Below are 450,271 nucleotides of genomic sequence, written 5' to 3' on the forward strand. Positions count from 1 at the left end.
GGCCCCCGTCGGGATCGAGATGATCATCGTCGTGATGCCGAAGAAGCTGTTGACGCTGGCGCCCGAGCCCATGGTGAAGAAGTGGTGCAGCCACACGAGGTAGGAGAGCACCATGATGCAGCAGGTCGCGTAGACCATCGAGGTGTAGCCGAACAGGCGCTTGCCCGAGAAGGTCGAGGTGACTTCCGAGAAGACGCCGAACAGCGGCAGGATGAGGATATAGACTTCCGGGTGACCCCAGATCCAGATCAGGTTCACGTACATCATCGGGTTGCCGCCGAAGTCGTTCGTGAAGAAGTTGGTGCCGATATAGCGGTCGAGCGAGAGCAGGACCAGGGTGGCGGTCAGGATCGGGAAGGAGGCGACGATCAGGATGTTCGCGCAGAGCGAGGTCCAGGTGAACACCGGCATCTTCATGAGGGACATGCCCGGCGCGCGCATCTTGACGATGGTCGCGATCAGGTTGATGCCGGACAAGGTCGTGCCGACACCGGCCACCTGCAGTGCCCAGATATAATAGTCGACACCCGTGGCCGGGCTATAGTCGATCCCCGAGAGCGGCGGATAGGCGAGCCAGCCGGTCTGGGCGAATTCGCCCAGGAACAGCGAGGCCATCACCAGCACCGCGCCGCCCGTGGTCATCCAGAACGAGAAATTGTTCAGGAAGGGGAAGCTGACGTCGCGGGCGCCGATCTGCAGCGGGACGATATAGTTCATCAGACCGGTGATGAACGGCATCGCCACGAAGAAGATCATGATCACGCCATGGGCGGTGAACACCTGGTCATAATGGTGGGCGTTGAGGTAACCCTCGGACCCGTTGAAGGCGAGCGCCTGCTGGAGGCGCATCATGACCGCGTCGGCAAAGCCGCGCAGGAACATGATGAGGCCCAGCACCATGTACATGATGCCGATCTTCTTGTGATCGACGCTGGTGAACCATTCCTTCCAGAGATAGCCCCAGAGCTTGAAATAGGTGAGCGCCGCCACGACGGCGGCGCCGCCGAGCACCACCGCGCAGAAGGTCGCGACGACGATGGGTTCATGCCATGGGAAGCTGTCCCATGTCAGACGACCAAAGATCATCTGTGCTGTTGTCATTGTGCCAGTCATGGGCCTTACCGATGCTGCGCGTGCGCGTCAGCGCCGCTGTGAGAGGAGTGATCGGCTGCAGGCGCAGCCGCACCAGCGCCCGGCGCGTCGGGGGCGGTTTCCTGCCCCTTGTTGCGGTCTTCCTGGTCGATCACATGGCTGTTGGGGAAGTCGTACTGGAGACCTTCGGTTTCCTTGGCCGATTCCTTGCCGGCGCCGCCCATCATGTTGACGTGCATGAGATCGCTCATGCAGCGCTGGCCGGGCTTGGGGCAGAGATTGACGACGGCGTCGAACAGCTTGGGATCGGCGGCCGAATAATAGGCGACCGGCGCCTTTTCGCTGGGCTTGGCAAGGGTCAGATAGACATTGCGGTCGAGGGCGGCATTGCCGGCCTTCACCTTGGCGACCCAGGCGTCGAAGCCGGCCTGGTCCAGCGCCTTGTAGCCAAAGCGCATATGGGTGAAGCCCGCTCCCGAATAGTTGGCGGAGAAGCCGGTGCCGGTGACGGCCTTGTTGGCGACGGCGTGGAGCTGGGTCTTCATGCCGGGCATGGCGTAGATCTGGCCGGCCAGTTCAGGAACGTAGAAGCTGTTCATCACGGTCGAGGCGGTGATGTCGAAGCGGACCGGGACATTGGTCGGCAGCGCCAGTTCATTGACGGTGGCGATGCCCAGATCGGGGTAGATGAAGAGCCATTTCCAGTCGAGCGCCACGACCTGGACGGTCAGCGGCTTGACCTTGGGGTCGATCGCGGTGGTGGCGTCGATCCGGTCGAGCGGACGATAGGGGTCCAGCTTGTGCGTGCTCACCCAGGTCAGCGCGCCGAGGCAGATGATGATCAGGAGCGGGGCCGACCAGATCAGCAGCTCCAGCTTGGTGGAATGATCCCAGTCGGGGTCATATTCCTTCTCGGCGGCCTGGTTCGCGGCGCGGTAACGCCAGGCGAAATAGACGACCAGTGCCATGACGGGGATGACAATGAGGAGCATCAGCGCGGTCGAGATCAGGATCAGATCGCGCTGCTGCACCGCAATGTCGCCCGACGGGTTCATCACGACCCAGTTGCAGCCCGCCAGCGGCGCCGCAAGGATCGCGGAGGACCAGCGCAAAAGCCGGCTCCAATTGGGTGAGTGAGGGTGTGACATGGCGCGCGCCTAACCCTTCCGCAAGGAGTCGGATAGTGGGCAATTTGTCCAATTGTGTGCGAACGCAAAAAAATCTTCATATGTGGGATACTGCTTAGACTCTGCGGGTTTTCTGTTATGTTGCCATTCTCTGGCCGTCGGGAGACCCACAACAGGCACCTTCGGCCCAGCAAGGGAGCGGATGCCTATGAGTTCACAGGCCATTGCCTTCACCTCGACCCAGCTTGAGGATGATGCGCGCCTTATCAATGCGCGAGACCATTCGATCGCGCCGGGTGATATTTCCATCGGTGTGATCATTGGACGCACCTCCGAATTCTTCGATTTCTTCGTTTACGCCATTGCCTCGGTCATCGTGTTTCCGAGCCTGGTCTTTCCCTATGTCGATGCCCTGACGGGGACGCTCTATTCCTTCGCGATCTTCGCGGTGGCCTTCATCACGCGGCCGATCGGCTCGCTGATCTTCATGGCGATCGATCGCCATTATGGCCGCGGTACCAAATTGACGGCCGCCCTGTTCCTGCTGGGCGGGTCGACCGCGGCGATCGCCTTTATGCCCGGTTATGCGACGATTGGCCACTATGCCGCCGTCGTGCTGGTCATTTTGCGCGCGGCGCAGGGCATTGCGCTGGGCGGCACCTGGGACGGGCTGGCTTCGCTGCTGTCGCTCAACGCCCCCAAGCATCAGCGTGGCTGGTATGCGATGGTGCCGCAACTGGGCGCGCCGCTGGCGTTGCTGGTGGCGAGCGGCCTGTTCGCCTTCTTCCTGACGACCCTGTCGCGGGCGGATTTCCTGGACTGGGGCTGGCGCTATCCCTTCTTCGTCGCCTTTGCGATCAACGTCGTGGCGCTGTTCGCCCGGCTGCGCATCGTCGTGACGCACGAGTTCGAGCGTCTGTTCGAGCAGCGCGACCTGCAGCCGTCCGAAGTGCTGCCAACGGTCCAGAAGGAAGGGCGCAACATCATCATCGGTGCCTTCGCGCCGCTGGCGAGCTTTGCCCTGTTCCACATGGTCACGGTGTTTCCGCTGAGCTGGGTGGCGCTGTTCACCGAACAGCCGCTGGAGCGATTCCTGATCATCGAGATGATCGGTGCGTCGGTCGGCCTGCTGGCGATCGTCGTGTCGGGCTTCATCGCCGACCAGATCGGCCGGCGCTCGCTGCTGGGCTGGTCGGCGCTGGGCATCGCGATCTTTGCGGTGATGGCGCCGCTGCTGCTGAATGGCGGGGATCTGGGCGAGGTCGCCTTCATGATCCTGGGCTTCATGCTGCTGGGCCTGGCGTTCGGCCAGTCGTCGGGCGTGGTGGCGTCCAACTTCGCGACGGAATCGCGCTATACCGCATCGGCCCTGACGTCGGATCTGGCCTGGCTGGTCGGCGCGGGCTTTGCCCCGCTGCTGGCGCTGCTGCTGTCGGTGAAGTTCGGCCTGGCCGCGTCGGGCATCTACCTGTTGTCGGGTGCGGTCGCGACGATCGTTGCGCTCTACGTCAACAAGGAACTGGCGGGCCGGGATCGCTGATCCGGCCTGACAGAGAGGCTGCAAGAGAAAGCGTGATCGGCCCGGCCGGTCACGCTTTTTTCATGGGCGCCGACGTTTTCAGGGCGCCGACCCGGGCGCGCATCCGGGCGAGGCCCTTGCGGTCGAACCAGCCGATCGGCCCGGGGCGCGGGCGCCAGCGCGGCAGCCAGTCGGGATAGAGGCTGACCAGTTCGCGCGGCAGGCCGGTCGGCCCTTCGCGCGCCATGATGTCGGACACGATGCGGTTCTGATAATAGCGGACCGAATAGTTGATCAGCCGCTTATAGTGCATCCGCCAGGTGAGCGGCCGGGCCAGGCCGACCGGTTCGCAGGCGAAGCCCGCGCCTTCACAGGCGAGCACCCGCTCCAGTTCCCAGCCGGCGTCGCTCGCCAGATTGGTATGCGCCCAGGATGCGACCAGGCCGTCGTCGCCGACCAGGTCGTCGGGCAGGCGCAAATCGCGCGCCCGGATGGCGGCGACGAAGCGACCCGACAAGGCGTAGAGATCGCCGAAGATGCCGCGTTCGGCGCGCAGGTTGCGGCGATAGGTCTCGACCTCTCGCCCGTTGACGGGCATGCCGGCGGCGGCATTGGCTTGCGGATGGGCGGCGAGGTCCGCGACCAGCGCATCGATCGATCCGGGTGCGATTTCCGCGTCGCCATCGAGGAAGATGACGGCATCGACCGGCAGGACCAGCAGGTCATGGACGAAATGGTTCCAGGTGCGCGACTTGCCGCCCGCCGCAATGTCGTGGACGATGACGTTGGCACGGCCGCCCGCCGCCGCCGTGGCGCGGGCGACGGTGGCATCGGTGGTGCCGTTCACCAGCACATGGAAAAGGGTGTCGGCCCGATCCAGCGGGAGCGAGCCGAGGCAGCCGGCGATCCGGCGCTGTTCCTGATGGGCGAAGATGGCGACGGCAACGGCCATGGCGGGATCAGCGAAAATCCCAGCTCTGCTGGCCATGCTGCACGGCATCAAGGCCGTCGGCCTCCTCCTGCGGGGAGAGGCGCAGCGGCAGCACGACGCTGACGATCAGCGCGGCGATGGCGGTGCCGACCAGGCCCCAGAGGGCGACGAGGCAGGCGCCGATCGCCTGGGCGACCAGGGCGCCGGCCAGGCCGGTGCCTTCAAAGCCGACGCCGCCGAGCAGCGGCAGCACGCACAGCGGGAGCAGCAGGGCGCCGGTCAGGCCGCCCAGGCCATGAATGGCGAAGAGAGCGGCGGGATCATCGATCCAGCTGCTGGCGATACCGGCGCCGATGCGACAGACGATCGCCGCGCCAAGGCCGATCAGGATCGCGCCGCCGGTGCCGACCAGTCCGGCCGAGGCGGAAATGGCGGCCAGCCCGGCGATGGCGCCCGACAAAAGGCCGGTGGCGCTGGCATGGGCGCCGAGCAGCCGGTCGATCAGCGACCAGCAGAGGCTGGCGGTACAGGCGGCGAAGAAGAGGTTGAGGATGGCGATCGCGGCATTGTCGGTGGCGCCCAGCGCCCAGCCGCCGACCGCGCCCGACAGGCCGATCCAGAACAGCGCGCCGCCGGCAAGGACCAGCAGCGGGGCATGGCCGGTCGCTGATGGATCGCGCCGCCGTCCGGCGATCAGCAACAGGGCCAGCGCGGAGAAGCCGGCCAGGCCGTGGACCGCAAGGCCGCCGGCGAAATCCATGACGCCCAGGTCCGCGAGCCAGCCGCCGCCCCAGATCCAGTGGACCAGAGGGGCATAGACCAGCAGCAGCCAGAGCGGGGCAAAGGCGGCGATCCAGCCGATCGAGGTACGCCCGGCGACTGCGCCGACCACCAGCCCGCCGGCGAGGACGGCGAAGGCCATCTGGAACAGCACGAAGGCGGATTCCGGGACGGTCAGCCCGTCGCGCAGGTCGGCCATGTTGGCGAGCAGCAAATGAGTGCCATTGCCAAGCCAGGCGCCACCCGGCGCATAGGCGAGGCTGTAGCCGGCCACGCCCCAGGCCAGCATGATCGTCGCGGTGGCGGTGACGCTATGGGCCATGGTGGCGAGGGCGTGGCGGACATTGGCGAGGCCAGCATGGCGCAGCATCAGCCCGGGCAGCGCGGCGAGCAGCAACAACAGGGCACACAGGATCATCCAGCCGGTGTCGCCGCTGTCGGCCACCGCCCCCTGGGCCGCAGCCGGCTGGGCTGCCAGCAGGGCAGCGAGGAAGGGCAGGGCAAGGGCAGGGCGCATGGGGAAGATCCGGTTCGGGTCAGGTCGGCTTAACTAGCGTAGTCAGGGTAAACACTTCCATAAGCAATCCGCATCGCGTTTCCGCAGCGTTTCCGTCGACTAGATGGACGCCTGGCGCCGCGCATGGCCCAGCCCGATGGCGGGTCGTGTCGATCACCGACAATGCGGGCTATGCCACCAGCCAGCCCCAGGTGGCGAGGGCGGTCGATGTCGGGTCGGGCGCGCAGATCGCCCCCGGCCCGGCCAATGTTGCGGAGCTGATCTGCGAGGGGCAGGGCCGCGTGGACAAAATCGGACGGTCTGGAAGCGACCATTTTTTGCCGTTGGATGGGTTGAGCGCCATTCCCGATTGCGGACATGGCCCGGCGCTGCAATACCTTCTGCTATGGCGACCGTGGCAATCGTATTGATGATATTCTTTGCGGCGTTCGGAAGCGCCATTTTCCTAACTCGCCGCTGGAATGCTGCCGTTGGCATCCTTTGCGGCCTAGGGGTTGGGGTGGCTTGTTGGGCCATCGCCTCAGTTGGCATATTCGTATGGTTCGCTAACAGCTAATCCTTTGCCGCCCGCGAATTTCGACCATCTCCCGTCATTGCGAGCGTAGCGAAGCAATCCATCCCGCGCCGATGGATTGCTTCGCTACGCTCGCAATGACGATGTCCGGCTTTGACGGCTAACGACCAAAGTCGGTCACTCGAACATCGCCATCCGCGTTCTTGAAACCTACCGCTCATTCAGATGACAAGTAGAACGTCGAATAGCCAAATTTGGTGTAAAGCCGTCATTGCGGGTTCGCCTGTGTCAGAGCATGATCGAGTGATGAAGTCGGCAACTGCCAAGCTACCAAAGGGTCAAAGCTACCCACTCAAGCCGTCAAGACTGGAAGAGGCGCTAACCTCTGCGAGTTTGTCGGTCGACGTTTATCTGACCCGAGCGCCCGGGAGATTTTTCAATGCTCATTTTTGGCCGCCAAGCCCTGACATCCCTTATGAGCGCATATACATCCAAGCTGGTTCTGTGCCGAGCAAAGAGGCATCGGAAGCCCGCGATGAAGTAGAACGCAAGGCGCTTCCGGCGCTTATAACATGGATCAGCGATATACTGGCGCTCGACGAGAAATCGCCCGCCCGCCGAGAACGACAGGAACTGAAATTCTATTGATCGAATGGCCGCTATCGGGCGATCGTCGCCAAACGATTTTTCTTCGCGAAGCGTCAGCTATGGTCGACTATCTCCTCCAAACAGGACGGTCGCCTAGCCACCCATCCCGGCTATCTGGCGAGCGGGAATTTGGCCCTGCGATCTAATAGCTTTCGGCGCCGCACTGGATGCGGCCGGTGCCTTCATTTTCGACGGTGCAGACCGGCTTGCCGGTGACGCTGACGTCGCCCGAGCCGGTGGACCGGACGCTGACCGGGCCGTTGGCGGCGAGCGCGACGGTGCCCGGGCCGTCGTTGAGGATCGCCGCCTGGCGCGCGACCAGCCGGTCGGCGGCGATGGCGCCCGGGCCGCTGATGCGCAGATTGGCGACGCCGGCGGTCCCCGTCAGCGTGGTGCGGCCGCCGCCGGCGAGCGTGACCTGGAGATTGTCGAGCTGGACCGACGCGACGCTGACGTCGCCATTGCCGCCCTGGACGATTTCGCCATTCAGGCCCTTCATCGCGCTGACCGTGACGGCGCCGCCACCGGTCAGGACGACCCGGTTCACGTCGCCGGTGGAGAGGCGCAGCGTGGCCGGGCCGGGGCTTTTCGCGCCGGGCTGGCCCTTGTCCATCGAGATGATGGCGAGCCGGCCGGAAACATCGACATGCAGCCGGTCGAGCGCGTCCTGCGCGCCGTCGGCCCGGGCCGAGACGCCGGTGCCGGTGGTGATGACCACCGTGACCGGCGCGTCGACGCGGATCTGGTCGAAGCTGGTGATGGTGAAGCCGCGGGTGGCGGCGCCGGCCGGTCTGGCCCCGGCAAGCAGCGCCGCCGCCATCAGCATCAGGGGCCGCAATGCGCCTCGCCCGGTCCCATCGCGTTCGTCGTGCATTGCGCCTTGCCCTTCACATTCACGTCACCGGTGCCCATGATCTTGATAGCGACCGGGCCGTCGGAGGCAAAGTCGATGTCGCCGGTGCCCAGAATGTCGGCCGAGGCGCGGCCGAGCCGCAGGCCGGCGGCGTCGATGTCGCCGGTGCCGGTGACGCTGAGATCGCCCTGGTCGGCGGTGCCGGCGAGGGTGATGCTGCCCGTTCCGGTGATTTCCGCCTTGAGCGTGCCAAGCTTCACCTGGCCGATGTCGAGATCACCCGAGCCGGTGAGCGAGAGGGCGAGTTCGGCCCCTTCCGCCCGGTCGAGGATGAAGTCGCCCGAGCCGGTGACGTCGATCGCCGCGATGGCGGGCAGGGTGACATGGATGGTCGCGCCCCGGCCGCCATCGACCTTGTTCCACATGCCTTCGGACCTGCGGCCGATCAGCAGACGATCGCCCTTCACCTTGATGTCGAGCAGGGCGATCGACTTGGCATCGCCATCGGCCGTGACCGAGAATTTGGGGCCGATGGTGACGACGACATTGTCAGGTCCGGTCACGTCGATGCGGCGGAAATCCTTGAGCGCGGCCCAGTCCTGCGGGGTGCTGGCAGCGGCCGGGGAATCGCTGCTGCCGCCGGACTGGCGATCATTGCTGCGCGAGCAGGCGCTGGTGGCAAGGCCGGCCGCCAGCAGGACGGCGAGCGGCAGGGTGTGGATCGAAAGCAGGCGGGACATCCTATTCTCCATACTGTGTTGCATCCCTAATACGCTTAAGTCGTAGCGGTTCCAAGCCCCCTTGTTCGTCGGGCAGGATAAGGCATGATAGATATTGAATAACAGAAGGGTAGTCCCGATGCGCACGCTGTTCCCCGTCCTGCCGCTGATCGCGATCCTGGGGGGCGTTGCGGCGCCGGCCCGTGCCGAAGATGACCTGGCGGCGCGGGGCGACCAATGGTGGCGCCATGTCCAGATATTGGCGGCCGACGACATGCAGGGGCGCGGCACCGGTACGCCCGGTTATGACAAGGCGGCCGATTATGTGATCGGCCAGTTCAAGGCGCTGGGGCTGAAGCCCGCGGGCGTGGAGGGCTACAAGCAGCCGATCGCCTTTGTCGAGCAGACGGTGGTGTCGGAGCAGAGCCGGGCGAGTCTGGTCGGGGCGGGCGGCGAGACGGCGCTGTCGGTGCCGGGCGACATCATCTTTTCCGGGAGTGGCGGGCCGGTGCCGGGGGCGGTCGACGCGCCGATGGTGTTCGCGGGCTATGGCCTGCACCTGCCCGAGGTCGGTCATGACGATTTCGCCGGGCTGGACCTGAAGGGCAAGATCGTGGTGGTGGTGTCGGGCGGGCCGACCGATATTTCGGGGGCGCTCAAGTCGCACGCCCGGTCGGAGCGCGGCCATTGGCTGGCGGCGCAGGGCGCGCTGGGGATGATCACGCTGGTGACGCCGGGGCAGGTCGAGATACCCTGGGACCGGCGCAAGGCGCTGGCGGGCGCGCCGGCGGTCTATTACAAGGACGTCGCGCTGCGCGACACCCAGGCGCCCTTCCTCAACGCCCAGTTCGATCCGGCGCGATCGGCCGATCTGTTTGCCGGCAGCGGCCAGGATTTCGCCGCGATCGCCAAGGCGGCCGATGCGTCGGCCAGGATCGCCAGCTTTCCGCTGGCGCTGCGGCTGAAGGCGCAGGTGGCGGCGAAGCGGGAGGAGCTGTCCTCCCCCAATCTGATCGCGCTGATGCCGGGGAGCGACCCGAAGCTGGCGCATGAATATGTCGTGCTGTCGGCGCATCTGGACGGCTATGGGGTTGGCACGCCGATCAAGGGCGACGCCATCTATAATGGCGCGCTGGACAATGCGTCGGGCGTCGCCAGCCTGATCGAGATTGCCAAGGCATTGAAGAATGGCAAGGAAAAGCCGCGCCGCTCGATCCTGTTCACGATCGTTACCGGCGAGGAGAAGGGCTTGCTGGGGGCACGCTATTTCGCGCGGCGACCGACCGTGCCGCAGAAGAGCATCGTCGCCGACCTCAATTTCGACATGGCGCTGCCGATCTTCAAGCTGACCAGCGTGACCCCGGTCGGTTATGACCAGAGCAGCCTGGGCCGCGAGGCGGCGGCGGTGAGCGAGGCCATGGGCCTGCCGATCACGCCCGATCCTTTCCCCGACCGCAATGTCTTCATCCGGTCCGACCAATATGCCTTCATCCGCGAGGGGATACCGGCGCTGTTCTTCAAATATGGCTTCAAGGCGGGGACGCCCGAAGCCACGGTGGAGAAGGCGTGGCGGGCGAACATCTATCATTCGCCGTTCGACGATGCGAACCAGCCGGTGATGCCGGCGGAGACGGCCAAGCTGAACGACTATGTGACCGCCGTGACGCTGCGCGTTGCCAATGCCGATGCGCGGCCGACCTGGAATATCGACAGCTTCTTCAAGCGGTTCGTGAAATAGGGGCGCTGCCTTCGCCGGGATTGCGGACTGGCTGGCGCGCGGATGGGCTGCGATAGGACGTCGTAGCCCGCAATCCGGCCGGGGCACGCGCTTTCGGTTGCCGGGCCGATCGTCGGCCCTTCCCTGGCCCGGATATGTCATGGGCGGCAGTCCTGGACTGCCGCCCATGCGTCATGGATAGGCCGCGCCGACTATCCGCCCGATGCGTTCGCGGTCAGGGCGTCCACGACCTGATCGAGGCTGAAGCTTGCCGACTTCTGGCGCGGCGGGAATTCCTTGAACGTCGCCAGGAATTCGCCGACCAGTTCCTGCGCCGGAACCAGCAGGAAGATGCGCCGGAACATCCAGTCATAGAAGGTGTTGGACGTGATCTGTGCCCGTTCATAGGGATCGATGCGCAGGTTGAAGATATAGGGGCAGCGCAGCGCGACGAACGGTTCCTGCCAGATCTTCAGCGTCCCCGGCACCCGCTGTTCGAGGAACAGCATCTTCCAGTTGTTGTACCGCAATGCCGCCACATCGCCATCATCGGTGAAATAGATGAACCCCTTGCGCGGGCTCTTCTCTTCCTTGCCGGTCAGATAGGGCAGCAGATTATAGCCGTCGAGATGGACCTTGAAGGTCTTTTCGCCCGCCTTGTAGCCCTTTTTGAGCTTGTCCTTGATGTCGGGTTCGCCCGCGATCGCAAGGATGGTCGGGAACCAGTCGAGATGGCTGACGATCTCGTTGGATTCCGCACCTGCTTCGATCTGGCCGGGATAGCGAACCAGCAGCGGGATGCGATAGGCGCCTTCCCAGCTCGAATTCTTCTCGTTGCGGAACGAGGTCGTGCCGGCATCGGGCCAGGTGTTCATGTGCGGGCCGTTGTCGGTGCTATATTGCACGAACGTGTCGTCGGCGATGCCAAGCTCGTCGATGAAGTCGAGCATTTCGCCGATGCACTTGTCATGGTCGATCATGACGTCGTGATATTCGGACTGCCACTGGCCGGCCTGGCCCTTGCTCTCGGGCTTGCAATGGGTGAAGGCGTGCATGTGGGTGGTGTTGAACCACACGAAGAAGGGTTCGCCCGCGTCATGGGCGGCCTTGATGAAGACCTTGGCCGCCGCCAGAAATTCCTCGTCGACCGTTTCCATCCGCTTCTTGGTCAGCGGACCGGTATTCTCGATCTTCTGGCCGCCCTTGCCGTCCGACCAGCAGTGGAGGACGCCGCGCGGGCCATATTTCTTCAGAAATTCCGGATCGCGCGGATAGTCGGGATGCTCCGGCTCTTCCTCCGCGTTCAGATGGTAGAGATTGCCGAAAAATTCGTCGAAGCCATGCACCGTCGGCAGATGCTCGTCGCGGTCGCCCAGATGGTTCTTGCCGAACTGGCCGGTGCGATAGCCCAGCGGCTTGAGCGCTTCGGCGATGGTGATGTCTTCATGCTGCAGGCCCAGTTCCGCCCCCGGCAGGCCGACCTTGGTCAGGCCGGTGCGCAGGCCGCACTGGCCGGTGATGAACGAGGCGCGCCCCGCAGTGCAGCTTTGTTCCGCATAGGAATCGGTGAAGATCATGCCTTCCTTGGCGATGCGGTCGATATTGGGCGTGCGATAGCCCATCACGCCCCGGGTGTAGCAGCTGAGGTTCGACTGACCGATATCGTCGCCCCACATGACCAGGACGTTCGGCTTACCTTTTGGCATGATGGTCTCCATTCGCAGGTTTCGCGAAAAAGAGTAGGCCGCCAAATATTAGGGGGTATCGGTGTGAATCCGGAGAGAGGGGGCGGGAAACTCCCAAGCGTTGTGACATGATCGGCCCTGTGCCGCGCGATCGGCCGAGCGATTGCGCCGGGCAGGCCATTTCCACTGCCCGATAAACAGTTGCACTATGCGACTGGTCTGGCAGGATCGGCGCTCCACCACCAGGAAGCAGGAGTGGGTGCATGATCATCTATGGTGCGCGGCCGTCGCCCTTTGTGCGCAAGGTCATTGTCTTTGCAGCCGAAAAGGGGATCGACATCGAGGTCCGGCCGGCCGGGTTCGGCAAGGGCGGCGAGGCGTTTGAGCGGGCATCGCCCTTCGGCAAGATACCGGCGCTGGTCGATGGCGATTTCGCGATCAGCGATTCGACCGCGATCATAACCTATATGGATGCGCTGTACCCCGAGCCGAACCTGATCCCGACCGCAGCGAAGGCGCGGGCGCGGACGATATGGTATGAGGAATTTGCCGACACCATCGCCCAGCCGGTGGGGGCGGACATCTTCTTCAACCGGGTGGTCGGAAAGCTGCTCGACATGCCGCATGATCCCGCCCGCGCCGATCGGGCCGAGGTGGAGAAGATGCCGGGCATCTATGACCATCTGGAGGGCGTATTGCCCGACAGCGGCTGGCTGGTGGAGGATCGCTTCACTTTGGCCGACATTGCCGTCGCCTGTCCGCTGATCAATGTCTGCTATTGCAGCACCGGGTTGAAGGACGGGCGCTGGCCCCGGATCAAGGCCTGGCTCGATGGCTTGCGGGCGCGGCCGAGCTTTGCCGCCGCGATGGCGCTGGAGGCGCGGATGCTGGGCAAGGCATGATAACCTATATGGAACATATTGCTTGACATCGTCACGCTGATCTGGCAGGGAAGAGGAACGTCGATCATTGCGAGTCGTCGGCAGGACGACGGGTGCGCGATGGGGTGACGGGGCTTCGGGTCGTGGTTACCGGGGCGATGCTTTCAGGTGAGGCGAAAGGGGCTGGTCCGGTCGGGCCGGCCCCTTTTGCGTCGGGTCTGCCCTGTGACGCCGGTCGTGCGGGGCGGCGGGTTTGCGAGGCGGTTTCGGGGAGGGGGCGATGGCGGCGCGAAAGGGGGTGGCGAAGCGGGAACGGCTGGTGCCGCAGCATCAGGCGCGGAAGGGCGGCGCACGGTTGCAGCAGCGGCGGGTGCGCAAGGATGGCTGGGACGAGGCCGATCGCGCCGGTTTTCTGGCGGAACTGGCCGAGACCTGCAATGTCAGCGAGGCGGCGCGGACGGTGCAGAAGAGCCGGCAGACAGCCTATGCGCTCCGGCGGCGCGACGCGGCCTTCGCCCGCGACTGGGACGCGGCGATCGAGCAGGGCTATGCCGAGATCGAGGCGATGCTGATCCGCCTGGCGCTGCATGGCTGCGAGCGCGAGGAGATTGTCGAGGATGGCGACGGCGCGGTGAAGAGCCGCAAGGTGACGCGCGCGCCCAACCCGTCGCTGGGGCTGCAATTGCTCAAGCTCCATGCCGCGCAGGTGGCGGCGCGCCGGGCGGTGCGGGGCGCGGCGGAAGGGCCGGGCAGCGCGGACGCGATCGCCCGCGTCGAGCAGGTGCTGGCCGAGGTAAGGCGACGACGCGCGGCGGCGGGGACGTGAGGGGGGAGAAGGGAAACCAGTTTTATGCCGTCAAACTTGCGCTGGCGGGCGCGCATCTTCCTAATGGGAGGCCCTGGGAGATGGGTTCCCGCGTTGACCTGCGGGTCGCGGGAGGGTGGGTTGCGGACGGCCGGCTTTTTGGCTTTTTAGATAAACTCTCACCACCTGCCACCCGGCGTCTCACCGTTCGATAACTAAAGAGAAAGGCACTAGAGCAGCAGCACACTTGATTCTCGCCATCGCCCCAGCTTCATTATCGATAAGCATTGAATTGCCATGGCCGAAACCTATTGCGTCCCACTTGAATCGCTTTTGGCCGCAGCGCAAAATTGCTTCAGATAGCGCTGATTCTGCCGTGTTATTGCTGGAAAAATTCCGCCAAGTGCCGCTGCCTTTTACGACTTCCGGAGGCTTTTTCATCCAGTCCTCGGCAAAGCTAATTCGGATCATAGGGCTCGCTTCTCTCGCACTGGCGGATAATGGAGCGATACAAAATACGAAAATAAGCGCCAATCTAGCCACTAAAACCTCGCTAGGACAAGCAAATGGATTAGGCGGCCTAACGCCGTAACACATATATTGCAGCGTCAGGTTTTGTCCGCAATTGGCGATCTCGAATTACCAAACGAGTTGCAACAAATGGTCGTTAGCCGTCAAAGCCGGACATCGTCATTGCGAGCGTAGCGAAGCAATCCACCGGCGCGAGATGGATTGCTTCGCTACGCTCGCAATGACGGGAGATGGTCGCTTTGCGTCGGGCAGCTTTCCCGCCCGAGAGCGGGCCGACCTTTATTGGAGCCGTCTTGCGCCGATCGATGCTGTGAGCGGCGTCCGGGGGGGGGATTGCTGCCATTCCCTCTCTCCGCGTTCTTTGCGCCTCCGCGTGATTCATTTTCGCGCGGAGGCGCAAAGAACGCGGAGAAGAAAGAAGGGGAACGAGGTGGCGGAGAGGGGAGGGGCTGCCTGCCCTCTCCCGTTCGCGGAAAAAGGAGTGTCCGCAATGCGTCGCCAGCCGTCGAAGCCAGACATCGTCATTGCCTCGCTACGCTCGCAATGACGGGAGATGGTCGTAACCCGCTGCGGGAGGGGTGGGATTTTGCGGCAGTGCGGTTCTTCTGATAGGATCGGTCCGAGGCTTTGGAGGTGGTCGATGCTGGCTATATTGGTCCTGTTGGCGGCGGCGGGGGCGATGATCGCCCTGTCGGTGCGCGCCAATCGCCGGTTCCGGACGATCGACCGGCTGCCGATGCAATGGACGCTGACGGGCGCGGTCAGCTGGCGCGCGCCGCGGGCCGTGGCGCTGGCCTTCACCCCCGTGCTGGGGACGTTCGTTATCATGCTGACCGGGGCGATGCCTTTGTGGGTGCCACCGCGCGCCGGACAGGAGGGGCTGGTGATCCCGGTACTGATGGCGATGGCGGCGGGTTTCGTGGCGATCCATGCGCTGCATATCTGGATGATCGGGCGCTGGTCGAAGAGGCGTTGAGGATATTTGGGCTGAGGAGGCGATGATGCGGCGAACGATGGGGAGCATGATGGCGCTGATGGCGCTGATGGCGCTGATGCCGTCCGCTGCGATCGCCGGGCCGCCGACCAGTTGCGCGAGGGCAGGCGTGTCGCTGGCCGACTATGCCGATGATGCGGGCGCATGCGCGGCGGCGACGCAGAGCGTGGCGGTGACGATGCGGCCCGAGACGACACGGGCGCTGGATGCGCTGAGTTCGGCCGAGCTGGTCATGATCCTGCGGCAATATGGCGGCGATAGTGAATTCAGCCCGCTGATGGCGGCGGCGAATATCGGCATGCATCATGACGCGGCCAATGTCGCGCGGCGGACGGCGAATTTCGGCGGGAAATATGAAGCGATGACGCGCAGCGACGTGCGGGCGCAATTGCAGGCGGCACTGGACCAGTGCCTGGTCGAGCGCGGCTATGTGCGGATCGCGCTAACCGATGCGCAGGTGCGGGGGCTGGCGAAGCTGAAGCGCGGGACGGCCGAGCGCACCGCCTATCTGCACGCGATCGACAGCGATCCGGCGGTGATCGCGGCACAGCGGTTGGTGGAGGAATAGGGATGCGGATTATCATTGCCCTGGCCAGCATGGGCCTGTGCGCGACGCTGTTCTGGGGCGGTACGGCGCTGGTGGGGCTGCTGATGCACGGGCTGACCGCGCATCCGCTGGTGGCGAAGGCGATGGCGGGCCTGCCGGTGCTGGTGCTGCCCTTTGTCGCGGTGCTGGTTACATGTCAGCAGCGGCGTCAGGGCCAGCCTGGCGCCGGCTGAACGAGAGGGGCGATCGGCTGGTCGTTGGAACCGGGATCGCCGGTGGGTCGACGGACAAGCTGATCCCGGCCCATAATCTGCTTGTCTCATCTTTGGTCGCGCGGCATCCACCCTGTTGAAATCAGGGGCATGAGGATGCGCGTGGCAAGGATCGGACGAAAGCTGGCAACGGGACTGGCGGCGGTGCTGGCGTTGCAGGGATGCCTGGCGTCGTCGCAGGGGGTGCGGCAGGTCGGCATCTATGACCTGGCGTCGGAGCGCCTGTCGGGCGCCGAGAGCGTGCAGGTGGCCGACGCGCCCGGCTTTGCCGAACTGTCGGTGCTGGTGACCGTGGGTGTCGACGGCAAGGTCGTGCAGGCCAAGGCGTTGGACAATCGGGGGAAGCTGGACCCCGCGCCCGGACTGGCGGCAGTACGTGCCTGGACGTTTCGCCCGCAGATGTTCGAGGGGCAGCCGGTCGAGGCGGTCGGCAGCGTCAAGATCCATTACCGGATGCCGGAAATCGAACCGGACAAGAGCGTGCCTTTCCCGCAAGGCGCGCCGGGCGATGTCGAGATCATGCTGGAACGCAGCGCCTGTTACGGTTCCTGTCCCGCCTATCAGGTGGCGATCCGCGGCGACGGGGCGGTCCGCTTTTCGAGCGAGCAGAAGAATTTCGACGGAACCGAGGCGGAAGTGCATCGCGCCTATATGGGCGACGGCCTGTTATGGCCGGGCGTGCATGAGGCGCAGATCGATCCCAAGGCGGTCGCCGACCTGATCGCCCGGTTCCGCGCCGCGCATTTCATGGGGTTGAAGGACGAATATCAGGCGCAGGTGACCGACAATCCCTATTATGCGCTGACGCTGCGCATCGGTGGCGTGACGAAGCGGGTGACCGATTATGTCGGTGATATGGTCGGCATGCCGGCCAGCGTGACCGAGTTGGAAAAGGCGGTGGACGCGGTTGCGGGCACGGCGCGCTGGGTGCGCGGCAATGGCGAGACCGTGGCACTGATGAAGAAGGAGGGGTTGGATTTCCGGTCCGAGGATGCGGCGGCGATGGTGCTGGCGGCGACCCGCCTGAATTACAGGGGGCGCAACGGGGGCGATGTCCGCGCCCTGATAACGGCGGCGATCGGCGAAGGGCTGGACCTGTCCATGCCGGTCAATATGACGCCGGCCGGTACCAGGAAGACGATGCGGCCGATCGGCGCGGCGATTGCCGGCTATGCCGCCGATGTGGGTGACGGCGCGCTGTTCGACGAGATGGCGCGGCGCGGCGCGGTGGCGCGCATGTCGAAGGCGGAACTGGGCAAGGCGCTGGCCGATGGTGCCGGGTGCAACGTGTCGATCGCCAGGGCCTTGGTTGCGGCCGGGGCGGACCCCAAGGCGACGGGCAATGATGGCAATGCGCTGAACGCTATCCGTAAGAGCTGGGGTCCCTGCAACGATGCGGAACGCGGCGTGCGGGCGGAGATGGCGCAAATATTGGTGGCGTCGGGCGTGCCGCTGGAAGCGCGAGACGATTTGGGTTGGACACCGTTGATGGGGTGCGATGACCCGGACATGGCGGCGATATTGCTGAAGGCCGGGGCCAATCCCAATGCGCGCGATGATGAAGGCACGGCGCCGATCCTGTCGGTGGATGACGACCGGGTGGCGCTGCTGCTGTTGCGCGCGGGGGCGGACCCGAAGGCCAAGGATGATAATGGCACAGTGCGCGACCAAGCGGCCAAATATCATTGGCCCGCGACGCTGGCCTGGCTGGATGCGCATGGGATCAAGTGAAGAGGCGCGACGGCGTACTGCGGCTTTACAGTCGCTTGCGGGCGGGTAAGACACGGACCCCATGAAGAAGATCATCCTGCTCGCCGCCGCTTCGGCCCTTGTCACCCCTGCTCTGGCGGCGCCGGCCGCGCCTGCTGCGCCCGATGCGGCGCGGTTGAAGGCGACGGTGGAGAGGCTGGTGAGCTTCGGCACGCGCCATACGCTGTCGAGCGCGACCGACCCCAAGCGGGGGATCGGCGCGGCGCGGGCCTGGGGCAAGGCCGAGTTCGAGAGGATCGGCAAGGGCTGTGGCGGCTGTCTGACCGTCGAGACGGTGGCCGATCGCTTCACCGGGCCGCGCGCGCCCGACGGGGTCGAGGTGGTCGACGTGCTGGCGATCCAGAAGGGCACCGGTGATCCCAACGAGGTGGTGATCGTCGCCGGGCATATCGACAGCCGCGTGACCGACGTGATGAACATCACCAGCGATGCGCCGGGTGCCAATGACAATGCGTCGGGCACGGCACTGGTGATCGAGGCGGCGCGGGTGCTGGCCGGGCAGAAATATAACGGCACGATCGTCTATGCGCTGCTGTCGGGCGAGGAACAGGGATTGTGGGGCGGCAAGCTGCTTGCCAGCACGGCCAAGGCGCGCGGCTGGCATGTGCGGGCGATGCTGAACAATGACATTGTCGGCAACACGGTGGGGCAGAATGGCCAGGTGGTGTCGGATCGGGTGCGGGTCTTCTCCGAGGGCATTCGCGCGGGCGACGACGCCAAGGCGAACCTGACGCGCCGGGCGATCGGCGGCGAGGATGACGGCCCGTCGCGGGCGCTGGCCAAGGCGATCGACGGCATCGCGCAGGCGGACCCGAAGATCGGGCTGGAGGTGCTGGCGGTGCGGCGGTTCGATCGGTTCGGGCGCGGCGGCGATCATTCGCCCTTCCTGGACCTGGGCTTTCCGGCGGTGCGCTTTTCGGTGGGGATCGAGAATTATGACCGGCAGCATCAGGACCTGCGCACCGAAAATGGCCGGGTCTATGGCGACACGGTCGAGGGCATGGACTTTCCCTATCTGGCGAAGGTGACCGCGCTCAATGTCGCGACCCTGCGGCGGCTGGCCGATGCGCCGGCGGCGCCAGCGACGGTGTCGCTGGATGGCGCGCTGTCGATGGACACGCGGGTCTTCTGGGACGCGGTGCCGGGGGCGGTCAGCTACAAGGTGTATTGGCGGCGCGCGGACAAGCAGGACTGGAGCGACAGCCGGGTCGTGACTGGCGCAACTGAGACGGTGCTGAAGGATATCGTGGTCGACGATCATTTCATCGGCGTTGCGGCGGTGGCGAAGGACGGGGCCGAGAGCCTGGTGACCTTTGGCGGGATGGCGCCGCGCAAATAGGATTTTGGTTCGCGCCGAGGCGCGGAGACGCGGAGATTTTTTGGAAGGCCGCCTGCGGGCGGCCTTTTTGTTGCGTGTGGTTTGGGGGAGGGGCGGGGATGCAGATGGCCGATTGCGACTGGGTCGAGCAGGCGGCGGCCTGGCCCGATCTGGCGCGCTGGCTGAGCGTCGAGGCGGCCGAGCGGCTGGGGCAGGACTGGCATTTCCTGGCGCGGCCGGCGCAACTGGCGCCGGCGGGCGAGTGGCGCATCTGGCTGATGATGGCGGGGCGCGGTTTTGGCAAGACGCGGGCCGGGGCGGAATGGGTGCGCGCCATTGCCGAGCGCGATCCCGAGGCGCGGATCGCGCTGGTCGGTGCGACCCTGGGCGAGGCGCGCAGCGTGATGGTGGAGGGGGCGAGCGGGGTGCTGGCGGTGGCGCCCTGGTGGGCGCGGCCGGCCTATGCCCCGGCGCTGCGCACGCTGACCTGGCCCAATGGCGCGCAGGCGCGACTGTTCGGCGCGGCCGAGCCGGAAAGCCTGCGCGGGCCGCAGTTCAGCCATGGCTGGGCCGACGAGATCGGCAAATGGCCGGGCGGGCAGGTGGCCTGGGACAATATGATGATGGCGATGCGGCTGGGGCATGATCCGCGCGTGGTGGCGACGACGACGCCGCGCCCGGTGCCGCTGGTGCGGGCGCTGGTGGCAAGAGATGGCGCCGATGTGGTGCTGACGCGGGGGCGGACGGCGGACAATGCAGCGCATCTGGCGGCCGGCTTCGTTGACGATGTGACGCGCCTTTATGGCGGCACGCGGCTGGGGCGGCAGGAACTGGACGGCGAACTGATCGAGGAGGCGGAAGGCGCGCTATGGACCCGCGCGGCGCTGGAGGCGTGCCGGGTGCGGCATGTGCCGGGCGCGCTGGCGCGGGTGGTGGTGGCGGTCGACCCGCCGGCGACGGCCGGAGGGGATGCGTGCGGCATCGTCGTGGTCGGATTGGGCGGAGATGGGCGCGGCTATGTGATCGCGGACGCGAGCGTGGCGGGCTGCTCGCCCGAAGGCTGGGCGCGGGCAGTGGCGCAGGCGGCGCAGGGCCATGGCGCCGACCGGGTGGTGGCCGAGGCCAATAATGGCGGCGACATGGTGGCGAGCGTGCTGCGTGCGGCGCAGGAGGCGCTGCCGCTGCGGCTGGTCCATGCCAGCCGGGGCAAGGCGGCGCGGGCCGAGCCGGTGGCGGCGCTCTATGAGGCCGGGCGGGTGGCGCATCGCGGGGCTTTCCCGGAGCTGGAGGACCAGATGTGTGGGCTGCTGGCGGGGGGAAGCTATGTCGGGCCGGGGCGCTCGCCCGATCGGGCGGATGCGCTGGTGTGGGGGCTGAGCGAACTGATGCTGGGGACGAAGGGCGAGGCGCGGGTCAGGGGGCTTTGAGGGGAGGGCTGTGCGTGCGCCGCGTGAGGCATTTTCGCGCGGAGACGCGGAGACGCGAAGAAGGGTGGAAAGCGGACGATGCTGTCCTATAACGAGACTATGTTCAAGAGAGCTAAAACAACTGGTAAAGGCACCGTCCCAAATCACCTCAAAGATCGTTTCCGGTATTTGGACGGGCTTACGCCTGCGAGTGCTTTGGGACCGTGGCGTAAATTGGTAACGATTGCTATAGGGGGCCTTCAGCACATCGGTTTTGCGTCGAATTCTGACCTACTCTTAGTTGTTTCGGGCGCGCGCGGACGTGGCGTTGTTGACTGCGCAACCGGCGGCAAAGTTGCAAGAGATGATGAAGAGTATTACCCCGATTTCGGTGCTTTAGAGGCCGAAGGCATAGGCCCGTTGGAGGGGCAGCAGATTCGAGTAGCTGGAGTTTCCGGCGGCGGCTTATCCCACGCCACCGAGGACGGATGGCTTATCGAACTGCATCCGCTTTCATGGCCAGAGGAAGAGTTTTTCTTGTGTCCACCGGGGCAGACAATGCTGTGGAGTCCTCCTGCGGCTGAACCCGAGTTGTTCAAGTTAAGGCCGTTGCCGTCCTCATTGGTAGCTTATGGCTTTTCCCCGACCGGTAGATCTCTGGTTATAGCTACATCTTCGGATTTGGAGATATACAGCCGCGCTTAGCATCCGCTTATGGTTGTTAGCCGTCAAAGCCCGACATCGTCATTGCTTCGCTACGCTAGCAATGACGGGAGATGGCCGATGTCAGGCCATCCTGCCCATGCCGAGGCGGAATAGGCCAAGGATGGGTGGGGCAATATTTGGTTTCAATGTGAGACCTTTATTCCTGGGGCGGTGGGCGCTACATCGAAGCGTCATGGGCCGGGCTTAGGCTGGCACCGTTGCAATATAAGGATTTCTCATGCTGATCGACCGTCTGAACTGGCGCTATGCCACCAAGAAGATGAACCCGGACTTGGCGGTGGCCGAGGACAAGGTGGAGCGCATCCTGGAGGCGGTGCGGCTGGCGCCGACGTCGAGCGGGTTGCAGCAGTTCGAGGTGATTGTCGTCACCAACAAGGCATTGCGCGCCAAGATCCGCGCGATCGCCTGGGACCAGGCGCAGGTGACCGACGCGTCGCATCTGGTCGTCTTTGCCGCCTGGGACAATTATACCGCCGACCGGATCAACGGCATGTTCGACCTGGTCAATGACGAGCGCGGTTTCCGCAACGAGGGCTGGGAAGCCTATCGCCAGATGCTGCTCAACACCTATCCGCAGCGCGACGCCCAGACCAATTTCGAACATGCCGCGCGCCAGGCCTATGTCGGCCTTGGCATCGCGCTGACCGCCGCCGCCTTTGAAGAGGTGGATGCGACGCCGATGGAGGGTTTCGACCCGGCTGCGCTGGACGAGATACTGGACCTGCGGGCGCGCGGGCTGCGCTCGGTGGTGATGATGCCGCTGGGCTATCGTGCGGACGAGGGCGACTGGCTGGTCAATTTGAAGAAGGTGCGGCGTCCGGCGGCGGACTTCATCTCGCGCATCGATTGATTGACCCGGGGCAGGCGGCTGGAAATCCTGACTTGTCCCGAGAAAAATCCGCCTGCTAGGTCAAGGACATGGATTGGTCGGAAGCCGCTGGCCGACGGACGGCATCGGACGGATGCGGGGTGCGCGGGCGGCAGGCGCGTGCACCCTTTCATCCTTCCGTGCGTTGTTTCTGTCTCTATGCGGATCGACCTGAAAGCAGACGGAGAATTGTCATGAAGATGGCCAAGATGGTGGCGGCGGCAATGGCCGTTTCGCTGATCGCGTCGCCGGTGCTGGCGAAGAAGCTGAGCAGCAAGGAAGAGGCGCGCGTGGCGCGGGCCGATCCGCGCGAGCGGGATGATGTGCGCTATTGCCTGGAACAGGGCAAGAAGGGGCGCGACAAGGGCACGGTGATCGGCGCGGCCGGTGGCGCGGGGGCCGGCGTGATCGCCGGCGGCAGCGTCGGCGAGACGGTGCTGGCGGGCGCGGCCGGCGCGGTGGCCGGGCGCCTGATCGGCAAGGGCGCGGGCACCAATTCGACCTGCGACGAGATATTGAAGCGCAATCCCTAAGCGGGTGCGCGACAGGATAAAGGCAGAAGGGCGTGGGTTTCCGCGCCCTTTTTCTTTGAGCGCTTACAGATTGTTTGAGAAATCGCGAAAGAGCGATTTCTGATACGGCACCAGCCCGCTCCCCCACCCGGCCACCCATAGAATACTGCCGTTGGGTGGCCGGGTGGGGGAGCGGGCTGGTGCCGGAATGCGCCGGATGGCGCATTCTCAAACAGACTCTTACAGAGTATCGGCCAGTGCGCGCAGGGCGGCGTGGGGCGAGGCGGCGAGATGGTCGCGCATCATGGTGCGGAAGGCGGGGGTGGCGCTGGTCGCGGCGGTCTGCATCCAGTGGGTGGCGGCGGCGATGTCGCCGGCATCGGCCAGCAGCCGGGCATGGTTGAACTGGCCGCGAAAATCGCCGCCCTCTGCCGCGATGCGGTAGCATTGCGCCGCGCGGGTCCTGTCGCGGGGGAGGAGGCAGCCTTCCTCATGAAAGGCGCCAAGGAAATTGATCGACTTGGCATGGCCGAGGGCGGCGGCCTTCTGGAACCAGCCTAACGCCGCCTGTTCATCCTTCGCGACGCCCGCGCCGAGGCCGAGCGCGCTGCCCCAATTATACATGCCCCAGTCGAGGCCCGCTTGCGCCGCGCGGCGATAGCAGGCGGCGGCCGCGACCGGATCGACCGGTGTGCCCCAGCCCTTTTCATGGCAGCGGCCGACCATGTTGATCGCCATCACATGGCCCGAGGCGGCGGCCAGGCCGAACTGGCGGAAGGCTTCGGCCGGGTCGGCGACGACGCCCTGACCGTCGAGCAGGATCTGGCCATAGAGCGCCTGGGCTTCGGGCAGGCCGGCATCGGCGCCGGCGCGGATCAGTGCGGCGGCGGCCTGCGGCGAGGCGGCGAGCTGGTCGCGCATCTGGTCGGCGGTCTGGGACAAGAGAGGCGAGGGGGCGGTCATCAGGGCAGGTCTCTGGTTTGGATATTGCGACTGATTAGCAGGATGGCGCGGCGCTGGAAACAGGGCGGCAATATTTTGGGCGGATCAACTGCCCCTCTCCAAGTTTCGGTAGGCGGCTGGCGCCGCCAACCTTCCCTATCCTCTCCCCGGCGGGGCGAGGATTTTTTGCATGGGGGATGTTCGGATGAAATGGTTTGGAACGAAGGCGGCGGCTGGAGAAGCCAGGCGCCCGGTGCTGGCGCGGGCCTGGGGATCGGGAGCGGTGGCGCTGGGGGAATGGCCGGCCAGCTATGAGGCGCAGCTGCGCGCCGGGGTGATCGGCAATCCGGTCGCGCAGCGGGCAATGCGGCTGGTGTCCGAAGGAGCGGGGGCATGCGCGCTGAAGGTCGGCGGGGTGGAGACCGGGATGGACGCCGAGGCGGCGGCGCGGGTCGGGGCGCTGGTGGCGCGAGCGTCGGCGGGGCAGGGGCTGATCGAGACGCTGGCGAGCCATGTGCTGCTGCACGGCAATGGCTATGTGCAGGTGATTGCGGGCGCGGACGGCATGCCGGCCGAGCTGTTCGCGCTGCGGCCCGAGCGGGTGAGCGTGGAGGCGGATGCGCGCGGCTGGCCCGCCGCCTATCTCTATCGCGTGGGCGAGAGCGTGACCCGGCTGTCGCCCGAGGATGGCGCGGGGCGGACCAGCCTGCTGCATATCCGGGCGCTCCATCCGCTCGACGATCATTATGGCCTGGGCTGTGTCGGCGCGGCGGCGGGGGCGGTGGCGATCCACAATGCCGCCACGGTGTGGAACAAGGCGCTGCTCGACAATGCGGCGCGGCCGAGCGGGGCGATGGTCTATGCGCCGGGCGACGGATCGGTGCTGAGCCCGGAGCAGTTCGAGCGGGTGCGGCGCGAGATGGAGGCGGCGTTCAGCGGCGCGGCCAATGCCGGGCGGCCGATGCTGCTGGAGGGCGGGCTCGACTGGCGGGCGATGAGCCTGTCGCCGGCCGAGATGGACTTTGTGGGGCTGAAGGCCGCAGCGGCGCGGGAGATATCGCTGGCCTTTGGCGTGCCGCCGATGCTGATGGGGCTGCCGGGCGACAATAGCTACGCCAATTATCGCGAGGCGAACAAGGCGCTGTGGCGGCAGACGATATTGCCGCTGGTCGGCAAGATCGGCGCGGGACTAGCGCAGGGACTGCAGGGCTGGTGGCCGGGGCTGAGCCTGGCGCCGGACCTGGACGCAGTGCCGGCGCTGTCGGACGAGCGCGCGGCGCTGTGGGAGCGGGTGGCGGGGGCGGATTTCCTCTCTGCGGAAGAGAAGAAGGCGATGCTGGGGATTTGAGGTTCGCGCGGAGACGCGGAGGCGCGGAGATTTTTGCGCTGCCGCCTGCGGCGGCCCTTTTTCTCTTCTCCGCGTCTTCGCGGCTCCGCGTGAACCCTGTCTGCTTTCTAGTGGCGGCAATGGCCCTCTATGGTCCAGCGGCCGCCGCTGTCGAGGCAGCGATCCTGGGCGAGCCAGTCGCTTTGCCAGAGGCAGAGGGCGGCGGCGATCAGGACCAGCAGCGCGCCGAGCAGCGCCCGCTTCACACCCGCTTCACAGGGGCCGGGCGAGGCTGTCGAGACGGCAGAAGCCGTTGTCCATGTTCCAGCTGCCGCCCTGCAGCAGGCAGTCGCCGGCGCGGAACAGGCCGAAATGCCAGGCGATGAGGCCGAGCGCGAGGATGACGAGGGCGATCAGCAATTTGCGAGGGGTGCGCTTCATGCGCGCCCAGATAGGGGCGCGCGGCGCCCAAGGGAAGGTGGGGCCATGAAAGAGGAGATGCTGGCGCGGCTGGTGGCGCAGGCCGAGGGCGCACCGTTGGATATCGTCATGATCCGGGCGCTGATCGAGGAGGCGAGCGAACTGGGCGCCGGGCGGGCGCTGGCGCGGCTGGGACTGGAGGACCGGCGGGCCGAGGCCGACATGCGGGAATTGCGCGAGCTGCTGCGCGCCTGGCGCGACGCGAAGAAGGCGGCGCGCGGGGCGGCGATCGGCTGGGCGGTGCGGATCGTCATGGCGCTGGTGCTGCTGGGGATGGCGGTGAAGATGGGGCTCATTGGGCTGGTGAAGGGATGAGCGGGCGGGAGGAAACCGGGCCGCTGCGCTTCGCCGGCTATGCCGCGATCTTCGACCGGGTGGACCGGGGCGGCGACGTGGTGCGGCCGGGCGCGTTCGGCGCGGTGACGGCGGCGCAGGTGCCCTTGCTGTGGCAGCATCGGCCTGGCGCGCCGATCGGCCGGATCGAGATGGCGCGCGAGGACCGGCGCGGCCTGCGGGTGATCGGCCGCGTGTCGCGGGTGAGCGCGGCCGGGCGGGAAGCGGCGGCGATGCTGGCGGCCGGCGCGGTCGATGGGCTGAGCTTCGGCTATCGGGTGAAGGCGGCGCGGGGCGCGGGGCCGCGCGAATTGCTGGCGCTGGAGCTGGTGGAGGTGAGCCTGGTCACGCACCCGATGCAGCCGCTGGCGCGGGTGGTGGCGGTGGAGGGGTGAACAGGTTTGCAATGTGCAAACTTTAGTGACAATCTTTCGCGTCGCAGCTAGGGGGCAGGCGTATGGACCGGGTTGAAGCTGTCGGAAAGTTCGCCATATGAGCGCTGACGGCAGCCTGATCGTTACGAAAATTAAGACTCTTTTTGCGACCATGCAGCGGGGGCACCGGTGGATGGGAATTGACGTGCCGAAAACGATCGAACTGAAAGTGCATATCGCGCAGGATGAGGAAAGCGGGTGCTGGTATATTGCCGCGTCGGACATTCCCGGGCTGCGTGTCGAAGCCGATACGGTTCATGATCTTATTCGCAGGATCGAGGATGTCGCACCGGATTTGATCGAACTCAATTGCGCTGAAATATTGGCGTCTTTCGGCAAATCCAAGAAATTAGCCGCGCATCGTCCGCCCGTCAGTATCCTGCCTGTGTTCGACAGTCCGCTGGCGGTTGCGATCGCCTGAGCCGTGGTTACGGGCTATGGGCGGCAGTTGGAGCGCCTGTTGCTAGATGCAGGCTGCCATCTGATCCGCAAGGGCAAGGGCGATCATGAAATCTGGTTCAGTCCTATCAGCGGTCGCAGCTTCGTATTCGATCGGGGCGTGAAGGTGCGGCATACCGCCAACGGCATTTTGAAGGATGCAGGTCTGAACAAGGCTTTCTAAATCACACCCCCAGCCATTCCAGGCCGTCGGGTAGCCGGTCGGCGCTATAGTCGAGTTGCAGGACGCGGCGGTGGCGCGGGTTGGTGGCGGCGTCGGAGGCGTGGAGGATCGGCGTGGCATAGAGCCAGATGTCGCCGCGCGCCGCGAGGCAGGGCTGGATGCCGCAGCTTGCGACGAGGGCGGCGACATCGGCTTCGGCGACGCGGCCATGATGGTGGGAGCCGGGCGAGATCAGCAGCGGGGCATTGTCGGCATCGACCGGATCGAGATGGAGGCGCAGCGTGACCATCGCGTCAAGCAGCGACTGGGGCGGGGCGACATGCTGGATGCCGGACTTCATCGTCCAGGGGCCGAAGCCCGCTATATCGATGCGCCGGCGCACGGCGATGGTCCGGTCCTGATGCCAGCCCAGCGCCCAGTTGGTGGCGGCGCTCTTGTCGAACAGGATGGCGCGGACCGGGCGGCTGGCCGCGCCCTGTTGCGCGGCGGCGTGGCGGCCGATCGCACCGGTGGGGCCGAGCAATCGGTCAAGCGCGGGCAGGCTGGCGAGGCGCAGGCCTGGCTGGTCGGGCGGCAGATCGGCGAGGGCAGTTTCGATCGTGGCGAGATCGGCAGGGGACAGCGCGGCGGGGAGATGCTGGGCGCCGTGGGTGGCGAGGGTGAGGGGCATGGACGGACCGTAGGCGATGACCGAACTGGGAACAATCATCCCTTCATCTTTGGAAGCTAGCTCATCCGGCGGGAATGGAGGGATTATGGACAGCGAGGAAAAGCGAAGGCTGGTTGGCGAGAGGATGTGGCGCGGTTGCCTGATCCTGATGACCCTGCCGTTTTTCCTTTTGCTCGGATTTTGTGGGTGGGCGAAGTGGGCTGGTCCACGCAGCGCCTTGCCGCCCGAGGTTGAATGGGACGAGATATTGGCGTTCGGCGAGCAAGCTGGGCTACGGGATGGCTGCAGCTTTGGTGCTTATCGTATTTCATCGACCACGATCACTCGATTTTCCAACCGGGCGACCCGGCCGATCGGTTGGTATCAAACGCCGTTGCGATTGACCGATGGCCAATATGCCGTTGTCGGGCCGGACCAGCAGCAGATTACGCTATATGCCGATCAGGGAACGACATGCGAGTCCGCCACATCGAAAAGGTTGAAGCTGGCCGATCGCTATCAGCGCGCTCGAGGCGAAACGGGTAACTGGTATCGGATATTCAATCATGGTGAGGGCTTGATCCTGGTGTCGCCTAGGGAAAGGCTGGCCTGGTATCTCTATTTCGGATGACGGAAGAGGGGGAGGCACTCCCCTCTCCAACTGCGCCTAGGCGGCTTTGCCGCCAAGGCTCCGTATCCTCTCCCCGATGGGGCGAGGATTTTCTTTTTGTGGGCGGTCCCATTGGGGCCGCCTTTTTTCGTTTTGGCAAGCGGGAGATGGTTATGACGGAAGTGGTGAGCGACGGGCTGGAGGGGGCGTTTGACGCTGTGCTTCAGGACGAACGGATCGCGGCGCTGGAGGCGCAGCTGGGGGCGATGCGGGTGCAGATGGGGCGGCCGGCGCTCGATGGGGTGAAGGGGGGCGAGGTCGATCCGGCGCGTGGCGCCTTTGTCGAGCGCTATCTGCGGCAGGGACTGGAAGCGGGGGTGGAGCTGAAGAGCTTTTCCGGCGCCAGCGGGGCGGCGGGCGGCTATGCGGTGCCGCGCGAGATCGACCAGCTGATCGGGTCTACCCTGAAGGCGATCTCGCCGATCCGCGGCATCGCCAATGTCGTGCGCACCGGGACGGCGGGCTATCGCAAGCTGGTGACGGCGGGCGGGATCGTGTCGGGCTGGGCGAGCGAGACCGGCGCGCGGGCCGAGACGGGCACGCCGAGCTTCAACGAGATCGCACCGCCATCGGGCGAGCTTTACGCCAATCCGGCGGCGAGCCAGGCGATGCTGGACGACGCGCAGTTCGATGTCGAGGGCTGGCTGGCGGGCGAGATTGCCCGCGAGTTCGCGGTGGCCGAGGGGGCGGCTTTTGTAAACGGCAATGGCACGAACAAGCCCAAGGGCTTCCTGACCTATACGACGACCAATGAGGCCGACAGCGTGCGCGCCTTCGGGGCGCTGCAATATGTGGCGTCGGGGGCGGCCGGTGCCTTTGTCGGCAGTAACCCGCAGGACAAGCTGATCGACCTGGTCCAGAGCCTGCGCGCGCCCTATCGCCAGGGGGCGAGCTTCGTGATGAACAGCGCCACGTTGGCCGCGATCCGCAAGATGAAGACGAGCGATGGCGCCTTCATCTGGCAACCCGGGCTGAGCGGGGCGCAGCCCGCGACGCTGCTGGGCTATCCGGTGGTCGAGGCCGAGGACATGCCCGACATCGCCGCGAACAGCCTGTCGATCGCCTTCGGCAATTTCCAGGCCGGCTATGTCATCGCCGAGCGCAGCGACACCAGCATCCTGCGCGATCCGTTCAGCAACAAGCCGTTCGTCCATTTCTACGCGGTCAAGCGGATCGGCGGCGCGGTGGCCAATTCGGAGGCGATCAAGTTGATGAAGTTTTCCGCCTCGTAAACGAGCCGGCGGCAAGTTGATGAAGTTTTCCGCCTCGTAAACGAGCCGGCGGCAAGCTGATGAAGTTCGCCGCTTCGTAACGGTGCCGGGTGTGGGGGAACGCCCCCACCCCAACCCCTCCCCTGAAGGAGAGGGGCTTTTTGGATTTGTGGGGGAGAGGGGCGTGGCGATCAGCGAATGGACGATGGCGGACCTGGTGCGCGAGGTCTGTTTCGATGTCGGCGACGGGCCATTGCTGCTCGGCGGGGCGTTGCCGGGCTATCGGCGCTTTGCCGACGCCCTGGGGGCGGGCGCGCGCTTTCCCTATATGATCGTCGGGGTCGATGACCCGGCGGTGTGGGAGGCGGGCAGCGGCACGCTGGATAGCGAGGGGCGGCTGGTGCGCGAACCGCTGGCATCGTCGGCCGGGGGCGATGCGGTGGATTTTGCGCCGGGCGAGAAGCGGATCGGGCTGGTGCTGCACAGCGGCTGGATCGCGGCGGTCGAGGGGCATGGCCATGGGCTGGACGAGATCGCCGGGCTGGCGGCGGCGCTGGCAGACAGGCAGCCGGCCAGCGCAGGCCTCGACCTGCTGGCGGGGCTGACGACCACCGGGTTCGGGCGCGCATTGCTGGAACTGGGCGATGGCGCGGCGATGCGGGCGCATATCGGTGCCGGGACGAGCAATGCCGAGGGTAGCGTGACCCGCGTGGATGCGGCGGGCGGCACGACCGGGCTGGGCTTTGCCGGCGGCCCGGTGACGGGCAGCGGTACGCTGACCCTGGAGGGCACGCTGGCGATCGGCCATGGCGGCACCGGCGCGACCAGTACGGGCGCGGCCCGGACGGCGCTGGGGCTGGGCGACGGGGCGACCCGCAATGTCGGGACCGGAGCAGGCAGCCTGGCGGCGGGCGATGATGCCCGGCTGACCGGCGCGGTGCAGCGCGGCGGCGACGCGATGACCGGGGCGCTGACCCTGAACGGGCCGCCGGCCGCCGATCTGCATGCCGCGACCAAGGCCTATGTCGACGGGCAGATTCAGGCGATCGATGGCAAGGCCAGTGTCCGGCTGGCGACGACGGCGAATATCGCGCTGACCGGCAATCAGGTGATCGACGGGGTGACGACCGCCAGCGGCGACCGCATCCTGGTGAAGGACCAGAGCGTCGCGGCCGACAATGGCCTCTATCTGGCGGCGAGCGGGGCCTGGACCCGGGCGGCGGACATGGACGGCTGGGCCAAGATCCCCAATGCGCATGTCTGGGTGGAGAGCGGCAGCGCCAATGCCGATCGCGCCTGGGTCTGCACCGCCAATGCCGGCGGCACGCTGGGCAGCAGCGCGATCAGCTGGGTCCAGGCGGCCGGGCCGGGCGCCTATCAGGCGGTAAGCGCCAATCTGGGCGCGATCGCGGGCCTGGCCAGTATCGCGGATCGGCTGCCCTATTTCACCGGAAGCGGAACGGCGGGCATGGCGACCTTTACCGGCTTTGGCCGGTCGCTGGTCGACGATGCGGACGCGGCAAGCGGGCGGGCGACATTGGGACTGGGGACGATCGCCACCCAGTCCGCCGCGAGCGTGGCGATCAGCGGCGGAACGGCGGTGCTGAGTGCGCTGGAGGTCAGCCGGGTCGGCGGCGCGGCGACCCTGTCCACCCGGATATCGACCGATGCCGGATACACCAATGGCCTGCAGTTGCAGACTGGCGCGCTGGCGCGCTGGTCGGTCAACAAGAGCGGCAGTGCGGAAAGCGGCAGCAGTGCCGGATCGGATTTCGAGATCCGCCGCTATGACGACAGCGGCACCTATGTCTCGACCCCGTTGCGGATCGGCCGGGCCGACGGCGTGACGGCGATCGATGGCGGGTTGCGGCCGCTGGGCGACAATGGCCAGCCGTTGGGGGCCGGCGCCTATCGCTGGTCGGTGGTCTATGCCGCGAGCGGGGCGATCAACACATCCGACGCGCGGGCCAAATGCGACGTTGGGGCCATATCCGACGCGCTGCTGGACGCCTGGGGCGATGTGGCCTGGCAGCGGTTCCGTTTCGTCGAGGCTTGCGCCGCCAAGGGCGATGCGGCGCGCTGGCATGTCGGGCTGGTCGCGCAGCAACTGGGCGCGGCGATCGATGCGCGGATGGGCGCCGGCAGCGCGGTGCGGCTGGGGCTGCTGTGCCATGACAGTTGGGCGGCGGAACCGGCGCAATGCGATGGCGAGGGGCGGGAGGTGCGTGCGGCGCGGCCAGCCGGCGATCGCTGGGGGGTGCGGTACGAGGAGTGCCTGGCGCTGGAGGCGGCGTGGCAGCGGCGGCGGATCGACCGGATCGAGGCGGCGCTGGCAGCGCTGCAGGGCGGTACTCATGCTGGCGGGTGAGGCGCTGGGCGCCGGCGTGATCGGCGACGTGCGATCCGGGCCGGTGCGCTGGGCCGGGCCATGGGGGGCGGGGGTGCGACCGGAGCAGGCGGCGCGGGTGCGACGCGGGACCGACATCATCCGGCCGGAACGGGACGAGGGGAGCAGAATCCGATGAACCTCAACATCAAGGATCCGCAGGCGCGGATCGACCATGCGATCGACTGGTCGGCCTATCTGGCCGGCCAAAGCATCGTCGCGAGCCAGTGGAGCGTCAGTCCGCAGGAAGCGGGCGGGGTGACCATCGTGCTGGCAACATACGAACCGCAGCGCAGCAGCGCCCGGCTGGAGGGCGGCATGGCAGGACGGCTGTACCGCGTCACCAACCGGGTGACCCTGTCCGACGGGCAGGTGGACGAGCGATCGATCATATTTCGGGTGGAGGAGCGCTGATGCTGGTCGAGGAGGAAAGCGCCGGGCTGGCGGCGTCGATGGCGGAGCTGAAGGCCTATCTGCGGATCGAGAGCGGGGGCGAGGATGCGGTGCTGGCGGGGCTGTTGCGCAGCGCGGCGGCGTTGTGCGAGCAATTTGTCGGCCAATGGCTGATCCGGCGGAGCGCGCGCGAGATGGTGGCGTCCGACGGGCGCTGGCATCGGTTGGCGGCGCGGCCGGTGGTGGCGATCGGCACGGTCGAGGCGGTCGATGGCGATGGCATGCTGACGGCGCTGGCGACCGATCGCTATGCGATCGACATCGATGCGTCGGGCGATGGCTGGGTGCGGGCGATGCAGCCGGACCCGGCGATGCGGCTGGCGGTGGACTATCAGGCGGGGATGGCGCCGGACATGAACGGCCTGCCCGAACCGATCCGCCAGGGGATCGTGCGGCTGGCGGCGGATCATTTTACCGCGCGCGGCAACGAGGGCGGGCCGCCGCCGGCGGTGGTCAGCGCGCTGTGGCGGCCCTGGCGCCGGATGCGGCTGTCATGAGCGCGGCGATCATCGCGCGGCTGGCGGCGGCCGTGCAGAGGCGGGCCGCGCACCGGCGCGGGGCGATCGTCCAGGCGCTGGCGGGGCTGGGCGTGACGGCGGCGATCGAGGGCGAGGCGGTGCGCCTGTCCGGGCACGGCCTGGCGCGGCGCTGGATGCGGGAATTGCCGCTGCGCGAAGCGGGGAGGGGCAGGGAATGAGCGCGGAAATGGTGGTGCGCGGCGCGGTGATTGCCGCACTGAAGGCGGATGCCGGGCTGATGGACCGGGTGAACGGCCTGTATGACGGCATGCCGGTGCGCGCGACCAGCCCCTATGCGGTGGTCGGTGAATGCCTGGGCAGCGACTGGAGCGCGAAGGATATCGAGGGGCGCGAACTGCGCCTGACGATCAGCCTGCGCGATGCGGCCGAGACGACCGGGCGGCTGGCCGACATGCTGGCGCGGATCGAGCCGGCGATCCGAAGCGTGGCCGGGGCGGTCGACGGCTGGCGGATCGTGACCGCCAGCCTGTTGCGGTCGCGCGTGGCAAGGGTCGACGCGCGCGGCGAGACGGGCTGGCAGGCACTGGTCGACTATCGCATCCGGGCGGTCCGCGAGGAGTGAGCCGCCGGACCGCGCCAGGCGCGGCGGGTCAGCCCGGCTTATTATAATCCTCATATTCGGCGACGATCTTGTCGACATATTCCGAGATCTGATCGTCGGCGTCGGACTGGGCATCCTTGTCCGACATGCCGTCCGCCTTGTCCTGCGCGACGATGGCCGTGCGGAAGGCGGTTTCCTTGTCGGCGCAGGCTTTCTTGATCTCACTCTGGAAGTCGCCAAGCGACAGCTTCTTGTCGAGCGCCGGCTTGGTCTGGCTGGCGAGGCAGGTGGAAAAGGCCTTGCGACCATTGCCGACCGCGTCGGCCGCCGGCGCTGCGGCCAGCATCATCATCAGGGGGGCGACGACGAGCAACATTCAGACCTCTCCTTAACCCGCGTTTTGAACGCTTTGTCTGACGGGAGAATGCGCCATGGGCGTCGAAAAAGGAAGTGCGTTTCTGCTGAAGGTGGGGAATGGCAATGTTCCGGCAACATATGCCACGGTGGCTGGCATGCGCACCACTCAGCTGTCGGTGAACGGCGAGGCCGTCAACATCACCAACAAGGATTCGGGCGGCTGGCGCGAGTTGCTGTCGGGCGCGGGGGTGCGATCGGTCAGCGTGTCGGCGGCGGGCATCTTTACCGGATCGGCGGCCGAAGTGCGCATCCGCAACCATGCGCTGTCGGGCGTGATCGAGGAATATGAGCTGAGCTTCGAGAGCGGCGAGCGGATGCGCGGCCGGTTCCTGGTAACGCGGCTCGACTATGCCGGCGACTATAATGGCGAGCGCAACTATGCGCTGAGCCTGGAAAGCTCCGGCGCGGTGGTGAGCGAATGAGCGCGGCCAATGCCGCACGCGGCGAGACCGTGCTGGCGGTCGGCGGCGCGACGCTGGTGCTGCGACCGAGCTTCGAGGCGCTGGTGGCCGCCGAGGCGGAGCTGGGGCCGCTGTTCGCGTTGGTCGAGCGGGCGGCCGACGGCCGGCTGTCGCTGGGCGATATGGCCACGCTGTTCTGGCACTGTGTCGTCGGGCGCGAGGACGGCGTGACGCGCGAGGCGCTGGGCGAGGCGATCGTGGTGGCGGGCCTGGCGCGGGCGACCCCGGTGCTGAAGACGATTTTGCAGCAGATATTGGCGGGTACATGAGGCGCTTTGCCGAGGCGGCGGTGCGGCTGGCGGGGATCGCCGGCTGGTTGCTGGGCTGGCGGCCCGACGAGTTCTGGCGCGCGACCCCGGCGGAACTGGAGGCGGTGCTGGCGGCCATGCGCGGCGACGAGGGGCCGGCCGAGGGGCTGGACATGGGCGAACTGGCACGGTTGCGAACGCTGATGCCGGACTGACGGGGGTGGAGATGGACGAGGACATCGAGACTTTGGTGGTGCGGGTGCGCGCCGACACGCAGGGGTTGGCCCGCGATGTGGAAGCGATGCGGGCGGGACTGGAGGGGCCGCTGGCGGCGGGTGCGGACCGGGCCGGGCGGCGGATCGAACAGGGGCTGTTGCGGGCGGTGCACAGCGGCAAGTTCGGCTTTGAGGATCTGCGGCGGATCGCGCTGTCGGTACTGGACGAAATTGCCGCCAGCGCGTTGCGATCGACCATCGGCGGCGGCAGCAGCAGGGGCGGTGGGCTGGCCAGCCTTGGCGCGTCGCTGTTGAGCGCGGCGATGGGGTTGCCCGGTCGGGCGACGGGCGGGCCGGTGGCGCCCGGGCGCGGCTATCTGGTCGGCGAGCGCGGCCCTGAACTGTTCGTGCCGACGAGCAGCGGCCAGGTGGTGCCGCAGGCGGGCGGCGGCGCGCGCGACATAAGGGTGAGTATCGCGGTGCGGGGCCGGGGCAGTGACAGCGAGCCGCAATTGCTGGCGCGCAGTGCGCGGCAGGTGGCGCGTGCGGTCAAGGGAGCGCTGCAGGCATGAGCGGGATCGATTATTGGCTGGCCGATGCGGGGCCGGCACAGGGGCGTGGACAACAGAGCGGCTACATCAAGCGTTTCGCACCGACCCACTGGACGGTGAATTTCCCCCGCCCGATGATGGCAAGCGTGGTGACGACGGCACCCGATGCGCTGCGGGTCGAGGCGGTCTTCCACGGATCGGGCGACCTGGCCGGGCTGATCTGGGACGCGCAGGATGATTGGAGCCATAAGCTGCTGGCCTATGAAACGGCGCGCGACTTTCGCGCCTGCCAGTTGCATTTTCGCTGGCGCAGCGGCGGGCTGCGACGGCTGGACCAGACCCATGGGCCGACCCTGACGATCGAAGGGCGGGATGCCGACGGCGATCCGCGCGCCTGGTATGTGCGGCTGTGGAACTATGCCAGCGGTGATCCCGAAGATGCGGAAATATCGCTGGATTTCGCGATGCTGGAAGGCGGCTACCTGTTGCCCGACGAGGCCGACACGGTCTGGGCGGGCGATGTCGATCGGATGTTCATCTCGCTGGTGCCGCCCGGCTATGATGCGGGTGATACCGGCTTTTCCGTTGCGGTCGAGGGCTGGGCCGAAATCAGCGCGATACGGTGCGACGGGGCCGGATCGGTGCTGGCGATCGGCGACGTCATGCTGCCGGAACATGGGCTGAGCATGGCGACCGGCTATGACGATTGCTTCAACCAGACGCCCGAGCGGGTGGTGGCGAGCATCCATGCGCTGGGCTATCGCGGAGCGATCAACCATTATGTCGGGATGAGCCATTATTTCCGGCTCGAGCGGCTGGGCGCCGGGCTGTATGTGAGCCTGGCGGGCGGGGTGCTGAATGGGCCTTGTGCCGCCTGGCACGCGGATTTCGCACGGCGGGCCAAGGCGATGGGGCTGGGGATCATCTGGTCGCTATCCTATGAGCTGTTCGACGCCCATTGCTGGAACGACTGGAAACAGCGGGCGGAGAATGGCGACCCGGCACTGACGGGATGGGCGCCGCCGTCGACATTGCTGTCCCCCGCGCATGGCGGTGCGATGGCCTATCTGCACGCCGTGGCAGGTACCTTTGTTTCCATTGGCCTGGATGCCGGCCTTCCGATCCTGTTCCAGGTCGGCGAACCCTGGTGGTGGGTGATGCCGGGCGATGGGCGGATATGCCTGTATGACGACGCGGCGCGAGCGGCGCTGGGCGGCAGTCCGGTGTCGATCCCGGATGTGCGCGGTAGCCTGACCCCGGCGCAATGCGCGTTGCTGGATGCGGCGGGGGCGGTGCTGGCAGCGTCGACGGCCGCGCTGTGCGCTGCAGTGAAGGCGATCGCGCCGGCCGCCGTGACGCATCTGCTGGCCTATCTGCCCACCGTGCTGGACCCGGCGGCACCCGAGGCGAAGCGGGCGAACATGCCGGTGGGATGGGCGGCGCCGGCCTTCGATATATTGCAACTGGAAGATTATGACTGGGTGACCCAGGACCGGCCGAGCCTGACCGCCAGGGGCATTGCCCTGGCGACCGAGCGGCTGGGCTATCCGATCGGTGCGCAGCATTATTTTTCCGGCTTCGTGCTGCGGCCCGAACAGGCGGGGCAATGGCGCGCGATCGCGGCGGCGGCCGACGCGGCGGTGCGGCGGGGGACCGCCGCCACCTTCATCTGGGCGCTGCCGCAGGTCGCGCGCGACGGGTTCACCATCTTCAGTCTGGATGGAGAGGAAGAGATGCAGGCTTTTGACGATATAGTCTTTCCTCTGGCGATTGGGCGGGAGGCAAGCCTGTCGCCCTGCTTTTCGACGCAGATCGTCGAAAGCCCGTCCGGGCATGAGCGGCGCAGCAGCGACTGGGCCGATGCGCGATTGGCTTTCGACGCCGGGCCGGGGGTGCGATCTGAAGCGGACATTGCGACGCTGATTAGCTTTTTTCGCGCCCGGCGCGGGGCGGCACGGGGCTTTCGTTTCACCGATCCCTATGACGATCGCAGCAGCGTAGCGGGATTGCCGCCGGGGCCACTGGACCAGCGGCTGGGCGCTGGCGATGGCATCACGACCGAGTTCGCACTGATGCGCCATTATGGCGAGGGCACGGCGACGCAGGGCCGCCGCATCACGCGGCCGGTGGCAGGATCGATCCGGGTCGCGATCGATGGCGTGGAGCAGGCGGACGGCTGGCAGCATGCGGGAATGGGCATCGTCGCCTTTGACGCGGCCCCGGCGGAGGGCGCTCTGCTGACCGCCGGCTTTCGTTTCGACGTGCCGGTGCGCTTTGCCGAGGACCGGCTGGAGATCAACCGGGCGACCTTCGCCGCCGGAGAGGCGCCGTCGGTGCCGCTGGTGGAGATACGCGAATGAGCGACGATCTGGATGGGGCGTTGTGCACGTTCGCCTTTTGCTGGCGGCTGGAGCGACGGGACGGGGTGACAATCGGCCTGACCAGCCATGATCGCGACCTGGAGATTGGCGGCCTGCGCTATCGCGCCGCGCCGGGCATGGCGCCATCGGCCGTCCGCAGCGGCATCGGGCTGGATGGGGGCGACACCGATGTCGCCGGCGCACTGGTGGCCGATGCGATCAGCGAAGGGGATCTGATGGCCGGCCGCTGGGACGGGGCGGCGCTGGAACTGCGGCTGACCCAGTGGGAGGCGCCGGGGGCATTGTGGCGGTTGCTGGCGCGCGGCGAAATCGGCGCGGTTACGCGCAAGGGCGCGGCATTCAGTGCCGAGCTGGTGGGAGCGGCGAGCCTGATGGCGTCGCCGATCGCGCCATCGACATCGCCCGATTGCCGTGCGTCGCTGGGGGACCGGCAATGTCGGGTCGACATGGCGGGCCGCCGCCGGATCGTGGCGGTGACGGGGGTCGAGGAGAGGAGCGTCGCCGTGGCGGGACTGGTGGCGGGCGATCATGCCTATGGCCGGTTGCGCTGGATGACCGGGGCGAATGCGGGGATGGTCCAGGCGATCCTGGACAATGACGATGCCCGGCTGACTTTGGCCGATCCGCCGGCCTTTGCGGTGGAACCGGGCGCGCTGGCGCTGGTGGTGGCGGGATGCGACCGGCAGCTGGCGACCTGTGCAGGACGGTTCGGCAATGCGGCGAATTTTCGTGGCGAACCCTATCTGCCGGGCACCGACCTGCTGACCCGCTATCCCGGCGGATGAGCGGCGGGACGAAGGCCGCGGCGATCGTGGCGGCCGCCCGCGCATTGCTGGGCGTGCCGTTCAGGCTGCACGGCCGCGACCCCGCGCTGGGGCTGGACTGTGTCGGGCTGGTCGAGCGGGCGCTGGCGGGCGCGGGGCATGTGCGGACCGCGCCGCATGCCTATGGGCTGCGCTGGCGCGACAGCGTGCGGGCCGAGGCATGGCTGAGCGCGGCGGGGCTGGAGCGGATCGAGGCCGGGCAGCCGGGCGACGTGACGCTGGTGCGGCCCGGGCCGCTGCACCTGCACCTGATGATCGGCGTGCCGGGCGGGTTCATCCATGCCCATGCCGGGCTGCGGCGGGTGGTCGAGACACCGGGACCGCCGCCCTGGCCGGTGATCGGTTTTTGGCGGGCATAAGGAGAGAGGCAATGGCGACTGTGGTGCTGACGGCGGTGGGAACGGCGCTGGGCGGTCCCATTGGCGGGGCGATTGGCGGCCTGATCGGCAATGCGCTCGACCATGCCGTGCTGTTCAGGCCCAAGGACCGGCAGGGCGCCCGGCTGAGCGATCTGCAGATCCAGACGTCCAGCTATGGCGCGCAGATCCCCAAGCTGTTCGGAACGCTGCGCGTCGCAGGCACGGTGATATGGGCGACCGACCTGCGCGAGAACCGGTCACGAAGCGGTGGCGGCAAGGGGCAGGCGAGTGTCACCAGCTACAGCTATAGCGCGAGTTTCGCGGTGGCCTTGTCGGCGCGGCCGATCCGGGCGGTGAAGCGGATCTGGGCCGATGGCAATCTGCTGCGCGGGACGGCGGGCGATTTCAAGACCATGCTGGGTGGATTTCGCGTCCATGGCGGCGGCGACGACCAGCCCTGCGATCCGCTGATCGCCTCTGCGCAGGGCGTGGCGCTGACGCCGGCGCACCGGGGGATCGCCTACGCCGTCTTCGAGGATCTGGCGCTGGCCGATTATGGCAACCGCATCCCGTCGCTGACCTTCGAGGTGGAAGCCGATCCGGAAGCGGTCGGCATCGACACCATCGCCATGGCATTGAGCGCGGGGCGGTTGAGGGCGGAGGATGTGGGTGCGGGCGGGGGAAGGATCGATGGCTTTGCCGCGAGCGGCGCCGACCTGGCCGGGGGCATCGGCCCGCTGGTCGAGGCGTTTGGGCTGGCGCTGGAAGGTGGCGAGAATGGCGCAGGGCTGAGCCGCAGGGAAACGGCGATGGCGGTCATCGACGGGGCAATGCTGTGCCGACGGGTCAATGGCCGGGCGATCGACCCGGTCGAGCGATCCGGTGCCGGGGCAGAGACCATCCCGTCCGTTCTGTCGCTGCGGCATCATGACGCGGCGCGGGATTATCAGCTGAGCATGCAGCAGGTCATGCGGCCCGGGCCGGGGCGGACCGAAAGCGGCATCGAATTGCCCGCCGTGCTGTCCAGCGACGCGGCCCGGGCGCTGGTGCTGGATCGACTGGACGCGGCCTGGACCGGTCGTGCGACCATGGCCTTGCGTTGCGGCTGGCAGGCGCTGACGCTGGAGCCGGGCATGACGGTGGCGGTGGCGGATACACCCGGCCTGTGGCGGATCGAGGAGCGGGAATGGGAGGCGATGGCGCTGTCGTTGCGGCTGCGGCGGATACCGGGGGCGGGGGGAACACCGCCCGCCGGCGTGACCGGCGGGACGAGCATACGCCAGGTGGACGCGCCGCACGGGCCGAGCCGGCTGATGCTGGCCGATCTGCCGCGACTGGGCGAGGGGCTGGCCAGCGTACCGCAGCTTGTCGTCGCGGCCAGCGGCGGTGCGGGATGGCGCAGCGCGATGCTGTTCCTGCAGGGCGAGGGCGGGGCGGTGGTGCCGGCCGGGCGCAGCGGCGCCCGGGCGATCATGGGCGCGGCGGAGGCGGCCCTGTCGCCGGGCAGCACGTTGCTGGTGGACGAAGCGAACCGGCTGGTCGTGACGCTGCTGGGCGAGGATATGGAACTGGGGCCGGCGGAGCCGGCCGCGCTGGCGCAGGGGGCCAATTTGTGCCTGGTCGGCCGGGAACTGATCCAGTTCCGCGACGCGGTGCGGATCGGGCCGGCCCGCTATCGGCTGGAGGGGCTGCATCGCGGGCTGCGCGGTAGCGAATGGGCCATGGCCAGCCATGCCGCCGGTGATCCCTTCCTGTTGATCGAGACGGCGGCGCTGCGTGATCCGCTGGCATCGCTGGGGATGGACGGGGAGGTCGGCGGCGTTGTGCGAATGATGGCGATCGGTATCGGCGATACCGAGCCCGCCGAGGCGGACCTGACGCTGAGCGGGGAAGCATTGATACCGCCGTCGCCCGTCCACCTGACCGCACGGCCCGATGGCGGCGGCGGCTGGACGATCGGCTGGACCCGGCGCAGCCGCAACGGCTGGCGCTGGAGCAGCGGCGGCGAGGTACCGCTGGGCGAGGAGGCCGAGCGCTATGATGTGCGCGTGCTGGATGGCGCGGTGCTGATCCGCCGGGACGAGACGGTGGCGACCGCCTGGACCTATGATGCGGCGATGGTGGCGGCCGACAGCGCCTCCGGCCATGCCGCAGGTCGGACGATCGAGCTGCGCCAGATCGGCACGCACGCGCTGGGACGGCCCGCGCGGATCCTGGTCATGACCTGATCGGACGATCGACTTTACCATGGGAGAGGATGATGACGAGCGACGTGACCAGCCGATGGGCGCTGCCGATGCTGTTTGCCGGCCAGGCGCAGAAGGAACTGTTCCACAACGAAGCGCTGGGGCGGATCGACCTGTTGCTGCACGGCCAGGGCGAAAGCGCGGACATTGCCACACCCCCGTCGTCGCCCGCACCGGGCGCGTGCTGGATCGTGCCGGCAGGGGCCGGTGGCGCCTGGCTGGACCAGGAGGGCTGCGTTGCGGGATGGACCGATGGGGGGTGGCGTTTCGTGGCCCCGCGCGCGGGGCTGCGGCTGATGGTCGCGGATCGCGGCCATGCGCTGGAGCATGACGGCACGGCATGGCGGGATAGCGCGGTGCGCATCGATGGAATCTATATCGCGGGCGATCGTGTCGTCGGGCCGCGCCACGCCCCGATAGCGACACCGGGCGGGGGCGGCACCGTGGATGCCGAGGCGCGGACCGCGATTGCGGCGCTTCTCGACGCCATGCGGGCTCATGGACTTATCGGCATGTAATTCTGCAGTAACCGCGCGCTTTTCGTCCGGAGCGCTTGATATTACCTTTCGGTAACCCTCTTGGAGACCCCTACTGCGTTATTTTTGCAACGGTTTCACTAATTGTAGACTTGCCATGAAACCTTCTTACGGATACAGGGTTTCAGCAGTCCTTCGTGACACTTTTGAAAGGGGAATCCAAATGCGGAAGCTTGCCCTCGCGGCTGCGCTTGCGACCAGTGCCCTGGCCACCCCGGCCTTGGCACGCGACAACAGCTGGTACGTTGGCGTCGATGCCGGCGTTCTGCTGGTCGAAGATCAGGACCTGACCTTCTCTTCCATCCCTCCGGGCGGCTCGACGGTTCCGTCGATCGACTACCACAAGGGTTATGATTTCGACGCCAACATCGGCTACGACTTCGGCGGCTTCCGCCTCGAAGCCGAAGCCGCTTACAAGCGCGCTGAAATCGATTTCGACGGCACCGATGGTGGCTTTGGCGGCGCGGCTTCGGCCCTGTCGTTCATGCTGAACGGCTTGCTCGACTTCGGTCCCGATGACGGCCTGCAGGGCTTCGTCGGCGGCGGCGTCGGCGTGTCGCGCGGCAAGCTGGCCAGCGACATCGTGAACGACAGCGACACCGGTTTCGCCTGGCAGGCGATCGCGGGCGTTCGTTACCCGGTCACGAACAACCTGGACGTCTCGCTGAAGTATCGTTTCTTCAACCAGGACGATATCAAGCTGATCCCGGCTTATCAGAGCATCTATGGCCAGGCTGGTTCGGAAGCCGAAACCAAGCTGCGTACCCACAGCATCCTGCTGGGTCTGACCTACAACTTCGGCGCACCGGTCGAAACGCCGCCTCCGCCGCCTCCGCCGCCGCCCCCGCCGCCCCCGCCGCCCCCGCCGCCGCCTCCGCCGGTTGCGGAATGCAGCCCTGGCCCGTACATCGTCTTCTTCGAATGGGACAAGTCGGACGTCACGCCTGACGCCGCCACCATTCTGGATAACGCGGTTTCGGCCTACAGCAGCTGCGGCAGCGCCCAGGTCATGCTGGCCGGTCACGCTGACCGTTCGGGTGCCGCTTCGTACAACGTCGGCCTCTCGCAGCGCCGCGCTGACTCGGTCAAGGCGTATATCGCATCGAAGGGTATCCCCGACGGCGTGATCACGACCCAGGCCTTCGGTGAATCGCAGCCCCGCGTCGAAACCGCGGACGGCGTTCGCGAAGTCCAGAACCGTCGCGTGGAAATCACCTACGGTCCGGGTTCGGGGCAGTAAGAGATTTTCCCATCCTTCGGGACGGGAAACAGAAGAGGGGCCGGTCGCAAGACTGGCCCCTTTTTGCTTGCGCTTTTACTTTCGCCCGCATCTTTGATCTTGAGATTTTCGGGGCTGGCCGACCCAAGGCGTCCGGTGGGCAGCGAAGGACAGGACGCATCGCAACGCCCTGTCCCTTCATCGCACGTCAAATCCTTGCCGACTGTGCCGGATACTACTGGTAGGTCCGGTCCATGGGCAGGCCGGATTGTGCCCGCCGATAGGTCGGCGCCTGAAAGGCCTTTTCGCCCGTCCGGGGGCATTGGTGGGGCGATCTGCGGCAAAGCCGCCGGAGAGGCCGGGGGCTTCCCGAGCGCGGGCGTGCCGGCCGTGTCGCCCGCTCCCATGCCGTCGACACATGGCAATCGACGCCCCGGAATTGGATATCGGCAAGAAAGGTCGATGACAAATCGGATCGGATCGGCAACAAAAGCGCGCCTGCCGCGTTCGCGCAGGAGTTCCGTCATCGGGAGTTTGCCATGAAGACCGCCGTCCTTTTCCTTGCCCTCCCACTGCTGGCGTCCGTGTCGGCCTGCGCCACGGCGAGTGACGGATCGTCCGGCACCGTACCGGCGGCACCGACCGCGCATGCCAAGCTGGCCGCTGGCGATGGCAGCCCGCGCGGCACCGTTACCGTGACCCAGGCCGGCGATGGCCTGCATGTGCTGGTCAAGGCGCAGGGGCTGACCCCGGGCATCCATGCCGTGCATATCCACACCACCGGGGTCTGCACCGGTCCGGACTTTACCAGCGCGGGTGGCCACTGGAACCCGACCGGTCATCAGCATGGCAAGGATAATCCGCAGGGCATGCATATGGGTGACATGCCCAACATGCTGGCCGGCAGCGATGGCGCGGGCGAAATGGAATATGTCGTCCATGGCGGCATGATCAGCGGCGGCGCGACACCGATGCTGGATGCCGACGGTGCGGCGGTCGTGATCCATGCCCAGGCCGACGACAATAAGAGCGATCCGGCCGGCAATGCAGGCGGCCGCGTCGCCTGTGGCGTATTGAGCGCGGGCTGAACCATGCGGTCGATCGGCGATGTCGGACGATCCGGCATCGCTGGTCGTACCGATCCTCAGCCTGGCGGGTCGGCTGGCGGGCGACCATCGCCGCGATAGCGGGCGACCGGCAGGTAGCGGGCGCCGCCATGGCCGATATGGCTTTCGTACAGCGCAAATTCGCTCACCGGGAAGGGCGGGCTGGCCAGGCCGGCATGCAGCGCCAGAAACGATGCGACATCGCCGCCCTGACGACCGAAACGGGCGAGCGTGACATGCGGCAGATAGGCTCGTTCCTCCGCCCCGAGTCCGGCACGGATGCAGGCGCGATCGATCTTGTTATGCAGATGGGCGAGGGGATCGCGTGGCTGGACGCCAGCCCATAGACTGTCGATCACACCGCGCCGGTCGAAATAGCCGGCACCTGCCAGGGCCACCTCGAACGGGGCGAAGCGCACTGCGTCCAGCGCATCGGCGATGTCATTGGCCTGATGGCGATCGACCTCACCGATGAAACGCAATGTCAGGTGTAACTGGGCGTCGTCCTGCCAGCGCGCGCCGGGAATGCCGCCGTTCAGCGACAGGAGCTGGGCGCGGATCGATGCGGGCGGACGAATGGCGACGAACAGGCGAGGCATGGCATCGATATAGGACGGATGGCGCGGGACGGGTAGGGTGGAGGGAAGGCGACATTGGGCCGGCCGCCCATGCCCGGATCATTGCCCGCGCCGATCGGTCGCGCGGTTGGCGGGATTGGACGGCCTGCGCGCGGGAGGAGCAGGACGAACACGGGCATTGCCTGCATGCGCTACGCCGGCAATGCGTGCCCGTCGGTTGCTTCACCCCGTTCGTTCGACGTCCGGGAGCCTGTAGCCCCCGTCGAGGATCGCGGCTGTGGGGACATAGGCTCGCACGATGAGGGCAAATTGATCGTGCGGGGCGGGCAGCCAGTTCGCCTTGCCCGCTTCGTCCTCGGGCGCCTCGCTCGACAGGATCAGGGTGAGCGATCCGTCCTCGTCAAATTGCAGTTCATTTGCGTCCAGGTTGACCGTGCCGATATTGTGGCGCCCATTGGGGCTGGTCGGCATCATATAATAGTCCTTGTCGTACATGGTGAGCGACCAGAAGCCGCCGCATGCCCGGTCGACGGGGGGCAATGCGCCCTTCTCGAAGCGCATGGTGTAGCGATAGCGCCCCTGAAGCAGGGCGCCTGTCGCATCCGTGCCACGAATGAAATATGCCGCTTCCTCAAAATCGTTGACATAGATGTACACGACCGCGGCCTGTGCCCGGCCCAGCCAGTCGGTGCCCCAGCGCCCCCCATTGGTCTGCCGTTGCCAGCCATGGCCGGCATCGCTGCCGACCTGTTCATATCGGGCGCTTTCAAACAGTTCCGTATCTGCGGCAAGCGCGGCCCGATCGAGAAGGGCGCGCCAGGCCGGGGTGGTCCTGCGCAGGCTAATCAACGCGCGCGCCTGATCCGCCATCGGTGTGTCGTCCAGGCTGACCATGGGATTGGCATCCAGCGCTTTTTCAAGATCGTCCCAGAAGCTGTCGCCCTGCACCGACCGTCGGCGCAAGATGTCGGGGTCAGCCGCGAGAATCTGCGCATTCAGGTCGGGCGGGTACACCTTGTTGCGGGCGCTCGCTTCGCAATCGAACGTGCGGCGGCCCGGCTGATCCTCGTGGAGCGGTGTCGCGCCCATCTGGTTGAGCACGGCCCGCGCCGCTGCCTTGCCCTCGCTCGTGTGGGCAGCGAAGCTGCGCGCCATCAGCACGGCGATGTTGGTGGGCGAGCGCATCACATCGACAAAGCCTTGCGGCACATCGCCCTGCCATTGCGGCCCGACCAGCAGGAATTTTCCGGCAGGCGTACCCGATGCCGAACCGAGTTGATGGGTGACCGTCGTGAAGGCGTCGACGATCTGGATCGTCCAATAATGGCCATCGGGTACGTCATCGGGGGTCTGCACCACGACCGGTTCCACACCCAGGTCGGCAAAGCAGGCGCCGTAGATGGTGTCGTTGTTGGGCGTCACCACCTTGCGCTGGGCGGCGGGCAGATAGTCGTCAACATAGCCCATCCGGTTCTTGGGCGATCCAGGGAACAGCCCCATTGCCATGCCTGGCCCCTTGCCCTCCATCAGCGACCAGGTGCTGGTACGGCCAAATGTGTTCACCAAGGGGTGACCCCAGATATAGACTATGCGCGCCAGTGCCTCGACATAATGTTCGCTGGCCATCCGCGCGGGAGCGCCCGCGCCGTTTGCGAGGTCGGCATGGGCGGGAATGAACGCATCGATGAATGGTTCAGAAGAAGCCTGAGTCTTGGATGTCAGATTATCGGCCATGATGGTCTCCACGCAGGGTGTCCGGTCCGGAATGGAGGGGCGGTGCCCCGTCATTGGTCGTGACCAGGCCCGTTTCCTTGTTAAGCGGCAGGCGGTTAGGCGGATCGGGCCAGTCGACCTGCCCGGGAAGGGGCATGGGTGCGGCGGAAAGCGCCGCTTGATCCATCCATGGCATCCCCATCTGACCCATCTGAAAGCCCGTTCCAAGTCGGCGCGACGCCGATCACCGCATGGCCGCCGCCGACGATCTTTCGAGGCACATTCGTTCGGCTGTGCCAGCCTATGACAGGCAGGGAAGGACAGGCATCGGGATAAACCCGCATTCGCCACTGCGCCGTTCCGCTTTCGCCACTGCCCGGCGCTGCTGCCGGCAGGCCCGGCCGATGATTTGGGCACGCTCTGCGGCCGGCCGTGGGTATTAACCATCGCCTTGGCAGCGTGGCGGGCTACTGCGCGCCTTTTGCTTGAACTCAAGGCGCTAAGGGCCGATAATATGCTATCGGCCGCGAGAGGCCGCCCAAGGAGATTTTACCCATGGCCAATTGGTCCGACCCCCGTTCCGACATCGCAGGCTTTGGCGGCGCCACGGCTGCGCGCAGCGAGGCGTTCGATGCCGGGCTGCGCAAATATATGCTGTCGGTCTATAATTATATGGCGAGCGGCGTATTGCTGACCGGCATCGTCGCGCTGCTGTTCGCGTCGAGCGGCATGGCCTATCAGGTGTTCGCCGGCCCGGGCATCCTCAAATATATCGTGATGTTTGCGCCGCTGGCCTTTGTCATGGTGATGAGCTTTGGCATCAACCGGCTGTCGACCTTTGCGATGCAGGCGCTGTTCTGGGCCTATGCGGCGGTGATGGGCGTTTCACTGTCCTACATCTTCCTCGCCTATACCGGCACCTCGATCGCGCAGACCTTCTTCGCGACGGCTGCCGCCTTTGCGGGCCTCAGCCTGTGGGGTTACACCACCAAGAAGGACCTGTCCGGCTTCGGCACCTTCCTGATCATGGGTGTGGTCGGCCTGCTGGTCGCCAGCCTGATCAATATCTTCATGCAGTCGAGCGTGATGAGCCTGGTCATCAGTGGCCTTGGCGTGCTGCTGTTCGCGGGCCTGACCGCCTATGACACGCAGAAGATCAAGAGCATCTATGCCCATGTCGCGGGCACAGAGATGATGGGCAAGTCGGTGGTGATGGGGGCGCTGAACCTCTATCTCGACTTCATCAACATGTTCCTGTTCCTGCTGCGCCTGTTCGGCGATCGTCGCTGATATTCGGCGACCGGAATGAAGAAAGGCCCGGCGGAGATGTCCGCCGGGCCTTTTGCTTTGGGGTAGGAGAAGGCTCAGCCCTGTTGCTGCATTTCGGCGATCAGGGCGGTGTCGATTTCCTTCTGCCGCTTATAGGCCGGGCGCGCGCGCAGGCGGGTGGCATAGGCCTCGAACGCCGGGCGGCTGGGAATGGTGCCGAAGGCGAGGCCCCAGTCGATCTGCGCGCCGACATAGACGTCGGCGGCGGTGAAGTGGTCGCCGCAGATCCAGGTCCGGCCGGTGACTGCCGTTTCCAGCGTGTCGAGCGTCGCGTCGAGCGAGCCATAGCCGGCGCTGCGGTCGCGCCCCTCGGCCAGGACGAAACCCATCGCCGCATTGGTGACGGCGGCCTCGACCGGGCCGGCGGCGAAGAAGAGCCAGCGATAATAAGCTGCGCGATCGTCGGTCGGCGGCGCGAGGCCGGCGGCGGGGAAGGCGTCGGCCAGATAGGCGCAGATGGCGGCGCATTCGGTCACCACCTTGCCGTCATGGACGATCGCCGGCACCTTGCCCATCGGGTTGATCGCGCGATAGTCGGCCGTCTTCATGCCGCCGGCATAGTCGAGGATCACCGCCTCATAGGGGATGCCGACCTCCTCCAGCATCCAACGGGCGATTTGCCCGCGCGACATCGGGTTGGTGTAGAGCGTAATCGGGTCAGCCATGCCAGTCTCCATTGCCGGAACCGTGCGAACGTATCAGGAACGCGATCGCGCTGCCAGTCGCAAGATCGGCGAGGCGGGGCCTGCGCGGCGGCAGGCCCCAGGCGCACTCAGCAGCCCACACCCGCCGCGCCGGCCAGCATGCCGCCCAGGCCGCCCTTGCATTTCTTCTTCTTGGGCGGTGGAGCGTCGCCTGCGGCATCGGCGCTGTCGTCACCGCCCTGACCCGTCATCGATCCCATGTCCGGACCGTTGAGCATCCACATGGTGTTGGAGCGATAGCGCACGCGCGCGATCCATTCCGGTTTCCAGGCGATCTTGGGATCAGCCGGGCGCGGCGGGTAGGCGAAGTTCGCTTCCGGACCATAGGCGTAAAGGCTGCCCATCAGCATCTCGCCGCCCGACTGCACCACCTGTGACGGCACGGTGCAGCTCGTCTGGCTGGGCGGCATCACGATCTTCTGCCCGATCAGCTTTTGCACAGCGGCGGGGGAGAGCCAGTCCCAGACCGGGCCGCCGAACGCCTGGCTGGCCGACGAGGCCCACCAGACCATGTCGCCACCCTGCTTGGCCGCGAACACCCAGGCATAATAGCCGGTGGCATTGGGCACGGCGTTCCAGCTCAATTGGGTGGCGCCGCCGGCCTGGGGCACGGCGCGGCCGGTGATCGGCGGCATGAAATCCTGGGCGAGGGCGAACTTGATTTCCGGCGCATAATTGCCGGCGATGCGATGATCGCCGATCAGCGAGGCATTGCCCGCCACCGTCTTGCGCGTCTGGCCATTGGGCCATTCGCCATAGGTCTTGCTGTTGGAGAAGCGGACCTGCCATTCCTGCGGGATGGCGGCATTGGTCATGTAGAGGCCGGGGGGAAACTGGCCGTTGGCGACCTTGGCGAAATCGATCACCACCGGCTGGTTCGGCCCGGCCGTCGCGCCGCAGCCCCAATAGATGAGCAGGCGGCCCTTGGGCTTTTCGCCGGGGATGGCCTGTTGCTCGCTGGGTGTGACCTTTGGCGTGACGAGCGGGACCGAGGTGCCGAGCCGGGCACCGGCGGGCATATAATGGTCGGCGGCCGGCGCACCGCTGGGGGCCTGGGTGGAGCCGAGGCGCAGCACCAGTTCATGGATCGGCTGATTGCCGCCGCCCATCATCATCGACATGGCGCCGCCCATGCCCCCGCCGCCGCCCGCCATCGCGGCCATGCCGGACATGGTACCGGCGTCCATCGAGTAACGGGCGATCGGGCCGCCGGCCTGCTGGCTGGCGCCGGGGGTAGCGAGGAGGGCGAAGCTGAAAGTGAGGAGCGCGACGCGGGGCGCGGCGGATTTCAGACGAGGCAAAGTGGACATGTATTCCCCTGTCAAAGCGTGGAAGACATGCGACCTTTCTGTTCTGGAGTCGTCTTAGCAGCTTTTGGCGTCGCCGGGGAGAGGGGCTATGCGCGCGCGAACCGGCCGTGACGCAGGAAATGCACGACCTGATCGGCGGTCGGCCGGGTGTAGATCATCGCGGTGTGGGCGACGGGCAGGATGATATGGTCGCTTTCGCCGGGACAATGGGTGGCGGCGACGCTGACCTTGCCGTCATTGGGCGCGCGAAAGAGGCGATTGGGGAGCAGGCCGTTCATCGGCCGGTCGCCCGCGATGATGCCGAGCGGATAGTCGACCTCTCCGAACGCCGCCAGAGTGGCAGCGTCGCGGCGGGTGCGCAGCAGGGCGCCGGCCTGGTTCAGGATCAGCGGGTGGAGGCGCAGGCGGTAGAGAAGGTCGGCAATCTCGCTGCCGCCATTGGGCGTGCCGAGCATGACCACGCGGCCCAGATGGTCGGGACGATGGCGCGCGAGCCAGGCGCGCAGCATCAGCCCGCCCATCGAATGGCCGACGCAATGGATGGTCCGGGCGGCATAGGCCGGGCTGGCGGTGATGCGGGCGTGGAGATGGTCGATCACGCGAGCGAGCGGCCAGCGCCAACTGGGATAGCCGATATTGGCGACGATGAACCCCGCATCGCGCAGGCGGCGGGCGAGGAGGGCGGTCTGCACCTGATGGCCGCCAAAGCCGTGGAGGAGGATGACGGATTCGGCGTGTGTGGACATGATGGCAGGGGTGTCATGCGGCGGGGATGCAGGCAAGGGCATGTGGGTGAAGAGGGAAGGCGCCAACGACCATTTGCAGAAGTTCGGTCACATGATCATAAAGCCGTAATGCAGAAATACAGCCGTTATGTGAACTTGGTGTTGATCGCGCTGCTCATTATCGCTGGGTTGATAATAGCAAGGCTCTATCCACTAGCGAATGCCACTGCCATTCAACCGGGCGATGTGCCTGTGGTGAGCGACGCTATGAAAGGCGCGCAAAAACTATTCCACTCGGAAGTTATCAATAACGCTTCCAGATTACCTGTGGTCATACGGATGTCTGATCGTACATGCGTTGAGTTACGCCCATATTCGAAGGCTCCTGCTGGCACCTACTTGGCTTGCTACGATAATCGCAACGGTCACTTGATCGAGGAAAAGGCAACAGGCGGTTATTGAACGTCCGAAAGCGACGAAAACTCGCGAAAACCCGACCGTCGCCAAACCACCCCAAATTCGCCTTTCCTTTTCTTCTCCGTGCCTCCGCGCCTCCGCGTGATTCATTTTCGCGCGGAGGCGCGGAGACGGTGGGGGACGACTAACCGCCTGTGCGGCAATGACGGAAAAGGGGGAGGAAGTAGCGGGGCCGGGATGCGGCTCTTTGTGGCGCGTGCCCCTCCACCGTGCTGCGCACGGTCCCCCTCCCCGTGCCGGGGAGGAATAAAAAAGGCGGCCCTCTCGAGCCGCCTTTCCCATGTGCCTGTGAAGGCGCTTATTTCGTGCCTTCGGGCGCCTTGGCCTTGCCGCCCTTCTTGCCGCCCTTCTTGGGCGCCGCAGGGGTGATCTGGAAGGCCAGGGCGTCGTCCTTCATATGGACATGGACCTCGCCGCCATGGACCAGCTTGCCGAACAGCAGTTCCTCGGCCAGCGGCTGCTTGATTTTTTCCTGCATCAGGCGGCCCATCGGGCGGGCGCCATAGAGCTTGTCATAGCCCTTCTTGGTGAGCCAGGCCTTGGCATCCTCGTCCAGGGTGATGTGGACGTCGCGGTCGGCCAGTTGCAGTTCGAGTTGCAGCACGAACTTGTCGATGACCCGGGCGACGATTTCCGGCGGCAGATAGCCGAAGGGCACGATCGCATCGAGACGGTTGCGGAATTCGGGGGTGAAGAGCTTCTTCACCGCGTCTTCCTGCACATCCTCGCGGGTCAGTTCGCCAAAGCCGATCGACTCCTTCGCCATGTCCGACGCACCGGCATTGGTGGTCATGATGAGGATGGTGTTGCGGAAATCGACGGTCTTGCCGTGGTGATCTGTCAGGCGGCCATTGTCCATCACCTGCAGCAGGATGTTGAACAGGTCCGGATGCGCCTTCTCGATCTCGTCGAGCAGCAGCACGCTGTGCGGCTGCTGGTCGACGGCGTCGGTCAAGAGGCCACCCTGGTCATAGCCGACATAGCCCGGAGGGGCGCCGATCAGGCGGCTGACCGAATGGCGTTCCATATATTCCGACATGTCGAACCGCTGCAGCGGGATGCCGAGCAGGGTCGCGAGCTGGCGCGCCACCTCCGTCTTGCCGACGCCGGTGGGGCCGGAGAAGAGATAGTTGCCGATCGGCTTGTCGGGGTCGCGCAGGCCCGCACGCGACAGCTTGATCGCGGACGAGAGCACCTCGATCGCCTTGTCCTGGCCGAAGACGACGCGCTTCAGGTCGGTAGTCAGCGATTCCAGCACGCTCTTGTCGTCGGACGACACGGTCTTGGGCGGGATGCGGGCCATGGTCGCGATGACCTGCTCGATCTCCTTGGGGGTGATCGTCTTCTTGCGCTTCGAGGGTACCACCAGCATCTGCATCGCGCCGACCTCGTCGATCACGTCGATCGCCTTGTCCGGCAGCTTGCGGTCGTTGATGTAGCGGGCCGACAACTCCACCGCCGCCTTGATCGCGTCCGACGTATATTTGACGTGATGGTGCTCCTCGAACGCGGTGCGCAGGCCGGTCAGGATCTTGATCGTGTCCTCGATCGTCGGTTCGTTCACGTCGATCTTCTGGAAGCGCCGCAGCAGCGCGCGGTCCTTCTCGAAATGATTGCGGAACTCCTTGTAGGTGGTCGAGCCGATGCAGCGGATCGTCCCGCCCGACAGGGCCGGCTTCAAGAGGTTCGAGGCGTCCATCGCGCCGCCGCTGGTCGCGCCGGCACCGATGACGGTGTGGATCTCGTCGATGAAGAGGACGGCGTGCGGCATCTTCTCCAGTTCGGTGACGACCGCCTTCAGCCGTTCTTCAAAGTCGCCGCGATAGCGGGTGCCGGCCAGCAGCGCGCCCATGTCGAGCGAGTAGATGACCGCTTCCTTGAGGACATCGGGCACTTCGCCCTCGACGATCTTGCGCGCCAGGCCTTCCGCGATCGCGGTCTTGCCGACGCCGGGATCGCCGACATAGAGCGGGTTGTTCTTCGAGCGGCGGCACAGGATCTGGATGGTGCGGTCGACTTCCGACGACCGGCCGATCAGCGGATCGACCTTGCCGCGTTCCGCCTTCTCGTTGAGATTGACGGTGAACTGCTCCAAGGCACTGTCCTTCTTGCCCTTGCCGTCCTGCACCTTCTTCTCCTCCTCCGGCGCGCCCTTGGTCTCCTGACGCTCGGGCGCGGGCGTGCCCTTGCCGACGCCGTGGCTGATATAGCTGACGGCATCGAGGCGGCTCATGTCCTGCTGCTGCAGGAAATAGACGGCATAGGATTCGCGTTCGGAGAAGAGCGCGACGAGGACATTGGCGCCCGTCACCTCATCCTTGCCGGACGATTGCACATGGAGGATGGCGCGCTGGACGACGCGCTGGAAGCCGCTGGTGGGCGAGGGGTCGCTGGCCCCTTCGACCTTGAGGCTGTCCAGTTCGGTGTCGAGATATTGGGTGACGGCATCGGCCAGTTCACCCAGTTCCACGCCGCATGCCTGCATCACCTTCGACGCATGTTCATCGTCGATCAGCGCGAGCAACAGATGCTCCAGCGTCGCATATTCATGCTTGCGCTCCGACGCATGGGTCAGCGCATTGTGCAGGGTGGTTTCAAGGGCGGCTGCGAAAGATGGCATGTCTTTTCTACTCCTGGCCCCGACCCGGGGCTGACTTGAACCATATGTCGGCATTGCTCGACGGCGGTTCAAGGGAGACGCCCCGACCGCCGGAATTGCCAGACTGCCCATGCCCGATGGAGCCCTTGGCGGGGCCGCAGGGGGCGAGGCGCGGGTTCATCGCTTGAATAACGCCTCGGCCGTTGCCTTATGGTTAACGGCGTTTTCAATTTTCGATTGGGTACGGATGATCTCGCCCTGCAACGCCTTCACGCGCTTTTCGAGTTCCGCCACGGATAATGGCCCCAGATCCTGTCGGAGCAGTTGAGCCAGCGGATCATCGGCCTTTTTCGGCAGATCATTGTCCATGTCCATAAACGGTAATGTTGACCGTGCAGGACAGTCTGTCAATAAGGACCCAGGCTCCGCTCGTCGTTTTTGGGTGCGGTGCAATATAGTCAGGCCCGGGGGGGCATCTCATGATCCTCGACGACATCACCATTCCACGCGAGATGACGGCCATTGGCATTGCGGTGCCTGGTGGACCCGAAGCGCTGGTCCCTGAACGGCGTGCCGTGCCGACCCCCGGCGAGGACGAGGTTCTGATCCATGTGGCGGCGGCGGGCATCAATCGCCCCGATGTGCTGCAGCGACAGGGCAAATATCCGCCGCCGCCCGGCGCATCCGACATTCCCGGACTGGAAGTCGCCGGTACGATCGTCGCGGCCGGCCGCTCCGCCGACATGCTGGTCGGCCAGCGCGTCTGCGCGCTGCTGCCGGGCGGCGGCTATGCCGAATATGCGGTGGCGCCCGCTGGCCAGTGCCTGCCCGTCCCGGACGGTTATGACCTGGTCGAGGCGGCGGCGCTGCCCGAAACCCTGTTCACCGTGTGGACCAACCTGTTCGAGCGCGCCTATGTCGTCGGTGGCGACACGGTGCTGGTCCATGGCGGCACCAGTGGCATCGGCACGATGGCGATCTCGCTCTGCCGCCTGTTCGACATCGCGATCATCGTTACCTGCGGCAGCGATGACAAATGCGCCCAGGCGCTGGAATGGGGCGCTGCCCATGCGATCAACTACAAGGCGCAGGATTATGTCGCGGAGGTAAAGCGCATCACCGGCGGGCAGGGGGTGCAGGCGGTGCTCGACATGGTCGGCGGCGACTATGTCCCGCGCAACATCGAATGCCTGGCCGAGGATGGCCGCCATGTCTCGATCGCGGTGCTGGGCGGGGCAAAGACCAGCGTCTTCCTGCCGACGGTGATGTCCAAGCGCCTGACCCTGACCGGATCGACGTTGCGGCCGCGCTCATCGGGCTTCAAGAGCCTGGTCGCCGACGAGATCATGCGCACCGTGTGGCCGTTCGTCGAGCAGGGCAGGCTGCGTCCGGCGATGGACCAGCGCTTCGCCCTGGCCGACGCGGCCAAGGCGCATGCCCGCATGGATGCCGGCGACCATTTCGGGAAGATCGTGCTGGTAGCGTAAAAGAAGCAGCTTTTACAAAAATGTTTCATGATTTTTTATCCGCTGTTCGGAATTTTATTTTATTTCTGAACTAAGGGGATTTATGTTCATGTGGAATTCTGTTCCATTTTTAAGTGCATTGGCATTTTGGTCGCTATTGATAACTGCTGTTTCGGGCGGCGTTGCAGTAGTTTCAGGGCTTATTGGTGGTTTGGCTGCAGGTCGAGCCTCGGACATAGTTACTCGAAATGCGAATGTGGATATCGCTAATGCAAATGCTCGATTAGAACAGGCGAAATTAGAAACGGAAAAATTGAAAAAGGAATTCTCTTGGAGAGAAATTGGGCAAAGTCAAAATGATGAAATAAAAAACATAATTTCTGGAAAGTCTTTCCCGGTCACAATTTCGTGGACGGCGGGTGATTCCGAAGGGTCGCATTTTGCTCGGCAGCTAGGTAATGCGCTAACGGATGCAGGCGTTTCAGTTGTAGCCTTTTCACCCATGGCATTGTTGGGTGAGGAGGCGCATGGATTGAGCGTTGGCAGTTGGAATAAAACGGAAATTGACACGCTTAGTGCTGCGTTTATCGCTGCTGGCTTTGGCAAGCCTAAAGTGAAGATATACGAAAAACCGGCGGTAGGTCAGCCAGGGAGCATAACTCACATCTTTGTGGGGTATCGAAGCGTTCCCGTAGTTGGTAACTAGATTTATCGCGTGAACCCTCATTGGGCGTAGCATTTTCGTCATATTCGCTGCGGAGTTGTAACAGAAGGGCGCTAGGGATTCGGCCTCAAGGACAACAGCCCTTGAGGACGTAGACATGGACGCCATCACGCGCTTGCCCTTCCTGAGCGAACTGGAAGAGGGAGGCGACGACCGCTTCCACATAGCCGAGCGGGACGGGCCGCGTCGCCGCTATCGCACCATCTGGATTTCCGACATCCATCTGGGCACGCGCGGCTGCAACGCCACGATGCTGATCGACTTTCTCGACAGCGTCGACAGCGACACCATCTATCTGGTCGGCGACATCATCGACGGCTGGCGGCTGAAAAAGCGCTTCTACTGGCCTGCCGCGCATAATGACGTGCTGTGGCGGATCATGAAGCGGGCCAAGCGCGGCACCCGCGTCGTCTATATCCCCGGCAATCATGACGAGATGTTCCGCCAGTTCACCGGCATGAATTTCGGCGGCGTCGAGATCCGCCGCAAGGCGATCCACGAGACCGCCGATGGCCGCAAGCTGCTGGTGCTGCATGGCGACGAGTTCGACACGATCATGCTGGCGCATCGCTGGCTCGCCTTCGTCGGCGACGCGGCCTACACCAGCCTGATGCGGCTCAATGTCGTGGTGAACGCGGTGCGGCAGCGCATGGGCCTGCCTTATTGGTCGCTCAGCAAAATGGCCAAGCACAAGGTCAAGAATGCCGTGTCCTTCATCTCCCGCTTCGAGGAAGTGGTGGCGCATGAGGCCGGTTCGCGCGGCGTCGACGGCGTGGTCTGCGGCCATATCCACAATGCCGAGATGCGCGAGATCGAGGGCATCCAATATTATAACGACGGTGACTGGGTGGAGGGCTGCACCGCGCTGGTGGAGCATGCCAGCGGCGCGATGGAGGTGCTGCACTGGGCCGATGAAATCGCCAAGCGGAGCGAGGCTGCGCCGGCGTTGATGGCGGCCTGACGGGGGAGCGGGAGATGCGGATCGCGATCGTCACCGATGCCTGGACGCCGCAGGTCAATGGCGTCGTCCGGACGTTGCAGACCATCCAGCTGGAACTGGAGCGGATGGGGCATGAGGTCAAGGTGATCTCGCCCGATCTCTATGGCTCCATCCCCTGTCCGACCTATCCCGAAATCCGGCTGGCGCTGGTGCGTTCGGGCGTGGTGGGGCAGGCGATTGCGGCGTTTCGCCCCGATGCCGTGCATCTGGCGACGGAAGGGCCGCTCTGCTTTGCCGCGCGGCGCTGGTGCTTGCGTGGTAATGTACCGTTCACCACGGCCTATCACACCCATTTCCCCGAATATGTGGCGCAGCGCACCGGTCTGCCATCTTCCTGGTTCTGGCGCTATATCCGCTGGTTCCACGGTCCCGCGCAGGCGGTGCTGGTGTCGACGCGGTCGGTCCGGCGGCAATTGCGCATCCATGGCGTCGCCAATGTGCGCAAATGGGGGCGGGGGGTCGACCTCAAGGTCTTTGCCGGCGACGTCGCACCATCGGCCCGGCTGGCCGACCTGCCGCGCCCGATCCAGCTCTATGTCGGCCGGGTCGCGGTCGAGAAGAATCTCGAAGCCTTCCTGGCCAGCGACCATCCCGGAACGAAGGTGATCGTCGGTGACGGTCCGGCGCGGGTTGTGCTGGAGCGGGCCTATCCCGATGCCCATTTTCTGGGCGGGCTATTTGGTGCCGATCTGGCGGCGGTCTATGCCGGCGCTGATGTCTTCGTCTTCCCCAGCCGTACCGACACGTTCGGCCTGGTCATGATCGAGGCGCTGGCTGCCGGTACGCCGGTCGCCGCCTATCCGGTCACGGGGCCGATCGACATCGTCACGCCCGAGACCGGTGCCCTGTCCGAACGGCTGGAAGATGCGATCGCTGCAGCGTTGCTGTGCGACCGGGCTGCCTGCGCCGCTTATGGTCGCAGCTTCAGCTGGGAGCGCAGCGCCCAGGAATTCCTGGCCGGGCTGCATCCGATCGACCCGGTGGTGATGGACAGCGCCGCCTGACGCTTTTCCTTGCCGCAGGCCCCGCGATGCTCTATCCCTGACATGTCGTGGCCGCCCTGCTTGGGCGGCCCTTATCGTTTTTAGAGCCGGAGAAGACCCCGTGTCCCAGCCCCTCATGCCCCATGCGACCGCCAGCTGGCTGGTCGATAACAGCGCTCTGAGCTTTGACCAGATCGCGGAATTCTGTGGGCTGCATATCCTGGAAGTCCAGGCCATTGCCGACGACACCGCCGGCACCAAATATACCGGCCGCGATCCGGTGCGCGCCCATGAAATCACCATGGACGAGATCCACAAGGGCGAAAGCAACCCGGACTACAAGCTCAAGATGCTGAAAGGTCCCGAGCCGGTCCGCCGTACCAAGGGGCCGCGCTACACCCCGGTCAGCAAGCGCCAGGACAAGCCCGACGGCATCGCCTGGATCCTGCGCAACCATCCCGAGATTTCGGATGGCGCGATCGGCAAGCTGATCGGCACCACGCGCACCACCATCGCCGCGATCCGCGATCGCAGCCACTGGAACATCTCCAACATCACCCCCAAGGACCCGGTGACGCTCGGCCTGTGTTCGCAGCGCGAACTGGATGCCCTGGTCAGCAAGGCGGCGAAGAAGGCGGGCATCGAGATGCCGACCGATTCGCGTCTGGATGGCGACCGCGAGGCGCTGATCGAGGAGCTGCGTCGCGAGCGCGAGGACAATGCCCGCCGTATCGAAGCGTCGCTCAAGAGCGAGGCGGAGCTGATTTCGGGCGTGGCGACGATCCTCGATCCGTTCAGCAACAACAAGGGCGAGGTCTAAAGCCGTAGCGTCATTGGACGCTGCGCCCAAGCCTTTGCAATGCCGCATTTCCGAAGGCCGCGCCGGGTAACCGGGGCGGCCTTTTTGCTACAATCCGGACACAGGTTGACGCTTGCGTAAAGCAGATGATCCACTTACACTTCTGTCAATGGAGAGCATAGAACAGACCTGGAGAGCGCATTACCAGCACCCGACGCCGTGGGAGCAGAGCTTCCCGCCGCTGTCGATGGGAGAGATGGTAACGCAGAGCGCCACCGCCCACCCGCAGGCCTACATGATTGACTTCATGGGCCGAAAATTCAGCTATGGCAGGATGATGGATGAGATCCGCCGCATCGCCTGCGGACTGCAGGGGATGGGCGTCAAGAAGGGCGACCGGGTCGGCCTGTACCTGCCCAACACGCCCCATTATGTCGCGGCCTATTATGGCGCGCTGCTGGCCGGTGCGATCGTCGTCAATTTCTCCCCCCTCTATACCGCCGCCGAACTGGAGCATCAGGTCGAGGACAGCGGTACCAAGATCCTGTTCACCCTGTCGGCCAAGGCGCTGTTGCCGACCGCGCTCAAGGTGCTGGACAATAGCAGCCTGGAAACGCTGGTTGTCGGATCGATCGCCGAGGTTCTGCCGACGGCCAAGTCCATTCTCTTCCGTCTGTTCAAGCGCAGCGAGACGGTGGCTCTGCCGGATGATCCGCGCATCCTGCGCTATGACCGGCTGATCGCCAACAAGGGCGAGTGCAGCGTGGCCACGATAGACCCCGTCAACGATATAGCCCTGCTGCAATATACCGGTGGCACCACGGGCACGCCCAAGGGGGCGATGCTGACCCACCAGAATCTGACCGCCAATGCGCGCCAGGCGCAGGCGATCGACCCCCATGCCGGTGAAGACGGGGACCGCATCATCGCGGTGCTGCCCTTCTTCCATGTTTTCGCCAATACCTGCACGTTGAACCGCACGGTGCTGAATGGCGGCGAGATGGTGATGCTGCCGCGGTTCGAGGCGGTCCAGGTGCTGGCCGCAGTCCAGCGCACCAAGGCGACATCGCTGCCGGGCGTGCCGACCATGTACCAGGCGCTGCTCGACCATCCTTCGATCCGCAACATCGATTTCTCGTCGCTGCGCGCCTGCATTTCGGGCGGGGCGCCGTTGCCGCTGGAGGTGAAGCAGAAGTTCGAGGCCGCGACCGGCGCAAAGCTGATCGAGGGCTATGGCCTGACCGAGACCAGCCCGATCGTCTGTTCCAACCCCTATGAGGGGCTGAACAAGACCGGCACCGTGGGCCAGCCGGTGCCCGGCACCCGGGTCAAGATCGTCAGCCGCGAAGACCCGACCCAGCCACCGCCCGAGGGCGAACCGGGGGAGTTGCTGTTCGCCGGGCCGCAGATCATGAAGGGCTATTGGAACCGGCCGGATGCCGACGCCCAGGTGTTCGTCGGCGAGTTTCTGCGCACCGGGGATGTCGGCGAGATCGACGAGGACGGCTATGTCCGGATCGTCGATCGCCTGAAGGACATGATCGCCGTCGGTGGCTTCAAGGTCTTCCCGAGCCAGGTGGAATCGATCCTCTATCATCATGAGGCGGTAAAGGAGGCGTTGGTGATCGGCGTGCCCGATCGTTATCGCGGCGAGCAGCCCAAGGCGTTCGTCACCCTGAACGACGGGGCCACGATCGACGGGCCGGGCCTGAAGGAGTGGCTGAACCCGCAACTGGGCAAGCATGAGCGGGTGTGCGAGGTCGAGGTGCGGGCGAGCCTGCCCAAGACGCTGGTCGGCAAGCTGTCGCGCAAGGAATTGGTCGCCGAAGAGCGGGCCAAGGCCGAGAAGATGATGGCAGAGAGTAAGGCGGAGACTGGAACAGCGGCCTGATAGCGCCTATCTAGCGCGCCAAGTCTTGATAAGGATTATCGAACATGGCGCAGGAAATCGCGACGCTGGCTGGGGGCTGCTTCTGGTGTACGGAAGCAGTCTACCAGACGCTCAAGGGCGTGGAATCGGTCCAGAGTGGCTATATCGGCGGTAGCAAGCCGAACCCCACCTATGAAGAAGTGTGCACCGGCAATACGGGGCATGCAGAGGCGATCCGCATTGCCTTCGATCCGACCGTCATTTCCTATGGCGATCTGCTCGACATCTTCTTCGCGACGCATGACCCGACGACGCTGAACCGCCAGGGCAACGATATCGGCACCCAGTATCGCTCGGCCATCTTCCCGCATTCACCGGCCCAGGCGGCCGAAGCGCAGGCCGGGATCGCGCGGGCGCAGGCGGATCAGAGCGCGCCGATCGTGACCGCGATCGAAGCCGACGCCCCCTGGTATCCGGCCGAGGATTATCACCAGAAATATTGGGAACGGGTCGGCGACCAGAATCCCTATTGCATGGCCGTGATCCCGCCCAAGCTGGCCAAGCTGCGCAAGGGCTTTGCGGCGCGCATCGACGCCTGACCGCATCTGAGGGCGGTTTTCCCGTCGGCTCATCCTGTTTCGCTATGTTTTTAGCCTATGGTTAATGTCGGCCATGGCAGAGGCGGTGAAATGGATGAGTCGGGGGACTTGGGAATGAAGAAGTCTATTTTTCTGATCGCGCCATTGGGCGCGTTGATGCTGACGGGCTGCATCGCCAAGACGGCGCTGGATGTGGTGACCCTGCCGGTGAAGGCGGGCGCACAGGCGGCCGACTGGGCGACGACCAGCCAGGATGAAGCGGACCGCAATTACGGGCGCAAGATGCGCGAGCAGGAAGAGCGCGACGGCAAGGCCGCCAAGAAGGCGGAGAAGGAACGGCGACGCCAGTGTCGCGAGGCGGGCTACGACAATTGCGGCTGACGGGAACGCCGCGGTCAGGCTGCGGCGCGGCGTAACCGGTCATTGATGGCCGTGCCGATCCCTTCGTCGGGGATCGGGGCCACGGCGATCTGGCCCTGAGTGCTGGCATCGGCGACATGCAGGGCGGTGAACAAATTGGCTGCCGCCTCGCGCAGATCGGCATCCACGCTGAGATTGAGATGGCAGGGCATCAGGCCGAAGCCGATCAGATATTCCCCGTTCTCGGCCCTGAGCGCATTCAGCCTGACCGGCTTTGACGGTGCATAATGGCTTTCAAGCTGGCCCGGCGCCTCGATCTTGGCGCCGTCCCCGCCGCCATCCCTGCCGACAATCACGGGCAGGCCGCTCGCCTCTTCCAGCATCGCGGCGGTGACGGGGCCGGGGCGCAGCAGGCGGATACGGTCCGGTTCCGGCGCGGCGATGGTCGATTCCAGGCCTTCGCTGGTCGGACCTTCGTCCAGGATCATGCGGATCTTGCCGTTGAGGCTGGCCAGGACATGCTCGGCCCGGCTGGGGCTGATCGCGCCGCTGCGATTGGCCGAGGGGGCCGCTAGCGGGCGCCCGCTTTCCCGGATCAGCGCGCGCATCGCCGGATGGGCAGGCAGGCGCAGCGCGACGGTCGGCAGGCCGGCCATGACCAGCGGCGACAGGCCGCTATCGGCCCGTACCGGCAGGACCAGAGTCAATGCCCCCGGCCAGAAACGGGCGGCGAGCCGTTCCGCTTCCGGCGCGAAGTCCGCCAGGCGGCGGGCCATGTCCATGTCGGCGACATGGACGATCAGCGGATTGAAGCTGGGCCGCCCCTTGGCGCTATAGATGCCCGCGACCGCATGGGAATCGGTCGCGTCGGCAGCCAGGCCGTAGACGGTCTCGGTCGGAACGGCGACAGGCTCACCGGCGCGGATTAGCAGGGCCGCCTCGCGCAGGGATTCTGCGCCATAACGGCAGATTCTGGTGGAAAAGGCAGGATTTGGGATAGTCACGACCCCCGCGATATAGACCCCGGAACGCTGCAGTAAAAGGCCATTGCGTCAATGGAATGACATTGTCGCCAAAGCTTGCGGCAACTGTGCCCGCCCGCTAATCCGGCGCCATGAACGACGCCCTGCTGACCCGTATCGCCGAAGCGCTGGAACGGCTTGCGCCGCCGCCGGCTTCATCCGCCGACCTTGCGGCTGCACCGGCCTATGTGTGGGATGGGGTGGCGATCCGTGCGGTGGATGCGTTTGCACCGGTCGATTTCGACCTGCTGACGGGAATCGATGCCCAGAAAATGGCGTTGTTGGATAATAGTCGCCGCCATGCTGCCGGCCATGCCGCGCATGACGTGTTGCTGTGGGGGGCACGCGGGACCGGAAAATCAGCGACGGTCGCGGCGGCGGTCGGCAAGCTGCAGCGCGAGGGCCAGGATATCGCCCTGCTGCAATGCGCGATCGATGAGCTGGCGAGCCTGCCGACGCTCTTCACGCAACTGCGCGGGACGGACCGCCCGTTCATCCTGTTCCTGGACGATCTGGGTTTTGACGAAGGGGTGGGGGATGCGCGGGCGCTGCGTTCGCTGCTGCAAGGCGGCACGTCCGCCCGACCGGCGAATGTCCGTCTATATGTGACGTCGAACCGTCGTCATATCGTGCCACGGAACCTGTCCGAGCAGGACGACCCGATCAATCCGCGCGATGTGGTCGACGACAAGATGGCGCTGTCCGACCGTTTCGGGTTGAGCCTGGGCTTCCATGCGCTCGACCAGGACGCCTATGTCGCGATCGTCGAGGGTTATGCGAAGGCGCTGGAGCTGGCCGTCGAGCCGCTTGATGCGATCCAGTGGGCGACCCAGCGGGGGAGCCGTTCGGGCCGCGTGGCCTGGCAATATGTGGTCGAGCTGGCCGGACGGAACGGCCTTACGCTCTAAAGGGTGGGCGGAAGCGACCTGCGCATCCGCCCTGTCTTTTCTATTGGGCGCGGGTCACGCGCCACACCACGCCGCCGACATCGTCGCTGACCAGCAGCGCGCCCTTCGCATCGACGGTGACATCGACCGGACGGCCGCGGGCGGCGCCCTGCGCATCAAGGAAGCCGGTCAGCACGTCGATCGGCTTGGCCTTGCCGACCTCGCCATTGTCGGCGAAGGGCACGTAGACGACCTTGTAGCCGGCGGCCGGCTTGCGGTTCCAGCTGCCATGCAGGCCGACAAAGGCACCATTGCCATAGGGCGCGCCAAGCTGGACGCCAGCGGCGAAGCTGAGGCCGAGCGGCGCGACATGGTTGCCCAGCGCATAATCGGGGCGCTTGGTATATTCGCGGATTTCCGGCCGCTGCGGCTGAACCCGGCGATCCTCATAACCGCCCCAATAATTCCAGGGCCAGCCATAGAAGGCGCCGAATTCGACCCGGGTCAGATAGTCGGGGACCAAGTCGCCGCCGAGCATGTCGCGTTCATTGACCACGCCCCACAAGATTCCGCTCTTGGGTTCAAAGGCGAGGCCGACCGGGTTGCGCAGGCCCGAGGCATAGATGCGATAGTCACCCGTCCTGGGATTGACTTCCAGCACGGAGGCGCGGTTCGCTTCGCTTTCCAGGCCATTTTCGCCGATATTGCTGTTCGATCCGACGCCGATGTAGAGCAGGCCATTAGGGCCGGCGGTCAGGCTGCGCGTCCAGTGCATGTTGGGCGCCTGGGCCGGCAGGTTCAGGATCTTGCGGCCCTTGGCGCTGATCCTAGTATCGCCTTCCTTGTAGGGAAAGGCCATCAGCGCATCGGTATTGGCGACGTAAAGCGTGTCGCCCAGCAGCGCCATGCCATAGGGCGAGTGCAGGCCGGTCAGGAAGGCGGTCTTGGTGTCCGCCTTGCCGTCGCCATCGGTGTCGCGCAGCAGAGTGATACGATCGGGCGAGGGGACGCCGGCGCCAGCCTTGTTCATCAGGAAGTTCATGACGCGGCTGACGATGCCACTTTGAGGGCGCGGCGGGCTGTTGGTTTCGGCCGTCAGGATATCGCCATTGGGCAGGCGCAGCAGCGAGCGGGGATGGACCAGCCCATCGGCGAAGCGATCGACGGTGAGGCCCTTGGCGGCGACCGGCTTCTCCCCGGCCTTCCACGGCTTTACCTCGGCGATATTGACGGTCGGGATCATCTCGCTGCGCGGGGCAGTGAACTGCGGCTCCGGCCCGACGTCACTGCCGGCCGGCAGGCGCGCGGTATCGCCCTGTGCGAAATAGAGAAAGGCGCCGCCGGCAAGGACCAGGGCGACAAGGGGGATAGCGATGATGTGCTTCTTCATGCCGCAACATCTATGCGGCGCGGAACGCTCTAGCAAGGCGCTCCGTGCGGTTGCCGGCTAATCGCGGGCGCGTTCCCGCAACCAGAGCAGCAGGGCGATCACGCTGCCGGTGCCCGCGCCGATCAGCAAGCCTGCGCTGGGCTGACCCAGCAGTCCGCCGCCGATCGTGCCTGCCAGGATGAGCAGGGCGATGATGGCGCCGCTTCCGGTGGATTGATGCTTGCTCTTGGCCATGGCGCGAGCCTTGCCATGGTGTGGGACGCAATGCCAGCCGCTTTTGGCGATGGCGTACAGACCGTGACATCGTCCTGATCCGGGACGCTGCTGTGCCTTTCCGGGACTTTTGTCCCGGCTTGGGACATGGCTAATCCGCCATTCACTCTTTCGCCCCGCCCTTTGAGCCAAAGTGCTGAAATGGCATGGGAATTGAACCCTTGTTCAGATCAGGGGCGCAAAAAAGTCGGGGGTCGCATGAACGTGCCGTATCTTACGGATCGCAAGAGCTATGAGGATGCTGCCGAACTGATGGCGGTGTTCGGCGCCAATGCAGGATATGAAGCGGCGGCGCGAGCCGATCGCAGCCGCGACCTTGGCAATCACATCCATTTTTGCCACTGGCGCCAGATCGAGCGGCTGATCGTTCTGCTGGCCCATGACCAGCCATTGGGCACGATCCACTGAACGCCAAAGAAAAGGCCGGCAGCAGACGCTCCGGCCTTTCCAATATCGGGCTCTTGTGACGCTTAGAGCCTGAGCCCGGCCGTTTCCGGCAGTCCTGCCAGAATGTTGAGATTCTGCACCGCCGCACCGGCCGCGCCCTTGCCCAGATTGTCGAGCGTCGCGATCAGCCGAACCTGACCGGCTTCGGCATTGCCGAACACCGACAAGGACAGGCGATCGGTGGCGCCGACCTGCTCGATCTCGACCTGCGCCATGGCGCCGCTGTCGGACAGGGGTGTCACGCTGACAATCGGCGATCCGGCATAAGCGGCCGCCAGGGCGGCGTGGATGTCGGCCGGTGAGGGCGTGCCGGGCATGGCGCGCAGCTGCAACGGCACTTCCACCAGCATGCCGCGATAGGCATTGGCGACGGCGGGCGCGAACAGCGGCGGATGCGCAAGCCCCGAATAGCGGGTCATTTCCGGCACATGCTTGTGTGCCAGATTAAGGCCGTAAGCGCGGAAGGCAGTGGGCGCGCCGTCTATCCCTTCATATTCCGCGATCATCGCCTTGCCGCCGCCCGAATAGCCCGACGCCCCGGAAACGGTCACGGGCCAGTCGGCGGGCAGCAGCCCGGCCAGGGTCAGCGGGCGCACCAGGGCAAGAAAGCCGGTCGGCCAGCAGCCTGGATTGGCCACGAAGCGGCTCGCTGCCAGCTTCTCCCGATGGCCCGGCTCCAACTCGGGAAAGCCGTAGGTCCAGCCGTCGGCCACGCGATGCGCGGTCGAAGCGTCGATGACACGAGTATGGCCATTGTCGATCAGCGCCACGGATTCGCGTGCGGCATCGTCGGGCAGGCAGAGGACCACGATGTCGGCCGCATTGAGCGCATCGCGCCGTGCCGCCATGTTGCGGCGATCCTTCTCGTCGATCGTGATGAGCGACAATTCGGGCCGGCCGGCGAGCCGGTCGGCGATTTCGATGCCGGTCGTGCCATGGCCGCCGTCGATGAAGACCTTAGTGCTCACTTGGCAATTCTCCGCCGGGCGATGATCGGCTGGGCATGATCGGGCGCCAGGCGCGCGACGACATCGGCCAGCGGCTCCACCACGACCGCCATCCAATGGGCATTGGCATGCAGCAAATGGGTCGCGTCGGCCATGATGCCGACATGGCCGGGGAAGAAGACCAGATCGCCACGCTGCAACGGCGTACGGGCATCGATCGGTTCGCCTACGCCCTCGCACTGCAGATCGGTGTCGCGGGGCACGGCAATGCCGCATTGGGCGAGCGCGACCTGGACCAGGCCGGAGCAGTCGATGCCGCGATGGCCGCGACCACCCCATACATAGGGCTGGCCCAGGTAATGTTCGGCGACCGTGACCCAGTCGCTGTCCAACGCATCGAGCGGAACGGCATGGCGGCCATGGATGAAGCCCTCACCCGAAGCAAGGAAGCCATTCTCGCTCTGGCCGGCGAATCGCGCGCCGAGCGGCCAATAATCGGCGATCGGCGCCTTGATATCCGGCGTACTGAACAGCGGGGCGGAATGGGTGCAGATGCGGTGGCTGGCGACTTCCTTCACATCCAGCGCGTCGCGCCGGATATAGCCGACATAACCGTCATGGCCGCAAAAGCCCCAGGCCCAATCCGTCATGACATCGAGCGCATGGAAGCTTTCGCCGCGCAGCAATTCGGTGACGGCCTCAGCGGTCGGCGAGGGCGCCGCGAGAACGGGTGCGCCCGGTGCCACGCAGGTCAGTTCGACCGCGCGGGCATAATGGGCGGAAAAAAGCAGCCCCGCGAGCGAGATATCGGCCAGGTCGCCGCGCGCCGCATGGGTGCGGCTATCGAGGGCAACGGAACGACCGTCCAGCTTGAACCGGGTTCTTTCAGGCGGTGTGTTCCGCGCGGGGATATTCTTGCCTGTCATCGCGCGCGGTTCCTGCGATGAAATGGTGAAAGGCGTCAAGAAATTCCGCGCCTTTGGGGGTGCGGGTGATGAAAATATTCCGTCGATCGGCCGCATCGCGCTCTCTCCGCAGATAACCGAGCGCCGATAGCTTGTTGAGCGCGCGCGTGATGACAGGCTTGGATACGTGGAGCGCTTCGGCCAATCCGCGCACCGTATGGGGGCCGGCGCCGATATAGACGGTGAGCATCAGGGCCATCTGGCGGTTGGTCAGGTCCGGTTTGCCCGATCGGACATAATCGACCAGCGTACGCATCCAGTGGCTGAGTGGCTGGATGCCCGGTCGGTCGAGTTCGGTGGCCTGTTGAGGGGGAGCGAGCGCGTTCATGCCATCCCAAACGCATGATGGCCAATCCGGTTGCGTAACGGATGGAAGGATATTGCGGCTATCCTATCGCATGCTGCCATAGCGTTGCTGCAACAGCCGGAATATCGCGCGCAGGCCGAGCGCCTCGCCACCCTTGGGCCGGCCCGGGCGGGGGGCGGGGCGCCAGGCGAAGGTGTCGAGATGGATCCAGGGCGTATCGTCAGGCACGAAGCGCTGGAGGAACAGCGCGGCCGTGACCGCCCCGGCAAAGCCGCCTTCGCCGGCATTGTTGATATCGGCGATGTCGGATTTCAGCATGTCATTATAGCCATCCCAAAGTGGCAGGCGCCAGGTCGGGTCATCCACCGCAAGGCCCGCTTCGCTGATCTCGCCCGCGAGCGTTTCGTCATTGGTGAACAGGGCCGGCAGGTCGGGGCCGACCGCGACCCGGGCGGCGCCGGTCAGCGTTGCGAAGTCGATGATCAGTTCGGGCCTTTCCTCGCCGGCGCGGGTCAGCGCATCGCCCAGGACGAGCCGGCCTTCCGCATCGGTATTGCCGATCTCGACGGTCAGCCCCTGGCGGCTGGTCAAGATGTCGCCGGGGCGGAAGGCATTGCCGCCGATGGCGTTTTCCGCCGTGGGAACGAGCAGGTGCAGGCGCACCGGCAGGCGCGCGTCGATGATCAGCCGGGCAAGCGCGATCGCGTGCGCCGCACCGCCCATGTCCTTCTTCATCAGGCGCATGCCGGCCGACGGCTTGATATCGAGGCCGCCACTGTCGAAGCAGATGCCCTTGCCGATGACGGCGATGCGGGGTGCCGATGGATCGCCCCAGCGCATCTCGATGAGGCGCGGGGCGAAGCTCTTGTCGGCGGCCCTGCCGACGGCGTGGATCATGGGAAAGCCCTGTTCCAGCGGATCGCCGCGCGTCACCTGGAGCGCGGCGCCCTGGGCCTGGGCCAACTGGTGCACCGCATCCTCAAGATCCTGTGGTCCCATGTCCGCAGCGGGGGTATTGACCAGGTCGCGGACCAGCGCGACCGCCTCGGCCAGTTGCACCGTCGGCTCGATCCGGGCGACATCGGTGGTTAGCAGCACGCGCGGCCCCGTCGCACCTTCTTCCTTGCGATAACGATCGAACCGATATTGCGCGGTGAGCCAGCCCAGAGCGGCGGAGCCGGTGCTGCCTGCGGCCAGACGGTAGCTGCCCTCGGGCAGGCATTCGGCCAGCCGGGCAAGGCACCAGCTGCCCAGCGCATCGCGCTTGGCTACCCCGGCCACGACCGACCAGTCCTGTGCGTCCTCGCCGGGTAGAATCGCATGCTCGTGCGGTTTGGCACGGAATTTCTGTGCGGCGACCAGCGACCGGATGCGTTCAGGCTGTGCGTTGAGCCAGCTGTCCAATTCGCTGGCTTCCACCAGGTGGATCGAACGGGCGGGCTGGTTGCTGTCGGCTTTGAGCAGGGCGGAAAAATCGATCATGCAAAAGGATGTAGGAGAAAGCGGCTGGCATTGGAAAGCGCCATTTTTTCATCCCCCGGGGAAACCCGCTTTGCCTTCAGCGCATTTGCCTATTGTGGCTGGAGCGCCTAGGTTCCAGCCCATAGAAACGGCAAGGAGAGTAGCCATGATCCGTTCCGACAATAACGGCCTGCAGGCACTGCGCGCGCGGGCCTATACGCTGGCCGAAACTGGCCAGTTCGCCAATGCCCATGCGGTCGAGCAGGCGCTGGTGGCCGAAGGCTGGCCCAATATCCATCGTGCGCTGGATGGCGATTATGCGCGCAAGGCGATCAGCGAACGCTGTCTGAGCGCCCAGGCCCATTGATGCAGGCGAAGCGGGGGATCGGAGCGACGGGGCTGCTGCTGGCGGCCCTGTTCCTGTCAGGCTGTTCGCAATCGAACGAGGAGGACGGGTCGGGCGGCAATATGCCGGCCAATGCGGCTGTCCGCGCCTTCGCCGACCGCATGGCCGGCACGCCCCCGCCCGCACGCCCGGCCAAGCCGTTCGACCATTCCGAAAAGACCGACCTGCTTGAGTTCGTCTATACCTATCCGGCGCAGGCTGCGGCTGTTCCGGCGCTGGTCGATCGGTTCAGCAAGGCGATGGCCGAGGCGAAGGCGGATGCGCTGAAGATGGCGGGTGAGGACCGGAAATCGGCGAAGCAGTCGGGCTTTCCTTTCCACCCGCACAGCCGTGAGACGCGCTGGAGCGTCATGGCGGACACCCCGCGTTTCCTGGCGCTCGAATCCTCCAATTACATGTTCACCGGCGGCGCCCATGGCATGACCGGCTATGAAGCGCTGCTGTGGGACAAGGAAAGGCGTCGCGAGACCGATTTCGGTGCGCTGCTGACGTCGGAAGCGGCCTTTGCCGCAGCCATTCATGATCCCTTCTGCAAGGCGTTGGATCGCGAACGGACGAAGAAGCGCGGCGCACCAGTGCCGCCGGGCGACGATGACTTCAGCAAATGTATCGATCCGATGAAGCAGGTGCTGGCGCCGACATCGCGTGACGGCAAGCTGATCGACGGCATCCAGGTGACGATCGGCCCTTATGGCGCCGGCCCCTATGCCGAGGGCAGCTATGACATCAAGCTGCCGGTCGATGCGGCGATCTACAAGGTCATCAAGACCGAATATCAGGATGCTTTCGCCAAGCCCTGAGAATAGCCGTCATTGCGAGGCGCGAAGCGCTGCGGCAATCCATGGATTGCTTCGCGGCGCTCGCAATGACGATCTTGTTCAGGCGGGCACGCCGTACAGGTCGTGCTCGTCCGCATCCTCGATCAGCACGTCGAACATGTCGCCGGCTTTCCGGCCTTCGCCGACGTCGCGCAGGAAGACATTGCCGTCGATTTCCGGCGCGTCGGCTTGGCTGCGCGCGGTCGCGCCGATGCTGCCATCCTCTTCGTCCGGCTCGCCGACCTCATCGATGATGACAGGCAACACCCGGCCGATCTTGGCCTGAAGCTTGGCGGCGCTGATCGCTGCGGTCTTTTCCATGATCCGCTGGTAGCGCTCTTCCTTGACTTCTTCGGGCACCGCGCCGGGCAGATCATTGGCTGGGGCGCCCTCGACCGGCTCGAAGCGGAAGGCGCCGACGCGGTCGAGCTGCGCTTCGTCCAGCCAGTCGAGCAGATATTGGAAATCGGCTTCGGTCTCGCCGGGGAAGCCTACGACGAAGCTGGAACGGATCGCGATGTCGGGGCAGATGTCACGCCACTTGCGGATGCGGTCCAGCACCTTGGCTTCATTGGCCGGGCGCTTCATCGCCTTCAGCACCGACGGCGAGGCATGCTGGAAGGGAATGTCGAGATAGGGCGTCAGCAGTCCTTCAGCCATCAGCGGGATGACATGATCGACATGGGGGTAGGGATAGACATAGTGGAGGCGCACCCAGGGGGCGACGCCGTCCGCCGTGCGCAGCTGGCCCAGTTCGCGCGCCATGTCGGTCATATGGGCGCGGACCTCATGGCCCTTCCACATGCGCGGTTCATGCCGGGTGTCGACGCCATAGGCCGATGTGTCCTGGCTGATGACCAGCAATTCCTTGGTGCCGGCGGCGACCAGCTTCTCCGCCTCGCGCAGCACCGCGTCGATCCGGCGCGACACCAGGTCGCCACGGATCGAGGGGATGATGCAGAAGGAGCAGCGATGGTTGCAGCCCTCTGAAATCTTCAAATAGCTGTAGTGGCGCGGGGTGAGCTTCAGCCCGCCTTCGGGCACCAGGTCGACAAAGGCATTGGGGATCGGCGGCGATGCGTCATGGACGGCATTGACCACCTGCTCATATTGATGCGCGCCGGTGACGGCCAGCACCTGCGGGAATTTCGCGCGGATCACGTCCGCCTCGTCGCCCATGCAGCCGGTGACGATGACGCGGCCATTTTCGGCCATGGCCTCGCCGATCGCCTCCAGCGATTCCTCCTTGGCGGAATCGAGGAAGCCACAGGTGTTGACCAGCACGACGTCGGCGCCGGCATAGTCGGCGGACATCTGATAGCCGTCGGAACGCAGCTTGGTCAGGATACGCTCGGAGTCGACCAGGTTCTTCGGACAGCCGAGCGAAACCATGCCGATCTTCGGCGCGTCTGGGATTTTGGTTGCCATGATCGGCGCGCACATAGGGATTTTTGCGCCAAATGTCACGGGGTAGCCGAAAAGACAAAGGGCGCGCCGGGATGGACGCGCCCTTTGCCATGGTCAAATGGCCGTTTTCTTACATCTTGTAGGTCAGGCGCAGATAACCGAACTGGCCCGGCACATCATAGGTGGTGGGATCGAAATTGGCGCTGTCGCAGGTGAAGCAGGCTGGCGGATCCTGATCGAACAGATTGTTGACGCCGAAGGTCACACGCGTGCGATGGTCCATCCAGGCGGGCGAGAAATAGAGCTGGATGTCGCCATAGAAGGTGCTGCCCATGCTATGTTCGCCATCGCGTTCGTCGACCGAGCTGATGTAGCGGCCGGTGAAGGAGGCGCCATAGCCCTCCGTCGACCAGTCGAGCGTCGCATTGGCCTTGAACTTGGGATAGGCCTGATCCGGGCTGCCGCGTTCGGTGCCGGCATATTTCTGCGTCGGCGCGTTGAGATCGGCTGGCGGCTCGACATTATATTTGAACAGCCAGGCGGCGTTGATGTTCAGGCCGATCGAGCCGTTCGAGATCGGCTGCGAGCGGTAGATGAACGATGCGTCGATGCCGTCGGTCTTGATCGCGTTGAGGTTCTGCAGCACGCCGTTGATGCCGGCGACGCTGCCGCTGCCGGTGCGGGTGATGGCGGCGCAGCTGACCGGATCGGCCTCATAGGCGCAGCGCGACAGGGTCAGCGACGCAGGGACCGAGTCGATCGCGTTCTTGAGGCTGATATTATAATAATTCACCTCCAGGCTGAGATTGCTGGCAAAACCGCCGCGCGCCCAGGACGGGCTGTAGACGCCGCCCAGCGTCCAGGTCTTGGAGGTTTCGGGCTTGAGCGCGGTCGACCCCTGCGAGAAGATGCCGAGCTGGCCGCCGGTCGGTTCGGCATAGCTGCCATTGGCCGGCACGCCATTGGCGATACAATTGGCGCGGACGGTGGCGTTGGTCTGGAAGGCGCCACCCGGCGCGCTGGTGCAGGGATCGTCGATCGTGGCGTCGGTGCGCGACCGGCCGGCATACAATTCGCCGATGCTGGGTGCGCGCAGGCTTTCGGCATAGCCGCCACGGATCAGCAGGTCCTTGATCGGCTTCCACAGGCCCGATGCGGTAAAGGTCGTGTTGCTGCCGAAGCTGCTATAGTTGGAATGGCGCACCGCGCCGTCCAGTTCCAGCTTCTGGAAGAAGGGCACATCGGCCAGGATCGGGATGCGGATTTCGCCATAGACTTCATCGACATTGAAGCCGCCTGCCGCCGGGCTGGTCGGCACGTCGGCGCCCAGGCCCGCCGTGATGATCGGATCGGGCGTGTAGCTGGCCCGCTGGTCGCGATGCTCGTAACCGACCGCGAAGGCCACTGCGCCGCCGGGCAGATCGAACAATTCGCCCGACAGGTTGGCGGTGGCATCCCACAATTCCTGGGTGCTGCGGTCATGTTCGTCGAACGTGACATAATCGAGCATGGCCTGGGTAATCGATCCCGCGCCGCCGAAGATGTTGAACGGTACGCAGGCGCCGGTGCAGCTTCCGACCGGACCAAGCGCCTGGGCCAGCTTGGCCGCGTTCAAATTGCCGGTGAAGGTCTGGTGTGCATTGTTGCTGCCATAGATGCCATTGACGTCCCAATACCATTTGCGATCGCCGACATCGAAAGAGCCATCGAGGGTCGCGGCCATCGTCATGGTGTCGACGGTCTGGCTGAAGGTACGCGGTCCGCCCTCGATGAAGCGGCGGCGGACGGTCGAATAATTGGCGTCCGAACCGTCGGCACCCGACGACAGCGTCACGCCGAACGGGTTATAGGGATTGCTGGCATCGATCGAGATCGTGTCGAGCAGGTTGCCGTTGCCGGCATCCGGGCCGATGAACAGCGGCAGCGGCGCGGCGATCGTCGTCGATGCGCGGTGCTGATAGACCATGCGCGTGCGCAGATTGATGGTGTCGGTCAGTTCCGCCTTCAGATTGACGAAGCCGCCATAGCGTTCCGACGGCGTCAGCAGATAATTATAGGGCTGGAAATTGAAGGAGTCGGTTGCCGAGCTGTAGTTGCGATAATCCGACAGTACCGGCGCGCGGCCGATGACCGGGGCGCTGAGCGTCAGGCTCTGGCCCAGAACGTCGTACCGACCATTGGGAGTGGCGCTGGAACAGCCACCGGCGGCGCAGCTGGTGGCGCCGGGGGTCGGCCATTGCGAGATTGAGCGATCGGATGTGCCGACGCTGCCCTGGTTCACATAATTGGCGCCGAACACGATCGAGACCCGGTCGGTCTGCACCCCATAGCTGGCGTTGAGGTCCCAGGTATCGCCATCGCCCTGTTCATAGGTGCCGAACTGGGCCGACAGGTCGAGCCCCTTTTGCGACTGTTTGGTGATGATGTTGACGACGCCGGCGATCGCATCCGAGCCATAGAGCGGGGAGGCGCCCGACTGCAGCACTTCGACCCGTTCGATCATGTTGGCGGGAATCGAATTGAGGTCGACCGAGGCGGGAATGCCGCCCGCCGCCGAGCCGTTCACATAGCGCATGCCATCGACCAGGATCAGCGTGCGCTTGGCACCCAGATAGCGGAGGTCGACTTCGGCCGAGCCGGAACTGACGCCAGTGCCGTCGGGCGGGCCGCCGATATTGCCGGCATTGTTGACCTTGGTGTTGAGGCCGCCTGCGGCGCTGGGAATGCGCTGCAGCACATCGGCGATCGAGGAGAGGCCGGTGCGGGCGATCGCTTCCTGGTCGACGGTGACGATCGGCTTGTCCTGGTCGAGCGGGTTCTGGCGGATGCGGGAGCCCGTGACGATGATGGCGGCGCCGCTATCATCGACCTGCGGGGCAGTGGACTGGGCGAAAGACGGTGCGTTCCAGGCAAAGGCGGACAGGACGACGCCACATCGCAGGACATTCTTCAGACGCATGATACACCCCTCGAAAATCAGACTAAGAGGAGTGTTGCCATTCTATGACAGCAAGGCAATTGGCCTTATGCTGCGCTGCACCGTCGGTAGCACGAATTTTTCCATATGTTGCCAGATCGCAACAAAACTATTCGGTTCGACCGCATATTATATCTATTGGTCGCCAGCCGCTGCGCCGGGATGCGTTTCTTCCACGATCTCGATGAGGCAATCTCCAGCCTGGAGCAGGCGTGCGCCCTCTTCCCAGAAGCCGATCGGCCGTTCGCCGCGATAGATGCGCACGCCAAGGCCGGTGGTGATCGCCGTCAACGGCTTGCCGATCTCCTCTGGCTGGACGGGCCGTTCGTGCAGCTTCACCCGGCCGCCCGACGCGGCGAGGTCGGCCATATAATCGGCGATATGCTTGCCGCTGGTGCTGCCCGCCAGCAGCAGGCCGGCGAAGCTGACCGGATTGATGACCGTGGTGGCGCCGGCCTGGCGCGCGGGCACCTCATTATCCTCGTTGCGCACGACGATGCTGATCGGCAGGCGAGGAGCCAGGTGGCGGGCGGTCAACGTGATGAGGATCGATGTGTCGTCGCGGCCGGCGGACACGATCATCGTGCGGGCGCGGTGGATGGCGACATCCTTCAGCGTCTTGTCGCGCGTCGAATCCCCGCACAATATATTGCATCCCAGCGCTTCGGCGACGCCGAGCGCCTTTTCGCTGCCATCGATCACCACGATCTCGCGCGGGTCGGTGCCGCGCGCCAGCAATTCGTTCACCGCCTCCTGGCCGCTGGTGCCAAAGCCGGTGACGACGATATGATTGTGCAGATCGGCCTGAATGCGTGCCATGCGCCACCTGTAGAGGATGTTGCGGAAGAAGAGATTATAGGCGGTGCCGAGGAAGATGACCCAGACAAACAGCCGGATCGGCGTGACCAACAAGGCCTCGAACAGTCGCGCTTCCGGGCTGACCGGCACGATATCGCCATAGCCGACGGTGGTGACCGTGACGGTGGTGAAATAGAGGACGTCGACGAAGCTGATCTGGTTGTCGAGATTATCCTTGAGGCCGTCGCGTCCGACCCAGTGGATCAGCAGCACCAGCGTTATCAGGAAGAAGACGAGAAGGACACGCCAGACCAGGTCAGCCCAGACGGGTAGCGAGGACCGCCGCCGCAGGAAGCCGGACGGAGAGGTCCGGGTGGCGGTCGTCGCGATCTTCATGGGTTCGGCAACTGGGTCATGGGATCGATCGGCACCCGGTCCTTGCGCAATTCAAAATGCAGCTTCGGCTTGCTGGCATAGCCTGTGTCGCCGCTCAGGCCAATCACCTGGCCCTTCCTCACCTTCTGGCCGCGCACGACATCGATTCGGCTGGCATGGCCATAGGCGCTGACCCAGCCGCTGCCATGGGTGACGAGAACCAGGCCGCCGAACACGGCGATGCTGTCGCCGGCATAGGCTACCACGCCGTCGGCGGCCGCCTTGATCGGTGTGCCTATGGCGGCGGCGATGTCGATGCCGTTATTTTTCGCGCCGCTCTCGCCCGGGCCGAAGCGCGCCAGAATATTGCCCTTGAGCGGCCAGGCGAACGGACCGGAGAAGGTGCCAGGTTGGGCGATCGGAACGTTGGAGGGCAGGGGACGGGGCTGAGCCTTCGCTACCGTGCCGGGCTTATCTTCGATGGCGGCGGGCTGGCCGCCGGTCAGGACGTCGTCGATGTCGATGCGGAACGCGGCGGCGCGTCGTTCCAGGCTGGTCGAGGGCTGGCGAGGAGATGGTGCCGGCGACGAAAATGGCGTGCCACCGGGCAGCAGCAGTCGCTGGCCGCGCCGCAGCACATAGGGTTCGGAGAGGCCGTTGATCTCGACAATGTCGCTCCAGCGCACGCCGTAAGCAACGGCGATGGCGATGCCGGTCTCGCCCTCCGCCACCGCATGGTAGCGACCACCGGGGATCGACAGGCTTTGTCCCGGACGCAGGGCATAGGGCGGTTGCAGGCCGTTGGCACGGGCGATCGCTTCCGATCCCGCGCCGGTGCGGTTGCCGACGCCGCGCAGCGTGTCGCCGGGCTGGACGCTGTAGCTGCTGGCGGCGACGGTCCGCGCGTTTGCCGTTACCTGCTGCGCGGTCCAGACCGGCTTGCGTTCGATCATCTGCGGTTCCGGCTTGGCGGACTGCTGCGGCATGGAGGGCGAGGGCGGAATGGCCGATGCGGTCTGCGTGGGCGCTGGTGGCGCTGCATAGGGCGCGCTGTCCTGCACCGGTGCGGGGATGCAGCCTGCCAGCAGCAGCGGCAGCGGCGCCATGGGCAGCCAGCGCCGCCCCTTGTCATGTCCAGCCATTTGGTCTCCCCCCGGAGCGTTAGTCAGTCCGAAAATGCCTGCGCCGTCGCCGCCAGCGCGCCATCCTGCGTCAGATCATAGTGCAGCGGCGTCACCGCGATATAGTCTTCTGCGATGGCCGCCAGATCGGTCCCCTCGGGCACGGAATCGCTGCGGCCCAGGCCAAACCAATAATAGCGATAGCCGCGCGGATCGGTGCCCTCGATGATCTTGGTCCGGTCGATATCGTGGAAGCCCTGCCGCACCACGCGCACGCCCTTGACCCTATCCGGGTCGATCGCGGGAAAATTGACGTTGAACAACAGGCGTGGACTGGCCGGCATCGCGATCAGCGGGCGCAGCACCCGCGCGCCCCATGCCTCCGCCGCGGCAAAGGGCACCGCGTCGCCCATCGCCTCGCGGGCATAGACCTGGCTCAGCGCGATCGACTTGATGCCGGATATCGCGCCCTCCATTGCAGCGGCGACGGTGCCCGAATAAGTCACATCCTCGGCCAGATTGGCGCCGCGATTGACGCCCGACAGGACCAGGTCGGGCTTGGCATCCTTCATCAGATGGCCGACCGCCATCATCACCGCGTCGGTCGGCGTGCCGGTGACGCTATAATGTTTGTCGCCATGCTTGCGGATGCGCAGCGGGCGGGTCAGCGTCAGGCTGTGGCCCGCGCCGGACTGCTCCTCGCTCGGCGCGACGATCCAGATATCGTCGGACAGGGTGCGGGCGATCGCCTCCAGCACCTTCAGCCCCGGCGCATGAACGCCATCGTCATTGGTGAGGAGGATGCGCATCGCCCGTTCCCTTAGCTTATGGCCTTTTCTTATCGCGGCTCCAGCTTCGTGATGCCGCCCATATAGGGGGCCAGCACGTCGGGCACGATCACGCTGCCATCGGCCTGCTGGTAATTTTCCAGTACCGCGACCAGCGTGCGGCCCACCGCCAGGCCCGATCCGTTGAGGGTGTGGAGGAAGCGCGTCGCCTTCTCCCCCTCCGGCTTGTAGCGGGCGTTCATCCGCCGCGCCTGGAAATCGCCGCAGTTGGAGACGGAACTGATCTCGCGATAGGTCGCCTGGCTCGGCAGCCAGACTTCCAGATCATAGGTCTTGCGCGCACCAAAGCCCATGTCGCCGCTGCACAGCAGCATCTTGCGATAGGGCAGGTTCAGCGCCTGCAAAATGCCCTCGGCCGCCTGCACCATCCGCTCATGCTCGGCGTCCGAATCCTCGGGCGCGCAGATCGCGACCAGCTCGACCTTCTCGAACTGGTGCTGACGGATGAAGCCGCGCGTGTCGCGTCCGGCCGATCCGGCCTCGGACCGGAAGCAGGGGGTGAGTGCGGTCAGCCGCACCGGCAGGGCGTCGGTCGGCACGATCTGCTGCGCGACCAGATTGGTCAGCGACACTTCGGCGGTCGGGATCAGCCAGCGGCCATCGGTGGTGCGGAACAGGTCTTCGGCAAATTTGGGCAACTGGCCAGTGCCGAACAGGGCTTCGTCCTTCACCAGCAGCGGCGGATTGGTTTCCTCATAGCCGTTGGTGCCGCTCTGGGTGTCGAGCATGAACTGCGCCAGCGCCCGGTGAAGCCGCGCCATCTGGCCGCGCAGCGCGGTGAAGCGCGCGCCCGACAGCGCCGCGCCGCCCTCGAAATCCAGCCCCAGCGCCGGGCCGAAATCGGCATGGTCCTGCGGCGTGAAATCGAAGGTGCGGATATTGCCCCAGCGGCTCAGCTCGACATTGTCGGCTTCATCCTCGCCCTGCGGCACGTCATCGGCGGGCAGGTTGGGGATCGCCGCCAGCATGGCATTGAGCGCCGCACCGACCTCGGCCTCTTCCGCTTCCAGCGCCGGCGTGCCTTCCTTGAGCGCGGCGACTTCTGCCTTCAGCGCCTCGGCCTTGGCCATGTCCTTGGCGGCCATCGCCTGGCCGATCGCCTTGCTCGCCTCGTTGCGGCGGGCCTGCCCCTGCTGCAACTGGGTCTTGAGCGCGCGGCTCTTCTCGTCCAGCGCCAGGATATCGGCGGACAGCGGGGCCAGGCCACGGCGCGCCAGGGCGGCGTCGAAAGCGGCGGGATTTTCGCGGATGAAGCGGATGTCGTGCATCGCTGCCCTATGCCGTTGCCGCCCCGCCCATGCAACCCTGCGCGCCGCCATCCGTTGGTCCACCATCACCCAAACAGCCAAGGAGACGATGATGCAGATCGATCATGACGCGATGGTGCTGGTGGCCGATGGCCGCAAGCTGCTCTTCTTCCGCAACAAGGGCGATCGCGCCTTTCCGCAGCTGGAGGCGGAAGAGGTGAAGGTACAGGACAATCCGGCTCATCTGGCGCAGGCGTCGGACAAGGCCGGCCGGGCGTCGTCGACCGGCACCGTATCGGGCACGATGGGCGAGAATGATTTTCATGAACTGGAAGAGCAGCGTTTCGCGGCGGCGGCGGCAGACCTGTTGAAGCGCCGTGCCTTTGCCCAGGATTATGAGGCGCTGATCATCGTTGCACCGCCAAGTGCGCTGGGCGAGATGCGCAAACATTATCACAAGGAAGTGCAGGACCGGCTGGTCGGCGAGATCGCCAAGGATCTGGCCAATCATCCGGTGAGCGAGATCGAGAGGATCATCGCCCGCAGCTGATCGGGCGGACGCAATGCAAGAGAAAAGGCGGCTTCCGTGTGGAGCCGCCTTTGCCATTTTCGCGATTTCCGGAGGTCAGGCGTTGCCGGTGTGGATGACCGGTATCGGCTTGACGGGGCCGATGCCCTCGGCCGCAAGGTCCGGGCCTTTCCGGGCCAGTCGCTTGCGCGCCAGCAGGGCGGCGGCGCCGGCCCCGAACAACAGGACCATCGGCGGCGCCGGCACGTCGGTCGGCGGCGGCGGCGCGGACGGCGGCGGTTCATCGATGCCGCCGGTGGTGGTGCCCGACGATGTCGAAGTCGACGAAGAGCTGGACGAAGACGAGGAACTGGATGTCGACGAGGAAGTCGAGCCGTTCGACGACGATGTCTCACCGAAGCTGGACGAGGAGGTGGTGGTGCCGCTCGACGTGCTGGTGCTGCTGGTCGAGGTCGCGCCGCCAGACGAAGAGCTGGACGAACTGGAGGACGAGGAACTCGACGAGGACGAACTGGACGATGAGGTCGAGACGTCACCGCCGGTCGAGCTGCTGGTCGAGGAGATCACGACCGTGCCGCCCCCGCTGCTGCCGCCGCCGCCGAAGAAACCACCGATGAAGCCGGGGCTGCCAAAGCCGCCGCTACCGCCCATGACGACGGGCACCGGAGCGCCGCCGCCCGACACGGGCATGGCGGCCGGAACCGGCGGCGGGGGCAGCGGGATCGGTGGCGACTGTGTCGTCACGGTGAAGCGGGTGGGGGCACAGGCCGTCTTGATGACGGGCGGCTTGGGACGTGCGACGTAACGGCGCGGCTTGGCCTTCACGCTCTTGGTGCTGTAGACCACCGCCGGCCGGGCGCTTTCGGCAACATGGACAGCGCCGCCGCCGATGATCGCCCCGCCGCAGGTGCAGGCGCATAATTTTGCCAAAGCCATCCGAACCGACATAGGATCTACTCTTGTCCCATTACCCCTGTTCCGCCATCGGAATATTCCGTAGCTGGAAACGTGCTATTCTCTAATCGACAGCAACGCAAAATAAAGCGTTAACTGCAATGGCGTTAACCCTAAATGACGGGTCCAAGTCTAGGAAAATGGGACTTCGGTCTCAATTGAAATGGTTAACGTCTCACTATGGCACGATGAAGAGGGAGTAGGTGTAAGTCCCTAGTCATTTATGCCGGGAGGCCCTGATCGAGTCGGCTTGCCTGCCCGGGGATGGGGTGAGCGACATGCGGGATGAGCCAGGGCGTATAATGGCCGCTTGTATCGCCTCGTTCCCATGGCTATGAGGCGCCCTCAAACAAAAGTCATGGGCGCCCGGAACTTACAGCGCCGGGGCCTCTCGAGTCGGAGAGCCAGATGGCATCGGTACTGCATTCCGATAAAGACGGTGAAAAGCCGCCAAAATCGACCGTAACACTCCCCCACGACTATCGCCCGTCGCCTGACGAAGAATTCATGAATCCGCTGCAGCTGGAATATTTTCGCCAGCGACTGTGGGACTGGAAGAAGCAGATCCTGTCCGAAGCGGAGGGGACGCTGGCCGTGCTGCAGAATGAGCCGCTGCGCGAGCCCGACCTCAATGACCGCGCATCGAGCGAAACCGACTGGTCGATCGAATTGCGCACCCGCGATCGTCAGCGCAAGCTGATCTCCAAGATCGATTCGGCGCTGCGCCGCATCGACGAGGGCGAATATGGCTATTGCGAAGTCACCGGCGAACCGATTTCGCTGGGTCGGCTGGAAGCGCGGCCGATCGCGACCATGACGGTCGAGGCGCAGGAGCGTCACGAGCGGCAGGAAAAGATCTCGCGCGACGATTAACCCTTTCTCCACATGGCCTGACTATCCTGCCGGCCGTAAAGGTCAATTCGCAGGGCTATTCATGGACAATGAGCGGGAAATATCTGATCGGGGGCCGGCGCGGTCCGCACCGCGCGACAGCCTGTTCCTGTTGACCAGCCTCAGCACACCCGAAGGGGTGCCGCTGGGGCAGGCGCGCATTCGCAACCTGTCCGCAACCGGACTGATGGCGGATTGCGAACGGGCGGTGCCGGTCGGCGCGCGACTCTGTTTTGAGCTGCGCGGTGTCGGACCGGTTGAAGGGGCCGTGGCCTGGTCGCGGGATGACAAGATTGGCGTTGCCTTTGACGCGCCGATCGATCCGCAATTGGCACGCAAGCCGGTCGCGGTCGGCGTTTCACGCCAGGCATTGCCCGACTATCTGCGTACCAGCCCGATCACGCGCCGCTAAAGTCCGCGGCATCATGCAAAAGCCCCGCTGCGTTCTCGCTGCGGGGCTTTGTCATATCAGGGTCATGTTTTCATTCTAATTCATTCTCGGACGAACCCGGCAGGGGGCTCGCGTCGATCATCCGGCCGGCCCTGACGCTGCCCCTTTGCCGGCGGAGGATCGTACTCACGGGGCCGTCCGGCGTTGGACGTCTCCCGGGACGGAGAGGTTAATGGCGGCCCGCCATTTCCTCCTTCACCCGCAATTTCTGCTTCTTGAGCGAGGCGACCAGAATGTCGTCCGGCATGGGGCGACTCGTCTCGGCCTTGATTCGGGCCTCGAGTCCGGCATGCTTTGCTGAAAGAGCTGAAATGTGGGAATTTTCCATGACATTCTCCTTACGAGGGCGATGGATGACAAAGTAGATCATGATTCTGTGGGCATGTCTTGCGGTGTTTCGCGCTTTGCGGCGGGGCGCTGGCAAATTTGCGATGGCCCGCATGGTTCCGTCGGGCTATCACGCATGCAGGTTACGGAAAGCGGGGGCCGGGTGAGCCGAGAAGACATCATGCGGCGGTTGGAACTGTTGCGCGTCGAGCATCGCGATCTCGACACGGCGATTGCCGCGCTGGTCGAAGGCGGGGCCGGCGATCAGATGCAGATCGCCCGGCTCAAGAAGCGCAAGCTGCGGCTGCGCGACGAAATCGCGGCGCTTGAAGACGCGCTCGTTCCCGACATCATCGCCTGATGCGTCGGATAGCCCGAAGATTTGGGTTAATAGGGCGTAAACCGGCCCTGAATGGGACAGGCCGGCTATCCTGCCGTTCAGCGGGCCTGACAAGCGGAGCGCTTTATGTCAGCTAAAGTCATGCGCAACGCTGCCGCTCTGGATCCTGGCCTTCATCGACGTCTGGTCGATGGCCTCTACCTCGAAGCCATGATCATGGCAGATGAGGCGCGATCCTATTTTGATGCTGGCGAGGCGGGGCAATATGGCGCGAACGATCCTTTGCGGCGCGTCGCTTTCGCCTGCGAATCGCTCAAGGTCACGACACGGCTGATGCACATCATCGCCTGGCTGCTCAGCCAGCGGGCGTGGCAGCGGGGTGAAATCGGCGATGCCGATATCGCCGACGAAAAATACCGCCTCGGCCGGGCGACCGCGACCGATCCGGCGCTGGCGGTCGACTTTCCCTTTGCCGCGCGCTCGCTGATCGAGGCCAGCCAGGAGCTTTACGGCCGGGTTGCCCGCCTGCAGGACCGCATGGATGTGATGCAGCAAGGGGCGGCTATGCCCGAGCCTGGCCCTGCGCGGGCGTTGATCGATCGGCTCAATACGGCCTTCTGACTCCAGGTCCGCGCCCCGATGGCGTATCTGATGACTGGTGTTGCCGCCCATATTTGGTCTAGACCCCTCGCCATGACCCAAGGCTTGCGGACCCGGCGCCGCTATTCAGGTGATCCGCACGCTGCACGGCTTTTCCTTGCGCCCTTGCTGTTGCTCGCGCCCTGGGCCGCATCGGCGCAACCGGTTCCGCCGGTGCCCGAAGGGGCCATGCCGGCGCAAGACGATGCCCTGGACGCCATGCCGGACATCGGCGTCGACTGGCCCGACATGGGCCAGCCCGATAGCGTGGCGCCTCTGGCGGACGATCCGGCCGCGGTGGCGGCCGCCGCAGAGCCCGACAATCCGGTGGTCGATGTCGAGGTCGCGGCCGATCGCGATGCCGGCGCGAGCCAGGATGTGACGACCTTTGCCGATGCAGGGGAAGAGCGGCGCTACAGTGTCGCCCTGCGCGGCCTGGACAGCATTGCCAACGGCCAGTTTTCGTTGCGCTTCAACGAATTGTCGGTTCTGCGCCAGGGCGAGAACAAGGCCGCCAACCTGGCGCAGATAAATCGCCGGGTGAAGGAGGATAGCGACCTGCTCGACCGCCTGTTGCGGGCCGAGGGCTATTATGCCGCCCGGGTCCGTGGCGGGGTTTCCGCGCCGCCGCCGGGCAGTGAAAAATTGGCGGTCAGTTTCGACATCACGCCGGGTGAACAATATCTGTTGTCGTCGGTCGACGTGACCGGGCTGGCCGAGACCGGCACGCGCGAACCGGTGTTGCGCGACGCCTTTCCCGTGAAGGTGGGCGATCCGGTCAATGCCGACCATATATTGGAAGGGCGCGACGCGCTGACCATCGCGCTCGGCGAAAACGGCTTTCCCTTTGCCAGGGTGGACGAGCCCGAAGTGCGGATCGACCATGAAACGCGCAAGGGGGATCTCGACATCATCGTGACGCCGGGCGGCTTCCGCAGCTTCGGCAAGATATTGCTTGATGATGAGACCGTCTTCAGCGCCCGCCATGTCCAGCGCATCGCGCGCTTCCAGCCGGGCGACACCTACATGGCGTCCGATGTCGAGGATCTGCGGCGGGCCATCGTCACCACCGGCCTGGTGTCATCGGTAACGCTGACGCCGCGTGACGCGGGCGATGGCACGCATGTCGATCTGGACATCGATCTGCGGCCAGCGCCGATGCGCACGATCGCAGGCGAACTGGGCTATGGCACCGGCGAAGGCTATCGCGCCGAAATCAGCTGGCAGCATCGCAATCTCTTTCCGCCCGAAGGGTCGTTGACCCTGCGCGGCGTGCTCGGCACCCAGGAACAGACCGCATCGGCGACCTATCGTCGCAACAATTTCCGCGAGCGCGACCATGTGCTGACCGGCCTGGTATCCTACAGCAATATCAAGCGCGACGCCTATGATGCCCGCACCATAACCCTGGCCGGCGGACTGGAGCGGCAGACCAACATCCTGTTCCAGAAACATTGGGTGTGGCGCGTCGGCGGCGAATTGATCGCGTCCGACGAGGCTGACGCATTCAGCAATGGCGATCGACGGACCTTCTTCATCGCCGCCGTCCCGCTTAGCCTGACCTATGATGGCAGTGACGATCTGCTCAATCCCAGCAAGGGCTTCCGTCTGGGTGGACGGCTCAGTCCCGAACTCTCGTTCCAGGGCAGTACCTTTGGCTATGCCAAGGCGCAGGTCGATGCCAGCGCCTATCAGCCGTTCGGCGATCGCGTCGTGCTGGCCGAACGCACCCGGCTGGGCACCATCATTGGGTCCAGTGTTGACCAGATCGCGCCATCGCGGCGTTTCTATGCCGGCGGGGGCGCCTCTGTGCGCGGCTATGGCTATCAGGCGATCGGACCGCGCTACGGCCCGGACGATGATCCGGTCGGCGGCAAGAGCCTGATCGAGTTTTCGCTGGAGGCGCGCGTGCGCTTCGGCAATTTCGGTGTCGTGCCCTTTGTCGATGCAGGCAATATCTCGACCGGTTTCCTGCCAAGCTTCAGCGACCTGCGTATCGGCGCGGGTATGGGTGTGCGCTATTATAGCAGTTTCGGTCCGATCCGCGTCGATGTCGGTACGCCGATCAATCCGCAGTCGGGCGATCCCAAGATCGCGGTCTATGTATCGCTGGGACAGGCCTTCTGATGGTGGAGGCAGCAGCAGAGGCGCCGGCGCGGCGGCGGGTCTGGGATGGGCGCTGGCAGCGCTGGGTGGTCGCCCTGCTGGCTGCGGCGCTGCTGATCGTCGTCGGCGCGCTGGCCTGGCTCGACACCGCCGCCGGCCATCGCTTTCTGGTATCCCGTATCGCTGCGGTACAGCCGCCGTCGGGCCTGCGCATCAACGTCGATCGCATCGACGGCAGCATCTATCGCAAGGCGGTGTTGCGCGGCCTCACCCTGTCCGATCCCAGGGGACGCTTCTTTGAGGCGCCGCGTGTGGAGCTGGACTGGTGGCCGTTCGCCTGGCTGTCGAACCGGCTCGATATTGATCGGCTGGTGATCCCGCAGGCGACCCTGCACAAGCTGCCCAAGCTCAATCCGGCGCAGCGGCAGGGGCCGATCCTGCCCGGTTTCGACATCCGCCTGATGCAGTTCTCGGTCGATCGCCTGACGATCGCGCCGGCAGTGACCGGGCGGGTGCAGCAGGCGACGCTGTCGGGGGATGCCGATATCCGTGGCGGTCGTGCGATCATCGATCTGTCCGCCCGGGTGATCGGCGGGGAAGATGCGCTCAATCTGACGCTGGACAGCCGTCCGGACCAGGACAGGTTCGACCTGGCGGTGACGGTCAACGCGCCGACCGGCGGCGTGCTGGCGGCGATGACCGGCCTGCGGCAGGACGGCAATCTGCGGATCAGCGGCAAGGGCAGCTGGACGCGCTGGGACGGACGGCTGGCCGCGACCCTGGCGGGGACGCCGGTCGCTGACCTGAAACTGGGCGCGCGCAGCGGCGCCTATTCGGCGCGCGGCTCGATCGAGGCGGGGGCGATCCCCGGCAAGGGGCTGTTGCCGCGCCTTGCCGCGCCCCGGCTGGCGATCGAAGCCGAAGGCACGATGGTCGATCGGGTGATCGACGGGCGGCTGGCCCTGCGATCGGCCGCCATAGATCTTGCCGGTGACGGGGCGATCGACCTGCGCAACAATGCGTTCGACAATCTGCGGATCGATCTGAAGCTGGCCCGCCCGGAGGCCCTGCTCAAGAATATGCGCGGCCGCGACGTCATGGCCAAGATCCGCCTGGATGGGGCCTTCGCGACCTTTGGCTATGAATATCTGGTGACTGCACGGCAGATCGCCTTTGACAAGGCGCTGATCCAGGACGTGCGGATCGACGGCAAGGGGCGCAAGGCCCGCAACGGCCCGGCGCTGATCCCGATCCGCCTGCGCGCGCGCAGCCTGGATGGCCAGGGGGATCTGGTCGCCGGCATCGTCCGCAATTTCGCGCTCGATGGCGTGCTGCAGGTCAAGGGGCAACAGATCATCAGCAATCCGATGCCATTCCGGTCGGACAAGCTGCGCGGCAAGCTGCTGATGATGGTTGATCTGGCCACCGGCCGCTATGATTTCGGCCTGGATGGCCAGATCAGCGGCCTGTTCATTCGCGGGTTGGGCGTGGTCGACCTGACCTCGAAGCTGCGCGCGATCCCCGCCGCCAACGGCGCCTTCGGCCTGTCGGGCAATGCGCTGGCGCAGGTGCGGCGGCTCGATAATGCGTTTCTGCGCGGCCTGGGGGGCGGGCTGCCGACGGTGCGCAGCGCGCTGGCGCTGCAGCCCAATGGGGAAATCGCCTTCACCAACATGCAGCTTCAGGCGCCGCTGATCAGCCTGTCGGCCCGGGGTATTCGTCATCGCGATGGCACCGTCCATCTGGAAGGGAGTGGCACGCACAAGCAATATGGTCCGGTCGATCTGGTGCTGGATGGCAAGATCGATCGGCCGATCGTCCATGTCCAGTTGGCCCGGCCGATGGATGCACTGGGCCTGCGCGACGTGCGTGGCGAATTTCTGCCGGGCGCCGACGGCAATTACAGCTTCACCGCCAATGGCGGATCGACGCTGGGGCCATTCACAGGCGAAGGCAGCATATTGCTGCCGCCCGGCGGCCAGGCCGTGATCCATGTCGCGCGGGTAGCCGTGTCCGGCGTGACCGCCAGCGGCGACATTCGCCCCGTGACCGGTGGTCTGGACGGGCAATTGGCGGTCAGCGGCCCGGTGACCGGCACGATCGGGTTCAAGCCGGTCGGCGATATCCAGCAGCTGCATCTCGATCTCGATGCGGCCGATGCCAGCTTCGATGGCCCCAGCACGATCGTCGTGCGGCGCGGCACGCTGGATGCGACTATCCTGCTCGATCCGGCGGGAACGTCGGTCAATGCGACTGCCCAGGCGCGTGGCTTGCGTGTCGGGGGCATGCTGCTCGGCCGGCTGGATGCGACGGTCGCGCTGGTCGATGGCCGGGGCAAGGTCAGCGGCAGCCTGTCGGGCCAGCGCGGTCGCCTGTTCGACCTCAAGGGGGAAGCGCAGGTCGACCATGACCGCATCCGCCTGGCGGCCAGCGGTACGATCGACAAGCGACCCATCCGCCTGACCCGGACCGCGCTGCTCAGCCGGACGGACGATGGCTGGCGCCTGTCGCCCGCGACGCTCAGCTATGCCGGCGGTACGCTGCAGCTGGCCGGGGAGCTGGGCGGCGAGACCACACGGATCGAGGCCCGAGCGGAAAAGATGCCGCTGGCGCTGCTGGACATTGCCTATGACAATCTGGGGCTGGGTGGTGCCGCGACCGGATCGCTCAGCTACAGCCGGCCACGCGGGGGACTGCCCAGCGGCAAGGCGGAATTGCGCATCCGCGGCCTGTCGCGGTCGGGCTTGTCGCTCAGTTCGCGCCCGGTGGATGTGGGCGTCAATGCGATATTGACCCCGGACCGTCTTGCGACACGCATGGTCTTCGTGGCGGACGGGCAGACGATCGGGCGGGGGCAGGCCCTGTTGACGCCACTGGTCGCCACCGGCGGACTGGTCGACCGCTTGAACGGCGCGCCACTGATCGCGCAGTTGCGCTTCAACGGGACGGCCGACACGCTGTGGCGCCTGACGGGGGTCGAGATTGTCGATATTGCCGGACCAGTCAGTGTGACCGCCGATGCGCGGGGTACGCTGGGGGATCCGCTCATCACCGGATCGCTGGCGACCGACAATGCGGCGATCAACAGTCCGGTGACGGGCATGCGCCTGCGCAACGTCAAGGCGCGTGCGCGTTTCTCCGGCGCCCAGCTCGTCTTCTCCAGTTTTACCGGCACGGCACAAAATGGCGGCGGGGTCAGCGGCACCGGGCGTTTCAGCTTCAATGGCATCGGCGGTGTCGGCATGGACCTTGCCTTCCAGGCGGATAATGCCGCGCTGCTGGAGCGCGATGACATCGCCGCTACGGTGACCGGCCCCTTGACCATTCGCTCCGACGGCAGTGGCGGCACGATCGGTGGCGATCTGGTGCTCAACAAGAGCCGCTTTACCATGGGCCGCGCCGCCGCCGTCGCACAAATCCCCGAACTCAAGGTGATCGAGATCAACCGGCGTGGCGAGGAAATCGAACGGCCACGCTCCAGTGTGCCATGGACCCTTGCGATCAAGGCGCGGGCGCGCAATCGCCTGACCGTGACCGGCCTGGGCCTCGACAGTGAATGGCGCGCGGACCTCGACATCGGCGGGACCGTCACCAATCCGACGATCGCCGGCCGCGCCGAACTGGTCCGCGGTAATTATGAATTTGCCGGCCGCCGGTTTGAACTGCGCGAGGGCAAGATCCAGTTCGATGGCAAGACCCCGGTCAATCCGACGCTCGACATCGATGCCGAAGCCGATGTCAGCGACCTGACTGCCACCATCCATGTCGGCGGTACCGGGCTGAAACCCGACATCAGCTTTAATTCGGTACCCGCCCTGCCGCAGGACGAACTGCTCTCGCGCATCCTGTTCGGGACCTCGATCACCAGCCTGTCCGCGCCCGAGGCGCTGCAACTCGCCTCGGCCGTCGGGTCGCTGCAGGGCGAGGGCGGGCTCGATCCGATCAATGCCGTGCGCAAGGCCGCCGGGCTGGACCGGCTGCGCATCATCGCCGCCGATCCGACCCAGGGGCAGGGCACCTCGATCGCGGCGGGCAAATATCTGACCCGCAAGACCTATGTCGAACTGATCACCGACGGACAGGGCTATAGCGCGACCCGGATGGAATATCAGGTGACACGCTGGCTTTCGCTGCTAGGCGCGATCTCCACCCTCGGGCGCGAAAGCGCAAACGTGCGAATTTCCAAGGATTATTGACGTGACCAAATCGCGCATCGACAGCGCTGCGGCCATCAGCGTGATGGACCTGTTCACCATCGGCATCGGTCCGTCCAGCTCGCATACGGTGGGGCCGATGCGCGCGGCCCTGATGTTCATGGACACGCTGCCCGCCTGTCCGGTACGGGTGCAGTGCGAGCTTTATGGGTCGCTGGCGCTCACCGGTCGAGGCCACGCCACCGACAGCGCGATCCTGCTCGGCCTGTCTGGCCATCGCCCCGAAAGCGTCGATCCCGATGCCATTTCGACTATCCTTCAGGCGATCCGCGACGAGGGCCGGATTCGCGCCGGCAGCGCTCCTCGCGACTGGGTGCCGTTCGAGGAGGCTCGCGATCTTATCTTCCGCATGGGCGAATTTCTGGAGGCGCATAGCAATGGCATGCGCTTTTCGGCCTGGCTGCCGGGGCGCGACGAGCCGCTGGTGCGCGACTATTATTCGATTGGCGGCGGCGCGGTGCTGCCCGGCGCCATCCCCGCTGACGATGAGGAAATTCCGCTCGGCCATAATGTGGTCCAGCCCTTTCCCTTCTCCTCGGGCGCTGAACTGCTGGCGCAGGGGGAGGCGACCGGGCTCAGCATCGCGACGCTGGTGTTGCGTAACGAGGGCGCCTGGCGCGCGCAGGGTGAGACAGAAGCCTTTCTCGACAGCGTGATCGACGCCATGTCCGCCTCGATCGACCGGGGCATGAAGGAAGAGGGGTTGTTGCCCGGCGGGCTCAAGGTGCGTCGCCGCGCCAAGGCGATCCACAATCGGCTGCGGTTGCAGGGGGCGGGGATCGGCCCGGCCCAGATATTTGAATGGGTCAGCCTGTTCGCATTGGCGGTGAACGAGGAAAATGCCGCCGGCGGCCGAGTGGTCACCGCACCGACCAATGGTGCGGCCGGGGTGATCCCGGCAGTGCTGCATTATTATCGCCGTTTCGTGCCCGGCGCCGACCGGGAAGGCGAACGGCGCTTCCTGTTGACCACTGCGGCCATGGGTTTCCTCTACAAGAAGCGCGCCTCCATCTCCGCCGCCGAAATGGGGTGCCAGGGAGAGGTCGGCGTCGCCTGCTCGATGGCCGCCGCCGGCCTTGCGGCCGTGCTGGGCGGCACCAACAGTCAGGTCGAGAATGCCGCCGAGATCGGCATGGAGCATAATCTGGGGCTTACCTGCGACCCGATTGGTGGCCTCGTCCAGATCCCCTGCATCGAACGCAACACCATGGGCGCGGTCAAGGCGATCAACGCCGCCTATCTCGCGCTCCAGGGCGACGGACGCCACATCGTCAGCCTCGACGCGGTGATCGAGACGATGCGCCAGACCGGTGAGGATATGGCCAGCCGCTACAAGGAGACATCGCTGGGCGGCCTCGCCGTCAACGTCGTGGAATGCTGACCGCGCGCCGCGCATTTCATCGCTCATTGCCAACATAAACGCGCCGAGATGAGCCTTTTCCGTGGCATTAATGCCACATTATCAGCCGTTTATCTGAGGTTCATGAAACAAAGGCGGCTGCTCCGGCTTGAGCGTCTCACCCCCTGAGGGACGAGAATGACAACGGAGTATCTGTTATGCGTAAGTTGATGGTCGCCACTCTCCTGGCCGGCGGCGCGGTTGCCGCGCCCGCCCTGGCACAGGATGCCACCCCGACCTTCACCGGGCCGCGCGTCGAAGCGATCCTGGGCTATGATCACACCGGTGCCGGTAGCTCGATCGACAATGACAACGGCAATGACGATCAGAAGATCGACGGCCTGCTTTACGGTGTCGGCGCGGGCTATGACGTCAATCTGGGCAGCGCGGTCGTCGGCGTCGAGGGCGAATGGACCAATTCCACCTCAAAGAGCAGCCGCAGCGACTTCACCGACCAGTTCGGCTATGGCCGCGTCAAGCAGGGCCGCGACCTCTATATCGGTGCCCGCGCAGGTATCCTCGCCAATCCGGCGACACTGATCTACGTGAAGGGCGGCTATACCAACACCAAGCTGGGCGTCCTGGCCGGCGACACCGACGAAACCACCGACACCTCGTTCAAGCTGGATGGCTGGCGCATTGGTGCGGGCGTGGAGCGTGCGATCAACGCCAACACCTTTGCCAAGGTCGAATATCGCTATTCCAAATATGACAGCGCCCATATCGATTATATGGACGGTGCCACCAGCAGCGAATTTGACGTCGACACCGACCGCCATCAGGTCGTCGCCAGCGTCGGCTATCGCTTCTGATCCTTGGAAAGGGGCCGGTGCAGCGGCCCCTTTTTCCTTTCGGCGGAAAATGTCGGCCGCCGCACGCTTTCCCCTATCTGCGGCGTCGCAGCGATGTTATTTACATCATTGTGAGTAACGCGATTCCCCACCTGTACCCGGTTGGCATCCAGCCTGACGACATCGACTTCATGGGGCATGTCAACAATGCCAGCTATCTGAAGTGGGTGCAGGATGCGGTGCTGGATCATTGGCGGGCGCTGGCCCCGCGCGAGGCGGTGGCCGAGCATCTGTGGGTCGCGCTGAAGCATGAGATCACCTATCGCAAGCCCACCTTCCTGAATGACGAGGTGATTGCCACCGTCCTGCTGGAAAAGGTACAGGGCGCGCGCGCCTTCTACGAAACCGTCATCCGTCGGGGCGAAGAGGTGCTGGCGGAGGTCAAGTCCAGCTGGTGCTGCATCGATGCCGCGACCATGCGTCCGGCGCGGATCGCGCGCGACGTGATGCAGCATTTCTTCGCGCCCGAAGAGGTCGACGGCAAGGAATGAAGGCTGGCGGCGCCGTCTAACCCCGGGCCTGGCTTGAGGGGGGAGGCATAGCCGCTATAATGGCCCGATGGGTCGTGCCGAACAGACTGTCCTCCCGATGCGCATCGTCATCGACCAGCCGGTCGTTGGCGTAGCCTATAGCCTGCAGGGCAAGGATGGGCATCCGCTCGACCCGCAAATATCCCGGGCGGGAGAGGCGCTGGCCTTCGACTTTGCGATCCGGGTCGCACCCGGACCGAAATATTTTGGCGATCAGGTGCGGCGCGAGGGGGCGGAACGGCGCTTCGTCTATATCCGGGTCGGGCAGATGGCCGGAGACCCGGATTCGCCCTGGACCCGGCGCATCAAGATCGACATCCATGATATCGAACCGGCGCTGCTTGATCGGGCGATCGCCGAGGGCGGGATGATCGAAACGCGGATCATCGGCACCGGCCGCGACGGCACACCGGCCTGTGCGACCGTGCGTCCGATCGGTCGCCGGCTGCTCTGATCGCCTAGAGCGTAATCCGTTCATACTGAATCGAATCACGCTCTATTTTTCTTTTGTTTTCCGCATTTTCCGAGTCAGCAGATGATGCCATCTGCTTCGAAAATGCTCTAGATCGCGGGGCGCGGAACCCGCTTGCCCTTGGTCCGGCTGGTCAGATGATAATGGCTGCATCGGTCGCAGCGATAGCAACGCAATGCGAGGGGCGTGCTGCCCGCAGCCGCCAATGCGCTTTCCTGCGAGGAATAACGCCGCTTCCTCGCACAGATGCTCAGCCGCGTCCGCATCCGGCTGGCCCTGCCGCCTAGAGCGTCGCCTCGATCTCGCGCGCGGCGATATCGGGATTTTCCGCCTGGCTGATCGGGCGGCCCACCACCAGCATCGATGCGCCGCGATCCAGCGCCTCGCGCGGGGTGACGGCGCGCTTCTGATCGCCCATGGCGCCACCGGTCGGGCGCACCCCCGGCACGACGAAATAGCCGTCGGGCCAGACCTTCTTGGCCAGCGCGACCTCCTCGCCCGAACAGACGATGCCGTCGAGCCCCGCGTCGCGCGCCAGTTCGGCCAGGCGCGTTACCTGTTCTTCGGCCGTGCCGCCGACGCCGATGTCCTTGAGGTCGCCATTGTCGAGGCTGGTCAGCACGGTGACGGCCACGACCTTGGTGTTGACCCCGGCGGCGGCCTTTGCATCCTCCAGCATGGCGCGGCCGCCGGCGGCATGGACCGTCAGAACGGCCGGTTCCAGCATGTGCAGCGCCTGCACCGCCTTGGCCACGGTATTGGGAATGTCGTGCAGCTTGAGGTCCAGGAAGATCGGCAGGCCGAACTTCATCATCTCATGCACGCCATGATGACCATTGGCACAGAAGAATTCGAGACCCAGTTTCAGTCCGCCGACATGATGGCGCACCTGTCCGGCCAGGGCTTGCGCCTTGGCAAGGTCGGGCGTGTCGATGGCGACGAAGATCGGGCTGCTCATGCTGGTCCTGTGGAAATGAGAGGGGTGGGTTCGGCCACGGCGGGCACGGGTGCCGGCACGGGTGCCGCGGAAACGGTGGTCGATGCTGTCGCGGCAACCAGGGCGCGTTCGGTGCTTTCGAGCCGGCGCTTCATCCGCCAGCGCGTTGCGCGGGCCATGATCCAGAAGGGCATCGCACCCAGCAGGAATGCGCCGATCAGCAGGACCGGCAATTTGGTTTCCATGACCATGTCGCCCCAAAGACGTACGGTCACCGGGACATAATTCGCCATGCAGAAGAAGGCGAGGGCGACGGCGATGACGACCCAGAAGGCAGTCCGCAGGAATTGCATCGGCGATCCTCTTGCTGCTGATTTTCGGCAGCTTAGGCGATTTTGGCGGTGGGCGGAAGCGCCTGTTCAGATTTCCCGGACACCGATCATCATCGACAGGGATTGAGTCGCCCCGGATGCCAGTGTCGCCATGCCACCGGAGCGATTGATCGCGTCGGGCATGTGGCTGACCGGCTCCAGGCAGAAAAAGTCGCCATCGGGCGGGCGGAAGACATGCAGCCAGTCGGCCCCTTGCGCGGTCAGCGTCAGGCGGATGCCGTCGCCGCGATCGACCACCGCCACGCCGTCCCAGCCGCCATGGACATTGTCGATCAGCCTGTCGCCAGTGACGCGCGCGCCCTGCGACCAGTCGCCCAGCGCATCGGCGGGGACTTCCCGTTCGGGCAGCATGTCGGGGGACGAAAGCCAGAGCGTGTCGGCGTGGAAGCGCAGCATGGTATCCGCGTCGAGCGCGAAATAGGGATGGAAGCCCAGGCCGCAGGGCATGGCCGTGTCGCCCAGATTTTGCACCAGCAGCGTGACCTCAAGCGCGTCCTCGTTCAGGCGCACATGCTGCTGCGCGCGCCAGGGCCAGGGCCAGCCGGCATCGCCATCATGCGTCTGCTCCAGCCTGACTTCATGGTCCGACTGTTCCAGCACATGCCAGGGCCGCTGCCAGCCAAAGCCGTGGATGCTGTGGGGATGGTCACCGAAATTGCGCGGCAGCTGATAACTTTGCCCGTCCACCACGAAACGCCCATGGGCGATACGGTTGGCATAGGGCACCAGCGGGAAGCTGGCCATGTCGAGCGGGTCTGTGCTGTCCTGCGGCGCGCGGCGCAGCAGGGCCACGCCGTCGCGATCGAAGGACAGGATCGACCCGCCGACATCCGGGGCGAGCGCGCAACCGAGCGCGCCCGCCTTCAGGGTAAGGATCTCGCTCAGCCGACCATGTCCTCAAGCTCGCGGCCCTTGGTTTCATGGACCATGGCGCGCACGAAGAAGAAGGAAATCGCGGCGAACAGGGCGTAGCCGGTATAGGTGATCGCCAGGCCCGGCGACACGGCGAGCGCCGGGAAGCTGACCGAGATCGCGGCATTGGCGATCCACTGGGCAAAGCCCGCGACGGCCAGGCCCGATCCACGAATCTGGTTCGGGAACATCTCGCCCAGCATCACCCACATGATCGGACCCCAGCTCAGGTTGAAGAAGATCACATAGAGGTTCGCCGCGATCAGCGCCATCAGGCCATTATGGCCCGGCAGCACCACGCCGCCATCCGCGCCGGTAACGGCGGTGGAGAAGGCATAGGCAACGATCGCCAGCGTCACCGCCATGCCCGCAGACCCGATCAGCAGCAGCGGCTTGCGGCCGATCCTGTCGACCAGCATGATCGTGCCCAGGCACGCACCGATCGACAGCACGCCCGACAGGATGTTGATCTGCAGCGCATTATCCTCGGAAAAGCCGACGGCTTCCCACAGGGTGGCGCCATAATAGAAGACGACGTTGATGCCGACCAACTGCTGGAACACGGCCAGGCCAATGCCGGCCCACACGATCGGACGCACCTTGCCGCTGACCTTGTCGATCAGGTCGCTCAGCTTGGGGCGATGATGATCGGCGGCCAGGCTGGCGCGGATCTCGCCGACCTTGCGATCGGCTTCCTCGGCGCCGAACAGGCGGGTCAGGACGGCGCGGGCGCGTTCGTCCTGGCCGCGCGCGACCAGATAACGGGGGCTTTCCGGGATCACCAGCAGCGCCAGGAAATAGATGGCGGCCGGGATCGCCTGCAGCCAGAACATCCAGCGCCAGGCCGGGAAATCCAGCCACAAGGGCGCGGTCGAACCGCCGGCATAGCGGGCCAGCACGAAATTGGCGACGAAGGCGCCGGTGAGGCCCGAAATGATCATCACCTGCTGCACGCTCGACAGCCGGCCACGGATCGCGGCGGGGGTGACTTCGGAGATATAGACGGGCGAGATGACGCTGGCCGCGCCGACGCCCAGGCCGCCGATGATGCGGGCGATGATGAAGATGGCGGAGGAACCGGCGGCACCAGCCAGCAGCGCGCTCGCCAGGAACAGGATTGCCGCCAGCATCATCACGCCGCGACGGCCGATGATGTCGGCCATGCGGCCCGCGCCGAACGCGCCGATCGACGAGCCGACCAGGATTGCGCCGACATTGATGCCGATGCCCAGCTTGCCCAGGGCGAAAGCGGCCTCAAGCCCCTTCTGCGTGCCGTTGATGACGCCCGAATCATAGCCGAACATGAAACCGCCGATGGTGGCCACGGCCACGATCGCTGCGATGAAGGCCATATTGACCTTCCCGGCGCTCCCCTCACTCATCTGATTGTCCTTCCAGCTCTCTATATCTTCTATATCGTTGCGACATGGCCCGGCAGCCCCGCGACGCCGGGATCGAAGGCGAACAGATCGCCCGCCAGGGGTTGCTTTGTCAACGCTGTCATATCCAGCCCCTTCCGCGCCGTCGTGGCATAGGCCGTGGTCAGGTCCGGGCCACCAAAGGCGATCTTGGTGATGTTGGCGACCGGGAAACTGATATGGCGCATCAACTGGCCGGCCGGATCATAGCGCCGCACGGCCCAGCCGCCGAACAGCCCGGTCCACAGACAGCCTTCGGCATCGATGGTGGGGCCATCGGGATAGCCTGCGCCATCCTCGATCCGGGTGAACAGGGTTGGGGCGCCAGCGACGCCATCGGCATCGACCGGGCATTGCCAGATGGCGCGGCCCAGCGTGTCGGTATGATAGAGGATGCGTCCGTCGGGCGAGAGGGCAGGGCCGTTGGTGATCGACACGGCGGCCAGCCCGCTCTCGACCAGGTCGCCGCGATGCAGCCGGTAGAAACGGCCGCTTTCCTCTGCTTCTTCATCGTCCATCGACCCGAACCACAGCGCGCCGTCCGGCGCCACCGTGGCGTCGTTCAGCCGGTTGCCCGGCCGATGCGCTTCGGGCGCATGGAGCAGGGTGAAGGCGCCGCTCTTCGGATCGAAGCGATGCACGCCCGACTGCAGGCCGACGGCGAACAGCCCGTCGTCGGTCGGCAGGATCCAGCCGACCTGTCCGGGCGTGGTCCAGCTATTGGATACGCCCAGCGCCGGGTCGAAGCGGTGGATCGCATGACCCTTGATGTCGACGAACCACAGGGCGGCCTCGCGCGCGACCCAGACCGGCCCTTCGCCCAGCATCGCCCCGACCGATAGGACGCTGCGCGGTGCGGCGTCGCTCATCTCAGCGCCAGCCGGCGTCGATGAAATAGTCATGGCCGGTGCACAGGCGCGCATCGTCCGACGCCAGGAACATCGCCAGCGCGGCGACGTCGACCGGCAGGATGCGGCCGTCCAGGCATTGCGCCGCGACGATTTCGGCTTCGCCCTCGGGCGTGTACCATTTTTCCTGGCGCAGCGTCTTCACATTGCCCGGAATGATCGTGTTGACGCGGATATTGTCCCGGCCCAGGTCACGGGCCAGGCTGCGGGTCATCCCCTCGATCGCTGCCTTGGCGGTCTGGTAGAGGATCAGGTCGGGCAGGGCGAGGTGCCAGCTAATCGACCCGAAGTTCAGGATCACGCCGCCGCCGGCGCGCTTCATCGCCGGAATGGCCGCCTGCGCGGCGAAGAATTTGTGGCGCAGGTTGACCGCCATCCGCTCTTCCCAATAGGCCGGCGTTACCTGCTCGATTTCATGCCGGTCGTCATTGGCGGCATTGTTGATCAGGATGTCGATGCCGCCCAGTTCGGCCTCGGCCTGCGCCATCATCGCTTGCAGGGCGTCCAGGTCGCGCAGGTCGCAGGGGAAGAAGAGCGGCTTGAACGGCGCATCCGCCAGCCGTGCGACCAGTGCCTCGCTCTCGGCAATGGCGATGTCGCAAAAGGCGACATGGGCACCCTGGCCGACAAAGGCTTCGACCAGGCCTTCGCCGATGCCGCTGCCGCCGCCACTGATGATGACCCGCTTGCCCTTCAGGCTGGGGTAGATGGCGTGGTTCATGCGGATTCTTTCTCGTTCAGGCTGATCAGCAGGCCGCGTCGGGCCAGGTTCGCGAACAGGGCGGTGATGCCGAAAGTCCAGGGCGCTGCATCCTTCGATGTCACCACCGGGTTCACCAGCTTGCCCAGGCGCGGGGTCGAAATGGCAACGATGTCACCGACCTTGTGGGTAAAACCGCGACCTTCCTCGTCACGGTCCTGCACCGGCGCGAACAGCGTGCCCAGGAACAGGGCGAAGCCATCGGGATATTGATGTTCCGACAGGGTCTGGCGCACCAGTTCCAGCGGATCGCGGCTGATCTGGTCCATGCGGCTGGTGCCTTCGAGGGTATAGCCTTCCGGCCCCTCAATGGTCAGGCCGACTTCGGCATTGCGCACGTCGTCGATGGTGAAATGTTCGTCGAACAGACGGACCAGCGGGCCGAGCGAGCAGGACGCATTATTATCCTTCGCCTTGCCCAGCAGCAGGGCGGAGCGCCCCTCGAAATCGCGCAGGTTGACGTCATTGCCCAGCGTCGCGCCGACGGCCTGGCCATCGGCATTGACCAGCAGCACGACTTCCGGCTCGGGATTGTTCCAGGTCGAATCCGACCGGATGCCGATTTGCGCCATCGGCCCAACGGTGGCCAGCACCGGCGCCTTGGTGAAGACCTCGGCGTCCGGACCGATCGCGACCTCCAGATATTGCGACCATAGGCCGTCCTCGATCAGCGCGGCCTTCAGCGCGGCGGCTTCTTCGGTGCCGGGCACGACGGCGCGGATCGAACCGCCCACCCGCTCTTCCAGGCGGCCGCGAATCTCCGCCGCGGCGCCGGCGTCGCCGCGCGCCCGTTCCTCGATCACCCGCTCCAGCGCGGACAGGGCAAAGGTCACGCCGCACGCCTTGACGCATTGCAGATCGACCGGGCTGAGCAGCGGCAGCTCGATCGCGTCGAGCGCGCCCAGCGACACGCCAGCGCTGGCATCGATGAAGGGCAGCTTTTCAACCAGTTGTGCCGATGTCGGCGCGATCGCACTCATGTCATAGGCGATGCCGTGCGATACGAGGATCGGGCTGGGGCCGTCGGCGGTCTGTACGCGGCCCAGGAACAGGCCGGTCCGCCAATCATGTGGCAGGTAATCAAGCAAAGCGGTAGCCCCGGGCATCGTCCACTCCTAAAGGCATGGTTGTAATTGATAGCGCTACCAACATGGAAGCGGTGCCCAAGTCAAGACCTCTTCGCCATATTCGCTACGCGAACAGGCGCACGGGTGGGCGGCGTGCCGGGAGCGCCGCTGGCTTGGCCCGGCCGCATCGGGGTGGGCGAAATTGCGGCAAGCCGCTCGCTATGCGCTTTTCTTGGCGGCCGGGCTGCGGCATAGAGGGGCGACCATGAGCAAGACTGACGACAGCGCGCCCAAGGGCGCAGAACCCCAGGCCTCCTCGACTGAAACGGTGCCTGACCTCGCCACCGCAGCGCGCAAGTCTGCGAGCAAGGGTGTGTGGATGGGCACGGCCGTGGGCATCGGCTCGGCGGCGATCGTCGCCGCCCTGCTCTACACCAGCAAGAAGCGGGGCTGACGCCGGGGCGACTTGCCGTCGCTGCAAGGGCACAAAAAGGCGGCATGACCGTTACGCCATGCCGCCCTGGTGCGACCCGTTGCGGGTTCTGTTGTTCCCCTGCCTTCGTGACAGGTGGGGGAATTATGCGCCTGCGCTGCCGCTCAAATAGCTGATCAGTTCAGGCTTGCTGACTGCGGCGCTCTTGTCCGCATCCGCTGTGGTAAAGGCACCGCTGGCCCAGGCCGTCACCTCGGCGGATGGCAAGGACTTGCCCGTCGCCTTCATTTCCTGATCCTTGAGCGCCACCATCCAGCGCGAAAATTCGGCCTGATCGAGCTGGCCGTCCTTGTTGGCGTCATAGGCCGGAAATTCCGACTCGACGATCGCAGCGACCGAATTGGCCGGGTTCGCAGGCTGGGCGGCCTGTGGTTCGGCCGGGCTTGCGGGGGCGGTGGGCTCGGTGGCCTGCGGCATGTCCTGCGTGGACGGGGCCTGTGTGGACGGAACCTGTGCGGACGGGTCGGCCGCCGGGGCCTGCTGCGCCAGTGCCGGCGCGGCGACCAGCATGGCGCTTGTCAGAAGCAAGGTGCGGATCATGGCGACATCCTTTATATCATTGAAACGCGCAGGGCCTGCATTGGGCGCCTGCTTTGGCTTCCTGCCTTAATTGCCATGTTACAATGTATGAGGACTAGGAAAAGTTCCTGAATATCGGTTCATCTACGCATTTGGACTTGCGAAATGCTTCGGTTCGACTGTCTTTGCTTCGATAATTGCGGCCGAATGAGGCGTCGGCGGGACGTGGGGACCTCCCGAATTGCCCCAAGGGGCGCGGGCTGCTAGGCGGCGCGGCAATATTCACCCTCCAGACGCAGGATTCGCCCATGGTCCCCCGCTATTCCCGTCCCGCAATGACCGCCCTCTGGGAGCCGGAAGCCCGCTTCAAGATCTGGTTCGAGATCGAGGCGCACGCGACCGAGAAGCTGGGCGAGCTGGGCGTCGTCCCGCCGTCGGCTGCCAAGGCGCTGTGGGACTGGTGGGCCACCAATCCCGCCATCGACGTGCCGGCGATCGACGCGATCGAAGCGGTCACCAAGCATGACGTCATCGCTTTCCTGACCTGGGTCGCCGAACAGGTGGGCGACGAAGCCCGCTTCATGCACCAGGGCATGACCAGCTCCGATGTGCTCGACACCTGCCTGGCCGTGCAGATGACCCGCGCCGCCGATATCCTGCTCGAAGATCTCGACCAGTTGCTCGCCGTCATCAAGCGCCGCGCCTTCGAGCATAAGCTGACCCCGACCATCGGCCGCAGCCACGGCATCCATGCCGAACCGGTCACCTTCGGCCTCAAAATGGCCGAGGCCTATGCCGAATTTTCGCGTTGCAAGGCGCGCCTGATCGCCGCGCGCGAGGAAGTCGCCACCTGCGCGATTTCGGGCGCGGTCGGCACCTTCGCCAATATCGATCCGCGCGTCGAGGAACATGTGGCCGAAAAGCTTGGCCTCGCGATCGAGCCGGTCTCGACCCAGGTGATCCCGCGCGATCGCCACGCCATGTTCTTCGCGACCCTGGGCGTCATCGCCAGCTCGATCGAGCGCCTCGCCGTCGAGGTCCGCCATCTCCAGCGCACCGAAGTGCTGGAGGCCGAGGAATATTTCTCGCCGGGCCAGAAAGGCTCGTCGGCCATGCCGCACAAGCGCAACCCGGTCCTCACCGAAAATCTCACCGGCCTCGCCCGCGTCGTGCGCGCCGCCGTCGTCCCGGCGCTGGAAAATGTCGCGCTGTGGCATGAGCGCGACATCAGCCATTCGTCGGTGGAGCGTTTCTTCGGTCCCGACGCGACGATCACCCTCGACTTCGCACTCGCGCGCCTGACCGGCGTGATCGACAAGCTGCTCGTCTATCCCGAGCGGATGATGAAGAATCTCGACAAGATGGGTGGCCTCGTCCACTCGCAGCGCGTGCTGCTGGCCCTGACCCAGGCCGGCGTCAGCCGCGAAGACAGCTATCGCTATGTCCAGCGCAACGCGATGAAGGTCTGGGAATCCGACGGCCAGCTCTCGCTGCTCGAACTGCTCAAGGCCGACGAAGACGTCGCCAAGGCGCTGAGCGCGCAGGAAATCGAGGACAAGTTCAACCTCGACTATCATTTCCGCCAGGTCGACACGATCTTCGCGCGCGTCTTCGGCGAAGCCTGATCCCCGCGCGCGGCGACGGCCGCGTGACATTGCAAAAACAGGGCGCCCGACCAGCCGGTCCGGCGCCCTTTTTTGATGTGCCGACATTTCGCTTCTCTCGCGGCCTTGTGCCCAAAGATGGGCACTCTGATTGCGGCGCCGGCGCCAGATCGCCGCCCCTCGCTCCATCCTCACGCTCGCCATCATGGCCGATCGATGGCGGAGCAACGCGCTCCGGCTGATATTCCGCGCATGATTGTTTCCGAATCGTTGCATTTGAAAATCACTATCATTAAGGCGCGATCCAATAACCAGGGCGCCATGTTCAGGGCATGGCGAAATATGGGGGAAGTGCCTTATGTCCTTTGCATCGAAGAAGAATGTTGTCCGTCATGGCGCGGCGTCGATCGCAGCCTGCATGCTGCTGGCCGCAACCAGCGCCCAGGCCCAGCGGCCCGCGGACGCATCCGATGCGGATGCACCCGCCCCGGATTCGATCGTGGTGACGGGGCACACCGAAACCAATGGCCTGACCCTGACGACGCGTGAAACGCCCCAGTCTGTCACCAGCCTCGACAGCCTGCGCATGCAGGAGCAGGGGCTGACCGACATTTCCGAGGTGATGGATCAGATTGTCGGTATCCAGTCCAATCGTTCCAGCGCGCTCGGCACCGACGGCACCAACTATACCGCGCGCGGTTTTGCGGTGAAGAATTACCTGGTCGATGGCATCGCCCGCCCCAGCAACATCTATGGCTTCACCGAAGATACGGCCGACATGATCGCCTATGACCGGATCGAGGTGATCCGCGGGTCTGCCGGCATGATGACCGGCACCGGTGAGCCATCGGCGGCGATCAACATGGTACGCAAGCGCCCGGGCGCGGACCTGAGCGCCACGGTTGCGGCGACGATCGGTTCCTGGGACAAATATCGGGCCGAGGGCGATGTCGGCGGCGCGCTGACCGCCAGCGGCCATGTCCGTGCCCGCGTCGCCGGCGCTTGGCAGGATAATAAGACCTTCATCGATCGCGAACATGCCAAGCGCCAGGCGCTCTATGGCGTGATCGAGGCCGATCTTGGCCCCAGCACCCTGCTGACCGCCGGCGTCGAATATCAGAATTTCCGCAACGAGGGCGCCTCGCGCGGCGGCGTGCCGCTCTTCTTCACCGACGGCAGCAAGACCGATTTCGCCCGCTCGACCAATGGCGGCGCTGACTGGTCCGACTTCCGTCGCAAGAGTGTCAACCTCTTCGCCTCGATCGCCCATGATTTCGATGCCAACTGGCATTTGCAGGTCGATGCCGAGCACAAGTCGGGCTCCTATGACGAGACGATCGGCTATTTCTTCGGCACCGCGATCGACAAGGACACCGGCGATGGCGGCACATTCTACGCCACCCGCTGGGCGTCCGACCTGACGCTCAACGCCGTCTATGCCAATCTGCGCGGCGCGTTCGAGGCGCTGGGCCAGGAGCAGCATGTCGCCCTGACGCTCAGCCATACCCGCTTCGATGATGACCAGACGCCCTATCCGGGCTGGTGGGACGGCAGCGACTATATGTATCCGATCAACGCCTATAGCTATTTCCCCACCGGCGACGTCGCCAAGCCCGATCTGACCGCAACGGGCGGCGCGTCGGGCAACCGGGTCGAGACCAGCTCGGTGGCCGGCGTCGCCCGGTTGAAGCCGATCGGCCCGCTGTCGATCATCGCCGGCGGCCGCCTGACCTGGTGGAAGCAGGACAGCTATGCACAGGACGTCACCGGCCCCAAGGTCTGGAGCCCGGTGGTCGATGAGAAGGCGGTCTTCACTCCCTATGCCGGCCTGGTGCTGGATTTCAGCAAGACCATTTCGGCCTATGTCAGCTATGCCAGCGTGTTCGAGCCGCAGACGGCGCGCACCGTCGACGGCGATGTCATCGCCCCACTTGAAGGCAATACCTATGAAGCGGGCCTCAAGGCCGATTTCCTCGACGGGCGCCTGAGCGCCACCGCCGCCGTGTTCAAGATGAAGCAGGATAATTATGCCCTGGCCGACGGACCCGGCATTTTCGCGCCGGACGGCAGCTCTGCCTATCATGCCGTGTCGGGCATGAAGTCTTCGGGCTTCGAACTGGAGGTGAAGGGCGAGATACTGCCCGGCTGGCGCGTCGCCGGCGGCTTTGCCAATGCCCGGGCGGAGGATCGCGACGGCGTGCGCCAAATGCCGCAGATTGCGAAGAACAGCGTCAAACTGTTCACCGCCTATACGCTGCCCGACCAGTTCGCCGGGCTGACGCTGGGCGGCAATCTGAAATGGCAGGGCAAGACGACGGCCGAAGGGCTGGGGCCGAATGATGAAAGCTACAGTCAGGGTAGTTTGGCGACCGTCGATCTGCTCGCCAATTATCGCTTATCGGACCATCTGTCGGTGCTGGTCCATGTCGATAATCTCTTCGACAAGACCTATTATTCCGGCCTCTATCTGGGCAGCGCCCGCTATGGCGAACCCCGCGCCGTCACCTTCACCCTGCGCGGTACGCTGTAAGGAGATGTGGCATCCATCCCTTCGCCTCGAAGAGGGGATGGATAGGGCCATAGCTATTTTTTGCTTACCCGATCTAAACCATAGGATATTTCTGGAGAATTTATGTAAACTATTGATTTAATTGATATTTATGACAGAATTTCTTGCGGTTCGATAAGTGGCTGATACGTTGCGCGCCTCACCAATAGAGGAGCGATATCCATGGCAATTCGCAGGTTCTTGACTGTCGCAGCGGCGCTCGGTGCTGCGTTCGCCATTCCCGCTATCGGCACGGCGGCGGAATGGGATGAGGAGCAGGAGCAACTCTACCTCTCGTGCGTGGCCAAATATGTCCAATATGGGATGGGCACGCAGAGCCAGGCCGAGCAATATTGCTATGGTCTCTATTATGGGGATGAGACGAGCGGATATCCCGGCAAGGATCCGATCAAGCCGCATCCCGGCAATCCCTGTTACGGCTCGAATCAAGCCGGCTGCGCACCCAACTGACACGCACGGCGTCCCGCTTCATCATGAGGCGGGACGTCCTTGTGCCTATCCGGGCTTTGGCGCTCTGCTAGCGACAAAGACTTGTTCCGATCGCCGGCGCAGCCGCAGTCCGCATGATGATCCCAGCTTGCGTACGCAAATGCTGGGATGGACCGGAAATATGCGAAGTTAAGCGCGGCGGATTCTATTTCCGGCCCTCGTGCTTGGGGCGCAGCCGCGGTGCCGCGTCGGACTGGCGGCGAACCAGTTCATAGTCGAGCAGCATGTGCGGCGGACCGTCCTCGCTCTGGGCACGGCGGCTCTTGATGTGGCGCACCAGCAGGTCGACGGCGGCGCGCGACATGGCGCTGATCGGCTGGCGGATGGTCGTGAGTTCCGGCCAGATCGTGGTGGCGAGCGAGGTGTCGTCAAAGCCGCAGACGGTGAGGTCGCCCGGCACGTCCAGCCCGTTGCGATGGGCGATCGCCACGGTCGCGGCGGCCATGTCGTCATTGCTGGCGAAGATGGCGGTCGGCGGGTTGTCGCGCGCCAGGATATGCTCGGCGGCGTCCAGGCCGGATCGGTAGGTGAAGAAACCCTGTTCGACGAGGTTTTCGTCCAGCGCGATGCTGGCTTCGGCCAGTGCACGGCAATAGCCCTGATAGCGTTCCTCGCTGGCGCTGAGATTGGGGTGGCCCTTGATGAAGCCGATGCGGCTATGGCCCAGGTCAATCAGGTGTCGGGTCATTTCATGGGCGGCGGCCTGATCGTCGATGCTGACCGCGGCCAGGCTGGCCGGCGCATGGCCGGTCGCCACCACGACGGCGGGGATGCCCGCCTCGCGCAGGGCGTCGATCATTGCGCCGTGATCGCACAATGGCGGCGGTAGCACGACGCCGTCGATCCGGCCGCGCACCAGATGGTCGACCACCGCCTTGATCGCGGTCTGCTCGTCCCATTTCTCGACGACCAGGTCGACGCCGGCGCGGCTCGACTGGTCCAGGCTGCCGACCAGGAATTCCGACAGGTAGGATGCTGACGGGTTGGAATAGAGCAGGCCGATCCGCGTCTCGTCCCCGCCCGCCAGGCTGCGCGCGGCGGCGCTGGGGGAATAGTTGAGCGCGGCGATCGCCGCCTCCACCTTCGCCTTGGTCGCTGCCCGCACCACTTGTTCACCGTTGATCACCCGCGACACCGTCATCGGTGACACGCCGGCATGTTTCGCCACATCGTTTATGGTGGGGGCATTGCGCTGGCGGCGGGAATTACGGACTTCCATCAGGACATCAGGGCCTTCGACATGAGACTATGCTCCCCTGCTAGCGGCATCGTTCCGCAAGCTTAAGTAATATTTCATTTCGGGTGTCCCGGGGCATAGGGGAAGCTCTGCGCCTTGTACCAGTCGAGCGGGTGGGCGGGCGCCGCGCTGCCGGCGGGCAGGGGGCGGCCGGACACCGACTGGAAATAGGCGATGCAGGCGTCGCGCCACCATAGCGCCTCGCGATGCTGGATCGCCAGGAAGGCCTCGACCTGGGCAAAGCGCTCGGCATCGACCTGGGGCTTGAGCGCGGCCCAGTCCCGTTGCATCGCCGCGACCGCTTCCACGCCCCGGTCGTAATGATGGATGAGGCCATCCCACAGCGTCTCGCCCGACGCCAGGCGATAGTCCCAGGGCAGATGGTGGAACCACAGCAGGTCGCGCTCCGGCGTGGTCTTCGGATTGTCGAGCAGCTTCGCCAGCGCCGGCGCATATTGGCCGGTGGCATTGCTGCCCGTCTTTGTCCGGTCAAAGCCGATGCCCTGCCTGTCGGCCTTGTGATAATAGACCGGGTTCCATTCCGGACGTGCCAGTTCGGACACCCAGGGGGCGGGGCCATAATGATGGCCGGTGCCCATGATATGGGCCAGGCCCAGCGGCGTCATATAGTCGACCGCCGCCTCGCGCGATCCCATCATCATCGCGACGATCGGCGCAACCACCTTGGGATCGGGCGAGAAGGTCTGTGCCGCCCATTCGCGTGCCACCGCTTCGGCAGTCAGGTCAGGGTCCCAGGCCATGCGGCCGAACGCATACCAGTCCGCCTGGTTGAAGATCGACCCGCTCCAATCGCGGTCGACGCCGATATTGGCGACCCCGGCGATGCCGGTCAGCCTATGGCCTTCCAGCGATCCGTCGATCACCTTGGCGACGGTCGATCCCTTGCCTCTGGCCAGCGTGTCGCTCTTCAGCACCTCCTCGAACAGCGGGCCGAGATAGGTAAGGTGGGTCGACTGGCCCAGATATTCCTTGGTGATCTGATATTCCATCATCAGCGGCGTTTTGGGCATCGCGCCGAACAGCGGGTGGAAGGGTTCGCGCGGCTGGAAGTCGATCGCGCCATTCTTCACCTGGACGATGACATTGTCGGCGAACTGGCCGTCGAGCGGCTTGAAGTCGCTATAGGCCTGCTTGGCGCGATCGTCGGGATTGTCATGGGCGTAGACGAAGGCGCGCCACATCACGATGCCGCCATGCGGCTTGACTGCGGCCGCCAGCATGTTGGCGCCATCGGCATGGGTGCGCTTGTAATCCTGCGGGCCGGGCTGGCCCTCGCTGTTGGCCTTGACCAGAAAGCCGCCGAAATCGGGGATCGCCTTGTAGATCTCGTCGGCCTTGGTCTTCCACCAGGCGGCAACCGCCGGGTCGAGCGGATCGGCGCTTTTGAGGCCATCCAGTTCCATCGGTGCGGTCCATTTGACCGACAGATAGACCTTGATCCCATAGGGGCGGAACAGGTCGGCCAGCGCGGCCGCCTTGGCGATATAGGCGGCGGTCAGGCTGTCCGCCTTGGCGTTCACATTGTTGAGCACCGTGCCGTTGATACCCAGCGACGCATTGGCGCGGGCATAGTCGGTATAGCGCGGCCCCTTATAATCGGGCAGGCGCCACCAGTCCCAGATCGACTGGCCAGCATAGCCGCGCTCCACCGTGCCATCCAGATTGTCCCAATGGTTGAGCAGGCGCAGGCCGATGCGCGGCGTGCTGCGGACGTCCAGTCGGTCGAGCGCTGCGCCGGTCTCGGCCAGCCGCAGCCAGGCATAGGCACCGTGCAGCACGCCGATGTCGGTGGCGCCCGCGATCACCGTGACCGGCTTGCCCTCGACGTTCATGCTGCGAATCGCATAGCCGTCCGGTCCCAGACCTTCGGTCGAGACGGCCATGGCGCGGGTGGATGTCGCTGATTGCAGCAGCAGCGATCCTTGCTGGATCATGTCCGACAGGGCGGGAAGGGCGCCGGTCGTGCCGCCGATGCCGCGCTGCAATTCCTGCCGGGCGATCGCCAGGCTGGGGCTGTTCAGGCTGACGATGGTGCGGGCATGGGCGGCAATCTGCTGGCCTGCGGCACCTTCGATCCGCGCATCGCGCAGCCACAGATCATAGCCATCCTCGGCCATGACGGGCGGCGTTGCGACCAGCATCGTGCTGGCAATCATCCAGCAAAACAAGCGCGGAACCATTTCGAGCCTCTCCCCCTCTATTTCTTTCCACCGGGCGATTGCCGGCATTGACAAGTCTGTTCTGGGTTGTGATGGTAACGCTATCAGTTGGCGGGCGGCAAGCAAAAAGGTCGCCGCCCGGAAAAATGGAGAGGGGCTTCGTGATCAGAACCGTGAAAATCCTGTGCGCCGCGTCGGCGCTTGCTCTGGTCATGGCCGCGCCGATCGCGCCGCTTTCTGCTGCCCCCGACAGCGTCCAGTCGCAGCGTCCGCTCTACAAGGATGCTTCCGCCCCGATCGAAGCGCGGGTCGATGATCTGCTCGCCCGCATGACTTTGGATGAAAAGATCGCCCAGATCACCACCGTCTGGGAAGGCAAGGTCGGCATTTTCGACGCCAATCTTCAGCTTGATCCGGCCAAGCTGCGCCAAAAATATCCCAATGGCCTGGGCCATTTCACCCGTCCATCCGATGCCAAGGGCGCGGTCAGCCCGCGCGTCGCCAAGGGGCGCGATCCGCGCCAGACGGTCGCGCTGGTCAATGCGCTGCAGAAATGGGCGATGACCGAAACGCGGCTCGGCATCCCGATCCTGTTCCATGAGGAGGGGCTGCACGGTTATGCCGCCGTCGGCGCCACCAGCTTCCCCCAGTCGATCGCCATGGCGTCGAGCTGGGACCCGACGATGCTGCGCCAGGTCAACCAGGTGATCGGCCGCGAAATCCGCGCACGTGGCGTGCCGATGGTGCTCTCGCCCGTGGTCGATATCGCCCGTGACCCGCGCTGGGGCCGGATCGAGGAAACCTATGGCGAGGATCCTTATCTGGTCGGCGAAATGGGCGTTGCCGCAGTGGAAGGGCTGCAGGGCGAGGGGCGCTCGCGCCTGCTCCGCCCCGGGCATGTCTTCGCCACGCTCAAGCATCTGACCGGCCATGGCCAGCCCGAAAGCGGCACCAATGTCGGCCCGGCGCCGGTCAGCGAGCGCGAACTGCGCGAGAATTTCTTCCCGCCCTTCGAACAGGTGGTGAAGCGCACCGGCATCGAGGCGGTGATGGCCAGCTATAACGAGATTGATGGGGTGCCCAGCCACGCCAATCGCTGGCTGCTGGACAATGTCCTGCGCCAGGAATGGGGCTTTCGCGGCGCCGTCGTCTCCGATTATTCGGCCGTCGACCAGTTGATGAGTATCCACCATATCGCCGCCAATCTGGAAGAGGCGGCGATGCGCGCGCTCGATGCCGGCGTCGACGCCGACCTGCCCGAGGGCTTGTCCTATGCCACGCTCGGCAAGCTGGTGCGCGAGGGCAAGGTCAGCGAGGCGAAGGTCGATCTCGCCGTCCGCCGCATGCTGGAGCTGAAGTTCCGCGCCGGCCTGTTCGAAAATCCCTATGCTGACGCCAATGCGGCGGCCGCGATCACCAATAATGACGAGGCCCGCGCGCTGGCCCGCACCGCGGCGCAGCGCTCCATCACCCTCCTGAAGAATGACGGCATGCTGCCGCTGAAGCCCGAGGGCACGATCGCGGTGATCGGCCCCAGCGCGGCGGTTGCGCGCCTCGGTGGCTATTATGGCCAGCCGCCGCACAGCGTCTCGATCCTCGAAGGGATCAAGGCGCGGGTCGGCACCAAGGCCAACATCGTCTTTGCCCAGGGCGTCAAGATCACCGAGAATGACGACTGGTGGGAAGACAAGGTGGTGAAGTCCGATCCGGCCGAAAACCGCAAGCTGATCGCCCAGGCGGTCGAGGCGGCGCGCAATGTCGATCGCATCATCCTGACGCTTGGCGACACCGAGCAGTCGAGCCGCGAAGGCTGGGCCGACAATCATCTGGGCGACCGTCCCAGCCTCGATCTGGTCGGCGAGCAGCAGGAACTGTTCGATGCGCTCAAAGCCTTGGGCAAGCCGATCACCGTCGTCCTCATCAACGGTCGCCCGGCCTCCACGGTCAAGGTCAGCGAACAGGCCAACGCCATCCTCGAAGGCTGGTATCTGGGCGAGCAGGGCGGCAATGCCGTGGCCGACATCCTGTTCGGCGACGTCAATCCGGGCGGCAAGCTGCCGGTCACCGTGCCACGCTCGGTCGGCCAATTGCCGATGTTCTACAATATGAAGCCCTCGGCGCGGCGCGGCTATCTGTTCGACACCACCGACCCGCTCTATCCCTTCGGCTTCGGCCTCAGCTACACGAATTTCAGCCTGTCGGCGCCGCGCCTGTCCGCCACCAAGATCGGCACCGGCGGCAAGACCAGCGTGTCGGTCGACGTCCGCAACACCGGCGCGCGGGAAGGGGACGAGGTCGTCCAGCTCTATATCCGCGACAAGGTCAGCTCGGTCACCCGCCCAGTCAAGGAACTGAAGGGCTTCCAGCGCGTGACGCTCAAGCCCGGCGAAAGCCGCACCGTCACCTTCACCGTCGGTCCCGAAGCGCTGCAGATGTGGAACGACCAGATGCGCCGCGTCGTCGAACCCGGCGATTTCGAGATCATGACCGGCAACAGCTCGGTCGCGCTCCAGTCCACCACCCTGACGGTGCAATAAGCGATGATGACGACCCGCTTCGCCCGTCGCCAGGCGCTCGGCCTGCTTGCCTCCACCTCCGCGCTCGCCGCCGCCCCGCTGGCGGCGAAGGGGAAGGGCGGCCCGCTCTACAAGGACGCAACCGCCCCCATCGACCTGCGCGTGCGCGACCTGCTCGGCCGCATGACCCTGGAGGAAAAGGTCGGCCAGATCATCGCGCTCTGGGCGACCAAGGCCGACATCATGGATGATCTCACCTTCTCGCCGGCCAAGGCGAGCAGGGCCTATCCCGCCAGCTTCGGCCAGATCACCCGTCCGTCCGACCGGCGCGGCGCCCCCAATGGGTCGACCCAGGCCGGCGGCGTCGGCGCGCGCTGGCGCACCCCGGCCGATACCGTCGCCTTCATCAACGCCGTCCAGAAATGGGCGGTGGAGGACACCCGCCTCGGCATCCCGATTCTCTTCCACGAGGAATCGCTCCACGGTTACATGGCGACCGACGCCACCATGTTCCCGATGGCGATCGGTCTGGCTGGCAGTTTCGACCGCCAGCTGATGACCGATGTCCAGTCGGTTATCGCTCGGGAAGTGCGCGCGCGCGGCGTTCATCTCGCCCTCTCGCCGGTGGTCGACATCGCCCGCGACCCGCGCTGGGGCCGGATCGAGGAGACTTTTGGCGAAGACCCCTATCTCTGCGGCGAGATGGGCGTCGCCGCCGTGCTGGGCCTGCAGGGGGAGAGCAAGCAGATCGGCCCGGACAAGGTCATGGCCACGCTCAAGCATATGACCGGCCATGGCCAGCCGCAAGCGGGCGAGAATATCGCGCCCGCGCCGATCAGCGAGCGCGAACTGCGCGAGAATTTCTTCCCGCCCTTCCGTCAGGTGGTCAAGCGCACCGGCATCGCCGCCGTCATGCCCAGCTATAACGAGATTGACGGCGTCCCCAGCCACCAGAACAAGTGGCTGCTCGGCGATATCCTGCGCGGCGAATGGCATTTCGATGGCGCCGTGGTCAGCGATTATGGCGCCGTCCCCGAACTCGACACCATCCACCATGTCCAGCCCGACCTGGAGGCGACGGCCCGTGCCGCGCTCCGCGCCGGGGTCGATTGCGAGCTGCCCGATGGCCTGGCCTATCGCACGCTCGTCGAACAGGTCCGCGCCGGAAAAGTGCCCCTTGAGGCGGTCAACCTCGCCTGCACGCGGATGTTGACGCTCAAGTTCCGCGCGGGCCTGTTCGAAAATCCCTGGCCACGCGCCGATTATGATGCGCTCACCGGCAATGCGGAGGCGCGCGCGCTGGCGCTCAAGGCGGCGCACAAGTCGATCGTGCTGCTGAAGAATGACGGCACCCTGCCGCTCAGGCCCGGCGCCCATCGCAAGGTCGCGGTGGTCGGCCCCAATGCCGCGATCGCGCGGCTGGGCGGCTATTCCTCGATCCCGCGCCAGGCGGTTTCGCTGCTGGATGGGGTGAAGGCGAAGCTCGGCAACCGGGCGGACATCGTCCATGCCCAGGGCGTGTTCATCACCCAGAGCGAGGACCGCTCGGTGGACGAGGTCTTCCTCGCCGACCCGGCGAAGAACCGCCAGCTGATCGCCGAAGCGGTCGAGGTTGCGAAGACCGCCGACATCATCCTGCTGGCCATCGGTGACACCGAACAGACCAGCCGCGAAGGCTTTGCCAAGAACCATCTGGGCGACCGCACCAGCCTGGACCTCGTCGGTGAACAGAATGAGCTGTTCGCCGCGATGAAGGCGACCGGAAAGCCGGTGGTGGTGTGCGCCATCAACGGCCGCCCGCCCAGCTATCCTGCCGTGGTCGACGGCGCCAATGCGCTGCTCGAATGCTGGTATCCTGGGCAGGAGGGCGGCACGGCCATGGCCGACATCCTGTTCGGCGACGTCAATCCGGGGGGCAAGCTGCCCGTCACCGTCGCGCGTGACGCGGGCCAGATCCCGATCTTCTACAACCGCAAGCCATCCTCGCGGCGCGGCTATGTGTTCGAGGATAGCAGTCCGCTTTTCCCCTTCGGCTTCGGCCTTAGCTACACCAAATTCACCTTCGGCAAGCCGCGCCTGTCGGCCGGCCGCATCGGCGTCGGTGGCGATGTTTTTGTTGAAATCGAGGTCCGCAATGTGGGAAGTGTTGCCGGTGAGGAGGTGGTCCAGCTCTATGTCCATGACCAGACCGCGTCGGTGACCCGGCCGATCAAGGAATTGAAGGGGTTCGAGCGGATCGCGCTGGCGCCGGGCGAAAGCCGCACCGTGCGCCTGGCGATCGGTCCGGAGGCCTTCTCCCTGTGGAATCTCGACATGCAGGAGGTGGTCGAACCCGGCCTGTTCGACATCATGGTCGGGCCGGACAGCGCCACGCTCCAGTCGGTCACGCTGGAAATTGCCTGATATATTGGTCTGACCAATATATTGATGGTGTTTTGATTATCGCCTATGACCAAAATTGGTCATACCAGTTTTAGGGGAGCATCCATGCCCAAGATTACCGGCGCCAAGGTCATCATTACCTGCCCTGGCCGCAATTTCGTCACCCTCAAGATCGAGACCGAGGAGGGCGTCTATGGCCTGGGCGATGCGACCCTCAACGGCCGCGAACTGTCCGTCGCCTCCTATCTGCAGGACCATGTCATTCCCTGCCTGATCGGCCGGGACGCGCACCAGATCGAGGATATCTGGCAATATCTCTACAAGGGGGCCTATTGGCGGCGCGGCCCGGTGACGATGTCGGCCATCGCCGCCGTCGATACCGCGCTGTGGGATATCAAGGGCAAGATTGCCGGCCTGCCGGTCTATCAGCTGCTCGGCGGCGCCAGCCGTGAAAGCGTCATGGTCTATGGCCATGCCAATGGCACGACGATCGAGGATACGGTCAGGGTCGCGCTGGAATATCAGGCGCAGGGGTACAAGGCGATCCGTATCCAGTGCGGCGTGCCCGGCATGGCGTCGACCTATGGCGTGTCGAAGGACAAATATTTCTACGAACCCGCCGACGCCGACCTGCCGACCGAAAATGTCTGGAACACCAGCAAATATCTCCGCATCGTCCCCGAGCTGTTCAAGGCCGCGCGCGAAGCACTGGGCTGGGACGTGCATCTGCTGCACGACATCCACCATCGCCTGACCCCGATCGAGGCCGGGCGCCTGGGCAAGGATCTGGAACAATATCGCCCCTTCTGGCTGGAGGATGCGACCCCGGCTGAAAATCAGGATGCGTTCAAGCTGATCCGCCAGCACACCACCACGCCGCTGGCCGTGGGCGAGATTTTCAACTCGATCCATGATTGCCGCGAACTGATCCAGAACCAGTTGATCGACTATATCCGCGCCACTGTGGTCCATGCCGGCGGCATCAGCCATCTGCGCAAGATCGCGAACCTGGCCGATCTCTATCAGGTCCGCACCGGCTGCCATGGCGCGACCGACCTGTCGCCGGTCTGCATGGCCGCCGCGCTCCATTTCGACCTGTCGGTCCCGAATTTCGGGGTGCAGGAATATATGCGCCACACGCCCGAGACCGATGCCGTCTTCCCCCATGCTTACACGTTTGAAAACGGCGCCATGCATCCGGGCGACAAGCCGGGCCTGGGCGTCGACATCGACGAAGAACTGGCCGCCAAATATGAATATAATCGCGCCTTCCTGCCGGTGAACCGGCTCGAAGACGGCACCATGTTCAACTGGTGATCCCCTCCACCCGCCATTCCCAAACCATGGGGGTGGCGGGCCGTGTAATCGAGAAGAGTGGAGCGGTGATGACGAGCCCGACTATCCCCAAACCGTCCGGAAAGGTCCGCTGGATCGTCTGCGGCCTGCTCTTTGCGGCGGTGGTGCTGAGCTATATCGACCGGCTCGTCCTGCCGACGCTCAAGCCCGATCTGCAGGCCCGCTATGGCTGGAGCGAGAGCGGCTATGCCGATCTCGCCATCTGGTTCCAGGCCGGCTACGGCATCGCCTATGTCGCCTTTGGCCGGCTGATCGACCGGATCGGCGCGCGGGCCGGCTATGCGCTGGCGGTCGGCCTGTGGACGGTCGGCCATGTCATGCACATCTTCTTCACCTCGACTGCCGGCATGCTGTTCGCCCGCATTCCGCTGGCGATCGGCGAGGCAGGGACATTCCCGGCGGCGATCGCCGCCACCAATGAATGGTTCCCCAAGAAGGAACGCGCCTTCGCCATCGGCATCTTCAATGCCGGCTCCAATGTCGGCGCGATCCTGACGCCGCTGATCGTCCCGGTCATTGCGGTCACGCTGGGCTGGCGCTGGGCCTTCATCCTCACCGGCCTGCTGACGGTCTTCTGGCTCGCCGCCTGGCTGAGCTTCTACCGCCGCCCGCGCGAGAAGAAGGGGCTGAGCGCCGAAGAACTGGCCTGGATCGAGGCGGACCCGCAGGAACCGGCCCGCCCGGTCAAGTGGCGCACCCTGTTCCGCTATCGCCAGACCTGGGCCTATATGACCTCGCGTTTCCTGATCGATCCGGTCTGGTGGACCTTCCTCTTCTGGCTGCCCGACTTCTTCAACAAGCAATATGGCGTGAAGATGCTCGACTTCGGCCCGCCGCTGATCGCCGTCTATCTGCTCGCCGATGTCGGCTCGGTCGCGGGCGGCTGGCTGTCGTCGCGGCTGATGGGCCGGGGCATGAATATCAACCGCGCGCGCAAGACGGCGATGTTCTGCGCCGGGCTTAGCGCCCTGCCGATCGCCTTCGCCGCCCAGGCGCCCAATATGTGGATCGCGGTCGGCCTGATCGGCCTCGCCTGCGCCGGGCATCAGGGCTTTTCGGCCAATGTCTATGCGCTGCCGGGCGACCTCTTTCCGCGCTGGATGGCGGGGTCGGTGGTCGGCCTTGGTGGCCTTGCCGGCGCGATCGGCGGCATGCTGATGGCCAAGTTCGCCGGCATCATCCTGGAAACCGTCGGCAGCTTCCAGCCGATCTTCATCGTCGCATCCTGCGCCTATCTGCTGGCGCTGCTGGTGCTCCATCTCATCGTCCCGCGCTATGCGCCGGTCACTCTTGCGGAACAGCCCCTATGAAGCCCTTGACCCTGCACCCCGATCGCCTCTTTCCGTCCGATCCGGCGACGCGCGACATTGCGCGCCGGCTCTATGCCACGGTCAAGGATCTGCCAATCGTCAGCCCGCACGGTCATACCGATCCGCGCTGGTTCGCCTATGACGAACCCTTTGCCAACCCCGCCGAGCTGCTGATCGTGCCGGACCATTATGTGTTCCGCATGCTCTACAGCCAGGGGGTGAAGCTGGAGGATTTGGGCGTGCCGACGATCGACGGCAGTCCCACGGCAAGCGATCCGCGCGCTATCTGGCACCGCTTCGCTGCCCATTATCACCTGTTTCGCGGCACGCCATCACGCATGTGGCTCGACTGGGTCTTTGCCGAAGCGTTCGGCATCGATGTCCGGCTGGAGCCGGAGACGGCCGATCATTATTACGACATCATCGACGCCGCGCTGAAGACCGACGCCTTCCGCCCGCGCGCCCTGTTCGAGCGCTATAATATCGAGGTGATCGCCACCACCGAAGGGCCGCTCGATCCGCTCGACCATCATCGCGCGATCCGTGCGTCGGGCTGGGGCGGCAAGGTCGTCACCGCCTATCGTCCCGATCCGGTGCTGGACCCGGACGATCCGCGCTTCATCGACAATGTGCAGCGTTTCTGCGCCATGGCGGGGGAGGATGCGGGCAGCTTTGCCGGCTATCTGCGCGCCCATGAAAAGCGTCGCGCGGATTTCCGCGAAGCCGGGGCGACCTCGACCGACCATGGCCATCCGTCGGCCTTCACCGCCAATCTGCCGAGCGCGGAGATTGAGGCGCTCTATGCCAAGGTCACGACCGGCCCGGCGACCGCCCGGGAAGCGGAGCTGTTCCGTGGCCATATGCTGACCGAAATGGCGCGCATGTCGATCGCGGACGGCATGGTGATGCAGTTGCATCCCGGCGTTCATCGCAACCATAATGACGCGGTGCGCGCGCGCTTCGGCAAGGACAAGGGGGCGGACATTCCGACCGCCGGCGAGTTCGTCCAGGCGTTGAAGCCGCTGCTCGACCTTTACGGTAATGATCCGCGCCTGACCCTGATCCTCTTCACCCTGGATGAGGATGTCTATTCGCGCGAACTCGCCCCGCTGGCCGGCCATTATCCCGCGCTCAAGCTCGGTCCGCCCTGGTGGTTCAATGACAGCCCCGAAGGCATGCGTCGTTTTCGCGAGCGGGCGACGGAGACGGCCGGCTTCTACAACACGGTCGGCTTCAACGACGATACCCGCGCCTTCCTGTCGATCCCGGCGCGCCACGATGTCGCCCGCCGCATGGATTGCGCCTGGCTGGCCCAACTCGTCGCCGAACATCGGCTGGAGGAGGATGAGGCGTTCGAGGTCGCGCGCGCATTGGCCTATGATCTGGTCAAGGCGGCTTACAAGCTGTGACCCGTCTTTCCTCCACGACGCTCGCGGGCCTGCCGGCCGACATCGTCCGTCCCGGCTATGATCGGACGGCGGTTCGTTCCGGCGTCGTCCATCTCGGCATCGGCGCCTTCAACCGCGCGCATCAGGCTGTCATCTTCGATGACGCCTTAACGGCGGGCGACCTGCGCTGGGGCGTGGTCGCCGCGTCGCTGCGTTCGCCCGGCGTGCGCGACCAGATGATGCCGCAGGACTGCCTCTATACCATGCTGGTGCGCGATGGATCGGCCGAGCAGGCCCGCATCATCGGCGTGGTGAGCCAGGTGCTGGTCGCGCCGGAAGATCCGGCCGCGCTGGTCGCCGCGCTCGCCGCGCCCGACACCCATATCGTCACCCTGACCGTGACCGAGAAGGGCTATAAGCTCGATCCGGCGACCGGCGCCCTGATCGAGGGCGATCCCCAGCTCGCTGCCGACCTGGCCTCGCTCGCCGCGCCGCAGACTGCGCCCGGCTTCCTCGTCGCTGCGCTCGCGGCGCGCCGGGCAGCAGGCCTGCCGCCCTTCACCGCGATCAGCTGCGACAATCTGCCGCATAATGGCACGCGCCTGCGCAACGCCGTGCTGGCGCTCGCCGCCCGGCACGACCCGGCGCTGGCCGACTGGATCGCGACGGAAGGGGCCTTCCCCGAAACCATGGTCGACCGCATCGTTCCCGCCACCACCGACGCCGATATCGCCGCGCTCGCCGCCCGGCTCGGCGTCGAGGATCAGGCGATGGTCAAGACCGAACCCTTCCTGCAATGGGTGATCGAGGATAAATTCTGCGGCCCGCGCCCCGATTTCGGCGCCGGGGTCCAGGTCACCGCCGCCGTTGCCCCCTGGGAGGAGGCGAAGCTGCGCCTGCTCAACGGCGCGCATAGCGGCATCGCCTATCTCGGCGGCCTTGCCGGCATCGACCATGTCCATGAAGTGCTCGCGCTGCCCGAGGCCCGCCATTTCGTCGAAACCCTGTGGGATGAGGCGCAGACCACCTTGTCGCCGCCGCCCGAGCTGGACGTCGCCGCCTATCGCCGCGAACTGATGGCGCGCTTCGACAATTCGACCCTGCAGCATCGTACGCGCCAGATCGCGATGGACGGGTCGCAGAAGCTGCCCCAGCGCCTGCTCGCCACCATCGCCGCGCGGCTTGAACGCGGGCAGGGGATCGATGCCCTGTCGCTCGCCGTCGCCGCCTGGGTCCGCTGGCAGGCCGGTGTCGATGATGGGGGCGAAGCGCATGTCGTCGACGATCCGCTCGCCGCCGCCATCGCCGCCCGGCTGGCCGAGGCATCCTCGACGCAAGCCCGGGTCGACGCGATCCTGGCCTTCGACGCCGTGGTGCCCGCCGACCTTGCCGGCAATGCCGCCTTCCGCGCCGCGCTGATCCGCTGGCTCGCCATCCTCGAAGCCGACGGCGCTCGCGCCGCGCTCGCCCAGCTCTGACGGAACCGCTGATGAAGACCCTGCGCACCATCCTGCTGGCTTCCTGCCTGCTCAGCCCCGCGACCCTGCTGGCCGCGCCGCGCGACAGCGTCTCGATCAGCCGCGACTGGCGCTTCACCAAGGGCGATCCCGCCGGCCTGACCGAGGATCTGCGCTATGATGTACGCCCGTCGATCGAGGACGCCGGCGACGGCAAGGTGGCCGACGCCCGCCCGGACGCGGCGGTGCAGGTGGACGACGGCGGCGCACGGGTGCTCAAGCCCTGGATCTTGCCCGGCGCCAATCCCTTCATCGCCGATCCCGCCAAGCATCACACCCGTCCCGCCGGCAATCCGGGCGGTACCGTTTCCTATGTCCAGCCCGGCTTCGACGACAGCGGCTGGACCCATGTCGACCTGCCGCACGACTGGGCGATCGCCGGTCCCTTCATCAAGGACGGTCCCTATGGCGGCATGGGCCGCCTGCCGAGCTGGGGCATTGGCTGGTATCGCAAGGCGCTGACCATCCCCGCCAGCGACAAGGGCAAGTCGATCTTCCTCGATGTCGAAGGGGCGATGTCCTACGCCACCGTCTGGCTCAATGGAAAGCTCGTCGGCGGCTGGCCCTATGGCTATAACAGCTTCCGCCTCGACCTCACCCCCTATGCGGTGCCGGGCGGGCAGAACCAGCTGGTGATCCGCCTCGACAATCCCCAGGCTTCGGCGCGCTGGTATCCCGGCGGCGGCCTCTATCGTGACATCTACCTCACCACCACCAACAAGGTTCATGTCGGCCAGTGGGGCAGCATCGTCCGCACGCCCCAGGTCAGCAAGGCGCAGGCCAGCGTCGACCTCAGCCTCACCCTCGACAATGACGGCGACACCCCGGCGCAGGTCGAGGTCGCGACCGCCCTCTATGCGATCGACGCCAGCGGCAAGCGCATCGGCCGCCCGGTCGCCAGCATCGCCCGCCAGTCCACCAGCATCGCCGCCCATGGCAAGGCGGAGCTGAAGGGCAGCACGATCCTCAGCAACCCGCGCCTCTGGGGCCCGCCGCCCACGCAAGCGCCCAACCGCTATGTCGCCGTCTCCACCGTCACCCAGGGCGGCAAGCTGATCGACAGCTATGAAACCCGCTTCGGCGTGCGCGACATCCGGTTCGATCCCGACAAGGGCGTGATCGTCAATGGCGAGCAGATCCCGCTGCGGGGCGTCAACAATCACCATGATCTCGGCGCACTCGGCGCCGCCTTCAACGCCCGCGCGGCCGAGCGCCAGCTCGAAATCCTGCGCGACATGGGCACCAACGCCGTGCGCATGAGCCATAATCCGCCCGCGCCCGAACTGCTAGAGCTCACCGACCGCATGGGCTTTCTGGTGATGGACGAAGTGTTCGACAGCTGGGAGAAGAAGAAGACCCCGCACGACTTCCACCTGATCTTCCCGGATTGGCATGAGGCCGACGCGCGCGCCATGCTGCGCCGCGACCGCAACCATCCCTCGATCATCATCTGGAGCATCGGCAACGAGGTCGGCGAACAATATGATGGCGAGGCGGGCGCGAAGATCGGCCGGGAACTGGTCGCCATCGCGCATCAGGAAGACCCGACCCGCCCGGCCACCAGCGCGATGAACTATGCCAAGGCGGACATGGCTCTGCCGACCACGGTCGACGTCATCAGCTTGAATTATCAGGGCGCCGGCATTCGCGGCATCGTCGGCCAATATCCCGCCTTCCGCGCGAAATTCCCGGACAAGCTCATCCTGTCCACCGAAAGCGCCTCGGCCCTTTCCAGCCGGGGCGAATATATGTTCCCGGTTGCCGGCGCGATCAGCGGCCCGGTCCGTCCCTGGTCCGGCGGCAATCCCGACACGCATCAGGTCTCCGCCTATGAGATGCATGCCGCCGATTTCGGCTCCTCGCCCGATCGGGTCTGGGCTGCCGATGACCAGAACCCCTATGTCGCGGGCGAGTTCGTCTGGACCGGCTTCGACTATCTGGGCGAACCCACGCCCTATTATACGTCGCGCAGCTCCTATTCCGGCATCCTCGATCTCGCCGGTTTCCCCAAGGACCGCTTCTGGCTCTACCAGGCGCGCTGGCGGCCGGACCTCCAATTCGCGCATATCCTGCCGCACTGGAGCTGGCCGGACCGGGTGGGTCAGATCACCCCGGTCCATGTCTTCTCCTCGGCCGACGAGGCGGAGCTGTTCGTCAACGGTAAGTCGCAGGGCAAGGTCAAGAAGCGCGATTATGAATATCGCTTCCGCTGGGACTATGTCGTCTATGAACCGGGCGAGGTGAAGGTCGTCACCTGGAAGAAGGGCCAGCCCTGGGCGACCGAGACGATCCGCACCGTGGGTGAGGCGGCCAAGCTGTCGCTGACCGCCGATCGCAGCGCCATTGCCGATGACGGCCGTGACCTCAGCTTCGTGACGCTCAAGATCCTCGACAAGGACGGCAATGTCGTCCCCGCCGCCAAGCAGGACATCCGCTTCTCGATCGAGGGGCCGGGCGAAATCGTCGCCACCGACAATGGCGACCCGACTGACCTGACCGCCTTTCCATCGCAGGAGCGTAAGGCTTTCAATGGCCTGGCGCTGGTGATCGTGAAGGCCAAGCCGGGCGAGAAGGGGCGGGTGATTGTTCGCGCCAGCGCCCCCGGCCTCGCGTCGGCTCAGGCCGTCATCAGCACAAATGCCACAGTCCGCTGAAAATTAATAACGTTACCATTTTGTCGCGTCCCATATCTTGACAATTGAGTCGGGGCGTTTATTCATCTGCATCTGATAGCGCTACCACACATGCTCACCGGACAGTCGGGAGCAGCGCTCGGGAGAGGGGTTACCAATGTCTGATTCACACATGCAATCCGTCCGTATCGCGCTCTTCGCGGCTTCCGCGTTCGGCGCGCTGTCGCTGGCGCAGGCCGCCGCCGCGCAGGATGCTACCGCACCGGCTGCAGCCGAAGCGCCCGGTCCGCAGGCCGACGAAACCGCGGACATCGTCGTCACCGGCATCCGCGCCTCGCTGGAAAGCGCCACCAACGCCAAGAAGAATGCCGTTGCCTTTGGCGACTCCATCTTCGCGGAAGACATCGGCAAGCTGCCCGCCACCAACCTGGCTGAAACGCTGAACCGCATGCCCGGCGTGCGCCTCAACCGCGACATCAATGGCGAAGGCACCCAGGTCGCGATCCGCGGCCTTGGCCCCAGCTTCACCCGCGTCCTGCTCAACGGCTCGCAGCTTCAGGTCGCGTCGGACGGCGGCACCAACGGCGGCAGCGCCAACCGTGAAGTCGATCTCGACTTCTTCCCGTCCGAACTCTTCACCCGCCTCGATCTCGCCAAGAGTCCGACGCCCTCGACGCTGGAAGGCGGCATTGCCGGTACCGTCAACCTGCGCAACGCCCGTCCCTTCGACAAGCCGGGCACCCATGTCACCGTGGTGGCGCAGGGCCAATATACTGACAGCAATGACAAGCTGTCGCCGCGCGGCGCGATCGTCGCCAGCCACACCACCGATACCTTCGGCATCCTGGTCGGCGTCGCCGGGGTCAAGACCAAGACCCGCGTCGACGGCTTTGAAACGGTCGGCTGGACCGACGGCAATCTGGGCGCGGGCGATCCGGGCGGCAATAATTTCTCCTGGGCCTCGGTCGTTCCCAACAATGCCGGCCATGGCCTGGTCGCCGGCCAGCCGGTCGATGTCGTCGCGACCTCGGGCTTGACCCGCAGCCAGCTGAGCACCGCCTTGCTCCCGCGTCTGGGCCGCGAAAGCCTGACCGATGGCGATCGTTCGCGCATCTCGGCGCTCGGCTCGATCGAATGGCGCCCGTCGGATGAACTCCACTTCGCCCTGGACGGCATGTGGGCCAAGTCGGAGCGTAATTACAGCAAGGTCAACATGAACTGGCAGGTCCGCAATTCCGGGCCGGGCACCAGCGCGCAGTCGACCGGCGGCATGATCCCGATCGACCTCACTGTCGACGACAATGGCGTGGTGACCAGCGGCACCTTTGCCAACTCCTCCTATTTCCTCGAAGCCAGCCTGTTCAAGCAGACGACCAAATTCTGGAACGTCAATCCCAGCCTGACCTGGCAGCCGGCCGACAATCTGAAGGTCGACCTCAGCGCCAATTATTCCAAGAGCAAATTCTTCCGCGAGCAGCCGACCTGGGCGTTCCAGACGACCCCGCAGTCGGGTGTCGATGTCTATTATGACAATACGGGCGGCGAATATCCGTCGATCACATCCAATCTCGACCTCAACGATCCGAACAATGGCAGCTGGCAATGGTATCGCCAGAATGTCTCGCTGGTGAAGCGCGACACGACGACCAAGGGTACGCATCTCGACGTCACCTATGGCGACGACATGTTCAACGTAAAGGTCGGTGCCGCCTATGACCGGGCGGAACGCTCGATCCGCGCCTATGACAACAGCCCGGCCTATCAGTTGTCGGTTTGTGGCACAGGCTGCACCGGCGCGACCGGTTCGGTTCCGACCAGCGCGATCCCGCAATATCTGATGAGCTCTTCGGCAGCGGGCTTCATCGTGCCCGATTTCGATGCGCTCAAGCAGGCGACCAACTATGCCAGCTATCGTGACAGCGCGCCGGAAACCCGTGGTGCCGTCACCGGCGGCGCGACCGGCGACATGGATGAAAAGGTCTGGGGCGCCTATTTCGAGTTGAACGGCGTTGTCGATATTGCCGGGCGTGACCTGCACATCAATACCGGCATGCGCTATGCCCACACCGATCAGACCGTCGTCGGACCCAGCCAGATCGGCACCGCGATCGTCGATATCACCTCGGCATCGAGCTACGAGAATTTCCTGCCGTCGATCAACCTGACCTATGACGTCATGAACAATGTCCGGCTGCGTGCCTCGGCGTCGCGGACGATGACCCGTCCCGATGCCAGCCAGATCCTGCCGGGCATCACCTTCTCCGATCCGTCAGCGCTGGTGGCAACGGCGGGCAATCCCAACCTTCAGCCCTACACGTCGGACAATTATGACATCGGCGGCGAATTCTACACCGGCGGCATCGGTTATGTCGGCGTGTCGCTGTTCCAGAAGAATGTCCAGGGCTTCACCGTCACCACTTCCGATCAGGTTGCCTTCGGGTCGCTCAACATTCCGTTCGACAGCCTGATCTCGACCCAGCAGAATGCGCTCAACGACCGGTCGCTCCAGACTGGCGTGCCGGTCAATGATCTGCCGATCACGGTCAACCGCCCGATCAACCTCAAGGATCTCAAGATCCAGGGTATCGAACTGACCTGGGTGCAGCCGCTCGACTTCCTGGTGAAGGGCCTGGGCTTCTCGGCCAACGGCACCTATCTCAAGCAGAAGTCGTCGTCCGGCCTGGTCGCGACCGGCGTGTCGCCCTACAGCTACAACCTGCAGGGCTTCTACGAAAATGACGACCTGTCGGTCAGCGTCAACTATGTCTGGAATGACGATGCGATCGCGGTGAACGGCCCGCAGAACGGCATCAACGGCGCCGATCTCAAGTCGGATGCCCGGGGCCAGCTCGACATGTCGGCCGGCTATCAGCTGCCCTTCTTCAACAAGGCGCTGCGCCTGACGGTCGATGTGCTCAACATCACCAATGAATCGATCCGCACCACCTTTGAATATTCGAATGCGGCCTATTCGGTCTATTATCCGGGCCGCACGGTGCTGGCGGGCATTCGGGCCAACTTCTGATCCTCCCCAAGGAAAACTACAGGGCCGGCCGCAACGCCGGCCCTTTTTCTTGAAAGGGGTGGGAAGGCAAGCAGGCCTTTCAATGTCGGAGGATCTTTGATCTACCCCGCTCCCTGACGTCATCATGTGGCAGCCGCTTTGGCCAGACCCGATTGAAAGAAAGCCGATGATCCGCCCGTTCCTCGCCAGCCTGACGCTTGCCCTATTGGCATGCCAGCCCGTCGCGGCGAAGACCTGCACGCCGACCTGGGTTTCAGGCTGGGCCTCCTCGCAATTCCGGCCGACCGGCGACGCGGTGCTGCCGGCGGGTACGCTGGCGGACCAGACCCTGCGTCAGATCATCCGCCCCTCGGTCGCGGGCGATCATGTCCGCGTCCGCCTGTCGAACACCGCCGGAACGCAACCGCTGCATATCGCCGGCGCCAGCATCGCCCGCGCGCGCGGGGCAGCATCGGCGGCGGTCGATCCGGCGACGCTGGTCTCGCTGCGGTTCGACGGCCAGCCGGAGGTGGTCATTCCCGCCGGCGCCGACTATCTGTCCGATCCGGTCGCCCTGCCGGTGCAGGCCCGCGACAATCTCGCGGTGTCGATCCGCTATCAGGGCGACCCCGAACAGACATCCCATCCCGGATCGCGTGCGACATCCTGGCATCTGGCCGGCGATCATCTGACCGATGATGCGATGGCGGGCGCCGCCAGTTTCGACCATTGGTTCCATCTTGCCGCAGTCGAGGTGCAGCGCTGTGCGCCCGGTCGCCTGATCGTGGCGCTGGGCGATTCCATCACCGATGGCAAGGGATCGACCACCAACGGCAATGACCGCTGGACCGACCGGCTGATCGACCGGCTTCAGGCCGACCCGAAGCGGCGCGACATCGCCGTCGTCAATCAGGGGATCGGCGGCAACCGGCTGCTGAATGACGGCCTCGGCCCCAATGCGCTGGCCCGGTTCGACCGCGACGTGCTGGCCCAGCCGGGCGTCACCCATCTGATCCTGCTGGAAGGGGTCAATGACCTTGGCACGCTGACCCGCGATGCGCCCGTCAGCCTGGACGCGCACAAGGCCCATGTCGCCCGCATCATCGGCGCCTATCGCCAGATCATCGCCCGCGCCCATGCGCGCGGCATACAGGTGATCGGCGCCACCATCATGCCCTTTGTCGGCAATGATTATTATCATGCCGATGCCCAGAATGAGGCGGATCGGCAGGCCGTGAATGCCTGGATCCGCGCGCCGGGGAATTTTGACGGGCTGGTCGACTTCGACCGGGCAACCCGCGATCCGGCCCGCCCCGATCGGTTGCTGCCGGCCTATGATGGCGGTGATGCGCTCCACCCCAACCCGGCCGGCTATCGCGCCATGGGCGACGCGGTGGCGCTGGCATTGTTCGATTAAGGACAGGGGAACGCGTGATGGTCGTCACGCGGCAATTTTGTGAAATCCGCTACGGCCTTCGTGAAAGGGGGGCGGTGGTGATCGACAAAGCGCCAAGGAAATATCGTCTTCAGGACTATGTGAATGCTGAGGCGGACGTGCTGTTTCGCAGTGATGAGGAAGTGATCCAGATCTGGCGCTCCACGACCGATTATCAACGCTTGACCCCGCATCAGAAGGCCGCGCGTGCCGAATTGCAGCGTCGTGGCATCCGGCTGGAAGGGGCATCGGTGCCCCGCGACACCTGACATCTTATCGTCGTGGTCGTTGGCTGCCCGATTCCAATACGGTCTCCATCGCCACGAAGGTCGATGTGCTGGCGACATGGGGCAGGGCGGATATTTTTTCGCCCAGGACGATGCGATAGCGCCTGATGTCGGCGGTGCGGACCTTGAGCAGATAGTCGAAATTGCTCGCCAACATATGGCATTCCTCGACCTCCGGGATACGCCGGACCGCCGCATTGAATTCCCGCAACGCATTCTCGCGCGTGTCGCTCAGCTTCACCTCGGTAAAGGCGACATGATCCATCCCCAGCTTGGCCGGATCGACGATCGCGCGAAATCCGCGAATGACGCCGCTCTCCTGCAACCGCTTCAACCGCACCTGGCACGGCGTCTTGGACAGGCCGACGCTGGCGGCCAGGTCGGTCACGGTCATGCGACCATCCTCGACCAGGGCGGCGATGATACGCCGGTCGAACTCGTCCAATTCGACCATGGTTGCCCTATTATCCATCCAATTTACCTGATTAATGCCATCTAATAAGTCATATTGTCACATTTCTGGCATTTGAAAAGACGGAACGAAATCCGGCTTTGGATTATTCTGGTCGCATGACCGACCAGACCCCCTTTGCCGCCTTCGCCCCCGCCATTCGCGACCAGTCGCCGCTGCGCCAGGCGATCACCGCCGCCTATCGCCGGGACGAGGCTGAGTGCCTTGCCCCGCTGCTCGACGCGGCGACGCTGCCCGACGCCACCCGCGCTGCCGTGGCGGACACGGCGCGCCATCTGGTCACCACCCTGCGCGCCAATCACAAGGGTACCGGGGTCGAGGGGCTGGTGCAGGAATATTCGCTCTCCAGTCAGGAGGGCGTGGCGCTGATGTGCCTGGCCGAAGCGCTGCTGCGCATCCCCGACAAGGGCACGCGCGACGCCCTGATCCGTGACAAGATCGCCGATGGCGACTGGGGCTCGCATCTGGGCGGCGGCAAGTCGCTGTTCGTCAACGCCGCGACCTGGGGCCTGGTCGTCACCGGCAAGCTGGTCGGCAGCGTCGATGATCGCGGCCTGGCGGCGGCGCTCGCTCGTCTGGTCGCGCGCGCCGGCGAGCCGGTGATCCGTCGCGGCGTCGACCTCGCCATGCGGATGATGGGCGAACAGTTCGTCACCGGCGAGACGATCAAGGAGGCGGTCAAGCGCGCCAAGGAACTGGAGGCCAAGGGCTTCGCCTACAGCTATGACATGCTGGGCGAGGCGGCGACCACTGCTGCCGATGCCGCGCGCTATTATGCCGATTATGAAAAGGCGATCCACGCCATCGGCAAGGCGTCGGCCGGTCGCGGCATCTATGCCGGCCCGGGCATCTCGATCAAGCTGTCGGCGCTCCATCCGCGCTATGTCCGGGCGCAGGCCGACCGGGTGATGGGCGAATTGCTGCCGGCGGTGAAGCAACTGGCGCTGCTCTCGAAGCGCTACGACATCGGCCTCAACATTGACGCGGAGGAGGCGGATCGCCTCGAACTCTCGCTCGACCTGCTCGAAAGCCTGGCGCTCGATCCCGACCTCGCCGGCTGGGATGGTCTTGGCTTCGTCGTCCAGGGCTATGGCAAGCGCTGCCCCTTCGTCATCGACTGGATCATCGACCTTGCCCGCCGCGCCGATCGCCGGATGATGGTGCGCCTGGTCAAGGGCGCCTATTGGGATGCGGAGATCAAGCGCGCGCAGGTCGATGGCCTCGCCGACTTCCCGGTCTATACCCGCAAGGTCCATACAGACGTCGCCTATGTCGCCTGCGCCAAGAAGCTGCTGGCCGCGCCCGACGCCGTCTTCCCGCAATTCGCCACCCATAATGCCCAGACGCTGGCCACCATCTACCAGATGGCCGGGCCGGACTTCGCGATCGGCAAATATGAGTTCCAGTGCCTGCACGGCATGGGCGAGCCGCTCTATGAACAGGTCGTCGGCAAGGACAAGCTCGACCGTCCGTGCCGCATCTATGCGCCGGTCGGCACGCATGAGACCTTGCTCGCCTATCTCGTCCGCCGCCTGCTGGAAAATGGCGCGAACAGCAGCTTCGTCAACCGCATCGCCGACCCCGATGTCTCGATTGACGAGATGATCGCCGACCCGGTCGAGATCGTCCGCGCCATGCCGCATCCCGGCGCCCGGCATGACCAGATCGCCGCGCCCGCCGGCCTTTATCCCGATCGCCGCAATTCCAATGGCATCGACCTCAGCGACGAGGGCGCGCTCGCCGCGCTGACGCAGGCGCTGCAGCACAGCGCCGCCATCGCCTGGACTGCCGCGCCCGAGGGCGGGGAAGGGGAGGCGCGCCCGGTCTGCAACCCCGCCGACCATCGCGACATTGTCGGCACCGTCTGGGAAGCGAGCGCCGACCATGCCCGCGCCGCCGCGATCCGCGCCGCCAACGCCTGCTGGCCCAACACGCCCGTCGCCGATCGCGCCGTCCTGCTGGATCGGGCGGCCGACGCGATGCAGGACCGGATGCCGGTGCTGCTCGGCCTCATCATGCGCGAAGCGGGCAAGTCGCTGCCCAACGCCATCGCCGAAGTGCGCGAGGCGATCGACTTCCTGCGCTATTATGCGGCGCAGGCGGGCACCACCTTCGGCCCGGATCAGGCGCCGCTGGGTCCGATCACCTGCATCAGCCCCTGGAACTTCCCGCTCGCCATCTTCACCGGGCAGGTTGCGGCCGCACTGGTCGCGGGCAATCCGGTGCTGGCCAAGCCTGCCGAGGAAACCCCGCTGATCGCAGCCGAAGCCGTCCGCCTGCTGCATGAAGCCGGCGTGCCCGGCGATGCGCTGCAACTGCTGCCCGGCGACGGCCGGATCGGCGCTGCGCTGGTCGCCGCGCCGGAAACGGCGGGCGTCATGTTCACCGGCTCGACCGAGGTCGCCCGGCTGATCCAGCGCCAGCTCGCCACCCGCCTGTCGCCCGCCGGCAAGCCGATCCCGCTGATCGCCGAAACCGGCGGCCAGAATGCGATGATCGTCGACAGTTCGGCGCTGGCGGAACAGGTGGTGGCCGACGTCATCGCCTCCGCCTTCGACAGCGCCGGCCAGCGCTGCTCGGCGCTGCGCATCCTGTGCCTGCAGGAAGATGTCGCCGATCGTACCCTTACCATGCTGAAGGGCGCGCTCAGGGAATTGCGCATCGGCCGCACCGATCGGCTCGCGGTCGACACCGGCCCGGTCATCACGGCCGAGGCGAAGGCGGGCATCGAACAGCATATCGCATCGATGCGTGCGCTCGGCCGCAAGGTCGAGCAGCAGGATCTGCCGGAAGAGGCTGCGCACGGCACTTTCGTCGCGCCGACCATCATCGAACTGGACAGCATCGCCGACCTCACCCGCGAGATATTCGGCCCGGTGCTGCACGTCATCCGTTTCCGTCGCGAGCGGATGGATGCGCTGGTCGATGCGATCAACGCCACCGGCTATGGCCTGACCTTCGGCCTGCACACCCGCCTCGACGAGACGGTGGCGCGCGTCACCGCGCGGGTGAAGGCCGGCAATATCTATGTGAACCGCAACGTCATCGGCGCGATCGTCGGGGTGCAGCCGTTCGGCGGGCGCGGCCTGTCGGGCACCGGGCCAAAGGCAGGCGGTCCGCTCTATCTCGGCCGCCTGACCCGCACCGCGCCGGTCTTTGCCGAGCGGGTCGGCTATCTCGCCTCGCCGATCCATGATTTCGTGAGCTGGCTGGAGGCACAGGACGATCATGAAGCGGCGGCGGTCGCGCGCCATTATGGCGATGCGTCGGCGCTCGGCGTCGAACTGGCGCTGCCCGGCCCGGTCGGCGAGACCAACCTCTATGCGCTGCATCCGCGCGGCCTGCTGCTGCTGCGTCCGGGCACGCGGCGTGGCCTGCTCGCCCAGATGGCCGCCGTGCTGGCGACCGGCAACCGCGCTATGATCGAGGGCGCTCCGCTGCCGCAGGGCCTGCCCGCCAGCGTCGCCGCCCATTTTATCGCCCAGCCGGATGCGCCCTTCGCCGCGATGCTGGTGGAGGGGGATGCCGACCAGATCCTCGCCGCAACCGGGGCGGTGGCCGAACTGGACGGGCCGATCGTCACTGTCCATGCAGCCGCGCTGGGCGACGAGCGCGCCTGGCATCTCGACTGGCTGCTGGAGGAGGTATCGACCTCCATCAACACGACCGCCGCGGGCGGCAATGCCAGCCTGATGATGATCGGCTGATAGTGAAAAGGGCGGCCCGCACAGGCCGCCCTTTTTCTTTGTGGCAGGTTGCCGTGCGTCAGGCGACGCTCAGGCGCACGTCGATATTGCCGCGCGTGGCGTGCGAATAGGGGCAGATTGTGTCCGCTTCGGCGACCAGCGCCTCGGCAGCAGCCTTGTCGACGCCCGGCAGGCTGATTTCCAGCGCGACGTCCAGGCCAAAGCCCTTGTCGCTGCGCGGGCCGATCCCGACCGTGGCAGTGACGCTGGCGTCGGCGGGCACGCGGGGCAGGTCCTTGTCCTGGCTGGCCGCGAACTTCATCGCGCCCAGGAAGCAGGCGGCATAGCCCGACGCGAAAAGCTGTTCGGGATTATTGCCCTGGCCGTTGCCGCCCAGTTCCTTGGGCGTGCCCAGCGTCACCGCGAAGCTGCCATCGGTGGTTGCGGCCTTGCCGTCGCGGCCGCCGGTTGCGGTGGCGCTGGTGGAATAGAGGATCTTGCTGCTCATCGATCGGTCCTTTCATTTAATCATCTGCGATTAAATCGCGTGCGATCTATATGTGTCTGTCGATGCGAGTCGTCAACCCTTGCGATCATATCGCGTGCGATTTATATTTCGGGGCAAGGAGTATCGCCATGACCACCCCAGACGACGCGCGCGGCGCGCTCGATGATTTTCTCTGCTTCGGCGTCTATTCGACCGGGCTTGCCTTCAACCGGCTCTACAAGCCGCTGCTCGATCGCTACGGCATCACCTATCCCCAATATCTGGTGATGGTGGCGCTGGCCCGGCGCGACGACCAGACGGTCGGCGAACTTGGCGGGCAATTGTTCCTGGAATCCAATACCCTGACCCCGCTCATCAAGCGTCTGGAAACGGCCGGTCTGGTGGATCGCCGGCGTGACAGCGCGGATGAGCGCGTCGTGCGGGTGCGGCTGACGTCCCAGGGGCGAGGGGTGACGCAGGAGGCATCGGCCTGCGTGCCGGAAGAGATTTTGCGGGCGTCCGGCCTGTCAGTGGAAGAGGCCATGGCGCTTAACAAGGCGCTGGTCGCGCTGCGCGGCCATTTGCAAGGCGCCGCCTGAGCGTCTTTGCCCCGAAGGGCTGTTATCGCTTTGCAAGAAATGTGGTCGGGGAAAGAGGATTCGAACCTCCGGCCCCTGCCTCCCGAAGACAGTGCTCTACCAGGCTGAGCTATTCCCCGACCGATGCCGAAGCCGCTTTGTGGGCGGCCCCGTAAGGCAGGAGTGCGCCTATAGAGGGGGCTTTCCGGGCTGGCAAGCCACCCGATGCGCTTTTTTTCATCTTGCTGTCACAGGCCCCGGATCGGGGGTGCCGGGCATTAGCGGGCGACAGCATGGTTGGCCTTTTGCTACAGCCGTGCACCATCAGACTCGCGCCCAAAAGAAAGCATCGCCTTGCACGCCATGTCGTCGCCCCAGCCCCATTATGAGCAGCAATATCTCGATCTGATGCGCCATATCTGGCGCCATGGCGACGAGCGGATCGACCGTACCGGGGTGGGCACTCGGTCGATCCTGGGCGCGACGCTGCGATTCTCGCTGGCGGATGACGCGGTGCCGCTGCTCACCACCAAGCGGGTCTATTGGAAGGTCGCCGCGCGCGAGATGCTGTGGTTCCTGACCGGCGACACCAATATCCGCGAACTGGTGAAGCAGAATGTCCATATCTGGACTGACTGGCCGCTCGACAGCTACCGCAAGGCGACCGGCGAGAATATCGACCGCGACACGTTCGAGGCGCGAATCATCGCGGATGAGGCCTTTGCCCGGCAATGGGGCGATCTTGGCCCGGTCTATGGTGCCCAATGGGTGAACTGGCCGCGCTACGAGCCGGCCGGCGATGGTCTGTTTCGTCGGGCAGAAAAGGGACACAACCAGATCGCCGCGCTGGTCGATGCGATTCGCACCAGCCCCGGTTCGCGCCGCCTGCTCTTCACCGGCTGGAACGTGGCCGAAGTCGCGCAGATGGCATTGCCGCCCTGTCACATGACCTATCAGTTCCAGGTGTCTGACGGCCGCCTCAACGGCCTGCTCTTCCAGCGCAGCTGCGACCTGGGATTGGGCTTTGCCTTCAACATCTTCGGCCTGTCGATGATTACCCGGATGCTGGCCCAGCAATGCGATCTGGAGCCGGGCGAGGTGGTCTGGCAGGGCGGCGACGTCCACCTCTACCTCAACCATGCCGATCTGGTGGAGGAGCAGATCAGCCGTACCCCCGCGGGCGCGCCAAAGCTGCGGATCAATCGCCGGCCTTCGCGCATTTTCGACTACAGGATTGAGGATTTCGAGGTGCAGGATTATGCGCCGCAGGCCCATATTTCCGCGCCCGTCGCCGTATAAGGTGACAGCGAAGGCGGCAGGAGAAAGGGAATTGGGTCAGTAAGGCTTGCCTTGTGCGGCGTTGAAATATAATAATTGCACAAAGCAATATTATTGCGACGCACAATAGGAGGCAGGATGACCGATTCGATCGAATCCGGCGCTGTGACGGACGGGCAGGGACGCAACCTGCCACCGCTCAAGCTGCATGTGCCCGAGCCGCCCGCGCGGCCCGGCGAGCGCGCGGATTTCACCCATTTCGACATTCCCGCGGCCGACGCGGCACCGCGCCCGGACGAGGCAACCCACCCTTCCCAGATGCGCGACTTCGCCTATGGGCTGGTCCGCGTGCTGGACGAGGATGGCCATGCGGTCGGCGCCTGGGATCCCAAGCTGCCGGCCGAGACGCTGCTGAAGATGCTGCGCTACATGGCGCTGACCCGCGCTTTCGACGGCCGCATGTTCCGCGCCCAGCGCCAGGGCAAGACCAGTTTCTACATGAAGTCGACCGGCGAGGAGGCGGTGTCGATCGGCGCCGCGCTTGCCCTGTCGCGCGACGACATGTGCTTTCCCTCCTATCGCCAGCAGGGCATATTGATCGCGCGGGACTGGTCCATCGTCGACATGATGAACCAGATTTACTCGAACAAGGGCGACCGGATGAAGGGCCGCCAACTGCCGATCATGTATTCGGCGCGGGAAGCCGGCTTCTTCTCCATCTCCGGCAACCTCACCACCCAATATCCCCAGGCGGTGGGCTGGGCGATGGCGAGCGCGGCCAAGGGCGACACCCGCATCGCCGCCACCTGGTGCGGCGAGGGCTCGACGGCGGAGGGTGACTTCCATTCGGCCTGCACCTTCGCCAGCGTCTATCGCGCCCCGGTCATCATGAATGTGGTCAACAACCAGTGGGCGATCAGCAGCTTCTCCGGCTTTGCCGGGGCGGAGGCGACCACCTTCGCCGCGCGCGCGATCGGCTATGGCATTGCCGGGCTGCGCGTCGACGGCAATGATGTGCTGGCCGTCTATGCCGCTACCCGCTGGGCCGCCGACCGCGCCCGCGCCAATGGCGGCCCGACCCTGATCGAGCATTTCACCTATCGCGTCGAAGGGCACAGCACGTCCGACGATCCCACCGCCTATCGCTCGGCCGAGGAAAGCAGCCAATGGCCGCTCGGCGATCCGATCGCGCGGCTGAAGCAGCATTGCATCAATCTGGGCATCTGGGACGAGGAACGCCACGCCGCGATGGACCAGGAACTGGCCGAGATGGTCCGTGACGCCGCGCGCGAGGCCGAAAAGAACGGCATATTGGGCCATGGCCTCCACCATCCGATGGAAAGCATGTTCCAGGACGTGTTCGAGGACATGCCCTGGCACCTGAAAGAACAGCAGCAGCAGATGCTCGACGAATGGAAGGCGGCAGGGCTGTGAGGGCGCCTGCATCCACGAACGCCGTCATCCCAGCGAAGGCTGGGATCTCCCTTCTGCTGAAGGGCGCCACGAAGAAAAATGAGATGCCAGCCTGCGCTGGCATGACGAATGGAGAGGATTCGCATCATGGCAGATGATGTGATGGAGGCTGTGGCTGACACCCAGCAGATGAACATGATCCAGGCGATCAACAGCGCACTGGACGTGATGATGGGCCGCGACCCCGATGTCGTGGTGATGGGGGAGGATGTCGGCTATTTCGGCGGGGTGTTCCGCGCCACCGCCGGCCTGCAGCAGAAATATGGCAAGAACCGCGTGTTCGACACGCCGATCACCGAATGCGGCATCATCGGCGTCGCGGTCGGCATGGGCGCCTATGGCCTGCGGCCGGTCCCCGAAATCCAGTTTGCCGACTATATCTATCCCGCGCTCGACCAGTTGGTGAGCGAGGCGGCACGGCTGCGCTATCGCTCGGCCGGCGAGTTCATTGCGCCGATGACGGTGCGCTCGCCCTTTGGCGGCGGCATCTTCGGCGGCCAGACCCATAGCCAGAGCCCGGAGGGCATCTTCACCCATGTGTCCGGGGTCAAGACGGTGATCCCGTCCACCCCCTATGACGCCAAGGGGCTGCTGATCGCCGCGATCGAGGATAATGATCCGACCATCTTCTTCGAGCCCAAGCGCATCTATAACGGCCCGTTCGACGGCCATTATGACACGCCGGCCAAGAGCTGGGCGGGGCATGCAGATGCGCAGGTGCCGCAGGGCTATTATCGCATCCCGCTCGGCAAGGCGCGGATCGCCCGGCCCGGCGCGGCGCTGACCATCCTCTGCTATGGCACGATGGTCCATGTCGTAGAAAATACCGTGGCGAAACTGGGCGTCGATGCCGAGATCGTCGACCTGCGCACGCTGGTGCCGCTCGACATCGACACGATCGAGGCGTCGGTCAGGAAGACCGGCCGCTGTCTGATCGTGCATGAAGCGACGCGGACCAGTGGCTTTGGCGCCGAACTGTCGGCGCTGGTGCAGGAACGCTGCTTCTACCATCTCGAAGCGCCGATCGAGCGCGTCACCGGCTTCGACACCCCTTATCCGCACAGTCTGGAATGGGCCTATTTCCCCGGCCCCGTGCGCATCCGCGAAGCCATCAACAAGATCATGAAGGACTGAGCGCCATGGCTCTTTTCACATTCAAGCTGCCGGACATCGGCGAAGGCATTGCGCAGGCGGAGATTGTCGGCTGGCACATCAAGGTCGGCGACCGGGTCGAGGAAGACCAGCCGATTGCCGACATGATGACCGACAAGGCGACGGTCGAGATGGAAAGCCCGGTCGCGGGCACCGTCGTCCGCCTGGCCGGGGAGCCCGGCGATCAGGTGTCGATCGGCGCGATGCTGGTGGAGATCGAGACGGCAGGCGAGGGGGCGGCTGCCGCACCCGCGCCGTCGGTCGAAACGGTCGAGGCCGAGACGCCGGGAGAGGCGGAGATCGCGGTACCTGTGCAGGCTGAACCCGTCGTGCAGGCGCCTGCGCCCCAGGAAGCGAAGAGCGCAGCCAAGCCTGAACCAATCGTAGAGCCGGCCGGGCATGCTGCACCCGTCCTGGCATCCCCCGCCGTCCGCGCCCGGGCCAGGGAACTGGGCATCGACCTCGCGCTGGTGAAGCCCAATGGCGACCATGTCCGCCACACCGACCTCGACGCCTATCTCCTCTATGGCGCGGGGCAGGGCTATCGCCCGGCGGGCCGCGCGGCACCGCGCGCCGACGAGCAGGTGAAGGTGATCGGCATGCGCCGCCGCATTGCCGAGAATATGGCTGCGTCCAAGCGCCACATCCCGCACTTCACCTATGTCGAGGAAATCGACGTCACCGCACTGGAGGAGGCGCGGACGCAGCTCAACGATCATCGTGGCGATCGGCCCAAGCTCACCATGCTGCCGCTGCTGATCGTGGCGATCTGCAAGACGCTGCCCGACTTCCCGATGCTCAATGCCCGTTATGATGATGATGAGGCGGGCGTGGTGACACGCCATGGCGCGGTGCATCTGGGTATGGCGACGCAGACCGATGCGGGCCTGATGGTGCCGGTGATCCGCGACGCGCAGGACAAGAATGTCTGGCAGTTGGCGACCGAGATCCGCCGCCTCGCCGACGCCGCGCGCAGCGGCAAGGCGACGTCGGCCGAACTGTCGGGCTCCACTTTGACCCTGACCTCGCTCGGCCCGCTCGGCGGCATCGCCACCACCCCGGTCATCAACCGGCCCGAAGTGGCGATCATCGGCCCCAACCGCGTGATCGAGCGCCCCATGTTCGTGACGAACAAGATGGGGAGCAAGGAGATCGTCGCGGCAAAGCTGATGAACCTGTCGATCAGCTGCGACCATCGCGTCGTCGACGGCTGGGATGCGGCCAGCTTCGTCCAGGCCGTGCGCAAACTGCTGGAAACGCCGGTCCTGCTGTTCGAGGGCTGAGAAACGCAAGCAAGGGGGCGGAGGCATCCGCCCCCTTTATTTGGTCAGCACGACGATCGCCCCCTTGGTGGGGTCGGGCTTGAACAATAGCCGCAGGACCCGGCGGACGATGTAGAAGCGCCGCTTGCTCAGCAGGCGCTTGGGATAGGTGCGCCGCTTGTAGAAGATGCTGAAGAGCTCTTCGGGCATCGGCAGGATACGGGCATCGGCAAAGCCCGCTTCCCGACCGCGCGCGATGATCAGGTGCGGCGGCATGTCCCGTTCGGTCACGCCATATAGCTCCATGGCCTGGATCGAGATCGGATTGTCGGCATGGCCTTCGCCCGGTTCATGGGTGATCAGCATGCCGCCCGGCTTGAGCGCGCGAAAGACCGAGCGGATCGCCAGCCCCTCATCCTCGGCATGATGAAGCGAATCGAAAAAGATCGCCGCGTCGAAATAGCCGTCAAAATCGAGCGATTCAAAATCGCTGCAGACAAAACGCAGATTGTCGCCGATGCCGTAAAGGCGGGCGCCTTCCCGCGCCAGTTCGATCATGTCTGCGGCAATGTCCTGTCCCACCACCTCATAACCATGGCGGGCGAGAAAGCTGCTGGTCCAGCCGCCGCCACAGCCCAGGTCCAATATGCGTGCCGGTGGCGGCGGCAGCAACGACATGATCGTGCCGATCGACGTCAGGTTGAGACCGCATAGTGGGTCGGAAAACGGCTTATGGAGGCAATGATCGCGCCCCATTTCGCCAATATTGGCGAGATAGGCCTGCTCGCCTTCTTTTGGCATGGACAATAGTCTCCGAAACTGGTCGTCCGGCTCTATGAAGATTGTTGCAACGGTACAAGCGCGGCCTGCACGAGAAGAGATTTGTTGCGTAACGCGCGCGGTTTCAGCGCGCGTCTTCAGCGTACCGTGGCGCGATAGCTTAGGCGGCCGGTTTGTCCGGGCAGGACCGCATCTGGCAGCAGCCAGCGGACATGGGTGACATCGGCCGGCGTGGCCCGGCGGGTGCCGCCCAGCGGCGTGGGCAGCCATAGTTGATCGAGGCGGCCCCAATGCACGCCACCATCGACCGACAATTGCATCAGCGGATGGGAAAGGTCGAGCTGGGTGCCATGGGGTATCGGGCGGACGACGGCCATGCCACGGATCGGCCGGTTGCCTTCATGGCGCCAGTCGACCACCACGATCAACTGATCGCCGGGCAGGGCATCCTGCGCTGTGGCGACGATACGCCGGGATCGGCCATTGATGTCGACCTGGACACGCTCCACGAACATGCGCGTATCGAGATGGATATCCTGCTGCGCCGCGGCTGTCGCCGGCGCGATCAACGCGGCCAGCATGACCAGCCATGACATGCCTCGCAATGTCATGCGATATTCCCCCTATCGTCTCGACGGAGGCTTAGCAGCGAGGGCCGAATATTTGGTTAAATCCTTGTTTCCCTTCTGGGGGCGGCATGTCGGCTATTGGAAATTGACCGCTACGGCCAGCGGGTGCAGAGCAGGCCTGATAGGCTAGGGGGATCATCAGGGGTGACATCGCACGAGCAAATGGAGATCAACCGGCGGCGCGACCGGCTGCTCGCGTCGATCGCGTTGACGTCCGGGCTGGGATTGATGCTGGCCTTGCCTTTCGCCTTGCGGGCCGGTGCCGAGTTTTTTCTGCCGCTGACGGCCGCGCTGGTGGTCGCGATCGCGCTGGTGCCGTTGCTCGAATGGCTGGAACGGCACCGCTTGCCGTCCGCGCTGGCGGCCTTTGCCGCCGTCATTGCCTTCCTTGTGGTTGCCAATACCGCGCTGGTGTTGATTGTCGTGCCGGCAACCGACTGGTTTCGAATCCTGCCCCAGCGGCTGCCGCAGATCCAGGCGAACCTGGCGCCACTGATCGACCTCTATTCGCAGCTCCAGCGATTTGTCGATGAAACCGTGCGGATGCTGGCTACCGGGCCGGTTGCCGGGGCGCAGGCCACGGCGGTCGAGGCGCCACGGTCGCTGTTGCAGTTCGCCGCGACATCGGCCCCCTCGGCGATCATCCAGATGGTGTTCGCCCTGCTCATCATCTATTTTTTCCTTGCCGGCTGGACCCGGCTGCGCCGGCGCACGATCAACAGCCGGGGCAGTTTCGATGGCGCGATGGCTGTCGCCCGGGTGATCCAGAATGTCGTCGATGCGACATCGGCCTATGTCATGACGATCGCGACCATCAACCTGTGCCTGGGGCTGGCCGTTGCGATTGCGCTGTGGCTGATCGGCATGCCATCGCCCTGGATGTGGGGCGGCATCGTCGCGTTGCTGAACTTCGTCCCCTATTTCGGACCGATGATGGCGGCGGTGCTGCTGGCGTTGGGCGGCCTGATGGTGTTCGACGATATCTGGACGGCGCTGCTGCCCGCGCTGTTGCAGGTCGGGTTCCATCTGGTCGAATCCAACGTCATCACCCCGACCATCCTGGGACGGCGGCTCACGATGAACCCGCTGCTGATTCTCGTCTCGCTGACCTTCTGGGGATGGGTATGGGGAACGCCGGGCGCCTTGCTGGGCGTGCCGTTGCTCATCATTGTCCAGACCGTGGTGGCGGCGGCGGGAACCCCGGATATTGCGGGTTTCCTGTTCGAGCGGGGGACGCTGACGGTTTCTCCACGCAAAGAAAATGCGGATCAGGAAGAAACTGACAGTCTGGACGGTTGACAGGTCCGGCGGACCCGCATATCTGGCCGCTCCACACCAAACGCGGGTGTAGCTCAGTTGGTTAGAGTGCCGGCCTGTCACGCCGGAGGTCGCGGGTTCGAGCCCCGTCACTCGCGCCACTTTCCTTGACCGGAAAGTTGGAAGGTGTACAGATTTGCATCATCTGGTGGCCAGTGGCCACGAATGGATGCCACCCTGCGCGGGTGTAGCTCAGTTGGTTAGAGTGCCGGCCTGTCACGCCGGAGGTCGCGGGTTCGAGCCCCGTCACTCGCGCCACTTTCCTTGACCGGAAAGTGAAAATTTCTCCTAGAACAGCATCGCTTGGCGGCCGATCGGTCGCGGTGCGCTGCTGTGCCGCACGCGGGTGTAGCTCAGTTGGTTAGAGCGCCGGCCTGTCACGCCGGAGGTCGCGGGTTCGAGTCCCGTCACTCGCGCCACTTCTCCCGAAGTGGCCGGATCGTCCGCCGATCCTTTTCCCCGATATTCTGAAAATGGGCCGACACCATCGGCATCGGCCCGTTTCGGCAATCAGAGATCTGCGCCAGTCACATGCGGCGGCAGCGGTTCGTTGGCCAGCCAGCGATAGACGCCGCCGGCCGCCAGGGCGCCGACGATCGGGGCCACCCAGAACAGCCACAATTGCTGCAGGGCCAGGCCGCCGACCAGCAGGGCGGGGCCGGTGCTGCGCGCCGGATTGACCGACGTGTTGGTGACCGGAATGCTGATAAGGTGGATCAGCGTCAGCGCCAGGCCGATCGCGATCGGCGCGAATCCGGCCGGGGCGCGGGTGTCGGTCGCGCCCAGGATAACGCTGAGGAAGCCGAAGGTCAGGACGACCTCGATCACCAGTCCCGACGACAGCGCATAACCACCGGGCGAATGCGGGCCATAACCGTTTACCGCCAGGCCGTTGGGCGCCAGTTCATAGCCCGGCTGGCCGCTGGCGATGAACAGCAGGACCGCGGCGGCAATCACCGCGCCCACCAGCTGGGCGACGATATAGGGGGCGATGTCGCGGGCCGGGAAGCGACCGCCGGCCCACAGGCCGATCGTGACGGCCGGATTGAGATGACAGCCCGAAATATGCCCGATCGAAAAGGCCATGGTCAGCACGGTCAGGCCAAAGGCCAGGGCAACGCCCAGCAGGCCAATGCCGACATTGGGAAAGGCGGCTGCCAGCACGGCGCTGCCGCACCCGCCAAACACCAGCCAGAATGTGCCGAAACCTTCGGCAAATAGTCTCTTGCCCATTGGAACCATCATGTCCTCCTGTTGTGCGTTGCACCGGCCACCGGCATGCACGGACGTCCGGTGCGGGGTGGCGCCGCCCGGTCAATGTGGAATGGCATGGGCAGGGGGCAGCGCCCGGGTTCCGGGACTGTGTCGACTGGTGACTGGCGCATGGACATGCCTTGGCCCCCCATTTCGTAGGACCGCGTCTGCCCGCATCCGGCGAGCAAGATCATTGCGATCTCTCAACGATCAGAAATATAGGGGATAATAGCGCTTTGCCAGCGCTAAGTGGCTAGGGACTAACCCCGACGCCAGCGGCCGGTTTCCATCCAGGCGAGCAGGCGCCTCAGGGGAAGTAACCAGATCCAGATCAGGCCAAGAAAGACATAGGCCGGCACCTGGCCCCACATGGGCAGGCGGCCGATCCAGCTCGACAGGCTGCCAATCAGAATCGCCCAGCCCAGGATCATGGCCAGGATCAGGAACATGCCGGCGGGCTTGCGCCAGCTCGGCTGATAATGATGACGGGGATCGATGCCCATCGGATCAGCCTGCCTCGATCAGCGTCGATTCGGTCAGGACCATGTCGAGCGGCAGATCCCAGGGGTCTGCCGGCACCGCGTCCAGTTCCTGCGCGGACCAGGCAAGGCCGATCCGCAACGCATCCGGGAACCGGGCGAAGGCGCGATCATAATAGCCGCCGCCTTGTCCCAGGCGGTTCATCGCGCGATCGAAGCCGAGAAGCGGGGCAAAGATGACATCGGGGGCGATCGCGCCGCCATCTGGATCGGGATGGCTGGTGCCGAACGGGCCGGGGAACAGTGGATCCTCCGGTCGCCAGGCGAGAAACTCCATGCTGCCGAGGCGATCGAGCACACGGGGCAATGCGACGGTCTTGCCCATGACGCCCAATTGCGCCGCCAGCCGCTGCGCCGGGGCTTCATCGTCCAGACCCATATAGAGCGCGACGATATGCGCATCGGCGATCCGCCGGGCCAGTGGCGAAGGGATGGCCTTGAACGCCAGCCGGTGCGCCAGCGAATCCAGCGTTGCGACGAAGTCGCGCCGTTGCTGACGCGCGATCGTGCGCAGCATGGTCTTGTCGGCCGCGTCAATATCGTCTTGCATGGGAATGTGGGTCCACTCTGCCAGCGCAAGGTGGGTGACGGGACCGCCTTGGCCGTTTGCTGGAATATCCTCTGACGCCTCAACGTCAGGTGGGGACCATGTAGATCGGGCCGGAGCCCGCCCAGGGACAGCCCCCTTGGATGTGATTATCGCCTCAGGGATGTTCGCTAAAGCTCGCACCAGGCAGTGCCCGTCACCGCCAATCTAGGCGTCCGGGTCGCGGGCGGCAAGCCCGTCGCGCAGCTTTTCTATTCGGGTGGCCAGCGCCTCGATGGCGCGGGCTGCCGGTTCGTCGTCGCTTTCCAGCGCCAATTGTTCCTGGCGGCCGGCCGCTGTGCGTTTCATTTCATTGAGTTCGTCGGCCATGAAGAGTGCCGCAAACAGCAGCGCGCGGACCTCGGTCAGGCCCGGCGAACTGCGCTGGGCAAGATAGACCTTGTCCTCGATCATCTTGGCCAGATGGGCCAGATGCGCTTCGTCGCCATCGCGGCCATGCACGATATATTGGCGTCCGGCGATATGTAGCGTGGTTTCAGCCATCCGTTCGCCCCTTCAGATCCGCTATCAGTTCGTCCAGCGACCGCAGCGCCGCGCGAGCGGCGGGCACGTCGATGGCGGGGGAAGGATGGGGGGCCGCCTGCGGGAGGCTGGCCACATCCTGTTCAAGCCGACTGATCGCACGCTCCAGCGTGCCGATCGCCTGCATCATGCGGTCGCTTGCCATCCCTGTTGCATAGCCAATGTTTTCGCCGTGCAAAAGCGGTGTTTGGGCGGCTTGACGTACGCAATGCCCCGGCTGCGGTTGACGCATGGGGATCGAGGCGACAAAGGAGGCCCAAATCGACTCGCCCGCTCGCGCGCGGCCCGCGCCTGCCAGCCATGAAAGACGCCTGCCCGATATGACCGTTTCCGACACGCTGCTCGCCAATGCCATCCGGGCGCTTTCCATGGACGCCGTACAGGCGGCGAACAGCGGCCATCCCGGCATGCCAATGGGCATGGCCGACGTCGCCACGGTATTGTTCAAGGATTATGTGAAGTTCGATCCGACCCAGCCCAAATGGGCCGATCGCGACCGTTTCGTGCTGTCGGCCGGCCATGGCTCGATGCTGATCTATTCGCTGCTGAACCTCACCGGCTATGCCCGTCCGACGATGGACGACATCCGCGACTTCCGGCAGCTCAACAGCCCCTGCGCCGGCCATCCGGAGAATTTCGAGCTGGCAGGGGTCGAAGCGACCACCGGTCCGCTGGGTTCGGGCCTGGCCACCGCCGTCGGCATGGCGATTGCCGAGCGTCATCTGAATGCCGAGTTCGGCGACGATCTGGTCGATCACCGCACCTGGGTGATCGCCGGCGACGGCTGCCTGATGGAAGGCATCAACCATGAGGCGATCGGCCTCGCCGGTCACCTGAACCTCTCGCGCCTGATCGTGCTGTGGGACGACAACAAGATCACCATCGACGGCGCCGTCGACCTGTCGAGCAATGAAGATGTCCGCGCCCGCTACGCCGCCACCGGCTGGCATGTCGTGTCGTGCGACGGCCATGACGTCGCCGACGTCCGCCGCGCCATTGACGAGGCGATCGCCGATCCGCGTCCCTCGCTGATCGCCTGCGCCACCAAGATCGGCTATGGCGCGCCGAACAAGGCGGGCACCTCGGGCGTCCATGGCTCGGCGCTGGGCGAGGCCGAAGTCGCCGCCGCTCGTGAGTTCCTCGGCTGGACCGCCGAACCCTTCGTCATCCCGGCCGACATTGACGCCGCCTGGAAGGCGATCGGCGCCAAGGGGCGCGATGTTCGCACTGCATGGGAAGGCCGCCTGGCAAATGCCTCGGAAGGCGCTGAATTTTCGCGCCGCATGGCGGGCGAACTGCCGGCCGGCTTCTCGCTCGAAACCTATATCGACACGCTGATCGCCAACCCGCAGAAGGTCGCCACCCGCAAGGCGAGCGAACTGGCGCTCGGCGCGATCAACGATCTTCTGCCCGAAACCGTCGGTGGCTCGGCCGACCTCACCGGCTCGAACAACACCAAGACCAAGTCGACCGGCCCGCTGACCCGCGACGATTATTCCGGCCGCTATGTCTATTATGGCATCCGCGAATTCGGCATGGCCTGCGCGATGAACGGCATGGCGCTGCATGGCGGCGTGATCCCCTATGGCGGCACCTTCCTGGTCTTTTCCGACTATATGCGCGCCGGCATCCGCCTGGCTGCGCTGCAGGAACAGCGGGTCATCCACGTCCTCACCCATGACTCGATCGGTCTGGGCGAAGACGGCCCGACCCACCAGCCGATCGAGCATGTCATGTCGATGCGCATGATCCCGAACCTCGACGTCTATCGCCCGGCCGACATCGTCGAGACGGCGGAGTGCTGGGAACTGGCACTGAAGGATGCGACCGGCCCATCGGTGCTGGCCCTGACCCGCCAGAACCTGCCGCAGCTGCGCCTGGAAAAGAGCGAAAATCTGTCGGCCAAGGGCGCCTATCGCCTGGTCGCCGCGACCGCCGATCGCAAGGTTGTGCTGCTCGCCACCGGTTCGGAAGTCGAGATCGCCGTCGCCACCGCCAAGGCGCTGGAAGAACAGGGCATCGGCGCCGACGTCGTCTCGATGCCCAGCTGGGCGCATTTCGACGCGCAGGACGCCGCCTACAAGGCCGACATCCTGCCCGCCGGTGTGCTGCGCGCCTCGATCGAGGCCGGCACCACCTTCGGCTGGGAACGCTATACCGGCCTCGACGGCCTGCGCTTCGGCATCGACAGCTTCGGCGCGTCGGCCCCCGCCGAAGTCCTCTACGACCATTTCGGCCTGACCGCCGCCAAGATCGCTCCGCAGATCAAGGCCGCGCTCGGCGCCTGAACCCAAGACCAACACGCAAACCGGGAGACAAGTGCAGTGGCAACGAAGGTAGCAATCAACGGTTTCGGCCGTATCGGTCGTCTGGTGGCACGCGCCATCCTCTCGCGCACCGACCATGATCTGGAACTGGTGAGCATCAACGACCTGGGCGATGCCAAGGCCAATGCCCTGCTGTTCAAGCGTGACTCGGTCCATGGCAACTGGGCCGGCGACGTCAGCGTCGATGGCGATTTCCTGGTGGTCGACGGCAAGAAGATCAAGGTGACGGCGGAGCGTGATCCCGCCAACCTGCCGCATGCCGAACTGGGCGTCGAAATCGCCCTGGAATGCACCGGCATCTTCACCAGCAAGGACAAGGCCGGCGCCCACCTGAGCGCCGGCGCCAAGCGCGTCGTCATCTCGGCACCGGGCACCAATGTCGACAAGACTGTCGTCTTCGGTGTCAACCATGACGAGCTGACCGCCGACGACATCATCATCTCGAACGCCAGCTGCACCACCAACTGCCTGGCGCCGCTCGCCAAGGTGCTGAACGATTCGATCGGCATCGAACGCGGCTTCATGACCACGATCCACAGCTACACCAACGACCAGAACACGCTGGACCAGATCCACAAGGACATGCGCCGCGCCCGCGCCGCTGCCCTGTCGATGATCCCCACCACCACTGGTGCGGCCCGCGCCGTGGGTGAAGTCCTGCCCTCGCTCAAGGGCAAGCTGGACGGTTCGTCGGTCCGCGTGCCGACCCCGAACGTCTCGGTCGTCGACCTGAAGTTCATCCCCAGCCGCGCCACCACGGTTGAGGAAGTCAACGGCCTGCTCAAGGCGGCGTCGGAAGCCGGTCCGCTCAAGGGCATCCTTGGCTATTCGGACGAGCCGCTGGTCTCGATCGACTATAATGGCGATCCGCGCAGCTCGACCGTCGACAGCCTGGAAACGGCCGTGATCGAGGGCAATCTGGTCCGCGTGCTCAGCTGGTACGACAATGAATGGGGCTTCTCGAACCGCATGATCGACACCACCGGTGTCATGGCGAAGTTCCTGTAAGCCTTCTCAGCCCCGCCGGACCAACCGGCGGGGTTTTTCTTCTGATATAATTCCAAATTCTAGGAGCGATCATGGCAAAGCCGTTCAAGACACTCGACGACATGGGCGACATCACCGGCAAGGTGGTGCTGGTGCGCGAGGATCTGAACGTGCCGATGCAGGACGGTTCGGTCAGCGATGACACCCGTCTGCGCGCGGCGATGCCGACCATCCTGGAACTGGCCGATCGCGGTGCCAAGGTGCTGATCCTCGCCCATTTCGGCCGGCCCAAGGGCCAGAAGAACCCGGAATTTTCGCTGAGCAAGATCACCCGTCCGCTGACCCAGGTGCTGGGCCGCGAGGTGCAGTTCATTCCCGACTGCCAGGGTGAAGCCGCGACCGACGGCATCAAGGTGATGCGCAACGGCGACATCGCCATCCTCGAAAATACCCGCTTCCATGCCGGCGAGGAAAAAAATGATCCCGCGCTGGTCGATGCGATCGCCGCGATCGGCGACCTCTATGTCAACGATGCCTTTTCCGCCGCGCACCGCGCCCATGCCTCGACCGAGGGGCTGGCCCACAAGCTGCCCGCCTTTGCCGGCCGTTCGATGGAGAAGGAACTGGACGCGCTTGAAGCTGCGCTCGGTGCCCCGGTCAAGCCGGTCGCGGCCGTCGTCGGCGGCGCCAAGGTGTCCACCAAGCTCGACGTGCTCAACAATCTCGTGACCAAGGTCGATCATCTGATCATCGGCGGCGGCATGGCGAACACCTTCCTCCACGCCCGCGGCGTGGATGTCGGCAAGTCGCTGTGCGAAAAGGATCTGGCCGAGACGGCCGAGGCGATCTTCGACAAGGCCGAGGAAGCCGGCTGCATCATCCACCTGCCCTATGACGTGGTCGTGGCGAAGGAATTTGCCGCCAACCCGCCGTCGGTGCGCATCTGCAACGTCCATGAAGTCGCCGAGGACGAGATGATCCTCGACGTCGGCCCGGCCGCGGTCGAGGCGCTGGGCGATGCGCTCAAGAATTGCCGCACCCTGGTGTGGAACGGCCCGCTCGGCGCGTTCGAGATCGCGCCCTTCGACGCGGCGACCGTTGCCCTCGCCAAGACGGCGGCGGCGCTCACCAAGGAAGGTCAGCTGGTTTCGGTCGCGGGCGGTGGCGACACCGTCGCCGCGCTCAACCATGCCGGCGGGGCCGCCGACTTCACCTTCATCTCGACCGCCGGCGGCGCCTTCCTCGAATGGATGGAAGGCAAGGAACTGCCGGGCGTGAAGGCGCTCTACGCTTAAGTCATCTCGTCATTGCGAGGCGCGAAGCGCCGCGGCAATCCATGGATTGCTTCGCTGCGCTCGCAATGACGAAGGGCCGTGATCGGCGTCAGCGCGTGGCGCTGGCGCCCCGGTCGAACAGGATGAAGACCAGCGCGGCCACGCCGCCGATCGCCGCACCGGCGATCGCGCTCAGGCTCCAGCCGCCCGCTTCATAGGTGGTCGACCCGATCACCGATCCCAGTGCCCCCACCACGAACATCACCGTCATATAGGCTGCATTGATCCGGCCGCGGGCATGCGGGTCGAGCGAGAAGATCAGCTTCTGCCCGGTGATCTGGCTGACCTGCACCGCCGCATCGATCAGCACCGCCATGATGGTGAAGCCGATCAGGCTGCCCGCCGCCACCGTCCAGTCCGCCAGCAGGAAGCCGATGGCGAGCGCAATCAGCGCGCCGAGCGAGGCCGGGCCGGTCAGCCGCCGATCGGCCAGCCAGCCCGCCACCGGGGCCACCAGCGCGCCGCCGGCACCCGCCAGCGCGAAGGCGCCGATGCCATTATGGCCCAGGCCAAAGTCATGGATCAGGCTCAGCGGCGCGGCGGTCCAGAACAGGTTGAACGCCGCGAACATCGACGCCTGGTAGAAGGCGCGCATCCGCACGACGCGATATTTGCCAAGCTGCGAGAAGGTGGAGGCCAGCACTTCGCCATAATGCATGCCGCCCTTGGGCCGGCGCTGCGGACAGGCGATCAGCAGCGCGATCGCGACCAGCGCAATCACCCCGGCCGACAGCAGGAAGGTCGCGCGCCAGCCCATCGATCCGGCGAGAAAGCTGGCGATCGGCCGCGACAGCATGATGCCGAACAGCAGGCCGCTCATCACCGTGCCGACCACGCGCCCCTGGCGCTCGGGCGGGGCCAGATGGGAGGCGAGGGGGATCAGCACTTGCACGCCGGTCGCGCCGACGCCGGTCATGACGGAGGCGATCAGGAAGGTCGCCGGGCCATTGGAAACGGCGATGGCGATACAGCCCAGCACCGTCGCCACCGCCGATACCAGCACGATCCGCCTATTCTCGAACAGGTCGGCCAGCGGCACGACCAGGATGATGCCCAGGCCATAGCCCAGCTGCGTCAGCGTGGTGATGAGGCCTGCGACCCCCGCCGACATGCCGATTTCCGGCCCGATCACGTCGATCAGCGTCTGGGCATAATAGAGGTTGGCCACCATCGTCCCGCACGCGACCGCCATCAGCAATATGGCAAAGCGGGACAGCGCGGCGGGCGCCTGCGCGGTGGGAAGGGTAGTGGCAGATGTCGACATGAGGTTCCTAATGGTCCCCCAAGGCGCAGCTTTCAACCGGATGACGGAAATTTCATTGTGCAATGCAACTGAAAATGACCCTAGGCCGGGGGCCGTTCGTTCAGCATCGGCACCAGCAGGGCGTTGAGATCATCCAGGTCCAGCGCCGCCGCCTTGGCGTAGCGCAGCTTGCCGGCGCGATCGATGATGAAATTGGTCGGGATCGCTGCGATCGGCGCATAAGGGCCTTTGATCCGCCGTGCCGAGGGGATGTGCATCGCCGCGAACAGCTTTTTGAGCTGCCCTATCGGAACCGATCCTTCGGTGGTGATGGCGAAGACCTTGAGCCCGTGCTTCTGGTTCAGGGCATAATAGCTGTCGAGCGTCGGCAGTTCCTTGCGGCAGGGCACGCACCATGTGGCCCAGAAATTCAGCAGCACGACCTGACCCTTCAGGTCGGCCAGCGACACTTTGCTGCCGTCGATCAGCGTCAGTTCGAAGTCCGGCGCCATTTCGCCGACCACCGGTTTCGTCGCCGCCTGCGCTGCCCCTGCGTTCATCGCGCCGACCGACATCGATAGCATCAGCGCAGCAGCTGCAATCGACCGCATCAATCCCTTCCCCATTCTTCCCCCAGACCATATTCTTGCGGTCCGATAGCAGGCTGTTCTGCACGCGCCAACGATATTGGCGGCCGCCCCGTCGCCCGTCGATGCCATGCACCTTGCGGTGCGGCATGGGACTGGCTAACAGCCCGGTAAAGGCACCCGGTCGCAGGGTGGCCCTTGCATCGCCAGGTGCTCGCCTGGCGGATTTCTGTTTTATGCGCCGCCGAGGGGGCGGCGCTCCCCAAAGAGAAGGTATGTGCAGATGCTGGATCAGGACATGGTCAAGAAGGTCTCCGCCGGCGACGGTTTTATCGCAGCGCTCGACCAGAGTGGTGGTTCGACGCCCAAGGCGCTCAACGGCTATGGCGTCGATGACAGTGCCTGGTCGACCGAAGAGGAGATGTTCGGCCTGATCCACGAGATGCGCGCGCGGATCATCACCTCGCCTGTGTTCGACGGCAAGAAAGTGCTGGGCGCGATCCTGTTCGAGCGCACGATGGACGGCGAAGCGGGCGGCAAGTCGGTGCCGCAGGCGCTGCTCGACAAGGGCATCGTGCCCTTCATCAAGGTCGACAAGGGCCTGGAGGCTGAGGCGAATGGCGTTCAGATGATGAAGCCGATGCCGGAACTCGATACCCTGCTGGCCCGGGCCAAGGCGTTGGGCGTGTTCGGCACTAAGGAGCGCTCGGTCGTCAACCTTGCCAACCGCGAGGGCATCGCCGCCATCGCCGCGCAGCAGTTCGAGGTCGGCCGTCAGATTCTGGCCGGCGGCCTGATGCCGATCATCGAGCCCGAAGTGAACATCAAGTCGCCCGAACGGGCCGAGGCCGACCAGATCCTGCTGGAGGAAATCCTCAAGCAGCTCGACGCGCTGCCCGAAGGCGAGCAGGTGATGCTCAAGCTCTCGCTGCCCGCCAAGACCGGCCTGTTCGATCCGCTGGTCGATCATCCCAAGGTGCTGCGCGTCGTCGCCCTGTCGGGCGGGTTCAGCCGCACCGAAGCCTGCGTTGAGCTGGCCAGGAATCGCGGCATCATCGCCAGCTTCAGCCGCGCGCTGCTCAACGACCTGCGCCAGCCGATGAGCGACGCGGAATTCGACGCGTCGCTGGGCGAGGCGATCGACGAGATCTACGCGGCATCGACCGCCAAGGCTCCGGTCGCGGCCTGATCCGATGGCTGGCGCCGGGCAGGATGACGATCCGCCCGGCGCCGCCTTTTCCTATCATCGCGCGGTCGCGCCGATGCTCTGGGTGTTGCTGGGCCTGATGGTCGTCGAGACGTCCGTGGTCCACCTGCTGGTCGCGCTATGGAGCCGGCACGCGGCGTTGATCCTCTCCCTGCTGAGCCTCGCCACGATCGGCTGGTTCATCCTGTTCATCCGCTCCTTCCGCCGCCATCCGGTGCGGGTCCGCGCGGATGGGCTGGTCTGGCCAGTCGGCCATCTGCGCAGCCTTTCCATCCCCTGGACACAGGTCACGGGACTGCGCGACGACTGGACGCTGGCCGATCTCAAGGCGGCGGGTCTGTTCAATGGTGCGCTGGTCGCCCATCCCAATATCGTCGTCGCACTCGATCCGCCGGCCAGCGCAGGCCGGCGCACGATCCGCTACCTCGCCCACCGGCTCGACGACCCGGCCGCGTTCACCGCAGCCTTCGACATGCGACACCCGCACCCCGACCCGTTCGCTTCGAGCGTGTCGAGAAGCGGATAGCGCGGCGCTCGCGTTTCTCGACCAGGCTCGAAACGAACGGAGGTGGGCGTCGTAATCCCGCTTTACGGCTTGGCCTTCAGCATCGGCAGCACCTTGTCGAGTGGCAGCGCCTCGGCCGTACCGCGATTGCCGACCACGGTCTGCGCCTTGAACAGCGCGTTCAATACCGCTTCCTCGGTCGCCTCGATCACTGCCTGAAACAGCGGCGAGATGCGGTCATTGGGCAAGTCATCGACCGCCGCCACCGCTTCCCGCTTCGCCGCCGTGCGCCGCACCGCCGCGCTGGTCGAAAAGGCGATGGCATAGTCGCCCGACCCGTTGGAGAAGCTGGAGCCGGTCCGCGCGATGCCGCCAAAGGCGCGCTCGGCAACGCGGCGCAGATTGCGGTCGGACAGCGGCGCATCGGTCGCGATCACGATCACGACCGATCCGTCCGCCTTCTTTTCCTCGACCTGCTGGCGATAGTCATAGCGGCCAAGCTTCACGCCCACCGGCACGCCCGCGATGGTCAGAACCCCGCCATAATTGGCCTGCACCAGTACGCCGACGGTCCAGCCGCCGAGCGACGCGGGCAGCTTGCGGGATGATGTGCCGATCCCCGCCTTGAAGCCGAACGCCACCGTGCCGGTGCCCGCGCCCACCACGCCTTCCTCGACCGGTCCGGCCTTGGCACTCTCGATCGCGCGGCGCGCGTCGGCGATAGTCACATGGCGGCCGCGAATATCGTTCAGCATGCCGTCATTGGTCTCGCCCACCACGGCATTGACCGACCGCACCTCCTCATTGCCTGCCTGCGCCAGCGTCCATTCGACCGAAGCCGCGCCGGCCTCCGCCACGTTCAGCGTATTGGTCAGCAGGATCGGCGTCTCGATCTCGCCCAGTTCGGCAAGCTGGGTCGATCCCATGAACTTGCCGAACGCATTATAGGCGACGAAGCCGGCCGGCACCTTGTCCTGGAACAGGTTGCCGCCATGCGGCAGGATCGCGGTGACGCCGCTATTGACGTCCTTGCTGCGCGGCAATGTCACCTGGCCCACCGTCACCCCGGCGACATCGGTGATCGCGTTGAGCGGGCCGGGCTGGAGGATGCCGATGATGACTCCCGCTTCCCGCGCACGCGGCCGGGGCGCCTCCTGCGCCAGCGCGGGCGCGGCGGACAGGAGCAGCAGGACAGGCAAAGCGTGGCGCATGGATAATCCTTCGCTATTGTGATCGCGGTCATAGCCGCACTTGGCGCGGCCGCGCGAGCGGCTATAAGGCGCGCATGACCGATTTCACTGACGAAGAACTGGCGCTCGACCCCCATTTTGCCGAGCAGTTTGAAAAGGGCTTTCGCCCCGCCTGCCAGCTGTACCTGATCTCGCCACCGGCGATCGACGAGACGTTCGTCGATCAACTGGCGCAGGCGCTGGACGGCGGCAAGGTCGCCGCCTTCCAGCTGCGCCTGAAAGGGATGGACGAGGACGCCATCGCCGCGCTCGCCGGGCCGATCCAGGCGCTCTGCGCCGATCGCGAGGTCGCCTTCATCATCAATGACAGTATTGGCCTTGCCAAGCGACTGAACGCCGATGGCGTCCATCTGGGGCAGGGCGATGGCGACCCGCGCGAGGCGCGCAAGCTGCTCGGTCCCAAGGTGCAGATCGGCGTGACCTGTCACGACAGTCGCCATCTGGCGATGGAAGCGGGCGAGGCGGGGGCCGACTATGTCGCGTTCGGCGCCTTTTATCCCACCAGCACCAAGGAAACCACGCATCGTGCCGAGCTCTCGATCCTGGGCTGGTGGACGACGTTGTTCGAGCTGCCCTGCGTCGCGATCGGCGGCATCACGCCGGACAATGCTGCGCCGCTGATAGAGGCGGGCGCCGATTTCCTGGCGGTGAGCGGGGCGGTGTGGAATCATCCCGATGGCCCCAAAGCCGGTGTCGCCGCTTTCGCGCCGGTGCTGGCAGGCGCCTGATTTTTCCGCCAGTGCTCGTTGTCGTCGGCCGCTGCTAAGCCGGCTGCGCTTCCTTGCGGAAGGAGGCGAGCTGGGCGTCGAGCGCGCGCTGGAAGGCGGGCCGGGCGATGCAGCGATCGCGATAGGCGGACAGGGCAGGGAATTGCGCCATCAGCGCCGTATCCGACACTTCGCGCAGCACCGTCGCCATGATGATGTCGGCGGCGGTGAAATCGCCTTCCAGATAATCTTTGTCGCCAAGCCAGCCCGACAGGTCGCCCAGCCGGCCGTGCAGCGTGTCGATTACCTGCGGGCGGCGTAGCCTGGCCCATTCGGCATCAGGGTTGAAGGTGTCGATCGCGACCAGGTCGAACACGAAGGGTTCGACGCTGTTGAGCGCGGCCGTCACCCAGGTCAGCACCCGCAGCCGGCCGGCGGTATCGCGCGGCACCAATGTCGTGGCGCGTTCGCCGATGCGCAGCACCATCGCGCCGCTCTCGAACATGGCGACTTCGGCATCGCGATAGGCGGGCACCTGGCCAAAGGGCTGTTCGCGGCGATAGTCGCTGCCCTTGGCCGTCTCGAAATCGACCAGCCGCTCGCGATAGGGCAGGCCCGCTTCCTCGCAAGCCCAGCGCGGGCGCAGGTCGCGCACATAGCCCCGGGCAAAATCGGGCACCCAGGCAAAGCCGGTAATCTCGATCTCGGCATGCGGATCGACGGGCATGGCAGGCTCCTCTCTCGATTCTTGACTTTATAGGTTGATATCAACATATATCGATCATGTCAAAATCCTTGCCCGTGACCCATCAGCAGACCCTGTTCGTGCGTGACCATTGCCTGTGCCTGGCGACGCAGCGGGCGGCGCGCAGCCTGTCCCGGCGCTTCGACGAGGCATTTCGGCCCTTTGGCATCACCAGCGGGCAATTCTCGCTGATGAATGCCCTCAACCGGCCCGAGCCGCCGTCGGTCGGATCGGTCGCGCAGCTGCTGGCGATGGATCGCACCACCTTGACCGCCAATATCAAGCCGCTGGAGCGCGACGGGCTGGTCCGGCCGGCGGTCGATGCGGCCGATCGGCGGGTACGGCGGCTGGCGCTGACCGATCAGGGGCGGACGATCCTGGCGCAGGCCATGCCGGTGTGGATCGCGGTTCATGGCGCGATCGATGCGGAACTGGCCGGGCAGGGGGATTTGCGGGCCGGCCTGGCCGCGCTGGCTTGAAGGGAGAGGGGGCGGCGGGCGCGACGCGGACGATCGCCCATATTGGCACGGGTTTTTCCCGATAGGAAAGCCTGCGCCGTCGGGCCAGAATCCCGTCCCATCAGGGCAAGGGAAGCAGAACATGGCACTGGAAGAATTCGTCCATCTGACGGCGGAATATATTGCGCTGATCGTCAACCTGCTCGCAATCGCGGCGATTGCGATCGGCTCCATCCAGGGGGCGATCGGCCTTAGCGGCCTGCTTCTGTTTCACGCCGATTCGGAGAAATTGGCGCCGGTCTGGCTGAGCTTTGGCCGTTGGCTGGTTGCCGGTCTGACCTTCCAGCTTGCGTCCGACATCGTCGAAACCAGCATTGCGCCAAGCTGGGCCGATATCGGCAAGCTGGCGGCGATCGCCGGCATCCGGACCTTCCTCAACTATTTCCTCGACAAGGACATGGCTGAGCTGCGCGAACGCCATCACCGGACGAAGGAAGGCCTCGCCACGGAATGAACGGCGGCGATGCCGGCGCGCGCATGGCTCAGGCAGCCATGTGGCGGTTCATGCGTTAGTCTTCCCGTGCAATGGGAGAGTATCGCCTTGAAAAGCCATCTGCTTGGCCTGACGCTGTTGTGCGCAGCGTGTAATGTTTCCACCACGGACGCCAATGATAGTGCATCGGCGCCGCCCTCGTCCGGCAATGGCACGGCACCGGCCGCGCCCGATCCATCGGCGGCCTATACCTTTCAGACGGTCGAGGAGCCGGACGGCAAACCCTGGCAACCCAGTCCGATATTGCAGGCACAGGTGGCGCTCGACCGCTGGGGCTTCTCGCCCGGCGTGATCGACGGCAAGGACGGGATGAGCTTTAAGGCGGCGTTGCGCGGCTTCCAGGAAGCGAACAGGCTGCCCGTCACCGGCGACTATGACCAGAAGACTGCGGCTGCGCTGCTGGAGGGGGAGGCGAAGCCGACCACCTGGCTGGTGCGCATTCCCGACGGCTTTGCCCGCGGCCCCTTTTTCGACATTCCCAAGGGGTTGAACCAACAGGCGGGCCTGCCCGCGCTCACCTATCGCAACCTGCTCGAAAAACTGGCGGAGCGCTTCCACACCACGCCTGAAGTGCTGACCGCCATGAACCCGCCCAATACCAAGGTCGTCGCCGGAGCGACGATCCGCGTGCCGGCGATCGCAAACCAGCCGGTGGCCCGGATCGAGGGGGACGAGCGCGGTTGGGGCGAGACGCTGGCCAGCCTGGGCGTCGCCAAGGATCAGCCCCAGGCGGACCATCTGGTGGTCGACAAGTCGGAAGGTCTGCTCAAGGTCTATGGCGCGGACAACCGGATGATCGCGCAATTCCCGGTCACCACGGGGTCACAGCATGATCCGCTGCCGCTGGGGCAATGGACGATCAAGGGGATCAGCCGCAATCCCGAATTCCACTATAATCCCGACCTGTTCTGGGATGCCGCGTCGAAGGACCAGAAGGCGGTGCTGAAACCCGGCCCCAACGGCCCGGTCGGCGTCGTGTGGATCGATCTGTCCAAGGATCATTACGGCATCCATGGCACGCCCGAGCCGCAACTGATCGGCCGCACCGAAAGCCATGGCTGCATCCGCCTCACCAACTGGGACGCCGCGCGGCTGGCGCAGATGGTGAAGAGCGGCGTCAAGGCGACGTTCCAGGCATGAAGGTTCGGCTGTGGAGCGGTATCGCGTGCGCGCTGCTGCTCTGCATTGGCTTCGTGCATTTCTGCGTGCGGATCGTCCCGGCCGATGCGCCGGTGCAATCTGTTACATCCGCGCCGCAAGCTGCCTCCGTCCATGGCGCGTTGTTGATCCCGGTGGAGGGCGTGCCGCCCTCGGCGCTCACCGACACCTTCGCCCAGGCACGCGCGGGCGGCGCCCGGCCGCATGATGCGATCGACATCATGGCGGCGCGGGGCAGGGCGGTGCTGGCGGCTGCCGATGGCCGGATCGAGAAGATATTCTGGAGCGAGGCCGGCGGCCGAACCCTCTATGAACGCGCGCCCGACGGGCGGACCGTCTATTATTATGCCCATCTCGACGGCTATGCGCCGGGGCTGCACGAAGGGCAGGCGATCAGGCGCGGGCAGCGGATCGCGACCGTCGGCAGTACCGGCAATGCCGATCCTGCCGCCCCCCATCTGCATTTCGCCGTCAATCGCATGGCGCCGGGCGACCCCTGGTATGGAGGGCGTCCGGTCAATCCCTATCCGCTGCTGGTCGGGCGATGACCTGTCCTACACGGCGTTCAGGGACTAGCATCCGTTTCGGTCCCGACAGAAAATTGCCGTAGTAGGAAAGCGAATTTCAAAATGTGCGGGAAATGTGCGAAGTTAAGCGAAATGGCCGCCCTCTTGCCCTTGGCGCCGTCTCGCGGTAAAGGCGCGGCCAGCCTCGCAGAGGCCGGCTCTTTTCCACATTAGACATATAGGCAGGCTCTTCCCATGAAGATCAGCGGCGTGGACATTCGTCCCGGCAACAATATCGAATATGAGGGTGGCCTGTGGCGCGCCGTCAAGATTCAGCACACCCAGCCCGGCAAGGGCGGCGCCTATATGCAGGTGGAGCTGAAGAACCTGATCGACGGCCGCAAGAATAATGTCCGCTTCCGCTCCGCTGAGAGCGTCGAGCGCATCCGCCTCGACACCAAGGATTTCCAGTATCTCTATGCCGAAGGCGACATGCTCGTCTTCATGGACCAGGAAACCTACGAACAGATCAATCTGCCGGCCGAACTGCTGGGCGACGCCGCGGCCTTCCTGCAGGACGGCATGATGGTTGTGCTCGAAATGTATGAAGAGCGTCCGATCAGCGTCCAGCTGCCCGAAACCATCGAGGCGACGGTCGTGGAGGCCGATGCCGTGGTCAAGGGACAGACCGCCTCGGCCAGCTACAAGCCCGCGATCCTCGACAATGGCGTCCGCGTCATGGTGCCCCCGCATATCGTCAGCGGCACCCGCATCGTCGTCGATGTCTATGCGCGCGAATATGTGAAGCGGGCCGACTGATGCGGCTCGGGCGCAGCACGGCATTGGCCGCCATCCTCGCGATCGGCGCCCTGCCGGCTGCGCTCCCCGCCCAGACGGTCAACAAGCCGTCCAAGGCGCAACTCGACAATGCGGCCTATGTGCTGCAGGTCATCAGCAGCGCGCTGGAATCGAAAGAGGTCGAGCAGCCGGTCAAGACCGCCCTGTTTGAATGCCTCTACGCCAATCCGCTGTCGAAGATCAGCGATGCGACGGACAAGGTGATCGCCGGCAATCCGGGCAAGGTGAACCGCAAGGATCCCTCGCAGATGCTGGCGGTGATCGCCGGCACCTGCGGATATCGGCCTGCTGCGCCCGCCACCAAGCCCGCCCCGAAGAAATAAAGCAAAGGCCGCCCGTCGGGGCGGCGGAGATTCTACATGGTATCCCATTCCGGCCTTCTCACCGTCATGGAACGCGCCGCCCGCAAGGCCGGCTCCAAGCTGCGCCGCGACTTCGGCGAGGTCGAGCATCTGCAGGTCAGCCGCAAGGGGCCGGCGGACTTCGTGTCCAAGGCCGACAAGCAGGCCGAACAGACGCTGGTCGAGGAACTGCGCAAGGCGCGGCCCGACTGGGGCTTCCTGCTGGAAGAGGGCGGGGTGATCGAGGGCGATCCCAACAAGCCGCGCTGGATCATCGATCCGCTCGACGGCACCACCAACTTTCTGCACGGCATTCCGCACTTTGCCATCTCGATCGCGGTCGAGGAGCCGCTGTTCGGCGGCAAGCGCGAAGTGACCTCCGGCCTCATCTACCAGCCGGTCACCGACGAAAGCTATTGGGCGGAGAAGAATCGCGGCGCCTGGCGTCATGACCAGCGCCTGCGCGTCTCGGCGCGCCGCGACCTGGCCGACTGCCTGATCGCGACCGGCATCCCGTTCATGGGTCATGGCAATATGGCCGAATGGGCACGCATTTTCGGTGCGGTCGCTCCCTCGGTTGCCGGATTGCGCCGCTTTGGCGCGGCGTCGCTCGATCTCGCCCATGTCGCCTCGGGCCGTTATGACGGTTTCTGGGAAAGCGGGCTGCAGCCCTGGGACGTGGCCGCTGGCATCCTGATGGTGCGTGAGGCCGGTGGCTTCGTCAGCGACTTCCGCGGTGGCGACCAGATGATCGACCGCAAGGAAGTGATCGCGGGCAATGATACGACCCACAGCAAGCTGCACAAGCTGGTGGCCGGCGCGCTGCGCTAAGAGCCTGATCGTCTGAGGTGGAGGCGCTCCGCGCGTCCACCGATGGCGTGAATCAGGCTCTACGAAGCCCCTGATCGTCTGAGGTGGAGGCGCTCCGCGCTTTCACCGATGGCGTATCAGGTTCTGCTAAGCTCCTGTTTTAAGAGCAAAGGGCGTCGGCCCACCCGTGCGAGTCTGTCGGCTCCACAGAGTGGTCCGGCGCCCATTTTTTTATGTCTGCGGAATGGCTCTCTTGTGCTTTTGGTAACGCGATCAAGCCTTTGCAATTGTTGCGAATCATTCTCACAGGTTCGCCCCTTGCTTCGCATATGCAGCAGGCCTAAAGGCCCCCCAGAACCATTTTCGCCCAGGGGATTCCATTGGTCGATCTCAGCCAATATCTGCCGATCCTGATCTTTCTCGGGATCGCCTTGCTGCTTTCCGGCACCTTCGTCTTTCTGCCGATGCTGGTTGGCCGCCTGACCGGTGCGCACAAGCCCGATCCTGCAAAGCTCAGCGAATATGAGTGCGGCTTTCCTTCGTTTGAAGAGCCCCGCAGTCAGTTCGACGTGCGTTTCTATCTGGTCGCCATTCTCTTCATCATCTTCGATCTTGAAGCGGCGTTCCTGTTTCCGTGGGCGGTTAGCCTTGACCAGATCGGCTGGGCCGGCTGGGCGACGATGATGATCTTCATAGCGGAGCTGGTGCTCGGCCTCGTCTATGCGTGGAAGAAGGGAGCACTCGATTGGGAGTAGAACTGACCAGCCCCATTCCCGGCACCATGCCGCCGATGGGGACGCAGCCCGACCAGGCCTTCTTCGACTCGCTCAACAGCGAAGTGAATGACAAGGGTTTCCTGATCACCTCGACCGAGGAACTGTTCCAGTGGGCGCGTACCGGCTCGCTGTGGTGGATGACCTTCGGCCTGGCCTGCTGCGCCGTGGAGATGATCCACGTCAACATGCCGCGCTACGACATGGAGCGCTTCGGTGCCGCACCGCGTGCGTCCCCGCGCCAGTCGGACGTGATGATCGTCGCGGGCACGCTGTGCAACAAGATGGCCCCGGCGCTGCGCAAGGTCTACGACCAGATGTCCAACCCGAAATATGTGATTTCGATGGGCAGCTGCGCCAATGGCGGTGGCTATTACCACTATAGCTATTCGGTCGTCCGTGGCTGTGACCGCATCGTGCCGGTCGACATCTATGTGCCGGGCTGCCCGCCCACTGCCGAAGCTCTGCTTTACGGCATCATGCAGCTGCAGCGGAAGATCCGCCGGATCGGGACGATTGAGCGTTAATATGGGCCATTCTGCACCCAAGATCGTGAACCCGGAAGGGATCGCCGAGGAAATCGGCGCCCTGCTGGGGTCTATGCTGATCGAAACCATCGATCATGCCGACGAGCTGACCTTCGTTGTCGCGCGCGACGAACTGGCCAATGCCATGGTCGCGCTGCGCGACATGGCGCATTACCAGCAGCTGATGGAAATCGCCGGCGTCGACTATCCGGAACGTCCGGACCGGTTCGAGGTCTGCTATCATCTGCTCAGCGTCACGCGGAACCACCGCGTCCGCGTCAAGGTGTCGACCGACGAGGATACGCCGGTGCCGACCGTGACGCATCTCTGGCCGGTCGCCGGCTGGCTGGAGCGCGAAGTGTTCGACATGTATGGCGTCATCTTCGACGGCAACACCGACCTGCGCCGCATCCTGACCGACTATGGCTTCAAGGGCCATCCGCAGCGCAAGGACTTCCCGCTGACCGGCTATGTCGAGCTGCGCTATTCCGAGGAAGACAAGCGCGTCGTCTATGAGCCGGTGAAGCTGGCCCAGGACTTCCGCAGCTTCGACTTCATGTCGCCCTGGGAAGGTGCGCAATATGTGCTGCCGGGCGACGAGAAGGCGGCGGCCCCTGCCGCTCCTGCGCCCGCAGCCGCGCCCACGCCCAAGGCGACGGAAAGCAAGGCCGATACCGGTGCTGGCGATGCCGCCAACAAGAAGGCCGAGGAAAAGTCGGCCGACGCGCCGGCCAAGCCCGCCGCTGAAACCGATGAAGGCAAGGGGGCTGCCAAGCCCGAAGGTAAGGCCTGATGTCCGATTATCTGGAAAAAATGGATCATGTCACCGATGCGGCGGACCCGTCGTACGGCGACACGGAAATCCAGAACTACACGATCAACTTCGGCCCGCAGCATCCGGCTGCGCACGGCGTTCTGCGTCTGGTCATGGAGCTGGACGGTGAAATCGTCGAGCGCTGCGACCCGCATGTCGGCCTGCTGCATCGCGGCACCGAGAAGCTGATCGAGTACAAGACCTATATGCAGGCGCTGCCCTATTTCGACCGGCTGGACTATTGTTCGCCGCTCGGCATGGAGCACTCCTATGTGCTGGCGGTCGAAAAGCTGCTGAACCTGGAAGTGCCGCTGCGCGCGCAATATCTGCGCGTGTTCTTCGCGGAACTGACCCGTATCTGCAATCACATGCTGAACCTCGGATCGCACGTCATGGACGTCGGCGCGATGACGCCGAACCTGTGGTTGTTCGAAATCCGCGAGGACTGTCTCAACTTCTTCGAGCGCGCCTCGGGTGCCCGCATGCACTCGGCCTATTTCCGGCCGGGCGGCGTGCATCAGGATGTGCCGCTCAAGCTGCTGACTGACATTGCCGACTGGCTCGACACCCGTCTGCCGCGCCTGTTCGAGGACGCGATGAGCCTGGTCGTCGACAACCGCATCTTCAAGCAGCGCAATGTCGATATCTCGATCGTCAGCAAGGAAGACGCGCTGAAGTGGGGCTTCTCCGGTCCCATGCTGCGTGGCTCGGGCATCGCCTGGGACATCCGCAAGGCGCAACCCTACGACGTATATGACCGCATGGACTTCGACGTTCCGGTCGGCACCGCCTATGACTGCTATGACCGGTTCATGGTCCGCGTCGAGGAAGTGCGCCAGTCCGCGCGCATCATGAAGCAGTGCCTCAGCGAAATGCCCGAAGGGCCGATCGCCAGCTTCGACCGCAAGGTCTCACCGCCCAAGCGCGGCGAGATGAAGCGGGACATGGAAGCGCTGATCCACCACTTCAAGCTCTATACCGAGGGCTTCCACGTCCCGGCGGGCGAAGTCTATGTGGCGACCGAAAGCCCCAAGGGCGAATTCGGCGTCTATCTGGTCAGCGACGGCTCCAACAAGCCCTATCGCTGCAAGATCCGCCCGACCGCCTTCTCGCACCTGCAAGCTATGGACTTCATGATGAAGGGCCACATGCTCGCCGACACCACCGCTGTACTGGGCGCGATGGACATCGTGTTCGGAGAATGTGACCGATAATGGCTGACGCAGTTCATATCCCCGATGAGGCCGAAACCCGCGCGCGCTGGGGCGCGTTCGAGTGGACGCCCGAAAATGCCGAGCAGGCGAAGAAGGTCATCGCGCGCTATCCCGCCGGTCGCCAGCAGTCGGCGGTGATGCCGCTGCTCGATCTGGCCCAGCGCCAGGTCGGTGCGGAAACGCAGACCAATGGCTGGCTGCCGGTTCCGGTCATGGAATATATCGGGCGTCAGCTCGATATGCCGTACATGCGCGTCTATGAGGTCGCGACCTTCTACACCATGTACAATCTGGCACCGGTCGGCCGCTACCATGTGCAGGTCTGCGGCACGACGCCGTGCATGCTGCGCGGGTCGGACGATGTCTTTGCCGCGTGCAAGAACAAGGGCCTGGTCAAGGGCGGCACGACCCCCGACGGCCTGTTCACCCTCAATGAGGTCGAATGCCTTGGTGCCTGCGCCAACGCGCCGATGGTCCAGATCAACGACGATAACTTCGAAGATCTGACCTACGACAGCACCATCGCCATCCTGGAAACGCTGGCCGCCGGCGGCCAGCCCAAGATCGGCCCGCAGATCGATCGCCAGACCAGCGCGCCGGAAGGTGGCCCGACCACCCTCAAGGAGATGGTCGGCGAAAATCACGATTATCGTGGTCAATGGAACGAAGGAGCGACGGCATGACCGATGCACCCGCACCGGCCCCCTTCGTCGGGCCGCTGTCCGACAAGGACCGCATCTTCACCAACGTCCACGGCTTCCAGGATTGGGGTGTCGACGCCGCGATGAAGCGTGGCGATTGGGACAATACCAAGAAGCTGATGGAAATCGGCCAGGACGCGATCATCGACACCATCAAGGCGTCGAACCTGCGCGGCCGTGGTGGCGCCGGCTTCCCGACCGGCATGAAGTGGAGCTTCATGCCCAAGGAAAGCAAGGACGGCCGTCCCAGCTTCCTCGTCATCAACGCTGACGAATCCGAACCGGGTTCCTGCAAGGACCGCGAAATCATCCGCCACGATCCGCATAAGCTGATCGAAGGCGCGCTGATCGCCGGTTTCGCGATGCGGGCGCGCGCCGCCTACATCTATATCCGCGGCGAATTCATCTATGAGGCGAAGGTGCTCTTCGCCGCCGTCGAGCAGGCCTATGAAAAGGGCTTCATCGGCAAGAATGCCTGCGGTTCGGGCTATGATTTCGACGTGTTCGTCCATCGTGGCGCCGGCGCCTATATCTGCGGCGAGGAAACCGCCCAGATCGAAAGCATCGAGGGCAAGAAGGGCCAGCCCCGCCTGAAGCCGCCTTTCCCGGCCGGCGCGGGCCTCTATGGCTGCCCTACCACCGTCAACAACGTGGAATCGATCGCGGTTGCGCCGACGATCCTGCGTCGCGGCGCCGCCTGGTTCAACGGCTTTGGCCGAGAGAATAATCGCGGCACCAAGCTGTTCCAGATCAGCGGTCATGTGAACAAGCCCTGCGTCGTCGAGGAATCGATGTCGATCCCGTTCCGTGAACTGATCGACCGCCATTGCGGCGGCATCCGTGGCGGCTGGGACAATCTGCTCGCGGTCATTCCGGGCGGGTCGTCGGTGCCGCTGGTTCCTGCGAAGGAAATCATGGACGCACCGATGGACTTTGACGGTCTGCGCGCGCTGGGCTCGGGCCTGGGCACCGCCGCTGTCATCGTCATGGACAAGTCGACCGACATCGTTCGCGCCATTTCGCGTCTCTCCTACTTCTACAAGCATGAGAGCTGCGGCCAGTGCACGCCGTGCCGCGAAGGCACCGGCTGGATGTGGCGCGTCATGGAGCGTTTGCGCACCGGCGACGCCGACCAGAGCGAAATCGACATGCTGTTCCAGGTGACCAAGCAGGTTGAAGGCCACACCATCTGTGCGCTTGGCGACGCGGCGGCATGGCCGATCCAGGGGCTGATCCGGCACTTCCGTCCGGAAATCGAGCGCCGGATCAACGAGAACAAGGGTAGTGCCCCCGTCATGGAGGCAGCGGAGTAACCATGCCGAAGGTCAAAGTAGACGGCGTAGAACTCGAAGTCCCGGCGGGCGCCACAGTCCTCCAGGCTTGCGAGCAGGCGGGGAAGGAAATCCCCCGTTTCTGCTATCATGAGCGCCTTTCCATCGCCGGCAATTGCCGCATGTGCCTGGTCGAGGTGAAGCCTGGACCGCCCAAGCCGCAGGCGTCGTGCGCGCTTCCGGCCACCGAAGGCCAGGAAATCCGCACCGACAGCGAAATGGTCAAGAAGGCCCGCGAAGGGGTGATGGAGTTCCTGCTCATCAACCACCCGCTGGATTGCCCGATCTGCGACCAGGGCGGCGAGTGCGATCTTCAGGACCAGTCGGTCGCCTATGGCCGTGGTTCGTCGCGCTATGACGAGAACAAGCGCGCCGTCACCGAGAAGAATATGGGTCCGATCGTCAAGACGGTCATGACCCGCTGCATCCAGTGCACCCGTTGCGTGCGCTTTGCAGAGGAAGTCGCGGGCGTGCCGGAAATCGGCGCCATCTATCGCGGCGAGAATATGCAGATCACCACCTATCTCGAACATGCCGCCAAGAGTGAGCTGTCGGGCAATGTGGTCGACCTGTGCCCGGTCGGCGCGCTGACCGCCAAGCCCTACGCTTTCGAAGCGCGTCCGTGGGAACTCAAGAAGACCCATGCGATCGACGTGATGGACGCGCTCGGCACCAACATCCGCCTCGACAGCCGCGGTCGTCAGGTGCTGCGCGCCGTGCCGCGCATCAATGACGACGTGAACGAGGAGTGGGCGTCGGACAAGACCCGTCACAATGTCGACGGTCTGGTCCGCAAGCGTCTCGACAAGCCGTTCGTCCGCAAGGATGGCAAGCTGGTTCCGGCGACCTGGGCGGAAGCCTTCGCCGCCGTCGCCGCTGTCCAGCATGGCGGCAGCGTCGCGGCGATCGCCGGCGACCTGCTCGACTGCGAAACCATGTTCGCCGGCAAGGCGCTGGTCGAAAAGCTCGGCGGTTCGCTGCTGGAAGGCCGCCAGACCGGCCTGTCCTACGACGTGTCGAGCCTGTCGTCGGTGGTGTTCAACACGCCGCTCGCCGATCTCGAAACCGCGGACGTCATCCTGCTGGTCGGCACCAACCTGCGCTGGGAAGCGCCGCTGGTGAACACCCGCATCCGCAAGGCGATCAAGAAGGGCGCGAAGGTCTTCGCCGTCGGTCCCGAATTCGACCTGACCTACAAGGTCGAATGGCTGGGCAATGACGCGTCGCTGCTGGCCAAGCTGCCGGAAGCCGTGCTCGAAGCCTTCAAGGGCGCTGCCCGTCCGGCGATGATCGTCGGTGGCGGCGTGCTGGCCAAGGACGGCGCGCATGGCGACACGCTGGCGCTGGTCGAGACGCTGGGCCTGATCAAGGACGGTTGGAACGGTTACAACGTCCTGCACTTCGCGGCGGCCCGCATGGGCGGCTTGATGCTGGGCTATGCGACCAAGGGTGGCATCAAGGCGGTGGCTGCGGCCGCGCCGAAGCTGCTCTTCTCGCTTGGCGCCGACGAAGTCGACTATTCGGCCTTCGAGGGCAGCTTCAAGGTCTATGTCGGCCATCATGGCGACAAGGGCGCCCATGCGGCGGACGTGATCCTGCCGGGCGCAAGCTATGCCGAAAAGGCCGGCACCTACGTCAACCTGGAAGGCCGGGTGCAGTTCGGTGAAAAGGCCGTGTTCGCGCCGGGCGACGCCCGCGAGGACTGGTCGATCCTGCGCGCCCTGTCGGAAGCGCTGGGTGCCAAGCTGCCGTTCGACAGCTTCGACGCGCTGCGTGGCCAGATGGTCAAGGCGGTTCCCGCGCTCGGTGTCGAAGGTATCGCCGACTATGGCTGGTCGGTCCCGTCGCTGCCGACCGGTGCGACCGGCGAGCTGGGTTCGCCGATCAAGGATTTCTACCTCACCAACGCGATCTGCCGCGCCAGCCCGACGATGCAGCAATGCTCGGCCGAGCTGATCCATGGTGAAAGCTTCGCGGAGGCCGCAGAGTGACCGCTTTCTTCCAAGGCCTTGGCCTGCCTTTCGAAGGCGCCTGGCTGCTTTCGACCATTATCGGTATCCTGGTCATCGCACTGCCGCTGATGCTGGCCGTCGCCATGATCATCTATGCCGACCGCAAGATCTGGGCGGCCATGGCGCTGCGCCGTGGTCCCAACGTCGTCGGCCCGCTGGGCCTGCTTCAGTCCTTCGCGGACGGCCTCAAGGTCTTCCTGCAGGAAACCATCGTTCCTTCGGCGTCGAACAAGGCCCTGTTCCTGATCGCGCCGATCATCACCTTCACCGTGGCGCTGATGGCCTGGGCCGTCATCCCCTTCGGCGCCGGTGTGCTGGTGTCGAACATCAATGTCGGCCTGCTCTACATCCTCGCCATCTCGTCGCTCGGCGTTTACGGCGTAGTGCTGGCGGGCTGGGCGTCCAACTCCAAATATCCCTTCTACTCCGCGATCCGCGCTTCGGCGCAGATGATCAGCTATGAAGTCTCGATCGGCTTCATCCTGATTACGGTCGTGCTGTGGGCCGGCAGCTTCAACATGTCGGCGATCGTGGAAAGCCAGAAGGGCTATTATGGCTTCCTCAACGGCAACGGCTTCAACCCGCTGCTGTTCCCGATGGCGATCATGTTCCTGATTTCGGCCATGGCGGAAACGGCGCGCGCGCCGTTCGACCTGACCGAAGCGGAATCCGAACTGGTCGCGGGTTACCAGACCGAATATTCGTCGATGGCCTTCGCCCTGTTCTGGCTCGGCGAATATGCCAACGTCATCCTGATGTGCGGCCTCAACGCGATCCTGTTCTGGGGTGGCTATCTGCCGCCGTTCGACTGGGCGCCGCTCTATCTGGTGCCGGGCATCATCTGGTTCCTGCTCAAGATCGCCTTCTTCTTCTTCGTCTTCTCCTGGGTGAAGGCGACGGTGCCCCGCTATCGTTATGACCAGCTGATGCGGCTGGGCTGGAAGATCTTCCTGCCGACCTCGCTCTTCTTCGTCTTCCTGGTTTCGGGCTTCCTCATGCTGACGCGCTATGGAGGCGCACAATGAGCCTCGGTTACTACGTCAAAAGCTTCACCCTCTGGGAGTTCGTGAAGGCGCACTGGCTGACCTTGAAATATTTCTTCAAGCCCAAGGCGACCATCAACTACCCGTATGAGAAGAACCCGATTTCGCCGCGTTTCCGTGGTGAACATGCGCTGCGCCGCTACCCCAACGGGGAAGAGCGCTGCATCGCGTGCAAGCTGTGCGAGGCCATTTGTCCGGCGCAGGCGATCACCATCGAGGCGCAGCCGCGCGACGATGGCAGCCGCCGCACCACGCGCTACGACATCGACATGACCAAGTGCATCTATTGCGGCTTCTGCCAGGAAGCCTGCCCGGTCGATGCCATTGTCGAAGGCCCGAACTTCGAGTTCGCGACCGAAACCCGCGAGGAGCTGATCTACGACAAGGCCAAGCTCCTGGAAAACGGTGACAAGTGGGAGCGTGCAATCGCCGCGAACCTTGCTGCCGATGCCCCCTATCGTTAAGCCGCCGGCGTCAAAGGGAATATGAACCTGTGATCCACGTCCTCGCCTTTTACCTGTTTGCCATTCTGGTGGTGAGCAGCGGCGCGCTCACGATATTGTCGCGCAACCCGGTCCATTCGGTCCTCTGGCTGATCCTGGCCTTCTTCAACGCTGCCGGTCTGATGATCCTGCTCGGCGCCGAATTCATCGCGATGCTGCTTGTCATTGTCTATGTCGGCGCGGTCGCGGTGCTGTTCCTGTTCGTCGTCATGATGCTTGACATCGACTTCGCCGAACTGCGCGCCGGCTTCGTCAGCTATCTGCCGTTCGGCCTGCTGATCGCGCTTGTGCTGCTGGCGGAAATCGTCCTCGGCATCGGCCTGTGGAGCGCCGGCCCGGTTGAACTCGCGCAGCGTGCGGCCCCGGCCAATCCGGAACTTTCCAACATCCAGGCGATCGGCGGTATCCTCTACACCCGCTACATCTTCCTGTTCGAGGCGGCGGGTATCGTCCTGCTGGTCGCGATGATCGGCGCCATCGTGCTGACCCATCGTGCCCGTGGCGGCGTCCGTGGCCAGAATGTTGCCAAGCAGAACCGCCGTCGTCCGCAGGACGCCGTGCGCAACATCAATCAGCCCGTGGGGCAGGGGGTGGAGCTGTGATCGGCCTTCAACATTATATGGTGGTCAGCGCCATCCTCTTCGTGATGGGGGTGCTCGGCATCTTCATCAACCGCAAGAATGTCATCATCATCCTGATGGCGATCGAGCTGATCCTCCTCAGCGTGAACATCAACCTCGTCGCCTTCAGCGCCTTCCTGGGCGATCTGGTGGGCCAGGTCTTCTCGATGTTCGTGCTGACCGTCGCGGCGGGTGAAGCGGCCATCGGCCTCGCCATCCTCGTCATTTACTTCCGTGGTCGCGGCACCATCGCCGTCGACGATGTCAACCGGATGAAGGGCTGAGCCAAATCCCATGATCCAGCTTATCGTCCTTCTCCCGCTGCTCGCCGCAGCCATCGCCGGCCTTGGCAACAAGGCCCTGGGCAAGCTCCCGGCGAAGATCGTCACGACCGGCGCGCTGTTCGCAGCTTGCGCCATGTCCTGGCCGATCTTCATCAGCTTCCTGACCGGCCACGCCGAACCCTATGTCGCGCCCGTCTTCACCTGGATCGAGAGCGGCACGTTCGACGCCCAGTGGGCGCTGCGGGTCGACACCATGACGGCGGTCATGCTGGTGGTCATCACCAGCGTGTCCAGCCTCGTCCACCTCTATAGCTGGGGCTATATGGATGAAGAGCCGGATCAGCCGCGCTTCTTCGCCTATCTCTCGCTCTTCACCTTCGCGATGCTGATGCTCGTGACCGCGAACAATCTGCTGCAGATGTTCTTCGGTTGGGAAGGCGTGGGTCTGGCCTCCTACCTGCTGATCGGTTTCTGGTTCCGCAAGCCCTCGGCCAACGCGGCCGCGATCAAGGCGTTCGTCGTCAACCGCGTCGGCGACCTTGGCTTCATGATGGGCATTTTCGGCACCTATCTGGTGTTCAACACCATCTCGATCCCGGAAATCCTGGAAATGGCGCCGTCGATGGCGGGTTCGACCATCGGCTTCCTGGGTCACCGCTTCGACACCATGACCGTGCTCTGCCTGCTGCTGTTCATCGGCGCGATGGGCAAGTCGGCGCAGCTGGGCCTTCACACCTGGCTTCCCGACGCGATGGAAGGCCCGACCCCGGTGTCGGCGCTGATCCACGCGGCCACCATGGTCACCGCCGGCGTCTTCATGGTCTGCCGTCTGTCGCCGATGTTCGAAATGTCGCCGACCGCGCTGACCGTGGTCACCTATGTCGGTGCCGCCACCTGTCTGTTCGCCGCCACCGTCGGCACCGTGCAGACGGACATCAAGCGCGTCATCGCCTATTCGACCTGTTCGCAGCTGGGCTACATGTTCTTTGCGGCCGGTTGCGGCGCTTATGGCGCGGCGATGTTCCACCTCTTCACCCACGCCTTCTTCAAGGCGCTGCTGTTCCTGGGCGCTGGCTCGGTTATCCACGCGATGCACCATGAGCAGGACATGCGCTACTATGGCGGCCTGCGTAAGAAGATCCCCGTGACCTTCTGGACCATGACGCTCGGTACCCTCGCCATCACGGGCGTCGGCCTGCCGCTCGTCGGCGTCGGTTTCGCCGGCTTCTACTCGAAGGACGGTATTCTCGAAGCGGCCTTCGCTTCGGGCGGTGCGGGCATCGGTGCCTATTATGTCGGCGTGTTCGCCGCGCTGCTGACCAGCTTCTACAGCTGGCGCCTGGTCTTCCTGACCTTCTTCGGCAAGCCGCGCTGGACCCAGTCGGAACATATCCAGCATGCCCTCCATGACTCCCATGGGCATGACGATCACGGCCACGGCCATGACGATCACGCACACGCCGATCATGGCCATGACCATCATGCCCATGACGCTGGCGACGGCACCGGTGGCTACCACCCGCATGAAAGCGGCCTGGTCATGCTGATCCCGCTGCTGGTCCTCAGCCTGGGCGCCGTGTTCGCCGGCTTCGTCTTCCACGACCAGTTCATTGGTCCGGAAGGGGGCATCGAGTTCTGGAAGGGCGCGCTCGCGTTCGACAGCCACCTGATGCACGCCGCGCATGAAGTGCCGACCTGGGTCAAGTTCGGTCCGTTCACCGTGATGCTGACCGGCCTGGTCATTGCCTGGCTGGCCTACATCAAGAACACCGACTGGCCGCAGCGCTTCGTCGCCACCTTCGGCGCACTGCACCAGTTCCTGCTGAACAAGTGGTATTTTGACGAGCTGTACAACTTCCTGTTCGTCAAGCCCGCCTTCGCTTTCGGCCGCTTCTTCTGGCAGTTCGGTGACGTCGGCTTCATCGACCGCTTCGGCCCCAACGGGCTGGCTGCTCTGGTCGTGCAGGGCAACAAGATCACCCGTCGGCTTCAGTCCGGCTACCTCTACACCTATGCGCTGGTGATGCTGATTGGCCTCGCCGCGGCTGCAACCTGGGCGATGACACGATAATGGACGGCTTCCCCATCCTCTCCCTGATGATGGCAGTGCCGATGGCTGGTGCCATCGCCTGCCTCTTCGCTGGCGCCAATAATGCGCGCTGGATTGCGCTGATCGCCACGCTGGTCGATCTGGTCCTGGGCATCGTCCTGTGGGTCAATTTCGATCAGTCGGGCGCTGGCGCCCAGTGGCAGTTCACCGAATATGCGCCGATCTTCGGCCGGTTCGCGTGGGCGCTCGGGATCGACGGCATCGCCTTGCTGCTGATCGCACTGACCGTGTTCCTGATGCCGATCTGCATCGGCGCCAGCTGGAACGCGATCAACAAGCGCGTCGGCGAATATATGGCGGCGTTCCTGTTCATGGAGGTGCTGATGATCGGCGTCTTCACCGCACAGGATCTCTACCTCTTCTACATCATGTTCGAAGCCGGCCTGATCCCGATGTATCTGATCATCGGTATCTGGGGTGGTGCGAACCGTATCTACGCCTCGTACAAATTCTTCCTCTACACGCTGCTCGGCTCGGTCCTGATGCTGATCGCGATGATGTGGATGGTGCATGAGGCCGGCACGACCCGCATCCCCGACCTGATGGCGTACAACTTCGATCCGAAGATCCAGATCTGGCTGTTCCTCGCCTTCTTCGCCAGCTTCGCGGTGAAGATGCCGATGTGGCCGGTCCACACCTGGCTGCCCGACGCGCACGTTCAGGCGCCGACCGCCGGTTCGGTCATCCTGGCAGGCGTGCTGCTGAAGATGGGTGGCTACGGCTTCATCCGCTTCTCGCTGCCGATGTTCCCGGAAGCCTCGGCGCAGCTCGCGCCCTGGGTCTGGGGCCTGTCGATGGTCGCCGTCGTCTATACCAGCCTCATCGCGCTGGTTCAGTCGGACATGAAGAAGCTGATCGCCTATTCGTCGGTCGCCCACATGGCGATCGTCACCATCGGCCTGTTCGCCTTCAATCAGGCGGGCCTGGAAGGCGCGATGATGGTCATGCTGGGCCACGGCCTGGTGTCGGGCGCGCTGTTCCTGTGCGTCGGCGTCATCTACGACCGCCTGCACACCCGTGAGATCAACCGCTATGGTGGCCTCGCGATCAACATGCCGCGCTACGCCGTGCTGTTCCTGCTCTTCACCATGGCTTCGGTCGGTCTGCCGGGCACCAGCAACTTCGTCGGCGAATTCCTGTCGCTGATGGGCATCTATCAGGTTTCGACCTGGGCGGCGCTGATCTGCACCACCGGCATCATCCTGGGTGCGGCCTATATGCTCTACCTCTATCGCCGCATCTGCTACGGCGATCAGGTGAACGCCGATGCCGCCGCCATGCCCGACCTGTCGGCGCGTGAAATCTGGCTGCTCGCCCCGATTGCCGCGGCGGTGCTCTGGATGGGCGTCTATCCGGAAAGCTTCCTGGCCCCGATGCGTCCCGACATCCGCGCGCTCGAAGCGCGTCTCGCCCCTGCGGCTCCCGCAGGAGATTCCCAGATCAAGATGGGTGCGCCCAAGCCGGTAGGCGAGGGCCATCATGAAGAAGCCGCTGCGCACGGGGAGGCGCACTAATGATCGAAACCGCTTCCCTTCTGGCCATACTGCCGGAACTCATCCTCACCGGCTCCGGCCTGGTGCTGATGCTGATCGCCGCCTTTGGCGGTGACCGCTCGACCCATGCCGTCAATTGGCTGGCAGTGCTCGCACTGCTCGCCGCCGGCCTCAGCCTCTGCACCTCGATGGCGCACGGTCCGGTCGCGTTCGACGGCCTGGTCCGTGCCGACGCCTTCTCTGTCTATGCGAAGGCGCTGATCTATGGCGCGGCCGGTGCGGCCATCCTGTTGGCCCCGCGCTTTTTCGCTGCCGGCGGCGCGCTGCGTCCCGAATATGCCGTCCTGATCGTCTTTGCCGCTATCGGCATGGGCATGATGGTCTCGGCCGGCGACATGCTGACGCTCTATGTTGGCTTGGAAATGAACAGCCTTGCGTCCTACGTGCTGGCCAGCTTCATGCGCCAGGACGAGAAGTCGTCGGAAGCGGGCCTGAAATATTTCGTGCTCGGTTCGCTGGCCAGCGGCATCCTGCTCTACGGCATTTCGCTGCTCTACGGCTTCACCGGTTCGACCGCGTTCGACGGCATCGCCATCGCCATGGGCGACGGCGTGTCGAAGGGCGAGCTGTTCGGCCTGGTCTTCGTGCTCGCGGGCCTCGCCTTCAAGATCAGCGCCGTGCCGTTCCACATGTGGACGCCCGACGTCTATGAAGGTGCGCCGACCCCGGTCACCGCCTTCTTCGGCAGCGCGCCCAAGGTTGCCGCGATGGGCCTGATGGTCCGCGTCGCGATCGAGGCGCTCGGCCCGGCCGGCCTCGACTGGCAGCAGATCATCATCTTCGTTGCACTCGCCTCGATCCTGTTCGGTGCGGTCGCGGCGATCGGCCAGACCAGCATCAAGCGTCTGATGGCCTATTCGTCGATCAACAATGTCGGCTTCGCGCTGGTCGGCCTTGCGGCCGGGACGCCCGCCGGCGTTGCCGCGACGATGAGCTACATGGCGATCTACGTCGTCATGACCATCGGCGCCTTCGCCTGCATCCTCCAGATGCGGGATGCCGACGGCAAGCCGGTCGACACGATCGCCAGCCTTGCCGGCCTGTCGCAGTCGCGCAAGGGCCTGTCGGCCGCCTTCGCGATCTTCATGTTCTCGATGGCAGGTATCCCGCCGCTGTTCGGCTTCTGGGCGAAGTTCCTGGTGTTCGATGCCGCAGTCGCCGCCAACCTGACCGCGCTCGCCGCCTTCGGCATCGCCATGTCGGTGATCGGCGCCTTCTATTATCTCAAGATCATCAAGACGATCTATTTCGACGAGCCGGCCGCGCCCTATGAGGCGAAGGGCGGGGCGGTCGAGAATATCATCATGGCTGCCTGTGCCATCGTGATCGTCTTCGGTTATCTGCTCAACCCGCTGCTGGACAAGGCCAGCGCGGCTGCGGCGGCTTCGCTGTTCTGACGCAGTTTCGCACCGTAGAAGAAACCGGCTCCACCAATGCCGACATGCTGGCATTGGCGGAGCAGGGTGAAACCGAAGGCCTCTGGCTGCGCGCAAAGCGACAGTCCGGAGGCCGCGGTCGTTTGGGCCGGGCGTGGGAAAGCCCGGTCGGCAATCTCTATTGCTCCACCCTGATCCGGCTGCAGCCGGGCGACCCGATGGCGCACACGCTGGCGCTGGTCGCGGCAAATGCCGTCCATGCGCTGATTGCCCCGCTCTGTGCCGGACAGGCGCGGATCAAATGGCCCAATGACATATTGGTCGACGGCGCAAAGATCGCCGGCATATTGCTGGAACGCACCGGCGATGCCGTGGTCGTCGGCATCGGCATCAACGTCACCCATTTTCCGGAAGGCCTCGACCGTCCGGTCACCAGTCTCGCAGCGCAAGGCGCGACCGGGGAGGGGGCGGATGCCGCCGCGCTGCTGGAGCGCCTTGCCCAGCTTTTTGGCCATTGGCTGGCGATTTGGCGTGCCCAGGGGCTCGATCCGGTGCGCGCCCACTGGCTGCTCAACGCCCATCCGATCGGCACGCCGATGCGCGTCGTCCAGCCCGATGGCGACGTGGTGGAGGGCGGCTTCGGTACGCTCGACAGCCAGGGCATGTTGATCCTGCGCTTGGCGAATGGCGATACCCGTGCCATTCATGCCGGCGATATCTTTCTCATCTGAGGGTTCGGCCATGCTTCTCGCGATCGACGCGGGCAACACCAATGTCGTTTTCGCGCTGCTCGACGGGCGTGAGATCAAGACGCGCTGGCGCATCGCCACCGACCCGCGCCGCACCGCCGACGAATATGCGGTGTGGCTGAATCAGCTTTTGATGCTGGAAGGCTATGCCATGGCCGATGTCGACGCGGTGATCGTCGCCACGGTCGTGCCACGCGCACTCCACAATCTTCAGGTGCTGGCCGACAAATATTTCAAGACCACTGCGCTGGTCGCCGGCCAGTCGCCGGTCGACTGGGGCATCGAACTAGACGTGGCGGAGCCGGCCTCGGTCGGCGCCGACCGGGTTGTAAACGCGATCGCGGCCCACCATCTTTATGCTGGCGACCTGATCGTCATCGACTTTGGCACGGCGACGACCTTCGACGTGGTGGATTATCGCGGCGCCTATAAGGGCGGCATCATCGCGCCGGGCATCAACCTGTCGCTCGATGCGCTGGTGGCGGCGGCGGCGAAACTACCCCGCATCGCGATCGCCCCGCCGGAGAACCGATCGGTTATCGGTCGGACCACGGCCGACGCCATGCTGATCGGCGTCTTCTGGGGCTATGTGGCGATGATGGAGGGGCTGGTCGCCCGGATGCGGGCCGAGATCGGCCGCCCGACCAAAGTGATTTCGACCGGAGGACTGGCCGTCCTCTTCAATGACAATAGCGATATTTTCGATGCGATCGCGCCCGACCTGACGATCCAGGGCCTCGCATTGCTGTACGAACGGAGTTTTAAAACAGAATGACACCCAAAGACGAGCTGCTCTTCCTGGCCCTTGGCGGCTCGGGCGAGATCGGCATGAACGTCAATCTTTATGGTTGCCAGGGCAAATGGGTCATGGTCGACCTCGGCCTGACCTTTGCTGACCCCCTGTATCCCGGCGTGGAACTGGTGCTGCCCGACCTGGCCTTCATCGAGGAGCGCAAGGACGACCTGCTCGGCATCGTGCTGACCCACGGGCATGAGGATCATATCGGCGCCATCCCCTATCTGGCGGCGGACCTGGGCGTGCCGCTCTATGCCACGCCCTTCACCGCAGGCCTGATCCGGCTGAAGCTGGAGGAAGAGGGCCTGACCAAGGAGGTGAAGCTGCACGTCATCGAGAATGAGGGCAGCTTCAATCTCGGGCCGTTCGGCTTCCGCTATGTGCCGCTGGCCCACTCGATCCCGGAGGGCAATGCCGTCCTGATCGACACGCCGCACGGCCGCATCTTCCACACCGGCGACTGGAAGCTGGACGCCGCCCCGCTGCTCGGCCAGCCCTCCACCCCGGAGGAACTGACCGCGATCGGCGACGAGGGCGTGCTGGCGCTGGTGTGCGACAGCACCAATGTCTTCAATCCAGAACCATCGGGTTCTGAAAGCACCGTGCGCGATGGCCTGATGCAGACCGTCGCAGCGGCCAAGGGCCGCGTACTGGTCACTACCTTTGCCTCCAACGCTGCGCGCGTGCAGACGCTGGGCGAGGTCGCGGCCGCCACCGGGCGCAAGCTGTGCGTCGCCGGCCGCTCGCTCGACCGCATCATCAGCACTGCCAAGGCCGCCGGCTATCTCAAGGATTTCCCGCCGGTGCTGGATTGGGACGATGCGATGGACCTGCCCCGCTCGGAGGTGATGTTCATCGCCACCGGCGGCCAGGGCGAGGCGCGCGCCGCCCTGTCGCGCATCGCGTTTGACAGCCACCCGATCAAGCTGGCCGAGGGCGATACGGTCATCTTCTCGTCCAAGCAGATTCCGGGCAACGAGATCGCGATCGGCCGCATTCAGAATGCGCTGGCGACCAAGGGCATCATCATGGTGACCGACCGCCAGGCCGAGGTCCATGTCTCGGGTCATCCGGGCCGTCCGGAACTGGAATCCATGTATCGCTGGATCCGCCCTGCCATCCTGCTGCCGGTCCATGGTGAGCGTCGCCACATGGCGGAACAGGCGCGGCTTGGCCTCGCCACCGGCATCCCCGATGCGGTGGTCCAGTCGAACGGCGACCTGCTGCGCCTGGCGCCGGGCAAGCCGACGATCATCGGCCATCAGGATACCGGCCGACTGGTCCTCGACGGCGACGTCATCCTGCCCGCCGACGGCGCGACCATGAACGAACGGCGCAAGCTCGGCCTGCACGGCCAGATCAGCGTTGCCGTGGCGCTCGATGCCAAGAACCGGCTGATCGGCGAACCCGTGCTGCGCACCCAGGGCGTGCCGGTGGAGGAAGACAAGGACGCCTTCCTCGCCGAAGCGGCTGAGGATGCCGCCGCTGCCGTGACCAAGGGATCGATGGAGCAGGAAGCCCTGCGCGAACGCCTGCGCCTCGCCGTGCGCCGCACTGCGACCCGCTGGACCGGCAAGAAGCCGATCGTCGACGTGCTGCTGATCCGCGCATGATATGAGAGAGCGCCGTTCGCCATCCTGCGGGAGCAAGGCGAACGGCGCTTTCGCAAATGCCCAGAAGCTTCTAGGCTCAGGCCGATCAAGATTGAATCGTCATGGCGAGCGAAAAAGCGCCGCCATGACGGGAGAGGATAGGGGCATGCGCTGCAATTTCGGGCGGGCCGGATGAACTGGTACGCCATCTTCGCCATCTATGTGCTGTTCTGGGTGATCAGCGCCTTCCTCGTCCTGCCCTTCGGCCTGCGCACGCCCGACGAGACGGGCGAGCTACTGCTGAAAGGCCAGGCGGACAGCGCCCCCAGCAACTTCCGCCCCGGCCGCGTCATGCTGCGCGCGACCCTGCTCTCGGCCGTCCTGTTCGGTCTCTATTATGCCAATTATGTGCAGGGCTGGGTCACGATCGACAACATCCCCGGCCTCCATCCGCCACGCTGAGCGGGGATGACGGAGTTGGGTGGGAAGCGGAAAGTCGGGTTTATAGTCAGGCCATGGTCAATTCAGACGTTTGGCGTGCTCAACGTAATGCGCTAGGCCATATACATGGCGAGAATTCAGCAAACGTTCCTTAATGAAAAGCCGTGGCCCATCTACGTTTCAGTGGAGCCATGGCCGCATTGTTTTGAACTGCTGCCAGGTGAAAAGCTAACATTGGCGTGGGATGCTCCCGAAACTGGCGACGCAGCACAAATTGAATTGATCAGCGATAAGGAGATCGTCGTTTGGCCGGAAGGCGACATCGACGCCATAGAATACTACATCAATGACGTGCCTGCTAAGGATCGTAGTTACGATTTTAAATATCCAATTGTCCTGCCGCCGAAACCTCCCGGCCTGTGGTCTGCTTTTAAAGGTATTTTTCGCTAATCCCAGTGGCAATAAATGGTCGCAAGCTTCCGTCCTCATCCCGTCATGCCGGGCTTGACCCGACATCCCGCTGCGAGCGCGACCCAACCAAGGCCGCACCCCGTCTGTCCTATTCGGCCGGTCCATGATTTACTCCGGCCATGAACAGCCCCCCCCCCCTCAAGCACGCACGTCCAGAATTGTCGCGCCGCTGTCGCGTCCCTGTCGCCTGACTGTCGCGTCGGTGGTGCGGGATGATGACCCTGATCGTGACCCAAGTGTCGCGTCACAGGCGCATGGGTGTCGCGTCGCGGGCGCGTCACAGGCGCAAAAGGCCCAAAATGGCCCGACGACACTGTGAACTTCGGGCCGAAATAAACTGTCGCGTCATCCGCCCCGACACGCTGACCCTCAAGGCGGCAAATTCGCGCTGTCCTACACCGCACCCCTCCGCCATAATGCGGACGGCTCTTTGACCTGTCGGATATGACCGCGCGTCGTGGAGAGCGCCCCTACCGCTTGCGCGTCAATTCCCGCATCGCCTCGTCCAGCCCCTCCAAGGTCAGCGGATACATGCGCTCGTTCATCAGGTCGCGGATGATGCGGGTGGACTGGCTATAGCCCCAATGTTCCGCCGGCGCGGGGTTGAGCCACACGGTCGCGGGATAGGTATGGGTGACGCGCTGCAGCCAGACGGCACCGGCTTCCTCGTTCATATGCTCCACCGACCCGCCGGGATGGCTGATCTCATAGGGGCTCATCGCCGCGTCGCCGACGAAGATCACCTTATAGTCATGGCCATATTTGTGCAGCACGTCCCAGGTCGGGGTGCGCTCGGCAAAGCGGCGGCGATTATCCTTCCACACGCCTTCATAGAGGCAGTTGTGGAAGTAGAAGAATTCCATATTCTTGAATTCGCTGGTCGCGGCGGAAAACAGCTCCTCGCACAGCTTGATATGCGGGTCCATCGATCCGCCCACGTCCAGGAACAGCAGCAGCTTGACCGCATTGTGCCGCTCGGGCCGCATCCGGATGTCGAGCCAGCCCTGCCGCGCGGTGCCGCGGATCGTGGCGTCCAGGTCCAGTTCGTCGGCCGCCCCCTCCCGCGCAAAACGCCGCAGCCGGCGCAGCGCCACCTTGATGTTGCGGGTGCCGATCTCGCGATTATTGTCCAGATTGGCGAATTCGCGCTTTTCCCAGACCTTGATCGCGCGCTTGTGCCGGCTTTCCCCGCCGATCCGCACGCCCTCGGGATTATAGCCGCCATGGCCGAAGGGGGATGTGCCGCCGGTGCCGATCCACTTGCTGCCGCCCTGGTGCCGCTCCTTCTGCTCCTCCAGCCGCTCCTTCAGCGTCTTCATGATCTCGTCCCAGTCGCCCAGCGACTTGATCTTCTCCATCTCCTCGGGGCTGAGGAATTTCTCCGCGACCAGCCGCAGCCATTCCTCGGGTATCTCCGCCTCGACCCCGTCTTGACCCAGCAGGCCCTTGAACACTTTGGCAAAAACCTGGTCGAACCGGTCGATCAGCCCCTCATCCTTCACATAGGTGGCGCGGGCGAGATAATAGAAATCCTCGGGCGTGCGGGCGATCACGTCGCGCTCCAGTGCTTCGAGCAGGAGCAGATGCTCCTTGATGCTGGCGGGGATGCCGGCGGCGCGCAGCGCGTCGAGAAAATTGAGCATCATGGTGCCGGTCTTGTCGGCCAGCCGGGCAGGGGATGCAAGCGGTGGCCGGATCGCGTTGGCGAAATATTAAGTGTTGCGCCGCACGGTAAACAAGTCAGTATCCATTGTGACAGTTAAGTTGCGGGGGCAGCTTGGAAAATCGGGATTTGTTGGCTGATCTTGGAGAAAGATCGGGCGACATAGCATTGCAATGCAGCGAAACGGCTGGATTTCTGAGCGAATTAAATCGCCGGATTCAGGGCGATTCGGCGCGCCTGTCTGATTTGCAGGCGAATATGCAGACGCTCGCCGCCAGCCAGAATGAGAGCGTCGTTGCCGCGCAGGAACTGAGCCTGACTGCGGGGCGGGCCGGACGGATCATCGCCGAAGGGCATGATGTCATCACCCTGTCGCTGGGCGAAGTGGCTGGTCTGGTCGAGCATGTCACCGGCATGGAAGGGCATTTGCGCCAGTTTTTGCAGGTGATCGAGGCGGTTGGCGGCATTTCCGACCAGTTGGGGACGATCGCGCGCCAGACCCGGTTGCTCGGCGTCAACGCTGCGATCGAGGCAGCGCGCGGCGGGGCTGCGACAATGGGCTTTGCGGTCGTGGCGGAGGAGATTCGCCGGCTCGCCGAGCAGGCGGCCGAATCCTCCGCATCCGTCGGCAGCAAGCTGGGCCAACTTGACCGGGACGCGCGCCACCTGATCGGTGGGGTTGAGGCCAATATTCAGCGCGGCCGCGACGTCGGCACCCATATCGACCAGTTGCGCCTCTCCATGGCGGAAATAGCGTCGATGGTGACCCAGTTCGGTGTGCGCTCCAACGCGATTGTCACCTGCACCGACGAGGCGGATATTCATGTCGCTGCGCTGGATCAGGGGCTCAGCCTGTTCGGCAGTTCCTCGACCGAAAGTGCGGGCCGGGTCGATATGGCGCGCGGCCAGTTGGAGGCATTGGAAAGCCTGGCCAACGACATGCTCAACACCGCTGCCCATAGTGGGCGCCAGACCCGCAATAGTCGGTATATTGCCCTGGCGGAGGAAGGGGCAGCGGAGGTCGCGGAGCTGATCGACGGGGCGCTGGCGCGGGGCGAATTGGCGGAACAGTCTCTGTTCGACCGGAACTATCGGCCGATTGCCGGGTCCCAGCCGACCCAATATGAAACCGCCTTCACCGGCTTTGCCGATTTGCGCGTGCGTCCCTTGCTTGATCGCCACACGGCGCAGGATGCGGCGATCATTGGGTGTTGCCTCATCGACATGGACGGCTATCTGCCCACCCATATCAGTGCGCGCAGCCAGCCGCAGCGCGTAGCCGACCCGCGCTGGAACATGGAACATGCCCGCAACCGGCAGATATTCATGGATGCCCAGACCCGCCGCGCCCTCGACGGCGACGAGGATTTCTACCTCTTCACCTATCGCCAGGATCTGGGCGAGGGGCGCTATCGGGCGCTGCGCAGCGTGTTCGTGCCGCTGCGCTTCGCCGGGCGCCGCTGGGGCTTGTATGAAGTCGGCTACCTGATCTGATCGACCTGGCCTGATTGAACCGGCCGGATGCCGTGGATCAGCGAAACCAGCACGAAGGAGATGATCATCAGCAGATACCAGGCGCCCAGCTTGGTGAGGCTGACCATTTCCCAGCCATGGCGCTGGCTGGGGTAGGTCCAGGCATTGGCGAAGGTTCCGATATTCTCCGCCAGCCAGATGAACAGCGCGACCAAAAAGAAGCCGAGCAGTAGCGGCATCCGCCGTGGCTCGCGCCAGGGCGTGAACCAGATCCAGGTCCGCCCGAACAGGAGAAACGCGGCGGCAAACAGGGCGATCCGCACATCGGGCAACCAGTGATGGGCGAAGAAATTGATATAGATGGCGCCCGCAAGCAGCGCCGTCGTCCAGACCGGCGGATAGTGGCTGAAACCGAAATCGAAGATGCGCCAGATCCGGGCGATATAGCTGCCGACGGCGGCATACATGAAGCCGGAGAATAGCGGTACCGGGCCGATATGGAGCAGGCTGGCCTCGGGATAGACCCAGCTTCCCGCATGGGTCTTGAACAATTCCATGATGGTGCCGATCAGGTGGAAGGCGCAGATGACCAATGCCTCGCGCGGACTTTCCAGCCTGAGCAGCAGCATCGCGACCTGGATTGCGATCGCCGACAGGGTCAGGAAATCATAGCGATGCAGCGGCGCATCGGCGGGATAGAAGATGTGGGTGCCCAGCAGCAGCGCCAGCATCAGCCCGCCGAACAGGCAGGCCCAGCCCTGCTTGAAGCCGAACAGCAGGAATTCATAGGCCCAGGCGCGTGGCCCCGCCGTGACGCGCACCGATTCCAGATGGGCGCGTATCCGCGCAAAGCGGGTCGCGCCCGTGGAGTGGTTCATGGAGGAGGGGTTTAGCGCGCGGCGCAGCGAGAGGGAATAATGCCTTTGTGGCGGCCGGTCAGCCGACCGCCAGGGGTGGTCAGTGCAACTTGCGGGGCGTCAGGCTTACCGTCACCTCGCCATTGGCGGCATAGACGGCGGTGGCTTCGGCCTGGGCGGTCTGGGGATCCTTGCCATCCAGGATCGCGGCGATCTGGCGACCGCTCGGCACCTTGTCATAGACGCCATAGAGGTCCGTCTGGCCGACCATGTGGATAGACAGCTGATAGCCGACGTCACGGGTAGCCGGATCAAAGGCGAGGACGGTGCCGCTGTCATCGACCGGCACGATGATTGCGCCGTCGCTGTGCCCGGCCTGTTGCAGCATGTCGTAGCTTCCCTCAGCGGTCTGCACGGTGCCGCGGATGCACAGATTGTCCCGGCCTTCGCGCGGGATGCGTACCTCCTGCGGCACGGGTTGGCCAGCCGTGCCGCTGGGCACCATCCTGGTCAGGCGGGCGTCGGTGCTGTCGTCGATGGGACAGGCGCCAAAGCTTGCCGGGCTGGTCGCGTGCAAAGCCGATGCCTCATCGAACTTCAGGCCCGCGAGCATGCCGTCCAGTCCTGCCAGCACTTCGGCGCGGCGCTCGGTCGGGCCGGTGACGCGCAGTTTCACCATCCAGCGTCCAGCATGGGCGAACGCGGCTGCGGTGGTCAGTGCGCCATCGGCGGCATCGTCATAGACGGCGCGGATCGCGGTGCCCGCGCGGCCGCCAGCCACGACGCTGTCATAGGCGGTGCGATGGGTCTTGCCGCCAAACCGCTCCATCACCGCCTTGTCGGTCATATAGGCGGCCAACGAAGCATCGGCATAGGCGGGGAGATAGATGTAGAGGGTCGCCTGGATGGCGCCATCCTCGGACAGATATTGGGCATAATTGTCGATGCCTTTGCCGCCGTTCGACACCTCGCCACTCTTGGCCAGCGACAGGCTGGCGACCGTCTGCGGCAGGCTGATGCCGGCGGCGGTCGCGCGAATGGCTGTATCGGTAGGCGTCCATGCCTCGATATCGTCCGCCGCGCGCGCCAGCGAGGGCGCAGCCAGGCAGAGGGCCATCGAACACAGGAACAACGCGCTTTTGGGCATTGGCATCCTCTCTCTCGATCCAGACCGTCTTGGCGCGGTCTTGAATGTCAGAGGATCAGGAGAACATGGATTCCAAAGGGGCGCAAGCGACCTTCACGCCACCGGCGGAATTTGTGCGGGATATTGGGGCAATTGGGGGGCGTGACAGACCCATTGCGGCGCAGCAGCGGTCCAGATGACCACTTCGGGCGCCACTCGGGTCGGATCGTCCAGCGCGCCCGCGCGAATGATCGTCAGATGTGGCCGCGATTCGGCCAGGCTGAACAGCGGCGTACCGCAGTTCGGGCAGAAGCCGCGCTTCATCGCATTGCCACTGTCGGCGATGCTGTAGTGCCAGCCCACTGTCCCGCTCGTCGTCACCTTGTCGGTCGGGAAGCAGAGCGCTACCGCCGCCCAGATATTGACAGAGGCGACACCAGCACATCCGCACCGCCATCGGTTCGGCATCTATCGCGATGCGCACCTGTCCACAGAGGCATCCGGCATCATGGGGCATATATCCTTAGCGCCCCTGGCGCCGGGCCATGAAGGCGAGGCGCTCGAACATCATGATGTCCTGCTCATTCTTGAGCAGGGCGCCATGGAGCGGCGGGATCGCCTTGGTCGGGTCGCTATTCTGTAGCACGTCGAGCGGCATGTCCTCGTTGAAGAGGAGCTTGAGCCAGTCGAGAAGTTCGCTGGTGCTGGGCTTTTTCTTCAGGCCTGGGACTTCGCGAATATCGTAGAAAATGTCCATCGCGCGACTGACGAGGACTTTCTGAATGCCAGGAAAATGGACATCGACGATCGCCTGCATCGTCTCGCGGTCGGGGAATTTGATATAGTGGAAGAAGCAGCGTCGCAGGAAGGCGTCGGGCAGTTCCTTCTCGTTGTTCGATGTGATGATGACGACTGGCCGTTCCTTTGCGGCGATCGTCTCGCCGGTCTCATAGACATGGAAGGCCATGCGATCGAGTTCCTGCAACAGGTCGTTGGGAAACTCGATGTCAGCCTTGTCGATCTCGTCGATCAGCAACACGGGCAGGGTGGGCGAGGTGAACGCCTCCCACAGCTTGCCCTTGCGGATATAATTGGCGATGTCATGGACCCGCTCGTCGCCGAGCTGGCCGTCGCGCAGGCGGGCAACGGCATCATATTCATACAGGCCCTGATGCGCCTTGGTCGTCGACTTGACGTTCCATTCGATCAATGGGGCGTCGAGGGCCTTGGCGATTTCCTGCGCCAGCACGGTTTTGCCGGTGCCCGGTTCGCCCTTCACCAGAAGAGGGCGGCGCAGCAGCACTGCGGCATTGACCGCGACCTTCAGATCGTCGGTGGCGACATAATCCTGTGTGCCTTCAAACCGCATGGGCCTCTTCCGCTCCGTTCCACTTTATGGATCGGACTAGGCAAAGCGATGGGCCTGCGCAATGCGTTTGTGCGCTGCGGCAAGCCGGGGGAGCGATGGATCAGCGTTGCTGGCGGCGGATGTCGGCGCGTGCCTGAAGCAAGTCCCACAGTCCGCGATGCTGGGCCAGCAACTGGCGCATGCCGAACTGAATGGCACGGTCGATTGCGGGATCGCCGCCAATCGCGCGTGCGACATTCAACGTGGAACGGCGATCCGGCAGCGCACAGGGGAGCGGCTCGATTCCGGTGCGAAGGGCTGCGATATCGAGCAGTTGCCGGGCCATGCGCCAGTCGAGCACCAGCGCGATCGCTGCCCCCATGGCACAGCCGCGACGGTCGGACTGGGCGAGCATGTCGAGGGCATGGCGTTGTTGGCTGACGATCGCTTCACAATTGCTCTGCCCCGCAGTGCTAGGGGCAGGACCAGCGGCCACTGTAACCTGGGTCAGATAGGCCCGTTCCCGCGCGAAGGCATCGGCGGCGTCGATCAGCCAGCGGCGGGCCGCGTTATCCGCCGAACGGGTAGCCGCATGGTCGATCACGCCAGGATGACGGCCATGCAGAAGGCAGAGATAATAAGCGGCATCGGCAAGATCGGGTAAGGTCAGGGCATCGTCGCTGGACCGTGCATCCTGGCCAGCCCGCATGGCATAACTATGGCCATAGCTCCCATCGGCGAGCAGAAGCGCATCCAGGATCTGCGCAATGTCATCGCCCCGGCGCAGCGCCGTCACTTCGCTCATAGAAATTTCCCTGTAGCCACGGCACATGGGGGCCGTGGGGATAATCTACGCCCGGTATGTAAACGGCGGGTTAAACTTCTCTTGTCGGTGCCGGCGATGCCGCGTGATGGTTGTCGGTCGAACGCACTTATGGCACGTTTTGCAGCCATGAGCATTTCGACATCGCATCATGCAATAGAATCAAGGTCCGCCGAGCGGGAGGCGCAGATCCTTCTGATCGGGTTCGATATTTGGACCGGTGAGATGTATCGCGCGATGCGCCATGTCAGCTTTAGCGGCATGAAGTTCAATATATGTGCTTTGCCAGGACATCATTATAACGCGATCTATCCGCGCCTGCCTGCTGCCTTGTCGGAAACGCGCCCGGATATCGTGCTTCTGGATCTTGCGAGTACAGCCTGTCGTGAGTGGATCGATGTTGGAAACCTAACTGCGCATCTGCATGGCATATTGAAGCTGATTGGCGATTTTGGAGCAAAAGTCGCGTTATTGAACTGGTATGACGTCGATCCAGTCCAGGATAGGGTTCTGGCCACGTTGAACAAGCAGGCGGCGCTGCAGAACCTGCCCGTGCTGGACGTATCGGGTTGGTGGCTGGACATGGAGGCCGGCGTCCTGCCGGTCGATGGAAGGGCATTCAGCATTAGCGATGCGGTGGCTGTGGCGTTGAAGATCGGTGATTTTGTCCGACAATCGGTGATGGTGGCGCCAAAGCCCGAAGGCCTGTCCTATTTGCCTGTGCTCGACCATGTTCAGCATCTGGCTGCGGTCGATGCAGAGGCACCGCTATCGTCGCCGATTGTCGAAGCCGTTGTCAGCGTGCCAGAGCCGGCAGTGATCGCTCCGGTGATCGAAGTCGTGCCGGAATTTGTCCCTGAGGAGCATATTCGGATTGCGTCCGCTGTCCACGCAAAGCAGCGCGTGCTGCTGATCGGGTTCAGTGTTCTGACGGGCGAGATCTATCGTAGCTTTGAAAAATATGCCGCCGATGACGTCGAATTTGTTCTGTTCGGTCTTGGGTCCCATCATTATAATTATCTGCCGCCCCTGCTTCCGCAAATATTGGAAAGAGAAAAGCCCGACATCGTGGTTTTTGATCTTGCCAGTACGCCCTGCCGTGAATGGGCGACCGCCGCAAATATTCGTGAAAATGTCTATGAAATGCTGGCGATGGTGCATGGCATCGGGGCCAGGGCTGGCTTTCTCCATCTGTTTCGCCATGACGTGAAGCCGGGCACCGACTTGTTGATCGGCACAATTAACGAGCTTGCGGCGGAAGCTGCGCTGCCCGTGCTCAATGTGGCGCAGTGGATTGATGATCGGGGTGGGGACGCTGATCACAAGCTGTTGTTCGATGGGGTTCATGCCACGCCCGAGGGGGCCAAGGCCATATCGACCATGATTATCGATTTTGTGCGGGCGGAAATGCTGTCGATGGATCGGCAGGTGAGCTTGGACAATGTTCCGCGCTCAGCCTATCTGGCGCATGTTTCGGCGGTCGAGGCGCCTTATTTGTCCCCCTATGGTTGTACCGGAGACAATTTCTCGAAATATGGCGTCAAGATGCACGTATTGCCTATCCATGAAGGCGCACGCATTCCGATCGATCTGCCCGAAGGCGCCAGCCTGTCGGCAATCTACTTCATTCATGGACCACGATCAGGGGATATCGAGATATCGACCGATCATGAGGTGATCATGACGCATCGCTGCTATGATGCGTGGAGCTATTATGAGCGAGCGATGGTATGTCATGTCGACGTCGCCGGCGCGCGCCGTCTATGGTTCAGGCAATTGCCTGGAGTGCCGGATATTGCCCTGATCAAGGGCAAACAGGATCATGGCCCAAGGATTGGCAAGGTGGGGCATGTGGTCATGTATCGGCCATGATCGACGCGGCCGGACTACTGAAGCTAGCAAAAAAAAGCCCGGTCATCATCTGACCGGGCTTTTTTCTTACTGATCCAGGAAACTGCGCATCTTTCGACTGCGGCTGGGATGCTTCAGCTTACGCAGCGCCTTCGCCTCGATCTGGCGAATACGCTCGCGGGTCACGCTGAACTGCTGGCCCACTTCCTCCAGCGTATGGTCGGTGTTCATGCCGATGCCAAAGCGCATGCGCAGCACGCGCTCCTCGCGCGGGGTGAGGCTGGCAAGGACGCGGGTGACCGTTTCCTTGAGGTTCGCCTGGATCGCCGCGTCGACCGGAATGATCGCGTTCTTGTCCTCGATGAAATCACCCAGATGGCTGTCTTCCTCGTCGCCGATCGGCGTTTCGAGGGAGATCGGCTCCTTGGCGATCTTCATCACCTTGCGCACCTTTTCGAGCGGCATCGACAGGCGCTCGGCCATTTCCTCGGGCGTGGGCTCACGGCCCTGCTCGTGCAGGAACTGGCGGCTGGTGCGGACCAGCTTGTTGATCGTCTCGATCATGTGGACCGGGATGCGGATGGTCCGCGCCTGGTCCGCGATCGAGCGGGTGATTGCCTGACGGATCCACCAGGTCGCATAGGTGCTGAACTTGTAGCCGCGACGATATTCGAACTTATCGACCGCCTTCATCAGGCCGATATTGCCTTCCTGAATAAGATCAAGGAATTGCAGGCCACGGTTCGTATATTTTTTAGCGATGGAGATGACCAGGCGCAGGTTCGCCTCGACCATTTCCTTCTTGGCGATCCGGGCTTCGCGCTCGCCCTTCTGCACCATGTTGACGATGCGACGAAATTCGCTGAGCGACATGCCGGTGGCTTGGGCGATCTCGCCCACTTCTGTCCGGATGCGTTCGACCGCGCGGCCTTCGGCTGCGGCAAAAGCGGCCCATTTCTTGTCGAGGCCCTGCACCTTTTCCATCCAGCCATCGTCCAGCTCATGATTCACATAGCGGTCGAGGAAGTCCTTGCGACTGACTTTATGGCGTTCGGCCAGGCGCAGCATCTGGCCGCCCAGGGCCGTCAGGCGCCGGTTATAGGCATAAAGCTGATCGACCAGATATTCGATCTTCTGCTGGTGGAATTGCACACTCTCGACCTCGGCGGTCAGGCTTTCACGCAATTCCTGATAATTGTCCTCGGCCTTCTGGCTCAGCGTCTCGCCATTGGCCATTGCCAGCATGCGGGCTTCCTGAGCCTTGGAGAAAGCACGGAAAATGTCGGTGATGGTCGCGAACTTCTCTAGCGCCATCGGCTTGAGAGTCTCTTCCATCTGGGCGAGGGACAGAGTGTTGTCCTCTTCCTCTTCCTCTTCGTTACGGCGGGCACGACGTTCGGTACCGTCTTCATCCTCGTCGCCGTCGGCCGATTCTTCCTCGGGCTCTTCCTCTTCCTTGAAGCTGGGACCAGCCGTCTTTTCGCTGATCTCGCCATCATCATCCTCGGCGCCTTCCTCCAGATTTTCCGGAGCGGGATCCTTGGAGAGCATGGCGTCGAGGTCGAGGATCTCGCGCAACTGCATCTCGCCATTGTTGAGCGCAGTCGACCATTCGATGATCGCGTTGAAGGTGGTCGGGCTCTCGCACAGCCCCAGAATCATAGTGTCGCGGCCTGCCTCGATGCGCTTGGCGATGGCGATTTCGCCCTCGCGGCTGAGCAGTTCGACCGCGCCCATTTCGCGCAGATACATGCGGACGGGATCGTCGGTGCGATCGACCGTTTCCTTCTTCTTTTCGGTGACAAGCTTGGGGCCGCCGTCCTCATCGCCCGAATCATCCTCGGCGTCCTCGGCGTCCTCGCGCTCACGCTGCTCGTCGCCATCTTCGCTGGCTTCTTCATTTTCGACGATGTTGACGCCCATCTCGTTGAGCGCGGACATGATGTCCTCGATCTGCTCAGACGACATCTGATCCTGTGGCAGGGCGTCGTTCAACTCGTCATAGGTGATGTAGCCGCGCTTTTTGGCGCGGGCGATCAGCTTCTTGACAGAGGCTTCGTTGAGGTCGAGCAGCGGGGCATCGCCGCCATCCTCGCCATCGCCTGCACCCGCATTCTTGCTGTTCGCCTTGGTCGCCATTTATTCGCCTTAACTGTCGTCGTCCCCATATCGGAAACGATCGATCAAACAATGTCTTCGGACTGCGCCAGTTCCGCCAGTCGGCTGTCGTGATCGGCTTTCAGAGCGCGGATGCGCTGCTGCTCAGCGAAATTTTCTTCGCTAAAGTCGCTCTCGAACCGTCTGGTAGCCTCTGCCAGCGCTGTTTCCAGCTCCGGTCCTTGCGCCATCACCCGGATGGCCTCATCCAGGTCGCGCTGCACGCGACTGGGGTCGGTTGTCATCCTATGTGGGGTGAATGTGAACGTATCGGCCCGGAGCATCCCCTTAGCCATATTATACAAGTCACCTTGCCCCAATATGGTAAGCATGCCCTGTGTTTCAACTGTTTCTTTGCGGAAGGACGCCGCAATCATCGCATCCAGCAATCGTGATAGCGCGGGATCGCCGATTCGCAGGCCTGACAGCGTTTCCCGGTGTGTCACGATCTGTTCGGGATTGCGCAGCAGGCTGGCCAGAATCGCGCGCAGCAGGCGATGCTCCATGCCGTTCGCGCCGATCTCCCGCGCTTCCATTCCGGCGGGCGGGATTGGTGGTTTCCAATTGCCTTTCTTGTCGCGCTGCCAACCGGCGCGGGCACTGCCGCGGCCGCCATTGCCGTGTGGCTGGCGCTGTCCGCCGCCAAAGCGATCAGGACGCGCAAAAAATTGCGCGTCATAGCGTTCGCGAAAGGCGTGGGCATAGTGGGCGCGCACATCGGGATGCTGGATAGAGTCGCTATGGGCGGCTAGCCGCTGTTTAAGTGCGGCCTTCTGCTCTGGGGTGTCGAGCGGTGCGGTCGTCTGCTCATAGTCCCAAAGGCGGTCGACGAGGGGCTGTGCCGCAGCCAGCACGGCGTCCATGGCGCGCGGCCCTTCGGCTCGGATCAGGTCGTCGGGATCCTGGCCGACGGGCAGGGTGGCGAAGGCCAGGCTGTGGCCGGGGCGTAGCAGGGGCAGGGCTCGGGTCGCCGCGCGGATCGCCGCCTTCTGTCCCGCCGAGTCGCCATCGAAGCAGAGGATCGGCACCTCGACCATCTTCCACAGTCGCTCGATCTGATGCTCGGTCAGCGCTGTACCGAGCGGCGCGACTGCGTCGCTGAAACCGGCCTGGGCCAGCGCGATCACGTCCATATAGCCCTCGACCACGATCACCCGGCCGCTTTGTCGGCTGGCGGGGGAGGCGCGATCGATATTGTAGAGCGTGCGTCCCTTGTCGAAGAGAGGGGTGTCGGGCGAGTTCAGATATTTGGGCTCGCCCTGGCCGATGATCCGGCCGCCAAAGGCGATCACCCGGCCGCGAATGTCGCGGATCGGCAGCATCAGCCGACCGCGGAAGCGGTCGTACGTATCGCGTTTTTTGGCTTTGCGGCCATCCTGCTCGGCCCCATCCGGATCGATGAGCAGCCCGGCCTCGACCAGCATCGGCTCGCCAAATTCCTTGAGCGCGCCTTTGAGCTTGCCGCGCGAATCCGGCGAATAACCAAAGCCGAAGGTCCGGCAGGTCGCATCGGTGATGCCGCGCTTTGCGAGATAGGCACGGGCGTCCGCGCCGTCGATGCCGGCCAGTTGCTCCTCGAAAAAGCCCTGCGCTGCGCCCATCGCGTCATGCAGTCCCTTGGCCTGCTCGGCGCGCTTGGCAGCGCGTGGATCGGCGGCAGGCACCTCCATGCCGGCGGTTGCAGCCAATTCCTTCACCGCTTCCATGAAGGGCAGGCCGCGCTGGTCGGTCATCCAGCGGATCGCATCGCCATGCGCGCCGCAACCGAAGCAATGGTAGAAGCCCTTTTCGTCGTTGATCGTGAAGCTGGGCGTCTTCTCGTTATGGAAGGGGCAGCAAGCCTTATATTCGCGGCCTGCCTTCTGCACCTTCACGGTCTTGCCGATCAACGTCGAAAGCGACGTCCGCGCGCGCAATTCGTCCAGCCATTGGGGCGTGAGGGTCATGGATGATGCTCGGGATTTTGCTCACCGCGGCCATCGGAACATTTGAGCATGTAGATCCAGAACGCCATTTATCGAATATGCCCGAACGCGTGCCAGTGTCGAGCGCCGCGCATGCGTTTCTCGACTATGCTCGAAAGGAGCGGAGTAGGGATGGGCCTTCCTCTCCCGCAAACGGGATGGAGATGCTGGAATATGGCTTAGGACAAAGCCGCCTTCACCAGGCCGCTGGCCTTGCTCATGTCGATCACTGCGCCATGGCGTTCCTTGAGCACGGCCATCACCTTGCCCATGTCCTTGACGCTTTCCGCGCCGACTTCGGCCTTGATCGCCTCGATCGCAGCCTTGGTCTCGTCTTCGCTCAACTGCGCAGGCAGGAAGCCCTCGATCACATCCAGTTCGGCCTGTTCCTTGGCGGCTAGTTCGTCGCGGCCGCCGCTCTTGAACATGTCGATCGATTCGCGGCGCTGCTTCACCATCTTCTGCAGCACCTCGACCACGACGGTGTCGTCGTCGGGCACGTTGCTAGCGGTGCGAAGCTCGATGTCCCGATCCTTGAGCTTGGCCAGAATCAGGCGCACGGCAGCCAGCTTTTCCTTATCGCCGGCCTTCATGGATTCCACTTGGGCGCTCTTGATGCTGTCGCGAATCATCGACGAATAAATCCTGTCTCTTGCGGAAAGGAGCAGATATAATGCGAAAAGAGATTTTTAACAGACGTTGACCTTCACGCCTCGCAGGAATAGGTGACCGGCCGTTTAACCCGCACCAGACGGGTTCCCGCAAAAGCATAAAGGACCGCAGACCATGGCTGACGCCAAGACCCTCATTGTGCCCAAAGGAGCGACAGGGGTCGTGGTTTTTGCCGATGGCGCCGCCGTCTTCGGTCGCGGCTTCGGCGCGGTCGGCGAAGCAGTTGGTGAACTCTGCTTCAATACCTCGATCACCGGCTATCAGGAGATCATGACCGATCCCTCCTACGCCGGGCAGATCATCAATTTCACCTTCCCCCATATCGGCAATGTCGGCACCAATCTGGACGATGTTGAAGCCGCCTCGCCCCATGCGCTGGGCTGTATCGTTCGCCAGGACGTCACCGCCCCCAGCAATTTCCGCAATGTCGAACCGTTCGACCAGTGGATGAAGGAGCAGGGCCGCATCGGCCTCGCCGGTGTCGATACCCGCGCGCTGACCCGCCTGATCCGCGAGAAGGGCGCGCCCAACGTCGTCATCGCCTATGATCCGGACGGCAATTTCGACATCGCCGCGCTCGCTGCCAAGGCGGCCGCCTGGCCGGGTCTTGAAGGCATGGACCTCGCCATCGAAGTCACGAGCAAGGAAAGCCGCCTGTGGAAGGATGGCATCTGGACCATCGGCCATGGCTATGGCCTGAATGAAGCGGGTGAGGAACGCCCCCATGTCGTCGCGATCGATTATGGCGCGAAGAATAATATCTTCCGCAATCTGGTGCAGGCCGGCGCGCGCGTGACCGTGCTGCCCGCCACCGCAACCTTCGACCAGATCAAGGCGCTCAATCCTGACGGCGTGTTCCTGTCGAACGGCCCTGGCGATCCGGCCGCGACCGGCGACTATGCCGTGCCGGTGATCAGCCAGGTGTTGGCCGCCGACATCCCCGTCTTCGGTATCTGCCTGGGCCACCAGTTGCTGGGCCTAGCGGTGGGCGCCAAGACGATCAAGATGCATCAGGGCCATCGCGGCGCGAACCATCCGGTCAAGCGCCTGTCGGACGGTCTTGTCGAGATCACCAGCATGAATCATGGCTTCGCGGTCGATGTCGACACGCTGCCGGCCAATGCGCGCTCGACCCATATCTCGCTGTTCGACGGCAGCAATTGCGGCATCGAACTGACCGACAAGAATGCCTTCTCGGTCCAGTATCACCCCGAAGCCTCGCCCGGCCCGCAGGACAGCTTCTACCTGTTCAAGAAGTTCGTCGACGGCCTCAAGGGCGCGGTCGCCGCGTGAGCCAGAACCTGCCCCCGGTTGACGAAGCGCGCCTTGCCGCAGAGTGGGAGGCGGACAGGCAAGTCCTCGCCAATCTCAAGCGCAATGGCGACGTCGCGCGTCTCGCGCGGCCCGTGGACGTCAGCTTCCGGGGCAGCGAGCAGGATTTCGAGCGCGTCCTGACCATCGCCAGCCAGTTCGGCTTCGTCGAACTGGACCGCGAGGAAGATGAAGAAGGCGACCTGTTCCTGTTCCTGGAATGCGTGCAGCCGGTCGACGAAGCCTCGATCCGCGCGCTGACCAAGAAATGCCTCCAGATCGAAATCCTCTGCGGCGTCGAATATGACGGTTGGGGTTGTGAGGCGCAGGCGGGGGGCGTGCATTGATGGACTATGATGATTTTGCCGAGCGATTTTTAATCGCCCTTCACTTTGAGACCGAAACGTCGCCCAAACAATATTTTCGCGCTGGCGAACTGATTGAAAAATATGCTCTGAAGCCGCGATCCAATTGGATCAGTCGCATTGCTGACGATTGGGAAGGTTCTTATTTCAGGGACGTTTCCAAAGTTCTAAATGGTTACGATGATTGGAGTTTCCGGATTTCGGCTGGCGGATCGCGTAAGGTTGAATCGGAGTTTTCAGACCTAGAAGAAATTCGCGAGTTCCTCGATGTCGCGAGAACGAACGTGGTTGATAGCACAACGTGGACTGGGCTTCCTTCGCAATTTGTTCTCAACGAGGAACGAAAGGCGGAGTTGTCAACGCTGCTGACTAAGGCTGAACGTGATTTAGACGATTTAGGCGCAGGCAATAGCGAAAAGGCTATGGCTCGAGCTTACATTGTCGCGGCCAAAGTCCTGGCCGATGCTCCCGAGCCTCCAGTGGATATTATTTGGGATATAATTGGACGCGCCAATAATCTCTCGGGAATTGCTTCTCTTTTCGTTTCGATAATTGCACTCTTTCAAACGGCTATACACTGATGCCCAAAAGAACCGACATCTCCTCCATCCTCATCATCGGCGCTGGTCCGATCATCATCGGCCAGGCGTGCGAGTTCGATTATTCGGGCACGCAGGCGGTCAAGGCGCTGAAGGAAGAGGGCTATCGCATCATCCTGGTGAATTCCAACCCGGCCACTATCATGACCGATCCGGAATTTGCCGACGCGACCTATGTCGAGCCGATCACGCCCGAAATCGTGGCGAAGATCATCGAGAAGGAGCGGCCCGATGCGGTGCTGCCGACGATGGGCGGGCAGACGGCGCTGAACACGGCGCTGGCGCTCTATAATGACGGCACGCTGGAGAAGTTCGGCGTCCAGATGATCGGCGCCGACGCCGAAGCGATCGACAAGGCGGAGGATCGGATCAAGTTCCGCGACGCCATGGACAAGATCGGCCTGGAATCGGCCCGCTCGCGCATTGCGCACACGATGGAAGAGGCGCTGGAGGCGCTGGAATATACCGGTCTTCCCTCGATCATCCGCCCCAGCTTCACCATGGGCGGAACCGGCGGCGGCATCGCCTATAATCGCGAAGAGTTCGTCAACATCGTGCGCGGCGGTCTGGACGCGTCGCCGACCACCGAAGTCCTGATCGAGGAATCGCTGATCGGCTGGAAGGAATATGAGATGGAGGTCGTGCGGGATCGCAACGACAATGCCATCATCATCTGCTCGATCGAAAATGTCGATCCGATGGGCGTCCATACCGGCGACTCCATCACCGTCGCGCCGGCGCTGACGCTGACCGACAAGGAATATCAGATCATGCGCAACGCCAGCATCGCGGTGCTGCGCGAGATCGGCGTCGAGACCGGCGGTTCCAACGTGCAGTTTTCGGTCAATCCGAAGGACGGTCGCCTGATCGTGATCGAGATGAACCCGCGCGTGTCGCGTTCCTCGGCGCTGGCGTCGAAGGCGACCGGCTTCCCGATCGCCAAGGTCGCGGCCAAGCTGGCCGTGGGCTATACGCTGGATGAGATTACGAACGACATTACCGGCGCGACGCCGGCGTCTTTCGAGCCGACCATCGACTATGTCGTGACCAAGATACCGCGCTTCGCCTTTGAAAAGTTCAAGGGCGCAGAGCCGCTGCTGGGCACTGCCATGAAGTCGGTCGGCGAAGTCATGGCGATCGGCCGCAACATCCATGAATCGATGCAGAAGGCGCTGCGCGGTCTGGAAACTGGCCTGTCGGGCTTCAACCAGGTCGATCATCTGGTCGGCGCGCCCAAGGACGACATCATCGCCGCGCTGGCACAGCCGACGCCCGATCGTCTGCTGGTCGCCGCCCAGGCGCTACGCGAAGGGCTGAGCGTCGCGGAAATCCACAATATCGCCAAGTTCGATCCCTGGTTCCTGGAGCGCCTGAAGGAAATCGTCGACGCCGAGAATGAGGTGCTGGAACATGGCCTGCCGCGCGACGCGGACGGCATGCGCCGCCTCAAGGCGATGGGCTTTTCCGACAAGCGCCTCGCCTGGCTGGCGCTCAAGTCCGCCAACCTGCGTGGCATGGAACGCGGCATCGCCCGCAGCGGCGGCCTGATCCACGAAGCGGTCAAGGCAATGACCGGCGGCGTCACCGAGGACGAGGTGCGCAGCCTGCGCCACAAGCTGGGCGTGCGTCCGGTGTTCAAGCGCATCGATACCTGCGCCGCCGAGTTCGAGGCGAAGACGCCCTACATGTATTCGACCTATGAAGCCCCGATCTTCGGCGAGCCGGAGAATGAGGCGCAGCCCAGCGACCGCAAGAAGGTCGTCATCCTGGGCGGTGGTCCCAACCGCATCGGTCAGGGCATCGAGTTCGACTATTGCTGCGTCCATGCCTGCTTTGCGCTGAGCGAAGCCGGCTATGAGACGATCATGGTCAATTGCAACCCGGAAACCGTGTCGACCGACTATGACACGTCCGACCGCCTCTATTTCGAGCCGCTGACGGCCGAAGACGTGCTGGAAATCCTGCATGTCGAAATGTCGAAGGGGACGCTGGCCGGCGTGCTGGTGCAGTTTGGCGGTCAGACGCCGCTGAAGCTGGCGCAGGCGCTGGAAGATGCCGGCATCCCGATCCTGGGCACCAGCCCGGACGCGATCGATCTGGCCGAGGATCGCGAGCGTTTCGCCGCGCTGATCGACAAGCTGAAGCTGCGTCAGCCGGCCAACGGCATCGCCCGCAGCCGCGAGGAGGCGATCGCGGTCGCCAATCGCATCGGCTATCCGGTGCTGATGCGTCCGTCCTACGTCCTTGGCGGTCGCGCCATGGAAATCGTCGATGGCCAGGCGCAGTTGGAGGAATATATCACCACCGCCGTGCAGGTGTCGGGCGAATCCCCGGTGCTGATCGACCAGTATCTGCGTGATGCGGTCGAGGTGGACGTCGATGCGCTGTGTGATGGCGACGATGTGGTCGTAGCCGGCGTGTTGCAGCATATCGAGGAAGCCGGCGTTCATTCCGGTGACTCGGCCTGTTCGTTGCCGCCCTACAGCCTGTCGGACGAGATCATTGCGGAGATCGAGCGTCAGACCGAAGTGCTGGCCCGTGCCCTGTCGGTCCGTGGCCTGATGAACATCCAGTTCGCGGTCAAGGACGGCACCGTCTATCTGATCGAGGTCAATCCGCGCGCCAGCCGCACTGTGCCCTTCGTCGCCAAGGCGATCGGTACCCCGATCGCCAAGATCGCTTCGCGCGTCATGGCCGGCGAGAAGATCAAGGATCTGCCCAAGATCGATCGCAACGCGATCGACCATGTCGCGGTCAAGGAAGCCGTCTTCCCGTTCAACCGCTTCCCGGGCGTCGACCCCGTGCTCTCGCCGGAAATGAAGAGCACCGGTGAAGTCATGGGCATCGACAGCAATTTCGCGACCGCCTTCGCCAAGGCGCAGTTGGGTGCAGGCACCGTGCTGCCGACCAGCGGGACCGTCTTCGTGTCGGTCAAGGACAGCGACAAGCCGGTGATCCTGCCAGCGGTGCAGAAGCTGGCGGGGATGGGCTTCACCATCATCGCCACCGGCGGTACCGCCACCTATCTGGAAGGGCAGGGGATCGCCGTCGAGCATGTCAACAAGGTGGCTGAAGGGCGCCCGCACATCGTCGACCGGATCGCCGACGGCGACGTGCAGCTGATCTTCAACACCACCGAAGGCTGGCAGTCGCTGAAGGACAGCAAGGCGATCCGCACATCGGCTCTACGTGCGAAGATTGCGAGCTTCACCACGGCGGCGGCGAGCCTCGCTGCGGCGGACGCAATCGAGGCTTTGCAGGGGCACGCCCTTGAAGTGCGATCGCTCCAATCCTATTATCCCCTGTCGCACGCCTGATCCCCTTCACCAGGAAGCATGCTGCGGGTGGCGCCACGTAGGTCGCCGCCAAAGGGAAGTTTTGACGAAGGATTTGCAATAATGGCGACCGTCGAAAAGATGCCGATGCTGCAGATGGGCTATGACAAGCTCATGACGCAGCTCCGCGACCTCAAGGCCGAACGGCCGTTGATCGTGGACGCCATCGAAGAAGCACGCGCGCACGGCGATTTGTCGGAAAATGCCGAATATCATGCGGCCAAGGAGCGCCAAGGCCAGGTCGAAGCGACCATTTCGGACCTGGAAGACAAGCTGTCGCGCGCCCAGATCATCGATCCCAAGAGCCTGTCGGGCGACAAGATCGTGTTCGGGGCGACCGTGACCCTGCTCGATGAGGACGACAAGCCGATCCAGTATCAGATCGTCGGTCAGGCCGAGGCGGACGCCAAGGCCGGCATGATCAGCTATAACAGCCCGCTGGGCCGTGCGCTGATCGGCCGTCAGGTCGGCGAAGAGGTCGAAGTGTCGGTCCCGTCGGGCGACAAATTCTACCTGGTCGACAAGATCGCGTTCATCTGATCCCGTGAAACTGCCGGCTGGAAACATGACGAACGGGATCGCTGCGGTCACGTTCGTTCTGTTCCTTTTGCTGCTGCTGACGGGGCAGGTGGACAATGCCGCCCTGATCGGCGGCTTCATTCCCGCCCGTCTTGGCAATCCGCAATTGCTCGACGGCTTGGCGGCTGTCCCCGCATGGCTGACGCCGATCAGTTGCACGCTGATCCATGCCGGCTGGCTGCATGTCGGTTTCAATCTGCTGATGCTGATCTTCTGCGGGCGGCAGGTCGAACAGGTGCTGGGCAAGATGGGCACGCTGCTGCTTTATGTCGCGGGTGCCTATGGTGCGACACTGGTGCAATGGGCGATCGATCCTGCGTCGACCAATCCCATGGTCGGAGCCAGCGGCGCGATTTCCGCGATCATCGCAACCTATGCCCTGCTCTACAGCCAGCAGCAGGTCCGTCGTATCGGTCCCTTTTCGGCCAATATGGTGCGGATATTGTGGCTGGCGGCGGGCTGGATCGTGATCCAGCTGATGATCGGCCTGGCGACGGCCGGCGGATTGGAAGGGATTGGCCAGATCGCGGTGGCCGCACATATTGGCGGCTTTCTGACGGGGCTGATTTTGACGCGCCCCTTGCTGCGCTGGCGCTTTCGTAAAAGGCCCCATCCAGTTCCCTGATATGGCGCCGTCCGGGCGAACCCGGGCCTATGCCGGGGTTCGCCCGAAAAGGGGGCAGGCTTATTGGGCCGCAGGCAGTTCCGGCTCCAGCAGGCGATGCAGGTGCACGATCACATAGCGCATTTCAGCGTCATCGACGGTGCGCTGCGCTGCGCCGCGCCAGGCCTTCTCGGCCGAGGCGTAATCGGGATAGACGCCGACCAGATCGACCTTGCTCAGGTCCTGAAATTCCAGCGTCTGCGGGTTGGTTACGCGGCCGCCCATCACCAGATGCATCTTGCTCATGGCGTTCTATATTCTCCTTTGGCTGATCGCGGTGCCTTAGCATCGTCCCCACGATCCGCCAAGGAAAGCGATCCCGGCGTCGATTGCGTTTGCGGCAATCGCGATTAGCTTTTCGGCAATCGCGCCTTGATCGCTTCGCCCAGCGCTTCGACCCGCGCTGCGACCAATGCGACGACATCGTCAGCCAGCTTGGATGCCTTGCCGCCAATATCCGCCGATGCCGCAGCGTCACGGGCCGCGGCGATGGTTTCGCTACCGCTCTCCCGGGCGCTGACCAAGGTGTGGCCCGCACTTTCGCGGGCGCCCTGCAAAGCTTCGCCCGCGGTTTCGCGGGCGGATGCCAGTGCATCGCCAGCATTATGACGGATCGAATCAGCGCTTTCAGCGGCGGCGGCGCGGGCGGTCGCTGCGGCTTCCAGGACGCGGGCGCCAGCCGTCACGGCCAAGCCTGGCAGGGCCTTCATCGCCTTGCGGCTCTTGGGAAACATCCAGGCGATCACCGCGCCAGCGGCGACGGCACCTGCCACGACGGCGACCGGATGCTCCTGGACGATCTCGTTGGCGCGGGTCGCGACCCGCTGGGTGCGATCGCGTGCGTCGCTATAGGCGTCACTAGCCTTGTCGCGGCCGGTTTGCAGCAGTTCGCCCGCCTTGTCGGTGCTATCCTTGATCCGGCCGGTCGCGGTGCCGGCGACGTCATTTGCCGCTTCGCGGACGCGGGTCAGTTGGGCGCGGATGTCAGCCATCGTCAATCTCCGAATTTTCCGTTTTACGGTCCCTCAGTCGAACGTACAGCCGTCCGAAAAGTGCCGTGAGGGGGCGGCGAAACAGGAATAGAACAAGGCCGGTTGCGGCAGCGCCGGTGGCGACGGGGCGCTGTTGCACCTTCGCGCCAACATAGGCGATGCCGTCGAGCGCTGTCGCCGTCACTTTCGCCTCGGCGTCGGCCTTGAGCCGGGCAGGGGCAATGCGGGCCCTGGCATCGGCCAGGCTGGTCAGGGCCTGGGTACGTAGCGCCAACGCCTGCTCGGTCGCCGCGCGATAGGCCTGTTCGCGGCTCACGGCTTGATCGCCTCCAGCATATGGCCGATCTGCCCCTTGGCCAGCAGCAGCAGCAGGATGGCGATCAGCACGGCGCTGCCAAATACCGCGAGCGCTGCCCATAGCGCGCCGATCATCGGCGCAAGTGCAATCACCAGGCCCACCAGCAGGGCAACGATCGCAGCAAACAGCAGCATGAGGGCGACAACGCCCAATATCGCGGCATTGCGCACGCCCGCGCCAACAATGCCGGCGCGCAGTTTCTGGCGCTCGACCTCTGCCTGCGCATAGGCGCGGCCGTCGGCGTAGAGGCGGGTGAATGTCGCGCGGACAGACTCCTCGTCGCCCTCGGCCTGCGGCGTTGCCACCGTTTCCGCTGGTTCCTGCGTCAATTGCCCCTCCGCCCCGACATTCGGGGCCTGCGGTTAGCCGTCACTATAGTCCTGCTTTGCGTCAATCAGGCGTCGCTATCGGACGATCCCTTGGCAAGGCGCATCAGCACGAAGCCGACCACCGCCGCAGCACCGATCGCGACGGCAGGGCTCTTGCGCACGAAGTCGCGGGCCTCGGTCATCAGCTGGTCGACATCCTTGCTGTCCAGCGTGTCTGCAGCACTGGCCACCGATTCTGCCGCTTGGCGGGCATAATCACCATATTGGGGGCCCAGCTTCGCGTCGACGGTTCCGGCGGTGTCGGCAATCAGCTTCGACAGGCTCTGCATCGCCGATCCCGTCTTGTCCTTGGCGGACGCCGCGGCCGACTTGGCGGTCTTGCCTGCGGTTTCCTTGAGCGGGTCGATATGGGCCTTCCAGTCGACCGAATTGATCTTGTCGGTGGCTGCCTTGGCAGCCTTCTCGGCCTGGGCCTTGAGCGGCGCGATCTGCGCCGACCAGCCATGAGCGGTGCCATTGCCCGGCTTGGCGGCCTTGGTCGGGGCCTTGCGGGTCGCGGCCTTCTTCACGGGGGCAGCCTTGACAGCCGTCGTCGTGACCTTCGCCGGCTTCGCTTTGGCAACCGTGGCCTTCTTCGCGCGCTTGACGGGCGGGGTTTCCGGTGTGTCGACCATTATCCTATGTCTCCCTTAAGCTCACCAGCATCGGCCCGCGAGCGGCGGGCGCCTCATGTTCCTAATGCTTGGCGACGGCGCACAGTTCCGTTGCCGTTACTATTTTGAGCATCGGCATTTTTTGACCTGTGGCAAGTCCCCGCATTGCCAAGCTGGAGGCTGCTGGCTAAGCGGGGCGCCGAAAAGGCCGCCCGGCGTGCGTCCGGGGCCGGATTAGGGAGCGATCATGACCGCCATTCTCGATATTCACGCCCGCCAGATTCTCGACAGCCGCGGCAATCCGACCGTCGAAGTCGATGTGATGCTGGAAGATGGCAGCTTCGGCCGCGCCGCTGTGCCTTCGGGTGCGTCGACCGGTGCCTATGAAGCGGTCGAAAAGCGCGACGGCGACAAGAGCAAATATCTGGGCAAGGGCGTGTTGGCTGCGGTTGCCGCCGTCAATGACGAGATTGCCGAGCAGATCATCGGCCTCGACGCCGAGGACCAAGGTGAGGTCGACGCCGCGATGATCGCGCTCGACGGCACCGAGAACAAGTCGCGCCTGGGGGCCAACGCGATCCTGGGCGTATCGCTCGCTACCGCCAAGGCGGCGGCTGATGCGCGCGGCCTGCCGCTCTATCGCTATGTCGGCGGCGTGTCGGCCCACGTCCTGCCTGTGCCGATGATGAACATCATCAACGGCGGCGAGCATGCCGACAACCCGATCGATTTCCAGGAATTCATGATCATGCCGGTCGGTGCGGAGAGCATCGCCGACGCCGTGCGGATCGGTTCGGAAATCTTCCACACCCTCAAGAAGGGGCTGCACGACAAGGGGCTCGCTACCTCGGTTGGTGACGAGGGCGGCTTTGCGCCCAACATCGCCTCGACCCGCGATGCGCTCGACTTCATCATGCTGTCGGTCGAAAAGGCCGGGTACAAGCCGGGTGACGACGTCGTGCTGGCGCTCGACTGCGCCGCGACCGAATTCTTCAAGAACGGCAAGTACGAGATTTCGGGCGAAGGCCTGTCGCTGACGCCGGTCGAGATGGCCGACTATCTCGCCGCGCTGGCTGCCGATTATCCGATCAAGTCGATCGAGGACGGCATGAGCGAGGATGATTTCGAGGGCTGGAAGGCGCTGACCGACAAGATCGGCGACAAGGTCCAACTGGTTGGCGACGACCTGTTCGTCACCAACCCGGCCCGCCTGTCGATGGGCATCGGCAAGGGGCTGGCTAACTCGCTTCTGGTGAAGGTCAACCAGATCGGCACGTTGTCCGAAACGCTGGCTGCCGTCGATATGGCGCACCGCGCCCGCTATACGGCGGTGATGTCGCACCGTTCGGGCGAGACCGAGGATTCGACCATCGCTGACCTCGCCGTCGCCACCAATTGCGGCCAGATCAAGACTGGCTCGCTCGCCCGTTCGGACCGGCTTGCCAAGTATAACCAGCTGATCCGTATCGAGGAGGAGTTGGGCGACATGGCGGTCTATGCCGGTCGTTCGATCTTCCGCTGATCCACGGCTAATTTCCAATTAGAGATTCGGCTGGTCGCATCGGGTATGTTTTTGCTTGCGACCCGCCGAATCCTGTGATTCAAGCAGTCCATGGCGCATATCGCGAAGCTTCGTCTGTTGTTGATGTCGGCCCTTGGTCCGGCAATCGCGGTGCTATTGCTCCTGTTCTTTGCTGGCTATGTGGTGCTTGGCTCCAATGGCGTGCTCGCTTGGGGCGATTATTCGCGCCAGTTGCGCGATGCCAAAGCGGAACTGAAGATCGTCCAGCTTCATCGCAACGAACTGCGTAACCGGGTCGACCTGCTCAATCCGCGCCGTGTCGATCCCGATCTTTCCGACGAATTGATCCGCCGCCAGTTGGGCGTCATCCATCATGACGAAGTGATTGTTCCGTTGAACTGATCGCTTCCTCGTTGGGGTGCACTTTCCATTTATTCGGCAGAAACGAGTTGCGGCAACATTTTGTTGCCAGGCGGTCGCATGCTGTTTTCGACAGCGTTGTCATTGGGTGTCGATTTTCCGCGCGAGCCATTCATTATGCCGGGATTCCGTGGGGTCCGCCGTTGCAATCTTTGCAACTCTGACGCATATCGGGCTTCCTTCCATCCTACCCACGCAAAAGGATAATAGCCTTGGCGAAACCAACCACGCCGCGCGCTGCAAGCGCAAAGGCAAAGGCCGCAGAGCCTGCCGGTGCGGACCACAACCGTCCCCGCCCTGAAACGCCTACGGACTACAAGGCCAGCAAGGAAGAGCTGCTGGAATTCTATCGGCAGATGGTGTTGATCCGCCGCTTCGAGGAAAAGGCCGGCCAGCTTTATGGTCTGGGCTTCATCGGCGGCTTTTGCCATCTCTATATCGGTCAGGAAGCAGTCGCAGTCGGTATCCAGTCGGCGCTCAAGCCTGGCAAGGATAGCGTCATCACCGGCTATCGCGACCATGGTCACATGCTGGCCTATGGTATCGATCCCAAGGTCATCATGGCCGAACTGACCGGCCGTGAAGCGGGTATCTCGCGCGGCAAGGGCGGTTCGATGCACATGTTCAGCGTCGAACATAAATTCTTCGGCGGTCATGGTATCGTCGGCGCGCAGGTGTCGCTGGGCGCTGGTCTGGGCTTCGCGCACAAATATAATGGCGATGGCGGCGTGTGCGTTGCCTATTTCGGCGACGGCGCGGCCAACCAGGGCCAGGTCTATGAATCGTTCAACATGGCCGAACTGTGGAAGCTGCCGATCATCTTCGTGATCGAAAACAACCAGTACGCCATGGGCACCAGCGTCAACCGCGCATCGTCGGAAGACCAGCTCTATCGTCGTGGCGAAAGCTTCCGTATCCCCGGCATCCAGGTCGACGGCATGGACGTTCTGGCCGTGCGTGGCGCGACCGAAGAAGCGCTCAAGTGGGTGCAGGAAGGCAATGGTCCGATCCTGCTGGAAATGAAGACCTACCGTTATCGCGGCCATTCCATGTCCGATCCGGCCAAGTACCGCTCGCGCGAGGAAGTGCAGGCGATGCGCGACAAGTCCGACCCGATCGAGGGCGTGAAGAAATATCTGATCGAAGCCGGCGTCAGCGAAGACGAGATCAAGGTGATCGACCAGGATATCCGCAAGGTCGTGGCGGAAGCCGCCGACTTCGCCGAAACCTCGCCCGAACCGGAACTGGCTGAACTCTATACCGACGTGTTGGTGGAGCAATATTAATGGGTATCGAAATCAAGATGCCGGCGCTCTCGCCGACGATGGAAGAGGGCACGCTGGCCAAGTGGCTGGTGAAGGAAGGCGATGAAGTGAAGTCTGGCGACATCCTCGCCGAGATCGAGACCGACAAGGCGACGATGGAATTCGAGGCCGTGGACGAGGGCAAGATCGGTCAGATCGTGATTGCCGAAGGCACCGAAGGCGTGAAGGTCGGCACCGTCATCGCCACGATGGCGGGCGAGGGCGGCGAAGCGGTGCCTGCTCCTGCCGCCGCACCGGCTGCCGAAGCGCCCAAGGCCGAGGAAGCGCCGAAGAAGGCCGAAAGTGGCACGGCCAAGCTGGCGTCGGAAGCCAGGGCGAGCGTGCAGGATCCGGACCTCCCGGCTGGCACAGAGTTCGTCAAGACGACCGTGCGCGAAGCGCTGCGTGACGCCATGGCGGAAGAAATGCGCAAGGACGAGCGCGTTTTCGTGATGGGCGAGGAAGTCGCCGAGTATCAGGGCGCCTATAAGGTGACTCAGGGCCTGCTCGACGAATTTGGCGCCAAGCGCGTCATCGACACGCCGATCACCGAATATGGCTTCGCTGGCATCGGCGCGGGCGCGGCCATGGGTGGCCTGCGTCCGGTCATCGAGTTCATGACGTTCAATTTCGCCATGCAGGCGATTGATCACATCATCAACTCGGCGGCGAAGACCAACTACATGTCCGGCGGCCAGATGCGCTGCCCGATCGTGTTCCGTGGTCCCAACGGCGCGGCCAGCCGCGTCGGCGCGCAGCACAGCCAGAATTACGGTCCCTGGTATGCGGCCGTCCCCGGTCTGATCGTCATCGCGCCCTATGACGCGGCGGACGCCAAGGGCCTGCTGAAGGCTGCGATCCGCTCGACCGACCCGGTCGTGTTCCTGGAGAATGAGCTTCTCTATGGTCGCAGCTTCGACGTGCCCAAGGTGGAGGACTATGTCCTGCCGATCGGCAAGGCGCGCATCATGCGTGCCGGCGCGGACGTCACCCTGGTCAGCTATTCGATCGGCGTGGGCCTGGCGCTCGACGCGGCCGAACAACTGGCGGCCGAAGGTATCGACGCGGAAGTGATCGATCTGCGCACGTTGCGTCCGCTCGACACCGAGACGGTGCTGAAGAGCCTGAAGAAGACCAATCGTCTCGTCGTGGTGGAAGAAGGCTGGCCGACCTGCTCGATCGCGTCGGAAATCGCGGCTGTCGTGATGGAAAAGGGTTTTGACGACCTTGATGCCCCGGTCCTGCGCGTCACGAACGAGGATGTGCCGCTGCCTTATGCCGCCAATCTCGAAAAGCTGGCGTTGATCGACGCGGCCCGCGTCGTCGCTGCGGCCAAGAAGGTCTGCTACAAGTAAGAAAAGAGAAGGGCGGTCCGAAAGGGCCGCCTTTCCTTCCTTCTATCGGCTATCAGGTGGGACAGGCGGCCGTTTGCGCCGTCGATAGTTTGCCAGCGTTTTTCATCGCCTGATCGGTGCGTTCTCGCACGTTGAACGCGCTGGTATAGCGGATCACCTTCGATCCGAAGATGTCGTTCGAGATCAGCGGCTGATAGGTGTAGGCCACTTCCACGAACATGACTGCAGTGCCGCTGCCGGATTTGATCTTGGCGTTGGTCGGTCCCAGGCCATCTTTCAAGGCTGCAGTGGACGTGCCGTCGCCAGCCTTGCCATAGCTGGAAGTGAAGCTGCCGCCGCCCCAGCAGCGCTGCCAGCGAATATATTGCCCCTCATTGGTGCCGGTCTGCCCATTGGGTTCCAGGTCCGACAGGAAGATGCGGGTGTTGGCCTTGAAATTCCTGAGATTGCTGCCTGCCAGTTCAGCCCCTGTGAAAATCTCGTTGATGTCCCCCTCGTCGATCGAGGTGCGTTCGCGCGAGGCATTGTCGGCGACGAGCATCGCGATCTGGCTGACGCGCATATGGGCCATTGCCAGATTGGCGATTTCGAGGCCGCCCATGCACAGGACCATCAGGACCGGCAGCGAGTAGGCGAACTCTATGAGGGCGAGACCTGATTGATCGTCGCGTAGCCGGCGCATGCAGCGCGATGGAAATAGGCGGGGGATTGTCATTTGCAGATCGTCGCAGGGGTGGCCTGGTTGGACCAGGGCTGGTTGCGGATGGTGGCGTTGGCGGTAGCGCTTTGCGTCGTGCTCCAGCCGAGCAGCTTTGCCATCGGGAACAGGCGGGGCATCGAGACAGTGACTTGATAGAAGACGATGTCGTCCGCGCCGCCCAGGCCGGTCACACCGCCTTCGGCATCGTACGTACCGTTGCCATTGGAGTCCTCGAAACAGTCGCCGCTATTATAGGTGCCAAGCGGTGCGGTATCGCTGGTGATCTTTTCCGCCTTGCCGACGCGGGAAAAGTTATAATAGCTCTTCTTGATCACCGAAGTGGTGCCGTTCTTGGTGTTGATGGCCTGCATCTGGGCATCGATATAGGCATCGATCTGGGTGCTGTTGAGCGTGCCGACCGAAGCCGCTCGGCCGGCGCGATCCAGCACCCCCTGGGTCACTGCCCGCAGGTAGGATTGATAGCCCAAATCGCCAATCCCCATGATGAACAGGCATAATGGGGTGGCGATCAGCCCGAACTCCATCAGGGTCGCACCGCGCGCATTATCGCGCAGCCGCTGCGCAAAGGCGTGCCGCCGGCTCAATTGGAGAGCCTCAGGCCGCCAATATTCTTGGCGATATTCTGGAAGGTCGTTTTCAGATCTGCTGCGGTGTAGTTCATGCTCCAATGATTGGCACTGCTGGCGCAATTCTGCAGTTCAGTGCCCATCACATCCTTGTCGCTGAAGCCGATGACCCAGATGACGATGCCCTTGGATTTGATCGCATTACACATCATTTCCAGACGACGCTTATGGATTGCTGTCAGGTCGGTATCGTTGATGCTGGACGGAGCATCCCGTCTATCAAGCGCTTGATAGCCCCACGCGCCATAGACGGCCGAATAGGCGCTCATGGTTCCATCGGTCATGAAGACGATATGGCGCGAGACGTTGAAGCCGTTAGGGGCAGCGCCGTTGTCGCTGGCGAAGATGCCGGTCGGCGAAAGGAAGCGGGCGCCCCAGATCATACCTGTGTCGTGATAGGTGCCGCCGATGGCAACCAAGCTATTCACATAGCTGTCATAGCTGCTCGTCTGACCGGTGGGAACTGCGGTTCGGCTGGCATAGGATGTCAGCTTCCGGGCTTCTGATGGACAGGCAACCCAGCCGTTGCTGATGTTGCTGGCGCTATTTAGCCAATTGCCACTTGTCGAACTCGCCGTGCTGCTGCGCGAAAATATGATGTCAGGCCAATGGGGACGCCATTTGGTTTCTGTGCTGCTGGGCAACGCATCGATTTGCAAGTCATAGGCACCGCTTGGAATCGAAGCCGTCGATGTGTCTTTAGTGATCGTGCTGTCGGTATCGCGTTCCTCAATGCAGCCGCTCCAGGTCGAAGTAGGCGAAAGACCAGCGCTATTGTCGTTCACGCTATACGCAGGGTTGGCTGTTGCCTTGCCGCTGGCAAAGCCGGTCACATCGACATCATACTGATTGTAGGTCCAGACCCATTTCGGCGTCTGCACGGTCTTGTCAGTCTTGGTTTCAACATAGTTGGCATAAGTGACGGATGTATAATATTGCTTATAACCGTTACTCCTGCTGCCAGTGCAAGAGCCGTTCTTTGCGTAGGTGCTGCCATTTGTTGTGCGCGTATAGGTGACAGTTGTAGTGATGACGCCGTTGGCATCGGTGCTCGAAGAGGTTGATGAATTGGTGGCTTGGGTGGCGTTGTCGCTCGGAATGGCCGCGCAGTTATTGCTACTCGTGCCAGTAGTATTGCCGCTACCGTTGGTGGCGGTGCCGGATTTATAGGTCCAGCTGCCCGAATCCGAGGTCGTATTATAGCCATCATATTTGCCCTGGCGGGTCTGGTATTTCCAAGTTTCGCCGGTCGTGCCGCCCAGGACATAGCTGGCCGGTAGCAGCTTGCCGACATTGACGGTGCTGCTGTAAGGCATGAATCCATAGCGAATTCGGCCGGTGCTATCCGAACCTGGACCTAATGTGTCGTAGAAATCCTTCACGGCCTGTTGCAACGCGGCAAGCTTCGTTGACGAGCCTCCCGAACCGTTCGAAATGCTATCCTTCATCGACCCGGTCGTATCGAGCACCAGCATGACGTCGGTATTGCCGATGTCGAAGCGCGAATCGCAGTTGACCGAGAGCGCCAGCGTCTGGACGCCGAAGATGCGCATGATGGTGGTGGGAATGGTCGTGGCGGCCGACACCTGGACCGTGGTGGTTTCGCCTGGCTTGCTCTGGATGGTGGGGGTGAAATCTGCGGCGCCGAACGTATTTTGCGGGAAGTTGAAGTCGAAGAATTTCTTCGCTTCGGTCTTGTCGCTGTCTGTCATCGATGCCGTGGTCATCGCGCGGCGGCCAGCCAGCGCGGCAGCGTCGCAGGCCTGCTGCAGGCGAGCGCGCACCATATAGGCGCGGCTCATATCCACCCCGCCGCCGATCAGGCCGGCCAGAGGAAGGATGGCGGCCGCCACCATGGCAAGCGTATTGCCCGCCTGGTTACGGCGTAGCCGGCCGAGAAACGTCATCGCGCACTTGATCTGATTGCCCATGTTCCGCATCACCCATGTCGCCCGCTTCCCCCCAAAAATCTGGACAGGGCACCTTGTTACCCATGCGGCACGACTGGTTAGAATCTATATGCGAAGCTTGGTTAAAGGATTGATAAGCCATTTTTAGATCGGGATCGAAATGACGGTGCCTGAAGACGGCCTGCCGCCGCTGGCACGCCTGCTTTCAGGGCATGCGGGCCGGTTTGCCGAACGCCATCGGGCGCTCTGGGCGCTCGACCAGCGTTTTGCGCAAATTGCGCGAACCACCAGCGATCCGGCGATCGGGCAGATGCGTCTGGCCTGGTGGCTGGGCGTCGTCACCGATGCGCAGGGCGTCAAGGGGCAGGGCGAGCCGGTCGTGGATCGGCTGCGGGTGATTGGGGCACTGGGGGCACCTGGGATCCCGGCAATGCTGGATGGCTGGGAAGTGCTGGTGGTGGAGCCGGAGATCGATCTCACCGGCTTGCGGGATTATGCCGCCGGGCGTGGCGGCGGGCTGTTCCAGGCGCTGGCCGATGTGGCCGATACGCCGGACTGGCTGGTCGCAGCGGGCAAGATCTGGGCGCTGTGGGATCTGTCCGCCCATAGCGGAGACGCGGCCCTGGCCGAAGCCGCCATCGGCCTGGCCCGCGATCTGTTGCCGCAGGTCGGCGATCCCATGTGGCCCAAGGCGTGGAAGCCGCTGCGCATCGCCTATCTGCTGGCGCGGCACGATGTCGAGCGGGGGCAGCGGGCGTCGGTCGGGCTGACGCGCGCCATGGCCTGGCGGCTGATGCGGATCGCGCTTGTCGGACGCTAGCCGATCGCGATAGGTTCGCTGCCGTCACAAATGGCGGAGCGGGCGATGGGACGGTTGCTGGCGGGGGGCATGGGCGCGTTGCTGCTGGTCGCGGCCGGCCTGTTCTGGTGGCAAGGGCGGGCGACCAACGAGCCACCGCCCAAGGCCTTGCTCGCGCCACCGCCGCCGCCAGCGAACGAGGCATTGCCTGAAGGCGATCCCGATGCGGTAGGGGAGGCGCCGCCAATGCCGGGCGAGGCTAGCCCACAGAGCCGCGAGGAAAAGCGCTTCGCCCGTTATGACCGCAATCGCGATGGCATCATCAGCCGGATCGAAATGCTCGGCAGCCGGACGGCAGCGTTCAAACAGCTCGACACGAACAAGGATAATCTCCTGTCATTCGAGGAATGGGCGGTGGCGACGGCCGACCGCTTTGCCGGGGCCGATGTCGACAAGGACGGCAAGCTGACCCCGGCCGAATTCGCCACCACCGCGCCGAAGCGGGCGGCGAAACCGCGCTGCAAATGCTGAGCCTGTCCCGGAAGGGTCAGGCCGGTTCCACCACCTCACCCAGCCAGCGACCGAAGGAGGCGCGGGCGCGGGCGGTATAGGCTTCCTTGCGCTGCTTCTTCTTGACGTCGTCCAGCGTCGGGAAAAGACCGAAATTGACGTTCATCGGCTGATAGTCGGCGGTCTCGACATTGCCCGTGACATGGCCGAGCAGCGCGCCCAGTGCTGTGTCGGCGGGCGGCGGCGCCAGATCCTGGCCCAATATCTCGGCCGCAGCGAAACGTCCGGCGATGAGGCCGATGGCGGCGCTCTCGACATAGCCTTCGCATCCGGTCATCTGCCCGGCGAAGCGGATATGGGGCGCGCTTTTCAGGCGCAGCGTCGGGTCGAGCAGCTTGGGGCTCTGGATGAAGGTGTTGCGGTGCAGCCCGCCCAGCCGCGCGAACTCGGCCTTTTCCAGGCCCGGAATGGTGCGCAGCAGCTCGACCTGGGCACCATGTTTCAGCTTGGTCTGGAAACCGACCATGTTCCATAACGTGCCCGACGCATTGTCCTGGCGCAGCTGGACCACGGCATAGGGCCAGCGGCCGGTCTTGGGATTGTCGAGCCCCATCGGCTTCATCGGACCATGGCGCAGCGTTTCCGGCCCGCGCGAGGCCATCACCTCGATCGGCATGCAGCCCTCGAAATAGGGGGGGGTGGCCTCCCATTCCTTGAACTCGGTCTTTTCGCCGTCGAGCAGCCCCTGGACGAAGGCCTGATACTGCTCCTTGTTCATCGGGCAGTTGATATAGTCCTTGCCCTCGCCACCGCCGGGGCCGATCTTGTCCCAGCGATTGGCCATCCAGCATTCGTCCATGTTGATGCTGTCGAAATGGATGACCGGCGCGATCGCGTCGAAGAAGGCGAGATGCTCCATGCCGGCCGCTTCGCCGATGCTGCTGGCCAGCGCGGCGGCGGTCAGCGGCCCGGTGGCGACGATGGTCATGCCTTGCGTCGGCAACCTGTCGATCCGTTCGCGTACGATCTCGACATTGGGATGTTCGGCGAGCGCGCGGGTGACGCCGTCGGAAAAGACATCGCGGTCGACCGCCAGGGCGGAGCCGGCCGGCACCTTGGCCGGTTCGGCGCGGTCCATGATCAGCGAGCCGAGACGCCGCATTTCCTGATGCAGCAGGCCCACGGCATTCTTGTCCGCATCATCGGAACGGAAACTGTTGGAGCAGACCAGTTCGGCCAGGCCATCGGTCTGGTGCGCCGGGGTCATCTCTCCGGTCCCGCGCATTTCCGACAGGCGGACCTTGATGCCGGCCTGGGCGAGCTGCCAGGCGGCTTCCGAACCGGCGAGGCCGCCGCCGATGACATGGATCTGATGATTGGACATATTTCGCTTAACTTCGCACTTTTCCCGCACATTCGGCAATTTCCGAACGCCAGTGGGACATATTGTTATGAGATGCAATCAGTATAGCCCGGGCTAGCGGCGTAGGACAGGGGCGGTCAAGGGCGGCCGGCCAGGTCGGATGTCATGGCCGGAACGACCGATCCCATCGGCCGCATAGGGCAGGACCAGTCGGTTCGGTAGAATGGATTACGCGACGAAATGCGAGCGGCAGCCCAAGCGCGTCGCCGCCATAGCATAGACCCGGACCCGCCCCGCCAAATCTGGTTGACCAGTCTCGGCGGGGGATCGGCACCCTGCACGGGGCAGGGGCTAGCCATATCGACGATCTCCGATAAGATCACCAGTCACCCGGTCGGCGCCGAGGGATTCGGGCGATGACCAGCGTGCCCGTTCCCGTGCGACGGACCTCCAGATAGCCAGCCAGCGCGGCGATGCGCTCGCGCATCCCTGACAGCCCGACACCGACAATGTCTCGTCCCTGGCCGTTGATCACATGCTCCGGCACACCCCGGCCGTCATCCTCGATTTCGATGAACAGATCCTGCCTGCTACGCCGCAGGCGGACAACCACATGATTGGCATTGGCATGTTTGTAGACATTGGCCAATGCTTCCTGCGCCACGCGATAGAAGGCGATTTCCATGTCGGGGCAGCGCTTGATCCGACCAGCGAGGTTGCGGAATTCGACGAACAGGCCGGATCGACGCGCGAAGCCCCGGGAAAAATTGCTCAAGGCCGCCTCGATCCCGTCCTCGGCCAGTTCCGGCGGGTGCAGGATGTAGCTCAATGTCTTGATCTGATCCTGGATGGCCTTGAGCGACACTTCCATTGCGCGATAGGCGTCGGCGGCCTCGCTGGTCATATTGGTGCTGCGTACCGTCAGCAGGTTGAACTGGATCAGCGCCAACTGCTGGAAGGTCTCGTCATGCAGCTCGCGTGCGATCCGCTTGCGCTCTTCCTCTTCGGCGAGCAGCATCGACAGATGGTAGCGGCGGCGGTCCATCGACTCGCTTTCGGGATCCTCATCGTCAAGATGGCTGATGATGATCAACTGGTCGTCACCGGGTAACCGGTCGCCATGTATGATCATATGGATATCCTGACCGCGCAGATGAAAGCGGATGGGATAGGAAAAGGCCTTGCCGCCTTTCCGCAGCAGCGCCAGGTGGCGCCGAATGGCGTCCGTGTCAGCCGGGCTGGCCTTGAACGCATGATTGAGATCGAAATAGCATTTCCCGATCGTCGCCTGCGCATCCAGTCCGACGGCGCAGAGATAGGGTTCGCAAGGATTGTTGAACGCGAGAATATGATCATTGCCGTCCAGCACGACAATCTTGACTGGCACCACGTCGATCAGCCGTTGAACCTCATCGCGCATGCCCCCCCGGGCGTGCGACGATGTCGATAGCGGCAAGGCTATGACCGCGCCCATCCCATCATCGTCATTGATAGGATGGGATGTGGATATCTGGAACGAAGCCCCCGCTTGATTTGGTTCGAACATGACGTTTCCCTCACAAGCATACCCCAGAAAAATCGCTTGCCAACGATGTCAGCGTGGCAGTCGATTTGACGTTGGGCACAGTTAACGCCGGGAAATCCCGGACGCATTTCCGCTATGTATAAGGCGACCCTGTTATCCGTAACCTTACGGTCGGGAATAATCCGTAGCAATAGGAAGAAACCCCTAGGAGTGTGCGCATCGCATCGCGCCATTTTCGCGCATTGAGACAGCCACCTTTTGTCGAGGCAGATACGTGAATTCCCTATAACGGCGATGGTTTGAAAATTTCATGACAAAAGCATGAATTTTGTTGTCCCTGCAGTGCCGGGCGGCAGTCTTTTACTATTCGTGTTTCCGCTCTGGTATGGATGCGTGCGCGAGCATCGCCAATGGGCCAAACGGGCGGTCGCTGGGATTTCGCCCGGGTAAACCCCGAGGCGAAGGCCTGAGTCGTCCCGGATGCGGGCGGCGTAAATCGGGGTGAAATCGCTGTAGGCTGATGGTACCGAATCGTTGCTGCGATCTGGTGGGCAAGATGCCATCACTTGATGTCAACGATCGCCGAATCGCAGATCAACGGCAAAACCGGCATCATTACGTCTTCATCTCCAAACTTACCCTGATGCCCAATTGGCAGAAGGATCGTCACAGTGCCGGTTCAGGATGTGCGGCTGATCTCGAATCGCCAGCCATCCCGTGTGCATTGGGAGGTAAAGACATGAACTGTCGTCGCAGCACGATCACAGCTTTGCTGGTTCTGGTAGCAGGTGGCTGGGCTGCACCGGGATATGCCCAGTCGCTCGATGATAAATATTGGCTAGAGGTGGGGGGGTATATGCCCTCGGTCACGTCGAAGGTCCGGGTGGCCCCTGCATCCAATCCGGACGGCGGTACGTCGATCGATATGGAATCCGATCTCAACCTCGACAAGCACAAGGTCCTGCCACAGGTTTCGGCAGGTATAAGGCTGGGGCATAACTGGTCGCTGATGGCGGAATATTATTCGCTCAGCCGCAGCGGGGAGAAACAGATTTCGCGCGATATCAGCTTTGATGACGTAGTCTATCCGGCCGGCGTACGAATGGACACAAGCTTCGATTCGACCATCTATCGTGCGACTTTCGGTTATTCCTTCATCAACAAGCCTAACACCCGCCTGGGCGCGGCGCTCGGTCTGCATGCGACCAAGTTCGATCTGCAACTGGATGGCGAAGCACGGGTGGGAGAGGCCGGGATCAGCGCCCAACAGCGCAAGCGCGATGTATTGGCCCCGCTCCCGACATTGGGCCTGTTCGGCGCACAACGGATCGCGCCCGACGTGACGCTCAGCGCGCGCGCCGATTATCTGTCGCTCAAGATCGACGATTATAAGGGGCGGCTGCTCAATGGAGAAGCGGCGGTGACTTGGCGCTTTGCCAAGAATGTCGGGATCGGAGCGATGTGGCGCTATGTCAATTATCGCGTCGATGTCGACAAGGAGCGCTGGGCCGGCCGGCTGCAATATCGCTTCAGTGGTCCGGCGGTGTTCCTGCAGGCGGGCTTCTAAGGGATCTTGCAGGCACAACAAGGAAAAGGCGCCGCGCATGATATGCGCGGCGCCTTTTCCTTGTTGTGCCCCGATAGGCTTTCCGGCTCAGGATGGTCGGATCACGCAACGAAAGCCGATATGGCTGGTCGACGTATCGACCGGCTGGGCGTGGCGCGCGGCGGGTCGATAACGCTGGCAGTAATTGGGGGCGCATAGATGCGATCCGCCCTTGAGCACCTTGCGCGGAATGCGGATCTGCGGCTGCTGTGGATCATAGCTGCCATCGCTGGCGTCGTTGCGCGGATTGCGCGGTGCGCAGCACGGGCGGGCAGGATCGGCCTGGTGTCGGGCAGCGTAGAAATCCTCTGTCCACTCCCAGACATTGCCGATCATGTCGTGCAAGCCATAGCCGTTGGCGGGGTAATGGCCGACTGGCGATGTCCGTTCATAGCCGTCGATCAGCAGATTTTCGGCTGGAAAGGCGCCCTGCCAGAAATTCGCCAGTGCCTTGCCGTCGGGCATCAGTTCGTCGCCCCAGGCATATTCCAGACCATCAAAACCGCCGCGCGCGGCAAATTCCCATTCCGCCTCGGTTGGCAACGCCTTGCCGGCCCAGGCGGCATAGGCGATGGCATCGGCATAATTGACATGCACCACGGGATGATCGTCGATCGCGGCGACCGAACTGTCAGGGCCTAGCGGATGCTGCCAATCAGCGTCGAACACATAACGCCACCACTGGCTCCAGTCGTTGAGCGGCACCGGCTTGGGGGTCGGCATGAACACGAGTGATGCGGGCCGCAGCATCTCGGGCAAGGCACCGGGATAGTCGGCAGGATCGGGTGATATCTGCGCCGAAGTCACATGGCCGGTCGCCTCGACGAAGCGGCGATAGTCCCGGTTCGTGACGGGCGTGGCATCCATCCAGAAGCCATCGACCTGGACCGGATGGGCAGGGGCTTCCTCGGGATAATGGCGGTCGGATCCCATGATGAAGCGGCCGCCGGGAATATGGACCATGCCTTCGGGCGCGGCGGTTTCACTGGCATTGGCCGGACTGGATTGCACTGTCACCCGTTGCTCCCTTGTCTGATTACTGACATCATGGGCCTAGACGATCCGCGTCGCAATGCTGACGAACAGGGCGATGCCGGCGACACACATGATGAGTGCCATCAGCAGCACGGGCCGTCCCAGCCGGAATTGCTCGACCCGGTTGAGATCGCCCAGGGTCATCCAATAGCCCAGCGTTCCCAGCAGGATTGCCAGCGTACCCATGGCGCACAGAAACAGGCCGATATGCTGAGGGCTGGTCGACTGAGGATTGCCGGCCTGTTGCGTAGCGGTGTCGAGGAATTTGTAGATGGTGAAGCCAAAGCTCAGCATCGACAAGGATGTCCGTATCCAGGCCATCAATGTGCGATCTGCGGCCATGATGGTGCGCTTTTCGCCGAGATCCTCTGGCAGATAGGGCTTCTTGGCATTCATGAGCGACACTCCATCAGGCGGATCGGGCACGACATATCGGGACACCGGGTGCCCGTGCGGATAAGTATGGCCGCTGCATGGTGAAGCGCGATCCAGAGAATCCCCTAGATCGACCGAAAATTGACCGAAGACGGCGCGGCCATGTCAATCATCCAGGATGCCGACTTTCTCGCCCTCGGAAAATACCTCGATATCGCGGCCAAGGAAGAAGCCGAGACCCGTGCGGATTGCGGCGATGGCCGCCAGTTGGCCGATATCATCCCAGGTCGGGGCGACGGCGGTGCGGATGATATCGGCGCCGAGCGCGAACTCCAGCGCCAATAATATGGCGGTGGCGAAACGCACCCAGATGAACCGGGCCTTGGACGTGCTCATGCCCCGATGAAACATGGCGCTGGCAAGGTCGATAACGGCACGGATTCCGCCGAGCAGAACCAGAATCACGACCACGATCTCCATCAGGAGCGCGGCATAGCTGGACAGTTCCTTGAGCCAGATTTCCACGATACGGCCCTCCCCATGTGCACGGACAGACTATGTCCTTCACTGGGAATGCGTCCATCGGCATTTTACCCGGGAATGGAGCGGGCGCATCGTGCGATGCCCGCGTTTCGATATCGGGGCAATTCCCGATTGGCGCGGCGGACCCAGGCCCTGTAGCGTGCAGGGATCGGGAGTGTGTGCAGCCTCCCTATGGCCCTGTAGCTCCAACCAGCCGGCCGGCGAGAGCCGGCCCAAGGGGTGACCGATGTTACGGCACGGTCAGGTGCATCGGGCGGAAAGAAGGACTGCACTTTCCGCCCGATGCTCCATCCCGATGACCTCGGGCGCGCCACGGGAAGAAACGCACCGAACTCCGAACTTATCCCGATGGGCGGCATCGATGGAAAGGCGATAGTCGGCGATGGAAGGGAGATGCCGCCATGTCATGTGGCCCGCCGTAATGCTTCGGCATGCGGCCCAGGCTGAGTGGATGGCGCCGGCGGAACCCGGCCATGACGTGCGCCGGGCGAGCCGGTGAGGATGCGGATCGACCGCCGCCCTGGTGGATAGGAGTATGCCATGACCTTCAGGATACAATATTTTTGTCTGCCCCTGCTGTTGTGTGCCGGTTCGACGGCCAATGCCCAGACAGCGCCCACGACCGGTATCGAACCGGGCGCCATGGCTGCGATGGACAAGATGAACGCGGCGTTGTTGGCGCTGCCTGCCTTTTCACTGAAATCGGACGTGACCACCGAACAGGTGCTTGATACCGGCCAGAAGCTGCAGTTCGGCGGAACGGTGGATGTGCAGGCACATCGCCCCGACGCATTCAAGATTTCCGCCGTGTCTGATATCCAGAATCGGGATTATTATTTCGGCGGCGGCAAGTTCACTGTGCTGGCTCCGCGCCTGAATTATTATGCCACGGTCCCGGTTAGTGGATCGATCGGCCAGGCGCTGGACAAGTTGAAGACCAATTTCGGCATCGAACTGCCGCTGGCGGACCTGTTCACCTGGGGCACGGATCAGACGCTGCGGACGCGGATCAAGTCAGGCTATGTCATCCGCCCGGAAAAAATCGATAGCCGTACCTGCACCCACTATGCCTTCCGCCAGGAAAAGGTCGACTGGCAGATATGGATCGATGATGCAGGCCAACTGCCCTGCAAGATTGTCATCACCGACACAACCGATCCGTCGATGCCGCAATATACGGCCGTGCTGCACTGGGACACCAGCGCCCGGCCCAGTGCGGCCGATCTGGCCTTCACTGCGCCCGCCGATGCGCATGAGATCAAACTGGTCGATCTGAGCAAGGGAGATGCGAAATGAGCCGCCCCACCTCCAGCCTGGCTGCGCTTGCATCCCTGGCCCTGATGTCCCAGCCCATGGCGATGACCAGCTTACCCACCGCAGGTCTGTTACTGGCCGTTTTTGTGCCAGCCAGCGCCCAGGCCGCTCCGCCGCGTCAGCGTGGCGGTGGCGCTCGGCCGTCACGACCTGCCGGAGGTGGCGGCGCTCGGCCGTCACGGCCTGCCGGGGGTGGCGCTGCGGCACGGCCGGCTGGCGGCGGCGGCCGCCCGGGCGTGCGCAGCAACGCGCCTACCAGCGTCAACCATGGCGGCAATCGTGCCAACATCAACAGCGGCAACCGGACCAACATCAACAACAATAACGTGAACATCAACCGCAACGTCAATGTGAACGGTGGCGGTGGCTATTATGGTCATGACTATCATGACGATTGGGACGATCATTGGCACCCGGTCGCAACGGCGGCGGCGGTGACGGTCACGGCGGCGGCGATCGGGTCGATCGTGCGCAGCGTCCCCCCCAGTTGCACCACGGTGGTGGTCAGCGGCGCGAGCTATTCGCAATGCGGCAGCACCTGGTACCAGCCACAATATGTCGGGTCATCGGTCCAATATGTGGTGGTGGCGGCGCCACGCTGACGTCCGATCCCAACCCAGAGATGAGGGGGGCGTCCTTCGGGACGGCCCCCTTTTTACAGAGGGGCGGCTTCGGCTGGGGTGCGATCATCATAGCAGGCGCGAAGATGGGCCACACGTTGCGGCCCGGGCAGATGGGTCGCATCCCCGGGATAATGACGCATATGTTGGTCCATCCAGGCGAAATCGGCCGGCTGGAACCAGCCCTGGTCGCGCCCCGTGCGGATCGCCCAGCAGTCCGCACGCTGTTCGTCCGGACCCAGAAGATGATGGCCGCATTCATGTGCATACCAGAAATGCTGGATCGGCCCCGGCATGGTCAGGATGCGGGGATTGAGAATGATCCAGCCCGGCATGGCTTCGGCAATGTCGCTGATATTGGCGACCAGCGTCTGCACCGATCCGCAGCGGGCCGGCAGGTCGGCAAGCCATAATTGTCCAGCGGGAAAGATGGCCGCTGCCGGCGGCTGTGCAGGCGCTGATGGAGTGCCCAGGGCCAGGGCGAGGGCGACGGTAATCGGTAAGTGGCGGCAAGTCAGGGCCATGGGATGTCCCGCATCACGACGCATCTCGCGCAGCGGAACGCTGCATCGTCATTCCTGCTGGTGCCAGCAATGGCTGTGTGGCTGAATGGGGATAATCCATGGGGTGAGCGCGCGGTGATTCCCGATCGCATCTTTGCCGAGGAGGCAAATGTGCAGGCGAAGCGATGAACGGCGGCGCGCCGAGGATATCGGACAGCGATTTGCGGGATTACCCCGATGGTCTTTCGAGCGCGCTGGCGGGAGAAAAGGCCATGCGAATGGAGACGGCATTTCTGGAAGAAGGAAGACGGACATGCAGCGGAGCAGGATGTGGATGCTGGTTACCGGTTGCGCGATGCTGGCGTGCGGTGCTCCAGCCATGGCGCAGCGTGGCGGCGCGGGGGGCGGATCACCCTTTGATCGAGCCGATGCCAATGGCGATGGCAAGGTGACGCGTGCGGAATATGTTTCTGCGCGTGAGGCCCAGTTCGGGCGGATGGACCGGAACCAGGATGGCGTCGTCAGCAAGGCCGACTTCCCAGGCGCGCAGAAACGGCCCAGGGCGGAAAGCCGGCTGGAACAGTTCATTGCGGAAGCCGACAGCAACAAGGATGGCGCGGTGTCGAAGGAAGAACTGGCGCAGGCCAGCACGCCGGCCTTCGATCGGGCCGACAGCAATCATGACGCTGTTGTCGATCAGGCTGAAGCGGCTGCCTTCAAGGCCAGCCTGCCGCATCGGCAATAGATCGCCTGGTGCAGGGTGGGGGCATGGCTGGCCGGGCTCTGGCGCGACGATGGGCGGGGCTGGCGGCCTGCGTCAGCATGATAGGGGCGCTGCCTATCGGGCCGGCCCGTGGCCAGCCCGTGGTTGCGCCGGAAAAGCCGGTCGGCGCCGATGTCCTGGAACAATTATGCGCGACGTCGGGCGACGCCATGGCTTTGGCCTGCGACGGCTTTCTGCGCGGGACGATGGAAGGGCTATTGTTCGCTCAAATCAATGCTTTTGGCGAAAGCGATTTCTGTCCGCCGGCAGAGGGGCTGAGTACCGAGGAATTGCGCCAGATTTTCCTAGAATATCTGGAGGAGGATCCCGATCGCCATGATCAGCCTGCCGCGCAGATTCTGCTGGAGGCACTGGATGCGCGTTATCCCTGTGATGATGGGGAGGATGTACCGGACGATCCGGCTGCCCTGTTGATCGGCCATGCCTGAACCACTGCGATAACGAGGCCCGCTCCCCTGAGGGAGCGGGCCAGGCCAGGGATCGCGGCAGGCTCAAAGCCCGGCAAGGGATAGCGATCCCGTCCAGCCGGATGTGTCGGCACCCGGCAAGATTTGTCAGAACTTGACCGAGGCGTTCACGAAGAAGGCGCGGCCATAGACGTCATAGGTCGACGGATAGGTGTTCGACTGTTCCTGATTGTCGCCCATGATCGGCGGCTTCTTGTTGAACATGTTGTTCATGCCGATCGACCAGCCGAAGGTTTCGGTGGCCTGCACCTGAAGGCCAAGGTCGAACAGGTTATAGGCCTTGATCTTCTCCACGCTGTAGGTGGTGGTGTCGTCGTCATCCTTGACGCTCGACAGATAGCGGTGGGTAAGGCCCAACGTGATCGGGCCGCTGTTCCAGGTGATGCGGTTGTTGAGCCGCAGCTTGGAATAGGGGTTGCCGCAATAGACGCCGAACTTGCCGGCGCAGCTCTGGTTGAGGTCGGGGATCGCGGCGACGGGGTTCAGGTCGTAGCGGATCAGCCGGGTGCCTGCGACGCGGAAGCTGAGCTTGCCGGTCTTGGCGCCGAACACGCCGAAGTTCAGCGGCACGCTGTAGTTCGCCTCGAAGTCCACGCCCTCGGTCTTGAGCCCGCCGGTGTTGGACAGCAGGTTTTCCGCGCCCTCGATCGCATAGCTGTTGGCATTGCGCGGCAGGGCCGAGCAATAGCTGCTGTCATAGGGCGTCCAGCCATTGGCGGCCGTGCCATAGCAGGCGGCGATGATGTTGGCGGTGCCGGGCGTCGAGATATAGTTGTCGATCTTGATGTGGTAATAATCGACCGTCATCGTGAAGCGCGGCAGGAGGCTGGGCTGGAGCACGACGCCGGCGGTCCAGGTATCCGACGTTTCCTCGCGCAGATCGGGATTGCCGCCGGTGACGGATTCGATCTGCGAACTGCCACCATTGATCGCGGTGCCCAGCGCGCTGGATGGCACGCCGGTGGCGATGCAACTGGCGCTGAGATTGGCGTTGGTGACGGCATCGGCCAGTTCGCACGGATCGCTGGCCGCCGGGAAGTCCTGTGCCTGGCCCGAATAGAGGTCGTAGACCGTGGGTGCGCGGACCGCGCGGCTATATTGGCCGCGGAAGGTGATGTCCCGGATCGGCGCATAGATCAGCCCCACCGAATAGGTGCTGACATTCTTCGCCGCCGTCGAATAATGCGAATAGCGATAGGCGCCGTTCGCTTCGAGCTTGTGGACGAAGGGCATGTCGGCGAGCAAGGGAACATCGATTTCAGCGAACAGTTCCTTGACGTTGTAGCCGCCCGACAGGCCCTCGCTGGCGTTGAAGCCGACGACATCCCCCGATGCCAGCGCATAGTCGGGATCATAGCTGCCATGTTCGGAGCGATATTCCGCGCCAAAGGCGATGCCGGCGGGGCCAGCGCCCAGGTCGAACAGATTGGCGTTGGTGATGGCCAGGCTGGCGACCTGTTCGGTGATGGTGCTCACATTCTTTACCGGGATCGCAATGAACGCCGCCGCTGCGTCGCTGATATTGCCCGCGCCGAAGATGTTGAGCGGCACGCAGCCATTGCTGGTGTCGGAACAGACCAGATTGCCGTCGGCATCATAGGTGGTGGCCAGCGCCTGACGGACGCGGCTGTCCGACACGTTGCCGGTCTGGGTCTCCACCTGCTTGGTGCGCGCATAGCTGTAATAGCCGTCATAATTCCAGTCGCCGGCAATCTGGCCCTTGGCGCCGATCAACGCCCGATAGGCGGTATTGTCGACGCTGGAGATGCGCGCGCCCACTTCGCTGAGGCGGCGATAGATGGCGGCCGTGGTGTAGCCGTCACCATCGGTGTCGGCGGCCGACAGCAGGGCCTGGGATTCGGGCGACAGGAAGGATGAGTCGACGTCGAGCGAGACCGATCCGGTATAGGGCGTGGGGGCCAGCCTGTTCTTGACCCGGTTGTTTATGAACTGGCCTTCGGCATAGACGGTCAGATGATCGTCGACCTCATAATGGGTCTGCGCGCTCATCAGGATACGTTTCTGGGGCACCTGCAGATAATTGTCGGGCGCATAATTATAGGCGTCGGTCGCTGCATCATAGGCCGAATAGCTGCCGTCCTGGTTGAACTTGTACTGGCTGCCGGACAGGGCGAAGCGGGTGCCGGGGATCGAGCCGGAGCCGCCGGCCGCCAGGCCGCCATCGCCATCATCGGTATAGGCCTGCTTGGTATAGCTGCGGGCCGACTGCTGCACGGCGTTGCGCTTGGTATAGTCGATATAGAAGGTCGCATTGCCGCGTCCATCGGCGAAATTGCCGCCCATCAGCAGGTTGGTGTTGAACGTGCCGCCATCACCCGCTTCGTTGATGCGGTAATTGGCATTGGCCTCGACCCCGGAAAAATTCTGCTTCATCACGAAATTGATGACGCCGGCGACGGCATCGGAGCCATAGACGGCGGATCGGCCGCCCGACACCACTTCGACATGGTCGATCAGGCCAGCGGGCACCGTATTGAGATCGACGATCTGGCTGGAATCATAGGAGATATAGCGGCGGCCATTGACCAGCACGAGTGTGCGGTTGGCACCCAGTCCGCGCAGGTCGGCGGTCGACACACCGCCACCCGGATTGTTGGAGGCGGATGTCGCGCTGGGGATCAACTGGGGCAGATCGTTGATGATCGCCTCGACATTGACCTTGCCACTGAGCTTGAGTTCCTGGGCGCTGACGATGGCGATCGGCGAAGCCTGTTGCAGATCGGGCCGGGCGATGCGCGAACCGGTGACGACGATGGTATCGTCGCCCGGGGCCTTATCCTCCGCCTGCTGCGCGAGCGCCGGTGTGGCCAGGCCGAGCAGGATGGTCGACGCCAGAAGGCGCGCGATGAAATGGGACGGCATGAAGTGAACTCCCTTGGGATATTTCCCGGCCCGGGCGTGGCGTTCTTGTCGTCTTCCACCCGGCCGATGCAGTAACGCTCCCGGATGCGACGCCATTCGTCAACATAATGTCATTGAATAATGGTAACTTATTGGCTGGTGTGGCCAATATAGAACAAGAATTTCGTTATATTCTGTCGCGAAATGAAATATTGAATAAATTTCATACTGTATTATTATTGAAATAATTGAATTTCGTCGACGCATATCTACCTGCGGATATCGGTCATCCGCAGAATATGGCGTAAACTAAGGTGCGGGTCAGGCGGTTGCTTCGCCCAATATGACGGGATGAACGAAAATATAGCCTTCGTTCCGAACTGTGCGGATCGTCTGGCCCTTCAGGCCGCTGGCCATCAATTTGCGACGGAGGCGGCAGAGCTGCACATCGATTGCCCGGTCATAATGTTCGCTGGCCGCACCATAGACCTTGTCGAGCAGCTCGTTGCGATTGAGCACTTGGCGGGCATTGATGACGAAGACGCGCAGCAGCTGATATTCCCCTTCCGACAAGGAAACCACGGCGCCGGCCGGATCGAACAATTGTCTTGTCGTCAGGTCGAAGCGCCAGCCTTCAAACTGTGCCCAGGCGCGATCGCGCGTTGCCGAGGCGAGGGACGCGGGGCGCGGATTGCGGCGACGGGCTCGCAAGGCCGCGTTGATGCGGGCGAGCAGTTCGCGCGCGTTGCAGGGTTTGGCCAGATAATCTTCTGCCCCCATTTCCAGGCCCAGAATACGGTCGAGATCGCTGGCCGCGCGCGAATGGATGATAACCGGAATCTTCCGTTCGATCGCAAATTCGCGCAGCAGACCGGCGGTGTGCAGGCCGGGCATCGTCGGTTCGGCGACAATCAGATCATAAGGCTGCTCGTCCGCTTTGCCGCGCATTTCTGCGGCGCCGGTGGCGGTATCGACGGCAAAGCCGTAGCGACCGAAATAGTCGGACAACGACGTCAGCAGCGCGGCGTCATCGTCGGCGAGGAGTATCTGGCTTTGGTTCGGCATGATCGAATCAAGGACGTTGCCAGGGCAGCAGACCCGTGCCCGAAATCGGCATCGCAGCGTGCCTGATGCAGCAGTCGTCGGGCGAGTTTCGCTTCGCCATCCTGATAATAGTCCTGAAAATGGGTAATCGCGGCGGTATCCAATATGTCCGTCATGCTAAGCGGCCGACCGAAACGGCGCGAGGCATTGGCCCGGCGCAGCAGGTGGCGGCTGAGCTTGTACCAGCCCGGAATGGCGATCAGGCAATGCTTGTCCGTCACCGCCCGGCGGGTAAACAGATTGGCGATCCGCGCTGCCCATAGCAGCGGCCTGCTGAGCGAAGGATTGCGCGTGCCCCAGTCGAGCTGGTTGACCGCGATTTCAAGCCCGAAACGGGCGGCATAGGCGGCGGCGAAGGCCTGTGGATTGGCGCGGAAATCCTCATAGCGGAAGACATGGACCCTGTCTGCCCCGAACAGCGCGTCATAATAGGCGACCAGCCGCACATAATCGAAATGCTCGCGGCGGAAGCCGGGCGCTTCGTCCCGTTCGGGAGCGACCGGTCCCCGTCGATCCTGGCCGAACAGATAACGGTGGACGCCATAGGTGCCGCCACCCTTCACATATTGGAGATAGGCCGAGGCGATCGCTGAGCAGGGGTCTCGTACGAAGATGACGATCTGGGCATTGGGCAGGGTCGTCTTGATCCGGCTGGCGACGTCCTTGGACAGGTTACCTGCCAATCCCCCATTATGCAGGCCGCCGGACAGATTTTCCTCGCACAGGATGATGTCGTCCGGCTCAGGCCCTAGTCGCGCCCGGGCGTCAGCAGGATCGAAATGCAGGGCGCCTGGATCGAGAAAGGCGGCGCGGGCGGTGGCGCGCGCCAGGTAGCGCCGGTTGCGTACGGCGGGATAGAAAATGTCCTGGAACCAGGTGGTGCCGGTTTTGTGATAGCCGATATGGATGATGGGACCCCTGTTGCGCATGGTTCAGCCCCCCTGGGCGATCGCGACGGGATCGAAGGCGTGCGTAGGGACGCCCGGCAGTCCGCCCAGGCTGAGGGCGCAATGACGGTCCCATGACAGGTTGGCGGCGGCCCATAGCCGTGCCTGATCGCCGAGACGTCGGCACAGGGCCGGATCGCGAACCAGCAGTGCGATCGCGGCGCGGATAGCCCCGGGATCCCGGCCATTGACGACAAGGCCGGTGATGCCGTCCTGTACCAATTCCGCCGGACCGCCATCCTGGCCGACGATGCAGGCCAATCCCTGGGCCATGGCATCGGCGACGCTGAGGCCAAAGCCTTCGACCTCGGCGCCATCCTCCAGCGCGATCTGGGGGTGCAGGAAGATGTCGGCGGCACGATATTGCTGCGCCAGTTCCGCGTCGGAAACATAGCCGGCAAGGATTATGGCATCGTCCAGTCCATGGCGGCGCGCGGTCTGCTGAACCCGGATGCCGTCTACGCCGCGGCCGATGATGGTATAGCGCAACGAAGCATCCGTGCGCAGGCAGGCGGCGGCAGCATCAATGGCGGCTGGGATGTTCTTGCGGGCGACCAGGCGGCAAACGGTAAGGAGCTGGGCCGGCCCATCGTTGCGCTGGAATGGCGTAGCCGGCCGTTCGACGGGCATGCGCACGCCGTTCCAGGCCGTGACACAGCGGGAGGCAAGATGGGGCAGGCGATGCACCAGCAGCTTGTGGGTGACAGTGCTGACCGCAACGATATGACGGGCGCGACGGAGGACCAGGCGCATCAGGGCGAACGCGCCTCCGCCGGGGCGACCGACCTCGCGCCCGTGGATGGTCACCACCAGCGGGCGCGGGAAGAGCAGGGCGGGCAAGGCGGCGCGCCAGGTACAGGCATGGATCGCATGTGGTCGCTCGCCTCGGCACCAGGCAGCGAACATCGCCCGGAACAGCCGCAGATAGACGCGCATCCGCGAGGCAGGCCCGACATCAATCAGATCGATGCCGTGGCTGGTGATCCGGCGCGGTCCGGCCGAGGATTTGGCAAACAGGGTAACGCGCCAGCCGAGCGCAGCATAGGCATGTGCGATCTCTCCGACATAGGTTTGAACGCCGCCTTCATCGGGGGCATGAACGCGCGCAACAAGCCAGATGTGGCGGCCAATGTCAGCCATGGTGCAGTGCCTTCCGCAGGGTATAGCGTTCATAAGCGGGCGCGGCCTGTGGTTGTTGACGGGTCAGATAATCTGCCACGGCCCGCGCCGCGCGGGTCGCGGCGCGTTGGCCGTCGAAGGCGAAGGTGTCGGCCAGACCCTTTTGCTGCGCCGGTTTGTACATGCCGTGCGCGGCCATGGCCGCTGCCACCTTGTCGGGCAGGCGATCGGTCGATTCATGGACCGGGCCATAATGCCAATGGGCATAGTTGGGATCATGGCGCCATTGCACCCCCTGGCCGTTGAGGAACAGGCAGGGCCGCGGCGTGGCAAGAAACTCGTAGATCTGGCTCGACACGTCGCCAAGATAGGCGGCAGCGAGATGAACATAGCTCATATCGACGCTCGCCCGGCTGCCAAGGTCGATGTGGATATGCGGCAGGCTGGCAAATTCGGCCAGCATCCGCTCCGCCGTCGCGCGTTTGCGGCGATTGTCGAACAAGCGGACATGGGGGGCGACGATCAGGTTGAACCGGTCGTCCGCCGCGAACTGCCGCAGCACGTCCATTCCCATCGCCTGCCATGAGGAGAGACGAGAAGAAAAATGGGGATTGTAGAGGATGATCGGGCGGTTGTCCGTGAAGGGGCTGGTCGCGTGCCGGTCCCGCGTCAGATCGAACTTGCCATAGCCGGCGATGGCATAATGGCCTTCGCGGATCAGCCCCTGGGCCAGCATGCGGCGGCGCTGTTTTTCTCCCGCCAGCAGCACGAAGTCGAACAGGGCGATGCGGGGATCGTAACCGACTGCCCGATCGCCGGCCCCATGGCAGGTATGGATGAAACATGTGTCCGCAAGACCGAGGCGGCGGAGCAGCAGCGAGGTGCGTTCGGGGATGACGATCGCATCGTACCGCGCAAGCCGGCGCCTGGCCGCGAGCAGCGCGGGCAGCTTGGGAGGGGTGTTGCCCCCAGACAGGCGCGTGGCCAATTGCAGCCACGGGGCGTGAATCTGGACGAAGTTCAGCCGGCCCCCGCCATGACGCGCCGCCAGTTCGCGCGCAAAAGCGATATGGTCGGTGCCGGTCGCCACGATGTCGACGCGGAAGCGTGGATCATGGGACAATTCGAGCGCCAGCGGCATGGCGTGCAGCAGATGATGGATCTGCGCATTGAAGAAGAAGCAGATCGACTGCGGCATTTGGGGTGTCGGGGCAGCCAAGGCCCGGATGTCGATCGGCTGTAGTATCACGCTGCACTCCACGGCTGATGCTGGTCAGCCATGATGTCGGCACGTGGCTTTGCGCCGCGATTTCACATTGCAGCGGGGCCTGTAACATTGTGCACCTGATGCGGCTGCTATGTGTCAGTCGTCGCCGAGCAGATGCCGGGCCGCAGCCACGACTGGACGCAATCGATCGTGCGGGCCGATGCCGGCGTTGGCACGCGCGCGCTGAGGGACTTCGAGGCCGTAGGTGAGGCCTTTGGGTAGGGCCGCGAGATAGGCATCGATCGGCACATCACCATCACCCGGCGTCAGCCGCTCGTGCAGGGCCGCATCCATATAGGCCTCGGGCGGCAGCGTGTCGGCAATGTCGCATAGTTGGACATGGGCGATTTGCGCGGGATCGAGCGCCGCGATCGCTGCGGGCGATATGCGCAGGCGATGCAGGTGCATCATGTCCAGCACCAGACGAAAATCCGGTCGGTTGACATGGGCCAGCAGCGCCTGTGCCGCTGCCAGCGAACCGATTGGCAGCATCGGCACGATTTCGACCGTCGCCGTCATGCCCCGGTCCGCGACCATCTGTGCGAACAAGGCGAAGTCGTCGAACAGCCGGCTCGGATCGGCGCGGCGGTCGACGCTGAGGCTGTTGATCCGTTCGCAACCCATTTCCGCCAGCATGTCCATGTCGGCCGCGAGATCCCGTGGATCGAGACCAGGGCGCAGCAGCAACCCCTCACCGATGGACAGGGCGATCCCGCGATCGCGCAGCGCGGTCCGGGTCTCACGCCGGAGCAGCGGATCGTCTCGCAGCGAATAGGGTGGATAGCCGGCATTATGGCCCATGCCCTCCAGGGCCAGCGAAATGCCGTTACAGCCCAGGTCCGCCGCGAGCGTGACATAATCGACCGGGGGCAGGCAAAAAACGCTGATCTGCTCAATGCCGAGCCATTGCATGGGCTGCTTCTCCGCTGGGGGGGTATGTTCTGGCGCCGCCCCGGCGATGTCTGTGCGGCATCGCCGGGGAGATATCTTATTTCCGGACGACTGCAGCGTTCAGAAAAGGGTCGTTCCCGATGAACATCGGCGTGCTGTCGAACAGCGAGATCAGCCATTCGCCATCGGATTCGCGGCGAAATTCCATCCGGCAATCGGCGACGATCGTCGGCCCGACCAGGTTCAGGATCGGTGCTTTCCCTTCGCCTGAGTAATTGACCAGGATGAATTGCGCGGCGGCGCTATCCTTGTCAGCGAAGGTGACACGCATGTTGGTGATGGTATGCCTTTGCGTCCGGACGCCGTCCTTCTGTTGCGCCGCGACCCGTTCATTCCGGGCGGTGTAGAAGGCGTTGATGGGGGCATGGCCCAGATGCAGCGTCCCGCCGACCAGATAGTGGCAATCGGTGGTGCAGAGCGGTGCGACATGTATGCCGCCGTGCAAGTCCAGATCATAGCCCCAGTCGATGACCAACTGTTCGATCTCCAGTTTGGAAACGGCGTTCTCCGTCGTGAAGCGGGGCATGTTTTCCTCATCCTTTCCTTGTTCTTCTGCGCCTTGCCTGCCGCAGTGGAGGTCGACAGGCAAGGGGGTGCCGTGCCATTCTGAACACCTTGTTAGCATCGGGGACGGTGCAGATGATTCGCCAGCGGCACGGTTCACAACGCCGCAGCGATGGATGATGCAATTGGGAGCAGGATCGACGATGGGCACGCCGGTATATGAACGCATTCTCCAGTTGCTGGAGGCGGAGGGGATCGACAGTCTGTTTGGCATTCCCGATCCCGGCTTTGTCCATATGGCGGTCAAGGCGGAGCAGCGCGGCTGGCGCGTGACGGCGCCGCATCATGAACAGTCGGGCGCGTTCATGGCCGACGCCTGGTCGCGCATGACGGGGAAGCCGGGTGTCTGTTTTGGGACGATGGGACCGGGGGTCGCCAATCTGGCGGCGGCGGCGATCGTGGCGGCGAAGGAAAATGCCCCGACCATCTTCCTGGCCGGCAATCGCGGGCGCGAGGCGGAGCAGCGCGTAAAACGCGGCCGCATCCAATATATCAGCCAGCCCCGCTATTTTGAGGCGGCGATGAAATATGTCGGCGTGATCGAATATGCTCACCAGGCTGACGAGGTGATCCGCGAGGCGCTGCGGGTCTGCCAATCGGGCAAGCCCGGCCCGGTCTATGTCGAAATCCCGATGCATGTGCTGCATGAGGAACCGGACTGGGCGCCGTTGCAGGCGCCCGACGACTATCGCCTGGTCGCGCAGGAGGCTAGCGCGGCGATGGTGGCGCAGGCAGTAAGCGCGATCGCCGCAGCCAGGGCGCCCATCATCCTGGCAGGCCATGGGATATTCACTGCGCGAGCAGGACAAAGCGTGGGTGCGCTGGCGCTGGCGCTGGATTGCCCGATTATCCAGACCTCGGGCGGGACCGCCTTCATTCCCGGGATGGAGGAGCGGACCTTCTCCTATGGCTTCTCGCCCTGCGCGAACGAAGCGGTGGAACAGTCCGATCTGGTGATCGCGATCGGAACCGAATTGGGCGAGCCGCTCCATTTCGGGCTTAATCGGCATTGGGCTACAGGGGATGCCGAGCGGCAATGGATCTATATCGAGCGGGATCCGCTCGCCTTTGGCGTCAACCGCAAAATCCATGTGCCGCTGCTGGGTGATTTGCGCGATGTGGTGCCGCAACTGGTCCAGGCGCTGGCGGATCGGACTCCTGAACCATCGCCGCAACTGGCCCAATGGGTCGAACGCCAGGCCGCGTTCAAGGCGGAGCTGGCCGACAGCGCGCCGCGTGGACGGGTGCCGGTTCATACGGCCCGGCTGGTGACGGAGGCGACCGCGGCCTTTCCGAAAGATGGCATCATGGTGCGCGACGGCGGGTCGATCACCATATTCACCTGGACCTATTCGCAGGCGACCCCGCATGATGTGATGTGGAACCAGAATCTGGGGCATCTGGGCACTGGCCTGCCCTATGCCATCGGCGCGGCCATCGCGACGGGCGGCACGCGGCCGGTGATGCTGCTGACCGGTGATTCCTCGATCATGTTCCATATCGCGGAACTGGAGACAGCGGTGCGCAAGAAGCTGCCGATCGTCGTCGTGATCAGTTCCGACTATGCCTGGGGGCTTGAAGTCGGGGTCTATCGTCGTGCCTTTGGCGAAGGGTCGGCCGAGACCGAGGCGCACTGGGGTAAAGATGTGCGCTTTGACATGATCGCCAGGGGCTTTGGCGCGCACGGCGAGTTCGTCGAGCGCGAAGAGGATATCGGACCTGCTATCGCCCGGGCTCTGGCAAGCGGCAAACCGGCGGTGATCCAGGTGCCGGTCGATCCCGACGCGAATGCGACGGAGGCACCCAATTACGCCGAATATTCATCCTGGGCGGCCTATTGAGTATCAGGCGTCCCGGTCTGGCCCCATGGCATTGAGCATCATCGCCCAGAAGGACCAGAGGGCGATGATGCTGGTGCATTCGACGGCCCCCCGTTCGCCATAGGCATCGCGGATGCGGGCGAAGAGCGGTGCGGGCACATCGCCCGATGCCACAGCGTGGGCATATTCGATGACCAACCGCTGTTCCGCATCGAACAGCGGTGAATGGCGCCAGAAGGGGAGGGCGGCCAGCATCTCGGCGCTCAACCAGGCCGCGTCGGCCGGCCGCATTCGCGCGGCAAAGCCATAGCCGCAGCCGAAATGCAGGTTGACCGTCTGGATTGCCAGTTCGCGCAGGTCCGCGCGCTGGCCCCAGCCGGTGTCGAGTGCGAGGAAACGGCTGAGTTGCGATAGCAGCAGCGCCAGCCGGGGCTGATGGGCTGCGATCGCCAGTCCGGCATGGTCGCGATCGATCTGCGGGTCGCTCATGCCGGGGCATAGAGCCGCGAACAGGGCTTCGGCCTCGGCGGGGTTGCCCGGATAGTCGCTCGGGCGGAATATGCCCTTCACGCGCACGACGCAGATGTCCTCATTGTGCCGGCAGCGGGGACGCGACCGGCTTGGTCTGGGACAGCGACGTACCGAAGGTGTGGAAACAGGCGGCATGGAGACCGCCCAGTCCCCCGGCGACGAAGACCAGCATGTCCTTGGGTTCGGGCGCAGCATAGATGCGGCCGTCGCTGCGGATGCGACCCTGTTCGGCCAGTTGGTCGCGATGTCGCCGGTTGAGCAGGTCTGCGTCGATGCTGGCGAACTGCCAGAGCATCTCCTGCACATCCTCGATATTCGGTAGTTCTCGGCCGACGATCTCCGCACAGATCGGGTTGAGCGCGATCAGCGCCTCGCCAAAGGGCACCGCGCCGGAAAAATTGTTGCAGCCGGCATAGGCATAGGAGCGGCCGATCATCTCCAGAAAGTCACGCGCGCTGTGCGATGTCGTGTCGAGTATGTTCATCGTCCCCATGGTGCCGAACGAGGTTACGGCATTGCCGGCAATGCCGCGCCGCTCGCCCAGGGGTGCCCAGGGCGATTTTTCCTCCCATTCGCCGGTGACGATACCGGCGATGCGTCCCGGGGAGCCGAAAGTGGTCTGCGATGTCGTACCCGCTACTTGTCCGGCGACATTGCGCATGATCAGGCGGATGGCGCGACCGATTGCGGCCGATGCGCCGGGGACGCCGCCCAGGCAGCCATAGCTATATGGAATGTCGAGCGCATGACGGACCGGGCCGTTGACGACGAAGGCGGGGTATACCGGCGCGGTGGTGGCGTTGACGCCGTAAAGCTCAAAATCCGGGTCGGCGATCGACGCGATCATGGCGATCAGCAGTTCCAGCGACGCCGCCGGGGCGCCGGCCATCACCGCGTTGATGACGATCTTCTCGACCGTGCATTCGACGTCGCCGGGCAGGATGCCGATGACCTCGTCGGGATAACGGTCATTTTCGGCCAGGAAGGTGCGGACCCGGGCGTCGGTCGGCGGTATCAAGGGCAAGCCATCGCCCCAGCCCTTGTCCATGGCGAAGCGGGCGAATGTCTCTATGTCCAGATCGGCTTCATGGCGGCGGCTGGCGAGCCAGTCGACCTCGCAACCGTCCGGGCCGCAGTCACGGCTGATCAGCGGGCGCGGCGAGGGGGCGGCACGATGGGCAGCGGGGCGGATATATTCGATGCTCATGCCGCAACCTCCTGCAGCGGAAGGCTGGCGCCCATGCTGGCCAGCACGGACAGGAAATGGGCTTCGGCGATGGGCAGGACATCTTCCTTCAGTTGCTCGTTGAGCGGATAGGGCAGGACATGGACGCGCAGGCCCGAACGGCCGCCGCGTGCCGCGATCTCATGGGCGAAGGTCTCGAAATTGGCGGTCGCGATCGCGGTCGTCGGCAGGCCCGCATTGGCCGCCGTGATGGCGTCGCGCACGGTCCATCCGGTGCAGGAGCCGCAATTGGCGAGGCCGACGACGGCAATGTCGATCGATGCAAGAAATGCAGCGTAATCGGCGGCGTGGCGCTCGCCTTCGTCGCCCGATCGCCCTCCCGATCGCCAGAAGACCACATCAGCGCCGGCGTCGCGCATCTTCTGCGCCCACACCTCGCTAACCCAGTCCCAGGCGCGCCACATCCGATCAAGCCGGAAACCGACGCGCTTGCCGGCCAGCGGGCCAGCGTCGGGACCGGGGTGGGTGATGTCGTCTTCCCGCCGTGCGGTGGGATCGAGCACGAAGCCATGGGCCATCTCTGCATCCTCTCATCATGCCGGCGCTTCGTGGCGGCGGCGCAGGCGTAAGGCTTGCAGATGGCCCGGGGTGCGTCCAATGTATTTCATATGCTAATTTGATGAGTTGGATTCATCATGCTTCAGTTGCGCAGCCTCCAGCATCTGCTGATCCTGTCACGGCGACTCAATTATGCGCGCGCGGCGGGGGATTTGGGCCTGTCCCAGTCGGCGCTCAGTCGGTCGATCCAGGCGCTGGAACAGCAATGGGGCATGAAGCTGTTCGACCGCGACCGGTCCGGTGTCGCGCTGACGCCACAGGGACAGATGGCGGCCGAACGGGCGGCGGTGCTACTTGCGGATGCGGCGGATATGGAACGGCAACTGGCGCTGAGTGCCGGGGCGCAGGCTGGCCGGGTGCGCTTTGGCATGGCGCCGATGCCGACCCGCGCCTTGTTACCGGCTGTCATCGCCGCGCGACTGATCGATGCGCCGGGGGTGACCAACGAAGTCGTGGTACGCGACACAGATGCTCTTTGGTCGTTGTTGGTCGCCGGCGAAATCGAGTTTTTCGTGACCAACGAAGGTTTTCATTTCGATGCCCCGGTGCCGCGAGTCGAACTGCTCGGCCATTTTCCCATCGGCGGTATCGTCCGGCCCGGCCACCCGCTGCTGGCCGAACCCGGTTCCGGCCGGACTTTTCCGGTGCTACGGGCGAGTTGGACCGGGTTGCCGTTGCCCGACGACATTCGTGCCCATATGTGCGGCGGTCCCAATGTGATCGAGGATTTCGGATCGCTGGCGACGATCACGGCGTCGTCGGATGCGATCTGGTTCTCCTCCCGTTACGCCGCGGTGGAGGAACTGGCCGCTGGCCGCCTATGTGAATTGCCGCGCCCGGCCGATGCGACGCCACATGACGTCGGCGTCGTCCTCTATTCGCTGGAGCGCCGCTCTCCCTCCCCCTGGGCGCGGGCGATCAAGCAGGCGCTGCGTCAGGAAATCAGGGCGCTGGGACAACGGCATCCATGATTGTCAGCCTCTCCCCGGTCGAGGCGCCGACGCTGGAATCAGTGACCAGGATAGTGGCGCCCGGCTTCAACTGGGCGCGAACCAACTCATAGAAATCGCGGGGAACGCGGACGCGGTTCAATACCGCCTCGTCCACGACATTATTGGCATCCTCCTCATGTCCCGGCAGGCCGACATAGAGCCAGTGTGGCTTGCCGTCATTGCCGGTGGACAGGGTGATGACATGTGATCCGGGATCGGCATCGTTGATCTGCGCGACACTGCGGCCGATTTCCGTGCCGTTGCGCAGGACGACGATGCGCTGTTCCTTCTTCGATATGATGATGGTGAGCGGACCGCTGGGCGCGAGTGCTGGCTGCCAGCGATATTCCTCGCCCTGGAGTGGCTCGTTCTTGACCAGTTCGCCTTTGGCGTTGACCGGCGAAAGCAGGCTGGCCTGGCTCGTGCGCATATGGGTCGCGGCATTGCCCTGGACCACAACCGTGGCGCCCAGGCTGGTGATGGCGAACAGCTCCTGCGAAAATTTATAGGGGAGATGGATGCAGCCATGGCTTTCGGGATAGCCCGGCAGGCCGCCGGCATGAAGGGCCACACCGTCCCAGGTCAGGCGTTGCTGATAAGGCATGGGGGCGCTGTTGTAGAGACTGGACCGATGGTCCTTGTCCTTCTGCAGGATAGTGAAGACGCCGGTGGGCGTTTCATGCCCTTCCTTGCCCGAGGAGATGGTCGATACCGCGATGCGCACGCCGTTGCGATAGACGGTCGCGATCTGGCGCGAGAGATCGACATAGACGAGCAGTGGGCCGGTGGGGGAGACCTGCGGTGCCCAGACCCACTGGCCCGGCTTCAGATTGTCGGCCCGGCGGGCAAATTCGGGTGGGGATGTGGCACGGTCTCCCTGTGCCAGCGCCATTTGCGGGCCAAGGCCCAGGCCGGCGAGCAGAATGGCATGACGGGCAAAGCTGCGGCGGATCAGTCCGGTCATCATGGCACCCCTGTTGCGCCTGTTTCGATCGGGTCTATCGGCCTTTTCGGCGCAAATCCATAGGGCGTGCAAGGACGGCTCTTTCCAGCGTGGGAGGCGGGCTGGCGGAACCGATCGGCCGGATGGAGCAGGTCGCTGTCATATTTGCGATGTCATGCCCGATCCGCACTTTGGACGGGAAAACTCCAGTCAAAGGCGTTCCATCCTCAACCAGTCGGTCGGGCCGATCCATGCCCTGGAAAATGCCTGCCGCGCGGCTGCGGCTTCCATCCTGTGCCCTTGCGCATCTTCGCTTCGCGCCAGTCCATACAGCGCCCATCCATTATGCGGTGCTTGGATCAGTGCTTCGCGAAAGGCGTGGCTGGCCTCGCCATAGCGTCCGGCAGGATATAGGGCAGCCCCCAGGGACTGGCGGACGGGATAATACCAGTAAGGGGGCTCCTGATAAGGAATCTTCTCCTCGATCGCGATCGCCGCCCGATAATGGGTTGCTGCTTCGGCATGGCGGCCTGACAGGCTGGCGGAGCGCCCACGGGCCACGGCCTTCGCGAGGGCGAGCAGGTCGGGCGCCGGCATGCCCTGTGCGACCATGTCGGCAAAGACGCCGGATCGGGCGAGTGCATCGATGGCGGCCATTTCGCGGTCAAAGGAGGACTGGTCCTGCCGCATGGCATAGGCGATGGCACGCGCATAATGCCGCATTGCCGCCGGATAGGGCAGGCGTGCGTCCGGCGCCGGCATGGCCAGGATCGCCTCGGGCGGGGCAAACTGCGCCATCGCCAGATAGGGGGCCGCATCAATCGCCTGGATCCATGCGATCTTGGCCGACATTGCCGGATTGAGCACGCTGCGCAGGCGTCGCGCTTCGCGGATCGCCGTGTCCATGTCGCCGGCCATCTGCGCGGATGTCACGATGAAGTGGATATTGTGCGGATAATAGCCGTAGCGGACAAGGCTATGGTCATCCGCGCTACGGATGAAGGCTTCGTCGGCTCGGGCCGCCGCGACATTGACCCGCATGGAATCGACATAGCGCCCGCGTACATAATAGATGTGCGCGGGCATGTGGACGAGATGCGCGGCGCTGGGCGCTATGGGGGTTGCCAGGCGATCGGCGGCGGCCTCCGCGCGTTGCGCATCGCTCGCTTCCATAAGGTGGATGGTCAGATGGGCCGCCTGCACATGTGCGGGATTGCGGGCCAGCACGGTATCGACGAGGCGTATGGCCGCTCCGGCACGCCCGATCGGCGTTTTCCTGTCCGCCGACCAGTAATTCCATGGGGTCGTATCCATCGCGGCCTCGGCGGCGAGGACGGCGACGTCATCATCGGCGGGGAAAAGTTGCGCCACCTGCAGCATCGCGTCGGCATAGGCGGCGTCGAGCATGGCCCGGTCGGCAGTCGGATCGCGCGAATAGCGCAGGGCGATGGCATCGATCAGCGCCCGCTCCATTGCCGAGGCGTGGCTGCGCAACGCGATCGCCCGATCCATCGCATCCAGCGCGGCCATGCGGTCCCGTTCGTCCATGGGGGCGTTGATGTTCGGGCCAAGCGCCATGGCTTCGCCCCACCAGCACATGGCACATCCGGGGTCCAGGCGCTGTCCTTCCCGAAAAGATCGGACGGCACCCGCGTGATTGAAGCCATAGGCCAGCATGAGCCCCTGACTGAAATAGCGGCGGGCCTGCGGGTTCGTCGTCGTGACGGGGAAGGGGGCGTGGGTGAGGTCGGTGTATAGCGGGATCGGCGCGCGGGCGCTGGCAGGCGCGGCGACCGCGGACGCGATCAGCAATTCGGCCGTTAGTCCGGATCCGACGCGCCGGGCGCCACAGAGCGCCTGGGCGAGCCGGCTGGGGTCGACCGCCGACAATTGGGCAGGCGAAAAGCGCGATTCTATCGACACGCTCGCCAAGGGCAGGCCCATGCCGACCAGCGCCAGGGCTTTCACCAGATCACCCATGCCATATCTCCTTCTGCGAAGGCGCGCCGAGCAGGCGGGAGAATATCATGGAGTGGGGCGTCCCGCAAAAGCCCAAGCGGCTTGCGCTGGAGGCGGGATGCCGACCATTCTCGTCTTAAGGCGGGGAGGGAGGCGCTCTTTCGTCTCGCACCAGTCAGTCCCGCTCGATTTGAGGCGAGACTGGTGACCCCTACGGGAATCGAACCCGTGTTTCAGCCGTGAGAGGGCCGCGTCCTAACCGCTAGACGAAGGGGCCGATGTCGTTGGACGACTGGCAGGCGGGTGCCTTTAGGCAGGGGTAGGTGCGACGTCAAGCAAAAGTGCCGGCCAATCCTGCGTCACCGAAAAATACCCCCATAAAAAACCACCCCATGCGATTCGCACGGGGTGGCCAGGTTCAGGGAGGAGACGCCTCCAACAAAAGGGGGAGGCGCCCATACGACACACCCGAAAGGGGGGCAGGTGGCCGTATGCAAACAAGATAGGGCAGGAACGGCCCCCTTTCAAGGGGCGCAATCCTGCCCTGTCGATTATCTGCGTTAGCCTGCGTTAACCCTGATCGGGCTTAGGCGGTTTGCGGCACGGCCAGCGCTGCGAGCGGGCCTTTGCCCTGGCTGACCTGTCCGTCGAATATCTCGCGCAGCAGCTGCAGCGAGAAGAGGTGGGCGTAGATCAGCGGGAGCATGCCGTTCTGGTTGATCTTGCGCAGCTGGTCACCGCGCAGGTCGCGCAGCTTTTCCTCATTCACCATGCGGAAGCCGCGATAGATGAAGGGCTGTTCGCTGTTGGGGGTCTGGATCGACACTTCGCCGTCCATGAGCAGATCCATTTCGGCCAGATCCTTCATGAACTGGGCGGTCCGGGCTGCGGCCTGCTCGAAATCCTCGCAGAATTTGAGTACGCCCTTGATCAGGTCGCTCGGCTGGCCATCCTCGAACAGCATCGGGCCTTCACCGGCTGTGCCGATGGCATCGCTGGTCGGATCGAAGCAGAGCGACAGTTCGTCGCTGTCGGGGCGCAGCTTGGCCAGCATCCAGGGGTAGCGGCGCACATAGGCCGGTACATAGGCCGCTCCGCGCAGCCGGCCTTCGTCGTCGACAAAGACATTGACGCCTTCGTTGAGGCCCATCAGCGCCAGCGGCACCGATTCCACGCCTGCGGAAAAGATGATCGGCACAAAGCGTTGCGCGGTGACGAATTCATCGATGGTCAGCGGCACGGCATGCTGCTTGGCCAGAAACGGTGCGGCATCGACCGGCTGGCTGCGATAATCGGCATGGTCCCGGCTGTTGAGCGGGATCAGGTCATTGTAGAAGATGGGGAGGCTGTTGGCGGGCGCGCTGGCCATGATCTGTTTTCCGTCCTGTCTAGAAAGCGCGCAATGGCTGCGTCGCCGGTCTGCATATGGGCCTATACCTTAGATCGGTTCAGGTTGAGCCTGCGCCGTAAATCTTGGTCTAGAAGCCAGAAATAGAGCCTGATTGACGTCATTGGCAGAAGTGCGGAGCGCCGCCGCCTCAGACCATCAGGCGCCAATGCGATAATAGGGCGCGGCGCGCTAGGCAATCGCTTTGTCGCTATGCCCGGCTCATCCCTCGTCGGGACGAGGGATCAGCTTGTCGGGGTTCATGATGCCCCAAGGGTCCAACGCGGCCTTGATCGCGCGCAGGGCGTGGATGCGGGCCGGGCTGGCCAGGCGGCCCAGTTCCGCCCGCTTCATCTGGCCGATGCCATGTTCGGCGGAGATGGATCCGCCGGCGGCCACGACCGCGTCATGGACGAAGGCATTGATTGCCTGCCCCTGTTGCGCGATCCAGGCCGGACCATCGCTGGTTCCCCTGGGGGCGCGTACATGAAAATGAACGTTGCCATCGCCCAGGTGGCCGAAAGAGGAGGCAGAGGTGCCGGGAAAGGCGGCTTCCGCTGCAGCGGCTGCGTCCGTCATGAAAGCCGGCATGCGGGAGACCGGGACGCTGATGTCATATTGCAGGGCGGGTCCCTGCGCCTTTTCCGCTTCCGACAGGGATTCCCGAATGCGCCAAAAGGCGTCCGCCTGCGCTTCATTCGCGGCGATCGCGGCATCGATGGCGAGCGACCGTTCCAGTGCCAGCGCCAGGGTGCCTTCCAGTCGCTCGACCGGGCCGGGGTCGCGCAGGTCGCCATGGTCCACCTCGATCAGGACATGCCAGGGCGTTCGTGTCGCGATCGGGCAGCGCGTGCCGGGGATATGCGACAATACATGGCCCAGGCCATCGTCGGCAATCACCTCGAAGCCTTCAACGCTGTCGCCCAGTTCGTTTTCGATCAGGCGCAGCAGGGCCAGGGCGTCCGCAGGGCTTGCGACGCCGACCCAGCCGACGGCGCGTGCGGCGATCGCCGGGACCAGGCGCAGCGCAGCGGCGGTGACGATACCCAAGGTGCCTTCCGCGCCGATCAGCAACTGCTTGATGTCATAGCCGCGATTGTCTTTCTTGAGCGCTTCGAGCCCATCGAAGATGCTGCCGTCGGGAAGCACGGCTTCGATCCCTTCGACCAAGGCCCGCATGGTGCCATGGCGCAGCACCTGGGTGCCGCCTGCATTGGTGGATACGAGCCCGCCGATCGTTGCCGACCCCTTTGCGCCCAGGCTCAGCGGGAATCGCCGTCCCACGGATTCGGCTGCATCGTGCAGGTTCGACAGAATGACGCCCGCTTCGCACAAGGCCAGATTGTCGTCGGGCGAAAGCATGCGGATGCGGTTCATCCGGCGCAGCGACAGGATGAGCGCCGATCCGTCGGCGGGGGGCGTTGCGCCGCCAACCATCGAGGTATTGCCGCCCTGCGGCACCAGTGCCACGCGCAGTTCCGCGGCAAGGGCGACGCAGGCGGCCACTTCTGCGGTGGTGGCCGGCGCCAATATTGCGGCGGCGCTTCCCCGATAGCGTCCTCGCCAATCGCGCGTCCATGGGGCGATGTCGTCCGGATCGATCATGATCCCCTTGGGACCGATCAGCGCGGCGAAGCGATCGACGATGTCGGGTGCGATTTTGGCTTGTCCAGTCATGGGACATGCTATGCCCCGGAATTCATCGACGGTTCAACCATTGGCCGATAGCGTGCCGATCCCAAAAGGGGTTCTGCTTGGTTCATACCATCCTGCTGTTGCTTGCCGCGCCTGCCGCCGACCCTGTGCAGTGGGCGCAACTGACGATCGAGCAGCGCGTCATCATTCGTGTGCCCATGGCGAAGAGCGCGCGCGCGCCCGCGCGAATCGCGCCGAAGGATGGCGACAGGTGGGAGGAAAAGAAGGGGCCGCGCTGTGTGGCGCTGCGTTCGATTCGTGCGGCCAGCATCATCGTGGCCAATGGCGTTGACCTGATCCTGGCCGACAATCATCGCTATCGCGCACGACTGGAGCGTGGCTGTAGTTCCGCAAGCTTCTACTCCGGCTTCTACGTCGAGCCAGATGAGGATGGATCGCTCTGTTCGGGGCGCGATGAATTGCAGGCGCGTAGTGGGCTAAGCTGTGCGATTGACAGTTTCAAGCGGCTGGTAGAGGCGGAGCCGGATGATTGATCGAGCAATTTGGACGATCAATCACGGCATTTTGTGCGATTTCCTTGACAAGAAGCCGATATTTCCGCAAGTCGCGGCCGATTTCCGTCTTGCCTTCACGGTGGGCGGACAGCCTCCTGTCCCGGACATTTGAATGACTTTTGCCGATCTCGGCCTTTCCGACGAATTGCTTAAGGCCGTAAACGAGGCCGGCTATGACACGCCCACGCCGATTCAGGCGCAGGCGATCCCGCCGGTGCTGATGATGAAGGACATCATCGGCATTGCTCAGACGGGTACGGGCAAGACGGCGAGTTTCGTACTGCCGATGATCGACATTCTTGCTCATGGCCGCGCCCGTGCATTGATGCCGCGCAGCCTGATCCTGGAGCCTACTCGCGAACTCGCCGCTCAAGTGGCCGAGAATTTCGAGAAATATGGCAAATATCACAAGCTATCCATGGCTCTGCTGATCGGTGGCGTGCAGATGGGTGACCAGATCAAGGCGCTGGAAAAGGGCGTCGACGTGCTGATCGCGACGCCGGGCCGCCTGATGGACCTGTTCCAGCGTGGCAAGATTCTGTTGAATGGCTGCAACATGCTAGTGATCGACGAAGCCGATCGCATGCTCGACATGGGGTTCATCCCCGATATCGAGGAAATCTGCACCAAATTGCCGACGCAGCGGCAGACGCTGCTTTTTTCCGCGACCATGCCACCAGTCATCAAGAAGCTGGCTGATCGCTTTCTCGACAATCCCAAGTCGATCGAAGTGGCACGCCCGGCGACGGCGTCGACCAATATCACCCAACATTTGGTCAAGGTCGATTCGCGCAAGAAGCGCGAAGCGCTGCGTGCGATGCTCGCGGCCGAGGACGTCACCAGCGCGGTCATCTTCTGCAATCGCAAGACCACAGTGCGCGAACTCAACAAGAGTCTGCAGCGCTACGGCTTCAAGTCGGGCGAAATCCATGGCGACATCGACCAGTCGTCGCGCATCGCCGAGCTGGAGCGGTTTCGTGACGGCACCGTCAACATCCTGGTTGCGTCTGACGTTGCCGCCCGCGGCCTGGACATCAAGGGCGTCAGCCACGTCTTCAACTTCGACGCGCCCTGGCACCCGGACGATTATGTCCATCGCATCGGACGTACCGGCCGCGCGGGCGCAAAAGGCGTCGCCTACACCTTTGTGACCAGCGAGGATGCGGAGGCGATCGACAATATCCAGAAGCTGATCGGCACCAAGATCAACTATGTCGATTCGCCGGATGCTTCGGCTCCCGCCGCAACGGGTGAGGGCGAGGCGCGCAAGAGTGAACGTGGTGGCCGGGATAGCCGGCGCAAGGCGGACAAATCCAAGGAAATTCGGGCCGAGGTTCGTGCCAGTGATGAGCCGCGCAAGGATGCAGGGCGCAAGGAACCGCGGCGTGATGAGGGGCGTGACCCGCCCGCTGCCGCCGTTCGCCAGGCGAGTAAGCCGCGCCTCCAGGAGCCCGACGATGGTCCGGACGATGGCTGGAATGGTCCGATGCCCGAATTCCTGAACTTCGGTTTCAACGCCTGAGCCTTTGCCCCTCCGGCCGATCTTCGGTCGGGCGGGATCGGGCGGGGTCGCTGCCAAGTGTGATCCGGGGCTGCTACGCGGAAGTCGTCTTTTTCAAGCCTGTGTTAGAGCAGTCCCTGCGCCCGCAGGCTGCTATGACCGCTGGCGCCGATGATGATATGATCATGAACGCCGATGCCGAGCCGTTTGCCCGCATCGATGATCTGGCGCGTGATCTCGATATCCTGTTTGCTCGGAGACGGGTCGCCAGAGGGGTGATTGTGGACCAGGATCAGGCTGGCGGATCCTAGCTCCATGGCGCGCTTGATGACTTCGCGCGTATAGATGGCGGCCTGATCGATCGAGCCGTCACCCATATTTTCATCGCGGATCAGCATGTTCCGTGCATTGAGGTGAAGGACGCGGACTCGTTCTACACCAAGATGGGCCATGTCGGCGCGCAGATAGTCGAGCAGTGCCTGCCAACTGCCCAGCACCGGACGTTCGGCGACGGCGTTGCGCAGCATGCGCAGGGCCGTCGCCTGGACCACCTTGATGGCGGCGACGCTGGTTTCGCCCATACCCGGCACCCGGGCGATTGCCTGCCAATCTGCCGCCATCAGGCCGCCGATGCCGCCAAATTCGTGCAACAACAATTTTGCGAGGGCTTTGGTGTCACGGCGTGGAATGGCGAGGGCGAGCAGATATTCGATCAGCTCATGGTCTAACAGCCCATCGCCGCCCGTATCCGACAGCCGTTGACGCAGGCGCGCCCGATGTCCGCTACCTTGGTGACTGGCCTTTTCGTCCTTTTCGGTCAAAGCTGGCGGTCCCCTGTCCCCGGGCGCAAAGGCTATGCTTTGCGGATTCATCGGGCAAGGTTATTTCGGTCAAGGATATTTCCGACATCTGGGACGTTGTGGTTGCGTTACGGATGGTAAGAGTGAGTTGAAGTCGGGGTTGGCAGCACGCATGCAAGAGGAAGACGGCGACAAGGCAATTCGCCGCGGCTGGTGGCGCTGGCTGGGCGTTGGCACCGGCTCGCTGGCGCTCGTCCTGGTGGGATTGTGGACGCAGCGTGCGCCGATCGCCGAGAATTTCGTGAGTCGCGAACTCAATCGTCGTGGGGTTCAGGCCAATTATGATCTGACCCAGGTGGGCCTGCGTACCCAGCGGATCGAAAATATCGTGCTGGGCGATCCTGCCAATCCTGATTTGACCGCGCGGTGGGTGGAGATCGATATCGCCTTTTCCGGTGTGACGCCGCAGGTGGCGGCTGTGCGCGCGGGCGGGGTGCGGCTGCATGGCGCCTATCGCGATGGCGTGCTGTCGCTGGGTGAGTTGGACAAGTTTCGCGATCCCGATTCTACCGCCCCCTTTAGCTTGCCCGATATTCTGATGGGCCTGCGCGATGCGCGCATGCGGCTGGATACCGATGCGGGCGTCGTGGGCATGCGGATCGACGGCAATGGCAATTTGCGATCGGGTTTTCATGGCAAGCTGGCGCTGGCGATGCCCCGTGCTCGGCTGGCCGGATGCGGCATGGCCAATGCTCTGGCCTGGCTGGACGTCGGCATAATGAATGAGCGCCCGCATTTGCGGGGGCCGATCAAGGGCGATGCTCTGGCCTGCAGCGACGCCGGAACGGCGATTGCGCGTCCGGTGGCGCAACTTGACCTGTGGCTTGGCAAGGCGCTGGACCGCTGGAGTGGTTCAGTGGAACTGGCGGGGGAGGCGGTTCGGTCCAATGGATTGGTGCTGGCTGCACCGGCGGGCCGGATCGATTTCGATGGTACGGCCAAGGATATGGCCGGGCATGCGCGGCTCAATGCGCAGGCCGTGTCCGGCGCTGGCGCGCTGGCGCGGGCGTCGGAACTGGCCGGCACATGGCGGATGCGAGGCGGCGAAGCCGTGTTCGACGGACAGATTTCCGCGCGTGACGCGCATGCCTCGGGGCGCGATCCGCTCGCGGGCCTGCGGCAATCGGCGAACGGCACGCCGATCGAACCGCTGGTGCGGCGCCTGGCGGATGCGGCCCGGCAGGCGGGTAAGGACAATGTGCTGCGTGCCCGTTTCGCGCTGGTGCAAAGAAATGGTGTCGGCGGCCTTGTGATCAGTGATGCGGCATTCGCGGCGCGCAGTGGCGCTCGGGTCGCGATTGCCCGCAATGGGCGCGTGACCCTGGCCTGGCCCGGGACAAAGGGCGCCGCGATCGACTGGGCGCTCGACGGCAGCGTCACGACCGAGGGAGGTGGCTTGCCCAAGGCGGCATTGCGGCTGGCGCGGCGATCCGGCGGTGGGTTTGGCGGGCAGCTCTTCGTCGATCCCTATAGCGCGCAGGATGCACGCCTGGCGTTGGAACCGGTTCGATTTGTCGCGGAGCCGAAGGGCGATACACGCTTCACCACATCGGTGCGGCTGGACGGGCCGCTGCCGGGCGGCGGGGTCCGTGGCTTGAATGTGCCGATCGACGGGCGGTTTGCCGCAAACGGCGCGATCTCCGTCAACCCGCGCTGCTTCCCGGTATCACTGGTGGGCGCGCGCTACGGCGGTTTTGCCTTGGGCGAGACCCGTCAAACCATCTGTCCATTGGCCGGCGGGCCATTGCTGGCGGCCGGGCCGGGCGGTGTGCGGGGCGGGGCGGAAATCCGCAACATTGCGTTGTCCGGCCGCAGTGGCGACAGCCCGATGCGCTTGTCAGCCGACACCGCGCGGCTGGTGCTGGGCCAAGCTGGATTCACGCTGACGAACGCTGATTTCGCGATCGGCCCGCAGCAGGCGCCCGTGCATCTGACCGCCGCCAGCCTGACGGGCGCCGCGCAGGGCGCTGGGCTGGTCGGGCGGATCACGGGTGCGGGCGGACGAATCGGCGCGGTGCCGCTGATCGTCGAGCGCGGCGAGGGTGACTGGCGATTTGTCGATGGTGCGCTTGGGCTGAAGGCCGCGATAGATGTGCGTGATGCCGAACCGGTCGCGCGATTCGCGCCGCTCAATGTGCCCGATTTCACACTGACGATGAAGGATAGCCGGATCACGGCGACCGGAACGCTGCGTGCGCCGGGCAAGAATATGGCCGTGGCCAGCGCCGACATCGCGCATGATCTGGACAGCGGGAAGGGCAGGGCCGACTTGCTGGTGGCGGGACTCGACTTCGGTCCTGCGCTGCAGCCCGAAGAATTGACGCCCCTGACCAAGGGGGTGATTGCCAATGTCCGGGGCAAAATAAGCGGTGAGGGGCATATCCGCTGGACCGGCTCCGACGTTTCCAGCGATGGCGTTTTCCGGACCGACGGGGTCGATCTTGCCGCAGCCTTCGGTCCGGTCGAAGGGATCACGGGGGAGATTCGCTTCACCGACCTGCTGGGAATGGTCAGTGCGCCCGGTCAGCAAGTGCGTATCGCCATGGTCAATCCTGGTGTCGAGGCGCGCAACGGCACCGTGCGCTATCGGCTGGAAGCGAATCAGAAAGTGCATATCGAAGGGGGAGGCTTTCCCTTTTCGGGTGGCGAGATGGCGCTGTTGCCGACCACCATGGATTTTGGTGCCAATGTCGATCGCTACCTGACATTCCGGGTCATCGGGCTCGATGCGGGGGCCTTCATCCAGGCGATGGACCTCAAAAATGTATCGGCGACCGGGACATTCGACGGCATCATGCCGCTGATCTTCAACGCCCAGGGCGGGCGCGTGGCGGGCGGCGTTCTGGTCGCGCGGCAGCAGGGCATGCCGCCGCTGATCATGCCTGAAGGTGTGCTGCCGACCATCCCCTGCGATCCCACGCGCCAGTCGGGCGTGCTGTCCTATGTCGGTCCGGTATCGAACGAACAAGTCGGAGTTATGGGCAAGGTGGCCTTCGATGCGCTGAAGGACCTCCAATATAAATGCCTCACCATATTGATGGATGGCGCGCTGGACGGCGAGATGGTGACCAATGTTGTGTTCAACGGGGTCAATCGCGGGCAACTGGGCAGCGTGCCTCGCGGGCTTGCCGGGAATTTCGTCGGCCTGCCCTTCATCTTCAACGTCCGCATATCCGCGCCTTTCCGCGGCCTGATGCGCAATGCCCAATATTTTACCGATCCGACTCAGGCCGTGCGCGACAAGGTGGCGGAAGAGACGCAGGAGAAAATGCGGGCGCAAAGCGCGGCCGACCTGCAATCGGGCCTTGCGGTTCAGCCTGTGGCAAGCGAGACTGTGGGAAATACGGAGCCGAAATGAAGATAGCAGCGATCATGATGGCGGGCCTGGCCGCCGCGGCCCTGGGGGGATGTATTCAGGTCAAAGCCCCGGACAAGCCGATCGAGATCAACCTGAATGTGAAGATCCAGCAGGAGGTCGTCGTCAAACTGGAGAAGGACGCCCAGGATCTGATCAACAATAACCCGGAGTTGTTCCCGCAATGACACGCAAGTTGATGTTCGCTGCCGCACTGCTGGGCGGCCTTGCCATGGCCGGTGCCGCACAGGCACAGAGCGCCGCTGCGGCGGCGATCGCAGCCGGCACGGTGGGTGAGCAGGCCGATGGCTATCTGGGCATCGCCGGGACGGTAAGCGCCGATGTCCGGGCCGATGTCGAATCGATCAACATCAAGCGCCGCGCCGCCTATACCGACCTTGCCGGCAAGCGTGGGGTGACGGTGCAGGATGTGGCTGCTGCGACGGGCTGTCAGACGCTGAGCAGCCGTGTCCGTCAGGGCCAGGCCTATCGGATCGGGGGCGGTGGATGGCAGACCAAGGGCGCCGGGCCGATCGCGCTACCCGCTTATTGTGCGACAGCGGGGCAATAGCGATCTTCTGGCGGACTTTCGCCGATGGTTCGTCTGGGCAAAACTATCTCCTGCCCAAGTATAGTTGACTATCCGCAATCCCCTTTCTAAACGGGCCGCGCCTTGACGGGTGCAGCCGCAAGCGCCATGCCGCCTGCCGTTGGGTGTGAACCTGAACGGAAGGATGGCCATGGCTGCGGATGAACCCGGGCAAGACCCGGCAGGGGAAGATGCGCGGATCGCTTCGTTGGAAGCGCGGATCGCGCAAGCCGAACATGCCGAACGGGTCAGACAGGGGACGAAGACGCAACAGGCCGACGATGGTTCGCGCCTGGGCAACAGAGTTCTCGCAGAGCTGATCGGTGGTCTTGTCGGTGGTGCGTTGATCGGCTGGGTTCTCGACCGGCTGCTCGGCACATCCCCATGGCTCCTGCTTGTCTTCCTCGGTCTCGGGATCGTGGCAGCGTTCAGGAACATCATCAGATTGACGACGACGAAGCGTTCCGATCAATAGGGACGCTTTTGTCTTAGTCCGAATATTAGACGGTACAGGGGTCCACGTGGCAGAATCCGGCAAAATCGATCCGATGCATCAGTTTGCGATCGAACCGTTGTTCGGTACCGATCACCTGTCCATCGGCGGCTTCAATATCGCCTTCACCAATAGCGCGCTTTATATGGTCGCGGCTGCGGTGGTGCTGTGGATCTTCGTGATCGGCGGCATGAAGCGTGAACTGGTGCCCGGCCGCTGGCAGATGGCGGTCGAATATTTCACCGGCTTCATCAAGAATCTGCTGATCTCGAACGTCGGGGAAGGCGGCAAGAAGTATATTCCCTACGTCTTCTCGCTCTTCATGTTCATCCTGCTGGCGAATCTTCTGGGTCTGCTGCCGCTGGGTCTGGTCGGCGTCCATCCCTTCACCTTCACCAGCCACTTCACCGCCACCGGCGTGCTGGCGATCATGAGCTTCTCGATCGTGCTGATCGTCGGCTTCTGGAAGCATGGGCTGCATTTCTTCTCCCTGTTCGTGCCGCACGGCACGCCCCTGCCGATGATCCCGGTCATTTTCCCGATCGAGCTGATCTCGTTCATGGTGCGTCCGTTCAGCCTGGGCCTGCGACTGTTCGTGGCGATGACCGCCGGGCACGTCCTTCTCAAGGTTCTGGCCGGCTTCGTCATCAACAGCTCGAACGCTGGCCCCGGTTTCGGTCTGACCGTCGGCTTCGCCAGCTTCGTGCTGATGATCGGCATCAGCGCGCTCGAAGTGCTGGTCGCCGTGATCCAGGCCTATGTGTTCGCGCTGCTGACCTCGGTCTACATCAACGACGCCGAGAACCTGCACTGAGTTTTCGTACATTCTTCAACATGCAATTTGGTTTAGAAAAAGGAGTTTAGAACATGGACGCAGAAGCCGCAAAGCTGCTCGGTGCTGGCCTGGCCGCGATCGGTGCGGGCATTGCCGCCCTCGGTGTGGGCAACGTCTTCAGCTCGTTCCTCGAAGGCGCGCTGCGCAATCCGGGTGCCGCTGATGGCCAGCAGGGTCGTCTGTTCATCGGCTTCGCCGCCGCCGAACTTCTGGGTCTGCTGGCGTTCGTTATCGCCATGATCCTGGTCTTCGTGGCCTAATGATCGACGGGGCGGGCGGCGTGCCGCCTGCCCCTTGACGACCGCCCCCTTTTCGGACGGAAAAAAATGCCTCAAATCGCGCAAATTGCCGATACCTATGCGTCCCAGATCTTCTGGCTGCTGCTGACGTTCGGCTTCGTCTTCTTCGTCATCGGCCGCGGCATGGTGCCCAAGGTGCAGGCGACGGCCGACGCGCGCGACGCGAAGATCACGGGTGATCTTGATGCTGCCAAGGCAGCCTTCGCCCGCGCCGATGAAGCGGAAGCGGACTATCGCGTCCGTGACGCCGAAAGCCGCGCCGCCGTCCAGGCGACACTGGCCAAGGCCAAGGCGGACGCCGCCAAGGCTTCGGAAGCGAAGCTCGCTGCCGCCGATGCGGACATCCAGGGCAAGATCGGCGCCGCCGAAGCCCGGATCAAGACCGCCACCGACGCAGCGATGGCACAGATTGAAACCGTTGCGGCCGATGCGGCGCGCGACATGGTCGCCCGTATTTCCGGCGCGGAAGCGTCGGATGAAGCGGCCCGCAACGCAGTAAAGGCGGCATTGGCTCATGGCTGAGGCAGCAGTAGAGCAGGGCGAGGCACAGGCCCCGCACCTCAATCAGGCAATTCATTCCGAAGGGATGGAACCGGTGGGTACCGTAGCGCATGAAGGCGTCATCCCGCACACCGACCCCAAGGCGGTCGGCATGGACGCCACCGCCTGGGTCAGCCTGGCGATGCTGGTCTTCATCATCATCTTGCTGGTTAAGAAGGTGCCGAGCCTGATCGGCGCGGTGCTGGACGGCCGGATCGCCCAGATCAAGGAACAGTTGGCGGAGGCCGCCAAGCTGCGCGCGGAAGCCGATGTGCTGAAGGGCGAATATGAGGCGAAGCTGGCTGCGGCTGCTGGCGAGGCCGAAGCGATGCGCGCTTCTGCCGCACATGAAGCCGAAACGCTGCTGGAAGATGCCAAGGTTCAGGCCGCCGAACTGGTCGCCCGCCGTCAGAAGATGGCAGAGGACAAGATCGGTGCTGCCGAGCGTGCCGCGCTTGCCGACATTCGCACCAAGGCGGTGAAGGCTGCCACCAGTGCGGCAGCCAGCCTGATCGCCCAGAGCCATGATGCCAAGGCCGACAAGGCGCTGGTCGACGATGCGATCAAGGGACTGGGTCCGGTCGCCTGACCTGATACAGCCAATGAAACAGGAAAGGGGCCGGCGCCATATGGTGTCGGCCCCTTTCCTGTTTTGGGCAAAATCGATATAGTATGGACCCTGTCTGCTCGCGCACGGCAGCCTATGTGGGGGTTCAGACGAAGATGCTGCGCCAGTCCTGTTTCATGCTGACCAGCGTCAGGCCATATTCGCCCGCCTTGTCCAGGGCCTCGGCCAGCGGGCTAAGCAGGAAATCGCGATCATAGGCGAATTCGCGGTCGGCATCGTCATGGTGGAGCAGCAGCGCCAGTCGCGGTCCGGGGCCGGTTTTCACATAACGCAGCATGGCCAGGTCGCCGTCCGAATTGCCGAAGGCGATGATCGGGCGACGCCCGATATGCAGCGCGATATTCTGTGGCTTCACCTCGCGATCGTCAAAACTGTTGATTTCCGGCAGCTTCATCAACTGGCCCACGCCATCGGCATCGATCTCGAACCGGGTACGGACGCTGGAGCCGACAACCTGTTCGGGTGGGATGCCATAGACCTCCTCGGCAAAGGCGCGGATCAGGTCCAGTCCCCCGCCCGAGACGATGAAGGTCTTGAAGCCATGGGCACGCAGATAGTCCAGCAGTTCGATCTGTGGTCGATAGGCGCATTCCGGGAAAGGGCGGTCGAGCTTGGGATGGCGGGCGGTGGCGAGCCAGTCGCGCGCGATTTTGGCGAAGGATTCTTCGGTCACGCCGGCATGTTCGCGCGCCGCCACTTCCAGCAGCCCCTTCTTGCCCAGCGCCTTCATGGTGGCCATGTCCTGTTCGACATAGGCCTTGAACGGCTGCTGCTCGGCCAATTCCGGCTCCTGTTTGATCAGGGCGGCGCGCAATGACCGGGCAAAGAAAAATTGGGTCTGGAGCGGCTGTTCCGCCCAGAGCGTGCCATCATTGTCGAAGGTCGCGATCCGCTGCGGCACGGGAACATGGTCAGGTCCGTCTCCGGTCACGCGCGCGACGAAATCGAGGATCGCCGTTCTGGCGGCGCCGTCATTCCAGGAAGGCAGGGGGTTGGTCATGAGAGGGCTCCTCGGCGCGGGGCTGTCCGATCATTGGACCGATGCGACGGGAGCAGGGCAATCGGGACTTTCCCGAGGCAGGAACGGGTTCGGCCCGCAGTCGGGGCGGACGGCGTCTGGCCATCCACCCCGAACTCACGTCAGGCCGCCAGCGTGGCGTTGTCGATCACGAAGCGATATTTGACGTCGCTCTTCTGCATGCGGGCATAGGCGTCTTCGATATCCTGGATGCGGATCATCTCGATGTCCGCAACGATGCCCTTCTCGGCGCAGAAATCGAGCATCTCCTGCGTCTCGGCGATGCCGCCGATCAGCGAGCCGGCAATCGAACGACGCTTGAAGATCAGTGCGCCGACATTGGGCGAGGGGTGGGGATGTTCGGGCACGCCGACCAGCGTCATCGTCCCGTCGCGCTTCAGCAGGGTGGTGAAGGCGTCGAGATTATGGCTGGCCGCGACCGTGTTCAGGATGAAGTCGAAGCTGTTGGCATGGGCCTGCATCTCTTCGGCATTGCGCGAAACGACGACTTCGTCGGCGCCCAGGTCCAATGCGTCCTGGCGCTTGGATTCCGACGTGGTGAAGGCCACGACCTGGGCACCCATGGCATGCGCCAGCTTGATGCCCATATGGCCAAGACCCCCGATGCCGACAATGCCGACCTTCTGGCCCGGACCGACCTTCCAGTGGCGCAGCGGCGAATAGGTGGTGATGCCCGCGCACAGCAGCGGCGCCACGGCAGCGAGCTGGTCGGTCGGGTGGCTGATCTTGAGGACGAACTTGTCCTTCACCACGATATTCTGCGAATAGCCACCCAGCGTGTGGCCCGGCGCATCGTCGGTCTTGCCATTATAGGTGCCGACGAATCCGCTCTCGCAATATTGCTCCAGCCCTTCGTCGCAGGATGCGCAGCCCTGGCAACTGTCGACCATGCAGCCCACGCCGACCGTGTCGCCGACCTTGAAGGCGCTGACATGGCCGCCGACGGCGGTCACATGGCCGACGATTTCGTGGCCGGGAACGCAGGGATAGAGGGTGCCGTCCCATTCGGAACGGACCTGGTGCAGGTCCGAATGGCAGACGCCGCAATAGGCGATATCGATCGCGACATCATGCGGACCGACGGCGCGGCGTTCGATGTCGAGAGCTTCGAGCGGCTTGTCGGCGGCGTTGGCGCCATAGGCTTTTGTGGCCATGGGGAAGATGTCCCTTTGCTTGAGGTTCGCGGTGTGCAGGGCAGATATGCCCCTCCCGCTGCTATTCTTGGATGGGCGCGGGCCAGGGGATGACCTGCGCCCGTCTAACATAGGAAGTCGACAGGCTGTTGATTAGGTCGGCTTTTGGTAAAACAGCCATGAATGGCAATCATGAATGGCAGTGTTGGCCGCGCTTTGTTCCATCCTGCCATTGCGATCCGCGCCGGTGCCGCTATCTCTGCGGCCATGTCGCAGCCGCAATCCCCCGACCGTTTCAACGAAGACAAGGCGACCTATACCGTCACCGGCAGCCAGCCCGACATCGATGCGGGCGTGGCAGCGATTCGCACGACGCTCAACACGTTGCCGACCCGGCCCGGCGTCTACCGCATGCAGGATGCGCGCGGCGACGTCCTCTATGTCGGCAAGGCGCGGGCGCTCAAGAACCGGGTTGCCAACTACACCCAGGTCGACCGGCTGCCGAACCGGCTGCGGCGGATGGTGGCGCAAACGCGCAGCATGACGATCGTTACCACCAACAGCGAAGCTGAAGCGCTGTTGCTGGAGGCGCAACTCATCAAGCGCTATCGCCCGCCCTATAATGTCCTGCTGCGCGACGACAAAAGCTTCCCCTTCATCCTGCTGCGCGAGGATCATGCCTTTCCCCGCGTGCAGAAGCATCGCGGCGCGCGCAAATATAAGGGGCGTTATTATGGCCCCTTCGCCAGTGCCGGATCGGTGACGCGGACGATCAACGCGCTGCAGAAGCTGTTCCTGCTGCGGTCCTGCACCGACAGCTTTTTCGCCAACCGCTCGCGACCCTGTCTGCTCTATCAGATCAAGCGCTGTTCGGCCCCCTGTGTCGATCGCATCGACACGGCCGGCTATGCCGAACTGGTGCAGGACGCGCAGGATTTCCTGGGCGGCAAGTCGACCGCCGTGCAGCAGAAGCTGGGCGCGGCGATGGAGGCGGCGGCCGAGGCGCTGGATTTCGAACAGGCGGCGGTGATCCGCGACCGGTTGAAGGCGCTGACCTTCATCCAGGGATCGCAGGCGATCAATGCCGAAGGGCTGGGCGACGCCGACATCTTCGCGCTGGCGGAAAAGGGCGGGTCGATGTGTATCCAGGCCTTCTTCATTCGCGGCGGCCAGAATTGGGGGCATCGCAGCTTCTTCCCGGTCCACACCCATGATGTGGCGACCGAAGAGGTGCTGGAAAGCTTCATGGCGCAATTTTACGAGGAAGTGCCGCCGCCCAAGCTGATCCTGACCGATCGCGAGCCGGCGGAATGCGAGTTGCTGGCCCTGGCCCTGGCCGAGCGGCTGGGTAGCAAGGTGCGGATCGAGGTGCCGCAGCGCGGTGATCGCACGCGCCTGATCAAGCAGGCGCAGCGCAATGCGGTGGAAGCGCTCGACCGGCGCTTGGCGGAGACCACGACCCAGGCCAGGATATTGGACGAGATGGTCGAGGCGTTCGGACTCGACGGCGTGCCCGACCGGATCGAGATATATGACAACAGTCATATCCAGGGCGCTCATGCACTGGGCGCGATGGTGGTGGCCGGGCCGGAGGGCTTCCGCAAGAACGCCTATCGCAAGTTCAACATGAAGAACCCCGAAATCTCGAACGACGATTTCGCGATGATGCGCGAGATGTTCGAGCGGCGCTTTGGCCGAGCCGCACAAGAAGATCCTGATCGTGACGGTGGCGAATGGCCCGACCTGGTGCTGATCGACGGCGGCAAGGGGCAATTGTCGGCGGCGCGGGGCATATTGGAAGATATGGGCATCGAGGATGTCTGCATGATCGGCATCGCCAAGGGGCCGCATCATGGCCGCGACGGGCGCGAAGTGTTCCACCTGATGGATGGCCGGGAAGTGAGTTTCCCGATCAACCATCCCGTGCTCTTCTATATGCAGCGGCTGCGCGACGAGGCGCACCGGTTCGCGATCGGTGCGCACCGGGCCAAGCGCAGCAAGGCGATTACCGTGTCGTCACTGGACGAGGTGCCCGGCATCGGTCCGGCCCGCAAGAAGGCGCTGCTGATGCATTTTGGCACGGCCCGGGCGGTGCGCGACGCGGCGCTGGAGGATCTGCAGCGGGCGCCGGGCGTATCCAAGTGGGTGGCGCAGCAGGTCTATGATTATTTCCATGGCTAAAATAATTTCGATAACGAAATAATTTCTGAACGGTCGTTAAGTATAGATTTATTGTTTCTGGTTGATGTTCGCTCCGCGGTAGGGGAGTTGGGTGTGACAGGAAAAATGGGTCTGGCCACCGTTCAGATGGCGGTAGTGAGTGGGCTGATGCTGTTTGCGGTACTGGGGCCGCCGGCACGGGGCGATATGCTGGCGATCCCCCTGACGCCGACCGGGGCGAGCGGGCTGGCCGCGCAGGTGGTGGCTGCGGGGGCGGTCCCGATGGGGAAGGCCCGTTTCGGCGGTGGACTGGTGGTCCGGGGCGACCGCAACCGTCTGGCCTGGCCGTTGATGGCGCGGGGCGTTCTGCTGCTGGCGGCGCCCAATCTGCTGTGCCTGCCGCGGAGAGCCGCCGCATGAGCACGGAAAAACCGATGGAATCGATCCGGCTTGCCGGTGCGCGCATGCTGATGTGCGTGTTCTGGTTGAACGTGCCCGGACTGTGCGTGGCTGGATTTTTGGTGGGGTCGGCCGACACGCCGCTGGTCACGTTCGCCGCGATCCTGTTGGCGCTGCTCCCCACCTGGATGGTCATCCGGCGCGATGTTGCGGCGCCTGCGCGCCTGTCGCTCGCCATGACCACCATGGCATTTCCCGCGCTCTATCTGTTCCTGCTGCGCAATCATGCCTGGCAGATGGACATGCACATGACCTTTTTTGCGGCGCTGGCGGCGCTAACCGCCTTGCTGGACCGCAGGGCCTTGCTGGCGGGCGCGGCGGTGACGGCCGTGCATCATCTGGCGCTCAATTTCACCCAGCCTGATTGGGTTTTCGCCAGCGGGGGCGACCTGCCTCGCGTCCTGTTTCATGCGCTCATCGTGATATTGCAGACGGCGATGCTGCTGTGGATCGTGGCGCGGCTGACCCAGATGATCCTGTTGCAGGCCGACGAGAAGCAGCGCAGCGATGCACTGCGGATCGAAGCCGATGATGCGAAATTGCGCGCGGAGCATGCGCTCGACGCATTGGAGCGCGCGCAGATGGCCGCCACTCGCCAGCGCGCGATCGAGGAGGCGGCGCGCCGGGCAGAGGAATCCGCCGAACGGCGCCGCCTGGTCGCCGATGCGCTGGAGGCGAGGCTGGGTGCGGTGGTGACCGATCTGGGCCAGTTGTCCCGGCAATTGTCGATCAGCAAGCAATGGCTGTTCGACTTGTTGCAACTGACGACGTTGCGATCGGCCGAATTGCAGGCCGCCCATATGAAGGCGGATGGTGATGTGCGGGCGGTCGCGAAGGATACGGAAAAGCTGGCCAACTCGATCAACGAGGTCGGCAGCAGTGCCTGTCATTCGCGGGATAATGCGTTGCGTGGGGCGATGGCGACACAGGCGTTGACGCCAGAAGTGGAAATTCTGTCGGCGACCGTTGATTCCGCGAGCAGCATCGTAGCCCTGATTTCGCAGATCGCTTCGCAGAGCCGCACCCTGTCGCTCAATGCCGGAATAGAGGCTGCCCGCAGCGGCACCGAGGTGCGCGGCTTTGCGGTGGTCGCGTCGGAGATGAAGAGCCTGGCCGCGCAGACCGCCGATGCGACCCGCCAGATCGATTCCTATCTTCATGACATCCGCCGGGCCGCACAGAGCGTATCGGGCGCAATCGAGGTGGCGTCCAAGTCGGCTGAAATGATCGACAGCTCGACGGCGGAAATCGTCGAGGAGGTGGCAGCCCAGATCCGCGCAACCAGCGAGATCGCCGCAGCGACCGACGAGATGGCCCGCCATATTGCGGAGGCTGCGGCGCAGGCCGAAGCGCTGAGTGGCGCGCTCAAGGAAGCACAGGGCGCGATGGGGGAAACGGACGCGGCAGCCAGCGCATTGTCCAGTCGTTCGGAGGAATTGCAGGAAACGGTGCGCAACGTGCTGGAGGAATTGCGTGCGGCCTGACCCGGCTCGATCTCGTTTAACGGGGCGGCGGTGAACCGGGAAAATGGGCTTTGAGGAAGTTGAGGATCAGCCGTGCCCGCGCCGGCAAGCGCTTGAGCGACGGATGGACGGCAAGGATGTCCAACGGATCGATGTGACTTTCCGGGAGCACGCGAACCAGGCGCCCGGCCTGCAGATCGTCCGCGACGCGCACTGCGGGGAGCAGGGCGATACCCAGCCCGGCAAGCGCGGCGCGATGAACCGCCTCGCTGCTGTCGCTGCGAAACGGGCCGTTGATCAGCCGTTCCTGCCCGTCGATCGTCCATTTGGCCGGCATGTCGCCATAGCCATAGGCGATGCAGCGATGGGTCCCGAGGTCGCCAGCGCTGGCGGGCTGGCCATGGCGGGCGATATAGTCGGGACGCGCGACCAGCAGGCGGGGCAGGGTGCCGAGCGGGTGGACCACCAGCATGTCATCGGCCACCGGCCCTACCCGCAGCGCCAGGTCTAGCCGATCCTGTACCAGGTCACGTTGCCAGTCGGTCATGGCAAGATCGATCCGCAAGCCCGGATGGCTGGCCAGCAAGTCGTCGATCAATCCGAGATAGTGCAGGCCCAGCGCCGTGGTGACGCCAATTCGCACCGTGCCGCTGACATCTCCCGGCACGGGCCGCAATTCCTGCTCCGCGATGTCCAGGGCATCGACAAGGGCGCGGGCGTGGGGCAACAGGCGGTCCGCCTCGGGCGTAGGCACGAGGCGGCGGGTCGTGCGATGAAATAAGATCGTGCCGAAATGGGCTTCGACCTGATCCAGCCGTCGCGCTATGGTCGTATGGCTGGCGTGCATTTCCGCAGCGACGCGGGTGAAGCTGGGCTTTTCGCAGAGCCGGATGAAGGTGCGGATCGAAAGAAGCAGATCGCTCATTTGTGCATGTCCTGCACAGATATTGTGCCGGTAATCCCTATTGTGCGACGGAACGAAAAGCCAGACCTAAGCGCCGGCGCTTGGACGCCAGTCAGTCAGTGGAGACGAGAGGAATGGTTTCGGATCGTATCGGGCATGCGGGTCTGGCGGCGAAATGTCGCAGCGCCGAGGAGGCCGCCGCGCTGATCGCCAACGGTATGACCGTTGGGATGAGCGGCTTTACCGGATCGGGCTATCCCAAGGCGGTACCGCTGGCGCTGGCATCCCGGATCGAGGCGGCCCATGCAGCCGGCGATCCTTTCCGGGTCAAGGTCTGGACCGGTGCATCCACCGGCCCCGAACTGGACGGGGCGCTGGCCAAGGCGGACGGCATCGAATTTCGCCTGCCCTATAATAGCGACCCGATCGCACGCGAGCGGATCAACCGCGGCGAAATGCAATATTTCGACATGCATCTGAGCCAGGTCGCGCCCATGGCATGGCAGGGCTTCCTGGGCGATCTCGACATCGCGGTGGTCGAAGTGACCGGCATCACCCCCGACGGCCTGTTGATCCCGTCCGCCTCGGTCGGCAACAACAAGACCTGGCTCGATCGTGCCAAGGGCATCATCCTGGAGGTCAATAGCTGGCAGAATGCCGCACTCGAAGGGATGCACGACATTTATTACGGCACGGCGTTGCCGCCCAGCCGCGTGCCGATTCCGCTGACCCGCGCCGACGATCGCATCGGCGAACCCTATTTTCGCGTCGATCCCGCCAAGGTGCTGGCGGTGGTCGAAACCGACTCGCCCGATCGCAACGCCCCTTTCACCCCGCCCGATGACAGTGCGCGGGCGATTGCCGGCCATCTGCTCGAATTCCTCGGCCATGAAGTGAAGATGGGCCGCATCCCGGCGTCGCTGCTGCCGCTCCAGTCGGGCGTCGGCAATATCGCCAATGCCGTGCTGACCGGCCTGATCGACGCGCCGTTCGACAATATGGTCTCCTATACGGAGGTCATTCAGGACGGCATGCTCGACCTGCTGGAATCCGGCAAGCTGCGCATGGCGAGCGCCACCGCCTTCTCGCTCAGCCCCGAGGCGGCGGCGCGGCTCAATGCCGACATGGCCCGGTTCCGCAACAAGATGATCCTGCGCCCGCAGGAAATCAGCAATCATCCCGAACTGGTCCGTCGCCTGGGCTGCATCGCGATGAATGGCCTCATCGAGGCGGATATCTATGGCAATGTGAACTCCACCCACGTCATGGGATCGCGCATCCAGAACGGTATCGGCGGATCGGGTGACTTTGCCCGCAACGCCTATCTGTCGATCTTCATGACCCCGTCGACTGCCAAGCAGGGCAAGATTTCGGCGATCGTGCCGCATGCCAGCCATGTCGACCATATCAATCAGGACGTGCAGGTGATCGTCACCGAACAGGGGTTGGCCGATCTGCGCGGGCTGGCACCGCGCCAGCGGGCGGAACTGATCATCAACAATTGCGCCCATCCCGATTATCGGCCGATGCTGAAGGACTATTTCGCCCGCGCCATGAAGGGCAGCTATGGCCTCCAGTCGCCGATGCTGCCGGCCGAAGCCTTTGCCTGGCACCAGCGCTTCATCGACACCGGCACGATGATGCCGGCTTGATTGACGGCGGCCCGGCGCTCCTGAATTGGGCGCCGGGTACTCGATGATTGCTGATTGATTGCCGCTCCCCGACATATTTCCGCTGAGGGAACCGGGAGCCATGCCGTCCGCTTGACCTGCATCTTCGCAGCACGGACCTATCATGGATTTCCTGACGACCGACTTTCTCGACAAGCCCATCTGGATGTGGGCGCTCTTCCTGACGATCATCATCGCGCTGCTGGCGCTGGATCTGGGCGTGTTGCATCGCAAGCAGCGCGAGATCGGCGTGCGCGAAAGCGTGACGCTGGCGGGCTTCTATATCGCCATTGGCCTCGCCTTTGGCGGCTGGATCGCCTGGCAGATGGGGCAGGAGGCGGCGGTCGCCTATCTGACCGGCTTCGTCGTCGAAAAGTCGCTGGCGCTCGACAATGTCTTCGTCATCGCGATGATCTTCTCCTTCTTCCATGTGCCGCGCCGCTATCAGCATGAAGTGTTGTTCTGCGGCATCATCGGCGTCATCGTCCTGCGCGCGATCATGATCGGGCTGGGCGCGGCGCTGGTTCAGAATGTGTCCTGGGCGCTCTATCTCTTTGCGGCGATCCTGATCTTCACCGGCATCCGCATGCTGTGGACGGTGGGCAAGGAACAGACGATGGAGGGGAGTTGGCTGCTCGGCTTCCTGCGCCGTCATATGCGCGTGACCGACCGGGTGGAGGGCGATCATTTCTTCGTGCGTCAGCCGGCCGAGCCGGGCGGCAAGCCGCTGCTCCACGCGACGCCGCTGTTCCTGGCGCTGGTGATGATCGAGATTGCCGACGTCATCTTTGCGGTCGACTCGGTGCCGGCGATCTTCGCCATCACCACCGATCCCTATCTGGTCTACACCTCCAACATCTTCGCGATCCTGGGGCTGCGCGCGCTCTATTTCGCGCTGGCGGCGGCGGTGCACCGCTTCCATTATCTCAAATATGCGCTGTCGGTGGTGCTGATCTTCATCGGCGCCAAGATCTTTCTGGCCGATATGCTGGGGCTGGAGAAGATCCCGCCGGTCTTTTCCCTGCTGGTGACGGCCGGCGTGCTGGGGGCCGGCATCGGCCTTTCTCTCTGGCGCACCCGTGGCGAGGTGCAGCCGCAACATTAATTTGGCACGGATGCCGGATCGTCGATAGGAAGGCGCCATGCCCGTCCTCATCACATCCGGCATCGTCTGCGCGCTGCGTGCTCATGGCGAACATGGCGCGGTCGCGCGGCTGCTGACGCCCGATCATGGGCTGGTAGCGGGTTATGTGCGCGGCGGGCGGTCGCGAACGCTGCGTCCGGTGCTGCTGCCAGGCAACGCCGTGAAGGGCGAGTTTCGCGCCCGGACGGAGGATCAACTGGCGAGCCTGACGGTCGAACTGGAGCATAGCCGGGCGCCCTTGCTGGGCGAGCCGCTTCCGGCCGCGGCGATCGACTGGACCTGCGCGCTGACGGCGGCGGCCTTGCCAGAAGGAACGCCCTATCCGACGCTCTATGAGGCATTGGACGGCGTATTCGGCGCGGTCGAAGCGGCGCCGGCGGCGCGTGGCTGGGCAGCGGCGCTGGTCCGCTATGAGTTGCTGCTGCTGGCGGAACTGGGCTTCGGCCTCGATCTCAGCCGTTGCGCCGCCACCGGCGCCGCCGACGACCTGGCCTTCGTCAGCCCGCGCAGCGCGGCGGCGGTCAGCCGGGCCGGGGCGGAGGGCTATGAGGCCCGCCTGCTGTCGCTGCCGCCTTTCTTGCTGCAGGGCGGGTCTGGCGATTGGCCGCAGATCATGGACGGGTTGCGCCTCACCGGTTTCTTCCTGGAGCGCTCGGTGCTGACCGAAAGGCGGGCCGATGTGCTGGCCGCGCGCGAAAGACTGGTCGATCGCCTGAAAAGAGCGGTTGCGTAACGCGCGCAGTTTTTGCAAGGGCGGGCGCGCCGTTTCCGCATTCTCCGTTCGCCCACCGGGCAGCGGCGGCCATTTTCTTTCGCGGAACCGTGCCGGCAGAGATTTAGAAAGAGGTTTCCCATGTTGATCGCCCTGTTCCCTGGAGATGGTATCGGCCCCGAGATCGTCACGCAGGCGAAGCGCGTGCTTGATGCGCTGGCGATCGACGGCCTTACCTATGAAGAGGGTCTGGTCGGCGGTTCGGCCTATAAGGCGGTGGGCCATCCGCTGCCGCCCGAGACGCTGGACATCGCCAAGCGCGCCGACGCCATCCTGTTCGGCGCGGTCGGTGATCCGGACTGCGACTCGCTGGAGCGTCATCTGCGTCCGGAGCAGGCGATCCTGGGTTTGCGCAAGGAACTGGGCCTGTTCTCGAACCTGCGCCCGGCCAAGGTCTTCCCCGAACTGGCGCATGAAAGCGCACTGAAGCCCGAAGTGGCCGGCTCGATCGACCTGCTGATCGTGCGCGAGACCAATGGCGACGTCTATTTCGGTGAGAAGGGCATGCGCACCACCGCCGATGGCCTGCGCGAAGGCTATGACATCATGTCCTATAACGAGGCCGAGGTGCGCCGCATCGCCCATGCCGGTTTCCAGGCGGCGCGCGCCCGTCGTGGCAAGCTCTGCTCGGTCGACAAGGCCAATGTGCTGGAGACCAGCCAGCTGTGGCGCGACGTGGTGATCGAGGTGTCGGCCGAATATCCCGACGTTGCCCTGACCCACATGTATGTCGACAATGCCGCGATGCAGCTGGTGCGCAATCCCGGCCAGTTCGACGTCATCGTCACCGGCAACATGTTCGGCGATATCCTGTCGGACCAGGCGAGCATGTGCGTGGGCTCCATCGGCATGCTGGCATCGGCGACGCTGAACGGCAGCGGCCAGGGCCTCTATGAACCGATCCATGGGTCCGCGCCCGACATTGCCGGCCAGGGCAAGGCCAACCCGCTGGCGACCATCCTGTCGGCGGCGATGATGCTGCGTTACTCGCTGAACCTGTCCGAACCGGCCGACCGGATCGAGGCGGCCGTGGCCAAGGGGCTGGCGGATGGCGCCCGCTCGCCGGATCTGGGCGGCACGATGAACACGGTGGAGATGGGCGACGCGGTCCTCGCCGCCCTCTAATTCCGCTTCGGTTCGTCGCATTTGCATGACGCAAACGTAAAGTTTCTTCGTTTCCGGTCGATATGATCGGAGAATGGGGACGCAAATGCCGATTGAACTGATTGAAGACCATCATGCCCTGCGGGGCATGATGCGGGATTTTGCCAGCATGATGGACGATGACGTCCGCGACATGGCGCTCCTGACCCGCTGGCGCATCCGCTTCGCCCAGCTGTTCCGCGACCATATGGGGCGGGAAGACATGCTGGCGCGGGGCTTGCGCCAGGGGCCGCTGGCGGTGGAGGCCGAGCCGGTCGTGCACCAGCATGGACGAACGATGGTGGCGCTGTTCCTGCGCTACAGCGATCATATCAAGCAATGGACCCCGGCCCAGATCACGGCCGACTGGGATAATTACAGGCGGGCCACGCTGGGGCTGCAGGACTCGCTTTATGATCATATGGAGTGGGAGGAGGCGCATCTGCATCCGCTGATCGAGGGCAGGGTGCGGAGGGCCGCCTAGACCTTGATCGCTTCAGGCTGAATTGGCCTGAAGCGTGAATCAAGGTCTAGCATCCAAGAATAGAGCCTGGTTCACGCTATCGGCGGAAGCGCAAGGCGCTTCCGCCTCTAACGATCAGGCTCTAGGGGGCCAATTCGCGCATAGCGGTCCTGTCGGCTGTTTCGCAGGCCAGCTAGGCAGCGGCATGAGCGACTTTTCCCTGCCCAGCCTTCGTGCCGCCGCCGCCATGGTCCATGATCAGGTGCCGCCGACCCCGCAATATGCCTGGCCGCTGCTGGCCGGGCGGATCGGCGTCGAAACCTGGGTCAAGCATGAGAACCACACGCCGACCGGCGCCTTCAAGGTGCGCGGCGCCATCACCTATATCGACTGGCTGCGCTGCAGCCATCCCGAGGTGACGGGCATCATCACCGCGACCCGCGGCAATCATGGCCAGGCGCAGGTGCGCGCGGCCCGCGCCGCCGGGTTGCAGGCGACGATCGTCGTTCCCCATGGCAATGCGCTGGAGAAGAATGCGGCGATGCGCGCCTTTGGTGCCACCCTGATCGAGCATGGTCATGATTTCGACAGCGCCAAGATGGAGGCGGTGCGCCTGGCTGGCGAACAGGGGCTGTTCATGGTCCCCGCCTATCATGAACAACTGGTGCGCGGTGTCGCCAGCTATGGGCTGGAACTATTCGACGCGGTGCCCGACCTCGACACCGTCTATGTTCCCGTCGGCTGCGGATCGGGCCTGTGCGCCACGATCGCGGCAAGGGATGCGCTGGGCCTCAAGACTAAGATCGTCGGCGTCGTGTCCGCCCATGTCGATGCCGCCAAGCGCTCGTTCGAGGCGGGGCAATTGCTGACCAGCCCGACCGCCTATACCTTTGCCGATGGCGTCGCCGTCTGCACCCCGGTCCAGGCCGCGCTCGACTATTTCGGGCCGCGCGCCGACCGCTTCGTCGGCGTCACCGATGACGAGGTGGCGGCTGCGATCCGTATCTATTGGCAGGACACCCACAATCTGGCCGAGGGTGCCGGTGCGGTGGCGCTGGCCGCGCTGATCCAGGAAAAGGATCGAATGCGTGGCAAGAAGGTTGCGGTTATCCTCTCGGGCGGTAATGGCGACATGAGCCAGATGGCACAGATACTGGGCGGCGATACGCCGCGCGTCACGATGGACATGCGGAAGGCGATATGAAGCGCAAGAGCGGGCAGAACCCTGAGATCACCAAGAACTGGAAGCCGGCGACGCTGGCCATCCGGGGCGGCACTGCGCGCACCGAATATGGCGAGACGTCCGAGGCCTTGTTCCTGTCCAGCGGCTATTGCTACGACCGGGCCGAGGATGCCGCCGCGCGCTTCGCCGGCGAACAGCAGGGCATGACCTATAGCCGGCTGCAGAACCCGACCGTGGAGATGCTGGAACAGCGCATCGCCCTGCTGGAAGGCGCCGAGGCCTGCCGCGCCACCGCCACCGGCATGGCGGCGATGACCGCCGCGCTGCTGTGCCAGCTGTCGGCCGGCGATCATGTCGTCGCGGCCAAGGCGGCCTTTGGCTCCTGCCGCTGGCTGGTCGATACGCTGCTGCCCAAATTCGGCATCGCGACGACGACGATCGACGGCAGCGATGTTGCCGCCTGGGAAGCGGCGGTACAGCCCAATACCAAGGTTTTCTTCTTCGAGACGCCGGCCAACCCGACCATGGACGTGGTCGACATCGCTGGTGTCTGCGCCATCGCCAGGGCGCATGGCATCACCTCGGTCGTCGACAATGCCTTTGCCTCGCCCGCGTTGCAGCGGCCGATGGACTTCGGCGCCGATGTCGTCGCCTATAGCGCGACCAAGATGATGGATGGGCAGGGCCGCGTATTGGCCGGTGCCGTTTGCGGCACCCGCGACTGGATCGACAATGTGCTGCTGCCTTTCCACCGCAATACCGGCCCGACGCTGAGCGCGTTCAATGCCTGGGTGGTGCTGAAGGGGCTGGAAACGCTGGACCTGCGTATTCGCCGCCAGAGCGAGAATGCGCTCAAGGTTGCGCAATTCCTGGAAACCCGCCTGCCCAAGGTGCTGTATCCGGGCCTCGAAAGCCATCCGCAATATGCGCTGGCGATGCAGCAGATGGACGCGGCCGGGCCGATCTTCTCGCTCTATGTCGGCGGCGGCCGGGCGGAGGCGCATGGCCTGCTCAACGCGCTGGAGCTGGTCGACATCAGCAACAATATCGGCGACTCGCGTTCGTTGATGACCCATCCGGCATCGACCACCCATTTCGGCATGGCCGAAGAGGCACGGCTGGAAGTCGGCATCACCGAGGATATGCTGCGCCTGAACGTCGGGCTGGAGGATCCGGACGATGTGATCGCCGACTTCGACCAGGCGCTCAAGGCGATAGGGCGTTGACGGAACCGGGCGGGTAGGCGCATTCGGGGAACATGAACGCCTTGTTCCCCCTGCACGCGACGACGCGGGACATCATCGTCCATGTCGCCGTGACCTTCCTGCCCGAACAGTCGGAGCCGGAGCGCGGTCGCTGGTTCTGGGCCTATCATATCCGGATCGAAAATCAGGGCGACCAGCCCGTGCAACTGCTGACCCGTCACTGGATCATTACCGATGGACGGGGCCTGCAGCAGGAATTGGAGGGCGAAGGCGTGATCGGGGAGCAACCGGTGGTGCAACCGGGCAAAAGCTATGACTATGTGTCGGGGTGTCCGCTCAATACGGCGACCGGATCGATGCGTGGTACCTATAGCATGATTGGCGCGGACGGTGAGATGTTCGATGTCACCATCCCCCATTTCGCGCTGATCGCGCCGGCGGTGGCCGAATGAAGCGGACCCATTTGCCATTGAACGGTCTGCGCGTGCTGGATGCCGCCGCGCGCCATCTGTCCTTCACCCGCGCTGCCGACGAACTGGCGGTGACGCCAGCGGCCGTCGGCCAGCAGATCCGCGCGCTCGAAGACCTGCTGGGGGTCGTGCTGTTCCGCCGCACGCCAAAAGGGCTGGAACTGACGCCGGAGACCGAGGCCGGCCTGGAAGCGCTGCGCGCCGGATTCCTGGAGTTTGAAGAGGCTGTTCGCGCGATGCAGGCGGGGCAGTCCAGTTCGTCGCTGACGATTGCGGCGCCGCGCGACATCACCGCCAAATGGCTGCAGCCGCGCCTGGCCGCCTATGCCGCGCGCCAGCCTGGCCTGACCTTTTCTCTGGTCGCCGCCGACGAGGCGCTCGACTTTACCGAGGCCAATCTCGATCTTGCCCTGCGCCTGGGTGAGGGCGTGGGCGAGCATGAGGGGATCAGGATCGGCGAGAGCGTTTTCGTCACGGTCGCGGCGGCCGAGGGCGGGCCTGACCAGCGGATCGAATGGCCAGGTTGCCCGGCCAGCGACCAGCCGGCGTCGATCCGGGTGGCGGATGCGGGGCTGGCGATAGAGGCGGCGGCCAATGGCTTCGGTCGGGCGAACGTGCCGCTGCTACTGGCGCAGGCTGACATCGATGCCGGGCGCGTGCGTCAGGTTGGCGAGGCATTGCCCACGACGCAATCCTACTGGTTGATCGCACCGTTGCCCCAGTGGCGACAAAAGAAGGTCAAGGCCCTGGTCGAGGCGCTGACCAGCTGAAATAGGATCCTGCGCTCGGGCGCCGCGATGTAGGTCCTGCAGGGCGGGAAACTCAGTCGGCCAGAAGGTTGAGCGTGCGGGTCATCAGAGCGACGAACCGGCCTTCTTCCACCCGCGCGGCAGGATTGTTCCAGGCGCCACTGACTCCGTACCAACGGCCGTCCTTTGCCTGGAGCAGGAAGTTCATGGCGATGACGCCCGGCTCGCTGCCTCCCTTATAGCCCAGATATTGCCAGCGTTGGGCATTGGCCGGGGCGATGCCGGGATTGACGGCCAGAATGGACAGCGCATCGCCGCCATGGCGGCGCAGCCAGTCAAGCAGGCCGATTTCGCCCTGGGGCGTTGCAAACCATTCGATCGTGTCGATCGCCACCGGCGTTTCGGCGACGGTGCCAACATCGACCTGCGCCGCCGTCAACTGCGCGGCCGCGCCTTCCAGCAAGGCGCGCCGCTTGGCCATTGTGCCGCCTTCATAACGGCGGCGCAGATCGGCATTGGCGGGCATCTTGAGCGCGAAGGCCTCTGCGGTCGTCAACACCGGCAGGCTGCGCATATCGACCGGGCCGAAACGCTGTCGCATCGCATCCACCCGATCTCGTCCCAGGCCAAATAGCAGACTGTCCGAGGCACTATTATCGCTTTCCGCGATCATCGTCGTTGCCAGGCTGTGCAACGTCATCGGTGCCCGGTCGGGCCATTGCATCAACCGGCCGGAAAAACTCTTGGGGCCGAGCGGGATCACATCGCTCCAGCGCCGCTCTCCGGCCTCCACCGCCCGGGCGAGTTCCGCCAGCACGACCAGCTTGAAGGACGAGCCGGTTGCCATCTGTCGGTCGGGCGTGACCGCGTGAAGCCATTGTGGGCCGGCGTCGGTGAGGCGGGCGACGGCAAAGGCGGTGCTGCCGGGCAGGGCGGCGATGTCACGCAGCACCGCATCCATGCTGTCGCCGGCCTGGCGAGTGCCGACGATGCGCAGGCCGACGACACGGTTGGGCGCGTCAGGTGCGACCACCAGGGTGATGGCGACGATGGCCTTTTCATAGCGGATCTCGACCTGGCCGGCGGTGGCGCTCTGCGGGGTGACGGCACCCAGCGCTTCCGGCTTGCCATATTGTTTGCGCAGGTCGGCGGCGATCGCGCGCCAACGGTCGATCGGTACGGCGTCCAGAAAGAGTGGCGCGAAGAAATCCGCTTCCCCGCCCGGTGCGGCGAGCAGGGCGACCAACTGCGCCGCCCGCGCCTGATAGGCTGGGCTGGGATCAGCCATGGCACGCCCTGGCAGCAGCGCGAGCCCGAACAGGACAAGCGCGGCTGCCAGCAGCCTCATGCGTCGATCGCTTCCTCATCGACCGCCGCCGCATTTTCCTGGATGAAGGCGAAACGATGCGCCGGATTGGTGCCCATCAGCCGCTCGACGAGGTCGCGGACCTGCTGCCGATCCTCGATATCGTCGGGCAGGGTGATGCGGATCAGGCTGCGGGTCTTGGGATCCATGGTCGTCTCGCGCAACTGCATCGGGTTCATTTCGCCCAGCCCCTTGAAGCGGCTGATCTCGACCTTCTTGCCCTTGAACTCCTTGGCCAGCAGCGCCTCGCGATGGGCGTCGTCCTTGGCATAGAGGCTCTTGCCGCCGGCAACGAGGCGGTAGAGCGGCGGTTGGGCCAGGAAGAGGTGACCGCGTCGCACCAGTTCGGGCATCTCCTGGAAGAAGAAGGTCATCAGCAATGTGGCGATATGGGCGCCGTCGACATCGGCGTCGGTCATGATGACGACGCGCTCATAGCGTAGCTGGTCGGGGTTGCAATCCTTGCGCGTGCCGCAGCCCAGCGCCAGGATCATGTCGGCAATTTCCTGGTTTGCCAATATCTTGGCGGTGTTTGCTGAGGCAACGTTGAGGATCTTGCCGCGCAGGGGGAGGATCGCCTGCGTCTTGCGATCGCGTGCCTGCTTGGCCGAACCGCCGGCCGAGTCGCCTTCGACCAGAAAGATTTCAGCACCTTCCGGGTCATCATTCGAGCAATCTGTGAGCTTTCCAGGCAGGCGCAGCTTGCGCGCGCTGGTCGCGGTCTTGCGCTTGACCTCCTTTTCCTGCTTGCGCTTGAGGCGCTCGTCCATGCGGTCGATGACATAGGCCAGCAGCGCCTTGCCCCGATCCATATGGTCGGTCAGGAAATGGTCGAAATGGTCGCGCACGGCATTTTCGACCAGCCGCGCGGCGTCCGGGCTGGTCAGCCGATCCTTGGTCTGGCTCTGGAACTGCGGGTCGCGGATGAAGACGGACAGCATGATTTCCGATGACGTCATGACATCATCGGCGGTGATGTCCTTCGCCTTCTTCTGCCCGACCAGTTCGCCAAAGGCGCGGATGCCCTTCACCAGCGCGGCGCGCAGCCCCGCTTCATGGGTGCCGCCGTCGGGTGTCGGGATGGTGTTGCAGTACCAGCTATAGGAACCGTCGGACCAGAGCGGCCAGGCGACCGCCCATTCGACGCGGCCGGCTTCGCCCGGAAAATCCTGATTACCCGCGAAAAACTGGGTTGTGGCGCATTCCCGGTCGCCCAGTTGCTCCTTGAGGTGATCGGCCAGCCCTCCGGGAAACTGGAACACCGCTTCGGGCGGGGTATCGTCGCTGATCAGTTCGGGCGCGCATTTCCAGCGTATCTCGACCCCGGCGAACAGATAGGCCTTGGACCGGGCGAGACGATAGAGCTTGGCCGGCTTGAATTTCTGCTCGCCGAAAATCTCGCTGTCGGGGATAAAGCTGACCGCGGTGCCACGCCGGTTGGGGGCGGCGCCGACCTTTTCCAGGCCGCTGGTGGGCAGGCCCTGGCTGAAGCTCTGGCGGTACAATTCCTTGTTGCGCGCGACCTCGATCACGGTCTTGATCGACAGGGCATTGACGACGCTGATGCCCACGCCATGCAGGCCGCCCGAGGTGGCATAGGCCTTGCCCTCGAACTTGCCGCCGGAATGGAGCGTGGTGAGGATGACCTCCAGCGCCGACTTGCCCGGGAATTTGGGATGCTCGTCGATCGGGATGCCGCGCCCATTGTCGGTAATGGTCAGCTTGTTGCCGGGCTCCAGCGTGATTTCGATCCGGCTGGCATGGCCGGCGACCGCTTCGTCCATGCTGTTGTCGAGCACTTCGGAGGCGAGATGGTGGAAGGCGCGTTCGTCGATGCCACCGATATACATGCCCGGGCGCCGGCGGACCGGTTCCAGCCCTTCGAGCACTTCGATGGTGGAGGCGTCATAGCCCGGCGATGTGGTGGACTGGGCGGAGGCGAACAGGTCTTCGGACATGGTATGAAGCTATAGGCAGCCGGGCGTCTGGTGCAAGCGCTGCGCACGCAGGATTGTCAGCAATCAATTGTTACACAGCTTTATGCAACAAATCGATGCTCCGGCCCGTTGCTGCCTCAGGGTATATCCCCAAGGTCAGGCTGGAGAAAATCATGACATTGAAGCATTTTGCGCCGATCGGCGCCACGATGGCGCTCGCCTTGGCGACGCCGGCGATGGCGCAGGAAGACAGCGGCAAGGTCGACTGGACCGGCCCCTATGTCGGCGGCTCGTTCGGCTATAACTGGTCGAAGGGCGACGGCGGCGAACATCTGCGCTTCGACACGGACGGGGACGGCAATTACGACAATATCGTCACGACGGCGGCAGGTGCCAACGCCTTTTCGCCCGGCACCTGTGGCGGGTCGGCGCGGGGTGCGACGCCCGCCAGCGGTTGCAACGGCGACAAGGATGCGATCGGCTGGATGGGCCATGTCGGCTATGACCGGCAGTTCGGCAATATCGTCGCGGGCATTGTCGGCGAAGCCGGCAAGGCCTATGTCAGCGACAGCGTGACCGAATATTCGAGCACGCCGGCCAGCTATACCATGACCCGGCGAATCGGCTGGAATGCCAATCTGCGCGCGCGGCTGGGCTATACCACCGATGGCGGCTTCATGCCCTATATCACCGGCGGTCTGGCCTATGCGAAGGTGAAGAACCATTTCGACACCACCAACACCGCCAACAGCTTTACCGAACATGACCGCAAGGAAGATGCCTGGGGCTACACCATGGGCGGCGGTGTCGAGGCCAAGGTTGCGCAGAATTTCTCGATCGGCGCCCGCTATCTGTGGACGCGCTATAACACGGGCGACTATCGCGTCGATGTGGGGCAGGGCAGCGCGCCCGCGACCAACCCCTTCATCATTACGCCATCCGGCGGCACCAGCATCAACCGTGGCGACAAGTTCGACAATCAGAGCCTGATGGCGACCGCCAGCTTCCGCTTCTGATCCGCCGGGATGGAAGGGCCGGCGGCAATGCGCCGGCCCTTTCTCTTTGAGATCTTTACCTGATCTCGCGATCGACTTAGCTTCCCGCCGAACGACATAAGGCGGGGGCTCCAGGCATGGCTGCAAATTTCAATCCCGACGCGGCGACCGCTGCTTATCTCGCAACGCTGTCACCGGCGGAACATGCGCGCGCCATCGACTATACCCAGGGCGGCCACTGGCTGCTGCTCTGGGGGGCGCTGGTGACCCTGGTTGCCATGACCCTCATCTGGCGCAGCGGCGTGCTGGCGCGGATCGGGCGGCGGCTGCCCATTCGGCGCCCCAATCTAGCGGTGTTCCTCTGCGCGCTGATCTTCTTCCTGATGGACTGGGTGATCGAACTGCCCTGGTCGATCTATGCCAATTGGGGACGCGAGCGCAGCTATGGTCTGACCAGCCAGTCCTTTGGCGGCTGGCTGGGCGAAGATATGCTGTCGAGCGCGATCAGCATTCCCCTGCTCGCGCTGCTGGCGGTTGCCATCTATGCGCTGATGCGGCGGACGCCGCGCCGCTGGTGGGCCTGGTCGGGATTGGTCGTGGTGCTGGGCATCATCCTGATGATCGTGATCGCGCCGGTGGCGATTGAACCATTGTTCAACAAATATACGCCGGCACCGGTCGGGCCGACGCGCGACGCGGTGGTCGAACTGGCCCGGCGTGCCGGCGTGCCGGGCGACAAGATCTACATCTATGACGGCTCCAAACAGTCGGAACGCTATACTGCCAATGTGTCGGGTCTGTTCGGCACGGCGCGGGTGGCGATGAGCGATACCATGTTCAAGCAGGGCGCCGACCTGGCCGAAGTGCGCGGCGTGGTAGGGCATGAAATGGGGCATTATGCCGAACATCATGCGCTGTGGCTGGCGACTGGCATGAGCCTGCTCGCGATGCTGCTGTTCTTCCTGGTCGACCGGCTCTATCCGGTCGCGGCGCGCTGGTTCGGTGCCGGCACAGCGATCAGTGATCCAGCGCATATGCCGGTTGCCTGGGCCGTGGCGGCGGTGGTCGGGATATTCCTGGTGCCGATGATGAACAGCATCAGCCGTTATGACGAGAATGCCGCCGACCGCTTCTCGCTCAAGGTTGCGCATGAGCCCGATGGCCTCGCCAAGGCGCTGGTCAAGACGATCGAATATCGCGCTTCCTCGCCCTCGCGACTGGAAGAAATCCTATTCTACGACCATCCGAGCGTCGAACGGCGCATCCACGCCGCGATGGTCTGGAAAGCGGAAAATCCGAAGCTGGTCGGGAAATAAGGGCAAAAGAAAAGGCCGCCCGGAGGGGGCGGCCTCTTTATCTGTGCGCTTAGCGAACCCGGGGACCGCCGAACGGCAATGGCGGGGGCGGGCGGCGCGTGCCACGCGGCAGCTGGGCCTGATAGGCACGGCCGCAATGTTCGACGCAATAAGGGAAGCCCGGGTTCACCGCTTCGCCGCAGAAATGGAAGTCGGGTTCACCCGGATGGCCCATCGGCCATTTGCAGATCCGTTCGGTGAGATCGAGCAGGCTGGTCTTGCCGGCGATGTCCGCGCTGGGCTTGGCCGGAACCAGGCGGCGCGGCGGTGCCGGCGGGATCGGTGCCTGCTGGTCGCCCGGACCCTGGCGCAGGAAGCCGCCGGGGCCGACCGAGACGATGCGCACCTGCGGCTGGGCCGGTGCGGCATCGGCCGCCGGCGCTGGGGTGGCGGGTGTCGGGGCGGCGGCCGGCGCGGCGGTCGCGACCGGGGCGGGGCGGACAGGCGGCGGCGCGACCGGCGCGGCGGCGCGCGGCGCTTCCACTTCAGGCGCCGGGGCAGGCTTGCGCACCGGAGCCGCCTTCTTGGGCGCTTCGTTCGCCTTCACCGGCGACGGGCGCGACTGGAGACCCAGGCGATGCGCCTTGCCAATCACTGCGTTGCGGCTGACGCCGCCCAGTTCCTCGGCAATCTGGCTCGCGGTCAGGCCCTTTTCCCACATCGCCTTGAGCTGGTCGATACGTTCGTCGGTCCAGGACAAATGCACACTCCTCAAATTCTAAGATACGCGCCCTATATGGGGCGCGCAGGCGCAACTTCAAATCGCGCATAACGCCCTTGCGGCATAACGAACCAGCCGATAGTCGATCCCATCATGAACGACCAGCCCAAAATTGCAGCCGCCCATCCCACGCCCATGCCGTTCCACGAGCCGGGCGTACTGGTGATCCGCAACGTCAACTGGGCCGGAACGCGGGCGCTCTATCGCAAGGAAGTGCGCCGCTTCATGAAGGTGCAGCTGCAGACCATCTGGGCGCCGGCGGTCACGACCCTGATGTTCCTGGTGATCTTCACGATCGCGCTGGGTGGGGCCAACCGGCAGGTATTGGGCGTGCCCTTCGCCGATTTCATCGCCCCGGGCCTGATGATGATGGGCATGATGAACAATGCCTTCGCCAACAGCAGCTTCTCACTGTTGGCGGGCAAGATGCAGGGCACGCTGATCGACTATCTGATGCCGCCGCTGTCGGTCGGCGAACTGTTGCTGGCGCTGGTCGGGGCAGCGGTGACGCGTGCGGTATGCGTCGGCCTGGCCTTGTGGGGCGCCATGGCACTGTGGCCGGGCGTACATGTGACGCCGACACATTTATGGGCGATTATCTGGTTCGGCCTGATGGGGGCGGGGCTGACCGCGCTGATCGGCGTGCTCACCTCGATCTGGGCGGAAAAATTCGATCATGCTGCGGCGATCACCAATTTCGTGATCGGGCCGATGACCTTGTTGTCGGGCACCTTCTATTCGATCGACCGCCTGTCGCCGGTCTTCCGGGGGATCAGCCATGCCAACCCGTTCTTCTACGCCATTTCCGGTTTCCGCTATGGCTTCGTCGCGGCGGCCGACGGCAATGTCGTGGTTGGCAGTATCGTGTTGCTGGCGCTGAATGCCGGGCTGGCGCTGCTATGCTACACCCTGCTGCGCAAGGGCTGGAAGCTCAAGGCCTGATCGGTTCAGACCAGCGCGGCGAACAGCGGTACGGCGACCATCGCACCCAGGATGAGGGCAGCCGCCAGCAACCAGTGATGCAGAAGGGGGAGGGCAGGTTTGTCCGTGCCCTCCTCATCCCAGGGCCACATCAGGCCGCGCTGCCCTTTCCGCCGACGCGGCTGACGGTGAAGCCGGCGGCCTCTGCCTCGGCAACGGGATAGATGTTGCGCAGGTCGACCAGCACGGGGGCCGTCATGGACCCGGCCAGGCGCTTGAGATCGAGCGCGCGGAAGGCGTCCCATTCGGTCACGAGTACCAGCGCGTCGGCGCCGGCTGCCGCCTCATAGGCGGAACCGGTCATGGTCACGCCCGGCATCATCGGTGCGGCGACTTCCATGCCCTCAGGGTCGTAGGCGACGACCTTAGCTCCGGCATCCTCCAGCGCCTGGACGATCGCCAGGCTGGGCGCGTCGCGCATGTCGTCGGTATTGGGCTTGAAGGTGACGCCCAGCAGCGCGACCGTCTTGCCGCGCGCCTCGCCGCCCAGTGCCTTGACGATCTTGCGCCCCATGGCCCGCTTGCGCAAATCATTGACCTGCACGACCGTCTCGACGATGCGGATCGGGGCATCATAATCCTGGCCGGTCTTGACCAGCGCCAGCGTATCCTTGGGGAAGCAGGACCCGCCATAGCCCGGGCCGGCATGCAGGAACTTGGCGCCGATGCGCTTGTCGAGGCCGATGCCGCGCGACACGTCCTGCACTTCGGCGCCCACCGCCTCGCACAGGTCCGCCATCTCGTTGATGAAGGTGATCTTGGTCGCCAGGAAGGCGTTGGCGGCATATTTGATCAGTTCGGCGGTGCGTCGGCCGGTGAACATCAACGGTGCCTGGTTGAGGTTGAGCGGGCGATAGACCTGGCTCATCACCGCGATCGCGCGGTCATCGCCGGTGGTGCCGACGACGACGCGGTCGGGCCGCTTGAAATCGCCGATCGCCGCGCCTTCGCGCAGGAATTCCGGGTTGGACACGACCTGGATGTCAAGGTCGGGGCGCAGCTCGCGCGCGATCCGCTCGACCTCGTCGCCGGTACCGACGGGGACGGTCGACTTGGTGACGATCACCGCCGGACCGTCCAGCGCCTCGACGATTTCCTTGGCGGCGGCATAGACATAGGACAGATCCGCATGGCCGTCGCCACGACGAGAAGGGGTGCCGACGGCGATGAAGATGGCGTCGGCACCCTTGACCCCTGCGGGCAGATCCGTGGTGAAGGTCAGGCGGCCGGCGGCGGCATTGGTGCCGACCAGCTGGTCGAGACCGGGCTCGTAGATCGGCATGGTGCCGGCCTCGATCGCGGCGATCTTGCCCGCATCCTTGTCGACGCACACCACGTCATGGCCGAAATCGGCGAAGCAGGCGCCAGAGACCAGGCCGACATAGCCCGTGCCGATCATCGTAATCTTCATAGGGAGCTTCCAAATGCGCTTGGTAATTGAGCTTGGCTGCGGCCTCTAGCATAGGCATCGCCCATTGCAAAAGCCGGGATCGCGACGCTTTCGTTCAGGCCATGGTTACCATTATCTGGCAAAGCGGCCGGCGATTGGCAGGATGATGGGACGATGATGAAGGTAGCGCTGGTATTCGGGACACGGCCGGAGGCGATCAAATTATTCCCGGTGATCCATGCGCTGAAGGCGCGCACCGACATCGACACGCGCGTCATCGTGACCGCGCAGCATCGCGGCCTGCTGGATCAGGTGCTGGAGATTGCCGGCATCGTGCCGGACATCGACCTGGACGTGATGACCCCCAACCAGACGCTGGACGGGCTGACGGCCAGGCTGATCGTTGCGCTGGGCGAGGCGTTCGACGCGGAAAAGCCCGACCGGGTGGTGGTGCATGGCGATACGCTGACGACGATGGTGGCGAGCCTGGCCGCCTATTATCGCAAGATCCCGGTCGCCCATGTCGAGGCCGGGCTGCGCAGTGGCGACATCCATCATCCCTGGCCCGAAGAGGTTAACCGGCGTGTCGTCGCCTGTATCGCGGACATGAATTTCGCCCCGACCCAGGCCGCAGCAGATGCCTTGCGCAAGGAAAACCGCGATGCGGCGGGCATCCATGTCACCGGCAACACGGTGATCGATGCACTGCTGGCGACGGTGGCGCGGGTGCATGCCGAACCGGCGCTGGCCAGCGGCCTGGATGATCTGGCCGCGCGTTTCGTCGGCAAGCGGATCGTTGCCGTCACCAGCCATCGGCGCGAGAATTTCGGCGGCGGCATGGAAGCGATCGCCCGATCCATCGCCGATATTGCCGCGCGGCCCGATGTGGCGGTGATCTTCCCGGTCCACCCCAATCCCAATGTCCGTCCGGTTATGGATGCGGTGTTGGGCGACTTGCCCAATGTCGCGATGATCGAACCGCTCGACTATCCCCATTTCGTCCGGCTGCTCGACCTGTGCCATCTGGTGCTGACCGACAGCGGCGGCGTGCAGGAAGAGGCGCCTTCGCTGGGCAAGCCGGTGCTGGTGATGCGCGAGACGACCGAACGGCCCGAGGGGGTGCAGGCGGGTACGGCGAAGCTGGTCGGCGCCGACCGCGAGCGCATCGTGCGCGAAGTGCTGGCGCTGCTGGACGATGACGCCGCCTATCAGGCGATGGCCCGCGCCCATAATCCCTTTGGCGATGGCAAGGCGGCGCAGCGGATCGCGGATATCATCGCGGGATGAAATAAGGCGGCGACGCCGTCGCCCCTATCTGCTACCCGGCGGCATCGCGCAAAACCTGCCTGCAAGCATTTGTCGCGACCGAGAGACCCCAGCGCTCCCGCTTGCCATGCAAGGAGCGTCGTTCCCATGACCTGTATCTATCTCATCCCCAGCCATGTGATGCTGTCCGCATGAGCCGCGCGATCAACCTCGACGCGCCGATCGATGATGTGAAGGCGCTGTGCGCCCGCCACGCGATCGCCATTTCCACGATCGAGGCACTTACTTCCGGCGGCACGCGGGTGGTGCTGCTGAATCCCGATGGTGCGGAACGCATCCGCCAATTGATGAAGGCGAAGATCATCACCACGCCGGTCGTGCGATCGCCGATGCATATGGCGCGACAGCCTTTGCCACGCTATCGTTAGGGCGCGCGCCGTCCATCGTCGCGTGGCGGGGCCGCGCGACGATCGTTACCGGAATCTTCAGCCTTTCCGGGCAAAAGGGTCGCAAAGTTCATTGTTTCAAGGACCGAGCGATACATGCCTGTCGATACCAAGCAGAAGGTTTCCGTCATCGGTCTGGGGTATATCGGCCTGCCGACTGCGGCGCTGATCGCGCGGGGCGGTGCGCATGTCGTCGGCGTCGACGTCAGTGCCCATGTGGTCGAGACGGTCAATTCGGGCCGGGTCCATATCGAGGAAGTCGATCTGGATGGTCTGGTGCAAGGCGTGGTGGCGCGCGGCAATCTGCGCGCGTCGCTCTGCGTCGAGCCGAGCGACGTCTTCATCATCGCCGTGCCGACCCCGGTAGCCGAAGACCGCGCGCCTGACATTTCCTACGTGCTCCAGGCCGCGCGGACGGTCGCGCCGGTGCTCAAGGCCGGCGACACGATGATCCTGGAATCGACCTCGCCGGTCGGCACGACCGAGGCGATGCGCGACCTGATCGCGGACCTGCGCCCCGACCTCAAAATGCCGGCCCCCGGTATCGCGGGTGACATCGCCATCGCCTATTGCCCCGAGCGCGTGCTGCCCGGCCGCATCCTGGTCGAGCTGATCGACAATGACCGCTGCATCGGTGGGATCACGCCGCGCTGCGCGCGCAAGGCGCTGGGTTTCTATCGCCAGTTCGTGCGGGGTGCCTGCATCACCACCACCGCCCGCGCGGCCGAGATGGTGAAGCTGGTCGAAAACAGCTTCCGCGACGTCAACATCGCCTTTGCCAATGAATTGTCGGTGATTGCCGACGGCATGGACATCGATGTGTGGGAGGTGATCCGCCTGGCCAACCGCCATCCGCGCGTCAACATCCTGCAGCCCGGCCCCGGCGTGGGTGGTCACTGTATTGCCGTAGACCCCTGGTTCATCGTCCATGGCGATCCGGAAAATGCCCGCATCATCCGCACCGCGCGTGAAGTGAATGACGGCAAGACCGATTATGTCGTGGCCAAGTCGTCCGACCTGATCGATGCCTTCGCCGGCGAGGACGTCGCTTGCCTTGGCCTCGCCTTCAAGCCGAACATCGACGATTTCCGCGAAAGCCCGGCGGTCAAGGTCGCCAGCCGCCTGGCCCGCCGCTATGGCAAGCGGGTCAAGCTGGTCGAACCCTATGCCCAGGATCTGCCGATGGAATTCGCCGGCACGGGGGCCGAACTGATCGATCTCGATACGGCTCTGGAACAATGCGGCGTGTTCGTCATTCTTGTTGATCATGACATGTTCAAATCTGTTCCCGTCGACGAGCGTGCCGGCAAGGCGGTCTATGACACGCGCGGCATCTGGCCCGATCAGCCCCGTCGCCAGCCGGGGCCAGTGGCGCAACGCATCGCGGTCTGATCGTCGGTCGGACGGGCCGTCCTGCCCCCCACGTGGTTGCCATCCCCCTGTCGCGTCGTTAACCCCCGAGCCCGATGGCCCATTTGCGGGCGCCAACCGGTTTGCGATGGGGTGTTGATGCGCATGGGGCGCCGAATATTAGGTCGGATCAGCGGCAGGATGATGGGATGTGCGGGCGCGATCGCCGGCCTGTCGCTGGCTGGCTGCGCGACGGTGGAGGATGCGCCACGGGGCGATGCCGCCTATGCGCTGGTCCCGACGCCGATCGCCGTCGGGCGCGATTATGTGATCAGCCCGGACGATGTCCTGCGCATCCAGGTCTATCATGAACCCGGGCTGTCGCTGGAAGATGCGCAGGTGACCGCTGCGGGCATGGTGCGCCTGCCTCTTGTCGGCGATGTGTCGATAGGCGGGCTGACGGCCGGCGAGGCGTCGGATGTGATCGCCGGGCGGCTGGGCGAACGTTATCTGGTGTCACCGCAGGTCACCGTGTTCGTCAAGAAAGCGGTCAGCCGTCGCATCACCGTGGATGGCGAGGTGCGCGAGCCGGGCCTGTTTCCGGTCGAAGGGCGCATTGGCCTGATCCAGGCGGTGGCGCTGGCCCATGGCCCGACCCGGCTTGCCAGCCTGGGGCAGGTCGTGGTGGTGCGGACGGTCGAGGGGCAGCGCCAGGCGGCTATGTTCGACCTGGGTGCCATTCGCCGGGGGGGCGCGCCCGATCCTGAAATCCTGGCCGGGGATCAGGTGATCGTCGGCCTGTCACGCGCCAAGGCCATATTGGGCGGCGCGCTGATCGCCATCCCTGCGGTCGCCACCGGCTTTATCGCCATCGACGGAGGAAATTGATGGCATCCCGGCATCGGATCATCGACCTGGCTACCCAGTCCACGCCATCCGAGGACCGCACCGCCCGTTTCGTAGAGGGCGCGCGTGGTATCTGGACGGTCATACGTCGCCATCGCGTGATCCTGTTCGTCACCATGGCGCTGTGCGTGCTGGCGGGTGTCTTCTATATCATGTTTTCGACGCCCGATTATCGGGCGACCGCTTCGGTCGAGGTCGAAGATGTTCCTGCCGGCGCCGCGGGTACCGGGACGGCGCAACGGCCCGCATCGGCCGACGATACCGAAACGATGATGCAGACCGAGCTGGAAGTGCTGCGCAGCCGGGCGCTGGCCGAGGATGTCGCACGCGAACTGGCGCTGGTCGGTAGTCCCGTCTTCTTCCAGGGCATGGATGCCAAGCGGCCGATGCAGGCCACGGGCGGGCTCAGCCAGCGCCAGGTCGAGCATGAGCAGGTGGTCAAATTGCTCCGCGACAATCTGGAGGTCGAACTGCCCGGCAAGTCGCGGGTGTTGCGCATCAGCTTCGTTAGTGCCGACCCGGTCCTGTCTGCGCGGGTTGCCAACAGCTATGCCGACAGCCTGATCCGCGCTGATTTGAAGCGCGGCTTTGAATCGGGTGTGCAGGCGCGCCGCTTCCTGCTGGGCGAATTGGACGGGGCGCGCAAGGATCTGGAGCGGGCCGAACGCGACATGGCGGTTTATGCCGCGCGAACCGGCGCGGTGCCCGCACCGAAGGACGAGGCGGCTAAGGCCGAAGCGGCAAGCAATGGAACGGCCAAGCCGGCAGTGGACCGTGATGCGCCGCTGTCCGAAGGATCGGTGGCGACGCGGCTGGCCCAGCTCAACGCCTTTCGCGCGCAGGCGGTGGCTGACCGGATCGCGGCGCAGAAGCGGTGGGAAAGTGCCCGCGCCGCGAGCGCCGAGACCCTGCCTGAGGTGCTGGGCAATGGTGCGATGCAGCAGTTGATGGCCGAACGGGCGCAGGCGCGGGCCGCGCTGGTCGAGGAGCGTCAGTTCCGCAAGGATGCGCATCCCGAAATGCGCGAGGCACGGGCGCGGGTCGCGGCGCTTGACGATCAGGCGGAATCGATGGCCAACAGCATCCGGGCCTCGTTGCGCCAGGAATATGATGTGGCGGTCCATGGCGAAAAGCAGATCGCATCGGAAATCGCGGCGCTGGAACGTGAAGCGCGGGTCGAACGGGGACGTGACATGCAGATCGGCATGATGGGCCGATCGGTCGATACCTATCGCATGCTGCATGACAGCCTGTTGCAACGCTATCGCGACATGGCGTCGCAGGCGGGATTCCAGGCGGGCCGCATCCAGCCGCTAGATCGGGCCGCGGTGCCGACTCAGCCGTTCGCGCCGCATGGCGGCAAGATCATGCTGATCGCGTCGCTGGGCGGCATGCTGCTCGGGTTGCTACTGATTGCTGCGCGCCACATGTTCGACGATGCGGTGACATCGGCCGACACGCTGGCAGAGCGGGTCAATCTGTCGTTGTTGGGCGCGGTGCCGACGGCAAGCGATCGAGATCCGCAGTCGGAAAGCTATACGCCGATCGCTGCTTCGCTGCTGCTTGCCTCCGTTGCCGGCCTGCCCCGTTCCATTCTGGTCACCAGTGCCCAGGAAGGGGAGGGCAAGTCGGTGACTCTCAATGCGCTGGCGCGGGCGCTGGCGAAGCGCGACAAGAAGATTCTGGTGGTCGACGCCGACATGCGCCGGCCGATGCAGCATAATCTGTTCCGGGTGACGCCGGCTGGCGGGATTAGCGAAGCGCTGACCGGCCAGGCCAAGGTGGACGAACTGATCGTCGATAGCGGTGTTCCCGGTGTGTCGCTGCTGCCTTGTGGGGCGATCCCGCCCAACCCGGCGGAATTGCTATCGACCCCGGCGCTCGATGCGCTGCTCGCGGCCGTGCGCGACCGTTATGATACGGTGCTGATCGATGCGCCGCCGATCCTGGGCCTGCCCGATTCGCCTTTGCTGGCCGCCAAGGTGCAGGTGACGGTGCTGGTGGTGGAATGGGGGCGGAACCATCATGGTGGACTGCGCGTCGCGGTAGAGCGTCTGCGCCGTGCCGGCGGCTCGATCGTCGGTGCCGTGCTGACCAAGGCGCAGGGGCGCGCCTATGAATATGATTATCACCGGGGCGGCTGACGATCAGCAACAGCGGAAGGCGCGTTCGCCTATTCCGCCAGAACATAAAAAAGCCCGTCACGCGAATGCGTGACGGGCTTTTTTATGTTCTCCATCCGATGGCTCAGGCGCGGGCGAGCAGGCCCTCGACCAGGCCGGTGAACAGGCGTTGGCCGTCCGTGCTGCCATGGGCCGCTTCGATCACGCGCTCGGGGTGCGGCATCATGCCCAGCACATTGCCGGCTTCGTTCAGGACGCCGGCGATGTTGCGGGCCGAACCATTGACGCTTTCAGCGTAGCGCAGGGCGACCCGGCCTTCGCCTTCCAGGCGATCGAGCGCGACGTCGTCGGCGAAATAATTGCCGTCATGATGGGCGACCGGGAAGCGGATCGTTTCACCGGCGGCATAGCGGCTGGTGAAGGCGCTCTGGGCGTTCTCGACGGTCAGGGCGACGTCGCGGCAGACGAAATGGCCGCCGGCATTGCGCAGCAGCGCGCCGGGCAGCAGGCCGCTTTCGGTCAGGACCTGGAAACCGTTGCAGATGCCCAGGACAAAGGCGCCACGGTCGGCGGCACGGGCGACGGCCTGCATCACCGGCGAGCGGGCAGCCATTGCGCCGGACCGCAGATAGTCGCCATAGGAAAAGCCGCCGGGCACGCCGATCAGGTCGATGTCGTCGGGCAGTTCGGTATCGCGATGCCACACCATGGCGGGCTTGGACCCGGTCGCAGCCTCGAACGCCACCGCCAGGTCGCGGTCGCAATTGCTGCCCGGAAAGACGATGACGGCGCTCTTCATGGCTCAGGCCACCTTTTCGATGCGGTAGTTTTCGATGACCGTGTTGGCCAGCAGCTTGCGGCACATGGCGTCGATATCCTCGTCGCTGGTGCCGTCGGCCAGGTCCAGTTCAATGAGCTTGCCGGCGCGCACGTCATTGACGCCGCCAAAGCCCAGGCCTTCGAGCGCATGGTGGATCGCACGGCCCTGCGGATCGAGGACGCCGCCCTTGAGGGTCACGAAGATGCGGGCTTTCATGAGGTGCAAACTCCTTGGCATGCCGCCCGCCATTGCGGGGGGATGAACTTTGCCGCTCCCCCTAGGCGCGGCGGCGCGCGCAGGCAAGACATTATGCCTTTATTAGGAACCATGCCGATAATGTGACAATCGGCGCAATGGGGATTTAAGGGCATGTCCGGTCTGGCACTGGCAATGTTTGTGGGGCTTTTTGCCTGGGGGCAGCAGATTATGGGCTATGACGACCCGCATGGCCGGGTGCAGCTTGCCCTATTGGCGACCTTCAGTTTCGGCTTGCTGGTTGGCTATCGCGCCAATCGTTAAGCGCTGGCGCGCCCAATCGGGAACATGAACGGGGCTGGCGATGACGAGCGAGGCGGTCTATATCGCTCGCCCATTCTCTTTCCGGGCAACGCCCTCTAAGGCGGGGGCATGAACCCCGACATCCTCTATTTCGCCTGTGCCATCATCGCCGTCATCATTTCCGGACTTGCCAAGGGCGGGTTTGCCGGCGTCGGTGCGCTCGCCATGCCGATCATGGCGCTGGGCGTCGATCCGGTACGGGGTGCGGCAATCCTGCTGCCAATCCTGATCCTGCAGGACGCGGTCAGCGTCTGGGCCTTCCGCCGCAGCTGGGACGGCCGCATCCTGGCGGTGATGCTGCCCGGCATGGCGATCGGCGTCGGGTTGGGCTACTGGTTTGCAGCGCAGGTTTCGGAAACGGCGGTACTGGGCGCGCTCGGCGCGATATCCACTCTGTTTGGGGCGCAGCGGCTCTGGGTCGAACGCGGCGGGGCGATCGTCCTGCCATCGACCTCGCCCGGTTGGGTCGGCACCCTGTTCGGGGTCGCCAGTGGATTCACCAGCCAGATCGCCCATGCAGGCTCGCCGCCCTTTCAGATGTGGGTGCTGCCCAAGAAGTTGCCACGCGACATGCTGGTCGGCACGACGGCTGTCGCCTTCGCCGTCATGAACTGGATGAAGGTGCCGGCCTATGCCGCGCTGGGCCAGTTCACCCGCGTCAATCTGATGGCGACGGCGATGCTGGTGCCGGTCGCGGTGGTCGCAACCTTCGCGGGGGTGTGGCTGGTCCGTCGGATCGATGCGGCGCGCTTCTACACGCTCATCTACGTGCTGATGCTGCTGCTCGGACTCAAGCTGATGGCGGATGCGCTGTTGGCCTGAGGCCGTATCGGAACGAGAGGCAAAAAAAAGGCCGGCGTTGCTGCCGGCCTTTTTGTTTGTCAGTCCTTTTCGCGCTTCTTGCGATGCGTGTCGAGGTCGAGGACGGTGGTGTCGAGGCCCTCGGGCAGCAGGCCCAGGCGGCGCGCCACTTCCTGATAGGCTTCGACTTCGCCACCCAGGTCGCGACGGAAGCGATCCTTGTCCAGCTTCTCGTTGGTCGCCATGTCCCACAAGCGGCAACCATCGGGGCTGATCTCGTCGGCCAGGATCACGCGGCTGTAGTCACCGTCATAGAGGCGGCCGAATTCCAGCTTGAAATCGATCAGGCGGATGCCGATGCCGGCGAACAGGCCGCACATGAAGTCGTTGATGCGGATCGCCATGTCGGCAATGTCGTGCATCTCTTCCTGCGTCGCCCAGCCGAAGCAGGCGATATGCTCTTCGGAGATCAGCGGGTCGCCCAGCGCATCGTCCTTATAGCAATATTCGATCAGCGTGCGGGGCAGCTGTGTGCCTTCTTCGATGCCGAGCTTCTTCGACAGCGAACCGGCGGCAACATTGCGCACAACGACCTCGATCGGCACGATCTCGACCTGGCGGACCAACTGCTCGCGCATGTTGAGGCGGCGAATGAAATGGGTCGGCACGCCGATCTGGCCGAGCAGGGTGAAGATATGCTCGGAAATGCGGTTGTTGAGTACGCCCTTGCCCGAAATCGTGCCCTTTTTCTGAGCATTGAAGGCGGTCGCGTCATCCTTGAAATATTGGATGATCGTACCGGGCTCGGGGCCTTCGTAAAGGATCTTTGCCTTGCCTTCGTAGATCTGGCGGCGACGGGCCATACGCGTTCCTGTCTTCTTCTCAGAAAAGATTTCGCCCCGGCAAACGCGAATCGGGAGGGATCAGCGGGTGCCGGGGCTGCTTGGGGACGCCCATAGAGCAAAGCGCACGGGGGTGCAATTGATCCAGCTAGGCCCCCTTCATCTTCCGATATTCGTCGAACAGGCCAAGGAAGCGGTCGATGTCCGCCTTGCTGAGGAAATAGGGCGTGGCGAGGCGCAACTTGCTGGGGTTGCCACCGCGAATTCGGACCTTGTGGGTCTTCCACAGCCAGTCCTGCAATTCCATCCGCTGCACTGGCGGCACATTGACGGTCGCGATCGCGCAGCGCAGCGCCGGATCGGGCGAGGTCCAGTCCTCCGCGCCGCGCTTCAGCATCTCGGCATGGATATAGTCGGCGAGCATCCGGTTCCGCTTTTCGATCCGGTCGATGCCGATGCTGTTGGCGAAGCCGATCGCGGCGTTGAGCCCCATCAAGGTCGGGATGCAGGAAGAGCCGATCTGCATGTAGCGGTCGGCCATGCGGGTCGGGTCGTCATAGCCGCCGGTCGCGATCGTGTTCCACACCCGGTCCATCACGCTCTTGTCGCGCAGATAGAGAAAGCCCGTGCCCTTGGTCGCGAACAGCCATTTGTGCATCGACCCGGTATAGAGGTCGCACCCGATATCATCGAGATCGACCTTCATCATGCCCGGCGCATGGGCGCCGTCGAAGGCGGAGACGATCCCCTTCGACCGGGCGAGCGCGGCAATCTCCTTGGCCGGCAGCACCACGCCGGTCGAGGTGCTGATATGGCTGACGAAGAGGATGCGCGTTTTCGGCGTGATCGCGTCGTTGATGCGGTTGAGGATCTCGGCCGCGTTCTTCGGCGGTTTGGGCATGGCGAATTTCTTCACCACCACGCCATAGCGGCGCTGGCGCAGCATCCAGGGCATTTCGCCCGATCCATGTTCCTCGTCGCTGATCAGCACCTCGTCGCCCGGCTTCATGTCGAAGCCGTTGGCGATGTAGCTGTTTGCCTCCGTGCAGTTGCGCAGGATCGCCATCTGCTCGACCTTCGCACCCATGAAATCGGCGAAAGGCTTGCGATACTGGTCCCAGGCGCCATAGCCCCAGATCGGATAATCCTCCGACCCTTCCTGGGTCATCTGCTCGGTCGTCTCGAACCCGTCGAAGATCGCCTTCAATACCGGGCGTGGCGAGGAGCCGACCGTGCCGACATTGAGGTTCACGACATCGGCCGGGATCAGGAATTGCCGGCGCAGCGTCGCCCAATAGGCGTCCTCATCCCTGCCAAAAAGATCGGGGGCGGGGAGGGGGATGCTGGTCAGAGCCTCTGCGCTGATCGGCGCAGCGAGGGAGGCAGCGGCGGCGCTGCCAAGGAAGGAACGTCGATCGAGCATGGGCACCCCCGGCTGATACCCCAAAATAGGGGCGGCACTATTTCTGCCGCTGGTTCAACGAGGAACGAAGGAAAATCCGCAGGCGCCGACCTATAGCACATCGCCAAACATGAACCAGATCAGCGCTAGCCAGGCGATCAGGCCGACTGCGCCGAATATCACGCCGGAGCGGGCACGGATGGCGGGCCACAAGCCGCGCGGTTCGTCATCGATATCCATAATCTCGACCTAGAATGTTTTCTCATCAGGTGGAATTACCTGATGAGAAAACGTGCCAAACCAGAAAGCCGGCACGGTCGGATCGGAAACTGCGCTGGTCGGACTGGCATCGCGGTTCGATCGTCGTGCATGTCATTGCACCACGGTTTCCGCGTCGGGCGATGCCGGTTCCTGCCGTGTCGCCATCAGCCGTTCGGTAAAGGCGGCACGCCACCAGCTGATATCCTGATGCTCGACGCTGTCCATCATCGCGCGCCAGCGTCGCTTGCGCTCGTCCAGCGGCATGGCGAGCGCGCGGGTAATCGCGTCCGACATCTCCTCTGGACTATAGGGGTTGATCAGCAGTGCGTCCTTGAGCTGCATCGCCGCACCGGCAAAGCGGGAGAGGATGAGGACGCCGGGATCCTCGGGATCCTGCGCCGCGACATATTCCTTCGCCACCAGATTCATGCCGTCGCGCAGCGGTGTGACCAAGCCAATGCCGGCCGACCGGTAGATGCCGGCCAGCTTGTCGCGGGGGTAGCCCTGGTTGACGTAGCGGATCGGGGTCCAGTCGACATCGCTATATTCGCCATTGATGCGCCCGGCGAGCGAGTCCAGCGTGGCGCGGATCTGCTGGTAGCTTTCGACCTCGCCGCGCGAGGGTGGGGCGATCTGTGTCAGCACGACCTTGCGGTGTTGTTCGGGATGATCCTTGAGGAAGCGGGCATAGCCGCCGAATCGCTCTTCCAGCCCCTTGCTGTAGTCGAGCCGGTCGACGCCCACGATCATCGTGCGATCCTGTAGCGAGGCGCGGACCAGCGAGCGCATTTCATGGGCTGCCTCGCTGGTGGCGGCGCTGGCAAACTCCTGTGCGTTGATGCCGATCGGGCAGGCGACGGCCTGAATCGTGCGGTCGCCGACGGTAACGAAATCGCCGTCGACCGTCCCGCCCATTTCCCGTTCGACATAATGGCGAAAGGATTCCAGCCATTCCTCCGTATGGAAGCCGACGACGTCATAGGCGAACAGGGTGCTGACCAGCTTGCTGTGATGGGGCAGCGAGACCAGCAGCCGGGTCGGCGGCCAGGGGATGTGGAGGAAAAAGCCCATCCTGTTCTGCAGGCCCCGGTCACGGAGCATCTGGCCGAGCGGGATCATGTGATAATCCTGCACCCAGATGATATCGTCTGGCTCTATCAGCGGGCTGGCTGTGTCGGCGAAGCGCTGGTTGACGCGATTATAGCCGCCTTCAAAATCACGGGCATATTCCGCCAGGTCGATCCGGAAATGGAATAGCGGCCACAATGTCTTGTTGGCATAGCCATTATAATATTCGTCGACATCCTGTTCTTCCAGGTCGATCGTCGCGGTCTTGACGCCCTCATCCTCGGCAAAGCCGATATGGCCGGTGAAATTCTCTGTCGTCTCTCCCGACCAGCCAACCCAGATGCCACGGCTTTCGCGCAGGGCTTGGGCGATCGCTACGGCCAATCCTCCTTGGTTGCCCGATGTGTTGGGGCGACTGACCCGGTTGGAAATGACTATCAGGCGGCTCATCGCATCACGCTCCAGGGTTTGCTCAGCAAGACGGCGCAGTTGATGATGCCGACCAACGAATAGGTTTGCGGGTAGTTGCCCCAGAGCTCACCGTTCTGGGGGTCGATATCTTCGGACAGCAGGCCCGCAGCGGTGCGACGGGACAGCATCTCCTCGAACAGGTCGCGTGCTTCTTCTGTGCGGCCGGTGCGGTGCAGCGCCTCGATCAGCCAGAAGGTACAGACGTTGAAGGCAGTGACGGGTTCGCCGAAATCGTCCGGTGCGCTGTAGCGCAGCATGTCGTTGCCGCGCCTTAGGTCGGCCTCCAACGCTGCGAGCGTGCCGACGAACATCGGGTCGTCGGCGGCCAGGAAGCGCAGGTCGAGCAATTGCAGCAGCGAAGCGTCGCGGGCATCATCCTCGAAATTGGCGGAAATTGCCTTGCTGTCTTCGCGCCAGGCGGATTCGAGAATGCGCGCCCGCATTGTTTCGGCGCGATTTTGCCAATGGGCGGCACGCAGCGGCAGGTCGAGCGCGGTCGCGGCATGGGCGAGGCGGTCGCAGGCGGCCCAGCACATGACGGCGCTATAGCTATGTACATGCGCGCGCGTGCGCAGTTCCCACAGGCCGGCGTCGGGCTGGTCATAGACCTGCCAGGCGCGTTCGCCCACCACCTCCAATGCCTCGAAATCGGCATGGCCGGCCATGCGCAGCAGCCGCTGGTCGATGAAGCCCTGAACCGACGACAAGACGATCTGGCCATAGGCGTCGTGCTGGATCTGGCTGTAGGCGGCATTGCCCACGCGCACCGGACCCATGCCGCGATAGCCGGGCAGTTTGTCCGCTTCCCATTCATGGAGCGTGGCGTTGCCCCGCACATCATAGAGCGGCTGGATGTGGCCGCCCTTGGCGCCGTCGACGATGTTGCGCAGATAGACGAGATAGGTTTCGAGTACGTCCAGCGCGCCGAGCCGATTGAGTGCCTCGACGGTATAATAGGCGTCGCGCACCCAGCAATAGCGATAGTCCCAGTTGCGCCCGCTGTCCGCATGTTCGGGGATGGAGGTGGTGAGCGCGGCGACGATCGCGCCGGTTTCCTCATGCTGGCAGAGTTTGAGCGTGATCGCCGAACGGATCACTGCCTCCTGCCATTCGGCGGGAATGGCCAAGCCGCGTACCCAAAGCTGCCATTCCAGGATGGTGTCGTCCAGCATCCGCTCGATCGCGGGGCGCAGGGCATCGGAAAAGCCCTCGTCCGGTCCCATGAAGAAATGCATGTCTTGTTCCAAGCGGAACCAGCTTTCCTGGGAAATAAGGCCGATCGGCGCGTTGGTCGAAATCCGCATCGCCATGTAGGACAGGACCATCCGGATATGGTTGGAGCCGTAATTGACCGGCACGGTCTCGCCATTCCAGGATGTGGTGGGGCGCAGGCGGACGCGGATGCGCGGACTACCCGCAACCGGGCGTACGACCCGGGCAAAGGCGACCGGGCGATACATGCGGCCCTTGTGCTTGTGCCGCGGGCAGAAATCGAAAATCTCGATGGCATTGCCCAGGCCATCGGTCTGGCGGGTGACGAGAACCGGAGTGTTGCGGATATAATGCTGGTCGACCTGGACACAATTCTCCAGCTCGATCGCCCAGAATCCGCTGGCGTCCTTGCCATCCCATTGCTTGTCGTCGAGCAGGGCGGAAAAGACCGGATCGCCGTCCACCCGGGGTACACAGGCCCAGACCATGCGCCCGGCACGGTCGATCAGCGCTGATGCCTGGCAATTGCCGATTGGCCAGAGGTCGAGCGTCCGCTCGCTTCCGGCAAGGATGTCGCTTGGCTGGTTGATCATCGGCCCCCTTCGTTCGCGCGAACGGGCCGCCGATCAGCTAAGCGCGGCGACCCCTTGGGTAAGGTAATGTCTGACGGCGGCAACCTGTTCCAAAATAAAGCCCGCTTTCGTTTCCCGCGGCGCGCCAACCAATATGCCCGTCCCCCCCAGATCGGCCGCAGCGGCGAAACCTTCTTCATCCGTGACATCGTCGCCGATAAAGATGGGCGTGCCGCCAGCCATCGGTGCCTGCAGCATCAGGCGGGCAACGGCGCTGCCCTTGTCGGCACCACCAGGGCGCAGTTCAAACAGCATCTTGCCGGCCTGTACGGCCAGGCCATGCTCTTCGGCAAGCCGGTGCGCCAGCAGGCCGGCCGCCTCGGCCCAGGCCGGCGCGCCGCGAAAATGGAGGCCGACGCTGATCGTCTTGCGCTCCACCAGCACGCCGGGTTTGTCGTCCGCAAAGGCATGGAAGACCGTTTCGACCGCGTCGATGGCAGGCCGGCGAGCAGGTGCGTCGGGCGCTTCGCCGGGCGACGCAAACTCCAGTCCATGAGTGCCCGCCAACAGGAAATCACCAAAACCCAGATCGCGCAGGGTCGCGACCGAGCGGCCACTGACGATGGCAAGACGCCCCTGTAGCCGGGTACGCAGCCTTGTAAGGGTGTCGATCAGGTCTTCATCCACCACCACCGCGTCTGGCGTGTCGGCGAGTGGCGCCAGCGTTCCGTCAAAATCGAGGAACAATGCCGCCCCGTTCAGCAGCGTCACTGGTGGAGGGAGAAGGGTGGATGGGGGAAGGGTGGTTTCTGGCACGCGCGCAAGGTGGCGACTATGCTGGAAACCGCAACCCCCCCTCCTGTCCGTCGATGTCGATTTCAGGAGCGACAGGCCGTGCTGCATGGCTTGTCGTCAGACCAGGGCGCGCGCCATTCGATCCGGTGGAGGACATGGAACGCCTGCATCACCTGGTGCAGCGGAGCGATAATCGGGAGGTGTCCATGGCTGGGGTCGCACAGCCGGGCGTTGGGATCGCGCATGACCTGTTCCTTTCATCCATGCGGGGACTTGCCAGCGCCGTATCGCCGATCGACCGCCTCCATGCCAACAAAAGCATGGACGGTATAGATAAGCCTGACTTATCAAGAAGGCCATGTCCCAGCTGCCGCCCCTGTCCGCTGTCCGTGTGTTCGAGGCTGCCGCGCGGCTGGAAAATTTCACCGCCGCCGGACAGGAGCTGGGCATGACCCAGGCAGCGGTCAGCTATCAGGTGAAATTGCTGGAGGAACGGCTCGGCATCAGCCTGTTTCAGCGCACCGGTCGCAAGGTTGCCTTGACTGAGAAGGGGCGGGATATCGCGCCGATCCTGACCCGTGCCTTCGACCAGATGCGGCAGGGCTTCGCCGCGCTGACACAGGATCATTCGGCGGTGCTGAGCATAAGCTGCACCAACAGTTTCGCACATCTCTGGCTGGCGCCGAGGATCGGCGCTTTCCAGATGCGTCATCCCGGCCTTGCAGTGCGGATCATGGCCGATGATGCTGTGGTCGATCTGGCGCGCGAGGGCATCGATCTCGCGGTGCGGGGCGGCAGGGGAGAATGGCCGGGGCTGGAGGCGACGTTGCTGACTCATAACCGGCTGGTGCCGATGTGCAGTCCGGGGTGGCTTGACCGGCATGGGCCGATCGCCGACGCGCAGGCGCTCCATGCCTTGCCGCGCCTGTCGCCCGACGACATGTGGTGGCATGAATGGTTCGCCGCGATGGGCGTGGAGGCCGATCCCGCCGATGGGCCGCCGGGCATCGCACTGGACAGCCAGGTGATGGAGGGGCGCGCCGCGATCGCAGGGCAGGGGATCGCGATCCTCAACCATTTCCTGTGGAAGGTGGAGGTGGAGGCGGGGCAACTGGTGGAGGCCGTGCCCTCCTATGTCCGCGAAATCGCCAGCTATTGGCTGGTCTATCCACCCCACGCCCGCAACACGCCCAAGATCAAGGCCTTCCGCGACTGGATCAGCGCGGAATTCGCCACGGCCATCGCCGCCGACCCGGAGGCGCGTTTCTTGCCGCGCTGAAAAGCATGGAATTTCGCTTGGTACATGCCGGACTTTCTGATCGGGCTGAACTGGCGATCAATGGGTATAATTCTCGTTTCCGTTCACGTTCCGTCCTGCTAAGCCCCTCCCGATGACCGATTTCCGCGACCCGTTCGACGCTATCAAGGACCATCCTTTCGACGCGGCGCTCTCGCAGCGCTATCTGGTCTATGCGCTGTCCACCATCACCGCGCGCTCATTGCCGGACCTGCGTGACGGGCTGAAACCGGTGCATCGGCGCCTGCTCTGGGCGATGCGATTGCTGCGGATGGAGCCGGGCGGCGCGAACCCTGACGTGCTGGTCGCCAATCCAACGCGCAACACCACAAGCTACAAGAAATGCGCCCGCGTCGTCGGCGACGTCATCGGTAAATATCACCCGCATGGCGACGCATCGGTCTATGACGCGATGGTGCGCTTGGCGCAGGATTTCTCGCTGCGCACGCCGCTGGTCGATGGCCAGGGCAATTTCGGCAATATCGACGGCGATAATGCAGCGGCCATGCGCTATACCGAGGCGCGTCTGACCCAGCCGGCGGCCGACCTGATGGCTGGCCTGGATGAAGGGACGGTCGATTTTCGTCCGACCTATAATGGCGAGGATGAGGAGCCGGAGGTTTTTCCGGGCCTCTTCCCCAATCTGCTCGCCAATGGCGCCAGCGGCATTGCGGTCGGCATGGCGACCAGTATCCCGCCGCATAATGTGACCGAGTTGCTGGATGCGGCGACCCTGCTGATCGATGATCCCGAAGCGGGCGACGCCGCGCTCATGGAGATCGTGAAAGGCCCTGACTTCCCGACCGGCGGCGTGCTGGTCGACAATCAGGCGATCATCTCCGAAGCCTATCGCACCGGACGAGGCTCCTTCCGCACCCGCGCGCGTTTCTCCACCGGCCGCAACGAAGATGGCAGCTGGGAAGCGGAAGGGATCGAGAAGCTGGCCGGGGGCACCTGGCAGCTGGTGATTTCCGAAATCCCCTATCAGGTGCAGAAGTCCAAGCTGATCGAGCAGATCGCGGCGCTGATCAACGACAAGAAGCTGCCGATCCTGGAGGATGTGCGCGACGAGAGCGACGAGGCGATCCGCATCGTCATCGTTCCCAAGAGCCGCAACGTCCCGGTCGATGTGCTCAAGGACAGCCTGTTCCGGCTGACTGACCTGGAAAATCGCTTTCCGCTGAACCTCAACGTGCTGGATGCTACCCACACGCCGCGCGTGCTGGGGCTGCGCGCGGTGCTGGTCGAATGGCTCAAGCACCAGATCGATGTGCTGGTGCGCCGGGCGCAGCACCGGCTGGAGAAGATTGCGGCGCGGCTGGAACTGCTCGACGGTTATATCATCGCCTATCTCAACCTCGACCGGGTGATCGAGATCATCCGCACCGAGGATGAGCCCAAGGAGGTGATGATGGCCGAGTTCAGCCTGACCGACCGTCAGGCCGAGGCGATCCTCAACATGCGGCTGCGCAGCCTGCGCAAGCTGGAGGAGATGGAACTGCGGCGCGAGCATGCCGAACTGGTCAAGGAACAGGCGGAGCTGGAGAAGCTGGTCGAGAGTCCGACCAGGCAGCGTACGCGGCTGAAACGCGACATTGCCGACCTGCGCAAGCGCTACGGACCCGATACTCCGATCGGTCGCCGCCGTACCCTGGTGGAGGAAGCCGGGCCAGCACGGGAGATCCCGCTGGAGGCGATGATCGAGCGTGAGCCGGTGACGGTGATTCTGTCCGAACGTGGCTGGATTCGCGCGATGAGTGGGCATCGCGACCTCGCCTCGGCCGACACGCTCAAGTTCAAGGAAGGCGATGGGCCGCAATATGCCTTCCACGCCTATACGACCGACAAGCTGCTGATGGCGACCGCGAGCGGCCGTATCTACACGCTGGGCGCCGACAAGCTGCCGGGCGGGCGCGGTTTCGGTGATCCGGTGCGGATGATGGTCGATATGGACGAGCAGGGCGCGATCGTCGCGCTGTTGCCTGCCAAGGCGGGCGGACAATTGCTGCTGGCGTCGTCCGACGGGCGCGGATTCCTGGCCGATGTGGCCGATATTTTGGCGGAAACCCGCAAGGGCAAGCAGGTGGTCAATGTGCGCGCCGGCGCGAAGCTGAGCGTCGTTCATCCGGTCGCTCCGGAGGCGGACAGCATCGCGGTGATCGGCGAGAACCGCAAGCTGCTGGTCTATTCGATCATCGAAATGCCCAAGATGGCGCGTGGCCAGGGCGTGCAGATGCAGCGCTATCGTGACGGCGGTCTGTCGGATGCGATTGCTTTCCGCTTGAGCGACGGATTGAGCTGGACGATGGGCGGGGAGACAGGACGGACTCGGACCGAGGCGGACATGACCCCCTGGCGTGTCGCGCGGGGCGCGGCAGGCCGAATGCCGCCCACCGGATTTCCGCGCGATAATCGTTTCTGACGCGATTTCTGCACCTTTGGCGGAAGTTCGTTTCCCGAAAATTTACCGCTGTCCGATAAGGAGAGGGCATGGAATCCATGTCGGTGCGTAACTGGCCCTCTCAAATGACCAGTGGCTCCCCCTTGCCCGGGGGCGATGAGACGCATCTGTCACAAGCGATCGGGACGACCGATTGGCTGACGGCCCTTTCCCAAGCATCTGCAATTTTATCACATGAAAACAATGAGATAGTCATAGTAGAGGCCAATGAGGCTTTTCTGCGTGCCTTCCGTGATCATCGCGAACGCGGTGCATCGGCCTCCCAGGCAAGTGCAGAATGGCGGGCGCGGGTAACGGCATTCATGCGCTCGACCGGCGATTCGGACAGCTTTGAAATCCGGCGGGACGGCAAGCTGGGGCCGGAATATTTTCTCTGCACCCTTGGCCGATTGCGGGCGGGCGCGGGGCGGAGTGAACAATTTCTGTTCACCGCGATCGACCGGACCAGCGAACGTACGATCGAGAAGAATCTTCGTCGGGAATTGCTGTCCGACAGCTTGACCGCATTGCCCAATCGAACCGGGTTTGGCGAAGAGATCGACGATCGCCTGACCAATGGGTCTTGGCCCGATAATGCCCAGTTCGGCATCATCGCCATCGACCTCAGCCGGTTCAGCCGGGTCAATGAATCGCTGGGGCCGATGGCGGGCGATGAATTGCTGATCACCGTCGCCAAACGGCTCAAGTCCTGCTTGCGCCAGGGCGATGTTTTGGCCCGTATCGGTGGCAATGATTTCGCGATTTTTGCGCGGTTGAACAATGGCTTGTCGGATACGCTGCAGATCGTGCAGCGTATCCGTGAGGCGTTGAGTTCGCCGATCCGCCTGAGCGATCTGCAAATCCGGGTCGATTGCGCGATCGGCTGCGCCCTATCGGCCCATTTGGACGATGATCCCGACGATGTCGTCCGCAAGGCCCAGGCCGCGGTGAAGATCGCCAAGCGTAGTGGCAAGGTCGAAATCTATCGTAACGGCGTACTCAAGGAAGCGCAGCGGCGCTTTTCGATCGAGAGCCGCCTGCGCGACGCATTGGCGCATGGCGGCCTGACCCTCGCCTATCAGCCGCTGATTCATTTGCAGACCGGCGAGATCACCGGTTTCGAGGCGCTGGCGCGCTGGAACGATGCAGAACTGGGCAATGTGTCGCCGGTCGAGTTCATCGCAGTCGCCGAGGAAAGCGGACTTATCACACCGCTCGGGCGCTGGGCGGCCTATGAAGCCGCGCAGGCGCTGAGCCGCTGGGATGCAAAATTCGGGCAACCACTGCCGGTGGGGGTCAATGTCAATCTGTCGCCGATCCAGATGGCGCGCGATGATGTCGCATCGATGTTCGAGGAGGCGTTGCGCTATTCCGGTATCGGCGGTCATCGCCTGACCGCAGAACTGACCGAAAGCGCGATCATCGCCGACCCCGACAAGGCGCGCAAATTGCTGTTCGCGCTCAAGGATCTGCAGATGCCGATCGCGATGGACGATTTTGGCACCGGCTTTTCCAATCTGGCCAGCTTGCACAGCCTGCCGATCGACATCCTGAAGATCGACCGCAGCTTCGTATCGACGATGCTGGAAGATCATGACAAGGCGGTGATCGTACGCACCATCTTGTCGCTGGCCGAATCGCTGAACCTACGCGTCACGGCCGAGGGGATCGAGACGCAGGAACTGGCGCACGCGCTACAGAAGATGGGCTGTTGGCAGGGGCAGGGCTATCATTTCGCACGGCCAATGGCCGAGGCGGAGGCCTTTGACTATTGGCGCGCGCGCTGGAATTTCGAGACGGTCTGATCCGCAATCTCTCCGACCCGGTTCGCATCGGGGAAGTCTTCCGCCACCCAGATTTTCTGCACTTCCTGCAAGGCGCGGGCGACATCCGGTCCAGGTTGCAGGCCGCGCGCGATCAATGCACCGCCGCCGATCGGCAGGCTGGGCGGGGTCCAGTCGACCAGCGAGGCGAGGGCAGGAAGCGGAGCGGCAGGATCGAGCAGGATGCGATCGACCGCTCCTTCCACGCCGATACGGTGGGCGAGAGCGCGCGGCCCTTCCGGTGCGGGCGCCGGTTCCAGCGCGACGATCAGCCTCTTGCGGGCCTTGTTCGACAATTTGAGGCGCGCGCCGATCTGGTCGGCCTGCACCATATTGGACGGTATCAGCGCGGCCAGCCGGCGCAGGGCGGATGGTTCGATCCCGGCGGTGGCTTCACGCGCGATCAACGCCGACAGCCGATGAACGCCATCGATGGTGATTTCGGGCAGTACGGGGCGCCATATGCCGCCATCGACCATCAGCCGCAGAGCCGGCACCGGATCGCGCACCACCAGCAATTTGAGCAGTTCATCGGCGATCCGCTCGCGCGACAGCGCCATCAGGCTGTTGGCGGCAGCGACGCACGCAGCATAGGCGACCGTGTCAACTTCGTTGTCACCATAGCGGGCGAGGAAGCGGAAATAGCGCAGGATGCGCAAATGATCCTCGGCGATGCGGGCATTGGCGTCACCGATGAAGCGCAGGTGCCGTGCATCGAGATCCGCAACGCCGCCAAAATAGTCGCTGATCGCGCCAGTCAGCGGATCGGCATAGAGGGCGTTGAAGGTGAAGTCGCGGCGGGCGGCATCCTGCTGCCAGTCGTCTGTATAGGCGATCGTCGCGCGGCGGCCATCTGTGCTTACGTCCCGGCGCAACGTCGTGATCTCGACCGGTCCATCGGGCAGGACCGCGGTGATCGTGCCATGCTCGATTCCGGTCGGTACTGCCTTGATACCGGCGGCCCTGAGCCGATCGAGCACGTCCTGCGGCAGCAGGCTGGTCGCGATGTCGAGATCGTTCACCGGCAGGCCCAGCAACCCGTCACGTACCGCTCCGCCGACATAGCGGGCACGGCCCTGTTCCGCGTCGAGCGCGGCGAGCAGGCCGGAAAGGCCGGAACGATGGCGCCATTGGGCGTCAGGAAGAATGCGGGTCATGGCCGAGCCTGCGGGAAAGATTGGCAAGAATGGCAGCGGTCACGCCCCATATGAGGCGCCCCTGCCAGGGGATTTCATAATAGTGCCGCTCGACGCCTTCAAACAGCATGCTGCGGCGGACCCGATTGGCCGGATCGAGCGCATAGTCAAGCGGCAGTTCAAACCAGTCGGCCACTTCCCCGGGCTGGGCACGTAGCGGCAGGTCGGGCGGAATAACCCCCAGCACCGGCACGATGTCGAAGCCGGTGAAGGTGTGATAGCGATCCGATGTGCCGATGATGTCGACCCGCTCGGAGGGCAGGGCGATTTCCTCGCGCGCCTCGCGCAGCGCACCGGCAATTTCGTCGGCATCGCCCGGATCGACCCGGCCGCCCGGGAAGGCGACCTGGCCGGCATGTTTGCGGAGCTTTTCCGAGCGTTGGGTCAGGATCAGGCCTGGCTCGGCGCGGTCGGTGATCGCCACCAGCACGGCGGCCGGTGCCAGCGCCATGTCGCCGACGATCCGGGGATCGCGGGTTTCCGAGGGCAGCAATTCGATATCGCGGCTATGCCCGTCGGTCAGGGCGGCGCGCAGCCGATCGGCCAGCGTCATGCGCCACCGTCCAGGGGGAAGAAGATGCCTTCGCTCCACAGCCCGATCCGATCGCCGCCTTCGTCGAGGGCGATGTTCATCAACTCATAATAGACGCTGCGTAGGATCAGCGCATCCAGTCCGGCGCGGACATGCAGATAGGGATGGGGGCCATCCGCGCGCGCGCGCAGGGTCAGCGCATGATCCGGCCCGGCCGGCACCAGATCGCCGGTATTCAGGCGAAAGGCAAGCTTGCGTTTCGGACCTTCGCCCTCGCTTTTGAGTTCGACTGCGACAAATGGGGCATCATCGACGACGATGCTGAGTTTCTCGACTGGGGTGACCAGCACATAGGAGCCGTCTGCTTCCCGTCGCAATATGGTGGAAAAAAGGCGGACCATCGCCTCGCGCCCGATCGGCGATCCCTGATGGAACCAGGTGCCGTCGCGGGCGATCCGCATCTCGCTGTCGCCGCAATGCGCGGGATTCCATTTTTCGACCGGCGGCAGCCGCTTTTCGGTGGCAAGGCGGGCAATGTCGGCCAGCGACAGGTCGGCAAGGTCGGGCAGGGGCTCCATCGGCATGGGAAGCAGATAGGAGCCGCCGAGCCGCTTGGCAAAGGCCTTTCAGGCGGTAACCGCGATTCGCGGGCTCAGCATGCCGACGCCATCGATCGGGCAGTCGTCGACCGACAGGGCGAGCAGGCGGCGCGGCTCGAATGGTCCGGGGCAGGCCCAGCCGGCCGTCCCTTGGGCGGTAAACCCCCAGAAGCGGCCATAATATTCCGGATCGCCGATCATCATCAGTGGTTCGCTACGCTGGGCACGGGCGGCTGCGACCACCGCGTCCATCATCGCGCGGCCATGACCACCCTTCTGATGGGCGGGATCCACTGCGACGGGACCGACCATCACCAACGGCGTCTGACTGCCATCTTCGTGGGTGAGCGCGACCGGCCAGCTTTGCAGCGACCCGATTAATTGCCCTGCATCGAGCACGGCAAAGGACAATTGCGGCAGCCAGGGCATGCCATCGCGAATCAGATAGGCGGTACGGCCGTGCCGATCGGGGCCGAACGCCGCATCGAGCAGCGCTTCGATCGCCTCTTTCGGCTGGGTATCGAGGGGCACAATCACTGACACGTCTTGCCGATTCGCCATCAATGGCGCATGGACCGCGCCGGAAGCGGCGGGCCTATAGCGTCCAGGCCGCAAAAGGAAAGATTAAACTGGACCCGTGCCTTTTCGGGCACGCCGGACATGGCGAGCTATGGACAGCATTTTTGACGATTATCTGACGTTGGAGGTCAACAACCTGCACGTCGACGTACTGACCGGCATCTATTCGGAAGAGACGCATCTGCCTCAGCCGTTGCGAATCTCGATTCGGGCCAAGCTGAGAATCGCGGATCATTATGATCCCGAAACGCCGCTCAGCCAGTCGAAAAACTATATGGACCTCAAGCATGCCGCATCGACCGCGCTGCCCGAGGGGTTGCACTTCACCCTGATCGAGGGCGTGGCCGACCATATCATCGAGACCATCTTCCTGCAGGACGACAAGGTCCGCCATGTCGAGGTGAAGATCGTCAAGCTGGCGCTGAGCGAGCGGGGCGAGGAAATCGGCATCACCCTAGGCCGCGGCCGGAAATAAGCGCCGCTGGCGACGCAAATAGTAAGGCCCGCCGCTGCCGGATGCAGCGGCGGGCCTTATCTTATGCCTTCTTGATCAGACCGATTTCGATCAGCCGCTCGGTCAGATAGTCATGCGCGCTGATCGGTTCCTCGCGACGTGGATTGTCCGGCGTCACGCATTGCGGCAGCGCGTCGATCATGAAGTCCGGGCGCAAATGCAGGAAGAAGGGCATGGAATAGCGCGAATGGCCGCGCCGTTCCGGCGGCGGATTGACGACCCGATGGCTGGTCGAGGGCAGCACATGGTTGGTCAGCCGCTGCAGCATGTCGCCGACATTGATGGCCAGCGCCCCCGGCGGGGGCACCACCGGCAGCCAGTTGCCGTCGCGATCCTTCAGTTCCAGCCCGCCTTCCTCGGCGCCCAGCAACAGGGTGATGAGGTTGATATCCTCATGCGCACCGGCGCGAATGCCAGGCGCCTCGGGCGATACCGGCGGATAGTGTAGCAGGCGCAGGATCGAGTTGCCATCCTTGATCGGGCCGTCGAACCAGCGTTCGGGCAGGCCGAGATAGAGGGCGATCGCTGACAGAAGCTCGGCACCGACCCGGTCGAATTCGGCATAGAGCGGCGCGAATATGTCGCGAAATTCCGGCATCTCGGTCGGCCAGACATTGGGCGGCATCGTCGCGGCGAGCGGATCGCCGGGCGCCAGGTCGCGGCCGACATGCCAGAATTCCTTGAGGTCATTCTCGCTCGCGCCCTTGGCGATCTCGACACCGAAGGCGGTATAGCCGCGCTGGCCGCCATTGAATTTGGCGTCATAGGCGCGCTTCACCTCGACCGGCTGAGCGAAGAATGCGCGGGCCAGCGCCCATCCCTTGTCGACCAGCGCCTGGTCCATGCCATGGTCCTTGACCATGGCGAAGCCGAAGCGTTGGAAGGAGCCGCCGAAGGCGGCGGCGAAATCGCCCTTGCTCATCTCTGCCATGGACAGGACGGGCACCTGTTCCAGCACGGATTGCGACACGTATAATCTCCAGATCGATAAGGATTGCGGGCAATATAGCGATCACCCGTGATGGTTCCCATCCTTGATCGTCCTTGGCGCCTGATGCAAGGAGATGCCATGAACTACTGGCTGATGAAATCGGAACCCGACGCCTTTTCCTATGACGACCTGGTCAGGAAGGGGAAGGCCGAATGGGATGGCGTGCGCAACCATGCGGCCCAGCTGCATATGAAGGCGATGCGTCAAGGCGACCTCGCTTTCTTCTATCACAGCAATATCGGTGTCGAGGCAGTCGGCATCATGGAAATTGTCGAGGAAGGGGCGCCCGACAGCACCGACGAAACCGGCAAGTGGATCGCGGTCCATGTTGCGCCGCACAAGAAATTGGATCGCCCGGTGACGCTGAAGGCGATGAAAGCGGACCCGGCATTGGCCGATATGGTGATGTTGCGACAATCGCGGCTTTCCGTATCGCCCCTGACCCAACAGCAGTTCGATCATATTGTCGGCATGTCAAAGGCTTAGAAAAACGAGATGCTCTCGATTGCATTCCGCGCAACTGGGACGCCGTTTTTTGCGATTGTATGAGTTTTTGCGCTGCAACATATGGGTGGCAACAGAACAGAATGTCCAAGAGGTGTTTGAGGGCATTCACAAGGAGCACACCCATGCGAATGCTGTCCAAGTTTGTTGTCGCCGGCGCCCTGAGTGCCATCGTTGCCATCGCCGCCCCTGCCAACGCGCAGGAAGCCGGCAAGCAGCGCTTCACCCACGAAGGTTATACCTACGTCTATGACGTCAAGGATACCAAGACCGGCAAGGTGATCTCGGGCCGTCGCTATCCCGATGCCGTCGCCTTCAACCTGGCCGTCAAGAATGGCAAGGTCTCGGGCGTTTCGGGTGGCCAGAGCGTCGCCTTCAATGTCGAAGACGCACGCGGCGCCGCTTCCAAGTAAGCGACCCGGCGTTCATCGTCAGAAAAAGGGCGGCTTCCCGACGGGGAAGCCGCCCTTTTTCTGTGTAAGGCGCGGCGATTAGCGGCAGGTGCGCTTGCTATCGATCGACTTGCCCAGCAGAGCGCCACCGGCAGCGCCCAGGATCGTGCCAGTAGCGCGATCGCCACGGGTATCGATTGCGCGGCCGACCAATGCGCCGCCGACGCCACCAACGATCAGGCCAGTGGTGCCGTTGGACTTGCGGCAATAGGTGCGACCGTCGCGACCGCGCCATTCCTTGTAACGATAATGTTTGCGGGCCTGGGCGCCGTCGGTGGGCAGGGCCATGGAAACAGGGACGGCCAGCGATAGGGCGGCCAGGGCCATGAGGGCGTTACGCATATTATCTCCTCCGATTTGCGTTGTTAGCCGATGAACCCGCGTTTATTGACCTAGGTTGCATGAACCTCCGACAACGTCATAAGCTTTTGTTTCTTATGTAATAAAATTTGAGATGAGATGATCATGGCGAGCGATGAACGCGAAGCACAGGCGCTGATAGCGGCCTTGAACCTGCAGCCGCATCCCGAAGGTGGATGGTATCGCGAGACCTGGCGCGCGGCTGCCAAGCCGGGCGAAAGGGCGGCCGGAACCACGATCCTGTTTCTGCTGGAAGCGCATCAAAGCTCGCATTGGCATCGGGTCGATGCGGTGGAACATTGGTTCTGGCATGCCGGGGCGCCACTGACATTGTCGATCGCACCCCAAGGCGGCCAGGTGACTGAGCATGTGCTGGGCGCCGATATCGGCATAGGGCAAATGCCGCAGGCACTGGTGCCCGCGCATCATTGGCAGGCGGCGGTCCCCGCAAGCGGATGGGTATTGGCCAGTTGCACTGTAATCCCGGGATTTGATTTTGCCGGTTTCACCCTGGCGCCGCCAGGCTGGACGCCGGCCTGATCGCAGCAGGCAGTTGTCGAGCAGACTTATCCACACTTATCCACAGATTTGCGTGATCGACGGTCTTCAAACCGTCCGAATCCGCTTTGTGCGACTCGTGGAACATGGCAGCATCCCATTTATCGGAACAGGGCGGCTGGATCTCTCTAGCCAAAAAACTCTGGGAAACCAGAAGTTTAATGTCATGTTTCGATCGGTCTGATGGAAGATGTCGTGCGCCAGGACGGCATGGCCGATCAGGCGATCCAGAGCAACCAATGCCGGGTACGCGCGAAAGTGAACGTCGGGCGGCGGAAGCGAGGATCAGCAGAGGTGAACCAGCCTTCGGGTCAGTTCTCCCGAGCAGGGATGTGGAGACGCATCGCATCGCCGGACCAGAAGGCGCACCCGTGAGGGGACGTGGCCGAACGGAAAGACGGACGTGGGGATCGGCAGGCATGCCGGTCCCCATTTTGCGTCAAGGGACGGGAGCTATGTTCGATAGCGCCCGTCATCGCAGGGGGCATGATTGAAATATCCGTGGTGCCGGCTGAGGGGATCGAACCCGGGATCTTCGGTTTACAAAGGAAACAGAGGCTAGCTTAGCGATTTTGACCTGCTGCGCACTGGCTGACGTGAATTGTTGAACAAGATCCGCATAGCCCTTGTCATGGCCTGAGCGGGGAACCGGCCTGTCCGTAATTACGAACAAAAATATGAGGATCGAGCGACCATGAAGGGTCGTTTAATCGGGAATGTCATCAGTTTTGGAAGCCGTGGACGTGCTGGGGCGATCGTGCCCGTGGCCTCAGACTGGCTGGAACGCTTTGATCCCTGTGCGCCACAGCACGAAGGAATGAATGTCCGCTGCCAGTGCGTCGCGCTGGGTGCGCGTCGATCCCACGCCATGTCCGGCATCGAAATCGACGCGCAGCAGCACCGGGTTGCGGCTGGATGTTGCGGCCTGCAGACGGGCGGCGAATTTGGCGACGTGCCAAGGGGCTACACGGGGGTCGGTGGCGCCCGTTACGCATAGCACCGCCGGATAAGGGGTGCCGGGCTTTATCGCCTGATAGGCGTCCATGTCGTACATGATCTTGAAGCTGGTGGCGTCCACCATCGGCCCCCACTCGTCGATGTCGGAAACATTTTGTTCCGCGACATAGCGGATAGGGTTGGTCCACCCCACGTCCGAAATCGCCGCTGCAAACAGCTCCGGTCGTTCGGTCAGCGCGCGGCCCACAGTAATGCCACCAGCCGACGTGCCGCTGATTGCCAGATGTTTTGGGCTGGTGACCTTGTCGGCGATCAGCGTTTCGCACACCGCGATCAGATCGCGCCAGGTGTTGGCTTTGGTCGCCTTCTGTCCCGCCTTATGCCAGCTCCGCCCATATTCGCCGCCACCGCGCACATTGGCATTGCAGTAGACGCCGCCCGCATCGAGGAAAGGCAGCAGGCTGGCCCCGAAGCGTGGCGTTGCCGAATATTGATAGGCGCCATAGCCGGTCGCCAGCACCGGATTGGCTCCGCTGGGCTTCATCCCCTTGCGATAGATGAGCGTGTAAGGAATCTGCACCCCATCCTTTGCGGTCGCGAAAGCGCGCTTTGCTTCATAAGGGCTGGTGTCGATGGGCGGCCGGGGCGTAATACCGGTATCGGCAACCTTGCCGGCTGTGTCGATGCGCCAGATGCCGCTGGGTTCCAGCCAGCCAGCCAGACGCAGATAGGCGCCGTCCAACGCGGAACTGGTGAACACGCCGTCGATCGCCCCATCAAAGGGCATGGCGATGGGCGTCACCTTATCTCCCGATAGACGCGACAGGCTCTGAATACCGCCGTCCATGAAAGACAGGAATAGCCCGTCGCGCGCCACATGGACGTCTTCCAGCACCGCCGCGCCCTCTGGTACCACTTCATGTGCGGTGGTGAGGTCGGGTGCCTTGGCCGAGGTTCGGAGCAGGCGGCCACGGTCATTGCTCTTGTTCGACAACAAATAGAGGTCGTCTTTGTCGATCGCCTGGGCGACGATCAGGTCATCAAAGCCGCAGACCGGCTTCACCACGCCCTTCCCGCTGACGAAATCAGCGAGGTCCGCTGTCCACAATGCTTTTTCGGTGCGGACATCAACCACGCCGATCAGAAGGGAGGATGAGCCTTCTGTTGTGGTAATGAAGGCGGCCTGTGTCTCCTCCATCGGGATTTGCGGCCACTGACCGCGCTTCACCATCAGCTTGTCGGTCTTGGGATCGGTGCCCAGAACGTGGAGCCGGTTTTCGCTATTGAGGTAGAATTGCGGCGTGCCGCGCTCATTGACGAACGCGATGTAGAAAAAGCCGCTGCCATCGGGCAGCCAGCCAGTGACGCCCCAGTCTGTCTTTTCTATCCTTTCGGGCAGGATGGTGCCGGTCGCTACCTCCATGATGTGTAGCACCGACGCTTCAGAGCCGGCGGGAGACAGGCCATAGGCCAGATGTTTGCCATCGAACGAAGGCTCCCACCAGTCGAGGGAGACATGGGCGTCGCCGATCTTCATGATGGTGGGGTCGATCAGAGTGCGGACGGTGCCGTCGGGGTCCCGTAGGAACAGCTTGAAATTGTCCGCACCCACCGGGCGCTGCTCGTAGAAGAGCCAGTCGCGCGTTGGCACGACCTTCGACGTCGTGGCGGCATCGCCGGTCAGGGCCGAGATGCGCTCGCCCAACGCCTTGCGGCCGGGAATGGCATCGATCATCGCGCGGGTATGATCATTCTGCGTTCGCAGGAAAGGCAGCCAGTCGCGGTCTTTGGAGTTTTCCATCCAGCGATAATTGTCGGTGATCTTGGTACCCCAATAATCGTCGATTGCCGGCTCGATGCGCGCGACCATGGGCGTGTTTGCGACCGGCATCGCCATCAACCGGCCGCTCGTCGAAACGGCCAGGGTCGCTCCACCGGCCATCAGAAAGGTTCGGCGATCGGTCTGCATGAATATTTCCCTGTTTTAATGTGGGCAGATTGGCAGTTTGTCTATGCTCAAGAAGACGGAGAGGCATTAAATCAGTAATTTAGTGATATGGTCAAGAATTTGCGCCGCTCGGAAAGTAAAATCCCGAGCTTGAAATTCAAAATGCCATCAGTAGAGGCGTACGGGAAGCGTCACCGCAATTAGTTGGACTGTTAGGCCCAGGCCGATTTAGGCGGCATGAACTGGTTCCGTTCCTCCCCCCGTCAGTTGGCGCCCGCGGGCTAGCCGCGCGCCATAGGCCAGGCGGCGCAGCACATATTCGGCTGGACCCATGGCGCTGAATGAAAGCCACCACACGGCAAAGGCGCAAGTCACCAGCCAGATTGCCACGGCGATGCCCATCATGCCGGCAAAACCGAAATGGCCGACTTGCCCGAGCCCGTAAAACAGCAGCGAGGTCAAAATCGACTGGAGCGAATAAATCGTAAGCGCCATGCGCCCCATCGCACGCACCGGCCACGCCCGGCCCAGCATACCGCGTTGATAAAGTCCCACGATCAGCCCGAGGTGCCCGAACATCACCGCCAGGCGCGCGACTTCGTAACAGCCGCCCTTGAGCGCGTTGGCCAGGGGAATCGCCAGCTCCGGCGCAATATCGAATCCCATACGCGCCGAGTAAACCAGTCCCACCGCGCGCAAGCCCAGCCCCAGCGAATAGCCGATCACCACCAGCCGCCAGTACAGCCCCGGTCGCGCCTCGCCGCTCAGGATGCCGGTGCGCAACAAGGCCATGCCCAGCAACATGAAGCCCAGGCTTTCGGCTACCGTCTGCCAACCTTCCGCCGAAAGATTGAGTTCAGCCCACATGTTCAGCGACCAGAGAAACACTCCCGGCAGGCTGGTGCGCTTGACGACTTCGGCCTTGACCGCTGCCGCATCGGGATGGATCTGCGCGCGCATCGTCGCGACTTGTTTGATCGCTTCGCTCTGCTCTTCGCTCAGGGCATGGCCGGCGGCCTTGGCTTCCTGTGCGACCAGGCTGGTCCGCTGAAGATCGGCCTGCTCATAGCGCGTGACGGCCGTCAGCAGCGACAGACCTGCCAGGAACACCCCGGCCCAGACCAGCAACGCGCGCGGCCGCAAAGTGCGGAAACCCAGTAGCAGCAGGCCGCACAGGCCATAGTTCCACAATATCTCACCGGGCCAGAGGAAGACCGCCCACTGCACCACGCCCAGCAGCATGAGCGCCAGGCAGCGCCGCGCCCAGACATCGAAGCGCCCGGCCTCGGGGCCCGCACCGTCGAGCCCCATGCCGTCGGAACCCACACCACCAGGACCACGCAGCATCAGGAGCATCGCGGCGCCAAACAGCACCGTAAACAGCCCACGCATCGTTCCTTCGAAGAACAGCAACTGGACGACCAGGGCAATCCAGTCGGCATTCCAGTGCATGGGCCTGGGCAACCCTTGCGAGAAACCGATTCCCCCCATGAAGGGAATGTTCATCAGGAGAATGCCGCAGATGGCAAAACCCCGCAGAAGATCGAGCGTATCTATTCGCCGCCCAGCCTGGGTCGGCGCTATTCCATGGACATTCATGACTATTCCCCCACCAGGCGCGCATTTTCGAGCGCCTTGTGTCCCAATATTGCTAATCGTCTTTACCAGTGGGTGAAATGGAGATTATTGCGTGCATCTGCACTGCCGCAATTGACACTCCGGTCTTGAAAAGAAAGCCATACATGACCCGTCAGCCTGCTCTCGATCACAGTCATGATGCGGAATTCGGCGTACCCTATCGCACCGCCCAGGCGATCCTGGCCCATCCCGACTTTGCCCAGGCGCGCCGGCTCTATCTGGAAAGCCTCCTGGCGCTGTACGGCGATGATGCCTTTCTCAACAAGCTGCTGCTCGAAGGGGCGCGACAGGTGGTGTTCGGGGCATTGATCTGCCTGCTGGCCGCGCACAATATGGCCGACCGCACGACCTGGCCCACGCTTGCCAACCTCAAGCGCGTGCTCAAGCCCTTTGGTCAGTCGAGCGACCGCAAGATCGAGCAGCTTGTCGCCCGGCTGGGCTCGGTGGGGTTCGTCGAGCAGAACGCCTTGCCTGGCGACGCACGCGTGCGCCTGCTAACCCCTTCGTCCGCCATGCTCGCCCATGACGAAGCTTGGCTGCTCGCTCATTATCGGCCGCTCGCCCTGCTGTATCCGCAAGACGACCATAGCCGCCCGCTTGCGCGTGACCGCGCTTTTCAGCTGGCGCAGCGGCGCATTGCCTTTGCCTTCATCCCGCGTTCGGCCCCAGTGCTACTGGGCAATCCGGCGATCCTGCTGTTCGCCACGCGCGACGCGGGATTTTTGGTGCTGGCCCAGCTCGTGCTCGACAGCGAGGATGGGCGCCCGACCTCGTTCGAAGGCCTCTCGCGCCGCTTTGCCATCTCGCGCACGCACGTGCGCCAGATGCTGCGCGATGCCCAGGCGATGGGCCTCTTGATGCTGTCCGGGCGTGGCGGGCAAGCGATCACGCTGATGCCCGCCATGTGGGCAGCACTCGACAAGTTTGTGGCCGAAGGTATGTCCGGCCACGATCTTACCGGGGCGGCGGCCCGTGCCGCCCTGAAGGCGTCTCCCCCGCCCGAAGGCTGATCCGGCTCGACAGCGCAATGATGGCACCTTACGTCGGGCGGGGCTCGGTTCGCGCCCGGCGGATCGGCGACGCACGCGCGCACTTTGGCATCATCTGTAAGGTGCCCGGTTCCCCGATAGGATTTGGCGACGATGCGAAAGCACGACAGTTGCTCCAGCAGGCGCTCGCGCTCGATCCCAATGGTCTCGATGCCAATTATTTCTGGGGTGACGTCCTGTATGATCAGGGCGCCAAGGCCGGCGCCAAGGCGGCAATTTGGACATGCGCGCATGCGACCTGGCCACCGAATGACCGAGACATGCCTTCGTGAGGTTTCGACGCTCCGTCGCCGGACTGTAATCGACGACATGCGTTCGTCGTAGATCAAAGGGCCGTCGGCAAGGTGGTGACGTGCGTTTGGACCAGCAAATATCGTTTATCAGGCAGGCGAATTGTGCGCGAAGCGATCAATGCTCGTTGCTGCGCTGGCTGGCATCCACGATTTGGGAGCAATTGCAGGGCGTGGTGCCGGCTACAGGATTCGAACCCGTGGCCCCCTGATTACAAATCAGGTGCTCTACCAGCTGAGCTAAGCCGGCACATTCTCGCCATACGTCCTTGGCAACCGGCGGTCAATTTGCCGGTGAGCCACGATATACTCTTATCCATACTACCGCTAAGCTGCTGGCTTTGCGGCGCTAGTATGCGTTCGCTCCCGATTCCTATGAAACCGCTGCACTACCGCTGTGCTAAGCCGGCGCACCATTCCGGGTCGGACGCCCTTACTATCAGATGACGCCGAACGTCCAGCCCTCCGTTGCAGCAATTTGCGGGGTCAGTGCTGCGGGTGTCCAAAATTGTGGATCGGGCGCGACCATGCGCATCCAGGCTGCCGTCACGAGCGCGTCTGCCCCGTGATCGTCGGGCAGCGTCGCCGCATAGGGCGCCGAACCCAATGTCGTCAACGCGGCTTTGATGGCGGGCAAATCCCGCATCTTGCTGCGTCCCTTGGGCCGCCCGGCGGCGCGGGCTGCAATGCTCGTATAGATTTCGACCACCAGTGAACCGGCGGTGGGCATGGGATCGAACGGCCAGACCGGAACATAAGGGCGCACATGATGGAGCAGGCGCATGCCAGCGAAGCTGGCCTTGGCAACCTGGGCTGCGCCGATCGCGTCATAGACGGTGGAGGGCTTGCCACCGCCGCCGGCATTATAGTGGATCTCGCAGGCCCGGTTGTGCATGAAATCGGCCTTTGTCCCATCGGCCCTGCCAAAATAGAAATGGCGGCGATGGGCGGTTTCCAGCAGACTCGCGGCGCCGAGGTCCGGATCGTCACAAAGCGCATTGACATAGGCCCAGAAGGCGGGGGCGTTCGAGGGTGTCGGGTCGCCCGGCAGATAGGCGCCGCGCGCAATGAAGGGGGGCGCAAAGCTGAAGTCGAACCCGAACAGGGTAGGGGCATGCTGTGCGCTGGCGAGAAGCCAGTCCACCACCGACTGGCGCGACCAGATGCCGCCGGGCGCCTGCACCAATTCGGGCGAGTCCTGCCCGATGTTGCAGATCGCGACCGCTATCCCCTTGTGGCGCGCGCCCTTGGCCCCTGACCAGTCGATCGCCGCGAAGCGTGTGAAACGGGGCGTCACGCCGGCCCGCGCTCTGCCCGCAGCCGGTTCCAATGCGCGATCCGTTCGGCGATGCGCGCCTCGAAACCGCGGTCGGTGGGGGTGTAAAAGGTCTGGGGGCTCATCTCATCGGGCCAGTAGTTGGCGCCGGAAAAGCCGCCTTCGGCATCATGGTCATATTGGTAATTCTTGCCATAGCCGACCTGCTTCATCAGCTTGGTGGGCGCATTGACGATGTTCATTGGCGGCATCAGCGATCCGGTATCGCGTGCCGTTCTGAACGAAGTCTTCATCGCCATATAGCCGGCGTTCGACTTGGGCGCGGTGGCGCAGTAAAGGCAGGCTTGGACGATCGCCAATTCGCCTTCGGGCGAGCCGAGAAAATCATAGGCGTCCTTGGCGGCAAGGCATTGAACGAGTGCTTGCGGATCGGCGAGGCCGATATCCTCGGTCGCAAAGCGCACCAGCCGGCGCAGCACATAGAGTGGCTCCTCACCGGCGGTCAGCATCCGCGCAAGATAATAGAGCGCAGCCTGCGGGTCAGAACCGCGTAGCGATTTGTGCAGGGCGGATATGAGATTATAATGGCCTTCCCGATCCTTGTCGTAAACCGCGACACGGCGGTGGAGCAGGGCGGATAGGGCTGCGGGGTCAAGCGGCGCAGGAATATCGATCGAATAGAGCGTCTCGACCTGATTCAATAGGAAACGACCGTCGCCGTCCGCGCTCGCCAGCAAGGCCTCGCGCGCGGCGGCGTCGAGCGGCATTGGCCGGCCCATCAGCGCTTCGGCCCGGTCGAGGAGCAGTTCCAGCGCCGAAGCGTCGAGCCGGCGCAGGATCAGCACCTGCGCGCGCGAGAGGAGGGCCGCGTTCAGCTCGAAGCTGGGGTTTTCGGTCGTGGCGCCGACCAGCGTGACCGTGCCATTTTCAACGAAGGGCAGGAAACTGTCCTGTTGCGCGCGGTTGAAGCGATGGATTTCGTCCACGAAAAGCAGCGTCTTCTCGCCATGGCGGGCATGCTCCCTGGCCGCCGCGAACACTTTCTTGAGGTCGGCTACGCCTGAGAATACGGCAGATATCGGCTCGAACCGCATGCCGACCGCGTCGGCAAGCAGGCGGGAAATGGTGGTCTTCCCCGTACCTGGCGGCCCCCAGAAGATGATCGAGGACAGGCGACCGGCAGCGACCATGCGTCCGATCGCACCATCCGGGCCGGTCAGATGGTCCTGTCCCACCACATCGCCCAGCCTTGCCGGGCGCAGGCGGTCGGCGAGTGGGGACTGGTCATGGGCCAAGGGTGGGATATCGTCGGAAGCGAACAGATCAGCCATCGCGTTCCATATAGGGCGACTTTGCCGATCAGGGAACCGGGCTGGAGCGCAACAACGCGCCATGGGCACGCTGGCGGATGATCCGCAGATAGGTATCGACCAGTGCCTGGTTCACCTGGTCCCAGCCATAATGTTCGGCCTGGGCCTCCGCCGCTGCACCGGCGCTCTCACGGGCGGTTACGTCGGTGCAATAGATTTGCAAGGCATCGGCGAACTTGCCGATCGCGCCCGGGCGGATCAGGCGGCCGGTCACGCCTTCGCGCACCAGATTTTCGCTGCCGGTCGCGCGCGCGGCCACGGTGGGCAAGCCACAGGCCATCGCTTCCAGCGTCACATTGCCGAAGGTCTCGGTGACGGACGGGTTGAACAGCATGTCCATGCTGGCGACCGCACGGCCCAGGTCTGGCCCCATCTGGAAGCCGGTGAAAACGGCATCTGGAAGGCGGTTCTGGAACCATTCGCGCGCTGGCCCTTCCCCGACCACCAGCACCTTGTGCGCGACGCGCCGGGCGGTCAGCTGGTCGATCGTGTCGGAAAACACGTCCAGCCCTTTTTCCATCACCTGCCGGCCGACAAAGCCGATCACCGGCATGTCATCGGCAATGCCGAGCGAACGACGCCAGGCGAGATCGCGGCGCTGCCGGTTGAAGATTTCCCGATCTATGCCGCGCGTCCAGATGCCGACATCATAGCTCATACGCTGTTCGCGCAGCAGTTGAGCCATGGATTCGGACGGTGCGACAATCGCGTCGCAGCGGCGGTAGAAACGGCGCAGAATGCCCTCGATCGCCGGCTCCAGAAAGGCGAGACCATAATAGCGCGGATAGGTCTCGAACCGGGTATGGACCGAGGCGACGGCCGGCAATTGGCGGTCGCGCGCCCAGGTCAGCGCGCGATGGCCCAGCGGATCGGGGCTGGACAGGTGGATCATGTTGGGCGCGAACGCCTTTAGGTCGCGCCGCGCCGCACGGGACAGATGGGTAGGGATGCGATATTCGGGGCGCCCGGGTACGGGGATGGATGGCGTGCTGACCAGATCGCCGGTCGGTGCGAAGGCCGGCGTATCGGTGGTCGGCGCATAGACCCGCACCGCCGCGCCCTGTCGCAACAGATAGCCCACGAAGCGGTTGAGCGCCTGGTTCGCGCCGTCGCGCACATAATTATAATTGCCGCTGAACAGGGCGACACGAAGACCGGTAACATCCATCGGGCGCCCTTAACGCAGACCGGCAAAAAACCCAAGGAACCAGAATCGCGATCGGGAATTTTCCAGATGCTGTGAGAACGACCGGCCAACGTGATTGTCCCCGCAAAGAGAGAGGAAGCCTGCGAATGACCGAGAGATTCCGCATGGGAACGCGGGTCAGGTGGAACTGGGGGCAGGGCGTTGGCCGGGGACGCATAGCGGAGGCGTTTGAACAGCAGGTCGAGCGCACAATCGAGGGCGCGCTCGTCCGTCGCAATGGATCGCCGCGCGACCCGGCCTATCTGGTGCGGGCTGACAATGGCGGTGTGGTGCTGAAGCTCGGGTCGGAACTCAGCGCCGCTTGAGAAGGCAACCGCAGGGCAACTGGCCATCGCGTCTTGCCGGCTGTCATGGCATGGTGCGTCATGGCCCATATTTCCATGACCATCGACGCGCTGCTGATCGGCATGCCCAAACCCTTTCGGGACGACGATCATAGCGCCATTGCCAAGCAGGCGGTCGCCGGCCCCATCCGTATCAACTGGCTGGGGTTCGAGGGCGACGGCGTGGCCGACACCGTCCATCATGGCGGCTGGGACAAGGCGATCCATCTCTATCCGCAGGATCATTATGGCTGGTGGCGGGAGCGAAAGCCCGACCATCCGCTGCTCGATGCGCCCGGTGCCTTTGGCGAGAATATCGCGAGCCGGGGCATGACCGAAAGCGACATCTGCCTGGGCGACCGGTTCAGCCTGGGCAGCGCGGTGGTGGAGGTGAGCCATGGCCGCCAGCCCTGCTGGAAGCTCGACCATCGTTTCGGCGCGCGGGATGTGATGGCGACGATCGTGAAAACGGCGCGCTGCGGCATCTATTTTCGGGTCATCCGGGAAGGGGAGGCAGAGGCTTGCACGCAGATGGCGCTGCTCGACCGCCCCTTGCCCGACTGGAGCATCGAGCGGGTCTTCCGCCTGCTGATCGGCGGTGGCCACAAGGCCGATCCCGATGCGGTCCGTGCGCTGGCCGACATGCCGGTCCTGGCGGAGGCCTGGCGCGAACGGGCGCGCAAGCTCGCCGCCTGACCGGCAAGATGTGGATGGGTCTTCGGCCTGTCAAAGAGCGGTGAAGGCCTAGGCTGGCACGGGCGTTGTAGGACAGCGAAAAATGTCGGCCGGCATCGTCCAGGCGCTCGACCGACGCGACAGTGGATTTCCGCCGAAGTTCACAGTGTCGTCGGGCGATAGCGCCCCTTTTGCGCCTGCGACGCTTCGGTGACGCGCCGTCCACGCGCCTGCGACGCGCCAGTTCGGCCGAAATCAGGGTCATGGTTGCGCGCCATCGACGCGACAACCAGGCCACAGCAACGCGACGCTATGGAAAGGTCGAGGCGCACGGGACGGTTTTTCATCGTCGGAGGAGATCATGCCTGGCCCGAGTAGGACAGGCCGGACTGCATGGTGGGGAATCTGGGATGGCGACTAACGACCATTTTAGGTCATGCAAGCGTTCAGATTATTTGCTTGATAGCTGCCATTCGAGCACAAGCCAGTGCGAGCAAGTGGCGGCAGAGCAACAATGACAAGATATTCCAGTCTGAATTGTCCTGAATATCAATATGGATGGCAGTGCATGTTTTCGTTGCGAGCGAAACGCAATGGCTCCGCAGCGATCTTTCAGGCACGGCAATCAATTACTATTTGGCAAGCGATGCGCCGCCGCGCCAAACGAGGCGGTAATCCATTATTGTCAGATTATCGCTCCGGTCAAGACGATTATCGTTTCCTACTTTATCGCAATAAGTTGTATATTGATCGTGCCTTCAGACTGGGCATGTCTGCGGAAGAGATTGAACGACGCGGACTATTTGACGCGCTTCGTCATCATCAGCAATTTCGATCATTCCGAAAAATCATGAAAAATCAAAATTTGAGGTAGTTGGAGCGACGTCTGCAATCCGAAATTTGCTCTCTATACCTGCCAGTCCGCTAACCACCCTACTCCGTCATCAAATGAAAGTCGGGGGCTTCTGGGTTCTGTGCAGAGCAGAGCGATGCCAGCCCGCGCCGGCATGACGGGATAATGGCAGTCTGTTCCCCATCCTATTCCCCACCCCGCTTCGCGTTCAGCTCAGCAGGTCGATCGCGTCCGCGTCCAGGCCGCCGGGGATGATCATGATCGGGCAGGGCATCTTGCCTGCGTCCGATCCGGTAAAGTGGGACACGAGGGCGCCGGGCGGGCCGCTGGCGGCCGCGCCCAGCACCAGGGCGGCGACGTCGTCCATTTCCTCCAGCGTCTTGCGCACGACCGCGACGGGATCGCCCTGGCGCACGGTGATGCTGGGGCGAATGCCGGATTCGTCCGTCAATGTGCCGGCGGCGCTGGTCACCAGCGCCTCGGCCCGTTGCAGTGCCTCATCCTCCATCGTCGCCTGCACACCACCCCACTGGACGAATTCGGACGGCGGGATCAGGGCCAGGATGCGGACTGCGCCGGCGGTCTTGGCAGCGCGGCGCGCGGCGAAGCGCAGCGCGGTTTCGGCTTCGGGCGATTCGTCCACGACCACCAGATATGTCCGCATTGTTCGATGCCCCCGAGAAACAAAAGTCGGCCTTGCCGGGCCGTCAAATCGCAGCTGACGAACCAACGCGGTGAAATGTGGGGCATTATGGCCCCTTGCGCAAGGCGTGGCCTTGACCGTTCCGGCCAAAGGGTGAAAACGGGCACCGAACGGCGCGTGCCAGATAATCAAGAAGAGGCCCCGAACGCATGAGCAAGACGATCCAGATGCCTGCCCTGTCCCCCACCATGGAAGAAGGGACGCTGGCCAAATGGCTGGTCAAGGAAGGGGACAAGGTGTCGTCCGGCGACCTTCTCGCCGAGATCGAGACCGACAAGGCGACCATGGAATTCGAGGCCGTCGATGAAGGTACCGTCGCCAAGATCCTGGTATCGGAAGGCGCCGAGGGCGTGAAGGTGGGCACCGTCATCGCCATCATCGCCGAAGAGGGCGAGGATGTCGCCGCAGCCGCCGCCAGCGGTGGCGCCGCTCCCGCGCCCAAGGCCGATGCGGTTCCCGCCAAGGCCGAAGCCGCCGCTCCCGCCGCCAAGGCCGATCCGGTGCCGGCGAAGGCGGCTGCGCCTGCGGCCGCTCCGGCGGAGGGCCGCGTGAAGGCGAGCCCGCTGGCCCGTCGCCTGGCCGAAGCCAAGGGCGTCGATCTGGCTGCTGTCGCTGGTTCCGGCCCGAACGGTCGCATCGTCAAGGCCGATCTGGACGGCGCCGCTGCTGCGCCTGCCAAGGCCGCCGCGCCGGCCGCTGCTGCACCCGCCGGAGCCCCGGCGCCGGTCGCCACCGCCGCGCAGGATTTCGGCATCCCCAACGAAGTCATCAAGCTCAGCGGCATGCGCAAGACGATCGCGCGCCGCCTGACCGAGTCCAAGCAGCAGGTGCCGCATATCTACCTGACCGTGGATGTGCAGCTCGACAAGCTGCTGAAGCTGCGCGGCGAGCTGAACGCCGGCCTGTCGGGCCGTGGCGTCAAGCTGTCGGTCAACGACCTGCTGATCAAGGCGCTGGGCGTGGCCCTGATGCAGGTGCCCGAGTGCAACGTGCAGTTCGCCGGCGACCAGATGCTGCAATTCAAGCGCGCCGACATTTCGGTGGCCGTATCGATCCCCGGTGGCCTGATCACCCCGATCGTGACCGGTGCCGACATCAAGGGCGTGGCCGCCATCTCCAACGAGATGAAGGACCTGGCCGATCGCGCCAAGGCCGGCAAGCTGCAGCCGAGCGAATATCAGGGCGGCACCGCGTCGCTGTCGAACATGGGCATGTTCGGCATCAAGCAGTTCGAGGCCGTCATCAACCCGCCGCAGGGCATGATCATGGCGATCGGCGCGGGCGAGAAGCGGCCCTTCGTGGTCGATGACAGCCTGCAGATCGCGACCGTCATGTCGGCAACCGGCAGCTTCGACCATCGCGCGATCGATGGCGCCGATGGTGCCCGCCTGATGAAGGCGTTCCGCGAACTGATCGAAAATCCGATCGGCATGCTGGCCTGATGGCGAAGGTCGACGAGCAGCCGCCGGAATATAGTCCGGCGGTGCGCGTCATCGCCATGCCCGCCGATACCAATCCCCATGGGGATATTTTCGGCGGCTGGCTGATGAGCCTGATGGATTCGGCTGCGGGTTCGGTCGCGGCGCGCTACAGCCACGGCCGTGCGGTGACGATCGCGGTGGAGGGCATGACCTTCCACCGTCCGGTCATCGTCGGCGACGAGGTGTCGGTGTTCGCGACGCTGAAGTCGGTCGGCCGCACATCGATGAAGATCGATGTCGAGGCGTGGCGCCGTGCCCGCCATGACGATCGGTCCTATCGCGTGACCCAGGCGACCTTCACCTTCGTGGCGATCGGTGAGGATCGCCAGCCCCGTTCCGTGCCGCCGCTGCCTGCTCAATAAGGGCGCGGCCTGACCAAGATATCGAAATAGCGAGAGAGACCATGGCTGATACCTATGACCTGATCGTCCTCGGCTCCGGCCCGGGCGGCTATGTTGCCGCCATCCGGGCGGCGCAACTGGGCCTCAAGACCGCGATCGTGGAGCGCGAAAATCTGGGCGGCATCTGCCTCAACTGGGGCTGCATTCCGACCAAGGCGCTGCTGCGTTCGGCCGAAATCTTCCATTATATGCAGCATGCCAAGGATTATGGCCTGGTTGCCGAGAAGATCAGCGCCGACATCGAAGCGGTGGTGAAGCGCTCGCGCGGCGTCGCCAAGCAGCTCAATCAGGGCGTCACCCACCTGATGAAGAAGAACAAGATCGCCGTCCACATGGGCGATGGCAAGCTGACCGGAAAGGGCAAGCTGACCGTCACCAAGGACGGCAAGAGCGAAGAGCTGACCGCCAAGCATATCATCATCGCGACCGGCGCCCGCGCCCGCGAACTGCCGCAGCTGAAAGCCGACGGCAAGCGCGTATGGACCTATCGCCATGCCATGACCCCGGCGGAAATGCCGACCAAGCTGCTGGTCATCGGATCGGGCGCGATCGGCATCGAATTCGCCAGCTTCTACAACGACATGGGCGCCGACGTGACCGTGGTCGAGATGATGGACCGGATCGTGCCGGTCGAGGATGCCGATGTCTCGGCCTTCCTGGAGAAGGCGGTCAAGAAGCAGGGCATGACCGTGCTGACCAGCGCGAAGATCGAGAAGATCGCCGCAACCGACAAGGGCGTGACCGCGACGATCAAGGACAAGGCCGGCAAGGACACCACCACCGAATATAGCCATGTCATCGTGGCGATCGGCATCGTCCCCAATGTCGAGAATATCGGCCTGGAAGATGTCGGCGTCGAGCCCGACCAGCGCTATCATATCAAGACCGACGCCTATGGCCGCACCAATGTCGACGGCATCTGGGCGATCGGCGACGTCACCGCGCCGCCATGGCTGGCCCACAAGGCGAGCCATGAAGCCGTCACCACGGTCGAGGCGATCGCGCAGGCGCTGGGCAACAAGGATGTCCACCCGCATGCGATGGACGTGCGCAACATCCCGGGCTGCACCTATTGCCACCCGCAGATCGCGTCGGTGGGCCTGACCGAGGCCAAGGCCAAGGAAGCGGGCTACGACGTGAAGGTCGGCATGTTCCCCTTCATCGGCAATGGCAAGGCGATCGCGCTGGGCGAGGCCGAGGGCTTCACCAAGACCGTGTTCGACGCCAAGACCGGCGAACTGCTGGGTGCCCATATGATCGGCGCGGAAGTGACCGAGATGATCCAGGGCTTCACCATCGGCAAGACGCTGGAAACCACCGAAGCCGAACTGATGCACACGGTGTTCCCGCACCCGACCATCTCGGAATCGATGCACGAAAGCGTGCTCGCCGCTTATGGGCGTGCGCTCCATATCTGATCGGCGGCAGATGCTGAAAAAAGGCGCGGGGATATTCATCCTCGCGCTTTTTTGCGTGCTGGGAATCGCGCTGGTGCAGCGCAATGGTCTGCTCGACGATCTGAACATCGGCCTGATGGGCTGGGCCGGGCAGGGGCGAGAGACGGCGCTGGGCGGGCAGGTGACGATGGTCATGCGGCTCGCCTCGGCGGTCGGCGGCACGGCGATCCGCATCATCCTGTCGCTGATCGTGCTGGGGGCGCTGGTCTTTACCGGGCGGCGCGCGGCGGCCTTGTGGTTTGCCGGGGTGGAGATTGGCGGCACTCTGCTCAACCTCCTCCTCAAGCAGATATTCGCCGCGCCGCGGCCCGACCTGCTGCCGCATCTCGACATCGTGCACAGCTATAGTTTCCCCAGCGGCCATGCGGCGGGGAACATGATGTTCTTCGGCGCGCTGGCGATGCTGGCCGGGCGACGCTGGGCCTATGGTGCTGGCGGGGCGATGATCGCGCTGATCGGCGCCAGCCGGGTGTGGCTGGGCGTGCATTGGCCAAGCGACGTGATGGCCGGATGGATCGAAGGGCTGGGCTGGCTTGTGCTGTGCGCGGTCTGGCTACCAGCGCGGCGAGGGCAGCAGTAAGGCGCGGGCGATGCTGCTGTGCGGCGGCATGCCGTCGGCGGTGACGAAGCCATGGACCCAGAAACTGTCCCAGGCGCTGAGCATCGCGATAATGAGCAGGAGCAGACCCGCGCCGGCGCAGAGCAGGCGGGCGCCACGCAGCGGCTGGGCCGGCATCAGCGCCAGCAGCACGAGCGGCAGTAGTGGCAGGAAGTAACGACCCTGCGTGCCCTGCACATAATCGGCGCCGAGTGGCGTGCCGGTGAGGTACATGGCGGTTTCGATCAGCAAAGCGGTGCCGGCCGCGATCGCCAGCCACCATAGGCGCTGGCCAATACCGAAACTATCCCCTGATCCGCCCAGCACCGCGCTGCCGAGCATCAACAGGGCGAGCGGGTAGGCCAGCAGCGGCAGCAGGATCGCATTCCAGCCGAAGCGACCGACGATCTGCAGCGCATAGACCGGCGCACGTTCAACGATGCTGGAAAACAGGGTGCGGGCATAGGTGGCAGGGTCGGCCAGGATGACGGCCAATTGCTGGCCAAGCGGCGCGGTCAGCACGCTGTCCCCGGTCTTGCGCGAGGTGATGTGATAGAGCGCCTGGCTTCCGCCGTTCGCCTTCATCCAGACAGCGAAGATGACAGCCCCGAGCAGCATTGCACCGAGGATGAGCGCATTGCGCGACAGGCTGTTGCGGGCGGGCCAGCGCAGGCCTGCCGCCATCAGCGGCAGATACACGCCCTTCGCCAGCGCCAGTAGCGGTCCCGTAATCAGCATGGTGAGGGAACTGGCGCGCTCCGGCCCAAAAGAGCCAACCCGCAACGCCAGCGCGAGACCAAGAAAGCCGACCCCATTGATGACAGCATCGGGTGACAGAGACCCTGCCTGATAGCAGAAGGTGGGGAGCAGCGCGGTGGCGAGCAGCGCCATCCGTCCAAAAGGGATCAACTGCAACGCGGCGGCGAGCAGCAGCAGGGCCGTCAGGGCATTGACGAGACGGCCGATATAGAAGGCGCCGAGATGCGGCAGGCCAAGCGCATCGCCGATCAGGATACCGGCCGTTCCGGGCGCATAGAGGGTCGGTGCGTAGCTGGCGACATTGGGAAACTCGGCAAAGCCCGTGCCCGGGCGCGCGGAGTCGGCGGTCCAGGCCTTGTCGATCATCGCCCGATCATAGCGATGATTCTTGCCGTCCGGCTCTGTCGGGAAATCGATCGCATGCAAATCAAGCGCCGCCCGCGGCAGATAGGTGCCGATCCGCACATCATGGCTTTCCGTCACTATATGGCCCCGGGAGAGGGCCAGGGCCTTCATATAATGCTGGTTTTCGTCCGGTGCCTGGAACGGAGGAGTAATGAAGGCGAAGAAAAAGGTTACGAGACAAGTCGCGATGAACAGAATATTTTCGATATAGTTGCGGCTCATGTCCCTACCGGTCGTACAGATCGATTTACAGTATGGACGTCTATCGTTAACATTCCACAATGGAAATGGCACATCGACCAGATCGATGGATCATGCCCCGGATTATCCCGTCCGGTCGGCTATGGCGGTATCCGGCGCAGACGCTGCGGCAAGAATATCCTCAGGGTAGATATAGGCCGGCTCAAACAAGGGCAGGCTGGTTGCCGAATCGAGAAAGTCGAGAAACTGCGCGGGGTCGCGATAATCGGCCTGGCGGAAGATGGCCGGCGAATGACGCCACCAGGCCGATCTGAGCATCCGTTCGATAATGTCGGGCGTGAAGCGGTACCGGATGATCCGTGCCGGTACCCCTCCCACAATCGCGTAAGGCGGAACGTCGCGGGTGACCACGGCGCCGGCGGCGATGACCGCGCCCGTCCCAATGGTGATGCCACGGGCCAACTGGACATGCTGCCCAATCCAGACGTCATGCTCAATGACGGGCGCGGGCGCAAATTGATCGGGTGGTGGCACGGGCACGAAGCCATCCAGCCCGAAATCGTCATGCGCCGCCCGGAAAGCCAGATAGCCTTTGGACCCGACATCATAGGTGAACGAACTTGATGTCGCCCATTCCACCGGATGCCGGTCGCGGAAAATGTCGAGGCCAAGGGCGATGGAGCAATAGCGTCCGACCTGCATATCCAGGGGTAAGGGACTTTCCGAATAGGAGAAGGCCCCCATGGCGCACAGGGTGGTGCCAGCCGCGAAGCAGCTATAGGGTTCGATCGCGGCGCAACGGGCCATGGCAAGGATGGCATCCCGGTCAAGGCGGCGCTCCTGCCGACCAAAGAAAATGCGATGGCGGGAAAACGCCGCCAGCACCGAATCCGACAGGCGCAATTTCCATTTCTGCCCGTCGCGCGCATCAGGCCATTGTTGAAAATCCGCGTCATCCGCAGGGGCTGGCGGCGATATCTGGCGCAGAATGTGGCGAGCAAGCCCCGATGCGGCGCCAGCGACATAATCGCCTGTCAATGTCCAGCGGCCACGCACCAGTTCGGCATCGGTGAAGATGGTGGTGGTGGCGCCATCCGCGCGCTGAAAATGCAGTGCGCCGTCAACAACCGTCCACCATCTTTCATTGGGATGGTCGCGTCCGCCGATCCGATTGCCGGCATCCAGCCGGATATCGCCCAGATAACGGCTGTTTTCACGACCAAACCACCAGTGGCTGCCCTCCAGCGATTGCACGCTGAAAGGCGGCGTGATGGTCTGCAGTGGCGTCTTCAAGCGTCTTCCGGTGCGGGTTCCTGTTCCACCGGCGGGTGGAGCCGCAGGCGGGTGACGCGACGGCCGTCGCTGGCCAGGACTTCCAGCTTCCAGCCGCTCTGCTCGTGCGGGATGATCTCGCCGGGTTCAGGCACGCGGCCGGCGAGCACGAAGGCAAGACCGCCCAGCGTGTCGACATCTTCCTCGATATCGCCCAGCTTTGCGTCGATTTCTTCGGCAACATCGTCCAGTTCAGCCCGGGCGTCGGCGTCCCACATGCCGCCTTCCAGCGGCACGAGCATCGCCTCGGGCGCGTCATCATGTTCGTCCTCGACGTCACCGACGATCTCTTCGACCAGATCCTCGAACGTCAACAGTCCCTCGGTGCCTGAATATTCGTCGAGCACGATAGCCAGATGCGTGCGCTTGGCCCGCATTTCGGCGAGCAGGTCGAGCGCGCCCATGCTTTCGGGGACATAGAGTGGCTGGCGGATCAACGGCTCCAGGCTGTCGGGAGCGGGTGACCTGCCGGCGAGGATCGCGAAGGCATCGCGGATATGGACCATGCCGATGATCGTATCGAGCGTCTCGCGATAGACCGGGATGCGGCTATGGCCGGCCTCGGCGAACAAGGCCGCCAATTCGGCGAAGCTCGCCTTTTCCTCGATTGCGATAATGTCGGCACGTGGCACGGCGACGTCGTCGACCGTATGTTCGGAAAAATGCAGCAGGTTGCGGACCATCTGCCGCTCGATCGCGGACAGGTCGCCCTTGGCGGGCGGGGCCGCGCCCTCTTCCTGCTCATCCTCATCATATTCGTCGAGCGCCTCTTCCAGTTCCTTGCGGAGGCTGGGGGCTTCATTCTCGCCGAACAGGAGCGACTTCAGGCCGCTCCATAAACCGCCCTCGTTACTACTGTCCGCTTCCTTGGAACCGGCGCTATCCTTCGGGCTGCCTTCAGCCATCGTTCTTCCTATTCCCCTGTATCTCGATCCCCATAGGGATCAGAAAGGCCCAGGCTCAGGAGCGCGCGGATTTCCAGCGCTTCCATCGCCTCGGCCTCATTGTCGTCCATATGGTCATATCCAAGCAAATGAAAAGTCCCGTGGACGATCAGATGCGTGGCATGATCGGCGACCGATATCCCTTTTTCCGCCGCTTCGGCGGCGCAGACCCCCTCGGCCAGGACGATATCGCCCAGCAGCACCTCGCCATCGTCGGTATTGGCGGTCACCTCCAGCAGGTCTTCCTGCACCATCGGGAAGGACAGGACGTTGGTCGGCTTGTCCTTCTCGCGATAGGCGCGGTTGAGCTGATGCACCTCATCGTCGTCGGTCAGCTTGACCGCGACTTCATAGAGCGTGGCGTCGGTCGCGAACGCGGCATAGGGGCTGTGCGCAATGGCAGCCGAAACCGCCTGTTGCGCGAGAAATTCCCAGTCCGTACCGGGCCAGCCTTCTTCATGAAGGACAGCGACTTCGATCATATATTTTAGATCCGTTGTGAAGATTTACGCATCCGGCCCCTCATAGGCCTGGACGATGCGGCCGACCACCGGATGGCGGACGACGTCGCCGATGCCGAAGGGGACCATGGCGATACCCTCGACCCCGTCCAGCCGCGCGACCGCGTCGGCCAGGCCCGAAATTCCCGGCTGCGGCAGGTCGACCTGCTTGGGATCGCCGCAGATGACCATGCGGCTGCCTTCGCCGAAGCGGGTCAGGAACATCTTCATCTGGGCGATGGTGGTGTTCTGCGCCTCGTCCAGCACGATGAAGGCATTGGCCAGCGTACGGCCGCGCATGAAGGCGAGCGGGGCGATCTCGATCTCGCCGCTGGCGATCCGCCGCTCGACCTGTTCGGCCGGCAGCGTGTCATGCAGCGCGTCGTAGATCGGGCGGAGATAGGGATCGACCTTTTCCTTCATGTCGCCGGGCAGGAAGCCGAGCTTCTCGCCAGCCTCGACGGCCGGGCGGGAGAGGATCAGGCGGTCGACGCTGCCGGTGATGAGCTGGCTGACTGCCTGGGCGACGGCCAGATAGGTCTTGCCAGTGCCGGCCGGGCCGAGCGCGAAGATGATGTCGTTCCGGGTCAGCGCCTCCATATAGGTGACCTGGGTGGCAGATCGGGGGACGATCGTCTTCTTGCGGGTGCGGATCATCACCTTGGGCGGCTCGGCGACGTCATGACGGATGATGCCGTCCAGCGTCGGTTCGGCCGACATGGCGATCACCGCTTCCACCGCGCCGCTGTCAATTTCCTGCCCGGCGACGATGCGGTTGTAGAGGCCAGTCATCACGTCCCGGGCGCGGGCGGCGGCTTCGGCCTCGCCCTCGATCTGCAGCTTGTTGCCGCGCGCGGCGATATAGACGCCGAGGCGATTTTCGATCGCGACCAGATTCTGGTCATATTGGCCGAACAGGGCGCCCAGGAGGTGCGGCTTCTCGAACGTGACTTCCAGGCGCGCGCGCTCGGCGATGTCGGTGCGGGGATGGTGTGGTTTCTTGCCCATTCAAAAGCCTCCCAAGCTCGTCATACATCTCGTAAGGACCGGCCATTGCCGTGGGTCTGGGAGATGGCTTCCCAACGGTGCGGGAATGACGAGGCTTTGGTTCAAGCGGCTTTCCTCCTGCTGATTTCGCCGGCCAGGCTATTGGGGCCAGCGCTGATGATATCGACATCGACCATGTCGCCAATGGCATATTCGGGCGCGGTGACATGGACGGATTGCAGCCAGGGCGTCTTGCCGATCAGCTGGCCGGGATAGCGGCCCTTGCGTTCGAGCAGGATGCTGGTGGTGCGGCCCACCGTGGCGCTGTTGAAATCGACCTGATGGCGGTTGATCGCGGCCTGCAGCCGGGCCAGCCGTTCGTCCATCACCGCAGCCGTGATCTGATGATCCATGTCCGCCGCCGGGGTGCCGGGGCGGGGGCTGTATTTGAAGGAATAGCATTGGGCGTAGCGCACTTGCTCGACGATCTTCAGAGTATCCTCGAACTCCGCGTCGGTCTCACCGGGGAAACCTACGATGAAGTCGCCTGACAGGGCGATGTCCGGCCGCACCGCGCGCACGCGATCGATGATGCGCAGATAGCTGTCGACGCTGTGGCTGCGGTTCATGGCCTTGAGGATACGGTCATTGCCCGACTGCACCGGCAGATGCAGGAAGGGCATCAGCTTGGGCTCGTCGCCATGAGCGGCGATCAGGCCGTCGCTCATGTCGTTGGGATGGCTGGTAGTGTAGCGGATGCGCTCCAGTCCGCCGAGCCGGGCCAGTTCGCGGGCAAGACCATCCATGCCCTGCAACCGGCCCCGATCGTCCTCGCCGGTCCAGGCATTGACGTTCTGGCCGAGCAGGGTGATTTCGCGCACGCCGCCATCGACCAGCGCCTTCGCCTCGTCGAGGATCGCGGTCCAACTGCGGCTGATCTCCGCGCCGCGGGTATAGGGCACGACGCAATAGGTGCAGAATTTGTCGCAGCCTTCCATGATCGTCAGGAAGGCGGTCGGCCGGGCCTGCTTGGTGCGGCCGGGCAGGGCGGCGAATTTGGAATTGGCCGGCATGTCGGTGTCGACCGCCTCCTCGCCGCGCTGCGCCTTGCCGATCAGGTCGGGCAGGCGGTGATAGGCCTGCGGGCCGACGACGATGTCGACATTGCGGGCGCGCCGCTGGATCTCGCCGCCCTCGGCCTGGGCAACGCAGCCGGCGACCGCGATCATCGGGCGGGTACCATCCTCGCGGGTCAGGCGGCCAATGTCGGAATAAACCTTGTCCACCGCCTTTTCGCGGATGTGGCAGGTGTTGAGAATGACGAGGTCGGCCTCGGCGCCATCGGCAGCGGCGGTCATGCCGCGCTCGCCCAGCATTTCGGCCATGCGCTCGCCATCATAGACGTTCATCTGGCAGCCGAAGGATTTGACCTGGAAAGTGGCCGGACCCTGGCCAGCGGTATGTTCGGGGGCATCGTTACGATTCATGCGGTCCAGCTATACAGGGGCTTGGCGCGAAGAGGAAGGCGGCAGGTGCGCGGCGATGCTGGCGGCGATCCGCTGGTGCGCAGTGGCCGCCAATATCTTGCGATCGGCGCAGCTGGCGGGATCGAACGGCTCCAGGAACCGGATGGTGACGGGCAGGATGCCCTTGCGCGCCAGCAGCCGTTTCGCGTTGGCGCCAGCCGGTTCATCGCCATGCCATGCAATCTCCGCCGTGGCGGCGCCATAATCGATATGGACCGGCTGGATCATCACGGCGCGGGGCGGCGGCATCAGCACGGCGAGCAGCGAGGGCTTGAAGGGCAACAGGCCGCTGCCGTCGCTGGTCGTGCCTTCGGGGAAGAGGGCGACGGGCTGATGGCCGGCAAGCGCGGCGCGCAGCGCATCGAGCTGGCCCGACAGGCTGCCGCGTTTCTCACGCGAGACGAACAATGTGTTGTTCTGGGCGGCGAGCCAGCCGATCACCGGCCAGCTGGCTATGCCGTCATGGGCGACGAAGGCGGCGCCGGTGGCGTCGGCCAGGGCCAATATGTCGACCCAGCTGACATGATTGGCAATCAGGAACATGTCGCTGGAGGCCGGCTGTCCTTCCAGTCGAACGCGAGCGCCGACACAGCGTGCCGCCATGCCAAGGAAGCGGCGCGGCCATGGGGAACGACGGCGGGCGAGCCGCCACATGAGATGTGGCGGCAGGCATAGCAGAAGGCTGCCGGCGAGGGCGGCCGTCCGGGCGGCACGGCGCGCTGCGGCGCCGATGTCAGTTCTTGCGGTCGAGGGCGACGCCGTACAACTCCATGCGGTGGTCGACCAGGCGGAAGCCCAGCTTCTCGGCGATCTGCTTCTGCAATTGTTCGAGCTCAGGATCGACGAACTCGATGACATTGCCCGTCTCCACATCGATCAGATGATCATGGTGGGATTCGGGGGCTGCTTCATAGCGGGCGCGACCATCACCAAAGTCATGCCGTTCGAGAATGCCGGCCTCCTCGAACAGGCGAACGGTGCGATAGACCGTCGCGATCGAAATGCCCGGATCGATGGTGGATGCGCGCTTGTGCAGTTCCTCCACGTCGGGATGATCCGTGGCATCGCTCAGCACTTGCGCGATGACGCGACGCTGTTCGGTGATGCGCAGGCCCTTTTCGTGGCAGAGGGCTTCGACGTCGATCTTGCGGTTCATGCGGGGGGGCTGGCTCACTTATGGGGAAGGAAAATCCAGACCAGCCTAGCGCCTTTTCCCCGAACGGAAAAGGGGCGCATCGTCGATGCGCCCCCATCCCCGTTAAAAGTGCGCAGGCAGATGCTTATTTGCTGCCACGGGTCCGGCGGCGCTTGGTGCCAAGGCCGATCTTCTTTGCCAGCGTGCGGCGCTGTTCCGCGTAATTGGGGGCAACCATCGGATAGTCGGCCGGCAGGCCCCACTTGGCGCGATAGTCGTCGGGGGTCATCTGATAATGGGTCATCAGATGGCGCTTGAGCATCTTCAGCTTCTTGCCGTCTTCCAGGCAGATGATGAAGTCGGGCTTGATCGACGCGCGGACCGACACGGCGGGTTCCGGCTTCACTTCGGGCACGACTGCCGGAGTCGAGAGGCCCGACAGTGCGGCATGCACATTCTGGATCAATGTCGCCACGTCCGACACAGCAACGCTGTTGTTCGATACATGTGCTGCGACGATGTCGGAGGTCAAAGTGATGAGCAATTCGCTCTGCGCCGATTCGATTTCCATTTTTTTGTTTCCTGCAAAGGCGTTGTACTGTGCGACCCGCCCGAGGAAAGTCGTTTCAAGAGCGGTATGCGTGGGCTAGACCTTAAGGACGTGCTTCGCAAGAGCTGACTTGCCCTAGATAAGCATGTCGATGCGGAAACTCAGGGCATCATGAAGTTTACCATCATTGCCCCGATAGTATCCGGGGCGTCGATGTACATATTCGAAACCTATATTCTCATAGAGCTTTATCGCGTTGTTAGTAGCGCGGACTTCCAGGTTCATCGATGTGATGCCCCGACGACGGGCCGTGTTGAGGCTGTCCACCAGCAAAGATCGCCCAATGCCACGGCCACGCCATAATGGGTCGACCGCGAGCAGCAGCAATTCGCATTCGTCGAGTACCGACCGGATCAGCGCGAATCCCAGGGGCGCGGCGTCGACTCGGGCAAGTGTGAGCCATGTGCCGGGCATCGTCATGACGCCGGCAAGCTGCGGCAACGTCCAGGCCTCGCCGAAAACCGGATCGAAGGCGCGGACCATGACCGTCATCGTGTCCGCGAGCGCGTTGCGATCGCCATCGTCGTAAGAATCGAGAATCAGGCCAGGGGTCATGAAGGCGTGCGCTCCGTCATTGGCTTGGCGTCCGCATCGCGGCCATAAAGGGGCGTGGGGGCGAGCGGCGGCAGGTCGGCGATCAGGCCATAGGCCGATGCGTCGGGGTAGAGGGGGATGGCCATGCCCGTGCCGCGCGCCGTCACCAGCGCTTCGGCGCCGGGGCCATACAGCCGGGCCATGTCGAGCCTTTGGGCCAGGGCGGTGATGGGGGTGGAGGCGGGATCGCTCGTCGCGACACGGCCGTCGGGGCCGAAGCTTTGCCAGAACAACTCGCCATGCCCGCCGGTGATGGTGACGGCGATCGGTCCGCCGTCATGGTCGCGGACAGCCATGGCCGCGATCAGCGACAGAGCGCTATAGCCATGTAGCGGGATCGACCAGGCGAGCGCGAGCGCGCGGGCGGCAGCGATGCCGATGCGCACACCGGTGAAGCTGCCTGGGCCGATATCGACGGCGATGGCATCGGCGCGCCCGCCGTCGGGCAGGCCGGCAATCGCGGGCAGCAGCGCCTCTGCATGGCCGCGACCGACGATTTCATGAAAATGGCCGATCGGCCGACCGTTTTCCAGCAGCGCGACGGACAGCGCCTGCGTGGCGGTGTCGATGACCAATAGGCGCAAGAACTACTCCCCTGAGAGCGCTGCTCAAACTGCAGGCCTGTCAGCGGTTAGTCGATCCGACGCGATTTGCCAAACCGGCGAACCTATTGTCAGACCGCACGCACCTCGGTCACTTCGGGCACATAATGTTTGAGCAACTGCTCGATGCCGTTCTTCAGCGTCGCACTGGAGGAGGGGCAGCCGGCACAGGCCCCCTGCATGCGCAGGAATACGGTGCCCTTGTCGAAGCCGCGATAAATGATGTCGCCGCCATCATTGGCGACGGCGGGACGCACGCGGGTTTCGATCAGATCCTTGATCTGATCGACGATCTCGGCATCTTCCGGATCGTCAGCAAAACCTTCCTCTTCGGCCGGAACGCTGATGCCGGCGGCGCTGCCGGGGGCAAAAAGCGGCATGTTGGCGGAGAAATGGTCGAGCAGGATCGAGAGAATTTCGGGCTTCACATCCCGCCATTCGGCGCCCGGCGCAATCGTCACCGAAATGAAATCGCCGCCGAAAAAGACGCCGGTGACGTCGCCCAGGCCGAACAGCGCGTCGGCCAGCGGCGAGGCTTCGGCTTCCTCGGGCGTAGCGAAGTCGCGCGTACCCGTGGCGCCCATGACGGCCTGGCCGGGCAGGAATTTGACGGTCGCCGGATTGGGCGTGAGTTCGGTCTCGATCAACATGGCTGCTATGTGGCGATGCGCGCGGTGGAGATCAAGCGGCTAGGGGGCTTGTCAGGCGTCTTTTCGCCGGGCACGACCGCCCACTTTGTTGGGAGGGGGAAATAATGACCGATTGGGGGCAGGAATTGCAGGGAAATTCCGGTTGGGCAAAGTTGACAGTGGCGGTGCTGGGCGTGCTGGCGCTGGTCGAGGGCGCCATGGCGGTTTCGCGCATCGTCACGATATTCATGCTGTCGAAGGTGCAGGGCGGCCAGGTGCTGGACATGGCCGAGGCGCGGGCCGACGATGCGCGCACCCAGGGGCTGGCAATCCTCTATCTTCTGCTGCTGTTCGGCACGGCGCTGGTCTATTGCATCTGGCTCTATCGCGCGTCGAAAAATGCCCATGTGCTGAGCGGCGGGGCGATGGAATGTACGCCGGGCTGGGCAGTCGGCTGGAATTTCGTGCCCTTTGCCTGCCTGGTGAAGCCATTCCAGGCGGTGGTCGAGATTTGGAAGGTCAGCGGTAATCCGCATGATCCCGAAAGCGTCCTCTATCCCGAATGGCTGCTGCGCGGCTGGTGGGGATTGTGGCTGGTCGGCAATGTGGCCAGCAATGTCGCGTTCCGCTTCGCCGATCCGGAGCATCTGGACCTCTATGTCTCCAGCCTCTGGGTCGATATCTTCGCTTCCGTCTGTGGCGTTTGCGCCAGCCTGATGCTCGCGATGATCGTGCGGCGCATCCAGGCGATGCAGGGCGACGCCCAAATGGTGGCGCACGTCTTCGCCTGACGGGCCGGGGGAACTTCGCACCGGCCCAGCCATTGATCGGGAAAGCCCGTCCAAAGGAGATCGATCATGAGCGCAGAGGAAGATATTCGCGAACGGTTCTGGACCGACCTGTCGAGCAGCCCGTTCCTGATGGTCGGGCTGGAGGACGGCAACGCGCATAGCGTGCCGATGACGGCCCAACTCGACAAGGACGCCAATCATTGCTTCTGGTTCTATACCAGCCGCGACAATCGCCTTGCGCGGGGCGGGCCGGCGATGGCGCAGTTCGCGGCGAAGGATCATTATCTCTTCGCCTGCATCGCAGGCGTGCTGGTCCCCGAAAGCGATGAGACGATCATCGATCGCTATTGGTCGAAGCAGGTCGAGGCCTGGTATCCGGGTGGCCGGCATGATCCCAACCTGCTGATGCTGCGGTTTGACCTTGGCGCGGCGGAGATCTGGCGGGCGGACCTGTCGATCAAGGGGGTGTTCAAGATGATGTTCGGTGGCGATGTCCGTGCGGAACTGCAGGACAAGCATGCCGAAATCCGTCTTTAGGCCTTTGATCGGTGCAAGCGGGCGCGGGGGAAGGCCCTATGACCGCTTGCCTTTCCGGTGCATTTGCACCATATGTGCGGCAGCGCAGCATGGCCCTGGTGGCCCCATAGCGATTGGTAGCGTGATCGTCCCCGGCCCTGACAGGCCAAGGGGACCGGCCAATGACAGTCTGCGCTAGCCCAGAGGCTTCCCTTTTCACGCGGGTCGTTTCGTAACCCGCCTCGCGCCCTTCCTGCGTCCGCAGAGCAAGTTGGCGCCAAGGCCGACTTGTGAGTTTTTCATGCAGTTCAATGAACTTGGTCTTTCCGAGCCCATCTTGAAGGCGCTGTCCGCCAAAAATTACGCCACCCCCACGCCGATCCAGCAAAAGGCGATCCCCGTCCTGCTGGAAGGCCGTGATCTGTGCGGCATCGCCCAGACCGGTACCGGCAAGACCGCAGCCTTCGCGCTGCCCAGTCTCGATTATTTTGCCCGCAACCCCAAGCCGACGCCGATCAAGGGCTGTCGCATGCTGGTGTTGTCGCCAACCCGCGAACTGGCCGCACAAATTGCGCAGAGCTTCCGCGATTATGGCCGTTTCATGCGCCTTTCGGTCGAAACAGTGTTTGGCGGCGTGCCCATCGGCAAGCAGATCCGCGCCCTTTCGGCGGGGGTCGATATCGTCGTCGCCACGCCGGGCCGCCTGCTCGACCTGATCGACCAGCGTGCCTTCACCATCAAGGACACGGAAATCTTCGTCCTCGACGAAGCCGACCAGATGATGGACATGGGCTTCATCCACCCCTTGAAGCGCGTCGCCAAGATGCTGCCGCGCGATCGCCAGAACCTGTTCTTTTCGGCCACCATGCCCAAGGAGATCGAGGCGCTGGCCGCCCAGTTCCTGAATGATCCGGTCAAGGTCAGCGTTGCGCCGCAATCGACCACGGCCGAGCGCGTCCGCCAGCAGATGACCTTCGTCAACCAGGCGGAAAAGCAGGCGCTGCTGCATATCGTGCTGAAGACCGAGGAGATCGACCGCGCGCTGATCTTCACCCGGACCAAGCATGGCGCCGACCGGGTCGTGCGCTTCCTGGAGGGCGCGGGCATCGATGCCTTTGCGATTCACGGCAACAAGAGCCAGGGCCAGCGCACCACCGCGCTGCAGGCCTTCCGTCAGGGCAAGGTCAAGCTGCTGGTCGCAACCGACATCGCCGCGCGTGGTATCGATGTGTCGGGCGTCAGCCATGTCATCAATTTCGAGATTCCGAACGTGCCGGAACAATATGTCCATCGCATCGGCCGGACGGCGCGCGCCGGCGCGGACGGCATCGCCATCAGCTTCGTGGCGGATGACGAGCGGCCCTATCTGAAGGCGATCGAGCGGGCGACCAAGGTGAAGCCCGAAATCGTGCCGTTGCCGGAGAATTTCCTGGAGGCGGTGCGCAGCCTGCCCAAGCCGGCCGCGCCGCGCAAAGGCCCCAGCCAGACGCCGCAACAGCAGGCCAAGCGGGCCGAGGGGCAGCGTCGCTATCAGGATGGCCAGAAGCAGCAGCGTGGTGGTGCCGACCGGGCGCATCGCCCGGATTCGGAGGGTGGCGAAAAGAAGCCGTTCCGTCGCCGCCGCCGGAGCGGTGGCGTAGGTGCCCACAAGGGTGCGGTCCAACGCACCGGCGCGCCGCGCTGATCGATCAAAGCATGAGTTGCGGGCCGGCGCGGATCATCTGCGTCGGCCCGACATGTTATGGGCGCCTGCCTTTGCGGTCCTGACCATCTTTGTCAGTGGTCATTCAGGAAAATGCCGTTAGGCTGACGGGCCTATGAGCTTTTCTCTCCGGCGTCCTGCCGCTTCGCTGTCGGTCCTTGCCCTGCTGCTGTCGGGTTTTCCTGCCTCGCTGGCAGCCAGGACCGAAACCGCAACCACTGTCGCGGCAACGCCCGGATCGACCCAGGCGCAGGTGCGGCCCTGGCTATATGAAAATAGCGACGTTCCCATCGATGCGGCCTGGCGGTTCGGAATCCTGCCCAACGGGGTCCGCTATGCGATCCGGCGCAACGGTGTGCCACCGGGGCAGGTGTCCGTACGCTTGCGGATCGATGCCGGTTCGTTGATGGAACATGCCGATGAGCTGGGTTACGCCCATTTCATGGAACATCTGACCTTTCGCGGCTCCCAGCATGTGCCCGACGGGGAATCGAAGCGGATCTGGCAGCGGCTGGGCGTGACATTCGGCAGCGACAGCAATGCGCAGACCACGCCGACCGGCACGACCTATGCCCTCGACCTGCCGCAGGCCACCCAAACGAGCCTGGGCGAGAGCCTGAAGATCCTGTCGGGCATGATGGCAGACCCCAATATCGTGGACAGTGCGGTCAATGCCGAACGCGCGGTGGTACTGGCCGAACGGCGTGAGGGCGATGGGCCGCAGATGCGGATTTCAGACGCCAGTCGCCAGCATTTCTTCGCCGGCCAGCCGCTGGCGGACCATAGTCCGATCGGTACCGTCGCGACGCTCAACGCCGTGACGGCGGCCAAGATGGAAGCGTTCCACCAGCGCTGGTATCGACCCGAAAACGCGGTAATCGCCATCGCCGGCGATATTGATCCGGCGATGGCGGAGCAATTGATCAGGGACAATTTCGGGAATTGGCAGGTCCAGGGCAAGGGAGCGGAACTGCCCGATTTCGGTGCCCCCGATGCCAAGGCGCCGGCCACCCGTGTCGTCGTGGAACCGGGGGCGCCCACCGGCCTCACCATGGCCTGGCTGCGCCCATGGAAGCCGCATGCCGATACGATCGTCTATAATCAGGACAAGCTGACCGACATGCTGGCGCTGCAGATCGTCAGCCGCCGCCTGGAGCAGGCCGCGCGTGCCGGCGGCAGCTTTCTGCAGGCCGGCGTCGACCAGCAGGATGTCAGCCGGTCCGCCGACGGCACGTTCGTCACGATCATTCCGACCGGTGACGATTGGGAAAAGGCGCTGCGGGATGTGCGCTCGATCATCGAGGATGCCAAGGCCGCGCCGCCGACCCAGCAGGAAATCGATCGCGAATATGCACAGATGGACACGGCGCTGGCGATCCAGGTGGAAAATGCCGATACCGAACCGGGGGCCAAGCAGGCGGGCGATCTGGTCAGCGCGGTCGATATCCGCGAGACTACGGTCAGTCCGCAGGCCGCGCTCGATATCTTCCGGTCGGGCAAGGCGGCGATGACACCGCAGAAGATTCTCGATTCGACCAACCGCCTGTTTTCGGCCGGCGTGTTCAGGGCCATGCTGGTTACCGGCAAATTGCTGCCCGGTGTCGACAAGGCGCTGGCCAGCGCGGTGGCCGCGCCGGTCAAGGCGGCGACGAACGCGCGGCTGGCCGAAAAGGCCGTGACCATGGACGACCTGCCGAAATTCGGCGCGCCGGGTACCGTCCTGTCGCGCACCCCGATCGGCTTGCAGGGCATGGAAACCGTCACCTTTTCCAACGGTGTCAAGCTGACCCTGTTCGCCAATGATGCCGAGACCGAGAAGGTGCGCATCAATGTGCGCTTCGGTCATGGCCAGCAGGCCTTTTCGCCGACCAAGCCGGTGCCGAGCTGGGCGGCGGACTATGCGCTGGTGGCCAGCGGCATCGGCAAGCTGGGCCAGCGCGAATTGGACGACCTTACCAATGGCCGCCGCATGGGCATGGGTTTTGGTGTCGATGATGACGCATTTGAAATGCAGGCGGTCACGCGCCCGGCCGACTATCAGGATCAGTTGCGGCTGTTTGCGGCGAAACTGCTGCAGCCGGGCTGGGACCCCGCGCCTATCGCCCGGGTGAAGACCGGGGCGACCGTCGCTTATGATGCGATGTCGCGCGCCCCCGACTCCGTGCTGGCACGCGATCTCAACTGGCTGCTGCATGACAAGGATGTTCGTTTCCGGACCCCGTCCAAGGCGGAGATCGAAGCCCTGACGCCGCAAAGCTTTCGCCAGACCTGGGAGCCGATCCTGGCGTCCGGCCCGATCGAGATCCAGATTTTCGGGCAGGTGAAGCCAGAGGATGCGATCAACGCGGTCGCTGCCACTTTCGGCGCGCTGCCGCCGCGTCCGGATGTCCCGGTGCCCGCAGCCAACAAGGTGCAGCGCTTCCCGGCGCATGTCGATGCACCGGTGGTGCTGCGGCACAAGGGCGACAAGGAACAGGCGGCGGCGGTCATGGCATGGCCGACCTCAGGCGGTTTCGCCATGACGAAGGAAGCGCGTCAGCTGGAGATATTGACCCAGATATTCAACGACCGGCTGTTCGACCGGCTGCGTTCGACCGAGGGGGCGGCCTATTCGCCCAGCGTCCAGAATAGCTGGCCCTTCTCCTATGACGGTGGCGGCTATATTCTGGTGACCAGTCAGGTGCGGCCCGATCGCATCAAATATTTCTACAGCGTGGTGGAAGAGACGGCGGCGGATCTGGCCAAGACGCCGATCAGCGCCGACGAATTGCAGCGCGCTGTTGCGCCGATGCGCCAACTGCTGATGCGGGCGAGTACCGGCAATGCGTTCTGGATGAGCCAGATGGAGGGGGCCACGCATGATCCGCGCTATGTCACCGCCATGCAGACGATGAGCCAGGATATGCTGAACGTCACGCCGGCCGACATCCAGGCGCTTGCCAGGAAATATCTGGTGGCCGGCAAAAGCTGGTCGGCGGTGGTGCTGCCGGAGGGTGTCGCCGCCAAATAGGCGGCGGCATCCTGGCAAGGCGGTCGTCAGGCTTGCGGGGCGGCGGGCGCATCCCGATCGATCAGTTGCTCATAGAGTCGGACATATTCCAGATGGAGGTCGCGGATCGTGGGATTGCGCGATCGCGCTGCGAGCTTGCGATTGCGATCCAACCGCATCTCGAAATAGGCACGGTCATAAGGTGAGCCTAAGTCCATAAATTCCCTCCATTATGTTGCAATTCCAATGCACTGGAAGGGGCATGGTTGCGGCGTTGCAGCATGGATATGGTCTGAATGCGACGGGCGGAGGGCTGGGCGGGGTCGATGGTCACGGCCCATTGAGCGGCGGCATTGCGAATAGTCCTTGCCGCTGCCGGTGCTTCGCCGCTACGCCGGGGCGCAGATGGAGTGCCCAGGCACTTGCGCTGCAATTCTTGCTGCTGGGGGGCATGCTTCTATGACGTTCAGGACCCTTATCGCGACCGACAAGGTCGGTGGACTATTGTGCGCGATGGCGCTGGCATTGGGGTCTGCGGTACCGGCAGAAGCGGAGCAGGTCGTGGTGACCGCCGACCATATGGTCGATGTGCTGGCCGGCCGGACGGTCGACCATCCCGCCATCTTCATCACCGACGGGCGCATCACCAGCATCGCCGATGCCCGCACCGTGCGCTGGGGCAGCGACGTCAAGCATATCGACCTGTCGGGCAAAACGGTCCTTCCGGGCCTGATCGATATGCACGTCCATCTGACGGCGCTGGCGGAGGTGGGCGGCTATCAGGGGCTGCGCTATACCGACAGTTTCTGGACCGCCGTCGGCGTTGCCAATGCGAAGACCACGCTGAAGGCCGGCTTTACCACGGTGCGCAACGTCGGTTCGGCCGATTTCGCCGATGTCGGGCTGAAGCAGGCGATCGAGGAAGGCTATATTGCGGGGCCGCGCATTATCCCCGCCGGCTATGCGATTGGCGCGACCGGCGGGCATTGCGATGGCGGCGGCCTGCCGCCGTCGATGGACCACAAGGAGCCGTCGGTGGTCGACAGCCCGCAGGAGGCGCGCGCCAAGGTGCGCTGGCTGCACAAATATGGTGCGCGGGTCATCAAGATCTGCGCGACCGGGGGCGTCTTTTCACTGGGCGATTCGGTTGGCGCACAGCAGTTGAGCTTCGAGGAGATGAAGGCGATCGCCGATGAAGCGCATATGCTGGGGCTGAAGGTTGCGGCCCATGCCCATGGCAATGACGGTATTCGTACCGCGATCGAGGCGGGGATCGACACGATCGAGCATTGCAGCCTGGCCGATGACGAAACGATCAAATTGGCCGCGCAAAAGAAGACCTGGTTCGACATGGATATCTATAATGACGATTATATCCTGGCGACCGGCACCGCGAATGGCACCGAGCAGGAAAGCCTGGACAAGGAAAAGCTGATCGGGCGGCTGCAGCGCGAGACGTTCCGCAAGGCGGTGAAGGCGGGCGTGCCGATGCTGTTCGGCACCGATGCCGGCGTCTATCCCCATGGCGACAACGGCAAACAGTTCGCCAAAATGGTCGAATGGGGCATGACCCCGATCCAGGCGATCCAGGCGGCGACGGTCAGCGGCGCCAAGGCGCTGGGGCAGGAGGGGGATGTCGGGGCGATCGCGGTCGGCCGCTATGGCGACATTGTTGCGGTCAAGGGTGACCCGCTGCAGGACGTCACGGTGCTGCAGCATGTGACCGATGTGGTGAAGGGCGGCGTGCTGGTCGAATGAGCCTGCGTGTCATATTGTCGGTGGAAGCGCTGGAGCCGCGCCTGTCGGGGATTGGCCGATATAGCTGGGAACTGGCGCAGCGCATCGGTGCCGCGCCCGAGGTCGACGCCGTGCGTTTCTATCGCAATGGCGACTGGATCGAGGATCCGTCGCGGCTGCTGATCCCGGACGGTATTCCGCGTCGCCACAAGGTCCATCGCTGGCTACGCAACCGGACCAAGGGGCTGCGGCGCTGGCGCGATGGCCTCATCGCGCGGGGCCATCTGTTTCACGGCCCCAATTATTTCCTGCCGGAAATCGGGGAGGGCGGGCTGATCACCGTCCATGACCTGTCGGTATTCCGTTATCCCGAAACCCATCCGGCCGAAAGGCTGCGCTATTTCGAGCGGGAGTTTGCGGCCAGCTTGGCGCGCGCGGCCCATATCGTCACGGACAGCGCCACGACCCGGGACGAGGTGATCGACTTCCTGTCCATCGCACCGGACCGGGTCACCGCGATCCCGCTGGCAGCCAGTCCGGCCTTCATGCCCCGCGCGGCAGCGGAAACGTTACCTGCCCTGGCGCGCTACGGCCTGTCTCCACAAGGCTATGCACTGTGCGTATCGACCGTTGAGCCGCGCAAGCGGATCCCGCATCTGCTGCAGGCCTGGGCCGCGCTCCCGCCATCCGTACGCAACCGCTGGCCGTTGATGGTGACCGGGGGCGCGGGCTGGCTCAGCGATGACGTTCAGGCGCTGATGGCACAGGGCGCGCGTGAAGGCTGGGTCCGCTATCTCGGCTTCGTGCCGGAGGAGGATTTGCCCTTGCTCTATGCCGGTGCTGCGCTGTTCGTCTATCCGTCTGTCTATGAAGGCTTTGGTCTGCCACCGGTCGAGGCGATGGCGAGCGGAGTGCCGGTGGTCGTCGCCAATGCCTCCTGCCTGCCGGAGGTGACGGGCGGCGCGGCGATGCTGGTGGAGCCGGAGGATGTGCCCGCCTTCGCTCTGCGATTGGAGCAGGCACTGGTCGATACGGATTGGCGCAATATGGCGCGTAATGCAGGGCTTGTCGTCGCGGCCGGCTACGGCTGGGACCGGTGCGCGCGGGAGACTGTGGCACTCTATGGACGTGTGGCGGGCGCCTAACGCACCGCCTTCAGTCCCGCGACGATCATCTGTGCCGCGCGGCGGGCAGAGGCCTCCGCGCTGAGGTTGGGGCGCGACAGGCTGCGATGGCCGAGGCCGAACATGCAGGCCAGGATCATTTCCTCCGCACCATCCAGCGCCTCGCCCGATAGTTCCGGATTGGCGGCGCAGGCGAAGTCACGGATATCATTGCGGAAACGCCCGCACATCGTGCCGATCATCTCGCCAACGGTCTGATTGCGAAAGCTTTCGGCCAGGATGTCGAACGACAGCGCCTCATCCTTTTCATCGATGACCTGCAGCATCAATTGCTCGAACGTCGCATCGATGCTCAGTTCGCCACTGTCCAGTCGCTTGCGCAAAATATCGACATCCTCCGCCCACTGATCGGCGTCGGTATGGACAATGGCCTCGATGATATCTTCCTTTCCTTTGAAAAGCCGATATATTTGCCCCACTGATACCTGCGCGGCGGAAGCGAGTTCGGCCATGGACGTCTGGTGGAAACCATGGCTGTTGAACAGGTCTCGCGCCGCCGCAAGAATACGGTCGCGACTGCTTTTTTCATGCTGCGCTGCAACCATTTTACCCTCGGAAAGTTGTTTTTCTCTTGAATTCCCTCTGACAGCTTCTTAGGTGCGCGGCAAGCGGAATGAACGTTCATTCCGGTCCAGCGATATTTATCGGAATGGGAAAGTCGATGCAAAAGGGGAACTTCATCGGATTGCTGGCTTGTGCCTCGGCCCTTGCGCTGAGTGCCTGCGGTCAGGAGGCGCCGCCCGCGCCGCCGCCGCCCAGCGTGGGCGTGGTGACGCTCAAGACCGAGACGGCGCCGTTGCTCAACGAGCTGCCGGGCCGTATTTCGGCTTTTGAAACGGCAGAAGTCCGGCCGCAGATCAGCGGCATCATCCGCCGCCGCCTGTTTACCGAAGGCGGCAATGTCCAGGCCGGGCAGGTGCTGTACGAGATTGACGATGCGCCCTATCGCGCGGCCCTGGCCCAGGCGCAGGGTTCGCTCGCCAATGCCCGGGCGGCGATCCGCTCGACCAGCCTGCAGGCCCAGCGCTACAAGGAACTGGTCGGCATCAACGCGGTGTCGAAGCAGGAATATGACGATGCCGATGCCGCCGCCCAGCAGGCGCGCGCCAATGTTGCAGCGCAGCAGGGTGCGGTGCAGGCGGCGCAGGTGAACCAGAATTTCACCCGCATCCGTGCCCCCATTTCCGGCCGCATCAGCCGGTCGCTGCTGACGCCGGGCGCGCTGGTCCAGGCAGGGCAGGCCGATGCGCTGACCACGATCCAGCGCACCGACCGCGTCTATGTCGACGTCACCCAGTCGGCGGCGCAGATCATCGACCTCAAGCAGGCGATGAAGGCCGGCGGCATCAGCGAGGCGCAGGGCGCCCGCATCCAGCTGATCCTGCCCAATGGCAGCGTCTATCCGGTCGAGGGCCGGCTGGCCTTTTCCGACGTGACCGTCGACCAGAGTTCGGGCGCGGTCACGCTGCGCGCGATCTTCCCGAACACCGACGGCCTGCTGCTGCCGGGCATGTATGTCCGTGCCAAGCTGATCGAGGGTGAGCGCACCCAGGCGATCCTGGCGCCGCAACAGGGCATTTCGCGCGATGCGCGGGGCCGGGCGACGGCGATGGTCGTGGGCAAGGACAACAAGGTGGAGGTGCGCCAGGTCACCGTCGACCGCGCGATCGGCGACAAGTGGATCGTCACCGGTGGGCTCAAGCCCGGCGACAAGCTGATCGTCGAGGGGCTGGTCAATCTGCGCCCAGGCACGGTGGTCAAGCCCGGCGCGCCGCAGCAGGTGACCGCGCCCGAAGGCGGCGCGCAACCCGGTGCGGCATCGAACGCAGGCGAGGCGCACTAAACCATGGCCCGCTATTTTATCGACAGGCCCATCTTCGCATGGGTCATCGCCATCGTCATCATGCTGGCGGGTCTGCTCGCGGTCCGGTCGCTGCCGGTCGCGCAGTTCCCGGAAATCGCCCCGCCAGCGGTGACGATCCAGACCACCTATCCCGGCGCCAACGCCCAGACGCTGGAAAGCACGACGACGCAGATCATCGAGCAGCAGCTCAAGGGTATCGACAATCTGCGTTATTTTGCGTCCACCAGCGATGGTTCGGGCAATCTGAGCATTACCCTGACCTTCGAGCAGGGTACCGATCCCGACATCGCCCAGGTGCAGGTGCAGAACAAGCTGTCGCAGGCGACCCCCCTGTTGCCGCAGGAAGTGCAGCAGCAGGGCCTGCGCGTCGGCAAGTCGACGTCCAGCTTCCTGCTGATCATGGCCGCCTATTCGGACGACGGTATCCATGACCAGGAGGACGCGGCGGACTTCATCGCGTCCAGCCTGCAGGACCCGCTGAGCCGCGTCACCGGCGTCGGCGACACCCAGTTGTTCGGCTCGCAATATGCGATGCGCATCTGGCTCGACCCCTATAAGATGGCCAATCTGGGCGTGACCACCGGCGACGTGAAGTCGGCGATCGTCGCGCAGAATGCCCAGGTGTCGGCCGGCCAGATCGGTGGTTCGCCCTCGCCCAAGGGGCAGGCGCTCAACGCCACCGTCACTGCCCAGTCGCGGCTGCGCACGCCGGAAGAATTCCGCAATATCCGCCTACGCAGCAATGCCGACGGTTCGGTCGTGCTGATGTCGGACGTTGCCAAGGTCGAACTGGGCGCGGAAACCTATGGCTTCGGTGTGAAGTTCAACGGTCATCCGGCCTCGGGATTCGGCATCAAGCTGGCGCCGGGCGCGAACGCGCTCGACACGGTGGAAGCGGTGAAGGCGCGCGTCGACCAGCTGTCGAAGAATTTCCCGAGCTGGGTCAAATATGACTTCCCGGTCGACAATTCGACCTTCGTCAAGCTGTCGGTCGAGCAGGTCATCCATACCCTGTTCGAGGCCGTGCTGCTGGTCTTCGTCGTCATGTTCCTGTTCCTGCAGAACTGGCGGGCGACCCTGATCCCCACGATCGCGGTGCCGGTGGTGCTGCTGGGCGCGCTGGCGATCCTGAGTGCGGCGGGCTTCACCATCAACACCTTGACCCTGTTCGGCATGGTGCTGGCGATCGGCCTGCTGGTCGACGACGCGATCGTCGTCGTCGAGAATGTCGAGCGTCTGATCCAGGACGAGGGCCTCAGCCCCAAGGAAGCGGCCAAGAAGTCGATGGACGAGATCAGCGGCGCGCTGATCGGCATCGGCCTGGTGCTGTCGGCGGTGTTCCTGCCGATGGCCTTCTTCGGCGGCTCGACCGGCGTCATCTTCCGGCAATTCTCGATCACCATCGTGTCGTCGATGATCCTGTCGGTGCTGGTTGCGTTGATCCTGACCCCGGCGCTGTGTGCCACGATCCTCAAGCCCGCCTCGCACGGGCATAGCTGGAACGGGCCGATCGGGTCGATACTTGGCCGCTTCTTCGACTGGTTCAACCGCACCTTCGACAAGGGCGTGGTCCGCTATGGCGCGGGCGTCGAGAAGGTTGAGCGCAGCTGGGTCCGGACCATGCTGGTCTATGGCCTGGTCGTCGTCGGCATGGCCTTCATCTTCCTGCGGTTGCCAAGCGGCTTCCTGCCGGACGAGGACCAGGGCATCATCATCAACCAGGTGTCGCTGCCCGCAGGCACGACGCTGGAAGAAACGGAGCGTGCGCTGGCGCGGATGCGCGACCATTATCTGGTCGACGAGAAGAAGAATGTCTCGGCCGTGTTCACGGTCGCCGGCTTCGGCTTCGTGGGCCAGGGTCAGAATGTCGGCATCGTCTTTGCCCGCATGAAGGACTGGCATGAGCGCAAGAGCGCGGACAGCCGCGTCCCTGCGATCGCCCTGCGCGCCAATATGGCATTCCAGAAGATTTCGTCGGGCATGGCCTTCGCCTTCGTGCCGCCGGCGGTGCAGGAACTGGGCAATGCGTCCGGGTTCGACTTCCAGCTTCTCGATCAGGCCAATCTTGGCCATGACAAGCTGCTGGCGGCGCGTAACCAGTTGCTCGGCATGGCGATGGGGGACAAGCGCCTGGCGCAGGTCCGTCCCAATGGCCTGGAAGATACGCCGCAATTGAAACTGAACGTCGATCAGGCGGCGGCCGGTGCGCTGGGCATCGCCCAGGCGGACGTCAACGACACGATCAGCACCAACCTGGGCGGCACCTATGTCAACGACTTCATCGACCGCGACCGCGTGAAGCGCGTGTTCGTCCAGGCCGATGCGCCGTTCCGGACCTCGCCGGACGCCATCAATGCCTTCCACGTTCGTGGCAGCACGGGCGTGATGGCACCGCTCTCGGCCTTTTCCACCACGGAATGGGTCCAGGGTCCGGCCCGTCTGGAGCGCTATAATGGCGTGCCGTCGATGAACATTCAGGGCGCCCCGGCACCTGGCGTGTCCAGCGGTACCGCGATGAAGGCGATGGAGGAATTTGCCGCCAAGCTGCCGGCCGGTATCGGCTTTGCCTGGAACGGCATTTCCTATGAGGAACAGACGTCCGGTGGTCAGGCGCCCTATGTCTATGCGCTCTCGATGCTGATCGTCTTCCTCTGCCTGGCGGCGCTCTATGAAAGCTGGTCGGTGCCGATCGCGGTCATGCTGGTCGTGCCCTTGGGCGTGCTCGGCGCGGTGATCGCGGCGACGCTGGCGGGGCTCAACAACGACATCTATCTGCAGGTGGGTCTGATCACGACCATCGGCGTGTCGGCGAAGAACGCGATCCTGATCGTGGAGTTTGCCGAAGAGAAGATGCGTGAAGGGCTGCCACCGGCCAAGGCGGCACTGGAAGCGGGCAAGCTGCGTCTGCGGCCGATCCTGATGACCAGCTTCGCCTTCATCTTCGGCGTGCTGCCGCTCGCCCTGTCCAAGGGCGCGGGCGCCGGCGGCCAGAATGCGATCGGCTGGGCCGTGGTCGGCGGCATGCTGTCCGCCACTGTCCTCGCCATCTTCTTCGTGCCGGTCTTCTTCACCGTGGTGAAGCGGTTGTTCCGCGAACATCATGAAGGGGAAGAACAGCGTAGCGCCGACGGCGAAACGCCGAACGCACCGCAGGAGGCATAAGAATGTTGCGTACTATCAAAGCAATGTCGGTCGCCTCGCTGGCGCTGACGCTGGCCGCCTGCGACATGGCGCCCAAATATGCCCGCCCCGAACTGCCGGTGCCGCAGGCCAGCCCCCAGGGGCCGGCCTATAGCGCGGACAGCGGCGCGGCGATCGTGCCGGCCGATACCGCCTGGCGCGATTTCTTCACCGACCCGCGCCTGGTCCGGGTGATCGAGACCAGCCTGGCCAATAATCGCGACCTGCGCATTGCTGTCGCCAATGTGGAGCAGGCACGGGCGCAATATAAGGTGCAGCGGGCCGATCTGTTGCCGACCGTCGGGGCCACCGGCACGGCGACCTATTCGGAACAGCCGCTGGTCCAGTTCGGCCAGAGCCAGCGCCTCAATACCGACGTCTATCAGGCGCAGGTCGGCATTTCGGCCTGGGAAATCGACCTGTTCGGCCGGGTGCGCAACCTGACCAAGGCGGCGCAGGAGCAATATTTCGCTTCGGTCGAAAACCGCAATGCGGCGCAGACCGCGCTGGTGGCGGAAGTGGCGACGGCCTGGGTGACCATGGCCGCCGATCAGGAAGCGCTGCGTATTGCCCGCGTGCTGGCCACCGCCTTCAAGGAGACGCTGGACCTCAACCAGGCGCGGTTCGACAAGGGGATCGCGTCCGAACTGGACGTGCGCGAAGCGCAGACCAGCTATGACCAGGCGCGCGCCGCGATCGCGGCCGCAACGACGCTGGTGGCGCAGGACCAGAATGCACTGAACCTGCTGGCGGGCACGACGCTGGGCAACGAAGATCTGCCATCTGCATTGCCCGATGGCCCGGTCACGCGGGAGGATCTGCCGGCTGACCTGCCGTCCAGCCTGCTGCTGCGCCGTCCCGACATCGCGTCGGCCGAGCATCAGCTGATCGCGGCCAATGCCAATATCGGCGCGGCACGGGCGGCCTTCTTCCCGCAGCTGTCGCTGACGGCGGCGTTCGGCACGATCAGCTCGGGCCTGTCCAACCTGTTCAAGTCGGGCAGCGATACCTGGTCGGTGGCGCCCAGCGCGACCCTGCCGATCTTCGACTTCGGCCGGAACAAGGGCAATCTGCGCTACGCCAAGGCGACCTATGACGCGATGCTCGCCACCTATGAGAAGAGCGTGCAGACCGGCTTCCGCGAAGTCGCCGATGCGCTGGCCCGGCGCGGCACGATGACGGAACAGGTCGAGGCGCAGACGTCGCAGCGTGACGCTGCGCGCAAGGCCTATGAGCTGTCACAGGCGCGCTTCCGCGCCGGCGTCGACGGCTTCCTGCCGACGTTGGTGTCGCAGCGCAGCCTGTCCACCGCCGAACAGGCGCTGGTGACGACACGGCTGGCGCGACTGACCAACATGGTGGAACTGTACCGCGCCATGGGCGGCGGCCTGAACTGAGGCTGGCCTGCCGCTTGCGGACTTTGACCGCAAGCGGCAGGAAGCAGGGGCGGGGATCATCGCCTATCTCCAGCGATGAAGCATGGAGAATGATGATGACGCTGGCCTGCATGAACATGGGCTCGCCCGTGGGCGAATTGACACTGGTTGCCGGTAGCCAAGGGCTGATGGCGATCCTGTGGCCTGATGATGATCCCGCCCGCGTTCGGTTGGACGATCGGATCGAAGCGCCGGACCATCCGGTCCTGCTGGAAACCGCAAAGCAGCTAGGCGAATATTTCGCCGGCACAAGGCGGCTTTTCTCCGTCCCGTTGCAATTCCAGGGCACCGATTTCCAGCGCCAGGTCTGGGCCGCGCTGCTCGCCATCCCGTTCGGCGAGACACGCAGCTATGCCGACATCGCCCGGGCCATCGGCCGGCCGACCGCCACACGCGCCGTCGGCGCCGCCAATGGCCGCAACCCGATATCGATCATTGCGCCGTGCCACCGGGTGGTGGGCAGCAATGGGGCGCTCACCGGCTTTGCCGGTGGCATCGAGACCAAGAAATTCCTGTTGGACCTCGAAGGCGCACGGGAACCGCAGTCGACGCAAGCGGTGCTGTTCTAGCCAGCCATGCGGCGCAGTTGGATGTGGGCGGCCTCGGCTCTCGCCCTAGCTCGCCGGATCATACATGAATTCGCGCAATTCCTGGGCACAGCGGCAGGCGTGGGCGATCTTGCTCGCCCATTGCACGGCATCGTCGCGTGAGGGGAGTTCCAATATGGTGAATCCGCCCTTGATGACGCTTCCCGGATAAATCTGGTCCGATACCGTTCCGTCGGCTGAGACCTGCACCGGCGCGACATGCTCATCGATCCCGCCGCCAAACACATAGACGCCGGCCACCTTGGCTTCCTCGATCACCGCATGGGCTGCTGCGGCGACGGCGGGAAAGTCCGCGTCGCTGACTTGCATCGCCTCGCTAGGGAAGGAGATGAGATATTTGGTCATGACGGCATGATGCGACGAAGCGCACAGCAGGGCAAGCCTGGCGACGGCCTGTCCATAACATCTCGTCTGTCGAAATTTGGTGCACCCAAGTGGATTCGAACCACTGGCCTTTGCCTTCGGAGGGCAACGCTCTATCCAGCTGAGCTATGGGTGCATGACGCTGGTCAGAAGGGGCGCTTAGCAAAGCGCTTCGGACCACGCCAGCCACAAAATGGCCTGTTCCCAAATCTTATTTCGGTGCCTTCACCATCGGCTGGAATTTACCCAGGCCACAGCTGGCGCCGCGTTGCAGGCCGGGGCCGCCGCTGGTCAGCACGGTGATGATGTCGACGGAACAGAGCTGCGAGACGCTGGTCCTGTAGGCGAAGCGCCGCTCGAAGCCCAGGCTGGGGCAGCTGTTGGGCAGGATGTTGCGGTAGATCTTCTTGCCGCTGACCTCGAAATCGATGGTGCGGTCGTCGCGGACGTTGCTGGATCGGATCTGGTTGATCGAGATGCAATCGACCGCTGCGCCGTCGGCGATATAGGGATCGGGCTTGCTGCTGGTCTTGGCGAGGGCCGGCGTCAGGCCGCAGGCAAGGGCCAGGCCGAGGATTATGAGGCGAGGGGCGGGGCGGACGGGCATCTTCTCTCTCCTTTGCAGAGATGACGATTCGCGGCGGCGAAATCAGTCCTCATCCTAGCATCGTCCGCGAATCGGATCAGGCGGCTTTTGCGACGCTGCCGGGTTCCGGCGTCTTGGGCTTGAAGCGGCACAGGTCCGAGACGATGCAGCGCCAGCATTCGGGCTTGCGCGCCTTGCAGACATAGCGGCCATGCAGGATCAGCCAATGATGCGCGTCGCGGCGGAACGGCTGGGGCACGCGCTTTTCCAGCTTGTCCTCGACCGCCAATACCGTCTTGCCCGGCGCCAGGCCGGTGCGGTTGCCGACGCGGAAGATATGGGTGTCGACCGCGAAGGTCTCCTGCCCGAACGCGGTGTTGAGCACGACATTGGCGGTCTTGCGGCCGACGCCGGGCAGGGTGGTCAGCGTGTCGCGATCCTGCGGCACTTCCCCGTCGAAATCGCGCACCAAAATCTCGGACAGGCCGATGACATTCTTCGCCTTGGTGTTGAACAGGCCGATCGTCTTGATATGGGCTTTAAGCCCTTCTTCGCCCAGGTCGACCATCTGTTGCGGTGTTTCGACTTCGCGGAACAGGGCGCGGGTCGCCTTGTTGACGCCGACGTCGGTAGCCTGGGCCGACAGGGTGACCGCGACCAACAATTGATAGGCATTGCCATATTCCAGCTCTGTCACCGGGGCGGGATTGGCCTCTGCCAGGCGGCTGAAAAAGTCGAAGATCTGCGCCTTGTTCATGGCATCAGAGCCCCAGCACGCCCTTCATGTCGTAGCGGCCGACCGGCTGACCCGCGAGCCAGCGGGCGCCCTTGATCGCGCCGCGCGCGAAGATGGTGCGGTTCTCGGCGCGGTGACCGAGTTCGATCCGCTCGCCCTCGGTCGCCAGGATCAGCTGATGGTCGCCCGCCACCGATCCGCCGCGCAGCGCGGCAAAGCCGATCGCGCCCTTCGCCCGCGCGCCGGTGATACCGTCGCGGCCACGCTCGCTATGGTCGGCAAGGTTGATGCCGCGCCCCTTCGCCGCCGCTTCGCCCAGCAGCAGCGCAGTGCCCGACGGTGCGTCCACCTTGTGGCGATGGTGCATTTCGACGATCTCGATATCCCAGTCGTCGCCCAGGCTGGCCGCCGCCTTCTCTACCAAGGCAGCGAGCAGGTTGACGCCCAGTGACGTATTGCCCGTCTGCAGCACGGGAATATGCGCGGCTGCCTGATCGATCAGCGCATGATGCTCGGCCTCCAGCCCCGTCGTGCCGATCAGGATCGGCTTGTTCGCAGCGATGCAGGCGTCGAGATTGGCGGCCAGCGCGGCAGGCACGGAAAAGTCGATCAGCACATCGCTGGCCTTGGCCAGAGCCTCCGGGTCGCTGGTGATCGCGATACCGGGCACCAGTTCGCCCTGCTGGCTGCGATCCGTCCCGCCGGCGATGTCATATCCGGCATCCACCGCCGCCTGCGCGATGGCGCGGCCCATGCGGCCCGCCGCTCCGAAAATCCCGATGCTGGTCATGTTCTGGCCTGTGTTCTTGAAAAAGGGTTCGTCTGGCCGATGCCAGACTCCTGCTGCCTTGTCATCCCTCGGTGACGGGCATGATTGACGGGCCGCTGGCCGGGACTAAAGCAGGGTGCATGGCTAAAGCGGATCGTCTCGAACGCATGGACAATCGTCGTGCGGAACTGGAAACCGAATATGGCGAGGTGCTGGTCGCGGCGCTGCGCGCCACGGCGGCCGGTAGCTGGGGGTTGTTCGATCATAACAAGGATCGGGCGGCGCGCGCACGCGTAGCACCGGTGATCGCGGCGCTGGAGGAACTGGCCGAGCAGATCGATGATCTGCGTGACCGGCTGGGCGTCGAACCCTTTGCCCTGCACCAGCAGTTTCTGGCGGCGCGGGGGCCGGTCGCATCCAGCGCCGTCGGCGAACCCAAGCAGGCCCAGGCCTGGCTGGACCAGCTGGGCGTCGCTGCGGGATGAAGCAGGATATTCGCAATATCGTTATTCTTACCGGTGCCGGTATTTCCGCAGAAAGCGGACTTGCAACCTTCCGTGGTCCCGAAGGATTGTGGGAGGGGCACCGGGTGGAGGATGTCTGCACGCCCGAGGCGCTGGCGCATAATCCTGCGCTGGTGCACCGCTTCTATGACGAGCGGCGGGCGCGGTTGGCGGATGTCGTGCCGAATGCGGCGCATGATGCGCTGGCTGCGCTGGACAGGGCCTGGACGGGCGAATTGCTGATCGTGACGCAGAATGTCGATGATCTGCACGAACGTGCGGGCGCGCGGCGCCTCATCCACATGCACGGTGAACTGAACTCGGCTTTGTGCGCGGCCTGCGGCAACGCCGTTGCCTGGTCCGTCGACCTTCCGCCCGAATCGCGATGTGATGCGTGTGGGCAGCCGCGCTTGCGTCCCGACATCGTGTTCTTCGGTGAAATGCCATATCAGATGGACCGGATCGATGTGGCGCTGCGGGCTGCGGACCTGTTCGTGTCCATCGGCACATCGGGCGCGGTCTATCCCGCCGCCGGCTTCGTTCAGACGGCGCGCCATGCCGGTGCGCGCACGCTGGAGCTTAATCTCGATCCGTCGGCGGGCAGCGATTATTTCGAGGAAAGCCGACTGGGGGCCGCCAGCCTGCTGGTCCCCGACATGGTCCGCACGCTGCTGGCATAACCGCCTTCAGGCGCAATCGACATGGAGGCGATAGCCTGCCCGAATAGGGATGCTCCTGCCTTTAGGCGCCGCCTGAACCATTGTCGGCGGCATCGGGCTCGTCGCGATAGAGCAGCATGACGGACCCATCCTCGCCATTCACTGCGCGGATGGGCAGGCTCATCTGCAACGCAGACAGGAATTCGCGGCTATCGGTGATGCGAAAACGACCACCGACGCGCAGCGAGGAAACGCGGGTGTCGCCGATCAGAATCGGCGCGCGGCGATAGCGGTTGAATTCGCTGGCCGCCTGTTCGATCGTTTCCCCGTCCAGTTCGACCATCTGGTCGCGCCAGGCGGTACGCTGGTCGATCAGCTTTGGCCCCAGTCGTGTGAGCGCGATGTTGCGCGGCTGGATCACGGCGCCGCTGCCGGCACTGACCTGCTGCTGGACATCGTTGCCCGAATGGACGGTCACGGTGCCCTGGGTAACGGTCAGTTCGACCACCGACGGTCGCATGCGAATATTGAATGCGGTGCCGACTGCGCGGATGATGGCGGAACGGACTTCGACATCGAATGGCCGGCCCTTGTCATGGGCGACGTCGAACGAGGCTTCGCCCTTGAGGATGCGGACCTTGCGGCCAATGTCCGTGAAGCGGACCTCGGCCTCGCTGTCGCTATTGAGGTGGAGCGTCGAACCGTCGATCAGGGCGATATCGCGAATTTCGCCGACGCCGGTTTCATAGCGGTCAATGCCGCTGAACGTGCGGACGGTCACGATCGCGGCAACGATGAAGAGGGCCACGGCCACTGCGGCGGCGATCATGATGTTGCGGGACAGGCGGCGCTGCTGTTCTTCGCTGACGATCGTCGCCAGCGGGGGCAGATTGACCTCGGCGGCGGCGCTCTTCAGCCTTTCCGCCGCGTCCCAGGCGGCTTCTGCGCGCGCGAACGCTACGGCGTGGCGCGGGTCCGCCTCGATCCACGCGCCGATCTCGTCTTCATCCTGGGCAGTGGGGGCGCTGTTAAGCCTGGCCAGCAGGCGCGCGGCCTCCAATTCGATCGCGTCCCTGTCCGCGCTGTTTGAATTTGGTCCCGACGCCTGCACGCTCGAAATCCGTTTCCTCACGTTCTGCCCAGGCCCGCATAACTATGCCGATCGCTTTGGCCAGATGTTTTTCAACTGTAGAAACGGACAGCGACATTTCCTCCGCTATTTCCAGCATCGATTTTTCGTGGATGCGGCGAAGAATGAAGACGCGACGGCATTGGGCTGGCAGTGATTCGACGATGGCCTCGACCTGGCGCAGCGCTTCACGGGCGTGCAACTGGGCCTCGATCGTGTTTTCGCCACCGAGCAGTTCGAGGTCGGCGATGGTTTCGAAGCTCACCACCTTGTTGCGGCGGGCCGTGTCGATCACCAGATTGCGGGCGATCGTGAACAGATAGGCTCTGCCCGTGGTCACATTTTCCCAGTTTTCCGTGGCATAGGCCCGGGCCAGGACTTCTGCGACCATGTCCTCCAGCTCATGCGTGGAGGGGAGTATCCGGCGCAGGCGGCCGCGCAATGCGGCTTCCTGTGGCAGAATGACTGTCTTGAACCATTCTAATTTGGCGCGAACCCTCTGCACGTCGACCCCCTTTTATGTCAGCGCGCCTCTCCGAATTTCTTTTCTTTGTCATATTTCAATCATGGATTCCGGGGGGTGTCCAGCGCGGGATTACGCATATTCCGTAATCCGCCATAAAAAGTTCCTCGCTGTTGCAAAAAAGTTTGGGAGTGGCTTTTTTTGTTGCGCGCCTAGGTAATTATCCCAGCTGGATTTCGTCCGGGGAGTCATCGGGCTGATCATAATCGGGACTCTGGGGAATGATTTCGGGCGGCTCCTGCCAGGGAGTCTCATCCGGAGTCGCGGGGGCCGGCGTTTCCGGCGGGGACTGGGGTTCGATCCGGTCGGGTGGCGGTACGCCGTCGGGTGCTGGATCGGGCTGGGTGGCCATGCTATGCTCTCCTTCAACATGAGGCTACGCACGGGTGGCGATGCGGGTTCCGGCCCTGCTGTCCATATCCCTTGCCCTCGCCCCCGCTTTTCTCTATGCCGCGCCGACCGGCGACCGATGCGGGCGTGGCGAAATTGGTAGACGCGCCAGATTTAGGTTCTGGTATCGCAAGATGTGGGGGTTCGAGTCCCTTCGCCCGCACCAGTTGCGCCAGGCCCTGGCCGATTGGGCGCCACCGAAATTCAGCTGAAGAAAGCGTTTGAGAGAAGAGATGCAGACTGTCGAGACGTTGAACGAGGGCCTGAAGCGCGCCTACACCGTGACCATCACGTCGAAGGATATCGACGCCCGCGTCGAGAAGGAAGTGAAGGCGATCGCACCGCAGGTGCGTATGCCCGGCTTCCGCCCCGGCAAGGTGCCGGTCAACCTGGTCAAGAAGATGCACGGCGAAAGCCTGCAGCGCGACGCGCTCAACAACTCCATCCAGGAAAGCATCCAGAAGCTGATCGCCGACCAGAAGCTGCGCCCCGCGATGCAGCCCTCTGTCGAGCTGGACGAGAGCTTCGAGTTCGGCAAGGACGCGCAGGTCAAGGTCGAGCTGGAAGTTCTGCCCGTGATCGAGGCGCCGAGCATCGAGGGCCTCAAGCTGGAGCGTCTGACCGCCGAGGTCAGCGATGCCCAGGTCGAGGAACAGGCCGGCCGCATCGCGACCCAGCAGGGCGCGCTAGAAGAATATGCCGCCAGCCACAAGGCGAAGGACGGCGACACGCTGGTCATCGATTTCGTCGGCAAGGTCGACGGTGAAGCGTTCGAGGGCGGTTCGGCCGAGGGCGTCAAGCTCAAGCTCGGCTCGGGCCAGTTCATCCCCGGCTTCGAAGAGCAGCTCGGCGGCGTCAAGAAGGGCGAAGAAAAGACCATCGAGGTCAGCTTCCCCGAAGATTATGGCGCCGCGCACCTCGCCGGCAAGGCCGCGACCTTCGACGTGACCGTGCAGTCGGTGCTGAACGGCGACAAGCCCAAGCTCGACGACGATTTCGCCAAGTCGCTGGGCCTGGAAGGCCTGGACCAGCTCAAGGATCTGCTCAAGGGCCAGATCGAGCAGGAGCATAACGGCCTGACCCGCACCTATATGAAGCGCAAGCTGCTCGACCAGCTCGCCGCTTCGCACGACTTCGATGTGCCGCCGAGCATGGTGGAAGCCGAATTCAACCAGATCTGGCAGCAGCTGCAGCACGAAGCCAGCCATGAGGCCGATCCGGAAGCCGCTTTGGCGGAAATGGAAGCCGAGAAGGAAGATTATCGCGGCATCGCCGTGCGCCGCGTGCGCCTGGGCCTGTTGCTGTCGGAAATCGGCCAGGCGAACAATGTCGTCGTGTCGGACAACGAGATGAACCGTCTGATCATGCAGGCTGCCCAGCAGTACGGCCCGCAGGACCGCGAGCGTTTCGTGCAATATGTCCGCCAGGACCCGATGGCCGCCGCTCAGCTGCGCGCACCCCTCTATGAGGACAAGGTCGTCGACTTCCTGTTCGAGAAGGCCGACGTCACCGACCGTGCCGTCAGCCGCGAAGATCTGGAAGCCGCGATCGAGGCCGAAGATGGCGATCTGAAGCCGCACGTCCACGGCCCGGGCTGTGGCCATGACCACGATCATGACGACAAGCCCAAGGCGAAGAAGGCCCCGGCCAAGAAGAAGGCCGAGCCCGCCGAAGCCGAAGTCGTAGCCGAGGACGCCGCGCCCAAGAAGGCGCCGGCCAAGAAGGCTGCCGCCAAGAAGGACGAGGCTGTGGCCGAGGAAGCTGTTGCCGAGGACAAGCCCAAGGCGAAGAAGGCTCCCGCCAAGAAGGCCGCTGCCAAGGCTGAATAAGCCGGCAGGCCAGAGACGAGACAGGCGCCCGGCTTCCACGTGGAGGTTCGGGCGCCTTTTCTTTGTGTCGCCGGCCCATATTCTTTGGCGGGCAGGGCGGTCGAAATATTAACCATGGCGGATCCATGGCAGGGGCAAGAGGGGCGCAGGAGCGTGCGGCAGATGAAGGAGTTTCCGGCGGTGGCGAACGGCGAGGGCATGGCAACCCCGCATATCGCGGTGATCCTGCCCTGCTATAACGAAGCGGGCGCGATCGTGCAGACGGTGCAGGATTTCCGCCGGGCGCTGCCCCACGCCGACATCTATGTCTTCGATAACAACAGCACCGACGGCAGCCGTGAACTCGCAGCAGGGGCGGGGGCAATTGTCCGCCGCGTAACCCAGCAGGGCAAGGGGCATGTGGTACGCCGTATGTTCGCCGATGTTGACGCTGATATCTACATCATGGCTGATGGCGACGCGACCTATGAGGCCGCTGCCGCGCCGGCGATGGTCGCCGCCATGCTGGAGGATAATCTCGACATGGTCGTGGGCTGTCGCCGCGATCAGGTGGAGGCAGCTTATCGGCGCGGCCATCGTTTTGGCAATTGGGCGCTCACCAGCTTGCTCAAGCAGTTGTTCGGCCGCAGCTTCACCGATATCCTGTCGGGCTATCGCGTCTTTTCGCGCCGCTTCGTCAAGAGCTTCCCGGTGCTGTCGGCCGGTTTCGAGATCGAGACCGAGATAAGCGTCCATGCGCTCGAATTGGCGATGCCGGTGTCGGAGGTGCTGACCGCCTATGGTGCGCGTCCCGAAGGGTCGGTCAGCAAGCTTTCCACCTATCGCGATGGCTGGCGCATCCTGCGCACGATCATCACGCTTTACCGCATCGAGCGGCCGATCCTGTTCTTTGGCATCATCGCGGCCTTGCTCGCCGCGTTGGCGCTTGGCCTCGCCGCGCCGCTGATCCTCACCTATCTCCAGACCGGCCTGGTGCCTCGTGTTCCGACGGCGATCCTCGTCACCGGCCTCATGATTCTGGCGACGCTGAGCGGGATGTGCGGCCTAATCCTTGATACGGTGGTACGCGGCCGCCGCGAAGTGCGGCGGCTCGCCTATCTCGCTTTCCGGGCGCCTAGCGACTATGGCTTGAAGGACTGAACCCGGCGACGCAGACGCATCGCCAGGATCAGCAGCGTGACACCCGTCACCAGGGCATAGAAGCCGATGCCCCAGCCCAGCATCGCCACGGACACATGCGGGTTGGTGAGGGCAAGGTACAGCAGGAACAGGCCCAGCAGCAGCGACAGCAGTCCGCTCAGCGCCAGCAGCCATTCCCCCTCTATCTCTTTGCGCAGGCGGATCGCGGCGATGATTTCCAGCCCGCCTGCTATGACCGCCCAGCCTGCGATCAGAAATACGGTGAGCAGTGCGTAGGTGATCGTCATCGCGATCGGTGTCACGATGAAGATGATGCCCACGGCAATGCCCAGCAGGCCGCGCAGCAGCATCGCGCCCCAGTGCCGGCCACGACCCATGCGGCGAAAGGCGCTGATCGCCGATAATATTCCATCGGTCAGGGCATAGACGGCAAAGATCAGCGTCAGCGCAAACAGTGCGCTGAATGGGTAGAAGAGGGCGATGATGCCCAGGATGATCGACGCTGCGCCGCGCAGGGCGAGCGCCTTCCAGCCGAAGGAAAAGGCCGCGATCAGGCCGGGGCCGGCGCGATCGTCATGGGGTGGCAGGTCGGTATGGACGTTGGAAGCCATTGCTAAATCCCCCTGTTGCAAAACGAAACGAAGGTGGAGCAACCGAAGTGGCACATGGTTCCCCCTTGAACCAGTCGCTATTTGTGCCGATGTAGGGCATCGGGCAAAAGCACCTGACTGAAAGAGCACAATGACCAACATCATGTATGATCCCATGGCCGCGCTGGTTCCCATCGTCATCGAGCAATCGAACCGTGGCGAGCGCAGCTTCGACATTTATTCGCGCCTGCTGCGCGAGCGGATCATCTTCGTGACCGGCCAGGTCGAGGACCATATGGCCTCGCTGATCGTCGCCCAGCTGCTGTTCCTCGAATCGGAAAATCCGAAGAAGGACATCTGGATGTACATCAACTCGCCGGGCGGCGTGGTGACGTCGGGCATGGCGATCCACGACACGATGAAATATATCCGTCCCCAGGTCGGCACCGTCTGCATCGGCCAGGCCGCGTCGATGGGCAGCTTCCTGCTGGCCGCCGGCGAACCGGGCAAGCGCATCGCGCTCAGCAATGCGCGCATCATGATTCACCAGCCCTCGGGCGGTGCGCAGGGCATGGCCAGCGATATCGAGATCCAGGCGAAGGAAATCCTGAGGATTCGCCAGCGGCTTAACGGCCTCTATGCGAATTATACCGGCAAGCCGCTGGAAGAGATCGAACGGGCGATGGACCGCGATACCTTCCTGGAAGCAGAAGAAGCCAAGGCGTTCGGCCTGGTCGATGAAGTGTTCGACCGGCGTCCCGCTCTGGCGGAAACTTCCGAGGCCTAAAGGCGATCTTTACCGGGGCACGCTACTTTCACCCCTTGTGAAACCGCCTTGCCCCGGTCTAGGATGACCTTTGGACCAGAAATTCCCTGGCCAGGTCCGGCATGGTGTCGGCGGCGGGGAGGAAAGATTGGCGAATGACTAAGCTTACGGGCTCCGATTCTAAAAGCACGCTTTATTGCTCCTTCTGCGGCAAGTCGCAGCATGAGGTGCGTAAGCTGATCGCGGGGCCGACCGTGTTCATCTGCGACGAGTGCGTGGAACTGTGCAACGACATCATCCGCGAGGAGACCAAGGGCGGTCTCGTCGGCAAGAAGGATGGCGGCGTGCCGACCCCGCAGGAAATCTGCGATGTGCTCGACGATTATGTGATTGGCCAGAACCGCGCCAAGCGCGTGCTGTCGGTCGCGGTCCACAATCATTACAAGCGCCTCAACCACGGCTCCAAGCCGGGCGAGGTCGAACTGGCCAAGTCGAACATCCTGCTCGTCGGCCCGACCGGCTGCGGCAAGACCCTGCTGGCACAGACGCTGGCAAAGACCTTCGACGTGCCCTTCACCATGGCCGATGCCACCACGCTGACCGAAGCCGGCTATGTCGGCGAGGATGTGGAGAACATCATCCTCAAGCTGCTCCAGGCCAGCGACTATAATGTCGAGAAGGCGCAGCGCGGCATCGTCTATATCGACGAGATCGACAAGATCAGCCGCAAGGCCGAGAACCCGTCGATCACCCGCGATGTTTCGGGTGAGGGCGTGCAGCAGGCACTGCTCAAGCTGATGGAAGGTACGACCGCCTCGGTTCCGCCGCAGGGTGGGCGCAAGCATCCGCAGCAGGAGTTCCTTCAGGTCGATACGACCAACATCCTGTTCATCTGCGGCGGTGCGTTCGCGGGTCTGGAGCGGATCATCGGTGACCGTCTGGAAGCCAAGTCGATCGGCTTTGGCGCCCATGTCGCGGCGCCCGAGGAGCGCAAGACCGGCGAATTGCTGCGGCAGAGCGAGCCGGAAGATCTGCTGAAGTTCGGCCTGATCCCCGAGTTCGTCGGCCGTCTGCCTGTCATCGCGACGCTGGAAGATCTGGACGTTGCCGCCCTGGTCAAGATTCTGGTCGAGCCGAAGAACGCGCTGGTCAAGCAATATGGCAAGCTGTTCGATATGGAGAATGTCGACCTCAGCTTCACCGATGACGCGCTGACGGCGATCGCCAAGAAGGCGATCGAGCGCAAGACCGGTGCGCGCGGCCTGCGCTCGATCCTGGAGGCGATCCTGCTAGATACCATGTTCGACCTGCCCTCGATGCAGGGCGTGGGTGAGGTGGTCGTCGACAAGGATGTCGTGGCGGGCACCAAGGAGCCGATTCGCGTATTCAGCGAAAAGGACAAGCGTGCCGAGGATGCCGCCTAGTTCATTCGCCGTTCAGGCTGGAACAAAAGGGGCTGGTGGATCATCCACCGGCCCCTTTTTCGTGCAAGTCTTTCGCACTGCACAAAAAATTCGCGCTGCGTTGCATAATTGCATCAGTGTTAAATAGGCGCCAAATTTCACAATATTATACAATAAAAACAAGTGTTTATGTGCGAATTTTGATGCCTGATCGCGTTCTCGCCACCACAGTCTGGCCAATTGTGACACTCCCGCATCTGCATTGTAACATAATTGCAATCATAGCATCACAGGTGCGTCGCCAGTAGCCGCCAGACGCGGCGCCGGCTCGAAGAGCAATTATGGTTATGGCGCCGTGGGGCGCCACTCTTGAAAAGGGACAAGGGTCACATGAAACAGTTTCTGATGTGCAGCGCAGCGGTACTTGCCGTCGCTGTTCCGGCTGGCGCGTTCGCGCAGTCGACCGGTTCGCAGGATTTCGAGGACACGATCGTTGTCACCGGCGCCAAGACCGCCAAGGGCATCGACGGCATCGTCCTGCCCGACACGACCAAGGCCAAGGGCGTTCTGACCCAGGAAATCATCGCGAAGCAGGGTTCGGGCAACACCATCCTGAACGCGATCAACCTGATCCCGGGCGTCAGCTTCCAGAATAACGATCCCTATGGTTCGGCTGGCGGTACGCTCAACATCCGCGGCTTTGGCCCGGACCGCGTTTCGCTGACGTTCGACGGCATGCCGCTCAACGACACCGGCAACTACGCCATCTATTCCAACCAGCAGCTCGACCCCGAGCTGATCGAGGAAGTCAACGTCAACCTCGGTTCGACCGACGTCGACAGCCCGACCGCCGCCGCTTCGGGCGGCACCGTCAACTATCGCTCGATCAACGGTTCGGACGATTTCAAGGTCACCGTGGCTGGCGCCGCTGGCGATTATGACTTCTTCCGCCTGTTCGGTCTGGTCGAAACCGGTGTGTTCACGCCGTTCGGCACCAAGGCCTGGTTCTCGGCCTCGACCACGCGCAACGACGTGCCGTACAACAATATCGGCGTGATCGACAAGCAGCAGTATAACGGCAAGATCTACCAGCCGATCGGCACCAATGGCGACTTCTTGTCGATCGCCGGTCACTGGAATGCCAACCGCAACAACTTCGCTGGTTCGCTGCCGCTGCGCACCGACACCGACCAGGGCCGCGTCCCCGGTCCGGCTTCGTCGAACCGTTTCCCGATCACCAAGGACGAGCGTTTCTATACCCTGTCCTGCACCGTGCCGACCCCGGTTGCCGGCGTGGCCGATGCGGCCGGATCGTGCGGCACCGTGTTCGACTATCGCTACAACCCGTCGAACACCGGTAACATTCGCATCAATTCGCGCTTCACCCTGTCTGATGGCCTCGTCCTGACTGTCGATCCCAGCTACCAGTATGTGAAGGCGAACGGCGGCGGCACCGCGACCGCCCGTGAAGGCTATTACGACATCAACCCGGCTTCGGGCGCTGCGAACGTCCAGAACATGGCCGGCTATTTTGGCGGCAACCCCTATTTCGGTCGCGACATCAACGGCGATGGCGACATGCTGGACCAGGTCAACGTCCTGGCGCCCAGCCAGACCACGACCGATCGCTTCGCCGTCATCAGCTCGCTGCGCTATGACATCAACGAGCATCACCGCGTTCGTGTCGCCTACACCTTCGACCATGGCCGCCATCGCCAGACCGGCGAAGTCGGTCTCGTCGGCGCCACCGGCATGGGCCTTGCCTATTTCCCGGTCGATGATCCGCAGCTCGATGTGAACGGCAATGTGCTGCAGAAGCGTGATCGCCTGTCCTACGCCATCCTGAACCAGTTCTCGGCCGAATATATGGGTGAGTTCCTGGATGAAAGCCTGACCGTTCAGGCCGGCCTGCGTGCGCCGTTCTTCAAGCGCAAGCTGCAGAACAACTGCTACACCAGCAGCGCTTCGGGCTTCGTCGAATGCTTCGGCACCGGCGCGGATATCCCGAGCAACATCGGTACGCTGAACCCTGCCTGGGCTGCGCCGCAGAAGCGCACCTACAAATATGACAAGCTGCTGCCGAGCGTCGGTCTGAACTTCAAGGTCACGCCGGAAGCCAGCCTGTTCGTGAACTACAGCAAGGGTCTGTCGGTGCCGGGTACGGACTCGCTCTACAACGCTTTCTACTTCACGCGTGGTTCGGAAGGCGCCAATCCGTCGCCGGAAACCACCGACAGCTTCGACCTGGGTGCGCGCTATACCACCAGCAAGTTCCAGGCCCAGGGCTCGTTCTGGTACACCAACTACAAGAACCGCCTGGCTTCCTCCTTCGATCCGGAACTGAACGCCAGCGTCTATCGTAACCTGGGCACCGTCGAGAAGTACGGCTTCGACGGCAGCATCAGCTACACCCCGATCGAATATTTCACCATCTACGCCTTCGGTTCCTACCTGAAGTCGAAGATCAAGGACGACATCCAGGTCGGCGTCTGCCCGACCAACGTGTCGCTGGTTGCGGGCTGCGTAACGGCGGGTGACGCCGTTTATGCTCCGACCGCCGGCAAGCGTGAATCGGGTGCGCCCGTCTACATGCTGGGTGCGCGTGGTGAAGTGAACTTCGAAGGCGTGACGCTGGGCATTCAGGCCAAGCGCACCGGCAAGCGGTACGTCTATGACACCAACCTTCCGACCTATCGCAACACCACTGCCGCTCTGACCCCGGTCGAAATCTATGGCGCGTCGGCTCCGGCCTATACGCTGGTCGATCTGGATGCCCGCTTCTCGCTGGCTCGCTTCGGTGCGCCGGGCACCTATTTCCAGCTGAACGTCAGCAACCTGTTCGACGAATTCTATGTCGGCGGTTTCGGCGGCAACCTGAACCAGACCGTCAACCTCACGGGCTCGTCGACCGGCACCTACGCCAATCCGGGCTTCGTCCAGATCGGTTCGCCGCGCGCCGTCTCGGGCTCGCTGCACGTCAGCTTCTGATCCGCACGGACAGAGACGGAATGAAAGAAAGGGCGGGGAGCAATCCCCGCCCTTTTTCATGTCCTACTGCCCGTCGCCCGATTATGCTGGATGATGGTGCGGGGTTGGCTTTCCGATAGGATCGCGGCAATGTAACAAAATGTCGAAATGTGCGGGAAATGTGCGAAGTTAAGCGCCCGCTTTCCTATTTCCGGGCGCTTTGCCGTCTCAGTTGAGACAGTCGTCCAGCCCGTCGCGCTGCACCACCGGGATGCGGGCGGTGATGCTGTTGCCATAGCGGCGGGTGAAGCCGTGCGGGTCGACGGCTTCGCGCTTCTTGGGCAATGGCAGGACCGCCGCGAGCCGTGCCGCTTCGGCCCGGCTCAACTTCTGCGCGCCATGGCCGAAATAGCGGATCGACCCGGCCTGTACGCCATAAGTGCCGATGCCGGTCTCCGCGACGTTCAGATAGACTTCCATGATCCGCCGCTTGCCCCAGATCGCCTCGATCAGCACGGTGAACCAGGCCTCGAACCCCTTGCGGACAAAGCCACCGCCCTGGAACAGGAAGACATTCTTCGCCGTCTGCTGACTGATCGTGGAGCCGCCGCGAATGCGCCCGCCGCTGGCATTGTGGCGCATGGCCTGGGCGATGGCGACCGCGTCGAAGCCATGATGGCTGCAGAAACGGCTATCCTCCGCCGCGATCGCGGCGCGCGGCATGTCCGGATCGATTGCGTCCAGGCTCTTCCATTCCTTGGTGATGCCATTGGGGTCGAGCAACATGGTGATCGTCACCGGTGGCGGCACGAAGCGATAGATCACCACCGTGCCGACCGACAGGCCGACGAAGCCGACGACGATCTTGAGGGGAATGCTGATCCAGCGGGAACGACGGCTTTTGGCAGAGGCGGGCTTGGGCGCGGCTTTGGCTTTCTTCATGGCCGCAAACTAGCGCCGCTGCGCGCCGCCGTCATCGATTCCTTCAGGCGGTCGCCAGGCTCTGCACACGGCCACGATTGATCAGCAGCACCAGCGCCGCGCCGATCAGGCACAGCACGCCCGCCGCGATGAAGGCAGGCATATAGCTTTGCCAGGCGGTGCGCGACAGGCCGCCGGCCAGCGCCGCGCTGGCCGCGCCGAGCTGATGCCCGGCAAAGATCCAGCCGAATACGATATTCGCCTTTTCCGGGCCGAAGCGCTGCGCGGTCAGCTTCACCGTCGGCGGCACCGTCGCCACCCAGTCGAGGCCATAGAAGATGGCGAAGAGCGACAGGCTGTAGATCGAGAAATCGCTGAACGGCAGGTAGAGGAGGGACAGGCCGCGCAACCCATAATAGAAGAAGAGCAGCCAGCGATTGTCATATCGATCGCTGAGCCAGCCCGATGCCAATGTGCCGGCAAAGTCGAACAGGCCCATCATGGCCAGCATCGACGCCGCGCCCACTGCCGCCAGTCCATAATCGCCGCACAGCGAGATGAAATGGGTCTGAACCAGGCCATTGGTGCTGGCGCCGCAGATATAGAAGGAGAAGAAGAGGATCCAGAAGGTCGGCACCTTCGCCACGTCGCGCAGCACGATCAGCGGCGTCGCCAGCAGCGCGCCCAGGCTGGTCGGCTGGGCGGGGACGGGCTGGATCGCCTGCTCGCCATAGGGGGCAAGGTTCAGGTCCGACGGCCGGTCGCGCATCAACAGCATGACCGCGACGGCGGCGACCAGGATTGCGCCGCAGACCAGTAGCAGAGCCGTGCGCCAGCCATAGCTGCCGGTCATGCTGGCCAGCAATGGCAGGAAGGCGAGCTGGCCCGTTGCCGTGCTGGCCGACAGCAAGCCCATGACCAGCCCGCGCCGTTCACTGAACCAGCGGGTGGCGACGGTCGCGCCCAGCACCATGGCGGTCAGCCCCGTGCCGACGCCGATCACTACGCCCCAGAGCAGCACCAGCTGCCACAGATGCTTCATCCCGAGGGAGAGGAGCATGCCGCCGATCACGATCGACAGCGATATCAGCATCATCCGCCGCACGCCAAAGCGGTTCATGAAGGCGGCGGCAAAGGGACCTATCCCGCCGAACAGCAGGAAACGGATGGCCAGCGCACCGGAAATATCCGCCGCGCTCCAGCCGAACTCCTTCTGCAGCGGAACGATGAACACGCCCGGCGCGCCGACCGCGCCGGCGACCACCAGCATGGTGAGGAAAGTCGTGCCCACGACCGCCCAGCCATAATGGACATTGCGCGCGGCCAGGCGACGGGCGAACATGGTGGACAGCATCGACTTCCCCTGCGGAGCTGAAAACGGACTGGCGTTAAATGATGGGTATCATATATAAGGTCAAGGGGCGATATGAGGTGACTGAACTATGAAGGTGAGCCGCGAACAGGCGGAGCGCAATCGCGAGAAGGTGGTGGACGCTGCATCCAGGCTGTTCCGCGCCCGCGGTGTGGAAGGCGTCGGCATCGGTGAAGTGATGCGCGAATGCGGTTTGACCCATGGCGGCTTCTACAACCAGTTCGAATCGAAGGAAGCGCTGGCGGCCGAAGCCTGCGCGACTTCGCTTGCGCGGGGCGCAGCCAAATGGCGGCGTTTGTCGGCGGAAGATGGTCCGGACGCGATCACCGCCGATTATCTTAGTGCCCGCAACCGCGATGCGCCCGAGACTGGTTGCGCGCTGATTGCGCTCGGCCCCGATGCCGCGCGCAAGGGCGGGCCGCTGGCGGCTGCCTTCCGTGAGGGCTTTGAGGATCTGACTGCCGCGCTGCAAAATGCCGGCATCGCTGATCGCGATGCGGCACTGGCGCGCATGGCCCAGCTGGTCGGCACGATGGTGCTGGCCCGCGCGGTCGATGATCCGGCGCTGTCAGAGGAATTGCTGGCGGCCAATCGCCGCGCGCTGGGTGTCGAGGCATGAGCAGCCTGGCTGGCTGGCGGCCGATGGGGCGAGGCGATGTCGCGGCGGTGGCGGCCATTTCCGACCGGGTCCATGGAGACTATACCGAACAGCCGGCAATCTATGACGATCGTCTGCGTCTTTATCCAGCGGGTTGCTTCCTGCTGGAGCGGGACGGCCAGGCGCTGGGCTATCTCATTACCCATCCCTGGGCGGGCGATCGGCCGCCAGCGCTTGACCGGTTGATCGACAGGCTACCGGACGCGCCGGATCGCTATTATCTCCATGACCTCGCCCTGCTGCCCGAGGCGCGGGGTACCGGCGCGGCCGCTGCTGCCGTCGACCTGATCGTGGCGCAGGCCCGTACCGCCGGGTTCGACCGCATCACCCTGACCGCCATCAACGGCGCCGATGCCTTCTGGCGCCGACAGGACTTTGTCGATTTACCGGTTGTCGCCGACAGCTATGGCGCGGACAGCGTCTCGATGGTGCGGATGCTCTAAGGCGAAAAAAAAGCCCCGGATTATGCCGGGGCTTTTTCTTTTCTTTGTCTAAGGCCGGTGCCTCATCAGGCGGCGGCGAAGCGTGCCATCTTTTCCAGCTTGCCACCGGCGATGCGCATCATCGCCTTTTGCAGCTTCTCGAAGGCGCGCACCTCGATCTGGCGGACGCGCTCGCGCGACACGCCATAGACCTGGCTCAGTTCCTCCAGCGTCTTGGGCTCCTCGGCCAGGCGACGCTCGGCCAGGATATGCTTTTCGCGATCGTTGAGATCGGTCATCGCTTCGACCAGCATCTCGTGACGCTGGGTCTTTTCCTGCTCGTCCGCGACGCGCTCGTCCTGCAGCGGATCGGTGTCCTGCAGCCAATCCTGCCACTGGCCGTCGCCATCCTCGCGCATCGGCACATTGAGCGAGGTATCGCCGCCCATCGCCATGCGACGGTTCATCGATACGACGTCATCTTCCGACACGCCCAGATCGGTCGCGATCTTGGTCACGTCCTCGGGGCGCAGATCGCCATCCTCGAACGCCTCGATATTGTTCTTCATCCGGCGCAGGTTGAAGAACAGCTTCTTCTGCGACGCGGTGGTGCCCATCTTGACCAGGCTCCAGCTGCGCAGGATGAATTCCTGGATCGACGCGCGGATCCACCACATGGCGTAGGTCGCCAGGCGGAAGCCGCGTTCGGCCTCGAACTTCTTCACGCCCTGCATCAGGCCGATATTGCCTTCGGAAATCAGCTCGCTGACCGGCAGGCCATAGCCGCGATAGCCCATCGCGATCTTGGCGACGAGGCGCAGGTGCGAGGTGACGAGCTGCGCCGCTGCCTCGGGATCCTGATGTTCCTCATAGCGCTTGGCGAGCATATATTCCTGCTCGGGCGTCAACAGCGGAAACTTGCGGATTTCCGACAGATAGCGGTTGAGGCTGGCTTCACCGCCCAGCGCCGGAACCGCGGGGACATTGCTCTTGTTGGCCATGTCACAATTCCTTCCCTTTACATGCGCGGCGCGAACCCGAGAGTGGCGTCCGTCCGGCGCAAACTTGTCAGAACCTATACGTGAAGCTCGCTTAACAGTTCCTGCATATCCGCAGGCAGGGGACTGTCGAAAGCTAGGGGTTCTCCTGTCAGAGGATGTATGAACCCCAGGCGTTTCGCGTGCAATGCCTGCCTTTTGAAACTCAGCGTTTCCAGTATCGATTTGAAACCTTTTCTGTCTCTACCGTAAACCGGGTCGCCGATCAAGGGGTGACCCAGATGCGCCATATGCACGCGAACCTGATGGGTGCGGCCGGTTTCCAGCCGGCATTCCACCATCGCCGCGCCGCGCAGGCGCTCCATTACGCGGTAATGGGTGACCGCATGTTTACCGCGTCCTTCCCGATGAACGGCCATCTTCTTTCGATCAGCGTCGGACCGGCCGATCCAGGCATCCACCGTGCCGGAGCCCGGCGTCGGAATGCCATAGACGATCGCGGCATAAAGCCGATCGATGCTGTGATCCTTGAACTGACGCGCCAGGCCCTCATGGGCCTTGTCCGACTTAGCAACGACCAAGAGGCCCGAAGTATCCTTGTCGATGCGATGGACGATACCCGGACGCGCGACGCCACCAATGCCCGACAGCTGACCATCGCAATGATGCAGCAGCGCGTTGACCAGCGTGCCGTCCAGATTGCCGGCCGCTGGATGGACGACGAGGCCTGCAGGCTTGTCCACCACGATCAGGTCGGCATCTTCATGCACGATATCAAGCGGAATGTCCTGCGCCACGGCGTCGAGCGCGACGGGAGCAGGCAGGGTGATGCTGAAATCCTGGCCGGCTGCGACCTTCATCGAGGGATTGAGCGACCGGCTGCCAGACGAGATCTGGCCATCGACGATCAGTGATTTGATCCGCTCACGCGACAGGTCGGGCAACAGTTCCGCCAGCGCCCGGTCGAGCCGCATGCCCGCCTGCGCGTCACCTATTGTTGTTTCGATGATGGAAACCCCCGGAACCATTGCGTAGGGATGTAGGAATGAAGGTCGAAATTTCAAGGGGACTTCTGGAACAAATCATGGACTTCGCGGCTGCGGAGCCGGGGGAGGTTTGCGGGCTGCTGCTGGGAGAGGCTGGACTGATCGAGGCGGTTCTGCCGGCAGCCAATGTCGCGCCCGACCCAACCCGTCATTTCGAGCTTGATCCAGTAAGCTTGTTGCGTGCGCATCGCGCCGCCCGACAGGGTGGCCCCGCCATTCTTGGCCATTATCATTCACACCCGTCGGGCGTGGCCGTTCCGTCCGCGACCGATGCAGCATGCGCCGCACCCGATGGAACCCTATGGTTAATCATCGCGACGGGGCAGGCCCGGCTGTGGGTCGCGAAACCCGGCGGCGTGGCTGGCGTCGGTTTCGTGGAGGCGTTGCTCGACATAAGGTGATGCAAAGGAGGCGAGCCGGGCTTGCATCGTCCCGCGTGGAAGCCTAGCCGGGGTATAGTTTTCCCCGCAGCAATCCGGCGACCCTATCCTTCATGACCCAATCGACCGATAGCATCGAATTCGCCAGCCTATTGTGCTCGCGCCTCTGCCATGATCTGTTGAGCCCGGTCGGCGCGCTCAACAACGGACTGGAGTTGATGGCGGATGAGACCGATCCTGAAATGCGCCAGCGCTGCCTTGACCTGCTGGGCGACAGTGCACGGACGTCCGCCAACAAGCTCAAATTCTTCCGCCTTGCCTTCGGGTCGGCGGGCGGGTTTGGCGATGCGGTTCCGCCGCATGAGGCCAAAGTCGCGATCGAAGGCATGTTCGCCGCTTCCGGCCGGGTCAAGCTGGGCTGGATGGTCGAGGAACAGTTGCTCAGCAAGCTGGCGGTCAAGGTGCTGCTGAACCTTGCGCTGATCGCGGGCGATGCGCTGGTACGCGGTGGCCAACTCGACATCGGCGCCGAGACCCGACCGGGCATCACTGAAATCGTGGTGCGCGGCGAGGGGCCGAAGGTCATTCTCGATCCTGAATTGCGGGCTGCCCTGGCGGGAACATTGCCGCCCAGCGGCCTGGCATCGCGTACGGCTGCCGCCTGGATGGTCCGGCAATTGGTGGAGAGCGCCGGTGGCGATATCGTCCTGTCGCCGCCGGGTGAATCCGTGCTGCTGTTCGGGGCATCGATCCCCGGTCAGGGCTGACCGGGGTGGCGGGAAGGCAGTCGCATGGACAGTTCCGCATCGTCCAGCGTCTCCAGGTCGAGCAGCGCGGCATAGGGATCGCCTTCCAGGTCTAGCCATGCCGCAAAGGCCGGTTCAGTCTTCATGCCTTGCCGCCGGAACGCCATGACGGCTGCGTGCGCGGCGGAGCCCGCCAATTCCAGCAGCCGATGTTCGATGCGATAATGGCGCCAGCCATGCTGCTGTGCCACGGGCACTGGCTGACCGAAGATTTCAAACGGCCAGCCTTGAGCCGAAAAGCGGGCAATGATCGCGTCCACCTTAGGGGAAGGCGCGACCGTGAAATCGGCAAAATGGCCGAATGCGTGCGATAGCGTGGCGGTAAAGACAGCAGTGTCGGGTGCATGGCAAATGATGTCGATGTCGCTGCCGGGCATGTCCAGTCTGAGCGGTGGAGTCCCCACGACGCGCGGGTCGAACGCCGCCAGATGGTCGAGCGCCCGGACATTATGTATCGCCTCTTCGTAACCGATGCGGCTCATGCCTCTTTCATTTCGGCGGCGATGGTGGCGATCAGCACGGCGGCGGGAAGGGGGCGGGCCAGCGGCGCGCCCTGGCCGGCCCATTGCGCGCCATAGCCTCCTTCACCCCGGGCTTTGGCGGCGGCATTCAGGGCCTTGCCTGCATGATAGGCCCGTGGATAATCGGGAACCTGCCCGGTTTGCCCTTCGCCCCAGGCGGTGAAGCGGTTGGCGAGGCAGCGGGCGGGACGGCCGGAAAGGGCCGGCGTCATTACCGTATGCAGCGCCGCCGGTCCCGCCAGTGCTGCGCGATAGGCGGGATCGGCGCTGCTTTCGGGGCAGGCGATGAAGGCGGTGCCGAGTTGTGCGGCGACTGCCCCCAGATCCAGCGCTGCCCGTACGCCCGCACCGTCCATGATGCCGCCTGCAGCAATGACCGGTTGCTTGCCATCGGCCACCAGCAGCCGGGTTAGGGCGAACGTGCCAAGCAGGTCGTCGGGCGCTGCGGGATCGAACATGCCACGATGACCGCCAGCCTCATATCCCTGGGCCACGATCGCATCGATCCCCGCTGCGTATGCGGCCCTGGCTTCGGCCGGGCTGGTGACGCTGGCCAGAAGCAGGCAACCGGCAGCTTTCAATGCGGCGATCCGGTCTGGGCCGGGCAGGCCGAAATGGAAGCTGACGACGTGCGGCGCGGTTGCCACCAGCATGGCAAGCATTGCATCATCGTGGGCGAAGCTTTGATAGATGGTGTCGAGCCGGGCGGGCGGCGTGGCGCCATATTGCGCGAACAATGGAGACAAGGCGTCGAGCCAGGCCCGTTCGGTGGCAATATCGTCCCGCGGTGGAGAATGCACGAACAGGTTGACGTTGAACGGGCGATCGGTCTGCGCACGGACAGCGGCGATCATCGCCTGTGCACCGGTGGCATCGGTCGCGCCGACCGCGATCGATCCCAGGCCGCCGGCGTTGGAGACGGTGGCGGCCATGTCGGGGGTCGATACCCCCGCCATCGGTGCCTGGATGATGGGGATGGCGAGATCGAGTGCGGCGATGATGTCCATGGGCCGGATGTGGACTGTCGACGGCATCGGTGCAACCGGGGCGCGTGCCGGTCAGAGGTCGTCGGTGCCGACCGGGCCGCCTTCGCTTTCCATCCGGTTGATGGCGCGCGCATCCCGCGCGGTGAATTTCAGGCGGACGCCAACGCCCATGCCATCCGTCTCGGGCAGAAATTGGGCGCCACCTTCCTCCAATATGCTGTGCAGGCGTAGCGCTTCGGGTTCGGGGAGGGCCGTTCGGCCGTTCTCGAAATCGGCGAGCGCCTGTTCTTCAACGCCAGCGAGGCGGGCGACATGGTCGCGCGGCCATTCCACCAGAGCACGCGCCGCGCGGGCCAGCTTGCCGGTCAATGCCAAGACGACTCTCCTCCTCAATGGAAATCGATGGAATGATAGCGGGTTGGTGCATTGGTGCAAAAAGGAAAGGCCCGGCCGCATGACGCGACCGGGCCTCTTGTCCTACAGGCCTGTGAAAGGGTTCAGGCGCTGTAGTACATGTCGAATTCGACCGGCGACGGCGCCATTTCCCAGCGATACACTTCGGGCCACTTCAGTTCGATATAGGCGTCGATCTGATCCTTGGTGAAGACGTCGCCCTTGAGCAGGAACTCATAATCGGCTTCCAGGCTGTTGAGCGCTTCGCGCAGCGAGGCGCAGACGGTCGGCACCTGGCTCAGCTCTTCGGGCGGCAGGTCATAGAGATTCTTGTCCATCGCGGCGCCCGGATGGATCTTGTTCTCGATGCCGTCGAGACCGGCCATCAGCAGCGCGGCGTAGCAGAGATAGGGGTTGGCCATCGCGTCGGGGAAACGGAATTCCACGCGCTTTGCCTTGGCGCCCGCGCCATAGGGAATACGGCAGGAGGCCGAGCGGTTGCGCGCCGAATAGGCGAGCAGGACCGGCGCTTCAAAGCCCGGCACCAGACGCTTGTAGCTGTTGGTGGTCGGGTTGGTGAAGGCGTTCAGGGCCTTGGCATGCTTGATGACGCCGCCGATGAAGTAGAGGCACATGTCGGACAGGCCGGCATAGCCTTCGCCCGCGAACAGCGGCTTGCCGCCGTCCCAGATCGACATGTGGGTGTGCATGCCCGAACCATTGTCCTGCGCGATCGGCTTGGGCATGAAGGTCGCGGTCTTGCCATAGGCCTGGGCGACCATCTGCACGACATATTTGTAGATCTGCATGCGGTCGGCGGTCTGGACCAGCGTACCGAAGGTCAGGCCCAGCTCGTGCTGCGCGGCGGCGACTTCATGGTGATGCTTGTCGCAGGGCAGGCCCATTTCGAGCATGGTGGTGACCATCTCGGCGCGGATGTCGGTGCAGGGGTCGACCGGTGCGACGGGGAAATAGCCGCCCTTGGCACGCGGACGGTGACCCAGGTTGCCGCCTTCATATTCCTTGCCGGTGTTGGTCGGCAGTTCGATGTCGTCGATCTTGAAGTAGCTCTGCGAATAGTCATTTTCGAAGCGCACGTCGTCGAACATGAAGAATTCGGCTTCGGGACCGACATAGACGGTGTCGCCGAAACCGGCCGACTTGACGAAGGCTTCGGCGCGCTTCGCGGTCGAACGCGGGTCGCGGCTGTAGAGTTCGCCGGTGTCCGGCTCGACGATGTCGCAGAAGATGATCAGCATCGGGGTGGCGCTGAACGGATCGACATAAACGGCGTCGAGGTCGGGCTTGAGGATCATGTCCGACTCGTTGATCGCCTTCCAGCCTTCGATCGACGAACCGTCGAACATCAGGCCCTGGGTCAGCTCATCCTCGCCAAGCACGCTCGACACCATGGTCAGGTGCTGCCACTTGCCCTTGGGATCGGTGAAACGGACATCGACCCACTCGATCTCCTTCTCTTCGATCATCTTCAGGATGTCTTTTGGCGTGTTGGCCATGTGCAATTGCCCTTCTCTAAAGATACCCCCCCGAAGGGGTAGTTGAAGCCTGTGTCCGCCGGTCCCCTGTCAGACGGCGAGAACCTTTTTGAAAATCAGATGGCGTCGCTGTCGCGTTCGCCGGTGCGGATGCGGACCGCACCCTCGATGGCGGTGATGAAGATCTTGCCGTCGCCGATCCGGCCGGTCTGCGCGGCGGCGCAGATCGCCTCGACCACCCGGTCGGCCAGCGCGTCGTCAACGACGACCTCCAGTTTCACCTTGGGCAGGAAGTCGACGACATATTCGGCGCCGCGATAGAGTTCGGTATGGCCCTTCTGCCGGCCAAAGCCCTTGGCCTCGGTGACGGTGATGCCCGACACGCCCACTTCATGGAGCGCTTCCTTCACCTCGTCCAGCTTGAACGGCTTGATGATCGCCTCGATCTTTTTCATCACTTAATCCCAACCCATGGCGCAAGATCGGATGCGGGTGCGACCCGCATCCTCCAACCTTCAAGTGACGATCATCATGCCCCCCGAGGCACGTGCCGTCTCCCTTAACAATCAATTACCGTGCCAAATGGCGAATCGCTAGGCCTGCTTTCGGCGATGCAGCAATCTTTGTCCATATTGCCCGGATTTCGGGCAATATCATGTCACGTTGCCCGGTTTTTAGGCAGTGGTCGAGCGGCCCATCATGCAAAAGGCCCGCCCCGTCGACACCGGTCGGTATGATCCCGATGGCATGGACGGAGCGGGCCTTTGAGACCGCTATGTGGCAGGCGAAATCAGCGCGCGTAGGGCGGGCAGTCGAGACCGGCAGGGCTCTTGGTGAAGATCTCGCAGCCGGTTTCGGTGATGCCGATGCTGTGTTCGAACTGGGCTGACAAGGTGCGATCGCGCGTCACCGCCGTCCAGCCATCGTCCAGCATCTTCACGCCCGGCTTGCCGATATTGATCATCGGCTCGATGGTGAAGAACATGCCGGGCTTCAACTCCGGACCGGTGCCCGGGCGGCCGATATGGACCACCTCCGGGCTGTCATGGAAAACCCGGCCCAGGCCATGGCCGCAGAAATCGCGGACCACGCCATAACGGTGCTTTTCGGCATGGCGCTGGATGACATGGCCAATGTCGCCCAGATGATTGCCGGGCTTGGCCTGCTCGATGCCCAGCATCAGGCATTCATAGGTGATCTCGACCAGCCGCTTGGCCTTGATCGGCGCTTCGCCGGCGATGAACATGCGGCTGGTGTCGCCGTGCCAGCCGTCAACCAGCGGGGTGACGTCGATATTCAATATATCGCCGTCCTTGAGCTTATAGTCGCCCGGAATGCCATGGCAGATGACGTTGTTGAGTGAGGTGCAGCAGCTATGCGTATAGCCGCGATAGCCCAGCGTCGCCGGCACGCCGCCACCGTCCAGCGTCATGCGGCGGACGATGTCGTCCAGTTCGCCGGTGGTCACGCCCGGCACCACATGGGGCACCAGCGCGTCGAGGATCTCGGCCGCCAGCCGGCCGGCCTTGCGCATGCCGTCGAAACCGGCCGCGTCGTAGAGCTTGATCGCGGTCGAGCGGGAAACCGGCGCATCGGCCGTCATCGTCATATATTCGGTCATATGGTTGATATAGACCCTGTGATCCGGCATTGCGAGTGTCTTCGCTCAGACCCTTAGCCGCTATATGGAAAAGAGAAACGGACATGGTGATGGAAGGCGGATGCGCCTGTGGTGAGGTGCGCTACCGGGTCGATGCCGACCCCATCTTCATCAACAATTGCCATTGCGGCCTGTGCCAGCGACAGAGCGGCGCGGCGTCGGCAGTCAACGCCTTTGTCGAGGTCGATCATCTCCACCTCCTGTCTGGCGACCTTAGTGAACATGTCGTGCCGACCGGCAGCGGCAAGACCCAGGCGATCGTCCGCTGCGCCACATGCGGCACGGCGGTCTGGAGCTTCTATCCGCGCCTCGGCCGGCTGGGCGCGGCGATCCGCGTCGGCACGCTCGACGATCGCGCGGCGATCCGGCCCGATGCCGCGATCTTCGTGGCGGACCGGTCGGACTGGACCGCCTTGCCCGCCGACGTGCCGGTCTTCGAAGCCAGCTACAGGCCGGCGGAGATATTGCCGCCCGATCGGCTGGCCCGCCTGATGGCACTTGCCGCCCGTGCGGAGGCGCAGGCATGAGCGAACGCATCTGGACCGCCGCCTTGGTCGTGATCGGCGATGAAATCCTGTCCGGCCGCATTCAGGATAAGAATGTCGCGCAGATCGCCACCTGGCTCAATGTCCAGGGCATTCGTCTGCGCGAGGTGCGCGTGGTTGCCGACGATCAGGATGCCATTGTCGAGGCGGTCAACACATTGCGTGTTCGCAACGACTATCTCTTCACCACCGGCGGCATCGGCCCGACTCATGACGACATCACGGTGGACGCGATCGCGGCGGCGCTGGGCGTGGGGGTCGAAATCCATCCCGAGGCGCGGGCGATATTGGAGCGCTATTATGTCACCCGCGGCGGCCTCACCGACGCGCGGCTGCGCATGGCGCGGGTGCCGGCGGGCGCCGACCTGATCGAAAACCGCATGTCGGGCGCGCCGGGCATCCGCCATGGCAATATCTTCATCATGGCGGGCGTGCCGCACATCACCGCCGGCATGCTCGACCGCCTGACCGGTACACTGGAAGGGGGCTTGCCCGTGCTGTCGGCAACGATCGGCTGCTGGGTTGCCGAAAGCGAGATCGCCGACCTGCTCGGTGCTACCGAGCGCGCTCATGACGGCGTTCAGATCGGCAGCTATCCCTTCTTCCGCGAAGGCCGCACCGGCGCCAATTTTGTCGTCCGTTCGACCGATCAGGCGGTGTTGGACGCCTGTGTGGCGGATTTGACTGCCGCGTTGGCGGCGGGGGGCTGGCCGGCGGTGCCGGGGGGCATCTAACCAAAACACACTCGTCGCGGTGACAAAATGGCATGGCGGCGGTACAGCGCGGTTCCACTTCTATAAGAGAGCTCCGCATGCTTACCGCGCGAACCTACAGTGTCACGATAGCGCGCAACTGGCGCGAACTTTACGAAGCGATCTGGCAGCCGGAGATATTTCCGAAATGGGCATCGGGCCTGACCGAGGCTGACCTGCGCAGGGGCGGCACCGGCTGGATCGCCGACGGTCCCGATGGGCCGATCGTCGTTCGCTTCACCCCGCACAATGAATTTGGCGTGATGGACCATTTCGTTGAGACCGGTGATGGCCGGCAGGTTCATGTTCCGCTACGCGTCATCCAGAATGGCGACGGGGCGGAAGTGATGCTGACGCTTTTTCGCCAGCCAGGCATGAGCGACGAGGATTTTGCGCGCGACGCCAAGTGGATCACCCGCGATCTGCGGGCGCTGCGTGATTATGCAAAGGCGTAGGGCAGGGGACTGATTTTGATCCCCGCCAGGCGGCTCAGCCTTCGGGCCGGCTCCAGATCCAGCTACCGCCGATCAGCGCGGCTGCCAGCGGGATCAGATACCAGGGGAAAGGGGAGAAGATCAGCGCCAGGATCGCGCTGAAGGCGAAGGCGGCCAGAGCGGCCTTCTTGCCCTTGGGGCTGATCGCGCCCCGCTCGCGCCAGCGACGGATGTGCGGGCCGAAATGCTTGTGGTCGAGTAGCTTGGCCTCCAGTTCCGGGCTTGACCGCGCGAAGCAATAGGCGGCCAGGATCATGAACGGCACGGTCGGCAACAGCGGCAGGAAGGCGCCCAGCGTGCCGAGCCCGATCGAGAGGAAGCCGGCGATGAGATAAAGATGGCGCCGCACCCGTCGATCCTGTCTGGAAGGGGTCAAATCGGCCCCGCTTCTGTCTATGCTATTGATTTGCAGGAACGCAAAGCGCTTTCGTCAGGCAGCAGGCAGGCGCAGCCGCACCAGCAGCCCGCCCAGGTCCTCGCTCTCCTCCAGCGCCACCGACCCGCCATAGATTTCGGCAACGTCGCGGACGATGGCAAGGCCAAGGCCCGTGCCGGGTTTCCCTGAGTCGAGCCGCACACCCCGGTCGAAGATGCGCACCCGATCGGCTTCGGGAATGCCCATGCCGTCATCCTCGACCAATATCTCGACCATGTCGCCGGCCCGCTGGACCGTGGCGAACACGCTTCCACCACCATATTTGGCGGCGTTTTCGATCAGGTTGCCCAGCATCTCGTCCAGATCCTGGCGCTCCACCCGTACCGCCGCGCTCTTGTCGCCATCCATGTCGACGCGGGCCTCCTGATAGAGGTGGCGCACGGCCCGTTCGACCGCTTCCAGGCTGGCCCACACCTCGGCCCGGCTTTGCGCTGCGCCCCGTCGTCCCACTGCGCGGGCGCGGGCGAGATGATGGTCGACCTGCCGCCGCATCGTCGTCGCCTCGCGAATCACCGTCTCCCCCAGGTCCGGCGCGTGTGCCGTGGCCGCGTTCATGATGACGGTGAGCGGCGTCTTGAGGGCATGGGCAAGGTTGCCTGCATGGGTGCGCGCTTCCTCCGCTTGCCGCTCATTATGGGCAAGCAGCGCGTTCAGCTCTTCAACCATCGGCAATACTTCGGCCGGCATCGGCTCGGTGATCCGGCTCTTGCCCCCGGTTCGCATCCGGATGATCTCCAGTCGCACCTTGCGCAGCGGGCGCAGGCCATAGATGGTCTGCAACGTAGCCAGCACGATCAGGCCCAGCGCCAGCAGCGCAAAGCTCTTGAACAAAGTGGATCGCAGCGTCTTGATCTGGGCGTCCAGCCCCTGGCGCGCCTGTCCCACCATGAACATCCAGCGCGCTTCGGATCCGGGTAGGATGACGGTGCGTTCCATCACGCGCAGGTCCTCACCTGGAAACTGTTTGCTGTCATAGACGTGGAAATTGCGATCGGCATGGTCGCCCTGGACTTTGAGCGCGCGATCCCACAGCGATCGGGAGCGCCAATCCTCATGCCCCTTGGCGCTGATCTGATAGTAAAGGCCGCTATTGGGCTCCAGGAAGCGTTGGTCGGCGAGCGGTCGGTTGAACAGCACCTCGCCATCGGGGCCGATTTCGGCCGCCGCGATCATCGCCGTCAGCACATAATTCATGCCGTCGTCGAAATTGCGCGTGATCGCGTCCGACAAAACCCGGTCCAGCGCCACGCCGCCGCCCAGCAGCAGGACGCTGATCCACAGCGCCGCGATGCCGATCATGCGGCGGCTTATCGATCCGGTGGAACGGACGGGGGGTGGGGATTGGCCGTCCATTATCGCCTGCCGGGGAGAATGGACGGGCTCAGCGTCCCGGCTCGTCCAGGCTGTAGCCAAGGCCCCGGATGGTCGTGATGACGTCGGCACCCAGCTTCTTGCGGATACGCGTCACGAACACTTCGATCGTGTTGGAATCGCGATCGAAATCCTGGTCGTAAATATGCTCGATCAGCTCGGTGCGGCTGACCACCTTGCCCTTGTGATGGAGCAGATAGGACAGCAGCTTATATTCCTGTGCGGTGAGCTTCACCGGATCGCCCTTCAGCGTGACCTTGCCCGAACGGGTGTCGAGGCGGACGTCACCTGCGATCAGCTCGCTCGACGCATTACCGCTGGCACGGCGGATGAGTGCACGCAGGCGGGCGATCAGTTCCTCGCTCTGGAACGGCTTGGCCAGATAATCGTCGGCGCCCGCATCCAGCCCGGCAACCTTGTCGGACCAGCTGTCGCGCGCGGTCAAAACCAGTACCGGGAAGGCACGGCCTTCTTTGCGCCAACGGTCGAGCACGGTCAGCCCATCGATGGTCGGCAGGCCCAGGTCCAGCACCACCGCGTCATAATTTTCGGTCGAGCCCAGAAAGTGGCCGTCCTCGCCATCGGTGGCGAGATCCACGGCATAGCCGGCCCCTTCCAGCGTGTTCCTGAGCTGCTGGCCCAGACTCGGTTCATCCTCGACGATCAGCAGGCGCATAGGGTTCCGTTTCTTGTTTTGGGTGCATGTCTGTCAGCCGGCGCGCGGTCAGCGCGCCCAGCCGATGATATCGCCTGTCCGGCCGTCGGCATCAACCCACATCACCTTGCCGTCCTTCACATATTTCAGGCGATAGCGGTTGGTGGAGGGGTTGAATTCACTGCCGACATAGGTGGCGCCGCCGACCTGGGCGTCGACCCGGCGCTTGATCATGGAAAAGGGCATGACCTGGCCGTCCAGCATCGCGCGGCGCGCTGCATCCTGCTCGTCGCGACGGCCACCGGCCGTTGCCGGGCTGAGTGCCATCACGGCCAACACCGCACAGAGTCCGGCCAGCAATGGAGCGGTCAGGCTTTTACGCATCTTCATCATGGGCGTCATACTAGGTGAAAGGCATTGAACAGGTGGTGAATGGCGGCATCATGAACGGCCGGGCGTCAACGGGCAAGAGCTTGTCGACGCCCGGTGTCATGGCTTTAGCGTTCCAATGCGTACTGGACCGTCAGCGTGACCGATGCGCTGACCTGGCCCGGTTCGACCGGGGTCGGCGCGGCGTCCGCCTTGAAGCGGGCGCTGGCCAGCATCGGCATGGGGGCATTGCCGCCACTATTGCTTTCCGCGATCGAAACCAGTCGCGCCGAGCGATAGCCCGCTGCCTGCGCATAGAAATCGGCCTGGACCTTCGCGGTCTTGAGCGCCGTTGCGCGGGCCTGGGCCTGCAGCGGGCTGGGGTCCTCGATCGAGAAGCTGGGGCCATTGATATTGGTCGCGCCAGCCTGGACCAGCGTGTCGAGCAGCGCACCGACCTTCTTGACGTCGCGCACCTTGACGTTCAGCTGGTTCGACGCCTCATAACCCAGGAAGCGCGGCACGGCCTGCTGGCCGTCGCGGTTGCTATAGTCATATTGTGCGTTGAGGTTGATGCCGCTGGTCTGTATATCGTCCTTGGCGACGCCGGCCTTGGCCAACGCAGCGATCAGTCCGTCCATCTTGGCGGCATTATCCTTCATGGCCTGCGCGGCGGTGGGCGATCGGGTCTGCACGCCCGTGCCGATGGTCGCGACATTGGGCGCAGCTTCGACGCTTTCAGTGACGTTCAATGTCACCACCGGCGCAGTCTCGGCGATGGTGACGCTGGTCTGCGCCACGGCCGCCACGGGAAGGGCGGCGGCGCCGAGCGCCATCAGGGCGAGAGCGGATTTCATGGACATGTCTCCTCTGTAAGTCCTGCACCAGTTTTGGCCTTGGTGCGATGAATGGACGCTGACATGCGTTGAAAGCCGTCCGACAGCTTTCCGGTTCCACTCTTGCTCTTGATCCTCTTACCTCCTAGCTGCACGGCCATGGCAGCTCCCATTCTCTCATTCGAAAATCTCGGCCTCTCGCAGGGCAGTCACTGGCTGTTCCGGCATATCGACATCCATGTCGGCCAGCGCGATCGGCTGGCACTGATCGGCCGCAACGGTGCGGGCAAGACGACTCTGCTGAAGCTGCTCGGTGGTCAGATCGAGCCGGATGAAGGCACGCGGTCGGTCCAGCCTGGCATGCGCGTCATCACGCTGGAGCAGGATCCCGACGTCAGCGCGTTCAAGACGCTGCACGATTTCGCGCTGGCGGGACAGTGGGCGCCGCCCGCGCACGAGGTAGAGGCGATTGCCGACCAGCTCGGCATTGACCTTAGTCGCGAGGCCGCCACCGCCAGCGGCGGCGAGCGCCGCCGCGCCGCGATCGCCCGCGCGCTGGCGAGTGAACCCGACCTGCTGCTGTTGGACGAGCCGACCAACCATCTCGACATCGCGGCGATCGACTGGATCGAAAACTGGTTGGCGCGCTACAATGGCGCGTTCATCGTCATCAGCCACGACCGCGCCTTCCTGACCCGGCTGACGCGCCAGACTTTGTGGCTCGACCGCGGCCAGATGCGCCGCAATGAAGTCGGCTTTGGCGGCTTCGAGCAGTGGATGGAGGCTGTCTATGCCGAGGAGGCACGCGCGGCCGACAAGCTTGATGCCAAACTCAAGATCGAGGCGCACTGGCTGGAGCGCGGCGTTACCGCTCGCCGCAAGCGCAACCAGGGTCGGCTGGCCAAGCTGTGGGAAATGCGTGCGGAACGCGCCGCCATGGTCGGGCCGCAGGGAACGGCCAAGATTGCGGTTGCGAGCGACGACAGCAAGACCAAGAGCGTCATCAAGGCCGAGCATGTCACCAAGATGTTCGGCGACCGGACCATCATCAATGATTTTTCGTTGCGCGTGCAGCGTGGCGACCGGATCGGCATCGTTGGCGGCAATGGCGCGGGCAAGTCGACCTTGCTCAAGCTGCTGACCGGCGAACTGGCGCCCGACAGCGGCGATGTGACGCTGGCGCGGACGCTGGACATGATCTTCATCGACCAGCAGCGCAGCTTGATGCAGGGTGACAAGAGCGTACGCGACGTGCTGGCCGAGGGCGGCGACTGGATCGACGTGCGCGGCACCCGCAAACATGTCCATGGCTATTTGAAGGACTTCCTCTTCGATCCCTCGCTGGCGGAGGCAAAAGTCGGCACATTGTCGGGCGGCGAGCGTTCCCGCCTGCTGTTCGCGCGCGAATTCGCCCGCGAATCCAACCTTCTGGTGCTGGACGAACCGACCAACGACCTCGACCTCGAAACGCTCGATCTGCTCCAGGAAGTGATTGCGGACTATGACGGCACGGTGCTGATCGTCAGCCATGACCGCGATTTCCTCGACCGCACCGTCACCGTCACGCTGGGCCTCGACGGATCGGGCAAGGTCGATGTGATCGTCGGCGGCTATGCCGACTGGATCGCCAAGCGCGATCCCCGTCGCGCGCCCAAGGCGGAGAAGAAGGAGGCTGCGGCCCCGCCGCCGCCCAAGCCGGTGTCGGCCAAGTTGACCTACAAGGATCAGCGCGACCTGGACCTGCTGCCCAAGAAGATCGAGGAGCTGGAGGCGGCGATCCTCCGTGACGAGGAGGCACTGGCCGATCCCGCCCTCTATACCCGCGATCCGGCACGGTTCGCAGCACTGACTAAGGCGATCGAGAAGGCTCGATCTGAAAAAGATGCGGCCGAGGAGCGCTGGCTGGAATTGGCGGAGAAGTCGGAAGGGTTGGGCTGAGCCCCTTGCTTCCATGCCGCCATCTGATAGCCAGTTGATCCCAATCTGCAGGATGACCGCATGATCGATACCGACAGGGACTGGCGGATATGGGGCGAAACCGATCCCTATTATGGCGTCGTTTCGTCGCCGCAGTTTCGTCGCGAGCAGATCGACATCGACGAATTTTTTCTGACTGGTGACTCCTATATCCAGGACCGGCTGGCCCGGCTGGAACGGCAATTGGGGGTGATACCCCGCCGCCGGGCGCTCGATTTCGGCTGCGGGGTCGGTCGTGTTGCCCTGCCGTTGGCCGCGCTGTTCGATGAGGTGGTCGGCCTCGACGTTGCGCCTGGGATGCTCAAGGAAGCGGAAAGGCTGCGGTTGGAGCGCGGCATCGGCAATGCGCATTTTCGCCTGTCCGACGATCGGCTGAGCATGGCGGTGGGCGAGTTCGACTTCGTTCACAGCTATATCGTCTTCCAGCATATCGCGGTGGAACGCGGGCTGCCGCTGATTGCGCGTCTGCTCGATCATGTCGCGGTCGGCGGTATGGCCAATATCCATGTGGCGATCCGGCGCGGGGATAGCCCGGGCCGGGCAGCCTTTTACCGTGCCCGGACCCATATTCCGGGGCTGCAGCGGCTGGTCCACCGGCTGCGCGGCAAGAAGGCGAGCGAGCCGATGATGCAGATGAACGAATATCCGGTCTCGGCCATCTTCTCGATGATGCACCTGCGTGGTTTCGGTCAGGCCTTGGTCGATGTGGAGCGGCATGGCCGTTTCCTCACCATGCACATTGCCGCGCGGCGGATCAGCCCGACGGAGCAGGTGCCATGACCGCGCCACGCATCGAGCCGCCCCGGCCGCATCATGCCGTCCATTATGTCAATCGGGTTGGCTGGTTGCGTGCGGCGGTGCTGGGCGCGAATGACGGCATCGTGTCGACCGCCAGCCTGATGACCGGCATTGCCGCATCGGGTGCCACGGGCGAATCCATCCTGCTATCAGGCATCGCCGCGCTGGTTGCGGGGGCGATGTCGATGGCGGCGGGCGAATATGTTTCGGTTAGCGCGCAATCGGATACCGAACGGGCCGACCTTGCCAAGGAAAAGAAAGCCTTGGCGACGCAACCGCATGCGGAGTGGGAGGAGTTGCGCGATATTTATGTCGAGCGTGGGCTGACCGTGGAATTGGCCGGGCAGGTTGCGACCCAGTTGATGGATGCCGATCCGTTGGGTGCCCATGCGCGCGACGAACTGGGCATTTCCGATATGAGCAAGCCGCGTCCGGTGCAGGCGGGCCTCGCCTCTGCGGCCAGCTTTGCCTGCGGGGCGGCCCCCCGGTGCTGGCCGCAGCCATCGCGCCACCCTTCGCCGGGATCAGCGTGGTGCCGGTATCGCTGCTCTGCCTGCTGATCCTGGGCTATGTCGGCGCCTGGCTGGGGGGCGCCCATCCGGGGCGCTCGATGCTGCGCACGCTTTTCTGGGGCGCCCTGGCGATGGCGGTGACGGCGGTGGCGGGCCGTCTTTTCGGCGCCGCGATATGATGGCAAGGTCCATCGCCTGATATCCAAGGGAGACGATGCATGACCGCGATCCAGCAGATACCGCTCAAGACGATCAAGGGGGCCGATACGAGCCTGGCCGACTATGCCGGCAAGGTGGTGCTGGCCGTCAACGTCGCCTCCAAATGCGGGCTGACGCCGCAATATGAGGGGCTGGAGAAGCTCTATGCCGATTACCGGGACAAGGGATTGGTCGTCGCCGGCTTTCCTGCCAATGATTTCGGCGCGCAGGAGCCGGGTACCAATGACGAGATCGCGACGTTCTGCACCACCAATTTCGGTGTGGATTTCCCGATGTTCGAGAAGATCGTGGTCAGCGGGCCAGACAAGCACCCGCTCTATGCTGCCCTGACCAGCGCCGTGCCAGACGCGCAGGGCGATGGCGATACATTCCGTGACCGGCTCAAGGGCTATGGCCTGACCCCCAATCCGGTGCCGGAAATCCTGTGGAATTTCGAGAAGTTCGTGATTGCCAAGGACGGCAGCGTCGCAGCGCGTTTCGCGCCGACGACGGCGCCGGACGATCCGGCGCTGCTTGCGGTGATCGAGGCTGAATTGGCGAGATAAGGCAATCGGAGAAGGGGGCGATATGCACAAGGGGATGATGGCGGCTTTGGCTGCGGCGACAATGCTCACCGCGCCGATGACGCAGGCCGCCGAAACGACGGCCGACCGCGCGGCACTGCGGGCGCTCTACAAGGAACTGGTCGAGACCAACACGACCCTGTCCTCGGGCAGTTGCACGGTAGCGGCGCAGAAGATGGCGGCTCATCTCAAGGCTGCCGGCTTCCCCGATCGCGATATCACCCTCTTTTCCGTGCCCGAACATCCCCAGGAAGGCGGCATGGTCGCTGTGCTTCCGGGCGTGTCGAAGACGCTCAAGCCCATGCTGCTGCTCGGCCATCTCGACGTGGTGGAGGCCAAGCGCGCAGACTGGAAGCGCGATCCCTTCGTGATGGTCGAGGAAAATGGCTATTTCTACGGCCGTGGCACCGCCGATATGAAGGATATGGATGCGGCCTGGGTCGATATTCTCGCCGCGCTCAAGAAACAGGGCTACAAGGGACAGCGCACGATCAAGCTGGCACTGACCTGTGGTGAGGAGACCACCTATGCCTTCAACGGCGCACAGTGGCTGTCCCAGAACAAGCCGGATCTGATCGCCGCCGAGTTCGCCCTCAACGAAGGCGGCGGTGGCCGCACGGACGGCAAGGGCAAGGTCGTCTTGCAGACCATGCAGGTGGGGGAGAAGGCGGTACAGAATTTCCGCATCGAAACCACCAATCCGGGTGGGCACAGCTCGATCCCGGTGCGCGACAATGCGATCTACCAGCTGGCCGATGCACTCGGCCGGGTCCGTGATCATGAATTCCCCGTGCAGATGACCGATACGACCCGCGCCTTTTTCAGCAAATCGGGCGCGGCAATGGGCGATGACATGGGCCGGGCGATGGTCGCGCTGGCGAAAAACCCGGCTGATGCAGCGGCCGAGAAGATCGTATCCACCGACCGCAGCTATCATTCGATGTTGCGCACGACCTGTGTCGCGACGCTGCTCGATGGCGGTCATGCCAATAATGCGTTGCCGCAGCGGGCGGGCGCGAACATCAATTGCCGCATGTTTCCCGGCAACAGCATCGAACAGACGCAGGCCGATCTGGCCAAGGCGATCAACGATCCGGGCGTGACGATCACCCCGGTGCCGCCGATCCGCCCGGTCGCCGTGCCCCCGACGCTCGACCCGCGCATCATGGAACCATCGGAAAAGCTGGTCGCCAAATATTTTCCCGGTGTTCCCCTCGTACCGGTGATGTCGACCGGGGCGACCGACGGCATCTTCCTGGAGGCGATCGGTATTCCAACCTATGGCGTGCCCGGTGGCTGGTATGATCCCGATGGCAATGGTGCTCATGGGCTCGACGAACGTTCTGCTGTGCAGTCGCTCTATGTGCAGCGCGACTTTCTCTATGATTTGGTGAAGATACTGGCTGATGCGAAATAAGATTGTGAAGGCCGCGCTCTGCGGTGCGATGCTGCTGGCGACCACGGCACAGGCGGCGCTGAGCCCGGCCGAACAGAAAATCGGCGCCAGCGTCGATGCCGGCCATGCGCCGGCGATCGGACTGCTGGAAAAGCTGGTGAACCAGAATAGCGGGTCGATGAATATTGCCGGCGTCAAGGCGGTGGCTGACATGTTGCGTCCCGAATTCGAGGCGCTGGGCTTCACCGTGACCTGGAAGCCGATGGACCAGGTGAAGCGCGCCGGCCATTTCATCGCCGTCCACAAGGGGCGTGCGGGTACGACGAAGATGCTGCTGATCGGTCATCTCGACACGGTGTTCGAGCCGGATTCGCCGTTCCAGACCTTCAAGCGCGACGGCGACTGGGCTGCCGGACCGGGTGTGGGCGACGACAAGGGCGGCGTGGTGACGATGCTGCTGGCGCTCAAGGCGATGCAGACGGCCGGCACGTTGAAGAACGCCAATATCGAGATCGTGTTGACCGGGGACGAGGAGGATTCGGGCGATCCGGTCTCGATTTCCCGCGCCGACCTGATCGCAGCCGGCAAGCGGGCCGACGTCGCCCTCGATTTCGAGGGGCTGAGCCGGGAAGACGGCAAGGACATGGGCTCGATCGCACGCCGGTCCTCCAACAGCTGGACCCTGACCACCAGCGGCAAATCGGCGCACAGTTCGGGCATCTTCTCGGCTGCGGCCGGTGACGGCGCGATTTACGAAATGGCGCGCATCATCACCGCCTTTCGCAAGGAATTGCCTGAGCCGAACCTGACCTTCAATGTCGGGCTGATCGGTGGCGGCCAGAGCGCCGATGTCGACAAGGATGGCGTGCGGATCGCCGTCACCGGCAAGACCAACATCATTCCGCCGGTTGCGGTCGCCAAGGGCGATTTCCGTACCTTGAGCCAGGACCAGACCGAGCGGGTCCGCGCCAGGATGCAGGCGATCGTCGATAATGGCCATCTGCCGGGCACCGGTGCCAACATTATTTTCGACCTGGGCTATCCGTCCATGGCGCCGACGGCGGGTAACCGTGCGCTGCTGGGTAAGCTCAACGGCATCAACAAGGATCTTGGCCTGCCCGAAATGCCCGAACTCGATCCGCTCAAGCGCGGTGCGGGCGATATCAGCTTCGTGGCGCAGGATGTCGACGGGCTGGTGGGCCTTGGCCTCGCCTCGACCGGCGACCATAGTCCGGCGGAAAGGGCGGATCTGTCGACCATGCCGCGCCAGGCCAAGCGCGCCGCTATCCTGATGACCCGGCTGTCGGGGGAAAAGGGCCGCAAATAAGCGCAAGCGCGCCTCTGAAACGATCCGCCTGGCATGGATGTGAAAGGGTGGCGGCTGTGTCTGGCCTGTTCCGGCAGTCTCGCCGCCACCGCTCGACTTTTCAAGGCGGGGGAGGCTAGGAAGGACATATGTTGCCTGCCCCGCCTTTGCTCGTCACCCATATCGGCCCGGTGCTGGAAACGCTCAGCCTGATCGGCACATTCGTGTTTGCGGCCTCCGGTGCGCTGGCGGCCGCGCATCTGCGCCAGACATTGGTCACTTTCGCCTTTTTTGCCCTGCTGACCGGAGTAGGGGGCGGCACTGTGCGCGACCTGTTGATCGATGCGCCGGTCTTCTGGATCCATGACCCAGCGCCGTCGATCGTCTGCATGGCGGCGGCGGTCACCGTCTGGGTCACGCCGCGGCGCTGGTGGAGCGATCATGCGCTGGACTGGCTCGATGCCATCGGCCTTGCCGCCTTTGCGGTGTTCGGTGCGGCCAAGGCGATGAGCTTTGGCGTTCCCCCTTTTGTCGCCGGCATGATGGGCGTGGTCACCGACTGCGTCGGCGGCATCATGCGCGATACGCTGGCGGGGGAACCCTCGATCCTGCTGCGGCCCGAACTTTATGTGACGGCCGCAGCCTTCGCATCTGGGCTGTTCGTGCTGCTGCGTCTCGTCGGTCTGGATGTCCCGGTCGCCGGCGTCATCGCGGCGTTGCTTGGTTTTGGCCTGCGGGCGCTGGCGATCCACCGGGGCCTGGGCCTGCCCGCTTACAAGGACATGCGCGCACCCTGATCGGGGGAACTGCACCGCCAAGGTCGCGCGTCGCCCGGCCGATGAAAACCGGGCGACGCGCGGAATAATCATGCGTCAGTGCGCGTTGCCATAGGCCGTCAGCGTTTCTACCTCGGCCTTGTCGCCGAGCACGACGCCGACCCGCTGGTGCAGGCCGGTCGGCTCGACATCCATGATCGGAATGAACCCGTCGGTGGCGGCGCCACCGGCCTGTTCGACCAGGAAGCTCATCGGATTGGCCTCGTACATCAGGCGCAGTCGCGCCTTGCCGGGGGTGCGATGATCATAGGGATACATGAAAATCCCACCCCGCTTCAGGATGCGGTGGACGTCGGCGACCATGCTGGCGGTCCAGCGCATATTATAGTCCTTGCCGCATGGTCCGGCCGTGCCTTCGACCCGTTCCTCGATATAGCGGACGACGGCCGGCGACCATTGGCGGCGGTTGGACATGTTGATCGCAAATTCGCATTTGCCCTGCGGCATCGTCATGTTCGCGTCGGTCATGATCCAGGATCCGACCTCCCGGTCGAGCGTGAACTCATAGACGCCGGTTCCGACCGTCAGCACCAGGATGGTCTGGGGACCGTAGATGGCATAGCCTGCGGCAACCTGCTGGCGCCCCTTCTGAAGAAAATCCTCCTCCATCACTTCGCGACCGGGAACGCCTTCGGGCGCCTTGAGTACGGAGAAAATCGTGCCGACGGACAGGTCCACATCAATATTGCTCGATCCGTCGATCGGATCATAGAGCAGCAGATATTCGCCCTTGGGGTAACGGTTGGGAATGCGGTGGATGGTCGCCATCTCCTCGGATGCCAGCGCGGCCAGATGGCCACCCCATTCATTCGCCTCGAGCAGCAGCTCATTGGCGATCACATCTAGTTTTTTCTGCACCTCGCCCTGGACATTCTCGCTATCGAGGCTGCCGAGCACCTCACCCAGCGCACCCTTGCTGACCGCATGGCTGATGGTCTTGCAGGCGCGCGCCACGATCTCGATCAGCAGGCGAAGCTCGCCGGGCAAAACTTTTTCATTGCGCTGCTGCTCGATCAGGAAGCGGGTCAATGTTATCCGTTTCAAGTATATTCCCTCTCATATACGAAGAATGGCGAATAATTGTGCGCCATGCGCGGCGGCCATAGGCCGGATAGCCGCGAGTGCGGTTCGATTGCTATCTCTGATTTCGCCAAATGCATATTGTGCCGGTCAATGGAGCCTTGTCCGCGCTTTCTTCCCGAACGAATGGCAATTGATCGTTGCGGGAATATGGCATCGTCCGATCCGGCTGATCGATTAGCCGGTTCTGTTCCATGCTGCGACAGCGAAGCTCATGTTTCCGACGAAACGTGGTGATGCTGCGGTGGAGCAGAAGGGGCCGGGGACGGGCCGGACCATCATGTCGACGGTCATTTGTGGTGAGTCCAGCTGGGTTCGAACCAGCGACCTACTGATTAAAAGTCAGTGCAATATTCAATCATTTCAACGCTTATTCCGCTATATACACGATCTGTTCACGGACGCTATCCTGCCGCGTCGCGCGATTTGTCGGAATGAACCAATGTCAGTTGCGCGGGCCATCAGGCGCGCCTCCGACGGTCGAAATTGATGTCGCAGAATTCGTCCTTCGGCTCGGGACACCCCTCATGCGGCCGGCGCATCATCTCGTCGCGCCTGGTCGGCCGGGGCAGGGTGGGCGTGGCCCCGTCCAGGGCAACCCGGATGACTGCGCCGAAGCTATCCGCCTTGTGGAATATCGCCTTCATGCTGGGCAGGAAATTCCGCGCCCAATCAGCCTGGGCGCCGGTGACATATCCGATCTGCCGACCACGCTGCGAATAGACCGACACGGCCGGCGCGCCTTCGACCATCCGTTTGAGCGGGCGCAGGCTCACCCGCTCGCCAGCGGTGCACCGATCGATCTCCGCCTGGCGTCGTGACGCGCAGTCGGTGCGGAAGTTGGCCCCTATGACCGCCAGCCCGATCGACGGAGCGACGGCCGGCCGGTCATTACCAGCGGCGATTCTCATAGTGAGAACATAATGCGAACAAAGGCCCGTTGGAAGCCTTGATCATGCTCGATGGATGGTGGGACGCTCGGTGCAAAGATGGGGCGCAGCGCAGACCAAAATTCTGAATTTTGACCGTGATGACAACCTGCTATCGGCGAACCATGATCCTCCCCATCCTCATCCTCTCCATTTGGACGCCGCCCACCACCTGCACGGCCGTTGATGGCGACACCCTCAGATGCGACGAGATCGGCCGCGTGCGCCTGCTGGGCATCGATGCTCCTGAGATGCCCGGGCACTGCCGCAAGGGCCGGGTTTGCGCCCCGGGCGATCCAGTGGCCAGCAAGAAGGCTCTGGAGAAGCTGGCAGCGCGCGGGGTGACGATCAGCCCGGTCACGCGCGATCGCTATGGGCGCACGGTTGCCCAGGTCTATGCCGGAGATAAGAACCTGGCATGCGAGCAACTTCGCGCGGGCAGGGCGGTTTATGTCGAGAAGTGGGACAATGGCCATCGATTAGCTAAGGAGTGCCGATATGCCAGGCCTTGAGGATCTTGACGACAAGACGCTGATTGATCTCTGGAACGCAGCAGCGGACCCGGAGAACCCGACCGAATATGAGCAGGCCGTGATCGCCGAAATGGAACGACGCCAGATCGACTTCTAAAGCAGCGCCGGCCCCGCAGGCGCGCTACCCTTCTTCCTGAACCACGGCGCGGCGGTATGCTCGACCACCATGCGCTCAGCCGGATAGGGCCGGTCAAAGCGATATAGCTCCTCCAGCGGCGCATGCAGCCAGGTATCCCAATCGGCCGGATCGAGGATCACCGGCGATCGATCGTGAATGTCGATCAGCTCTGGCGTGTTGTCGGTCATGACGCCGGTATAGACGCCGCCCCATTCATCGCTGTTCGTCCAAAGGCCTGCCCAGGCGAAAATGGGCTGATCCTTCACCGATAGCCACGTCTCGGTCATGTGGCCAGGCTCTCCCACGGCTTCGGCATAGCGCGCCGTCGGGATCAGGCAGCGGTTTCGCGGATCGATGGCCCAGCGCTTCCAATAGCTGCCGAGCTTGTCGAAACGAGCATTGTTCACCGGTTTCGGCTTGAGCGGCTTCCCGGTCTTCTTGCTCTTCTGCGCGAGCGGAAAGCCCCAGGTCATTTGTTCCAGCACCCGTTCACCATCCTCCAGTCGGATGATCGTCCCGGGCTGGGCAGGATGCGTCTCCAGCGGCCCTTCATTGAAGCGCGCACCGGGCTTCGCGTCGAACAGCCTCAGCACCTTCTGCGTGTCGCCGCGTTCTGCCCGATTGCACATGTGGGCAGGGTGGTTCGCGGCCAACCGAGAGTCAACCGGACTCCCGTTTGTTCTCATTCTGTTCTAATATGCGGGCACGACTCGGATGGAGAAAACCGATGACCGTATGTCTTGAATATGGTGATGGCCTCTGGTTCGTGGCCAAGCCAAAGGCCGCGCCGGATGGTCAGTTCACCCACGACCGGGTGGAGCCGGGCTATGCCAATCACATCGAGGCAGCCGATGCGGCGATTGCGTTTGCCATCGCGAACGATCTCCCGGTGGAGGACCGCAACGCAATGATCGAAGCGGCGCATGAGACGCTGGAGTTCTTTGCCGCAGACAGGATGAACGATGAGCGCGTGAGGCCGCTTGCCAATGTCGACCAGGCCTGACGATACCCTGATCCGCGACTTCTGCCGGGAGAACCGCCTGTCATTCCTCTGGCGCACGCGGATGGATGGCAACCGGGCGCGTGCTCACATCACGGTCAAGCGTGGCGAGGAAACGCTATATGATGTCGGAACGAACGGTATAAACACCGAACAAGGCGTGCTGGATATACTGTCAGCATGGGCGATCAAGCACATCACTGAGCCGCCAAAACCAGACACGATATCGGGCTGGACGCATGCCAAGCCGAAGCATCGCGAAGGGGACTGATGAAGCACCTACTGCTCACCCTTGAGTTATGGCTGATCGTCGCATTGTCGGTCGCTGGGGTCGCGATGGGGATTGCCAACATCGTCACCAGATGACCGCCGCCTGACCACATCGGCCAGGATGTCAGGCCAGTGAATTTGCGGCGCATCGGTTCGCAGGTATCATGGCGGTGAGAATCTGCCCATGAAGCTAAGGATGGCCGATGTCGCGTAAATTATATCTCCCAATGATCACAGAGATCGACCCCAGCGACACGATCCTTTATATTCGCAAGCCCGGACCCATAATTCGCGGAGAAGGCGACACAAATCTGGCTTGTGGGTCCTGTAAGTCGGTGCTGGCAACTGGATGCACTACTGCCGAGATCGCGCGCAATCTAAAGTCGAAGGGGCGGGTGCTGTTGGAATGCCAATGCGGCGCGACGAGTTTAGTCGATCCGGCTGTAAGTGTTCATTAAGCCATGGAAGGCACGCTTAAACGCTCAGATATCGCCCAGGGCATCCAGTCTGAACTAGGGCACGATCCTGTGCTTTCGCGCCGCATGGTCGATTCCATCATCGAGCATATGGTCTGTGCGATTGCGACCGGAGAACCGCTTAAAATCAAGAATTTCGGCGCGTTCCACTCCCATGAACAGAAGCCGAGAATGGCGCGCAACATTTCAACAATGGCGCCGGTGCCGTTGCCAGCGCGACGTGTGGTCATTTTTCGACCCAGCGGCGCCCTCCGCGATGCAGTAGAGCAGGCACCCGACCAATTCATAGAAACTGATCGCCCGAGTAAGGTAAAGAAAAGCCAATCTCTGGAGACGCCCACGTCGTTCCTTCTAACGAATGACCAGTGGGCTAAGATGCAGCCGCTCTGTCCCCATCCTCGTGCAGCGGCAAGCAACGAGATCGATAAGAATCGCCTATTCATCGAAGCGGTGCTTTGGATCGTCCGCACAGGCCTGTCTTGGAGCCAACTACCGTCAAACTTTGGTCGATGGAAAAGCGTGTATGGGCGTTATAAAACTTGGGTAGAAGCAGACATATTCATGTGGTTGTTCAAGGCCTGCTCCGAAGATCCAGACATGCAATTCGCAATGATTTCTGGGCACATCGTGGATCTGAAGCATAGGCGCAATCCAGGCCTATGGGGACGTCCTGGTTCCGACCCAAAGGAAGAGGCGGAGCCAAAGGCCCGCCCAAAAGTTTAGTCCAGCGGAAAGCCAAGGCGAAGCTTGCGATAGGAGGCAACGATATGTCGGCTGGGTACAGGAAAATTCTCTTCGGCTCAGCTTGCCTGGCCTTGCTCCCCGCCACAGCAAAGGCGCAGAGCACATTTTCCTGCCCTACCTTGGGGCCGCCGGTGGTCGCGATCCAAGCCAACACTTACTATGATCAAGATGACGCGACGCGTTCAAAAATTGACGACGCGAAGTTCCAGGAGAACCAGAAACTGTCGCGGCCCGTGACTGGATTTCTTGATGCTATCGCGGACCTCTCTGACCAGTACGTCCTTCAAAAATCGCCACAGGTCAAAAAATGCGCCGACGGCTTGTTCTACAACTGGGCTAAGTCTGGAGCGCTGCTCGATGTGAAGATGGGCGCGCAACCGCGTTTTATTCAGGAATGGGCGGCATCCACGCTGGGCATTGCCCGGATGAAATTGGGGAAGCTGGAATCTCCGCAACAGGATGCGATTGTGCGCAAATGGCTGCGTGAGATCGCTGAGAGCGTCGATTCCTTCCAAAAGGGCGACGGCGGAGCCAAGCGAAACAATCATTATTACTGGGCCATGCTCGGCATAGGGGCTATCGGTTTGGCAGCTGACGACCCAGATCTGTGGGCGCGATCCCAGCGCATGTATCAGGTGGCGCTAAGGGATATTCAGGCTTCAGGAATGCTGCCAGCAGAACTCAGGCGAGGTAATCGAGCTGCATTGTACCACGCCTTCGCGGCCCAGCCCTTGGCGCTGCATGAGATAATGATTGAACATTGCGCTGCCTCCGGCGACACCGAAGATCCCCGCCTTGAAAAATTACTGACGGTTGTTCGCGGGGAAATCTCCGGAAAGCGCCAAGTGGATCAGATAACTGGCATCAAGCAAATCCATGTCGGGACGCAGCATTGGCTGAACCTGTGGGATGCAATTGAGCAAGGCAATCCTTCCAGCGCCGGCGAGATGAAATCGCGAAATTTGGCGGGGAGGATGGACACTTTGGCCTCGGTGATGGAAAACAGTTGCCGGCCGATCCGCTGACGCCCGATAAGGAAGTGGCATGATTTCTAAGTTGGAAGTGGACATTGCGATCGCGCGCGTCACGGCCACCGGGCAGACGCCAGTTCGCATCTACCTTAATTCGCACGACCTTCTTGCCGATTTCGACGAATATCCTTTCACTGGATATTCTGGCATTCCGGTCACGTTTGCCGACTTGGGTATGCCGTCTCGTGTGGTGGGGCACCAAGGCTACAGCTGGAAAATTTCGCGTGTCACACACGATTGATCGAGTTGCGCTCTCGAGTGCTGCCCATACGAGACGGCTGCCGGATTTCGAAAATTAGGACTTTCCGCCGACGCGGGTGACGGTGAAGCCGGCGGCTTCCGCCTCGGCGACCGGATAGATGTTGCGCAGGTCGACCAGCACGGGGGCCGTCATTGACCCGGCCAGGCGCTTGAGATCGAGCGCGCGGAAGGCGTCCCATTCGGTCACGAGTACCAGCGCGTCGGCGCCGGCTGCCGCCTCATAGGCGGAACCGGTCATGGTCACGCCCGGCATCATCGGTGCGGCGACTTCCATGCCCTCAGGGTCGTAGGCGACGACCTTGGCTCCGGCATCCTCCAGCGCCTGGACGATCGCCAGGCTGGGCGCGTCGCGCATGTCGTCGGTATTGGGCTTGAAGGTGACGCCCAGCAGCGCGACCGTCTTGCCGCGCGCCTCGCCGCCCAGTGCCTTGACGATCTTGCGCCCCATGGCCCGCTTGCGCAGATCATTGACCTGCACGACCGTCTCGACGATGCGGATCGGGGCATCATAATCCTGGCCGGTCTTGACCAGCGCCAGCGTATCCTTGGGGAAGCAGGACCCGCCATAGCCCGGGCCGGCATGCAGGAACTTGGCGCCGATGCGCTTGTCGAGGCCGATGCCGCGCGACACGTCCTGCACCTCGGCGCCGACCGCCTCGCACAGGTCCGCCATCTCGTTGATGAAGGTGATCTTGGTCGCCAGGAAGGCGTTGGCGGCATATTTGATCAACTCGGCGGTGCGTCGGCCGGTGAACATCAACGGTGCCTGGTTGAGGTTGAGCGGGCGGTAGACCTGGCTCATCACCGCGATCGCGCGGTCATCGCCGGTGGTGCCGACGACGACGCGGTCGGGCCGCTTGAAATCGCCGATCGCCGCGCCCTCGCGCAGGAATTCCGGGTTGGACACGACCTGGATGTCGAGGTCGGGGCGCAGCTCGCGCGCGATCCGCTCGACCTCGTCGCCGGTACCGACGGGGACGGTCGACTTGGTGACGATGACAGCCGGGCCGTCGAGCGCCTCGACGATTTCCTTGGCGGCGGCATAGACATAGGACAGATCCGCATGGCCGTCGCCACGGCGAGAGGGGGTGCCAACGGCAATGAAGATGGCGTCGGCACCCTTGGCCCCTGCGGGCAGATCCGTGGTGAAGGTCAGGCGGCCGGCGGCGGCATTGGTGCCGACCAGTTGGTCGAGACCGGGCTCGTAGATCGGCATGGTGCCGGCCTCGATCGCGGCGATCTTGCCCGCATCCTTGTCGACGCACACGACGTCATGGCCGAAATCGGCGAAGCAGGCGCCAGAGACCAGGCCGACATAACCAGTTCCAATCATCGTTATGCGCATAGAACCTCTTTCCGAAATATTCCCGAAACATTGCAAGCTTTAGAAACAACAGGCCATTTTGTACGAATCGTCAGAATGCTGATTACGCGGGATTTGTGCGTTTGCGAAGAAAATCGCAGTCCCGATCATTAATTGGTGGCCACCTATGCCGAAGGTCGTATCAAGATGGAGCGAATCAAGAGATGCAGATTATTGATGCAGTTTCGCTGTTGCGATAGCTAGACGATGAATCGGCCGTTAGGCATTGCAATTTTGATGCTGTCGGAGCGAGATAGCGGTAGAGTGCGAAGGGGCGAAGATGTCTAAGGTTTCCGTCATTGTAACGACCTATAATGTCGCCCCCTACATCGAAAAATGCCTGCGATCGATCCTTGAGCAATCATACAAGAATATCGAGATCATTTTTGTCGATGATGCTTCGACCGATGAGACGCTGGCGGTTGCCGAAGGTGTCCTAAAGGAGTTTCCGGACCACCAGATCATAGCCCTCCCCAGCAACACGCCTGGCGGGGTCGGTATTCCCGCGAACATCGGCCTAATGGCGTGCACAGGCGAATACATAGCTTTCGCGGACGGTGATGACTGGTACCACCCTACCATGATCGCTGATTTGGTCGAAGTTGCGGCCCGGGATGGCTCCGAAACCGTAATGGCCAACTATCTCAATTATGATGAAAGCTCACGTAAAGAAGTTAAGCCCGCCGACGCCGCGCGATGGGATTTGCTTTCTCAGCAGTTCAAGCATGGCGAAGATGTTGATGTAATTAAGCGACACATTCTCAAATTCACACCCGTGCCATGGCGCAAGCTATACCGACACGACTTCTTGCTTAAGCACGATCTGAAATTTCCTGAGGGTGATTTCTTTTTTGAAGACAATCCTCTTCACTGGTTTGCGACCATCAAGGCAAGCAAACTCTCGATCCTCAATTCGGTTATCTGCCACCATCGGGTCAATCGGCCTGGTCAGACGATGCGCTCCAGCGGGAAAGAGCTTCTTTATTTTTACCGCCATTATGAATTGATTCGCTCCTGGCTGATCGAAAACGATATTCATGACGAATATGAGATAGAGCTGATTTGCTGGATCGTTTCCCAGATCGAATGGACTTCGCAGAAAATCGACCGGAGCTGCTGGTACGATCTGTTTGGTGAAGTCGCGGCAGTGATGTCTAACCATTTACCTGCCAGGATATGTGAAGCTCTTGCGCGCAACAACGTCGGCAACCGTGGATGGAGCCTGGTCTTTGCAGCGCAACGCAACGACGTTGGCGCATTCATCGAGACGCTGTTGTTCGGCCCCAAAAATTACAATGGGCTGCACAGCGCCAACGATCGGACAAAGAAGCAGTTTGAGGAAATCGCGGGCCGCGCCGTGCGGGCACAAGAAGCTCACAGCCAATTGCTCGATGTGATCAATGCACTGTCGGCCAAAGTCGAGAAACTGCAATCCAAAATGACGTCGTTGGAACTGCTAACCAAAGGAGGGATCCTGTTCAGCGGTGAGGACCACCTTGAGGATGACCCAATAGCAAAATTGCCGGCCAAACAGTCCAGCAGCCATCAGGGCGATAGCATTTTTCGCAAATTCGGCTTCGGTCGCTAACAAAAGAGAAAGGTTGGGTCATGGTGACCAGGAGGAATCCGCGCGCCGCTGGCGGCACCCGCAAGGCAAAGGCGCCTGCAAGCGAGGCGCCTTTTGCTGGAGTTATTACGGTTCCACCCGAAGTATCCGAGGCGCCAAAATCATCATCCGATGTACCGCCGCCATCTTCGTGGCCCAGTGTCGCCGGTCATTTCGATCTGGCGCACGCGCTAACCTATGTCGACGGTGATGCGCCGATCAGGTTCGATGAATTCGATATTCCATACCTTCGGTTCTCGACTAGGCCGGAAAAGCATTCGGAGGCCTCGCTTCGGATCGATCGCGACCACCAAGGAAACGGATCCGTTCAATTCGGGGCCATTGGCAACGAGATGGGTTGGGCAACTTTGAACATTTCGCTCGACAAGGACCTCCTCCTGTCGAGGAAATTCTTTTCCTATATGCTCGAAATGCATGCCGAAAAGCGCATGGTAATCACAGCGGTTCTCCGGGTGCATCCGGAGAAGGGTGGCTGGATTGATACGAAGCTTCGTTCGCAAATTATCGGCCCCGAATATCCGAGGATCGCCGATGTCCTGATAATGGACCTGGACAAGTTTGATCTCCAAGAGGAATTTCGTGATCCGGTCTTGATTTTCTATTTCCCACTGACTCCGTTTTCGGTCGAAATCCGAAAAATTCTCGTTCAATAGGTCTAAGATCGGTTTTCCCCATGTCTCCGCACGCCCCCTATCCAGAAAGTCTCACGCTGGCGCCGCGCATGGAACCGGCCGAGGCCGCCCTCTTATGGGAGTGCCTTGGGCGGGCTTCGAACTACTTGGAATTCGGGTGCGGCGGCAGCACTTTGCTGGCGGCCATGTGCCCGGGAATCAAAAGTATCTCGACTGTTGAAACGGATGGTGCCTGGCTTGAAAAGGTTGCTGGAGCGCAGGAGCTGATCGGTGCCCCGGCCACCAAATTTCACGTGGATATTGGGGAAACGGGGGAATGGGGTTTCCCGGTATCGGACGCTGACGCGATTAAGTGGCCAAACTATCATGTGCATATTTGGGATAGGATCCAGATCCGGCCCGACATGATATTTATCGATGGACGATTCAGGGTTGCCACCCTTCTGGCCGCGTTGATGCACTGTCCCGAAGCGTCAGTTTTAGTCATCCACGATTTTTGGCCGAGGGAGCATTATCATGCTGTCCTGCCCTTTGTCGATGAAGTCAGGTCTGCCGAGACACTCGCGGTGTTTCGTCCGGCGCATGGACTGGACTGGAAAGCGCTGTGCTCGGTGTATGCAAAGCATTTTCTGGATGCGCGGTAAATGAGCGCTCCATTAAGGATCGAGGGTGTTATGCCAAAAGTAAGCGTTATTGTTCCTTCATATAACGTCGAGGATTATATAGGCGCGACTATCCAGTCGGTGCTGAAAAATTCCATCGATGTAGAAATTATCGTGGTCGATGATTTTTCGACAGACGGCACATTCGATATCGCGTGCTCCTACGCGAAGCAGTATCCTGGGATCACCGTAGTAAAGAACCATGGCAATTTGGGTGCTGGCGTTGCGCGAAATGTCGGCATGAAGATAGCTACCGGGGAATATCTGTATTTCCTGGATGCTGATGATATCCTTGTTGATAATGCTCTCGACGATATCGTTAAAATTATCGACAAGACCAGTGCTGATCTTATTTGTTTCAAATATAATTATATGACATCTGAAACAGGGTCATATAAAGGCATGCTCAAGGGCGACATCGAAATATGGGATGGGATTATCAAATCCGCGGAACATATGGATGTGACGGTAGCAAAGCATAGCAACCTTCTTCTGACGGTTAACTATCCTTGGAATAAGCTTGTCAGATCAAGTTTTGCTCGGGATACTGGATTGTATTTTTCGTCAACAAAAGTAAACAATGATATTTATGCCCATTGGCATCTATATATGATGTCATCGAAGGTCACCCTCTACAATAAAACGCTTATATCTCATCGCGTATTTGAGGGGCGGCAGCAGATCACCAATATTTTTGATGAGCGGCGATTTGATGCTTTTCGCGCGCTGGCCGACGTTGAGGATTTGCTCCGGTCAAATCCGGATCTTTCCGGCAAGTATTTCCATCAATTCTGCCGCTTCAAGCTCGATTTGCTGAAATGGATCAACGCGCGCCTCGGATCCCCGCTCCGCAGTGAATTTCTATCGAGAGTGCGGCGCTCCTATGGAAACTTCACACCAGCCGCATTCATTGGCTGCTTCGATCATTATCCGAAGATCGCGACGGATTCAGCGTATCTGCGATACGTGCCTGAGAAGGTGCTGAAAGGGTAAGATCGCGGCAGCTGTGGTTATCCCGGGCGCTATCTGCGTCCGGGGACTGGTGGAAATCACCGCTATCGCCGCTTGAGTTCGAGCGCCGCCATACTGTCGTCCTGAGGCCCTTCGATGCCGTGACGACATACCCTAGCGCCTCGAATGCCAGCCCGACTTTCCCCAGCCCGCGCGCGATCTTGCCCAGTCCCATCAATCATCTCCCCATTTGAACGCCGGCAAGTCGACGGTCTGCCCGGCAAGCCCGTGCGTGCTGTCGGTCAGGAACTGGATTTTCCCGGCCGTCACGAATGAATGGCAGACCTCCGGCGGATCGCCAGGCTCAGGCTTGAAATTTGGGTCGACGGCGCGGCCGGTCGTAACCAGCACCGATGGGGTGAACGTCGGCGCGTCGGGATTCCCATTGTAACCCCATCGCAATCCCGGTCCGTCGCCCACTTTCACGCCGTGGACCGCGCGACAGCCAGGACAGAAGAACAGCAGGCCTCCATCCTCGGCGCCGCGCAGGATCGGAGATAGGGCACCCATCAGATCAGCACCTTCTTAAGCTTGGCGAGATAGGCCTTCTGTTCGGCCAGCGCCCCGGTGCCGCCCTGGACCAGCCGACACACCGCCACGACGTCATCGCGATCGGCGACGGCATTGATCTTCCGAGCGCCCCAGTAGGCGCAGGCGACCAGGAGCCCGGTGTGAGGCTCGGACACCAGATCCGGCTTCGTGACGACATCGATGCCGGTCAGCGCTTTGGCTTCACGGTAATTGTCTTCGAAGGTCAGCTGGGTCGGACCACGCCCACGATGGAGCCAGCCGTCATTGACGTTGTCATTGCCATATCGGCCGCCATAGACCTTGTTGGCCAGAGCCTGCGGCTTGCCGGCATAGGGCTGCGCCGCCGCGATCGTCGGGAACCTGCTGGTCCAGACCTGGACAATGCGCTTTGCCGAATAGTTCAGATCCTCTTCCATGACACGAAACCCGCGCGTCTCGACCGCCCATCGGGCCAGCGCGTGTGCCAGGCGCAGCGGGGTGACGATGGCATAGCGCGGGAATATTTCGGCGGCGACCTTGCCCAGATCGCGGGTAAGAACGCTGGCCGCGCCGCCGGTGTAGGAGAAAAGGCCGCCATAGCTCAGCGGCCCGAAGTCGCCGTCGATCTTGCCGGAATAATGGCCAGCCGCCTGCAGCCGGTTTTGCACCGGTTTCGTGTCCATAGATGCTCCTGTTGGATTGACCGCTTAGCGCGGCGTTGTCGGTCCGCTGAAGGCGTCCCAAAATGCGCTGATGCCAGCGCGAACCTTTGCGCCAGCAACACTCTTCGCGAGGCCGATAATGCCCGCCCCCAGGCTGCCCACGCCTATGCCGGTAATCCCGGCGGCCAGCAGTTCCAACTCCTGCGCCTGCACCCATAGGGTGGCGACGAGCAGGCAGAGTGCGGTGATCGCGATATCCAGCGCCCACTGCGCCTTGCCCTTAGCCTGGAGGCCGATAATCACGCGGGTGATGATGACGGCACAGATGCAGACGACGGTGGGGCCGGCATGAAAAGGCTCGCCGAAAATCCACCAGACGACTGGTTCACGCGAAACTATCGAGGTCATTGCGGCGGCCCCCAGCGCCGCACCCAATCTCACCGCAGACATACGGCGGCCAGGGCGGCCACAAAGCTCAAAATGATGACGGCGAGGGCGCGGACCAGAACAGGCCAGCGGGACCACATGTCGACGGGGAGGGGAGCCTTTCTCAACTGGTGCTCGATCCCCGGCTCCCCAAGGACCACGATCGCCATCCACATCAAGCCGCACCCCACCGCGATCGGGTCTATCCACCGCTTGGCCATGCTGACCCGGGCGGATGTCACGACATCGGCCGGATTCCAGCCCCATAGGAACATCGCCTCCGCGCCGCATCGCAGGGTGATGCCGACGCCGGCAAGCAGGGTGATAGCTCGGTAGAGCGTAACCGGATCAAGCGGATGATCCCAGTAGCGCTGGCCCCAGATCCGGCTGGCCTGCTTGCCTACCATCATCGTGCCAAGAAAGGTCGTGGCCGTCATGACGAACAGGTTGAAGAGGTAGAGCGAAGCGCCATTGTCGAAGCTGGGTGGGACGGCCGTGACCGGCCCATCGGCAATCGCTTTGGCGACGACGCTACCCGCCGCGTCGATCACATGGCTCAGCATATCGCTGCTCCCTGTTGTGTGTGCATGGCTCAATATTTGACCATCATTTGGCCGGTCGACGTCCGATACAAGCCATTGGTCGGATGCGCTGCTGCTGCCGTGTTGTCCGCAAAAACAGGCAGGTCGTAGAGGCGAATAATACCTGTGGTTCGCGCGATTCTGATCGGGGTTCCAGCCAAGGCTCCGCTGACATAGCGCCGAAGCTCCAGATCATCGGTAGTGGTGAAGACAAGCTCCCAAACGGTCACATCATCAGTTTGGATGCTCAAGCTACGTGCAGTTCCGGCGGCTGCATTGAGGCGCACCATGTCCTGCGCGTAAAGTCGCCCCCACGGGCGCGCTGGGCCGCCGAGGCGCTCGCCTTTTACCGTCGGCAGGAAGTCGCCGCCATATCCGCGGCCCACAAGTGCCCACTTGCCGTCCTGAAAACGCACCTCGATCAGACGGCCGACGCTCTCGCTTCCGATCGTCACATCAGCAGGCCACGCTGCGTGCGCGCCTGCCTTAAGCGTTATTTTCCCGCGCGGGTCGCTGGTGGCGAGGCACTGGAAAAAGAAGCTCTTGCCAGGGGGGTAGTCTGTCGGAAGCGAATTGATCACGATCGGCGCATCATAGGCCGATGATTCCCGCGTCACATAGACGGCATTGGAGATCGGCCAGAACCTCAGTCGCTCGGTATCGGGATCGACTGCTGCGTTGATATTAGGCGCATCCGTGATTGAACCTAGATCAAGACGGACTCCCGAACGACCGTTGCCAACATCAGCGCCGCCGACGCTCTCAACCTTCCATGACCCGTTATATTTGACGAACTTGATCAGCGCGCTGCCGGTCCCGACATGCTGCCCGAACCAAGTCGTCTGCGCATTGTCATAGAGGTTCGTGCAGCCGGCCGGGAATTTGATCCGAACCGGCTCGCCGTTCGCATAATAGTTGCTGTAGTTAACTTGAAGCCACCAGCATGCCCCTTCGGGGATATCAGCGTCACCATCAATGCCGCTGATCACGATCTCCTTTGCAACACTACCGCCGCCCAAAATGGTCGTGTTGCTGGCAAAATATAGCGTACCGTTTTGGACTTTTAGCTTAGGAATGTTCGGATAGCCGGGATGGTCGACCAGATCATATTGCGCCGTGATGCCGGCGATCTGGCGCACCGCAGCGAACGCGTTCAGCCTAGCCACTTTGCCGGCGGCTGCGAGATATTCGGCTTCCGGTAGCAGGCCCAGATTGATTACCGTGCCATGCCGTGTGAAGCTGTCCGCCTCGATCGAAACCGGATCGGTATAGAACAGGAAGTCGGTCGTCTCGTTGCGATATGTGTTGTCGGTCTGATTGCGATCGCCCAGGATGAACCACAACAAGTCACCATCCCGGTAGAAGGGAACGATGCATGGCGCTTCGGTATGGTCGAGGCGGCCGGGATAGTGCGCGATCGGCATAATGTTGGACGCGATCAGCGAGAAGTTGCCGGTCAGGCTCGTCGCCGAATATGTGTTCAACGTCATGTCGTAATCGTGCTTGATCACCATGATGTAGCGACCATCGGGATGGCGGATGACGGATGCGTCGATCATGCCTTCGGTGTTCAGCACTTCCGACACACCTTTGCGCCCATTCATCCGCAGCTCGACCGGAGCTGTGAAGGTCATATCCTCCAGCGAGGTGCATTCCGAGACGAAGGTGCGGAACAGTTCGGGATTGGCGCCGGTCAGGCTCTCACCCGTCATCGCGCAACTGATCGATGTGAAGAGGTAAAGCTTCCCGTCTGTGTCCTCAAACCACTCGGGCGCCCAGATGCGCGGCCCATCCGCGAACGAATAGGTCCAGCCAGGCGCGGCGGCGCCACTCGTCTTTACCAGGGTCGAGCCGAGCTTGCACTTCACCATCTCCCAATCGTTGGGGAGAAGGGTGCGCGATCGGCCAACGAGAGTGTCCCATTCGTTCACCTTCGAATTGGTGAAGGCGCAATAGAACCAGCCGTCCTTATAGTAGAGCGAAGGGTCGCCCAGCTTGTATACGGTGCCGTCTACGTCGAAATTGAATTCGGTCAGGATGCGCCAGGTCTTGCCATCATCCGACGACACGTAGATGCCGGCCGGGCGCGATCCGTTGAAGTTCAGATCATCGCCGAACGCTGCGACATAGAGATTCCCGTTTACGCTCAGAGTGAGGTCGGGCACCGGCTCGATGACGACAGAACCGGTCTGATCGTTGACCGACGTGACCGCCTGGACATTCGGCACGCGCGACCAGCTATTGGTGACCGATGAAAACCGCACCTGATCGCCCACAGCGAACGCAATTGGGCTGCCGGTGATGCTCTGAGTGCCTGCAACCGATACGGTATAGGTGTCCCCGCCATTACCAACGCCGACCGTGATCGCCGGGCTGTTCGTGCTGGCGTTCCAGTTGCCCAGATAGCGCCCCGAAGCACCCGCAACCGCATCATCGACATAATCTTTGTCGGCCAGATTGCCGCCCTGGATGCGGTCACCGTCCGACCACAACAGCACCTTGCCGTTGGCCGTCAAGAGAGGAGTGATGCCAGGCGACCCGAGCGGCGGCATCGTGAATGATGCCGTCAGGGAGCCGATATTGTGAGGGTTGATCGTTACCATCTTGCCCCTCCGTTCAGCTATTCAGCGACGTGCGATAGGCCCCGAACTCTGCGTTGATGTCCGCGAGCAGGGAGGCGTTCGCCGGATCGACCAGATATTTCGGGAAGATCGCCAGCCCCGCGAGACGGCCCTTGAGCGGGAACACGCCCGGCTGCGAGCAATCCCCGATCAGGATCTTCCGCACGTTCGCCACATCGGCGAAGTCGAGCGTGTTGCTCGCCACGATCTGGCCGGTGCCGTCCTGGATGACGCGAGCGCCGGGGCCGGAGCCGAGCCAGGTCATGATGACGAGGTGGAAGGTGGTATCGACCGCCGAGGCGGTAGAGAAGAGATCCTTGTTCGGCGTTGAATATTGCGAGAAGAAGCTGGGTGTGCCACCCGTGCCATCGGTGTAGAGGATCGAGGTCGGCCCCACGGCCAGCCCTGCAGCAGCCCGGTTCCCGAGGACCGCACCGCCGAAATTGCCCGCGCCGTTCGCATGGCGGATCAGGTAGACGATCGCACCCGGCGTCCCGCTGAGCGGCAGGCGGTCGATATTGGCGAGGTCGATCAGCGCCTGGCCCGCAACACCGGTGAACTCGATCGAGGACAGACCGGCGCCTTCGTCAATGACGTTGGGCTGCACGCTGTCGGGGTCGAAGCGGCCCTGTCCGCAGAAGTCATTCCAACCCCGCAGCTTACCCCCATAACTGTCGATGAAAGATGTTTCCGGTGTCAGGTAAAGAGAGGGCGCAGCGTTGAAAATGCGGCGTTGGCGCTGGGTGCATATGTCGACAAGATTTGTCTGAACCCCCGGCTCACCGGTGATCGAAATGGCGAAGCTCATCTGTGGCGCTCCTTATGGCCGGGGGAGGCGCAGCACGAAGCCAAGCGCCCAGTTATATTGGTTGGAATTGTCGGAGAGGCGGACATGGGCGCGATCAGCGCCATCTGCGCGGTCCACAATGAGATGATCGGGAGGCCGGATTGACTTGGCCCAGCCTTACCCCGCGCCAGCGCGCCATGCTCATCGAGAGCGAGCCTGACGATCTGACCGGCCGCGCGGGCGTCGGCATCGAGCTGCGTACCGGCGCAGATTATGCCGTCGCCAAGGCGCTGGAGCGCCGCAAGCTGGGCCATCGCGAAGGACCGGGCGGGTTTCTGCCAGGCATGTATTGGAACAATACGATGGGGCTGGCTGTGCGCGCCGCCCTCGTCACCGATGAGGATGCACGATGATCATCCCTCGCCTCACGCCACCACAGAAGCGCCTGTTGCGCGCTCTGGAATTGCCGCTTGCCGACGGATGGGCGCGCTACATCCCGCGCCAGCATATCCGCGGCGACGGGCTGGTGTCGGCCTGGGCGCTCTGGCGTCGCGGATATGTCGCGACCAACCCCGACACGAATGGGCCGTCCGCCTTCGCGCGCCGACGCGACGGCTGGGTGCAACTCACGCCGCTCGGCATCGAACTGCGCGCGGCCATGCAGAAGGAGGCGAACTGATGGGCCTGGCGCTTGAAAAGCTGCCCGACTGGCCAGCCGGCATGAACCGGGCGCTGGCGCTCGCCTATACCGGCGTCAGCGAGCAGCAGATGCGTGATTGGGAGAAGGAGGGGCGCGTGCGCTTCCGGCCGCGCGGGCCGCGCGGGCAGATGATTGCGCTCCAGAGCGACCTGGACGCCGCGCTCAATGAACTGTTCGGCGACACCGTCGGCGGGGGCATCGTATTCTGATGGCAAAGACGATCGTCAAGCTGCCCTCTTATACTCGCCGCGTCGCGGTGAAGGGCGGCCATGCCTATTATTGGGAACTGCCCGCCTGGGCCCGGCCGACGAAGGATCCTCGTACCGGCCGATCGGTGCCGGCCGTGCGGCATGAGAAGCCGTGCCCGGTCGTGTCGACCGCGCTGGGCACCGATCATAATCTGGCGGTGGAAAAGGCGGAGGCGTTGAACGAGGCGCTGGCCCAGTGGCGCAAGGGCGCCGTGGGCAAGGAACTGAAGCCCGGCACCATCGCATGGCTGTTCCAGTGGTACCGTGGACAGGAGCGCTACACCCGCAACAAGCCCAAGACGCAGAAGGATTATCGCCGGCTGATGGACATGCTGTGCGAGTTCCCGAGCAAGTTCGGGCCGCTCGGCGGGCGCCTGGCCGCCGCGATGGACGGGGAATCCGCCGACGCGCTCTACAAGAAGCTGCGCGAGACAAAGGGCGAGCGCGAGGCATCCTATGCGATGCAGGTGTCGCGCCTGGTCTGGCGCTGGGCGGCGCGGCACAAGCGCACCACGGGCGTGAAGGACAACCCCTTCGCGGGCATGGGCATAAAGAGTATCGCCGCCGGCGAGACGCGGGAGACGACGCGCGCCGAGTATGACCTTTACCGCCAGACCGCGCGGGAGATGGGCTGGCAGAGCATGGCCACGGCCGCGGCGATCTGTTTCGAGGGGTGCCAGCGCGTCAGCCAGGTGTTCGGTTTCTGGGGCGAAGATGAGAAGGACCAGAAGGGCAAGGTCAAGCCGGCCGGACTGCAATGGTCGATCTACAAGCCGGCTGTCGCGATCGCGCTGACGCAGCGGAAGACCGGCAACCCGGTGTGGCTGGAACTGACCGACGACATCGATGGCGAGACGGTGCAGCTATATCCCGAGCTGGAGCGCGAACTGCAGCTGTCGATGAAGGTGGCGGAGCGCGACCGCTTCGGGCGCCCGGTAGGGCAGATCATCTTGATGGAGACGACGGGCCAGCCGTATGAGCCGGGCTGGATGGCCAAGGTCCATCGCAAGATCTGCGACAAGGCGGGCCTGCCTAGGGAGATGACCTTCACCGGCTTCAGGCACGGCGGCATCACCGAGATCGGCGACAGCGGCGAGGCGGATGTGCGGCCGATCTCCGGCCACAAGACGCTCGCGCAGACGCGCACCTACAACAAGGCGACCGCCGAGAAGGGGCGCCGGATCGCGCTCAAGCGGCGCGAGCATATCGACCAACTGGGCGAGCGGGAGGGTGGCAAAGCCAGCCGGCCGGGCTCGCGGGATAAGGAGGATGATCGGTGACGGAGATGACGTTATGCCAGCGAGTGGAAATTGCGATCCGCCAAGCTGCGACTGATACCGATAAAGCATGGGCGGCTATATCGGTCATGCAGTCTCACCGAGAGACAGTCTCATTCCAGCAGCGTGTGCATCCTTGGATGCTTGAATGTTTTGACGCAGCGATCGCAGCTGACATGCTGGAGCGCGCCGACCGGTTTGTCGAGGAGGCATTGGAGCTCGCGCAGACCATGCCGGAATTCTCCGCCGATCGCGCCCACGCGCTGGTCGATTATGTGTTTGCTCGCCCGGTTGGCGAGCGCCGACAGGAAGTTGGCGGCGTGATGGTGACGTTGGCAGCCCTGTGTCTGGCAGCGGGCGAGGACATGCATGACGCTGGCGAAACCGAACTGGCGCGGATCAACCTGCCGCACATTGTGGAGAAGATCAGGGCAAAGCAGGCAGCCAAGCCAACCGGATCTGCGCTACCGATTGCAGAATGCCCATCATCGCCGGACGGCCGGCATCAGGTGGATACCAGCATGGAGAGCGGGCCAAATAATTGCTTCCACTGCGAAGCCTCTATGCCGCGGAGGGCGAGGTGATGGTCGGGCAATCATGCGCGTCATGCCGGTTCATCGGCAATGAAAGCGCCAGGAAGCGCGGTATTTTCGCTTGCCACCGCTATCCGCCGACCGTGGCCGTAGTCGTCGAGAGCCGGACTTTCCGGAAGGACCATTACCAAGGGATCGCCACATGGAGCGAAGAAACTGGTGATGTATCGCTGTGGCCGATGACCGCGAAGGGCGAATGGTGCGGTGAATATCAGGCCGCCGATCTCTCCGAAGCGCGGGAGGCATAGGCATGCCTCGCGACCTATTCGGCCAGCCGATCGCGCCGCGCGTCCGACATCCGCATGGAGGTCGAATTCGGATTGGTCGGCCGGGCTCGGCTGTGGCTGCGCTATGTCTGGGATGAGGATATGCCGGCCGCCGCATTCCTGATGAACAACCCTTCGATCGCGGGTGGCGATGGCAGCCCGTTCGATCCGACGGCCAAGCGGACTATCCACTTCGCCCACACGCACGGCTGCGGATCTGTCTGGCTGGTCAACTGGTGCCCGCTGATCGCGACCGATCCGGCCGACCTGTGGAAGATGCTGGCGGGCGGTGGGGAAGAGTGGTGGCAGAAGCGTGAGCACTGGCAGCGCGTGAATGGCCTGGCGGTGGAGCGGGCCGGCCGGGCAGCATCGATCCGCGTGGTTGCATGCGGACCCGATGGCTTTCGCCGCCATCCTGATCTGGTGCGGCGGGCGCTACAAGCGTTCCTCTGGCACTATCCACCGATCCAGCAGGAACATGAGGCGATGTGCCTTGGCGTGACGCCGGAAGGCGCTCCGCTCCACCCTTTGGCGCGCGGGAAATTCGCGATCACCAACGCCACACGACTCACGAAATGGGTGCCGAACTGGGGCGACGGCCGGCCGTTTGGGACGCAAGAACAGGCCGTGAACATCCCGATTTTGTCGGAATGACGGTCGGAAAACCTGTCGGAATGATTCGCGGAGCGCGCCAGAAAACCCAAGTAAAACAAGGGTTCGAATGGTGAGTCCAGCTGGGTTCGAACCAGCGACCTACTGATTAAAAGTCAGTTGCTCTACCGACTGAGCTATGGACCCCCTGTCGAGACCGCCCCCACTAGTGACGGGCGGGCGGCGGGTCAACCTCTTGCGGTACGATGATGCGCCGCTTTTCGCAAAAGCGCGTGCAGGTGGCGGATGCTATGCCCCGAACGCGGGCATTTCCAGTCGCCCGCGATGGCGAGCAACGGGCGCAGGACGAAGTCGCGCTGGGCGAAGGCGGGATGGGGGATGGAGAGGTCGCGGCTGCGCCAGCGGCCGCCCGACCAGAGGATGATGTCGATGTCGAGCCGGCGCGCGCCCCAGCGCTGGAAGCGGCGGCGGCCGAGGCCGGTCTCGATTCCCTGCAGTGCGGCCAGCATCGCCGGCGGGGGCAGGGCGCTGTCGACCAGCAGCGCGGCATTGGCGAAGCGCCGGCGCGAGGGGCCGATCGGCGGCGTCTCGATCGTCGGGGACAGCGCGCGCACCGTGCCCAGCGCACCGATCTGGCGCACCGCCTCGGCCAGCAGGCGCGGCGGCGTCAGCCGGGCCGAGAGCGGCCGGTTCGATCCGATCGAGAGTGCATAGAGGTGGCGGCTTGTGTCCGGCATGGTGCAGCGCCTATCTGAGCGCCATGATCCTGCAAAGCCCCCTCGCGTCTAGCGAACCGCCCCGCGACTGTCCGCTCTGCCCGCGCCTGGTCGCGCTGCGCGCGGAATGCCGGACGGAACATCCCGACTGGTGGAACGCGCCGGTGCCCGCCTTTGGCGATCCGATGGCGCGGATCGGCATCATCGGCCTGGCGCCGGGCAAGCAGGGCGCGAACCGCACCGGGCGGCCCTTCACCGGCGATGTCGCGGGCGACCTGTTCTTCGCGACGCTCAAGAAATTCGGCCTGGCTGAAGGCACCTATGAGGCGCGGGTCGATGACGGGCTGGAACTGCGCGACGCGATCATCATCAATTCGGTCCGCTGCCTGCCGCCGCAGAACAAACCGGTGCCGGCCGAGGTGCATGCGTGCCGGCCTTTCCTGGCTGATGGCGTGGCGCAACTGCCGCGCGCGCGGACCTTCGTGGCGCTGGGCGAGATCGCCCATCAGTCGGCGGTGAAGGTGCTTGGCGGCAAGCTGCCCAAGGCGCGCTTCGCCCATGGCGCGGAGCATCGCATGCCCGACGGGCGGATGCTGATCGATAGCTATCATTGTTCGCGCTACAACCAGAATACCAACCGGCTGACGGCGGAGATGTTCGAGGCGGTGTTTGCGCGGGCGGTGGAACTGGCCGGGCTGACGCTGCCGAACTAGGCCCGGTGCGGGCCGAACAGGATGACGCCGGCGCCGACCAGGCTGAGCGCCACGCCGGCCAGGTCCCAGCGGTCCGGCCGCACGCCCTCCACCAGCCAGAGCCAGAGCAGGGCCGAACTGATATAGACGCCGCCATAGGCTGCATAGGCGCGGCCGGCGGCGGCTGCGTCGACCAGGGTCAGCAGCCAGGCGAAGAGCAGCAGCGAAGCCGTGCCCGGGATCAGCCACAGCATCGACTTGTCCATGCGCAGCCACGCCCAGAAGGCGAAGCAGCCGGCGATCTCGGTCAGGGCGGCGGCGATATAGACCAGGATCGACGGCATCAGCCGATCCGGGTCCGGGCGGCGGGCGCCATCAGATATCCTGCGCGATGCGGCCGTAAAGCTCGGGGCGACGATCGCGGAAGAAGCCCATGCCGGCGCGGTGGATCTTTGCCTTGGCAAGGTCCAGCGTGGCGACCAGCGCGCCGCTGTCGCGGGCATCGGCCTCGGCCAGATAATCGCCCCATTCGTCGCTGATGAAGCTGTGGCCGTAGAATGTCTGGCCCTCTTCCTCGCCGATGCGGTTGGCGGCGATCACCGGCATGCAGTTGCTGACCGCATGGCCGATCATCGCGCGGCGCCACATGCGGCTGGTATCCAGCTCCGCATCATAGGGTTCGGAGCCGATCGCGGTGGGGTAGAACAGCATGTCCGCGCCCATCAGCGCCATGCAGCGGGCGGTTTCGGGATACCATTGATCCCAGCAGATGCCGACCCCCACCGTGCCATATTTGGTCGGCCACACCTTGAAGCCGCTATTGCCGGGGCGGAAATAATATTTTTCCTCATAGCCCGGCCCATCGGGGATGTGGCTCTTGCGATAGACGCCCATGATCTCGCCCTGATCGTCGATCATGGCCAGCGAATTGTAATAATGATGGCCGTCGCGCTCGAAATAGCTGGTCGGGATATAGACGCCCAGATCCTTGGCCAGCTTGCGCATTTCCTGCACGGCCGGATGGCTGTCGGTCGGCAGGGCACGGTCGAACAGCGCCTCATCTTCGTTCCGGCAGAAATAATAGCCCTCGAACAGCTCGGGCGGCAGGATGATCTTCGCGCCGCGCACCGCCGCCTTGGTCACATGATCGGCGACCAGGGCGATATTGTCGGCCATGTCGTCCGAAAAGGCGAGTTGCAGCGCGGCGACGGTCACGCGGGTCATTCATCACTCCATGATGGGTTCGCCGCGCGATATAGGCACTATGTGACCGTCGCGCTACCTATAGCAGCGACTTGGACTGTTTGAGCACCGCGTCGCACATCTTGGTTTTGGCCTGGCCGGTCAGATTGTCGAGCGACAGGCTGTTCTTGTCGGTCTTGATCGTCCCACCCTGGCCGACCTTGAAGCCGTCCGAGTCCTTGACGCCGGGCTTCTTGGTCAACTGGCCCAGCACGGCCTCGCCGCTGGTCGCGTTGACCAGCTTGTTCTTGACGCAATAGCTCAGCACGCCTGCGGCATTGCCCGCCCCCATGCCGCCCAGGCTGGGCAGGCCGGGCACGGATGAGCCGAGGCCTGGCAATTGTGCGACGGCGGCCGCGCTGCCAAGCGCCAGGCCGATCGCGACGAGATAAAGGGGCGTGCGGGTCATGAGCATCCTCCTGCCATCCGGGCGACTCCCGCCCGGCAGGCCCGCACCCTGCGCCCGTCCGCCCGGCGGCACAAACCGGGGAAACCCTTAGAGCCTGTTTGGAAATGCGCCTATGGCGCATCCGCACCGGCCTTCAAACGAGTCACGTGCCTCGTTTGAAGGCCGGTGCCGCATCGAAAATGCGATCTTCCGCGCATTTTCCAAACAGACTCTTAGACCAGCGAGGGCATTTGCTGGCTGCAGCAATGGAAGCTGCCGCCGCCCGACAGGATCGCATCGCTGCGTAGGCCGATGATCTGACGCCCCAGGAAGAAGGGGGCAAAGGCGTCGAGCGCCGCCTGGTCATTGGGCTGGCCATAGATGGGCACGATCACGGCGGCATTACCGACATAGAAATTCATGTAGCTGGCCGGGATCGCTTCGCCATCCACCAGCACCAGGCCGGGCGAGGGGATGTCGACCACCTCCACGCCATGCGCCTTGGCGCGGGCTCGGGCGTCGGCATAGATGGCGCTATTGGGATCATCCGGGGTCGTCGCGATCGGCAGCGCCAGCTTGCCCGGCGCGACGAAGCGGGCGAGATTGTCGACATGGCCGTCCGTATGGTCGTTGAGCAGGCCATCGCCCAGCCACAGCATGTCGGACAGGCCGAGCGCGCCGGCCAGCAGCGTCTCGATCTTGCCGCGATCGAGGTCCGGGTTGCGATTGGGGTTGAGCAGGCACTGTTCGGTCGTCACGAACAGGCCGGTGCCGTCGGTGTCGATCGCGCCGCCCTCGAACACCCAATTCTGGGTGGAGGTCGCCATGCCGGTGGTCGCGGCCAGACGCGCGCCGATATCCTCGTCACCGGGCATCTGATATTTGCCGCCCCAGCCGTTGAAACCGAAATCGACCAATGCGCGCCCATGTTCCCCGGCACCGGTCACGCCGTTCAGCACGGCGATCGGCGCGGTGTCGCGCAGCCATACGTCGCCCAGCCTGTGGACGGCGATGGTGACGCCCGGCGCGACCAGCGCACGCGCAGCGTCGGCATCCGCCTCATTGGCGACGACCAGACGCACATCTTCGCCCTTGCCATCGGCATGGAGCGCGCTCGCGAAATCGGTGATCTGGCGGCGGGCGCCGTCAAAGGCGCCGGGCCATTCGTCCGGGTTGGTCGGGAAGCCGATCCAGGTCCAGTCGTGCGGCGCCCATTCGGCAGGCATGCGAAAAGTCATAGATTTGTCCTTGCCCGGCGCGCTGGCCGGTCCGAGATAGCGGGAGAGATGTTGCGCGCTCCATAGCGCAGGGTCGCGGGTCTGGACAGAGGGTGTAGCGGGTGAAGAAGAGCGTATCGATCATGCTGGCGGCGCTGTTGCTGGGCGGGGCTCCGCTGGCGCAGGCGGCCGACCTGCCCGAATGGCTGACCGGCGAATGGCAGCAGGAACGGGGCGATCGCTGGACCGAGGAACTCTGGTCGCTGCCGCGCGGCGGGGTGATGATCGGCATGGGGCGCAGCGGGCGGGGCGAAAGCCTGCAAAGCTGGGAGGTGATGCGGATCGTGCGCGCGGCGGACGGAACGCTGACGCTGCATGCGGCGCCGGAGGGCGGCAAGGAAACGGTCTTCCCCGTGCTGGAACAGGGCGTGCGCGACATCAGCTTCGCCAATCCCGACCATGATTATCCCCAGCGCATCCGTTACTGGCGCGAAGGCCGGCTGCTGATGGCCGAAACAGCGATGATGGACGGCAGCAACGCCCAGAACTGGACCTATGCCCCGGCGGGGCAGTGAGGGGGCAGGTTGCGACCAGAAATTGCCTTATAAGCACGCTCCGCTCTACCCTGTTTGCTGCCATTCAAAATGGCTGTAGCGTAAGACGATGTGGAAACGCGTTCTGCCCATTGCCTTGGCTTTAATCGTTGGCTTCGCGGCTGGTTGGTTCCTCAAAGGAGAGATTGCCATAGACACTTGTCTGGACATGGGTGGGAAATGGTGGGAACCCGGCCTTTGTCGGGACGCCACGAAGTTTCTCCTCAATTAGAGACGACCGTCTTCGACCATTTGCAGACCTTAGACGGAGTTTCTATCGTCCCCCAATGCAGACCATCGGCTCTTACTCCCTCTTCGCTATGTCTTTGGCATCAGCGCTGTTGGTGTCTTGTTCTGGTCCGGTCACAAGGAAGGTGGAAGGGCATACCTTTAAGGTGCCCGACGCCAACAATGTGAAAGACAGTGATAGACCATTCTTTCTACCGTCTCCGAGCGGGAGTGATGGATTTTCTTTCACGTTAAATCCGCAGGCTGCGCTTCCGGATCGCATATTGATACATGTGGCCAGCAAAAAGGAAGTGTGCCGCAGAGCGGAGGGCACTCAGGCCGATGTTAATTCAGGGCTTTGCTCATCAAAACCGTTTCTTTGGCGTGATGCACGCTTCGCCAAAACAGGCGACGCTGTATTCTGGCAATATCGCCTATCAGGCGGAGAGATTTCAGGCGCAACTGTCGTGGTTCGATGCACTCAATCCTCCAGTGCGGTCAGGAAGGGTTTGTGTGCGTCAGTTCTGCCATATCATGATCTGGCCCTCACAGTGCATATGACGGACAACAGGGTAGAGCATCTGGCTGCTCTTTATGATGAAGCAGTAACACATTTAAGAACTTGGGAACGCTGAAATCCGACTGTCCGCTCCCCACCCATCCAAGCCCTACGGCCGTTTTCCGCCCGGATGGCTGCGCTGGGCTTCGGTCAGGCTCTGGAGGGCGCGGCCTTGCATGTCGATTTCGCGCTGCTCTGAATAGCTGAGGCCATCGCGGGCGCTGCGATCGGCCTGGGCGTCGGCGCGGTCGGCCTCGCGGCGGAGCGCGCGCGCCTGTTTCTTGCTGAGTGCGCCGCTCTTGCGCCCGTCGCGTATGTCTTCGCGCGCCCGGTCCAGTTCATAGTCGCCGGACGGTCGAGGCTCAACCCGGACATTGACCGGGCCGGGCGTGGCGGTCGGCTTCTCCTTGGGCGCGATTTGCGCGGGGAGCGTGGCCGGCAGGGCGAGGGCGATCAGAAACAGGCTGGGCAGGGCAAGGGGGATGCGCATGGCGTTGCTCCTACGGGACGGGGCAAGGTCAGCCCCAAGCGCTGAACCCGCGCTGAACCTTCAGCCGATGATGTGCGGCACGAAGCGCGCGGCATTGCCGGTGATCGGGCCATCCTCGCGAATGCCCATGCCGGCCGGGTCGCCATCCACCACCCAGCTGCCCAGCACCGGCCGCCGGTCGCCTGCGCCGGGCAGGGTATAGAGCCGCTGGTAGATGAAGCCCTCCTCGCCATAGTCGCCGCCGCTCTGGGCAACCGTTTCGCCATCGCGGACGATGCGGATATTGGCGCCCTCGCGCGACAGCAGCGGCTTTACCACATGGTCTGCGATCATCTGCGTGCGGCTGGCCTCCAGCAAATTGGGGTGGCCGGGGAACAGATCCCACAGGATCGGCAATATCGCCTTGTTGCTCCAGATCATCTTCCAGATCGGCTCGATCCACAGGGTGGAGGACAGGCTTTCCACCACTTCCCGGCCAAAGGGTTCGTGGATGATCCATTCCCAGGGATAGAGGTGGAAGAGGGCGTCGATCGGCCGATTGTCGAGATCGACGAAGCGGCGGCGCTGATGGTCCCAGCCCAGTTGCTGGGTCTGGATCAACTGGGTGTCGATCCCCGCTTCGCGCGCCGTGTCGGCCATATAGGCGACGGTCACCGCATCCTCGCCCATATTGCCGTCGACATAGGTGAGGTGCAGCATCGACGTGCCCCGCGGTGGCGCGATGGCGCGCCAGCGGTCGACCAGCCGTTCGTGCAGGCTGTTAAACTGGTCGGCGGCGGGAAAGACGGCCTCCTTCCAGTCCCACTGGATCACCGATGCTTCCAGCAGGCTGGTTGGCGTGTCGCAGTTGAATTCGAACAATTTGGGCGGACCGGCGCCGTCATAGCCGAGGTCGAACCGGCCATAGTTGAGCGCGGCCGGCTCTCCGTCCCATGCCTCGCGGATCGCCCGGTGACAGAAATCGGGAATGCCGAAGCTGCCGAGCAGATCCTGGTCCAGCACATGCTGGCCAGCGGCGAGGAACAGGCGATAGAGTTCGGTGCTCGCCTGCTCGATTTCCGCGATCTCGTCCGGGCTGAAGCGATAACAGGCGCTTTCGTCCCAATAGGGCTGGGCATCGGCGCCATGCCAAACCAGGCCCAGATGCTCGACCCGGGCCTGCCAGTGCGGACGCGGCGTACAGGCGATCCGTTCCATCAGCTGTGGCCGCTGCGCCCCGACAGGCCAAGCCCGCCGCGTGTTACATTGGCGGAGGAAGCAGGGCTGTAGCTATGGCCATAGGATGGCGCAATCGATCCGCCGCTCACCCGTTCACCCACGCGCGCGACCGCGCTGCCTCGGCCGAGATAATACCAGCCATGCGCGCCGCTGCCGCCTGAGCGGCAATTATGATCCTCGACCCGGCGCCCCTGCGTGTCGCGGCAGACGCGTACGTCGCTGTCGGCGGTGTCGGGACTGCGCGAGCAGCCGGTGGCGAGCAGGGCCGCGGCCACGGCCGATGTGATCGGCAACATGCGCCGGTCGAATTTCTGGGTCATGATCCCCCTTATAGCCCCGAAGATGAAAGGCCGGCGACGGCATCCCCACGCCGCCGCCAGCCTTGACGATGCTTATTTGCCCGCACGGTCCTTGTCGCGGATGGCGCGGAATTCGTCGCCATCGACCCAGTTGGGCCAGTCGGTCGTGTTGGCGAGCGCCCGGCCGACATCATAATAGAGCTTTAGGTCGGCAGCGATGCCGGTCCAGTCCCAGTTGGGATCATATTCGTCCTTGGGGCCGTGATAGCGATGCTCGGTATAATCCTCGGCCGCGGCCATGCCGGCGGCGGTGCCGCCCTTCACCAGATCCTCGCCGCCCTCGAAATAGAGCATCGGCAGGCCGTGCTTGGCGAAGCTGAAATGGTCGGAGCGGTAATAATAGCCCTTTTCCGGGGTCGGTTCGAGCGTCGCGACGCGGCTTTGCGCACCCAGTGCGCGGTCGAGATAGGCGTCGAGCTGCGACTTGCCCTTGCCGATGACGACGACATTCTTGGCGAGGCCCGCGACGCTCAGCGCGTCCATGTTGACGCCGCCGACGGTCTTGCTGAACGGGAAGACCGGGTTGTTGCCATAATAGGCCGAACCCAGCAGGCCGGATTCCTCGCCGGTGACGGCCAGGAACACCTGGCTGCGGTCGGACGGGCCGGCCTTCACATTGGCCTGGGCCAGGGCGACCAGCGCGGCGGTGCCGGTGGCATTGTCGACCGCGCCGTTGCAGATATCATCGCCGTCGGGCGCCGCCTGGCAATGGCCCAGATGGTCCCAATGGGCGCTGTAGAGCACATATTCATCGGGTCGGGCCTTGCCCGGCAGCAGGGCGACGACATTTTTCGACGCATGCTTGCGCAGGTCATTGTCGAACGAGACATTGGCCTTGATCGCGCCCAGCGGCACGGCCTTGAAGCCCTTCTGCTTGGCGGCGGCCATCTGCTGGTCGAGGTTGAGGCCGGCGTCGGCGAACAGGGCTGCCGCCTTGTCCTTCTGGATCCAGCCGATCGCCGCCGACTGGTCGGCATTGCCGCCCGGATTGTCGGCGACATGCTGCGACCCGGTCCAGCTCGACTGGACGACGTTCCAGCCATAGGCGGCCGGTTCGGTGTCGTGGATGATGATCGCGGCGGCGGCGCCCTGGCGCGCGGCTTCCTCGAACTTGTAGGTCCAGCGGCCATAATAGGTCATGGCGCGGCCGTTGAATGGACCGGTGAGGCCCGGCGTCTGATAATCCGGGTCATTGACCAGGATCAGCACCGTCTTGCCCTTCACATCCAGGCCGGCATAGTCGTTCCAGCCCTTTTCCGGGGCATTGATGCCATAGCCCACGAACACGACCGGGCTGTCCTTGACCTCGATCCTGGGCTGGGTGGTGCGATAGGTGCCGATCACCATTTCCGGGCCATAGGCGGCGGTGACAGGGGCCTTGCCGCCGGTGAAGTTCAGCGGTGAGACATTCTTGGCGGTGATCTCGACCAGCGGCACGTCCTGGAACCAGCTGCCCTTGTTGCCGGGCTTGAGGCCCAGCTTCTCGAACTCGGCGGTCAGCAGCGCCAGCGTCTTTTCCTCGCCCACGGTGCCGGGCGCGCGCCCTTCATAGGCGTCGGACGACAGCTCCTTCACCAGCCGCTTCATCGTGTCGATCGAGGGGGCGGTATCCGCCTTGGCGGCAGGTGAGGCCAGCGCGACGACGGGCGTCAGGGCAGGGGCGGAAAGGGCGAGGACGGCGGCGATCGCCGCGACGGAGCTACGCATGGAAGTTACCCTTGTCTTTATGGAATGCGCCTGATGCCACCGCCACGCGGCCAGGGCAAGAAAGGGCGATTGTCACATTTCACGGATGCCGCTAGCAACCGGTTTCGGGGATTTTGGGGGAGTGTTTTTCCAGCATGACTAAAGTGTGGAATGCAGCGCGTCTGGGTGCGCTGCTCGGTGTTTCGTCTCTGTCAGCCATGGCGCATGCTGAACCTGACGCGCTGGCAAAGGCCTTTGGTGCCCGGGAAACGGTGATTTCGGCCAGCCTGTCCGCCGATGGCGAGAAGATCGCGCTGGTCGCTGCCGGTCCGGGCCGCACGACCCGGGTCTATGCGCTGGATGCCAAGGAAGGGGGAGAACCCAAGGTGATCCTTTCGGGCAGTGGCAAGCCGGAATATCTGACGAACTGCGACTGGGTCGGCGCGGCGCGATTGAGCTGCAACATCTTCAGCACGCAGCGACTGGGCGACGATGTATATAGCAGCAGCAACATCGTGGCGGTCGATTCCGCCGGCGGCAATGTGAAGGGCCTGAGCCAGAAGCGCGGCGAAAACGCGCTGGGCTACGATCTGCGCGGTGGTGCGATGCTGGACTTCCTGCCGAACGAGGATGGCGCGGTGCTGATGGCCCGTTCCTATGTGCCCGAAGCCAAGGCCGGCAGTCTGATCGAGAAAAAGACCGACGGATTGGGCGTCGATCGGGTCGATACGCGGACCGGTGCGATCCGGCGCGTCGAAGTGCCCAATAAGAACGCCTATGCCTATATCACCGACGGGCACGGCAATGTGCGTGTCATGGGGCTGTGGGAGCGCAAGGACAGCGGCTATTTCACGGGTCGGTACAAGTTTCTGTATCGCAAGCAGAATGAATCCGACTGGTCGACGCTATCGCTATATGATGGGCCGACCAATACGGGATTTTATCCTATCGCCGTCGATCCGGACAAGAATGTCGCTTATGGCCTGGAGAAAAAGGACGGTCGCGATGCCCTGATGACGGTTCAGCTGGATGCCGGGCTGGAAAAGACGCTGATCTATGCCAATCCCCGCGTCGATGTGTCGGGCGTCGTTCAAGTGGGACGCGACCGCCGGATCGTGGGCGCGAGCTATATCGACGAATATGGCGAGGCGATCTATTTCGATCCCGAAGTGGACAAGATGGCGACGGCGCTCGGCAAGGCGCTGGGTGGGAAATCGGTCCATATCGGCGACATGAGCGTGGACGGGCAGCGGCTTCTGATCTGGGGCGGCTCGGATACCGATCCGGGGCAATATTATCTCTATGACAAGCGCGCCCGCAAATTGTCGCCGGTGATGCCGGACCGGCCGGAATTGGCCGGTCGCCAGTTGGCCGAGATGAAGGCGATCCAATATAAGGCTAAGGATGGTACGCTTATCCCCGCCTACCTCACCTTGCCGCCCGGCAAGTCCGATGCAAAGGGGCTTCCGGCCATCGTCATGCCGCATGGCGGCCCACAATCGCGGGATAGTTGGGGTTTCGACTGGCTGGCGCAATATTATGCCGCGCGCGGATTTGCGGTGGTCCAGCCGCAATTTCGTGGTTCGGGCGGGTTTGGCGACGCTTGGCTGGCGGGCAACGGCTTTCGTTCCTGGCGCACCGCGATCGGTGATGTCGTGGATGCGGGGCACTGGTTGCTGGCACAGGGCGCCGACCCGACACGGCTGACGATCCTGGGATGGTCCTATGGCGGCTATGCCGCGCTGCAGGCTCAGGCATTGGACCCGAAATTGTTCAAGGCCATTGTTGCGATCGCGCCGGTCACGGACATCAGCGATATGCTCCGACGGAGCAGGTTCAGCGCCAGCTATCTGCAGAATAAGGATTATTTGGGTACGGGGTCTGATGCTGCAATGGCCTCGCCGGCCAATCATGCCGCCGAATTCCAGGCGCCTGTGCTGATGTTCCATGGCACGGACGACAATAATGTCGACATCACTCAGGCGAGGATCATGCAGTCCAAACTGGAAGGGGCAGGAAAGCATAGTCGGCTGGTCGTTTATGACGGGTTGGCGCACAGCCTGAACGACAGTGATGTGCGGGCCGACATGTTGCAGCAGAGTGCGGACTTCCTGCTTGCCGTGGGGAAGTAGGTGAAATGGGAAAGGGGGGCTTCGGCCTCCCTTTTTTGGTCCGATGGTACAGCCAAAGAAAAAGGGCGGTCCCTTGCGGGACCGCCCTTCCTTGTAACTCTGCTCGGTAAACCGATTAGCGCGAATAGAATTCGACGACCAGATTCGGTTCCATCTTCACCGGGTAGGGCACTTCGTCCAGCGTCGGAACGCGGATATAGGTGACCTTGGTGGCGCCGTCGGGGGCGACATAGTCGGGGATGTCACGCTCGGGCAGGCTCTGCGCTTCGAGAACCAGCGCCATTTCCTGCGCCTTCTTGCCCAGGGTGATTTCGTCGCCCGGCTTCACCAGACGCGAGGCGATGTTGCACTTCACGCCGTTCACATAGATGTGGCCGTGCGAGACGATCTGGCGAGCCGAGAAGATGGTCGGCGCGAACTTGGCGCGGTACACGACGGCGTCCAGACGACGCTCCAGCAGACCGATCAGGTTCTGGCCGGTGTCGCCCTTCATGCGGCTGGCTTCAAAGTAGTTCTTCTTGAACTGCTTTTCGGTGATGTCGCCGTAATAGCCCTTCAGCTTCTGCTTGGCGCGCAGCTGGATGCCGTAGTCCGACATCTTGCCCTTGCGGCGCTGACCGTGCTGGCCGGGGCCGTATTCGCGCTTGTTCACCGGGCTCTTCGGACGACCCCAGATGTTCTCGCCCATGCGACGGTCGAGCTTGTACTTGGCGCTGGTGCGCTTCGTCATGGTAACTTCCTTACAACTGCATACTACGTTATCCGCCCTCCTGATCCGAAAACCGGGGGTCCGCGAATGGCGGAGGGCGAAGGCTTCCCGGTCATCGCCTGTTTCCATGTTTCAGGGACAGGGCCGCCGCTTCACCGGGATGCGGGGCCAATCGCGAAGGCGCGCCTATGGAGAAGGTCGGATATTATGTCAAGCCCGGACATCTGTCGCGACTGGGGCCTCGACAGGCCGGGGGGCGGGCCTTAATCCGGCGGCCATGAAGCCCGAAGACTATACCAGCATGATCGAGGTGCGCGCCGGTGTCGACGCCCTCGACCGCCAGCTCGTCGCCCTGCTCGACCAGCGTTTCGCCCATATGCGCGCCGCCGCCCGGATCAAGCCGGATCGCAGCGCCGTGCGGGACGAGGCGCGCAAGCGCCAGGTGATCGACAATGCTCGTGCCGAGGCCGAGCGACTGGGCGCGCCCGGCGAAGTGATCGCGGACTTGTGGGAGCAACTGGTCGAAGCCTCGATCGCCTATGAAATGGCCGAATATGACCGTACTCGGGGTTAACGCTCGCGCGGCCGGTTGAGGTGGGACAGCACGCCGCGGAGCGTGCGCACCTCCAGATGGTTCCAGCCCGGCTTGGTAAGCAAGTTGCGTAGCGTCAGCTTGGTCGCGGGCGCGCGGTCGGGCGGGAAGAAATAGCCGACCTTTTCCAGCAGCGTGTTGAGCTGCAGGATCATGCCTTCCAGTTCCTCCTGCGGCGCGGGTTCGCCCAGCTCGGTGACGGTCGGCTGCGCCAGATTGGCCTGCTTGGACCATTCATAGGCGCACAGGATCACCGCCTGGGCGAGGTTCAGCGAGCCGAATTCCGGGTTGATCGGCACGGTCAGGATCTTGCGGGCGAGCGCGACATCCTCGGTCTCCAGCCCCGATCGTTCCGGCCCGAACACATAGGCGCAGCGGCCCTGTGCGGCATGGATTTCCTGTGCCGCCTCCTCGGGCGTGACCACCGGCTTGGTGACGCCGCGCTTGCGCACGGTGGTGGCATAGACATGGGCGCAGTCGGCGACCGCGTCGGCCAGCGTCTCATAGACCTGGGCCTTGTCCAGGATGAAGTCCGCGCCGGCCGCCGCCGGACCGGCATCGGGATTGGGCCAGCCGTCGCGCGGGCTGACGAGGCGCATCTCGGTCAGCCCGAAATTCAGCATTGCGCGCGCCGCCTTGCCAATATTCTCGCCCAGCTGCGGACGGACCAGGACGATGACGGGAGGGAGGGGGGAGGTGTCAGTCATATTTCCGTTCGTCCTGAGTAGGGGCTGAGCCGCCTCCGCTTCCGTTCGGTTCGAGCCAGGGTCGAGCGAAGCCGAGACCCGTGGTCGAGAACGCGCAGCATCCGAGACCGCTTTCCAATCTCCCCTTATCAGGGCTTCCTTCTTCTTGCGGGACCAGTCCTTGATCTGATGTTCGCGCTCCAGGGCGTCAATCCGATCAGGAAATGTCTCGCTGAAAACCAATTCGACCGGACGTCGGTCGTGCGTGTAGCCGGCAATGGCGCCGCTTTGATGCTGGGCTATCCGGCGCTCCAGGTCATCGGTGTGACCGGTATAATAGCTCCCGTCGGAGCAGCGCAGGATATAGACCCAGAAGCTCATTGCGCGCGCGGTTCTCGACAGGCTCGAACCGAACGGACCTTGGTCCTACGGGCGAGAGTGATTTTACTCACTCCCGACCTCCTTCACCGTGCTGGCGAAATCCTCGAAGTCGCGGGCGTCGGTGAAATCCTTATAGACGCTGGCGAAGCGGATATAGGCGACGCTGTCGAGGCGTTTGAGCCCTTCCATCACCATCTCGCCGATCGAACGGGCCGGCACCTCGCTTTCGCCGCTGGTTTCCAGCTGGCGCTGGATGCCCGAAATCAGCTTCTCGATCCGGCTGGGTTCGATCGGCCGCTTGCGGCAGGCGATGCCGATGGAGCGGGCGAGCTTGTCGCGCTCGAACGCTTCCTTGCGGCCCTCGCTCTTCACCACCCAGATGTCGCGCAACTGGATGCGCTCGAAGGTGGTGAAGCGCGCGCCGCAGGCTTCGCACTGCCGGCGACGGCGAATGGCATTGCCATCCTCCGTCGGCCGGCTGTCCTTTACCTGGCTGTCCTCATGGGCACAGAAAGGGCAGCGCAAGCGGGCTTACCCTTCGTAGATGGGGAAGCGGGCGCAGAGCGTAGCGACACGCTCGCGGACGCTGGCTTCGACGGCGGCATCGCCGGCTTCGCCCTTATCGCGCAGGCCTTCCAGAACGTCGGCGATCATGTCGCCGATATCCTCGAACTCGGCGACGCCGAAACCGCGGGTGGTGCCGGCCGGCGAACCGACGCGGATGCCGCTGGTCTTGGTCGGCGGCAGCGGGTCGCCCGGCACGCCATTCTTGTTGCAGGTGATGAAGCTGCGCTCCAGCGCCTCGTCCGCATCCTTGCCCGAAATGCCATAGGGGCGCAGGTCGATGAGTGCGAGGTGGGTGTCGGTGCCGCCCGAGACCACGGCCAGGCCGCGTTGCTCCAGCTTGCCGGCCAGCGCCTTGGCATTGGTGACGATCGCCTGGGCATAGGTCTTGAATTCGGGCTGCAGCGCTTCGCCGAAGGCGACAGCCTTGGCGGCGATGACATGCATCAGCGGGCCGCCCTGAAGGCCGGGGAAGATCGCCGAATTGATCTTCTTGGCGATCGCCTCGTCATCGGTCATGATCATGCCGCCACGCGGACCGCGCAGCGTCTTGTGCGTGGTGGTGGTCACGACATGGGCATGGCCGAAGGGCGAGGGGTGGGCGCCACCGGCGACGAGGCCGGCGAAGTGGGCCATGTCGACCATCAGCAGCGCGCCGACCTTGTCCGCGATCGCGCGGAAGCGGGCGAAGTCGATCTGGCGCGGATAGGCGCTGCCGCCCGCGATGATCAGCTTGGGGCTGCATTCGATCGCCTGGGCCTCGACCGCGTCATAGTCGATGACATGGGTGTCTTCGCGCACGCCGTATTGCACGGCGTTGAACCACTTGCCCGACATGCTGGGCTTGGAACCGTGTGTCAGGTGACCACCGGCATCGAGCGACAGGCCCATGATGGTTTCGCCCGGCTTGACCAGCGCCAGCATGACGCCGCCATTGGCCTGTGCGCCCGAATGGGGCTGGACGTTGGCGAACTGGCAACCGAACAACTGCTTCGCGCGGTCGATGGCGAGCTGTTCTACCACGTCCGACGGGGCGCAGCCCTGATAATAGCGCTTGCCCGGATAGCCTTCGGCGTACTTGTTGGTGAAGACGCTGCCCTGCGCTTCGAGCACGGCCTGCGACACGATATTTTCCGACGCGATCAGCTCGATCTGGGTCTGCTCGCGCTTCAGTTCCTGGGCGACGCCGGCGAACACGGCCGGATCGGCAGCGGCCAGGCCTGCGGTGAAATAGCCTTCCGGACGAATGTCGGACAGGCTGGGCTGGGCCAAGGTGGCGAAGCTTGTTTCGGTGCTCATCTCAAGTCCTTTCAGAGCGCGGGCTGGGACAGTTTCTCGACGCGGCCGGCATGGCGGCCACCGCCGAACTCGGTGGTGAGGAAGGCGGTGACGCAGGCCTTGGCCATGTCGACGCCGGTCAGGCGCGCCCCCATGGCCAGCACATTGGCGTCATTATGCTCGCGCGACAGCGCGGCCGACAGCGGTTCGCCGACAAGGGCGCAGCGGCAGGCCGGGTTGCGATTGACGGCGATCGAGATGCCGATGCCCGAACCGCAGAGCGCGATGCCGCGTTCCGCTTCGCCCGACGCGACCGCCGTCGCGAGCTTGTAACCATAATCGGGATAATCGACGCGGTCGGCGGTGGCCGGGCCGAGGTCGGCGACCTCATGACCCTCGTCGCGCAACCATTGCGCAAGTTCGGCCTTCAGGTCGACGGCGGCATGATCGGAAGCGATGGCGATTTTCATGGGGTCTTCCCCTGCGGCTTGGGGTGATTCGTTTCTGCGCGCCTCATAGGGGCATGGGCCGGTAATTGCCACAGTCCAGCTGGCCTCCTATGGACTGCCCGATGGCAAGCATGATCCTTTCGATATTGATGCTCGCGGGCATCCTCCTGACCGGCGGCGGCATTTATGCGATCGTGAAGCGCGGCGACCGCAAGCGCGGCACGTTGATGATCGTCGCGGGGCTGGTCATGTTCGGCAATGTCGCGATCAGTGCGATCCCTGCATCTCCGCCGCCATCCGCCCGTTGATCCCTTCAAGGAGTGTCCCATGTCCGAAGCGGCCCTGGCCCTGGTCCATGCTTATTATGACGCGTTTAACCGGCAGGATGCCGAGGGAATGCTGGCGCTGCTGGCCGACGATGTGCGGCACGAGCCGAGCCAGGGCATGGTCCGCATCGGCAAGGCGGCCTTCGCCGATTTTCTCGCCCATATGAACCTTTGCTATGCGGAGACGGTGATCGACCCGATCGTGCTGGCCAATGCGGAGGGCACACGGGCGGCGGCCGAGTTCCTGCTGGATGGCCGCTATCTGGTGACCGACGAGAGGCTGCCGCCGGCCGCCGGCCAGACCTATCATCTGCGCGTCGGCGCCTTCTTCGATATCGTGGAGGGCCGCATCGCCCGCATTTCCAACCATTATAATCTCGCCGACTGGATCGCGCAGGTCGAAGGGCGCTAAAGCCGCCGCCTGACCTGTCGCCATCCCATCCCGAGGTATCCTTGACCCAAATCCGCGTTGCCGCCGCCCAATATCCGATCGAGCAGGTGCCGAGCTTTGCCGCCTGGCAGGAAAAGCTGACCCGCTGGGTGGAGGAAGCCGCCGCGCTGGGCGCGACCCTGGCGATCTTCCCCGAATATGCGGCGATGGAACTGGCCGGGATCGATCCCGAGCGGGCGGCCGACCTCACTGCCTCGCTCGACCTGGTGATGCAGTTTGGCGAGGCCTATGACCGCGTCCATGCCGAGCTTGCGGCGCGGCTCGACATCATGATCCTGGCGGGCAGCCGGCCGGTGCGGACCAGCGACGGGCGGATCGTCAATCGCGCCTGGCTCTTCTGTCCCGACGGCACCACCGGCCATCAGGACAAGATCATGATGACCCGGTTCGAGCGCGAGCGCTGGGGCATCAGCGGCGGCGACAGCATCAACCTCATCCACACGCCGATCGGTCCGGTCGGCATCTCCATCTGCTACGATGTCGAATTTCCGATGATCGCGCGGGCGCAGGCAGAAGCCGGCGCCAAGCTGATCCTGACGCCATCGGCCACCGACACGATGCAGGGCTATTGGCGGGTGCGGATCGGCGCGCAGGCGCGGGCGATGGAAAATCAATGCTTCGTCGTCCAGTCGCCCAGCGTCGGCATGGCCCCCTGGTTACCCTGCATGGACGAGAATTTTGGCGCCGCCGGTGCCTTTGGTCCGCCCGACGGCACAATGCCCGACGACGGCGTGATCGCGCTGGGGCAGGCGAACGGCCCGGCCTGGGTGGTGGCGGATATCGACCTGGCCATGGTCGACGCGCTGCGCGCCGACGGCACGGTGCTGCCCTTCCGCCACTGGCCCGAACAGCATGTGCCCTTCCACATCATCCAGAATGGCGCGGGATCGGACGTGATCGCGCAGATGGCCAGCGATGCCGCGCGCGACGATGCGCCGGCCGTGCCGCAAATCGAAGATCAGGAGATTGCAGAATGACCGAGCCGTCGATCATCGTCGACCGCGTGACCAGTGATGCGGAAGGGCTGGAGGCGCTGGCGACGCTGCGCATCCGGATCTTCCGCGAGTGGCCCTATCTCTATGAGGGCGACGCCGCGCATGAGGAGGAGTATCTGCGCGATTTCCTGGCGAGCGAGCGCGCAACGCTGGTGCGGGCGCGGATCGGCGAGGAGCCGGTCGGCATCGCCACAGCCTCGCCGCTGGCGGGCCAGCCCGACAGCCTGGTCGCGCCGCTGGTCGCGGCCGGCATCGATGTCGCGCGCAGCTTCTATTTCGGCGAGTCCGTGCTGCTGCCGGCCTATCATGGCCGCGGTATCGGCCATCTCTTCTTCGACGCGCGCGAGGCGGCGGCGCGGGAGGCCGGCGCCGATTATGCGATCTTCTGCGGCGTGGTCCGCAAAGAGGATGATCCGCGCCGCCCGGCCGACGCCCGTGATCTCGCCCCCTTCTGGCGCAAGCGCGGCTATGCCCCGATCGAGGGCGCGCTGTGCGACATGAGCTGGAAGGAAATCGGCGGCAGCGAAAAGATCAGCCATCCGATGCAATTCTGGATGCGGGCGCTCTAACAGCGCCCTCGACCAGCGGCTTGGTTAGCGCTACCAATTCCGTCCGATACGGATGGGAGAGGATGAATGACGGTTTCGCGGCGCAATCTGGTCAAGTCGGCGCTGATCGGCGCAGGCGTTGCCGCCTCCGCGCCCGGCCGGACGATATTGCCGGCCGCCCCGGCACCGCGTGGCGCCGATGGCCAGCGCCGGGCCGATCTTGGCAACGGTACATACCAGAACCCGATCGTCGCGGGCGATCATCCCGATCCCACGATCCTGAAGGATGGAGAGGTCTATTATATGACCTTCTCCTCCTTCTATTCCTATCCGGCGCTGGTGATCTGGCGGTCGACAGACCTGATCAACTGGCAGCCGGTCGGACCGGCGCTGCACCAGCCGCTGGGTGCGATCTGGGCGGTCGATCTGGTCAAGCATGAGGGCCGCTATTTCATCTATATCCCGGCCGATCCGACCGGAAAGGGCTGGTCCATCTATGTGATTTGGGCAGACCGGATCGAGGGGCCATGGAGTGCGCCCATCGACCTCAAGATCGACGGCTGTATCGACCCGGGCCATGTAGTCGGCGAGGACGGGCGCCGCTATCTGTTCACCAACGGCATCCGCAAGATCCGGCTGAGCGACGATGGGCTGGCGACCGACGGCGTGTTGGAGCCGGCCTATGCGCCCTGGCGCTATCCCGATGACTGGGTGGTCGAGAATTTTGCGCCGGAAGGCCCCAAGCTGCTGCGCCGCAATGGCTGGTTCTATCTGGTGACGGCGGTCGGCGGGACGGCGGGGCCGGCCACCGGCCATATGGTGATCGCGGCGCGGTCCCGATCGGTCCATGGCCCCTGGGAACATTGCCCGCACAATCCGATCGTGCGGACCCGGTCGACCGATGAACCCTGGTGGTCGCGCGGCCATGCAACGCTGGTGGAGGGGCCGGCGGGCGACTGGTGGATGGTCTATCATGGCTATGAGAGGGATTTCCGTACGCTGGGCCGACAGACCCTGCTGGAGCCGATCGAGTGGACGCAGGATGGCTGGTTCCGGGCGCTGGGCGGCGACTTGTCCCGCCCGCTGCGCAAGCCGCGTACCGCCCGGCCGGCGCTGGCGGCGCCGGGGCTGAGCGACGATTTTTCGACAGACCGGATGGGCGTGCAGTGGAGTTTCCATCAGCCGGCCGCAGATGAGGCGGCGCGGGCGCGCTATGGCGACAGGCGGCTGGTACTGACGGGTCGGGGCGCGTCGCCAGCCGATTCCGCGCCGCTGACCTGCATCGTCGGGGATCGATCCTATGAGGCGGAACTGTCCTTCGACCTTGTCGGCGATGCCGAGGCGGGGCTGCTGCTCTTCTATAATCACAAGGCCTTTGTCGGGCTGGGGTTCACGCCCGACACGCTCAAGCTATTCGAATATTCGGAGGAGCTGGGCTGGGCGCGCAAGCCGCTGAACGGGCGTTCGTTGCGACTGCGGCTGCGCAATGAGGAGAATGTCGTCACCCTTTTCTATTCGCAGGATGAGGGGCAGAGCTGGACCCGCCATGACAGCCGCATGGAAGTGTCGGGCATGCATCATAATGTGTTCGGCGGCTTCCTGAGCCTGCGGCTGGGCATTTATGCGGCCGGCAGCGGCGAGGTCATACTGCGCGACTTCCGCTATCGCGGCAATCCGGCCCCGACCGTGGAAACGCGGCTGCCGCGCTGACGGGAGGCAAAGAAAAAGGGGCCGCCCTGCGGCTGCCCCTCATATCGTTCCGATCGGGTCGGTCCTCAGCGGATCGGCGAGTCCGGCGACAGGCGCATGTCGAGATAATTGTCGACCGACTTCATCAACTGGTCCAGCTCATGCTCGAAGAAGTGGTTGGCACCCTTGATCTCGTCATGGTGGATGGTGATGCCCTTCTGGGTGCGCAGCTTGTCGACCAGCTTCTGCACCGCGCTGGCGGTCACCACTTCGTCGGCCGTGCCCTGGACGATGATGCCCGACGAGGGGCAGGGTGCCAGGAAGGAGAAATCATACATGTTGGCCGGCGGCGCGACCGAAATGAAGCCGCGGATTTCCGGACGGCGCATCAGCAGCTGCATGCCGATCCAGGCGCCGAAGGAGAAGCCGGCGATCCAGGTGGTCTGCGCTTCGGGGTGGAAGCTCTGCACCCAGTCGAGCGCCGCTGCGGCATCGCTGAGTTCGCCGATGCCATTGTCGAACGTGCCCTGGCTGCGGCCGACGCCACGGAAGTTGAAGCGCAGCACGGCAAAGCCGCGCTTCACGAAGGTCTTGTAGAGCGCCTGGGTGATGCGGTCGTTCATCGTGCCGCCGCCCTGCGGGTGCGGGTGCAGGATCATGGCGACCGGCGCGCGCGGGCGGGGCGGGGGGCTGAAGCGGCCTTCGAGGCGACCTTCGGGACCGGGGAAAATGACGTCGGGCATGGCACCTGTTATGGTCTGGGCCGCCACAGGGGCAGCGGGGATAAAGGTCTGTGCGCGCGCCGGGGCTTGGCCATGGGGCCTTCACGCTGGCGCAGCGCGGCAATCCGCCTATATAGATGCCGCCGCCATTTCCGCAATCAATGAGTAATCCCCGCTTGGCCGCCGACCGTCTTTATCTCGATCATGCCGCGACCACCCCGATGTTGCCGCAGGCGCAGGCGGCGATGGTCGCCGCTATGGCCGGCTGGGCCAACCCCTCCAGCCCGCACAGCGACGGGCGCGCGGCGCGGGCCATGCTGGAGGATGCGCGGCGTCGGATCGCGGCGGCGCTGGACTGGGATGGCCATATCCTCTTTACGTCCGGCGCGAGCGAGGCGATTGCCATCGCCCTGACCCGCGCAAAGGCGGCGCGAATCATCACCTCGCCGGTCGAACATGACGCCGTGCTGCGCGTGACCCGGGATGCACAGCGGCTGGCGGTGGATGGCAATGGCCGGGTGCTGTTGCCGGAGCTGGCGCCCGGCAGCCTCGTCGCGATCCAGCATGTGAATAATGAGACGGGCGTGATCCAGCCGCTGGCGGATTTCCGGCGCGCGGGACTGCTGCTGTTTGCCGACTGCGCCCAGAGCGCGGGCAAGCTGGCATTGCCCGACGCCGACATGATTGCGATCAGCGCGCATAAATTCGGCGGGCCGCCGGGGATCGGCGCGCTGCTGATCCGCGATCTGGCGCTGGTCGAACCGAGCGGCGGGCAGGAGCAGGGCTATCGCGCCGGGACCGAAAATCTGCCCGCGATCATGGCGATGGCGGCGGCGCTGGATGCGCGGGGCGAGTGGATGCCGGTGGCCGCCGCGCTGCGGGCGCGGCTGGACGCCGGGATCGAGGCGGCGGGCGGCGAAATCGTTGCGCGCGATGCGCCGCGCCTGCCGGTGATCGCCAGCTATCGCATGCCCGGCCTGTCGGCGCGGGCGCAACTGATCCAGTTCGACCTTGCCGGCATTTCCGTGTCGGCGGGCAGCGCCTGTTCGTCCGGATCGCTCAAGACCAGCCATGTGCTGGGCGCCATGGGCTGGGACGCGGCGGCGGCAGGCGAGGTGGTGCGGGTGAGTTTCGGTCCGCAGACGAGCGCGGCGGATGTCGATCGCTTCCTTGCCACATGGACCGCCATGGCGGAGCGGGCGGGCCGGTGATCTATCTCGATTATCAGGCGACGACGCCGCTGGCGCCCGAAGTCTTTGACGCGATGGTACCGCTGCTGCGCGACCAGTTCGCCAATCCCCACAGCGCGCATCGCGCCGGGCGTATGGCCGCGGCGCAGGTGGAACTGGCGCGCGACATGATCGGCCAATTGCTGCCGCCGGGCGGCCGGCTGCTCTTCACATCGGGGGCGACCGAAGCGCTCAACATCGCGATCCAGGGCGCGCCGGCGGGCGGCATCGTCACCATTGCGACCGAACATGCCGCCGTGCTGGATACGGTGGCGGCGATGCGGCGGACGGGTCGGGCGGTGACGGTCCTGCCGGTGGATGGCGACGGGCTGGTCGATCTGGACGCGGCGGAGCGGGCGATCGTGCCGGGGGTGGCGCTGGTCGTCGCCATGCTGGTCAATAACGAGATCGGCGTGATCCAGCCGGTTGCCGCGCTCGCCGACCTGGCCCATGGCGCGGGCGCTATGTTTCTGTGCGATGCGGTGCAGGGCTATGGCCGGGTGCCGATCCCCGATCCGTGCGACATGGTGGCGATCAGCGCGCACAAGATCCACGGCCCGAAGGGGATTGGCGCGCTGTGGCTGCGTGACGGAGTGAAGATTGATCCGCTGATCCATGGCGGCGGGCAGGAAGGCGGGCTGCGCTCGGGCACGCTGTCGCCCGCCTTGTGCGCGGGCTTTGGCGTGGCGGCGCGGCTGATGCGGGAGCGGGCGGAGGCCGACCGCGCCCATGTCGCCGCGCTGTCTGCGCAGGCGCGCGTGCTGTTCGCCGATTGGACGCTGAACGGCAGCGCGGATGCGCGTTATCCCGGCAATCTCAATCTTCGGCGCCCCGGCATCGACGGCGCGCGATTGTTGTCCGATTGCCGCAATGTTTCTTTTTCGCTCGGCAGCGCTTGCGCGAGCGGGTCCGGGAGGCCTAGCCATGTGCTGCGCGCCCTGGGGCTTACAGACAGCCAGGCGCGCGGATCGGTGCGGATCGGCTTTGGCCGGTACACGACATCGGCCGAACTAGAGGAGGCTGCGAAGGTGATTAACGGGGCGGCGACCGCACAAGCGGCGTCGTGAGCAGGGAGCGTCGCATAGCATGACCATGGTCACCTTCATCAGCGCCGACGGCGAAAATCGACTGGAGGTCGATGCGCCTGCCGGGGCCGTCCTGCTGGAGGTTGCACAGGCGGCGGGCCAGCCGCTGGAAGGAACGTGCGAAGGGCAGATGGCCTGTTCGACCTGCCATGTCATCGTCGACGCCGCCGATTTCGCGAAATTGCCGCGGGCGAGCGAGGATGAGGAGGATATGCTGGATCTGGCCGCCGCCGCGACCCGCACCAGCCGCCTGTCCTGCCAGATCGTGCTGACCCAGGACATGGAGACGCTGACCGTCCGTATCCCGGGTGAATTCTATAATATGCAAGGTATGTGAGCATGGCCGTCCGCAAGTCCCTGTCCTTCGCGGCGCTGACCGCCTGCCTGCTTGTCGCCATGCCGCTGTCCGCCGCACCCAAGAAGAAGGCTCCCGCCAAGAAGGCTGAGGATGTGCCGGTCCTGCCGACACAGTTACCCCCGGCGCCCCGATATCTGGTGCCGCAATCGGCCCTGACCTCGGTCCGCAATCCAAAGGAAATCGAGGAGGAGACGGGCGGGCGCATGGGCATTGCGCTGGTCGACCGCGACGGCGCACTCATCCTTGGCTTCAATCGCGACGATCGCTTTGCCATGTGCTCGACCTTCAAGGCGCCGCTTGCCGCCGCCGTGCTGATCGGCGCGGAGGGCGGCAAATTTGGTCTGGATGGAGAGATCCCTTTCACCAAGGACGATATTCTCGATTACGCGCCTGTAGTGAAGAAGAACAGGAAGCGCGGACGCATGTCGATGGCCGAGTTGGCGCAGGCCGCAGTCGAAGTGAGCGACAACAGCGCCGCCAACCTGCTGCTGCCGATGCTGGGCGGTCCGGAAGGGCTGACTGCCTTCATGCGTGCCCATGGCGACAAGATTACCCGGCTCGATCGCAACGAACCGGCCCTTAACGAGAATATCGAGGGTGATGGGCGCGATACGACCAGTCCCGCCGCCATGGCCGGGCTGATGAGCCGGCTGCTGTTCCGGGACATGCAGGCGGCCGACGCTGACAGGCTGCGCGGCTGGCTCAATGCCAGCACCACCGGTGACAAGCGGATCAAGGCGGGCCTGCCCGAAGGCTGGACCTCGGGCAGCAAGACCGGCAGTTGCGGCACGGCCTATAATGACGTCGCGCTGGTAAAGGCGCCGAGCGGCGAGGAATATATATTGGCGATCTATCTCGATCGCCCGACCGTCGACCAGAAGGCAGCAGAGGCCGCGATCGCCGAAGCGGCCCATTCGGCGCTCGAATTTGTCAGCAAGGCGAAGAAGAGCGGACTGGACTGAACGGTGAGGCGACAGGGGCCTTGCCATCCTGTCATGACTTCGCCATATGCCCGCCCGGGAGTCGGGCGGACGCAGTCGTCGCCAACCTGGTCAGATCCTGACGGAAGCAGCCACAACGATTTTTCTGCGGGTCGTTCCGGCTCCCACCTCTCCGCACAGCATGATCTTTCACGATGGCCCAACGGGCTTCGACAAGCCGCACCCGAACGGTTAGGAAACAGGCATGTCCGATTCCCCTCAGCCCTATCGCGTGCTTGCGCGCAAATATCGTCCGCGTAACTTTCGCGAGCTGATCGGGCAGGACGCGATGGTCCAGACGCTGGGCAATGCGATCCGGCGTGGCCGCCTCGCTCATGCCTTCCTGATGACCGGCGTGCGCGGCGTCGGCAAGACGTCGACCGCGCGGTTGATCGCCAAGGCGCTGAACTGCATCGGCCCGGATGGACAGGGCGGGCCGACGATCGACCCTTGCGGCGTGTGCGAACCCTGTGTGGCGATTGCCGAGGGGCGGCATATCGACGTGGTCGAGATGGACGCCGCCAGCCATACCGGCGTCGACGATGTGCGAGAGATCATCGAGGCGGTGCGCTATGCCGCCGTGTCGGCGCGCTACAAGATCTACATCATCGACGAAGTCCATATGCTCTCAAAGAATGCGTTCAACGCGCTTCTCAAGACGCTGGAGGAGCCGCCGGCCCATGTGAAATTCCTGTTCGCAACCACGGAAGTGAACAAGGTGCCGGTGACGGTGCTGTCGCGCTGCCAGCGGTTCGACCTGCGTCGCATTCCGGCTGAGATGCTGGCCGGCCATTTCGCCCATGTGGTGGAGGCGGAACAGGTCGCGGCCGAGCCTGATGCGCTGTCGCTGATCGCCCAGGCGGCCGAAGGGTCCGCGCGCGATGGTCTGTCGATCCTGGACCAGGCGATTGCCCATGCCGAAATGGGCGAGGGCGAGCCGATGGTGACTGCTGCCCAGGTGCGCGACATGCTGGGCCTGTCGGATCGCGGATCGGTGCGGCGCCTGCTGGGCCTGCTGCTCGAAGGCGACACGGCCATATTGCTGGGCGCGGTCCGCGACCAATATGCGCTGGGAGTCGAGCCGCTGGCGCTGATGCGGGGCCTGCTGGAATTGGTTCACGCAGTGACGCTGATAAAGGCCGGTCGGGATATCGCCAGTCCGGGGCAATCGCTGGAGGAGCGGGAGGCGCTGGCCGATTGGGCGTCGCAGATCGGCTTTGGTCCGCTGCATCGCCTGTGGCAGTTGATGCTCAAGGGGCATGATGAGGTGGCGAGCGCGGCACTGCCGATCGAGGCGTGCGAGATGGCGTTGCTGCGCGTGATGTATGCCGCGACTATGCCCGACCCGAGCGATCTTGCCCGGATGCTGCAGGGCGGTGCGCCGATGGCGCTTGCTGCACCTGCCACCGCGTCTGCCGCCCCGGTGCCCGCAGCCACGCCGGGATCACAGTTGCCGGTCACCTTTGAAGACCTGATCGAGGCGTTCTGGCAAAAGGGCAAGGGGCAGCTCGCGCAGGAATTGCATGATTCCGTCAGCCTGGTCCGCTATGCTCCGCCCGAACTGGATTATCGCGTGACGCCCAGCCTGTCGTCGGACTTTCTTGGCCGCATCACGCCGGCTTTGCGGGAAGTGACCGGTGTCGCCTGGAAGGTGGCGCAGAGTGATGCGACTGGCGCGCCGACTTTGCTGGAAAAGGAACAGCAGCAACGCGCCGATACGCGCGCTGAAATATTGGAAACCCCGGTGGTCAAGGCGGCGATGGCAGCCTTCCCCGATGCCGAGCTGGATGACCAGCTCGAACAATGGAGTGCGGAAGCATGAAGGATTTGAACGAGATATTGGGCATGGCCAGCCGCGTGCAGGAAGAATTGCAGCGCGCGCAGGACAATCTGGACAAGATCGAGGTCGAAGGTGCGGCTGGCGGCGGCCTGGTCAAGGTACGCGCCTCGGCCAAGGGGCGGATTGTCGGCGTGTCGATCGACGACAGCCTGCTCGCGCCGTCGGAAAAGCAGATGCTCGAAGATCTGGTCGCTGCCGCCTTCAACGATGCGCGCAAGAAAGCGGATGAGGTCAGCAATGCAGAAATGGGCAAGATGACCGCTGGTCTGCCACTGCCTCCCGGCTTTAAGCTGCCGTTCTGATTTCAGGCGCTTATCGGTGCCATCTGGGTAAGATGGCGGATAAGGCCTTGTTCATCGTTGCGGCAATATGATGCTGGTCGATTGATTGGCGCTGCGGTCGTCCCCATAAAGAGGGGGAACCGTATGACGGGCCGTTGCTTTGGCCCTGGAGAGTGAATGACTACGCAATATCCCCTTTTGCCCCTGCGCGACATCGTCGTTTTCCCGCAGATGATTGTCCCGCTGTTCGTTGGTCGCGACAAGAGCGTGGGCGCGCTCGAAGCTGCAATGGAGGGCAACAAGGAAATTTTCCTGGTGTCCCAGCTCGATCCGGCCGAGGATGATCCGGGCAAGGACGCGCTGTATGATACCGGCGTCGTGTCGGTCGTGCTCCAGCTGTTGAAATTGCCTGATGGCACGGTACGCGTCCTGGTCGAGGGCAAGCATCGCGCCCAGCTCGCCGATATGTCGGTAGCCGAAACCGGTTATCTGATCGCGCAGGTCGATCCGGTGGAAGAAGCGGCGGCCGAAGGACCGGAGGCGGCGGCGCTGATGCGCTCGGTCGCCGAACAGTTTGAAAATTACGCCAAGCTCAACAAGAAGCTGCCAGCGGAAACGCCGGTTCAGTTGCGCGAGATCGAGGAGGCAGGGCGCCTCGCCGATGCGGTCGCAGCCAATATCAACGTCAAGGTCGCTGACAAGCAGTCGCTTCTGGTCGAGGCCGATCCGGTCAAGCGCCTGGAGATGGTGTTCGCCTTCATGGAAGGCGAGCTGGGCGTGCTGCAGGTCGAAAAGAAGATCCGTGGCCGCGTGAAGCGCCAGATGGAAAAGACCCAGCGCGAATATTATCTCAACGAGCAGTTGAAGGCGATTCAGCGTGAGCTGGGCAATGGCGAGGGCGAGGAAGGCGACGAACTTGCCGAACTGACCGAGAAGATTGCCAAGACCAAGCTCAGTAAGGAAGCCCGGGCCAAGGCGACGGCGGAGCTGAAGAAGCTCAAGGGCATGCAGCCCATGTCGGCCGAAGCCACGGTCGTGCGCAATTATCTCGATGTGCTGCTCGGCCTGCCCTGGGGCAAGAAGGGCAAGGTCAAGACCGATCTCAAGAAGGCGCAGGCGATCCTGGACGAGGATCATTTCGCCCTGGAGAAGGTCAAGGACCGGATCATCGAATATTTGGCGGTACAGGCGCGCACCAACAAGCTGAAGGGGCCGATCCTGTGCCTCGTCGGACCGCCGGGCGTGGGCAAGACCTCGCTCGGCCGCTCGATCGCCAAGGCGACCGGGCGTGAGTTCGTGCGTCAGTCGTTGGGCGGCGTGCGTGACGAGGCCGAAATCCGTGGCCACCGCCGCACCTATATCGGCTCGTTGCCGGGCAAGGTCGTGTCGAACCTCAAGAAGGCGGGGACGATGAACCCGCTCTTCCTGCTCGACGAGATCGACAAGCTGGGCCAGGATTTCCGTGGCGACCCGGCCTCCGCCCTGCTTGAGGTGCTGGACCCGGAACAGAACAGCAAGTTCCAGGACCATTATCTGGAAATCGACGTCGACCTTTCGGATGTGATGTTCGTGACGACGGCCAACTCGCTGAACCTGCCGCAGCCTTTGCTCGACCGTATGGAGATCATCCGGCTCGAAGGCTATACCGAGGACGAGAAGGTCGAGATCGCCCAGCGCCATCTGGTGCCCAAGCAGATCGATGCCCATGGCCTCAAGGATGGCGAGTTTGAAGTGACGGAGGACGCCATTCGCGACCTCATTCGCTACTATACGCGCGAAGCCGGCGTCCGCACGTTGGAGCGTGAAGTCGCGCGTCTCGCCCGCAAGGCGCTGCGCAAGATTCTGGAAGGCGCATTCGACAAGGTCGTGATCACGCCCGACAATCTGGCCGATTATGCCGGCGTGCGGAAATTCCGCCATGGCGTGGGCGAGGATGAGCATCAGATCGGTGCCGTCACTGGCCTGGCCTGGACAGAGGTCGGCGGCGAGTTGCTGACGATCGAGGCGGTCACCGTGCCGGGCAAGGGGCTGATCAAGACCACCGGCAAGCTCGGTGAAGTGATGAACGAATCGGTGCAGGCGGCTTTTTCCTACGTCAAAGCCCGCTCGCCCGGCTATGGGATCAAGCCGAGCCTGTTCAACCGCAAAGACATTCATATCCATCTGCCCGAGGGCGCCGTGCCCAAGGATGGCCCCTCGGCGGGCATCGGCATGGTCACGACGATCGTGTCGACACTGACCGGCATTCCCGTCCACAAGGATGTTGCGATGACTGGCGAGGTCACGCTGCGCGGGCGCGTATTGCCGATCGGCGGCCTCAAGGAAAAGCTTCTCGCGGCGCTGCGCGGTGGTATCAAGACGGTGCTGATCCCGCAGGAAAACGAGAAAGACCTAGCGGAAATTCCAGCCAATATTTTGGAGGAACTGGAAATCGTGCCGGTGTCGCATGTCGACGAGGTGTTGGCACGCGCACTGTTGTCGGTGCCAGAGGCGATCGCCTGGACCGAAGAGGATGATCTTGCCGCCCAGCCGAGTCCCGGACAGGGTCGGGACGGCGATCCTGCCATGCGTCATTAATGCCCGGTTTTCGGCGTGTTTTGGCCCCTTCGGGTAAAAACACGCCGAACCCGCCGCATTTATCGCTTTCCCTTTGACACCGCTTGAAAGCTGCGCCTTATTGCCCCGCCTACGCCGCGATTCCTTGACTATCAAACAGCTAAAAAGGGGGTTCCCAAGGCATGAACAAGCAGGATCTTATCAGCGCCGTCGCTGAAAGCAGCGGTCTCAGCAAGAGCGACGCCAGCAAGGCGGTCGAGGGCGTGTTCGACGCCATCACCGGCGCGCTGAAGAAGGGCGACGAAGTGCGCCTGGTTGGTTTTGGTACTTTCTCCGTCTCGCAGCGCAAGGCTTCGACCGGCCGTAATCCGCGCACCGGTGAAACGATGACGATCAAGGCGTCGTCGCAGCCGAAGTTCAAGGCCGGCAAGGGCTTGAAGGATTCGGTCAACTAATGATGTTGATGCGCCCGGTCGGGCGCATTTTCGTCTGACGATTTACCGGCGTCGCGGTCGGAAGTAGGTGTGAGGGAGAGTAGCGCGGCAATAGGGACAACCCGTTGCGCGCGAGCATGTCGAAAGGAAGGGGTAGGGGCCGGGGGTCTCTGCCCCTTTTTTCATGGCGTTGCGCGATGGATGGCCGGTGCGACCGGTTCGACTGTCTCGACCTTGCCGGCTCGTGGCGGTAGGAGGGGACATGAGAGTGATCGAGCGGAGCATTGCTACAGCCTTGCTGCTGGGACTGTTATCAGCCTGTGGCGGCGGAAATTTTCGCCCGGTCAGTGATATGCCGGTCAGGATAGGAAAGCCTTATAGCGTCCGTGGCACGACCTATGTGCCAGCGGCACAGCCAGGCTATGATCTGGTCGGTTATGCGAGCTGGTATGGATCGGAATCGGGCAATCGTACCGCCAGTGGTGAACGTTTTCATCCAGGCTGGATCACGGCTGCCCATACAACCCTGCCATTACCAGCCTATGTCGAAGTGACGGCTCTGGATACGGGGCGCACGATCCTGGTGCGCATCAACGACCGTGGACCATTTTCGGGACGTGGAAGGATCATCGATCTGTCGCGCGGCGCTGCCGAAGAATTGGGAATTCGCGCCACGGGGCACGCGGCGGTGTGGGTACGGGCAGTAGACCCTCCGGAAAAAGATCGAAAGAAGCTGCGCAGGGGGAAGCCGGCAGGCGATCGCCCTCGTATGTCCGAAGCGGATCTGTCGACCCTGCGCACCCGGCTGAAGACCGCAGGCATGTGATGCCTGCCGGCATCTGGACGCTGCCGACATCTTATTCTTTTCCGATCGTGCATAAGCTGCTTGACGGGCAGGGGTGGGCCGCATATGTGGCCCTTCTCGCGGGGCAAATGCCCCTGTGGCGATCGTAGCTCAGTTGGTTAGAGCGCCGGTTTGTGGTACCGGAGGTCGCGGGTTCGGATCCCGTCGATCGCCCCATTTTCTTCGGAAAAACGCGAAATAAAAGCCCCATCCTGCTCAGGCAGGGTGGGGCTTTCGCTTGTTTGTCCGCCTCCACTGACTGACTTTCTCAGGCAATGCTCCAATGCCCCGAGACCAACAAGAAAGGGCGCCCCTGGCGGGACGCCCTTCCTCTGCCATCCGGCTTTGTGCGCGGGTTTAGAAGCTCGCCTTGATCATGCCGCCGATGATGCGCGGTTCGTTGATCATGCCGGTCAGGTTGTTGAAGTCGATCGCGCTGACGGCGCGGATCTGGTTGGTGATGTTGCGGGCGAAGGCCGCGATCTCATAACCATGGTTCGACTTGTAACCGACCTTGAGGCCGCCCTCCAGCGACGAACGGCCGCGGAATTCGGCTGCCGAGTAGAGGAAATAGTTGATTTTGCTACGATAGGCCCAGTCGGTATAGGCGAAGACTTCGCCCGCGTCGCCGACCGGGATGCCATAGCGCAGGGTCGCATTGGCGATGTAGCGCGGCGCCTGGGGCAGGTCATTGCCATCCAGATAGCTGTAGGTGGTGCCGCCATCGACGAAGGTGTTGCCGGTGGGCGTACACATGCCCGAGCCGCAGACCGCCACGAAGGCGTTCTTGTCGCGGATTTCGGTGAAATTGTAGCTGCCGCCCACGGTCAGGTTCAGGTGATCGATCGGCTGTGCCTCCAGATTGCCTTCCAGACCATAGCCGACCGCCTTGTTCACATTGATCAGGCGGGCCGAGTTGCCGACGCCACCGACAGCCGTCAGCTGCAGATCGTCGGTGTTCCAGTAATAGGCCGACAGGTCGAAGCGCACCATGTTGGCGATCGCGCCCTTGATGCCGCCTTCATAGGAGATGGTGGTCTGCTTCTTGGCGACCGAGGGGACGCTGAAGAAGGTGACGCGGTCCTGGATCGCCGGACCCTGATAGCCGGTGGCGACGCGGGCATAGAGGTTGACGTCGGGACTGAGCGCATAGGTGGCGCTGACGTCCCAGGACAGGTTGCTGCCCTGCGCGGTGTTGCTGAGCGGCAGGTCGACGCCGATCAGCTGCGAAGAGATGCTGCTGGCGGCGAGCGCCGGATCGAGCGTGATCGTGTCGCGCTTGTCGTCGTGCGAATAACGCACGCCGGCACGCAGCGTCAGGGCCGAGGTCACCTTGGCTTCGCCCGAGGCGAACAGGCCGATATTTTCGTTGGTGTTATTGTGCAGGATCGCACTCACCCGGCTGCCTGTAAGATCATAGGCATATTCGTTATACTTAAGACGCTGATGGAAGAAGTAGGTGCCTGCCTGCAGGCGGATGCCGTTCATGTCGTCCGTTGCGAAGCGGAATTCCTGGCTGAATTCCTCCGGCTTGGTGACGCCGCCGGTGTTGGAATCGAACGTTCCGACGCCCAGATCGCCGAAGGTACAACCGGTATAGGGGTAGCAGCCGCCGCCATCGATGTCGCCGGTGCTTTCCACGCTGGCCTTCTCATAACCGGTGGTCGAGAAGAAGGTGCCCAGGCCATCGACATGCAGCTGCATGCGCAGATTGCCGCCGCCCTGCTTCATCGACTGGCTGGTATAGCCATCCAGGTTCACATGATCCTTGTCGAAACCGGCGACGAAATGGTTGCTGCCCGGCTGGAAGATGTTGGCGCGGAAAACGCGCGGGCTGCCGTCGAGGTCGCGATAATGACCGCTCAGCACCGCCTTGAAGTCGCCAGCTTCATAGGCCAGCTGCACGCGGCCGGCCATGTCGCGATAGCCTTCCAGCTCGCTGGCGGCATGACCACCGACATTGTCGTTCTTGACCCAGTCGTCACGGCGCTGCAGCAGGCCGGATACGCGGAAGGTCAGGCCTTCGGCGATCGGGCCACCGATCGCGGCTTCGGCATTGACCGTGTTATAGGTCGCCCAGGAGGCGCTGGCATAGCCGGTGAAATGATCGGTCGGCGCGGCCGAGGTCATCTTGACGACGCCCGCCGGGGTGTTGCGGCCGAACAGCGTGCCCTGTGGCCCGCGCAGCACTTCAACGCTGGCAAGGTCGAACACCGGGAAGCTCTTGAGCATCGGATTTTCAAGCGCGACATCGTCAAGCACGACCGAGACCGGCTGGGCGGCGTTGGGATCGAAATCGGTGTTGCCAAGGCCGCGGATGTAGAAACGCGGGAAGGTGCGGCCGAACGAGCTTTCGACCTGAAGGCTGGGCGTGCGCGCAGACAGGAAGCGGATGTCGAGCCCGCTGCTGTTGAGCGCGTCGAGCTTCTCGCCGCCGATAGCGGTCACGGCGACTGGCACGTCCTTGGCATTTTCAGCCCGGCGCGAGGCGGTGACGACGATTTCACCCAGGCCTTCACCCGATGCGGCGGGCGCTTCGGTCTGGGCATGGGCGGCGCCGATCGGCGCCAGAGCGATGAGTGCAACGGCGAGCGCGCCGCGCGAAATGCTGGTGAAGATATGCGAAGATGTCATATTTGGCCCCCTTGATTGGCCTGGCATCCAATTCCCTGTCTGTGTCCGCTGTTGCGGATCGCGCGCGACGCTATTCCCGCTTTCCGTTAGGGGCAAGCGTGACTGTCGCCATTCTGTAGCATCCGCGCAACAGATTTGCCAAAATGCGACAGTCTGTTCCAGCCGCATTGTGGGGATGCCGATTGTCGAAGGGACTTCGCACGGGCCGGATTGGTGATTATAGCGCGGGCATGGATAATGCACGCGACCGGGGCCTGACCCTCAATCCCAAATATGATGACAATGGTCTTATTACTGCGGTGGTGAGTCATGTCACCTCGGGTGAAGTGCTGATGGTGGCGCATATGAATGCGCAGGCGCTGGCGCTGACGATCGAGACCGGCCTTGCCCATTTCTGGTCGCGCAGTCGTCAGGCGCTGTGGAAGAAGGGTGAAAGCTCTGGCCATATGCTTGCAGTGTACGACATCCGGATCGATTGCGACCAGGATGCCGTCTGGGTGCTGGCGGAGCCGGCGGGGCCAACCTGCCATACCGGCGCGCGATCCTGTTTCTTTCGCCGGATCGGACCCGATGGCCTGAGCGCGGTCGATGAACCGGGCGTCGATGCGGCGCACTAGCCTTTTCCTCCTGTTTCTTCTGGCGGGATGTCAGCAAGCGGCGACGCCGGGGGCTTCCGCGCCCGATCGCGATGCGGCGGCGGCCTCAGGGCTGGAGCGCGCGGCGATCGCGACGGGGGCGATTGCGGATACGTCCAAGGTCGCGCCGATCGGGTTGTTCCAGCGGCGCCATGAGGCGGGGCGCGATTCGCTCTGCGTCATTCCCGCAAAGTCGGGCGACTATCGCTTCGGGCTGGAGGCGATCTTCGGCACGGAGCAGAGCTGCCATGGCGCGGGTACGGCGCGGCGCGCCGGCGACAAACTGATCCTGAGCTTTTCCGGGGGCCAGAAGTGCATCATCGTCGCCCAATATGATGGCGATCAGGTGGCGCTGCCCGGCGTGGTCGACATGGCCTGTGACCGGCTATGTGATGGGCGGGGCAATCTGGAGGGGGTGACCTTCCCGCGTATTGCCAATGATGCAGGCACTGCTCTACGGGCTACCGACCGGGCGAACGAGCCGCTGTGCGAGGCTGACTGAACGGGGCCGGAAAATCTCCAGCCCCGCCACAGCCTTTAACGATAGCCCGCTGCCGCCAGCAGGGCGACCAGGTCCATCCGCTTGACCCTCAGCGATTCCGGCGCCGATACGTCGATCCATTCATCGGGTGAATGGCCCCGGCCGCCGGTGGCCGCGCGCGGGATGGTGATGGCCGGGATGCCCAGGCTCATCGGTACATTGGCGTCGGTCGAGCTGAAGCTCAGCCGCGCGGTGACGCCTTCGGCCGCATAGGCGGCGGCGGTCTGCCGGACCAGCGCCGCGTCGGCGGCGGTGCTGCCGGCCGGGCGATCGCCCACCACCTTCTTGTCGACGCTGATCGCGCCTTCCTTGGTCGAACGGGTGCCATTTTCGGTCGCGACGGCGCGGTCGACGGTGGCGAGGAACGCCTGTTCCAGCTTGGCCAGTTCGGCGGCGCTTTCCGATCGCATGTCGACCTGCAGCCAGACTTCCTGCGGGATGGCGTTGACCGAGGAGCCGCCGCCGACCACGCTGGCGCTGTAGGTCGTCTTGGGCGACTTGGGGACCGGGATCTTGTAGAGGTCGACGATTGCCTGGCTCATCGCTGTCATCGGATTGACCAGGCCAAAGGCGCCGAAGCTGTGGCCACCGGGGCCGGTGAAGGTCAGGCGATAGCGCTTCGATCCGACGCCGCCATTGGTCAGGCCATCGACCGATCCATCGTCGATCGAGAAGAAGCCGGCGATGCGGTCCTTATATTTTCCTTTGAGGAACAATTGCTTCATGCCGCGCAAATCGCCCAATCCCTCTTCGCCGACATCGCCGACGAACAGGATGTCCATCGGTGCGGTGATGTTGGCGCCGACGATCGCCTTGATCAGGCTCAATTGGGTGGCGAGGCCGGCAACATCGTCGCCCACGCCGGGCGCGTGCAGTTTACTGCCTTCGCGACGGACCGTGACCGGCGTGCCTTCGGGAAAGACGGTGTCGAGATGGGCGGACACGACGATCAGCTTGCCGCCCGGCTTGCCGCTGCCACGGCGCAGGCCCAGTACATTGCCGCCCTCGTCAATCTCCACATCACTAAGGCCGGCGGCGCGGAACATGTCGGCATAGGCCTTGGCCCGCGCCTGTTCCTTGAACGGCGGCGCCGGAATCTGCGTCAGGGTGACGATGTTCTCGACCCACTGATCATGCTCGGCCTCCAGCGCGGCGAAGGCGGCCTTGACCGCCGGGCGCGCGCGGATCGCGGCGATGGCGCGGGCGTCGGCCGATGCGGGCGCGCTGGTAGGAGTGGCGGCACCGGCCGGAACCGACAGGACCGTACAGGCCAATAATGCGCTGAGCGCCAACCGCTTCATTCTGGACCCCTTTTATGCTGTGCGCACCTGCATGCACGCCGGGGTCCCTCTAGCCGGGGAGGCAGCTCTGCATCAATGGCCGATATAGCGGCCGGGGCGGTGGTTGACGAACAGCACGGCGTTGATCGCGGCGGCCGACAGGACGGACAGGCCGAAGCGCTCGGCATTGAGGATCGGCAGCGAGGCGAGCAGGATCAGCACGTCGCAGGCCATCTGGGTGCGGCCGGCATTCCAGCCGCGCGATTTCTGCAGGATCAGCGCGATCACCCCGACGCCGCCGACGCCCGCGCCATGGCGGGCGATGGCCAGGATGCCGAAGCCGATGATCGATCCGCCGAACAGCGCAGCGAAGAAGGGGCTGATCCGGGCGATCTCAATCGCATAGGGCATGGCGAGGCCAACGCCCATGATCGCGATGTTGGCGAACAGGGTTTTCAGACCAAAGGCCATGCCCATCGCCCGCCCGGCGAACAGGAAGAAGGGGATGTTGATCAGCAGGAACAGGGTCGCGGGCGACAGATGGATCAGATAGGACAGCAGCAGCGCGATGCCGGCCATGCCCCCCGTTACCAGCTTTGCCTGTTTCAGCAGCATCAGCCCCATGGCGATGAAGGCGCAGCCAATGGCGATCGCATAGAAATCCTCGGCAGGACTATGCGGCCGCGCGACATGGGCGGACGGAACGGGCAGGGCAGGAGACGGCGCCGGGGGCGTCGGGTCGATCGAGGTCATGGCATGTCCGAAAAGCGTGAGCGCCCCGTGCCATCCTCTCTTGTCGTCTTTGTCCGCGCCCATAGTCGCAGATGGGCGTTCTGGAAAGAGGCGGGTTAGCCGGCATCCACCTGTTTCGGGCCGAAGCGATCGATCGCCTCGAACAGGCGTGTGAGCGCGATCCGTTCCTCCGCGTGGATTTCCGGGCGCCAGACTTCGAACAGCAGGATGACGCGGGTGTCATTGCCCCGGTTCCAGGCCTCATGTTCGATGCTGTCGTCGAAGATCAGCATTTCGCCCGGCGCCCAGGCGCGGGTCTCTGCACCGACCCGCAGCGCGCAATTGTCGGCCACGATCAGCGGCAGGTGGCAGATCAGCCGGGTGTTGAGCATGCCATGGTGCGGCTGGATATGGGTGCCGGGCTTGAGCAGCGACCAGAGCGCCATGGGGGAGCGGCCGGCGATCACCGGGCGATCTGCATGGTCGAGCGCGGCCATGACGGCGGGGCAACGAGCCGCATGATCGGTGACGATCTCGCCTTCCTGCCAGAAATAATAGGCGCCCCAGGACGGGTCGTCACGCAGCGGGTTGTTGGGTGCCGGCCGATCGGCCGAGGTCTGGACATAGGGCGCGAAATCGGACGCACCGGCGCGGACGTCGGCCAGTTCCACGATGATGGCGTCGGTTGCAGCCTCGACAGCCGGGACCCACGCAAATTCGCTGCGCTCGTAAAAGGCACGCTGCGGCAGGCCGGGGAAATAGAACATGCTGGGCTGTTGCAGATAGAGCTCGCTCTTGCCCAGCAGCAGGTCGGTCGCCTGGGTGATCCGGGGCAGGGCGGGCAGATCTGCGATCGCGGCGCTCAGATGATCCTCGAACTTGCGACCGGACTGCGCGATGCTGGCCTGCGCCTGTTGCAGCAGCGGTTGCAGCGCGGGGGGCGCGCCGGTTGCCGCCGCCTGGGCCAGGGCGCCGCGGAACCAGATCGATGCGCCGCGCTCGTCGCCGCGCCGGATCAGGTTCTGGCCCATCGCCAGCATGGCGGGCAGGTTGCGCATATCCTGTTGCAGGATGCGGTGGAGTGCCGCCTGTTCGCCGTCCAGATCACCCAGCCGATTGCAGGCCTGGGCCAGCAGCATCGCCGGCGGATCGGCCATTTCATCAAGCGTGGCACGGGCCACTGCCGCGTCGCCGCGGCGCAATGCGGCGATCGCCGCGTCCTGCAAAGTCTGTTCGCGTGCCCGATCCGTCATCCGCCCGCCTTAACCAGCGGAACGGGCGGAAGGAAGCGGCTTATTCGCAGGCGACAAGGGCGGGCTGGGCGCTGCGTCGTGCGGTGGCGATGGCGAGCAGGAAGATGGCCAGGCCGCCCAGCGACAGGGCGCAGCCGATCCAGCCGGTCGACACCAGGCCATAGCCCGCCGCGATCGACATGCCGCCAAGCCAGGGGCCGAGCGCATTGGCGATGTTGAAGGCGCTGTGGTGCAGCGCGGCCGCCAGCGTCTGGGCGTCACCCGCGACATCCATCAGGCGCGCCTGCAACGGTGTACCCATGCCGCCGCCAATGCCAATCAGGAAGACGATGAGGCTGAGGGTCCAGATATTGCCGGCCATGAAGGGGAAGAGGGCCAGCGCCACGGCGCTCCACACGAGGATGCCGATGACGGTGCGGTTGAGCGCGCGGTCGGCGAGCCAGGCGACGGCGAGATTGCCGACCGTCATGCCCAGGCCGAAGACGATCAGAATCAGCGGCACCAGGGTTTCGGACACATGGGTCACCTCGATCATGGTCGAGGCGACATAGGTGTAGACCGCGAACAGGCCGCCAAAGCCGATCGCGCCGGTGAGCAGGGTCAGCCAGACCTGCGACTTGCCGAGCGCGCCCAGTTCGCGCATCGGGCTGGCCTTCGGGTCGCCGGCGTCGCGCGGAGCATAGAGCGCGACCAGGCTCATGGTCAGCACGGCGAGCGCGCAGACCACGAAGAAGCCAGAGCGCCAGCCCAGTATCTGGCCCATCCAATTGGCGACCGGCACGCCCAGCACCGTGGCGATGGTCAGGCCCGACATTACCTTGGCGATCGCCAGGGTGCGCTTCTCGATGGGCACCAGACTGGCCGCGACCAAGGCGGCGACGCCGAAATAGGCGCCATGGGGCAGGCCCGAGAGGAAACGGAACAGCAGCATCCAGTGATAGCTGGGCGACAGGGCGGACAGGCCGTTGCCGACCGCGAACATCGCCATCAGCGCTATCAGCAGCGTGCGGCGCGGCAGGCGCGCGCCAAAAGCGGCGATCAGCGGCGCGCCGACCACCACGCCCAGCGCATAGGCGCTGATCGCATGGCCCGCGGTCGGCAGGTCGATATGTAGGTCGCGCGCGAAAAAGGGCAGCAGGCTCATGGAGGCGAATTCGGTGGTGCCGATCGCAAAGGCGCCCACGGACAGCGCGAAAAGAACAAGCGCGGGGTGCGCCTTGTGGGACTGGCTGCCCATGACAAGCTCCATGCTGCAATGCAAAATGACGGAAGTCCGCCAGATGGGCCGAGTGACAGCGTTGGTCAAGGCCGCATATGTATGAGATTCTTGCAACTGGCCACGCATCTGGTGCAACGCGGCATCGAATGTCGCTTTTCCCGTTTATCGTATATGGTATTCATCGAGCATGAACAGGAACGGAATGAACGGGCAAGGAGCGGTGCTGGCGGGAGCCGGCGCCGTGCTGGCGTCGCTCTTGTCGATGAACATGGGCGCGGCCTTTGCCAAGACATTGTTCCCGATCGTCGGCGCCTATGGCATCGCGGCGCTGCGCATCTTCCTGGCCGCGATCCTGCTGATGCTGTTCCGCCGGCCGTGGCGCCGGCCGATCCCGGCCGATGTGCGCTGGCCGCTGCTGATCTATGGCGCGACCCTCGCGCTGATGAACCTGCTCATCTACCAGGCCTTTGCCCGTATTCCGCTGGGTATCGCCATGGCCATCGAGGTGACGGGGCCGCTGGCGATCGTCCTGTTCGGGTCGCGCCGGCCGCGCGATTTCCTGTGGCTGGGGGCTGCGGTGATCGGTTTGCTGCTGCTCTTGCCGTTGCGCAGCGACGCCGCGCTTGATCCTTTGGGTGTCATCTTCGCTGTCGGGGCTGCGGCCTGCTGGGCACTTTATATCCTGACCGGCAAGCGGGTGTCGGGCGCGCTGCGCGGCGATGCGGTCGCCTGGGGTATGCTGGCGGCGGCGATCCTGGTGCTGCCGGTCGGGCTGACCCATGCCGGCGCGTCGCTCTTTTCGCCCTGGGTGCAGATGGTCGGGCTGGCCATCGCCCTGCTGTCGAGCGCCTTGCCCTATTCGCTGGAGATGGAAGCGATGCGGCGTCTGCCCGCGCCGGTGTTTGGCCTGTTGCTGAGCGCGGCGCCTGCGATTGGCGCGCTGGCGGGCTTCGTCGTGCTGGGCGAGCGGCTGACGGCGCTGCAGGGCGTGGCGATATTCTGCATTATCGCCGCATCAGGCGGCAGTGCGCTGACGGTGCGTCATGCGCCCGCGATCGAGGATGCGCCACAATAGGGCCGGTCAGCCGCTGACGACGGCCTTGCTGGTATCCAGCATCTTGCCGTTCGTGATGATGACCATGTCGCCGACCTTGGTGACGCCGAACAGCTTCTGCGCAAATTCCCTAGGTACGCCGATGCAGCCATGGGTGGCATAGCCCCATTTGACGTCGCTGCCATGAATGGCGACGCCGTCGCTGGTCAGCCGCTGCATATAGGGCATGGGCGCGTTGTTGTAGGTGCTGGAATAATGGTCAGCGTCCTTCTGCATGATCGGGAAAGCGCCCAGGGGGCTCTGCTTGTCGGTCGCGCCATAGAGGATGACGGCGGCGCCGATCTCGTAGCCGTCGCGGAAGACGGAGAGGGTCTGTGCCTTGAGGTCGACGGTGATGATGACCGGCCCCTTGGCGGGCGCGCCTTCCTCGTCCCAGGCATAGTCACCATGCTCGAACGGGCCTTCGATCTTGAGCACGCGTTTCACCGCCAGCGCATGGGGATCGATCTTCATCCCCTGGTCGCTGCGCCGTTCGACCAGCGGAATGGATTTGGGTGCGGCTACGGCCGGCGGGGCTTTGGTCGCCGTGGCGTCGGCGGCATCGTGATTGAGCTTGTCCGTCAGCAGAAAGGCGCCGACACCCAGGCCCGCACCGACCAGCAGTTTTGGGCCTAGATTCTTTACCAGCGTGCCGATCACACCCGCCATGTCGTCTCTCGCCTAGTCCCTTGCCGGTTCAGCCTAGCGGCTTAGCCGGCAAAGGTTAAGGTCAGCCTTCGCGTGCCACTTCTGCGGCGGCGATGGCCGTCAGGTTGAGGATGCCCCGCGCGGTGACGCCGGGCGTCAGCACGTGGATGGGCTGAGCCGCGCCGATCAGCATCGGCCCGACAGTGGGCGAACTGGACGAGGCGGACAGTGCCGTCAGCGTGATGTTCGCGGCGTCAAGGTTTGGCATCACCAGCAGGTTGGCCGGCCCCTCGAACCGGGAGTCGGGGATCAACCGTTCGCGCAGCGCCTGGCTGAGCGCGGCGTCGGCGTGCATTTCGCCATCGACGGCCAGGTCCGGCGCGGCCTGGCGCACCAGGTCGAGCGCGGCGCGCATCTTGCGGGCGCTGGGGCTGTTGGATGCACCGAAATTGGAATGCGACAGCAGCGCGACGCGCGGCTTCAGTCCGAAATGCTGCAGCTCGGTCGACGCCAGCAGCGTCATTTCCGCGATCTGATCCGGCGTCGGGTCCGGCACCATATGGGTATCGGTGATGAACAGTGCGCCTGCATCCAGGATCAGGCCTGACAGCGCATAGATGCGGCTGTGGCCGGGCGCCCGGTCGATGATGCGCAGCACATGTTCGACCTGGCCCCAATATTCGGAGCGGCCGCCAACCAGCGCGGCGTCTACCCGGCCAGTGCGCAGCAGCATCGCCGCCGTCACCGTGGGACGGCGGTAGACGTGGCGCAATATCTCGTCGGTTGGGACGCCCTTGCGTGCGGCGATCGCGCGATAGGCTGCAACCAGGTCGGACATGACCTCATGATCGGTCTCGGGATCGACTACGGCGACATCGCGATCGAGTTGGAAGCCAAGGCCCAGATCCGGCAGCTTCTGTTCCAGGATACGGCGGCGCGCAACGATGGTGGGTTTGACGATGCCTTCGTCCAGGCCGTCCTGGATCGCGCGCAGCACGCGCTCATCCTCGCCTTCGCCATAGACGATACGGCAATTGGTTCCGCGTGCCGAATGGAACACCGGCAGCATCAACTGGCCTGAACGGGTGTTCTGGCGCGACAATGTGCGGCGATAGTCCTCCAGGTCCAGAGTCTTGGTGGCGACGCCACTGTCCATCGCCGCCTTGGCGACGGCCACCGCGATCTCGCCGATCAGGCGCGGATCGAAGGGGGTAGGAATGATGTAGTCGGGTCCGAATACCAGCTTGCGGCCGCCATAGGCCTGAGCGACGCTGTCATGGGCGGGCATGCGGGCGAGGGCGGCGATCGCATCGGCGGCGGCGACCTTCATCGCCTCGTTGATCTGGGTCGCCCCGCAATCCAGCGCGCCGCGGAAGATATAGGGGAAGCACAGGACGTTGTTGACCTGGTTGGGATAGTCCGACCGGCCGGTGGCGATGATCGCATCCGGGCGCACTTCGCGCGCGGCTTCCGGGCGGATTTCCGGTTCCGGATTGGCGAGCGCGAAGATCAGCGGATTGGGCGCCATCAGCGGCAGCCATTCCGGTTTCAGCACGCCCGGTGCCGACAGGCCAAGGAACAGGTTGGCGCCCGGCAGCACGTCGGGCAGGGTGCGGGCGTTGGTGTCGCGGGCATAGCGCGCCATGTTGGGCAGCATGCCTTCGCGGCCCGAATGGATGACGCCGTCCTTGTCCGTCATCGTCACATTTTCGATCGGCAGGCCCATCGAGACGAGCAGGTCGACGCAGGCGAGCGCGGCGGCGCCGGCGCCCGACGTGACGAGCTTTGCATCGGCCAGCGTCTTGCCTTGCAGCACCAGCGCGTTGCGCACGGCGGCGGCGACGACGATGGCGGTGCCATGCTGGTCGTCATGGAAGACCGGAATGTTCATCCGGGCCTTCAGGCGCGCTTCGATCTCGAAACATTCGGGCGCCTTGATGTCTTCCAGATTGATGCCGCCAAAGGTCGGCTCCAGCAGGGCGACGGCTTCGACGAACTTGTCCGGGTCGGTGGTATCGACTTCGATGTCGAACACGTCGATGTCGGCGAATTTCTTGAAGAGGACGGCCTTGCCCTCCATCACCGGCTTCGAGGCCAGCGCGCCGATCGCGCCGAGACCGAGGACCGCGGTGCCGTTGGAGATGACCGCGACCAGATTGCCGCGCGCGGTATAGTCCAGCGCCTTGGCGGGATCGGCGGCGATCTCCTCGCAAGGGGCGGCGACCCCCGGCGAATAGGCCAGCGCCAGATCGCGCTGGTTCACCATGCGCTTGGTCGGCTCGATCGCGAGCTTACCGGGCTGGGGAAAGCGGTGATAGTCTAGGGCGGCGCGGCGGGTGTTATCGTCCATGCGATGCGCCTTAGAGGCTGTGTTCCGCTAGGGCAAGCCAGTGCGCTCCCAGGGTGGTGCAACACCATATTGCGCAGCAAGAAAGTCGACGAAGGCAGTGATGGCCAGTGGCGGATTGGCCTGTGGCAGTTGTACGGCATAGAGGGCGACGTCGCTCGACCCTTCGTGATCGGCTAATATCTGGCGCACCTCGCCGCGTGCCAGCGCGTCGCTGATGTCCCAAAGCGAGCGCAGCGCTATGCCGCTGCCCGACAGCGCCAGTTCGCGAACGACTTCGCTGCTGTTGGTGCGGATATGGCTGTGGCCGTCGATCGCGACCGGGCCTTTGGGACCGATCAGGCGCCAGGGCAGTTGGCCGTCGGCGGCGAGCAGGCGATGATGTTTGAGGTCGGCGATGCGGCGCGGCGTGCCGAAGCGGTCGAGATAGGCGGGCGCAGCGCACAGGATGCGGCGATTGGGCGCCAGCCGCCGGGCGGTGAGGCCGGCGCCCGGATCGGCGGCGATGCGGATGGCCAGGTCCGCCCGGCTTTCGATCAGGTCGACATAGTCGTCCGACAGGTCGAGCCGCAGATCGACGCGGGGATGGTCGTCCAGAAAAGGCTGGAGATAGGGCGCCAGGTGCATGCGGCCAAAGGAGGTCGGCGCGGTGATTCGCAGCGGGCCGGATGCGATCGCCGACACGCCCGACACCCGCCGTTCGGCCTCGTCGAGGGTGGCCAGGATCGCGCGCAGGTCGCCATGGAGCCGCTCGCCGGCCGGGGTCAGCGCCAGCCGGCGGGTGGTGCGGTGGATCAGCCGGGCGCCCAGCCTGTCCTCCAGCCGGGCCAGCCGTTTGGACATCATCGCTGGCGATATGTGGAGCCGCCGCCCGGCAGCCGCCAGCCCGCCTTCATCGACGATACTCACGAACAATTCATGGTCCGGGTCCATCATATTCGTTCACCACAGGAAATTCTCTATTCGAATAATAGCGTCTACACGGCATAATTGGAAAGGCGTAAAAGCACGGCATAGCAAGGAGTGGATTGCATGACCGACCGCATGACCGACCGCATGACCGACCGCGCCGGCCTGAAGGTTGCCGAAACGCTGGCCGACTTCATCGAGCAGCGCGCGCTGCCGGGCACGGGCATTGATGCCGACGCCTTCTGGGCGGGCACCGCCGACATATTGGCGCGCTTCACCCCCGATAATGCGGCGCTTCTGCGCGTGCGCGACGACCTGCAGACGCAGATCGATGCCTGGCATCAGGTGCGTCGGGGGCAGGCGCATAACGCCGCCGCCTATCAGGCCTTCCTGCGCGAGATCGGCTATCTGGTCGAGGAACCCGCGCCGTTCGAGATCGGCAGCGGGAATGTCGATGCCGAAGTCGCCCGCATGGCCGGGCCGCAGCTGGTCGTTCCGATCCTCAATGCCCGTTTCCTGCTGAACGCCGCCAATGCGCGCTGGGGCAGCCTGTATGACGCGCTCTATGGCACGGATGCCATTCCGGGCGCGGCTTCGGGCAAGGGCTATGATGCGGCGCGCGGGGCGCAGGTCATCGCCTGGGCCAAGGCGTTTCTGGACGATGCCGTTCCGCTGGCGACGGGGCGCTGGGCCGATCTGGCGGGAGAGAAAGTCGTCCTGGCCGATCCGGCGCAGTTCGTCGGCACGAGCGCGAAGGGCAAGCTGTTCCGCCATCATGGCCTGCATATCGAGGTCGTCTTCGATTCCACGCATCCGATCGGTGCGACCGACCCGGCCGGCATCGCCGACGTCATCCTGGAATCCGCGCTGACCACCATCTGCGATCTGGAGGATTCGGTCGCGGCGGTCGATGCGGCGGACAAGGTCACCGCCTATGCCAATTGGCTGGGGCTGATGCAGGGCGACCTGACCGAGACGTTCGAGAAGGGCGGGCAGCCGATGACCCGGTCGCTCAATCCTGATCGCGCTTATGCTGCGCCCGATGGAAGCGCCTTCACGCTGCCGGGACGCAGCCTGTTGTTCGTCCGCAATGTCGGTCATCTGATGACCACGCCGGCGATCGCGCTGCCCGATGGGCAGGACGCGCCCGAGGGGATCATCGACGGCATCGTCACCAGCCTGATCGCGCTGCATGATCTGGCGAAGGCGGATGGCAACAGCCGCGCGGGCAGCGTCTATATCGTCAAGCCCAAGATGCACGGGCCGCAGGAAGCCGCCTTCACCAACCGCCTGTTCGACGCGATCGAGGATATGCTGGGCATGGCGCGCCACACGATCAAGGTCGGCGTGATGGACGAGGAACGGCGCACATCGGCCAATCTGGCGGCCTGCATCCATGCCGTCCGCGACCGGATCGTCTTCATCAATACCGGCTTCCTCGACCGCACCGGGGACGAGATGCACACGTCGATGCAGGCCGGGCCGATGATCCGCAAGGGTGAGATGAAGGCGAGCGACTGGATCACGGCCTATGAAGACCGCAATGTCCAGATCGGCCTTGCCTGCGGCCTGTCGGGCCGGGCGCAGATCGGCAAGGGCATGTGGGCTGCGCCCGATCGCATGGCCGACATGCTGGAGCAGAAGATCGGCCACCCCCGAAGTGGCGCCAACACCGCATGGGTTCCGTCCCCGACGGCGGCGACGCTGCACGCGACCCATTATCACCGCATCGACGTCTTCGCCCGTCAGGAAGAACGCAAGGCCGAGGGCATCGCGTCGCTCGACCGGCTGCTGACCATTCCCGTCGCGGTCGGCCGCAACTTCTCCGAAGACGAGATCGCCCAGGAACTGGACAATAACGCGCAGGGCATATTGGGCTATGTCGTCCGCTGGATCGACCAGGGCGTCGGCTGTTCCAAGGTGCCCGACATCCACGATATCGGCCTGATGGAGGACCGGGCGACCTTGCGCATTTCCTCGCAGCATATGGCCAACTGGCTGCTGCACGGCGTCTGCACGGGGAGCCAAGTCGATGCCGCGCTGATCCGCATGGCGGCCAAGGTCGATGCGCAGAATGAAGGCGATCCGCTCTACCAGCCGATGGCCGGGCGGGAAGGGGACAGCCTCGCCTTCCAGGCGGCGCGCGCTCTGGTGTTCGAGGGCGTCGAGCAGCCCAATGGCTATACCGAGCCGCTGCTGCACGCCTATCGCGCCCGTGCCAAGGCGGAGGAAGCCCTCGAGATAGCGTAAACTTCGCTGTCACTCTTTCCCATGCTGCGTTAGCCCTGATCGGGTCGCAGCATGGGAGAGGCGCCATGACCATCATCGTCCATCATCTGAATAACAGCCGTTCGCAGCGCATCCTTTGGCTGCTGGAGGAACTGGGCGAGCCTTACGAAGTGCGCCGCTATGAGCGGGACCGCAAGACGATGCGCGCGCCCGCCGCGCTTCGCGCCGTCCATCCGCTCGGCCGGTCGCCGGTGGTGGAGGTGGATGGCCACAGGTTGATCGAGACCGGGGCGATCATGGAATTTCTGGTCGCGCGGGCCGGTGGTCGCTTCGGCGCGCCGGCCGATGCGGAGGGCGCGATCCGCTGGCGCCAGTTTCTCCATTATGCCGAAGGATCGATGATGCCGCCGCTGCTGGCCCTGCTGGTGGTCGGCAAGCTGGGCCTGCTCGGCCGGCCGGCGCGGCCGACGGTGCAGGGGATGCTGGACGATCATCTCGACTGGCTGGAAAGCGAGCTGGCGAACCGGCCTTATTTCGCCGGGCCGGACTTTTCCGCCGCTGACATGATGATGAGCTTTCCGATCGAGGCGTCGCGGGCGCGCGGCGGGCTTGACGAATCGCGTCCGCATCTGATCGGGTGGCTGGAGAGAATACAGGCGCGGCCCGCCTATCAGGCTGCGCTGCGCACCGGGGGACATTATGCTTACGCCTGATCGCCGCACCTTGCTTCGCTATGCCGCTGCCGGGGTCGCTACCTCGCTGGTCAGTCCGCGCCTGTTCGCTCAGGAAAAGGCGGTCGAGGCGCTCCAGTCGATCACCCGCGACGTCGCCCCGATCGGCAAGACCGAGCGCGCCGACCGGCTGGCGCGGGCGCAGAAGCTGATGCAGGCGCAGGGCATCGACGCGCTGCTGGTCGAGCCGGGCGCGAGCCTCATCTATTATAGCGGCATCCGCTGGTGGCGTTCCGAGCGGCTGACCGCGCTGGTCATTCCGGCCAGCGGCACGCCGCTTGTCGTCTGTCCCTTTTTCGAGAAGCCCTCGATCGACGAATCGCTCGCCATCCCGGCCGAGGTCCGGGTCTGGCAGGAGCATGAAAGCCCCTATGCGCCGATCGCCGACTTCCTGACGGCGCGCGGCCTGGCCAAGGGCCGGATCGGCATCGAGGAAACGGTCCGCTATTTCGCGGTCGATGGGCTGAAGGCCGCGTTGCCCGCTGCGACCCTGGTGAAAGACCCCGTCACCCGCGCGATCCGCATGCGCAAGACGGCGGCCGAGATCGCGCTGATGCATAAGGCGGCGGACGTCACCATGGGCGCCTATCGCTGGACCTATCCTCAGGTGAAGGCGGGCATGACCCCGGCCGATATCGGCGCGCTGATGACGGCCGCGACCAGCGCGCTGGGCGGCAAGGGCGAGTTCAACCTGATCCTGCTCGGTGAAGCGGCCGCCTATCCGCATGGCTCCGGCAAACCGCAGTCGGTGCGAGCCGGCGAGGTGGTGCTGATGGATTGCGGCTGCACGGTCGAGGATTATCAGTCTGATATCAGCCGCACCTTCGTCTATGGCGCGGCCCCCAGCGCCCAGCAGCGCAAGGTGTGGGACGAAGTGGCGCAGGGCCAGCAGGTCGCGATCCGGGCAGCGAAGCTGGGCGTGGCGGCGGGCACGGTCGATGATGCGGTTCGCGCTTATTATGAGAAACTGGGCTACGGCCCCGGCTACAAGCTGCCCGGCCTGTCCCACCGCACCGGCCATGGCATCGGCATGGAGGGGCATGAGCCGGTCAACCTCGTCCATGGCGAGACGACGAAGCTGGATGTCGGCATGTGCTTCTCCAACGAACCGGGCCTCTACCTGCCCGGCGCGATGGGCGTGCGCATGGAAGATTGCTTCCACATGACCGCGCAGGG

General features: G+C 63.9%; 455 protein-coding genes, 10 tRNA genes, 1 other RNA gene and 1 pseudogene (2 of these 467 running past the window's edge). 266 read left to right on the plus strand and 201 right to left on the minus strand.

The window, feature by feature from the left end:
* On the minus strand, positions 1-1,113 hold the 5' portion of the coding sequence (cyoB, locus tag PMI04_RS07675) for a cytochrome o ubiquinol oxidase subunit I (protein ID WP_037486470.1). The gene continues 888 nt to the left of window position 1, outside the view; 1,113 of the gene's 2,001 nt are visible here — the first part of the coding sequence; the start codon lies at positions 1,111-1,113; its stop codon lies beyond the left edge, outside the window.
* A 5-nt stretch (positions 1,114-1,118) separates the two neighbouring features.
* The gene (gene cyoA / locus PMI04_RS07680) at positions 1,119-2,240 is read right to left on the minus strand and encodes a ubiquinol oxidase subunit II (protein WP_081491011.1); all 1,122 of its coding nucleotides are present in this window, start codon (positions 2,238-2,240) and stop codon (positions 1,119-1,121) included.
* Positions 2,241-2,427: 187 nt separating this feature from the next.
* Here cyoA and PMI04_RS07685 point away from each other — a divergent pair, with 187 nt between their 5' ends.
* Positions 2,428-3,759, plus strand: coding sequence for an MFS transporter (locus PMI04_RS07685; protein WP_007710072.1), 1,332 nt, complete (start codon positions 2,428-2,430; stop codon positions 3,757-3,759).
* Positions 3,760-3,808: 49 nt separating this feature from the next.
* Here the strand turns inward: PMI04_RS07685 and PMI04_RS07690 are convergent, their stop codons facing one another.
* Entirely contained in the window at positions 3,809-4,690 is an 882-nt protein-coding gene (locus tag PMI04_RS07690; protein ID WP_037486468.1) for a glycosyltransferase, read from the minus strand.
* Positions 4,691-4,697: 7 nt separating this feature from the next.
* Positions 4,698-5,966, minus strand: coding sequence for an ammonium transporter (locus tag PMI04_RS07695; protein WP_007710068.1), 1,269 nt, complete (start codon positions 5,964-5,966; stop codon positions 4,698-4,700).
* A 146-nt stretch (positions 5,967-6,112) separates the two neighbouring features.
* Between PMI04_RS07695 and PMI04_RS07700 the strand changes: the two genes are divergently transcribed.
* Together PMI04_RS07700 and PMI04_RS07705 are read left to right on the plus strand one after the other, a co-directional pair.
* Positions 6,113-6,376: a hypothetical protein gene (locus tag PMI04_RS07700; RefSeq protein WP_037486467.1), complete on the plus strand. Its 264-nt coding sequence runs from the start codon at positions 6,113-6,115 to the stop codon at positions 6,374-6,376.
* 410 nt (positions 6,377-6,786) lie between these two features.
* Positions 6,787-7,128, plus strand: coding sequence for a hypothetical protein (locus PMI04_RS07705; protein ID WP_052028061.1), 342 nt, complete (start codon positions 6,787-6,789; stop codon positions 7,126-7,128).
* 142 nt (positions 7,129-7,270) lie between these two features.
* Here the strand turns inward: PMI04_RS07705 and PMI04_RS07710 are convergent, their stop codons facing one another.
* A complete protein-coding gene (locus PMI04_RS07710; RefSeq protein ID WP_007710065.1) occupies positions 7,271-8,002 on the minus strand; it encodes a DUF2807 domain-containing protein in 732 nt (243 codons plus the stop codon).
* A complete protein-coding gene (locus PMI04_RS07715) occupies positions 7,954-8,721 on the minus strand; it encodes a head GIN domain-containing protein (RefSeq protein WP_007710063.1) in 768 nt (255 codons plus the stop codon). Before PMI04_RS07715 ends, PMI04_RS07710 begins: the two co-directional genes overlap by 49 nt.
* Positions 8,722-8,839: 118 nt before the next feature.
* Between PMI04_RS07715 and PMI04_RS07720 the strand changes: the two genes are divergently transcribed.
* Positions 8,840-10,438, plus strand: coding sequence for a M28 family metallopeptidase (locus tag PMI04_RS07720; RefSeq protein WP_007710061.1), 1,599 nt, complete (start codon positions 8,840-8,842; stop codon positions 10,436-10,438).
* Positions 10,439-10,629: 191 nt separating this feature from the next.
* Here the strand turns inward: PMI04_RS07720 and PMI04_RS07725 are convergent, their stop codons facing one another.
* Complete coding sequence (locus tag PMI04_RS07725; RefSeq protein WP_007710059.1) at positions 10,630-12,123, minus strand: arylsulfatase; 1,494 nt, start codon at positions 12,121-12,123, stop codon at positions 10,630-10,632.
* A 242-nt stretch (positions 12,124-12,365) separates the two neighbouring features.
* On the opposite strand from PMI04_RS07725, the gene PMI04_RS07730 reads away from it, so the two are divergent.
* Together PMI04_RS07730 and PMI04_RS07735 are read left to right on the plus strand one after the other, a co-directional pair.
* Positions 12,366-13,004 carry a glutathione S-transferase family protein gene (locus tag PMI04_RS07730; RefSeq protein ID WP_007710057.1) on the plus strand — a complete coding sequence of 213 codons (639 nt, stop codon included), beginning with the start codon at positions 12,366-12,368 and terminating at the stop codon, positions 13,002-13,004.
* Positions 13,005-13,263: 259 nt separating this feature from the next.
* On the plus strand, positions 13,264-13,809 hold the full coding sequence (locus PMI04_RS07735) for a hypothetical protein (protein WP_007710055.1): 546 nt from the start codon (positions 13,264-13,266) through the stop codon (positions 13,807-13,809).
* A gap of 180 nt (positions 13,810-13,989) precedes the next feature.
* Here PMI04_RS07735 and PMI04_RS07740 read toward each other — a convergent pair whose 3' ends face one another.
* Positions 13,990-14,259 carry a hypothetical protein gene (locus PMI04_RS07740; RefSeq protein ID WP_283184779.1) on the minus strand — a complete coding sequence of 90 codons (270 nt, stop codon included), beginning with the start codon at positions 14,257-14,259 and terminating at the stop codon, positions 13,990-13,992.
* 700 nt (positions 14,260-14,959) lie between these two features.
* On the opposite strand from PMI04_RS07740, the gene PMI04_RS07745 reads away from it, so the two are divergent.
* The 9 genes from PMI04_RS07745 (at position 14,960) to PMI04_RS07785 (ending at position 22,753) form a co-directional block, all read left to right on the plus strand.
* Positions 14,960-15,295: a hypothetical protein gene (locus tag PMI04_RS07745; protein ID WP_007715221.1), complete on the plus strand. Its 336-nt coding sequence runs from the start codon at positions 14,960-14,962 to the stop codon at positions 15,293-15,295.
* Between the two features lie 22 nt (positions 15,296-15,317).
* The gene (locus PMI04_RS07750; RefSeq protein WP_238536015.1) at positions 15,318-15,881 is read left to right on the plus strand and encodes a hypothetical protein; all 564 of its coding nucleotides are present in this window, start codon (positions 15,318-15,320) and stop codon (positions 15,879-15,881) included.
* Between the two features lie 2 nt (positions 15,882-15,883).
* Positions 15,884-16,093 (plus strand): hypothetical protein, encoded by a 210-nt coding sequence (locus tag PMI04_RS07755; protein WP_007715218.1) that lies wholly within the window; start codon positions 15,884-15,886, stop codon positions 16,091-16,093.
* 141 nt (positions 16,094-16,234) lie between these two features.
* Positions 16,235-17,863, plus strand: a complete 1,629-nt coding sequence (locus PMI04_RS07760) for a DUF6438 domain-containing protein (RefSeq protein ID WP_157178197.1) — start codon at positions 16,235-16,237, stop codon at positions 17,861-17,863.
* 61 nt (positions 17,864-17,924) lie between these two features.
* Positions 17,925-19,241 (plus strand): M28 family peptidase, encoded by a 1,317-nt coding sequence (locus tag PMI04_RS07765; protein WP_007715211.1) that lies wholly within the window; start codon positions 17,925-17,927, stop codon positions 19,239-19,241.
* 98 nt (positions 19,242-19,339) lie between these two features.
* Complete coding sequence (locus tag PMI04_RS07770; RefSeq protein WP_007715209.1) at positions 19,340-20,647, plus strand: terminase family protein; 1,308 nt, start codon at positions 19,340-19,342, stop codon at positions 20,645-20,647.
* A gap of 78 nt (positions 20,648-20,725) precedes the next feature.
* On the plus strand, positions 20,726-21,331 hold the full coding sequence (locus tag PMI04_RS07775; protein ID WP_007715207.1) for a hypothetical protein: 606 nt from the start codon (positions 20,726-20,728) through the stop codon (positions 21,329-21,331).
* Between the two features lie 238 nt (positions 21,332-21,569).
* Positions 21,570-22,202, plus strand: coding sequence for an NAD(P)H-dependent oxidoreductase (locus PMI04_RS07780; protein WP_007715205.1), 633 nt, complete (start codon positions 21,570-21,572; stop codon positions 22,200-22,202).
* 212 nt (positions 22,203-22,414) lie between these two features.
* The gene (locus PMI04_RS07785) at positions 22,415-22,753 is read left to right on the plus strand and encodes a hypothetical protein (RefSeq protein ID WP_007715203.1); all 339 of its coding nucleotides are present in this window, start codon (positions 22,415-22,417) and stop codon (positions 22,751-22,753) included.
* Between the two features lie 219 nt (positions 22,754-22,972).
* Here PMI04_RS07785 and PMI04_RS07790 read toward each other — a convergent pair whose 3' ends face one another.
* Positions 22,973-23,695, minus strand: a complete 723-nt coding sequence (locus PMI04_RS07790) for a tetratricopeptide repeat protein (RefSeq protein WP_007715200.1) — start codon at positions 23,693-23,695, stop codon at positions 22,973-22,975.
* A gap of 184 nt (positions 23,696-23,879) precedes the next feature.
* Here PMI04_RS07790 and PMI04_RS07795 point away from each other — a divergent pair, with 184 nt between their 5' ends.
* Positions 23,880-25,022, plus strand: a complete 1,143-nt coding sequence (locus PMI04_RS07795; protein WP_037487470.1) for a phage portal protein — start codon at positions 23,880-23,882, stop codon at positions 25,020-25,022.
* Between the two features lie 107 nt (positions 25,023-25,129).
* Here the strand turns inward: PMI04_RS07795 and PMI04_RS07800 are convergent, their stop codons facing one another.
* Both PMI04_RS07800 and PMI04_RS07805 read right to left on the minus strand, forming a co-directional pair.
* A complete protein-coding gene (locus PMI04_RS07800; RefSeq protein WP_162832700.1) occupies positions 25,130-25,267 on the minus strand; it encodes a hypothetical protein in 138 nt (45 codons plus the stop codon).
* A gap of 7 nt (positions 25,268-25,274) precedes the next feature.
* Positions 25,275-25,442, minus strand: coding sequence for a hypothetical protein (locus PMI04_RS07805; protein WP_007715198.1), 168 nt, complete (start codon positions 25,440-25,442; stop codon positions 25,275-25,277).
* Positions 25,443-25,487: 45 nt separating this feature from the next.
* Between PMI04_RS07805 and PMI04_RS07810 the strand changes: the two genes are divergently transcribed.
* The 4 genes from PMI04_RS07810 to PMI04_RS07825 all read left to right on the plus strand — a co-directional run bounded on the left by PMI04_RS07810 (position 25,488) and on the right by PMI04_RS07825 (position 26,870).
* Complete coding sequence (locus tag PMI04_RS07810; protein ID WP_007715197.1) at positions 25,488-25,796, plus strand: DUF6127 family protein; 309 nt, start codon at positions 25,488-25,490, stop codon at positions 25,794-25,796.
* Positions 25,793-26,209, plus strand: a complete 417-nt coding sequence (locus tag PMI04_RS07815; protein WP_007715196.1) for an HK97 family phage prohead protease — start codon at positions 25,793-25,795, stop codon at positions 26,207-26,209. The genes PMI04_RS07810 and PMI04_RS07815 overlap by 4 nt, the downstream gene beginning before the upstream one ends.
* A 97-nt stretch (positions 26,210-26,306) precedes the next feature.
* Positions 26,307-26,669, plus strand: coding sequence for a DUF1902 domain-containing protein (locus tag PMI04_RS07820; RefSeq protein ID WP_007715195.1), 363 nt, complete (start codon positions 26,307-26,309; stop codon positions 26,667-26,669).
* A 3-nt stretch (positions 26,670-26,672) separates the two neighbouring features.
* Positions 26,673-26,870 (plus strand): type II toxin-antitoxin system HicA family toxin, encoded by a 198-nt coding sequence (locus PMI04_RS07825; RefSeq protein ID WP_007715193.1) that lies wholly within the window; start codon positions 26,673-26,675, stop codon positions 26,868-26,870.
* Between the two features lies 1 nt (position 26,871).
* Here PMI04_RS07825 and PMI04_RS07830 read toward each other — a convergent pair whose 3' ends face one another.
* Positions 26,872-27,579, minus strand: coding sequence for a phytanoyl-CoA dioxygenase family protein (locus PMI04_RS07830; RefSeq protein WP_007715191.1), 708 nt, complete (start codon positions 27,577-27,579; stop codon positions 26,872-26,874).
* On the opposite strand from PMI04_RS07830, the gene PMI04_RS07835 reads away from it, so the two are divergent.
* From PMI04_RS07835 to PMI04_RS07870, 8 genes are all read left to right on the plus strand, one after another.
* Entirely contained in the window at positions 27,557-28,150 is a 594-nt protein-coding gene (locus PMI04_RS07835; protein WP_157178196.1) for a hypothetical protein, read from the plus strand. The genes PMI04_RS07830 and PMI04_RS07835 overlap by 23 nt on opposite strands.
* A gap of 152 nt (positions 28,151-28,302) precedes the next feature.
* The gene (locus PMI04_RS07840; RefSeq protein ID WP_007715186.1) at positions 28,303-29,421 is read left to right on the plus strand and encodes a phage major capsid protein; all 1,119 of its coding nucleotides are present in this window, start codon (positions 28,303-28,305) and stop codon (positions 29,419-29,421) included.
* A gap of 163 nt (positions 29,422-29,584) precedes the next feature.
* A complete protein-coding gene (locus tag PMI04_RS07845) occupies positions 29,585-31,768 on the plus strand; it encodes a tail fiber domain-containing protein (RefSeq protein WP_007715184.1) in 2,184 nt (727 codons plus the stop codon).
* The gene (locus tag PMI04_RS07850) at positions 31,755-31,925 is read left to right on the plus strand and encodes a hypothetical protein (RefSeq protein ID WP_007715182.1); all 171 of its coding nucleotides are present in this window, start codon (positions 31,755-31,757) and stop codon (positions 31,923-31,925) included. The genes PMI04_RS07845 and PMI04_RS07850 overlap by 14 nt, the downstream gene beginning before the upstream one ends.
* Entirely contained in the window at positions 31,922-32,200 is a 279-nt protein-coding gene (locus PMI04_RS07855; protein ID WP_007715180.1) for a hypothetical protein, read from the plus strand. Before PMI04_RS07850 ends, PMI04_RS07855 begins: the two co-directional genes overlap by 4 nt.
* Entirely contained in the window at positions 32,200-32,736 is a 537-nt protein-coding gene (locus PMI04_RS07860; protein WP_007715178.1) for a hypothetical protein, read from the plus strand. Before PMI04_RS07855 ends, PMI04_RS07860 begins: the two co-directional genes overlap by 1 nt.
* Positions 32,737-32,768: 32 nt before the next feature.
* A complete protein-coding gene (locus tag PMI04_RS07865; protein WP_283184868.1) occupies positions 32,769-32,936 on the plus strand; it encodes a hypothetical protein in 168 nt (55 codons plus the stop codon).
* Positions 32,933-33,340, plus strand: a complete 408-nt coding sequence (locus tag PMI04_RS07870; protein ID WP_007715174.1) for a DUF3168 domain-containing protein — start codon at positions 32,933-32,935, stop codon at positions 33,338-33,340. The genes PMI04_RS07865 and PMI04_RS07870 overlap by 4 nt, the downstream gene beginning before the upstream one ends.
* A 28-nt stretch (positions 33,341-33,368) precedes the next feature.
* On the opposite strand, the gene PMI04_RS07875 is transcribed toward PMI04_RS07870, so the two are convergent.
* Positions 33,369-33,692 (minus strand): hypothetical protein, encoded by a 324-nt coding sequence (locus PMI04_RS07875; protein ID WP_037487472.1) that lies wholly within the window; start codon positions 33,690-33,692, stop codon positions 33,369-33,371.
* A 58-nt stretch (positions 33,693-33,750) separates the two neighbouring features.
* Here PMI04_RS07875 and PMI04_RS07880 point away from each other — a divergent pair, with 58 nt between their 5' ends.
* The 11 genes from PMI04_RS07880 (at position 33,751) to PMI04_RS07930 (ending at position 43,864) form a co-directional block, all read left to right on the plus strand.
* On the plus strand, positions 33,751-34,158 hold the full coding sequence (locus tag PMI04_RS07880; RefSeq protein ID WP_007715170.1) for a phage tail protein: 408 nt from the start codon (positions 33,751-33,753) through the stop codon (positions 34,156-34,158).
* The gene (locus PMI04_RS07885) at positions 34,155-34,466 is read left to right on the plus strand and encodes a gene transfer agent family protein (RefSeq protein WP_007715163.1); all 312 of its coding nucleotides are present in this window, start codon (positions 34,155-34,157) and stop codon (positions 34,464-34,466) included. Before PMI04_RS07880 ends, PMI04_RS07885 begins: the two co-directional genes overlap by 4 nt.
* A complete protein-coding gene (locus PMI04_RS07890) occupies positions 34,463-34,660 on the plus strand; it encodes a phage tail assembly chaperone (protein ID WP_007715161.1) in 198 nt (65 codons plus the stop codon). Before PMI04_RS07885 ends, PMI04_RS07890 begins: the two co-directional genes overlap by 4 nt.
* 11 nt (positions 34,661-34,671) lie before the next feature.
* Positions 34,672-35,232 carry a hypothetical protein gene (locus tag PMI04_RS07895; RefSeq protein WP_007715159.1) on the plus strand — a complete coding sequence of 187 codons (561 nt, stop codon included), beginning with the start codon at positions 34,672-34,674 and terminating at the stop codon, positions 35,230-35,232.
* Positions 35,229-37,571 carry a DUF2460 domain-containing protein gene (locus PMI04_RS07900; RefSeq protein WP_283184869.1) on the plus strand — a complete coding sequence of 781 codons (2,343 nt, stop codon included), beginning with the start codon at positions 35,229-35,231 and terminating at the stop codon, positions 37,569-37,571. Before PMI04_RS07895 ends, PMI04_RS07900 begins: the two co-directional genes overlap by 4 nt.
* Positions 37,568-38,377, plus strand: coding sequence for a DUF2163 domain-containing protein (locus PMI04_RS07905; RefSeq protein WP_283184870.1), 810 nt, complete (start codon positions 37,568-37,570; stop codon positions 38,375-38,377). The genes PMI04_RS07900 and PMI04_RS07905 overlap by 4 nt, the downstream gene beginning before the upstream one ends.
* On the plus strand, positions 38,374-38,775 hold the full coding sequence (locus PMI04_RS07910; RefSeq protein WP_007709211.1) for a C40 family peptidase: 402 nt from the start codon (positions 38,374-38,376) through the stop codon (positions 38,773-38,775). The genes PMI04_RS07905 and PMI04_RS07910 overlap by 4 nt, the downstream gene beginning before the upstream one ends.
* 11 nt (positions 38,776-38,786) lie before the next feature.
* A complete protein-coding gene (locus PMI04_RS07915; RefSeq protein WP_007709212.1) occupies positions 38,787-41,003 on the plus strand; it encodes a phage tail protein in 2,217 nt (738 codons plus the stop codon).
* A gap of 32 nt (positions 41,004-41,035) precedes the next feature.
* Complete coding sequence (locus PMI04_RS07920) at positions 41,036-41,539, plus strand: DUF2793 domain-containing protein (protein WP_007709214.1); 504 nt, start codon at positions 41,036-41,038, stop codon at positions 41,537-41,539.
* Positions 41,540-41,720: 181 nt separating this feature from the next.
* Positions 41,721-42,797, plus strand: coding sequence for an OmpA family protein (locus tag PMI04_RS07925; RefSeq protein ID WP_283184871.1), 1,077 nt, complete (start codon positions 41,721-41,723; stop codon positions 42,795-42,797).
* Between the two features lie 518 nt (positions 42,798-43,315).
* Positions 43,316-43,864 carry a superoxide dismutase family protein gene (locus PMI04_RS07930; protein ID WP_007714411.1) on the plus strand — a complete coding sequence of 183 codons (549 nt, stop codon included), beginning with the start codon at positions 43,316-43,318 and terminating at the stop codon, positions 43,862-43,864.
* Between the two features lie 56 nt (positions 43,865-43,920).
* Here PMI04_RS07930 and thpR read toward each other — a convergent pair whose 3' ends face one another.
* Together thpR and PMI04_RS07940 are read right to left on the minus strand one after the other, a co-directional pair.
* Positions 43,921-44,481, minus strand: coding sequence for an RNA 2',3'-cyclic phosphodiesterase (gene thpR, locus PMI04_RS07935; protein ID WP_007714414.1), 561 nt, complete (start codon positions 44,479-44,481; stop codon positions 43,921-43,923).
* 201 nt (positions 44,482-44,682) lie between these two features.
* The gene (locus PMI04_RS07940; RefSeq protein ID WP_007714416.1) at positions 44,683-46,194 is read right to left on the minus strand and encodes a DUF1254 domain-containing protein; all 1,512 of its coding nucleotides are present in this window, start codon (positions 46,192-46,194) and stop codon (positions 44,683-44,685) included.
* Positions 46,195-46,728: 534 nt separating this feature from the next.
* Here PMI04_RS07940 and PMI04_RS07945 point away from each other — a divergent pair.
* Positions 46,729-47,463: a Bax inhibitor-1/YccA family protein gene (locus PMI04_RS07945; protein WP_007714420.1), complete on the plus strand. Its 735-nt coding sequence runs from the start codon at positions 46,729-46,731 to the stop codon at positions 47,461-47,463.
* Positions 47,464-47,537: 74 nt separating this feature from the next.
* Here the strand turns inward: PMI04_RS07945 and PMI04_RS07950 are convergent, their stop codons facing one another.
* The 3 genes from PMI04_RS07950 to PMI04_RS07960 form a co-directional block, all read right to left on the minus strand.
* Complete coding sequence (locus tag PMI04_RS07950) at positions 47,538-48,167, minus strand: glutathione S-transferase family protein (RefSeq protein ID WP_007714433.1); 630 nt, start codon at positions 48,165-48,167, stop codon at positions 47,538-47,540.
* 107 nt (positions 48,168-48,274) lie between these two features.
* Positions 48,275-49,516 carry a hypothetical protein gene (locus PMI04_RS07955; protein ID WP_007714435.1) on the minus strand — a complete coding sequence of 414 codons (1,242 nt, stop codon included), beginning with the start codon at positions 49,514-49,516 and terminating at the stop codon, positions 48,275-48,277.
* An 86-nt stretch (positions 49,517-49,602) separates the two neighbouring features.
* Positions 49,603-50,262: an alpha/beta fold hydrolase gene (locus PMI04_RS07960; RefSeq protein WP_007714437.1), complete on the minus strand. Its 660-nt coding sequence runs from the start codon at positions 50,260-50,262 to the stop codon at positions 49,603-49,605.
* 108 nt (positions 50,263-50,370) lie between these two features.
* Between PMI04_RS07960 and PMI04_RS07965 the strand changes: the two genes are divergently transcribed.
* Positions 50,371-50,703, plus strand: coding sequence for a hypothetical protein (locus PMI04_RS07965; RefSeq protein ID WP_037487318.1), 333 nt, complete (start codon positions 50,371-50,373; stop codon positions 50,701-50,703).
* A gap of 313 nt (positions 50,704-51,016) precedes the next feature.
* Here PMI04_RS07965 and clpA read toward each other — a convergent pair whose 3' ends face one another.
* Together clpA and PMI04_RS07975 are read right to left on the minus strand one after the other, a co-directional pair.
* On the minus strand, positions 51,017-53,338 hold the full coding sequence (gene clpA / locus PMI04_RS07970; RefSeq protein WP_007714439.1) for an ATP-dependent Clp protease ATP-binding subunit ClpA: 2,322 nt from the start codon (positions 53,336-53,338) through the stop codon (positions 51,017-51,019).
* Between the two features lie 156 nt (positions 53,339-53,494).
* Positions 53,495-53,692 (minus strand): DUF1192 domain-containing protein, encoded by a 198-nt coding sequence (locus tag PMI04_RS07975; protein ID WP_007714441.1) that lies wholly within the window; start codon positions 53,690-53,692, stop codon positions 53,495-53,497.
* 104 nt (positions 53,693-53,796) lie between these two features.
* Here PMI04_RS07975 and PMI04_RS07980 point away from each other — a divergent pair, with 104 nt between their 5' ends.
* From PMI04_RS07980 to PMI04_RS08015, 8 genes are all read left to right on the plus strand, one after another.
* Complete coding sequence (locus PMI04_RS07980) at positions 53,797-54,804, plus strand: NAD(P)H-quinone oxidoreductase (protein WP_007714443.1); 1,008 nt, start codon at positions 53,797-53,799, stop codon at positions 54,802-54,804.
* An 88-nt stretch (positions 54,805-54,892) separates the two neighbouring features.
* On the plus strand, positions 54,893-55,489 hold the full coding sequence (locus tag PMI04_RS07985; RefSeq protein ID WP_007714445.1) for a hypothetical protein: 597 nt from the start codon (positions 54,893-54,895) through the stop codon (positions 55,487-55,489).
* 115 nt (positions 55,490-55,604) lie between these two features.
* The gene (locus PMI04_RS07990) at positions 55,605-56,468 is read left to right on the plus strand and encodes a UDP-2,3-diacylglucosamine diphosphatase (RefSeq protein WP_007714447.1); all 864 of its coding nucleotides are present in this window, start codon (positions 55,605-55,607) and stop codon (positions 56,466-56,468) included.
* A gap of 14 nt (positions 56,469-56,482) precedes the next feature.
* Positions 56,483-57,511, plus strand: coding sequence for a glycosyltransferase family 1 protein (locus PMI04_RS07995; RefSeq protein ID WP_007714449.1), 1,029 nt, complete (start codon positions 56,483-56,485; stop codon positions 57,509-57,511).
* Between the two features lie 115 nt (positions 57,512-57,626).
* Complete coding sequence (locus PMI04_RS08000; RefSeq protein WP_037487320.1) at positions 57,627-58,310, plus strand: cell cycle transcriptional regulator TrcR; 684 nt, start codon at positions 57,627-57,629, stop codon at positions 58,308-58,310.
* A 148-nt stretch (positions 58,311-58,458) separates the two neighbouring features.
* On the plus strand, positions 58,459-60,180 hold the full coding sequence (locus tag PMI04_RS08005) for a long-chain fatty acid--CoA ligase (RefSeq protein ID WP_007714453.1): 1,722 nt from the start codon (positions 58,459-58,461) through the stop codon (positions 60,178-60,180).
* Between the two features lie 44 nt (positions 60,181-60,224).
* Positions 60,225-60,758 (plus strand): peptide-methionine (S)-S-oxide reductase MsrA, encoded by a 534-nt coding sequence (msrA, locus tag PMI04_RS08010; RefSeq protein WP_007714456.1) that lies wholly within the window; start codon positions 60,225-60,227, stop codon positions 60,756-60,758.
* A 114-nt stretch (positions 60,759-60,872) separates the two neighbouring features.
* Positions 60,873-61,139, plus strand: coding sequence for a hypothetical protein (locus PMI04_RS08015; RefSeq protein WP_037487324.1), 267 nt, complete (start codon positions 60,873-60,875; stop codon positions 61,137-61,139).
* A gap of 14 nt (positions 61,140-61,153) precedes the next feature.
* On the opposite strand, the gene PMI04_RS08020 is transcribed toward PMI04_RS08015, so the two are convergent.
* A complete protein-coding gene (locus PMI04_RS08020; protein ID WP_007714461.1) occupies positions 61,154-62,122 on the minus strand; it encodes an L-threonylcarbamoyladenylate synthase in 969 nt (322 codons plus the stop codon).
* A gap of 110 nt (positions 62,123-62,232) precedes the next feature.
* Here PMI04_RS08020 and PMI04_RS08025 point away from each other — a divergent pair, with 110 nt between their 5' ends.
* Positions 62,233-63,048: an ATP-binding protein gene (locus PMI04_RS08025; protein WP_007714465.1), complete on the plus strand. Its 816-nt coding sequence runs from the start codon at positions 62,233-62,235 to the stop codon at positions 63,046-63,048.
* Positions 63,049-63,088: 40 nt separating this feature from the next.
* Here PMI04_RS08025 and PMI04_RS08030 read toward each other — a convergent pair whose 3' ends face one another.
* Both PMI04_RS08030 and PMI04_RS08035 read right to left on the minus strand, forming a co-directional pair.
* Positions 63,089-64,417 carry a sorbosone dehydrogenase family protein gene (locus PMI04_RS08030; RefSeq protein WP_007714468.1) on the minus strand — a complete coding sequence of 443 codons (1,329 nt, stop codon included), beginning with the start codon at positions 64,415-64,417 and terminating at the stop codon, positions 63,089-63,091.
* 57 nt (positions 64,418-64,474) lie between these two features.
* On the minus strand, positions 64,475-64,651 hold the full coding sequence (locus PMI04_RS08035; RefSeq protein ID WP_007714471.1) for a hypothetical protein: 177 nt from the start codon (positions 64,649-64,651) through the stop codon (positions 64,475-64,477).
* A gap of 237 nt (positions 64,652-64,888) precedes the next feature.
* Between PMI04_RS08035 and PMI04_RS08040 the strand changes: the two genes are divergently transcribed.
* Positions 64,889-65,098 carry a hypothetical protein gene (locus PMI04_RS08040; RefSeq protein ID WP_007714474.1) on the plus strand — a complete coding sequence of 70 codons (210 nt, stop codon included), beginning with the start codon at positions 64,889-64,891 and terminating at the stop codon, positions 65,096-65,098.
* A 62-nt stretch (positions 65,099-65,160) separates the two neighbouring features.
* Here PMI04_RS08040 and argC read toward each other — a convergent pair whose 3' ends face one another.
* The 4 genes from argC to PMI04_RS08060 all read right to left on the minus strand — a co-directional run bounded on the left by argC (position 65,161) and on the right by PMI04_RS08060 (position 68,838).
* Entirely contained in the window at positions 65,161-66,105 is a 945-nt protein-coding gene (gene argC / locus PMI04_RS08045) for an N-acetyl-gamma-glutamyl-phosphate reductase (RefSeq protein ID WP_007714475.1), read from the minus strand.
* The gene (locus tag PMI04_RS08050; RefSeq protein ID WP_007714479.1) at positions 66,102-67,010 is read right to left on the minus strand and encodes a C40 family peptidase; all 909 of its coding nucleotides are present in this window, start codon (positions 67,008-67,010) and stop codon (positions 66,102-66,104) included. The genes argC and PMI04_RS08050 overlap by 4 nt, the downstream gene beginning before the upstream one ends.
* The gene (locus PMI04_RS08055; protein WP_007714481.1) at positions 66,970-67,377 is read right to left on the minus strand and encodes a MarR family winged helix-turn-helix transcriptional regulator; all 408 of its coding nucleotides are present in this window, start codon (positions 67,375-67,377) and stop codon (positions 66,970-66,972) included. The genes PMI04_RS08050 and PMI04_RS08055 overlap by 41 nt, the downstream gene beginning before the upstream one ends.
* Positions 67,378-67,440: 63 nt before the next feature.
* On the minus strand, positions 67,441-68,838 hold the full coding sequence (locus PMI04_RS08060; protein ID WP_007714486.1) for a leucyl aminopeptidase family protein: 1,398 nt from the start codon (positions 68,836-68,838) through the stop codon (positions 67,441-67,443).
* Between the two features lie 145 nt (positions 68,839-68,983).
* Here PMI04_RS08060 and PMI04_RS08065 point away from each other — a divergent pair, with 145 nt between their 5' ends.
* Both PMI04_RS08065 and PMI04_RS08070 read left to right on the plus strand, forming a co-directional pair.
* Positions 68,984-69,184 (plus strand): hypothetical protein, encoded by a 201-nt coding sequence (locus PMI04_RS08065; protein WP_007714488.1) that lies wholly within the window; start codon positions 68,984-68,986, stop codon positions 69,182-69,184.
* The gene (locus PMI04_RS08070) at positions 69,184-70,023 is read left to right on the plus strand and encodes a DUF4163 domain-containing protein (RefSeq protein WP_007714491.1); all 840 of its coding nucleotides are present in this window, start codon (positions 69,184-69,186) and stop codon (positions 70,021-70,023) included. The genes PMI04_RS08065 and PMI04_RS08070 overlap by 1 nt, the downstream gene beginning before the upstream one ends.
* 78 nt (positions 70,024-70,101) lie before the next feature.
* On the opposite strand, the gene rimO is transcribed toward PMI04_RS08070, so the two are convergent.
* The 6 genes from rimO to serS all read right to left on the minus strand — a co-directional run bounded on the left by rimO (position 70,102) and on the right by serS (position 78,835).
* Positions 70,102-71,484, minus strand: coding sequence for a 30S ribosomal protein S12 methylthiotransferase RimO (gene rimO, locus PMI04_RS08075; protein ID WP_193378314.1), 1,383 nt, complete (start codon positions 71,482-71,484; stop codon positions 70,102-70,104).
* Between the two features lie 94 nt (positions 71,485-71,578).
* Positions 71,579-74,407: a TonB-dependent receptor gene (locus PMI04_RS08080; protein WP_007714497.1), complete on the minus strand. Its 2,829-nt coding sequence runs from the start codon at positions 74,405-74,407 to the stop codon at positions 71,579-71,581.
* 153 nt (positions 74,408-74,560) lie between these two features.
* A complete protein-coding gene (locus tag PMI04_RS08085) occupies positions 74,561-75,619 on the minus strand; it encodes an NAD(P)-binding protein (RefSeq protein ID WP_007714500.1) in 1,059 nt (352 codons plus the stop codon).
* Positions 75,616-76,704 (minus strand): M23 family metallopeptidase, encoded by a 1,089-nt coding sequence (locus tag PMI04_RS08090; protein ID WP_037487341.1) that lies wholly within the window; start codon positions 76,702-76,704, stop codon positions 75,616-75,618. Before PMI04_RS08090 ends, PMI04_RS08085 begins: the two co-directional genes overlap by 4 nt.
* A 59-nt stretch (positions 76,705-76,763) precedes the next feature.
* The gene (gene surE, locus PMI04_RS08095; RefSeq protein ID WP_007714516.1) at positions 76,764-77,528 is read right to left on the minus strand and encodes a 5'/3'-nucleotidase SurE; all 765 of its coding nucleotides are present in this window, start codon (positions 77,526-77,528) and stop codon (positions 76,764-76,766) included.
* A gap of 29 nt (positions 77,529-77,557) precedes the next feature.
* On the minus strand, positions 77,558-78,835 hold the full coding sequence (gene serS, locus PMI04_RS08100) for a serine--tRNA ligase (RefSeq protein ID WP_007714517.1): 1,278 nt from the start codon (positions 78,833-78,835) through the stop codon (positions 77,558-77,560).
* Between the two features lie 91 nt (positions 78,836-78,926).
* Between serS and PMI04_RS08105 the strand changes: the two genes are divergently transcribed.
* Complete coding sequence (locus PMI04_RS08105; RefSeq protein ID WP_007714520.1) at positions 78,927-79,364, plus strand: host attachment family protein; 438 nt, start codon at positions 78,927-78,929, stop codon at positions 79,362-79,364.
* A gap of 75 nt (positions 79,365-79,439) precedes the next feature.
* Here the strand turns inward: PMI04_RS08105 and PMI04_RS08110 are convergent, their stop codons facing one another.
* Entirely contained in the window at positions 79,440-80,291 is an 852-nt protein-coding gene (locus PMI04_RS08110; RefSeq protein WP_162129644.1) for a PEP-CTERM sorting domain-containing protein, read from the minus strand.
* 414 nt (positions 80,292-80,705) lie between these two features.
* Between PMI04_RS08110 and dksA the strand changes: the two genes are divergently transcribed.
* A complete protein-coding gene (dksA, locus tag PMI04_RS08115; protein WP_007714527.1) occupies positions 80,706-81,170 on the plus strand; it encodes an RNA polymerase-binding protein DksA in 465 nt (154 codons plus the stop codon).
* A gap of 61 nt (positions 81,171-81,231) precedes the next feature.
* A complete protein-coding gene (locus PMI04_RS08120; protein WP_007714533.1) occupies positions 81,232-81,600 on the plus strand; it encodes a PilZ domain-containing protein in 369 nt (122 codons plus the stop codon).
* 208 nt (positions 81,601-81,808) lie between these two features.
* Here the strand turns inward: PMI04_RS08120 and PMI04_RS08125 are convergent, their stop codons facing one another.
* Positions 81,809-81,967 (minus strand): YdcH family protein, encoded by a 159-nt coding sequence (locus PMI04_RS08125; protein ID WP_007714543.1) that lies wholly within the window; start codon positions 81,965-81,967, stop codon positions 81,809-81,811.
* A gap of 180 nt (positions 81,968-82,147) precedes the next feature.
* Here PMI04_RS08125 and PMI04_RS08130 point away from each other — a divergent pair, with 180 nt between their 5' ends.
* The 8 genes from PMI04_RS08130 (at position 82,148) to PMI04_RS08165 (ending at position 92,499) form a co-directional block, all read left to right on the plus strand.
* Entirely contained in the window at positions 82,148-82,327 is a 180-nt protein-coding gene (locus PMI04_RS08130; RefSeq protein WP_007714546.1) for a DUF465 domain-containing protein, read from the plus strand.
* 120 nt (positions 82,328-82,447) lie between these two features.
* Positions 82,448-82,927: a DUF1465 family protein gene (locus PMI04_RS08135; protein ID WP_037487327.1), complete on the plus strand. Its 480-nt coding sequence runs from the start codon at positions 82,448-82,450 to the stop codon at positions 82,925-82,927.
* A gap of 72 nt (positions 82,928-82,999) precedes the next feature.
* A complete protein-coding gene (locus PMI04_RS08140) occupies positions 83,000-85,072 on the plus strand; it encodes an autotransporter assembly complex family protein (RefSeq protein ID WP_081491046.1) in 2,073 nt (690 codons plus the stop codon).
* The gene (locus PMI04_RS08145; protein ID WP_007714555.1) at positions 85,072-89,247 is read left to right on the plus strand and encodes a translocation/assembly module TamB; all 4,176 of its coding nucleotides are present in this window, start codon (positions 85,072-85,074) and stop codon (positions 89,245-89,247) included. Before PMI04_RS08140 ends, PMI04_RS08145 begins: the two co-directional genes overlap by 1 nt.
* 1 nt (position 89,248) lies before the next feature.
* The gene (locus tag PMI04_RS08150; RefSeq protein WP_007714557.1) at positions 89,249-90,646 is read left to right on the plus strand and encodes an L-serine ammonia-lyase; all 1,398 of its coding nucleotides are present in this window, start codon (positions 89,249-89,251) and stop codon (positions 90,644-90,646) included.
* A 176-nt stretch (positions 90,647-90,822) separates the two neighbouring features.
* Complete coding sequence (locus tag PMI04_RS08155) at positions 90,823-91,476, plus strand: outer membrane beta-barrel protein (RefSeq protein ID WP_007714558.1); 654 nt, start codon at positions 90,823-90,825, stop codon at positions 91,474-91,476.
* 110 nt (positions 91,477-91,586) lie between these two features.
* Positions 91,587-92,006, plus strand: a complete 420-nt coding sequence (locus PMI04_RS08160; RefSeq protein WP_052028111.1) for a thioesterase family protein — start codon at positions 91,587-91,589, stop codon at positions 92,004-92,006.
* 67 nt (positions 92,007-92,073) lie between these two features.
* Positions 92,074-92,499 (plus strand): DUF5990 family protein, encoded by a 426-nt coding sequence (locus PMI04_RS08165; RefSeq protein ID WP_007714564.1) that lies wholly within the window; start codon positions 92,074-92,076, stop codon positions 92,497-92,499.
* A gap of 301 nt (positions 92,500-92,800) precedes the next feature.
* On the opposite strand, the gene pyrF is transcribed toward PMI04_RS08165, so the two are convergent.
* The 7 genes from pyrF to PMI04_RS08200 all read right to left on the minus strand — a co-directional run bounded on the left by pyrF (position 92,801) and on the right by PMI04_RS08200 (position 98,950).
* Positions 92,801-93,475 carry an orotidine-5'-phosphate decarboxylase gene (gene pyrF / locus PMI04_RS08170; protein ID WP_007714566.1) on the minus strand — a complete coding sequence of 225 codons (675 nt, stop codon included), beginning with the start codon at positions 93,473-93,475 and terminating at the stop codon, positions 92,801-92,803.
* Positions 93,472-93,807 (minus strand): LapA family protein, encoded by a 336-nt coding sequence (locus tag PMI04_RS08175; protein WP_007714567.1) that lies wholly within the window; start codon positions 93,805-93,807, stop codon positions 93,472-93,474. The genes pyrF and PMI04_RS08175 overlap by 4 nt, the downstream gene beginning before the upstream one ends.
* Positions 93,808-93,873: 66 nt before the next feature.
* Positions 93,874-94,731 carry an aldose 1-epimerase gene (locus tag PMI04_RS08180; RefSeq protein WP_193378317.1) on the minus strand — a complete coding sequence of 286 codons (858 nt, stop codon included), beginning with the start codon at positions 94,729-94,731 and terminating at the stop codon, positions 93,874-93,876.
* Positions 94,728-96,140 (minus strand): sugar porter family MFS transporter, encoded by a 1,413-nt coding sequence (locus PMI04_RS08185; RefSeq protein WP_007714569.1) that lies wholly within the window; start codon positions 96,138-96,140, stop codon positions 94,728-94,730. The genes PMI04_RS08180 and PMI04_RS08185 overlap by 4 nt, the downstream gene beginning before the upstream one ends.
* A gap of 29 nt (positions 96,141-96,169) precedes the next feature.
* Positions 96,170-97,045, minus strand: a complete 876-nt coding sequence (locus PMI04_RS08190) for an SMP-30/gluconolactonase/LRE family protein (RefSeq protein ID WP_007714570.1) — start codon at positions 97,043-97,045, stop codon at positions 96,170-96,172.
* Between the two features lies 1 nt (position 97,046).
* Positions 97,047-97,805 (minus strand): SDR family oxidoreductase, encoded by a 759-nt coding sequence (locus PMI04_RS08195; RefSeq protein WP_007714571.1) that lies wholly within the window; start codon positions 97,803-97,805, stop codon positions 97,047-97,049.
* Complete coding sequence (locus PMI04_RS08200) at positions 97,802-98,950, minus strand: fumarylacetoacetate hydrolase family protein (protein ID WP_007714572.1); 1,149 nt, start codon at positions 98,948-98,950, stop codon at positions 97,802-97,804. The genes PMI04_RS08195 and PMI04_RS08200 overlap by 4 nt, the downstream gene beginning before the upstream one ends.
* Positions 98,951-99,176: 226 nt before the next feature.
* On the opposite strand from PMI04_RS08200, the gene PMI04_RS08205 reads away from it, so the two are divergent.
* Entirely contained in the window at positions 99,177-99,365 is a 189-nt protein-coding gene (locus PMI04_RS08205) for a hypothetical protein (RefSeq protein WP_007714573.1), read from the plus strand.
* 123 nt (positions 99,366-99,488) lie between these two features.
* Here PMI04_RS08205 and PMI04_RS08210 read toward each other — a convergent pair whose 3' ends face one another.
* Positions 99,489-99,944, minus strand: coding sequence for an EF-hand domain-containing protein (locus PMI04_RS08210; RefSeq protein WP_007714582.1), 456 nt, complete (start codon positions 99,942-99,944; stop codon positions 99,489-99,491).
* A 287-nt stretch (positions 99,945-100,231) separates the two neighbouring features.
* On the opposite strand from PMI04_RS08210, the gene purB reads away from it, so the two are divergent.
* The 3 genes from purB to PMI04_RS08225 all read left to right on the plus strand — a co-directional run bounded on the left by purB (position 100,232) and on the right by PMI04_RS08225 (position 104,546).
* A complete protein-coding gene (gene purB / locus PMI04_RS08215) occupies positions 100,232-101,548 on the plus strand; it encodes an adenylosuccinate lyase (RefSeq protein WP_007714584.1) in 1,317 nt (438 codons plus the stop codon).
* Positions 101,549-101,885: 337 nt separating this feature from the next.
* Positions 101,886-104,057 (plus strand): TonB-dependent siderophore receptor, encoded by a 2,172-nt coding sequence (locus tag PMI04_RS08220; protein WP_007714587.1) that lies wholly within the window; start codon positions 101,886-101,888, stop codon positions 104,055-104,057.
* A gap of 201 nt (positions 104,058-104,258) precedes the next feature.
* Positions 104,259-104,546 (plus strand): hypothetical protein, encoded by a 288-nt coding sequence (locus PMI04_RS08225; RefSeq protein WP_007714588.1) that lies wholly within the window; start codon positions 104,259-104,261, stop codon positions 104,544-104,546.
* A 184-nt stretch (positions 104,547-104,730) separates the two neighbouring features.
* On the opposite strand, the gene PMI04_RS08230 is transcribed toward PMI04_RS08225, so the two are convergent.
* A complete protein-coding gene (locus PMI04_RS08230) occupies positions 104,731-105,804 on the minus strand; it encodes a LacI family DNA-binding transcriptional regulator (protein WP_007714589.1) in 1,074 nt (357 codons plus the stop codon).
* 74 nt (positions 105,805-105,878) lie between these two features.
* A complete protein-coding gene (locus PMI04_RS08235; protein ID WP_007714591.1) occupies positions 105,879-108,023 on the minus strand; it encodes an alpha-glucuronidase family glycosyl hydrolase in 2,145 nt (714 codons plus the stop codon).
* Positions 108,024-108,214: 191 nt separating this feature from the next.
* On the opposite strand from PMI04_RS08235, the gene PMI04_RS08240 reads away from it, so the two are divergent.
* The 10 genes from PMI04_RS08240 (at position 108,215) to PMI04_RS08285 (ending at position 125,812) form a co-directional block, all read left to right on the plus strand.
* On the plus strand, positions 108,215-110,539 hold the full coding sequence (locus PMI04_RS08240; RefSeq protein WP_193378318.1) for a glycoside hydrolase family 3 N-terminal domain-containing protein: 2,325 nt from the start codon (positions 108,215-108,217) through the stop codon (positions 110,537-110,539).
* Positions 110,540-110,542: 3 nt separating this feature from the next.
* The gene (locus tag PMI04_RS08245) at positions 110,543-112,921 is read left to right on the plus strand and encodes a glycoside hydrolase family 3 N-terminal domain-containing protein (RefSeq protein ID WP_007714594.1); all 2,379 of its coding nucleotides are present in this window, start codon (positions 110,543-110,545) and stop codon (positions 112,919-112,921) included.
* Positions 112,922-113,005: 84 nt separating this feature from the next.
* Positions 113,006-114,217: a D-mannonate dehydratase ManD gene (gene manD, locus PMI04_RS08250; protein WP_007714595.1), complete on the plus strand. Its 1,212-nt coding sequence runs from the start codon at positions 113,006-113,008 to the stop codon at positions 114,215-114,217.
* Between the two features lie 68 nt (positions 114,218-114,285).
* Positions 114,286-115,566 (plus strand): MFS transporter, encoded by a 1,281-nt coding sequence (locus PMI04_RS08255; protein ID WP_007714597.1) that lies wholly within the window; start codon positions 114,286-114,288, stop codon positions 115,564-115,566.
* A complete protein-coding gene (gene uxaC, locus PMI04_RS08260) occupies positions 115,563-116,975 on the plus strand; it encodes a glucuronate isomerase (RefSeq protein ID WP_007714599.1) in 1,413 nt (470 codons plus the stop codon). The genes PMI04_RS08255 and uxaC overlap by 4 nt, the downstream gene beginning before the upstream one ends.
* Positions 116,972-118,432: a mannitol dehydrogenase family protein gene (locus PMI04_RS08265; protein WP_007714601.1), complete on the plus strand. Its 1,461-nt coding sequence runs from the start codon at positions 116,972-116,974 to the stop codon at positions 118,430-118,432. Before uxaC ends, PMI04_RS08265 begins: the two co-directional genes overlap by 4 nt.
* An 11-nt stretch (positions 118,433-118,443) precedes the next feature.
* Positions 118,444-121,125: a beta-galactosidase GalB gene (gene galB, locus PMI04_RS08270; protein ID WP_007714602.1), complete on the plus strand. Its 2,682-nt coding sequence runs from the start codon at positions 118,444-118,446 to the stop codon at positions 121,123-121,125.
* A gap of 136 nt (positions 121,126-121,261) precedes the next feature.
* Positions 121,262-124,129, plus strand: a complete 2,868-nt coding sequence (locus PMI04_RS08275) for a TonB-dependent receptor (RefSeq protein ID WP_007714603.1) — start codon at positions 121,262-121,264, stop codon at positions 124,127-124,129.
* A 166-nt stretch (positions 124,130-124,295) separates the two neighbouring features.
* Entirely contained in the window at positions 124,296-125,525 is a 1,230-nt protein-coding gene (locus tag PMI04_RS08280) for an SGNH/GDSL hydrolase family protein (RefSeq protein WP_007714604.1), read from the plus strand.
* A 14-nt stretch (positions 125,526-125,539) separates the two neighbouring features.
* Positions 125,540-125,812 carry a hypothetical protein gene (locus PMI04_RS08285; RefSeq protein WP_238536003.1) on the plus strand — a complete coding sequence of 91 codons (273 nt, stop codon included), beginning with the start codon at positions 125,540-125,542 and terminating at the stop codon, positions 125,810-125,812.
* A gap of 4 nt (positions 125,813-125,816) precedes the next feature.
* Here PMI04_RS08285 and PMI04_RS08290 read toward each other — a convergent pair whose 3' ends face one another.
* On the minus strand, positions 125,817-126,302 hold the full coding sequence (locus PMI04_RS08290; protein WP_193378315.1) for an Lrp/AsnC family transcriptional regulator: 486 nt from the start codon (positions 126,300-126,302) through the stop codon (positions 125,817-125,819).
* Positions 126,303-126,400: 98 nt separating this feature from the next.
* Here PMI04_RS08290 and putA point away from each other — a divergent pair, with 98 nt between their 5' ends.
* Positions 126,401-130,009, plus strand: a complete 3,609-nt coding sequence (gene putA / locus PMI04_RS08295) for a trifunctional transcriptional regulator/proline dehydrogenase/L-glutamate gamma-semialdehyde dehydrogenase (RefSeq protein WP_007714608.1) — start codon at positions 126,401-126,403, stop codon at positions 130,007-130,009.
* 58 nt (positions 130,010-130,067) lie between these two features.
* Here putA and PMI04_RS08300 read toward each other — a convergent pair whose 3' ends face one another.
* Positions 130,068-130,496, minus strand: coding sequence for an organic hydroperoxide resistance protein (locus tag PMI04_RS08300; protein ID WP_004211445.1), 429 nt, complete (start codon positions 130,494-130,496; stop codon positions 130,068-130,070).
* A 128-nt stretch (positions 130,497-130,624) separates the two neighbouring features.
* Here PMI04_RS08300 and PMI04_RS08305 point away from each other — a divergent pair, with 128 nt between their 5' ends.
* Positions 130,625-131,074, plus strand: a complete 450-nt coding sequence (locus PMI04_RS08305) for a MarR family transcriptional regulator (RefSeq protein WP_007714615.1) — start codon at positions 130,625-130,627, stop codon at positions 131,072-131,074.
* A 42-nt stretch (positions 131,075-131,116) separates the two neighbouring features.
* On the opposite strand, the gene PMI04_RS08310 is transcribed toward PMI04_RS08305, so the two are convergent.
* Positions 131,117-131,193, minus strand: a tRNA-Pro gene (locus PMI04_RS08310).
* A 223-nt stretch (positions 131,194-131,416) separates the two neighbouring features.
* Between PMI04_RS08310 and thyA the strand changes: the two genes are divergently transcribed.
* From thyA to PMI04_RS08330, 4 genes are all read left to right on the plus strand, one after another.
* Entirely contained in the window at positions 131,417-132,352 is a 936-nt protein-coding gene (thyA, locus tag PMI04_RS08315) for a thymidylate synthase (protein ID WP_007714618.1), read from the plus strand.
* A 117-nt stretch (positions 132,353-132,469) separates the two neighbouring features.
* A complete protein-coding gene (locus PMI04_RS08320) occupies positions 132,470-133,765 on the plus strand; it encodes a 3-methyl-2-oxobutanoate dehydrogenase (2-methylpropanoyl-transferring) subunit alpha (protein ID WP_007714622.1) in 1,296 nt (431 codons plus the stop codon).
* A 168-nt stretch (positions 133,766-133,933) separates the two neighbouring features.
* Positions 133,934-134,938, plus strand: a complete 1,005-nt coding sequence (locus PMI04_RS08325) for an alpha-ketoacid dehydrogenase subunit beta (protein WP_037487354.1) — start codon at positions 133,934-133,936, stop codon at positions 134,936-134,938.
* Between the two features lie 5 nt (positions 134,939-134,943).
* On the plus strand, positions 134,944-136,239 hold the full coding sequence (locus tag PMI04_RS08330) for a dihydrolipoamide acetyltransferase family protein (RefSeq protein ID WP_007714626.1): 1,296 nt from the start codon (positions 134,944-134,946) through the stop codon (positions 136,237-136,239).
* A gap of 36 nt (positions 136,240-136,275) precedes the next feature.
* Here the strand turns inward: PMI04_RS08330 and PMI04_RS08335 are convergent, their stop codons facing one another.
* Both PMI04_RS08335 and PMI04_RS08340 read right to left on the minus strand, forming a co-directional pair.
* Positions 136,276-137,019 (minus strand): methyltransferase domain-containing protein, encoded by a 744-nt coding sequence (locus tag PMI04_RS08335; protein WP_007714628.1) that lies wholly within the window; start codon positions 137,017-137,019, stop codon positions 136,276-136,278.
* A gap of 116 nt (positions 137,020-137,135) precedes the next feature.
* Entirely contained in the window at positions 137,136-137,579 is a 444-nt protein-coding gene (locus PMI04_RS08340; protein WP_081491049.1) for a hypothetical protein, read from the minus strand.
* A 192-nt stretch (positions 137,580-137,771) separates the two neighbouring features.
* On the opposite strand from PMI04_RS08340, the gene PMI04_RS08345 reads away from it, so the two are divergent.
* The 4 genes from PMI04_RS08345 (at position 137,772) to PMI04_RS08360 (ending at position 139,363) form a co-directional block, all read left to right on the plus strand.
* Positions 137,772-138,926, plus strand: a complete 1,155-nt coding sequence (locus tag PMI04_RS08345; protein WP_007714630.1) for an AI-2E family transporter — start codon at positions 137,772-137,774, stop codon at positions 138,924-138,926.
* Positions 138,927-138,968: 42 nt separating this feature from the next.
* Positions 138,969-139,045: transfer RNA gene (locus tag PMI04_RS08350), tRNA-Asp, on the plus strand.
* A gap of 80 nt (positions 139,046-139,125) precedes the next feature.
* Positions 139,126-139,202: transfer RNA gene (locus PMI04_RS08355), tRNA-Asp, on the plus strand.
* An 84-nt stretch (positions 139,203-139,286) separates the two neighbouring features.
* Positions 139,287-139,363, plus strand: a tRNA-Asp gene (locus PMI04_RS08360).
* 91 nt (positions 139,364-139,454) lie between these two features.
* On the opposite strand, the gene aqpZ is transcribed toward PMI04_RS08360, so the two are convergent.
* From aqpZ to PMI04_RS08385, 5 genes are all read right to left on the minus strand, one after another.
* On the minus strand, positions 139,455-140,186 hold the full coding sequence (gene aqpZ, locus PMI04_RS08365; protein ID WP_007714847.1) for an aquaporin Z: 732 nt from the start codon (positions 140,184-140,186) through the stop codon (positions 139,455-139,457).
* Positions 140,187-140,458: 272 nt separating this feature from the next.
* The gene (locus tag PMI04_RS08370) at positions 140,459-140,701 is read right to left on the minus strand and encodes a DUF2842 domain-containing protein (RefSeq protein ID WP_007714844.1); all 243 of its coding nucleotides are present in this window, start codon (positions 140,699-140,701) and stop codon (positions 140,459-140,461) included.
* Between the two features lie 4 nt (positions 140,702-140,705).
* Entirely contained in the window at positions 140,706-141,287 is a 582-nt protein-coding gene (locus PMI04_RS08375; RefSeq protein ID WP_007714841.1) for a 5-formyltetrahydrofolate cyclo-ligase, read from the minus strand.
* Between the two features lie 204 nt (positions 141,288-141,491).
* Positions 141,492-141,827 (minus strand): cell division protein ZapA, encoded by a 336-nt coding sequence (locus PMI04_RS08380; protein ID WP_007714837.1) that lies wholly within the window; start codon positions 141,825-141,827, stop codon positions 141,492-141,494.
* On the minus strand, positions 141,820-142,011 hold the full coding sequence (locus PMI04_RS08385; RefSeq protein WP_037487379.1) for a hypothetical protein: 192 nt from the start codon (positions 142,009-142,011) through the stop codon (positions 141,820-141,822). Before PMI04_RS08385 ends, PMI04_RS08380 begins: the two co-directional genes overlap by 8 nt.
* 175 nt (positions 142,012-142,186) lie before the next feature.
* Here PMI04_RS08385 and tkt point away from each other — a divergent pair, with 175 nt between their 5' ends.
* The 3 genes from tkt (at position 142,187) to PMI04_RS08400 (ending at position 146,475) form a co-directional block, all read left to right on the plus strand.
* Positions 142,187-144,154, plus strand: coding sequence for a transketolase (gene tkt, locus PMI04_RS08390; RefSeq protein WP_037487387.1), 1,968 nt, complete (start codon positions 142,187-142,189; stop codon positions 144,152-144,154).
* Between the two features lie 36 nt (positions 144,155-144,190).
* Complete coding sequence (gap, locus tag PMI04_RS08395) at positions 144,191-145,201, plus strand: type I glyceraldehyde-3-phosphate dehydrogenase (protein ID WP_007714828.1); 1,011 nt, start codon at positions 144,191-144,193, stop codon at positions 145,199-145,201.
* Between the two features lie 71 nt (positions 145,202-145,272).
* Positions 145,273-146,475, plus strand: a complete 1,203-nt coding sequence (locus tag PMI04_RS08400; RefSeq protein WP_007714825.1) for a phosphoglycerate kinase — start codon at positions 145,273-145,275, stop codon at positions 146,473-146,475.
* An 88-nt stretch (positions 146,476-146,563) separates the two neighbouring features.
* On the opposite strand, the gene PMI04_RS08405 is transcribed toward PMI04_RS08400, so the two are convergent.
* Together PMI04_RS08405 and PMI04_RS08410 are read right to left on the minus strand one after the other, a co-directional pair.
* Positions 146,564-147,778: an MFS transporter gene (locus PMI04_RS08405; RefSeq protein ID WP_007714821.1), complete on the minus strand. Its 1,215-nt coding sequence runs from the start codon at positions 147,776-147,778 to the stop codon at positions 146,564-146,566.
* 80 nt (positions 147,779-147,858) lie between these two features.
* Positions 147,859-148,368 carry a TlpA family protein disulfide reductase gene (locus PMI04_RS08410; RefSeq protein ID WP_007714818.1) on the minus strand — a complete coding sequence of 170 codons (510 nt, stop codon included), beginning with the start codon at positions 148,366-148,368 and terminating at the stop codon, positions 147,859-147,861.
* 259 nt (positions 148,369-148,627) lie between these two features.
* On the opposite strand from PMI04_RS08410, the gene PMI04_RS08415 reads away from it, so the two are divergent.
* Both PMI04_RS08415 and PMI04_RS08420 read left to right on the plus strand, forming a co-directional pair.
* The gene (locus PMI04_RS08415; RefSeq protein WP_007714814.1) at positions 148,628-149,533 is read left to right on the plus strand and encodes a fructose bisphosphate aldolase; all 906 of its coding nucleotides are present in this window, start codon (positions 148,628-148,630) and stop codon (positions 149,531-149,533) included.
* A gap of 4 nt (positions 149,534-149,537) precedes the next feature.
* Positions 149,538-150,077 (plus strand): hypothetical protein, encoded by a 540-nt coding sequence (locus PMI04_RS08420; protein ID WP_007714813.1) that lies wholly within the window; start codon positions 149,538-149,540, stop codon positions 150,075-150,077.
* 62 nt (positions 150,078-150,139) lie between these two features.
* On the opposite strand, the gene PMI04_RS08425 is transcribed toward PMI04_RS08420, so the two are convergent.
* Positions 150,140-151,267 carry a P1 family peptidase gene (locus PMI04_RS08425; protein WP_007714807.1) on the minus strand — a complete coding sequence of 376 codons (1,128 nt, stop codon included), beginning with the start codon at positions 151,265-151,267 and terminating at the stop codon, positions 150,140-150,142.
* Between the two features lie 74 nt (positions 151,268-151,341).
* On the opposite strand from PMI04_RS08425, the gene thiE reads away from it, so the two are divergent.
* Positions 151,342-152,034: a thiamine phosphate synthase gene (thiE, locus tag PMI04_RS08430; protein WP_007714804.1), complete on the plus strand. Its 693-nt coding sequence runs from the start codon at positions 151,342-151,344 to the stop codon at positions 152,032-152,034.
* Positions 152,035-152,068: 34 nt separating this feature from the next.
* Here thiE and PMI04_RS08435 read toward each other — a convergent pair whose 3' ends face one another.
* A complete protein-coding gene (locus PMI04_RS08435; RefSeq protein WP_007714801.1) occupies positions 152,069-152,740 on the minus strand; it encodes a glutathione S-transferase family protein in 672 nt (223 codons plus the stop codon).
* Between the two features lie 74 nt (positions 152,741-152,814).
* Between PMI04_RS08435 and PMI04_RS08440 the strand changes: the two genes are divergently transcribed.
* From PMI04_RS08440 to PMI04_RS08565, 26 genes are all read left to right on the plus strand, one after another.
* Entirely contained in the window at positions 152,815-153,237 is a 423-nt protein-coding gene (locus PMI04_RS08440) for a MarR family transcriptional regulator (RefSeq protein WP_238536006.1), read from the plus strand.
* A gap of 121 nt (positions 153,238-153,358) precedes the next feature.
* Entirely contained in the window at positions 153,359-153,730 is a 372-nt protein-coding gene (locus tag PMI04_RS08445) for a DUF1622 domain-containing protein (protein WP_007714796.1), read from the plus strand.
* A gap of 87 nt (positions 153,731-153,817) precedes the next feature.
* Positions 153,818-154,909, plus strand: a complete 1,092-nt coding sequence (locus PMI04_RS08450) for a L,D-transpeptidase family protein (RefSeq protein WP_007714794.1) — start codon at positions 153,818-153,820, stop codon at positions 154,907-154,909.
* Positions 154,906-155,475, plus strand: coding sequence for a M23 family metallopeptidase (locus tag PMI04_RS08455; RefSeq protein ID WP_007714792.1), 570 nt, complete (start codon positions 154,906-154,908; stop codon positions 155,473-155,475). Before PMI04_RS08450 ends, PMI04_RS08455 begins: the two co-directional genes overlap by 4 nt.
* A 213-nt stretch (positions 155,476-155,688) precedes the next feature.
* Entirely contained in the window at positions 155,689-156,252 is a 564-nt protein-coding gene (gene efp, locus PMI04_RS08460) for an elongation factor P (RefSeq protein WP_007714790.1), read from the plus strand.
* Positions 156,252-156,614: a hypothetical protein gene (locus PMI04_RS08465; RefSeq protein ID WP_007714787.1), complete on the plus strand. Its 363-nt coding sequence runs from the start codon at positions 156,252-156,254 to the stop codon at positions 156,612-156,614. Before efp ends, PMI04_RS08465 begins: the two co-directional genes overlap by 1 nt.
* 36 nt (positions 156,615-156,650) lie before the next feature.
* Positions 156,651-157,463, plus strand: coding sequence for an inositol monophosphatase family protein (locus PMI04_RS08470; protein WP_007714784.1), 813 nt, complete (start codon positions 156,651-156,653; stop codon positions 157,461-157,463).
* Positions 157,464-157,822: 359 nt separating this feature from the next.
* Positions 157,823-158,197, plus strand: a complete 375-nt coding sequence (locus tag PMI04_RS08475) for an NADH-quinone oxidoreductase subunit A (protein ID WP_007714782.1) — start codon at positions 157,823-157,825, stop codon at positions 158,195-158,197.
* Between the two features lie 26 nt (positions 158,198-158,223).
* Positions 158,224-158,742, plus strand: a complete 519-nt coding sequence (locus PMI04_RS08480; RefSeq protein WP_052028113.1) for an NADH-quinone oxidoreductase subunit B — start codon at positions 158,224-158,226, stop codon at positions 158,740-158,742.
* Between the two features lies 1 nt (position 158,743).
* A complete protein-coding gene (locus PMI04_RS08485; RefSeq protein ID WP_007714777.1) occupies positions 158,744-159,535 on the plus strand; it encodes an NADH-quinone oxidoreductase subunit C in 792 nt (263 codons plus the stop codon).
* Entirely contained in the window at positions 159,535-160,770 is a 1,236-nt protein-coding gene (locus PMI04_RS08490) for an NADH-quinone oxidoreductase subunit D (RefSeq protein WP_007714775.1), read from the plus strand. The genes PMI04_RS08485 and PMI04_RS08490 overlap by 1 nt, the downstream gene beginning before the upstream one ends.
* Positions 160,770-161,453, plus strand: coding sequence for an NAD(P)H-dependent oxidoreductase subunit E (locus PMI04_RS08495; RefSeq protein WP_004211734.1), 684 nt, complete (start codon positions 160,770-160,772; stop codon positions 161,451-161,453). Before PMI04_RS08490 ends, PMI04_RS08495 begins: the two co-directional genes overlap by 1 nt.
* Complete coding sequence (gene nuoF, locus PMI04_RS08500) at positions 161,450-162,784, plus strand: NADH-quinone oxidoreductase subunit NuoF (RefSeq protein WP_004211735.1); 1,335 nt, start codon at positions 161,450-161,452, stop codon at positions 162,782-162,784. Before PMI04_RS08495 ends, nuoF begins: the two co-directional genes overlap by 4 nt.
* A gap of 2 nt (positions 162,785-162,786) precedes the next feature.
* Positions 162,787-164,793 (plus strand): NADH-quinone oxidoreductase subunit NuoG, encoded by a 2,007-nt coding sequence (gene nuoG / locus PMI04_RS08505; protein WP_007714771.1) that lies wholly within the window; start codon positions 162,787-162,789, stop codon positions 164,791-164,793.
* Positions 164,790-165,839: an NADH-quinone oxidoreductase subunit NuoH gene (gene nuoH / locus PMI04_RS08510; protein WP_007714767.1), complete on the plus strand. Its 1,050-nt coding sequence runs from the start codon at positions 164,790-164,792 to the stop codon at positions 165,837-165,839. The genes nuoG and nuoH overlap by 4 nt, the downstream gene beginning before the upstream one ends.
* Complete coding sequence (gene nuoI / locus PMI04_RS08515; RefSeq protein WP_004211738.1) at positions 165,836-166,321, plus strand: NADH-quinone oxidoreductase subunit NuoI; 486 nt, start codon at positions 165,836-165,838, stop codon at positions 166,319-166,321. The genes nuoH and nuoI overlap by 4 nt, the downstream gene beginning before the upstream one ends.
* A 29-nt stretch (positions 166,322-166,350) precedes the next feature.
* The gene (locus PMI04_RS08520; protein ID WP_007714760.1) at positions 166,351-166,962 is read left to right on the plus strand and encodes an NADH-quinone oxidoreductase subunit J; all 612 of its coding nucleotides are present in this window, start codon (positions 166,351-166,353) and stop codon (positions 166,960-166,962) included.
* The gene (nuoK, locus tag PMI04_RS08525) at positions 166,959-167,264 is read left to right on the plus strand and encodes an NADH-quinone oxidoreductase subunit NuoK (protein WP_004211745.1); all 306 of its coding nucleotides are present in this window, start codon (positions 166,959-166,961) and stop codon (positions 167,262-167,264) included. Before PMI04_RS08520 ends, nuoK begins: the two co-directional genes overlap by 4 nt.
* Positions 167,265-167,274: 10 nt before the next feature.
* The gene (gene nuoL, locus PMI04_RS08530) at positions 167,275-169,335 is read left to right on the plus strand and encodes an NADH-quinone oxidoreductase subunit L (RefSeq protein ID WP_007714752.1); all 2,061 of its coding nucleotides are present in this window, start codon (positions 167,275-167,277) and stop codon (positions 169,333-169,335) included.
* Positions 169,335-170,888 (plus strand): NADH-quinone oxidoreductase subunit M, encoded by a 1,554-nt coding sequence (locus PMI04_RS08535; protein ID WP_007714750.1) that lies wholly within the window; start codon positions 169,335-169,337, stop codon positions 170,886-170,888. Before nuoL ends, PMI04_RS08535 begins: the two co-directional genes overlap by 1 nt.
* Positions 170,888-172,324, plus strand: coding sequence for an NADH-quinone oxidoreductase subunit NuoN (gene nuoN, locus PMI04_RS08540; RefSeq protein WP_007714747.1), 1,437 nt, complete (start codon positions 170,888-170,890; stop codon positions 172,322-172,324). Before PMI04_RS08535 ends, nuoN begins: the two co-directional genes overlap by 1 nt.
* On the plus strand, positions 172,321-173,034 hold the full coding sequence (locus PMI04_RS08545; RefSeq protein ID WP_081491050.1) for a biotin--[acetyl-CoA-carboxylase] ligase: 714 nt from the start codon (positions 172,321-172,323) through the stop codon (positions 173,032-173,034). Before nuoN ends, PMI04_RS08545 begins: the two co-directional genes overlap by 4 nt.
* Before the next feature lie 10 nt (positions 173,035-173,044).
* Entirely contained in the window at positions 173,045-173,827 is a 783-nt protein-coding gene (locus PMI04_RS08550; protein ID WP_007714735.1) for a type III pantothenate kinase, read from the plus strand.
* Positions 173,824-175,461: a ribonuclease J gene (locus tag PMI04_RS08555; protein ID WP_007714732.1), complete on the plus strand. Its 1,638-nt coding sequence runs from the start codon at positions 173,824-173,826 to the stop codon at positions 175,459-175,461. The genes PMI04_RS08550 and PMI04_RS08555 overlap by 4 nt, the downstream gene beginning before the upstream one ends.
* A gap of 171 nt (positions 175,462-175,632) precedes the next feature.
* Positions 175,633-175,902: a DUF1467 family protein gene (locus PMI04_RS08560; protein WP_007714730.1), complete on the plus strand. Its 270-nt coding sequence runs from the start codon at positions 175,633-175,635 to the stop codon at positions 175,900-175,902.
* Between the two features lie 105 nt (positions 175,903-176,007).
* On the plus strand, positions 176,008-176,331 hold the full coding sequence (locus PMI04_RS08565) for a hypothetical protein (RefSeq protein WP_007714726.1): 324 nt from the start codon (positions 176,008-176,010) through the stop codon (positions 176,329-176,331).
* A 491-nt stretch (positions 176,332-176,822) separates the two neighbouring features.
* On the opposite strand, the gene PMI04_RS08570 is transcribed toward PMI04_RS08565, so the two are convergent.
* Positions 176,823-177,998 (minus strand): VWA domain-containing protein, encoded by a 1,176-nt coding sequence (locus tag PMI04_RS08570; protein ID WP_007714722.1) that lies wholly within the window; start codon positions 177,996-177,998, stop codon positions 176,823-176,825.
* A gap of 146 nt (positions 177,999-178,144) precedes the next feature.
* On the opposite strand from PMI04_RS08570, the gene PMI04_RS08575 reads away from it, so the two are divergent.
* On the plus strand, positions 178,145-179,509 hold the full coding sequence (locus PMI04_RS08575) for a methyl-accepting chemotaxis protein (RefSeq protein ID WP_193378319.1): 1,365 nt from the start codon (positions 178,145-178,147) through the stop codon (positions 179,507-179,509).
* On the opposite strand, the gene PMI04_RS08580 is transcribed toward PMI04_RS08575, so the two are convergent.
* The 5 genes from PMI04_RS08580 to PMI04_RS08600 form a co-directional block, all read right to left on the minus strand.
* Positions 179,497-180,366 (minus strand): DUF817 domain-containing protein, encoded by an 870-nt coding sequence (locus PMI04_RS08580; protein ID WP_007714713.1) that lies wholly within the window; start codon positions 180,364-180,366, stop codon positions 179,497-179,499. The two genes, PMI04_RS08575 and PMI04_RS08580, sit on opposite strands and share 13 nt — an antisense overlap.
* A gap of 79 nt (positions 180,367-180,445) precedes the next feature.
* Entirely contained in the window at positions 180,446-181,492 is a 1,047-nt protein-coding gene (locus PMI04_RS08585) for a hypothetical protein (protein WP_007714706.1), read from the minus strand.
* Positions 181,493-181,585: 93 nt separating this feature from the next.
* Positions 181,586-181,939, minus strand: coding sequence for a GFA family protein (locus PMI04_RS08590; RefSeq protein ID WP_238536005.1), 354 nt, complete (start codon positions 181,937-181,939; stop codon positions 181,586-181,588).
* Between the two features lie 55 nt (positions 181,940-181,994).
* Positions 181,995-182,840, minus strand: a complete 846-nt coding sequence (locus PMI04_RS08595) for a MoxR family ATPase (protein WP_007714698.1) — start codon at positions 182,838-182,840, stop codon at positions 181,995-181,997.
* A gap of 100 nt (positions 182,841-182,940) precedes the next feature.
* Positions 182,941-183,624, minus strand: coding sequence for a hypothetical protein (locus PMI04_RS08600; protein WP_007714694.1), 684 nt, complete (start codon positions 183,622-183,624; stop codon positions 182,941-182,943).
* A gap of 129 nt (positions 183,625-183,753) precedes the next feature.
* Between PMI04_RS08600 and PMI04_RS08605 the strand changes: the two genes are divergently transcribed.
* Positions 183,754-185,514 (plus strand): SGNH/GDSL hydrolase family protein, encoded by a 1,761-nt coding sequence (locus tag PMI04_RS08605; RefSeq protein WP_157178189.1) that lies wholly within the window; start codon positions 183,754-183,756, stop codon positions 185,512-185,514.
* 66 nt (positions 185,515-185,580) lie between these two features.
* Here PMI04_RS08605 and rpoD read toward each other — a convergent pair whose 3' ends face one another.
* From rpoD to PMI04_RS08620, 3 genes are all read right to left on the minus strand, one after another.
* Complete coding sequence (rpoD, locus tag PMI04_RS08610; RefSeq protein WP_007714688.1) at positions 185,581-187,632, minus strand: RNA polymerase sigma factor RpoD; 2,052 nt, start codon at positions 187,630-187,632, stop codon at positions 185,581-185,583.
* Between the two features lie 44 nt (positions 187,633-187,676).
* A complete protein-coding gene (dnaG, locus tag PMI04_RS08615) occupies positions 187,677-189,596 on the minus strand; it encodes a DNA primase (protein WP_007714682.1) in 1,920 nt (639 codons plus the stop codon).
* Positions 189,597-189,793: 197 nt separating this feature from the next.
* Positions 189,794-190,246: a GatB/YqeY domain-containing protein gene (locus PMI04_RS08620; RefSeq protein ID WP_007714681.1), complete on the minus strand. Its 453-nt coding sequence runs from the start codon at positions 190,244-190,246 to the stop codon at positions 189,794-189,796.
* A gap of 154 nt (positions 190,247-190,400) precedes the next feature.
* On the opposite strand from PMI04_RS08620, the gene carA reads away from it, so the two are divergent.
* The 6 genes from carA (at position 190,401) to PMI04_RS08650 (ending at position 197,100) form a co-directional block, all read left to right on the plus strand.
* The gene (gene carA / locus PMI04_RS08625) at positions 190,401-191,579 is read left to right on the plus strand and encodes a glutamine-hydrolyzing carbamoyl-phosphate synthase small subunit (protein ID WP_007714680.1); all 1,179 of its coding nucleotides are present in this window, start codon (positions 190,401-190,403) and stop codon (positions 191,577-191,579) included.
* On the plus strand, positions 191,576-191,944 hold the full coding sequence (locus PMI04_RS08630) for a ribonuclease E inhibitor RraB (protein ID WP_007714679.1): 369 nt from the start codon (positions 191,576-191,578) through the stop codon (positions 191,942-191,944). The genes carA and PMI04_RS08630 overlap by 4 nt, the downstream gene beginning before the upstream one ends.
* Positions 191,944-192,543, plus strand: a complete 600-nt coding sequence (locus PMI04_RS08635) for a hypothetical protein (protein ID WP_007714676.1) — start codon at positions 191,944-191,946, stop codon at positions 192,541-192,543. Before PMI04_RS08630 ends, PMI04_RS08635 begins: the two co-directional genes overlap by 1 nt.
* Positions 192,543-195,878 (plus strand): carbamoyl-phosphate synthase large subunit, encoded by a 3,336-nt coding sequence (carB, locus tag PMI04_RS08640; RefSeq protein ID WP_007714675.1) that lies wholly within the window; start codon positions 192,543-192,545, stop codon positions 195,876-195,878. Before PMI04_RS08635 ends, carB begins: the two co-directional genes overlap by 1 nt.
* An 81-nt stretch (positions 195,879-195,959) precedes the next feature.
* Positions 195,960-196,436 (plus strand): transcription elongation factor GreA, encoded by a 477-nt coding sequence (greA, locus tag PMI04_RS08645; protein ID WP_007714674.1) that lies wholly within the window; start codon positions 195,960-195,962, stop codon positions 196,434-196,436.
* A gap of 25 nt (positions 196,437-196,461) precedes the next feature.
* Entirely contained in the window at positions 196,462-197,100 is a 639-nt protein-coding gene (locus tag PMI04_RS08650) for a rhomboid family intramembrane serine protease (protein WP_007714667.1), read from the plus strand.
* 60 nt (positions 197,101-197,160) lie between these two features.
* On the opposite strand, the gene PMI04_RS08655 is transcribed toward PMI04_RS08650, so the two are convergent.
* The 5 genes from PMI04_RS08655 to PMI04_RS08675 form a co-directional block, all read right to left on the minus strand.
* Positions 197,161-197,385, minus strand: a complete 225-nt coding sequence (locus PMI04_RS08655) for a DUF4170 domain-containing protein (protein WP_007714661.1) — start codon at positions 197,383-197,385, stop codon at positions 197,161-197,163.
* Between the two features lie 104 nt (positions 197,386-197,489).
* Positions 197,490-198,131, minus strand: a complete 642-nt coding sequence (locus PMI04_RS08660; RefSeq protein WP_007714656.1) for a DUF883 family protein — start codon at positions 198,129-198,131, stop codon at positions 197,490-197,492.
* Positions 198,124-198,447, minus strand: a complete 324-nt coding sequence (locus PMI04_RS08665) for a hypothetical protein (RefSeq protein WP_007714654.1) — start codon at positions 198,445-198,447, stop codon at positions 198,124-198,126. Before PMI04_RS08665 ends, PMI04_RS08660 begins: the two co-directional genes overlap by 8 nt.
* Positions 198,444-198,818 carry a phage holin family protein gene (locus PMI04_RS08670; RefSeq protein ID WP_007714651.1) on the minus strand — a complete coding sequence of 125 codons (375 nt, stop codon included), beginning with the start codon at positions 198,816-198,818 and terminating at the stop codon, positions 198,444-198,446. Before PMI04_RS08670 ends, PMI04_RS08665 begins: the two co-directional genes overlap by 4 nt.
* 65 nt (positions 198,819-198,883) lie before the next feature.
* The gene (locus PMI04_RS08675; RefSeq protein ID WP_007714646.1) at positions 198,884-199,492 is read right to left on the minus strand and encodes a hypothetical protein; all 609 of its coding nucleotides are present in this window, start codon (positions 199,490-199,492) and stop codon (positions 198,884-198,886) included.
* A 226-nt stretch (positions 199,493-199,718) separates the two neighbouring features.
* Here PMI04_RS08675 and eno point away from each other — a divergent pair, with 226 nt between their 5' ends.
* The 4 genes from eno (at position 199,719) to PMI04_RS08695 (ending at position 204,072) form a co-directional block, all read left to right on the plus strand.
* Positions 199,719-200,993 carry a phosphopyruvate hydratase gene (gene eno, locus PMI04_RS08680; protein ID WP_007714644.1) on the plus strand — a complete coding sequence of 425 codons (1,275 nt, stop codon included), beginning with the start codon at positions 199,719-199,721 and terminating at the stop codon, positions 200,991-200,993.
* A 90-nt stretch (positions 200,994-201,083) separates the two neighbouring features.
* On the plus strand, positions 201,084-201,395 hold the full coding sequence (locus tag PMI04_RS08685) for a septum formation initiator family protein (protein WP_007714642.1): 312 nt from the start codon (positions 201,084-201,086) through the stop codon (positions 201,393-201,395).
* A gap of 230 nt (positions 201,396-201,625) precedes the next feature.
* Entirely contained in the window at positions 201,626-202,699 is a 1,074-nt protein-coding gene (pdhA, locus tag PMI04_RS08690) for a pyruvate dehydrogenase (acetyl-transferring) E1 component subunit alpha (RefSeq protein WP_007714639.1), read from the plus strand.
* Positions 202,699-204,072 carry a pyruvate dehydrogenase complex E1 component subunit beta gene (locus tag PMI04_RS08695; RefSeq protein WP_283184872.1) on the plus strand — a complete coding sequence of 458 codons (1,374 nt, stop codon included), beginning with the start codon at positions 202,699-202,701 and terminating at the stop codon, positions 204,070-204,072. The genes pdhA and PMI04_RS08695 overlap by 1 nt, the downstream gene beginning before the upstream one ends.
* A 52-nt stretch (positions 204,073-204,124) precedes the next feature.
* On the opposite strand, the gene PMI04_RS08700 is transcribed toward PMI04_RS08695, so the two are convergent.
* Genes PMI04_RS08700 through PMI04_RS08710 form a run of 3 tightly spaced genes read right to left on the minus strand, consistent with a single transcriptional unit; the run spans position 204,125 to position 207,350 of the window.
* Positions 204,125-204,754, minus strand: coding sequence for a TadE/TadG family type IV pilus assembly protein (locus tag PMI04_RS08700; RefSeq protein WP_162832698.1), 630 nt, complete (start codon positions 204,752-204,754; stop codon positions 204,125-204,127).
* Between the two features lie 29 nt (positions 204,755-204,783).
* Positions 204,784-205,377 carry a TadE/TadG family type IV pilus assembly protein gene (locus PMI04_RS08705; RefSeq protein WP_007712681.1) on the minus strand — a complete coding sequence of 198 codons (594 nt, stop codon included), beginning with the start codon at positions 205,375-205,377 and terminating at the stop codon, positions 204,784-204,786.
* A complete protein-coding gene (locus tag PMI04_RS08710; protein ID WP_007712678.1) occupies positions 205,374-207,350 on the minus strand; it encodes a TadE/TadG family type IV pilus assembly protein in 1,977 nt (658 codons plus the stop codon). The genes PMI04_RS08705 and PMI04_RS08710 overlap by 4 nt, the downstream gene beginning before the upstream one ends.
* Positions 207,351-207,489: 139 nt before the next feature.
* Here PMI04_RS08710 and PMI04_RS08715 point away from each other — a divergent pair, with 139 nt between their 5' ends.
* The gene (locus PMI04_RS08715) at positions 207,490-208,149 is read left to right on the plus strand and encodes a hypothetical protein (RefSeq protein WP_007712675.1); all 660 of its coding nucleotides are present in this window, start codon (positions 207,490-207,492) and stop codon (positions 208,147-208,149) included.
* Between the two features lie 45 nt (positions 208,150-208,194).
* Positions 208,195-208,659, plus strand: coding sequence for a hypothetical protein (locus tag PMI04_RS08720; RefSeq protein WP_007712671.1), 465 nt, complete (start codon positions 208,195-208,197; stop codon positions 208,657-208,659).
* A gap of 16 nt (positions 208,660-208,675) precedes the next feature.
* Here PMI04_RS08720 and trmFO read toward each other — a convergent pair whose 3' ends face one another.
* The gene (gene trmFO / locus PMI04_RS08725; protein WP_007712666.1) at positions 208,676-210,022 is read right to left on the minus strand and encodes a methylenetetrahydrofolate--tRNA-(uracil(54)-C(5))-methyltransferase (FADH(2)-oxidizing) TrmFO; all 1,347 of its coding nucleotides are present in this window, start codon (positions 210,020-210,022) and stop codon (positions 208,676-208,678) included.
* A gap of 358 nt (positions 210,023-210,380) precedes the next feature.
* A complete protein-coding gene (locus PMI04_RS08730; protein WP_238535980.1) occupies positions 210,381-211,421 on the minus strand; it encodes a sensor histidine kinase in 1,041 nt (346 codons plus the stop codon).
* A gap of 844 nt (positions 211,422-212,265) precedes the next feature.
* On the opposite strand from PMI04_RS08730, the gene PMI04_RS08735 reads away from it, so the two are divergent.
* Positions 212,266-213,093, plus strand: coding sequence for an outer membrane beta-barrel protein (locus PMI04_RS08735; protein ID WP_007712660.1), 828 nt, complete (start codon positions 212,266-212,268; stop codon positions 213,091-213,093).
* 87 nt (positions 213,094-213,180) lie between these two features.
* Here PMI04_RS08735 and PMI04_RS08740 read toward each other — a convergent pair whose 3' ends face one another.
* The 3 genes from PMI04_RS08740 to PMI04_RS08750 all read right to left on the minus strand — a co-directional run bounded on the left by PMI04_RS08740 (position 213,181) and on the right by PMI04_RS08750 (position 215,067).
* The gene (locus PMI04_RS08740) at positions 213,181-214,095 is read right to left on the minus strand and encodes a formylglycine-generating enzyme family protein (RefSeq protein ID WP_052028094.1); all 915 of its coding nucleotides are present in this window, start codon (positions 214,093-214,095) and stop codon (positions 213,181-213,183) included.
* A gap of 90 nt (positions 214,096-214,185) precedes the next feature.
* A complete protein-coding gene (locus PMI04_RS08745; protein WP_007712651.1) occupies positions 214,186-214,563 on the minus strand; it encodes a DUF202 domain-containing protein in 378 nt (125 codons plus the stop codon).
* Positions 214,564-214,707: 144 nt separating this feature from the next.
* On the minus strand, positions 214,708-215,067 hold the full coding sequence (locus PMI04_RS08750) for a DUF1622 domain-containing protein (RefSeq protein ID WP_007712649.1): 360 nt from the start codon (positions 215,065-215,067) through the stop codon (positions 214,708-214,710).
* 558 nt (positions 215,068-215,625) lie between these two features.
* Here PMI04_RS08750 and PMI04_RS08755 point away from each other — a divergent pair.
* Together PMI04_RS08755 and PMI04_RS08760 are read left to right on the plus strand one after the other, a co-directional pair.
* Positions 215,626-216,381: a DUF2092 domain-containing protein gene (locus PMI04_RS08755; RefSeq protein WP_007712648.1), complete on the plus strand. Its 756-nt coding sequence runs from the start codon at positions 215,626-215,628 to the stop codon at positions 216,379-216,381.
* On the plus strand, positions 216,378-217,001 hold the full coding sequence (locus tag PMI04_RS08760; protein WP_007712632.1) for a hypothetical protein: 624 nt from the start codon (positions 216,378-216,380) through the stop codon (positions 216,999-217,001). Before PMI04_RS08755 ends, PMI04_RS08760 begins: the two co-directional genes overlap by 4 nt.
* A gap of 53 nt (positions 217,002-217,054) precedes the next feature.
* Here the strand turns inward: PMI04_RS08760 and PMI04_RS08765 are convergent, their stop codons facing one another.
* Complete coding sequence (locus PMI04_RS08765; RefSeq protein ID WP_007712629.1) at positions 217,055-217,543, minus strand: hypothetical protein; 489 nt, start codon at positions 217,541-217,543, stop codon at positions 217,055-217,057.
* Positions 217,544-217,546: 3 nt separating this feature from the next.
* Between PMI04_RS08765 and PMI04_RS08770 the strand changes: the two genes are divergently transcribed.
* The 3 genes from PMI04_RS08770 (at position 217,547) to PMI04_RS08780 (ending at position 218,734) form a co-directional block, all read left to right on the plus strand.
* Positions 217,547-217,711, plus strand: coding sequence for a hypothetical protein (locus PMI04_RS08770; RefSeq protein ID WP_007712626.1), 165 nt, complete (start codon positions 217,547-217,549; stop codon positions 217,709-217,711).
* Between the two features lie 124 nt (positions 217,712-217,835).
* Complete coding sequence (locus PMI04_RS08775) at positions 217,836-218,267, plus strand: EF-hand domain-containing protein (RefSeq protein ID WP_007712623.1); 432 nt, start codon at positions 217,836-217,838, stop codon at positions 218,265-218,267.
* 23 nt (positions 218,268-218,290) lie between these two features.
* Entirely contained in the window at positions 218,291-218,734 is a 444-nt protein-coding gene (locus PMI04_RS08780; RefSeq protein ID WP_007712620.1) for a Rap1a/Tai family immunity protein, read from the plus strand.
* 126 nt (positions 218,735-218,860) lie between these two features.
* Here the strand turns inward: PMI04_RS08780 and PMI04_RS08785 are convergent, their stop codons facing one another.
* From PMI04_RS08785 to PMI04_RS08815, 7 genes are all read right to left on the minus strand, one after another.
* Positions 218,861-221,656 carry a TonB-dependent receptor gene (locus tag PMI04_RS08785; RefSeq protein ID WP_007712618.1) on the minus strand — a complete coding sequence of 932 codons (2,796 nt, stop codon included), beginning with the start codon at positions 221,654-221,656 and terminating at the stop codon, positions 218,861-218,863.
* Positions 221,657-221,956: 300 nt separating this feature from the next.
* Positions 221,957-222,700: a response regulator transcription factor gene (locus tag PMI04_RS08790; protein ID WP_007712617.1), complete on the minus strand. Its 744-nt coding sequence runs from the start codon at positions 222,698-222,700 to the stop codon at positions 221,957-221,959.
* Complete coding sequence (locus PMI04_RS08795) at positions 222,649-223,668, minus strand: sulfotransferase (RefSeq protein ID WP_007712616.1); 1,020 nt, start codon at positions 223,666-223,668, stop codon at positions 222,649-222,651. Before PMI04_RS08795 ends, PMI04_RS08790 begins: the two co-directional genes overlap by 52 nt.
* A gap of 3 nt (positions 223,669-223,671) precedes the next feature.
* Positions 223,672-224,826, minus strand: a complete 1,155-nt coding sequence (locus PMI04_RS08800) for a glycosyltransferase family 4 protein (RefSeq protein ID WP_007712615.1) — start codon at positions 224,824-224,826, stop codon at positions 223,672-223,674.
* The gene (locus tag PMI04_RS08805) at positions 224,819-226,054 is read right to left on the minus strand and encodes a hypothetical protein (protein ID WP_007712613.1); all 1,236 of its coding nucleotides are present in this window, start codon (positions 226,052-226,054) and stop codon (positions 224,819-224,821) included. The genes PMI04_RS08800 and PMI04_RS08805 overlap by 8 nt, the downstream gene beginning before the upstream one ends.
* A 114-nt stretch (positions 226,055-226,168) precedes the next feature.
* Complete coding sequence (locus PMI04_RS08810) at positions 226,169-226,984, minus strand: TIM barrel protein (RefSeq protein WP_007712611.1); 816 nt, start codon at positions 226,982-226,984, stop codon at positions 226,169-226,171.
* A 76-nt stretch (positions 226,985-227,060) separates the two neighbouring features.
* On the minus strand, positions 227,061-227,738 hold the full coding sequence (locus tag PMI04_RS08815; protein ID WP_238535964.1) for a nuclear transport factor 2 family protein: 678 nt from the start codon (positions 227,736-227,738) through the stop codon (positions 227,061-227,063).
* Between PMI04_RS08815 and PMI04_RS08820 the strand changes: the two genes are divergently transcribed.
* Positions 227,731-229,428 carry a thiamine pyrophosphate-binding protein gene (locus PMI04_RS08820; protein WP_007712603.1) on the plus strand — a complete coding sequence of 566 codons (1,698 nt, stop codon included), beginning with the start codon at positions 227,731-227,733 and terminating at the stop codon, positions 229,426-229,428. The genes PMI04_RS08815 and PMI04_RS08820 overlap by 8 nt on opposite strands.
* Before the next feature lie 3 nt (positions 229,429-229,431).
* On the opposite strand, the gene PMI04_RS08825 is transcribed toward PMI04_RS08820, so the two are convergent.
* Genes PMI04_RS08825 through PMI04_RS08835 form a run of 3 tightly spaced genes read right to left on the minus strand, consistent with a single transcriptional unit; the run spans position 229,432 to position 231,702 of the window.
* Positions 229,432-229,983 carry a carboxymuconolactone decarboxylase family protein gene (locus PMI04_RS08825; protein ID WP_007712601.1) on the minus strand — a complete coding sequence of 184 codons (552 nt, stop codon included), beginning with the start codon at positions 229,981-229,983 and terminating at the stop codon, positions 229,432-229,434.
* 13 nt (positions 229,984-229,996) lie between these two features.
* Positions 229,997-231,145, minus strand: a complete 1,149-nt coding sequence (locus tag PMI04_RS08830; protein WP_007712599.1) for a hypothetical protein — start codon at positions 231,143-231,145, stop codon at positions 229,997-229,999.
* Positions 231,142-231,702, minus strand: coding sequence for a hypothetical protein (locus PMI04_RS08835; protein WP_007712597.1), 561 nt, complete (start codon positions 231,700-231,702; stop codon positions 231,142-231,144). The genes PMI04_RS08830 and PMI04_RS08835 overlap by 4 nt, the downstream gene beginning before the upstream one ends.
* 117 nt (positions 231,703-231,819) lie before the next feature.
* On the opposite strand from PMI04_RS08835, the gene PMI04_RS08840 reads away from it, so the two are divergent.
* Positions 231,820-232,713 carry a LysR family transcriptional regulator gene (locus PMI04_RS08840; protein ID WP_007712595.1) on the plus strand — a complete coding sequence of 298 codons (894 nt, stop codon included), beginning with the start codon at positions 231,820-231,822 and terminating at the stop codon, positions 232,711-232,713.
* Here the strand turns inward: PMI04_RS08840 and PMI04_RS08845 are convergent.
* The 5 genes from PMI04_RS08845 to PMI04_RS08865 all read right to left on the minus strand — a co-directional run bounded on the left by PMI04_RS08845 (position 232,685) and on the right by PMI04_RS08865 (position 238,700).
* Entirely contained in the window at positions 232,685-233,701 is a 1,017-nt protein-coding gene (locus PMI04_RS08845; RefSeq protein ID WP_007712593.1) for a L,D-transpeptidase, read from the minus strand. The genes PMI04_RS08840 and PMI04_RS08845 overlap by 29 nt on opposite strands.
* 186 nt (positions 233,702-233,887) lie before the next feature.
* The gene (locus PMI04_RS08850) at positions 233,888-235,657 is read right to left on the minus strand and encodes a hypothetical protein (protein ID WP_007712586.1); all 1,770 of its coding nucleotides are present in this window, start codon (positions 235,655-235,657) and stop codon (positions 233,888-233,890) included.
* A 181-nt stretch (positions 235,658-235,838) separates the two neighbouring features.
* Positions 235,839-235,913 (minus strand) — tRNA-Glu (locus PMI04_RS08855).
* Between the two features lie 309 nt (positions 235,914-236,222).
* Positions 236,223-237,005 carry a SapC family protein gene (locus PMI04_RS08860; RefSeq protein WP_007712582.1) on the minus strand — a complete coding sequence of 261 codons (783 nt, stop codon included), beginning with the start codon at positions 237,003-237,005 and terminating at the stop codon, positions 236,223-236,225.
* Positions 237,006-237,245: 240 nt separating this feature from the next.
* The gene (locus tag PMI04_RS08865) at positions 237,246-238,700 is read right to left on the minus strand and encodes an FAD-binding oxidoreductase (protein ID WP_007712579.1); all 1,455 of its coding nucleotides are present in this window, start codon (positions 238,698-238,700) and stop codon (positions 237,246-237,248) included.
* Positions 238,701-238,777: 77 nt separating this feature from the next.
* Here PMI04_RS08865 and PMI04_RS08870 point away from each other — a divergent pair, with 77 nt between their 5' ends.
* Both PMI04_RS08870 and PMI04_RS08875 read left to right on the plus strand, forming a co-directional pair.
* A complete protein-coding gene (locus PMI04_RS08870) occupies positions 238,778-239,212 on the plus strand; it encodes a hypothetical protein (protein WP_007712576.1) in 435 nt (144 codons plus the stop codon).
* Positions 239,213-239,345: 133 nt separating this feature from the next.
* Positions 239,346-240,755 carry a DEAD/DEAH box helicase gene (locus tag PMI04_RS08875; protein ID WP_007712574.1) on the plus strand — a complete coding sequence of 470 codons (1,410 nt, stop codon included), beginning with the start codon at positions 239,346-239,348 and terminating at the stop codon, positions 240,753-240,755.
* A 104-nt stretch (positions 240,756-240,859) separates the two neighbouring features.
* Here PMI04_RS08875 and radC read toward each other — a convergent pair whose 3' ends face one another.
* Positions 240,860-241,555 (minus strand): DNA repair protein RadC, encoded by a 696-nt coding sequence (radC, locus tag PMI04_RS08880; protein ID WP_037486868.1) that lies wholly within the window; start codon positions 241,553-241,555, stop codon positions 240,860-240,862.
* A 151-nt stretch (positions 241,556-241,706) separates the two neighbouring features.
* Between radC and PMI04_RS08885 the strand changes: the two genes are divergently transcribed.
* From PMI04_RS08885 to PMI04_RS08920, 8 genes are all read left to right on the plus strand, one after another.
* Positions 241,707-244,952, plus strand: coding sequence for a YdbH domain-containing protein (locus PMI04_RS08885; RefSeq protein ID WP_007712568.1), 3,246 nt, complete (start codon positions 241,707-241,709; stop codon positions 244,950-244,952).
* A complete protein-coding gene (locus PMI04_RS08890; RefSeq protein WP_007712565.1) occupies positions 244,949-245,137 on the plus strand; it encodes a YnbE family lipoprotein in 189 nt (62 codons plus the stop codon). The genes PMI04_RS08885 and PMI04_RS08890 overlap by 4 nt, the downstream gene beginning before the upstream one ends.
* Positions 245,134-245,520 (plus strand): YdbL family protein, encoded by a 387-nt coding sequence (locus PMI04_RS08895; protein ID WP_007712562.1) that lies wholly within the window; start codon positions 245,134-245,136, stop codon positions 245,518-245,520. Before PMI04_RS08890 ends, PMI04_RS08895 begins: the two co-directional genes overlap by 4 nt.
* A gap of 169 nt (positions 245,521-245,689) precedes the next feature.
* Positions 245,690-246,013: an AtpZ/AtpI family protein gene (locus PMI04_RS08900; protein ID WP_007712560.1), complete on the plus strand. Its 324-nt coding sequence runs from the start codon at positions 245,690-245,692 to the stop codon at positions 246,011-246,013.
* Positions 246,014-246,059: 46 nt separating this feature from the next.
* The gene (locus PMI04_RS08905; protein ID WP_007712554.1) at positions 246,060-246,845 is read left to right on the plus strand and encodes a F0F1 ATP synthase subunit A; all 786 of its coding nucleotides are present in this window, start codon (positions 246,060-246,062) and stop codon (positions 246,843-246,845) included.
* A 53-nt stretch (positions 246,846-246,898) separates the two neighbouring features.
* Positions 246,899-247,126 (plus strand): F0F1 ATP synthase subunit C, encoded by a 228-nt coding sequence (locus PMI04_RS08910; protein ID WP_004207392.1) that lies wholly within the window; start codon positions 246,899-246,901, stop codon positions 247,124-247,126.
* A 66-nt stretch (positions 247,127-247,192) separates the two neighbouring features.
* On the plus strand, positions 247,193-247,687 hold the full coding sequence (locus PMI04_RS08915; RefSeq protein WP_007712550.1) for a F0F1-type ATP synthase subunit beta: 495 nt from the start codon (positions 247,193-247,195) through the stop codon (positions 247,685-247,687).
* A gap of 64 nt (positions 247,688-247,751) precedes the next feature.
* A complete protein-coding gene (locus tag PMI04_RS08920; RefSeq protein WP_238535981.1) occupies positions 247,752-248,294 on the plus strand; it encodes a F0F1 ATP synthase subunit B in 543 nt (180 codons plus the stop codon).
* Between the two features lie 124 nt (positions 248,295-248,418).
* Here PMI04_RS08920 and PMI04_RS08925 read toward each other — a convergent pair whose 3' ends face one another.
* Both PMI04_RS08925 and PMI04_RS08930 read right to left on the minus strand, forming a co-directional pair.
* On the minus strand, positions 248,419-249,333 hold the full coding sequence (locus PMI04_RS08925; protein WP_007712545.1) for an HAD family hydrolase: 915 nt from the start codon (positions 249,331-249,333) through the stop codon (positions 248,419-248,421).
* Positions 249,334-249,473: 140 nt separating this feature from the next.
* Complete coding sequence (locus tag PMI04_RS08930) at positions 249,474-250,526, minus strand: NAD(P)-dependent alcohol dehydrogenase (protein ID WP_007712542.1); 1,053 nt, start codon at positions 250,524-250,526, stop codon at positions 249,474-249,476.
* A 246-nt stretch (positions 250,527-250,772) separates the two neighbouring features.
* Between PMI04_RS08930 and uvrC the strand changes: the two genes are divergently transcribed.
* From uvrC to PMI04_RS08945, 3 genes are all read left to right on the plus strand, one after another.
* Positions 250,773-252,686, plus strand: coding sequence for an excinuclease ABC subunit UvrC (gene uvrC / locus PMI04_RS08935; RefSeq protein WP_037486877.1), 1,914 nt, complete (start codon positions 250,773-250,775; stop codon positions 252,684-252,686).
* A 105-nt stretch (positions 252,687-252,791) separates the two neighbouring features.
* The gene (locus PMI04_RS08940; protein ID WP_238535962.1) at positions 252,792-253,085 is read left to right on the plus strand and encodes a hypothetical protein; all 294 of its coding nucleotides are present in this window, start codon (positions 252,792-252,794) and stop codon (positions 253,083-253,085) included.
* Complete coding sequence (locus PMI04_RS08945) at positions 253,082-254,608, plus strand: methyl-accepting chemotaxis protein (RefSeq protein ID WP_007712536.1); 1,527 nt, start codon at positions 253,082-253,084, stop codon at positions 254,606-254,608. The genes PMI04_RS08940 and PMI04_RS08945 overlap by 4 nt, the downstream gene beginning before the upstream one ends.
* A 16-nt stretch (positions 254,609-254,624) precedes the next feature.
* Here the strand turns inward: PMI04_RS08945 and PMI04_RS08950 are convergent, their stop codons facing one another.
* Entirely contained in the window at positions 254,625-255,512 is an 888-nt protein-coding gene (locus PMI04_RS08950) for a LysR family transcriptional regulator (RefSeq protein ID WP_007712534.1), read from the minus strand.
* A 113-nt stretch (positions 255,513-255,625) separates the two neighbouring features.
* On the opposite strand from PMI04_RS08950, the gene PMI04_RS08955 reads away from it, so the two are divergent.
* The 9 genes from PMI04_RS08955 (at position 255,626) to PMI04_RS08995 (ending at position 264,311) form a co-directional block, all read left to right on the plus strand.
* On the plus strand, positions 255,626-257,143 hold the full coding sequence (locus PMI04_RS08955) for an acetyl-CoA hydrolase/transferase family protein (protein WP_007712531.1): 1,518 nt from the start codon (positions 255,626-255,628) through the stop codon (positions 257,141-257,143).
* Between the two features lie 142 nt (positions 257,144-257,285).
* Positions 257,286-258,266, plus strand: a complete 981-nt coding sequence (locus PMI04_RS08960) for a TerC family protein (RefSeq protein WP_007712528.1) — start codon at positions 257,286-257,288, stop codon at positions 258,264-258,266.
* Between the two features lie 37 nt (positions 258,267-258,303).
* Positions 258,304-259,038: a DNA repair protein RecO gene (gene recO, locus PMI04_RS08965; protein WP_007712516.1), complete on the plus strand. Its 735-nt coding sequence runs from the start codon at positions 258,304-258,306 to the stop codon at positions 259,036-259,038.
* 120 nt (positions 259,039-259,158) lie between these two features.
* Complete coding sequence (gene leuB / locus PMI04_RS08970) at positions 259,159-260,202, plus strand: 3-isopropylmalate dehydrogenase (RefSeq protein WP_007712512.1); 1,044 nt, start codon at positions 259,159-259,161, stop codon at positions 260,200-260,202.
* A gap of 85 nt (positions 260,203-260,287) precedes the next feature.
* Positions 260,288-260,704, plus strand: a complete 417-nt coding sequence (locus PMI04_RS08975) for a hypothetical protein (protein WP_007712511.1) — start codon at positions 260,288-260,290, stop codon at positions 260,702-260,704.
* 184 nt (positions 260,705-260,888) lie between these two features.
* Positions 260,889-261,887 carry a threonine dehydratase gene (locus tag PMI04_RS08980; protein WP_007712510.1) on the plus strand — a complete coding sequence of 333 codons (999 nt, stop codon included), beginning with the start codon at positions 260,889-260,891 and terminating at the stop codon, positions 261,885-261,887.
* Positions 261,884-263,092 carry an aminotransferase class I/II-fold pyridoxal phosphate-dependent enzyme gene (locus PMI04_RS08985; protein ID WP_007712509.1) on the plus strand — a complete coding sequence of 403 codons (1,209 nt, stop codon included), beginning with the start codon at positions 261,884-261,886 and terminating at the stop codon, positions 263,090-263,092. The genes PMI04_RS08980 and PMI04_RS08985 overlap by 4 nt, the downstream gene beginning before the upstream one ends.
* 32 nt (positions 263,093-263,124) lie before the next feature.
* On the plus strand, positions 263,125-263,523 hold the full coding sequence (gene apaG / locus PMI04_RS08990) for a Co2+/Mg2+ efflux protein ApaG (protein ID WP_007712507.1): 399 nt from the start codon (positions 263,125-263,127) through the stop codon (positions 263,521-263,523).
* Positions 263,520-264,311 (plus strand): LysR family transcriptional regulator, encoded by a 792-nt coding sequence (locus tag PMI04_RS08995; RefSeq protein WP_007712506.1) that lies wholly within the window; start codon positions 263,520-263,522, stop codon positions 264,309-264,311. Before apaG ends, PMI04_RS08995 begins: the two co-directional genes overlap by 4 nt.
* A gap of 52 nt (positions 264,312-264,363) precedes the next feature.
* Here PMI04_RS08995 and PMI04_RS09000 read toward each other — a convergent pair whose 3' ends face one another.
* Positions 264,364-265,638, minus strand: coding sequence for a serine hydrolase (locus PMI04_RS09000; protein ID WP_007712503.1), 1,275 nt, complete (start codon positions 265,636-265,638; stop codon positions 264,364-264,366).
* A complete protein-coding gene (gene parE, locus PMI04_RS09005; RefSeq protein ID WP_007712501.1) occupies positions 265,635-267,614 on the minus strand; it encodes a DNA topoisomerase IV subunit B in 1,980 nt (659 codons plus the stop codon). Before parE ends, PMI04_RS09000 begins: the two co-directional genes overlap by 4 nt.
* A 152-nt stretch (positions 267,615-267,766) precedes the next feature.
* Here parE and PMI04_RS09010 point away from each other — a divergent pair, with 152 nt between their 5' ends.
* Together PMI04_RS09010 and PMI04_RS09015 are read left to right on the plus strand one after the other, a co-directional pair.
* The gene (locus tag PMI04_RS09010; RefSeq protein ID WP_007712498.1) at positions 267,767-268,609 is read left to right on the plus strand and encodes an outer membrane beta-barrel protein; all 843 of its coding nucleotides are present in this window, start codon (positions 267,767-267,769) and stop codon (positions 268,607-268,609) included.
* A 116-nt stretch (positions 268,610-268,725) separates the two neighbouring features.
* The gene (locus PMI04_RS09015; RefSeq protein ID WP_007712496.1) at positions 268,726-269,904 is read left to right on the plus strand and encodes a M48 family metallopeptidase; all 1,179 of its coding nucleotides are present in this window, start codon (positions 268,726-268,728) and stop codon (positions 269,902-269,904) included.
* A gap of 49 nt (positions 269,905-269,953) precedes the next feature.
* Here the strand turns inward: PMI04_RS09015 and PMI04_RS09020 are convergent, their stop codons facing one another.
* Complete coding sequence (locus PMI04_RS09020) at positions 269,954-270,643, minus strand: GcrA family cell cycle regulator (protein WP_007712494.1); 690 nt, start codon at positions 270,641-270,643, stop codon at positions 269,954-269,956.
* A gap of 114 nt (positions 270,644-270,757) precedes the next feature.
* Between PMI04_RS09020 and PMI04_RS09025 the strand changes: the two genes are divergently transcribed.
* A complete protein-coding gene (locus PMI04_RS09025; protein ID WP_007712492.1) occupies positions 270,758-271,606 on the plus strand; it encodes an ABC transporter permease in 849 nt (282 codons plus the stop codon).
* Positions 271,607-271,611: 5 nt separating this feature from the next.
* On the opposite strand, the gene PMI04_RS09030 is transcribed toward PMI04_RS09025, so the two are convergent.
* Together PMI04_RS09030 and PMI04_RS09035 are read right to left on the minus strand one after the other, a co-directional pair.
* Positions 271,612-271,737 carry a hypothetical protein gene (locus PMI04_RS09030; RefSeq protein ID WP_007712491.1) on the minus strand — a complete coding sequence of 42 codons (126 nt, stop codon included), beginning with the start codon at positions 271,735-271,737 and terminating at the stop codon, positions 271,612-271,614.
* Positions 271,737-273,056, minus strand: coding sequence for a UDP-glucose/GDP-mannose dehydrogenase family protein (locus PMI04_RS09035; RefSeq protein ID WP_283184873.1), 1,320 nt, complete (start codon positions 273,054-273,056; stop codon positions 271,737-271,739). The genes PMI04_RS09030 and PMI04_RS09035 overlap by 1 nt, the downstream gene beginning before the upstream one ends.
* A gap of 156 nt (positions 273,057-273,212) precedes the next feature.
* Between PMI04_RS09035 and wecB the strand changes: the two genes are divergently transcribed.
* The 5 genes from wecB to PMI04_RS09060 all read left to right on the plus strand — a co-directional run bounded on the left by wecB (position 273,213) and on the right by PMI04_RS09060 (position 279,147).
* Positions 273,213-274,322: a UDP-N-acetylglucosamine 2-epimerase (non-hydrolyzing) gene (wecB, locus tag PMI04_RS09040; protein WP_037485211.1), complete on the plus strand. Its 1,110-nt coding sequence runs from the start codon at positions 273,213-273,215 to the stop codon at positions 274,320-274,322.
* Positions 274,323-274,492: 170 nt separating this feature from the next.
* Positions 274,493-274,729, plus strand: a complete 237-nt coding sequence (locus PMI04_RS09045; protein WP_007704763.1) for a hypothetical protein — start codon at positions 274,493-274,495, stop codon at positions 274,727-274,729.
* A gap of 114 nt (positions 274,730-274,843) precedes the next feature.
* A complete protein-coding gene (wecC, locus tag PMI04_RS09050) occupies positions 274,844-276,139 on the plus strand; it encodes a UDP-N-acetyl-D-mannosamine dehydrogenase (protein WP_007704761.1) in 1,296 nt (431 codons plus the stop codon).
* A gap of 159 nt (positions 276,140-276,298) precedes the next feature.
* On the plus strand, positions 276,299-276,985 hold the full coding sequence (locus tag PMI04_RS09055) for a polysaccharide biosynthesis/export family protein (RefSeq protein WP_007704757.1): 687 nt from the start codon (positions 276,299-276,301) through the stop codon (positions 276,983-276,985).
* Positions 276,985-279,147 carry a polysaccharide biosynthesis tyrosine autokinase gene (locus PMI04_RS09060; protein WP_007704751.1) on the plus strand — a complete coding sequence of 721 codons (2,163 nt, stop codon included), beginning with the start codon at positions 276,985-276,987 and terminating at the stop codon, positions 279,145-279,147. Before PMI04_RS09055 ends, PMI04_RS09060 begins: the two co-directional genes overlap by 1 nt.
* Before the next feature lie 103 nt (positions 279,148-279,250).
* Here PMI04_RS09060 and purQ read toward each other — a convergent pair whose 3' ends face one another.
* Together purQ and purS are read right to left on the minus strand one after the other, a co-directional pair.
* The gene (gene purQ / locus PMI04_RS09065; RefSeq protein WP_007704749.1) at positions 279,251-279,925 is read right to left on the minus strand and encodes a phosphoribosylformylglycinamidine synthase subunit PurQ; all 675 of its coding nucleotides are present in this window, start codon (positions 279,923-279,925) and stop codon (positions 279,251-279,253) included.
* A gap of 3 nt (positions 279,926-279,928) precedes the next feature.
* Positions 279,929-280,162, minus strand: coding sequence for a phosphoribosylformylglycinamidine synthase subunit PurS (purS, locus tag PMI04_RS09070; protein WP_004207358.1), 234 nt, complete (start codon positions 280,160-280,162; stop codon positions 279,929-279,931).
* 153 nt (positions 280,163-280,315) lie between these two features.
* On the opposite strand from purS, the gene PMI04_RS09075 reads away from it, so the two are divergent.
* Entirely contained in the window at positions 280,316-280,465 is a 150-nt protein-coding gene (locus tag PMI04_RS09075) for a hypothetical protein (protein WP_007704741.1), read from the plus strand.
* A gap of 108 nt (positions 280,466-280,573) precedes the next feature.
* Positions 280,574-281,326, plus strand: a complete 753-nt coding sequence (locus PMI04_RS09080; protein WP_007704737.1) for a sulfite exporter TauE/SafE family protein — start codon at positions 280,574-280,576, stop codon at positions 281,324-281,326.
* A gap of 59 nt (positions 281,327-281,385) precedes the next feature.
* Here PMI04_RS09080 and purC read toward each other — a convergent pair whose 3' ends face one another.
* The 7 genes from purC to PMI04_RS09115 all read right to left on the minus strand — a co-directional run bounded on the left by purC (position 281,386) and on the right by PMI04_RS09115 (position 288,173).
* The gene (gene purC / locus PMI04_RS09085; RefSeq protein WP_007704732.1) at positions 281,386-282,168 is read right to left on the minus strand and encodes a phosphoribosylaminoimidazolesuccinocarboxamide synthase; all 783 of its coding nucleotides are present in this window, start codon (positions 282,166-282,168) and stop codon (positions 281,386-281,388) included.
* Between the two features lie 127 nt (positions 282,169-282,295).
* Positions 282,296-283,570 (minus strand): aminotransferase class V-fold PLP-dependent enzyme, encoded by a 1,275-nt coding sequence (locus PMI04_RS09090; RefSeq protein WP_007704729.1) that lies wholly within the window; start codon positions 283,568-283,570, stop codon positions 282,296-282,298.
* A 90-nt stretch (positions 283,571-283,660) separates the two neighbouring features.
* Positions 283,661-283,789: a hypothetical protein gene (locus tag PMI04_RS09095; protein WP_007704727.1), complete on the minus strand. Its 129-nt coding sequence runs from the start codon at positions 283,787-283,789 to the stop codon at positions 283,661-283,663.
* Positions 283,790-283,921: 132 nt separating this feature from the next.
* Positions 283,922-285,328 (minus strand): alpha,alpha-trehalose-phosphate synthase (UDP-forming), encoded by a 1,407-nt coding sequence (gene otsA / locus PMI04_RS09100; protein WP_007704725.1) that lies wholly within the window; start codon positions 285,326-285,328, stop codon positions 283,922-283,924.
* Positions 285,325-287,154 carry a glycoside hydrolase family 15 protein gene (locus PMI04_RS09105; protein ID WP_007704723.1) on the minus strand — a complete coding sequence of 610 codons (1,830 nt, stop codon included), beginning with the start codon at positions 287,152-287,154 and terminating at the stop codon, positions 285,325-285,327. The genes otsA and PMI04_RS09105 overlap by 4 nt, the downstream gene beginning before the upstream one ends.
* Before the next feature lie 33 nt (positions 287,155-287,187).
* Entirely contained in the window at positions 287,188-287,949 is a 762-nt protein-coding gene (gene otsB / locus PMI04_RS09110) for a trehalose-phosphatase (RefSeq protein ID WP_037485168.1), read from the minus strand.
* 62 nt (positions 287,950-288,011) lie between these two features.
* Positions 288,012-288,173, minus strand: a complete 162-nt coding sequence (locus PMI04_RS09115) for a hypothetical protein (protein ID WP_007704719.1) — start codon at positions 288,171-288,173, stop codon at positions 288,012-288,014.
* A gap of 113 nt (positions 288,174-288,286) precedes the next feature.
* On the opposite strand from PMI04_RS09115, the gene PMI04_RS09120 reads away from it, so the two are divergent.
* The 3 genes from PMI04_RS09120 (at position 288,287) to PMI04_RS09130 (ending at position 293,470) form a co-directional block, all read left to right on the plus strand.
* Positions 288,287-289,207 (plus strand): LysR substrate-binding domain-containing protein, encoded by a 921-nt coding sequence (locus PMI04_RS09120; protein ID WP_007704716.1) that lies wholly within the window; start codon positions 288,287-288,289, stop codon positions 289,205-289,207.
* A 112-nt stretch (positions 289,208-289,319) separates the two neighbouring features.
* On the plus strand, positions 289,320-291,647 hold the full coding sequence (parC, locus tag PMI04_RS09125; protein WP_007704713.1) for a DNA topoisomerase IV subunit A: 2,328 nt from the start codon (positions 289,320-289,322) through the stop codon (positions 291,645-291,647).
* Positions 291,648-291,715: 68 nt separating this feature from the next.
* The gene (locus tag PMI04_RS09130; RefSeq protein WP_007704711.1) at positions 291,716-293,470 is read left to right on the plus strand and encodes an EAL domain-containing protein; all 1,755 of its coding nucleotides are present in this window, start codon (positions 291,716-291,718) and stop codon (positions 293,468-293,470) included.
* On the opposite strand, the gene PMI04_RS09135 is transcribed toward PMI04_RS09130, so the two are convergent.
* The 4 genes from PMI04_RS09135 to PMI04_RS09150 are packed head-to-tail and all read right to left on the minus strand — an operon-like array spanning position 293,434 to position 296,358.
* Positions 293,434-294,645 carry a CCA tRNA nucleotidyltransferase gene (locus tag PMI04_RS09135; protein ID WP_007704708.1) on the minus strand — a complete coding sequence of 404 codons (1,212 nt, stop codon included), beginning with the start codon at positions 294,643-294,645 and terminating at the stop codon, positions 293,434-293,436. The genes PMI04_RS09130 and PMI04_RS09135 overlap by 37 nt on opposite strands.
* The gene (locus PMI04_RS09140) at positions 294,626-295,237 is read right to left on the minus strand and encodes a CoA pyrophosphatase (RefSeq protein WP_007704705.1); all 612 of its coding nucleotides are present in this window, start codon (positions 295,235-295,237) and stop codon (positions 294,626-294,628) included. The genes PMI04_RS09135 and PMI04_RS09140 overlap by 20 nt, the downstream gene beginning before the upstream one ends.
* Positions 295,234-295,800, minus strand: a complete 567-nt coding sequence (locus PMI04_RS09145; protein ID WP_007704703.1) for a DUF1285 domain-containing protein — start codon at positions 295,798-295,800, stop codon at positions 295,234-295,236. The genes PMI04_RS09140 and PMI04_RS09145 overlap by 4 nt, the downstream gene beginning before the upstream one ends.
* 42 nt (positions 295,801-295,842) lie before the next feature.
* Entirely contained in the window at positions 295,843-296,358 is a 516-nt protein-coding gene (locus PMI04_RS09150) for an N-acetyltransferase (protein WP_037485201.1), read from the minus strand.
* Between the two features lie 127 nt (positions 296,359-296,485).
* Between PMI04_RS09150 and PMI04_RS09155 the strand changes: the two genes are divergently transcribed.
* On the plus strand, positions 296,486-296,869 hold the full coding sequence (locus PMI04_RS09155) for a dihydroneopterin aldolase (protein WP_007704696.1): 384 nt from the start codon (positions 296,486-296,488) through the stop codon (positions 296,867-296,869).
* A gap of 61 nt (positions 296,870-296,930) precedes the next feature.
* Here PMI04_RS09155 and PMI04_RS09160 read toward each other — a convergent pair whose 3' ends face one another.
* Positions 296,931-297,878, minus strand: coding sequence for a 2-oxoglutarate and iron-dependent oxygenase domain-containing protein (locus tag PMI04_RS09160; RefSeq protein ID WP_007704693.1), 948 nt, complete (start codon positions 297,876-297,878; stop codon positions 296,931-296,933).
* 99 nt (positions 297,879-297,977) lie between these two features.
* On the opposite strand from PMI04_RS09160, the gene PMI04_RS09165 reads away from it, so the two are divergent.
* Positions 297,978-298,385, plus strand: coding sequence for an EVE domain-containing protein (locus PMI04_RS09165; RefSeq protein ID WP_007704690.1), 408 nt, complete (start codon positions 297,978-297,980; stop codon positions 298,383-298,385).
* A 149-nt stretch (positions 298,386-298,534) separates the two neighbouring features.
* Entirely contained in the window at positions 298,535-298,816 is a 282-nt protein-coding gene (locus PMI04_RS09170; protein WP_037485165.1) for a hypothetical protein, read from the plus strand.
* Between the two features lie 78 nt (positions 298,817-298,894).
* Here PMI04_RS09170 and PMI04_RS09175 read toward each other — a convergent pair whose 3' ends face one another.
* Entirely contained in the window at positions 298,895-299,197 is a 303-nt protein-coding gene (locus PMI04_RS09175; protein WP_007704688.1) for a glycine zipper 2TM domain-containing protein, read from the minus strand.
* 120 nt (positions 299,198-299,317) lie between these two features.
* Here PMI04_RS09175 and PMI04_RS09180 point away from each other — a divergent pair, with 120 nt between their 5' ends.
* Positions 299,318-299,755 carry a cupin domain-containing protein gene (locus PMI04_RS09180; RefSeq protein WP_157178058.1) on the plus strand — a complete coding sequence of 146 codons (438 nt, stop codon included), beginning with the start codon at positions 299,318-299,320 and terminating at the stop codon, positions 299,753-299,755.
* 787 nt (positions 299,756-300,542) lie between these two features.
* On the opposite strand, the gene PMI04_RS09185 is transcribed toward PMI04_RS09180, so the two are convergent.
* Positions 300,543-302,699 carry a prolyl oligopeptidase family serine peptidase gene (locus tag PMI04_RS09185; protein ID WP_007704685.1) on the minus strand — a complete coding sequence of 719 codons (2,157 nt, stop codon included), beginning with the start codon at positions 302,697-302,699 and terminating at the stop codon, positions 300,543-300,545.
* A 207-nt stretch (positions 302,700-302,906) separates the two neighbouring features.
* Positions 302,907-304,277: a DUF418 domain-containing protein gene (locus PMI04_RS09190; protein ID WP_007704683.1), complete on the minus strand. Its 1,371-nt coding sequence runs from the start codon at positions 304,275-304,277 to the stop codon at positions 302,907-302,909.
* A 143-nt stretch (positions 304,278-304,420) separates the two neighbouring features.
* On the opposite strand from PMI04_RS09190, the gene PMI04_RS09195 reads away from it, so the two are divergent.
* Positions 304,421-305,326 carry a hypothetical protein gene (locus PMI04_RS09195; protein ID WP_007704680.1) on the plus strand — a complete coding sequence of 302 codons (906 nt, stop codon included), beginning with the start codon at positions 304,421-304,423 and terminating at the stop codon, positions 305,324-305,326.
* A 503-nt stretch (positions 305,327-305,829) separates the two neighbouring features.
* Here PMI04_RS09195 and PMI04_RS09200 read toward each other — a convergent pair.
* The 4 genes from PMI04_RS09200 to PMI04_RS09215 all read right to left on the minus strand — a co-directional run bounded on the left by PMI04_RS09200 (position 305,830) and on the right by PMI04_RS09215 (position 309,469).
* Positions 305,830-305,905: transfer RNA gene (locus PMI04_RS09200), tRNA-Thr, on the minus strand.
* A 189-nt stretch (positions 305,906-306,094) separates the two neighbouring features.
* Positions 306,095-306,952: a hypothetical protein gene (locus tag PMI04_RS09205; protein ID WP_007704676.1), complete on the minus strand. Its 858-nt coding sequence runs from the start codon at positions 306,950-306,952 to the stop codon at positions 306,095-306,097.
* Positions 306,949-308,262, minus strand: coding sequence for a replication-associated recombination protein A (locus tag PMI04_RS09210; protein WP_007704675.1), 1,314 nt, complete (start codon positions 308,260-308,262; stop codon positions 306,949-306,951). The genes PMI04_RS09205 and PMI04_RS09210 overlap by 4 nt, the downstream gene beginning before the upstream one ends.
* Positions 308,263-308,290: 28 nt before the next feature.
* Positions 308,291-309,469, minus strand: a complete 1,179-nt coding sequence (locus tag PMI04_RS09215; RefSeq protein WP_007704672.1) for a glycosyltransferase family 1 protein — start codon at positions 309,467-309,469, stop codon at positions 308,291-308,293.
* A gap of 125 nt (positions 309,470-309,594) precedes the next feature.
* On the opposite strand from PMI04_RS09215, the gene PMI04_RS09220 reads away from it, so the two are divergent.
* On the plus strand, positions 309,595-309,813 hold the full coding sequence (locus PMI04_RS09220; protein ID WP_007704669.1) for a DUF2945 domain-containing protein: 219 nt from the start codon (positions 309,595-309,597) through the stop codon (positions 309,811-309,813).
* 60 nt (positions 309,814-309,873) lie between these two features.
* The gene (locus PMI04_RS09225; RefSeq protein ID WP_007704666.1) at positions 309,874-310,527 is read left to right on the plus strand and encodes an MOSC domain-containing protein; all 654 of its coding nucleotides are present in this window, start codon (positions 309,874-309,876) and stop codon (positions 310,525-310,527) included.
* Positions 310,528-310,667: 140 nt separating this feature from the next.
* Here PMI04_RS09225 and PMI04_RS09230 read toward each other — a convergent pair whose 3' ends face one another.
* On the minus strand, positions 310,668-310,853 hold the full coding sequence (locus PMI04_RS09230) for a hypothetical protein (RefSeq protein WP_157178056.1): 186 nt from the start codon (positions 310,851-310,853) through the stop codon (positions 310,668-310,670).
* A 167-nt stretch (positions 310,854-311,020) separates the two neighbouring features.
* Between PMI04_RS09230 and PMI04_RS09235 the strand changes: the two genes are divergently transcribed.
* Positions 311,021-311,380 carry a hypothetical protein gene (locus tag PMI04_RS09235; protein WP_157178055.1) on the plus strand — a complete coding sequence of 120 codons (360 nt, stop codon included), beginning with the start codon at positions 311,021-311,023 and terminating at the stop codon, positions 311,378-311,380.
* Positions 311,381-311,567: 187 nt separating this feature from the next.
* Here the strand turns inward: PMI04_RS09235 and PMI04_RS09240 are convergent, their stop codons facing one another.
* Entirely contained in the window at positions 311,568-312,023 is a 456-nt protein-coding gene (locus PMI04_RS09240; RefSeq protein WP_007704663.1) for a universal stress protein, read from the minus strand.
* A gap of 188 nt (positions 312,024-312,211) precedes the next feature.
* On the opposite strand from PMI04_RS09240, the gene PMI04_RS09245 reads away from it, so the two are divergent.
* From PMI04_RS09245 to PMI04_RS09260, 4 genes are read left to right on the plus strand one after another with little or no spacing between them, the layout of a single operon-like run.
* The gene (locus PMI04_RS09245; RefSeq protein WP_007704661.1) at positions 312,212-313,504 is read left to right on the plus strand and encodes a pyruvate dehydrogenase complex dihydrolipoamide acetyltransferase; all 1,293 of its coding nucleotides are present in this window, start codon (positions 312,212-312,214) and stop codon (positions 313,502-313,504) included.
* Positions 313,504-313,905 (plus strand): acyl-CoA thioesterase, encoded by a 402-nt coding sequence (locus tag PMI04_RS09250; protein ID WP_007704659.1) that lies wholly within the window; start codon positions 313,504-313,506, stop codon positions 313,903-313,905. Before PMI04_RS09245 ends, PMI04_RS09250 begins: the two co-directional genes overlap by 1 nt.
* A gap of 41 nt (positions 313,906-313,946) precedes the next feature.
* Positions 313,947-315,362, plus strand: a complete 1,416-nt coding sequence (gene lpdA, locus PMI04_RS09255; RefSeq protein WP_007704657.1) for a dihydrolipoyl dehydrogenase — start codon at positions 313,947-313,949, stop codon at positions 315,360-315,362.
* Positions 315,340-315,981: a phosphatase PAP2 family protein gene (locus PMI04_RS09260; RefSeq protein ID WP_037485163.1), complete on the plus strand. Its 642-nt coding sequence runs from the start codon at positions 315,340-315,342 to the stop codon at positions 315,979-315,981. The genes lpdA and PMI04_RS09260 overlap by 23 nt, the downstream gene beginning before the upstream one ends.
* Here the strand turns inward: PMI04_RS09260 and PMI04_RS09265 are convergent.
* The 12 genes from PMI04_RS09265 to PMI04_RS09320 all read right to left on the minus strand — a co-directional run bounded on the left by PMI04_RS09265 (position 315,955) and on the right by PMI04_RS09320 (position 326,244).
* The gene (locus PMI04_RS09265; protein WP_007704653.1) at positions 315,955-317,385 is read right to left on the minus strand and encodes a DUF2142 domain-containing protein; all 1,431 of its coding nucleotides are present in this window, start codon (positions 317,383-317,385) and stop codon (positions 315,955-315,957) included. The genes PMI04_RS09260 and PMI04_RS09265 overlap by 27 nt on opposite strands.
* A 102-nt stretch (positions 317,386-317,487) precedes the next feature.
* Complete coding sequence (locus tag PMI04_RS09270) at positions 317,488-318,657, minus strand: CatB-related O-acetyltransferase (RefSeq protein WP_007704649.1); 1,170 nt, start codon at positions 318,655-318,657, stop codon at positions 317,488-317,490.
* Positions 318,654-319,601: a hemolysin family protein gene (locus PMI04_RS09275; protein WP_007704647.1), complete on the minus strand. Its 948-nt coding sequence runs from the start codon at positions 319,599-319,601 to the stop codon at positions 318,654-318,656. The genes PMI04_RS09270 and PMI04_RS09275 overlap by 4 nt, the downstream gene beginning before the upstream one ends.
* Positions 319,602-319,609: 8 nt before the next feature.
* Positions 319,610-320,122, minus strand: a complete 513-nt coding sequence (gene ybeY, locus PMI04_RS09280; protein WP_007704646.1) for an rRNA maturation RNase YbeY — start codon at positions 320,120-320,122, stop codon at positions 319,610-319,612.
* A gap of 24 nt (positions 320,123-320,146) precedes the next feature.
* Positions 320,147-321,148: a PhoH family protein gene (locus tag PMI04_RS09285; protein ID WP_007704645.1), complete on the minus strand. Its 1,002-nt coding sequence runs from the start codon at positions 321,146-321,148 to the stop codon at positions 320,147-320,149.
* A gap of 101 nt (positions 321,149-321,249) precedes the next feature.
* A complete protein-coding gene (gene miaB / locus PMI04_RS09290; RefSeq protein WP_007704644.1) occupies positions 321,250-322,614 on the minus strand; it encodes a tRNA (N6-isopentenyl adenosine(37)-C2)-methylthiotransferase MiaB in 1,365 nt (454 codons plus the stop codon).
* Positions 322,615-322,623: 9 nt separating this feature from the next.
* Positions 322,624-323,307, minus strand: a complete 684-nt coding sequence (locus tag PMI04_RS09295) for a lysophospholipid acyltransferase family protein (protein ID WP_283184874.1) — start codon at positions 323,305-323,307, stop codon at positions 322,624-322,626.
* A 79-nt stretch (positions 323,308-323,386) separates the two neighbouring features.
* Complete coding sequence (locus tag PMI04_RS09300; protein ID WP_007704962.1) at positions 323,387-323,809, minus strand: Fur family transcriptional regulator; 423 nt, start codon at positions 323,807-323,809, stop codon at positions 323,387-323,389.
* Positions 323,810-323,933: 124 nt separating this feature from the next.
* The gene (locus PMI04_RS09305; protein WP_007704960.1) at positions 323,934-324,359 is read right to left on the minus strand and encodes a MucR family transcriptional regulator; all 426 of its coding nucleotides are present in this window, start codon (positions 324,357-324,359) and stop codon (positions 323,934-323,936) included.
* Positions 324,360-324,473: 114 nt separating this feature from the next.
* Positions 324,474-324,953, minus strand: coding sequence for a GNAT family N-acetyltransferase (locus tag PMI04_RS09310; protein ID WP_007704957.1), 480 nt, complete (start codon positions 324,951-324,953; stop codon positions 324,474-324,476).
* Positions 324,950-325,576, minus strand: a complete 627-nt coding sequence (gene tsaB, locus PMI04_RS09315) for a tRNA (adenosine(37)-N6)-threonylcarbamoyltransferase complex dimerization subunit type 1 TsaB (RefSeq protein ID WP_007704953.1) — start codon at positions 325,574-325,576, stop codon at positions 324,950-324,952. Before tsaB ends, PMI04_RS09310 begins: the two co-directional genes overlap by 4 nt.
* An 89-nt stretch (positions 325,577-325,665) precedes the next feature.
* The gene (locus tag PMI04_RS09320; protein ID WP_007704950.1) at positions 325,666-326,244 is read right to left on the minus strand and encodes a NifU family protein; all 579 of its coding nucleotides are present in this window, start codon (positions 326,242-326,244) and stop codon (positions 325,666-325,668) included.
* A gap of 104 nt (positions 326,245-326,348) precedes the next feature.
* Between PMI04_RS09320 and PMI04_RS09325 the strand changes: the two genes are divergently transcribed.
* The 4 genes from PMI04_RS09325 to PMI04_RS09340 all read left to right on the plus strand — a co-directional run bounded on the left by PMI04_RS09325 (position 326,349) and on the right by PMI04_RS09340 (position 332,242).
* On the plus strand, positions 326,349-327,014 hold the full coding sequence (locus tag PMI04_RS09325) for a DUF4328 domain-containing protein (RefSeq protein ID WP_007704946.1): 666 nt from the start codon (positions 326,349-326,351) through the stop codon (positions 327,012-327,014).
* A 66-nt stretch (positions 327,015-327,080) separates the two neighbouring features.
* Positions 327,081-327,551, plus strand: coding sequence for a pyridoxamine 5'-phosphate oxidase family protein (locus PMI04_RS09330; protein ID WP_007704943.1), 471 nt, complete (start codon positions 327,081-327,083; stop codon positions 327,549-327,551).
* A 280-nt stretch (positions 327,552-327,831) separates the two neighbouring features.
* Positions 327,832-329,214, plus strand: a complete 1,383-nt coding sequence (locus PMI04_RS09335) for a DEAD/DEAH box helicase (RefSeq protein WP_007704940.1) — start codon at positions 327,832-327,834, stop codon at positions 329,212-329,214.
* 133 nt (positions 329,215-329,347) lie between these two features.
* Entirely contained in the window at positions 329,348-332,242 is a 2,895-nt protein-coding gene (locus PMI04_RS09340) for a M16 family metallopeptidase (protein WP_007704936.1), read from the plus strand.
* Between the two features lie 26 nt (positions 332,243-332,268).
* On the opposite strand, the gene PMI04_RS09345 is transcribed toward PMI04_RS09340, so the two are convergent.
* The gene (locus tag PMI04_RS09345) at positions 332,269-332,439 is read right to left on the minus strand and encodes a hypothetical protein (RefSeq protein WP_007704932.1); all 171 of its coding nucleotides are present in this window, start codon (positions 332,437-332,439) and stop codon (positions 332,269-332,271) included.
* 241 nt (positions 332,440-332,680) lie between these two features.
* Between PMI04_RS09345 and PMI04_RS09350 the strand changes: the two genes are divergently transcribed.
* Together PMI04_RS09350 and PMI04_RS09355 are read left to right on the plus strand one after the other, a co-directional pair.
* Positions 332,681-333,979, plus strand: a complete 1,299-nt coding sequence (locus PMI04_RS09350) for an amidohydrolase family protein (RefSeq protein ID WP_007704930.1) — start codon at positions 332,681-332,683, stop codon at positions 333,977-333,979.
* Positions 333,976-335,103 (plus strand): glycosyltransferase family 1 protein, encoded by a 1,128-nt coding sequence (locus PMI04_RS09355; RefSeq protein ID WP_007704927.1) that lies wholly within the window; start codon positions 333,976-333,978, stop codon positions 335,101-335,103. Before PMI04_RS09350 ends, PMI04_RS09355 begins: the two co-directional genes overlap by 4 nt.
* Here the strand turns inward: PMI04_RS09355 and PMI04_RS09360 are convergent.
* Positions 335,100-335,687, minus strand: coding sequence for a TetR/AcrR family transcriptional regulator (locus PMI04_RS09360; RefSeq protein ID WP_007704922.1), 588 nt, complete (start codon positions 335,685-335,687; stop codon positions 335,100-335,102). The two genes, PMI04_RS09355 and PMI04_RS09360, sit on opposite strands and share 4 nt — an antisense overlap.
* 116 nt (positions 335,688-335,803) lie before the next feature.
* On the opposite strand from PMI04_RS09360, the gene PMI04_RS09365 reads away from it, so the two are divergent.
* From PMI04_RS09365 to PMI04_RS09380, 4 genes are all read left to right on the plus strand, one after another.
* Positions 335,804-336,985, plus strand: coding sequence for an efflux RND transporter periplasmic adaptor subunit (locus PMI04_RS09365; protein WP_007704919.1), 1,182 nt, complete (start codon positions 335,804-335,806; stop codon positions 336,983-336,985).
* Positions 336,986-336,988: 3 nt separating this feature from the next.
* The gene (locus PMI04_RS09370) at positions 336,989-340,168 is read left to right on the plus strand and encodes an efflux RND transporter permease subunit (RefSeq protein ID WP_007704917.1); all 3,180 of its coding nucleotides are present in this window, start codon (positions 336,989-336,991) and stop codon (positions 340,166-340,168) included.
* Between the two features lie 5 nt (positions 340,169-340,173).
* Positions 340,174-341,583 (plus strand): efflux transporter outer membrane subunit, encoded by a 1,410-nt coding sequence (locus PMI04_RS09375; RefSeq protein ID WP_157178060.1) that lies wholly within the window; start codon positions 340,174-340,176, stop codon positions 341,581-341,583.
* A gap of 95 nt (positions 341,584-341,678) precedes the next feature.
* Complete coding sequence (locus PMI04_RS09380) at positions 341,679-342,191, plus strand: methylated-DNA--[protein]-cysteine S-methyltransferase (RefSeq protein ID WP_007704913.1); 513 nt, start codon at positions 341,679-341,681, stop codon at positions 342,189-342,191.
* Between the two features lie 45 nt (positions 342,192-342,236).
* Here the strand turns inward: PMI04_RS09380 and PMI04_RS09385 are convergent, their stop codons facing one another.
* The 5 genes from PMI04_RS09385 to dapB form a co-directional block, all read right to left on the minus strand.
* Positions 342,237-342,575, minus strand: a complete 339-nt coding sequence (locus PMI04_RS09385; protein WP_007704910.1) for a hypothetical protein — start codon at positions 342,573-342,575, stop codon at positions 342,237-342,239.
* A gap of 77 nt (positions 342,576-342,652) precedes the next feature.
* Positions 342,653-342,729 (minus strand) — tRNA-Arg (locus PMI04_RS09390).
* Positions 342,730-342,804: 75 nt separating this feature from the next.
* Positions 342,805-343,200 (minus strand): hypothetical protein, encoded by a 396-nt coding sequence (locus tag PMI04_RS09395; protein ID WP_007704908.1) that lies wholly within the window; start codon positions 343,198-343,200, stop codon positions 342,805-342,807.
* A gap of 76 nt (positions 343,201-343,276) precedes the next feature.
* Entirely contained in the window at positions 343,277-343,936 is a 660-nt protein-coding gene (nth, locus tag PMI04_RS09400) for an endonuclease III (RefSeq protein WP_007704905.1), read from the minus strand.
* A 4-nt stretch (positions 343,937-343,940) separates the two neighbouring features.
* Positions 343,941-344,705, minus strand: a complete 765-nt coding sequence (dapB, locus tag PMI04_RS09405) for a 4-hydroxy-tetrahydrodipicolinate reductase (protein WP_007704904.1) — start codon at positions 344,703-344,705, stop codon at positions 343,941-343,943.
* 119 nt (positions 344,706-344,824) lie between these two features.
* Here dapB and PMI04_RS09410 point away from each other — a divergent pair, with 119 nt between their 5' ends.
* Positions 344,825-345,169, plus strand: a complete 345-nt coding sequence (locus tag PMI04_RS09410; RefSeq protein ID WP_007704902.1) for a hypothetical protein — start codon at positions 344,825-344,827, stop codon at positions 345,167-345,169.
* Positions 345,166-345,867 (plus strand): NAD-dependent deacylase, encoded by a 702-nt coding sequence (locus PMI04_RS09415; protein ID WP_007704901.1) that lies wholly within the window; start codon positions 345,166-345,168, stop codon positions 345,865-345,867. The genes PMI04_RS09410 and PMI04_RS09415 overlap by 4 nt, the downstream gene beginning before the upstream one ends.
* A gap of 61 nt (positions 345,868-345,928) precedes the next feature.
* Here the strand turns inward: PMI04_RS09415 and PMI04_RS09420 are convergent, their stop codons facing one another.
* The 3 genes from PMI04_RS09420 to PMI04_RS09430 form a co-directional block, all read right to left on the minus strand.
* Entirely contained in the window at positions 345,929-346,957 is a 1,029-nt protein-coding gene (locus PMI04_RS09420; RefSeq protein WP_037485186.1) for a FecR domain-containing protein, read from the minus strand.
* Entirely contained in the window at positions 346,875-347,480 is a 606-nt protein-coding gene (locus PMI04_RS09425; RefSeq protein ID WP_007704896.1) for a sigma-70 family RNA polymerase sigma factor, read from the minus strand. The genes PMI04_RS09420 and PMI04_RS09425 overlap by 83 nt, the downstream gene beginning before the upstream one ends.
* Positions 347,481-347,658: 178 nt before the next feature.
* A complete protein-coding gene (locus tag PMI04_RS09430) occupies positions 347,659-347,850 on the minus strand; it encodes a hypothetical protein (protein WP_007704894.1) in 192 nt (63 codons plus the stop codon).
* 119 nt (positions 347,851-347,969) lie between these two features.
* Here PMI04_RS09430 and PMI04_RS09435 point away from each other — a divergent pair.
* From PMI04_RS09435 to PMI04_RS09445, 3 genes are all read left to right on the plus strand, one after another.
* Positions 347,970-348,054: transfer RNA gene (locus PMI04_RS09435), tRNA-Leu, on the plus strand.
* A 67-nt stretch (positions 348,055-348,121) separates the two neighbouring features.
* Entirely contained in the window at positions 348,122-349,717 is a 1,596-nt protein-coding gene (gene tig, locus PMI04_RS09440; RefSeq protein ID WP_007704890.1) for a trigger factor, read from the plus strand.
* Positions 349,718-349,879: 162 nt separating this feature from the next.
* Positions 349,880-350,857 carry a glycosyltransferase family 2 protein gene (locus PMI04_RS09445; protein WP_007704887.1) on the plus strand — a complete coding sequence of 326 codons (978 nt, stop codon included), beginning with the start codon at positions 349,880-349,882 and terminating at the stop codon, positions 350,855-350,857.
* Here the strand turns inward: PMI04_RS09445 and PMI04_RS09450 are convergent.
* The gene (locus tag PMI04_RS09450; RefSeq protein WP_007704883.1) at positions 350,839-351,468 is read right to left on the minus strand and encodes a DUF308 domain-containing protein; all 630 of its coding nucleotides are present in this window, start codon (positions 351,466-351,468) and stop codon (positions 350,839-350,841) included. The two genes, PMI04_RS09445 and PMI04_RS09450, sit on opposite strands and share 19 nt — an antisense overlap.
* Before the next feature lie 130 nt (positions 351,469-351,598).
* Between PMI04_RS09450 and clpP the strand changes: the two genes are divergently transcribed.
* From clpP to PMI04_RS09465, 3 genes are all read left to right on the plus strand, one after another.
* Positions 351,599-352,234, plus strand: coding sequence for an ATP-dependent Clp endopeptidase proteolytic subunit ClpP (clpP, locus tag PMI04_RS09455; RefSeq protein ID WP_007704879.1), 636 nt, complete (start codon positions 351,599-351,601; stop codon positions 352,232-352,234).
* Positions 352,235-352,368: 134 nt separating this feature from the next.
* A complete protein-coding gene (clpX, locus tag PMI04_RS09460; RefSeq protein ID WP_007704875.1) occupies positions 352,369-353,637 on the plus strand; it encodes an ATP-dependent Clp protease ATP-binding subunit ClpX in 1,269 nt (422 codons plus the stop codon).
* A 369-nt stretch (positions 353,638-354,006) separates the two neighbouring features.
* On the plus strand, positions 354,007-356,604 hold the full coding sequence (locus PMI04_RS09465) for a TonB-dependent receptor (protein WP_007704872.1): 2,598 nt from the start codon (positions 354,007-354,009) through the stop codon (positions 356,602-356,604).
* Between the two features lie 207 nt (positions 356,605-356,811).
* Here the strand turns inward: PMI04_RS09465 and mtgA are convergent, their stop codons facing one another.
* Positions 356,812-357,525, minus strand: a complete 714-nt coding sequence (mtgA, locus tag PMI04_RS09470; RefSeq protein WP_007704866.1) for a monofunctional biosynthetic peptidoglycan transglycosylase — start codon at positions 357,523-357,525, stop codon at positions 356,812-356,814.
* Positions 357,526-357,568: 43 nt separating this feature from the next.
* Positions 357,569-358,858 (minus strand): MFS transporter, encoded by a 1,290-nt coding sequence (locus PMI04_RS09475; RefSeq protein WP_007704863.1) that lies wholly within the window; start codon positions 358,856-358,858, stop codon positions 357,569-357,571.
* A gap of 88 nt (positions 358,859-358,946) precedes the next feature.
* On the opposite strand from PMI04_RS09475, the gene PMI04_RS09480 reads away from it, so the two are divergent.
* Both PMI04_RS09480 and PMI04_RS09485 read left to right on the plus strand, forming a co-directional pair.
* Positions 358,947-359,495: a TetR/AcrR family transcriptional regulator gene (locus PMI04_RS09480; protein WP_007704859.1), complete on the plus strand. Its 549-nt coding sequence runs from the start codon at positions 358,947-358,949 to the stop codon at positions 359,493-359,495.
* On the plus strand, positions 359,492-359,977 hold the full coding sequence (locus PMI04_RS09485) for a GNAT family N-acetyltransferase (RefSeq protein ID WP_007704855.1): 486 nt from the start codon (positions 359,492-359,494) through the stop codon (positions 359,975-359,977). The genes PMI04_RS09480 and PMI04_RS09485 overlap by 4 nt, the downstream gene beginning before the upstream one ends.
* A gap of 65 nt (positions 359,978-360,042) precedes the next feature.
* On the opposite strand, the gene rpoH is transcribed toward PMI04_RS09485, so the two are convergent.
* Both rpoH and PMI04_RS09495 read right to left on the minus strand, forming a co-directional pair.
* Positions 360,043-360,957, minus strand: a complete 915-nt coding sequence (gene rpoH, locus PMI04_RS09490; RefSeq protein WP_007704852.1) for an RNA polymerase sigma factor RpoH — start codon at positions 360,955-360,957, stop codon at positions 360,043-360,045.
* A gap of 74 nt (positions 360,958-361,031) precedes the next feature.
* Positions 361,032-361,982 (minus strand): RluA family pseudouridine synthase, encoded by a 951-nt coding sequence (locus PMI04_RS09495; RefSeq protein WP_052028017.1) that lies wholly within the window; start codon positions 361,980-361,982, stop codon positions 361,032-361,034.
* Positions 361,983-361,999: 17 nt separating this feature from the next.
* On the opposite strand from PMI04_RS09495, the gene PMI04_RS09500 reads away from it, so the two are divergent.
* Positions 362,000-362,401: a M67 family metallopeptidase gene (locus PMI04_RS09500; protein WP_037485183.1), complete on the plus strand. Its 402-nt coding sequence runs from the start codon at positions 362,000-362,002 to the stop codon at positions 362,399-362,401.
* A 92-nt stretch (positions 362,402-362,493) separates the two neighbouring features.
* Positions 362,494-363,147, plus strand: a complete 654-nt coding sequence (locus PMI04_RS09505; protein WP_007704842.1) for a histidine phosphotransferase family protein — start codon at positions 362,494-362,496, stop codon at positions 363,145-363,147.
* On the opposite strand, the gene PMI04_RS09510 is transcribed toward PMI04_RS09505, so the two are convergent.
* The 6 genes from PMI04_RS09510 to map all read right to left on the minus strand — a co-directional run bounded on the left by PMI04_RS09510 (position 363,138) and on the right by map (position 368,203).
* Complete coding sequence (locus tag PMI04_RS09510) at positions 363,138-363,668, minus strand: DUF4269 domain-containing protein (protein ID WP_007704840.1); 531 nt, start codon at positions 363,666-363,668, stop codon at positions 363,138-363,140. The two genes, PMI04_RS09505 and PMI04_RS09510, sit on opposite strands and share 10 nt — an antisense overlap.
* A complete protein-coding gene (locus PMI04_RS09515; RefSeq protein WP_007704837.1) occupies positions 363,665-364,714 on the minus strand; it encodes a nitronate monooxygenase in 1,050 nt (349 codons plus the stop codon). The genes PMI04_RS09510 and PMI04_RS09515 overlap by 4 nt, the downstream gene beginning before the upstream one ends.
* Positions 364,715-364,765: 51 nt before the next feature.
* Entirely contained in the window at positions 364,766-365,068 is a 303-nt protein-coding gene (locus tag PMI04_RS09520; RefSeq protein ID WP_007704836.1) for a hypothetical protein, read from the minus strand.
* Positions 365,069-365,190: 122 nt separating this feature from the next.
* On the minus strand, positions 365,191-366,603 hold the full coding sequence (glnA, locus tag PMI04_RS09525) for a type I glutamate--ammonia ligase (RefSeq protein ID WP_007704834.1): 1,413 nt from the start codon (positions 366,601-366,603) through the stop codon (positions 365,191-365,193).
* Positions 366,604-366,698: 95 nt separating this feature from the next.
* Positions 366,699-367,037 (minus strand): P-II family nitrogen regulator, encoded by a 339-nt coding sequence (locus PMI04_RS09530; RefSeq protein ID WP_007704832.1) that lies wholly within the window; start codon positions 367,035-367,037, stop codon positions 366,699-366,701.
* Between the two features lie 335 nt (positions 367,038-367,372).
* Positions 367,373-368,203 (minus strand): type I methionyl aminopeptidase, encoded by an 831-nt coding sequence (gene map, locus PMI04_RS09535; RefSeq protein ID WP_193378281.1) that lies wholly within the window; start codon positions 368,201-368,203, stop codon positions 367,373-367,375.
* Positions 368,204-368,286: 83 nt separating this feature from the next.
* On the opposite strand from map, the gene PMI04_RS09540 reads away from it, so the two are divergent.
* The 3 genes from PMI04_RS09540 (at position 368,287) to PMI04_RS09550 (ending at position 369,994) form a co-directional block, all read left to right on the plus strand.
* Positions 368,287-368,769: a GFA family protein gene (locus PMI04_RS09540; RefSeq protein WP_007704827.1), complete on the plus strand. Its 483-nt coding sequence runs from the start codon at positions 368,287-368,289 to the stop codon at positions 368,767-368,769.
* Entirely contained in the window at positions 368,766-369,521 is a 756-nt protein-coding gene (locus tag PMI04_RS09545) for a molybdopterin-binding protein (RefSeq protein WP_007704824.1), read from the plus strand. Before PMI04_RS09540 ends, PMI04_RS09545 begins: the two co-directional genes overlap by 4 nt.
* Positions 369,522-369,598: 77 nt before the next feature.
* Complete coding sequence (locus PMI04_RS09550) at positions 369,599-369,994, plus strand: hypothetical protein (RefSeq protein WP_007704823.1); 396 nt, start codon at positions 369,599-369,601, stop codon at positions 369,992-369,994.
* 34 nt (positions 369,995-370,028) lie between these two features.
* Here PMI04_RS09550 and PMI04_RS09555 read toward each other — a convergent pair whose 3' ends face one another.
* From PMI04_RS09555 to PMI04_RS09575, 5 genes are all read right to left on the minus strand, one after another.
* The gene (locus PMI04_RS09555; RefSeq protein WP_007704822.1) at positions 370,029-370,382 is read right to left on the minus strand and encodes a YbaN family protein; all 354 of its coding nucleotides are present in this window, start codon (positions 370,380-370,382) and stop codon (positions 370,029-370,031) included.
* A gap of 81 nt (positions 370,383-370,463) precedes the next feature.
* Positions 370,464-371,768 carry a HAMP domain-containing sensor histidine kinase gene (locus PMI04_RS09560; RefSeq protein ID WP_037485180.1) on the minus strand — a complete coding sequence of 435 codons (1,305 nt, stop codon included), beginning with the start codon at positions 371,766-371,768 and terminating at the stop codon, positions 370,464-370,466.
* Positions 371,769-371,850: 82 nt separating this feature from the next.
* Positions 371,851-372,516 (minus strand): response regulator transcription factor, encoded by a 666-nt coding sequence (locus PMI04_RS09565; RefSeq protein ID WP_007704820.1) that lies wholly within the window; start codon positions 372,514-372,516, stop codon positions 371,851-371,853.
* 48 nt (positions 372,517-372,564) lie between these two features.
* Positions 372,565-372,885 (minus strand): hypothetical protein, encoded by a 321-nt coding sequence (locus PMI04_RS09570; protein WP_283184875.1) that lies wholly within the window; start codon positions 372,883-372,885, stop codon positions 372,565-372,567.
* A 107-nt stretch (positions 372,886-372,992) separates the two neighbouring features.
* On the minus strand, positions 372,993-373,721 hold the full coding sequence (locus tag PMI04_RS09575) for an SIMPL domain-containing protein (protein ID WP_007704818.1): 729 nt from the start codon (positions 373,719-373,721) through the stop codon (positions 372,993-372,995).
* A gap of 138 nt (positions 373,722-373,859) precedes the next feature.
* Between PMI04_RS09575 and PMI04_RS09580 the strand changes: the two genes are divergently transcribed.
* The 7 genes and pseudogenes from PMI04_RS09580 (at position 373,860) to PMI04_RS09610 (ending at position 381,268) form a co-directional block, all read left to right on the plus strand.
* Positions 373,860-375,638 carry an ATP-binding cassette domain-containing protein gene (locus PMI04_RS09580; protein ID WP_007704817.1) on the plus strand — a complete coding sequence of 593 codons (1,779 nt, stop codon included), beginning with the start codon at positions 373,860-373,862 and terminating at the stop codon, positions 375,636-375,638.
* A gap of 60 nt (positions 375,639-375,698) precedes the next feature.
* Positions 375,699-376,457: a class I SAM-dependent methyltransferase gene (locus PMI04_RS09585; protein ID WP_007704816.1), complete on the plus strand. Its 759-nt coding sequence runs from the start codon at positions 375,699-375,701 to the stop codon at positions 376,455-376,457.
* Positions 376,454-377,166, plus strand: a pseudogene (locus PMI04_RS09590) (VIT family protein). Before PMI04_RS09585 ends, PMI04_RS09590 begins: the two are co-directional and overlap by 4 nt.
* A 39-nt stretch (positions 377,167-377,205) precedes the next feature.
* Complete coding sequence (locus tag PMI04_RS09595; RefSeq protein ID WP_007704814.1) at positions 377,206-377,751, plus strand: glutathione peroxidase; 546 nt, start codon at positions 377,206-377,208, stop codon at positions 377,749-377,751.
* 76 nt (positions 377,752-377,827) lie between these two features.
* On the plus strand, positions 377,828-379,186 hold the full coding sequence (locus PMI04_RS09600) for a M20/M25/M40 family metallo-hydrolase (protein ID WP_238535870.1): 1,359 nt from the start codon (positions 377,828-377,830) through the stop codon (positions 379,184-379,186).
* Positions 379,176-380,492: a M20/M25/M40 family metallo-hydrolase gene (locus PMI04_RS09605; RefSeq protein WP_007704810.1), complete on the plus strand. Its 1,317-nt coding sequence runs from the start codon at positions 379,176-379,178 to the stop codon at positions 380,490-380,492. The genes PMI04_RS09600 and PMI04_RS09605 overlap by 11 nt, the downstream gene beginning before the upstream one ends.
* Before the next feature lie 128 nt (positions 380,493-380,620).
* Positions 380,621-381,268 (plus strand): trimeric intracellular cation channel family protein, encoded by a 648-nt coding sequence (locus tag PMI04_RS09610; RefSeq protein WP_007704807.1) that lies wholly within the window; start codon positions 380,621-380,623, stop codon positions 381,266-381,268.
* A gap of 75 nt (positions 381,269-381,343) precedes the next feature.
* Here the strand turns inward: PMI04_RS09610 and PMI04_RS09615 are convergent, their stop codons facing one another.
* Positions 381,344-382,351 carry a class 1 fructose-bisphosphatase gene (locus tag PMI04_RS09615; RefSeq protein ID WP_007704804.1) on the minus strand — a complete coding sequence of 336 codons (1,008 nt, stop codon included), beginning with the start codon at positions 382,349-382,351 and terminating at the stop codon, positions 381,344-381,346.
* A gap of 497 nt (positions 382,352-382,848) precedes the next feature.
* Positions 382,849-383,298, minus strand: a complete 450-nt coding sequence (locus PMI04_RS09620; RefSeq protein ID WP_007704802.1) for a hypothetical protein — start codon at positions 383,296-383,298, stop codon at positions 382,849-382,851.
* A 143-nt stretch (positions 383,299-383,441) separates the two neighbouring features.
* On the opposite strand from PMI04_RS09620, the gene PMI04_RS09625 reads away from it, so the two are divergent.
* Entirely contained in the window at positions 383,442-383,828 is a 387-nt protein-coding gene (locus tag PMI04_RS09625) for a thermonuclease family protein (RefSeq protein WP_007704800.1), read from the plus strand.
* Complete coding sequence (locus PMI04_RS09630) at positions 383,815-383,946, plus strand: hypothetical protein (RefSeq protein WP_007704798.1); 132 nt, start codon at positions 383,815-383,817, stop codon at positions 383,944-383,946. The genes PMI04_RS09625 and PMI04_RS09630 overlap by 14 nt, the downstream gene beginning before the upstream one ends.
* Here the strand turns inward: PMI04_RS09630 and PMI04_RS09635 are convergent.
* Positions 383,943-384,596 (minus strand): SOS response-associated peptidase family protein, encoded by a 654-nt coding sequence (locus PMI04_RS09635; protein ID WP_007704796.1) that lies wholly within the window; start codon positions 384,594-384,596, stop codon positions 383,943-383,945. The genes PMI04_RS09630 and PMI04_RS09635 overlap by 4 nt on opposite strands.
* A 98-nt stretch (positions 384,597-384,694) precedes the next feature.
* Between PMI04_RS09635 and PMI04_RS09640 the strand changes: the two genes are divergently transcribed.
* The 5 genes from PMI04_RS09640 to PMI04_RS09660 all read left to right on the plus strand — a co-directional run bounded on the left by PMI04_RS09640 (position 384,695) and on the right by PMI04_RS09660 (position 387,729).
* The gene (locus tag PMI04_RS09640; protein ID WP_007704792.1) at positions 384,695-384,970 is read left to right on the plus strand and encodes a hypothetical protein; all 276 of its coding nucleotides are present in this window, start codon (positions 384,695-384,697) and stop codon (positions 384,968-384,970) included.
* Positions 384,954-385,238 (plus strand): hypothetical protein, encoded by a 285-nt coding sequence (locus tag PMI04_RS09645; RefSeq protein ID WP_007704788.1) that lies wholly within the window; start codon positions 384,954-384,956, stop codon positions 385,236-385,238. Before PMI04_RS09640 ends, PMI04_RS09645 begins: the two co-directional genes overlap by 17 nt.
* 460 nt (positions 385,239-385,698) lie before the next feature.
* Entirely contained in the window at positions 385,699-386,436 is a 738-nt protein-coding gene (locus PMI04_RS09650) for a transposase (protein WP_007704781.1), read from the plus strand.
* A 44-nt stretch (positions 386,437-386,480) separates the two neighbouring features.
* Positions 386,481-387,482, plus strand: a complete 1,002-nt coding sequence (locus PMI04_RS09655; RefSeq protein WP_007704778.1) for an alginate lyase family protein — start codon at positions 386,481-386,483, stop codon at positions 387,480-387,482.
* Between the two features lie 19 nt (positions 387,483-387,501).
* A complete protein-coding gene (locus PMI04_RS09660; protein WP_007704774.1) occupies positions 387,502-387,729 on the plus strand; it encodes a hypothetical protein in 228 nt (75 codons plus the stop codon).
* A gap of 54 nt (positions 387,730-387,783) precedes the next feature.
* Here the strand turns inward: PMI04_RS09660 and PMI04_RS09665 are convergent, their stop codons facing one another.
* On the minus strand, positions 387,784-389,094 hold the full coding sequence (locus tag PMI04_RS09665; RefSeq protein ID WP_283184876.1) for a UDP-glucose/GDP-mannose dehydrogenase family protein: 1,311 nt from the start codon (positions 389,092-389,094) through the stop codon (positions 387,784-387,786).
* A gap of 298 nt (positions 389,095-389,392) precedes the next feature.
* Between PMI04_RS09665 and PMI04_RS09670 the strand changes: the two genes are divergently transcribed.
* The 4 genes from PMI04_RS09670 (at position 389,393) to PMI04_RS09685 (ending at position 393,026) form a co-directional block, all read left to right on the plus strand.
* Positions 389,393-390,700, plus strand: coding sequence for a glycosyltransferase family 2 protein (locus PMI04_RS09670; protein ID WP_007708361.1), 1,308 nt, complete (start codon positions 389,393-389,395; stop codon positions 390,698-390,700).
* 20 nt (positions 390,701-390,720) lie between these two features.
* Positions 390,721-391,392: a hypothetical protein gene (locus PMI04_RS09675; RefSeq protein ID WP_007708363.1), complete on the plus strand. Its 672-nt coding sequence runs from the start codon at positions 390,721-390,723 to the stop codon at positions 391,390-391,392.
* A 68-nt stretch (positions 391,393-391,460) separates the two neighbouring features.
* On the plus strand, positions 391,461-392,015 hold the full coding sequence (locus PMI04_RS09680; RefSeq protein WP_157178101.1) for a hypothetical protein: 555 nt from the start codon (positions 391,461-391,463) through the stop codon (positions 392,013-392,015).
* On the plus strand, positions 392,016-393,026 hold the full coding sequence (locus tag PMI04_RS09685; protein ID WP_037486015.1) for a glycosyltransferase family 2 protein: 1,011 nt from the start codon (positions 392,016-392,018) through the stop codon (positions 393,024-393,026).
* A gap of 192 nt (positions 393,027-393,218) precedes the next feature.
* On the opposite strand, the gene PMI04_RS09690 is transcribed toward PMI04_RS09685, so the two are convergent.
* Genes PMI04_RS09690 through PMI04_RS09715 form a run of 6 tightly spaced genes read right to left on the minus strand, consistent with a single transcriptional unit; the run spans position 393,219 to position 398,652 of the window.
* Positions 393,219-393,554 carry a DUF6527 family protein gene (locus PMI04_RS09690; protein WP_007708368.1) on the minus strand — a complete coding sequence of 112 codons (336 nt, stop codon included), beginning with the start codon at positions 393,552-393,554 and terminating at the stop codon, positions 393,219-393,221.
* Positions 393,554-394,237, minus strand: a complete 684-nt coding sequence (locus PMI04_RS09695; RefSeq protein WP_007708369.1) for a glycoside hydrolase family 19 protein — start codon at positions 394,235-394,237, stop codon at positions 393,554-393,556. The genes PMI04_RS09690 and PMI04_RS09695 overlap by 1 nt, the downstream gene beginning before the upstream one ends.
* A gap of 24 nt (positions 394,238-394,261) precedes the next feature.
* Entirely contained in the window at positions 394,262-394,651 is a 390-nt protein-coding gene (locus PMI04_RS09700; protein WP_238535898.1) for a hypothetical protein, read from the minus strand.
* 2 nt (positions 394,652-394,653) lie between these two features.
* The gene (locus tag PMI04_RS09705) at positions 394,654-395,205 is read right to left on the minus strand and encodes a hypothetical protein (RefSeq protein WP_007708371.1); all 552 of its coding nucleotides are present in this window, start codon (positions 395,203-395,205) and stop codon (positions 394,654-394,656) included.
* Between the two features lie 29 nt (positions 395,206-395,234).
* A complete protein-coding gene (locus tag PMI04_RS09710) occupies positions 395,235-397,826 on the minus strand; it encodes a hypothetical protein (protein ID WP_007708372.1) in 2,592 nt (863 codons plus the stop codon).
* Between the two features lie 13 nt (positions 397,827-397,839).
* Positions 397,840-398,652, minus strand: a complete 813-nt coding sequence (locus tag PMI04_RS09715; protein ID WP_007708373.1) for a hypothetical protein — start codon at positions 398,650-398,652, stop codon at positions 397,840-397,842.
* Positions 398,653-398,792: 140 nt separating this feature from the next.
* On the opposite strand from PMI04_RS09715, the gene PMI04_RS09720 reads away from it, so the two are divergent.
* The 7 genes from PMI04_RS09720 to PMI04_RS09750 are packed head-to-tail and all read left to right on the plus strand — an operon-like array spanning position 398,793 to position 402,369.
* Complete coding sequence (locus PMI04_RS09720; protein WP_007708374.1) at positions 398,793-399,044, plus strand: hypothetical protein; 252 nt, start codon at positions 398,793-398,795, stop codon at positions 399,042-399,044.
* Positions 399,041-399,310, plus strand: a complete 270-nt coding sequence (locus PMI04_RS09725) for a hypothetical protein (protein WP_007708375.1) — start codon at positions 399,041-399,043, stop codon at positions 399,308-399,310. The genes PMI04_RS09720 and PMI04_RS09725 overlap by 4 nt, the downstream gene beginning before the upstream one ends.
* Positions 399,310-399,540 (plus strand): hypothetical protein, encoded by a 231-nt coding sequence (locus PMI04_RS09730; RefSeq protein ID WP_007708376.1) that lies wholly within the window; start codon positions 399,310-399,312, stop codon positions 399,538-399,540. The genes PMI04_RS09725 and PMI04_RS09730 overlap by 1 nt, the downstream gene beginning before the upstream one ends.
* Positions 399,540-400,859 (plus strand): hypothetical protein, encoded by a 1,320-nt coding sequence (locus PMI04_RS09735; protein ID WP_007708377.1) that lies wholly within the window; start codon positions 399,540-399,542, stop codon positions 400,857-400,859. Before PMI04_RS09730 ends, PMI04_RS09735 begins: the two co-directional genes overlap by 1 nt.
* A complete protein-coding gene (locus PMI04_RS09740) occupies positions 400,856-401,440 on the plus strand; it encodes a hypothetical protein (RefSeq protein WP_007708378.1) in 585 nt (194 codons plus the stop codon). The genes PMI04_RS09735 and PMI04_RS09740 overlap by 4 nt, the downstream gene beginning before the upstream one ends.
* Positions 401,437-401,697, plus strand: coding sequence for a hypothetical protein (locus tag PMI04_RS09745; RefSeq protein ID WP_157178102.1), 261 nt, complete (start codon positions 401,437-401,439; stop codon positions 401,695-401,697). Before PMI04_RS09740 ends, PMI04_RS09745 begins: the two co-directional genes overlap by 4 nt.
* A 54-nt stretch (positions 401,698-401,751) precedes the next feature.
* Positions 401,752-402,369: a DUF1643 domain-containing protein gene (locus PMI04_RS09750; RefSeq protein ID WP_007708380.1), complete on the plus strand. Its 618-nt coding sequence runs from the start codon at positions 401,752-401,754 to the stop codon at positions 402,367-402,369.
* A gap of 68 nt (positions 402,370-402,437) precedes the next feature.
* On the opposite strand, the gene PMI04_RS09755 is transcribed toward PMI04_RS09750, so the two are convergent.
* Positions 402,438-402,513, minus strand: a tRNA-Lys gene (locus PMI04_RS09755).
* 41 nt (positions 402,514-402,554) lie between these two features.
* Complete coding sequence (gene folK / locus PMI04_RS09760) at positions 402,555-403,064, minus strand: 2-amino-4-hydroxy-6-hydroxymethyldihydropteridine diphosphokinase (protein WP_007708383.1); 510 nt, start codon at positions 403,062-403,064, stop codon at positions 402,555-402,557.
* Between the two features lie 23 nt (positions 403,065-403,087).
* Between folK and PMI04_RS09765 the strand changes: the two genes are divergently transcribed.
* Complete coding sequence (locus tag PMI04_RS09765) at positions 403,088-403,756, plus strand: uracil-DNA glycosylase (RefSeq protein ID WP_007708385.1); 669 nt, start codon at positions 403,088-403,090, stop codon at positions 403,754-403,756.
* Here PMI04_RS09765 and PMI04_RS09770 read toward each other — a convergent pair.
* The 4 genes from PMI04_RS09770 to PMI04_RS09785 all read right to left on the minus strand — a co-directional run bounded on the left by PMI04_RS09770 (position 403,753) and on the right by PMI04_RS09785 (position 406,603).
* Positions 403,753-404,079, minus strand: coding sequence for a YnfA family protein (locus PMI04_RS09770; RefSeq protein ID WP_007708387.1), 327 nt, complete (start codon positions 404,077-404,079; stop codon positions 403,753-403,755). The two genes, PMI04_RS09765 and PMI04_RS09770, sit on opposite strands and share 4 nt — an antisense overlap.
* A gap of 31 nt (positions 404,080-404,110) precedes the next feature.
* Positions 404,111-404,959, minus strand: a complete 849-nt coding sequence (aguB, locus tag PMI04_RS09775; RefSeq protein WP_007708390.1) for an N-carbamoylputrescine amidase — start codon at positions 404,957-404,959, stop codon at positions 404,111-404,113.
* 58 nt (positions 404,960-405,017) lie between these two features.
* Complete coding sequence (locus PMI04_RS09780; RefSeq protein ID WP_007708392.1) at positions 405,018-405,386, minus strand: DUF2501 domain-containing protein; 369 nt, start codon at positions 405,384-405,386, stop codon at positions 405,018-405,020.
* A gap of 212 nt (positions 405,387-405,598) precedes the next feature.
* Positions 405,599-406,603 (minus strand): agmatine deiminase family protein, encoded by a 1,005-nt coding sequence (locus PMI04_RS09785; protein WP_007708394.1) that lies wholly within the window; start codon positions 406,601-406,603, stop codon positions 405,599-405,601.
* 101 nt (positions 406,604-406,704) lie between these two features.
* Here PMI04_RS09785 and PMI04_RS09790 point away from each other — a divergent pair, with 101 nt between their 5' ends.
* Both PMI04_RS09790 and PMI04_RS09795 read left to right on the plus strand, forming a co-directional pair.
* Entirely contained in the window at positions 406,705-407,157 is a 453-nt protein-coding gene (locus PMI04_RS09790; protein ID WP_007708396.1) for a DUF6265 family protein, read from the plus strand.
* Between the two features lie 305 nt (positions 407,158-407,462).
* On the plus strand, positions 407,463-408,038 hold the full coding sequence (locus PMI04_RS09795) for a hypothetical protein (protein ID WP_157178103.1): 576 nt from the start codon (positions 407,463-407,465) through the stop codon (positions 408,036-408,038).
* A gap of 33 nt (positions 408,039-408,071) precedes the next feature.
* Here PMI04_RS09795 and PMI04_RS09800 read toward each other — a convergent pair whose 3' ends face one another.
* From PMI04_RS09800 to PMI04_RS09815, 4 genes are all read right to left on the minus strand, one after another.
* The gene (locus PMI04_RS09800) at positions 408,072-408,452 is read right to left on the minus strand and encodes a hypothetical protein (protein ID WP_007708411.1); all 381 of its coding nucleotides are present in this window, start codon (positions 408,450-408,452) and stop codon (positions 408,072-408,074) included.
* Between the two features lie 60 nt (positions 408,453-408,512).
* A complete protein-coding gene (locus PMI04_RS09805; RefSeq protein ID WP_007708414.1) occupies positions 408,513-409,649 on the minus strand; it encodes a glutathionylspermidine synthase family protein in 1,137 nt (378 codons plus the stop codon).
* Positions 409,649-409,990, minus strand: coding sequence for a hypothetical protein (locus PMI04_RS09810; RefSeq protein ID WP_007708416.1), 342 nt, complete (start codon positions 409,988-409,990; stop codon positions 409,649-409,651). The genes PMI04_RS09805 and PMI04_RS09810 overlap by 1 nt, the downstream gene beginning before the upstream one ends.
* Positions 409,991-410,062: 72 nt before the next feature.
* Complete coding sequence (locus tag PMI04_RS09815) at positions 410,063-411,736, minus strand: M28 family peptidase (protein ID WP_007708418.1); 1,674 nt, start codon at positions 411,734-411,736, stop codon at positions 410,063-410,065.
* A 134-nt stretch (positions 411,737-411,870) separates the two neighbouring features.
* On the opposite strand from PMI04_RS09815, the gene PMI04_RS09820 reads away from it, so the two are divergent.
* Positions 411,871-413,847: an alpha/beta fold hydrolase gene (locus tag PMI04_RS09820; RefSeq protein ID WP_007708420.1), complete on the plus strand. Its 1,977-nt coding sequence runs from the start codon at positions 411,871-411,873 to the stop codon at positions 413,845-413,847.
* Positions 413,848-413,962: 115 nt separating this feature from the next.
* Here PMI04_RS09820 and rpsD read toward each other — a convergent pair whose 3' ends face one another.
* Entirely contained in the window at positions 413,963-414,577 is a 615-nt protein-coding gene (rpsD, locus tag PMI04_RS09825) for a 30S ribosomal protein S4 (protein WP_007708422.1), read from the minus strand.
* A gap of 256 nt (positions 414,578-414,833) precedes the next feature.
* On the opposite strand from rpsD, the gene PMI04_RS09830 reads away from it, so the two are divergent.
* Positions 414,834-415,130 carry a chorismate mutase gene (locus tag PMI04_RS09830; protein ID WP_007708424.1) on the plus strand — a complete coding sequence of 99 codons (297 nt, stop codon included), beginning with the start codon at positions 414,834-414,836 and terminating at the stop codon, positions 415,128-415,130.
* On the opposite strand, the gene PMI04_RS09835 is transcribed toward PMI04_RS09830, so the two are convergent.
* The 4 genes from PMI04_RS09835 to rpiB all read right to left on the minus strand — a co-directional run bounded on the left by PMI04_RS09835 (position 415,127) and on the right by rpiB (position 418,527).
* Positions 415,127-416,215: a TrmJ/YjtD family RNA methyltransferase gene (locus PMI04_RS09835; RefSeq protein ID WP_007708426.1), complete on the minus strand. Its 1,089-nt coding sequence runs from the start codon at positions 416,213-416,215 to the stop codon at positions 415,127-415,129. The two genes, PMI04_RS09830 and PMI04_RS09835, sit on opposite strands and share 4 nt — an antisense overlap.
* A gap of 63 nt (positions 416,216-416,278) precedes the next feature.
* Positions 416,279-416,740: a transcriptional regulator NrdR gene (gene nrdR, locus PMI04_RS09840; protein ID WP_007708427.1), complete on the minus strand. Its 462-nt coding sequence runs from the start codon at positions 416,738-416,740 to the stop codon at positions 416,279-416,281.
* Between the two features lie 6 nt (positions 416,741-416,746).
* Complete coding sequence (gene glyA / locus PMI04_RS09845) at positions 416,747-418,078, minus strand: serine hydroxymethyltransferase (RefSeq protein ID WP_007708428.1); 1,332 nt, start codon at positions 418,076-418,078, stop codon at positions 416,747-416,749.
* 11 nt (positions 418,079-418,089) lie between these two features.
* Complete coding sequence (rpiB, locus tag PMI04_RS09850) at positions 418,090-418,527, minus strand: ribose 5-phosphate isomerase B (protein WP_007708429.1); 438 nt, start codon at positions 418,525-418,527, stop codon at positions 418,090-418,092.
* Between the two features lie 101 nt (positions 418,528-418,628).
* On the opposite strand from rpiB, the gene PMI04_RS09855 reads away from it, so the two are divergent.
* From PMI04_RS09855 to PMI04_RS09875, 5 genes are all read left to right on the plus strand, one after another.
* On the plus strand, positions 418,629-418,814 hold the full coding sequence (locus PMI04_RS09855; protein WP_007708435.1) for a hypothetical protein: 186 nt from the start codon (positions 418,629-418,631) through the stop codon (positions 418,812-418,814).
* Positions 418,815-418,833: 19 nt separating this feature from the next.
* Positions 418,834-419,244 (plus strand): ketosteroid isomerase-related protein, encoded by a 411-nt coding sequence (locus PMI04_RS09860; protein ID WP_283184877.1) that lies wholly within the window; start codon positions 418,834-418,836, stop codon positions 419,242-419,244.
* A 41-nt stretch (positions 419,245-419,285) separates the two neighbouring features.
* The gene (locus PMI04_RS09865; RefSeq protein ID WP_007708352.1) at positions 419,286-420,260 is read left to right on the plus strand and encodes a carbon-nitrogen hydrolase family protein; all 975 of its coding nucleotides are present in this window, start codon (positions 419,286-419,288) and stop codon (positions 420,258-420,260) included.
* Positions 420,257-420,847, plus strand: coding sequence for a GNAT family N-acetyltransferase (locus PMI04_RS09870; protein ID WP_007708350.1), 591 nt, complete (start codon positions 420,257-420,259; stop codon positions 420,845-420,847). Before PMI04_RS09865 ends, PMI04_RS09870 begins: the two co-directional genes overlap by 4 nt.
* Positions 420,848-420,913: 66 nt before the next feature.
* Positions 420,914-422,536: a family 43 glycosylhydrolase gene (locus PMI04_RS09875; RefSeq protein WP_007708348.1), complete on the plus strand. Its 1,623-nt coding sequence runs from the start codon at positions 420,914-420,916 to the stop codon at positions 422,534-422,536.
* Between the two features lie 65 nt (positions 422,537-422,601).
* On the opposite strand, the gene PMI04_RS09880 is transcribed toward PMI04_RS09875, so the two are convergent.
* Positions 422,602-423,258, minus strand: coding sequence for an alpha/beta hydrolase (locus PMI04_RS09880; protein ID WP_004207708.1), 657 nt, complete (start codon positions 423,256-423,258; stop codon positions 422,602-422,604).
* A gap of 155 nt (positions 423,259-423,413) precedes the next feature.
* On the opposite strand from PMI04_RS09880, the gene PMI04_RS09885 reads away from it, so the two are divergent.
* The 11 genes from PMI04_RS09885 to PMI04_RS09935 all read left to right on the plus strand — a co-directional run bounded on the left by PMI04_RS09885 (position 423,414) and on the right by PMI04_RS09935 (position 433,021).
* The gene (locus PMI04_RS09885; RefSeq protein ID WP_037485996.1) at positions 423,414-424,448 is read left to right on the plus strand and encodes an aminotransferase class V-fold PLP-dependent enzyme; all 1,035 of its coding nucleotides are present in this window, start codon (positions 423,414-423,416) and stop codon (positions 424,446-424,448) included.
* Positions 424,415-425,533, plus strand: coding sequence for a cysteine desulfurase family protein (locus tag PMI04_RS09890; protein ID WP_007708344.1), 1,119 nt, complete (start codon positions 424,415-424,417; stop codon positions 425,531-425,533). Before PMI04_RS09885 ends, PMI04_RS09890 begins: the two co-directional genes overlap by 34 nt.
* Before the next feature lie 19 nt (positions 425,534-425,552).
* Positions 425,553-425,888, plus strand: coding sequence for a 2Fe-2S iron-sulfur cluster-binding protein (locus PMI04_RS09895; RefSeq protein ID WP_007708341.1), 336 nt, complete (start codon positions 425,553-425,555; stop codon positions 425,886-425,888).
* A 2-nt stretch (positions 425,889-425,890) separates the two neighbouring features.
* On the plus strand, positions 425,891-426,871 hold the full coding sequence (locus tag PMI04_RS09900; RefSeq protein WP_007708339.1) for a class A beta-lactamase SGM-5: 981 nt from the start codon (positions 425,891-425,893) through the stop codon (positions 426,869-426,871).
* 53 nt (positions 426,872-426,924) lie between these two features.
* Positions 426,925-427,022: signal recognition particle sRNA small type (ffs, locus tag PMI04_RS09905), an RNA gene on the plus strand.
* Between the two features lie 72 nt (positions 427,023-427,094).
* Positions 427,095-428,711 (plus strand): DNA polymerase III subunit gamma/tau, encoded by a 1,617-nt coding sequence (locus PMI04_RS09910; protein ID WP_007708337.1) that lies wholly within the window; start codon positions 427,095-427,097, stop codon positions 428,709-428,711.
* Positions 428,708-429,031 carry a YbaB/EbfC family nucleoid-associated protein gene (locus PMI04_RS09915; RefSeq protein WP_007708335.1) on the plus strand — a complete coding sequence of 108 codons (324 nt, stop codon included), beginning with the start codon at positions 428,708-428,710 and terminating at the stop codon, positions 429,029-429,031. Before PMI04_RS09910 ends, PMI04_RS09915 begins: the two co-directional genes overlap by 4 nt.
* Before the next feature lie 156 nt (positions 429,032-429,187).
* Positions 429,188-431,587 carry an endopeptidase La gene (gene lon / locus PMI04_RS09920; protein ID WP_007708333.1) on the plus strand — a complete coding sequence of 800 codons (2,400 nt, stop codon included), beginning with the start codon at positions 429,188-429,190 and terminating at the stop codon, positions 431,585-431,587.
* A 161-nt stretch (positions 431,588-431,748) separates the two neighbouring features.
* Positions 431,749-432,021: an HU family DNA-binding protein gene (locus tag PMI04_RS09925; RefSeq protein ID WP_004207699.1), complete on the plus strand. Its 273-nt coding sequence runs from the start codon at positions 431,749-431,751 to the stop codon at positions 432,019-432,021.
* Between the two features lie 241 nt (positions 432,022-432,262).
* Positions 432,263-432,826: a septal ring lytic transglycosylase RlpA family protein gene (locus PMI04_RS09930; RefSeq protein ID WP_007708329.1), complete on the plus strand. Its 564-nt coding sequence runs from the start codon at positions 432,263-432,265 to the stop codon at positions 432,824-432,826.
* 118 nt (positions 432,827-432,944) lie between these two features.
* Positions 432,945-433,021 (plus strand) — tRNA-His (locus PMI04_RS09935).
* Between the two features lie 180 nt (positions 433,022-433,201).
* Here PMI04_RS09935 and PMI04_RS09940 read toward each other — a convergent pair.
* Complete coding sequence (locus PMI04_RS09940) at positions 433,202-435,478, minus strand: TonB-dependent receptor (protein ID WP_007708327.1); 2,277 nt, start codon at positions 435,476-435,478, stop codon at positions 433,202-433,204.
* A gap of 230 nt (positions 435,479-435,708) precedes the next feature.
* Here PMI04_RS09940 and hisI point away from each other — a divergent pair, with 230 nt between their 5' ends.
* Together hisI and PMI04_RS09950 are read left to right on the plus strand one after the other, a co-directional pair.
* Entirely contained in the window at positions 435,709-436,095 is a 387-nt protein-coding gene (hisI, locus tag PMI04_RS09945; protein ID WP_007708324.1) for a phosphoribosyl-AMP cyclohydrolase, read from the plus strand.
* Complete coding sequence (locus tag PMI04_RS09950) at positions 436,082-436,615, plus strand: hypothetical protein (RefSeq protein ID WP_037485992.1); 534 nt, start codon at positions 436,082-436,084, stop codon at positions 436,613-436,615. The genes hisI and PMI04_RS09950 overlap by 14 nt, the downstream gene beginning before the upstream one ends.
* Before the next feature lie 35 nt (positions 436,616-436,650).
* Here PMI04_RS09950 and PMI04_RS09955 read toward each other — a convergent pair whose 3' ends face one another.
* The 4 genes from PMI04_RS09955 to PMI04_RS09970 all read right to left on the minus strand — a co-directional run bounded on the left by PMI04_RS09955 (position 436,651) and on the right by PMI04_RS09970 (position 441,156).
* Positions 436,651-437,955: a M20/M25/M40 family metallo-hydrolase gene (locus PMI04_RS09955; protein ID WP_007708320.1), complete on the minus strand. Its 1,305-nt coding sequence runs from the start codon at positions 437,953-437,955 to the stop codon at positions 436,651-436,653.
* Positions 437,956-438,027: 72 nt separating this feature from the next.
* Positions 438,028-438,687 (minus strand): YitT family protein, encoded by a 660-nt coding sequence (locus tag PMI04_RS09960; RefSeq protein WP_238535896.1) that lies wholly within the window; start codon positions 438,685-438,687, stop codon positions 438,028-438,030.
* Between the two features lie 95 nt (positions 438,688-438,782).
* The gene (locus PMI04_RS09965) at positions 438,783-439,919 is read right to left on the minus strand and encodes an aspartyl/asparaginyl beta-hydroxylase domain-containing protein (RefSeq protein ID WP_007708316.1); all 1,137 of its coding nucleotides are present in this window, start codon (positions 439,917-439,919) and stop codon (positions 438,783-438,785) included.
* Between the two features lie 40 nt (positions 439,920-439,959).
* Positions 439,960-441,156 (minus strand): MFS transporter, encoded by a 1,197-nt coding sequence (locus PMI04_RS09970; RefSeq protein ID WP_007708314.1) that lies wholly within the window; start codon positions 441,154-441,156, stop codon positions 439,960-439,962.
* 184 nt (positions 441,157-441,340) lie between these two features.
* Between PMI04_RS09970 and PMI04_RS09975 the strand changes: the two genes are divergently transcribed.
* Complete coding sequence (locus tag PMI04_RS09975; protein ID WP_007708313.1) at positions 441,341-442,213, plus strand: EamA family transporter; 873 nt, start codon at positions 441,341-441,343, stop codon at positions 442,211-442,213.
* 6 nt (positions 442,214-442,219) lie between these two features.
* Here PMI04_RS09975 and PMI04_RS09980 read toward each other — a convergent pair whose 3' ends face one another.
* From PMI04_RS09980 to PMI04_RS09990, 3 genes are all read right to left on the minus strand, one after another.
* Positions 442,220-442,900 (minus strand): L,D-transpeptidase family protein, encoded by a 681-nt coding sequence (locus tag PMI04_RS09980; protein WP_007708310.1) that lies wholly within the window; start codon positions 442,898-442,900, stop codon positions 442,220-442,222.
* 61 nt (positions 442,901-442,961) lie between these two features.
* A complete protein-coding gene (locus tag PMI04_RS09985) occupies positions 442,962-445,229 on the minus strand; it encodes an NADP-dependent malic enzyme (protein WP_007708308.1) in 2,268 nt (755 codons plus the stop codon).
* A 27-nt stretch (positions 445,230-445,256) separates the two neighbouring features.
* Positions 445,257-446,162, minus strand: coding sequence for a LysR family transcriptional regulator (locus tag PMI04_RS09990; protein WP_007708306.1), 906 nt, complete (start codon positions 446,160-446,162; stop codon positions 445,257-445,259).
* 108 nt (positions 446,163-446,270) lie between these two features.
* On the opposite strand from PMI04_RS09990, the gene PMI04_RS09995 reads away from it, so the two are divergent.
* From PMI04_RS09995 to PMI04_RS10005, 3 genes are all read left to right on the plus strand, one after another.
* A complete protein-coding gene (locus PMI04_RS09995; RefSeq protein WP_037486000.1) occupies positions 446,271-448,385 on the plus strand; it encodes a malate synthase G in 2,115 nt (704 codons plus the stop codon).
* Between the two features lie 65 nt (positions 448,386-448,450).
* Positions 448,451-449,077 (plus strand): glutathione S-transferase, encoded by a 627-nt coding sequence (locus PMI04_RS10000; RefSeq protein WP_007708302.1) that lies wholly within the window; start codon positions 448,451-448,453, stop codon positions 449,075-449,077.
* A protein-coding gene (locus PMI04_RS10005; RefSeq protein ID WP_007708300.1) for a Xaa-Pro peptidase family protein crosses the window boundary here: on the plus strand, positions 449,064-450,271 show its 5' portion. The gene runs 52 nt beyond the window's last position; only the first 1,208 of its 1,260 coding nucleotides appear in the window; it begins with the start codon at positions 449,064-449,066; the stop codon falls past the right edge of the window. The genes PMI04_RS10000 and PMI04_RS10005 overlap by 14 nt, the downstream gene beginning before the upstream one ends.

The sequence above is a fragment of the Sphingobium sp. AP49 genome (assembly GCF_000281715.2).
Classification (GTDB): Bacteria; Pseudomonadota; Alphaproteobacteria; order Sphingomonadales; family Sphingomonadaceae; genus Sphingobium.

Coding starts and splice junctions, on each gene's coding strand:
- PMI04_RS09600 (WP_238535870.1), top strand. CDS start 377,828: ATGACGCAGGCCGCCGAAACGACGGCCGACCGCGCGGCACTGCGGGCG.
- PMI04_RS08945 (WP_007712536.1), top strand. CDS start 253,082: ATGAGCACGGAAAAACCGATGGAATCGATCCGGCTTGCCGGTGCGCGC.
- recO (WP_007712516.1), top strand. CDS start 258,304: ATGCCCGTCCTCATCACATCCGGCATCGTCTGCGCGCTGCGTGCTCAT.
- PMI04_RS08340 (WP_081491049.1), bottom strand. CDS start 137,579: ATGCTGGCCGCGTTGATCGCGCCGGCGACAGCCGCGGCGCAGCAGGAT.
- clpX (WP_007704875.1), top strand. CDS start 352,369: ATGACTAAGCTTACGGGCTCCGATTCTAAAAGCACGCTTTATTGCTCC.
- PMI04_RS08025 (WP_007714465.1), top strand. CDS start 62,233: ATGAACGACGCCCTGCTGACCCGTATCGCCGAAGCGCTGGAACGGCTT.
- rpoH (WP_007704852.1), bottom strand. CDS start 360,957: ATGGCCAACAAGAGCAATGTCCCCGCGGTTCCGGCGCTGGGCGGTGAA.
- PMI04_RS08790 (WP_007712617.1), bottom strand. CDS start 222,700: ATGCCGAACCAAAGCCAGATACTCCTCGCCGACGATGACGCCGCGCTG.
- PMI04_RS09770 (WP_007708387.1), bottom strand. CDS start 404,079: ATGCCGTCGATCCTGGTCTATATCGCCGCCGCCCTGACCGAGATCGCC.
- PMI04_RS09875 (WP_007708348.1), top strand. CDS start 420,914: ATGACGGTTTCGCGGCGCAATCTGGTCAAGTCGGCGCTGATCGGCGCA.
- PMI04_RS09795 (WP_157178103.1), top strand. CDS start 407,463: ATGCAGACCATCGGCTCTTACTCCCTCTTCGCTATGTCTTTGGCATCA.
- efp (WP_007714790.1), top strand. CDS start 155,689: ATGAAGATCAGCGGCGTGGACATTCGTCCCGGCAACAATATCGAATAT.
- PMI04_RS08860 (WP_007712582.1), bottom strand. CDS start 237,005: ATGGCCAGCGCGCCCGCCAACAGCCTCCCCATCTTCTACAATGACCTG.
- PMI04_RS09650 (WP_007704781.1), top strand. CDS start 385,699: ATGGAAGGCACGCTTAAACGCTCAGATATCGCCCAGGGCATCCAGTCT.
- PMI04_RS09515 (WP_007704837.1), bottom strand. CDS start 364,714: ATGGACATCATCGCCGCACTCGATCTCGCCATCCCCATCATCCAGGCA.
- tkt (WP_037487387.1), top strand. CDS start 142,187: ATGACCGTTTCCGACACGCTGCTCGCCAATGCCATCCGGGCGCTTTCC.
- PMI04_RS09630 (WP_007704798.1), top strand. CDS start 383,815: ATGCCAGGCCTTGAGGATCTTGACGACAAGACGCTGATTGATCTCTGG.
- PMI04_RS09910 (WP_007708337.1), top strand. CDS start 427,095: ATGTCCGATTCCCCTCAGCCCTATCGCGTGCTTGCGCGCAAATATCGT.
- PMI04_RS08590 (WP_238536005.1), bottom strand. CDS start 181,939: ATGCCGAACCGATGGCGGTGCGGATGTGCTGGTGTCGCCTCTGTCAAT.
- PMI04_RS09340 (WP_007704936.1), top strand. CDS start 329,348: ATGAGCTTTTCTCTCCGGCGTCCTGCCGCTTCGCTGTCGGTCCTTGCC.
- PMI04_RS09075 (WP_007704741.1), top strand. CDS start 280,316: ATGTCCGGTCTGGCACTGGCAATGTTTGTGGGGCTTTTTGCCTGGGGG.
- PMI04_RS09060 (WP_007704751.1), top strand. CDS start 276,985: ATGGCATCCCGGCATCGGATCATCGACCTGGCTACCCAGTCCACGCCA.
- PMI04_RS08605 (WP_157178189.1), top strand. CDS start 183,754: ATGGCACGTTTTGCAGCCATGAGCATTTCGACATCGCATCATGCAATA.
- aguB (WP_007708390.1), bottom strand. CDS start 404,959: ATGACCCGCGTGACCGTCGCCGCGCTGCAACTCGCCTTTTCGGACGAC.
- PMI04_RS09580 (WP_007704817.1), top strand. CDS start 373,860: ATGGCAGCTCCCATTCTCTCATTCGAAAATCTCGGCCTCTCGCAGGGC.
- PMI04_RS09690 (WP_007708368.1), bottom strand. CDS start 393,554: ATGGGTGCCCTATCTCCGATCCTGCGCGGCGCCGAGGATGGAGGCCTG.
- PMI04_RS08920 (WP_238535981.1), top strand. CDS start 247,752: ATGGAACCGGTGGGTACCGTAGCGCATGAAGGCGTCATCCCGCACACC.
- PMI04_RS08820 (WP_007712603.1), top strand. CDS start 227,731: ATGGGCACGCCGGTATATGAACGCATTCTCCAGTTGCTGGAGGCGGAG.
- PMI04_RS09915 (WP_007708335.1), top strand. CDS start 428,708: ATGAAGGATTTGAACGAGATATTGGGCATGGCCAGCCGCGTGCAGGAA.
- PMI04_RS08140 (WP_081491046.1), top strand. CDS start 83,000: ATGACCCAAGGCTTGCGGACCCGGCGCCGCTATTCAGGTGATCCGCAC.
- PMI04_RS09805 (WP_007708414.1), bottom strand. CDS start 409,649: ATGGAACGGATCGCCTGTACGCCGCGTCCGCACTGGCAGGCCCGGGTC.
- PMI04_RS08090 (WP_037487341.1), bottom strand. CDS start 76,704: ATGGCGCCGCTGCCGCTGCTGCTGGCAGGCTGCATCCCCGCACCGGTG.
- PMI04_RS08410 (WP_007714818.1), bottom strand. CDS start 148,368: ATGCGGTCGATTGCAGCTGCTGCGCTGATGCTATCGATGTCGGTCGGC.
- dnaG (WP_007714682.1), bottom strand. CDS start 189,596: ATGACCCTCACGCCCCAATGGCTGGACGAATTGCGCGCGCGGACGTCG.
- ybeY (WP_007704646.1), bottom strand. CDS start 320,122: ATGATCGAAGTCGCTGTCCTTCATGAAGAAGGCTGGCCCGGTACGGAC.
- PMI04_RS09900 (WP_007708339.1), top strand. CDS start 425,891: ATGGCCGTCCGCAAGTCCCTGTCCTTCGCGGCGCTGACCGCCTGCCTG.
- PMI04_RS08715 (WP_007712675.1), top strand. CDS start 207,490: ATGACGGTGCCTGAAGACGGCCTGCCGCCGCTGGCACGCCTGCTTTCA.
- PMI04_RS09835 (WP_007708426.1), bottom strand. CDS start 416,215: ATGAGCTTCTGGGTCTATATCCTGCGCTGCTCCGACGGGAGCTATTAT.
- PMI04_RS08595 (WP_007714698.1), bottom strand. CDS start 182,840: ATGCGGTTTGAAGGCACACAGGATTATGTCGCCACCGACGATCTGAAG.
- wecB (WP_037485211.1), top strand. CDS start 273,213: ATGAAGGTAGCGCTGGTATTCGGGACACGGCCGGAGGCGATCAAATTA.
- PMI04_RS07975 (WP_007714441.1), bottom strand. CDS start 53,692: ATGGACATGGACAATGATCTGCCGAAAAAGGCCGATGATCCGCTGGCT.
- PMI04_RS09115 (WP_007704719.1), bottom strand. CDS start 288,173: ATGCGCGATCCCAACGCCCGGCTGTGCGACCCCAGCCATGGACACCTC.
- PMI04_RS08600 (WP_007714694.1), bottom strand. CDS start 183,624: ATGAGCGAAGTGACGGCGCTGCGCCGGGGCGATGACATTGCGCAGATC.
- PMI04_RS07990 (WP_007714447.1), top strand. CDS start 55,605: ATGGACGCCATCACGCGCTTGCCCTTCCTGAGCGAACTGGAAGAGGGA.
- clpP (WP_007704879.1), top strand. CDS start 351,599: ATGACCAACATCATGTATGATCCCATGGCCGCGCTGGTTCCCATCGTC.
- PMI04_RS07805 (WP_007715198.1), bottom strand. CDS start 25,442: ATGAAGCGCACCCCTCGCAAATTGCTGATCGCCCTCGTCATCCTCGCG.
- PMI04_RS09725 (WP_007708375.1), top strand. CDS start 399,041: ATGATCATCCCTCGCCTCACGCCACCACAGAAGCGCCTGTTGCGCGCT.
- PMI04_RS07880 (WP_007715170.1), top strand. CDS start 33,751: ATGGGCGTCGAAAAAGGAAGTGCGTTTCTGCTGAAGGTGGGGAATGGC.
- PMI04_RS09135 (WP_007704708.1), bottom strand. CDS start 294,645: ATGACCCGCATTCTTCCTGACGCCCAATGGCGCCATCGTTCCGGCCTT.
- PMI04_RS08850 (WP_007712586.1), bottom strand. CDS start 235,657: ATGGGTGATCTGGTGAAAGCCCTGGCGCTGGTCGGCATGGGCCTGCCC.
- nuoL (WP_007714752.1), top strand. CDS start 167,275: ATGATCCAGCTTATCGTCCTTCTCCCGCTGCTCGCCGCAGCCATCGCC.
- PMI04_RS08995 (WP_007712506.1), top strand. CDS start 263,520: ATGAAGCGGACCCATTTGCCATTGAACGGTCTGCGCGTGCTGGATGCC.
- PMI04_RS08480 (WP_052028113.1), top strand. CDS start 158,224: ATGCCGCCGATGGGGACGCAGCCCGACCAGGCCTTCTTCGACTCGCTC.
- rpoD (WP_007714688.1), bottom strand. CDS start 187,632: ATGGCGACCAAGGCGAACAGCAAGAATGCGGGTGCAGGCGATGGCGAG.
- greA (WP_007714674.1), top strand. CDS start 195,960: ATGGCGACCGTCGAAAAGATGCCGATGCTGCAGATGGGCTATGACAAG.
- PMI04_RS07705 (WP_052028061.1), top strand. CDS start 6,787: ATGAAGTCGGCAACTGCCAAGCTACCAAAGGGTCAAAGCTACCCACTC.
- carB (WP_007714675.1), top strand. CDS start 192,543: ATGCCCAAAAGAACCGACATCTCCTCCATCCTCATCATCGGCGCTGGT.
- PMI04_RS08050 (WP_007714479.1), bottom strand. CDS start 67,010: ATGACAGGCAAGAATATCCCCGCGCGGAACACACCGCCTGAAAGAACC.
- PMI04_RS08830 (WP_007712599.1), bottom strand. CDS start 231,145: ATGAGCATCGAATATATCCGCCCCGCTGCCCATCGTGCCGCCCCCTCG.
- PMI04_RS07905 (WP_283184870.1), top strand. CDS start 37,568: ATGAGCGACGATCTGGATGGGGCGTTGTGCACGTTCGCCTTTTGCTGG.
- PMI04_RS07720 (WP_007710061.1), top strand. CDS start 8,840: ATGCGCACGCTGTTCCCCGTCCTGCCGCTGATCGCGATCCTGGGGGGC.
- PMI04_RS08710 (WP_007712678.1), bottom strand. CDS start 207,350: ATGGGCAATCAGATCAAGTGCGCGATGACGTTTCTCGGCCGGCTACGC.
- PMI04_RS08070 (WP_007714491.1), top strand. CDS start 69,184: ATGCAGGCGAAGCGGGGGATCGGAGCGACGGGGCTGCTGCTGGCGGCC.
- PMI04_RS08765 (WP_007712629.1), bottom strand. CDS start 217,543: ATGGCCCTGACTTGCCGCCACTTACCGATTACCGTCGCCCTCGCCCTG.
- PMI04_RS08255 (WP_007714597.1), top strand. CDS start 114,286: ATGACGAGCCCGACTATCCCCAAACCGTCCGGAAAGGTCCGCTGGATC.
- PMI04_RS08535 (WP_007714750.1), top strand. CDS start 169,335: ATGGACGGCTTCCCCATCCTCTCCCTGATGATGGCAGTGCCGATGGCT.
- PMI04_RS08895 (WP_007712562.1), top strand. CDS start 245,134: ATGACACGCAAGTTGATGTTCGCTGCCGCACTGCTGGGCGGCCTTGCC.
- msrA (WP_007714456.1), top strand. CDS start 60,225: ATGGCGCAGGAAATCGCGACGCTGGCTGGGGGCTGCTTCTGGTGTACG.
- PMI04_RS09015 (WP_007712496.1), top strand. CDS start 268,726: ATGGCTGCAAATTTCAATCCCGACGCGGCGACCGCTGCTTATCTCGCA.
- glyA (WP_007708428.1), bottom strand. CDS start 418,078: ATGAGCACCGAAACAAGCTTCGCCACCTTGGCCCAGCCCAGCCTGTCC.
- PMI04_RS09610 (WP_007704807.1), top strand. CDS start 380,621: ATGTTGCCTGCCCCGCCTTTGCTCGTCACCCATATCGGCCCGGTGCTG.
- PMI04_RS08785 (WP_007712618.1), bottom strand. CDS start 221,656: ATGCCGTCCCATTTCATCGCGCGCCTTCTGGCGTCGACCATCCTGCTC.
- PMI04_RS09355 (WP_007704927.1), top strand. CDS start 333,976: ATGAGCCTGCGTGTCATATTGTCGGTGGAAGCGCTGGAGCCGCGCCTG.
- PMI04_RS08195 (WP_007714571.1), bottom strand. CDS start 97,805: ATGAACCACGCCATCTACCCCAGCCTGAAGGGCAAGCGGGTCATCATC.
- PMI04_RS09395 (WP_007704908.1), bottom strand. CDS start 343,200: ATGCCCGTCCGCCCCGCCCCTCGCCTCATAATCCTCGGCCTGGCCCTT.
- PMI04_RS07995 (WP_007714449.1), top strand. CDS start 56,483: ATGCGGATCGCGATCGTCACCGATGCCTGGACGCCGCAGGTCAATGGC.
- manD (WP_007714595.1), top strand. CDS start 113,006: ATGCCCAAGATTACCGGCGCCAAGGTCATCATTACCTGCCCTGGCCGC.
- PMI04_RS09385 (WP_007704910.1), bottom strand. CDS start 342,575: ATGACCAAATATCTCATCTCCTTCCCTAGCGAGGCGATGCAAGTCAGC.
- PMI04_RS09445 (WP_007704887.1), top strand. CDS start 349,880: ATGAAGGAGTTTCCGGCGGTGGCGAACGGCGAGGGCATGGCAACCCCG.
- PMI04_RS08085 (WP_007714500.1), bottom strand. CDS start 75,619: ATGAAGATCGCGACGACCGCCACCCGGACCTCTCCGTCCGGCTTCCTG.
- PMI04_RS08755 (WP_007712648.1), top strand. CDS start 215,626: ATGACCTTCAGGATACAATATTTTTGTCTGCCCCTGCTGTTGTGTGCC.
- PMI04_RS09585 (WP_007704816.1), top strand. CDS start 375,699: ATGATCGATACCGACAGGGACTGGCGGATATGGGGCGAAACCGATCCC.
- PMI04_RS08650 (WP_007714667.1), top strand. CDS start 196,462: ATGACGAACGGGATCGCTGCGGTCACGTTCGTTCTGTTCCTTTTGCTG.
- PMI04_RS08465 (WP_007714787.1), top strand. CDS start 156,252: ATGCGGCTCGGGCGCAGCACGGCATTGGCCGCCATCCTCGCGATCGGC.
- PMI04_RS09810 (WP_007708416.1), bottom strand. CDS start 409,990: ATGACCCAGAAATTCGACCGGCGCATGTTGCCGATCACATCGGCCGTG.
- PMI04_RS09530 (WP_007704832.1), bottom strand. CDS start 367,037: ATGAAAAAGATCGAGGCGATCATCAAGCCGTTCAAGCTGGACGAGGTG.
- carA (WP_007714680.1), top strand. CDS start 190,401: ATGGCTGACGCCAAGACCCTCATTGTGCCCAAAGGAGCGACAGGGGTC.
- PMI04_RS09210 (WP_007704675.1), bottom strand. CDS start 308,262: ATGGCTGATCTGTTCGCTTCCGACGATATCCCACCCTTGGCCCATGAC.
- parE (WP_007712501.1), bottom strand. CDS start 267,614: ATGTCCGAAGACCTGTTCGCCTCCGCCCAGTCCACCACATCGCCGGGC.
- PMI04_RS07910 (WP_007709211.1), top strand. CDS start 38,374: ATGAGCGGCGGGACGAAGGCCGCGGCGATCGTGGCGGCCGCCCGCGCA.
- cyoA (WP_081491011.1), bottom strand. CDS start 2,240: ATGTCACACCCTCACTCACCCAATTGGAGCCGGCTTTTGCGCTGGTCC.
- PMI04_RS08420 (WP_007714813.1), top strand. CDS start 149,538: ATGGCTGGCGCCGGGCAGGATGACGATCCGCCCGGCGCCGCCTTTTCC.
- PMI04_RS08055 (WP_007714481.1), bottom strand. CDS start 67,377: ATGAACGCGCTCGCTCCCCCTCAACAGGCCACCGAACTCGACCGACCG.
- PMI04_RS09260 (WP_037485163.1), top strand. CDS start 315,340: ATGGGCGTGCGCTCCATATCTGATCGGCGGCAGATGCTGAAAAAAGGC.
- PMI04_RS09550 (WP_007704823.1), top strand. CDS start 369,599: ATGCTTACCGCGCGAACCTACAGTGTCACGATAGCGCGCAACTGGCGC.
- PMI04_RS09035 (WP_283184873.1), bottom strand. CDS start 273,056: ATGAAGATTACGATGATCGGCACGGGCTATGTCGGCCTGGTCTCTGGC.
- PMI04_RS08455 (WP_007714792.1), top strand. CDS start 154,906: ATGAAGGTTCGGCTGTGGAGCGGTATCGCGTGCGCGCTGCTGCTCTGC.
- PMI04_RS07980 (WP_007714443.1), top strand. CDS start 53,797: ATGATCCTCGACGACATCACCATTCCACGCGAGATGACGGCCATTGGC.
- PMI04_RS09815 (WP_007708418.1), bottom strand. CDS start 411,736: ATGCGTAGCTCCGTCGCGGCGATCGCCGCCGTCCTCGCCCTTTCCGCC.
- PMI04_RS07950 (WP_007714433.1), bottom strand. CDS start 48,167: ATGGCTGACCCGATTACGCTCTACACCAACCCGATGTCGCGCGGGCAA.
- PMI04_RS07750 (WP_238536015.1), top strand. CDS start 15,318: ATGATGCGGCGAACGATGGGGAGCATGATGGCGCTGATGGCGCTGATG.
- PMI04_RS08885 (WP_007712568.1), top strand. CDS start 241,707: ATGCAAGAGGAAGACGGCGACAAGGCAATTCGCCGCGGCTGGTGGCGC.
- PMI04_RS08205 (WP_007714573.1), top strand. CDS start 99,177: ATGAGCAAGACTGACGACAGCGCGCCCAAGGGCGCAGAACCCCAGGCC.
- PMI04_RS09970 (WP_007708314.1), bottom strand. CDS start 441,156: ATGGGCAGCCAGTCCCACAAGGCGCACCCCGCGCTTGTTCTTTTCGCG.
- PMI04_RS09735 (WP_007708377.1), top strand. CDS start 399,540: ATGGCAAAGACGATCGTCAAGCTGCCCTCTTATACTCGCCGCGTCGCG.
- PMI04_RS08940 (WP_238535962.1), top strand. CDS start 252,792: ATGGGTCTGGCCACCGTTCAGATGGCGGTAGTGAGTGGGCTGATGCTG.
- PMI04_RS09235 (WP_157178055.1), top strand. CDS start 311,021: ATGACAAGATATTCCAGTCTGAATTGTCCTGAATATCAATATGGATGG.
- uvrC (WP_037486877.1), top strand. CDS start 250,773: ATGTCGCAGCCGCAATCCCCCGACCGTTTCAACGAAGACAAGGCGACC.
- PMI04_RS07855 (WP_007715180.1), top strand. CDS start 31,922: ATGAACCTCAACATCAAGGATCCGCAGGCGCGGATCGACCATGCGATC.
- PMI04_RS09975 (WP_007708313.1), top strand. CDS start 441,341: ATGAACGGGCAAGGAGCGGTGCTGGCGGGAGCCGGCGCCGTGCTGGCG.
- PMI04_RS09475 (WP_007704863.1), bottom strand. CDS start 358,858: ATGCTGTCCACCATGTTCGCCCGTCGCCTGGCCGCGCGCAATGTCCAT.
- PMI04_RS08890 (WP_007712565.1), top strand. CDS start 244,949: ATGAAGATAGCAGCGATCATGATGGCGGGCCTGGCCGCCGCGGCCCTG.
- PMI04_RS08845 (WP_007712593.1), bottom strand. CDS start 233,701: ATGATGACCGGACTGATCCGCCGCAGCTTTGCCCGTCATGCCATTCTG.
- PMI04_RS08015 (WP_037487324.1), top strand. CDS start 60,873: ATGAAGAAGTCTATTTTTCTGATCGCGCCATTGGGCGCGTTGATGCTG.
- nth (WP_007704905.1), bottom strand. CDS start 343,936: ATGAACAAGGCGCAGATCTTCGACTTTTTCAGCCGCCTGGCAGAGGCC.
- PMI04_RS07870 (WP_007715174.1), top strand. CDS start 32,933: ATGAGCGCGGAAATGGTGGTGCGCGGCGCGGTGATTGCCGCACTGAAG.
- surE (WP_007714516.1), bottom strand. CDS start 77,528: ATGCGCATCCTCCTCACCAATGACGATGGCGTTCATGCGCCGGGGCTG.
- PMI04_RS09990 (WP_007708306.1), bottom strand. CDS start 446,162: ATGATGGACCCGGACCATGAATTGTTCGTGAGTATCGTCGATGAAGGC.
- thyA (WP_007714618.1), top strand. CDS start 131,417: ATGTCGTCGCCCCAGCCCCATTATGAGCAGCAATATCTCGATCTGATG.
- PMI04_RS08555 (WP_007714732.1), top strand. CDS start 173,824: ATGACACCCAAAGACGAGCTGCTCTTCCTGGCCCTTGGCGGCTCGGGC.
- PMI04_RS08225 (WP_007714588.1), top strand. CDS start 104,259: ATGGCAATTCGCAGGTTCTTGACTGTCGCAGCGGCGCTCGGTGCTGCG.
- PMI04_RS08040 (WP_007714474.1), top strand. CDS start 64,889: ATGAACGTGCCGTATCTTACGGATCGCAAGAGCTATGAGGATGCTGCC.
- PMI04_RS09925 (WP_004207699.1), top strand. CDS start 431,749: ATGAACAAGCAGGATCTTATCAGCGCCGTCGCTGAAAGCAGCGGTCTC.
- PMI04_RS09130 (WP_007704711.1), top strand. CDS start 291,716: ATGGAATCCATGTCGGTGCGTAACTGGCCCTCTCAAATGACCAGTGGC.
- PMI04_RS07795 (WP_037487470.1), top strand. CDS start 23,880: ATGAAATGGTTTGGAACGAAGGCGGCGGCTGGAGAAGCCAGGCGCCCG.
- PMI04_RS09330 (WP_007704943.1), top strand. CDS start 327,081: ATGAGCGCAGAGGAAGATATTCGCGAACGGTTCTGGACCGACCTGTCG.
- PMI04_RS09165 (WP_007704690.1), top strand. CDS start 297,978: ATGAACTACTGGCTGATGAAATCGGAACCCGACGCCTTTTCCTATGAC.
- PMI04_RS09995 (WP_037486000.1), top strand. CDS start 446,271: ATGACCGACCGCATGACCGACCGCGCCGGCCTGAAGGTTGCCGAAACG.
- miaB (WP_007704644.1), bottom strand. CDS start 322,614: ATGAATCGTAACGATGCCCCCGAACATACCGCTGGCCAGGGTCCGGCC.
- PMI04_RS07790 (WP_007715200.1), bottom strand. CDS start 23,695: ATGACCGCCCCCTCGCCTCTCTTGTCCCAGACCGCCGACCAGATGCGC.
- PMI04_RS09710 (WP_007708372.1), bottom strand. CDS start 397,826: ATGGTAACGATCAACCCTCACAATATCGGCTCCCTGACGGCATCATTC.
- PMI04_RS09605 (WP_007704810.1), top strand. CDS start 379,176: ATGCGAAATAAGATTGTGAAGGCCGCGCTCTGCGGTGCGATGCTGCTG.
- PMI04_RS07890 (WP_007715161.1), top strand. CDS start 34,463: ATGAGGCGCTTTGCCGAGGCGGCGGTGCGGCTGGCGGGGATCGCCGGC.
- PMI04_RS08930 (WP_007712542.1), bottom strand. CDS start 250,526: ATGGCCACAAAAGCCTATGGCGCCAACGCCGCCGACAAGCCGCTCGAA.
- tig (WP_007704890.1), top strand. CDS start 348,122: ATGCAGACTGTCGAGACGTTGAACGAGGGCCTGAAGCGCGCCTACACC.
- dksA (WP_007714527.1), top strand. CDS start 80,706: ATGGCATCGGTACTGCATTCCGATAAAGACGGTGAAAAGCCGCCAAAA.
- PMI04_RS08910 (WP_004207392.1), top strand. CDS start 246,899: ATGGACGCAGAAGCCGCAAAGCTGCTCGGTGCTGGCCTGGCCGCGATC.
- PMI04_RS08780 (WP_007712620.1), top strand. CDS start 218,291: ATGGCTGGCCGGGCTCTGGCGCGACGATGGGCGGGGCTGGCGGCCTGC.
- PMI04_RS09870 (WP_007708350.1), top strand. CDS start 420,257: ATGACCGAGCCGTCGATCATCGTCGACCGCGTGACCAGTGATGCGGAA.
- PMI04_RS08105 (WP_007714520.1), top strand. CDS start 78,927: ATGCAGATCGATCATGACGCGATGGTGCTGGTGGCCGATGGCCGCAAG.
- PMI04_RS08240 (WP_193378318.1), top strand. CDS start 108,215: ATGGCCGCGCCGATCGCGCCGCTTTCTGCTGCCCCCGACAGCGTCCAG.
- PMI04_RS09500 (WP_037485183.1), top strand. CDS start 362,000: ATGAAGGTCGAAATTTCAAGGGGACTTCTGGAACAAATCATGGACTTC.
- PMI04_RS09185 (WP_007704685.1), bottom strand. CDS start 302,699: ATGCAGACCGATCGCCGAACCTTTCTGATGGCCGGTGGAGCGACCCTG.
- folK (WP_007708383.1), bottom strand. CDS start 403,064: ATGCCGGACACAAGCCGCCACCTCTATGCACTCTCGATCGGATCGAAC.
- PMI04_RS09660 (WP_007704774.1), top strand. CDS start 387,502: ATGATTTCTAAGTTGGAAGTGGACATTGCGATCGCGCGCGTCACGGCC.
- PMI04_RS09190 (WP_007704683.1), bottom strand. CDS start 304,277: ATGAATGTCCATGGAATAGCGCCGACCCAGGCTGGGCGGCGAATAGAT.
- PMI04_RS09780 (WP_007708392.1), bottom strand. CDS start 405,386: ATGACCCGCACGCCCCTTTATCTCGTCGCGATCGGCCTGGCGCTTGGC.
- PMI04_RS08980 (WP_007712510.1), top strand. CDS start 260,889: ATGAGCGACTTTTCCCTGCCCAGCCTTCGTGCCGCCGCCGCCATGGTC.
- PMI04_RS07940 (WP_007714416.1), bottom strand. CDS start 46,194: ATGGCCGATAATCTGACATCCAAGACTCAGGCTTCTTCTGAACCATTC.
- PMI04_RS08720 (WP_007712671.1), top strand. CDS start 208,195: ATGGGACGGTTGCTGGCGGGGGGCATGGGCGCGTTGCTGCTGGTCGCG.
- PMI04_RS08900 (WP_007712560.1), top strand. CDS start 245,690: ATGGCTGCGGATGAACCCGGGCAAGACCCGGCAGGGGAAGATGCGCGG.
- PMI04_RS08745 (WP_007712651.1), bottom strand. CDS start 214,563: ATGAATGCCAAGAAGCCCTATCTGCCAGAGGATCTCGGCGAAAAGCGC.
- PMI04_RS09680 (WP_157178101.1), top strand. CDS start 391,461: ATGGAACCGGCCGAGGCCGCCCTCTTATGGGAGTGCCTTGGGCGGGCT.
- PMI04_RS09410 (WP_007704902.1), top strand. CDS start 344,825: ATGGCTAAAGCGGATCGTCTCGAACGCATGGACAATCGTCGTGCGGAA.
- PMI04_RS09705 (WP_007708371.1), bottom strand. CDS start 395,205: ATGCTGAGCCATGTGATCGACGCGGCGGGTAGCGTCGTCGCCAAAGCG.
- PMI04_RS09090 (WP_007704729.1), bottom strand. CDS start 283,570: ATGCTCGATCGACGTTCCTTCCTTGGCAGCGCCGCCGCTGCCTCCCTC.
- PMI04_RS08560 (WP_007714730.1), top strand. CDS start 175,633: ATGAACTGGTACGCCATCTTCGCCATCTATGTGCTGTTCTGGGTGATC.
- PMI04_RS09285 (WP_007704645.1), bottom strand. CDS start 321,148: ATGGGCAAGAAACCACACCATCCCCGCACCGACATCGCCGAGCGCGCG.
- rimO (WP_193378314.1), bottom strand. CDS start 71,484: ATGTGCGCGCCGATCATGGCAACCAAAATCCCAGACGCGCCGAAGATC.
- PMI04_RS08425 (WP_007714807.1), bottom strand. CDS start 151,267: ATGCGCCACGCTTTGCCTGTCCTGCTGCTCCTGTCCGCCGCGCCCGCG.
- PMI04_RS08490 (WP_007714775.1), top strand. CDS start 159,535: ATGTCCGATTATCTGGAAAAAATGGATCATGTCACCGATGCGGCGGAC.
- PMI04_RS09860 (WP_283184877.1), top strand. CDS start 418,834: ATGTCCGAAGCGGCCCTGGCCCTGGTCCATGCTTATTATGACGCGTTT.
- PMI04_RS07690 (WP_037486468.1), bottom strand. CDS start 4,690: ATGGCCGTTGCCGTCGCCATCTTCGCCCATCAGGAACAGCGCCGGATC.
- PMI04_RS08080 (WP_007714497.1), bottom strand. CDS start 74,407: ATGCGTCTGAAGAATGTCCTGCGATGTGGCGTCGTCCTGTCCGCCTTT.
- PMI04_RS07745 (WP_007715221.1), top strand. CDS start 14,960: ATGCTGGCTATATTGGTCCTGTTGGCGGCGGCGGGGGCGATGATCGCC.
- PMI04_RS08950 (WP_007712534.1), bottom strand. CDS start 255,512: ATGAGCGATCTGCTTCTTTCGATCCGCACCTTCATCCGGCTCTGCGAA.
- PMI04_RS08245 (WP_007714594.1), top strand. CDS start 110,543: ATGATGACGACCCGCTTCGCCCGTCGCCAGGCGCTCGGCCTGCTTGCC.
- PMI04_RS08385 (WP_037487379.1), bottom strand. CDS start 142,011: ATGGCAAGCGACCGCATGATGCAGGCGATCGGCACGCTGGAGCGTGCG.
- PMI04_RS09055 (WP_007704757.1), top strand. CDS start 276,299: ATGATGGGATGTGCGGGCGCGATCGCCGGCCTGTCGCTGGCTGGCTGC.
- PMI04_RS07695 (WP_007710068.1), bottom strand. CDS start 5,966: ATGCGCCCTGCCCTTGCCCTGCCCTTCCTCGCTGCCCTGCTGGCAGCC.
- PMI04_RS08235 (WP_007714591.1), bottom strand. CDS start 108,023: ATGGTTCCGCGCTTGTTTTGCTGGATGATTGCCAGCACGATGCTGGTC.
- PMI04_RS09880 (WP_004207708.1), bottom strand. CDS start 423,258: ATGCCCGACGTCATTTTCCCCGGTCCCGAAGGTCGCCTCGAAGGCCGC.
- PMI04_RS08370 (WP_007714844.1), bottom strand. CDS start 140,701: ATGGGCATCGATCCCCGTCATCATTATCAGCCGAGCTGGCGCAAGCCC.
- PMI04_RS08280 (WP_007714604.1), top strand. CDS start 124,296: ATGATCCGCCCGTTCCTCGCCAGCCTGACGCTTGCCCTATTGGCATGC.
- PMI04_RS08675 (WP_007714646.1), bottom strand. CDS start 199,492: ATGGTCGACACACCGGAAACCCCGCCCGTCAAGCGCGCGAAGAAGGCC.
- PMI04_RS09495 (WP_052028017.1), bottom strand. CDS start 361,982: ATGGTTCCGGGGGTTTCCATCATCGAAACAACAATAGGTGACGCGCAG.
- PMI04_RS09570 (WP_283184875.1), bottom strand. CDS start 372,885: ATGAAGATGCGTAAAAGCCTGACCGCTCCATTGCTGGCCGGACTCTGT.
- PMI04_RS09980 (WP_007708310.1), bottom strand. CDS start 442,900: ATGGCGGGTGTGATCGGCACGCTGGTAAAGAATCTAGGCCCAAAACTG.
- PMI04_RS09765 (WP_007708385.1), top strand. CDS start 403,088: ATGATCCTGCAAAGCCCCCTCGCGTCTAGCGAACCGCCCCGCGACTGT.
- rpsD (WP_007708422.1), bottom strand. CDS start 414,577: ATGACGAAGCGCACCAGCGCCAAGTACAAGCTCGACCGTCGCATGGGC.
- PMI04_RS08405 (WP_007714821.1), bottom strand. CDS start 147,778: ATGTCGACATCTGCCACTACCCTTCCCACCGCGCAGGCGCCCGCCGCG.
- PMI04_RS09465 (WP_007704872.1), top strand. CDS start 354,007: ATGAAACAGTTTCTGATGTGCAGCGCAGCGGTACTTGCCGTCGCTGTT.
- thpR (WP_007714414.1), bottom strand. CDS start 44,481: ATGCCTCGCCTGTTCGTCGCCATTCGTCCGCCCGCATCGATCCGCGCC.
- PMI04_RS09080 (WP_007704737.1), top strand. CDS start 280,574: ATGAACCCCGACATCCTCTATTTCGCCTGTGCCATCATCGCCGTCATC.
- PMI04_RS09940 (WP_007708327.1), bottom strand. CDS start 435,478: ATGACATCTTCGCATATCTTCACCAGCATTTCGCGCGGCGCGCTCGCC.
- PMI04_RS07715 (WP_007710063.1), bottom strand. CDS start 8,721: ATGTCCCGCCTGCTTTCGATCCACACCCTGCCGCTCGCCGTCCTGCTG.
- PMI04_RS10000 (WP_007708302.1), top strand. CDS start 448,451: ATGACCATCATCGTCCATCATCTGAATAACAGCCGTTCGCAGCGCATC.
- PMI04_RS07960 (WP_007714437.1), bottom strand. CDS start 50,262: ATGTCCACACACGCCGAATCCGTCATCCTCCTCCACGGCTTTGGCGGC.
- PMI04_RS08220 (WP_007714587.1), top strand. CDS start 101,886: ATGTCCTTTGCATCGAAGAAGAATGTTGTCCGTCATGGCGCGGCGTCG.
- PMI04_RS07725 (WP_007710059.1), bottom strand. CDS start 12,123: ATGCCAAAAGGTAAGCCGAACGTCCTGGTCATGTGGGGCGACGATATC.
- PMI04_RS07815 (WP_007715196.1), top strand. CDS start 25,793: ATGAGCGGGCGGGAGGAAACCGGGCCGCTGCGCTTCGCCGGCTATGCC.
- PMI04_RS07985 (WP_007714445.1), top strand. CDS start 54,893: ATGTGGAATTCTGTTCCATTTTTAAGTGCATTGGCATTTTGGTCGCTA.
- PMI04_RS07860 (WP_007715178.1), top strand. CDS start 32,200: ATGCTGGTCGAGGAGGAAAGCGCCGGGCTGGCGGCGTCGATGGCGGAG.
- PMI04_RS09370 (WP_007704917.1), top strand. CDS start 336,989: ATGGCCCGCTATTTTATCGACAGGCCCATCTTCGCATGGGTCATCGCC.
- PMI04_RS09295 (WP_283184874.1), bottom strand. CDS start 323,307: ATGTGGCGGCTCGCCCGCCGTCGTTCCCCATGGCCGCGCCGCTTCCTT.
- nuoF (WP_004211735.1), top strand. CDS start 161,450: ATGACCGATGCACCCGCACCGGCCCCCTTCGTCGGGCCGCTGTCCGAC.
- PMI04_RS09620 (WP_007704802.1), bottom strand. CDS start 383,298: ATGAGAATCGCCGCTGGTAATGACCGGCCGGCCGTCGCTCCGTCGATC.
- PMI04_RS08735 (WP_007712660.1), top strand. CDS start 212,266: ATGAACTGTCGTCGCAGCACGATCACAGCTTTGCTGGTTCTGGTAGCA.
- PMI04_RS08985 (WP_007712509.1), top strand. CDS start 261,884: ATGAAGCGCAAGAGCGGGCAGAACCCTGAGATCACCAAGAACTGGAAG.
- PMI04_RS09640 (WP_007704792.1), top strand. CDS start 384,695: ATGACCGTATGTCTTGAATATGGTGATGGCCTCTGGTTCGTGGCCAAG.
- PMI04_RS08570 (WP_007714722.1), bottom strand. CDS start 177,998: ATGATGCTCAATTTTCTCGACGCGCTGCGCGCCGCCGGCATCCCCGCC.
- PMI04_RS07920 (WP_007709214.1), top strand. CDS start 41,036: ATGACGAGCGACGTGACCAGCCGATGGGCGCTGCCGATGCTGTTTGCC.
- PMI04_RS08135 (WP_037487327.1), top strand. CDS start 82,448: ATGCGCAACGCTGCCGCTCTGGATCCTGGCCTTCATCGACGTCTGGTC.
- PMI04_RS09220 (WP_007704669.1), top strand. CDS start 309,595: ATGACCGAGAGATTCCGCATGGGAACGCGGGTCAGGTGGAACTGGGGG.
- PMI04_RS09890 (WP_007708344.1), top strand. CDS start 424,415: ATGGACCGCCATGGCGGAGCGGGCGGGCCGGTGATCTATCTCGATTAT.
- PMI04_RS08415 (WP_007714814.1), top strand. CDS start 148,628: ATGCTGGATCAGGACATGGTCAAGAAGGTCTCCGCCGGCGACGGTTTT.
- PMI04_RS07780 (WP_007715205.1), top strand. CDS start 21,570: ATGCTGATCGACCGTCTGAACTGGCGCTATGCCACCAAGAAGATGAAC.
- PMI04_RS08800 (WP_007712615.1), bottom strand. CDS start 224,826: ATGGCTGACATTGGCCGCCACATCTGGCTTGTTGCGCGCGTTCATGCC.
- PMI04_RS08470 (WP_007714784.1), top strand. CDS start 156,651: ATGGTATCCCATTCCGGCCTTCTCACCGTCATGGAACGCGCCGCCCGC.
- nuoN (WP_007714747.1), top strand. CDS start 170,888: ATGATCGAAACCGCTTCCCTTCTGGCCATACTGCCGGAACTCATCCTC.
- PMI04_RS08110 (WP_162129644.1), bottom strand. CDS start 80,291: ATGTCGGTTCGGATGGCTTTGGCAAAATTATGCGCCTGCACCTGCGGC.
- PMI04_RS07775 (WP_007715207.1), top strand. CDS start 20,726: ATGCTGTCCTATAACGAGACTATGTTCAAGAGAGCTAAAACAACTGGT.
- PMI04_RS09045 (WP_007704763.1), top strand. CDS start 274,493: ATGAGCCGCGCGATCAACCTCGACGCGCCGATCGATGATGTGAAGGCG.
- PMI04_RS08635 (WP_007714676.1), top strand. CDS start 191,944: ATGGACTATGATGATTTTGCCGAGCGATTTTTAATCGCCCTTCACTTT.
- PMI04_RS09635 (WP_007704796.1), bottom strand. CDS start 384,596: ATGTGCAATCGGGCAGAACGCGGCGACACGCAGAAGGTGCTGAGGCTG.
- PMI04_RS07850 (WP_007715182.1), top strand. CDS start 31,755: ATGCTGGCGGGTGAGGCGCTGGGCGCCGGCGTGATCGGCGACGTGCGA.
- PMI04_RS09540 (WP_007704827.1), top strand. CDS start 368,287: ATGGTGATGGAAGGCGGATGCGCCTGTGGTGAGGTGCGCTACCGGGTC.
- PMI04_RS09095 (WP_007704727.1), bottom strand. CDS start 283,789: ATGGATATCGATGACGAACCGCGCGGCTTGTGGCCCGCCATCCGTGCC.
- PMI04_RS09365 (WP_007704919.1), top strand. CDS start 335,804: ATGCAAAAGGGGAACTTCATCGGATTGCTGGCTTGTGCCTCGGCCCTT.
- PMI04_RS07830 (WP_007715191.1), bottom strand. CDS start 27,579: ATGATTGTTCCCAGTTCGGTCATCGCCTACGGTCCGTCCATGCCCCTC.
- PMI04_RS08495 (WP_004211734.1), top strand. CDS start 160,770: ATGGCTGACGCAGTTCATATCCCCGATGAGGCCGAAACCCGCGCGCGC.
- lon (WP_007708333.1), top strand. CDS start 429,188: ATGACTACGCAATATCCCCTTTTGCCCCTGCGCGACATCGTCGTTTTC.
- PMI04_RS09695 (WP_007708369.1), bottom strand. CDS start 394,237: ATGGACACGAAACCGGTGCAAAACCGGCTGCAGGCGGCTGGCCATTAT.
- PMI04_RS09830 (WP_007708424.1), top strand. CDS start 414,834: ATGAAGCCCGAAGACTATACCAGCATGATCGAGGTGCGCGCCGGTGTC.
- PMI04_RS07810 (WP_007715197.1), top strand. CDS start 25,488: ATGAAAGAGGAGATGCTGGCGCGGCTGGTGGCGCAGGCCGAGGGCGCA.
- leuB (WP_007712512.1), top strand. CDS start 259,159: ATGTTGATCGCCCTGTTCCCTGGAGATGGTATCGGCCCCGAGATCGTC.
- PMI04_RS08660 (WP_007714656.1), bottom strand. CDS start 198,131: ATGGCTGACATCCGCGCCCAACTGACCCGCGTCCGCGAAGCGGCAAAT.
- PMI04_RS09985 (WP_007708308.1), bottom strand. CDS start 445,229: ATGGACGATAACACCCGCCGCGCCGCCCTAGACTATCACCGCTTTCCC.
- PMI04_RS08925 (WP_007712545.1), bottom strand. CDS start 249,333: ATGACCAACCCCCTGCCTTCCTGGAATGACGGCGCCGCCAGAACGGCG.
- PMI04_RS09960 (WP_238535896.1), bottom strand. CDS start 438,687: ATGACCTCGATCGACCCGACGCCCCCGGCGCCGTCTCCTGCCCTGCCC.
- PMI04_RS08485 (WP_007714777.1), top strand. CDS start 158,744: ATGGGCCATTCTGCACCCAAGATCGTGAACCCGGAAGGGATCGCCGAG.
- PMI04_RS09545 (WP_007704824.1), top strand. CDS start 368,766: ATGAGCGAACGCATCTGGACCGCCGCCTTGGTCGTGATCGGCGATGAA.
- PMI04_RS09310 (WP_007704957.1), bottom strand. CDS start 324,953: ATGACCCCTGGCCTGATTCTCGATTCTTACGACGATGGCGATCGCAAC.
- PMI04_RS09645 (WP_007704788.1), top strand. CDS start 384,954: ATGTCGACCAGGCCTGACGATACCCTGATCCGCGACTTCTGCCGGGAG.
- PMI04_RS08005 (WP_007714453.1), top strand. CDS start 58,459: ATGGAGAGCATAGAACAGACCTGGAGAGCGCATTACCAGCACCCGACG.
- PMI04_RS09415 (WP_007704901.1), top strand. CDS start 345,166: ATGAAGCAGGATATTCGCAATATCGTTATTCTTACCGGTGCCGGTATT.
- PMI04_RS09175 (WP_007704688.1), bottom strand. CDS start 299,197: ATGCGTAACGCCCTCATGGCCCTGGCCGCCCTATCGCTGGCCGTCCCT.
- PMI04_RS08435 (WP_007714801.1), bottom strand. CDS start 152,740: ATGCCCGTCGATCCGCATGCCGAGATCGAGATTACCGGCTTTGCCTGG.
- PMI04_RS08840 (WP_007712595.1), top strand. CDS start 231,820: ATGCTTCAGTTGCGCAGCCTCCAGCATCTGCTGATCCTGTCACGGCGA.
- PMI04_RS08565 (WP_007714726.1), top strand. CDS start 176,008: ATGGCGAGAATTCAGCAAACGTTCCTTAATGAAAAGCCGTGGCCCATC.
- serS (WP_007714517.1), bottom strand. CDS start 78,835: ATGCACGACATCCGCTTCATCCGCGAAAATCCCGCCGCTTTCGACGCC.
- PMI04_RS07895 (WP_007715159.1), top strand. CDS start 34,672: ATGGACGAGGACATCGAGACTTTGGTGGTGCGGGTGCGCGCCGACACG.
- PMI04_RS09350 (WP_007704930.1), top strand. CDS start 332,681: ATGACGTTCAGGACCCTTATCGCGACCGACAAGGTCGGTGGACTATTG.
- PMI04_RS08175 (WP_007714567.1), bottom strand. CDS start 93,807: ATGCAATTCCTGCGGACTGCCTTCTGGGTCGTCATCGCCGTCGCCCTC.
- PMI04_RS09625 (WP_007704800.1), top strand. CDS start 383,442: ATGATCCTCCCCATCCTCATCCTCTCCATTTGGACGCCGCCCACCACC.
- purC (WP_007704732.1), bottom strand. CDS start 282,168: ATGGCCCGTCGCCGCCAGATCTACGAAGGCAAGGCAAAGATCCTTTAC.
- PMI04_RS09275 (WP_007704647.1), bottom strand. CDS start 319,601: ATGGCTGAAGGCAGCCCGAAGGATAGCGCCGGTTCCAAGGAAGCGGAC.
- PMI04_RS09430 (WP_007704894.1), bottom strand. CDS start 347,850: ATGGCCACCCAGCCCGATCCAGCACCCGACGGCGTACCGCCACCCGAC.
- PMI04_RS08865 (WP_007712579.1), bottom strand. CDS start 238,700: ATGACTGGACAAGCCAAAATCGCACCCGACATCGTCGATCGCTTCGCC.
- PMI04_RS07965 (WP_037487318.1), top strand. CDS start 50,371: ATGCAGAAATACAGCCGTTATGTGAACTTGGTGTTGATCGCGCTGCTC.
- PMI04_RS09670 (WP_007708361.1), top strand. CDS start 389,393: ATGTCTAAGGTTTCCGTCATTGTAACGACCTATAATGTCGCCCCCTAC.
- PMI04_RS07840 (WP_007715186.1), top strand. CDS start 28,303: ATGACGGAAGTGGTGAGCGACGGGCTGGAGGGGGCGTTTGACGCTGTG.
- PMI04_RS08550 (WP_007714735.1), top strand. CDS start 173,045: ATGCTTCTCGCGATCGACGCGGGCAACACCAATGTCGTTTTCGCGCTG.
- PMI04_RS09380 (WP_007704913.1), top strand. CDS start 341,679: ATGACGCTGGCCTGCATGAACATGGGCTCGCCCGTGGGCGAATTGACA.
- thiE (WP_007714804.1), top strand. CDS start 151,342: ATGACCGATTTCACTGACGAAGAACTGGCGCTCGACCCCCATTTTGCC.
- PMI04_RS08955 (WP_007712531.1), top strand. CDS start 255,626: ATGGTTTCGGATCGTATCGGGCATGCGGGTCTGGCGGCGAAATGTCGC.
- eno (WP_007714644.1), top strand. CDS start 199,719: ATGACCGCCATTCTCGATATTCACGCCCGCCAGATTCTCGACAGCCGC.
- apaG (WP_007712507.1), top strand. CDS start 263,125: ATGAACGCCTTGTTCCCCCTGCACGCGACGACGCGGGACATCATCGTC.
- PMI04_RS08835 (WP_007712597.1), bottom strand. CDS start 231,702: ATGGCCCATGGCTTCGTGCTCGATCCCACCGCACGGCGGGAAGACGAC.
- rpiB (WP_007708429.1), bottom strand. CDS start 418,527: ATGAAAATCGCCATCGCTTCCGATCATGCCGCCGTCGACCTGAAGGCC.
- PMI04_RS09030 (WP_007712491.1), bottom strand. CDS start 271,737: ATGTGGCCCTGGGATGAGGAGGGCACGGACAAACCTGCCCTCCCCCTT.
- PMI04_RS08740 (WP_052028094.1), bottom strand. CDS start 214,095: ATGGTCCATATTCCCGGCGGCCGCTTCATCATGGGATCCGACCGCCAT.
- PMI04_RS09120 (WP_007704716.1), top strand. CDS start 288,287: ATGTCCCAGCTGCCGCCCCTGTCCGCTGTCCGTGTGTTCGAGGCTGCC.
- PMI04_RS07730 (WP_007710057.1), top strand. CDS start 12,366: ATGATCATCTATGGTGCGCGGCCGTCGCCCTTTGTGCGCAAGGTCATT.
- PMI04_RS08125 (WP_007714543.1), bottom strand. CDS start 81,967: ATGGAAAATTCCCACATTTCAGCTCTTTCAGCAAAGCATGCCGGACTC.
- PMI04_RS09335 (WP_007704940.1), top strand. CDS start 327,832: ATGCAGTTCAATGAACTTGGTCTTTCCGAGCCCATCTTGAAGGCGCTG.
- PMI04_RS09560 (WP_037485180.1), bottom strand. CDS start 371,768: ATGATCGGCATCGCGGCGCTGTGGATCAGCGTCCTGCTGCTGGGCGGC.
- PMI04_RS08760 (WP_007712632.1), top strand. CDS start 216,378: ATGAGCCGCCCCACCTCCAGCCTGGCTGCGCTTGCATCCCTGGCCCTG.
- PMI04_RS08775 (WP_007712623.1), top strand. CDS start 217,836: ATGCAGCGGAGCAGGATGTGGATGCTGGTTACCGGTTGCGCGATGCTG.
- PMI04_RS09750 (WP_007708380.1), top strand. CDS start 401,752: ATGGAGGTCGAATTCGGATTGGTCGGCCGGGCTCGGCTGTGGCTGCGC.
- PMI04_RS09480 (WP_007704859.1), top strand. CDS start 358,947: ATGAAGGTGAGCCGCGAACAGGCGGAGCGCAATCGCGAGAAGGTGGTG.
- PMI04_RS08155 (WP_007714558.1), top strand. CDS start 90,823: ATGCGTAAGTTGATGGTCGCCACTCTCCTGGCCGGCGGCGCGGTTGCC.
- purQ (WP_007704749.1), bottom strand. CDS start 279,925: ATGAAGAGCGCCGTCATCGTCTTTCCGGGCAGCAATTGCGACCGCGAC.
- nuoI (WP_004211738.1), top strand. CDS start 165,836: ATGAGCCTCGGTTACTACGTCAAAAGCTTCACCCTCTGGGAGTTCGTG.
- PMI04_RS09145 (WP_007704703.1), bottom strand. CDS start 295,800: ATGCCGATGGAGCCCCTGCCCGACCTTGCCGACCTGTCGCTGGCCGAC.
- PMI04_RS09230 (WP_157178056.1), bottom strand. CDS start 310,853: ATGAAAAACCGTCCCGTGCGCCTCGACCTTTCCATAGCGTCGCGTTGC.
- uxaC (WP_007714599.1), top strand. CDS start 115,563: ATGAAGCCCTTGACCCTGCACCCCGATCGCCTCTTTCCGTCCGATCCG.
- PMI04_RS09245 (WP_007704661.1), top strand. CDS start 312,212: ATGAGCAAGACGATCCAGATGCCTGCCCTGTCCCCCACCATGGAAGAA.
- PMI04_RS07930 (WP_007714411.1), top strand. CDS start 43,316: ATGAAGACCGCCGTCCTTTTCCTTGCCCTCCCACTGCTGGCGTCCGTG.
- PMI04_RS07755 (WP_007715218.1), top strand. CDS start 15,884: ATGCGGATTATCATTGCCCTGGCCAGCATGGGCCTGTGCGCGACGCTG.
- PMI04_RS08400 (WP_007714825.1), top strand. CDS start 145,273: ATGGCAAAGCCGTTCAAGACACTCGACGACATGGGCGACATCACCGGC.
- PMI04_RS08300 (WP_004211445.1), bottom strand. CDS start 130,496: ATGAGCAGCAAGATCCTCTATTCCACCAGCGCCACCGCAACCGGCGGC.
- PMI04_RS09170 (WP_037485165.1), top strand. CDS start 298,535: ATGCTGTCCAAGTTTGTTGTCGCCGGCGCCCTGAGTGCCATCGTTGCC.
- PMI04_RS07915 (WP_007709212.1), top strand. CDS start 38,787: ATGGCGACTGTGGTGCTGACGGCGGTGGGAACGGCGCTGGGCGGTCCC.
- PMI04_RS09930 (WP_007708329.1), top strand. CDS start 432,263: ATGAGAGTGATCGAGCGGAGCATTGCTACAGCCTTGCTGCTGGGACTG.
- PMI04_RS08330 (WP_007714626.1), top strand. CDS start 134,944: ATGGCTCTTTTCACATTCAAGCTGCCGGACATCGGCGAAGGCATTGCG.
- PMI04_RS09345 (WP_007704932.1), bottom strand. CDS start 332,439: ATGGACTTAGGCTCACCTTATGACCGTGCCTATTTCGAGATGCGGTTG.
- PMI04_RS09510 (WP_007704840.1), bottom strand. CDS start 363,668: ATGAGCCGCATCGGTTACGAAGAGGCGATACATAATGTCCGGGCGCTC.
- PMI04_RS08200 (WP_007714572.1), bottom strand. CDS start 98,950: ATGCCCGGGGCTACCGCTTTGCTTGATTACCTGCCACATGATTGGCGG.
- PMI04_RS09820 (WP_007708420.1), top strand. CDS start 411,871: ATGACTAAAGTGTGGAATGCAGCGCGTCTGGGTGCGCTGCTCGGTGTT.
- PMI04_RS08060 (WP_007714486.1), bottom strand. CDS start 68,838: ATGATCGATTTTTCCGCCCTGCTCAAAGCCGACAGCAACCAGCCCGCC.
- galB (WP_007714602.1), top strand. CDS start 118,444: ATGAAGACCCTGCGCACCATCCTGCTGGCTTCCTGCCTGCTCAGCCCC.
- PMI04_RS08185 (WP_007714569.1), bottom strand. CDS start 96,140: ATGAGTGAGGGGAGCGCCGGGAAGGTCAATATGGCCTTCATCGCAGCG.
- PMI04_RS09225 (WP_007704666.1), top strand. CDS start 309,874: ATGGCCCATATTTCCATGACCATCGACGCGCTGCTGATCGGCATGCCC.
- PMI04_RS07710 (WP_007710065.1), bottom strand. CDS start 8,002: ATGCACGACGAACGCGATGGGACCGGGCGAGGCGCATTGCGGCCCCTG.
- PMI04_RS08695 (WP_283184872.1), top strand. CDS start 202,699: ATGGGTATCGAAATCAAGATGCCGGCGCTCTCGCCGACGATGGAAGAG.
- PMI04_RS08130 (WP_007714546.1), top strand. CDS start 82,148: ATGCGGCGGTTGGAACTGTTGCGCGTCGAGCATCGCGATCTCGACACG.
- PMI04_RS07770 (WP_007715209.1), top strand. CDS start 19,340: ATGCAGATGGCCGATTGCGACTGGGTCGAGCAGGCGGCGGCCTGGCCC.
- PMI04_RS08810 (WP_007712611.1), bottom strand. CDS start 226,984: ATGCAATGGCTCGGCATTGAGCAGATCAGCGTTTTTTGCCTGCCCCCG.
- PMI04_RS09195 (WP_007704680.1), top strand. CDS start 304,421: ATGACCCGTCAGCCTGCTCTCGATCACAGTCATGATGCGGAATTCGGC.
- lpdA (WP_007704657.1), top strand. CDS start 313,947: ATGGCTGATACCTATGACCTGATCGTCCTCGGCTCCGGCCCGGGCGGC.
- PMI04_RS09000 (WP_007712503.1), bottom strand. CDS start 265,638: ATGAGGCTGCTGGCAGCCGCGCTTGTCCTGTTCGGGCTCGCGCTGCTG.
- PMI04_RS08210 (WP_007714582.1), bottom strand. CDS start 99,944: ATGATCCGCACCTTGCTTCTGACAAGCGCCATGCTGGTCGCCGCGCCG.
- PMI04_RS07765 (WP_007715211.1), top strand. CDS start 17,925: ATGAAGAAGATCATCCTGCTCGCCGCCGCTTCGGCCCTTGTCACCCCT.
- PMI04_RS09895 (WP_007708341.1), top strand. CDS start 425,553: ATGACCATGGTCACCTTCATCAGCGCCGACGGCGAAAATCGACTGGAG.
- dapB (WP_007704904.1), bottom strand. CDS start 344,705: ATGACCAGCATCGGGATTTTCGGAGCGGCGGGCCGCATGGGCCGCGCC.
- PMI04_RS09655 (WP_007704778.1), top strand. CDS start 386,481: ATGTCGGCTGGGTACAGGAAAATTCTCTTCGGCTCAGCTTGCCTGGCC.
- PMI04_RS09250 (WP_007704659.1), top strand. CDS start 313,504: ATGGCGAAGGTCGACGAGCAGCCGCCGGAATATAGTCCGGCGGTGCGC.
- PMI04_RS08290 (WP_193378315.1), bottom strand. CDS start 126,302: ATGGATAATAGGGCAACCATGGTCGAATTGGACGAGTTCGACCGGCGT.
- nuoG (WP_007714771.1), top strand. CDS start 162,787: ATGCCGAAGGTCAAAGTAGACGGCGTAGAACTCGAAGTCCCGGCGGGC.
- PMI04_RS08445 (WP_007714796.1), top strand. CDS start 153,359: ATGGCACTGGAAGAATTCGTCCATCTGACGGCGGAATATATTGCGCTG.
- PMI04_RS08770 (WP_007712626.1), top strand. CDS start 217,547: ATGTCCCGCATCACGACGCATCTCGCGCAGCGGAACGCTGCATCGTCA.
- PMI04_RS08325 (WP_037487354.1), top strand. CDS start 133,934: ATGAACATGATCCAGGCGATCAACAGCGCACTGGACGTGATGATGGGC.
- PMI04_RS08145 (WP_007714555.1), top strand. CDS start 85,072: ATGGTGGAGGCAGCAGCAGAGGCGCCGGCGCGGCGGCGGGTCTGGGAT.
- PMI04_RS07925 (WP_283184871.1), top strand. CDS start 41,721: ATGCGGAAGCTTGCCCTCGCGGCTGCGCTTGCGACCAGTGCCCTGGCC.
- PMI04_RS09685 (WP_037486015.1), top strand. CDS start 392,016: ATGAGCGCTCCATTAAGGATCGAGGGTGTTATGCCAAAAGTAAGCGTT.
- PMI04_RS08375 (WP_007714841.1), bottom strand. CDS start 141,287: ATGCAAGACGATATTGACGCGGCCGACAAGACCATGCTGCGCACGATC.
- PMI04_RS08975 (WP_007712511.1), top strand. CDS start 260,288: ATGCCGATTGAACTGATTGAAGACCATCATGCCCTGCGGGGCATGATG.
- PMI04_RS09215 (WP_007704672.1), bottom strand. CDS start 309,469: ATGGATGTTACCGGTCTTCGTGTCGCCCTGTTCAGCGGCAATTATAAT.
- PMI04_RS09025 (WP_007712492.1), top strand. CDS start 270,758: ATGAACGACCAGCCCAAAATTGCAGCCGCCCATCCCACGCCCATGCCG.
- PMI04_RS07955 (WP_007714435.1), bottom strand. CDS start 49,516: ATGTCCACTTTGCCTCGTCTGAAATCCGCCGCGCCCCGCGTCGCGCTC.
- PMI04_RS08700 (WP_162832698.1), bottom strand. CDS start 204,754: ATGCGCCGGCTACGCGACGATCAATCAGGTCTCGCCCTCATAGAGTTC.
- glnA (WP_007704834.1), bottom strand. CDS start 366,603: ATGGCCAACACGCCAAAAGACATCCTGAAGATGATCGAAGAGAAGGAG.
- PMI04_RS08655 (WP_007714661.1), bottom strand. CDS start 197,385: ATGAGCAAGATGCATCTGGTGATGGGCGGCCGCGTAACCAACCCGCAG.
- clpA (WP_007714439.1), bottom strand. CDS start 53,338: ATGCCATCTTTCGCAGCCGCCCTTGAAACCACCCTGCACAATGCGCTG.
- wecC (WP_007704761.1), top strand. CDS start 274,844: ATGCCTGTCGATACCAAGCAGAAGGTTTCCGTCATCGGTCTGGGGTAT.
- PMI04_RS08580 (WP_007714713.1), bottom strand. CDS start 180,366: ATGAACCACTCCACGGGCGCGACCCGCTTTGCGCGGATACGCGCCCAT.
- PMI04_RS09305 (WP_007704960.1), bottom strand. CDS start 324,359: ATGGAAATCGAATCGGCGCAGAGCGAATTGCTCATCACTTTGACCTCC.
- pyrF (WP_007714566.1), bottom strand. CDS start 93,475: ATGAGCAGCCCGATCTTCGTCGCCATCGACACGCCCGACCTTGCCAAG.
- PMI04_RS09485 (WP_007704855.1), top strand. CDS start 359,492: ATGAGCAGCCTGGCTGGCTGGCGGCCGATGGGGCGAGGCGATGTCGCG.
- mtgA (WP_007704866.1), bottom strand. CDS start 357,525: ATGAAGAAAGCCAAAGCCGCGCCCAAGCCCGCCTCTGCCAAAAGCCGT.
- PMI04_RS08120 (WP_007714533.1), top strand. CDS start 81,232: ATGGACAATGAGCGGGAAATATCTGATCGGGGGCCGGCGCGGTCCGCA.
- PMI04_RS09010 (WP_007712498.1), top strand. CDS start 267,767: ATGACATTGAAGCATTTTGCGCCGATCGGCGCCACGATGGCGCTCGCC.
- PMI04_RS09360 (WP_007704922.1), bottom strand. CDS start 335,687: ATGGTTGCAGCGCAGCATGAAAAAAGCAGTCGCGACCGTATTCTTGCG.
- purB (WP_007714584.1), top strand. CDS start 100,232: ATGGTCCCCCGCTATTCCCGTCCCGCAATGACCGCCCTCTGGGAGCCG.
- PMI04_RS09950 (WP_037485992.1), top strand. CDS start 436,082: ATGCGGCGCACTAGCCTTTTCCTCCTGTTTCTTCTGGCGGGATGTCAG.
- PMI04_RS09715 (WP_007708373.1), bottom strand. CDS start 398,652: ATGAGCTTCGCCATTTCGATCACCGGTGAGCCGGGGGTTCAGACAAAT.
- PMI04_RS07735 (WP_007710055.1), top strand. CDS start 13,264: ATGGCGGCGCGAAAGGGGGTGGCGAAGCGGGAACGGCTGGTGCCGCAG.
- PMI04_RS08030 (WP_007714468.1), bottom strand. CDS start 64,417: ATGAAGAAGCACATCATCGCTATCCCCCTTGTCGCCCTGGTCCTTGCC.
- PMI04_RS08620 (WP_007714681.1), bottom strand. CDS start 190,246: ATGATTCGCGACAGCATCAAGAGCGCCCAAGTGGAATCCATGAAGGCC.
- PMI04_RS09855 (WP_007708435.1), top strand. CDS start 418,629: ATGGCAAGCATGATCCTTTCGATATTGATGCTCGCGGGCATCCTCCTG.
- PMI04_RS09675 (WP_007708363.1), top strand. CDS start 390,721: ATGGTGACCAGGAGGAATCCGCGCGCCGCTGGCGGCACCCGCAAGGCA.
- PMI04_RS08585 (WP_007714706.1), bottom strand. CDS start 181,492: ATGCCCAAAAGCGCGTTGTTCCTGTGTTCGATGGCCCTCTGCCTGGCT.
- map (WP_193378281.1), bottom strand. CDS start 368,203: ATGACCGAATATATGACGATGACGGCCGATGCGCCGGTTTCCCGCTCG.
- PMI04_RS09955 (WP_007708320.1), bottom strand. CDS start 437,955: ATGAAGCGGTTGGCGCTCAGCGCATTATTGGCCTGTACGGTCCTGTCG.
- PMI04_RS07945 (WP_007714420.1), top strand. CDS start 46,729: ATGGCCAATTGGTCCGACCCCCGTTCCGACATCGCAGGCTTTGGCGGC.
- PMI04_RS09240 (WP_007704663.1), bottom strand. CDS start 312,023: ATGCGGACATATCTGGTGGTCGTGGACGAATCGCCCGAAGCCGAAACC.
- otsA (WP_007704725.1), bottom strand. CDS start 285,328: ATGAGCCGCCTGATAGTCATTTCCAACCGGGTCAGTCGCCCCAACACA.
- PMI04_RS08065 (WP_007714488.1), top strand. CDS start 68,984: ATGATCCGTTCCGACAATAACGGCCTGCAGGCACTGCGCGCGCGGGCC.
- PMI04_RS09595 (WP_007704814.1), top strand. CDS start 377,206: ATGACCGCGATCCAGCAGATACCGCTCAAGACGATCAAGGGGGCCGAT.
- purS (WP_004207358.1), bottom strand. CDS start 280,162: ATGAAAGCCCGCATCTTCGTGACCCTCAAGGGCGGCGTCCTCGATCCG.
- PMI04_RS07820 (WP_007715195.1), top strand. CDS start 26,307: ATGAGCGCTGACGGCAGCCTGATCGTTACGAAAATTAAGACTCTTTTT.
- PMI04_RS09565 (WP_007704820.1), bottom strand. CDS start 372,516: ATGCGCCTGCTGATCGTCGAGGATGAACCGAGTCTGGGCCAGCAGCTC.
- PMI04_RS09730 (WP_007708376.1), top strand. CDS start 399,310: ATGGGCCTGGCGCTTGAAAAGCTGCCCGACTGGCCAGCCGGCATGAAC.
- PMI04_RS07835 (WP_157178196.1), top strand. CDS start 27,557: ATGACCGAACTGGGAACAATCATCCCTTCATCTTTGGAAGCTAGCTCA.
- PMI04_RS07740 (WP_283184779.1), bottom strand. CDS start 14,259: ATGATCCGAATTAGCTTTGCCGAGGACTGGATGAAAAAGCCTCCGGAA.
- aqpZ (WP_007714847.1), bottom strand. CDS start 140,186: ATGGTTCCAATGGGCAAGAGACTATTTGCCGAAGGTTTCGGCACATTC.
- PMI04_RS08275 (WP_007714603.1), top strand. CDS start 121,262: ATGTCTGATTCACACATGCAATCCGTCCGTATCGCGCTCTTCGCGGCT.
- PMI04_RS09320 (WP_007704950.1), bottom strand. CDS start 326,244: ATGTTGATCGAGACCGAACTCACGCCCAATCCGGCGACCGTCAAATTC.
- PMI04_RS09265 (WP_007704653.1), bottom strand. CDS start 317,385: ATGAGCCGCAACTATATCGAAAATATTCTGTTCATCGCGACTTGTCTC.
- PMI04_RS07785 (WP_007715203.1), top strand. CDS start 22,415: ATGAAGATGGCCAAGATGGTGGCGGCGGCAATGGCCGTTTCGCTGATC.
- PMI04_RS09325 (WP_007704946.1), top strand. CDS start 326,349: ATGACCGATTGGGGGCAGGAATTGCAGGGAAATTCCGGTTGGGCAAAG.
- PMI04_RS08685 (WP_007714642.1), top strand. CDS start 201,084: ATGGCGCATATCGCGAAGCTTCGTCTGTTGTTGATGTCGGCCCTTGGT.
- PMI04_RS09450 (WP_007704883.1), bottom strand. CDS start 351,468: ATGGCTTCCAACGTCCATACCGACCTGCCACCCCATGACGATCGCGCC.
- PMI04_RS08190 (WP_007714570.1), bottom strand. CDS start 97,045: ATGAGCGACGCCGCACCGCGCAGCGTCCTATCGGTCGGGGCGATGCTG.
- PMI04_RS08730 (WP_238535980.1), bottom strand. CDS start 211,421: ATGCGCGATGAGGTTCAACGGCTGATCGACGTGGTGCCAGTCAAGATT.
- PMI04_RS08915 (WP_007712550.1), top strand. CDS start 247,193: ATGCCTCAAATCGCGCAAATTGCCGATACCTATGCGTCCCAGATCTTC.
- parC (WP_007704713.1), top strand. CDS start 289,320: ATGACCGATTTCCGCGACCCGTTCGACGCTATCAAGGACCATCCTTTC.
- putA (WP_007714608.1), top strand. CDS start 126,401: ATGACCGACCAGACCCCCTTTGCCGCCTTCGCCCCCGCCATTCGCGAC.
- PMI04_RS08795 (WP_007712616.1), bottom strand. CDS start 223,668: ATGCGCAACAGGGGTCCCATCATCCATATCGGCTATCACAAAACCGGC.
- PMI04_RS08230 (WP_007714589.1), bottom strand. CDS start 105,804: ATGGAAGTCCGTAATTCCCGCCGCCAGCGCAATGCCCCCACCATAAAC.
- trmFO (WP_007712666.1), bottom strand. CDS start 210,022: ATGTCCAATCATCAGATCCATGTCATCGGCGGCGGCCTCGCCGGTTCG.
- PMI04_RS07685 (WP_007710072.1), top strand. CDS start 2,428: ATGAGTTCACAGGCCATTGCCTTCACCTCGACCCAGCTTGAGGATGAT.
- PMI04_RS08875 (WP_007712574.1), top strand. CDS start 239,346: ATGACTTTTGCCGATCTCGGCCTTTCCGACGAATTGCTTAAGGCCGTA.
- PMI04_RS07900 (WP_283184869.1), top strand. CDS start 35,229: ATGAGCGGGATCGATTATTGGCTGGCCGATGCGGGGCCGGCACAGGGG.
- PMI04_RS09785 (WP_007708394.1), bottom strand. CDS start 406,603: ATGACTTTTCGCATGCCTGCCGAATGGGCGCCGCACGACTGGACCTGG.
- PMI04_RS08305 (WP_007714615.1), top strand. CDS start 130,625: ATGACCACCCCAGACGACGCGCGCGGCGCGCTCGATGATTTTCTCTGC.
- PMI04_RS07885 (WP_007715163.1), top strand. CDS start 34,155: ATGAGCGCGGCCAATGCCGCACGCGGCGAGACCGTGCTGGCGGTCGGC.
- hisI (WP_007708324.1), top strand. CDS start 435,709: ATGGATAATGCACGCGACCGGGGCCTGACCCTCAATCCCAAATATGAT.
- PMI04_RS08035 (WP_007714471.1), bottom strand. CDS start 64,651: ATGGCCAAGAGCAAGCATCAATCCACCGGAAGCGGCGCCATCATCGCC.
- PMI04_RS09965 (WP_007708316.1), bottom strand. CDS start 439,919: ATGACGGATCGGGCACGCGAACAGACTTTGCAGGACGCGGCGATCGCC.
- PMI04_RS08320 (WP_007714622.1), top strand. CDS start 132,470: ATGACCGATTCGATCGAATCCGGCGCTGTGACGGACGGGCAGGGACGC.
- PMI04_RS09155 (WP_007704696.1), top strand. CDS start 296,486: ATGGACAGCATTTTTGACGATTATCTGACGTTGGAGGTCAACAACCTG.
- PMI04_RS09800 (WP_007708411.1), bottom strand. CDS start 408,452: ATGCGCATCCCCCTTGCCCTGCCCAGCCTGTTTCTGATCGCCCTCGCC.
- PMI04_RS09665 (WP_283184876.1), bottom strand. CDS start 389,094: ATGCGCATAACGATGATTGGAACTGGTTATGTCGGCCTGGTCTCTGGC.
- PMI04_RS08165 (WP_007714564.1), top strand. CDS start 92,074: ATGGGTCGTGCCGAACAGACTGTCCTCCCGATGCGCATCGTCATCGAC.
- PMI04_RS09300 (WP_007704962.1), bottom strand. CDS start 323,809: ATGAACCGCAAGATCGACGTCGAAGCCCTCTGCCACGAAAAGGGCCTG.
- PMI04_RS08000 (WP_037487320.1), top strand. CDS start 57,627: ATGCCCCATGCGACCGCCAGCTGGCTGGTCGATAACAGCGCTCTGAGC.
- PMI04_RS08335 (WP_007714628.1), bottom strand. CDS start 137,019: ATGCCAAAAGAAGGCGAGCAGGCCTATCTCGCCAATATTGGCGAAATG.
- PMI04_RS09140 (WP_007704705.1), bottom strand. CDS start 295,237: ATGACGCTGGCCGATCGGCTGCGCGCCGCCCTGACCGACGGGCATAGC.
- PMI04_RS08380 (WP_007714837.1), bottom strand. CDS start 141,827: ATGGCTGAAACCACGCTACATATCGCCGGACGCCAATATATCGTGCAT.
- PMI04_RS08960 (WP_007712528.1), top strand. CDS start 257,286: ATGGATTTCCTGACGACCGACTTTCTCGACAAGCCCATCTGGATGTGG.
- PMI04_RS09105 (WP_007704723.1), bottom strand. CDS start 287,154: ATGATCAACCAGCCAAGCGACATCCTTGCCGGAAGCGAGCGGACGCTC.
- PMI04_RS09505 (WP_007704842.1), top strand. CDS start 362,494: ATGACCCAATCGACCGATAGCATCGAATTCGCCAGCCTATTGTGCTCG.
- PMI04_RS09575 (WP_007704818.1), bottom strand. CDS start 373,721: ATGAAATCCGCTCTCGCCCTGATGGCGCTCGGCGCCGCCGCCCTTCCC.